A 448,756-nucleotide genomic window follows, 5' to 3' on the forward strand; every position below is an offset into this window, starting at 1 on the left:
GTCGTAAGTAACCGATAGAAGCAAATGTCAGATCGCGATGCGCCTGTTAGGGCGCAGCTGGCAAGAGAGCCTTATAGGCGCATATGAAAAACCTCCGGCTATGCCGGAGGATATTTATTTACCCCTGCAGCGCCGCATACACCGCATCGCGGATCTGCTGCGGATAGCGGCCGCACATGCCCTCAAACGCGGTGTTGGTCAGTATCACCACGCTCAGCTGCGCCTGTGGATCAAAGAACCAGCTGTGGCCATAAACGCCGCCCCAGGTCAGCGTGCCGACATGCTGCGGCGTCTGCGCCGCTTCTGCGTCCACCAGCAGCGCGCCGCCGAAACCAAATCCCCAGCCCGGCCCTTGCGTTTGCGCCTGCGCCCCCACATGCGGACTGCGCAGCAACGCCACCGTGTCCGGCTGCAAGATGCCCTGCCCGCCGCTGCGCAACGCTTCCACCAGCTGCAGCACATCGTCGGCATCGCCGACCATGCCCGCGCCGCCGGAAGGATAAGCCTCCGCGTTAAGCGCCCGCGCGGGTGAAAACAGCACCTCGCCCCCCGCCATCTCCTCCGGCAGCGCCACCCGCAGGCCTTCATGCATGCGCTGCGGCCCTTGCGGCGTGTTGTAATACGGCGTCGCCAGATTCGCGGCGTCCGTCGTATAAAACGCGGTATTGCCGAGCCCCAGCGGCCGCGCCACCCATTCGACAAACAGCTGCGGCAGCGGCATGCCCGTCACCCGCTCCAACACCGCGCCAAGCACGTCGATAGCCAGCGAATAATTGAAGCGCTCTCCCGGTTGCGACAGCAACGGTGCCTGCGCCAACAGCCGCAGGTTTTGCTCCAGCGTCAGCGTCGACAGCTCCACGCCGTCCTGGATCCCCAACTGATGGTAAACGCCTGCCGGCGGTTGGTTCAGCCGATAGTCCAGCCCGGCGGTATGACTCAGCAAATGACGGATCTTGATCGTCGGGCGCCGGCCATCCGCCAGCGCCGGGGTAAACCACGGCAGCCAGTCGCTGACCGCATCGTCCAGGCTCAGCTTGCCCCGTTCAATCAGGCGCAGCGCCGCCAGCGTGGTATAGGGTTTGGAAACCGACGACAGCCGAAACTGCGTTTCTCGCCGCATCGGCCGCCGCGCTTCGCGATCGGCATAACCGGCCGCGCCGGCGTAACAAATCTCGCCCTGCCGCGCCACCAGCACCACGCTGCCCACGATGCGCCCTTCGGCCATCGCCTGTTGATCGATCGCCGCGATCCGTTCTGTTAACGCCCGTTGTGTTGCCGACATGATTTTTATCTCGCTGAGGGAAAGTAAAACCAGTCTAAAACGTTCGTCATAAATTAAAATAAGGCATAATTTAATGAATCATTAAGCACAGGTTATTAATAGATGAGTTCACTCCTGCAACTGCTGCCCTATTTCGAAGCCGTCGCACGCCTGGGCAACTTTACCCGCGCAGCCAACCAACTGGGCGTCACGCCGCCGGCGGTGTCACAAAACATTCAGGCGCTGGAGAATCAGCTGGGGGTGCGCTTATTTCACCGCACCAGCCGCTCGGTGCGCCTCAGCGACGAGGGCCGGTTGTTCTATCAGAAGGTCTCGCCGGCCATGAGCCAGATCGACGTGGCGGCAGACGACGTGCGCACCCTGGGCGCACAGCCGGCGGGCCTGCTGCGCATCACGCTGCCGCAACTGGCCGCTTCGCTGCTGGTGATGCCGCACCTGGCGGAATTTCAACGGCGCTATCCCGAAGTACAGCTTGAGCTGTTTACCGAAGACCGCTTTTCCGATCTGGTGCTGGGCAGTTTCGATGCCGGCATTCGCATGCACGCGATGCTGCAAAAGGACATGATCGCCGTGCCAATCGACAACGGCCAGCGCCGGGTGCTGGTCGCCTCGCCCGACTATCTGACGCGCTGCGGCGTACCGGCCACGCCGGACGATCTGCCAGCTCACCACTGCCTGCGCTACCGCTTTCCCGGCAGCGGAAAAATGGAGCCCTGGTATTTCAGCCTGGGCGACGATGAACGCGCGCTGGACGTCAGCGGCAGTTTGATCTTTAACGAGGATCGGTTGATCAAGGATGCGGCATTGGCGGGCCTGGGTATCGCACAGCGTTTTCAGGGCACGGTGGTGCAAGAACTGGCGCAGGGGCAACTGGTGGAAGTGCTGCCGGAGTATGCCAGCGAGGCATCGGGATTTTTCATCTACTTTCCCGCCGGCAGGCATCTGCCGCTCAAGCTGCGCGCCTTTATCGATTTCATGCGCGAGCGGCGTGAACGGCAGCATCGGTGGTAGGGGCGCCTCGCCGGCGCCCCTGAGCGTCAGTGCTTCTCCAGCGCCTGGATGATGTGGTAAGCCGCCTCGACGCGATCGTCATTCGGGAACCACTTGTTGGCCAACATCACCACGGCGATATTCTTCGCCGGGATAAACACCGCGTAGGTGGAGAAACCGCCGGTAGAGCCGGTTTTGTTATACCAGCCGGCGCGCAATTCCGGCTGCGGCGGCGTGATGGCGGTGGCCGGCGTGCCGTTCATGATCATCCCGGCGTTGTTGCCTTCAACCAAACGCGACAGCTTCACCGGATACGGGTAGTTCTCCCACATCAGATCCTGCGTGAACGCACCCGCCTTGTAATAACCGACGTGCGTGGCGGCCAGCGCCTCGCGCCACGGCTGCGCCACCTTCACCTGCTGCAGGTTGGCGTCCAGATAGCGAATCAGATCGCGGGCGTTGGACTTGATGCCGTAAGATTCGGCGTCCAGCGGGCCGGGATTGACCCGCACCGGTTTATCGTCCTTGCTGTAGCCCTGCGCATAGTTGGCCATCTGCGCAGCCGGCACCTGAACGTAGGTGTGGCTCATGCCCAACGCCGGCAGCATCCCCTGTTCCATCGCCTGGATAAACGGCTGGTCGAGGCTCTTGGCGGCGATCATGCCCAGCATGCCGATGCCGAGGTTGGAATAGACGCGGTAGCTGCCCGCCGGGTGTTTCGGCTGCCAGGCCCGGTAGTACGCCATCAGTTGGGCGTTGTCGGTTACGTCGTCCGGCACGAACAGCGGCAAACCGGAGGTATGCGTCGCCAGATTCAGCAGGCTGACGCCGTCGAAGGCGCTGCCGCGCAGCTCGGGCAGGTAGCGGCTGGCCGGGTCTTTAAACGACAGTTTGCCCTGCTGCTGCGCATAGACCGCCAGCGTCGCGGTGAAGGTTTTGCTCAGCGAGCCCACTTCGAACAGCGTCTGCTCGGTGATCGGTTTGCCGGTCTGCTTCGAGGCAACGCCATACGGGTAAATCTGCTGTTTGCCGTCGACCGACACGGCGATCGCCATGCCCGGCACGCCATATTTTTTCATCAGCGGCTGAATAACGGCGTCGATATCCTGCTGCTGCACGGCGTGCGCGGTCGGCAGGATCAGTGCGGCGATCAGCGCGGCCGCCAGGCGGTTCATTTTCGTCATGATAGAAGCTCTTAGGTTGCAGGGCATCGGCCGCGGCCAAAAGTTTTTGTTGGCGTTATACACGGCGCTTTCCCTGATTGATGATGTCATTCCTTTACGGCTGCCGCGACGCTCTCAGCAGCCGCGCCAAATATCGGATTTTGCCGCCGGGTTGACAAGCGATAATAATTTCAGCCAGCATAAAGAAAAACTTATGGCTATCGACAATGCGCAATCGACTTCCCCTCAACGCCCTGCGGGCGTTCGAATCCTCCGCCCGCCACCTGAACTTCACCCGCGCCGGCCTGGAGCTGCGGGTGACCCAGGCCGCCATCAGCCAGCAGGTACGCATGCTGGAAGAACAGCTGGGCATCCAGCTGTTCCGCCGCCTGCCGCGCGGGCTCGATTTGACCGAAGAGGGTCAGGCGCTGCTGCCGGTGTTGAGCGACGCCTTCGACAGCATTGAGGCGGTGCTGCAGCAGTTCGAAGGCGGGCATTTCCACGAGGTGCTGACGGTGGCGGTGGTCGGCACCTTCGCCGTCGGCTGGCTGATGCCGAGGCTGGCGGCGTTCCGCACGGCGCACCCGTTTATCGATCTGCGGGTGCTAACCCACAACAATCTGGTCAATCTGTCGGCCGACGGTATGGATTTCGCCATCCGCTTCGGCGAAGGCCTCTGGCCCGCCACCTGCAATATTAAGCTGTTCGACGCGCCGCTGACGGTGCTCTGCCCGCCGACGGTCGCCGCGCGCCTGAGCACGCCGCAGGATCTGCAGCACGAGCAGCTGATGCGCACCTACCGCAAGGATGAATGGGAGCGCTGGTTCACGGCGGCGCAGGTGACGCCGTGGCGGATCAACGGCCCGGTGTTCGACTCGTCAAGGCTGATGGTGGAAGGCGCGATCCAGTGCGATGGCGTGGCGCTGGCGCCGGTCAGCATGTTCCGCCGCGAACTGGCCGCCGGCGCGCTGCAAAGGCCGTTTGCCGCCGAGGCCGCGCTCGGCGCCTATTGGCTGACCCATTTGAAGTCGCGGGATCTGACGCCGGCGATGAAAACCTTTATCGGTTGGATCCGCCGGGAGGCGGAAGAGGAGCAGCGGCGGGACTAGGCGGAGCCGCGCCGGATCAGCGTCGGCGGCAGAATGACGTTCTGCGCCGGCAGGTCGGCGTCACCGATACGCTGCAGCAGGCGCGCAGCGGCGCTGCACCCCACTTCCCGCGCCGAGCTGGAGACGAAGGTCAGCGGCGGTTCGGTCAGCTCGGCCTCCGGCACGTCGCCGAAACCGATCAGCGCTACCTGCCGGCCGTAGTAGGCGTCGACCCCGTCCGAGCCGATGCTGCGGCCGCTGCGCGTCAGGCCAAAATAGGCGCCGAGCGCGACCGACGCCTTGTGGCAAACGATGGCGGTAATGTTCGGGTAGTGGCGCAGCAGCTGTTCCGCCGCTTCCGCCGCCTCACGCTGCCGGCAATCACACTCGACGATCCATTCGCTGCGAAACGGCAGACCGTACTGTACCAGCGTGGCGCAAAATCCGCCCAGCCGCTCGGCGCGCGTCAATGAGTCGCTCTGGCCGCCGAGGTAAGCAATTTGGCTGTGGCCGCGTTTGATCAAAAATTCGGTGGCCAGCTTGGCGGCCTGCATATTGTCCGGCCGCACCACGTCCACGCCCTCGAGACCGCTGGAGCGCGCCACGCACACCAGCGGCACGCCCTGCTCGGCCGCCTTTTCCTTCAGGCCCGCCGCCGCGCGGATGCCGCCCGCCAGCACGATGCCGTCAACGCCCTGCGCCAGCAGCGCGTCAAACGCCCGCTGCAAGCCTTGGCCATCGCGCCCGCTCTGGGTTAAAAACAGCAGCTTGTCGTGCGCCTCCAGCGCCTCGCTCAGCCCGGCGGTCATTTCGGCATAGAAGGGTTCGCAGATGTCGCGCAGAATAAGGCCAATCACTCCGGACTCCGCGCCGCGCAGCGTCGCCGCCTGGCGATTGCGCACATAACCTAGCTGCTCTATCGCCTGATTGACCTTCTCGACGGTGGTCGGCGAAATGCGCCCCTTGCCGCTCAACACCAGGGAAACCGTGGTGACCGACACGCCCGCCTGCTGCGCCACATCGGTGATGGTGATTTTTTTGATGCTCATAGTCTCTGCGAACCCGTTCCTGGGCAACCCGCGCCGTAATGATCAAGGGTATACCGAATCCGTTAGCTCAGTAAAACGTTTTACTGCCTGCCGCATTGTCGCCAAAAACCGGGCGGCAGATTTGTGATTGGCGGCGCATTTTTGCTAGGTAAAACGTTTTATCTTCTTTTTACCTAATCAGAAGTCCCCTTTTTGCTCGTCTTTTCGCCAGGAGAAGTCGGTTATGTCAGCAGCCAACAAACCCAAAATCACCCTCTGGGAGTTCTTCCAGAGCCTGGGCAAAACCTTCATGTTGCCCGTCGCCTTGCTCTCTTTCTGCGGCATCATGCTGGGGATCGGCAGCTCGCTGAGCAGCCGCGACGTGATCACCCTGATGCCGTTTATCGGCCACCCGATCTTCCAGCTGATCTTTACCTGGATGAGCAAGGTAGGCTCCTTCGCCTTCAGCTTCCTGCCGGTGATGTTCGCCATCGCCATTCCGCTGGGCATGGCGCGTGAGAACAAGGGCGTCGCCGCCTTCTCCGGCTTCGTCGGCTTCGCCGTGCTGAATCTGGGCACCAACTTCTACCTGACCGCCGCCGGCGTGCTGCCCACCAGCGATCCGCTGGTGCTGAAAGCCAACAATATCCAGAACATCCTCGGCATTCAGTCGATCGATACCGGCATCCTCGGCGCGGTGATCGTCGGCATCATCGTCTATCGCCTGCATGAACGCTTCCACACCATCCGCCTGCCGGACGCACTGGCGTTCTTCGGCGGCACGCGCTTCGTGCCGATCGTCACCACCGTGGTGCTGGGCCTGTGCGGCCTGGTGATCCCGCTGATCTGGCCGTGGTTCGCCGCCGGCATCACCGGGCTGGGCTGGGTGATCAACAGCGCCGGCGCCTTTGGCCCGATGCTGTTCGGCACCGGCGAACGCTTGCTGCTGCCGTTCGGCCTGCAGCACATTCTGGTGGCGCTAATCCGCTTTACCGAGGCGGGCGGTACCATGGAGGTGTGCGGCCACAGCGTCAGCGGTGCCCTGACCATCTTCCAGGCGCAGCTCTCCTGCCCAACCACCACCGGCTTCGCCGAGAGCGCCACCCGCTTCCTGTCGCAGGGTAAAATGCCGGCGTTTCTCGGCGGCCTGCCGGGCGCGGCGCTGGCGATGTACCACTGCGCCAAGCCGGAGAACCGTCATAAAATCAAAGGGCTGTTGATTTCCGGCGTGGTGGCCTGCGTGGTTGGTGGCACCACCGAGCCGATCGAGTTCCTGTTCCTGTTCGTCGCGCCGTTCCTGTATCTGATCCACGCGCTGCTCACCGGGTTGGGCTTTACCGTGATGGCGCTGCTGGGCGTGACCATCGGCAACACCGACGGCAACATCATCGACTTCGTGGTGTTCGGCATTCTGCACGGCACCGCCACCAAGTGGTATCTGGTGCCGGTGGTGGCCGCCGTCTGGTTCGTCGGCTATTACGCCATTTTCCGCTTCGCCATCCAGCGTTTTAACATCAAAACGCCGGGCCGTGAGAGCGACAGCGCCGTCAGCCAAAGCGCGACGAGTGGCGCGGTGGGCAAATCCGGCTACAACGTGCCGGCGATTCTGGCGGCGCTCGGCGGCCCGGGCAACATTATCACGCTGGACAACTGCATCACCCGCCTGCGCCTGTCGGTCAACGATATGAGTCAGGTGGACGACGCGGCGCTGAAGGCCCACCGCGCCATCGGCGTGGTGCATCTCAACGACCATAATCTGCAGGTGGTGATCGGTCCGCAGGTGCAATCGGTGAAGGATGAATTAGACTCACTGATAGCCACGGCGCAACCTGCCGCGGCGCTGCAGGGAGCCACCCATGTTTGATTTCTCCACCCCGATCGACCGCCACGGCACCTGGTGCACCCAGTGGGACTATATCGCCGATCGTTTCGGCAGCGACGACCTGCTGCCGTTCACCATCTCCGATATGGATTTCGCCACCGCGCCGTGCATTCTCGAGGCGTTGCAGCAGCGCCTGCAGCACGGCGTGCTGGGCTACAGCCGCTGGCAGCATGAGGATTTTCTCGGCGCGCTGCGCCACTGGTATCAGCAACGCTTCAACACCGCTATCGACACCGCAACGGCGGTGTACGGCCCTTCCGTTATCTACATGGCGGCGCAGCTGATCCGCCAATGGTCCATACCGGGCGACTATGTGGTGACCCATACCCCGGCCTATGACGCCTTCTACAAGGTGATCCTCGCCAACCAGCGCCAGCTGCTGGCCTGCCCGCTGCACAAGGCCGGCGACGACTGGCGCTGCGACATGGCGCATCTCGAAGCGCTGCTGGCGCGGCCGCAGACCAAGATCCTGTTGCTGTGCAGCCCGCATAACCCCACCGGCAAAGTGTGGCGCCGCGACGAGCTGCAGCAGATGGCCGAACTGTGCGAGCGCCATGACGTGCGCGTGATCAGCGATGAAATCCACATGGACATGGTCTGGGGTGAACACCGCCATACGCCGTGGAGCCAGGTGGCGACCGGCGCCTGGGCCTTGCTGACCTCCGGCTCCAAGAGTTTCAACATTCCGGCGCTAACCGGCGCCTACGGCTTTATCAGCGACGACGCCAGCCGCGAAGCCTATTTCCAGCAGCTCAAAGCCCGCGATGGCCTCTCCTCGCCGGCGGTGCTGGCGGTGGCGGCGCACGTGGCCGCCTACCGCCACGGCGAACCCTGGCTGGACGCCCTGCGCGACTACCTGCAGGATAATCTGACCTACGTCGCCGAGCGGCTGGAGCAGGCGTTTCCCGCGCTGGGCTGGCGCCCGCCGCAGGCCACCTACCTGGCCTGGATCGATCTGCGGCCGCTGGCCGTGGACGATCGGGCGCTGCAGCAGGTGCTGATCGAGCGTGAAAAGGTGGCGATCATGCCGGGCTTTACCTACGGCGAGGAAGGCCGCGGGTTCCTGCGTCTCAACGTCGGCTGCCCGCGCAGCAAGCTGGAGGCCGGCATGGACAAGCTGATCGCCGGATTGAGGTTGGTGCTGGACGAGCAATAACGCGAGGGGGCGAGCCTCTGCCCGCCCCGGCGTTACGCCTGAACAGACGGGATCTCCTCCAGATGACGATAAACCGTCAATCCCCACTCGTTGGCCAGCCGCACGTCGTTATCGGCCCCCGCAGACGCCCCTTCGATGCGATACACCGCCTGACACTGTGCAATCAGCCGATGCGCCACCGGGTAAAGAAACGCCTCGCTCACCGCATCGCCAAGCTGAGTGGAACCTGCCGCCGCCGCCAAAGGCAGCGCCAGCCACTCGCCGATCACCGGCACGTGCCCCCGCTGGTAAACCGCCAGCGCGGCCTGTTCCAGGCGCGCCAGATTGGCGGCGATACGCTGCGGATCGCCATCGGTGCCGCTGCGATAAGGGCCGGCAATCAAGATTTGTTGTGCTTTCATCGTTCTTCCTCCAACGTCCGGTTCAAGGCGACAAACTGCAGCAGCATGATGGTCTTGGCGTCAACGATCGTGCCCTGGCGAATCGCCTGCAGGGCTTGCGCCAGCGGCAGCTCGAGCACCTCCAGATCTTCCCCCTCCGCCGCCAACCCGCCGCCCTCGTTGATGCGGTCGCCCGCCTGATATTCGCCGACGAAAAAGTGCAGCTTCTCGGTGACCGAGCCTGGGCTCATATAGGCTTCGAATACTTTCTCCACGCTCTGCACGAAATAGCCGGTTTCCTCTTCCGCTTCGGCGCGGATGCGTGCCTCCGGCGACGCGTTGTCCAGCAACCCGGCGGCAGCCTCAATCAACATGCCGTCATGGCCGTTGACGAAGGCCGGAAAGCGGAACTGGCGCGTCAGGATCACCGTTTGCGCCTGCCGGTTGAACAGCAAAATGACCGCGCCATCACCGCGATCGTAGGTCTCGCGACTTTGCCGCTGCCAGACGCCGTCGCGCCGCAGAAAATCAAAGGTGGTTTTTTTCAGCAGGTACCAGTCATCGGACAACACCCGGGTTTCGACAATGCGAACCCTGTCTTTAGTGGCTATCATCGGTTTACTCCGCCAGAGGAAGGAAATTGATACTATCGTGCAGTTTCGTGTATGATCAAGATATTTCGTGCAAACCAAATTTGAGAGGAAAATGGCCATGTTGACCAGCCAGCGCAAGAAAATCATCCTGGAAAAACTGGCTCAGGACGGCCAGGTGTTAGCCAAGCAGCTCAGCGAGATGTTCGGGCTGTCGGAAGATACGGTCCGGCGCGATCTGCGCGAATTGGACGCCGAAGGGTTGCTACAGCGGGTGCATGGCGGCGCCCTGCCGGTTTCTTCCGCCATTGCCAGCTTTGCCGAACGCAATCAGTTGGAATCCGGCGCCAAACGCGCGATCGCCAAAGCGGCAGCGGCGCTGATCGCCCCCGGCCAGGTAGTGATTATCGACGGAGGCACCACCTCTGCAGAGCTGGTCAGGCAACTGCCGGCCAACCTCAACGCCACCATCGTCACCCACAGCCCCAGCGTCGCCGTGGGCCTGGTCGATCACCCCACGGTCGAGGTGATTCTGATCGGTGGCCGGCTGTACAAGCATTCGATCGTCAGCGTCGGCGCCGCCGCGGTGGAAGCGATGTCGCATATTCGCGCCGATCTCTATTTTATGGGCGTGACCGGCGTACACCCCACTGCGGGGCTGAGCACCGGCGATCTGGAGGAGGCTTACATCAAACGCGCGCTGGCGGCCCGCGCGGCGGAAACCGTGGTGCTGGCTTCCGCCGCCAAGCTTAACGCCGCCTCGCAGTATGCGATCGGCGATATTACGCTGGCGCACACCATCATCGTTGAGCGGGCTACCGATGACGCGCTGATCGCGCCGTTGCAGCAGGCGGGCGTCAGCGTGTTGAAAGCCTGATTCACGACGATAATGCGATATATCTCGCATTATTTGTGATTAACATCACTTTTTTATGCAACGCGATGGCAAGTTTCATCCATTTGTTTTTATACTGTTCTGCACTTTACCTACGATAATTAGCGAGTGCCCAGCATGATCGATCCCCGCCTACCGCTTACCGACATTCACCGCCATCTCGACGGCAACATCCGCGCGCAGACCATTCTCGACCTCGGTCGCCAGTTCAATCTCGCCCTGCCGGCCAATGATTTGGAGAGCCTGCGCCCGCACGTGCAGATCACCCATGCCGAACCGGACCTGGTCAGCTTCCTGCAGAAACTGGACTGGGGCGTGGCGGTGCTGGGCGATCTGGACGCCTGCCGCCGGGTGGCTTACGAAAACGTCGAGGACGCCGCCAACGCCGGCCTGCACTACGCCGAGCTGCGTTTTTCCCCTTACTACATGGCGATGAAGCATCAGCTGCCGGTCGCCGGCGTGGTGGAAGCGGTGATCGACGGGATCCGCTCGGGCTGCCGCGATCGCGACATCGACATTCGCCTGATCGGCATCATGAGCCGCACCTTTGGCGAGGCTGCCTGTCTGCAAGAGCTGGAAGGGTTGCTGGCGCACCGCGACGGCATTACCGCGCTGGACTTGGCGGGCGATGAGCTGGGCTTCCCCGGTAGCCTGTTCCTCAGCCACTTCAACCGCGCGCGCGACGCCGGCCTGCGCATCACCGTGCACGCGGGCGAAGCCGCCGGCCCGGAAAGCATCTGGCAGGCGATCCGCGAGCTGGGTGCCGAACGTATCGGCCACGGGGTGAAAGCGGTCGAAGATCCAGCGCTGATGGACTTCCTGGCGGAACACGGCATCGGCATCGAGTCCTGCCTGACCTCCAACATCCAGACCAGCACCGTGCCGTCGCTGGCGCAGCATCCGCTGGCCACTTTCCTGCGCCACGGCGTGCTGGCGTCGATCAACACCGACGATCCGGCGGTTCAGGGCATCGAGATCGAGCATGAATACCGCGTCGCTGCGCCGCAGGCCGGGCTGACGCCGGAAGAAATCCGCACCGCTCAGGAAAATGGCCTGAAGCTGGCTTTCCTCAGCGAACAGGAAAAACAGGCACTGCGCGCCAAAGTGCAGGGCTAAATCTCCCAAGGCGCCAAACGGCGCCTTCTTCTCATCCCCCGTTTTCTTCCGCCTGCTCGTCTTTATCGCTGTTTTCACCCCATCACTCTGTGGCAAGAGAGGAATTCCGTATGTCTGACAAACTACGCCGCATCGTGCTGACCGGCGGCCCGGGTTCGGGCAAAAGCACGCTCATCGACGTTCTTCATCGCCGTGGTTACCCGCACTCCTTGGAGGCGGGCCGGGCGATTATTCAGCATCAGGTGAATATTGGGGGTAATGCGCTACCGTGGGGCGATCGTCAGGCTTTCGCCGAGCGGATGCTCGATTGGGAACTGCATTCATGGCGCGAAGCGACGGGTGCAACATGTTGGTTCTTCGATCGCGGCCTGCCGGATATCGCCGGTTACCTGACGCTGTGCGGATTATCGATCCCCGCCCCCTTAACGGCGGCGATCGACGCCTTTCGCTATGCCGATACGGTGTTCATCACCCCACCGTGGCGAGCGATTTATGCGCAGGACAGCGAGAGGAAACAGTCTTTCGCCGAAGCCGAGCAGACCTATCGGGCGATGGTGGCCATCTATCGCCGTTATGGCTATCGGCTGCAGGAGCTGCCGCGCGTTTCACCCGATGAGCGCGCCGACTTTCTGCTCGACGCGCTGAGCCACCGTTAGCGGCCTGCGGCCTATTTGGCCACCAGCGCCTCCGCCTCGGCCCGCTGTTTAGCGGTTTTACGCGCATAGCGCTGCGCCAGCACCGCGCACACCATCAGTTGAACCTGGTGGAAAATCATCAGCGGCAGCACCATGGCGCCCACCGCCGCGGCCGGGAACAGCACGTTGGCCATCGGGATGCCGTTCGCCAGGCTCTTTTTCGAGCCGCAGAAGACGATGGTGATCTCATCGGCGGTGTTGAAGCCCAGCCAGCGCGCCGCATAGGTGTTGATCACCAGCACCACCGTCAGCAGCACCAGCGACATCACCAGGATAGTCAGCAGCGACCAACCGTCGATACGGTGCCAAATCCCTTCCACCACCGCCGCGCTGAATGCGGTATACACCACCAGCAGGATCGATGAACGGTCGGTCAAGTTGATCAACTTGCGATGGCGATCGACCCACTTGCCGATCAATGGCCGCGCCAGGTGACCGACCACAAATGGCACCATCAATTGCAGAATGATCGAACCGATGGCGTGCAATACGTCGGTATTGCCGCCCTGGGTATGCATCAATGCTCCCACCAGCAGCGGCGACAGGAACACGCCGAGAATGCTCGACGCCGAGGCGCTGCAGATCGCCGCCGCCACGTTGCCGCCCGCCGCCGACGTAAAGGCGATGGCCGATTGCACCGTGGCCGGCAGCGCGCACAGGTAGAGGAAGCCGAGATAGACCGTCGGCGTCATGATGCCCGGCACCAGCAGGTTCATCGCCAGCCCGAGCAGCGGGAACAGCGCAAAGGTGCTGAGGAACACCAGCAGGTGCAGCTTCCAGTGACTCATGCCGGCGATGATCGCCTCGCGCGACAGCTTGGCGCCGTGCATAAAGAACAGCAGCGCGATGGCGGCGGTGGTCAGGTGTTCAAAGAAGGTTTTCCAGATGCCTTCGCAGGGGAACAGCGAGGCGACGATCACCACAAAAATCAGAACCAGCAAAAATTTATCAATGCGCAAACGCTGCAACCAGGACATGAAACGGATTTCCTTGCACGTAAAGTCGTAAAAAGGCCCGACGTTGCGCCGGGCACAGAGGAATGAACGGGATCAGACCACCGGCAGCGCCTGCTGCAGCCGGGCCGATTCCAACCCCAGTTCGATCAATGCCATTACCGCGATGGCGTCGGCGGCCGGCACCGGATTTTCGCCTATGCCGGCAATCGCGTCGCGCACCGCCGCGTAATAAGCCGGGTAATTGCCGGGAATATTGAGCAGCGGTTTCTCAGCCAGCAGATCGTCACGTGACAGCGTCACTACACCCTCGCGCATGTCATAGCCCCAGTCGGCCTGTGGCAGGCGCTCGCCGGCCTTCAGCCGGTCTTCCTGCGGATCCAGACCGTATTTGACATAGCTGCCACGGGTGCCGTGCACCACGTAGCGCGGGCTCTCTGCCGCAGCCAGCATGCTGGCGTGCAGCACCACACGGCGATCGCCATAGCTCAGCAGCGCGTGGAAATAGTCCACCGCCTGCGCCCCCGGCCGCAGCTCACCCAGATCGACAAACAGCCGTTCGGGTTTGCCGAAGAGTTGCAGCGCCTGATCGAGCAGATGCGGCCCCAAATCGAACCAGATACCGCTGCCGACGCCGCCTTGTTCACGCCAGCGCTGGCGCACCTGCGGCCGATAGCGATCGAAATGTGACTCGAAATACACCACCTCGCCCAGCGAACCGTCGTTTAACAGCGCTTTAAGGGTGAGGAAATCGCTGTCCCAGCGGCGGTTGTGGAACACCGACAGCAGTAAACCACTCTGCTGTGCCTGCTGTTGCAGTGCCTGCGCTTGTGACAATGTCACGGTAAACGGTTTATCCACCACCACGTGCTTGCCGGCAGCCAACGCCTGCTGCGCCAGCGGGAAATGGGTATCGTTGGGGGTAGGAATGACGATCAGATCGAGGGCCGGATCGGCGAACAGCGCCTGCGCACCACCCACCACCGTCATCGACGGCCAGTCGGCGTGCACTTTGCCGGCATCGCTGCTGGAGACGGCGGCCAGCGCCAGCCCCGGCGTACCGGCAATCAGCGGCGCATGAAAGGTTTTGCCGGCGTAGCCGTAACCGACCAGCCCGACACGAATTTTCTCAGCCATGGGATTTCCTCTTGCTGGCTCACGACAGACCCTTTCGATTTGACACCATGCGGCCGGATGGAACAAGAAGTAAATGAGATGTTAATTCGAAGCGAGGCCGGCGTAGCCAAACGTGCGGCCCGGCGTCGCGATGCCGAGCTATCCGGTTGATAGAGATGACGAAGCCTATATTACCCGCTAAGCTATGCCGCCTGTGATCCCCGTTTCAATCAGGAAGCCTTTATGTCTCAAGCTGAATACACTCGTATCGGCGGTTGGTTGCTGGCCCCGCTGGCCTATCTGGTCGTCACCCTGCTCAGCGCCAGCCTGATGCTGCTCCTGTACGCCATGGCGATCTTCATGCCCGAGTCGCGCGACTATCTGTTGACCAACGCCCAGGCATTTACCCTGCAATGGTACTTTTCGGTGCTGACCACGCTTTTGATGTGGGGCTTCACCCTGTGGCTGGTGTTTCTGTTTTGCCAGCGCTCGCAGCGCTTCCCCAAACTGTTCTTGTTATGGCTGCTGATCACGGTAATTCTGGCGGTGAAAGCCTTCGCCTTCGCGCCGGTGCCGGATGAAGTGGCGGTGCGCAGCCTCGGCTGGCCGCTGCTGATGGCGGCGCTGCTGGTGCCTTACATCAAGCGTTCGCAGCGGGTCAAAGGGACCTTTACCGAACGTTAAAGGGAGTTGCAGCACGTTTTATTGGGTGATTTGTGTAAATTTTCACCAAAAAAGGCAATACCCCTGCGATTCATATGTTGTCGTCCGGCCGCCGATTCCCGATAATAGGCGGCTTTTATTTTTTTAGGCATCGCAATGACCGAATACCTGCTCCTGTTTGTCGGCACCGTACTGGTGAACAACTTCGTTCTGGTGAAGTTTCTTGGCCTGTGCCCGTTCCTCGGCGTTTCCAAGAAGCTGGAAAGCGCCATCGGCATGGGAATGGCCACCACCTTCGTTATGACGCTGGCCTCCGTCAGCGCCTGGGTGATCAACACCTTTATTCTGGTTCCGCTGGATCTGGTGTATCTGCGCACGCTCTCCTTCATTCTGGTGATCGCCGTCGTCGTTCAGTTCACCGAGATGGTGGTGCGCAAGACCAGCCCGGCACTCTACCGCCTGCTGGGCATCTTCCTGCCGCTGATCACCACCAACTGTGCGGTGCTGGGCGTAGCGTTGCTTAACGTCAACCTCGGTTATAACTTCCTGCAGTCCGCCGTTTACGGCTTCAGCGCCGCCGCCGGTTTCTCGCTGGTTATGGTGCTGTTCGCCGCCATTCGCGAACGTCTGGCGGTCGCCGACGTCCCGGCGCCGTTCCGCGGCTCCTCGATCGCACTGATCACCGCCGGGCTGATGTCGCTGGCCTTTATGGGCTTTACCGGGCTGGTGAAATTCTAATGACTGCGTTGTGGATAGCTATCGCGGCTTTGAGCGCGCTTGGGCTGCTGTTCGGACTGGTGCTGGGCTACGCCGCGCGCCGTTTTGAGGTGGAAGAGGATCCGGTCGCCGAGCAGGTCGACGCAATCCTGCCGCAGAGCCAGTGCGGCCAGTGCGGCTACCCCGGCTGTCGCCCCTATGCCGAGGCAGTGGCCAACGGCGAGATGATCAACAAATGCGCACCAGGCGGCGAACAGGTGATGCTGAAACTGGCGGAGCTGCTCAACGTAGAGCCGCAGCCGCTGGGTAGCGAAGCCGCCGCCGAGCCGGAGCGTAAGGTGGCCTATATCGACGAGGCCAACTGCATCGGTTGCACCAAGTGCATTCAGGCCTGCCCGGTGGACGCCATCGTCGGCGCCACCCGCGCCATGCATACCGTCATTACCGACCTCTGTACCGGCTGCGATCTGTGCGTCGCCCCTTGCCCTACCGACTGTATTGAAATGAGACCGGTCGCTACCACCACCGCCAACTGGAAGTGGGACATGAAGACGATCCCGGTGCAAGTGATCCACGTGGAGCAACATGCTTAATCTGTTCGCCGCCTTTAAAAAAGACCGGATCTGGGATTTCGACGGCGGGATCCATCCACCGGAAATGAAAACGCAGTCCAGCGGTACGCCGCTGCGTGTCGCTCCCCTGCCCAAGACCTTTATCATTCCGCTGCAGCAGCACCTGGGGCCGGAAGGCGAACTGTGCGTCAACGCCGGCGATCGGGTGTTGAAAGGCCAACCGCTGACCGTCGGCCGCGGCCGCACCGTGCCGGTGCATGCCCCGACCTCGGGCACCGTCAGCGCCATTACGCCGCACATCACCGCCCATCCGTCCGGGCTGACGGAGCTGTGCGTGATAATCGAGGCAGACGGGGAAGACCGCTGGTGCGAGCGCGATCCGGTGGCGGACTATCGTCAATCCCCTGTTGCGGAACTGATTCAACGTATTCATCAGGCCGGCATCGCCGGTCTGGGCGGCGCCGGTTTCCCGACCGCCAGCAAGCTGCAAGGCGGCATGAGCGGCGTGGAAACGCTGATCCTCAACGCCGCCGAGTGCGAGCCTTACATCACCGCCGACGACCGCCTGATGCAGGAACATGCCGATCAGATCATTGAAGGCACGCAGATCCTGCAACACATTCTGCAACCCAAGCTCACGCTGATCGGCATCGAAGACAACAAACCGGAGGCAATCGCGGCGCTGAAACAGGCGTTACGCGGCCAGTCCAGCATTGCGCTGCGCGTCATCCCGACCAAATACCCGTCCGGTGGCGCCAAGCAGCTGACCAAAATTTTGACCGGCAAGGAAGTGCCGCACGGCAAACACTCCTCCGCTATCGGCGTATTGATGCAAAACGTCGGCACCGCCTTCGCCATCAAGCGAGCGATCGTCAACGGCGAACCGCTGATTGAGCGCGTAGTGACCCTGACCGGCGAGGCGATCGAGCGCCCCGGCAACCTGTGGGCGCGCATCGGCACGCCGGTGCAGCACCTGCTTGACTTCACCGGTTTCCGCCCGCAGGCGCAGCAGATGGTGGTCATGGGTGGCCCGCTGATGGGCTTCACCCTGCCCGCGCTGAACGTGCCAATCGTCAAGATCAGCAACTGCATTCTGGCGCCGACGGTCGATGAAATGACGCCGCAGGAACCCGAGCAATCCTGCATCCGCTGCGGCCTGTGCGTGGACGCTTGCCCCGCCGGGCTGCTGCCGCAACAGCTGTACTGGTTCAGCCGCGGGCAGGAGCACGACAAGGCACGTAACCACAACCTGTTCGATTGCATCGAATGCGGCGCCTGCGCGTTCGTCTGCCCCAGCAACATTCCGCTGGTGCAGTACTACCGTCAGGAAAAGGCCGAAATCAAGGCTATCGATCTGGAGGCGGCGCGCACCGCCGAGGCCAAGGCCCGTTTCGAAGCCAAGCAGGCCCGTCTGGAGCGCGAGAAACTGGCGCGCGAAGAGCGACATAAAAAGGCCGCCGTGAAACTGACCGACGACGATCAGGGCGCGGTGCAGGCCGCGCTGGCGCGCGTACGCAGCAAGAATGCCGAAGCGGCGGTTACGCCGGTCGACGGCCAGCAGCCGGACAACAGCGAGATGATCGCTGCCCGCGAAGCACGTAAAGCGCAGGCGCGCGAACGACGTGCCCAGCTGGCTGCCGAGGTGGAAACGAAAGCACCGCCGGCGGCCACCGGCGACGACGCGCGTAAAGCCGCCGTGGCCGCGGCGCTGGCCCGCGTGAAAGCGCGTAAAGAAGCGCCGGCCGCAACAGAGGACGATCCGCGGAAAGCGGCCGTTGCTGCCGCCTTGGCGCGCGTGAAGGCCAAAAAAGCGGAGCAACAATCTGATGCCCCTGCAGCGGCGGAACCGGCTCCGGCAACCGCCGAGGAAGATCCGCGCAAGGCCGCGGTGGCAGCGGCTATCGCCCGCGCCAAAGCCAAAAAAGCCGCGCAGCAGGCGGATGCTCCTGCAGCGGCGGAACCGGCTCCGGCTGCCGTCGAGGAAGACCCGCGCAAAGCCGCGGTTGCCGCGGCACTGGCACGTGTAAAAGCCAAGAAAGCCGCGCAACAGGCGGATGCTCCTGCAGCGGCGGAACCGGCTCCGGCTGCCGTCGAGGAAGACCCGCGCAAAGCCGCGGTTGCCGCGGCACTGGCACGTGTAAAAGCCAAGAAAGCCGCGCAGCAGGCGGATGCTCCTGCAGCGGCGGAACCGGCTCCGGCTGCCGTCGAGGAAGACCCGCGCAAAGCAGCGGTTGCCGCGGCACTGGCACGTGTAAAAGCCAAGAAAGCCGCGCAGCAGGCGGATGCTCCTGCAGCGGCGGAACCGGCTCCGGCTGCCGCCGAGGAAGACCCGCGCAAGGCGGCGGTGGCAGCGGCTATCGCCCGCGCCAAAGCCAAAAAAGCCGCCAGGGAATCGCTGACGGCGGAAACGGAAGACAAATGATGACAGCGGCGCCTGGCCACAGCCCGGCGCCGTTTAATCGATAGAAATCAGGTAGGTGTAATCCACTTCAATCTGGCGCAGTTTGGATTCCGGATTCCACTCTTTGGTTTGAATGATCTCCATTTCCATACTGCCGCGCACCTCATCCTTCAGCCCCGGCATCACATGCGACATCAGGTAGCCGAAAAACTGCAGACACTCTTTCGCCGTGCCCTTATGGTTGATGGAGATAAACTCGCGGCTCGGCAGATGGAAGGTGTCGATCTGATGGTTGGAAAGAATATCCTTTTTGTGTTCAGGATCGACCGCCATCACCAACGTGGACGAGAGCTCGTCGCCCTCCCCGGCATGAGGAGAATAAATGCTGTAAATTCGCCGACAGTCAACGTGCAACCCCTTGAAGAAGTCGTTGAAAATCTCGTCCTTCATCGCCATGCAGGAAGAATATTCCAGCTCCTGTTCGGAGGCGAAATCCAACCGGCGCGTGAAGCCGACCAACTGCATGTCGGGCAGCGTCAACCGCTTCACTTCCGGATAATAACCGGCACCGTAGCTGGCTTCGAAGTTAAAGCGCGGCATCAGGTTTTTCACGTCCCAGTGCGCCATCGAGCGGTAGCGATTGGGCGTGGTGCCGAAGCGCTGCTTGAACATGCGGGTGAAGGTCTGCTGTGAATCGAAGCCCAGCTCATCGGAAATGTCGATGATGGAGCGGCGAGTAATGCGCAGCGCCACCGCGGCGCGCGTCAGGATGCGCGAACGGATATAGGTGGCGAGTTGAATGCCGGTAATACGCTTGAATTTACGCTGCAGATGCCACTTGGAATAGCCCGAAATACGCGCGACTTCATCCAGGTTTGGCCGTTTCTCCAGATGTATCTCCACCCACTCAATTAGCTCTTCAATAAAAAAAATGTCTTCATTTGTCATTATTATGGATTCACTGACTCAATAATGTTCGCGATAGTAACCTACACGGATTATGTGAAAGTTGTTATTTTGTGCGGAAATCTGGAGAAAAATGATATCTCATTCAGACGCTTAACCCATTTTCCGCGGTCGATGGCGGCACAAGTTCCACTGACAATTCCTCACGTTAGCCCATTTACCGGCCAAAAAAAAATCAAATCGCGCCGTCCCGATCGCCAGATGTGCGGAAAGCCGAATACCCCTACCATTAAGGCGTATTACCCTCGCATCGAATCAGGTAGAATGCTCGGCTATTATTTTTTGCCGCGCCCGCAATTCGGCGCATCGAAACTGCCGCAGGCGCGGCGCAGAAGGTATCGTTACTCTATGAAGTTCAGGCCGGTATCACCCACAGCCGCCAAAGGCTTACACATCGCCAGCTCGCCGTTCACCCACAACCAGCAAAGCACCAGCCGCATTATGCTGTGGGTGATGTTGGCGTGCATTCCCGGCATCGCGGCGCAGATTTGGTTTTTCGGCTACGGCGTGTTGATCCAGGTGGCGCTGGCGGCGATCGTCGCGCTGGCGGCGGAAGGCGCGATCCTAAAACTGCGCAAGCTGCCGGTGCGCAGCCGGCTGGCGGATAACTCCGCCCTGCTGACCGCGCTGCTGCTCGGCATCAGCCTGCCGCCGCTGGCACCCTGGTGGATGATCGTCATCGGTACGTTCTTCGCCATCGTCATCGCCAAGCAGCTGTACGGCGGCCTTGGGCAGAACCCGTTCAACCCGGCGATGGTCGGTTACGTGGTGCTGCTGATCTCCTTCCCGGTGCAGATGACCAGTTGGCTGCCGCCGGATGAGCTGCGCGCCACCGCGCTACCGTTCCACGACACACTGCTGGCCATTTTCAGCGGCCATACTTCGCAAGGCGCGACGCTGCATGAACTGCAGATGGGCGTGGACGGCATCAGCCAGGCCACGCCGCTCGATGGCTTCAAAACCGGCCTGCGCAGCGGCCACAGCGTGGAACAGGTGTTGCAGCAGCCGCTGTTCGGCGGCGCCCTGGCTGGCATCGGCTGGCAGTGGGTCAACCTCGGCTTCTTGGCCGGTGGTCTGTTTATGCTGGCGCGCCGCCTGATCCATTGGCAGATCCCGTTCAGCATGTTGGCCGCCATCGCTTTCTGTTCCGGTCTGGCCTGGTGGCTCGATCCGGCGCATCAGGCTTCGCCGCTGATCCACCTGTTTTCCGGCGCCAGCATGCTGGGCGCGTTCTTCATCGCCACCGACCCGGTCAGCGCCTCCACTACACCGAAGGGCCGTTTAATCTACGGCGCGCTGATCGGCGTGCTGGTGTGGCTGATCCGCGTCTATGGCGGCTACCCTGACGGCGTGGCCTTCGCCGTGCTACTCGCCAACATCACCGTCCCGTTAATCGACCACTACACGCAGCCGCGCGTGTACGGCCATCGCTAAGGAGCCGCCATGCTGAATTCCATGAGAAAGCACGGCACCACGCTGGCGGTGTTTGCGGCGGTCACCACTGGCCTGACCGCCGTGGTCTACGCCCTGACGAAAACCACCATCGCCCATCAGGCGGCACTGCAGCAAAAAGCACTGCTCGATCAGGTGGTACCGCCAGAAAACTACGACAACATCATGCAGAACGAGTGCTTCCTGGTCAGCAACCCGGCGCTCGGCGACGGCGCGCCGCACCGTTTATACCTGGCGCGCAAAAACGGGCAGCCAACCGCCGCTGCGCTGGAAACCACCGCGCCGGACGGTTACTCCGGCGCCATCAAGCTGCTGGTCGGCGCCGATTTCAACGGCACGGTGCTCGGCACCCGGGTGATTGAGCACCACGAAACCCCGGGGCTGGGTGACAAAATTGAACTACGCATTTCCGACTGGATTTCTTTCTTCAGCGGCAAGAAAATCGAAGGCCCTGACGATAAGCGCTGGGCGGTGAAGAAAGACGGCGGTATGTTCGACCAGTTCACCGGCGCGACCATCACCCCGCGTGCGGTGGTCAATGCGGTGCGGCGCACGGCGTTGTATATGGAAACGCTGCCGCCTAAACTTGAAAGCTTACCTGCGTGTGGAGCCAGCGAATGAGTGAAGCCAAAGAATTGATCGTCCAGGGGTTGTGGAAAAATAACTCCGCCCTGGTGCAGCTGCTGGGCATGTGTCCGTTGCTGGCGGTGACGTCCACCGTCACCAACGCGCTGGGCCTGGGGCTGGCCACCACGCTGGTGCTGACGTTGACCAACGCCTCCATCTCCGCGGTGCGCCGCTGGGTACCGAGCGAGGTGCGTATTCCTATCTACGTGATGATCATCGCCGCGGTGGTGAGCATCGTGCAGATGCTGATCAACGCCTATGCCTTCGGGCTGTATCAGTCGCTCGGCATTTTTATTCCGTTGATCGTGACCAACTGCATCGTGGTGGGCCGCGCCGAAGCGGTGGCCGCCAAGAAACCGGTCGGCCTCTCGGCGCTGGACGGCATGGCTATCGGTCTCGGCGCTACTGGCGTGATGGTGACGCTGGGCTCGATGCGCGAACTGCTGGGCAACGGCACGCTGTTCGACGGTGCCGACCTACTGCTGGGCAGTTGGGCCAAGTCGCTGCGCATCGAAGTGGTGCACTTCGACAGCCCGTTCCTGCTGGCGATGCTGCCGCCGGGTGCCTTTATCGGCCTGGGGCTGCTGCTGGCGGTCAAATATCTGATCGACGAGAGAATGAAGGCGCGCAAAGCCCGCGCCGTGGCAGTGGAACCGCTGTTGGAACAAGGACGTGCTGAGAAGGCCTGATGAACAAGCAGAAGCGACTGGAAATTCTGACCCGGCTGCGCGACAACAACCCGCACCCGACCACCGAGCTGGTGTACACCACGCCATTTGAACTGCTGATTGCGGTGCTGCTGTCTGCGCAGGCCACCGACGTAAGCGTCAACAAGGCGACCGCCAAGCTGTACCCGGTCGCCAACACCCCCGCCGCCATGCTGGCGCTGGGGGTTGATGGCGTCAAGGAGTACATCAAGACCATCGGTCTGTTCAACAGCAAGGCCGAAAACGTGATCAAGACCTGCCGCATGCTGCTGGAGCTGCACGGCGGCGAAGTACCGGAGGATCGCGCCGCGCTGGAAACACTGCCGGGCGTCGGCCGCAAGACCGCCAACGTGGTGCTCAACACGGCCTTCGGCTGGGCGACCATCGCCGTCGACACCCATATCTTCCGGGTGTGTAATCGCACCCACTTCGCGCCGGGCAAGAACGTCGATCAGGTGGAAGAGAAGCTGTTGAAGGTGGTGCCCGCCGAATTCAAGGTCGATTGCCACCACTGGCTGATCCTGCACGGGCGCTACACCTGCATCGCGCGCAAACCGCGCTGCGGTTCCTGCATTATCGAAGACCTGTGCGAGTATAAAGAAAAGGTTTATCCGGAATCCTGAGCCTGTTGGGTGCGGCAAACCGCACCCGTCGCTTCATCTCTCCCCGCCAGCGCCTCTTTTTTATCGGAAATGTGATATCGCGCAGCAGTAACCCCGGTGTTATCACGGTTTTCAGTGAAAAACTCAGTGCCGTGTTATTTTCAAGCGAAAAATTAGTCGAAAATTGCGGTGAACGTCACGCTTTCAGGATCACAAGGCGTTCACAAATGCCAGCCCCGTTTTCTTAAATTTCTATAATTTTACAAAATGCGTCATATGCACAACATTCCAATGGATTAATAACCACACATACACTGATGCGCTAAAAAATAGCAATTCAGCAGAATATATCCCTGTTTAAAATCCGTATAGCTTTTAATCAAAACAAAAAATCGGCAAATCATTAAAACCCGAAAGTTAATACTGCATAACATTTGCAACATCGCAGCATAATCCTGCGAGCGTTAAATGTAACCGAATATGACAAACTGCTTGCCACGTTGACAAAGATAGTGAACATTAACCGCCGTCCCCATCCTATAACAACGCAAAAGGATGCCGTTCCGCATCAACTTTTGTACTTTCCCGTCCTCCAAAGACGGGCTGCGAAAAAACAGAGGTACCAGTGTCAACAGCAAACAACCAACACCCGGAGAGCGTTAGCCTTAACGCGTTCAAACAACCGAAAGCGTTCTATCTGATCTTCTCGATCGAACTGTGGGAGCGTTTCGGCTATTACGGCCTGCAGGGCATCATGGCGGTTTATCTGGTCAAGATGCTCGGCATGAGCGAAGCCGACTCCATCACCCTGTTCTCTTCCTTCAGCGCCCTGGTATACGGCTTCGTCGCCATCGGCGGCTGGCTGGGCGACAAGGTGCTGGGTGCCAAACGCGTGATCGTGCTCGGCGCACTGGTGCTGGCCGCCGGTTACGCCATGGTGGCCTACTCCGGCCACGACATCTTCTGGGTCTACATGGGTATGGCGACCATCGCCGTGGGCAGCGGCCTGTTCAAGGCTAACCCGTCCTCCCTGCTGTCCACCTGCTATGAGAAAGACGATCCGCGTCTCGACGGCGCCTTCACCATGTACTACATGTCGGTGAACATCGGTTCCTTCTTCTCCATGCTGGCCACCCCGTGGCTGGCAGCGAAATACGGCTGGAGCGTGGCGTTCTCCCTGAGCGTGGTCGGCATGCTGATCACCCTGGTCAACTTTATGATGTGCCACAAGTGGGTGAAGGAAAACGGCTCCAAGCCTGACTTCAAGCCGCTGCATCTGCCGAAACTGCTGATGGTACTGGTCGGCATCGTGGCGTTGATCGCCGTGTCCAGCTGGCTGCTGCACAACCAGGTGATCGCGCGCTGGGCGCTGGCCCTCGTTTCCGCCGGCATCGTGCTGGTGTTCGCCAAGGAAACCTTCGCCCTGCACGGCGCCGCACGCCGCAAGATGATCGTCGCCTTCCTGTTGATGCTGGAAGCGGTGGTGTTCTTCGTGCTGTACAGCCAGATGCCAACCTCGCTGAACTTCTTCGCCATCCACAACGTGGAACACAGCATCTTTGGCGTTGCCTTCGAGCCGGAGCAGTACCAGGCGCTGAACCCGTTCTGGATCATGCTCGCCAGCCCGATTCTGGCCGCGCTGTATAACAAAATGGGCGATCGCCTGCCGATGCCGCACAAGTTCGCTTTCGGTATGATCCTGTGCTCCTGCGCCTTCCTGGTGCTGCCATGGGGCGCCAGCTTCGCCAACGAACAGGGCATTGTGTCGGTCAACTGGCTGATCCTGAGCTACGCGCTGCAGAGCATCGGTGAGCTGATGATTTCCGGCCTGGGTCTGGCGATGGTGGCACAGCTGGTGCCGCAGCGTCTGATGGGCTTCATCATGGGTTCCTGGTTCCTGACCACCGCCGCCGCCGCGCTGATCGCCGGTAAGGTTGCCGGTCTGACCGCCGTCCCAAGCGACATCAACGACGCGCACGCTTCGCTGGCCATCTACAGCCATGTGTTTATGCAAATCGGCATCGTCACCGCCGTCATTGCTATCCTGATGATGCTGACCGCGCCGAAACTGTACCGCATGACGCTGGATACCACCGAAGACGCCAATCAGAAAGCGCAGGAAGCCACCGCGGCTCACTGATCGTCGGCAGATTGGGCGTAAATAAAAACACCGAGGTTAACGCCCCGGTGTTTTTTTATGCCCGCAATAAACGGGTTTACGCTGATTTGGGTTTATCGCTCAGGTTAGCCCACATGAATTCGCTTACCAGTGCGCTGTGGAATGCCGCCTGTTGCTTGTCGGCGGCGGCGCTGTGCCCGCCTTCGGTATTTTCATAGAAATAAGCCTGCTGATACCCCATCGCCTGCATGCGCGCCGCCATTTTGCGCGCGTGGGCCGGGTTGACCCGATCGTCGCTGGTCGCGGTATAGAACAACACCGGCGGATAGGCCGTCTGCGTCTGAATGTTGTGGTACGGCGAGAAGGTCTTGATGTAGGCCCACTCCTCCGGCTTGCTCGGGTCACCGTATTCGGCGATCCACGACGCGCCGGCAGAAAGCTGCGTATAGCGCTGCATGTCCAGCAGCGGCACTTCGCAAACGATGCAGCCGAACAGCTGCGGATACAACGTCAGCATATTGCCCACTAACAGGCCGCCGTTGCTGCCGCCGCGCGCGCCCAGATGCGGTGCCGAGGTCACCTTGCGTGCGATGAGATCTTCGGCCACGGCGGCGAAATCCTCGTAGGCGCGATGGCGGTTCTGCTTGAGCGCCGCCTGATGCCAGGCCGGGCCGTATTCGCCGCCGCCGCGGATGTTGGCCACCACGTATACCCCACCGCGTTCCAGCCAGGCCGGCGCCTTGCCGCCGAGATAGCCCGGCAGCAGCGGCACTTCAAACCCGCCGTAGCCATACAGCAGCGTCGGCGTGCTGCCGTCCGGTTTGAGATCTTTGGCGGCAATCTGGAAATACGGCACGCGGGTGCCGTCCTTGGAACGCGCAAAATGCTGGCTCACTTGGTAGCCTGACGCGTCAAAATCCTGCGGCGCCTGTTTCAGCAGCGTCGCCTCACCGCCATCGAGGTTGCCCATATACAGCGAGGTCGGTTGCAGGAATCCGCTGACCGTCAGGAAATAGGCGTTACTCTCTTCGTCGATGCCGCCGGCGGAAAGGGTGCTGATGGCGCCGGGGTTGCCCAGCGGACGACGTTGCCAGCTGCCGCCCTGCGGCGTCAGCACTTCCAGACGGTTGACCACGTTATCCATGATACTGAGGATCAGATGATCGCGGGTGCCGCTGTAGCCGCTCAGCGCCTGCTCCGCCGTTGGGGTAAACAGCAGTTGCAGCTCGCGCTTACCCGCCAGATAGTCATCGAAGTTGGCCGCCAGCAGCGCGCCGGACGGATAGCGCTTGCCGCCCACCTCCCAGTCGCTGCTCGGTTTGATCAGCAGCCATTCCCGATGCGTATCCAGCTCGGCGTCGGCCGGGATGTCGATTTTTTTCTGCCGGCCGTCCTGCATCAGCAAGAAATAGTCGCGGCGGTAGAAGTCCAGGCTGCGGCCGACGAAATCGCGCTCAAAACCCGGCGTGCGGTCGTGATAGGCGAAGACCGCCATGTCCTCGGGCTGCGCTTCGTACAGCGTTTCGGCGGCGCTCAGCGGCGTGCCGCGCCGCCAGCGCTTGGCGATGCGCGCGTAGCCGGACTGGGTCATCGAGCCGGGGCCGAAATCGGTGGCGATGAACAGCGTATCCCGATCGACCCAGGAGACCCGACTTTTCGCCACCGGTACATTAAAACCGTCTTTGACGAAGCGTTTGGCCACCAGATCGAATTCGCGGATCTCGGTGGCGTCACCGCCGTCCGGCGACAGCTGCATCAGGCAATAACGGTATTCCGGCGCCAGCGGTTGCGAGCCCTGATAGACCCAATCCTTGCCCTCCGCTTTGCCCAACGCATCGATATCCAGCACCGTCTCCCAGGCCGGTTTGGCCTTGCGGTACTCGTCCAGCGTGGTGCGCCGCAGCAGGCCGCGCGGGTTGGCCCGATCCTGCCAGAAGTTGTAATAGTACTCGCCGCGTTTGCTCACCCACGGGATTTGGGTGTCTTTATTAAGGATATCCAGGACTTCGCGCTCAATGCGCTGAAAGTCTTCGCCCTGGCCGAAACGCGCCACGGTGCGCTGATTTTCCTGCTGCACCCATTGCAGCGCTTTTTTACCCTGCAGCTCCTCCAGCCACAGGAAGTCATCGCCGGCGGCCGCGCCGCCCTCCGCCGCCATCGCCAGGCGGATACTGTTAGGTAATGAAGTCATCGCGAATACGGCTCCTGCGGTTTGCGCACTGAGTTTAATGAACTGACGTCGATTGGTGACCGGCAAAATCAAGCTCCTTTTGAGTCGGCTGCAACGCCGCCCCGTCATGGGCGACAGCCTGTGAAATAAGAGTCATTTTCAACAAGGTAGGCGTTTGGCGGCGCGGAGTCAAAGCCCGCGGCCACCGCGTTGAGTCAGGATTGAGGATAGTGGATCAGATCGTGGATGCGCACCGTTTGTGAACTGGCGTTGCGGTAGGCGTGCGGCCGATCGGCCTGAAAGCGCATCGCTTCGCCGGCCGCCAGGCTGTGCCATTCGCCGTCGATCGCCAATTCTAGTCGGCCGCTGATCACGATCACATGCTCGATCACGCCCGGCTCATGGGGCGACGATTCGCTGAGCGCGCCCGGTGCGAGATCGATGACGAACATATCGAAACCCAGCTGGCGGTCGTAGGGAAACAGCGGCACCACGCGCATATCAGCATTGTCCTGATCGTACACCGGCAGTTCACCGTAGCGGTGCAGCGTCGCCTGTTGCTGAGCGGGCGACGCCTCAAGAAAGGCGGAGAACGCCACGTTGAAGCCGGTGGCGATCTTCCACAGCGTCGCCACCGTCGGGCTGGATTCACCGCGTTCAATCTGCCCGAGCATCGCTTTGCTGACGCCGGTGTATTCCGCCGCCTGCGTCAGGCTCCAGCCGCGCTGTGTGCGCAGCGTGCGAAGGGTGTGCGCCAAATGGCCGGCAAGTTCCTGCATCCTGTTCTCCTCTGCGTATCGTGCCCGATTATACCCGCTTGTGCGCTATAGCGCACGGTGCTATGCTGATTTCTTGTCGTGCGTTATAACGCACAATTACCGATTGGAGCTCCTCATGCGCCCAGCCCTCTCCCTGCGCCATCTGACCCTGCCCGCCATCATGGCCGGTTTTGTCGCCGTTCTGGTGGGTTACACCAGCTCTGCCGCGATCATTTTCCAGGCCGCCGCCGCCGCAGGCGCCACGCCGGCGCAGATCGGCGGCTGGCTGAGCGCACTGGGGATCGCGATGGGTGTCACCTCGCTCGGACTCTCGCTTTACTACCGCACCCCGATCCTCACCGCCTGGTCGACGCCCGGAGCGGCGCTGCTGGTCACCAGCCTGCCCGGCACGCCGATCAATGAGGCGATCGGGGTGTTTATCTTCGCTTCCGGTCTGATCCTGCTGTGCGGCGTCACCGGGCTGTTCGCCCGCCTGATGGACTACATCCCGCAGGCGATTTCTGCGGCGATGCTGGCGGGGATCTTGCTGCGTTTCGGTCTGGACGCCTTCGCTTCGCTGCAGCTCAATTTTCCCCTCAGCGCCGGCATGGGGCTGGCCTATCTGCTCAGCCGCCGTTATCAACCGCGCTACGCCATCGTGCTGACGCTGGCGGTTGGGCTGGCGATCGCCGCGCTGCAGGGCAATATCCAGCTGACGCAGCAGGCGCCGGCGTTCGCCATGCCGGAATTTATCGCGCCGCATTTCAATTGGCCGACGCTGCTCGGCATCGGCGTGCCCTTCTTCGTGGTCACCATGGCTTCGCAAAACGCCCCCGGCATCGCCACGCTGCAGGCGGCAGGCTACCGCGTCCCCACCTCACCGCTGATCGCCTGGACGGCGCTAACCGCGCTGCTGCTGGCGCCATTCGGCGGTTTCTCGGTGTGCATCGCCGCCATTACCGCCGCCATTTGCATGGGGCCGGACGTGCATCCCGATCCACAGCGGCGCTATATGGGCGCGGTGGCCGCCGGCGGCTTCTATCTGCTGGCCGGGTTGTTCGGCGGCGCCATCGGCCTGTTGTTCAGCGCGTTGCCGGTCGCCTTGATCCACACCATTGCCGGGCTGGCGTTGCTCGGCACCATCGGCGGCAGCCTGCAACGCGCGCTGCATGATGAAAAACAGCGCGACGCGGCGCTGATCGCCTTCCTCATCACCGCCTCCGGCGTCACGCTGCTCGGCATCGGTTCGGCCTTCTGGGGCATTGTCGGCGGAGCTATCGCCCATCTGCTGCTGTCGCTGCCGCGGCGAGCCTCCGAGGCGTAACGGGCGGTCTACATTGACAAGCGACGCCGTGGCGCCTTCACTTTCTCTGTCGTCTGAATGTCAATTCACCTAATAAGTGACGCCGTCACCAAGGAAGCTTATGACCGAGAAAGCCGCGCTGTTGGCCCAGCGCCTGATACGCAATGTCGAACAGGTAGAGATGAAGCATGACCGGCGGCCGCCGCTGTATGACAGCGTCGGCGCTCGTCTCGGCACCGGCACCGCCGCCGACAAGCTGGGCGCCTCCTTCGATTGTGTGGCGCCGGGCATGCGCTCCTGCCCCTACCATTTTCACTATGCTCAGGAGGAAATGTTCATCATTTTGGAAGGCAGCGGTACGCTGCGCGTGGCCGGAGAAATGCTGCCGATCGTCAGCGGGGATGTCATTTTCATTCCGCCTGGCCCGGAATACCCGCACCAGATCATCAACACCTCCGATGCGCCGCTGAAGTACCTGTCCGTCAGCACGCGCGAACAGCCGGAAGTGGTGATGTATCCGGACTCAGGCAAATACCAGGCGATGGCGCGCGGCAATGACGGCGAACAGGTGCGTTATCTGCAACGCCCTTCAGCCTCGCTCGATTACTGGCAGGATGAACCCTGAATCGCCGGCCGGCAACGGGAGATCCAACGCGCGCGCCGCCAGCTCGGCCACGCGGAAGTCGATATCCGCCGCCTGCCCGTCTTCCATAAACCAGGCGGCGGAGAGCCCCGCCCAGGCCAGGATCCATTGCAGCAAGCGCCGGCGTTCCAGCCCGGCCAAGCGACAGACCTGTTCCACGCGCCGCTGGAAAATGGCCGGATCGGTGGCGATGCCGTAGTTGGGATTACAGAAGATATTGGCGTAATCGAAGCCCCGTTCGCCGTACAAACGCTTGGGATCGATCGCCAGCCAGCCGCGTTCGCCGAAGTCCAGCACGTTGTCATGGTGGATATCACCGTGCAGCACGCTTTCATCTCGCGGGCTACTCAGCAATTCCGCCGCCGTCGTGGCGCTGAGACGCAGCATGCCGCCGTGCGCCTGCGCCGCCGGCCACAGCGAGCTGAACCACTCTTGCAACGGGATCAATTCGGGCAGCGGTGCCGCGCGCGGCGCATGCAAGGCGGCGATCGCCCGGCACAGGATCGCCGTGGCCTGCTCATCGTCGCCATCACGCACCAGCTGCGCCAACGAGCTTTCGCCCTGTGCGCGCTCCAGCAGAATGCCGTCTTCGTGCCACGCCAACACCTGCGCGGCGCCTTCCCCGCGCCACCAGCACATCAGCTGGCCGCCGAAGCGCTCCTCCTGCTCGCGGGCGATCTTCAGCATGGCGGCCTCGCCCCGGTAACGCACCGGCATCAGCAGGCTGCTGTGGGTTTCGAAGGCTTTACCGTCCTGTTCCAGTTGCCAGCGTTGCAGGTAGGGAGTAAAAAGCGGGTTCATCGTCTCATGCGTCCTTGTGGCCGATCTGCGCCGCACTGTCACATTCGGGTGAGAGACGACGTATAAAATAAAGAGGGATGATACGCTCATATATCATCGGTGTGCGGCGTCTGGCCGCCGTTTCCTCAGTATCCTAACCAAGTTTGTCGATTTTATTAACCGGTCTTGCGCGGGGTTTGATCATGACATCATTAAAACGCACGAATTATCCGCAGTTGCCTACGCCGGGCGGCCCCTATGTGCATGCGGTGCGCCACGGCGATCGCCTGTATGTGTCGGGCTTGACGGCCTTCGCCACCGACGCGCAAGGCTTGAACGCGCCGGAACAGACGCAGGAGATCCTCGAGCAATTGGCGACCATCGCCGCCAGCGAAGGCGTGAATCTCAAGGCCTTGATTAAAATCAGCGTGTTCCTGACCGACATCGCCGATCTGGCGGGCGTGCGCCCGGTGCTGTTTGACTATTTCGACGGCGCGCTGCCGGCCTGTTCACTGATGGCGGTCAGCGCGTTGTTCTCACCGCAGGTGTGCGTAGAGATAGAGGCGGTGATGGCGTTGCAATAATGCGCGGCTAGAGCACAATGCTGATTCAGTTAAGCGTTTTTCTGCAGGCGTTCGTGACATTTTCGGTCGATAAAAGTGAGATGCCTCATGTGGCTCACGCACCTCGACCGAGCCAGGGGCCGAAGGCGCGGCCCCTGGCAACCCGCGCCTTTGCCCTATCAGACGGTTGGCTTTGCCAACTGCCCTCTCTCCGCCATAGCACATTGAGGCCGGTTGCGACAGGCGTCCCTGCCTGTCTCACCTAAAACCGCCGTCCATGGCGGTTTCTCCTAATGCGCTATGCCTGCGTTCGGCGTCTTCAAGGGCGCCCAACACCGCGCTCATCTCCAACTTCTCTGCCATAACCTCATCAGCGGCAGATTTCCCGGTAGCTGCCAGCTCGGGTGTTGACCTTTAACGCGCATCACCGGCTGCCGAGCAAGGCGGCGTTGTCAGGGGCAACCGGCCAGGGAAGGCCGGTTGAGGCGAGACTAACAGGGACGTTTGTCGCAGCCGACCCGCCCGACAATGCAGACACGGCGAGGGTATCCGCGCAGCGGACAGGCGGTGTTAAGCAAAGGCGCGGGTGTAGGGGCCGCGCCATCGGCCCCTACAATTGCCGTTCATGTTGGCCACAAAGAAATGCGGAACATTGACGGCAATTCCCCTGCACAGAACGCCCAGAGGCTGGATAAGAAAAATGCCACTCAGGCTTAAGTGAGCGGCATTGCGGCTAGAGCGCACCTTCATCCGGCATGCAGGGGCCGATCTTGAACCAGGCTTTGGCGATCTGCCCCTGTTCCACTTCGTAAATGGCGATGACATCCATTTTGCCGCGCCCCTGCGGGAAGTTGCGCGTCACCACTTCCTGATCGACCACCATATTCCCCACCGCCATGCGTTTTATCCGTTCGCCATACAGACTCGGCTCCTGGAAACGCACAAGATGCCGTTCACGGATCGCCGCCTTGCCGCTGGCCAGCAGCGTGTCGGGATGCTCGTAATACTGCGCGTCGTCCGCCCAGCAGGCCATAAAGGCCTCGATGTCGCGGGCGTTATAGGCGTCAAGCTGTTGTTGAACCACATCCTGCGGGCGTGCCGTTTTATCGTTCATCACATCCTCCTGCCGAAGTTAACCGCCGCATACGTCGAACCCATCACGTTAACCGCCCAGTGCTGCAGCTTGATGACACGGCGAGTTTTGAATAAAAAACCAAAAATAGCGAATAAATAACCTATCACGCCCGATGGGTAATTCAAGCGCCCGCGCATAAATTTTCTGCGCCGCGCCAGGGGCGGTGAAAACCGCATAACGCCACGCGTTAATCTTTGCGGCGGTTAGGGAAATTCTGCTAATTTAGCGTGAACAGCCTGATGATAACGAAACGCTATGCAGCAAAAACCGGTGTTGGACGAAGCCAGACAGTTAAAACGACTCAACGCCGCCACGCGGCGCCAATCCCATATGTACAAATGGATCGCGCTGATTGCTGCGCTAGATGCGCTGTTGGTGTTTTGGTATGACCGGGATATGCGCAACGTCACCTTCTCGGGAGCGGTTGCGCTGGTGTGCGGCTATTTGTGGATCCGCGATCGCAACAAGGCCCGGGGTTACCGGCGCGAGTTCGACCGCAAATTCGGCAAGCGCAGCGGCGATTAAGGCTGCATTGCTTCCAGCACTTTAGCGCTGTCGACGATCTGCACGAACTTCACGATTTTTCCGGCGCGAAGCGTATAAATATGCGCAAAGGAGGCGCTGAAGGATTTGCCGGTGGCCCGGTAAGTGCCGTGATAAAAACCCTGAGCGATCACGTTGTCGCCGGCATCGTAAAAGTGATCGACGTCGGCGCGGTAACCTTGCCATTCGCTGCCCAGGCGCTGATGCACGTTCTTGATGATGTTCTCCGGGCCGATATAGGTACCGGCGTAAGGGAAACCCGCGGCTTCGGTCCACTCTGCATCGGGGGCCAGCGCCGCCAGCAGATTGCGGCCGTTTTCTTCGGAGCTGCCTTCATAGGTTGCGCGCACTATTTCAAGAGGGGTTGGCATGTCTCTTCTCCAAATGGCTGATGAGGATATTCCGGCCATCCCCGCGGACACAGGCTCTCACCAAGCGGAGACGGCGGAATGCGGCTATTCTAGGTTGCTTGTTTCGCTGCAAAAACCGCAGTTATGACAATAGTGGGTTGCACTTTAGTAAACAATAGCCATTTTTCTGTCATTTTCCCGGCATCCGACACGGCTATGCTGATTGACCGATTTTCCCCAACAGGAGCTGAACGTGTCTTTACCCTCGCTGACGCAAGAGTTGTTACAACCGTTTTCCCCCTACCAAACGCTGGCGCAAACGCTGTTGCCGCTCACCCTCGAGTCGGACGACGGTTCGCATGACGTGGCGCACCTGCATCGAGTCTGGAAGAACTGCCGCCACATCAGCAAGCTGGAAGGCGGCGACCGGCGCATTCTCTGCGCGGCGGTGCTGCTGCATGACGCCGTGGCGGTGGAAAAAAACTCGCCGCAGCGCCATCTGGCCTCGCGCATGGCGGCGGAGCAAGCCACGCTGACGCTGACCCGGCTGGAATGGGCGCCGGCGGACATCGCGGCGGTAGCCCACGCCATTGAAGCGCACAGTTTTTCCGCTGGCATCCCCCCGCAAACGCTGGAGGCAAAGATCCTGCAGGACGCCGATCGTCTCGACGCCATTGGCCTGATTGGCGTGGCGCGCTGCTTCTATATCGGCGGCCGCATGCGCAGTGCGCTGTACGACGCCGCCGACCCGCGGGCCGAACATCGCCAATACGACGACAAACGTTTCAGCCTGGATCACTTCGAAACCAAGCTGTTCAAACTGCAAGACGGCTTCCAGACTGCCGCCGGGCGGCACATGGCCAAGCTTCGCACCGAACGCATGCGGCGTTTTGTCGATGATCTGCTGGAAGAGGTGTAATGCCGGCCTACGGGGCATTTTCGTTATGCCCATAACATTTTCGGTCACATAACACCGTTAAACTGAAAGCCAACTTCACCGAACGGGCGGCACAGATGAAAAAGTTGACGTTGAAAGAGATGACGGAAAGCGAGCAACGGGAAGTCAAAACCGAGCTGGACAAAGCGCGTAAAAGCCACGGCCGGCCGCTGACCAACGCCGAACAGCACAAGGTCAAGGATGAAGTGGTGGCGCGCATCATGGCCGCCAGAGCAAAGCTCGCCAAGGCAGAGCGTGCAGAACGCAAAGCCAACCGCTACCGGCCAAGCGGCGACACCTTCAGTTGGTCTGCCACTATCGGCTCCCGCCCGCCGCGCTGAGCCAGTCAAACCCTCCCCGCCGCGGCGGGGATTTTATTTATTAGCCAAACTCATCCCTGCTGATGAATCATGAATAACAATGTTATCAATCTGTTGTAAATTGACAGCCTGATGAAGAATATTCATTATCACCCCACTTCCCCTTTTCACGAGACTGCCATGGCCTACCCACGCAACGCTGATATTCTGATGACACCTGCGTTGTCCGTTGGCGGTTTGGCGGCGGTTAAATCGAAGAAACAGACGCTCATTTGACCGGGGCGCGCTGTCCGGTCAGATGAGCTGACTGGATGGCCTGCAACGCCCCGCCTTCAATTTTCTCATCTGGCTTCTCTGTCGGTCACACAGAAGGAATATTTTATGGCCTCATTTTCGGGTATTTGGGTGGCGATGGTTACCCCTTTCAATCAAGATGCCGTCGATCTGCCGGCGGTTAAACGCCTGGCGCGGCACCTGCTCGACGCCGGCATCGACGGCCTGGTGGTCTGCGGCTCTACCGGTGAAGCCGCCGCGCTGAGCAAGGAAGAACAGCTGGCGGTGCTCGACGCCGTGCTGGAGGTGGCGCCCGCCCATCAGGTGGTGATGGGCCTTTCCGGCAATAACATGGCCGCCACGCTGCAGATGCAGCAGGCCATTCAGCTGCGCGACATCGCCGGCGTGCTGATCCCGGCGCCTTACTACATCCGCCCTTCGCAATGCGGCCTGATCGACTATTTCACCCAGTTGGCCGACGCCTCCACCGTGCCGGTGATCCTGTACAATATTCCGCAGCGCACCGGCATCGCCATGGAGCTGGCCACGCTGCGCCGGCTCGCACGTCACCCGCGCATCACCGCCATCAAGGACTGCGGCGGCAACCCTGACGCTACCATGGCGCTGATCGCCGACGGCGAAATCGATGTGATGACCGGGGAAGACAATCTGATCCTCACCACGCTGTGCCTCGGCGGCACCGGTGCCATTTCCGCCGCCGCGCATGTTCACCCGGAACGTTTCGTCCAGCTGGTACAGCAAGTCGCCACCGGCGATCTGGCCGCTGCGCGCAGCAACTTCTATGAGCTGCTGCCGATGATCCACCAGATGTTCAGCTTCCCGAATCCGGCGCCGGTCAAGACGGTACTGGCCCAACAGGGGCTGATCGCCAATGAGTTACGTTCGCCCATGCAGGTGGCGCCGCAGGCGCTGCAACAGCAGATCGCCGCAACGCTGGCGCAGTTGCAGACAGCCGAGGCGCTCATCGGTTAAATTTGTAAGCTAAGCCGCTGTAATTTTGGCGCTATGGGACTACGATGAGAGGTTAAGCATGCCCGTCATTCGTCATCAACAAGGAGCTTCCGATGAAACTGTTCTATAAAGCCGGCGCCTGTTCGCTGTCCCCGCATATCGTGCTGCGCGAGGCAGGGCTGGATTTTACGGCGGAGAAGGTCGATCTGGCGCAGAAGAAAACCGAGAGCGGCGCCGATTACCTCGCCATCAATCCCAAGGGACAGGTCCCGGCGCTGCTGCTGGACGATGGCAGCCTGCTGACCGAAGGCGTGGCGATCGTACAATACCTGGCGGACCGCGTGCCTGACCGCAACCTGATCCCGGCGGCGGGCACCCTGTCGCGCTACCACGCGATCGAATGGCTGAACTACATCGCCACCGAACTGCACAAAGGGTTCAGCCCGCTGTTCAACCCGAAGACGCCCGAGGAATACAAAACCATCGCGCGCGCCAGGCTGGAGCAGCAGTTCAGCTATCTGGATTCGGTGCTGGCGAAGCAGCACTTCCTGTTGGGGAGCCGTTTCAGCGTGGCTGACGCCTACCTGTTCACCGTGCTGCGCTGGGCATTCGCCCTGCAGTTTGACGTGCGCAAGCACGCCCATCTGGCGGCCTGGTTCGATCGCGTTGCGGCGCGCCCGGCGGTAGATGCGGCGCTGAACGCCGAAGGATTGAAGTAAACACTCGGCCCCGGTGGCTATCGCCGGGGCCCGTTGCACTTACAGTTTTACCGCTTTGAATTCGCTGCGCGGCTGCACGATCCGATCCTGCGCCGCCACTACCTGCAGCTCGTATTCCCCCATCTCCTGAGTCGTCAGCATCACCTCATACACGGCGGCGGTCACGTGCTCCAGCGCTTTATCCAGCGCCTCGCCCTTCAGCAGATCCACCAGCAGCAGACCGCTGGTCAAATCGCCGACGCCGACCGGCTGACGCGCGCCGAAGTCCACCAGCGGCCGGCTGATGTGCCAGGCCTCGTCCGCCGTCACCAGCAGCATTTCGAAACAGTCGGCGTGATAGCCGGCGCGGGCCAGGTGCTTGACCAGCACCAGCCGCGGCCCTTTGGCAATCAGCACGCGGGCGGCCTGCACCGCATCAGCCACGTCGGCGACGGCCATCTGGCTCAGCATTTCCAGCTCCAGCAGGTTCGGCGCCACCATGTCGCTGCACGGCAACGCCTGGCGGCAGTGAAACTCGGCCACGCCCGGCGCCACGATACAACCTTTTTCCGGATGCCCCATCACCGGATCGCAAAAATACCAGGCGTTCGGGTTCGCCTGCTTAACCTGACGCACGATCTCCAGAATATGGTCACCCTGCTCCGGCGAACCGATATAACCGCTCAGCACCGCATCACAGCGCTTCAGTTGATCGATATTGGCGATACCCTGCGCGATCTCAGTCAGGTGGCTGGCCGGCATGACGCAGCCGGTCCACTGGCCGTATTGCGTATGGTTGGAGAACTGCACCGTGTTCAGCGGCCAGACGTTGACGCCCATGCGGCGCATCGGAAACTCAGCCGCACTGTTGCCGGCGTGACCAAACACCACGTGCGACTGGATAGAAAGAATGTTTTTCATCGACAGAACTCGTTCGGAATACGGCAGCCGGGCGGCTGCGCAAAAATAAAGGGGCCGCCAGGGCCCCTTACCGTCATTATTCGCTTACTGCCAATCCACCAGGCAGTAGTGTTTCTTGCCGCGACGCAGCAGCGTGTAGCGGCCGAACAGACGATCTGAATCGCTGAAGCGGTATTCGGCATCGGACTGTTTCTCACCGTTGATGGTCACCGCGTTGGAGCCGATCATGGTGCGCGCCTGGCCGCGTGACGGCACCAGTTCGGCATTCACCAACGCCTGCTGCAGATCGGCGTCGCCATCCAGTTTGATGGTCGGCATACCGTCCTGCGCCAGCTGGGCGAAGTCCGCTTCGGTCATGTCATGCAGCGCACCGGAGAACAGGCTCTGGGTGATGCGCTTGGCGGCCGCCAGGCCTTCCGCACCGTGCACCATGCCGGTCACTTCCTCCGCCAGCACGTACTGGGCGCGCGGCGCCTTGCCGCTGTTTTTGTCTTCTTCTTCCAGCGCGTTGATGTCTTCCAGGCTCATGAAGGTGAAGAATTTCAGGAAGCGGTAAACGTCGGCGTCGGCGGTGTTGATCCAGAACTGGTAGAACTTGTACGGGCTGGTTTTTTCCGGCGCCAGCCAGACCGCGCCGCCTTCGGTTTTACCGAACTTGGTGCCGTCTGCTTTGGTGATCAACGGCACGGTCAGGCCGAACACCTGCTTCTGGTGCTGACGACGCGTTAGATCGATACCCGAGGTGATGTTGCCCCACTGGTCGGAACCACCGATCTGCAGCTCCACCTGGTGGCGGTTGTACAGCTCGGAGAAATCGTAGCCCTGCAGCAGGTTATAGGAGAACTCGGTGAAGGAGATGCCGGAGTCGTCGCGATTCAGGCGCTGCTTGACCGCTTCCTTGTTGATCATCTGGTTGACGGAGAAGTGCTTGCCGATGTCACGCAGGAAGGTCAGCACGTTCATGCCGCCGAACCAGTCGTAGTTGTTGGCCGCGATGGCACTGTTGCTGCCGCAGTCGAAATCGAGGAACGGGGAAACCTGTTTGCGGATCTTCTCGACCCACTCGTTCACCGTATCGGTGGTGTTCAGCTTGCGCTCCGCCGCTTTGAAGCTCGGATCGCCGATGAGGCCGGTGGCGCCGCCCACCAACGCAACCGGCTTGTGGCCGGCCAGCTGGAAGCGCTTCAGGCACAACAGAGGAACCAGATGGCCCAAATGCAAGCTGTCAGCGGTCGGATCGAAACCGCAATACAGTGCAATTGGCCCTTGCGCCAGTCGCTCCGCTAACGCTTCCTCATCCGTAACCTGGGCAACGAGGCCCCGCTCTTGCAGTTGTTTAATCAAGTTGCTGCTTGCCATCAATGACTCCATGTATAAACGAATGCACCTTTGCCGGTACACGGCCTTTCGCCCAGTGGCGAAATAAAAATTCAGGGTAGCGCATAGAATAAAGCGCCGGCGGCGTCAGCACCAGCGCTTAGAGGGGATTTTACGTCTTCAAGGTGCCAGTCGGTCAATTTTCCAGTCATTCCCGTCCCGCTGATACAGGAAACGGTCATGCAGGCGATGGGCGCCGCCTTGCCAGAACTCGACGGAGTCAAATTTCACGCGGAATCCGCCCCAGAAACTCGGCAACGGCACTTCGCCCTGCTGGAACTTTTGCTTCAACTCGAGGAATTTGCTTTCCAGCACGCCGCGCGCGGAAATGCGCGACGACTGCTGCGACACCCAGGCGCCGATCTGGCTGTCCTTCGGCCGGCTGTTGAAGTACTTCAGCACGTCGAGGGTCGACAGGCGCTCCACCTGCCCCAGGAAAATCACCTGACGGTCGAGCATGTGCCAGGGGAACAGCAGGCTGATATGCGGGTTTTGCGCCAGCTGCTGTGCCTTGCGGCTGCCGAGGTTGGTGTAGAACACCAGCCCCTGCTCATCGAAATGCTTGAGCAGCACGATGCGCTGATACGGCTGGCCGTGTTCGTCGACGGTGGCGACGCACATGGCGGTAGGATCGGCCAGGCGCGCGTCGCAGGCCTGTTTCAACCAGCGCTCGAACAGTTCGAGCGGGTTGGCGGTCAGATCGTTGCGGCGCAGGCCGCCTCGGGTATATTCACGGCGCAGGTCCGCAACATCAAACTCATTCTTTTCAATCATCTGGTTTATCGACCAACTGAAAAAATCCGTCGTTACATTCTGCGCCTGCGGCGTCAGGAACTCAATCGCTCCGACGCCGCCGTGACCGTCACTCCGTCAACACGCAGTCGCTCATGACTACCTTGCCGTTGCGCTCAAGATAGGCGTTACGATCTTTCGACCAAAAAGTGTATTTACCGTCGCTGTATTTGGCACCGGTCAGCGCCAGCACCTGCTTAAGATGCAGTTGCTCGCCGTCCATCAGCAGGCTGACTTCGCTCGCCTTGCCGTCGAGCCCCACCGTCAGCGGCGTAGTGCCGCACTGGTAGTGCATCGTCTGGCTGCTCTGCGGCAGGATGTAGCTGCAGCCGGACAACGCCAGCGCGCCGGCGACGAAAATGACTTTTTTCATGCTGTTGCTCCTTAGAGAAATCCTTCACAGGTTATCCTAACAGAGCTAACGGCCCCTCAACGGCAAAACCGGATAAATCCCACCCAGCACCGTTTCACGGCTGGCGCCGGTGACCGAAGGCAGGTTGCCGGCCTGGCCGGACAGCGTGCGAAACGCCAGCCAGGCAAAGGCCAGCGCCTCCATGTCGTCTCCGCTGACGCCGCAATCGTCGGTCAGCCCGACCTCCGTGCCCGGCAACAGCGCAGACAGGCGCGCCATCAGCAGCGTGTTGCGCGCTCCGCCACCGCAGACCAGCAGGCGCTCGCACCCGCCGGCCAGTTGTACCTGTTCGCTGATGCTGACGGCGGTCAGCTCTGTCAGCGTGGCCTGCACGTCGACCGGCGCGATCGCCGGCAATCCGGCCAGCTGCCGCTCCAGCCAGGCGATATTGAAATACTCGCGGCCGGTGCTTTTCGGCGCCGGTAGCGCAAAGTAAGGATCCGCCAGCATTTGCTGCAACAGCGGCAAGCAGACTCGCCCCTGCATCGCCCAGCCGCCGTCCTGATCGTAAGGTTGCGCACGGTGACGCCAGACCCAGGCATCCATCAGCATATTGCCCGGCCCGGTATCGAAACCGCGCACCGGCGCACCGGGCAACAGCAGAGAAAGGTTGGCAATGCCGCCGACGTTCAGCACCATACGCCGCTCGACGGGATGCCCCAGCAGCGCCTGATGAAACGCAGGCACCAGCGGCGCGCCCTGCCCGCCGTAGGCCATATCGCGCCGGCGGAAATCGCCGACGGTGGTGATATTGGTCAGCGCGGCGATGCGATTGTTGTCGCCGAGCTGCATCGAGAAACGCGCGTCGCCTTCCGGTTCGTGCCACACCGTCTGGCCGTGGCAACCGATGGCGGTGATCTGCTCGGCGTCGATGCCGGTTTGCTTCAGCAGGCCAAGCACCGCCTCGCCAAACAGCGTGCCCAGCCGTGCGTCCAATCGGCCGACGGCGGCCAGCGTGGTCTGCTGCCCCTGGCACATCCCCAGGATCTCTTTTTTCAGCGCGATCGGCATCGGATGGCTATAGCTGGCCTGCTGCGCCACCATGCGATCGTCGATCGCGGCCAATACCACATCGATTCCGTCCAGACTGGTGCCGGACATGACGCCTATATAGCGGCCTGACTTCATAGCAACATCCTCTAACCCGCGCGGTAAGCAAATTTCATCCTGACAAATAAACCAGAATTGCCGGATTAACGCCATGAATTATGATGCTTTTTTTACAGGCCGTGAGCCAGGTGCGCCGCGGTGGCACATTTCATGTGTTAAACCGTGCGTTAACCGGCAACGGAATGTCGGTGAGGCTGTCATAAAGGTAAACCGCGGTTTATTATTGGTTGAACAGAGAAAAGTTAAGCTGCGTGCAGCGATGAGGCATGGCGCTGTATCAACTTTCAGCCATACTTTGTCTATCATTTTCACTGAATCTTGCCTGGTGAGCATTGCCAGGTTATGGACTACTACCATCAGGAGTTTTATATGATCAAGCGTCTTCTCGTCGTTGCCGTCGCCGCCGTTACGTTGGCTGGGTGTGCCAATGAATCCATGTCCGGCGATGTCTACTCGTCCTCGCAGGCCAAACAGGTGCAGAACGTCACCTACGGGACGCTGGTTTCCGTGCGTCCGGTGAAAATTCAGGGCGGGGAAGGTTCCAACGCCTTGGGGATGATCGGCGGCGCAGTGATTGGCGGGCTGTTGGGTAACACCGTTGGCGGCGGTACCGGTCGTACGCTGGCTACCGCGGCGGGCGCTATCGCCGGCGGCGCAGCAGGCAACAGCATCGGTGAAGTGGCCGGCCGTACCTCAGGCTACGAGCTGGAAATCAAAACCGACCAGAAAGAGAACATCGTCGTGGTGCAGAAAGCGGGCGACACCAAGTTCAGCCCGGGCCAGCGCGTGCGCATGGCGCGCATGGGCGACACCATCACCGTCTCTCCGCTGTAAGTCAGCCGGCGGCACACGGCAAACCGGAGGCAATCGCCTCCGGTTTTATTTCTGATGCTGTGAAACTGTAATCGTAGAAAATAAGAATATTATTATTTGTTCTGCAGTTCGGTGATATTTTGTTCTAACTTGCCAATCAGCCCTACCAACAGATGCACTTCGTCGGCGGTAATGCCGCTTAAAATCTCACTGCGCGTAGACGTGATCACACTATCGACTTCTCTGATGATCGGATCGGCCGCTTCGGTCAACTTGATGCGCTTCGCGCGGCGATCGTTGGCACAGGTGTGACGCGTGATAAGCCCCTTCTCCTCCAGTTGGTCCAGCGTGCGAACCAGTGACGGTTGCTCGATACCGATCGCCTTGGCCAGCTGGATTTGCGACTGCTCCGGCGGCAAGCGATTGATATTGTGCAACGTAACCCAATGCGTTTGGGTCAGCTCCAACGGCTTGAGCCGGTGATCGATGAGCGCTCGCCAAACACGAACCAATCGTGCTAAATCTGAACCTAATGTTGACTCCACTTACCCCTCCTTATAATTAGCATGCTAACATTACCTCCCAGAGCTTAGACTATTTTGGGTAACTCACATTAAAAACACAAATGTATATAATGTATATTGTGGAAATAACCACTATTTTTAGCCGCTATTGTTTAATCGTTATGCAAATATTCAACATATTCACCCTTAGGGATTGTTAATGTGAATACATCATGGTTACACACCTCATCCCCCTTACCCGATTTGGTCCTGGGGGCATCGCTTTATTTTCCACCTATATTTAAAGCTTTTTTACTAGGACTGGTCTTATGGCTGCTGATTCATCAGCTGCTGAGAGACTGGATGTATTCCGGTGAAATCTGGCATCCCATGTTGATGGACCTGTCCATTTTTGTTCTGACCGTCAGCGGTTCCTTATGGATTTTAGCGAGTTGGTAACCCATGCAGCATAAAACATTAAAATACTTCTCTACGGTGATCGTCTGCGCCATTGCCGTCTGCGCCGGTTGGTGGCTCTGGAATTATTATATGCAATCCCCATGGACCCGTGACGGAAAAGTGCGCGCAGAACTCGTCAATATCACCCCTGAAGTCTCTGGAAGATTAGAGAAAATAAGCGCGAATGACAATCAGTTCGTACCTGCGGGAAGTCTGATTTTTACCCTCGACCCGGTGCCCTACCAGATTGCGCTGGACAATGCCGAGGCCGCGGTGGCAAAAGCGCAATCCGATCTGGCCAAAGCGGACCATGAGGCTGCCCGCCGCCGCGGTTTACCGCGTAACGTTATTTCCGCTGAAGACTTGGACGAGTCCAATTTAGCCGCTCAGGCAATGAAGGCCGCCTATAAAGCCGCCCTGGCCAACCTGGAACAGGCCAAATGGAATTTGAGCAAAACCAAAATTTATGCGCCAACCGACGGTTATATCACCAACCTGCAGGCACGCGTCGGAAACTACGCCAACGCCGGCACGCCCCTGGTGGCGTTGGTGGATGTGCATTCGTTTTATGTGCTCGGATATTTCGAAGAAACCAAGCTGAAGCATATAAAAGAAGGCAATAAAGCGGACATCGTTTTATATAACGGCAACACGCCGCTACAGGGGGAAGTAGAGAGCATCGGACGCGCCATTTACGATCAGAGCGTCGACAGCAGCAACGATCTATTAATGGACGTTAAGCCCAATGTTCCTTGGGTACGTTTGGCCCAGCGTGTGCCGGTGCGGATAAAATTGCTCAACGTGCCCGCCGATTTGACGCTGGTCGCCGGTACCACCTGCACCATTTCGATTCATCAGCGGAACTAAAGTGTGAACCTGCCTTTTCTGGAGTGGAGCCGTACCCCCTGGGGTAAGGCGACCGGCGGCCAATGGCGCTATGCGCTGCGCAACTCGCTGGCGATGTGTCTGGCGTTGTGGGTGGCGTTCGTGCTCGAGCTCGACGAACCCTATTGGGCGCTCACCTCCGCCGCGGTGGTGAGTTTCCCCACCATCGGCGGCGTGATCAGCAAAAGCATCGGCCGCATCTTCGGCAGCCTGGTGGGCGCCGCCGCCTCGGTAGCGATCGCCGGCCACTGTCTGAACGATCCCTGGCTGTTTACGCTGTTCATCGCCGCCTGGATCGGGCTGTGCACCTACGTCTCGAATCATTACCAAAACAACGTCTCTTACGCCTTCGCGCTGGCGGGCTATACCGCCGCCATCATCGCCTTCGGTACGGTCAACGTCACCGATACCCAGCAGATATTCGATATCGCTCAGGCGCGGGTTTGCGAAGTGATCACCGGTATTCTGTGCGGCGGGTTGATGATGATGATCCTGCCCAGCACCTCTGACGGCGAAGCCTTGCTGACCTCGCTGCGGCGCATGCAGCTACGCCTGCTGGAGCACGCCGCCATGCTGTGGCAGCCGGAGGTCACCGCGCAGATGCGCACCTCGCACGAGGGGGTCATCGGCCAGATCCTGACCATGAACCTGCTGCGCATTCAGGCATTCTGGAGCCACTACCGGCTGCGGCGGCAAAATAACCTGCTCAACTATCTGCTGCACCAGCAGCTGCGCATTACCAGCGTCATTTCCAGCCTGCGCCGCATGCTGCTGAACTGGCCGGATCGCCCTGCTAATCTGATGCCGGTGCTGACACAGCTGCTGGACGAGCTGCGCGATCCCGCCACCGATAAATATCGCTTGGCGCGTCTGCTCCAGCAGATCGCCCCGCAAGATGCGACGGACTACCGCCATCGCGCCTTCTGGCTGCGGTTGCGCGATTTCTGTTGGCTTTACCTGCGCTGCAACCGCTGGCTGCTGCGGTTGGAAAGCGCCACGGCGGTCAGCGATCTCCAGCCGCCGCACGTCACCTCACTGGCGCGCCACACCGACAGCTACGAAGCCGCCTATAACGGCCTGCGCACCTTTTTATGCATCGTGATCGGCTGCGCCTACTGGATCAACACGCAGTGGGACGCCGGCAGCGCGGCGCTAACGCTCACCGCCATCAGCTGCGTGCTCTACTCCTCCACGCCTTCGCCGATCAACAGCGTCAGCACCTTGCTCAAGGCGGTGCTGCTGCTCTCGGTCGCCTGCTTTGTGGTGAAATTCGGTTTGATGATCCAGATTGACGACTTCTGGGTGTTCTGCGCCTTCCTGTTCCCTATTCTGGTGACCATGCAAATGCTCAAGCTGCAGAATCCGCCTTATGCCGCGCTCTGGGGGCAGCTGATCGTCTTCATGGGCTCGTTTCTGACCGTCAGCAACCCGCCGAGCTATGACTACCAGTCCTTTATCAATGACAACATCGGTAAAATCGTCGGTGTATTGCTGGCCGGGTTGGCGTTTCAGATCCTACGCCCCAGTTCGGACAAGCGAAAGAGCCGCCGTATTATCCGCGCGCTGCGGCGCGATTTTATCGATCAGTTGAGCAAAAAGCCGCAGCAGAGCGAAAGCCAGTTCGAATCGCTGATCTACCATCGCATCAGCCAACTCAATCAGAGTCAGGATCAGGAGGCCCGCACCTGGCTGCTGCGCTGGGGCGTGGTGCTGCTCAACTGCAGCCATATCGTCTGGCAGCTGCGCGACTGGCAGACCCGTTCCGATCCGCTGTCGGCGGTGCGCAACGTCTGTATCCACTGCCTGCGCGGCATTATGACGGAGAAAGGCGTGCAGCACAGTTCGCTGGACGCCACGCTGCAGGAGCTGCTGCGCATGAGCAACGCGTTGGCGCACCACCCGGAACAGGCGGCGCGCGATCTGGCCGGCCTGATCTGGCGGCTCTACTGCTCACTGCAGCAATTGCAACAGGCGATGGGGCAGCCCGCCGCCGCACCGGCCGTTAGCGGCGGATGATCACTTGACCACGCCGCAGGCGAAGCGTTCGCCGCCACCGCCGAGCGGCTGTGGATGATCCGAATGGTTATCGCCGCCGGCGTGCACCATCAGCGCCTTGCCCTCTATTTCGCTGATTTTTTTCAGCCGCGGTGCCAGCACCGGATAGTTTGCCATGCCGTCGGCGGTCACATAGATGGCCGGCAAATCCCCCAGGTGCCCGTCGGCGTACGGCCCGAGGTGTTTCCCGGTCTTTTGCGGGTCGAAATGTCCGCCGGCCGCCAGCGCCGCCACCGCTTTACCTTCCTTCATGCCCGGCTCGCAGCTGCCTTTTTCATGCACGTGGAAACCGTGTACTCCGGCCGGCAACGCTTTCAGGCTCGGCGTGAACAGCAAGCCATACGGCGTTTCGCTGATGACTACCTTGCCGATATCCTGACCGATACCCTGCCCGGTCACCAGATGCATCTCAACGTCAGCTGTCGCCGCCTGAGCCGCGCCACACGCCATCAAGCCGAGTGCCGCATACCAATAACGTTTCATCAATCAGTCTCCTTAATGACTACATCGAGCTATCAGTATAGGAGAGCCTGCGCCGGCACTGTTAACCAACGCACAATCTCGCTAATTTGATTCGCAGGCCTAATATTTAGCACTAATAATAATTCTACCGATGTTGGTCCTCTGACCAGCTGTCGTTCGGCTAACGTTGTTTCCCTGTTTCCACCGCCGACGCATGAGAGTTCACTCCCCGGCCAGGCGGCATACTTCATAAGGAACTGATATGGGCATCTTTAGCTATAAGGATCTGGACGAAAATGCGTCGAAGGCGCTGTTTTCCGACGCCTTGGCCATCTCTACCTACGCTTACCATAATATCGATAACGGCTTCGATGAAGGCTATCACCAGACCGGTTTCGGCCTCGGTCTGCCGCTGACGCTGGTCACTGCGCTGATCGGCAGTACCCAGTCGCAGGGTGGCCTGCCTGGCCTCCCTTGGAATCCCGACTCCGAACAGGCCGCGCAGGAGGCGGTAAACAATGCTGGCTGGTCGGTGATCAGCGCCGCGCAGCTCGGTTACGCCGGCAAAACCGATGCGCGCGGCACCTACTACGGCGAGACAGCCGGTTACACCACCGCGCAGGCCGAGGTGCTGGGCAAATATGACAGCGAAGGCAATCTCACCGCCATTGGCATCTCATTTCGCGGCACCAGCGGCCCGCGCGAGTCGTTGATCGGCGATACCATCGGCGATGTGATTAACGATCTGCTGGCCGGGTTCGGGCCGAAAGGCTATGCCGACGGCTATACGCTGAAGGCCTTCGGCAATTTGCTGGGCGACGTGGCGAAATTCGCTAAGGCCCACGGGCTGAGCGGCGAAGACGTGGTGATCAGCGGCCACAGCCTCGGCGGGCTGGCGGTCAATAGCATGGCGGCGCAGAGCGACGCCAACTGGGGCGGCTTCTACGCGCAGTCCAACTATGTCGCCTTCGCCTCGCCGACCCAGTACGAAGCCGGCGGCAAGGTGATCAACATCGGCTACGAGAACGACCCGGTATTCCGCGCGCTCGACGGCACCTCACTGACCCTGCCGTCACTGGGCGTACACGATGCGCCGCACGCCTCCGCCACCAACAATATCGTCAACTTCAACGACCACTACGCGTCGGACGCCTGGAACCTGCTGCCGTTTTCCATTCTCAACATTCCGACCTGGCTGTCGCACCTGCCGTTCTTTTATCAGGACGGCCTGATGCGGGTGCTGAACTCCGAGTTTTATTCGCTGACCGACAAGGACTCGACCATCATCGTCTCCAACCTGTCGAACGTGACGCGCGGCAATACCTGGGTGGAAGACCTGAACCGCAACGCGGAAACGCACAGTGGACCGACGTTTATCATCGGCAGCGACGGCAATGATTTGATCAAGGGCGGTAAAGGCAACGACTATCTCGAGGGCCGCGACGGTGACGATATCTTCCGCGACGCCGGCGGCTATAACCTGATCGCCGGCGGCAAAGGCCACAATATCTTCGATACCCAGCAGGCGTTGAAAAACACCGAGGTCGCCTACGACGGCAACACGCTTTACCTGCGCGATGCCAAGGGCGGCATTACGCTGGCGGACGACATCAGCACCCTGCGCAGCAAAGAAACCTCCTGGCTGATTTTCAGCAAAGAGGTGGATCACCAGGTGACAGCGGCCGGATTGAAATCGGATGTGGGCCTCAAAGCCTATGCCGCCACTACCACCGGCGGCGACGGCGATGATCTCCTGCAGGCTCGCGGCCACGACGCCTGGCTGTTCGGCAACGCCGGCAACGACACGCTGATCGGCCACGCCGGCGGCAACCTGACCTTCGTCGGCGGCAGCGGCAATGACATCCTGAAGGGCGTCGGCAACGGCAATACCTTCCTGTTCAGCGGGGATTTTGGCCGCGACCAGCTGTATGGCTTCAACGCCACCGATAAACTGGTGTTTATCGGTACCGAAGGCGCCAGCGGGAATATTCGCGACTACGCCACGCAGCAAAACGACGATCTGGTGCTGGCCTTCGGGCACAGCCAGGTCACGCTGATCGGCGTCTCGCTCGATCACTTCAATACCGATCAGGTGGTGTTGGCCTAAGGATCGGCATAAAAAAAAGCCGGGCGCTTTCGCCGCCCGGCTTTTCTCTTTCTGCTCCGCCTTAGGGCACGTCATACCCCAGCGCCGCCTTGCGAATGCGGAACCACTGCTGGCGGTTCAACACCAGTTTCTGCGCCTTCAGCGCCGAGCGCACCCGCTCAATCTTGCCGGAGCCGATAATCGGCAGCGGCGAAGACGGCAGGCGCATCACCCAGGCGTACACCACCTGCTCGATGGTCTCGGCGCCGATCTCTTGCGCCACCCGCTGCAGCTCGTCGCGCAGCGGCTGGAACTCAGCATCGTTAAACAAGCGGCCGCCGCCCAGGCAGGACCAGGCCATCGGCTTGATGCGCAGCTGCTGGCACTGGTCGAGCGTGCCGTCCAGGATCGCCGGTTGGTGAATCGGCGAGATCTCCACCTGATTGGTGACCAGCGAGAACGGCAGGCGCGACTGCAGCAGTTGGAACTGCGCAGGCGTAAAGTTGGAGACGCCAAAATGGCGCACCTTGCCGCTTTTGTGCAGCGCGACAAAGGCTTCGGCCACGTCGTCAGCGTCCATCAACGGATCCGGGCGGTGGATCAGCAACAGGTCCAGGTAGTCGGTATGCAGATGGCGCAGCGACTGTTCCGCGCTCTGTACGATATGATCGCGGTCGGTGATGTAGTGGCCGATCGGGTTGCCGGGCTTGGCGGTGGTGGCGATGCCGCACTTGGTCACCAATTCCAGCGACTGGCGCAGCGCCGGCTTCAGGCGCAGCGCATCGCCGAACGCCTGTTCGCAGGCATAGCCACCGTAGATATCGGCGTGATCGGCGGTGGTGACGCCCAGTTCGACATGCTGTTCGATGAACGTCAGCAGCTGCTGCGGCGACATGCCCCACTCCATCAACCGCCAGTAACCGCAAATCATGCGGGAAAATTCAGGCCCCTGCGGCGCGAGACGAATACGTTCTACCATTGCGAAAACCTCATGACATTAGTTGTCAGTCAGCATACACAAGCCGGTGAGGCACAGGGAAGCGGTAAGCCACACGAACGTGCGGCAGATCAGGAAAGGTTAAAACAGCGACGGCTGCTCCGGCAGCGGCTCGTCGGGCGCTTTATTGGCACGTTTCAGCCGCAGGAAGCGTTGACGGCACAGGCGCAGCACCTCGCGCTTTTGCGCGTCGCTCATGTTCATCCAGCCGAAACGCTCCTCGCGGCTGCGTAGGCAGCCACGGCAGAATCCGCGATCGTCAGCCTGGCAAATGCCGCGACACGGGCTGGGAATGTCGAAAAACTCAAGCTGCTGCGCCACGGGGCTCCTCCTGCGTTCTCTTGCTAATTGAAGACGCCATCGCCGCCGCTGGCAAGTCCCTTTTCGCCATTGCGGCGAAAATAGTCGCGCAAATAGCGCAGCGCCTGGCGGCTTTTCTCCGGCATAGTGCGTTCGAGCGTCAGCGCGTTCAGCCGCAGCGGCGCCGGCCGCCACTCCGGCAACAACAGCAACAGCTCGCCGCGCTGCAGCTCATCGCCAATTTCATACAGCGGCTGAACGGAAATGCCCAGCCCGGCACGGGTAAAGGCGCGCATTACGTTCATGCTCTCACTGACGATCTGCCCTTCCGCCAGCCGCAGCTTAACCTGCTGGCCGGACTGATGCAGCAAGTCCAGATGGGCCCCGCTGTAGCCGCTGGAGATCCAGCGGTGCTGCACCAAATCCTGCGGTTTTTCCGGCACCCCATGCTGGCTGAGATAACGCGGCGCGGCGCACAGCACCATCGGCCACGCCGTCAGCGGATGCGCGATCATATTGGCGTCCGCCAGTTGACGGTTGGCCCGCAGCGCGATGTCGACCCGCTGTTCTATCATGTCGACGATGCGATCGTCCGCCAGCACCCGCAGCGTCAGCTTGGGGTGCGCCTGCAGCAGCGGCGACAATGCCTCCGCCAACGAACGGCCGCCGATGCCGACCGGGGTGGCGATGCGCAGCTCGCCCACCAGCGTATCCCGCAGCTCCGCCAGCCGCTGCTCCGCCTGCTTCGCCTGTTGCAGCATCGCCTCGCAGCCGGGATAGAACGCGGCTCCCGCCTCGGTCAGCGCCAGACGGCGGGTGGAACGATGCAGCAATGGCACCCCGAGCGCCTTCTCCAGCGAGCGCATATGCTGACTGACCGCCGACGGCGTCATGCCCAGACGCCGCGCCGCGCCGGCCAGCGATCCCTCCGCCACCACGGTGGCGAATACCGCCATTCGATTGAGTTTATCCACGATTATGAAGTTTTACTTAATCAAGAAAGCATGAATATGGCACTAATCACGGCTATTGTTAAGGACTAGAGTAGACACCACGCAGCAGGCACATCGGCCTGCCTTACGATACTGAACCTATCCCCGAAGGAGCATACAGATGAAAGTAGCCATTATTGGAGCAACCGGTTTTGTTGGCCGCCGCGTGGTAGATGAAGCGCTGGCTCGCGGTATTCAGGTAACGGCAATCGCCCGCCAGAAAAAAGATTTGCCGGAGCACGCCAATCTGACCATCGCACTGGGCGACGTCGCCGACACCGCCTGGCTGGCGGGGCAGTTGCACGGTCAGGATGCGGTGATCAGCGCCTACAATCCCGGCTGGGGCGAAGACAACCTGTATGAGAAGACTACGCGCGGGGCCCAGCAGATCCTTACCGCTGTCGGGCAGGCAGGCGTCAAGCGCCTGTTGGTGGTGGGCGGCGCAGGCAGCCTGGAAGTGGCGCCGGGCGTTGAACTGGTGGATACGCCGCAGTTCCCGGAAAATATCCGCCCCGGCGCGCAGGCGGTGCGCGATCTGCGCAATAAACTGCGCAACGAATCAGCACTCGACTGGACCTATCTCTCGCCGGCCGCCCTGCTGGAGCCGGGCAAACGCACCGGCCAGTTCCGCCTCGGCACCACGCAACTGCTGATGAACGGCGACGCGCCGGCCAGCATTTCGGTGGAAGATCTGGCGGTCGCTATCGTTGATGAGATTGAAAAACCTCAATTTATTCGCGCGCAATTCACCGCCGCCTACTAAACGGCCCCACCGCCAGGCCATAAGGCCTGGCGGTTTTCACGTATTCTCCGTCGCCAGTATTCTGAATTTCTAAGGTTTTCTTAAGTTTCATCCGGTAGATTTCACGACATTATCTACTTTCAGGATCCCGGCATTGGCAATGTGGTTACGTCAACGCTTACAGTGCAACAGCCTCGGTTTTACCCTCGCCACCGCCCTGTTCTTCACTCTATTTCAAAACGCGTTATTCCTGCATCGCGCCTGGTCGTATATCACCTTCGATAGCGTCCACAGCGTGATTTTCGCGGCGAGCATGCCGGTGGTGATCTTTTGTGCGCTGAATATTATCTTCAGCGTGTTGACCGTGCCCTACCTGCGTAAGCCGTTGATCATCTTTTTCTTGCTCGGCAGCGCCGCAGCCAACTATTTCATGTTCAGCTATGGTGTGGTGATCGACGGCAACATGATGCAAAACGCCTTCGAAACCAACCCGCAGGAGGCGACCGCGCTGCTGACGCCGCGCATGGGATTGTGGCTGGCGCTGCTCGGCATTCTGCCGGCGGTAGCGGTCTGCTTCACCCAAATTCGCCAGACTCGCCCCTGGTGGTACATGGTCGGGCTGCGCGCCGCTAACGTCATGCTGTCGTTGGTGGTGATCCTGATCGTCGCCGCGCTGTTCTACAAAGACTACGCTTCACTGATCCGCAACAATAAAAGCGTGGTGAAGATGTTGACGCCTTCCAACTTCGTGGCCGGCACCATCAAGTTTACCGAACAACGTTACTTCACCCGCAATCTGCCGCTGGTCAAGATCGGTGAAGACGCGCGTAAAGGGCCGCTGATCGCCAAGCAGACCAAGAAAACGCTGGTGATCCTGGTGGTGGGCGAAACCGCCCGCGCCGAAAACTTCTCCCTCGGAGGTTACGGGCGCGAAACCAACCCGCGCCTGAAGCAGGACGACGTGGTCTACTTCAAGAACGCCAGTTCCTGCGGCACCGAAACGGCGATCTCCGTACCCTGCATGTTCTCCAACATGCCCCGCAAGGAGTACGACGCGACTCAGGCAACGCATCAAGAAGGCATGCTCGACGTGCTGGCGCATGCCGGCGTCAATGTGCTGTGGCGCGATAATGACGGCGGCTGCAAAGGTGCCTGCGACCGGGTGCCGCACGTGGACATGACCAAGCTGAAACTGCCGCAGGACTGTGACGGTGAGGTTTGCATGGACAACGTGCTGCTGTACAAGCTGAACGACTACATCAATAGCCTGAAAGACGACGGCGTGATCGTGCTGCACCAGATGGGCAGCCACGGCCCGGCTTACTACCGCCGCAGCACACCAGAATTCCAGACGTTTTCGCCAACCTGCAACAGCAATCAGATCCAGGATTGCAGTCATGAACAGCTGGTGAACACCTACGACAACTCAATCCTGTATACCGACGCAATGCTCGATGCCACCATCAAGCTGCTGCGGCAGTATGACGACCGGTTCAATACCGCGCTGGTCTACCTGTCCGATCACGGCGAATCGCTGGGGGAAAACGGCATGTATCTGCACGGCACGCCTTATGTCTTCGCGCCGAGTCAGCAAACGCACGTGCCTTTCCTGATGTGGATGTCTGCCGACTATCAGCGCAATTTCGGCATTGATCGCCAGTGCCTGAACACGCTGGCGGAAAAGGACGACGTGTCGCAGGACAACCTGTTCCACACCCTGTTGGGCATGCTGAACGTACAGACCCGCGAATATCAATCCCAGTTGGATATCCTGCAGCGTTGCCGCAACGCGGCGTAGCGCTTAACTTCCGCGTGCCGCTGGGGCACAATAGTTTGCAGACAACCGGCGTTTTGTGCGCCGGTTTTTTTATTCCCATTGACCTAGACCAATCGGTCTATTATGCTCGGCGCCATGATGACCAAATCAACGCATTGCAACGTGGATACACGTGAACATCTGCTCGCCACCGGCGAAACCCTCAGCCTGCGCCTGGGCTTTACCGGCATGGGGCTGAGCGAACTGCTGGCTACCGCGGGCGTGCCGAAAGGCTCGTTCTACCACTATTTTCGCTCGAAGGAAGCCTTCGGCGAAGCGATGCTGCAACGCTATTTCACGCATTATGACGCACAGATGCAGGCGCTGTTTGCCGACAGATGCGGCGATGCCCGCCACCAGCTGCTCGGCTATTACGCCCAGGCTATCAGCTATCACTGCCGCAGCGAATGCCATAACGCCTGCCTGGCGGTGAAGCTTTCCGCCGAGGTGAGCGATCTGTCGGAACCGATGCGCCATGCGCTGGAAACGGGCACCGCTCGCGTGATCGGCCACTTGCAGGAGGCCATCGAGCGCGGTATCGCAGAGGGCTCGCTGTCGGTGGCCATGAGCCCCGCGGCGACTGCAGAAACGCTGTATTCACTGTGGCTCGGCGCCTCGTTGCGCGCCAAGATCCGTCACTCGCTGGCGCCGTTAACCAGCGCGCTGGAAAGCATCGAGTTGCTGCTGCGCCCGCCGCAGCCGTAACACCACCGTCTTTTTTCGTGAAAATGCAGTTCGTGTTTTTTTATCGCCCATCACTAGACGACCGGTCTATTAAATACAGGATGCACTATGAAGACTGAAAAATTGCTCTCTCCGCTGAAGGTTGGCGCCGTCACCCTGCCCAACCGCGTGTTTATGGCTCCGCTGACGCGTCTGCGCAGCATCGAACCGGGCGATATTCCTACGCCACTGATGGCGGAATATTATGCGCAGCGCGCCAGCGCCGGCCTGATCGTGACCGAAGCGACGCAGATCTCCTTCCAGGCGAAAGGCTACGCCGGTGCGCCAGGCCTGCATACCCCGGAACAGATCGCCGCGTGGAAACACATCACGCAGGCGGTACACGACAAAAACGGCCACATCGCCGTACAGTTGTGGCATGTAGGCCGCATCTCCCACGCCAGCCTGCAGCCGGGCGGGCAAGCGCCGGTCGCGCCTTCGGCCATCAACGCCGACACCCGCACCACCGTGCGTGATGAAACCGGCGCCTGGGTACGCGTACCGACCTCTACGCCGCGCGCGCTGGAAACCAGCGAGATCCCGGGCATCGTTAACGATTTCCGCCAGGCGACCGCCAACGCGCGTGACGCCGGCTTCGACTTCATCGAACTGCATGCGGCCCACGGCTATCTGCTGCACCAGTTCATGTCACCGGCTTCCAACCAACGTACCGATCAATACGGTGGCAGCATTGAGAACCGCACCCGCCTGACGCTGGAAGTGGTCGATGCCACCATTGCCGAATGGGGTTCCGAGCACATCGGTATTCGTATCTCGCCGCTGGGGCCGTTCAATGGGCTGGACAACGGTGAAGATCAGGAAGAAGCGGCGCTGTATTTGGTGGAAGAGCTGAATAAGCGCAACATCGCTTACCTGCACATCTCCGAACCGGACTGGGCCGGTGGCAAGCCGTATTCCGACGCCTTCCGCGACTCGGTGCGCGCCCACTTTAAAGGGGTGATCGTCGGCGCTGGCGCCTACACCGCCGAAAAAGCCGAAGCGTTAATCGAAAAAGGCTTCATCGACGCGGTGGCCTTCGGCCGCAGCTATATCGCCAACCCGGATCTGGTCGAGCGTTTCCGTCAGCACGCCCCGCTGAACGAACCTAAGCCAGAAACCTTCTACGGCGGTGGTGCCGAAGGCTATACCGACTATCCGTTTCTGGCGAAGTAACCCGTCCTGACCCCAACGGCCACGCAATCGCATGGCCGTTTTTTATGCGCCGCGCGCAAAAAGGCCCGCACAAGGCGGGCCGGGGTTCCCTGGTGTTGTTTATGCTGCAGTTCAATTTCTACACGGTTATGTGGGGAATTGATAATTGATTGTGCAGATCAATTACTTCGTATCGATCGGTACGCTCGATCAATATTTAAACACCACCGCTCCAACCCCGACATGTGACATTGTCACTCATTCGTCACATTGAATTCCCTTGTAGGACAAGGCTATACTCGCTTGTGCTTCAATCCACCCGCCGTCTGCCACGGCACAGTCAATTCAGAGGAATTATGCGCTTACTCCATACCATGATCCGCGTCGGTGACCTGCAACGTGCCATCGACTTTTACACCAAGGTATTAGGCATGCGTCTGCTGCGCACCAGCGAAAACCCGGAGTACAAATACTCCCTGGCTTTCGTCGGCTATACGGAAGAGAGCGAAGGCGCGGTTATCGAACTGACCTATAACTGGGGCACCGACAGCTACGACATGGGCACCGCCTTCGGCCACCTGGCATTGGGCGTAGACGACGTTGCCGCCACCTGCGACAGCATCCGTCGCGCAGGCGGCAAGGTCACCCGCGAAGCCGGCCCGGTGAAAGGCGGCACCACGGTGATCGCCTTCGTCGAAGATCCGGACGGCTACAAAATTGAGCTGATCGAAAACAAACACGCCGGTCAGGGCCTCGGCCATTAAGCCACCCCTTCAGGGCGCGCTGGCGCCCTGCTGATTCTCCGCGCGATAGCGCCTGCAACCGGGCGCAAAATTTGCCATAATGCGCGCTGCATTCGATGAAGATAAGAAACTGATGGCCGAAAAAAGTGATCTTAACGCCCTGAGTGGTCGTTTTCGTGGGTTTTATCCCGTAGTAATAGATGTTGAAACCGCCGGCTTCAACGCCAATACCGATGCGTTGCTGGAGATCGCCGCCGTGACGCTGAAAATGGATGAAGATGGCTGGCTGCAGCAGGACGAGACTCTGCACTTCCACGTGGAGCCTTTCGAGGGCGCCAACCTGCAGCCGGAAGCGCTGGCGTTTAACGGCATCGATCCGCACAACCCGTTGCGCGGCGCGGTCAGCGAATACGACGCGCTGCACGCCATTTTCAAAGCGGTGCGCAAAGGGCTCAAGGACCGCGGATGTAACCGGGCCATTATCGTGGCGCACAACGCCAACTTCGATCACAGCTTCCTGATGGCCGCGGCCGAACGTGCCGGCCTGAAGCGCAATCCGTTCCATCCGTTCGCCACCTTCGACACCGCTGCGCTGAGCGGCCTGGTGCTGGGCCAAACGGTGTTGGCGAAAGCCTGCATCGCCGCCGGTATGCCGTTCGACAGCAGCCAGGCGCACTCTGCGCTGTACGACACCGAGCAAACCGCCCTGCTGTTTTGCGAGCTGGTTAACCGCTGGAAACGTCTCGGCGGCTGGCCGCTGCCCGCCGGCGATCTCGCTGAATAAGCCCAACAAAAAAGGCGGCCCAGTTTGCACTGGCGCCGCCCGTTACGCGATAACCACAAGCCTGTCGATTAAGACTGCTGGTCTTCCTGCGCTTTATACTTTTCTGCCGTTTCTTTGATCAGCTGCTGCAGTTCGCCGCGCTGATACATTTCGATGATGATATCGCAACCGCCGACCAGCTCACCGTCTACCCACAGCTGCGGGAACGTCGGCCAGTTGGCGTATTTTGGCAATTCGGCGCGGATGTCCGGGTTTTGCAGAATATCCACGTAGGCGAAACGCTCGCCGCAGGCGGACAGCGCTTGCACTGCCTGCGCGGAGAAGCCACAGCTCGGCAGCTTTGGCGAACCTTTCATGTACAGCAGAATCGGGTTTTCAGCGATCTGGTGCTGAATTTTTTCAAGTGTCGTCGTCATTTATTGCTTCCTCAAGCCACATTTCATGGCTACAACATGCATCACGCGGGCTATTGTAGCGGCTGGAACAGTCGCAAGAAAACGCCATCTTTTGCAAGGATATTCGCCCGCCGCCGATCGCGTTTCACCGGCCACGTCATTCCGGTCAAAACATACGTTGAGAATAACATTTTTAATCCGACCATTTCACTAATATATTGCGCCGCGATGACGGCGCGACTTAATTATATCCGCCACCGCCGACTGGCGCTTTTTTATACACCAACAGGCTGATTTTGAAACAAAAAAAATGTCATTAACGTTTTCTCACAATATGGATTATTATTTATGAGTTCTTCGCTGTTTTATATGGCGAAATTCGGGAATACTGTAACTCTTTCGATATCCGCTTCGGGGCCAAGGTTGGTGACGTCGACATGCGTTTAATTCTTACGCTCTTTGCGCTGCTGTTTACGCAGCTCTTCTTCAATTTGGCGCACGCTGCGCCACAGGCACGTGTTGCCGCCGAGCAGCGTAAAAGCCATGCTAATGAAGCGCGGCCCGATGACCGCAGAAAAAAGAAAGCGGACAAAGCCGCTAAAAAAGCCAAAGTGACGGCCCCCGAGAAAAAAACCAAGACCGCCAAGGCGAAAAGCGAGAAAAGCGCGAAAAAGATCGCCAGCGCCAAACCCAAGGCCAAAGCGCAAAAAACTGCCAAGATTAAAGTCACCCCGCCGAAGAAGGGCTATAAAAAAGGCTATGGCCGCCACCGCGAAGCCGGTATGGCCACCGCCAAACTGGTGCGTGACGAGAAGCCGTTAAAACTCAGCCCAGCGCACAAAAAACGCTACCAGCATGCCAAGCAGACTGCGATGGCCAAGCTGATGGATCAGATGGGCAAGCCTTATCGCTGGGGCGGCAGTTCGCCGCGCACCGGCTTCGACTGCAGCGGCCTTATCTATTACGCCTATAAAGACGTGGTGAAAATCAAAATGCCGCGCACCGCCAACGAGATGTATCACCTGCGCGACGCGGCGCCGATCAAGAAAAGCGAACTGGAAAGCGGCGATCTGGTGTTCTTCCGCATCAACAACCGCGGCGTGGCGGACCATGTTGGCGTCTACCTCGGCAACGGCAAATTCATCCAGTCACCGCGCACCGGTGAAGAGATCCGCATCAGCCAGCTCGACAACGACTATTGGCAGAACCACTACATCGGCGCACGCCGCGTAGTAACGCCGAAAACTATCCGTTAATTCCCTGCTCTGTGCGGTTGCGGCCCCGGTCGCAACCGCCTGCTCAAGCTATCGCCCATCGCACCTCCCCACGCGCATTTCTCGCTTTTCTTCCTGTTTTTTATGATGAAAATTGTTAAGATTGAATGACCACAATAAAAAACGGCCCATATGACTCTCGCCCGGCGAGAGGCGAATGGCGCTGTAAAGGAGGAAGCAATGTCGTTTGAATTACCTGCATTACCGTATGAGAAAAACGCGCTCGAGCCGCACATCTCCGCCGAGACCCTGGAATACCACTACGGCAAGCACCACAACACCTACGTGGTTAACCTGAACAACCTGGTGAAAGGCAGCGAGTTCGAGGGCAAATCGCTCGAAGAGATCATCAAGACCTCTAACGGCGGCGTCTTCAACAACGCCGCGCAGGTGTGGAACCACACCTTCTACTGGCACTGCCTGTCACCACAGGGCGGCGGTGAACCGCAGGGCGAACTGGCGGCAGCGATCGTCAAATCCTTCGGCTCTTTCGCTGCGTTCAAAGAGCAGTTCACCGATGCCGCAGTGAAAAACTTCGGTGCCGGCTGGACCTGGCTGGTGAAAAAACCGGACGGCGCGCTGGCGATCGTCAACACCTCCAACGCGGCCACCCCGCTGACCGGTGAAGACAAACCGCTGCTGACCGTTGACGTGTGGGAACATGCGTATTACATCGATTACCGCAATGCGCGTCCAAAATACCTGGAAAACTTCTGGGCGTTGGTCAACTGGACCTTCGCAGCGGAAAACCTGGCGTAAGCGCAGGTTCTGAGGTGATGAGGCGCAGCCTGGCTGCGCCTTTTTTATAACCGGGGGTAAATCAGTTCAACGCGGCAACGAAGCTGAAAGCGATAATGACCGCCAGCGCGCAGACGGTAGTGAACAGCGACATCTTCAATTCGGTATCCATGACAACTCCTTTAAAATGGGCTTTCCTAAGGATAAAAGGCGCACAATTAGTACGTCAAATCATTTTCCCACAGTTCGCCGATAAAATCTTGTTATCATTTCCCGGTTTATAATCTCGATTACCTCTTCCACTTTTGTTCAATATGCGACAAAATTCGCAGTTCACAACTGCGTACCGGCATTCATGCCCCTCCTGATTAAGCGCTGAAGACTTCAACACACTAAAAACTCAGTTTTCGCTTCTCTGGAGAAGGATCTACGTAGGCAAACGATTAACATCACACTTACATGCTGTAAACATGTGAGTTCAGGAGTCATTCCTTACATGGCAACGATTAAAGATGTGGCCAAACGCGCGGGCGTTTCCACCACCACCGTTTCGCACGTCATCAATAAGACTCGTTTCGTCGCCGAAGAGACCAAAGCGGCCGTGTGGGCCGCCATTAAAGAGCTGCACTACTCGCCGAGCGCCGTGGCGCGCAGCCTGAAAGTCAATCACACCAAGTCGATCGGCCTGCTGGCCACCTCGAGCGAAGCCCCCTACTTTGCCGAAGTGATCGAGGCGGTGGAAAACAGCTGCTACAGCAAAGGCTACACCCTGATCCTGTGCAACTCGCACAATAATCTCGACAAGCAGCGCGCCTACCTGGCGATGCTGGCGCAAAAGCGCGTCGACGGCCTGCTGGTCATGTGCTCCGAGTATCCGGATCAGCTGCTGGGCATGCTGGAAGACTACCGTAACATCCCGATGGTGGTGATGGACTGGGGCGCCGCGCGCGGCGACTTCACCGATACCATCATCGATAACGCGTTCGAAGGCGGCTATCTGGCCGGCCGTTACCTGATCGAGCGCGGCCACCGCGATATCGGCGCCATTCCCGGCCAACTGTCACGCAACACCGGCGGTGGCCGTCACCAGGGCTTTATGAAGGCGCTGCAGGAAGCGAATATCGACATTCGCGAAGAGTGGATCGTCCAGGGTGACTTCGAGCCGGAGTCCGGCTATAAGGCGATGCACCAAATCCTGTCGCAAAAACAGCGGCCGACCGCGGTATTTTGCGGCGGCGATATCATGGCGATGGGGGCCATCTGCGCCGCCGACGAGCTGGGCCTGCGCGTGCCGCAGGATATTTCCGTGATCGGCTACGACAATGTGCGCAACGCCCGCTACTTCACCCCGGCGCTGACCACCATTCACCAGCCGAAAGAGCGCCTGGGCGAAATGGCCTTCACCATGCTGCTAGATCGCATAATCAGCAAGCGCGAAGAGTCGCAGGTGATCGAAGTGCATCCGAAGCTGATCGAACGCCGCTCGGTCGCCGACGGCCCGTTCATCGACTACCGCCGCTAATCCCCCGCGCCGGAAGCCTGCGCAGCTTCCGGCTCCACCTCACTCAGCCACTCCTGATTCAACGTCTCTCCATCACCCAGATACGCCAGCAGCCAGCTCATCGCCGGTGACGGTTTATCCTGCTGCCAGGTCAGGCAGCACGGGCTGGCGGGAAACGGCTGCTGCAGCTGCAACGCCTTCAACTCACCGCGCTGCACCCGCGGCAGCGCCAGATGCGCCGGCATCATACCGACGCACAGCCCGGCGCACAGACAGTCGAACGCCGAGGTCCAGTCCGGCACCACCAGCCGCCGCTGGTTATCCAGCGTCCAAGTGACACGCTTGGGCAGATTGCGCGAAGTGTCCTCCAGACAAAGCGCAGGGTACGGCCTAAGCCGATCGTCATTCAACGCCCCTGCCAATTGCGCCAGCGGGTGCTGCGGGCTAACCACGCACAGCCAGTTCATATCCCCCATGTCGCGAAAGGCGAAGCCGCCGCCGACCGGCACCGCGCGGGTGGCGCCAATCGCCATATCCGCCCTGCCGTCCACCAACGCATCCCACACGCCGTTAAACACCTCGGGTTGCAACATCAGTTCAACGTCGGGGAAATGGCGGTAGAAATCCAGCACCAGTTGGCGGCTGCGCTGCGGTTTGACGATGATGTCCACGGCGATATTCAGCTGACCGCGCCACCCGTTAGCCACCTGCTGACAATGGCGGCGTGTGTCGAGCATTTTTTTGATAACAGCTCGCGCATCCTTGATAAATAACGCGCCGGCCGGCGTCAGCTCCACATCACGGTGACGCCGCTCAAACAGCGGCACCGCCAGCCATTGTTCCAACTGCCGCACGGTGTAGCTCACCGCCGACGGCACCCGGTGCAGCTCCTGCGCCGCCGCGCTGAAACTGCCGGTGCGCGCCACCGCGTCAACCACTTCAAGAGAATATTCAGACCACATCGCTTTGCCTTCAATTTTTTTAACAGCACTTTGCAAATATTACCGTTTCACAAGCAGAGATCCAGCCGGATACACTGGCCGGCGCTAAAAACCTGCGACACTAAAATATTAACGAGAAATACCATGCGAAACTCCTTTGGTTTTATGTTCTATCTCGCCGGCCTGAGCATGCTGGGTTATCTGGCGACCGATATGTACCTGCCCGCCTTTGGCGCCATGCGGGAGGAACTGCAAATTTCCGCCGGCGCGGTCAGCGCCAGCCTGAGCATATTTCTGGCCGGCTTCGCCTTCGCGCAGCTGCTGTGGGGGCCGCTCTCCGACCGGCTGGGCCGCAAACCGGTATTATTGATTGGCCTGACGCTGTTCGCGTTCGGCTGCCTGGGCATGCTGTGGGTGGAAAATGCCGTGCAGCTCTGGATACTGCGCTTTATTCAGGCCGTCGGCGTCTGTTCCGCCGCCGCCATCTGGCAAGCGCTGGTGGTCGACCGCTATCGCGAAGGCCAGGCCAATCGCGTATTCGCCACCATCATGCCGCTGGTCGCGCTGTCGCCGGCGCTGGCGCCGCTGCTTGGCGCCTGGCTGCTTAACCACGCCAGCTGGCGTGCGATCTTCGCCGTGTTGCTGGCCATCACCGCCCTGCTGCTGCTGCCGACGTTGCTGCTCAAAGATCGCGCCAAAACTCAACCCGCCGCCGATGCGCCAAAAAGCAGCGTCAGTTTTTGGCAATTATTGAAATCCCCGGTGTTCAGCGGCAACGTCGCCATGTACGCCGCCTGCTCGGCCGGCTTCTTTGCCTGGTTGACCGGCTCGCCGTTCATCCTCGGTGATATGGGCTATGGCCCGAGCGACATTGGTCTGAGCTATGTGCCGCAGACGCTGGCTTTCCTGCTGGGGGGCTATGGCTGCCGCGCCGTGCTCAAACGCATCAATGGCAAAACCCTGCTGCCGTGGCTGCTGGTAGCTTATGGTGTCAGCATGGTGGCGCTGTATCTGGTGGCGACCGTAACCACTCCGACGCTCACCACGCTGCTGATCCCGTTCTGCGTGATGGCGCTGGTCAACGGCGCGGGCTACCCGATCATGGTGGCGAATGCGCTGATGCCGTTCCCGGAAAGCAGCGGCAAAGCCGCCGCGCTGCAAAATACGCTGCAGTTGGGGCTGTGTTTTGTGGCGAGCATGCTGGTGTCGGCGTTTATTGCCCAGCCGCTGCTGGCGACGGTGACGGTGATGGTGTCTACGGTGATCCTCGCCGCGCTGGGCTATTTCCTCCAGCGGGGAAAAGCGGGCGATGCACAGCAAAAGGCGCAGCGGAAACATGCTAACTCAGCGTCATAATTGCCAAGATTAATAATCACTTAAAGAATATGCGCGCCGAGTGCGATTTACAGTTGAGTCAACGCCTCGGCACGCCTATACTCAAAAACAACTTTATAAAGTAACACCTTATAATCTCTATATCTCAATTAGCTCTTGTGTACGCGTCTTGCGTCACACTCTTTTTTAAAGAGGCGTTTATCCTGCGCCATTTGCGTCGGGTCGTTTCTTTAAATTTCCTCTGTTCATAGTCGGATATCAGACGCCGCGGGCTTATTTCCCGTCGGTATACGTATGCACCCGCAGAAATTGTCTAAGCTGTTTCCTAACGGGTCATCAGTCAGAAGAAGGTGATGGAGAAGCTATGAGTTCATCGTGTATAGAAGATCTGAGCATCCAGGATAACCAGTGGTATCGCATCGCGCACGAAATGCTCGGTCTGGCCGGTATCGAAATCAATGGATCGCGCCCTTTCGATATTCAGGTTAAAAATCCCGAATTCTTTAAACGCGTTTTGCAACAAGGGTCACTGGGCCTCGGCGAAAGTTATATGGACGGTTGGTGGGAGTGCGAACGGCTGGATATATTCTTCCAGCGCGTGGTCAGCGCCGGGCTGGAGAAGAAACTTCCCCACCACTTGAAAGATACCCTGCGGATCGCCGCCGCGCGCCTGACCAACCTGCAATCGAAAAAGCGCGCCTGGATCGTCGGCAAAGAACATTACGATCTTGGCAACGATCTGTTTACCCTGATGCTCGATCCTTACATGCAGTATTCCTGCGGCTACTGGAAAGACGCCACCACGCTGGAGGAAGCGCAGGAAGCGAAGCTGCGGATGATCTGCGAAAAACTGCAGCTGCAGCCAGGCATGCGCTTACTGGACATCGGCTGCGGCTGGGGCGGTCTCTCCGCCTATGCGGCGAAGAATTACGGCGTGTCGGTGGTCGGCGTGACCATTTCCGCCGAACAACAGAAACTGGCCCAGGCTCGCTGCGCCGGGCTGGATGTGCAGATCCTGCTGCAGGATTATCGCGATCTTCATCAGCAGTTTGATCGCATTGTCTCGGTCGGCATGTTCGAGCACGTCGGGCCGAAAAACTACCGCACCTATTTCAATGTGGTAGAACGCAATTTAGCGCCGCACGGCCTGTTCCTGCTGCACACCATCGGTTCCAACAAAACCGACATGAACGTCGATCCGTGGATCAACAAATATATCTTCCCGAACGGCTGCCTGCCTTCAGTGAGCCATATCGCCGAAGCCAGCGAGGGCCATTTCGTGATGGAAGACTGGCACAACATCGGCGCTGACTACGATCGCACGCTGATGGCCTGGTTCGAGCGCTTCAAACAGGCGTGGCCGCAGCTTGCCCCGCGCTACTCCGAACGCTTCGAGCGGATGTTCAGCTATTACCTGAACGCCTGCGCCGGCGCGTTCCGGGCGCGCGATCTGCAACTGTGGCAGGTGGTATTCAGCCCGAAAGGCGTTGAAGGCGGCATCCGCGTCGCCCGCTAAGCCACTTGCCCGACAAAAAAGGCCCCGGTAGTCACATCGCCGGGGCCTTTTTTGCTCGTTCGAAGCGTACGGCTTAGCCGCAGTAAACGCGGATGATTTTATCGTCGCTGTCGCCAAGGAAGTTCAGGCGGCGCAGGTTGAAATCCATGGTGACGGCAGAGTTGTACGGAATGGCTCGCACCTTGGCGTCGATCCGTACGCCTTCCAGCGAGGTCATCGGTTTGCCGACGAAGTTTTGATACTGTGATGCGCCACAGGTATCGTCCGCATCGGCCATTTGCGCGCCCGCGCCCTGCTCAGGCGAACTGCTGCAGGCGCTCAGCGCCAGCAACGCGGTTAACAACAACGTTTTCCCATAAAACTTCACGCGTTTCTCCTCTCTGCTTATGATTCGATTCCGGCGGCAACGCCTGAATCGCTGTCAGTCTTTGTGCGCCGGCGCCACCGCCGCCGCCAGCGTCGCTTCCCGGTTGGCCAGCACGCGCTCGACGGTGTCCACCACCGCCTGCGTTTGCGGATCGATCTCGATGTTCACCTTGTCGCCGAGGCGTTTTTTACCCAGCGTGGTGCGATCCAGCGTTTCCGGGATCAGGTGCACGCAGAAACGGTTATTCACCACTTCGCCGATGGTCAGGCTAATGCCGTCGATGCCGATGAAACCTTTGTGCAGCACATATTTCATCAATTCCGCATCCGGCATGCGCAGCCATACCTGCCGGTTATTTTCCGAGGTATAAATCTTGGCCACCTCCGCCGTGCAGATAATATGGCCGGACATCAAATGGCCGCCAATTTCATCATTGAACTTCGCCGCGCGCTCGATATTGACGATGTCGCCCAGCGCCAGATCGCCGAGGTTGGTCAGGCGCAACGTTTCTTTGATCAAATCGAAGCTGACGCGGTTGCCTTCCACCGCGGTGACGGTCAGGCAGCAGCCGTTATGGGCCACCGACGCGCCCAGCTCCAGCCCCGGCAGCAGCTCGGTAGGCATTTCGATCACGTGGGTGCGGAAATTGGGTTTCTCATCAATGGCGACCAGCGGCGCGGTGCCTTGTACGATACCGGTGAACATATGTGCCTCTTCTTGCTAAATAGGTTAAAACGCTACCGGCAGTTTGCCCCAGTTGGCGCTGAAAACCAAATCCGCGACGGTAAAAAAGGAATGGCTGCGCATTTAATAACTATTTATCTGCGGCGTTTGCTTAACGACGCCGAGCAGGTACAATCTTTTTGACAAAATTCCGCTATTTTAATTGTTGTCCTCTCGCGGCAGCCCTCCCTCCCACATATATAAATAGAAAAGGTGTATGCGTGCAGAAGTACTTAATTGAAGCGCGTAGTTTATTGGCTCTCGCTATCCCGGTCATTATCGCGCAAATATCGCAAACCGCTATGGGCGTGGTGGATACCATCATGGCCGGCGCTTACAGCGCCACCGACATGGCGGCGGTGGCGGTCGGCACCTCAATCTGGCTGCCGGCCATCCTGTTCGGCCACGGTCTGCTGCTGGCGTTGACCCCGGTTATCGCTCAGCTCAACGGTGCCGGCCGCCGCGATCGTATCGGCCATCAGGTGCGCCAGGGTTTTTGGCTGGCCTCCGGCGTCTCCGTACTGCTGATCGTCGTGCTGTATAACTGCAAGTTCGTCATCGACATGATGCACAACATCGATCCGCAGCTGGCGGATAAAGCCGTCGGCTACCTGCACGCCATCATGTGGGGGGCGCCGGGCTACCTGTTCTTCCAGGTGATGCGCAACCAGTGCGAGGGGTTGTCTAAAACCAAGCCCGGCATGGTGATCGGCTTCCTCGGCCTGCTGGTGAATATCCCGATCAACTACATCTTCATCTACGGCAAGTTCGGCATGCCGGAACTCGGCGGCGTCGGCTGCGGCGTCGCCACCGGCAGCGTCTACTGGATCATGTTCCTGATGATGCGCTGGTACGTGAAGCGCGCGCCGTCGCAGCGCGACATCAAACGCCAGGCCGGCGATCTCGGCGGCCCGGACTGGGCGGCGCTGAAGCGCCTGATCGGCATCGGCATGCCGGTGGCGCTGGCGCTGTTCTTCGAAGTCACGCTGTTCGCCGTGGTGGCGTTGCTGGTTTCGCCGCTCGGGATCGTCGCGGTCGCCGGCCACCAGATCGCGCTTAACTTCAGCGCGCTGATGTTCGTGCTGCCGCTGTCGCTGGGCGTCGGCGCCACCATCCGCGTCGGTTATCGTCTGGGGGAAGGCTCGGTCGAAGGCGCGCGCGTCGCCGCCTATTCCGCCATCGGCGTCGGCATCACCATGGCCGTCTGCACCGCGCTGTTTACCGCCACCTTGCGCGAACCGATCGCCCTGCTGTACAACGACAGCCCGGCGGTGGTGGCTATGGCCTCGCAGCTGATGCTGTTGGCGGCGCTGTACCAAATTTCGGACTCGATCCAGGTGATCGGCAGCGGCGTGCTACGTGGTTATAAAGACACCCGAGCGATCTTCTTCATCACCTTTATCGCTTATTGGGTATTGGGCCTGCCGAGCGGCTATCTGCTGGCGTTAACCGACGTGGTGGTGCCGGCAATGGGGCCAAGCGGCTTCTGGATCGGCTTTATCATTGGCCTGACCTTCGCCGCCATCATGATGGCGCTGCGTATGCGCTGGCTGCAGAAACAGCCGACCGCCGTCATTCTGCAGCGATCCACGCGCTGAATCCGCTCCCGGCCGGTTTCATCCCCGGCCGGGCTGCGGTTTGCGGAAAAAAACGCCGGACTGCGCACAACCTCAGCAATCGCGTGAAATACCGAATAAAATTGCGCTTTTCCCCTTGCCAGCGCGCAGGTAGCTCGTTAATATTCGTCCCCGCTGTCAGCCATGACAGACAGGAAAAGATGCGTCCGTAGCTCAGTTGGTTAGAGCACCACCTTGACATGGTGGGGGTCGGTGGTTCGAGTCCACTCGGACGCACCAAATTCCAGAAGCAGTACAGTGCGTCCGTAGCTCAGTTGGTTAGAGCACCACCTTGACATGGTGGGGGTCGGTGGTTCGAGTCCACTCGGACGCACCAAATTCCAGAAGCAGTGCAGTGCGTCCGTAGCTCAGTTGGTTAGAGCACCACCTTGACATGGTGGGGGTCGGTGGTTCGAGTCCACTCGGACGCACCATATTGCTGATTTATCTCTCCCCCTATCGCGTTATACTTCCCGTTGTTTCGTCTCTGCTCGACCGCTCGATTTCTCATGTCGATTGCGCCAAACTACCGCCATCCACCATCAGGAACGCCACATGACCACCTTCACCGCCAAAACCGCCTTTTTACCGCTCGACAATGGCCTTGCCCGCCGTGAAGGGGTGATGAGCGACGGTTCGCCGGCGGCGGAAGTGCGTTTCGAGGCCGGCGCCTTTGGCCAACTGCAAAAGCCCCCGCATGCGCTGCAAACCCGGGTGATATCGGGTGAATTCGAGTTCACCCTCGGCGGCGATACGCGGACAGTACGGGCCGGCGAGAGCCTGATCCTGCCGGCCAACGTCGCCAGCGGCTGCTTCTGCCTGAGCGCCGGCGTGCTGCTGGAAATCCCGCAAACGCGCTAAGCCGTATTTACAGCAAGGTTATTTGCGCAACAAGCTGTACGCAACGCGTTGCATTTGCGCCACATTTGCCCCCGTTTTGACATATCCGCCACACCGCTGCGGTTTTTTATTTTGTTTCCCGCCGCTTAGCCTTTATAATGCGCAACGTCTATCAGTTGAATGGTTTCAGCCCTTGATCTGCGAAAACGCAATAACAACACGATTTCATCTCACCCCGTTGCGCAGCATCTCCGCGCCCCCGCGCGGGCTGAATTTTTCCGCCCCACTTCAACTGTCGTCACCTATCCTTAACTATGTTTTTCACCACCAGGCACGGCTCAAATTCCCTATCGGCGTAAATAGCGCCGGTCAAATTCGTTTTTTTATCCATCACAACTTGTAGAAAACTCCGCCATGAAAAAGACCAAAATTGTTTGTACCATCGGTCCAAAAACCGAATCGGAAGAAATGCTGACCAACCTGCTCAATGCGGGCATGAACGTGATGCGTCTCAACTTCTCTCACGGCGACTATGAAGAGCACGGCAACCGCATCAAGAACATGCGCGCCGTGATGGCGAAAACCGGTATCAACGCCGGCATCCTGCTGGATACCAAAGGCCCGGAAATTCGCACCATGAAATTGGAAGGCGGTAAAGACGCCTCGCTGGTCGCCGGCCAAACCTTCACCTTCACCACCGACCAGAGTGTGATCGGCAACAGCGATCGCGTAGCGGTCACCTACGCCGGCTTCGCCGCCGACCTGAAGATCGGTAACACCGTGCTGGTTGACGACGGCCTGATCGGCATGGAAGTCACCAACGTGACCGAGAACGAAGTCGTTTGTAAGGTGCTGAACAACGGCGATCTGGGCGAGAACAAAGGCGTCAACCTGCCGGGCGTGTCCATCCAGCTGCCTGCGCTGGCCGAAAAAGACAAACGCGACCTGATCTTCGGCTGCGAGCAAGGCGTCGACTTCGTGGCGGCGTCCTTCATCCGTAAACGTTCCGACGTGCTGGAGATCCGCGAGCACCTGAAAGCGCACGGCGGCGAGCAGATCCAGATCATCTCCAAGATCGAGAACCAGGAAGGCCTGAACAACTTCGACGAAATCCTCGAAGCGTCCGACGGCATCATGGTTGCCCGCGGCGATCTGGGCGTGGAGATCCCGGTCGAAGAAGTGATCTTCGCCCAGAAGATGATGATCGAAAAATGCAACCGTGCGCGTAAAGTGGTGATCACCGCCACCCAGATGCTCGATTCCATGATCAAAAACCCGCGCCCTACCCGTGCGGAAGCCGGCGACGTTGCCAACGCCATCCTGGACGGCACCGATGCTGTCATGCTGTCCGGCGAGAGCGCCAAGGGCAAATATCCGCTGGAAGCGGTCAACATCATGGCGACCATCTGCGAGCGCACCGATCGCGTGATGCCAAGCCGCATCGACTCCCTGAACGATCGCCGCAAGCTGCGCATCACCGAAGCGGTGTGCCGTGGCGCGGTTGAAACCGCCGAGAAACTGGACGCGCCGCTGATCGTCGTCGCCACCAGCGGCGGCAAGTCAGCGAAATCCGTGCGTAAATACTTCCCGAACGCGGTGATCCTGGCGCTGACCACCAATGAGACTACCGCGCATCAGCTGGTGCTGAGCAAGGGCGTCATCCCGCAGATGGTCAAGGAAATCGCTTCTACCGACGACTTCTACCGCATCGGTAAAGAAGCCGCGCTGGCCAGCGGCCTGGCGCAAAAAGGCGACGTCGTGGTGATGGTTTCCGGCGCGCTGGTGCCGAGCGGCACCACCAACACTGCCTCGGTACACGTGCTGTAATATAAAACGTGACATAATTGCCTTGATCAAAACGCCGCTTTGCGGCGTTTTTTTTATCAGCAGTAACCTATTTTTCTCAAAACGCAACCGCGGACCGCTCATTATTTAGCTAATAAAGAATCGGAGTAGTCCCATGGAAGCCGGCTGTTTTCCCTCGTTTTTTTAACTAATTTGTAAAACCAGATGCAAGTTTGAGCGAACGATCAAAATAAAGCACCTCAACACTAAAAAATTATTCTCTTTCGAAAAAAGTTTGTGTAATACTTGTAACGCTACATGGAGATTAACTCAATCTAGAGGGTGTTATAATGAATCGTACTAAACTGGTACTGGGCGCGGTAATCCTGGGTTCCACTCTGCTGGCTGGCTGCTCTAGCAACGCTAAAATCGATCAACTGTCTTCTGACGTTCAGACTCTGAACGCTAAAGTTGATCAGCTGAGCAACGACGTGAACGCAATGCGTTCTGACGTTCAAGCTGCTAAAGACGACGCAGCACGCGCTAACCAGCGTCTGGACAACCAAGCTCACGCTTACAAAAAGTAAGATAGCTTTGGTTATTGAAAACGGCGCACATTGTGCGCCGTTTTTTTTCGCCTGTATCCTGGACTGATTTTTCCTGCATAGCGGGCAAAAAAAGAGGTTCAGCACGCTGAACCCCTCTTCGACCGCTCAATCTTGCAAACTTAGTTCACCGAACTGATTGGCGCTGCCTTGAATGGGCTCTTATTCGCCGCAGGCGCCGCTGCAGGCGTTAAACTCACCTCAGACGGGCTCTCCCCTACGTTGACCAGCACCGGCATGCCAGAACGGCGTACAACCGCGCTATCGAACACGGCGCGATCGGTCTGACCATCCGCAGCAAAGGCTTTCTCCGCTTTAGACAACGCGATCGGCATGGTCTGCGGATCGTCGCTTTCTACCCGCGACAGCGGCTGGTGCACTTCCACATAGCGTTTGCCGTCCGGCTCAACCGAAATCTTCACCGGATCGTTGATCACCTGCACCCGTGTACCACGCGGCACCTGATTGAACAGCGCTTCGATGTCCGTCGGACGCAGGCGAATGCAGCCGGAGCTGACGCGCATGCCGATACCGAAGTTGGCGTTGGTGCCGTGGATCAGGTATTCACCGCGCCCCATCGCCAGACGCAGGGCGAACAGCCCCATCGGGTTCTCAGGCCCGGCCGGCACCACTGCAGGCAGCGTCACGCCCTGGGACTGATAGCGCTTGCGGATGTTGGCGGTGGGCGTCCAGGTCGGGTTAGGGATCTTCTGGCTGATGGAGGTCACTTCCAGCGGCGTGTGCATCCCGGTCTGGCCGATGCCGATCGGATAGACGATCACTTTGTTCTCGCCTTTCGGGTAGTAGTAAAGACGCAGCTCGGCCAGATTGACGATAATCCCTTCACGCTTAGTGTCAGGCAGCAGCATTTGGGTCGGAATGGTCAGTACCGTGCCTGGCTTGGGCAGGAACGGGTCGGTGCCAGGGTTGGCTTCCAGCATGCCCAGCAGGCCAATCTTGTAGTCGGCGGCGATCGCCTCCAGCGGACGGCCGTCGTTTGGCACGGTATAAGTGGTGTTTTCACCGATCAGACGGCTGTCTGGCGGCGGCAGCGGGTACTCGGTCGCACTGGCGGCCTGCGTGCCGGCCAGTACGGTGGCGAAGACCATGCCCATTAAACTCAACGCACGTTTCATTATCATCCCTATATTTTTTATGACGGTTCGCCCCCAAGGCTAACGAGCGCCCGACGGTGGGTAAATCAGACAATACCTGATTAATACTAGCAACGCTGGCATCAAAGGCAATAAGTTCTCTAAAAATCAACACGTTATAACGTAATCACCATCGTTGATTGTCAACGAAACGTCAATAGGTAAGCTGCTGAAATATCACTGAATTGGGGGATGGTTCCTGGGGAAAACAACGGATTGTAAAGACTCATTGACAAAGCGAATATATCAATGAGCCTTGAGGAGAAAGGCGTTAAGGATCAGGCCAGCTGCGCCGCTTTACTGCGAATGGCACGGATCATCGCCTCCAGCCCCTGCGAGCGTGAAGGCGTCAGATGTTGGCTGAGCGCCAGTTCGCCGAAAAACGGCCGCACATCGAGATCGACGATCTGTTGTGGCGTTAATTGACGATAAAGAATAAACACCACCGCCAGCAGCCCTTTGACGATCGCCGCATCGCTGTCGCCGTGAAACTCGACCTGCCCCTGCTCATCGAGACGCATCACGATCCACACCTGGCTCTGACAGCCGGAAATCAGGTTGCCGGCCTGCCGCTCGGCCTCGTCCAGCGGCGGCAACTTGGCGCCAAGTTCAATCACGTACAGGTATTTCTCCTCCCAGTTCAGACAGCGGGAGAAATTACGCACCAATTTATCTTTGTCCGGCAAATTCGCCATGGGGATCCTTTTGTACCGCCGGGGACGCGCCCCGGCCTAACCTAATAGCTGATGAATGCGTTGCAGCCCGGCCACCAGCCGGTCCACCTCTTCGCGGGTATTATATAACGCCAGCGAAGCGCGGCACATGCTCGGCACCTGATAAAACGCCATCAGTGGCATGGCGCAGTGATGGCCGGTGCGAATGGCGATGCCATACTGATCGAGGAAGCTGCCGACGTCATAGGCGTGGTGTTCTCCCAAATTAAAGGCGATCACCCCGGCCCGATGTGCCGGACCATAGATTTTCAGCGTCGGCACCTGCGTGAGCGCCTCGAGCGCGTAGTGCATCAGCGACTGTTCATAATCGTGGATCGCATTCAAACCCAGGGCTTCGACGTAATCGAACGCCGCCCCCAGCCCCATGATGCCGGCGGTGTTCGGCGAACCCGCCTCGAAGCGCCACGGCGGATCGGCGAAGGTGGTGCCCGCCGTCAGGCTGACCTGGCGGATCATCGAGCCGCCCCCTTCCCACGGTGGCATCTGCTGCAGCAGCGCCTGGCGGCCATACAGCATGCCGATACCGGAAGGGCCGTACAGCTTGTGGCCGGAAAACACGTAAAAATCGCAGTCTAGCGCCTGGACATCGACGCGCTGGTGCATCACCGCCTGCGCGCCGTCCACCAGCACCGTCAGATCCGGCGCCAGGCCTCTGGCGCGGGCGATGATGTCGCGCACCGGGTTGACGGTGCCCAGCACATTGGAGACCTCGGTCAGCGCCAGCAGTTTGCAGGACGCGTCGACCAGCTCCGGCAACCGCGCCAAATCCAGCGTGCCGTCGGGCTGCAGCGGCCAAACCCGCAGCTGCAGCCCGCGCTCCTGCGCCAGCATCTGCCAGGGCACGATGTTGGCGTGGTGCTCCATCTCGGTGATGAGAATCGCATCGCCCGGCTGCAGCAGGTGGCGGCCAAAGCTGTTGGCCACTAGGTTGATGCCTTCGGTGGTGCCTTTGACAAACACCATCTCTTCCGCCGAGGCGGCGTTGATAAAGCGCGCCGCCTGTTCCCGCACCGCCTCCATCTGCTGAGTCGCCTCGGCGCTCAGGGTGTGGATGCCGCGATGCACCGCGGCATAGCCGTGGCGGTAGAACGCCAACTCGCGGTCGATCACCACCTGCGGTTTCTGCGCGCTGGCGGCGCTGTCGAGGTAGGCCAGCGGTTGGCCGTTCACCTCACGCGTCAGCAGTGGAAAATCGCTGCGCACGCGTTCAATCGGATAACTCATGCAGCCTCCCCCGGCAGGCGCTGGGCGATGCGCGCCAGCACCCGTTCCCGGATGGTGTCATTGGCGATGCCTTCGGTCAGCTCGGCGGCGAAGGCGAAGATGATCATCTGCTGCGCCGCGTGTTTGTCGATGCCGCGCGACTGCAGATAGAACAGCTGCTCTTCATCGATGCGCCCCACGGTGGCGCCGTGGCTGCATTTGACGTCGTCGGCGTAGATCTCCAGCTGCGGCTTGGTATCCACCTCCGCCACCTTCCCCAACAGCAGGTTATGGTTGGTCATCTGGCCGTCGGTTTTGATCGCGTGCTTGGCCACTTTGATCATGCCGTTGAACACCGCCTTGCCGCGATCGCTGACCACGGTTTTATGCAGCTGACGGCTCTCGCAATAACCTTTGTTGTGCTCCAGATAGGTGCGGGTATCGCAGATCTCTTTGCCCACCGGCAGCACCAGGCTGTTGATTACCAGGTTCGCGCCTTCGCCGTTCAGCTGCGCGCTGGTGTTGTGACGCGTCAGACCGGCGCCCAGCAGGAAGCTGTCGCTTTTCACCCGCGCGTCGCGGCCAATGACCAAATCGTTATGGGCAAAGTGGTAGCTTGGCTGGCTCTCAAACGCCAGCTTGCAGTGCAACAGCCCGGCGTTGTCCGCCACGTTGGCGGTCAGGCGTGCGCCGGTGAAGTGCGCGGCCTCGCCCAGGCTGACGTAGTGTTCGATCACTTCCGCCTCGGCCCCGCGCCCAATATCCAGATGATGGCGGTGATGCACGGTGTTCACTTCCCCGCTGGCGCCGCGTCCGCTGCTGATATGCAGCAGGTACAGCGGACGAGCCGGGGCCTTGCCGGCCGGCAGGCGAATCAGGCTGGTTTCCTGCGCCAGGCTTTCGGTCAGGTGCAGGAAAATTTCCGGTTGGATCGCCTCCGGCAGCGCCTGTGGCGTGCCGTAGGCGGTCAACTCGAACTGGTAATCACCCAGATCGTCATCGCTCAGCGCGGCGCTGTAGCGGCCGTCGATAAACACCAGCCGGCAGGCATCGATGCCGAGCGCCAGCGCCTCGAGCTGCTCTGCGCTCACCAATGCGGGCTGCGGCTCGAGGAACTGCTGCTCCAGCAGGCTCTCCAGCGGCGTGTATTTCCAGTTTTCATGCTTGCGCGTCGGCCAGCCGAGGCGCAGCGCCTGCTGCCAGTGCGCCAGCGCATGCGGCGAACGCTCGCCACCGCGGCCTTCGAACAGGCGATACAGCTGCTGCAGCGCGTTTGAATTACTGTTGGTCGGTAAGCCAGCCATAGCCCTGCTCCTCCAACTGTTTTACCAGCGAGAAATCGCCGGATTTGACGATGCGCCCCTGGGACAGCACGTGTACGTAATCCGGCTGGATGTAGTCCAGAATGCGCTGGTAGTGGGTGACGATGATAAAGGCGCGCTTGCCGTCCCGCAGCGAATTGACGCCGTTGGCGACGATCTTGAGCGCATCAATGTCCAGACCGGAGTCGGTTTCATCGAGAATGCACAGATCCGGCTCCAGCGCCGCCATCTGCAGAATGTCGTTGCGCTTTTTCTCACCGCCGGAAAAGCCGACGTTGACCGAACGGGTCAGCAGGTCGGCCGGCATGTCCAGCAGCGCGATTTTCTCTTCGATGAAATCGGCGAAGTCAAAGCGATCCAGCGGCTCCTGCTCGCGGTATTTGCGCACCGCGTTGACCGAGGTCTGCAGGAAGAAGTGGTTGCTGACGCCGGGGATCTCCACCGGGTACTGGAAGGCCAGAAACACGCCCTCGCCGGCGCGGTCTTCCGGATCAAGCTCCAGCAGATCCTTGCCCTTGAAGGTGACTTCCCCTTCGGTCACTTCGTACTCTTCACGCCCGGCCAGCGTGGCGGACAGCGTGCTCTTGCCCGAGCCGTTCGGCCCCATGATGGCATGCACTTCGCCCGGTTTGATCTCCAGATCCAATCCCTTGAGGATCTCGTTGCCTTCCACGCTGACTTTCAAATTCTTGATGCTTAACATGCTGTGTCCTCAGATAGCGCCGACGGCGCTAAAAATGCGGCGATTAACCCACGCTGTGTTCCAGGCTGATGGCCAGAAGTTTCTGCGCCTCGACGGCGAACTCCAGCGGCAGCTCGGAGAAAACGTCCTTGCAGAAACCGTTGACGATCATCGAAATGGCGTCATCCTCGCTGATGCCGCGCTGCAGGCAGTAGAACAGCTGGTCGTCGCCGATCTTCGAGGTGGTGGCTTCGTGCTCCAGCTGAGCGCTGTTGTTGCGCGCTTCAACGTAAGGGAACGTGTGGGCACCGCTGTCCGGCCCGATCAGCATCGAGTCGCACTGGGTAAAGTTACGGGCGTTTTCCGCCCCCGGCAGGATTTTCACCAGGCCGCGATAGGTGTTCTCGCTGTGGCCGGCGGAAATGCCTTTGGCGATGATGGTCGACTTGGTGTTTTTGCCGATGTGGATCATCTTGGTGCCGGTGTCCGCCTGCTGATGGCCGCTGGTCAGCGCCACCGAGAAGAATTCGCCGATCGAATTGTCGCCCTGCAGGATCACGCTCGGGTATTTCCAGGTGATGGCCGAGCCGGTTTCCGACTGGGTCCAGGACATTTTCGAGCCGGCGCCTTCGCACAGCGCGCGCTTGGTGACGAAGTTGAGGATACCGCCCTTGCTCTCACCGCCGGAGAACCAGTTCTGCACCGTCGAGTATTTCACTTCGGCGTCTTTATGCAGGATCACTTCCACCACCGCCGCGTGCAGCTGATAGCTATCGCGCACCGGGGCAGAACAGCCTTCGATATAGCTGACATAGCTGCCTTCGTCGGCGATCAGGATGGTGCGCTCGAACTGGCCGGTTTTGGCGGCGTTGATACGGAAATAGGTCGACAGCTCCATCGGGCAGCGCACGCCTTTCGGCACATAGACGAAGGTGCCGTCAGAGGCCACCGCGGCGTTCAGCGCAGCGAAGAAGTTATCGTTGGACGGCACTACGCGCCCCAGGTACTGACGCACCAGATCCGGGTATTCCTGAATCGCTTCGCCGAACGAGCAGAAGATCACCCCGCTCTCCGCCAGTTTTTCACGGTAAGTGGTAGCGACCGATACTGAGTCGAAGATGGCGTCCACCGCCACTTCGCTGCCCTCGCGCACCGGCACGCCGAGCTGATTGAACGCCAGCTCCACTTCGCTGGTCAGGTAATCTTTTTCCGTCGCCGCGCCCGGTTGCTGCTCGGCGCCGGGTTGCGAACCGCAGGCATCGTCGCAGCTGCCGCAGGACGGCGCCGAATAGTAACTGTAGTCCTGGTAGTTAAGGCGTTCGTAATTGGCCTTCAGCCAGTGCGGCTCTTCCATCTGCAGCCAGGCGCGGTAGGCCTCGAGGCGGAATTCCAGCATCCACTCGGGTTCGTTGCGCTTGGCCGAGATGGCGCGAACCACCTCTTCGTTGATGCCTTTGGCCAACTCATCGGTTGCCAGCTGGGTGAAGAAACCTTCTTTGTAGCGACCTTCGCTGACCCAAGCCTGCACTTCATTAGGCATTTCTACATTGCTTCGTGTCATGTTGATTGCATCGCTCAAACGCCAAAGCTCTCGCCGCACCCGCAGGCATGCTGAGCTTTAGGGTTGTTGAATTTGAATATCTGATTCAGCCCTTCGCGGACGTAATCTACCGTGGTGCCATCGATGAACGGCATGGCCTTCAGCGGCACATAGAGTTTGGCGCCGTCGCGCTCAAACAGCAGATCGTCATCGGCGGGTTCGCGGGTCAGATCCAGCACATAGGCAAAGCCGGCGCAGCCGGATTGTTTCACCCCTAGCTGCAGCCCTTTCACCTGCGGATCCTGCTGCATCAGTTTCGTTATTTGTCGTACGGCGCTGTCGCTGAGCGAAATGCCTTGCCAGACATTTTCATCCAGAGAAAAGGTGCCGACATTTTCCGTTTGCATAGGGTCTACCTCACACTCGTGTTTGGCCACAGCCAATCTGGGTTGCTTATATGTTAGTGATAACGATTATCACTTCAACCGTTTGTTTTGCGGGGGTATCCACCGCGAGCGCGGTTTTTCGCTGCGGCGTGCGGCAAGCCAGCGGGACATCCGTGGTGGCTTGCGGCATCTGGCGGCAAGGTGTGCATGCTATCCCTATGAATTTGTTCTTTATCCTGCATCACCGTACCGCACTCCCCGGTGGCCCGTCAGCGTTACAGTGCCGCGGTACACTGCCGATCTAAACATTCATAGAAAATACCTATTTCTGCATTCTGTCTGTCGTAAATGTGCGTTTATCGGCATTTCGTGGCGCGGCACCAGCGCGCGCCCCTCAGGTTAAAGTTTAGTCGCTCAGGATTAAATTGGGTCGTCGGCGGCCTTTTACACCCCCACGATGAAAAAACGCCGCGCCGGGGATTGATCGGCAACGCGGCAATTTATATGATAATGATTATCATTCAATTTGAATTTGAGCGCGAAGCCAATGACTCTTTCGATCAACGCATGGTTGCTGGGCAAGATTGATGACTACAAATTCAGCGTGCGCGACGCTACGGTGGACTTTTATATGGCCGAAGCGGCGCTGCGGCGCCCGGAATGCAATATCGACCACCTGAAGCGGTACAACAGCGTCAGCCTCACCATGGCCAATCTGTGCCTGGAGAACGGCGATGACGACAGCTACCTGCACGCGCTCAGCAAACTGCATAATCGGCTGATCGTCGAGATCAACAATCCGCAGCGCTGCCAGCTGTTTCGGGTGCAAAGCTACCACTTCGCCCGCCACACGCTGACGCTGATCTGCCAAAAATATGCAATGGAAGGCACCTGGGAGAAGGCGAACGCGTTTCAGAAGGACTTCGTCAAACGCGTACCGTTTCAGCTGTAAAGCGAAAGGCTCCGCAGGCCGGCAGCCTGCGGAAACCGGCGGGGATCAGTCGATGACCGCCGTGGTCAGACGCGAGGTGCAGCACAGCCGATCGCGCGCGTCGAAGATCTCGATTTGCCACACCTGATGGCGACGGCCGACGTGCAGTGCGCGACATACCCCGCGCACCTGGCCATCGAACACCGCGCGCAGGTGGTTGGCGTTGATCTCCAGCCCCACCACTTTCTGCTCGCCCTCACTGCACAGGTAACCGGCCATCGATCCCATCGATTCCGCCAGCACCACCGACGCCCCGCCGTGCAACAGCCCGAACGGCTGGCGGGTACGGCCATCGACCGGCATGGTGGCCTCGAGGAAATCCTCGCCCAATTGGGTAAACTCGATGCCCACATGGCTGACCATGCAGCCGTCGCCGGCGCGGTTCAGCTGCTCCAGCGATGTTTCACGTTTCCACAATTTCACTCAATCATCTCCAGAAGTGCCTGTAATGGGTGGCGCACGCCATTGCCCTCGATGCGTTTCACCTGACTGCGGCAGGAATAACCGGTCGCCAGGCAGCGCTGCCGCGGCAAACGCTGTAGCGTCGGGTGCCATGATAGCTCATAAATGCCGAGCGAGTTTTGCAGGTTCTTGGCTTCATGGCCGTAAGTCCCCGCCATGCCGCAGCAGCCGACGCTGACATTCTCCAGTTTGGCGCCGAAGCGGGCGAAGATCGCCGCCCACTGTTGGCCGCTGGCCGGCAGCGCGGTGGTTTCGGTGCAGTGACCGAACAGATACCAGGGCTCGCCGGTCGCCGGCTGTTCGGCGCGATCCGCGATCCTCTGCTGCAGCCATTCATGCACCAGTTGCACCTGGAAATCGCCGCGCTCGGCGCCGAGGATCTCGCGGTATTCGTCGCGGTAACACAGCACCAGCGCCGGATCGACGCCCACCAGCGGCATGCCGAGCTGGGCTACGCGGTTAAGAAAATCGGCGGTTTTGCGCGCGGTGCGGGCAAACCGCGTCAGGAAACCTTTCACATGCTGCGCCTTGCCGTTCGGCGAGAACGGCAGCAGCACCGGTTTATAACCGAGCTTCTCCACCAGCCGGACAAAGTCCGCCACCACTTTGGCGTCGTAATAGCTGGTGAACGGATCCTGGACGATCAGCACGTGTTCTGCGCGCTGCTCGGCGCTCAGCCCTTCCAGCTGCTCCAGCGTCAGCATGGTCGCACGGTGGCCGGACAGCTGTTGACGCAGCGTCGGGCTGGACAGCAGCGGCAGATCGACCATGCCGATGGCGTTGCGGCTCATTTCCCGCAGCCACGGCTGGCGGAAGAAGAAGTTGAACACCTTCGGCGCGCGGGCCATCAACGGGGTATAGCTCTCTACGCCGGCGACCATGTAGTCGCTCACCGGGCGCAGATAGCGGGTGTGGTAGAGCTGCAGGAAGCGCGAACGGAATCCCGGCACGTCAATCTTGATGGGGCACTGGGTGGAGCAGGCCTTGCAGGCCAGGCAGCCGGACATTGCCTCTTTCACTTCGTGCGAGAAGTCGTACTCCCCCTTGCCGGCATGCCAGCTGTTGCGGGTCTTTTCGATCAGGCCACGCAAGCTGAGACGCTGCTGCGGCAGCTGTTTCTCCAGCGCCAGCGGATCGACGCCCTGCTCGGCCAACAGACGCAGCCACTCACGCACCAGCGTCGCCCGCCCTTTTGGTGAATGAATGCGATTGCCGCTGATCTTCATCGACGGGCACATCGGGCTGCGCACGTCGAAGTTGAAGCACAGGCCGTTGCCGTTACACTCCAGCGCGCCGCGGAACGAGGTGCGCACCTCGACCGGTATCTGGCGATCGAAGGTGCCGCGTTTGACCGCGTCTACCTCCATCATCGGTGCATCTACCGCCAGTGGCGAACAGATCTTGCCCGGGTTCAAACGGTTATCCGGATCAAACGCCGCCTTGATGCGGCGTAGCTCTTCATACAGCGTTTCCCCGAAGAACTCAGGGCTGTACTCGGCACGGAAGCCCTTGCCGTGCTCCCCCCACAACAGACCGCCGTATTTGGCGGTCAGCGCCACCACCCGATCGGAGATCTGCTTCATCAGCACTTCCTGCTGCGGGTCGCACATGTCGAGCGCCGGGCGCACGTGCAACACCCCGGCGTCGACGTGGCCGAACATGCCGTAGCTCAGGTTGTGGTCGTCAAGCAGTTGACGGAATTCGACGATATAGTCCGCCAGGTGTTGCGGCGGCACACAGGTATCCTCGGCAAACGGAATCGGCTTGGCGCGCCCCTTGGCGTTGCCCAGCAGCCCGACCGCCTTCTTGCGCATGTTGTAAATGCGCTCGATGCCAGCCAGATCGCCGCAGATCTGGTACCCGATCACGCCGCCCTGCCGCTGCGCGATCAGTTCATCCAGCCGTTGGCACAGAGCCTCCATCTGGCCGTCGATCAGCGCCCGATCGTCGCCGGCGAACTCGACGATGTTCAGCCCGAGCATTTCTTTATCCGGCACGTCGGCGATCAGTTCGTTCACCGAGTGCCAAACAATGTCTTCACGCGCCAGATTCAGCACCTTGGAATCGATGGTTTCCACCGACAGCGCCTTGGCCTCGACCATAAAGGGCGCATTGCGCAGCGCCGAGTCAAAGGAGTCGTACTTCACGTTGACCAGGCGGCGCACTTTCGGCAGCGGCGTGATATCCAGCCGCGCCTCGGTGATAAACGCCAGCGTGCCTTCGGCGCCGGTCAGGATGCGCGTCAGATCGAAGGTTTGCAGATCGTCGCTCAGCACGTGGCGCAGATCGTAACCGGTGAGGAAGCGGTTGAGCTTGGGGAATTTCTCCAGGATCAATGCGCGCTGCTCACGGCAGCGATTGAGCACCGTGCGGTAGATGCGCCCTTCCGCGGTCTCTTCCAGAGCAATCGTTTCCGCCAGCGCCGTCGGCATGGCGCGGGTATCGATCATCTCGCCGCCCAGCAGCACCGCCCGTAAGCCCAACACGTGATCGGAGGTTTTGCCGTATACCAGCGAACCTTGGCCGGAGGCGTCGGTGTTGATCATGCCGCCCAGCGTGGCGCGGTTGCTGGTGGACAGTTCCGGCGAGAAGAAGTAGCCGAACGGCCGCAGGTATTGATTCAGCTGATCCTTGATCACGCCGGCTTCGACTTTCACCCATCCTTGTTCGACGTTGATCTCCAGAATGCGGTTCATATGGCGCGACATATCGACCACGATGCCGGTATTGAGCGACTGGCCGTTGGTGCCAGTGCCGCCGCCGCGCGGGCTGAAGGTCAGCGTATTGAATCGCTCTTCCCCGGCCAGACGCGCAATCAGCGCCACGTCAGCGGTGGAACGGGGGAACACCACCGCATCGGGCAACAGCTGATAGATACTGTTGTCGGTGGCCATCGTCAGGCGGTCGGCGTAGCTGGTGGCGGTATCGCCGTTGAATCCGTTTTGCTTCAGTGCTTCCAAAAAGTCGAGCACCCGTTGAACGAGGCCGGGCGCCTGAGAAATCTGTGGGATCATTCGCTTTTTTGACCCTGTCCGTCTATTTTTTATGCGCTGATGTACGCTGAATCGGGCCTTTAATTCAGACCCACCCTATTTTTTAGTGACACTAAAAACTAACATACTCGTTTAGTGAAGGCATTCACATTATTACCGCCCTGCGAGCGCCGCCACAGGCGGCCGCCCGGCGATGATAAACCGACCGACAGGCACCCAGATTCGCCGGTGCCAGGGATTTAATTGACCAGGATGAGAACCCACTGATGCCACTCCCGCAATCGCGTTACGACTTACCGCGAATTATTTTCGGCGTGCTGTTTATCGCCATCATGATCGTTGCCTGTTTTTGGGTGATCCAACCGTTTATTCTCGGCTTCGCCTGGGCGGGCATGGTGGTGATCGCCACCTGGCCGTTGCTGCTCAAACTGCAAAAGCTGCTGTGGGGCCGTCGCTCGCTGGCGGTGTTGGTCATGACCCTGCTGCTGATCCTGCTGTTCATTCTGCCGATTTCCCTGCTGATCAGCAGCGTGGTGGATAACAGCGCGCCGCTGATCGCCTGGGCCAGTTCACCCGGCAAGCTGCACATTCCCGATCTCGCCTGGCTGCAGTCCGTGCCGATGATCGGCGACAGGCTCTATACCAGCTACCACACATTGGTTAACGCCGGCGGCGCTGCGCTGCTGGCGAAGGTTCAGCCGTACTTCGGTCAAACCGCCACCTGGTTCGTGGCGCAGGCGGCGCATATCGGCCGTCTGCTGCTGCACTGCGCGCTGATGCTGCTGTTCAGCGCCTTGTTGTATGCGCGCGGCGAGCAGGTGGCGCTGGGTATCCGTCACTTTGCGGTACGCCTCGGTTCCAAACGCGGCGATGCGGCGGTGCTACTGGGCGGCCAGGCGATCCGCGCCGTCGCGCTGGGCGTGGTGGTGACGGCGTTGGTGCAGTCGGTGCTGGGCGGCATCGGTCTGGCGGTGAGCGGCATACCAGCCGCCACCCTGCTGACGATGCTGATCTTTATCTGCTGCGTGGCACAATTGGGGCCGCTGTTGGTGCTGGTGCCGGCCATCATCTGGCTGTACTGGCACGGCGACACCACCTGGGGCACCGTACTGCTGGTCTGGAGCTGCGTGGTAGCGACGCTGGATAACGTGCTGCGCCCGGTGCTGATCCGCATGGGCGCCGACCTGCCGCTGCTGCTGATCCTGTCCGGCGTTATCGGCGGTTTGCTGGCCTTCGGTATGATTGGCCTGTTCATCGGCCCGGTGGTATTGGCAGTATCTTATCGCCTGCTGACCGCCTGGATGGATGAAGCGCCAGAGCCGACCACCGCGCCGGAGCAAGTCATCGAAGATCTGGAAAAACGCTAATCCCCCCCTTCCGCCCGCATCGTCGGGCGGAACATTTCACTCAGGTCATTATTCCTACCTCATTCGAGTAATATCTCCGCCAAATATAATGCCGCCCTATATTGATTACGGTACAGCGAATGAAAGGTGCAATGTAAATCCCTGTTTGTTGCAAGCGGCAAAAAGAGATAACTCCCACAAATAAAATGTGATGGCGCTATCGATTAGGATGATTCTTAATGACTAGTCGCGTTCAAAAATCTAGTATTATGGCCATCTATTGCTTCAAATCACTGATTTTAAAGCAACCTTTCTGAACAATGTAATGCCATACATGTGAATTGCTGTGTGTAGTCTTTGCCCATCTCCTACGGTGGGCTTTTTTTTATTCTTTTTTCGTCGAATTGATTATTTTACGCGCCGTTATTTACATTCGGAAATAAAAAGGCCGCAGCGTTAACTGCGGCCCGGCGTTAATGCCTCAGCGAGGCCGAGACATTATTTCTTTTTCGACAAATTGATCCAGGTCTGCACCACGGTGTCTGGATTGAGCGACAGGCTGTCGATGCCCTGCTCCATCAGCCACTCGGCGAAGTCTTCATGGTCAGACGGGCCCTGGCCGCAGATGCCGACGTATTTGCCGTGGCGTTTGGCCGCCTGAATCGCCATCGACAGCAGCGCTTTCACCGCCTCGTTGCGCTCGTCGAACAGCTCCGACACCACGCCGGAGTCACGATCCAGCCCCAGCGCCAGCTGGGTCATGTCGTTGGAACCGATAGAGAAGCCGTCGAAGTGCTCGAGGAACTGATCCGCCAACAGCGCATTGGACGGGATCTCGCACATCATGATCACTTTCAGCCCGTTTTCACCGCGCTTCAGCCCCTGACGCGCCAGCTCCGCCACCACCGCTTCCGCCTGGGCCACGGTGCGCACGAACGGCACCATGATTTCGACGTTGGTCAGCCCCATTTCGTTACGCACGCGTTTCACCGCCTCGCACTCCAGCGCGAAGCAATCGCGGAAGCTATCGGCCACGTAACGGCCGGCGCCGCGGAAGCCCAGCATCGGGTTCTCTTCGTGTGGTTCATACTTATCGCCGCCCACCAGGTTGGCGTACTCGTTGGATTTGAAGTCGGACAGGCGCACGATCACACGCTTCGGCCAGAAGGCGGCACCCAGCGTCGCGATCCCTTCTGTCAGGCGGCCAACGTAGAACTCGACCGGGTGGTCGTAACCCTGCATTAACGCGCGAATTTCGTTTTGCAGCGCCGGCGTCTGCTGATCGAACTCCAGCAGCGCGCGCGGGTGCACACCGATCATGCGGTTGATGATAAATTCCAGCCGCGCCAGGCCCACGCCTTCATTTGGCAAACGCGCAAAGTCGAAAGCGCGATCCGGGTTGCCGACGTTCATCATGATCTTCAGCGGCAGATCCGGCAGCTCGGTCACTTCGGAGCTCTGCACGCTGAAATCCAGCATGTCGCTGTAAACGAAGCCGGTGTCGCCTTCCGCACAGGAAACGGTGACTTTCTGGCCGTCTTTCAGCACATCGGTGGCGTGGCCGCAGCCCACCACCGCCGGGATGCCCAACTCACGGGCGATGATCGCCGCGTGACAGGTGCGCCCGCCGCGGTTGGTGACGATCGCGGCGGCCTTCTTCATGATCGGCTCCCAGTCCGGGTCGGTCATGTCGGTCACCAGCACGTCGCCCGGCAGGATGCGATCCATTTCGCTGATGTCGTGGATCACTTTCACCGGACCGGCGCCGATGCGATGACCGATGGCGCGGCCTTCCACCAGCACCGGGCTAGTGCCATTCAGCTGGTAGCGCTCCATGGTTTGTTCGTTGGAGCGAACGGTTTCCGGACGCGCCTGCACGATCAGCAGCTTGCCGGTATGGCCGTCTTTCGCCCATTCGATATCCATCGGGCGGCCGTAATGTTTTTCGATCAGGATCGCCTGCTGCGCCAGCGCCTGCACTTCGTCATCCGTCAGCGAGAAACGGCTGCGCTGCGCTTCAGGCACGTCTTCGATGCGCACCTGTTTGCCGTGATCCTGCGACGGCGCGTACACCATGCGGATCTTTTTCGAGCCCAGGTTGCGGCGCACGATCGCCGGCTTGCCTTTTTGCAGCGTCGGTTTGTGCACGTAGAACTCATCCGGGTTCACCGCGCCCTGCACCACCATTTCACCCAGACCGAAGGCGGAGGTGATGAACACCACCTGATCAAAGCCGGACTCGGTATCGATGGTGAACATCACGCCCGAGGAGGCCAGATCCGAGCGCACCATGCGCTGTACGCCCGCCGACAGCGCCACGCCGCGGTGGTCATAGCCCTGGTGCACGCGATAAGAGATAGCGCGGTCGTTGAACAGCGAGGCGAACACGTGCTTGATCGCCACCATTACGGCGTCGATGCCCTGCACGTTGAGGAAGGTTTCCTGCTGGCCGGCGAAGGACGCGTCCGGCATGTCTTCCGCCGTGGCGGAGGAGCGCACCGCAAAGGAAGCTTCCGGTTCGCCGTCGGCGAGCTGTTGGTAAGCCTGATGAATTTCACGCTCGAACTCGGCGTGGAACGGCGTGTCGATCACCCATTGGCGGATCTGGGCGCCGGCCTTGGCCAGTTGGGCAACGTCGTCAACGTCGGTCTGATCCAGTAGCTGATAGATGCGCTGGTTAACACCGCTTTGTTCGAGGAAATCGTTAAACGCCTGTGCGGTGGTGGCAAAACCGTTCGGCACGGCCACGCCCAAATCGGAAAGATTGGTGATCATTTCACCGAGGGAGGCGTTTTTGCCGCCGACACGGTCAACGTCGTGCATGCCAAGCTGGTTGTACCAAAGCACATTACGCAAGTCTGGGCCATTGTTGGACATCGAGACAATCCTTATTGCTATCAGTAGGGTAAAGACGGATTTAATTCGCTTGCTTTACGGCGCCGCTAACACGGAGCCGAATCAGACTAGCACACTGATCTGAGGAAAATGGAAAGGTGAATCGATCAACCCACTGAAGAAAGTGGTTTTTAAGAGAATGTCCTAACCGGCTGATTTGGCAGGGAACCGTTCCCAATCGCACGAAAAGCTTAGTTCTCAACAAATTACGTTCTTTTTAAACTTCTGTTTTAATGACCGCGCAAACGCTACCGTTTTTGGTGAAAATAACGGCAAATTTACGTTTCGGGTCGAAAAACCTCGTTGCGCCACAATTTTTACCGCCGGCAAAACGCGCTTTTCTTCACGCGCCGGCGCAAAGCGCTTTACCGTCCCGCCGTCACAATTTTTTCCCTCCCCCCTTTACCGACGGATCGTCCGCGGCCCATGATATTGACAGTGATGACAGCAGGAACACCGTTTTCAGGTAAGGAGCCTCGGGTGGAAAGAAGCGTTTTTTATATTTCGGATGGTACGGCGATCACCGCCGAAGTGTTGGGGCACGCGGTGCTGTCGCAGTTTCCGGTCACGGCGACCACCTTTACCCTGCCGTTCGTCGAAACCGAGGCGCGCGCGCGCGCAGTTCGCCAGCAAATCGATGATATTTATAATCAAACCGGCGTGCGGCCACTGGTGTTTTACTCCATCATCTCGCCGGAAGTGCGCGATGTGATCGTGCAGAGCCAGGGCTTCTGCCAGGATATCGTGCAGGCGCTGGTCGGCCCGCTGCAGGGCGAGCTGGAAGTGGAACCGACGCCGGTGCCGAACCGCACCCACGGCCTGACCGCCAGCAACCTCGGCAAGTACGACGCGCGCATTGCCGCCATCGACTATACCCTGGCGCATGACGACGGCATTTCGCTGCGCAACCTCGATCAGGCGCAGGTGATCCTGCTCGGCGTGTCGCGCTGCGGCAAAACCCCCACCAGCCTTTATCTGGCGATGCAGTTCGGCATTCGCGCCGCCAACTATCCGTTTATCGCCGACGATATGGATAATTTGCACCTGCCGGCCTCGCTGAAACCGTTTCAGCATAAATTATTCGGCCTGACCATCGATCCGGAACGCCTGGCCGCGATCCGTGAAGAGCGGCGTGAAAACAGCCGTTACGCTTCATTACGCCAGTGCCGCATGGAGATCGCCGAGGTCGAGGCGCTGTTCCGCAAAAATCAGATCCGCTACCTCAATACCACCAATTATTCGGTCGAAGAGATTTCCACCAAAATCCTCGACATCCTCGGTATGAGTCGCCGCATGTTCTGATCATTTTCTCGCGGGGCCGCCGTGCCCCGCCGCCTGCCGTTTATTTCAACAGCAGCTGATTTTTTTGTGCTTTTTTTCGCGGTTTTGATCAACAGAACACAATCTCTACGGTTGAATTCAGCGCTTTTTGCGTTATTGTGATCGCCATCACTTCCCGGCACTCCTGCCGCAGAGAAGAACAGTTTCCAGGGAACAACATGCACAAAACAGATGAACTGCGGACCGCGCGCATCGACAGCCTCGTCACGCCGCAAGCGTTGGCAGACAAGCTGCCGATCTCGGCGGCCGTCGCCGACAACGTGACAGCGTCACGAAAACGCATTGAAAAAATCCTCACCGGTGAAGACCGCCGCCTGCTGGTGGTGATCGGCCCCTGCTCCATCCACGATCTCGACGCCGCCGTCGATTACGCTGGCCGGTTGAACGCCCTGCGCGAACGCTACCAGGATCGTCTGGAAATCGTGATGCGTACCTACTTCGAAAAACCGCGTACCGTCGTCGGCTGGAAAGGCCTGATCTCCGATCCGGCGCTGGACGGCACCTTCCAGGTCAACCGCGGCATCGAAATGGCGCGCCGCCTGCTGCTGGAAGTGAACCAGCTCGGCCTGCCGACCGCCACCGAATTCCTGGACATGGTCGTCGGCCAATACATCGCCGATCTGATCAGCTGGGGCGCCATCGGTGCGCGCACCACCGAAAGCCAGATCCACCGTGAAATGGCCTCGGCGCTCTCCTGCCCGGTCGGCTTCAAAAACGGCACCGACGGCAACACCCGCATCGCCATCGACGCCATTCGCGCGGCGCGCGCCGGGCACATGTTCCTGTCGCCGGACAAACATGGCCAGATGACCATCTACCAGACCAGCGGCAACCCGTACGGCCACATCATCATGCGCGGCGGAAAGACGCCGAACTACCACGCCAGCGACATCGCCGCCGCCTGTGACAGCCTGCGCGAGTTCGATCTGCCTGAACACCTGGTGATCGACTTCAGCCACGGCAACTGCCAGAAAATGCACCGTCGCCAGCTGGAAGTGGCCGACAACGTCTGCCAGCAGATCCGCGCCGGCTCCGCCGCCATCACCGGCGTGATGGCGGAAAGCTTCCTGGTGGAAGGCACGCAGAAAATCGTCGCCGGCCAGCCGCTGACCTATGGCCAGTCGATCACCGATCCTTGCCTGAGCTGGTCCGACAGCGAGCAGTTGCTGGCGATGCTGGCGGATGCGGTTGATAGCCGTTTCTAACCCAGTAGAGGCCGGGGCCACGCCCCCGGCTTTATTCCTTCTGCCCCGCTCATCTATACTGATTGCAACGCTTTAGCGCCCGCCGAAACGCACTGGGAGCCCCGGCATGATTCACTCTCTGTTATCCATCCCCTGCGTCACGCTGCAGGGCGAGCAAAAAACGCTGGGCGATTTCCCGGCGCGCGCTTACCTGGTGGTCAACACCGCCAGCAAGTGCGGCTTCACCCCGCAATACCGTGGGCTGGAAAATTTGTGGCAATACTATCGCGAACGCGGCCTGGTGGTGCTCGGCTTCCCCTGCAACCAGTTTGGTTCTCAGGAGCCGGGCAGTCCGCTGGAGATCGCCAACTTTTGCAGCCTCAACTACGGCGTCAGTTTCCCGCTGTTCAGCAAGATAGACGTTAACGGTCCCGGCGCGCACCCGCTGTTCAATGAGCTGAAACGCCTGGCACCCGGCATTCTGGGCAGCCGCCGCATCAAGTGGAATTTCACCAAATTCCTGCTCACCGCCGACGGCCAGCGTATCACGCGCTTTGCGCCGATCACTAAGCCCGAGCGTTTGTTTGACCGCATCGAAACCCTGCTGAAATAACGCCCCTTTTTTACGGGCCGAGTGCGCTCGGCCCGCCGCCGGATGTCCGTTCGACAAAAAGGTTCCATCGGTAAGAAAATTTTCCTTGATGTAACCTTTCCTTCACATGATAATGATTCTCAGTTTGATATTAATTACCATTTAATGGTCTGTTTTATAAGCACAATGATGATGGATACTGCCAACACGCCTACCCCCGCCGCCGCGGCCCCGACCGAGCACAGCGCAAACGCGCCGCCCAGCTACGACAGCGCACAGCTGCTCGGCACCGACGGCATCGCGTTCATTACCCATCAGGGCCAGCGCTATCAGCTGCGGCAGACCAAAGCCGGGAAATTGATCCTGACCAAATAACCATAGAACCCTCAAACGCCAGCCACCCCGATCGGTTGATCCAGGCAGCCAGCAAATCTATTGATATGTTTTATTACATACGGAGAGTTGCACCATGCCTCTGACATTTTCCACCCGGCTGCGTTTTTCCGCTTTGAGTCTGGCGATTGCCTGCGCTCTGCCTACGGTGGCCTTGGCACAAAACACCAGCACAACATCCTCTTCCAACGCGGCGCCGGCTAAAAAAGCCAAAGCCGCCGACGAGACCATGACGGTGGTCGCCACCGGTAACCAACGCAGCAGCTTTGAAGCGCCGATGATGGTCACGGTCATCGAAGGCAACTCGCCAGAAAGCCAGACCGCCACCTCGGCCGCCGATATGCTGCGCCGCGTGCCGGGCATCACCGTGAACGGCACCGGGCGCAGCAACGGTCAGGACGTAACGATGCGCGGCTACGGCAAAAACGGCGTGCTGACGCTGGTTGACGGCATCCGCCAGGGGACCGATACCGGCCACATCGGCGGCACCTTCCTCGATCCGGCGCTGGTCAAGCGCATTGAAATCGTGCGCGGTCCCTCTGCGTTGCTGTATGGCAGCGGCGCGCTGGGCGGCGTCATCGCCTACGAGACCGTCGATGCCGCCGATCTGCTGCTGCCGGGCCACGATACCGGGTTCCGCGTCTACGGCACCGCCGGCAGCGGCGATCACAGCCTGGGCATGGGCGCCAGCGCCTACGGCAAGACCGATAACCTCGACGGTTTGCTGTCGTTCGGCACCCGCGACGTCGGTAATCTGCGTCAGGGCAACGGCTTCGATGCGCCTAACGACGAAACCATCAGCAACGTGCTGGCAAAAGGCACCTGGAAAATCGACGACAATCAGTCATTGAGCGGCGATCTGCGCTACTACAACAACAGCGCCCAGGAGCCGAAAAACCCGCAGACGCCGGGCAGCTCGAGCGGCAACCCGATGACCAACCGCTCCACCCTCCAGCGTGATGCCGCTCTGAGCTATAAGCTCAAGCCGGTCGGCCAGGATTGGCTGGACGCCACCGCGAAACTGTACACCTCGGAAGTCAAAATCAATGCGCACAACGCCGGTGCGACCGACGAATTCCGCAAGCAGACCACCAACGGCGGCAAGCTGGAAAACCGCACGCGTCTGTTCGCCGACAGCTTTGCGTCACACCTGCTGACCTACGGCTCCGAAGTGTATGAACAGAAACAGCAGCCGGGCGGCGCCACCACCAGTTTCCCGCAGGCCAAGATCAACTTCGCCTCCGGCTGGCTGCAGGATGAAATTACGCTGCGCGACATTCCGATCACCGTGCTGGCCGGCACGCGCTACGACGATTACAAAGGCAGCAGCCAGGGCCACGAAGACGTCAAGGCCGACAAATGGTCGTCCCGCGGGGCCCTGAGCTACTCGCCGACCGACTGGCTGATGCTGTTCGGCTCCTATTCCCAGGCCTTCCGCGCCCCGACCATGGGCGAGATGTACAACGATTCGCGTCACTTCCCCGGCAACTATTGGGTGCCTAATCCGAATCTGCGGCCGGAAACCACCAGCACCACCGAAGCCGGTTTCGGCTTGCGCTTCGACGATCTGCTGCTGGCGGATGACAGCCTGCAATTCAAGGCCAGTTACTTCGATACCGACGCCAAAGACTACATCTTCATGTATGTCACTCGCACGCAGACCGCCTCAGCGAATATCTCTCGCGCCAAGATTTGGGGTTGGGACACCTCGCTGAACTACCAGACCAAGTGGTTTAACTGGGATCTGGCTTACAACCGCACACGCGGCAAGGACAAGTCTCGCAATGGCGAATTGAACGCGAAAAGCGGCGATTGGCTGGCCGACATCAGCCCGGATACCATCACCAGTTCGCTGGACGTGCCGCTGGGCGAAACCGGTTTGTCCGCCGGCTGGGTCGCCACCTTCGCCGAACGCGCCACCCGCGTACAAACGGGGACGCCGGAGCAAGGCGGCTATGGCGTCAACGACTTCTATCTGAGCTACAAGGGCCGCGATCGGCTGCAGGGCATGACCACCACCGTGGTACTGGGCAACGCCTTCGACAAAGAATATTACTCGCCGCAGGGCGTCCCGCAGGATGGCCGCAACGCCAAACTGCTGGTCAGCTACCAGTGGTAATCATTTGACTATCTGGCGGACAACCCGGTTGTCCGCCGTTCGCATTACAGCGCAGGAGAATCCCGCATGAGCAACACCCTATACGAACGCTACCAACAGGCCAAAATCGACCACCCCGGCAAATACGCCCGCGATCTGGCGGCGATCCTTGGCGTCAGCGAAGCGGAGCTGACGCACGCCCGCGTCGGCCACGACACTCGCCGCCTGCAGGCCGACGCGCGCACCCTGCTGACCGAGCTTGAGCAGGTCGGCGTCACCAAGTCCATCACCCGCAACAGCTATGCGGTGCATGAGCAGATGGGCCGCTACCGCAACCAGCACCTCAACGGCCACGCCGGGCTGATCCTCAACCCGCGCGAGCTGGATCTGCGCCTGTTCCTCAACCACTGGACCAGCGTTTTCGCTATGAGCGAAACCAACAAACGCGGCGTGCGCCACAGCATCCAGTTCTTCGACCAACAGGGCGATGCGCTGCACAAGGTCTACACCACCGAAGAGACCGATCTGCCGGCCTGGATGGCGCTGGTGGAGCGCCACCTGAGCGAAGAAAACCCGGCGCTGGCGCTGCAACCCGCCGAGGTGAGCACCGCGGATGAAACGACGCAGGATCATGCCAAAATCGACGGTGAATGGCGCGCGATGACCGACGTTCACCAGTTCTTCCAGCTGCTGAGCCGCAATAAGCTCACGCGCCAGCAGGCGTTCCGCGCCGTCGGCGACGATCTGGCCTATCAGGTAGACAACAGCGCGCTGTCGCAGCTGCTGCAAGCGGCGCAGCAGCAGCAAAACGAGATCATGATCTTCGTCGGCAACCGCGGCTGCGTGCAGATCTTCACCGGCCAGATCGAACGTTTGATGCCGCAGGAAGGCTGGATCAACGTGTTCAACCGCCGCTTCACGCTGCACCTGATTGAAGACGCCATCGCCGAAAGCTGGATCACTCGCAAACCGACCAAGGACGGCATCGTCACCAGCCTGGAGCTGTTCGCCGCCGATGGCACGCAGATTGCGCAGCTGTATGGCCAGCGTACCGAAGGGCAGCCGGAACAAACCCAGTGGCGCGAGCAGGTTGCCGCGCTCGCCGCCAAGGACATCGCCGCATGAAATCTTCCTTGATCCGCCGCCTGACGCTGATGATGACGCTGGCGCTGCCGCTCACCGCGGCGGCGGTGCAGCGCATCGTCTCGATCGGCGGCGACGTGACGGAAATCGCCTTCGCGCTCGGCGCCGGCGACGACGTGATCGCCCGTGACAGCACCAGTCTGCATCCGGAGGCGGTGAAAAAGCTGCCGGACGTCGGCTACATGCGCCAACTGAACGCCGAAGGCATTTTGGCGCTGAAACCGACGCTGGTGCTGACGACCGAGCTGGCGCAGCCGGCGCTGGTGCTCAAACAGTTGGCGGACAGCGGCGTCAAAGTGGTCAGCGTGCCGGGTGACACCACCCTGCAGGCGGTGCCGCAGAAAATCGCTACGATCGCCGCCGCGTTGCAACGCGTTGAGCAAGGCAAACAGCTGAGCGAGCGCTATCAACAGCAGCTGGCGGCGGTCGATACCTCTCCGCTGCCGGTCAAGGTGCTGTTCGTGATGAGCCACGGCGGCATTACGCCGATGGCTGCCGGGCAACACACCGCCGCCGACGCGGTGATCGCCGCCGCCGGACTGAAAAACGCCATGCAGGGCTTTGACCGCTACCGTCCGCTGTCGCAGGAAGGCGTCATCGCCAGCGCGCCGGATCTGTTGCTGGTCACCACCGACGGCGTGCGCACCCTCGGCGGCGAACAGCAGCTGTGGACGCTGCCGGGCCTGGCGTTGACGCCGGCGGGCAAGCAGCGCCGCGTACTGATCGTCGATGACATGGCGCTGCTGGGCTTCGGTCTGGAAACGCCGGCGGCGCTGGCCAAACTGCGCCACGCGGCGGAGCAAAAGTAATGCGCAGTCGCACCTCGCCTCAGTTGGCCATCATCGGCCTGCTGGTGCTGCTGACGTTGCTGGCGCTGGTCGCCGCCAACCTGGGCGCGCTGACGCTGTCGTTTCGCACCCTGTGGCGCGAACCCTTCAGCGACGCCGCCTGGCACATCTGGCTGAACATTCGTCTGCCGCGCGTGCTGCTGGCAGTAGTGATCGGCTGCGCATTGGCAGTGTCCGGCGCGGTGATGCAGGGGCTGTTCCGCAACCCGCTGGCGGATCCGAGCCTTCTGGGCATCAGCAGCGGCGGCGCGCTGTTTGTCGCCCTGTTCATCGTGATGCCGCTGGCGTTGCCGGTGACGATCGCGCTATACGGCCATATGCTGGCGGCGTTCCTCGGCAGCCTGCTGGTATCGCTTTTGATCTACGGCATCAGCCGCAGCGGGCACGGCAATCTGTCGCGGCTGCTGCTGGCGGGCATCGCCATCAACGCCCTGTGCATGGCGGCCATCGGCGTGCTCTCCTACATCAGCAGCGATCAACAGCTGCGCCAGTTCTCGCTGTGGATGATGGGCAGCCTCAGCCAGTCGCAGTGGCCGACGCTGGCCGTTTCCGCCTCGCTGATCCTGCCTACGGCGCTGCTGACGCTGTTGCAGGCGCGCCGGCTGAATCTGTTGCAGCTGGGGGACGAAGAGGCCCACTACCTCGGGGTGAACGTCCAGCGCGCCAAGCTGCAGCTGCTGTTGCTGAGCGCCCTGCTGATCGGCGCGGCGGTAGCGATGAGCGGCGTGATCGGCTTCGTCGGTCTGGTGGTGCCACATCTGGTGCGCATGCGCCTTGGCGGCGATCACCGCTGGCTACTGCCCTGCTCCGCGCTGGGCGGCGCCTGCCTGCTGCTGGTCAGCGATACGCTGGCGCGCACACTGGTGGCGCCGGCCGAAATGCCGGTAGGCTTGATGACCAGCCTGATCGGCGGTCCTTACTTCTTATGGCTGGTGATGCGCCAGCGGGAGCGAACCGGTGGATAACGCCGCCTGCCTGACAGCCCGAGAGCTGCGTTACAGCCTCGGTACGCGCCGCTTGATCAACGACGTTTCGCTCAGCCTCGCCAGCGGTGAGATGGTGGCGATTATCGGCCCTAACGGCGCCGGCAAATCGACGCTGCTGCGCTTGCTGACCGGCTATCTGACGCCGGACTGCGGCGAATGCCGGCTGCTCGACCGCCCGCTGGAACACTGGGCGCCGCAGCAGTTGGCCAAAGTCCGAGCCGTGATGCGCCAATACAGCGATCTGGCGTTTCCCTTCAGCGTGGAAGAAGTGGTCAGCATGGGGCGATCGCCGCACGGCAAACGCGACGAGCATCAGGCGATCCAACAGGTGATGGAACAAACCGACTGCCTGGCGCTGGCGCAGCGCGATTACCGCCGGTTGTCCGGTGGCGAACAGCAGCGGGTGCAGTTGGCGCGGGTGTTGGCGCAGCTGTGGCAACCGCAACCGTCTCCCGCCTGGCTGTTTCTCGACGAGCCGACCTCGGCGCTGGATCTGTATCACCAGCAGCACACCCTGCGCCTGCTGCGCTCGCTGACACGTCAACAGCCGCTGGGCGTCTGCTGCGTGCTGCACGATCTCAATCTGGCGGCGCTGTACGCCGATCGGATCCTGCTGTTGCATCAGGGACGTCTGGTGGCGAGCGGCACGCCGCAAGAGGTCCTGCAGACGGAGATCCTCACCCGCTGGTATCAGGCCGATCTCGGCGTGGTGCATCATCCCGAAGTGTCTCTGCCGCAGGTCTATCTGCGACAATGAAACGTTCAAGGGCGCCATGAGGCGTAATGCCGCTCAGTTAATCCTGAGTGGCATTTTTTTATCCAGCCTCTGGGCGTTCTGTGCTGGGGAATTGCCGTAAATGTCCGCATTTCTCTGTGGCCAATATGAACGGCAATTGGAGGGGCCGATGGCGCGACCCCTCCACCCGCGCCTTCGCTTAACACCATCTGTCCGCTACGCGGATACCCTCGCCGCGTCTGCGTTGTCGGGCGGGTCTGCTGCGACAAACGTCCCTGTTAGTCTCGCCTCAACTGGCCTTCCCTGGCCGGTTGACCCTGACAACGCCGTCTTGCTCGGCAGCCGGTGATGCGCGCCCAAGGTCAACACCTGAGCTGGCTGCTACCGGGAAATCTGTCGCTTATGAGGTTCTGGTAGAGAAGTTGGAGATGAGCGCGGTGTTGGGCGCCCTTGAAGACGCCGAACGCAGGCATAGCGCATTAGGCGAAACCGCCATGGACGGCGGTTTCAGGTGAGACAGGCAGGGACGCCTGTCGCAACCGGCCTCAATGCGGTATGGCGGAGAGAGGGGAGTTGGCAAAGCCAACCGTCTGATAGGGCAAAGGCGCGGGTTGCCAGGGGCCGCGCCTTCGGCCCCTGGCTCGGTCGAGGTGTGGGAGCCACATGGGGCATCTCACTTTTATCGACCGAAAATTTCACGAACGCCTGCATAAAAACGCTAACTGACCAGCATTACGCCATGAGGCGCCCTTTTTCATCTCAACTGGAGCAGGAAATCTCCAGATGTTTGCCCCAATCCGGCGGCAGCGCAGCAAGATCGTCATACTCCGGCGCATCGTCGAACGGCCTCAGCAGAGCCTGATGCAACCGCCGCAAACGGCCCACGTCGTCTTTCTCCGCATCCTCAATCGCCTGCTGCGCCAGATAGTTGCGCAGGATCAGGCGCGGGTTCACCGCCTTCATCGCCCGTTGCCGTTCCGCATCGCTGACCTGTTCCTGTTGCAAGCGCTGACGATACTGTTGATACCAGGCGTCGAACGCCGCACGGTCGATAAACTCGTCGCGCAGCGGCGACTGCGCCTGCTGCTGTTCGGTCTCGCTCAACAAGCGGAACGTGCGGGTATAGTCCCGCCCTTCCTGCGCCATCAGGCTCAACAGACCGGTGAGCACGTCATTATCCTGCGCCGTCGGCGTGAAGAAGCCGAGTTTGGCGCGCATCTGTTCACCGTAGGCGCGCATCAGCGCCGGCTCATACGCCGACAGCGCCTGCTGCAGCTGCTCGGTGGTCATCAACCCAGACAGGGTTTGTGCCAGGCGATGCAGGTTCCACAGCGCCACCGCCGGCTGATTGTCGAAGGCGTAACGCCCCTGGTGATCGGAGTGGTTGCAGATATAGCCGGGCTGGTAGTCGTCCAGGAAGCCATAAGGGCCGTAATCGATGGTGATACCGAGAATCGACATATTGTCGGTGTTCATCACGCCGTGGGCGAAACCGACGGTTTGCCAATGGGCGATCAAACGCGCCGTGCGTTCGACCACGTCGGTAAACCACAGCAGGTAACGCTCAGCCAGATCCTGCAACTGTGGCCAGTGACGGGCGATGACGAAATCCGCCAGCTGCCGCACTTGCTCCGGCTGTTTACGGTAATAAAAGTGTTCGAAGTGGCCGAAGCGCACATGGCTTTCCGCCACTCGCATCAGCATGGCGCCGCGTTCTGGCTGCTCGCGATATACCGGTTGCTGGCTGGTGACGATAGTCAACGCTCGGGTGGTGGGGATCCCCAGATGGTGCAGCGCCTCAGAGGCAAGAAACTCGCGGATAACCGAACGCAGCACCGCGCGGCCATCCCCCATGCGTGAATATGGCGTTAGCCCGGCCCCCTTCAAGTGCCAATCGCGGTGGCTGCCATCCGCCATGACCTGTTCGCCCAGCAAAATGCCGCGGCCATCACCCAGTTGCCCGGCCCACACGCCGAACTGGTGGCCGCTGTACACCTGTGCCAGCGGCTGCATACCGGGCAGCAGCGATTCTCCCGCCCAAATGGGGGTTTTATCCTGGGTAAACCAGCTTTCATCCAGCCCCAGCTCGCGTGCCAGCGGCTCGCTATGGTACAGCAGGCGTGCATCCTTGAGCGGTGTCGGGTTCAGGGCGGTGTAGAAACCGGGTAACTGTTGGTAGTAAGCGTTATCGAACTGCGGCATAGGCCCTCCGTTTCAGCGTAGTGTAGAGCCTGAACGGGCGGATTAACACCGAAGGAATGCAGGGAGAACGCATCCGCCTGTCACCAGGGCGGATGCGGGGAGTTTGGCGTTGCCCCTCAGCTGAGGAAACGCGCTTTAACGTCGGCTGACAAACGCAGTTATCAGCATAAAGCGATGGCGAATAACGGCGACGGGATCACAGTAACCTCACCCCGTGCATTATTTACCTCATTGTGTGTAGTTTTTTATATCACTTCTTAATTATTGAACTCGCTGGGCCTCGCCAGCAAAGCTTGCAGATTATCCACACCAACGCTGGGCCATAAAAAACCTTGCAGGCCTAAAACACCGGCGTATCTGAGTTTATTAAAGTACTCTTTTTTCTCTATTCCTCCGACGATTACGCCTTTACATAACAGGTTGATATTCTTTAACAACGAGTCGATGACCACGTCATATCCCTGATGGGTAAACAGCTGCCAGTAAAAACGCTTGTCTATCTTTACATAGTCAAACAAACCATCGTACAGCGCGGTCAACGTGGCTTTACCGGAACCGAAATCATCGAGCCACAGCGAAAACATTTCGCTTAATCGCCGCACGCTCGGGTTGTTCTTCCCGGCCGAAAGATTCGGAAAACTCTCACTGATTTCAAATGCAATAAAAGGATATTGCCCGATCCGTTGACATAACGCCGAATCAGAAAGAATAAGTTCGACGATGGTTTCTTCGATATTGATGGTCAACTGCACGTTGTTACCGGTAAACCAAGCCGCATGCTGCTCCGCAAGTTTCAATTGCTCATTAAATAACTCAATCCTTTGTTCAGACGTCAATAAATTAATCCCAATTTCGGCCGGCATGGCTAAATCACCGTCGAGACTGTTGAAACGGCTCAACATTTCAACCGCCAACAGCCCGCCCTCCATTGAGTAAACAGGTTGCAAAACATAGCTACTAATAAAGTCAGCTTCGAGTTGGATGTTCATTTTAATGCCACAGGATGAATGGCTAGCGTATCATCGTATATCAATATATTTTATCGATCAATCCCTCTGGGATTAATCGGAAATATCAATGTAAATACCCATGAAATATCATTTAATTGATAGATTAAAGCTATACGACAATCGTGAAAGGCGCAAAGAAAAGCAGCCTGACTTATGCCATAGCGACCGCCAAACGCGTTATGTGAAAAGGTATTTGGCTTAAGTTGAATGGATTGGCGGCTAAATTTGACTTATCCCCCTTGTTTTATTTAAGAAAAATCTTAAATAAAGTAAAATAATCTTTCCTCCTTAACGCGGATTTTTCCCACCGTTAACGACGACTGATTAAATTTAATAACGCATCAATTCCGCCCGTTATTCTCGGCATTGAAAATGTAAAAAAGTGCCCATCTTGATTTTCAGAAAATCTGCGCTACGCCCCTGCTAAACGCCGATTTCAGCGATAAAAAAAGGGATGAGCACGCTCATCCCCTTCACCATTCCCACTCCGGCTAACGGATCGTTTCGCTCAGCCATTGCCGCAACTCGGCTAATTCGGCCGCCTGTTGAGGATACTCCGCCATCAGTCGGTCACAGCAGGCGGCGACGGGCTCACTGCGGTACGCGCAGCCCACCAGCATGTCCGCCAACCGCTGCAGCGGAGCGGGATTCAGGCTATCGGTGAACACCTGCGCGCGAACAATCGCCCCCTTCTCCACATCGAAGAACAAGTCTACGCCGCCCCAGACGAAACGCTCGTTAAGCAAGTGGCTGAACGCCGGCGCCTTGCCAAAATTCCATTCCCAACTGCTCTGTTTGGCGAACTGCGCGGCAAAATCGGGCAGATCGGGGAACACGTCCGGCGAAATAATCTCCGGCTCGACCGTCTCGCCATAGTGGGCGAAGAAGGCCTGTACGATGGCGTCGCATACCTGCGCATGGCTGATACCCGTCAAAAACTCCGCCAGATTGGCGACGCGCGAACGCACCGAGGTAATCCCCTTGGCCTGCAGCTTTTTGGGATCCGGATTGAGATAGTCCGCCAACCGTTCCAGATCGGCATTCAGCAGCAGCGTACCGTGATGGAAACCGCGATCCTGCGTTTCTCGATAGGCCGAGCCGGATATTTTGCGCGGCCCGTCGGCGGTTTCCATCACCAGATCGTTACGCCCCGATGCGCTGGCCGCCACGCCCAGCTCCCGCAGCGCTTGCAGAATGATGTCGGTCGAGACGCTCTTGTCGTAGCCCGGCTTGCCGGCCATAAAGGTGAAGCAGGTATTGCCCAGGTCGTGAAATACCGCCCCGCCGCCGCTGCTGCGCCGCGCCAGCCGAATGCCATCCTGCTCCATGCGCCGGGTATTGCACTCTTTCCAGGGGTTCTGCGACTGACCAATCACCACCGTTTCGGCATTGCGCCACAGGAAGAGAATTTTTTGCGTGGTCATTTCGCGGAAGATGCACTCTTCCACTGCCAGGTTGAACCAGGGATCGTAGGAGTCGGAGATCAGTAAACGCAGGCTGTTCATGGCAGGCACCGTTCAAAACACGAGATGCCGCCATGATACACCAAATCAACGGGTTAAGGTTAAATGCGTCGCGCCTGCCAGTACACACGCTTCCAATAGACGTTATCGAGCGAGGAGCGGATCACCCCGCGACTGGTCGAGGCGTGGATAAATTGGTCGTTGGTATCGTATATGCCGACGTGCAGGCCGTTCTCACCGCCGCCGGTTTTGAAAAACACCAGGTCGCCCGGCATCAACTCATCACGCGAAACCTTGGTACCCAGCGAGGTTTGTTCTTCGGTCGAACGCGGCAGCTGCATGTCGAAACGATCGCGGAACGTGCGGTAAACAAAGCCGGAACAATCCACGCCGCCGCGATCCAAGCCGCCGTAACGGTACGGCGTGCCGTACCACTGACGCAGTTGCTCGTTGAGCTGGGCCACCACCACGATAGAGTCCGCCAGGCGGCCGCTCGGCGGCGGCGCATGGCTGCTGCAGCCGGCGAGGATCAAACTGGCTAATAAAAACCACACACGCATCCGCATAATATTCCTTCATTGAACACGCTGCCGCATTATGCCAATCGGCACACCACCACCGCCTGCGAGGCAAAGCCGGCCCCACGTAAGGAGAGCGCTATTTGGCGTTAATTTATCTCCCGCACGGGGAAAAAGGCAAGCGCCATGAGGGAGATAATAGCAGGATCGCCGGTTTTGACCCTATTCCGGCGATTTTGTCTCGGATTTGCTGTTAATCAGCCCGACGCCGAACAGAATAAACAGCGTGCCCAACGTTTTCAGCAGCGTAGCGGATTCGTTAAACCACGGCAGGATCACCGCCGCCAGATAGACCAGCGCGTAGCTAACGCTCAACAGAGGATAAGCACGATTTAACGGCAGATGGCGCAGCGCGAAAAACCAACACAGCATCGACAGCGCATAGCCGAAGATGCCGCCGCCCACCGCCAGCAGCGGTAGCCAGTAATTGCCGATCAACGCCAACGAGACATCGGCGAACGACATCAGCGGGATCTGCACCATGCCCCACTTCATCAGCAACTGCGCCAGCGTCACCAGCAGTACGCTGGCGGCGCCCCAGGCATAGCCCTTCATGAATGCACGCTCATCAGCAGGATCCCCAGCATAATCGACGCCACGCCGCACCAGTGGCGAGCGGTCGTCGGCTCATGAAACAGCCAGCGCGCCGCCAGCGTCACCATCACGAAGTTAAGGCTGAGCATCGGGTAAGCCAGGCTGAGCGGCAGACGTTGCAGCACATTGAGCCACACCGCCATGCCCAGCCCCAGCAGCAGCACCGCCAGCGCCAGCCAGCGCAGCGTCTGTTTCAGCCGCGCCTCGCCCGCCCGTTCCCAACAGTGCGCCGCCTGTTTCTGGCACAGCTGCCCACCACAGGTGAGCAGACTGACCACTATCACCAACAGAAAACCGATCATGGTTGCTGTTTATACCACATCAGCACCAGGCGGTTCATGCGATCCACCTTGTCTGCGGCAGGCAGCTCCTGCGGCAGCGCTTCGCCACGTGACAGTTGCAGCACCAACGATACGTTCCCCTGCTTACGCGCCTGCGCCAGCCACTGCGGGAAATCGGCATCGCTGATCAGGTGGCCTTTGGCGTCCGGATACTCCAGACCATAGGCCACCTCGCCTTTCTGGCTGTACATCAGCACGTCGCTGCGCTTCAGCTCCCAGGCCAGGCCGGCCGCCAGCCCAACGCTGTCGCTTAGCACGTAACGACTGTCGCCCAGTTCGGCCATCGTGGCGCGGGCGAAGTTTTGCGGCAGTTTGGAATCGGTCACCTGTTGCGGAATGGCGTAACCGATCACCAGGCACAGCAGCACCGGGCAAGCCGCCGCCCAGCGCCATTGGCGGCCGTTATCGCGTGCGGAAACCAATGCGAACAGCAGCCAACCACCGAAGGCGATCAGGCCGAGCACCACTTTCGGCCACTCTTGGGGAGTAAACAGATGCGCTTTCGGCAGCAGACCGGAGCTCAACACCACCAGCGCCACGATGCCAATCAGCCCGAACAGGCCGTTCAACCAGGCATTGGCCTTGAACAGCTTGGCGCGCAGCGTGGCGGCATAGTCTTCCGCATAGGCGGTCATCAGCAGCGCCAGCGGCGCCATGCACGGCAGAATGTAGGTCGGCAGCTTGCCTTTGGCGATGCTGAAGAAGATCAACGGCATCATCGCCCAACTCAGCAGGAAGAACAGCTCCGGGCGCTGCACGCGCTCGCGCCAACCTTTGAGCAGCGCGCCGGGCAGCAGCGCCAGCCAAGGCAGCACCGCCGCCAGCAGAACCGGCAGGTAATACCAGAACGGCGCCTTGTGTTGAGCATTATCTTCGGCGAAACGCTGAATATGCTCGACCCAGAAGAAATAATTCCAGAAGTCGGGTTCGCGTTGCGCGATCGCCAGCGCCCACGGCAGGCTGAGCAGCGTCGCGGTCACGATCGCCACCGGGCCATAGCACAGCAGATCCTTGATGCGGCGTTGCTGGATAACGATCGGGATCACCGCGATCACCGGCACCGCCAGTGCCAGGAAGCCCTTGGTCATAAAGCCCATGCCGCAGGCCAAGCCCAGCAATGCGTAAGCGCCCAGTTTTCCCTTGACCGAGGAGGCCTTCAGCGTCAGGTAATAACTGACCATCGCCGCCGCCAGCCACAGCGAGATCATCGGATCCAGCACGCTGTAGGTGCCGATGCTGAACACCAGCACCATCGACAGGAACATCAGCGCCGCCAGGCTGGCGCGGCGCGCATTGCGCCACATCAGCATCGCCAGCGCGAACACCAGCAGCGCGGTCATGCCGGTGCTGAACACCGAGCCGAAACGCACCGCAAAGTTGTTTTCGCCAAACAGCCACTGGCTGATGTTATTGAACCAGTAACCCGCTACCGGCTTTTCGAAATAACGCAGCCCCAGCAGGTGTGGCACCACCCAATCGCCGCGCTGCAGCATTTCACGACTGATCTCGGCATAACGCGTCTCATCCGGCTGCCACAGCAGGCGGCCGTTAAGCGGGATCAGGTAAACCAGAGCAAAAAAAACGGCCAGCAGAATGGCCCAGGATCCTTTTAGCGCCTTCATGTAACGTCCTTCACATCGGTTTGACAGCCCAGCCAACCTTCGCGGCCGGGGAAAGGAGCACGCTTGATGCGGCCCAACGGCAGTGACGCCAAATCTTGTGGTAACAGCGCGCTAAGCGGACAGAATTCGATGCCCTGCTGCCGTGCGCGTTGCAATAACTGTTCGAACATCGCCGCTTGCGACATGCCTTCCACTTCGGTGTGAATGGTGTACACCGGCACGCCGCGATCGTTCTCGATGGCGCGCAGAATGTAGTCGTTGAAGTCGGCCATGCTGACTTCGCTGCCGATCACTTCGTCGAAGGTCGGCAACGTCACCGGGATCTGCACCGTGCCGTGGCGCCCGTCGCTCAGCACCGGACGGAACGGATGGGTGCCGCGGCAATCGCTGTTGTAATGAAAGCCGAAGCGCTGCTTGACCTCCAGCACGCGCGTATCGGCACGCCAGCCCGCCACTGCGGAGCATTTCACCGGCTGGCCGGTGCTGGCGCTCAGTGCGTCGACGCCCCGCTGCACCTGTTCGGTCAGCTGCGCTTCGCTCCACTTGCCAACCTTGGCCTGCCACCCTTGGTGATCCCAGGCGTGCAGCCCGACTTCATGGCCGGCTTCGGCGGTGCGCTTCATCAGCGGCCCCAGCGCGCGTGAAATGTTGCGCCCCGGCCAGGCGGTACCAGCCAGCAGAATATCCAGCCCATACAGCGAGGCGGCGTTCGAACGCAGCATTTTCCACAGAAATTTCGGACGCAAAAGGCGCCAAAGATGGCGCCCCATGTTGTCCGGTCCCACGCTGAAGAAGAAGCTGGCCTGAATGTCGTACTTGTCGAACAGGTCCAGCAACTGCGGCACCCCTTCACGGGTGCCGCTGAAGGTATCTACATCAACCCGCAGACCGACTTTCTTCATGCACCGTTCCCTTCCTGAACGGTAGTGCGCAAGAAGTAGTCCAGCGTATCGGCGACGGTTTGCTTCATCTCGATGGTTGGCTGCCAGCCCAGCAGGCGGTGAGCGTTCTTGATGCTCGGCGTGCGGTGCTCGACGTCCTGGTAACCTTTACCGTAGTAGCTGCTGCTCTCCACGTCCTTGAAGCCGGCAAACGGCGGGAAGCGGTCGCGCAGCGGGTGGTTGTTGAAGCTTTCCAGCAGCATTTCCGCCAGCTCGCGGATGCTCGCTTCGTTGGTCGGGTTGCCGATGTTGACGATCTGGCCGTCGCACAGGCCATCACGGTTCTCAATGATGCGGAACAGCGCTTCGATGCCGTCGTTGATGTCGGTGAAGCAACGTTTCTGTGCGCCGCCGTCCATCAGTTTGATCGGCGAACCTTCCACCAGGTTGAGGATCAGCTGGGTGATGGCGCGGGAAGACCCGATGCGCGCGGCGTCCAGGTTATCCAGACGCGGCCCCATCCAGTTGAACGGACGGAACAGCGTGAACTTCAGGCCTTCTTTGGCGCCGTAAGCCCAGATCACCCGATCCAGCAGCTGTTTGGAGACCGAGTAGATCCAGCGTTGTTTATTGATTGGCCCGACGATCAGACGCGAATGGTCTTCATCGAACTCTTTGTCGTCGCACATGCCGTACACTTCTGAGGTGGACGGGAAGATGATGCGCTTGTTGTATTTCACGCAGTCGCGAACGATCTTCAGGTTCTCTTCGAAGTCAAGCTCGAACACGCGCAGCGGGTTACGGGTGTATTCGATCGGCGTCGCGATCGCCACCAGCGGCAGCACCACGTCGCATTTCTTGATGTGATACTCGATCCACTCGGAGTGGATGCTGATGTCGCCTTCCACGAAGTGGAAACGCGGGTTGTCGAGGAAGCGGCTGATGGCGTCAGAGCCGATATCCAGGCCGTAGATGTCGTAGCGATCGTCACGCAGCAGGCGTTCGGTCAGGTGGTTACCGATGAAGCCGTTAACCCCGAGGATCAGCACGCGAGTACGGCGTTTCATTACGGCATTCGGCTTGGCGGCCAGGCGCACGTCGGTGACGATGCCCATTTCTTGCGCCAGGCGGCTGCCCTGCACGTACAGACCGCTGTCGTTCTGGCCGGCGACGATCTCCAGCGCGCCTTCGCCACAGGCGATGACCAGCGGCGAGGCGCTCAGCACGGTGCCCGGTTGTTTATCATGTTGGGTATCCAGCACGCGGGAGCGCCAGACGATCAGCTTGCGCTGGCCGAGGTAGCTGAATGCGCCCGGGTACGGTTCGGTGACGGCGCGTACCAGGTTGTTGATCTCTTTGGCGGACTTGTGCCACAGGATCTCGCCGTCCGCTGCGGTGCGGCGGCCGAAGTAGCTGGCCTGAGACTCATCCTGCTTGGTGAAGGTGGCGGTGCCGTTCTTCAGTTTCGGCAACTGCTCTTGCAACACGACCTGCGCGGCTTCCAGCACTTTTTTGTGCAGCGTCAGCGCGGTGTCGTTGTCTGCGATGGTCACTTTCTGCTGACCAACGATGTCGCCGGCATCCGGGCGTTTCACCATCTTGTGCAGCGTGGCGCCGGTTTCAGTTTCGCCATTCACCAGCGCCCAGTTCACCGGGGCGCGGCCACGGTAGTGCGGCAGCAACGAACCGTGCAGGTTGAAACCGCCCTGCGGCGCCAGCGACAAGATCTCGTCGCTCAGCATGTGGCGGTAGTAGAACGAGAAGATCACGTCCGGCTGCAGTGCGCGGATGCGGTCAACCCATAGCGGGTGATTTACGTCTTCCGGCGCATAGACCGGCAGATCCAATTCGGCGCCCAAACGGGCCACGGAGGAGAAGAAATTGTTCTCACCAGGGTCGTCGGTGTGCGTGAATACGGCCTGCACGTCATAACCCGCCTCAGTCAGCGCTTTCAGACCTGCGCAGCCAATATCGTGGTAAGCAAATACAATAGCTTTCATCATTCTTCTTCCTGAGTATTGTGGTCCTGCTGTGCACCGACCACTTTCTGAACAAAATAGCGAGGACGCGCACGCACGTCGGTATAGATGCGGCCGATGTATTCACCCAGTAGCCCCATGCCAACAAACTGGGCGCCGATAAAGGTGAACAGCACGGCGAAGAGGGTGAACACGCCGCCGGCGGCCCATTCAGGGCCGAGCAGCAGACGCAGCGCAATCAGCACCAGTGCCAATACAAACCCGGACAGCGCCACGATGCTGCCGACCACGCTGAGCAAACGCAGCGGCGTAGTGGTCAGGCAGGTGATCAGGTCGTACATCAGGTTGATCAGCTTCATCAGGCTGTACTTGGAGTCGCCAAACTCACGTTCGGCGTGACGCACGTCGATCTCGGTCGTGCGACGGGCGAAGGTGTTCGCCAGAATCGGGATAAAGGTGCTGCGCTCGTGGCAGTGCAGCATCGCCTCAACGATATGACGACGGTAGGCACGCAGCATGCAGCCATAGTCCCCCATCGACTTGCCGGTGGCGCGTTGAATCATCATATTGATCACGCGCGAGGCGCTTTTGCGGAACCAGGAGTCTTGACGGTTGGCGCGCACGGTGCCCACCACGTCATAGCCCTCTTCCGCCACGCTGACCAGACGAGGGATCTCCTCCGGCGGGTTCTGCAGATCGGCGTCCAGCGTAATCACCAAATCGCCGGTCACCTGATTGAAACCGGCCATAATGGCCGAGTGCTGGCCATAGTTGCGGTTCAGCAGGACAGCGACCACGTTGCTGTCCTGCTTTTCCGCCGCCGCAGTCAGCATGTCGGCGGAATTGTCGCTGCTGCCATCGTCGACGAGGATGATTTCATAGGGTTGAGATAACTGCTTACAGGCGGCAGTAGTGCGTTCCAGCAACGCCGGCAGGCTTTCCTGCTCGTTGTATACCGGGATGACTATCGACACTTTTTTAATCGGTTCAACGCGAGACACGTAAAGACTCCACAACAGAAGACAAGGCATTGACCACGCGATCCACGTCGGCGTCGGTCATATCAGGGAATAGCGGTAAGGTGCACAGCCGCGCCGAGTTCCATTCGGTATTCGGCAACGACAGCTGCGGATAGCGCTCACGGTAGAATTTCTGGGTGTGCGCGGCACGGAAATGCAGCCCGGTGCCGATGCCAACCTCTTTCAGGCGCTCCATCAGCTGGTCGCGATCGAGGCCGCAGCGCTCGGGATCGACGCGCACCATAAACAGGTGCCAGGCGTGGTCATGCGGATAATCCGGCACGCCCAACGGTTGGAACGGCGAGCCTTCCAGCGCGCTCAGGTAGCGCTGCGCCAGCGCCTTGCGACGCGCGTTCAGCTCGGCGAAGCGCGAAAGTTGCACCACGGCGATCGCCGCGTGAATGTCGGACAGATTGTATTTGTACCCCGGTTCCACCACTTCGGCCTGCGGTTTGCGGCCAAGCTGCTGGCGATCGAAGGCATCGACGGCCAGACCGTGGAACTTCAGGCAACGCAGGCGATCCGCCAGCGCATCGTCGTCGGTGGCGATCAGGCCGCCTTCGGCGCAGGTCACGTTTTTGATCGCATGGAAAGAGAAAATCGCCGTGCCGCGCGCGCCGACCCATTCGCCGTTGTAGCGCGTGCCGACCGCGTGGGCGGCGTCTTCGATCAGCGGCAGACCATGGCGTTCGGCCACGGCGCGCAGCGCATCCATCTGCAGGGGGGCACCGGCGTAATGCACCGGAACAATCGCTTTGGTATTCGGGGTGATGGCAGCCTCGACGTCGGCGGCGCTGACCATCAACGTATCGCGGTCAACATCGATCATCACCGGCGTGGCGCCCAGCAGCTCGATCATGTTGAGGGTGGAGACCCAGGTTTGCGAAGGGGTGATGACTTCGTCGCCAGGGCCGACGCCAAGCGCCATTAACGTGATGTGCATGCCCGCCGTGGCGGAACTGACCGCGATGGCGTGCTTACAGCCGAAGGTGGAACAGAAGTCGCTTTCCAGTTGCTGGTTTTGCGGCCCGGTGGTGATCCAACCGGAGCGCAACACTTTCTCTACCGCGGCGATTTCTTCATCGCCGATGGCCGGACGAGAGAAAGGCAAAAATTGATCCATAGTTAACCCCAAACGTATCGAGCTGCTTTTGATGACACTGTAAATCCCTTTCGTTTAACGAATATTAAACGCCAGAGAAGAATCGTTTCCGTGGATTAACTGACAATGTAAGGCCGCAAGCTTAACTAAACCTTAAGACGAGACTCGTCATCAGTGGGAGAACTGATAGGAAGGTGCCGTCATCATTAATTTAAATTTATTATTAAAATCAATTTCTTATATTTATTAATAATTATTTACTTATTTTATTTTTGCCGAATCAAGCGTAGCACGTCATCGACGTTTTTCAAGAAAATCCACGAGAAAATGAGAGGCAGCACAATAATAGCCGATGATTACCCGGCTATTTATATTCACTACGTTTAGTTTTCGTTTACATTTATGCCGCCGGGGCGAATTAAGCCGTGCGGGTCATGATCCAACGCTGGTTCCCCACCCATTGCAGGTGGAAATCCACTTCATAGATCTGCGACAACAGTGCGGGCACCATCACCTCACGGGTGATGCCCTGCGCGACCAACTGCCCAGCGTGCAACAACCAAACCCGATCGGCCTGCTGCAGGGTATGATTCAGATCGTGCGCACACACTAGCGCGCTGCGCCCACTTTGGCAGAATTCGCGCAGCAGGCGATCCAGCGCAACCTTTTGCGCCACATCCAGGCTATTGGTCGGTTCATCCAGCAACAACAATCGGCTATGCGGGTTGACGCTGGGCCACACCTGCAGCAATACCGCCGCCAGTCGCACCCGTTGCCATTCTCCGCCGGAAAGCTGCGCCAGCATGCGTGACAGTTTATCCACCAGCTTCAACCGCTGGCACAGATAGAGGATGGCTTGCTCCACCTCGGTTTGCGCCGCGCCGGCAGGCCGGTGCAACGCCAAATACTGAAACACCGGCATGAGCGACACCGGCGGCTGTTGCTGGCTGAGATAACCGCGTCGGTGCGCCAGCTCGTCGCCCGAATAACCGGACAGCGCGCGTCCGTCCAGGCAGACTTCGCCCTGCCCCGGCAGCATGCCCGCCGCCCGGGCCAGCAAGGTGCTCTTCCCTGCGCCATTTGGGCCGATCAGGTGAACCTGCAACCCGCCGTCAATCTGTGCCGTAAAAGGCGCCAGGCGCCCCGCCACCCCAACCTCAACGAGTTGCAGCATCCGTATTATCCCGCCAGCGCTTGTTTCACCGCCGCCACCAGCGCCGGATCCTCTGGCGTGGTGTCAGGCGAGAAGCGCTGGATCACCGTGCCGTCGCGTGCGATAAGGAATTTCTCGAAGTTCCACAGAATATCGCCGGTATGCTTCGGCGCACGCCCTTTGCTGGTCATCCGCGCCAGGAACTCGCTGCCTTCCGGGGCGACAGCTTCCGGCTGGGCGGCAATCAACGCCTGATACAGCGGATGACGGCCTTCGCCGTTCACCTCAATCTTGGCGAACATCGGGAATTGCACGCCGAAGGTTCCGCGGCAAAACGCCAGGATCTCTTCATTGCTGCCCGGCTCCTGACCCAGAAATTCATTGGACGGGAACCCCAGAACTTCCAGCCCCCGATCGCGATAGGTTTCGTACAGCGCTTCCAGCCCTTCGTACTGCTTGGTCAGGCCGCACTCCGAGGCTACGTTGACCACCAGCAGCACCTTGTCCTGATAGCTCCCCAGCGTGGTGGCCTGATTTTCGATGGTCTGTAACGGCAGATTGTAGATTGGCTTACTCATCGGTTGTCATCCTTTGGTTTTTTAATGGCAGGTGAATAAAGAAAACTACCTTACGCCCTTTGTCCGGGTCAGTAACCAGATAAATAGCGGCGCCCCCAGCGTGGCGGTCACCACGCCGATCGGCAGCTCGGCCGCCAGCAGCGCAACGCGGGCCACCACATCGGCCACCAGCAACACGCCGGCCCCCGCCAGCGCGCAGGCCGGCAACAGATAGCGCTGGTCAGTCAGGCCCGTGAGCCGCAAAATATGCGGGATCACCAGGCCGACGAAGCCGATCACCCCGGCCAGCGCTACGCTGACACCGACCAGCCAGCCGATCGCCAGCACCAGCAGATTGCGCCACAGATGCAGCGACAGCCCGAGCTGTCGCGCCTGCACCTCGCCCAGCGCCATCAGATTGAGCACCCGCCCCTGGCCACACAGCCACAGCAACACCGGCAGCAGCGCCAGCACCAGCCACTTTTGGCGCCAGTCTACGCCGCCGAAGCCGCCCATCATCCAGTACATCAGCTGCCGCAGATCGAGACTGGTACTGAAATAAACGGCCCAGGTCATCAGCGCGCTACACACGATGCCCAGCGCCACGCCGACCAGCAACAACCGCGCATTGGTCAAGCGTCGCCGGCGAGCAAAGCCCAACAGCAAGAAAGTCATCACCAGCGCACCGACTATCGCGGCGGCGCTCATCAGCGCCACCGGCAACAAACCGTGCCCCAACAACACCGTCAGCACCAGCGCGACACCGGCGCCGTTAGCGACGCCCAGCAGACCGGGCTCCGCCAGCGGGTTTTCAAACAGCGCCTGCATCACCGCGCCCGCCACCGCCAGGGCAGCGCCGACCAGCATCACCGCCAGCGCGCGCGGCAAGCGCAGTTGCCAAACGAACAGTTGCGCCCGTTCGCTGAACCATTCTGACGGCCATATCCATTGGTCGCCGGCGCAAAGGCTGAACAGTAAAGCCACCGCCACGCCCAGCGCCAACAGACTGACCTGGCGTTTATCGCAGTAACGTTGATGTTGCAACAGTAAGGTGAAGGTACGGCTGGTTGGCATGGCGCGGCGATTCCCTGCCGGCCGCTGTCGTGGCCGGATAATTGACGTCTGAGTCGAATATTAGGGGGTTAACGCCGCAAGGGGAAGCCTTGCGTAGGCGATGGCGCAGGAAAGCAGCGGCTGGTCCTGCCCGTCATCGCAACGATGATGGCAAAACCAGCCGCCGATAAACTCAGGGATTAACGATGCGGGCCGGCGTTGCCCGGTGGATAAGGCTGACCGCGGCCGCCATCACGGCGGTCATGGTCACTACGATCGTCATGACGGCGGTCGTGGTCGCGATTATCGCGATCGCCGTGGAACGGATTGCCGCTGCGTGCCGGCTGGCGATGTTCATAGCCACGCGGCGGCGAAGGTTGCCAGCGTCCGCCGTCCCAGTACAGACCGCGCGCATTGCGCTCCCCCAGACCTCGGCCCTGGTGCGCATGCCACCACTGCGGTGGGCGCCAGTCGTAGCCATCCCAGTAGTAGCCGCGGCGGTCCTGATCCCCCAGGTGCAGAGAAACGCCCGGCACGTTGATATCGACGGAGACATCGGCCTGTGCCGCCAGCGGCAGCAACAGAGGGAAACACACCAGCAACAGGATCTTTTTCATTTTGCCTTCTCACTCTATTTTTCTTGCTGCAGTGGTTATATCAGCGCATTTATTTAACGACTATCTCATCGATGCCTATTTTCAGATCGTTTTCGACGGCCTTACACAATCCCTACACTGTTTGCCGCCGCCTTTAATTATCATAGCCACTGACAAGGCTTAATGAATTGCTGACATCGCTTAAGCGACGCGACAATTATAATTAACCGGATTCCCATCGGAGGATAATAAAATGATTAAACGTATAGGTAGGTTGTTAGCCGTTGTAGCCTTGGCCTCAAGCCTCAGCGCCTGCTGCTGGGGCCCTCACTGGGGCGGCGGCCACCGCGGCGATGGCCCTGGCCATTATTACGGCCGTTACTGAGGAGAGAAAATAGATTCACTCATCAACAATAATAAGATATAAGAATATTCCGCAACTGAGGTTAAATTAATCCCCCATACCGACTTAACGAACAAATTTAATAGTCGCCTTGAGAATTAGGAATAAACTGAATTTTGTCCCAGAAAAGAAAAAGGCCGCGCAAGCGGCCTTTTTTGATGTCACGTCACTCACCCTTTCGGGCTGGCGTTTTCTACCCGGCTTTTCAGCTTCTGCCCCGGACGGAAGGTCACCACGCGGCGCGCCGTAATCGGAATGTCTTCGCCGGTCTTCGGGTTACGCCCCGGACGTTGGTTCTTGTCACGCAGATCAAAGTTGCCAAAACCCGACAGTTTTACCTGTTCGCCATTCTCAAGGGCCCGACGGACCTCTTCAAAGAACAGTTCCACCAGGTCTTTGGCGTCCCGTTTGCTAAGCCCAAGCTTCTCAAACAGGTGTTCTGACATTTCAGCTTTAGTAAGCGCCATAGGTTCAATCCCTCAAGGATGCTTGGAATCGCTGTTTTAGAGCCTCTACGCATTTTGCAACGGTAGCGGCTATCTCCTCTTCTTCCAGTGTACGAGCGGTATCCTGCAATACCAGACTGATAGCCAGGCTCTTGTCACCTTCTGCCACGCCCTTGCCACGGTACACGTCAAACAAGTTTACGCCAACTACCTGATTTGCGCCAACTTTCTTACACTCGGCCAAAATATCTTCTGCGGGGACGTTTTCAGCCACCACAACAGCGATATCACGGCGGTTTGCCGGGAAGCGCGAAATCTCCCGCGCCTGAGGCACGGCGCGGCTCGCAAGCTTGTTCCACTCCAGTTCAAACACCACGGTGCGGCCGTTAAGATCCAGTTTACGTTCAAGTTCCGGGTGAACCACACCGATGAAACCAACGCGTTCGCCGTGCAAATAAATCGCCGCACTTTGCCCTGGATGCAGGGCCGGATTGGCTTCCGCCCGGAACTGAATTTCGGATAATTTACCGGTCAGCTCGAGGACAGACTCCAGATCCCCTTTTAAATCATAGAAGTCGACGGGCTTGCGCGCCAGATCCCAATGTTCATCGTGCGTATGGCCGGCGATCACGCCTGCCAGCATGACGTCCTGACGGATACCCAGATTTGCCGCACTATCAGGCACAAAGCGCAGGCCGCTTTCGAACAGGCGCAGACGCGTCTGCTGGCGGTTCTGGTTGTACACTACCGCGGACAGCAGGCCGGTCCACAGCGACAGGCGCATGGCCGACATTTCGACCGAAATCGGGCTCGGCAGGATCAGCGCTTCTTCATTCGGATGCAGCAACGCCTGCACTTTCGGATCGACGAAGCTATAGGTGATCGCTTCCTGATAACCGTGATCGACCAGCATGGTCTTCACGCGCTTGAGCGTCAGATCGGCTTCGCGATGCTGGGTCATCACCAGATCGGCACGCACCGGCACATCCGGGATGTTGTCGTAGCCGTAAACACGCGCCACTTCTTCCACCAGATCCTCTTCGATCTCCATATCGAAACGCCAGCTCGGCGCGATCGCTTGCCAGCTGTCGCCCTGCTCGGTCACCTGGCAACCCAGGCGACGCAGAATGTCGCTGACCTGCTCACTCGGCACCACGTGGCCGATCAGGCGATCCAACTTCTCGCGGCGCAGCGTGATGGTGGCGCGCTTTGGCAATTCGTTTTCATCGGTCACGTCAATAATCGGACCGGCCTGGCCGCCACAGATGTCGAGCAGCAGGCGCGTGGCGCGCTCCATCGCTTTGTACTGCAGCGCCGGATCGACGCCGCGCTCATAGCGATGAGAAGCATCGGTGTGCAGGCCGTGACGGCGTGCACGGCCGGTGATCGACAGCGGGCTGAAGAAAGCGCACTCCAGCAGCACGTCCTGGGTTTCCCCGTTGACGCCGGAATGCTCGCCGCCGAAGATGCCGCCCATCGCCAACGCTTTTTGATGATCGGCGATCACTAAGGTGTCGGCGTTCAGTTTGGCTTCGTTACCGTCCAGCAGCGTCAAGGTTTCCCCTTCTTCCGCCATGCGCACCACGATGCCGCCGTCGATGCGGCTCAGATCGAAGGCGTGCATCGGCTGGCCAAGTTCCAACAGCACATAGTTGGTGACGTCGACGACGGCATCGATAGAACGGATACCGCAACGACGCAGTTTTTCACGCATCCACAACGGGCTTGGCGCCTTGACGTCGATGCCTTTCACCACGCGGCCCAGATAACGCGGGCACGCCTGCGGCGCGTCAACGCGGATCGGCAGCGTGGCGTCGATAGTGGCAGCCACCGGGCTCATATCCGGCTCGGTCAGCGCAACCTGGTTCAGTACGCCCACGTCACGCGCAACGCCGATGATGCCCAAGCAGTCGGCGCGGTTCGGCGTGACGCTGATCTCGATGGTGTTGTCGTTCAGTTTCAGATAGTCGCGGATGTCGGTGCCGATCGGCGCATCCAGCGGCAGCTCAATGATGCCGTCATGATCGTCGGAAATGCCCAGCTCGGAGAATGAGCACAGCATGCCTTCCGAAGGCTCGCCGCGCAGCTTGGCGGCCTTGATTTTGAAGTCGCCCGGCAGCACCGCGCCCACGGTGGCGACCGCCACTTTCAGGCCGGTGCGGCAGTTCGGCGCACCGCAGACGATGTCGAGCAAGCGATCGCCGCCCACGTTAACTTTAGTGACGCGCAGTTTATCGGCGTTCGGGTGCTGACCGCACTCGACCACTTCACCCACCACGACGCCGTTAAACGCGCCGGCAACCGGATCCACGCCGTCCACTTCCAAACCGGCCATGGTGATTTGATCGGATAATGCTTCGCTGCTGATGGCCGGGTTTACCCACTCGCGCAACCAGAGTTCACTGAATTTCATGTGATATTCCCGCCTTACTTAAACTGTTTGAGGAAACGCAGATCGTTTTCGAAGAATGCGCGCAGGTCGGTGACGCCGTAACGCAGCATCGTCAGGCGCTCCATGCCCATACCGAAGGCGAAGCCGGAGTAAACTTCCGGATCGATGCCCACGTTGCGCAGCACATTCGGATGCACCATGCCGCAGCCCAGCACTTCCAGCCATTTGCCGTTCTTACCCATCACGTCCACTTCAGCAGACGGTTCGGTGAACGGGAAGTAGGACGGACGGAAACGAACCTGCAGGTCTTCTTCAAAGAAGTTATTCAGGAAATCGTGCAGCGTGCCCTTCAGGTTGGTGAAGCTGATGTCTTTATCGACGATCAGCCCTTCCATCTGGTGGAACATCGGGGTGTGGGTCTGATCGTAGTCATTACGATAAACGCGGCCCGGCGCAATGATGCGGATCGGCGGCTGCTGGTTCTTCATGGTGCGGATCTGCACGCCGGAGGTCTGAGTGCGCAGCAGGCGCGTGGCGTCGAACCAGAAGGTATCGTGGTCGGCGCGCGCCGGGTGATGCCCTGGAATATTCAGTGCGTCGAAGTTATGGTAATCGTCTTCAATCTCCGGGCCGGTAGCGACGGAGAAGCCCAGCTCGCCGAAGAAGGTTTCGATGCGGTCGATGGTGCGGGTCACCGGATGCAGGCCGCCGTTTTCCATGCGACGGCCCGGCAGGGAGACGTCGATGGTTTCAGCCGCCAGGCGCGCGTTCAGCGCGGCGCTTTCCAGCGCGTTCTTGCGCGCGTTCAGGGCGTCTTGCACCTCTTGCTTGGCCTGGTTGATCACCGCGCCGGCCGCCGGGCGGTCTTCCGCCGGTACGTCGCGCAGAGACTGCATCTGCAAGGTGAAATGACCTTTCTTGCCAAAATATTCGACGCGTACCAAATCTAACGCGGCAACATCCTGGGCATCTTCTACGGCTGCCTTGGCACTGGCAACCAGCTCTGCGAGATGTGGCATTGCTTTCCTCTTCCTCTGGCCGGGATGGCCCTAAGTAATTGTTATCTATTATTCGAACACGCCTTTGAGCAATCTTCAAAGACTTTTCAATGCGTTGTCGGCCGGATGGCTCACCTGCGCGGCACAGGGCCGGCTGAGTACCCGCCGTTCTCACCGCAACGCTTTGCAAGGCGAGCCGATGGCCAAAAACAAAAAAGCCTCCACGAGGGAGGCTTAGGCGCTACTTTTCGTTTCTTTTCTTACGCGCAAAGCCTCCTGAAATCAGGCGCTAAAGTAAAAAAAGAAACGAAAAATAGCTGCGTGCATGATTGCGGTACCTTGTCGATGATTGACCACCAGTGATATAGCGGCGGGCAATGAAAGTCAATATTTGTCGCTGAAAACAAAGATTAAAAGAGGGAGCAAGCTCCCTCTTCTACTGACTTACGCCAGAGCTGCTTTCGCTTTCTCAACCAGTGCGCCGAAGGCCACTTTGTCGAAGACTGCGATGTCAGCCAGGATCTTACGGTCAATTTCGATCGACGCTTTTTTCAAGCCGTTGATGAACTTGCTGTAAGACAGACCGTTCTGACGAGCAGCTGCGTTGATACGTGCAATCCACAGCTGACGGAACTGACGCTTACGTTGACGACGGTCACGGTAAGCATACTGGCCTGCTTTGATTACTGCCTGGAAGGCAACACGATATACGCGCGAACGGGCACCGTAGTAACCTTTCGCCTGCTTCATAATTTTCTTGTGACGTGCGCGTGCAATTACACCACGTTTTACGCGAGCCATATGCTCTCTCCTAAAGTCTTATTCTAAATTCAAAAAAAATGGCTTATGCGTACGGCAGGCACGCGGTAACCAGGACCAGATCGTTTTTAGACACCATGCCTTTCGGACGCAGGTGACGTTTACGCTTGGTTGCTTTTTTGGTCAGAATATGACGCAGGTTGGCATGTTTACGCTTAAAACCACCGCTGCCGGTTTTTTTGAAGCGCTTGGCTGCACCACGTACAGTTTTAATCTTTGGCATTTTAATTAAATCCACTTCGCATTGTTAAACAACGAATCAGTTGGGCGAATAAAACCCACACAGCGCAAGCGCCGCGCGGGTTCCATTACTTGTAAGCCTTACTGTTTCTTCTTAGGAGCGAGCACCATAATCATCTGGCGGCCTTCGATCTTCGTAGGGAAGGATTCGACCACTGCCAGATCCATATCTTCACACAGGTCTTTACGGACGCGGTTAAGCACTTCCATACCGATCTGCTGGTGCGCCATCTCACGCCCACGGAAACGCAGGGTGATTTTGGCTTTATCGCCATCTTCCAGAAAGCGAATCAGGTTGCGTAGTTTGACCTGATAGTCGCCATCATCGGTGCCAGGACGGAATTTGATTTCCTTAACCTGGATAACTTTTTGCTTCTTCTTCTGTTCTTTCGTCGACTTGCTCTTCTCGTAGAGGAATTTGCCGTAATCCATGATTCGGCAAACTGGCGGTTCGGCATTTGGGCTGATTTCTACTAAATCAACGCCCGCTTCCTCAGCTTTTTCAAGAGCTTCATTCAGACTGACAATACCAATCTGCTCGCCATCGACGCCGGTTAGGCGAACTTCTTGCGCGCGAATTTCTCTGTTAATGCGATTAGGACGCGCCGGTTGAACTCGTTTTCCGCCTTTAATACTTTATTCCTCCAGTTGATGAAGACTACGGCTGCGAATCTCTTTCAGCAGCTTGTCTACGACTTCGTTTACGTCCAGGCTTCCCAAGTCTTTGCCACGGCGGGTACGAACAGCAACTTTGCCTGCTTCGACCTCTTTGTCACCGCACACCAACATGTAAGGGACTCGACGTAAAGTATGTTCGCGAATTTTAAAGCCAATCTTCTCATTTCTCAAGTCCGCTTTCACGCGAATACCTGCATCCTGCAGTTTTTTGGTCAATTGCTGGACGTAATCAGACTGGCTATCGGTGATATTCATCACCACCACCTGCACCGGAGCGATCCAGGTCGGGTAGAACCCGGCATATTCTTCGGTAAGGATACCGATGAAGCGTTCCATGGAGCCCAAAATGGCGCGGTGAATCATTACCGGCACGACGCGATCGTTGTTTTCGCCAACGTACGATGCGCCCAAACGGCCCGGCAAGAAGAAATCGAGCTGCACGGTACCACATTGCCATGCGCGATCCAAACAATCATGCAGGGTAAATTCAATTTTCGGTCCGTAGAAGGCGCCCTCACCCGGCTGATATTCAAACGGAATGCCGTTCTCGGTCAGCGCGGCGGCCAGGTCTTCTTCCGCACGGGTCCACATGTCGTCGGTGCCGATGCGTTTTTCCGGACGCGTGGACAGCTTGACGGCAATCTTGTCGAAGCCGAAAGTGCCGTACACGTCATACACCATGCGGATACATTCGTTCACTTCGGCGCGCACCTGCTCTTCGGTACAGAAGATGTGGGCGTCATCCTGCGTGAAGCCGCGCACGCGCATCAGGCCGTGCAGGGAACCCGAAGGCTCGTTGCGGTGGCAGCTGCCGAATTCACCCATGCGCAGCGGCAAATCACGGTACGACTTCAGGCCCTGGTTGAAGATCTGCACGTGACCCGGGCAGTTCATCGGCTTGATGCAGTATTCGCGGTTTTCCGACGCGGTGGTGAACATGGCGTCTTTGTAGTTTTCCCAGTGGCCGGTTTTTTCCCACAGCACGCGGTCCATCATGAACGGACCTTTCACTTCCTGGTACTGATACTCTTTGAGCTTCATGCGCACGAAGGCTTCCAGCTCGCGGAAGATAGTCCAACCGTCGTTGTGCCAGAACACCATACCCGGCGCTTCTTCCTGCATGTGATACAGGTCGAGCTGTTTGCCGATCTTGCGGTGATCGCGCTTGGCCGCTTCTTCCAGACGCTGCAGGTAGGCGTTCAGCTGCTTCTTGTCTGCCCAGGCGGTACCGTAGATACGCTGCAGCATTTTGTTTTTGCTGTCGCCGCGCCAGTAAGCGCCGGAGGTTTTCTGCAGTTTGAAATGGTGGCAGAAACGCATGTTCGGCACGTGCGGACCGCGGCACATGTCGACGTATTCTTCGTGGTGATACAGGCCCGGACGATCGTCATGGCTGATGTTCTCATCCAGGATCGCCACTTTATAGATTTCGCCGCGCTCAGCGAAGGTGTCACGGGCTTCTTGCCAGCTGACCTTCTTCTTGATGACGTCGTAATCCTTATCGGCCAACTCGTGCATCCGCTTTTCCAGCAGATCCAGGTCTTCCTGCGTCAGGGTGCGGTCGATGTCCACGTCATAATAAAAACCGTTGTCGATCACCGGACCGATCGCCATTTTGGTATCCGGCCACAGCTGCTTGATCGCATGACCCAGCAGGTGCGCGCAGGAGTGGCGCATGATTTCCAGACCGTCTTCATCTTTGATGGTGATGATGGCCAGCTGCGCATCCGATTCGATCAGATCGCCGGCGTCAACCAGCTCGCCGTTGACGCGGCCGGCGATACAGGCTTTCGCCAGGCCAGGGCCGATATCGCGCGCGACATCCATCGGGGAAACGGGGTGGTCGAAATGACGCTGACTTCCGTCAGGAAGGGTAATAACAGGCATTAATAATTCCTTATCTACAGTGGTGACCCACACGACAGATCACATGCAGTACGAAAATTGGATTTTGGGTTTGGTCAGCCAGGTTTCAGATCTCGCCCACAATTGCCAGATTGAAACCTCACTGGGTATACAGAATGGAACGCATACCTTCTCAGCCGCATTCGGCTAAGCGAATAGTATCACTAAAATTGTTCCGGATAAATAAAGTGCAACCGCCCTCACACTTTCGCCTCATTCGATGCCAAAACGCCTTTCAGATAGCTGAGGGTAGCCAACAGACACAGGCCGTAGCCCAACAGTTCGCACCCCTCTTCCACCATGTTTTTCACCACTCGGTTGTAGCCGTCCAGCATCAGCGTTTGCCACAGCGCGCTCATGCCGAACAGGCGTGAAAACACCAGAATGCACAGCAGGCCGGCGCACATCATGCCGTAGCCGGGATGCGTCACGAAATAGGCCAGACCGCGCACCGTGGCCGCAATATGCCGTGCCGCATGCCACAGGCAGGCCAAGGCGACCGCCAGTGCGAACCACACCCAGGCGCCATGCCACAACGCATCGAACGCGAAGTCCATCTCGCGGATCAGCATGCAGAGAAAGAAGCCGCCAACCAGCAGCCAGGCGGAACGCCGTTCAGCCTGTCGCCGGGCCGCGGCGAAAAAACCGCCGGAGATGGCGAGCAGCAACAGTTCCTGTGCCGCTTCGGTCAGCGAGGTTTCATGAACGAAGTTATGCAGCCAGTGCACATCGATAAACACCAGGCCGACCAATGCCGCCATGAAGGCGGCGGAAAGCGCGAATGCGCCGATTTTCCCCAGTAAAAGATGCAGTTCTTGTTTCATAATCACACTCATTATTATTTACAGCGCATCTATGGTATCCACCTGTTCTCAGGGATCGTGGCAATTGGTGCCTAATGCCCTGAGCCACGCGAAAGGTGGTCGTTAATTACGCCGAAACAATAAAAAAACCCCGGCACCTGGGCCGGGGTGGGGCCAGTCTTTCCTGGCTGTCACTTCATCGTCGTCAGTATTCCAGGCTCTCATCCCTCTATCATCGAGACGCGCAAAGGAGCCCGAAGATTACGCCTGCGCAGGTGATACCGCGATACGGCGGGCATTGGTGTTAACGCCCCACAAGCCTGCCAACGCACTGACCACTGCGCCAATCAACAGCGCAAAGAATGACCATAATGCGGCCCGCGACAATTCGTCTGCAGCAGCGGCAGCCTGTTCGCGCGCCTTCTGTTTCAGCTCCACATACTCCTGTTTTGCCTGATTGATTTTTGCTTCGGCGTCATCCAAACGCTGATTAACCAGCTGCGCAGTTTTATTTTTGGCTTCGACCAAATTCTTCACCGTCTGGTCCACTTCCTGCGGCGTCATATCGGTATTTTCTGCCAAGGCCTTTTTCAGGGCGTCTTGATCCACATCTTGCGAGATGGCCTCACCCTGTTTTTTAAGCTTGGCGACCAGTTGATTAATAATGGCGTCGCTATTGTCAGGCTGAAGTGCCAGGGCTTTTACTGCGTCCGCCAAATCAGTTTTGGCCGCATTCAACTGCTGTTGCATGAATTCAGGCTGCAATGACGGGATACCGCTTTTTTTAAGCGCCGTAACCACATCGCCTTGCAGCTGTTCAGGTTCCAAGGTTGTGTCGATGCCCAACTTGTCAAACACTTTACCGCCGGCGTCCGCCAATCCGGATGCCCCTTTGCCAATCGCTGAACCGGCGCCGGAGAGCAAGCTGCCGGAGGTCGAAGCGATAGCGCCCAGCGCATTGCCGGTCGCCTTCACTGCAGACCCGACCAGCATCCCACCCAGTACCGCCGCCACAATCAGTGACGTAGCCCAGACCAGGAAGCCATGAATAAGTCCGTCATTAGCAGCCAAACGCCCAGCAATAAAAGCGCCGGCGGCCAAACTAATAATGATTGAAACAGCGGACCAAATCACTACGGTGGTACCGGCGCCGTTTATCGGATCGTCTGATGTCGGATCCACGATGGAGAATCCAAGACTGGTGCCTAACGTCGACAGCAACAGTGAAACAGCCAATACGGTGATCACGCCGCCGATGACGCTGCCCCAGGAGATTTTTTTCGCCGCTACCCATTCTTTTGCCACTTCCATAGTAAAACTCCTTTTAAGTTTTCGATTATAAAGAAATGCCAGAAAGCCTTACCATTATAGACTCGCTTCATCAATCAGGCGGTTAAAGGGTGAAAACAGTTAAAAATAATTAATGATAATAACATCAAGAGTGCGTCTACTCTCGCGGCGATACGCTGACAGACCGTCTTAGCATCACTATTCTTACGCTATCCACCAGTGAACAGGGTCTTAGCGCAAAACATGAACCGGTTACTCGCAGCCCTCATCGTGGCGTGCGCGGCATTGGCGACGTTATATGGGCTGGTGCATTTTGGCGCGCGTTCGGTGCCGCGCGCGATCGCGGTCAACGAGGCGCCGCTGGGGTGTGAGGATGAACCTGAGCTCGCCGGCGAGTGCGGCGATGACGATGAGGCTCCCGCCGACCAATTTCGCCGGCCGGCGACGCTGAACGCCCGGGCCGACGGTTAATTAACGTTACGAGCTATCCCCATTGCCGCCAGGCGTACGGCAGGCTAGGCTGTTCAGCTCATGGGCCGCCGTTTGGCGGCTTGAACGTTGCACAGGGAGTCTATTTTATGACGGGTATTTTGCAGTTATTCCAGGCCATCGGACTGGGTTTGGTGCTGCTGTTGCCGCTGGCCAACCCGCTGACCACGGTGGCGTTGCTGCTCGGGTTGTCCGGCAATATGACGCGCGAAGAGCGTAATCAGCAGTCGCTGATGGCCTCGGTTTATGTGTTCTGCATCATGACGGTGGCGTTTTACGCCGGGCAGGTGGTGATGAACACCTTCGGCATTTCGATCCCCGGCCTGCGCATCGCCGGCGGCCTGATCGTCGCCTTCATCGGTTTTCGCATGCTGTTCCCGCAGCAGAGCCCCGAAGACGCGCCGGAGGTGGAGAGCAAGTCGCACGAGCTGCGCCACAAGACGTCGGCCAACATCGCCTTCGTGCCGCTGGCCATGCCGAGCACCGCCGGGCCGGGCACCATCGCGATGATCATCAGCTCGGCATCGAGCGTCAAAGCGAACTCGCTGGGCTTTGAACCCTGGGTGTTGGCCGTGGCGCCGGTCGCCATTTTCCTGACGGTCGCGGTGATCCTGTGGGGCTGCCTGCTCAGTTCCGGCGCCATCATGCGGTTGGTGGGGAAAAGCGGCATCGAGGCGATCTCGCGCCTGATGGGGTTCCTGCTGGTGTGTATGGGGGTACAGTTCATCATCAACGGCGTGCTGGAGATCATCTCCACCTATACGCCGACCGCCTGATCATACAAAACGGGCGCGACATCGCGCCCGTTGCCGTTATTTCCCCGCCGGCGCCTGCGCGCCCAAAATGCCCTTGCCTTCCGGCACTTCGGTAAAGCGACTGAGGATCTCGCTGTAGGTCTTGGCCGGATCCAAATCCGGGAACTGCGCCGGATAGATAAACTTCGCCAGATACTCCAGCCCGACGATGTTGTACGGGTGGTTGTAGAAGTTATGGTAGATGCCGTAGAACCGCCCTTCCTTCACCGCCGACACCTGCGAGAACCCTGGGCGCTGCTTCATGCGGTTGAAGGCCTCATCCACCTGCTGCTGCGTCACGCCATAGCCGAACGGCACCGCGGCATTGGTCTTGCTGGCCCACTGCGAGCCGGAAACGATATACGCATCCGGTTTCATAGCGATCACTTTTTCCAGCGCCACGTCGCCGGTCGCACCCGGCAGCAGCGCAGAACCGATGTTACGCGCGCCGACCGCCTCGACCAGTGCCCCCCAGCCGACGTGCGCATGGGTGAAGCAGCAAGATTCCAGGCCATTCAGGCCGGCCTTGGCTTCGAAGAACACCAACGGTTTGGGTTCCACCGACTGCGTTTTGGCCAGAATGGCCTGATAATGCTGCTGATAATAATCGGTATATTGCTTGGCTTCGCTTTCACGGTTGAGGGTTTCCCCCAACAGCGTCACGCTTTTCGGCGTGTTTTCCACCGGCTTGAGCATGGTATCGATAAACAGCACCGGCACGTTCAGCGCCTTCAGCTTATCCAGCACGCCGGTTTGGCTCAGCGAAGGCTTGGAGCGCAGCTGGGCGATCATCAGATCGGGGCGCTTGGCGATCACGCTCTCCAGATTCACCTCGCCTTTATCGCTGAATCCCATGTCGATGATGTTTTTCGCCGCCGGCCATTTGCTCTGCAAGATTTCCCAGGTCGCCGCGTCGCTTTTCTTCAGCAGGTTATTCCAGGCCACCAGCCGGCCGAACGGGTTGGCGCGATCGAGCAGCGCCAGCGTGAGAATGTCGCGCCCGTCCTGCACCACGATGCGTTTCGGCTCCTGCGGGAGGGTGACCGTCTGGCCGGAGGTGTCGGTCAGGGTCAACGGATAGGTAGTGGCCATCGCCGGAGAGGCGAGTAAGGCGGCGCAGACCAGCGCCGGCAAAGTGATTCGACGGTGCACGAAAGACTCCTTAGTCATGAATACATTCAGGAAATACTAATGAGAATGGCTTGCATTATCAAAGATAACGCCCAGCATGCCGGCGATTAATTGCAAAGGGATGTGTAAAGGAAGGATAAGAGGCGCGCCGGAGCCGGCGCGCCCAGGGGATCACATCAGGCCGTAGATCAGCGCCGACAGCGCAATCAAGCCCATCACCAGCACGAAGACGTTGCTCGCCGCGCGATATTGGCGCATGGCCGGCACCGCACGCACCGCGTACATCGGCAGGATGAACAGGATCGCCGCAATCAGCGGGCCGCTGATGGTTTCGATGATGTGCAGCGCGCTGGGGTTCCACACCGTCGCCGCCCAGGTGAGCAGGAACAGTGCCACCGCCGAGATGCGGTGCGTCATGCGCGAGCTGAGCGGCTTGCCGACCGCGCGCGTGACGCCATCGATCAGGCTGGTCGCCCCTTCCGTCACCCCCAGCGAGGTGCCGAGATAGGATTTAGCCATTGCCAGCATCGCCATCACCGGGCCGAGATAGGCGATCAGCGGGTTGGAGAACTTGTTGGCCAAGGTGGTCAGCACCGTGATGTTCTGATCTTTGGCCTGCTGCATGTCTTCATGGGACAGGCTCAGCACGCAGCTGAACACGAAGAACAGCACGGTAACGCAGATCAGCACATAGCTGTAGCGCATGATGCGCGCACAGCGGCGTTCCGCCTTGTCGCCATACAGGCTCTTCTGCGTCGAGGCGAAGGAGGAGATGATCGGTGCATGGCTGAAGGAGAACACCATCACCGGCACCGCCAGCCACAGCGAATGCCACAGCCCCGGCGTATCGAAGCGGGTGGCGGCCAGGCCATTAACGAAGTTGGCGGTATTCCAGCTCGGCATCAGGTACAGCGAAATGCCCATCAGGAACACCAGCAGCGGGAACACCAGCATGCCCATTGCCGCCACGATGCTGTCTTTGCCGCGCAGCAGCACCAGATTGAGCACCACCACCACCGCCAGGCTCAGCCAGATGCGCGGCAGCGGCGCCACATGGAACTGATGGATCAGGAAGCTGTCCAGCGCGTTAGTGATCGAAATGCTGTACACCAGCACGATCGGGAAGAACGCCATCAGATACAGCACCATGATGATTTTTCCGGCCAATACGCCGAAATGTTCCACCACCACATCGTGAATATTGCCGTCGCGGCTGGAGCCGGAAAGCACGAAGCGGCTGAGCGCGCGGTGCGGCAAATAGGTCAGCGGGAAAGCGAACAGCGCCATCAGCAGCAGCACCAGCGGGCCGTTCAAACCGGCGTTGATCGGCAAGAACAACGTGCCGGCGCCCACCGCGGTGGCATAAAGACCGAACATCCAGACGGTGTCGGTTTTGTTCCATTTGGCAGGCTGAGCGGCCGTCAGCGTGCCTGAATCGGGAGAAATCGTACTCATGAGACAGTCTACCTTAATCTGCGGCGCCAACGATTGCGCCTAACGGGATATCCTTCTCCGCGAATTTTTTAATAGTAATCAGTGAATTAAAGCGATATTTCATACTTACGCCTGATGAAAGGACGGCAAAGGATAATGAAAAATCCGCTGCGGGTCTATGTTTTATCGGCCGAACGAACGATTTGTGAACAGAAAATGCTGGAAAAAACGGCGCAGACAGAAAAAACTAAGGGCCCCTTGCGGAGCCCTTAAGCGGTTTACTTCTTCGCGTCCGGATGGTCCGGCACCTCGGCGCTGCCCATCTCCTTCTCGTCGCGGATCATCGAGCGGTCTTTACGCACGTCGGCCACGTCGGAGGCGCTCACCGGTTTGGCACTGTTGCCCCAGCTGGTGCGGATGAAGTTCACCACGTCCGCCACCTGCTGATCGTTCAGACGCCAGCCGAACGGCGGCATGGTGATGTTGGACACCGCCCCCTGCACCGCCGGCGTAGTGTTGCCGGTCAGCACGATGTGGATCAGCGAGGTCGCGTCCTCGGTCTGCACCACCGGGTTGCCCTTCAGCGACGGGAAGGCGCGCTTGTAGCCCACGCCGTCGGTGCGGTGGCAGGCCGCGCAGTTATCGACATACAGCGCCGCGCCGGGCTTGCTGTCGTCACCGCGCCACAGATCCTTGGCCACGCTGTCTTCGACCGGCGCCGCCTGCTGCTTGCCGTCTTTCGGCGGCAGCGATTTCAGGTAGCGTGCGATGGCGGTCAGATCGTCGTCGCTCAGGTATTGCAGGCTGTGCTCCACCACGTCGCTCATGCCGCCAAACACGATCGCCTTGTCGTTACGGCCGGTTTTCAGGAACTCGGTCAGCTCGGCTTCGCTCCAACTGCCCAGGCCATCCTTGCGGTCGCTGCGCAGGCTGGAAGCCACCCAGCCGTCGATCGGCGCGTTGCTGCCGGACAGGTAGTCGTCGCTTTCGCTGTTGCTCAGCGCTTTTTCCTGCATGGTGATGCTGCGCGGGGTATGGCAGGCACCGCAGTGGCCCAGGCCTTCCACCAGGTAGCGGCCGCGCTCAATCACCGGATCGGCCTTGGCGTCAGCCACGAAGTCCGCCGGCGACGGCGCGAACATGCCGCGCCAGATGCTCAGCGGCCAGCGCATCGACAGCGGCCACGGGATGTCGGAGTCCTTATTGGCCTGCTCCACCGGCTGCACGCCGTGCATGAAATAGGCATACATGGCCCGCATGTCGTCCTCTTTCACCAGCGCGAACGACGGGTACGGCATCGCCGGGTACAGGGTGCTGCCGTTTTTGGCTACGCCCTTACGCACCGCGTTGTCGAAATCCTCGAAGCTGTAATCGCCGATGCCGGTTTTCTTGTCCGGCGTGATGTTGGTGGAGTAGATGGTGCCGATCGGCGTCTCCATCGCCAGACCGCCGGCGAAGGTTTTGCCGCTCTTGCCGTCGGTGTGGCAAGCCACGCAGTCGCCGGCGCGCGCCAGGTATTCACCGCGCTTGATCAGCTCGCTGCTGACGGTGGCGTCCTGCGCCCAAACGGAAAAACTCACTGCACTGAGAACCAGTGCCGGTACAAATGCTTTCATCGTTCGCCGTCCTTATGCCTGCACCAATGGGCCTGGGTTTTTCAGATACTGCTCGCGAATGGCGCGGGCAGACCAGTAAGCCAATGCCGCCACGGTGCCGGTCGGGTTGTAGCCCAGCCCCTGCGGGAAGGCCGATGCGCCGATCGAGAACACGTTGTGCACGTCCCAGCTCTGCAGATAGCGGTTGACCGCGCTGGTCTTCGGATCCTCGCCCATTACCGCGCCGCCGTTCATGTGGGTGGTTTGGTAGCTGGTGGTGTCGAAGTGGCTGTTGGCGTTTTTCGGGCTGCCGGCGATCAGTTTCGGGTTCATCGCCTTGGCGATCGGCGCCATCTTGTCGTACATGAACTGCGCCATCTTGATGTCGTTTTCCTGCCAGTCGAACGTCATGCGCAGCAGCGGCTGGCCAAAGACGTTCTTGTAGTTGGGATCAAGATCCAGATAGTTGTTGCGGTACGACTGGTGCGCGCCGTGGGCGTCCATCGAAACGTGGTGGGTGTAGGCATCCGCCACCGCCGCTTTCCATTTGCTGCCCCAGGCCGGGGTGCCCGGCGGCGTCGGCAGGCCGGAGATCGGCTTGGTGCCCGCCTGGTTGACCCAGAACGGCGAACCGCCGACGAAGCCTTCTTTGGCGTGGTCGAAGTTATCGGCGTTGAAGTCGTCCACGCCCACGCCGTTGCCGCCGGCGCCGATGAACGGGTTGGTGAACACGTCTTTATCGAAGAACGCCTTGATGGTGGTCATGTTCTGGTAGGCGAAGTTGCGCCCGACCACGCCTTCGCCGGTCACCGGATCGTAAGGCTTGCCGATGCCGGACAGCAGCATCAGGTGCACGTTGTGGAACTGGAACGCGCCCAGGATCACCAGATCGGCCGGCTGTTCAATCTCGCGGCCCTGCGCATCGACGTAGTTCACGCCGGTGGCGCGGGATTTGTCGTCGGTCAGGTTGACCTTCAGCACGTTGGCGTTGGTGCGCAGCTCGAAACGTTTCTCCATGCGCAGCGCCGGCAAAATGTTGACGTTCGGCGAGGCCTTGGAATACATGTAGCAGGCGTAGCCGCTGCAGAAACCGCAGAAGTTGCACGGGCCCATCTGCGCGCCGTACGGGTTGGTGTAAGAGTCCGAGGTGTTGGCGGACGGCAGGTTGTAAGGGTGATAACCCACCTCCAGCGCCGCTTTCTCGAACAGCTGGGCGGAGTAGGTATTTTTCTGCGCCGGCAGCGGGAAGTCGCTGGAACGATCCGCCGCAAAGCGGTTGCCGCCCTTCTGCGCCACTTTCTGCCCTTTGATGGTCCAGGCGGTGCCGGAGGTGCCGAACACTTTCTCCGCTTTATCGAAGAACGGTTCCAGCTCGTCGTAGGTCACGCCGAAGTCCTGGATGGTCATGTCCTTCGGAATGAAGTTTTTGCCGTAGCGCTCTTCATAGTGGCTGCGCATGCGCAGTTCGATCGGATCGACGCGAAAATGCACGCCCGACCAGTGCAGGCCGGCACCGCCAACGCCGGTGCCCGGCAGGAACGCCGCCAGCTGGCGGTAAGGCACCGCGGTCTGGCTGCTGTTGTGGCGAATGGTGACGGTGCTTTTCGACAGATCCTGGAACAGTTTGCGGCGGATGTTATAGGTCAGCTCGTCGATCACCTGCGGATAAGAACCGTCCGGATAGGTGTCGCGCATCGGGCCACGCTCCAACGCCACCACGTTGAGGCCGGCCTCGGTCAGCTCTTTGGCCATGATCGCGCCCACCCAGCCGAAACCGACGATCACCGCATCTACTTTTTTCATTACCGTTGCCATGATCAGCCCCTCTCCCCACGAATCGAGACCGGCGGGAAGGGATAACGCTCCCCTCGCTCAACCCAGTCCATAAAATCGGCGCGCGCGCCCGGAAAATTAATCAGCTTCCAGCCCACCATGTCTTTGTTGCCGCCATGGATAGGATCGCTGAAGAAACCTTCGCGGGTGTTTTGCAACAGATAGGAGAAGAACAGTTTCGACGGCAGCTGCTGGAACTCCGCCTCGCCGGACTCGAACTTTTGCAGCATGGCGTCTTGCTGCGCGCCATCCAGTTCGGCGAAGGGCTTGCCGGCGGTTTTCTTGCTGTAGGCGTCGGCGTCACTGATGCCGAGGTTGTAGATTTGCTTGGGCACCAGCGGCAGCTGATAACCCATCTCCTTCGGCACATCGGGGTTGAATGGCCCCTGCATGTACCAGATGGAGCCGGTGGCGTATGGGGTATTCATCTGGCGATCGATAAACTCCGGTACGCCGGCTTCCAGTGCGCCAGGGCCGCGTTCGTCGGCCGGGATCAGGCGCGCGACGGCGGCCCTGATGAAGGCCCACTCTTCCGGGGTGAAAAAGGTCGGTTGGTAATCGTTCTGCGTTGAAGTGTTCGGGGCCGCGACCGCTGGTGCCGGTGCCGTCAGCGCGCCAACGCCACTGCCACCAATTACCGCCGCAGGAATTAAGGTCATCGATTTCAACAAGAAATCGCGCCGCGAATTGTTGGTTTTATGATTCGACATGTCACATTCCATCCAAAGATAGTCACAACTATTTAACCGCAACCTTGCGGTCGATACGGGTTTTTAAAATAATTTGTTACTTATTTGTCTATTTATTGAAGGTCAGAATGCGAGCAAATGCAAAAATGTTACCGGTAACTTATTGAATGAACGTAAAGATTTATCTGCTAACGTAAATTTAACTTTTTGTGCGGTTTTTCTGATAACCGGTGAGGAAATAACGAAAAATGAGAGGTGCGTCGTGCTCTTAAGCGGCGCCATAAACAAAATCGGCCGCGTTCAGCGGCCGATTCGACAAAAGAGAGGGTTACTGCGACATCGCCTGGTAGGCGGTGGTCACCTTCCACAAATAGCGCGGCGCCTGCGGTGCCGGGTGCTTTTTCTGGATGTGCTGATAAAACTCGTCCGGACTCATCTGATTGATGCGATTCACCGCCACACGCTTGTCCGAGGAGAAGGTGCGTAACATGGCACCCGCCCCGTTCACGTACGAAACGATGGTGGCATAACGCAGAGTCTGAGGGTTGTTGATCCCGGCTAGCTGCTGGCTTTGAAGAATATTGATATAGGCCGTTCCCAGATCAATATTGACCGCCGGATCTTTCAGCTCACGCGAGCTGGGTTGCCCGTTTCGTCCTTTCATGCGATAGGCGTCGCGGCCGGCGGTAGAAGCCTTAAGCTGCATCAATCCCACTGCGTTCGAGGTGCTGACCACGTTCGGGTTAAACCCGGACTCCACCTGAATAATCGCTTTAATCAGCGTTTCGTCAACGCCGTAGTTGCTGGCGGCCTGACGAATGTAATCGTTATAAGCAACCGGGGTGCCTGTGCGGTTTACCGGTGCCTGCGGAGGGGGTTTTAACCAACCGCCGCGCGTTGTGCCACTGCCTGAAATATTGCTTGCCGTTTGCGGGTCTTTGGCGCACCCCGACAAAAGCAAAATTGCCGTAAGGCAACCTATTTTTGTTTTCACAGAATCCCTCACTCCTTTCAATGAGTTGCGTAGCATATACAACTTGTAAGGACACCTGCAGTAATTTTTTGGGCTAATCTCAAGCTATCCATATACCAAGAGGTGATTTATGAGTCAATCTGCAACAAACTGCTTTGTGGTGACTTTTCGCTATCAGGAAGCGGGATTAACCGACCTGGCGAAGCTGACCGGGCAATTGACGCGCGAAGGTTTTGTCACGTCGGTGACAGACGAAAATGGCGTTCACCATGAGCTCGGCAGCAACAGTTTCGCGTTCATAACCGTGCTGGATCAAGAGGATGTACTGCGCCTGGCGCAGGGGTTCGGGCAGTTGGCATTGGGAAAACAGCCGGAGGTGACGATATGCACCTGTGAGGACTACCTTCAGCGGTTACATACTGATACATAAAATGCTATAACTCCCCGGACGGTATTATTTTTTCAGTTGGAGAAATACCCCGCCGGCGGTGGGCAAGTGACGCTTGACTTCGCCTCAATTGATATTGATAATCATTTTCATTTGAACCAGGAGACGTCATCATGCCATTGATAAGTTGCGCTTTTCGTCGCAGTCGCCCTTCCCGCGCTGCCGCACTGTTACGCCCTTTTACGCTCGCCTGCCTGCTGCTCGGCGCCGCCTTGGTCAGTCAAAACGCGCTGGCGGAAAAAAAGCTGCGCGTGGTGACAACCTTTACCATCATTCAGGACATTGCCCAGAACGTGGCCGGTGACGCCGCCGTGGTGGAATCCATCACCAAGCCGGGTGCCGAGATCCACGACTATCAACCGACCCCGCGCGACATCGTCAAAGCGCAGCACGCCGACCTGATCCTGTGGAACGGCATGAACCTGGAACGCTGGTTCCAGCGCTTCTTCGAAAACATCAAACAGGTGCCGGCGGCGGTCGTGACCGAAGGCATCACCCCGCTGCCGATCCGCGAAGGGCCGTATAACGGCAACCCGAACCCGCATGCCTGGATGTCGCCAAGCAACGCGCTGGTGTACATCGAGAACATTCGCAAAGCCCTGGTGGAGCACGATCCGGCACATGCGGAAACCTATAACCGCAACGCCAAAGCCTACGCAGAGAAAATCGGCGCACTGGACGCCCCACTGCGCGAACGCCTGGCGCGCATTCCGACCGCACAGCGTTGGCTGGTGACCAGCGAAGGCGCTTTCAGCTACCTGGCGCAGGACTATCAGCTGAAAGAAGTCTATCTGTGGCCGATCAACGCCGATGAGCAAGGTTCGCCGCAGCAGGTGCGCCGGGTAATCGACGCGGTGCGCGCCCACCATATTCCGGTGGTGTTCAGCGAGAGCACCATTTCCGACAAGCCGGCCAAGCAGGTAGCGAAAGAAACCGGCGCCAAATACGGCGGCGTGCTGTACGTGGATTCGCTGTCCACCCGCGACGGCCCAGTGCCGACCTATATCGACCTGCTTAACACCACCGTGCAAACCATCGCCAAAGGATTCGATCAATGACCCATGAACCGTTTGTCCGCCCTGAATTGAACGTGGACGACGTCACCGTGACCTACAACAACGGACACACCGCCATTCACAACGCCAGCTTTACCCTGAGCGGCGGTTCGATCTGCGCACTGGTCGGCGTCAACGGCAGCGGTAAATCGACGTTGTTCAAAAGCATCATGGGCCTGGTCAGGCCCACCAGCGGCCGGGTGTCGCTCATCGACAAACCGGTAGCGGACGCGCTGAAAAAGAACCTGATCGCCTACGTGCCACAGACCGAGGACGTCGACTGGAACTTCCCGGTGCTGGTGGAAGACGTGGTGATGATGGGCCGCTACGGCAAGATGAATTTCCTGCGCATTCCGTCGCGAGAGGACCGGTTGCGGGTTGACAAGGCGCTGGAGCGGGTCGGCCTCAGCGAGCTGCGCGGTCGGCAGATCGGCGAGCTGTCCGGCGGCCAGAAAAAGCGCGTGTTTCTGGCGCGCGCGCTGGCGCAACAGGGCACCGTGCTGCTGCTGGATGAACCGTTCACCGGCGTGGATGTGAAAACCGAGAATGCCATTATCGAGCTGCTGCGCGCATTGCGCGACGAGGGGCATCTGATCCTGGTCTCCACCCACAACCTCGGCAGCGTGCCGGAGTTTTGCGATCGGGTGATCCTCATCAACCGCACGGTGCTGGCCGCCGGCCCAACCGAAACCACCTTCACGCAGAGCAACCTGGAGCAGGCATTCGGCGGCGTGCTGCGCCATATCAACCTCTCAGGCCCGGACCTGCACGACGACAACGATCCGCGCACCGTTACGGTGTTGACCGACGATGAGCGCCCGGCGGTGTTCTACGGCCACACCAAGAGCGATCCGCCGGCCAACAGCCAGGCCAGGGAGAAACAATCCTGATGCTGGACCTTCTGCTGCAACCTTTCAGTTATAACTACATGGTGAAAGCCATCTGGGTCAGCGCCATCGTCGGCGCCGCCTGCGCGTTCCTGTCCGCCTATCTGATGCTGAAGGGATGGTCGTTGATGGGCGATGCGCTGTCGCACTCGGTGGTGCCCGGCGTGGCCGGCGCCTACGCCCTCGGCCTGCCCTACGCCGCCGGCGCCTTCTTTACCGGCATGCTGGCGGCGCTGGCGATGACGCTGGTGCGCCACATCACCCGGCTGCGCGAAGACGCCATCATCGGCTTCATCTTCTCCACCTTCTTCGCCGTCGGTCTGCTGATCGTGTCGCTCAACCCTACCTCGGTCAACGTACAGTCGATCATCTTCGGCAATATCCTTGGCATCGCCGACGAAGACGTGCTGCAGGTAGAAATCATCATCGGCGTTTCGCTGCTGATCCTGTGCCTGGTGTGGAAAGACCTGCTGGCGGTGTTCTTCGACGAAAGCCACGCGGTCTCGATCGGCCTGTCACCGCTGAAGCTGAAGATCCTGTTCTTCACCCTGCTCAGCGCCTGCACCGTCGCCGCGCTGCAAACCGTCGGCGCCATTTTGGTGATCGCCATGGTGATCACGCCGGGCGCCACCGCCTACCTGCTGACCGACCGCTTCAGCCGGCTGGTGATCATCGCCATCATCATCGGCGCATTGACCAGCGGCATCGGCGCCTACCTGAGTTTCTTCCTCGACGGCGCCACCGGGGGCGTTATCGTCACCCTGCAAACGCTGGTGTTCCTGGCGGCGTTCTTCTTCGCGCCGAAACACGGCCTGCTGGCGTCCCGGCGTCGTGTGGCACAGTCGCAAACCGGAGGTCGCTGATGGACACCCTGTATCAACTGCTGAGCGAACCCTTCGCCTACCCGTTCATGCAGCGGGCGATCGTCGCTGCCATCGTCACCGGCGTAGTGTGCGCCGTGCTCTCCTGCTATCTGGTGCTCAAAGGCTGGTCGCTGATGGGTGACGCCATCTCGCACGCGGTGCTGCCCGGCATCGTGGTGGCGTTCGTGGTCGGCATCCCGCTGGCGATCGGCGCCTTCCTCTCCGGCATCTTTTGCGCGGTAGCCACCGGCTACCTGAAAGAGAACAGTCGGGTGAAAGAAGACACGGTGATGGGCATCGTTTTCTCCGGCATGTTCGCCTTCGGCCTGGTGCTGTTCTCGCGCATCGATACCGACCAGCACCTGAGCCACATTCTGTTCGGCAACATGCTGGGCATCACCGACGGTGAGCTGAAGCAAACCCTGCTGATCGCCGGCATCACCCTGGCGGTGGTGTTACTCAAGCGCAAAGACTTCATGCTGTACTGTTTCGATCCGCACCATGCCCGGGTGATTGGCCTGCCGGTCAAGCTGCTGCACTACGGGCTGCTGTGCCTGCTGGCGATGACCATCGTCGCCTCGCTGCAAGCCGTGGGGGTGATTTTGGTGATTGCCATGCTGATCGCCCCCGGCATCATCGCCTTTATGCTGTGCCGCCGGTTTGATCGCATGCTGATGGTGGCGACGGTGGTGTCGGTGTTCTCTTGCGTGCTCGGCACCCTGATCAGCTTCCACATCGACGGCGCCACCGGGCCCTGTATCGTCATCGTGCAGGCCGTGCTGTTCGTTGTCGCCTTGTTGTACAGCAAGCTGCGCCCGTTACAGGGTAACCAAAACGCCCCGATGGGCAGTTAAACGCCCCTCTGATGCGGCGGTGTGCCCCGCCGCATCCTATTCCTCCGCTGGCTTATTCGTTGTCATCAAGTTGCAATCGGTATTACGCTTAAATTAATCAATAGGGTATATACTTTGAGCTGGCGAGGCGCTGAAAAAATCGCCGCCTTTGACGCCGGCTGTGCGCCGCGTCGTGTTTTCACCACGGGAAAGACGCTAACCTAATGAATTATCAGGCAGCACAGAGGGGGAAATACCATGTGGCAAGCCGTTAGCCGTCTGTTAAGTGAACATCTTGGCAGCGCAGAGATACGCGAAAGGATTGAACTGCCCGGGGGCGACATTCACCCGGCGTGGCGCGTGAGTTACGGTGACAACGAGGTGTTCGTGAAATGCGACGCCCGTGAACAACTGCCGATATTCACCGCCGAGGCCGATCAGCTGGCGTTGCTGGCGCGCAGCAAAAGCGTGCGGGTGCCGGAAGTGTACGGCGTCGGCAGTGATCGCGACTACAGCTTCCTGCTGCTGGAGTATCAGCAGTTGAAACCCCTCGACGCCCACGGCGCCTACTGTCTGGGCCAGCAGTTGGCGCACCTGCATCAGTGGAGCGAGCAACCGCAGTTCGGTCTCGACTTCGACAGCGATCTGACCACTACTCCGCAACCCAACGCCTGGCAGCGCCGCTGGTCGGAATTTTTCGCCGAACAGCGCATCGGCTGGCAGCTGCAGCTGGCGGCGGAAAAAGGCATGACCTTCGGCGACATCGACGACATCGTCGATCGGGTGTATCTGCGCTTGCAGCACCACCAGCCGCAGCCTTCCCTGCTGCACGGCAACCTGTGGCCGGGCAACTGCGCGATGACCGCCAACGGGCCGATACTGTTCGATCCGGCCAGCTACTGGGGCGACAGAGAGTGCGATTTGGCGATGCTGCCGCTGTATCCGGAGCTGCCGCCGCAGATCTACGACGGCTATCAGAGCGTGTGGCCGCTGGGGGCCGGATTTATCGAACGCCAGCCGCTGTATCAGCTGTACTACCTGCTCAACCGCAGCAATCTGTTCGGCGGCCAGCATTTGGTGGCTGCCCAACGCGCGGTGGAGGCGCTGCTGCAGCCCGAAGCGTCATAACGTTCCGGGGCGCCGAGCGGCGCCCCGTTCATGGTTCAGGCCGCGCCGGCCAACTGCCCCAACAGGCGGATCACGAACCAGGCGATCACCGCAATCACGATAGGCAGGATGTACAGCGGGAAGTATTGCAGGAAGATGGTGTGGTGCGGCAGCGTAATGCGCTCCTCAAGCTGTTGGCGCGTGTGCCCTTCGCTGCCCTTGGCCTGCTCCAGGATCATCTGGTCTTCCAACCCTTCGCGGATGAACTTGACCTGACGCGACATGCGCGCGCCGGAGGCCTGCAGCGCCAGCCCGACGAAGATCAGAATATAGATGATGATGAACATCAGATTGGCGCCGCTGAACAGGCTTTTATCCACGTCAGGCACCGGTGAGTTGTACCAGAAAAGGTTCAGGAACGGCGTGTTGAAACGCACCATGTCCACCATCACGTGGACAAAATCCAGCATCACTGCGTTGATGCCCTTGGTTTTTTCACTGTGCTGATAGATAAAGCCCAGCACGGAAATCAGCGTCGACAGCAACGCCGGGATAAAAACCACCCATCCGAGAATGCGTTTCAAAATGGCGAGACGCCCGGCCTGTTGATACGTCATGTGTTCCCCTTGTTAGCGACGTAACCGAATCGGCTAAGTCTACCTGCTGTTGGCGAAACTCGCCCACCGTTTTCTTCACTCCCTCTGTGCTACAAGCTTAGCCGAATTCGTCGAAATCAAAAACTTAACGGCGCCGGCACACTATCATTGAAGGGGTAACGTTATCCATTCGGACAGAGGCCGCCATGATTCGACTGATTATCTTATTGCTGGGCGCCCAGGCGCTGCACGGCCAGCGCCGCCTGCTGGTGCTGTTCGGTTGGCTGTGGATAGCCGCAGGGGCGCTGATGTTGTTCGACATACTGCAGGATGGCCGGTCGGTGCTGGCGCTGGATGCGCTGGCGGTCATCCTGGCGCTGGAGGGGCTGGTGGCGATATCCGCTGCGCTGGTGATCGGCTCTTCGGCCAGCAGGCCGGTGTTGCTGAAGGGATTGGGTTTCGTGTTTATGGCCTTTTTAATGCTGGACGTGCCCGCAGACGATAACATCGTCGCCACCGTGGTGTTTGGCAGCGCGCTGCTGCTTGACGGCGCCGTGCGCATCGCCTCCTCCACGGTGATTCAACACAGTCGATGGAAAGGCGTGGCGCTGGCGGGCGGCGGCGAGATCCTGCTTTCGTTGATGATTTTTGTCGGCTGGCCGGCGCCGCATCGGATGACGGTGCCCTTTTGCCTCGGCGTGATGATGGTGCTTTCCGGCTGGGCCTTATTGCGTATCGCCCGGAGACTGACAAGCTTCTCTCTGAATCAGCACCCCGCGCGGCAGCCACCGCACCCGGAGGATGAGACTGCGCCACTCACGGTGTACGTCTGGACACCGATTGGTGCGGCTAAAGATCCGCGCCGGCGTTACATCGTCGACCGATACATCGCGGCGGTCGACGGCGGCGGCAATATCTCCACCGGTCATGCCGCCCTGGCGCTCGCGCCGGATGTGTATATCAGTCACTACCCGCTCAACGACATCAGCCATTCCGTTCAGGATTTCCGCCAGTTGTTGCATGCCGGCGAGCAGAACAACGTCGACGGGCGTTTCCTGCCCGACCTGCCGGGTGAGATCGCCGCCTGGTGCCCACCGGACAAGAAAATTCAATTCTACCGCTATAACCCGGCGGCGCTGCGCGCATTCTGGCTGCGTTATCGGCAAGACGCCACCTACAATCTGACCCGACGCAACTGTTCCACCACGGTCATCGGCGCGCTCGACAGCGCGTTGGAAGGCGTACTGGGCGATAAACACCTGTGGCGCCGCTTTCTGTTGCTGGTGCTGGATCCCAATCTGTGGATGCTGGCGGTACTGCGCAGCCGCGGCGAAAGCATGGCCTGGACGCCGGGTTTGGTGCTGGACTACGCACGCATGTTGCAACAGGTCACCGAGCGTCAACATCAGCGCTGGTGGCTAAAATTGCGCGAGGCGTGGAATATCCTGCGTTTTGGCAAAAGCCAAACGCGCAGGCAAAGGTTTTAGTCTCGTCACAGGCGATGATAAAGTGTCGGGCACATTCACCCGCGCCGGCAGGAGTTAACCGTTAATGGCTTATTCGCAACGCATTGAAACCGCAATTTTTGATATGGACGGCTTGTTGATCGACTCGGAACCGCTATGGCTGCAGGCCGAGCTGGATATCTTCGGCGCGCTGGGTTTGGATCTGTCCGACCGTCACAAGCTGCCGGATACGCTGGGGTTGCGCATCGATCTGGTGGTGAAGATGTGGTACCAGGCGATGCCGTGGCAAGGGGTTTCGCTCGATGAGGTGTCGGCGCGGATTATCGAGCGCGCCATCGAGCTGGTGCACGAGACGCGCCCGCTGCTGCCGGGCGTTCAGCAGGCGCTGGAGCTGTGCCGCAGCCAGGGGCTGAACGTTGGCCTCGCCTCCGCCTCGCCGCTGCACATGCAACAGCAGGTGCTGAAGATGTTCGATCTTGAAGGTTACTTCGATCAGCTGGTTTCCGCCGAATACCTGCCGTACAGCAAACCACACCCTGAGGTCTACCTGATCGCCGCCGAGCGCCTGGGCAGCGATCCGCTGCGCTGCATCACGCTGGAAGACTCCTTTAACGGCATGATCGCCACCAAGGCCGCACGCATGCGTTCCATCGTCATCCCGGCGGCCGAATACCGTCACGATCCGCGCTGGGCGCTGGCGGACCACAAGCTGGAGACCCTGGAACAGCTCACTCCCGCCCACTTTGCCTGACCTGCGGCGCCGGCCATCGGCGCCCTGGCTTTCCGCTCTGCGCCATAAAAGGGATCCGTGCCGCAAAACAAACGAAACATCGTTTCATTATTATTGAATCGGCATGCTGTTGTTATTATGCTGGGTGGCAGGGAAAGCGACGGCCCACGGCGCGTTGTCACTGCCACGCAGCGCGGTTCAAGGCCGCCGCTTCCTCCCGCCACACGCCAAGCCACCGTCTTTTTTCTCATCTTCATGCATCGCCCATCGCCCGCTTTTTGTTCTCGCCAGTCAAAATCGATGATTTGTTACGCAGCACCGTAACAAGCCGTTGTAAAACAGGGAAAAATAAACAATTGGTTACAGGGTAACTGCTTCCACTACTGGGAATTTTCCCATATACTGGATAAATTAACAGTTTACCAGCCGGAATCGCAACAGCATGACCGCGGAAGGACATCTCATTTTCTCTGTCGCTTGCGCGATCTTCGCCAAGAAGGCGGAAGTGACGCCAGAGCTGGCTACCGGCGACTGGTGGCACATCATACCCGCCGCGCTGCTCACCTCGCTGCTGCCGGACATCGATCACCCCAAGTCGGTACTGGGCCAGCGCCTGCGCTGGATCGCCCTGCCCATCGCCCGCGCCTTCGGCCACCGCGGTTTCACCCACAGCCTGCTGGCGATCGCCGGCGGCATGGCGCTGTTTCAGCTGGACGTGCCGCGTAGCTGGCCGATCCCGGCCGACGCGCTGCACGCCATGATCATCGGTTACTTCAGCCATCTGCTGGCCGACATGCTCACGCCCGCCGGCGTGCCGCTGCTGTGGCCGTGCCGCTGGCGTTTTCGCCTGCCCCTGCTCAACTCGCAAAAAGGCAACCAGCTGGAGCGCGTACTGTGTCTGTGCCTGGTGGCGTTTGCCATCTGCTGGCAAGGCGATTTCACCCTGCCGGTGCAATCCTATGTCGAGCAAATCAGAAATATCAGACTCTGATCACAAAAATACGCCCAACCCATCATCTTGATGTATATAAAACAAACAAAAACACACAAAAAGCTATATCAAATTCCATTTGGATATAAGTAGGCCACTCAGCAAACTGTTACGATATTTACATCGCGACATACGTGATGCGTAGTCGTTTTTATAAGAAAGATTATTGGAGACATTGGGGATGAATCTTCCGCTCGTGATTAACGTGCTGGTGTTTGTCGCGCTTCTTTTGCTGCTGGCGCAAACCCGCCACAAGCAATGGAGCCTGGCGAAAAAAGTGCTGGTCGGCCTGGTGGTCGGCGTAGTATTCGGTCTGGGCCTGCAGCTGGTGTACGGCGCCGACAACCCGGTACTGAAAGAATCCATCAGCTGGTTCAACATCGTCGGCAACGGCTATGTGCAACTGCTGCAAATGATCGTCATGCCGCTGGTGTTCGCCTCAATCCTGAGCGCGGTCGCCAAACTGCATAACGCCTCTTCTCTGGGCAAAATCAGCGTCCTGACTATCGGCACGCTGCTGTTCACCACGCTGATCTCGGCGCTGGTGGGCGTGCTGGTCACCAACCTGTTCGGCCTGACCGCCGAAGGCCTGGTGCAGGGCGCGCAGGAAAGCGCGCGCCTGACGGCGATCCAGACCAATTACGTGGGTAAACTGGCCGATCTGACCGTGCCGCAGATGGTGCTGTCGTTCATCCCGAAAAACCCGTTCGCCGATCTGACCGGCGCCAGCCCGACGTCGATCATTAGCGTGGTGATTTTCGCCACCTTCCTCGGCGTGGCGTCGCTGCAGCTGCTGAAAGACGACAAGCCGAAAGGCGAGCGCGTGCTGGTGGCTATCGACACCCTGCAGGCCTGGGTGATGAAGCTGGTGCGTCTGGTCATGAAGCTGACGCCGTACGGCGTGCTGGCGCTGATGACCAAAGTGGTCGCCGGTTCCAACATTCACGACATCGTCAAGCTCGGCAGCTTCGTGGTGGCCTCGTACATCGGCCTGGCCATCATGTTCGTGGTGCACGCTGTGCTGCTGGCCTTCACCGGCGTTAACCCGATGAAGTTCTTCCGCAAGGTGTGGCCGGTGATCACCTTCGCCTTCACCAGCCGCTCCAGCGCCGCCAGCATTCCATTGAACGTGGAAGCGCAGACCCGTCGTCTGGGCGTGCCGGAATCCATCGCCAGCTTCTCGGCGTCGTTCGGCGCCACCATCGGCCAGAACGGCTGTGCGGGTCTCTACCCGGCAATGCTGGCGGTAATGGTTGCGCCGACCGTCGGCATCAACCCGCTGGATCCGGTGTGGATCGCCACCCTGGTTGGCATCGTCACCCTCAGCTCCGCCGGTGTGGCGGGCGTGGGCGGCGGCGCCACCTTCGCCGCGCTGATCGTACTGCCGGCGATGGGCCTGCCGGTGACGCTGGTCGCGCTGCTGATCTCGGTCGAACCACTAATCGACATGGGCCGTACCGCGCTAAACGTCAACGGCTCCATGGCGGCAGGCACCATCACCAGCCAGCTGATGAAGCAAACCGACAAAGCCGTGATGGACAGCGAAGACGAAGTCGAATTGGCTCACAGCTAACGCCCTCTCAGATCGAAAAAACCGGGGATTATCCCCGGTTTTTTTATGCCCCGCGTTCGGTCGTTACGGCCGCTCGCCGTTCGCCAGCCGCCGGTTGATATCGGCGATCACATCCGGTAATTGCGCCAGCGTGTCTATCACATAATGCGCGCCCGCCGCGTACAGCTTATCGGCGGCCGCCGTGCGGCGCTGCTCTATTTCCCCTGCCGCCATTTGACGGTACTCCGACCAGGTAGCGCCGAACTCGTTGCCGGACAGCGCCAGCCCGACGCTCCACATCCCGGCGTTCAGCCCTTCGGCAATGCCCGGCACCGCGTCATCGACCTTCACGCAGTGCGCCACCGCATCGATGCCCAGCGCGATGACGTTCTGCAACGCCATCCACGGCCCCGGTCGGCCGCCGGCCGCAAGATCGTCGGTGGCGACCCAATAATCCGGCGCATAGCCGCGCTGCGCGGCGGCCGGCGCCAGCACCTCCATCACCGCGCGCGGATAACCGGAGCAGGAACCGATTTTGATGCCCTGTTCGCGCAGCCCGGCAATCACCTGCGGCACGCCCTCGATGGGATCGGCAAAGTCGATCACTTTGGCGATTTGCAGCGGCATAAACGCCTGATACAGCGCGTCGATATCCTGGTGGCTCATCGAGCGGCCCAGCTTCTGCCGCCAGCGCGCGTCAACCGCCGGCAGTTTGCCCAGCGCCTCAATGTGTTGCCATTTGCCGAGCCCCATCGGAATGCGCGCCTCCGTCAGGCTGATGTCGATATCGAAGGTTTGCTTGAACGCCTCGACAAAAATCTGCGTTGGCGCAAAGGAGCCGAAGTCCACCGTGGTGCCGGCCCAGTCGAGGATCACTGCGTTGATCTGTTTCATGGTCAATCCTTATTGATTCCAGTACATCGCCTGCCCGACGGCCGCCAGCAAGCGTTCGATATCCTGCGGATAAATTTCCCCGATGTTGCCGATGCGGAAACAGTCGCTCTGCGACACTTTGCCGGGATAAATCACGAAGCCTTGCTGCTTCAGGCGCTGATAAAACTCGGCGAAGCGGTAAGTGTCGGCCTTCGGCGAATAGAACGCGGTGATGATCGGCGAGTGCAGCGCATCGTCCAGCAGGGTCTCAAAGCCCAGTTCACACATGCCCGCCACCAGCCGACGCTGATTGGTCTGATAGCGGTGGTGGCGCGCGGCAATACCGCCCTCGTGTTCCAGCTCTTTCAGCGCCTGCGCGAAGGCCAGCACGGTGTGGGTCGGCGACGTAAAGCGCCATTTGCCGGCCTGGTCTTCCATACAGCGCCACTGGGCATACAGATCCAGCGACAGCGAGCGCGAACGGCCGGCGCATTTCTCCAGCTCGCTGCGGCGGGCGATGACGAAAGCGAAGCCCGGCACGCCCTGAATGCATTTGTTGGCGGAGCTGATCAGAAAATCGATGCCCAGCGCGTCCACATCCAACGGAATGCCGCCGAAGCTGCTCATGGCGTCAACGATAAAGGTTTTACCGTTGCGCGCCGCCAGACCGGCGACCTTCTGCAGCGGGTTGAGCATGCCGGTGGTGGTTTCACAGTGCACCATGGCGATATGGCTGATGCGCGCATCGCTTTTCAGCACCGCCTCCATCGCCGCCACGTCCGGCTCATTGACCTCGCCGCAGTCGAAAGCGTGGTGGTCAATATCCATCAGCCGCGCCATTTCGATCATTCGCGCCCCATAGGCGCCGTTGTTGACGATCAGCAGCTTGTCCTGCGGGCCGATGACCGTGCCCAGCACGCCCTCTACCGCGAAGCTGCCGCTGCCTTGCAGCAGCACCGAAGTATAACCGGCGGACGGCGTCGCCAGCGCCACCAACCGTTGGCGGATGCGCTGCACCACGCCCAGGTTGTAATCTTCATCCCAGGTGCAGCTGTCATACAGCATCGCCTCTTTCACCGTTTTCGATGTGGTCAGCGGACCGGGGGTCAACAGCAGGTAGTTACGATCGGACATGTCATTCACCTATTTGGTCTATACCAGATTGCGGGCATTGTGGCGGCAAATTCCTTCCCCGGTCAAACGACAAAGCGCGGTGAAACAAAAAATTCATCTGGCTATGTATAATAAGCGCGTGCCGGAATGTCGGGCCGATGCCATAGCGAGATGAAATGAAAGAACATCAGGGCGATATGCCCCATTACCTGCAGATCAAGGATCAGCTTCAGGCGCGCATCACCCGCGGCGCGCTGCAGGCGGGCGACAAGCTGCCTTCGGAGCGCGAGCTGTGCGCCATCTTCTCTACCACCCGCGTTACCATTCGCGAGAGCCTGGCGCAGCTGGAAGCCACCGGCGCCATCTACCGTGCCGATCGCCGTGGCTGGTTCGTCACGCCGGAACGGCTGTGGCTGGATCCGACGCAGAACACCAACTTCCACCGCCTCTGCCAGGAGCAAGGGCGCACGCCGCGTACCGCGCTGCTGTCCGGCGAAAAAACCACGGTGCCGCTCGACGTGATGCAGCCGCTGGCGCTCGAACCGTTCGATCAGGTGTATCTGCTGCGCCGGGTGCGCTATGCCGACGGCCGCGCCATCTGCTATTGCGAGAACCACTGCCTGCCGCAGCGGGTGCCGGAACTGCTCCGCCACGATCTCAACGGCAGCTTGACCGAGGTTTATCAGCAGCATTACGATTTGATTTACAGCAACATGCACCTGTCGTTCTACCCGACCGCCCTGCCTTACCGCGCCGCCAACGCGCTCGGCGCCATGGTCGGCCTGCCCGCCTTATTGCTGCGCCGCTTGAATTACGATCAGCACGGCCGCATTCTCGATTTCGATATCGAATACTGGCGCCACGACAGCCTGCGCATCGAGGTCGATACGCTTTAATCTCCTGAATATCGGGGCTGCGCCTGCCGCCCCCTTTTCTCTCCCACGCCCAATCCCCGTTGCCGGTAAATATATTTTGCCGCTTTCATTTGTTTGTCATATTCGCCGATTAGCTTGGCCGCATATCTGGTGTATACCAGTTTCGCATTAACCCGCAACAGTGAGGCTGAAGCTATGAAACTTTCTCGTCTGGTCGTGATGACCGCCATCGCACTCGGCTCCGCGCCGGCCTGGGCCGCCGATGCGGTGGTGACCGTCTACTCCGCCGATGGCCTGCACGACGGCGATCACAGCTGGTATCAAACCCAGTTTGACGCCTTCACTCAGGCAACCGGGGTCAAGGTGCAGTACGTCGAAGGCGGTTCCGGCGCCATCGTCGAGCGGCTGTCGAAAGAGCGCAGCAACCCGCAGGCCGACGTGCTGGTGACGCTGCCACCGTTCATCCAGCGCGCCGCCGCGGAAAAACTGCTGCAGGACTTCACCCCGCAGCATGCGGCGCAGATCGCCAACGCCCAGCCGCAGTTCGTGCCGCTGGTGAACAACTACCTGAGCTTCATCTATAACGCCAAACTGCTGCCGCAGGCGCCCGCCAGCTACCAACAGCTGCTGGACGCGCAGTTCCGCAACAAGCTGCAGTACTCCACGCCGGGCCAGGCGGGTGACGGCACCGCGGTGATGCTGCAGGCGTTCCACAGCTTCGGCAGCAAAGACGCCGGTTTCGACTACCTCGGCAAGCTGCAAAGCAACAACGTCGGCCCTTCGGCCTCCACCGGCAAGCTGACCGCGCTGGTCAATAAAGGGGAGCTGCTGGTGGCCAACGGCGATCTGCAGATGAACCTGGCGCAGATGCGCAGCAACCCGAACGTGAAGGTGTTCTGGCCGGCCGGGCCGGACGGCAAGCGCAGCACGCTGGTGCTGCCTTACTATGTCGGCCTGGTGCAAGGCGCGCCGCAAAGCGCCAACGGCAAAAAACTGATCGACTTCCTGCTGAGCAAAGAAGCGCAGAGCAGCGTCAGCGCCATTTCCTACGGTATGCCGGTGCGTAAGGACGTCACCCCGACCGACGATAACTTCAAGCAGTCGCAGGCGGCGCTGAAAGGCGTGGACATCTGGGCGCCGGACTGGAATCAGGTGGTGAGCAGCCTGTCCGCCGATATCTCCCGCTGGCACCAGGTGACCGAATGACGCTGACGATGCCTTCTACCCTCTCTTCCCGCGCCGAGGCGCGGGATCGCAGCCAGGACATCGCCGGGCCGTCGGGCATTCAGCTCGACCGCGTCAGCGTGTCGTATCGCGGCACCGAGGTGCTGAAACCCCTGACGCTCACCATCGCCCCCGGCGAAGTGCTGGCGCTGATCGGCCCCTCAGGCTCGGGCAAAACCACCGTGCTGCGGGCCATTGCCGGATTCGTGCAGCCGTCCGCCGGGCGTATTGCCATCGGTGACGTCGATGTCACCGACGTGCCGCCTTATGAGCGCGGCCTGGGCATGGTGGTACAGAACTACGCGCTGTTTCCGCATATGCGCGTCGAAGACAATGTGGCGTTCGGCCTGCGCGCGCAAGGCAAGCCGCGCGGCCTCACCGCCGAGCGCGTCGAAGAAGCGCTGGCCATCGTCGGCATGTCCGCCTACGCCAAGCGCTATCCCAGCCAGCTTTCCGGCGGCCAGCAGCAGCGGGTGGCAATCGCTCGCGCCATCGCGGTGCGCCCCAAAGTGCTGTTACTGGATGAGCCGCTGTCGGCGTTGGACGCGCAAATTCGCCACAGCATGGTGGAAGAGATCGCCCGCCTGCACCGCGAGCTCCCAGAGCTGACCATCCTGTACGTCACCCACGATCAGGGCGAAGCGCTGACGCTGGCGGACAAGATCGGCATCATGCGCGACGGCCACCTGATCGCCCACGGCGAGACCCGCGCGCTTTACCATCATCCCACGAACCGCTTCGCCGCCGAGTTCCTCGGCCGCGCCAACCTGCTGCCGGCCACCGCGCTGGAGACCACTACCGGGCAAGGCATGACCACCGTCAGCTGCGCCGGCAAAGTGATCGGCTGTTTCACCTACGGCGCACAACGCGGCTTCGACAAGCTGCTGTGCATCCGGCCGCAGCATATTGCGCTCGATGCCGACGCCCAGCGCAGCAACAGCCTCATCGGCACGCTGCGCGATATTCACTGGCAGGGGGAACTGACGCACCTGCAGTTCGACGTTCAAGGCCATCCTCTGCGCGTGGTCACCACCCATCGCAGCCGGATGCCGCAGATCGGCGAACGCGTGCCGCTCTATTTCGCCCCCGACGATGCGGTACTGATCGAGGACTGACATGATCGACTCTACGCTTATTCGCCCGGCCCTGCGGCTGCGTTTCCCGCGCCGCCTGTGGATCCTGCTGCCGCTGCTGGTGCTGGCGACGCTGTTTTTCTACCCGTTGGCGCTGATCGTCAAACAGGCATTTACCGACGATCAGGGGCTGTTCAGCGCCGCCGCGCTGCAGCAGGTGTTCGAATCCCGACGCTTTGTCGGCGCCCTGCTCAACACGCTGCAGATTGCGCTACTGGCGACGCTGGGCTGCCTGGTGCTCGGCACCCTGCTGTCGCTGCTGCTGGTGTTCACGCCGTTCCCCGGCAGCCGACCGATCGCCCGGGTGATCGATACCTTTATCGCCATGCCGACCTTCCTGATCACGCTGGCCTTCACCTTTATCTACGGCTCCGCCGGCCTGCTGAACGGCACGCTGATGGCGACCTTCGGTTTCACCCTGCCGCCGGTAGACTTTCTTTACTCCATCTGGGGGGTGATCCTGGCGGAAATCACCGTGTTTACGCCGCTGGTGATGCGCCCGCTGATGGCGGCATTGTCGCAGATCGATCGCAGCCAGCTCGAGGCCGCCAGCATCCTCGGCGCCCGGCCGGGGCGCGTGGTGCGCCAGGTGATTTTGCCGGCCGCGCTGCCGGCCTTGCTGGCCGGCGGCAGCCTGTGCCTGTTGTTGACCACCAATGAGTTTGGCATCGTGCTGTTTATCGGCGCCAAGGGCGTCACCACGCTGCCGATGATGGTCTACTCCAAAGCGATTCTGGAGTCGGATTACGCCGTCGCCTGCACGATCGCCGTCGTGAATATCGCGCTGTCGCTCGGGCTGTTCTCCCTTTACCGCTACGCCGCGGCGCGCGCCGGGCTGAGGAACTGACAATGTTGATTTGGTCCCCCACCGGACGCACCCTGACCTGCACGTTGACGATCACGCTGTTCGCCCTGTTCTTCTGCCTGCCGCTGGCGGTGATCCTGATGTCCAGCCTCAGTGAGCAGTGGAACGGCGTGCTGCCGAGCGGTTTCACCCTCAACCACTTCCGCCAAGCGCTCAGCGGCGCCTCCTGGGACGCGCTGGTCGCCAGTCTGGCTATCGGTTTCAGCGCCAGCCTGTTCGCGCTGCTGTGCGGTACCTGGGCGGCGCTGGCGCTGCGCCACGTGCCTGAACGCGGCCGACAGCTGCTGGGCACGCTGTTTTTCATTCCCAGCGCGGTGCCTTCGGTCTCTATCGGTTTGGGGATGCTGGTGGCGTTCAGCCAGGGGCCGCTGCAGATGAACGGCACCTTCCTGATCGTGCCCACCGCTCACTTCGTGCTGATTTCCGCCTTTACCTTCGGCAACGTGATGGCCGGGCTGACCCGGCTACCTGGCGACTACGAGAACGTCGCCGCCAGCCTGGGCGCGTCGCCGCTGTTTCGCCTGCGCCACGTCACCCTGCCGATGATCGCCCCCTATATGATCTCCGCCTTCGCGCTCAGCCTATCGCTGTCGATGGGGGAGCTGGGCGCGACCATGATGATCTACCCGCCGAATTGGGCAACGCTGCCGGTCACCATTTTTAGCCTGACCGATCGCGGCAGCATCGCCAACGGCGCGACGCTGACCATGATCCTGGTGGCGGCCACGCTGTTGCTGATGTTAGTACTGGAGCGGATTGCTCAGCGGCTGACGCCGGGCGCAAAATAGCAACAAGGCGCTGCCATGGCGGCGCCTTGTTCTTCGAAGCGAAGGGTCAGAACGGGTAGTCGTGATAGCCCTGCTGTTCGGAAATGCGTCGGGCGGCGACGTGCAGCAACGCCACATACTCCTCCCGCGCAGCTTCGGAAAAGCGCAGCGTCGGGAAAGAGATGCTCAGCCCGGCGATCGCTACCCCGAACCTGTCAAAGACCGGTACCGCGATGCAGCGGATCCCCGCTTCTTGCTCTTCGGCATCTTCGCCGTATCCCTGCGCTCGAACCCGATCTAGTACCGGCAACAGTTCGGCGGCGCTGGCCAACGTATGTTCGGTGCTGCGGGTAAACTCAATCTGCGACAGGATCTGCGCCACCTCATCCCGCTCGCGCCAGGCCAGCAGCACTTTACCGATGGCGGTGCTGTGCAGCGGGTTGCGGCGACCGATGCGCGAATACATACGCAGGTTATACATCGCGTCGATCTTGTGGATGTAGACGATGCCATCTTCGTCCAGAGCGCCGAGGTGGATGGTCTCGCGGGTAAGATTCGACAATTCGCGCATCTGCACGTCGGCGCTGCGGATCAGATCGACGTTCTGCAACGATTTGGCGCCCAGCTCGAACAGCTTGAGCGTCAGCGCATACTTTTCCGTCTCGCCCTCCTGTGAAACGTAGCCCAGCGCTTTCATGGTCTGCAGAAAACGGTAGACAGTGCTTTTAGACATCATCACCCGCTGGGACAGTTCGGTAATGCCAATCTCGCGCTCATCGCCGAGCGCCTGCAAAATGCCGAACACTTTCATCACGGATGAGACGGCATCCGGTTGCTTGTCTGAATCTGCGTTAGCCATGGTGCATACCCTACTTAACGGTTTTGTTTCAGGAAATTTAAACAAGGGTTTCAGTATAATCGGAACAGATCGCAGCGCGCAACGCAGCTGAGCGCTAAGCAATTGAAGCCAAATGGATAACCGTTGGCCCGCTCACCGCCGTTTACAATTAAGCGGACAAGGGGCATGCAATCACAGGCGAATATGATTAGCATGATAATACTCCCCTGAATAAATACCGCTGAGACCAACATGCGTCCTTGTTCCGACGGCCTCCCCGTCCCGCAACGCTATGGGGCGATCCTCGCCATCGCCCTCGGCATTACCGTATCCGTGCTCGACGGCGCGATAGCCAACGTGGCGCTGCCCACCATCGCTCGCGATCTCAACGCCAGCCCGGCCAGTTCCATCTGGGTGGTCAACGCCTATCAGTTGGCGATCACCGTCTCTCTGCTGTCGCTGGCGTCGCTCGGCGATCTGGTCGGCTACCGCCGTATCTACCAGGCCGGGTTGCTGGTGTTCAGCATCACCTCACTGTTCTGCGCCCTGTCCGACTCGCTGCTCACGCTGACCATCGCCCGCGTGCTGCAAGGCTTTGGCGCCGCCGCTATCATGAGCGTCAACACCGCGCTGATCCGCATCATCTACCCGCAGCGTTTTCTCGGCCGCGGCATGGGCATCAACTCGCTGATCGTCGCCTGCTCCTCGGCGGCCGGGCCGACGGTGGCGGCGGCGATCCTGTCGGTCGCATCCTGGCAATGGCTATTCGCCATCAACCTGCCGATCGGCATCGTCGCGCTGCTGCTGGGGATGAAATTCCTGCCGGCCAACGGCCAAAAAAGCGATAACCGCCGTTTCGATCCCACCAGCGCCGTGCTGAACGCGCTGACCTTCGGCCTGCTGATCACCGCCATCAGCGGCTTCGCCCAGGGCCAGAGCCTGACGCTGATCTTCAGCGAGATCGCCGCGCTGCTGGCGATTGGCGCGGTGTTCGTGCGCCGTCAGTTACGCCAGGAATTCCCTCTGCTGCCCGTCGACCTGCTGCGCATCCCGATCTTCGCCCTGTCGATGGGCACCTCAATCTGTTCGTTCGCCGCGCAAATGCTGGCGATGGTGTCGTTGCCGTTCTTTCTGCAAAGTGCATTGGGCCGCGACGAGGTGGCGACCGGGCTACTGCTGACGCCGTGGCCGCTGGCGATCGTGGTGATGGCGCCGATCGCCGGCCGGCTGGTGGAGCGCGTGCACGCCGGCCTGCTGGGCTGCATTGGGCTGGCGGTGTTCGCGCTCGGACTGTTCTCTCTGGCGCTGCTGCCGGCGGCGCCGTCGAATATGGACATCATCTGGCGCATGATACTGTGCGGCGCCGGTTTCGGCCTGTTCCAGTCGCCCAACAACCACACCATCATCTCCGCCGCGCCGCGCAACCGCAGCGGCGGCGCCAGCGGCATGCTGGGCACCGCGCGCCTGCTGGGGCAAACCTCGGGGGCTGCGCTGGTGGCGCTGATGTTCAACCTGTTCCCCACATCCGGCACCCACGCTTCACTGATCCTGGCTGGGGTGTTCGCCACCCTGGCGGCGGCCGTCAGCAGCCTGCGCATCACCCAATCGACGGCGCAAGCGGCGCAGCCGAGCCGCGAGGTGAAATAGCGGGTAAACGAAACGGGCTCCCATCGATTGTAAAACCGACGGGGCCAGCACTGACGGACGGCCTGAGCCGGGCCGCGTCGGATGCAATGCCGTGAGCATTGCAAGCCAGGCGTCAGTCTCCGTGCCTCAAGGGGCTTCGGCCTTGTCGTAAACAGGCTAAATAGGCGTCGTCATCCGGATACCAGCCAACAATGTGTTGGCCGTCGTGATCCATCCCCTCGAAGGCTTTCAGTAGGCCGGGGGTGAACATGCGCTTTATCAGATCTTCAGACTGCGCGCTGTCGATTCGACAGTCACAGCGCGTCTCTCCGTCAACCTGAACGAAGTTCTGCAACGAAGCGAGACATCGCGCGTCGAGGTCGCCATGGACATGGATAAACTCCCCCGTTTCTACCAGGGTGAGCGCGGTCAGGTCTCCCCCCACCACGAACGCGCCGTCGTTTCCTGAGCTGCAATAGGCATGGCGTATGCGGACATCGTCACGCACGACCAGTCCGCCCCAGCAAATCAGCGTATCCGCCTGCAGCCGCCCCAGCACGACAATGCCGCCGTCCTCTCGCTGCGGTGACACCGCCAGGCATCCCTCCACGATCACATCGCCGTCCACGATCAGGTAATCGTAATCGTGGCCGTCGTGCTCGTCGGGGAAAAATGCCGGCAGGCGCAGATCGCCTGAATGCCAGCGAATAGCCGGCGGTTCATCATCGTCATCATGCCGGTTCAACAATTCCGCAACCGCATCGGCGACACCGCCAGCCAACTCGGTCAGGCGCGCCGACACCTCATCACCGTTGAGTAAGGGAAGGTGGTTGATTTTCATAGGACCTCAGGGAAAAATGTCATTGCGCCAAAGCATATAACATGCGCATCCAAAGCCAAACAGGCGGTCGTGACCGAGCCCGATGCGGCTTGCCCTCTCACCGGGTGGACTGGCACCGTGCCGGCCCAGACCGAGAGGCCGAAAGACGCTGTTTGCAGGTGGGCTTCAGGGACTTCGGACGCTGCTGCACCGCGTTAACGCCCGTAAATTCTGGTAAAGCGCTTTACCCCATTCATCGCCGAATTTCATTGCTGAATCCGCCGCCGCTGAAAAAGCGGTTCAGGCATGCCATAAAAAAACCCCGGCAAGCCGGGGTTTTTCCTTTCATTCAGCCGATTACTTCAGGTACTGGCCGGAACGCAGCGCTTCGATACGCTTGTCGAGCGGCGGGTGCGACATGAACAGCTCGCTGAACGACTTGGATTTGCCGTTGATGCAGAACGCCATCATGCTGCCCGCTTCCTGCGGTTCGTAGCTGGTTTTCAGGCGCTGCAAGGCGGCGATCATCTTCTCGCGGCCTACCAGTTTGGCAGAGCCTGCGTCGGCATAAAACTCGCGGTGACGCGAGAACCACATGGTGATGATGCTCGCCAGGATGCCGAACACCAGTTCCAGCACCATCGACACGGCGAAGTAAATCATCGGGTTGCCGTTGCCTTCCCCTTCGCCATCACCGTCGCGGTTGCCGAGGAAACCGGCGGCGACCTGCGCGATCAGGCGTGAAATGAAGATGACAAAGGTGTTCACGATGCCCTGAATCAGGGTCATGGTCACCATATCGCCGTTGGCGACGTGGCTGATTTCGTGCGCGATGACCGCTTCCGCTTCGTCGCGGCTCATGCTCTGCAGCAGGCCGGTGCTGACGGCGACCAGCGAGGCGTCGCGGCGTGCGCCGGTAGCGAAGGCGTTGATGTCCGGCGCGTGGTAGATAGCGACCTGCGGCATGGCGATGCCCGCCTGCTGCGACTGACGGCGTACCGTTTCCAGCAGCCAGTTTTCTGTTTCGTTACGCGGTTGTTCAATCACTTCCCCGCCGACAGAGCGCAGCGCCATCCACTTGGACATCAGCAACGACACGAAAGCGCCGCCGAAGCCGAACAGACCGGCCATGATCATCAGGCCCTGAACGCTACTGGATTGGATTCCTGTCAGGCTGAGCACCAGCCCGAAAACCAACATCACCGCCAGGTTGGTGAGCAGGAACAGAGCTATACGCATCATAAATTGTTTACTTCCTCATAAATGTTAACAAAACGCTGTCTAAGATACCCTAGATCGTATGGGCATCCGTCACAGTTTCAAGAGTCGCGCGTCATTAACCTACTAAAAATACGAAACTTTACAAAAACGGCGCGCGACCGGGATTTGGCAAATTGTAAACGATTGTTGCGTAAGGCGTAGGGTTTTTTACCCTAAATTTGTCAGGCGATGCATCAGCCCACCTCCCTTCACCCTGCTGGGAAGCCGGCTTTCGCGTCGCCATAAAAAAACGCACCCGAGGGTGCGTTTTTCATCCTGCCGTACGCGGCCTTATTTGGCCGGCGTTGGCTGCTGAGCGGGCTGATCTTTTTCCAGATGAGCCAGGTCCAGCGCGATATGCACGGATTCATCCAGGTACGGATCCGGCTCCTGGTAATCCTTAGGCAGATCGTCGAGCGATTTCAGCGGCTTCTTGCCCGCGCGTTCCAGACGCTCGTTGATGCGTTTCAGACGGGTCGCGTCGTCATCGTGGTTCTCTTTCTCGCGCACCGCCAGATTGAGGGACACGATGTTGCGTTTATCCTTCAGCGCCTTGTAATGCGCGATATCCTGCGCGATGTACTGGAACTCTGGATTTTGCGCAATGCGCTGCTGGTGATCTTTCAGCAGCTCCGGCTCGAACGGCGTCATATCGCCTGTCTTGCTGTAGGTCGCCGCATTGATGCTGTCCCACGGCATAGCGTTGTCTTCAAACGCTTCGCCGGTTTCCGCCGGATCGACGCCGGTCGGCATCAGAATGTCCGGCGTCACGCCCTTGCGCTGGGTACTGCCGCCATTGACGCGGTAGAACTTCTGAATGGTGTACTGCACCGAGCCAAGCGCTGGCCACTCAGGGCGCAGCATCTGGTCGTAGATGCGGTTCAGAGAACGGTACTGCTGCACGGTGCCTTTACCGAAGGTCGGTTCGCCGACGATCAGCGCACGGCCGTAATCCTGCATTGCCGCCGCGAAGATCTCGGAGGCGGAGGCGCTGAAGCGATCGACCAGCACCACCAGCGGGCCTTTGTAGTAGGTCACGCCGTCGGTGTCGGCGTCTTCACGCACTTTGCCGTTGTTGTCGCGCACCTGCACCACCGGGCCGCTCGGAATGAACAGGCCGGACAGCGACACCGCTTCAGTCAGCGCGCCGCCGCCGTTGGTGCGCAGATCGATGATCACGCTCTTGACGTTCTGCTTGGCCATCTTCTGCAGCTGCACTTTCACGTCATCGGTCAGACCGACATAGAAGCCAGGGATGTCGAACACCGCCACCTTCTCTTTGCCGACGGTCTTAATGGTCATTTTCACCGCGCGGTCTTCCAGACGGATGCGCTCGCGGGTCAAGGTGACCACGCGGGTTTTGGTGCCCTTGCCGGCCGGCAGGATCTCAAGGCGCACCTTGCTGCCCTTCGGCCCTTTGATCAACGACACCACGTCGTCCAGGCGCCAGCCGATCACGTCCACCATCGGTTTGCCGGCCTGGCCGACGCCGACGATGCGATCGCCTACGGTGATCGCCTTGCTCTTCGCCGCCGGTCCGCCCGGCACCATCGAGTTGATCAGGGTGTAGTCGTCATCCATCTGCAGCACCGCGCCGATGCCTTCCAGCGACAGGCTCATCTCGGTGTTGAACTGCTCGGTGTTGCGCGGAGACAGATAGTTGGTGTGCGGGTCGATTTCATGCGCAAAGGCATTCATCGCCAGTTGGAAGACGTCTTCGCTGTTGCTTTGCGTCAGGCGCTTGATGGCGAACTGATAACGCTTGGTCAGCGTGTCGCGGATTTCTTTGTCGGTCTTGCCGGTCAGCTTGAGGTTCAGCTCGTCATACGTGACTTTCGCATCCCACAGGCTATCCAGCTCGGCCTTGTCTTTCGGCCACGGCGCTTTGCTGCGGTCGAGATCGATAGTGCCGTTGCCGGTGAAGTTCATCGGCTTGTCCAGCAACGACAACGCATAGGTGTAACGCTCAAAGCGGCGTTTCTGCGCCAGATTGAACAGCGCGTAGAAGGTGTCCAGCTTGCCGGTTTTCAGCTCTTCGCCAACCTGATTGCGTTTGCCGGCGAACTGCGCCACGTCGGAGGCCAGCAGCACGTTATGGTTGTAGTCCAGCATGTTCAGGTAGCGATCGAAGATCTTGCCTGAAAACTCCGCATCGAGGGCGAACTGGCGGTAATGAGAGCGAGTGAAGCGCGAGGTGACGCGCTCACTCACCGTAGCGTGCTGGGGTTCCTGTTGCAGTTGGGGCAGTTGGCCGATGCGGATGTTGGCTGTTTCCGCGCCGTAACTGACACCCGCCCACAGCAGCCCTGCAATCGCTGTTAATCTGACGAATTTGTTCATGCCTGGGTTGGCCTCCGTATCAGAACTGCAAGTGTTCTGCGCGCACAATCATCGCCAGACCGGAAGAGAGCTGCACACGTACGCCATCTTTAGCGATTTCGAGTACGGTAGCATCCATCGCGCTCTTGCCTGCTCTGACTTTGATTTCCTGGCCAATTTGCAGTTTAGAGATATCCGTGACTGGCGCATAACGCGGCTGGCTTTCCTCTTTGGCTGCACGAGGTTGGCGAGCGGGCTGTGGGCGAGTTTGTGGGCGCGGCTTGCGGTTTTCCGGCGCGGCTCCGCCTTCGCGACGTGCAGCGGGCTTTTTACCGGCTGGACGCGGACGGCGCGGAGCGGCATCGGCGGATTCGCCGGCGGCTTCACGTTTTTTGGCGTTTTGTTCGGCACGCTGTGCCTGAACGCGCGCTTTGGCTTCTTCAAGCTGCTGGCGAGCATGATCGACATGCTGCTGCTCAAGTTCACCGCACGGATTGCCGTCCAGATCGACGCGCTGTGCGCCAACCTTGACACCGTACAGATAACGCCAGCTTGAGGTATATAGGCGCAGGGCAGAACGCAATTGCGTTTTGCTGAGATTTTCTTCCCCCTGCACGCGCTCTACCAAATCCTGAAAAATACCGATTTTCAGCGGACGAGCTTCGCCTTCGGCGCTAAAGCAGAGCGGAAAACGCTCGGCAAGAAAAGCAATGACTTCTTTACTAGAGTTCAACTTAGGTTGATTTTCCATGAAATTTCCTGATTACAACGGTATTGCCAACAAGCCACAGGCATGAACAGGCGTCATTATAATGACGCCATCGGTAATTGCCACGTTAACCGTCGATCAACTTGCCGCTACAGTCACATATTTCGCACTGTCACACTGTTCCAGTTGCTCACAAAGCCCCGCCACCACTGCTTTCAGGCCCACTTCATCCTGTTCGTCGAAGCGTTGATAAACCGTGCTGTCGATATCCAAAACGCCGATCGCTCGGCCGCCAACCGCCAGCGGCAGCACGATTTCCGCGTTGCTGGCCGCATCGCAGGCGATATGGCCCGGAAACGCATGCACGTCACCGACGCGCTGTACGCGATTTTCCGCCACCGCCGTGCCGCACACGCCCTTGCCCACCGGAATGCGCACGCAGGCAATCTTGCCCTGGAACGGCCCCAGCACCAGTTGGTCGCCCTCCATCAGATAGAAACCGACCCAGTTCACGTCATCCAGACGCTCGTTGAGCAACGCGCTGGCGTTGGACAGCGCCGCGATAAAGTTGGTTTCCCCGCCGAGCAACGCGCTCAGGTCACGTTTTAATTCCGCGTAGAATTGTTCTTTTGTCATGTGTTAACCATTGAAACAGTGAAGATGGCCAGAAGCCCAAAGCTTAGGCCCTATAAAATAAGCATTAAATGCGTATAGCCACAAGGTTAATCATCTGTTGCTTCACAAAACCCCGTCGCTCGGGGTATGTTTGCCGCTCAGAATCCCGGTTTACCTCGTTTTACCGTCCGGCGCCCGATCGCCGGTGACGCGGCCGGTTTATTTTTCAGCTACGCTGACACTTCCGGCGGGCTCAAGGGCAGCTACTTGTCAAAAATGAAAATACACGCGATCACCGCTCCCCTTTCCAAAGCGCGTCACCAGCGCTGCTGCGAGTGCGACCTGCTGTTCGTGCTGCCGCCGCTCAGCGGCAATCAGGCCGCCTATTGCCCGCGTTGCAACGCCAAGGTGGTGAACGGCCGCGACTGGTCGATGACGCGTCTGACCGCCATGGCGATCGCCATGCTGCTGCTGATGCCGTTCGCCTTCACCGAACCGCTGATCAGCATTCGTCTGCTCGGCACGCGCATCGACGCCAGTTTGCTGGAGGGCATCTGGCAGATGAGCCGCCAGGGCGATCCGCTCACCGCCAGCATGGTGGCGTTTTGCACCCTCGGCGCCCCGCTGACGCTGGTGCTGTCGCTGCTGTACCTGCGCGTCGGCCATGCGCTCGGCATGAACCTGCGCCCGGTGCTGCTGATGCTGGAGCGGCTCAAAGAGTGGGTAATGCTGGACATTTATCTGATCGGCATGGCGGTGGCGGCGATCAAAGTGCAGGATTACGCCGACATCCAGCCCGGCAGCGCGCTGATCGCTTACCTGTCGCTCACGGTGCTGAGCATCCTGACGCTGATCCACGTCAACCTGGAGCAGCTGTGGGAGCGCTACTATCCGCAGGAACAGCCGGAAGGCCCGCCGACGGCGCTGCACATTTGTCTGTCCTGCCACTATACCGGCTATCCCGACGCGCGCGGCCGCTGCCCGCGTTGCCATGTGCCGATGTGCCATCGCCAGCCCTACAGCCTGCAGAAAACCTGGGCGGCGCTGATCGCCGCGATGATCCTGCTGATACCGGCCAACCTGCTGCCGATTTCCATCATTTACGCCAACGGCACGCGGCTGGAAGACACCATTTTCTCCGGCGTGGTCTCATTGGCCACCTCCGGCAACGTGCCGATCGCCGCTATCGTGTTCATCGCCAGCGTGCTAGTGCCCTTCACCAAGGTGATCGTGCTGATCATGCTGTTGCTGAGCATCCACTTCAAAACCTCGCACAGCCTGAAAACGCGCATTCGTCTGCTGCGCCTGGTCACCTGGATCGGCCGTTGGTCGATGCTCGATCTGTTCGTTATCGCCTTGATGATGTCGCTGGTAAATCGCGATCAACTGTTATCTTTTACTATGGGACCGGCCGCGTTTTACTTTGGCTCGGCGGTCATTTTGACTATTCTTGCCGTTGAATGGCTCGATAGCCGATTGATTTGGGATGCACATGCAACAGGAAACGCCGACTACACCGACTGAAGCGCGGGTCAAGAACAAACGCCGCATTTCACCGTTCTGGTTACTGCCGTTCATCGCCCTGCTGATCGCCGGGTGGCTGGTCTATAACAATTTCCAGGAGCGCGGCACCACCGTCACCATCGATTTCCAATCAGCGGCAGGCATCGTCGCCGGCCGCACGCCGGTGCGCTACCAGGGCGTTGAGGTCGGCACGGTGCAAAAAATCAGCCTGAGCAAAGATTTACGCAGCATCGTGGTGGAAGCCAGCATCAAAAGCGATCTGGAAGACTCGCTGCGCGAAGGCACCCAGTTCTGGCTAGTGACGCCCAAGGCCTCGCTGGCCGGGGTATCCGGGCTCGATGCGCTGGTCGGCGGTAACTATATCGGCATGATGCCCGGCAGCGGCAAGGAGCAAACCCACTTCACCGCGCTCGATACCCAGCCGAAGTACCGCCTAAACACCGGCGAACTGATGATTCACCTGCATGCCGACGACCTGGGTTCGCTCAACAGCGGCTCGCTGGTCTATTACCGTAAAATCCCGGTCGGTAAGGTGTATGACTACACCATCAGCGAAGGCAACAAGGGCGTGACCATCGACGTGCTGATCGACCGCCGCTTCGCCAACCTGGTGAAGAGCAACAGCCGCTTCTGGAATGTCTCCGGCTTCAAGGGCGATTTCAGCCTGTCCGGCGCCACGGTGCAAATGGAGAGCCTGGCGGCGCTGGTCAACGGCGCCATCGCCTTCGATTCGCCGGCCGATGGCCAGCAGGCCAAGGGCGATCAGAGCTATACCCTGTATCCGGATCTGGCCCACAGCCAGCGCGGCGTCAATATTTTGCTGGATCTGCCGAGCGGCAACAGCCTGAGTGAAAACCGCACGCCGCTGATGTACCAGGGACTGCAGGTCGGCACCCTGACCAAGCTGACGTTGCAACAGGACAGCAAAGTCATCGGTGAACTGACCATCGATCCTTCGGTGGTCGATCTGATGCGCAGCGGCACCCGCATCGTGATGCGCAGCCCGCGCATCAGCCTCAACGACGCCAAGCTCAGCCAACTGCTGACCGGCACCACGCTGGAACTGGTGCCGGGTGAAGGCGAACCGCAGCAGCGCTTCAACGTGCTGGACAGCAGCGAAACGCTGTTGCAACAGCCGGGTGTGCTGACCGTCACGCTGAATGCGCCGCAAAGCTACGGCATCGACGTCGGGCAGCCGCTGGTGGTGCACGGCGTGAAAGTCGGCCAAATCCTGAGCCGCACCTTGACCGCCGGCGGCGTGGTGTTCACCGCCGCCATCGACGCGCAGTACCGCGGCCTGCTGCATAAAGACAGCAAATTCGTGGTCAACAGCCGTCTCGACGTCAAGCTGGGCATTGACGGTATGGAAGTGCTCGGCGCCAGCGCCCAGGAATGGGTGGACGGCGGCGTGCGCATTATCCCCGGCAGCAAAGGGGAACCAGGCGGCCAGTACCCGCTATACGCCAACAGCGAAAAAGCCGAGGAAGGCATCGTCGGCAACGCCCCTTCTACCACCCTGACCCTCAGCGCCACCAGCCTGCCGGACGTGCAGGCCGGCTCGGTGGTGCTGTACCGCAAATTCCAGGTGGGCGAGATCGTCAACGTCCGGCCGAAGGCCAACGAGTTTGAGGTGGACGTCTACATCAGCCCGGAATACCGCAAGTTGCTGACTCGCGAAAGCATCTTCTGGGCCGAAGGCGGCACCAAAGTGCAGCTCAACGGCAGCGGCCTGACGGTGCAGGCCTCCCCGCTCAACCGCGCGCTGAAAGGCGCCATCAGCTTCGACAACCTGCAGGGCGTGACGCTGAACAAAGGCGCCAACCGCGTGCTCTACGCCAGCGAAACCGCCGCTCGCGCGGTGGGCAGCCAAATCACGCTGAAAACCTACGACGCCAGCAAGCTGTCGGCGGGCATGCCGCTGCGTTACCTCGGCATCGACGTCGGCCAGGTGGAGTCGCTGCAGCTGGCGCCGGAGCGCAACGAAGTGTTGGCTAAAGCGGTGCTGTATCCGGAATACGTGCAGACCTTCGCGCGCCTCGGCAGCCGCTTCTCGATCGTGTCGCCGGAGATCTCCGCCGCCGGCGTCAGCAACCTCGATACCCTGCTCCAGCCTTATATCAACGTGGAGCCGGGGCGCGGCCGCGAGCTGCGCACTTTCGAACTGCAGCAGGCCAGCATCACCGACTCGCGCTATCTCGACGGCCTGAGCGTCGTGCTCGACGCCGCCGAAACCGGCTCGCTGCAGATCGGCACGCCGGTGCTGTTCCGCGGCGTAGAGGTCGGCACCATCACCGGTTTCTACCTTGGCGCCATGTCCGACCGGGTGCACGTTGCGCTGCGCATCAGCAAGAAGTATCAACATCTGGTGCGCAACAACAGCGTGTTCTGGCTGGCGTCGGGTTACAACCTGCAGTTCGGCCTGACCGGCGGCGTGATCAAGAGCGGCACCTTCCAGCAGTTCATTCGCGGCGGTATCGCCTTCGCCACCCCGCCGACTATTCCGCTGGCGCCGAAAGCGACGCCGAACAAGCACTTCCTGCTGAATCCGGAAGAGCCGAAGGACTGGAAAACCTGGGGCACCGCCATTCCGCGCGATTAACTTTCGCGTTTTCCTCAGGGCCCGGCAATGCCGGGCCCTGTTTTTTTCCGCTTTGTGATAAACTCTCGCCCTTGTCTTTATTGCACCCTGAGAGTTCGCCCCGTGGCCAAATCCACCGCCGTTTTTCTGCCCCCCGCTTTCCTCGACGCCACCCGCGCCATCATGCCCGCCGAGCTGGCGATGGACGATTTTATCGCCGCTTGCCAGCGCCCCCTGCGCCGCAGTCTGCGCGTCAACACGCTGAAAATCAGCGTCGCCGACTTCCTGGCGCTGGTGCAGGATTACGACTGGCGATTGGAGCCCATTCCCTGGTGCGCGGAAGGGTTCTGGATCGAGCGCGACGATGAAGAGCTGCGATTAGGCAGCGCCGCCGAACACCTGAGCGGTCTGTTCTATATTCAGGAGGCCAGCTCGATGTTGCCGGTCAGCGCGCTGTTCTCGGGCGACGCGGCGCCTACTCGAGTGCTGGACGTGGCGGCGGCGCCGGGCTCCAAAACCACCCAGATCGCCGCGTTGATGGGCAACCAGGGCGGCATCGTCGCCAACGAATACTCCGCCAGCCGGGTGAAAGTGCTGCACGCCAATATCAGCCGCTGCGGCGTGAAGAACACCGCGCTGACCCACTTCGATGGCCGGGTGTTCGGCGCTGCATTGCCGGAGAGTTTCGACGCCATTCTGCTCGACGCCCCCTGTTCCGGCGAAGGTGTGGTGCGCAAGGATCCGGACGCCATGAGCAACTGGTCGCCGGACAGCGTCGCCGAGATCGCCGCCACCCAGCGCGAGCTGATCGACAGCGCGTTTCATGCGCTGGCACCGAGCGGCGTGATGGTTTATTCCACCTGCACGCTCAATGCGCAGGAAAATCAGCAGGTGGTGCGCTGGCTGCTGGATACCTATGGCGACGCAGTCAGCGTCGAGCCGCTGGGTGAGCTGTTCCCCGGCGCCGACAAGGCGTTGACCGCCGAAGGCTTCCTGCACGTCTTCCCGCAGATTTACGACAGCGAAGGGTTTTTCGTCGCCCGCCTGCGTAAAAAACACGCCGTGGCGCCGTTGGCGAAGCCGACCTATAAAGTCGGTAAATTCCCGTTCAGCCCGCTATCCGGCAAAGAGGCGGCGCTGGTCGCCCAAGCCGCCGCCGCATCCGGCTTAACCTGGGGCGATGACAGCCGACTGTGGGAGCGCGACAAGGAAATCTGGCTCTTCCCGGCCGAGCTGGAGCCGCTGTTTGGCAAAGTGCGCTTCTCGCGTATCGGCCTCAAGCTGGCGGAGCGCTTCCCGAAAGGTTTCCGTTGGCAGCACGAAGCGGCGATCGCCCTCGCGGGTGCCGGCGGCAAACAGCATTTCGAGCTGGACGCCGCGCTGGCCCAGGAGTGGTATCACGGCCGCGATCTCTACCCTGAGCAGCCGCCGGCGGGCGACGAGTGCATCGTCACCTATCAGGGGCAACCGCTGGGCATCGCCAAACGCATCGGCAGCCGCATAAAGAATAACCTGCCGCGCGAACTGGTGCGCGACGGCGTGCTGGATTTCCACCTGTAAACGATACCGCGCCGGGGAATGAAATTCCCCGGCAATAAAATAACGCTAATAATATTCCCATCGCCGTTCGTTATTATTCTAATCATTTCACTTTATCGGTATACCTCGCCTACAAGCCCCGTCAACCGGGGGAATGAGAATAAAAAGTTTCTCGTTTTCATCAAGACAATTCCCGATTCTTATTCTATTAATTAAAGTGCAGCTAAATGAATACGTTCAACTCACCTCTGGGTGGCGTCTTTGCGGGCTTTCTCTCATACGGCAAGGAATATAAGATGAAAAAAACTCTGATGGCATTGACCTCGGTAGCAACCCTGCTGTGCGCCAACGGCGCGGCTAACGCAGCAGGCACCATTCAAGGCACGTTAGGCGTGACGCTGACCATCGGCGCCGGTTGCGTCGTGGGGGGCGGCAGCAGCAGCGGTTCCGTCAACGACTTCGGCTCCATCAGCTTCGGTACTTACTCTTCACTGGCCAACATCATCGACGCCAGCGCCACCGGCGCAGGGGGGGCCGGTACGCTGTCATTGACCTGCACTACCGGCACAGACTACACGGTGGCGCTGGACAACGGGCTCCATGTCACTTCAGGCACCCAACGCCGCATGGCCAGCACGGCAGGTGCCTTCATCAGCTATAACCTGTACCAGGATGCCGCACGCACCACCGCCTGGGGCAGCGGCGCCAACGCGCGGACCGGCACCGGCACCGGCGCCGCCGTTCCGCTGATCGTGTATGGCCGCGTCCCGGCGGCCGGTTCTACCCCGGCGGCAGACACCTATAACGACACCGTCACGATGACGGTCACCTGGTAACGGTGCGGCGCGCGCTTTGCTGCTGCGGATTATGGGCGTGCAGCCTGTTGGCGCAGGCCGACAGTAAAACCGCGACCCTCGGCGTCAGCGCGACCTTGCTCAGCGCCTGTGAGGCCGGCAGCAGCTCAGGCGGCAATGTCAGCTTCGGCACGCTGAATTTCGGCACGCTGTATTTTCTCAGCACCGCAACCAGCGTCGCCGGGCAACAAAACGCCGGCGCCATTCGGGTGAAATGCACCAACGGCACCAGCTACAGCGTTCTGCTTGGCGGCGGGCAAAGCGGCAATACCGCTGCCCGCTACCTGCAAAGCGCGGCCGGCCAACGGGTGAATTACAACCTGTATACCAACGCCGCCCACAGCACCATTTGGGATAATCTGACGGGCGTGTCACAAACCGCCAACGGTTCGGACAACTGGCTGCCGGTCTATGGCATGATTCCGGCGCAATCCACACCTCCGACAGGCAGCTACACCGATACGGTACAGGTCACGATCAATTGGTAATGACGATGCGCGCTTCAATTTGCGGTTTGCTGTTCTGCCTGCCGCTTTCCCCGGCCCAAAGCGATACCGGCGTCAACGACTTAACCAAAAGCCAGCCGTTCACCGTCAATGCAACCGTGGTTAAAGGCTGCGTATTGGGCAGCGGCGTCAGTGACGTGACCACCTTCGGCACCCTGAACTTCGGCCAGTTGTCCTCACTGAGCAACGCAGTCAGCGTCGTCTCCAGCAGCGGCGCCGGTTCGGTGCTGTTTCGCTGCAACCCGGGGCTGAGCGTCACGCTGGCCCTCGGCGTCGGCAATCACGTGACCGGCTCCATCGCCGGCGGCAGAAAATTACAAAACGCCGTCACGTCGGAAACGCTGCTGTATCAACTTTATCAAGACAACAACTACGCCACCCTTTGGGGCGATGGCGCTAACGGCGGCGCGGCGCAGACCGTCGCCGCCACCGGCAGCACGCAAGAAATCAAGGTTTACGCCCGTCTGTTTTCGACCAGTACCCTGCCCACCAGTGGCGTTTACAGCGATACGGTCTTGTTGACGGTCACTTATTAAGTTTTTTTGCAATAAGGATTGAGTTATGCGCATACCCTTCCGTCTGCCGTTAACGGCAGCCTTGCTCCTGGCAAGCCAACAGCACGCCCTGGCCGCGGCTTCCATACTCATTTGGCCGATCGATCCGGTGATTGAAGATCAACAACAGGCCACCGCGCTGTGGCTTGAAAATCGCGACAGCAAACCGGTCTATATGCAAATTCGCGTGTTGGGTTGGAAGCAAACCGCCGGCAAAGACGATTACAGCAACCAAAGCGACGTGATCGCCAGTCCGCCGGTGGCGTCGATCGCGCCAGGCAAACGCCAGCTGATACGCCTGATCAAACAGTCGGCGCCGGCGGCGGGACAGGAGCGCGCCTATCGCATTTTGGTCGATGAAGTGCCGGTGAAAGAACAATCATCGGATGCCGCCCCCGGCGGTGCAGAAATGGGGCTGAAATTCCAGATGCGCTACTCGGTGCCGCTGTTCGTCAGCGGCAAGGGGATTTGGACCAAACAGGACAGCGAAAAACCGCGCGATTACGCGACCGCCAGCCAACCCAAGCTCAGCTATCGTTTACAGCAGCAAAGCAGCGAACGCTGGCTGGAGGTGCGAAATCAAGGCGCAGTGCATGCCCGAATCTCGAAAGTGACGCTGCAAGGGCGCAGCCTAAATCCCGGCCTGATGGGATACGTGCTGCCCGGTTCACAGATGCGCTTCGCTTTGCCGCCCGCCGGCGGTTTCAGCAGCGGCAAGCTGATGGCCACGGTCAATGACAACAAACAGCCCGTAGCCATTCCGTCTTATTGAGGCCCAGGTGCAGCCGATAGAGAGGCTATCGACGCGGCGTTTCAACCTCAAGCCGCTGGCGTTTGCCATGCTGAGCATGGCGGCCGGCGGCTGGCTGCCGTTTGCGTTCGGCGACGATCTGCCCCCACCGCCCAGTGCCGTCAGCATGCCGGACACCACGCTGTATCTGGAGCCGGTCGTCAACGGGCGCCAAACCGGCAACGTCGTGCCAGTCAACTATCGCGGCGGCCATTACTACATGACGCCCCAGCAACTGCTCGACGCCGGGCTGCCGGTAGCGGATAAACAGGCGAAAGACATCGCCGTCGATCGGCTGGAGAAGGTGGATGTCAGCTACAGCGGCGAGAGCCAGCAGTTGCTGATCAACGTGCCCAACGACTGGTTGCCGCAGCAAACCATCGGCGCCCATTCACCGCTGCAACGCTTGCCGGCGCAAAGCAGCCTGGGTTTGCTGTTTAACTACGACATCTATGCCAGCCAAAGCAACGGCAATGGCCGACCAGGCTACCTGTCGGCGTGGAGCGAACAGCGGCTGTTCGACGGTTTCGGCGTCATCGCCAACACCGGCATCTACCGCAGCGGGTTTAACGGCGGGCCAAACGACGATGGCGGCCGCTATATTCGATACGACAGCTACTGGCGCTTCAACGATGACCAGCGGATGCTGAGTGTGATCGCCGGTGACCTAACCACCGGCTCGCTCCCCTGGAGCAGCGCCGTGCGCATCGGCGGCTTGCAATTGGCGCGCAATTTCGCGGTACGCCCGGATCTTATCACCTATCCGCTACCGCAATTTTCCGGCCAGGCAGCATTGCCCAGCAGCGTCGATTTATACATCAACAGCTATAAAAACAGCACCACCAACATCAATCCCGGGCCGTTTACCCTCAACAGCGTGCCCTACATTAACGGTGCGGGTCAGGCCACGGTTGTCACCACGGACGCCCTCGGCCGTCAGGTCAGCACTACGGTACCGTTCTACGTGGCCAGCAACCTGCTGCAGACCGGCATGAGCCATTTCAGCGTTTCCACCGGTTTGCTGCGGCGCAACTACGGGTTGAATTCTGCCGATTACGGGCAATGGGTTGGTAGCGCCAGCTTACGTTACGGCGTCACTGATTGGTTAACCCTGGAAGGACGTGCCGAAGGCGCAGCCGAATTGGCGGTCGGCGGCGGCGGCGCCGACATTCGCGTCGGGCAATGGGGGGTTTTCAACGCGTCCTACAGCGTCAGCCAGGCCGGCGACGAAGCGTTTAACGGTGGCCGGCCGATACAATCCCCCACGTATTATGACCCGCTGACCGGCAGGCCGTTGCAACAGCCGGATCCCCAGCCCGTCTATCGCTACACCGGCAACCACGGCGATCAGAGCAGTTTTGGCTACACCTACAGCAACTCACGCTTCAGCCTCAACGCGCAACGTATCCTGCGCAGCGCCGATTTTGGCGACATTTCCGTGTATAAAAGCGACTACCGTCTGAGCCGCCGCACCGATCAATTGACCGGCAGCGTCAGCCTGGGCCGGCTCGGCAGCCTCGGCGCCGGTTATTTTGACGTACGCGACGCCATCGCCCAACGAACTCGCCTGATGAACCTGTCCTACAGTGTGTCGCTTTGGCGCAACAGCAGCCTGTACGCCTCGCTGAACCGGGAAATCGGCAGCAGCGGTTACAGTGCCCAACTGCAGCTCTCCATTCCGTTCGACAGTTGGGGTACCGCCAGCTTCAGCGCCGCGCGCGACAACAACAACCGCTGGAGCGAACGCGTCAGCTACAGCCGCGCCGCGCCGACTGATGGCGGTTTCGGTTGGAATCTGGCCTACGCCAATAACCCGAGCGGCGGCGATTACCGCCAGGCGGATCTGACCTGGCGCACCCGCAGGCTCGAAGCCCGAGCGGGCGTATACGGTACCCGTGATGAAACCAACCACTGGGGAGAAATCAGCGGTTCGCTGGTGGCGATGAACGGCGGCGTGTACGCCACCAACACCATCAACGATGCCTTTGCGCTGGTGTCCACACAAGGATACGCCGACATTCCGGTGAGCTATGAGAACCAGCCGATCGGCAAGACCGATGCCCAGGGCTATTTACTGGTGCCGACCGTCACCTCTTACTACCATGCGAAATTCCAGATTGATCCGCTCAGCCTGCCCGCCGACGTCGCGCTGCCGACGGTGGAAAAAACCGTCGCCATTCGCGATCACAGCGGTTTTCTGGTCGAGTTTCCCATCCAACCCATCTCCGCCGCCGACGTCGAACTGGTTGACGAGCAAGGCAAACCGCTGGCCAACGGCAGCCAGGTGGCGGTGGTTGGCGGCCATCAGCAAAGCTATGTCGGTTGGGATGGCATGACCTATATCGACCCGGTGCAACAACACAATCGCCTGAGCGTGATCCCGGCCGACGGCGGCCCGCCGTGCCAGGCGGAATTCAGTCTGGCGAAGCCTCAGGGCATCCAGCGCGTCGGCCCGGTTGTCTGCCGCTAATTCAACGACGGAGAGTCACTATGTTTCGGGGATTGAAAGCCTTATTGTTAACCCTTTCGCTGCTGCTCTGTCAGCGCGCATTCGCCGACTGCGCCACCACCAACGGCACCGTCACCTTACCGGGGAGCAGCTCTTTCGTGGTCTACAATGGGCAGATCAACGCCCAGGGCACCGCCGGCCTCAACTGCACCGGCCTCGGCCTCAATTTGCTCACGCAAAACACCGTCACGGTCAAGATCGCCTCCACCACCAACAATATGGCGGTTGCCAACACCGACGGTTCCGGCGATAAAATCGCTTACCTGATCTACCCCGACGCCAACTATCAATATCCTTACAGCATCGGCCAAACCATCGACTACAGCTCGCTGAACCTGCTGTCGCTGATCCTGATTTCCTCCAACGTCAACTTTCCGCTGTATATCAAAACCACCGCCGGCGCCAACGTGCGCGCAGGCACCTATACCGACAGCATCAACCTGATCTGGAATTACCATATTTGCGGCCTGGGCGTGCTCGGCCTGTGCGTTTGGTGGGACGGCGTCGACAAACCCAGCACGGTCAGCGTCAGCGTCACCATCACCAAAGACTGCCTGATCGGCACCGCGCCCAACGTCAACTTCGGCAGCATGGCGTTGGTCGGGCAGTTCAATCCTGTCAATCAGAGCATCACCCTGACCTGCACCAAAACCGAGGGATACAACACCTATTTCACCAACGGCAATAACCCGGTCTCCGGTTGGCGACGCATGAAAAGCGGTACCAGCAATTTCATGCAGTACCAGATTTACTTGCCTAATACGACGACCGTTTGGGATAGCACCAACAAACAGAGCGGCGCCGGCACCGGCCTGGCGCAAAGCATCCCGTATAAGGCGGCGGTCAATGCGGCGCAGACGGAAGTGGCGGTCGGCAGCTATCAGGACACGCTCAGTTTTGTGGTGGAGTACTAGGCGTTGTGTTTTGCCGGCGTGGAAATTGTTTCCAAAATGTAATTTTTATGTGGCATTTTTTGCTCATTTGGCTATGCTCTTACCAATGGCCAAACTGGTCTAACCTCCTACCACACCATTGAGCAAGGAGTTCCCATGAGCAAAACCGTCGTAAAAATTGGCAGCTTCGAGGTCGATGACGCGCATCTTCACGCCGGCGCCGACCGCACCGGCACCCTGAGCATTCCCTGCAAGTCCGATCCGGATCTGTGCATGCAGCTGGACGGCTGGGATGAACATACCAGCATCCCGGCCATCCTCGACGGCAAACAGTCGCTGCTGTACAAGCAACACTACGATCGGCAAGCGGACGCCTGGGTGATGCGGCTGGCATGAAAATGCATCAGAACTGCTGACGACGCGCTGTTTTCATCGGAAACAGCGCGTTTTTTTATGCGATGGCGATGCCGCGGCCGGCAAAGAAAGGGGCAAAGCGGCTGAGCGGCAGGTGCACCCGCTCCCGCGTCGCCGGGCTGTCGCCCGAAGGATTGTGGAAGATCACGCTTTGCGCATCGGCGGCGGTGATCAGCACCAGATGCCCGCCCCGCTGCGGCGGCGTACTCTCCGGCCGGCGAATGGAGGGATGCACCGAGGCGATAAAGTAGCGGCATTCATGAAGCAGCGCCGGCACCTCGGCGGCCTCTAGCCCCACCTTCACCTCCGCTTGCAGCGCGAACTGCTCGCGCACATACTCGACGAACGGCGCATAAATCAGCCCCTTTATCCGCTCACCTTCGCGTACATAGGCGCCGTAGGGCAGGCTGCGGCGCGCCAGCTCCAGCAGCGGCGGCGCTTCGCCGTCGCGGTGGCCCAGCACCATTTTCAGGCAGGCCATGCCGCACACGTGGTTGGCCCACTCGACGTACTCTGCCCGATCGCGGGCGCCGCTGCGCGCCCAATTTTCGTCTTGCGCCAGCGTCGCGCGGCCGGCGATCAGATCGGCGGCCAGCTCCGGGCTCGCCCACTGGCACTCGTAGGGAACGGCGCGCATAAGATTAAAATTTGTCGACGACTTTGAAATTCATCAGCACCAGCGTCATGTCCGGCGAGAACAGGTCATACTCTTCGAAGAAGCGCTGCAGCTCTTTGCGCCAGTGCGCCAGCGAGCGATCGCCCTCGCCTTCGGCAAAGGCGTGCGCTTCATCAACCTGATCGTAAGTTTTCATTTCCACCGCGGTCAACTCGACTGCGCAAACCGGCTCACCCTTGCCGTCCACCACCAGGAACAGATCGCCGGCCTGTGGGATCCCTTCGCCGTCCAGGTTAGAACAGGTGGCCGTTTTGGTGCCATTGAGGATCAATTGCACGACTTCATCGGCCTGCTGCTCGGTATCGCCGAACGCCCAGCGCTCAAGGTGCTCGTATTTCTGTGGAATTGCCGTCGCCATGATTATACCTTTAGGAAAAATGCATCAATGCAGACAGGATAGTACAACGTATTGCCGGCCGTCTGCATCCGTCGCAAGCGCGACTGCGCGTTTTGCCAGCGCCACTTTTACGCGTTTTTACCTTTCTTCGCTGTGCCTGCCGCGCTGCCGGGCGCATACTGTGAACATTATTCACCCAATGGCGACTGCCAGGCGGTAACATGCAGCAAAATGACATCGATGCTGACGATACCTTCAGCGATTTACTCAACGGCGTCGCGTTAGTGACGCTTGTCCTCATCACCCTCGCCGGCGGGTGGTATTTCGGCTAAAAGGGGCGCAACGTGGCAACAAAACGCATGGGCAACAAGCTCAGTAAAATGGTCGTGGTGCTGCTGCTGATCTGCCTGGCGTTGCTGCTGTTGCGTTGGGCGGCGATCGCCTTCGGTTAATGCCGCGAGACGACGCCGGCCGAACGCCGGCGCCCTGTTCATCGCCGCCGTGGCGCGGTCGGCTCCAGCAACTCCTGCAAATAGGCCAAACGCGCCTCCCCCTGAAGCAACCAGCGGCGACACAGCCAATGCTGCGTTTCACCCGTGCGGCTCAGGCGGTAGTACTCCGCCAAGGTTTCGACCCAGTTCATGATGTTTTCTCCTGCTTTTCGACACCGTCAGTATTGAGCGTAAAAACCAGAAGAAATACTGATGGCTTGTTTTTTATGCTTCCTGTTTTAGGCGGCGGGTAGCGAAGCCGCAGTTCAGCTGTTACATTGGGCAAAAATCAACCCACCGAGGTGTAGACCATGACGTTCTCGGAACAGGAGATTAAACCCGTATGGGATGAGGTCGCACGCCTGATCGGCGACGGCGTGATGCAGCTGCGCCATCGCGGTGAAGCGCTGTCGGTGGAAACGCTGGAAAAACATCTGGCGCGGCAGTTGGCGGACAGCAACGATATCGAACGGCGCATCCTACTCGGCGCCGCCATCAACATGCTGAAAGGCGGAAAATGAATCGCCAACCGAAAAGGTTGGCGATTCGACAGAAGCCCGAGGTATGCAAGCCCGGCCTTCTGCGCGCTACTATGTCACGCTAATATGACGTAATTAATAGGAATTGTCGGGTTTTTGCCCAAAACGCCCTATTTTTGTTGCCTGCATTACGCCAACACGAAATCGCCGGCATCCAGCGGCTGCCCCACCACTTTCACCAGGAAGTCGTTGCCGTCAAAGGCGCCGCCCAGGTTGATCGCCACATCGCTGACGTGATTTTGCTCATCGTAGCTCAGCTTCGCCTCGCCCGCCTTGCCGCTGAACTGATCGACGAAGCGGATGCCGTCGGCGCTGCCGGTGTTGAACAGCGTCAGATCGATCTTGTCCTCGCCGCGCACGAAGTCGCGGATCCAATCCGGCGCCGCCGCCGTCGACTCATCCGCCGCAAAGTAGACGAAGGTGTCCTTGCCGGCACCGCCCCACAGCTGATCCGCCCCTTTGCCGCCGTACAGCACGTCATCGCCCGCGCCGCCCTTGAGCACGTTATCGGCGGCGTTCCCGACCAGCACATCGTTACCCGACCCGCCGATGGCATTTTCAATCGTCACGCCTGCGGCGATAGACACATTGCCTTTCAGGCCACCAACGTCCGAGAACGCCTTTTCATTCAGGTTGATGCGCTGATTTTGACCGAAGCCGGAGAAGTCGAAGGTGTCGTTGCCGCCGGCATCCCAAGCGGTGAAAATTATCTTGTCCTGCGCGCCGGTGGCGGTGAGGAAGTCGCGATCGGTGTTGGAATTGAATCCGTAAACCGTATCGCCGGTGCGGGTGTTCATGTTGGCACCGTAGAAATGCTGGATCGCCGTGATGTCGTTGAGCAACGGCCCGGAAGAGTACGCGCCTTTAAAGTCCTGCCCGGTGTTACTTTCGCTGAAATAGCTCATCAGGCTGTGCGCGCGGCTGTCCTCAAAGTAGGTCGCGTCTTTAGCGTAGGTGATGCTGACGCCCGGCGCGGCGTTATAGTCGCCCGGATGCTGCAACCCCAGCGCATGGCCGATTTCATGGGTGAAGGTCTGGCGACCGTACTCGTTCTCATGGATCTGGTTGTTGACGAAGGTATGGTTCTTGGCGTTATACCAGGTTTGCCCGGCGACCGAAGGCGAGGTGTCCGGGTTATACGCAAAGGCATAGGAGCCGCGCGAGCTGTAGTCGAACAGGCCGAATTTGATGTTGGCAGCGGCGGTGTTGCTGGTTTCGGTGAAGGTGATGTTAGCCACGTCTGACCATGACTGCAGCGACAGTTTAGCCTGCTCGCGCTGTTCGGCGTTAAAGCTGCTGAAGCCGCTGATGCCCATGCTCGACATGTTGCCCGGCGCCTTTTCCCAGAAGCTGTAGGTCAGAGAGACCGGCGTGTCGGTCACGCCCTTGTCGTGCCAACTGCGATCGCCGCGCACCAGCTCCAGGCCGGCGTTTTCGAACGTTTTCGACGGATGAAGCACGGTAATGGTGTCGTCTTCATCGGGTTTATAAGCGCCCAACAGGGCTAATACGCCTTCGGCCTTAACGGAAGCATTGCTTGATGACATAACCTTATCTCCATATTCGTCAATTCAATCGGGGGGATGCCCCAACTGGCGGATTGCCTGAACGGCAGCGGCCCGGTGTTGAATCAATACGGGGATATCGGTAATGCGGTGGCGCCTTCCCTCGGCACTCTGAATGAGAACGATAATCCCTTAAGAGAAAAGAATAGACACATTTTCGTCGAGTACAGAATTTTCTCAGATAAAGTCCGACTATGCATTTGCGCCATACGAATGATTTTCAAGATAATCATCAGCATTATCACGATGAGCGGAAAAAACGCATAAAAAAACCGGGGCAATCCAACCCCGGTTATCCATAAGAAACTCTGGACTCAGACTAACCAACCGAGTAGCAGCGTCGCGCCAATGACCGTGGAAGCGCCGCCAATGCGCGTGGCGATTTGGGCGAATGGCATCAGCCCCATACGGTTCGACGCCGACAGGATCGCCACATCGCCGGTGCCGCCCAGGCCACTGTGACAACAGGTGACGATTGCCGCCTCCACCGGGAACATCTTCAGGTAAGGCGCAATCAGGAAACTGACCAGCCCCATCGACAGCACCACCGAGCCGCAGACCACCACATAACCGACCGAGAACACTGCCACCACGCTTTCCAGCGGCACGTACAGCATGCCCAGACCGATCATCAGCGGCCACACCAGCGCCGTGGAGACGAACTTGTAGAAACTGTGCGCGCCGGTTTCCATCGAGGCCGGGATCACCCGGCAGTACTTGCACAGCACCGCGAACAGGATCATCAGCACCGGGCCGGGAATATGCACGATGTGTTCGAACAGGCCGCCGACGATAAAGAAGGCGCAGATCACCAGCAGCCCGCCGCCCATCAGTTGGAAATCGACGTTGCCGCTTTGCTCCTTGATGGCGAACATCGCGTTCTCCTGCGCCGAACGGATCAGCATGCCGTCGCCGCTCAGCGCCTTGCGTTGCATGCCGATACGCGCCAACACCCCGGCGGTCACGATGGCGAAGATGTTACCCAGCACCGCCGCCGGCGCCAGCTGCGCGACGTAGACGTCCGGCGTCGAGCCCAGGATCGCCGAATAGGCCAGCGACAGCGGTAAAATCCCCTCGCCGATGCCGCCACCGATGATTGGCACGATGATGAAGAAGAAGGTGTGATAGAAGGTAAAGCCGAACAGCTTGCCCACCAGCAGCCCGGTGATCACCGCCGTGATCGTACCCACCACCAGCGGCACGAACATGCGAATCATCCCCTGGATCAGGATCACCCGGTTCATGCCGAGAATGCTGCCGACCACCAGACTGGCGATGACGAAATAAAGCAGGTTGGCGTCTTTCATCAGCAGATGGACCGTGCCCATAACGTTGGGCTGGAAGACATTGAAATAGACCAGCACCGAGGGCACCATCAAACACAGAATGGCCGGCCCGCCGATATCGCGCAGCACGGGAATGCTTTTTCCCAACTGAGCCAGCGCAAAGCCCAGCGTCATTATCACTGCCAGGCCGCCGATCATATTTTTCGGCAGGAAGTTGGCATAGGCGGAAATCGCCACGATGGCGCAAATCGTGATAAACAACGCGATCGGTACCGCGCCGATATCTATTTGACGAAGTTGATTAATTAATCCTGAGGATTCGGACGATGCCGTATTTTTATCACAGGCCAGTTCTGCATTTATCTGTTTCATTATTCACCCTGCTGACAAGCGTACAGTACGGTTAGATTCACCTGGCGCAACATCCCGCCATTGCCAAGCAAAAACAAATGATTACGAAAAATCCTATTGTGGATTTCGCTTTTTCTAATAAGAAATAAAACAGTAGACAGCCCTGAAGATATGATAAAAAATAAAAATGCAAAACTAAATTACACCGACGGAATTCAATATTGTGACCCTCCGCCAAGGTTGGTTTTAATTAATTATCGTCAGCATTTTGTAATTAAAGTAAGCAGGTTTAAATTCGCTGCTATGCTATAGGAGGGCGAAAAAGCCCCCTGTTTTATTAATAAAGAACCGGAAACGCAGTAGCTGAATCCGGTCAGCTTGATCCGAACCTTAATCCTGCGCGCGGCACCGCTCGGGAAAGAGGCATAATATGACTCATAAGGAAGTAGAATATGTCTTCACGCGCTGTTACCCCACAAACTCTCGCTCGCTACGGCATCCATCAGGCCGCCGATATCGTCTATAACCCCAGCTATGAATTGCTGTTCGCCGAAGAGACCCGCGCCGACCTGCCGCCGCTGGAACGCGGCACCCTCACCCAACTGGGTGCGGTCAACGTCGCGACCGGTGAGTTCACCGGCCGTTCGCCGAAGGACAAATACATCGTGCGCGACGACACCACGCGCGATACCGTCTGGTGGTCGGACAACGGCACCGGCAAGAACGACAACCAGCCGCTCTCGCCGGAAGTCTGGCAGCATCTGAAGACGCTGGTGGGCAACCAGCTCTCCGGCAAGCGTTTGTTCGTGGTGGACGCGTTCTGCGGCGCCAACGCCGACACGCGCCTGAAAGTGCGCTTCATTACCGAGGTGGCCTGGCAGGCGCACTTCGTGAAAAACATGTTTATTCGCCCGAGCGACGCCGAACTGGCGGACTTCGAGCCGGACTTCGTGGTAATGAACGGCGCCAAATGCACCAACCCGGACTGGCAGCAGCAAGGGCTGCATTCGGAGAACTTCGTCGCCTTCAACCTGACGGAACGCATGCAGCTGATCGGCGGCACCTGGTACGGCGGCGAAATGAAAAAAGGCCTGTTCTCGATCATGAACTACCTGCTGCCGCTGAAGGGCATCGCCTCGATGCACTGCTCGGCCAACGTCGGCGAGCAAGGCGACGTGGCGGTGTTCTTCGGGCTGTCCGGCACCGGCAAAACCACCCTCTCCACCGATCCGAAACGCCAGCTTATCGGCGATGACGAGCACGGCTGGGACGACGACGGCGTGTTCAACTTCGAAGGCGGCTGCTACGCCAAGACCATCAAGCTGTCGCCGCAGGCGGAGCCGGAAATCTATCAGGCGATCCGCCGCGATGCGCTGCTGGAAAACGTCACCGTGCGGGCCGACGGCAGCATCGACTTCGACGACGCCAGCAAAACCGAGAACACCCGCGTCTCCTATCCGATTTATCATATCGAGAACATCGTCAAACCGGTGTCCAAAGCCGGCCATGCGCGCAAGATCATCTTCCTGACCGCCGACGCCTTCGGCGTGCTGCCGCCGGTGTCGCGCCTGACGCCTGAGCAAACCCAGTACCACTTCCTGTCCGGCTTCACCGCCAAGCTGGCCGGCACCGAGCGCGGCATCACCGCCCCGACGCCGACCTTCTCCGCCTGCTTCGGCGCCGCTTTCCTGACGCTGCACCCGACGCAGTACGCCGAAGTGCTGGTGAAACGCATGGAGGCCGCCGGCGCCCAGGCTTACCTGGTCAACACCGGCTGGAACGGCAGCGGCAAGCGTATCTCGATCAAAGATACGCGCGGCATCATCGACGCCATTTTGAATGGCGACATTGAACAGGCCGACACCTTCACGCTGCCGATCTTCGGGCTGGCAGTGCCGACAGCGCTGCCGGGCGTCGATCCGTCGATCCTCGATCCGCGCAAAACCTACGCCGACGAATCGCTGTGGCAGGAGAAAGCGCAGGATCTGGCGCAGCGCTTTATCGATAACTTCGCCAAATATACCGTCACCCAGGCGGGCGAAAAGCTGGTGAACGCCGGGCCGAAGCTGTAACGCAGACGTTTTGCATCCTGCTGTTTAAGGGCCGAACTTTCGGCCCTTTCTTGTTTTCATCCTTCCGCCAGCAAACCCGGCATCACCAGCGCCACCGCCGCCGCGATGCGCTCGTCGATCGCGCTGCCGGGCGGCAACAGCCCCAGCGTCATCTGCCGCAGCGGTTCGGCGATGGCCATCGCCAACAGCAGATCGCTGGTTTGCGCCCAGTCACGCTCACGCAGCCACCCGCACTGCTGCTGGCGCCGCAGCCAGTTCGCCACCGTCGCCCGTCCGCGCAGAATGCCGTTGCGCTGATAGCTGTCCAGCAGCGCCTCGCGCCCCGGAAACTCGCTTTGCAGCAGCCGAAACATCCCCACCGCTTCGGCGCTCAATACCTGCTGCGCCACCGCCTTCAGCCCTTTTTCCAACAGCGGCGCCACCGCCTCCCACCGCCCGGCATCCTGGGCGAAGGCCGGCTGAAACGCCTCGGTCCAGCCGCTCACCGCCTGCGCCACCAGTTCGTCGCGATTGGCCGCAAAGCGATACAGGGTTTTTTTAGCCACCCCGGCGCGTTTCGCCACCGCATCCACCGTTGCCGCGGCATAGCCGCCGTCGAGCAGCAACGCCAGCGTCGCCTGCGCCAGCGCGGCGCGCAGCGCCGTTTCCGGCGTGGCCGGCCGGCCGCGAGCACGCAGCGGTTCTTCATTCGGGTTCGCCATATTTATTCCTCACAAGCATTGACAGACTCAGCATAGCGGCATAACTTTATTTTGGAAACACAATTCGTTTCCAAAATAAAACAGGAACCCATTATGACACATCCTTCCTTGCTGGCGCCCTGGGGCGTTAACGATATCAACGAGTTGCTCAAACCTGAACCGCTGCGGCTGGAGATGGGGCTGAGTCGCAGCGCCGACGGTTTGCTGACCGTCGCGGTCCGTACCGATCTGCACGGCTGCAAGGGGCGCATGCTGGACTGGTGGTTCACCTTCTTTGAGAACACGCAGCACATCAACTGGTGGCACCCGCACGATCACGTCGAACATCGCGGCTGGGACCGCCATTGGAAAAAAGGGGAAAGCTACGTCGGCGCCAGCATCGAAGCGGTCGAATGGCTGGCGGAGCTGCCGCCGGTCGCGGCGCGCCTCAAATTCCACGCCGCCGAGGACTTCTTCGCGCCGCAGCCGCTGCGCCAGGCGCGTGATGCGCAGGCGCTCTCCGCCGCCGTGTGTGCGCGCATCGGCTTCGGCGATCAGGTGGCGTTGGATGACAACGGCGATCCCTGCGACGGCGAGATGCTGCATCTGGCGCGCGATACGCCGTACGGGTGCGTGCTACGCAGCCGTTTCCTGCTGGGTAAAGCCTGCGCCAACGCCCACGACGAACTCTCGGACGACATCGGGTTTAACCTGATGCGCCACTGCTACAACGAGTTCAGCTATCTGGCACAGTTCCTGCCGTCGCTGTACTATGCCGAAAACGGCCGCGAGCCGGCGCCGTTACTCTGGTAAGCCACCGGCGGGGCCTGTTATTTTTTCGCGATGACGGAGAACTCATGGAAAATCCAGGCTATAGCGGCGGCTGCCTGTGCGGACATATTCGCTTTCAGGTGCACGGCCTGCCCGGTAACCCACACAGCTGTTCCTGCGAATTTTGCCGGCGCCACTCCGGTGCACCGACGCTCTGCTGGGTCGAATTTCCGCGTCAGGCCGTCGAGTGGAACGGCCCGGGCGGCATGCCCACGCTCTACCGCTCTTCCCCCTATTCCAGCCGCGCCTTTTGCCCGCGCTGCGGCAGCACGCTGGGGGCGATCGACGACGAGCCGACGGTGGCGTTGAGCACCGGCAGCTTCGATCGGGCCGATCTGCCGGAGCTGCGCCCGGTCTCGCACGCGTTCGCCGATGTTTGCCCCGAATGGTGGCATATCGACGGCATGCGCTGAGCGCCTCACAGTTCCCGCTGAAATCAATTGATTGTTTTGTCGTATAAATTTAGAACTGACGAACAATAATTCAAATGTATGGGAACGGGGATGAATCAACAGACTCTCGACGCGCGCCGTTCGCGTCAAGCGTTGCTGGCCGGCTCGGTTGGCAACTTTATCGAATGGTATGAGTTCGGGGTGTACGGGTTCCTGGCTACCGTCATCGCCGCCAATTTTTTCACGCTGCAGGGTGAAAATGAAGTCACCAGCCTGATCCTCACCTACGCCGCCTTCGCGCTGGCGTTTTTCTGCCGGCCGATCGGCGCGGTGATCTTCGGTCGCATCGGCGATCGCATCGGCCGTCGCCCGACGCTGATTGCGGTTCTGTTGTTGATGACGCTGGCCACCGCACTGATCGGCGTCATGCCGACCTATGCCTCGATCGGCGTCGCCGCCCCGCTGCTGCTGACGCTGCTGCGCATGTTTCAGGGGCTGTTCGCCGGCGGCGAATTCGGCGGCGCCGTATCACTGATGACCGAATTCGCCCCGAAGGGCAAACGCGGGCTGTTCGGCGCCTGGCAATCGTTGACCGTCGCGCTCGGCCTGCTGGCCGGGGCCGGGCTGGTGGCGCTGCTGGCCGCGCTGCTCAGCGTGCAGCAGCTGCATGACTGGGGCTGGCGCATTCCCTTCCTGCTGGCGCTGCCGATGGGCGCTGTGGCGCTGTGGCTGCGGCTCAAGCTCGAAGAGACGCCCACGTTTACCCAGGCGCAACAGGCCGCGGAACACAGCGCCGCACCGCAGGAGGCGAGCTTGGGCGGCGTGGCGAAAACCATATTGATCGGCATCGGCCGCATGATGGGCTGGTCGGCCGCCGGCTATACCTTCCTGGTGGTGATGCCTTCCTATTTGCAAACCTCGTTGCACGCCACCTTCCAGCAGGCGCTGGTGGCGACGGTGCTGGCCAACGTCGGCTTCGCCCTGACCATTCTGCCGGCGGGCATCATCAGCGACAAACTGGGGCGTAAAACGGTGATGCTGACGGCGGTGGCGGCGGTGATCCTGTTCACCTTCCCGCTGCTGCACCTGTTGCAGGATGCGCAGAGTTCACTGTGGGCCAAAGGGCTGGCAGTGATGGTCGCCGGCGCCGTAGTCGGCCTGCTGGCCGGCCCCGGCCCGGCGATGCTGGCGGAGATGTTCCCGACCCGGGTGCGCTATACCGGTTTGGGGCTGGCTTACTCGCTGTCCAATGCGGTGTTTTCCGGCTCGGCCGGGCTGATTATCACCGGCCTCATCAAACAGACCGGTAATATCGACATTCCCGCCTACTACGTGGTCGCCACCTCGGTGGTCAGCCTGTTTGCGCTGATGACGCTGCGCCGCGACGATCATCTGCGCTCACTTAACGAACGTTAATCCTCCGGGGGCACATCGCCCCCTTGCCAACTCGTGACCTCGATCACAAGGCACAAATGTTAACGTTAACTTTTGTGATTAACATCTCATGCGTGATATCTGGCCGCTTCATCCCTTCGCGAGTTAACGTTAACAATAGAGCTAACTTCACTCACCGGGGCCCTACCCATGAACCGCGAAACTAAAAAATATTACGTGCTGCTCAGCGGCCTGCTGTTCTTCTTTTTCTTCACCTGGTCTTCCAGCTTTTCGCTGATCTCGCTGTGGCTGAATCAGAAGATCGGCCTGAAAGGCGCCGAGACCGGCCTGATCTTCTCCGCTATCTCGTTGGTGGCGCTGTGCGCCCAGCCGCTGTACGGGTTTATTCAGGATAAACTTGGGCTGCGCAAACACCTGCTGCAGTTTCTCGGCGTGATGCTGCTGCTGACCGGCCCGTTCTTTATCTACGTTTACGCCCCGCTGCTGGCGAGCAGCCTGCCGCTCGGCGCTTTGGTCGGCGGGGTGTTCATCGGCGCGACCTTCTTCGCCGGTATCGGCGCGCTGGAATCTTATACCGAGCGAGTCAGCCGCATCAGCGGTTTCGAATTCGGCCGCGCCCGCATGTGGGGCTCGCTCGGCTGGGCCAGCGCCACCTTTGTGGCCGGTTTTATCTTCAATATCAATCCGAACATCAATTTCTGGCTGGCCTCCGCCGCCGCCGTGGTGTTCCTGGTGCTGCTCAGCCAGGTACGCGAGCTGAAGCCGAACGCCATGGCCGGCCTGGCGTTCGGCAAACCGGAAAACCTGCGGCTGCAGGACGCGCTGGCGCTGCTGCGCATGCCCGGCTTCTGGGCACTGGTGGTGTTTGTGCTGGGGATCAGCGTATACAACGTTTTCGATCAGCAATTTTCGGTCTACTTCGCTTCACAGTTCGCTTCTCGCGCACAGGGCAACGAGATGTACGGTTTTCTCAACTCGCTGCAGGTCTTCCTCGAGGCCGGCGGCATGTTCCTGGCGCCGCTGCTGGTGAACCGCATCGGCGCCAAACAGGGGCTGTTGCTGGCCGGTGGCGTGATGGCGCTGCGCATGTTCGGTTCCGGCTTAGTCAGCGGCGCCCTGATGATCTCCGCCATGAAACTGCTGCACGCCGTAGAATTGCCAATCCTGCTGATCGCTATCTTCAAATACATCGCGAGCCGCTTTGACAGCCGACTCTCCTCCACACTGTACCTGGTAGGCTTCCAGTTCATCACCCAGGTGATGGCCAGCTTCCTGTCGCCGCTGGCGGGCTACGGTTATGACCGCATCGGCTTTGCCGACACCTATCTGCTGATGGGCTGCGCGGTCGCCGCCACGACGCTTGTCTCCTGTTTCCTGCTGCGCGGCGAACGTTCCGCCAGCGTAGCCCCCTTTCAATCCGCCATTAAATCAAGTGAGTCTGTCCAATGAACACTGCCTTAGCTCAAGCCGACCATGCGGTCGAAGCCCTGCGTGCAGAGCGCCGAGACGATTACTACCCGCAGTTCCATCTCGCGCCGCCCGCCGGCTGGATCAACGATCCCAACGGCCTGATCTGTATTGACGGCGTCTATCATGCCTTCTTCCAGCATCACCCCTATAGCGAACACTGGGGCCCCATGCACTGGGGGCACGCGACCAGCCGCGACCTGATACGCTGGCAGCATCAGCCCATCGCCCTGGCACCCGATGCGCCCTATGACAAAGACGGTTGCTTTTCCGGCTGCGCCGTAGATGACAACGGTGTGCTGACGCTGATTTACACCGGCCACGTGTGGCTGGGCGAATCCGGTGACGACAGCCAGGTGCGGGAAGTGCAATGTCTGGCCACCAGCGAAGACGGCATACGCTTCATCAAACACGGGCCGGTACTGGCCCCGCCGGACGGCATTCAGCATTTTCGCGATCCGAAAGTCTGGTGCGAAAACGGCGAATGGTGGCTGGTGGTCGGCGCCAAAGAAAACGGCCTGGGCCAGGTGCGCCTGTACCGCTCTGCCGACCTGCGCGCCTGGCGCTTCGATCGGGTGCTGGCCGGCGCGCAAACGGCGCATCAGGGTTATATGTGGGAATGCCCGGATTTCTTCCCGCTGGGGGAGCAACACCTGCTGCTGTTTTCGCCGCAGGGGGTGGCGGCGCAGGGCTACCGCTATCGCAATCGCTTCCAGAGCGGCTATCTGCTCGGCCACTGGCGGCCGGACGGCGACTTTACGGTGACCCAGCCCTTCTGTGAGCTGGATGCCGGCCACGATTTCTATGCGCCGCAAACCTTCACCGCCGCCGACGGCCGTCGGCTGCTGTTTGCCTGGATGGATATGTGGGAATCCCCAATGCCCAGCAAAGCGCATCGCTGGGCCGGCGCCCTCACCCTGCCGCGCGAACTGACGCTGGCCGCCGACGGCAGCGTCCGCATGAACCCGGCGCGTGAACTGGCGGCGCTGCGCCGAGAGCCACACACGTTTTTGGCGCAGACGCTGACCAATCAGCATCTGCCGCTGACGAACGACGTGCAGGAACTCACCCTGACGTTGAGGCCGGCCGACAACGACGCCGAGCGTTACGGGCTGGCTATCGGGAGTGCGGCGCGCCTGTTTGTCGACAATCAGGCGCACCGACTGGTGCTGGAGCGTTTTCATGAAAACCCCGCCCTGTGCACCTGCCGCAGTGTGCCGCTGCCGGAGGGTGACATCCTGTCGCTGCGGATCTTTATCGATCGCTCATCGCTGGAAATCTTCGTGAATCAGGGAGAGGCCTGCCTGACCAGCCGCTTCTATCCGACGGCGGGCGATCGCCGTCTCCGCCTGTTCGCCGAAGGCGGCCGGGCGCAGTTCGAGCCCATCACGGGATGGCAGTTGGCGAGCATCTGGGGGTAATGGGAATGAGCGCCGGGCGCGCAGCGGCGCGCCCGGTGTGGCTACAGCGAACCACGCTCCAACAGCGGGCAAGGCACTTTCACCGTATCACGCTGTTCCCGCCGCTCAATCACATGCAGCGCCGCAAGGCGGCCCAACTCGTAATGCGGCAGCTGCACCGTCGTCAATGCCGGCAGGAACAGCTCACCGGTGCCGACCATATTGTCGTAGCCCAGCACCGCCACCTGCTGCGGTATCCGCCATCCTTGCGCCAGCAATACCTGATACACCAGAAACGCTATCCGATCGTTTCCGCACACCACGACATCGCAATCGCGCCGTTCTGCTGAGAAATGCCGCTCCAGCAACGCGACGCAGTCGCGATAGCTTTGATCGCCGGCGCTCAGATCGAGATGATACTGCCGCAGCTGTTCAACATCGCGCCCCGCTTCGCGCCAGGCGCGTTCCAGACCGCGGCGGCGCAGCCCCGCCGCCAGCGTATCCGCCGGTAAATGAATGCACAATGGCGCGCGATAGCCTTTGGCGATCAGCGTGCGCGTGGCGTCATACTGCCCTTGCTCATCATCAGGAATGTAGCTGGCGATCGCATGCGCCGGGCTGACGCAGTTGGCCAGCACCAGCTTTTTGTCCAGCAGTTTGGCCGGTAGCGTCACCTCACGCAGCCCCATCGTGGTGAATATCACCCCATCCGGTCGATGCGCCAACAGCAGATCGACGGTCTGTTCGGCGTTGTCGTCGGCAAACAGGTTGACGACGAAGCTGTTCCAGCCGCGCTCACGCGCGGTTTTTTCAATCGACAGGATCATTTCCACCGAGAACGGCGTCGTGGCGGTGTCCAGCGCCAGCACGCCGAGCGTCTGCACGCGATTTCCGTCACCGCGAATACGCCGCGCCGACAGATCCGGCACGTAGTCTAACTGGTCGATCGCCTGTTTGACGCGGTGATAGGTTTCCGGCCGCAGCTTGCCGGGTTCATTGATGGCGCGGGACACCGTCATCAACGAGACTCCGGCAAGTTTTGCGACGTCTTTCAGCGAAGCCATGCGCCCTTCTTTATGATTAATGGGGAAAAGTGAATAATCCCATAACCGGGCGCAGGACTCTACTCTGCGTTAGCAGGCTGTGATGTTCGCCCACAGGATCGCGCCGTCGGCCGTCAGCGGCGCCACTTCGCCGCCCGCCGCCCTCCACCAGACACCCTCGCGCGCCCGCAGTTCTCCGCCCTCCGGCAGCGACCAAACGCCGCTCAGCACATACAGCACGCCCGCCCGGTTGGGTGACAGGGTGACGGGCACCGTGCTGCGCAGCACCTCGGCCGCCTGCCGGCCGCGGCGTGTCATGATGTTGAAATCCTGACTGGCGCCGCCCAGCAACGTCGCTTCCAGCGCCACGTCGCCGGAAAAGGCGAACGGCTCCCCGATACGCGCCAACTGATGGTCGATATGCCCGGCGCTGAACAGCCGCACGCCGTCGCCTTCCAGCAACGTTATCGAGCGATCGATGCCCGCAAAGGCGGAAAACGGCCCGTCCTGCGCGATGGTGGCGATACTGGCGCGCCAGTCGAAATCCGGCTCGCCCGGCGGCCAGCTGACGATTTCACGGGTTTCCCCACCGCCTTTGCGCCACGGGCTGACCGGCAGCGCGGCGAAGTTAAAACGGGTCAGGCTCATTACGCCTCCTGCTGAAAGGTTTTCAGCACCTGCAGGAACTCTGCGCTGCTCTGCTGTTGCAGCGCGTGCCGCCCCTGCTCGATCACCTGCCGGCCACCGACGAACACGTCGCGAATTTGCTCCTTGCCGCCGGCGAACAGCCAGCGATTGAGGATCGAGGCGTCCGGCGCCGCCGCCAAATACGGATCGTCGCCGTCCAGCACCAGCCAGTCGGCGCGATAGCCGCTCTGCAACCGGCCGATCGGCGCGCCGCACGCCTGCGCGCCACCCTGTAGCGCCTGCAGGTACAGCACATCGCCCACCGCCGACTGTTCCGGTGTCGTCAGGCGATTGCGACGCTGATCGCGCAGCCGCTGGCCGTATTCAAACCAGCGCAGCTCTTCCACCACGTTGAGCGAAACGTGGCTGTCGGAACCGATGCCCCAGCGCCCCTGCTGCTGCAGGTAAGCGTCGCCAGGGAAAATGCCGTCGCCGAGGTTGGCTTCAGTGGTCAGGCACAGGCCGGCCACCGCGCGGCTGCGCGCCAGCGCTTCCAGCTCGTCGCGATCCAGATGGGTGGCGTGCACCAGACACCAGCGCTGATCTACCGGCAGGTGGTCATACAGCCAGGCCACCGGGCGCTGTCCGCTCCACGCCAGACAGTCGTTCACCTCTTTTTGCTGCTCGGCGATATGAATATGCACCGGCAAGGTGCGATCCGACGCGGCCAAAATCTGCTGCATCTGCCCCAGCTCCACCGCACGCAGCGAGTGGAAGCACAGCCCCTGGTTCTGCAACGGGCGATCCGCCAGCTGACGGGCAATCACCTGCTGCTGATGCAGATAGCTTTCGGTGTCCTGGATAAAACGTTTCTGCCCCGGCTGGGCCGCCTGGGCGCCGAAACCGGCGTAGCTGTAAAGCACCGGCAGCATCGTCATGCCGATGCCGGCCTGATGCGCGGCCGCGCTGAGGCGGCCGGTCATCTCGCCGCGATCGGCGTAAGGCTTGCCGTCGGCGTCGTGATGCAGGTAGTGGAATTCGGCCACCTGGGTGTATCCGCCCTTGAGCATTTCGATATACAGTTGACGGGCGACTACCTCCACCTGCTCCGGCGTCAGGCGCTGCACCAGGCGGTACATCAGATCGCGCCAGGTCCAGAAGCTGTCCTGCGGATTACCCGCCACTTCCGCCAGCCCGGCCATCGCGCGCTGGAAAGCGTGGGAGTGCAGGTTCGGCATGCCCGGCACCGCGTCGCCGTGCAGCCGGATGCAGCCTTGCGGCTCAGCGTTGGCGGTAACTTGAGTCAGATAACCTTGCGCATCGACGTCCAGCCGGACGTTATGCGCCCAGCCCTCAGGGAGCAAAGCGCGTGGGGCAAAATAAGCAGGCATGGCAGTATTCCACGGTTGATGTAACGGCGAATGAGGCGCGGCGATGGCGCGCATTCAGGAATTTTTGGCGGTCGCCGGCAAGTTTCTGGCGCGACGGCCACTAGTTGTATATACATATACATACGCCGACATCAACAGTAAACTGGTGTTATTATTTTTTTATTTGACGAGGTTAACGTCGTGGCTGAACAACAGACCGTGTTACAACTGGCGGCTGCAATGAGCGATGCCCCCGCCCCGATCTACCAACGGGTCAAACAGGCGATCGTGAATCAAATTCGTGCGGGACATTGGCAACCGCACCAGCGCGTGCCCTCCGAAAGTGAACTGGTGGCGGAACTGGGCGTCAGCCGCATGACCATCAACCGCGCGTTGCGCGAGCTGACCAGCGAAGGTTTTTTGATCCGCATGCAGGGCGTCGGCACCTTCGTCGCCGAAGCCAAGGCACATACCGCGCTGCTGGAAGTGCACAACATCGCCGATGAGATCGCCGCGCGCGGTCATCGCCACAGCAGCAAGATCCTCGAGCTGAAGGCCCGCCCGGCCAGCGAGGAAGAGGCGACGGCGCTGGGCATTCAACCCGGCCAACGGCTGTTCTACTCGCAGATCGTGCATTACGAAAATGACGTGCCGGTGCAGGTGGAAGACCGCTGCGTCAACCCGCTGGTGGCGCCGGATTACCTGAAGCAGGATTTCGACCGCGTCACGCCTTACACCTATCTGACGCAGGCCGCGCCGCTGACCGCCGGCGAACACATCGTCGAAGCGGTGATCCCCACCCGGCGCGAAAGCGAGCTGCTGCAGCTGGAAGACCACGAACCCGGCCTGCTGATCCACCGCCGCACCTGGTCCGGCAAAACCGTGGTGACCTCGGCCAGGCTGCTGTACCCCGGCAGCCGTTATCAACTGTTCGGCCGCTTCACCAGCGAAGTCTGATCCCCGGCGGGCGCGCCCTGCGCCCGCATCTCCGCTGTCGATCACATCCTGATAACAAAATCTCTCCCGCCTCTTGTGACATCCCGGTGAATGCGTTAGGTTGTTTTTAATTGTATATACAACCATGTGGGAGCTGCGGCTCCGGCGGAGGAAAGCAATGACGTCTGAGATTCACTGTGACAGCCTGTGGCACGGCGCCGATATCGTCACCATGCGCGACGGCAACTATCACACCCTGACCGACGGCGCGATCGCCGTACGCGACGGCAAGATCGTCTGGATTGGCGAACATGCGGCGCTGCCGCCCGGCCTGATCGCGGACGAAACGGTGAAATTCAACGGCGGCATCATCACCCCCGGCTTTGTTGACTGCCACACTCACCTGGTGTTCGGCGGCAACCGCAGCGGCGAGTTCGAACAGCGGCTGAACGGCGTGAGCTATGCCGACATCGCCGCGCAGGGCGGCGGCATTATCTCCACCGTGAAAGCCACCCGCGAGGCCGACGAAGCGCTGCTGCTGGAGCAGGCGCTGTTCCGCCTGCGTCCGCTGCTGGCGGAAGGCGTCACCTGCGTGGAGATCAAATCCGGCTATGGCCTCAGCCCGGAAAGCGAGCTGAAAATGCTGCGGGTGGCGCGCAAGTTGGGCGAGCTGCTGCCGGTCGAGGTGAAAACCACCTGTCTGGCGGCCCATGCGCTGCCGCCGGAATACGCAAACCGCGCCGACGACTACATCAATCTGGTCTGCGATACCATCATCCCTCAGGCCGCCGCCGCTGGCCTGGCGGATGCGGTTGACGCCTTCTGCGAACACCTGGCGTTCTCACCGGCGCAGGTGGAGCGAGTCTTCGCCGCCGCCGAAGCCGCCGGTTTGCCTGTCAAACTGCACGCCGAGCAACTCTCCGCCCTCGGCGGCAGCACGCTGGCGGCGCGCCATCACGCGCTCTCCGCCGACCATCTCGAATACGCCACCGAGCAAGATGCCCGCGCCATGGGCGACGCCGGCACCGTGGCGGTGCTGCTGCCGGGCGCCTACTACCTGCTGCGCGAAACCCAGTGCCCGCCGGTAGAGCTGTTCCGCAAGCACCACGTGGCGATGGCGATCGCCAGCGACGCCAACCCTGGCACGTCGCCGGCGCTGTCGCTGCGTCTGATGATCAACATGGCCTGCACGCTGTTCCGCCTGACGCCGGAAGAAGCGCTGGCGGGCGTTACCACCCACGCTGCCAAAGCGCTGGGGCTGCAACACAGCCACGGCACGCTGGAAACCGGCAAGGTGGCGGACTTTGTTCACTGGCCGCTGTCGCGGCCGGCGGAACTGGCTTATTGGTTGGGCGGCCAGCTGCCCTGTACGGTGATTTTCCGAGGAGAAGTACGTCAATGACCATTCGCGATCCTTTTAGCTTCCAGACCGGCAGCCTGCCGCTGCTGATCAGCATCCCACACGCCGGCACACAACTGACGCCGGCGGTCGAGGCCGGGTTGACCGACGATGCCCGCCCTCTGCCCGATACCGACTGGCATATCCCGCAGCTGTACGACTTCGCCCGAGCGATGGGCGCCAGCGTACTGGTCGGCAACTATTCGCGCTTCGTCATCGACCTGAATCGCCCGGCGGACGACAAGCCGCTGTACACCACCGCCACCACCGGTCTGTATCCCGATGTGCTGTTCGACGGCCGCCCAAGCTTCCTGCCGGGCAAAGCGCCGACGGACGAAGAACGCGCCGGCTATCTGCAGCAAATTTGGCAACCTTATCATCAGCAGCTGCAGGACGAGTTGGCACGCCTCAAAGCGCGGCACGGCTATGCGCTGCTGTTCGACGCGCACTCCATCGCCTCGGTGATCCCGCGGCTGTTCGACGGCAAACTGCCGGATCTCAACCTCGGCACCAACGGCGGTGAAAGCTGCGCCCAGGCGCTGAGCGATCGGCTGGTCGCCTGCTGCGAGCAGCAACAGCAGTACACCCACGTGCTGAACGGCCGCTTCAAGGGCGGTTACATCACCCGCGCCTACGGCCAACCGCAGCAGCAACAGCATGCGATCCAGCTCGAGCTGGCGCAGGTCAACTACATGTCCGAACAGTATCCTTTCGCGTTCGAACCGCAGCGCGCCGCCTCGCTGCAGCGCCTGCTCAAGCAGATGATTGAAGGCCTGTTGGACAGCGCCGCCAGACTGAACTGATCCCCTTTACAGGCGCCGCCGGGCGCCTGTTCCTCTCCCTGTCCTTAACCGTAACGTCAGCCGCAATCTGCGCGCTATATCAAAGTTTCGCGTGATTCCCTACTGACTGGTCTAAACAGCGCACAAAACAGCGGCCGACGAAAAACGCGCTGCGCCACAATCAGCCGAAAAGCCCGCGCTCATCGTCAGCGCCGGGCGGCGTGTGGCCGAGCTGGCCCGTTTCGAACCATCACTCTGGAGGCCCTATGTCTGTAACACCGTTAAACTGGCGCGCTGCCGGCGCTCTCGCCGAACAATTGCTGGCCGGCTGGCAACGGCGTGGCGAACCCGGCGGCGCCATCACCCTGTTTGACGCCGAACAACTCCGCGCCACCGCCAGTGCCGGCTTGGCCGATCTGGCGCAGAATACCCCCTTCACCGCAGACAGCGTGGTGCGCTACGCCTCAGTGACCAAGCACATCTTCGCCGCGTTGGCGCTGAACGCCACCGATCGCGCCATTCGACTCGAACAACGCCTGGGCGAACTGCTGCCCACCCTGCAGCCCGCGTTGGCGGACGTTACCGTCGGCCAGGCGCTGGACATGACCGGCGGTCTGCCTGACGTGCGCGAGACGCTCGGTCTGCTGGGCATATCGCTGCATGCCGTCAGCGAGGCGCAACCGGTGATGCAGTTTGTCGAGGGGCTGGAAAGATTGAACTATGAAGCCGGCAGCGAGATCGCCTACAGCAATACCGGCTATCGGCTGCTGGAGGCCGCGCTGCGCAGCAAAGGGTATGATTTCGACCAACTGGTGCAACAGCACATTGCCCGGCCGCTGCAGGTGCAGATGCAAGCGCCGGAAAGCTGGTTCGACGTGGTGCCAGGGTTGGTGCCGGGTTACTGGCGTGCGGCGCGGGGCTGGCAACACGCCAGCGCCGGTCTGCACCTTTCCGCCTCCGGCAGCCTGACCGGCAGCCTCAACGCCCTCACCCGCTGGCTGCAAACGCTGCTGGCCGACCAGGGCCCCGGCCAGGGCGTGCTGGCGCAACTCGGCGCACCGCGCCGCCTCAATCAGGGTCAGCTCAGCGCCTATGGACTGGGGCTGGCGCAGACGCCGCTAGGCCGCCGCCGCTTGCTCGGCCACGGTGGTTCCCACGCCGGTTACAAAACCTATTTCCTGCTGGCGCCCGATCGCCAGGTCGGCGTTGCGCTGGTGGCCAACCGCGAAGACTGCGACAGTTTCGGGATGGCTTTGCAGGTGATGGCAGCGCTGCTGGGCGAACCTTTGCCGCAGCGCAGCACGGCGATCCCCGACGGTCTCTACGCCACGCTGGCGGAGCCGCACTGGCTGGAGGTCAAAGACGGCAACCTGGCCTATCTGGGCAGCGATGAACCGCTGTATCAGGGCGAAGACGGCTACGCGGTGTCGCTGTCCGCCCATATGCCAATCAAATTGAAGTGGACCGGCGAAGCGGTCGAGGGTGAAGTCGGGCATGTGGCGCGCCGTTTCCTGCCGGTCACGGCCAACGGCGACTGCCTGAAGCATGTGCAGGGGTTGTGGTATCACCCGCACTATCGCACCGCCTTTGAAATTCGCGGCAATCGGGTGCATATTGGCGTCGGCCCGGCGGCGCAGACCGGCACGCTCAGCCCGCTCGGCCAGGGCCGCATGCTGGTGGAGTGCCAGGACGGCCCATGGTTGAAACGCTTTTGCCTCTATTTCCGCGGTTACAACGTGGATCTCATCGCCAACCGCAGCCGGATGCTGACCTTCCGCCGCAGCACCGTCGGCCGCGACTGACGCTCAGCGTGCGCTGCCGGTTCTGACCGCCAGCAGCGCATCCGCCAGCCGCCGCTTGTCGGCGGCGCTGAGATTCACCTGATCCACAGACGCCATAAACGCCGCCCGATCCGCCTCGCCGAGCGGGCCGGTACGCAGTCGCTCCGCCAGCCGTTGCAATATCTGGCTGCTCAGCTGCGCGATCTGTGGGCGCACCTGCGCCAACGGGCGCGGCTGCCAGCCGGGCTCCGGGCTCGCCAGCCAGTCGGCGCGATAGCGGTACTGAATCGCCTTGGCGGCGTCCATCTGCGCGGCGATAAAAGGCCGCACCGACGCCGGCTCCAGCCCCAAACGCCCCGCCTCCGCCTGCGCGCTGGCCAACACCTTCGCCTCCTGCGCCAGGTCTTCGATCGGCAAATGCTGCTGCGCCTTGTAACCGGCAACGTCTTTCATCAACGACAGCCGTTGGTTCACCAGTTCGCCGATGGCGGCAGCGCCGTCTGCCAACGCTGGAAAACTGGTCAAACAGCAGGCTATCAATAACGCCCTGAACATGGCGCCTCCCTTATGATGCAGTGAAAAGGTCAGGCGCCAAGTTCACCACGTCAGCCCTGCGCCGGCAAATAAAAAAGGCCCCGCCGCAGCGAGGCCCGATGAGACCCAACCGGCGTTAGTCGAACACGCCGTTGATGACGGAGGCCACAATCGCGGTGCTGAGTGCGACCAGCACCAGATCGTCGCCGGCGATACGCCACTCATAACCCGGGTACTGCGGCAACTCACGCAGCATCGAGTAAGGCACCACTTTTTTGGCGATGCCCGGCGGCAGCGGTTTACCACGCGCCAGATTCTTGGCGATGCCCGGTGGCAGCGAGCTGTAGCCTGTCAGGCCGTAGTTGTGCGCCAGCGAACGGGCGCGGTCGCGCGAAAGGCTGACGGAGACCAGATTATCGTCGTTCCTATAGCCGCCTTTATCTTTATTGCCTTTGTTGCCGTGATTACCGTTGTTGCCATGGTTACCGTTATTGCCGTTATTGCCGTGATTGCCGCTGTTGCCATGGCCGTTCCCGTTGCCGTTACCATTGCCGCCTTTGTCGGCCAAGGCCGGGGCGGATGACAACCCCAGCGATGCAATCAGCGCTAACACCGTGAGAGTCGTACGACGTTTGTTCATGTTGTGTATTCCTGCGTGGGTGACTCTGTTGACTATAGCTAGCCTTTTCCAGACAAAGTATAAGGAAAACTCCGAGATAACGGCGCGCTTTTACGGCATTCGCTTTCAAACCTTGTCTCAACGCAAAACGCCTCGAAAATGCCGATGCTTGTCTCAGATTTTTCTTGAAGAAAAATAAGCCTTACGCTAGCGTGGGAAGGTAACAAAAAAGAGTTAGCGTGCTCTTTTTCGTCGCACCTCAAATCTTATTCTTATCATCCATAATGATAATAGCGAACACTTCCCGCCTCTCCGTGCGGGATTCTTTTTCCCGCCGCCGTCGCCCCAATCTGGTGCTTTATGTTGAGATTTGGTTGCCGATAATTTACATTCGCTGTCTGAGAAACCTCAACCTCCCGCGGTGGCCAGGCTGGCAACGGGTGGGCGTTCAGGAGCAAAAGACGTGCAAATGACCCTCATGGAATACATCACTCGACACTTTAACGGCGATCTTCATCGTTACGCGCAGTCGGAAGGCGTCAGCCGTGAACAAATCATTAGTTGGATAAATAATGAATGTCACGTGATCAAAGGCAGGCTGTTTATGCCGGTGAAGCATCTCCCGGCTGAACAAGCACAGTGATGACAAAAAAACCCCGCCAGGCGGGGTTTTCTGTTTCTGATAGCACGGAAAATCAGAAGTTATAGCCGACCACGAGGTAATAACCCCAACCGGTAGACTTGATCGGGCCCTGCGGGGTACCGATATCCGCGCCATCCTGCCACTGGCCGCCGTTATGGAAATAACGCGCCACGAAAGAATAGTGCCAGTGATCGTAGTTCAGCGCCAAAATGTGGCTGGAGGCGATAGAGTTGCTGGTGCGCACCTGTTTGCCGGTGCCGTCAACCCAATGGCTGTCCTTGCCCAGATCGGAACCAAAGTCGAAGTTGGTGAAGCCGATGTAGCTCAGGTTGCCGCCCCACACCTGGGTCAGCGGCACGAAGTATTTCACCTTGAAGCGGTAACCGTCCCAGCTGTTCTCGTTGGCAGCCTGGTAGTTTTCCCACTGGTATTTGGCATAGATGTTCATCGACAGGCTCATCGGCAGGCCGGTGTCGATATCGGTGCCCAGACCCATGTACCAGGTGTTTTGACGACCGTCGGCGTTGTGGCCCAGGTCATAGATGTAGTTGTTGGCGAAGTACCACTCTTTGAACGGACCGAAGCTCAGATCGGTGCCGGTCAGCTTGTCGATGGAGAAGCGCGGTTCAATCTCCATAAACAGCGGGGAGCCTTTGTCCCAGATGCCGCGATCCGGGGTATTGCCCACGCCGAAGAACTTCGGCACGTCAACGTAACCGTAGAAGTCGAACCAGTCTTTCTTGGCGAAGGCTTCGTATTCGAGATACACGTCGTTATTCAGCTGCGGTCCGAAACGGGTGTGGTAGCTACCCACCACGTTAACGCTCTGGTGCCACCAGTCGGAGACATATTGACTGTCTTTGCTATCAGCCATTGATGATGCACTGTAAGACGCTGCGAGCAGTACACCTGCTGCGAGAGCTATTTTTTTCATTTTATTACCACATGCTTAAAGGGCCATTTCCTGCCCGTTTAGAAAAGATGACAATGAGTCTGCCGACACCTGGCGTTGTCTTCACACAGAAACTCGGATGACGCGCGCATTATAGAAACCACTGACTGTAAGAATCTGTGATCCAGTTACGCATTTCGCGAATAGGTAATCGATTGCGTTCACATTTGTCAAATTATGTTTCATTCAAATTCACATTCGCTGTGATTTTTGTCATGCACATCGATTTTTAGCGCAGTTTTTGAGCCAACTGTCATCAACCGGCAATGAAGAGGAGTACGGCATTCAAGCGGGAAATGCCGGCGAAAACTCGCCGGCGAGAGAGAAGCGGCAGCCAATCACGCTGGCCACATCGAACGACGAATGAGGCTGCAAAAATTACCGCGAACAAAGCTCGGTTCCTTATCCGCCAGCACGTCCGCTTTGACGTTGCCGAAGGTGCTGTCCGGCTTATGTCGAATCCCGTCGTAAAACGCCTGAATAATCGCTTCCTTGAAGTTTGCCCCGCGGGGATGCAACTCCACTACCTGCTCTCGCAGCGCCGCGTCATAGCCCTGGTAATTGATCCCTAACACGTCCATCTCTCCCCCCGCGGTCACCAGCGCAATCAGCGGGTGCATGTATTCCGGGATCCCCGGCGTGGTGTGTAACGCGATCGCCGTCCATACCCGATCGATATCCTGACGGCTGACCCCGTGCCCGCGTAAAAACTCGGCCGCCGCATCGGCGCCATCCACTTCGAAACGTTTGTCGCAGCTGCAGTGATCGTGCGTCAGTCCCATATCGTGAAACAGGCAGCCGACGTACAGCAGTTCAGGATCGTAAGCCAGCTTGCGCTGCTGCCCCGCCAGCGCCGCCCAGTAATACACCCGGCTGGAGTGGTGAAACAGCAGATCTGATTCGGTGTCGCGCACTAACTCGGTCGCCTGACGCGCCATCGCGCTATTCGGCACGCTGATGCCGTTGATGGTTAAACTCATAACTTGATTCTCCCGTTGTCTGGAACCCGGTTAGATTAGGCGTTACACTGAATGTCCTCAATTGCCATTAATCAACGATTAGGGACATCCCCCATCCATCGGGATATCGCATGCCATGAGTAAAACCATCGCTATTCTCGCCGTGCCACAGGTGCAGCTGCTGGACGTTTCCGGTCCGCTGGATGTTTTCGCCGAGGCCAATCTGCAAGCCGGCTATGCCGCCTATCATCTGCAGGTAGTCGGAAAGACGCTGGCGCCGATCGTGTCCTCATCCGGCGTCAAACTCGTGCCGGATCTCGCCATCACCCAATGGCGTGAACAGGCGATCGACACGTTGCTCATCGCCGGTGCACCGGGTATCGCCGACGGCGAAAGCGAAACACGCACGCTGGACTGGCTACGCAGAGTGGTACCCCGCACTCGCCGCTACGGCTCGGTGTGCAGCGGCGCTTTTCTGCTGGCGGAGGCCGGCCTGTTGGATGGGCGGCAAATCACCACCCACTGGGCGGTAGCCGATCAATTGTGTCGCCGCTATCCTCAGGTCACGGTGGATAAAGACGCCATTTATGTGCGTGACGGGCGCCTGCAGACTGCCGCTGGCGTGACCTCAGGGCTGGATCTGGCGCTGATAATGGTGGAAGACGATTTAGGGCGTGAGATCGCGCAGCGGGTCGCGGCCCAGCTGGTGATGTTTTTCCGCCGTCCCGGCGGGCAGATGCAATTCAGCTATCGGGAACAGGCGACCCTGGCCGGGCGCTCAATGCTGCAGGAAGTGCAACGCTGGGCGATAGACAATATCGGGTTACCGCACAACGTAGCCAGCCTGGCGGAACGCGCCGGCGTCACCCCGCGGCATTTCAGCAGGCTGTTCGGCAACGAGGTCGGCACCTCTCCCGCTAAATGGCTCGAGGAAGCCCGCATCGCCGAAGCGCGCAGGTTATTGGAGCTCGGCGTATTGGCGCCAAAACAGGTGGCGGCGCATTGCGGTTTTTCCAGTGCAGAGCTGATGCGGCGGGCATTTATCCGCCGGCTGGGGGTAACGCCGGCGGACTATCGAAAAATGTTTCTCGGTAAACAACTGCGGCGCGAAAGCTGAGATCAGTTTACCGCCGGCACCGCCTTGGCGATGTTTTCCTGGCGGAACGCCACCTCTTCGCCGTTTCTCACCTCCCAGTTGGCAACCGGAATGTCGGTCTTGGGCGCCGCCGCGACGACCGAACCGTAAATCAGCTTGTCGTCGCGGCGCAAAATATAAACGTCGAGCTGATATTCGTGCCGCAGATTCGCCGTGGTCAGGCGCACGGTATCGCCGCGCTCATAGTGATGCACGTCGATTTCAGGCTGTTGAATAAATTGAATGTCGCTTCTCATCGTCGTCGTTCCTTCAGGCAACATGGCTAGTTAAATTCTAGTTCAACATTGCGCCGACGGCGGATAATTTCCGTTAATTTCCGCGAGTTGCCCGCCAACAGATCAGCGAGCCAAGCGTGACCATCGCTACGCCCTGCCAGAAATTGGCGGTCAGCGAGGTGTGCAACACCAGCGCGGCGAACACCGCCGACAGCACCGGGGTGAAATAAGAGACGGTGGCCAGCAGCGTCATGTTGCCGTGCAAAATGCCAACGTTCCAGGCGGCATACCCCGCCCCCATCGCCACTCCGGCGCACAGCAGCGTTACGGTCACGCCAGCGCTGAACTGCATGCCGCTTTCTGCGCTGAAGGCATACTTCAACCACAGCGCCAGCGCGGTCAGCACGATGAACAGCACCACACCGTTGCTGCCCTGGGCGATCTTCTTGGTCAGGTTGCAATACAGCGCCCAGATCACTGCGCCACTGAACGCCAGCGTATAGCTGAGCGGATTGCTGCGCACGTTGGCCAGCATCTGCGCCGGTGACCAGCCGCCCTCGCCGCTCATGATCCAGCCGATGCCGAACAGCGACAGCAGCAGTCCCGGCAGCAGCCACCATTTCGCCTTTTGGCCGTTGAGCGCCAGCGCCATCAGCACGGTGAAACAGGGCCACAGGTAGTTGATCATGCCCACTTCTATCGCCTGCAGGCGGGTATTGGCGTAGCCGAGCGACAGCGACAGGCAGATCTCGTAGCTGACGAACAGCAGGCTGCCGACGATCAGATAAGGCCGCGGAAAGCTGCGCCATTTCGGCACGCCGAGCGCCACCAGCAAAAACACCGCGCTGACGCTGTAGATCATCGCCGCACCGCCTATCGGCCCCAGCCCTTCGCTGACGCTGCGAATAAGGCCAACCACGCTGCTCCACAGCACAATGGCCAACAAACCGAACAGCGTGGCGCGGGTACGCGAGGGCAAAGCGGGCATAAGACAGGTCCAATGGGTTATTTTTTATCAGGTTTTTCACTCTACTGCCGCACGTGCCAAAAAGAAAGGCGGGATACTCCCGCCTGTGAATTTATTGCTGCGGTTGCCGCTCCAACTGCGGCGGCGGCTGGCGAAAGCGTCGGGTCAGCCAGGCCAAATAGCCGAAGCCCAGTGTCGCCCAGATCAGCCCCATGGTCAGCGAGCTTTTCTCCAGGTTCAGCCACAGCACCCCCACCGTCAGCGCCCCCACCAACGGCAGGAACAGGAAGTTGAAGCGATCTTTCCAGCTTTTGTTGCGCCCTTCGCGAATGAAGAAGTGGCTGATCACCGACAGGTTAACGAAGGTAAAGGCTACCAGCGCACCAAAGTTGATCAGCGCCGTGGCGGTCACCAGATCGAACGACAGCGCTGACAGCGCCACCAGCCCGACCATCAGCACGTTCAGCGCCGGGGTGCGCCATTTGGGGTGGATATAGCCGAAGAATTTCTCCGGGAACACGTTGTCACGCCCCATCACGTACAGCAGGCGCGATACGCTGGCGTGCGACGCCAGGCCGGAGGCCAGCGTGTTGATGAAGGTCACGCACAGGAAGATCGACTGGAACAGCTTGCCGCCGACGTACAGCGCGATCTCCGGCAGCGCGGCGTCGGGCTGGTGAAAGCGTTGAATGGACGGGAAAAACAGCTGAATGAAGAACGACACGCTGATAAAGATCACCCCGCCGTACAGCGCGGTCAGGAAGATGGCGCGCGGGATCACCTTGGCGGCGTCGGGCGTCTCTTCACACAGCGTGGTGACCGCGTCAAAACCGAGGAACGAGAAGCACAGAATAGTCGCGCCGGTAATGATCGGCAGCAGATGCGCATTCTCGCTGAGGAACGGCCGCAGGCTCCACACCGTGCCCATCCCCTCGCCGTTGTGCAGGCCGCGCACCACCAGATAGATGAACACTAGAATGATCGCCACCTGCGCCAATACGAACAGGGTATTGAAGTTGGCCACCAAATTGACGCTTTTCAGGTTGATGGCGGTGATAAGGATAACGAAGCCCACGACCCACACCCAGGGCGGCACTTCCGGGAACAGCGCGGTCAGGTAAATCTTCGCCAGCAGCGTATTGATCATCGGCAGGAACAGATAATCAAGCAGCGATGACCACCCCACCAGAAAACCGACGTGCGGGTTGATCGCCTTCTGCGCATAGGTATAGGCAGAGCCGGCGGTGGGAAACTGGCGCACCAGTTTGCCATAGCTGATGGCGGTGAACAGCACGCCGGCCAGCGCCAGCAGATAGGAGGTCGGCACATGGCCGTCGGTGAGGCCGGAGACGATGCCGAAGGTGTCAAACACCGTCATCGGCGTCAGATAGGCCAGGCCCATCATCACCACCTGCCACAGCTTGAGGGATTTGCGCAGCTGCGGTTTGCCCGCCGGGCCGCCGTCGATGGCTTTAATCGTCATGGCATTTCCCCTCTTGGTCCTCTGCTGTCAACCGTGCAACGTCATTCAGAGAGGCCGCAGGGAAACTGCTGCTCAGGCGGCGGTAAAAACGGGTTGGTATCGCTGTCGGGCGGCCGGCGACCGGCCCGTAGGCACTGCGGCACAGACAAACGTCTGCGCAGGGGGCTGACTGAGTCATGGTTATTTCCTCGTCGGCGTCCTGTACGCCGTGATAGAAGAAATTCTGTACCGCAGCGCGCAGCCTCGCCGGCCACAGGAGAGCCGATGAAATGCGCCGGACGCGCGCGGTAGTCGCAGGGTGAGCGGGATCAGGCGTTTTTCAACATCCACTCGATTTCGGTTTCGGTGATCAGGCGCTCGAACTGCACCAGCTCATCAGTTTTGCAGGCCAGATAGACGTGGCTGAAGCGTTCGCCCAACAATGCATTGAGCACCGGCTGATGTTCGAACTCGTACAGCGCGTCGCTCTGGCGGATCGGGAACGGCAGCCCGTCCTGCTCCAGACCGTTGCCGGTCACCGGCTCAGGCAGCGGCAATGCGGTTTCCAGGCCATAAACGATGCCGGCCAGAATGGTCGCCATCACCAGATAAGGATTGGCGTCGGCGCCCGCCACGCGATACTCCACGCGGTGGTTGTCGCGATCGCCGCAGGGAATGCGCAGCGCCACGGTGCGGTTGTTATGCCCCCAGGAAGCCTGGGTCGGCACATACATGCCAGGCTGGAAGCGGCGGTAGGCGTTGACGTTCGGCGCCAGCAGCGCCATCGAAGACGGCATCAGGGCGATCATGCCCGCCAGCGCCTGTTTCAGCAGCGCCGAATCTTCGCCGTCATCGTCGGCGAACACGTTGTTGCCCTGCGCGTTCAGCATGCTGATGTGCACGTGCATGCCGCTGCCGGCGTGCTCCTCATACGGTTTGGCCATAAAGGTCGCCTGCATGTTGTGGTTCTCGGCCACCATGCGCACCAGCCGCTTCAGCGCCAGCGCGTGATCGCAGGCCTGCAGCACGTCGTCGGTATGGTGCAGGTTGACCTCGAACTGCCCCGGCGACGCCTCCGCCACCGCGCCGTCCGCCGGAATGCCCTGCAAACGCGCCAGTTCGTCGATCTCGCTCAGCACGTCGGCGAAATGGTTGAGGTTATCGACGGAGTACACCTGGCTTTGGGTGTTGCGCTCTTGCGTGCCCGGCGCGCACGGCGGCTGCAGATAGCCCTCCGCGTCGCGTTGACGATCGATGAGATAGAACTCCAACTCTACCGCTACCACGGGGGAAAGCCCGCGCTGACGCAAACGCTGCCACACTCGGTTCAGCACATTGCGCGGTTCAACGTCAAAGGGAGTGCCATCTTCATCCAACATGGTGAGCAGCACCTGCGCGATATATTGCGGGTCCGCCGCCGACGGCGTCAGCGTGCCCGGTACCGGCACGCACACGTGATCCGGCTCGCCCAACTCCTGCCCCAGCCCGGCCTCTTCCACCACGTTGCCGAGAATATCCATCGCAAATACCGATGCCGGGAAGTAACAGCCCTTCTCCAGTTTGTTCAGGCCGCCGACCGGGATGCGTTTGCCGCGGAAGCTGCCGTTCAGATCGGTCAACAGTACGTCGACATGTTGGGTTAACGGATAACGTTCCAGATACTTCTTCACTTCGCGCTGGAACGCGCTACTTCGTCTCTCTTCACTGTGCTGAACAAAGTTTTCCACTTCTACGATGTTGGTCTGCATGGTTCACCCGCCGTTTGTGTTTTGCTGTCGTCGATGTTTATTGACCGTATTGTTCAATATAATGCCCACAAATGAAACGTAGATGAAACAAATTTGTTTTGCAAGTGTTACTTTTGGTTTGAATATTGCCCAATCGACTGCTAGATTTATAGAATATTGAACGAAATCGGCGGTGGAGAAGCTTATCGTTCATAATTTCGAACGTACCAAGGGGATAGCATGGACAATATATTTAACAGACCAGTCATTGGCGTCGTCATGTGCAGGTATAGGTTAAACGGGCACCTCACACAGACCTTGCAAGAAAAGTACCTGAATGCCGTTATCACCGCCGGCGGCTTGCCGATCGCCCTGCCGCACGCGCTGGCGGAGCCGGAAATGCTGGCAGAACTGCTGCCGCGCCTCGACGGCATTTTGCTGCCGGGCAGCCCCAGTAATGTGCAGCCGCACCTTTATGGTGAAAACGGCGATGAGCCTGACGCCGATCCTGGCCGAGACGCGTTGAGCCTGGCGCTGATCCGCCAGGCATTCGACAGGCGCATTCCCCTTTTCGCCATTTGCCGCGGCATGCAGGAGATGGTGGTCGCCACCCAAGGCACCCTGCATCGCCGCCTGTACGAACTGCCCGAGCTGCTGGAGCATCGTGAAGATCACGACCTGCCGCTGGAACAGCAATACGCCCCCGCCCACGAAGTCATCGTTCAGGAAGGGGGGCTGCTTTCGCAACTGATACCGGATTGCAACAGATTCTGGGTGAACTCGCTGCACGGCCAGGGCGCCAAAACCCTGGGCGCGAGCGTTCGCATCGAGGCGCACGCCGCCGACGGGCTGGTGGAGGCGATCAGCGTGCGAGATCAGCCCTTCGCGCTCGGCGTGCAGTGGCACCCGGAGTGGAACAGCGACGAGTACGCCCTGTCGCGCCTGTTGTTTGATGGTTTCATTACCGCCTGTCGGAACTATCAAAAGGAAAAACGCCCATGAGCGACGTCAGCTTGGCACCGGGAAAACGTCTGTCGCAGATCCGTCAACAATTAGGGTTGTCGCAGCGCCGGGTCGCCGAACTGTCTGGGTTAACCCACAGCGCCATCAGTACTATCGAGCAAGATAAGGTCAGCCCGGCCATCAGCACGCTGCAAAAGCTGCTGACGGTGTACGGTCTGTCGCTGTCGGCGTTTTTCGCCGAGCCGGAAAAACCGGCTGAGCCACAGATCGTGATAGACAGCGACGACCTGATCGAAATCGGCAGCCAGGGCGTTTCGATGAAGCTGATCCACAACGGCGACCCGAACCGCACGCTGGCAATGATGATCGAGACCTACGAACCGGGCACCACCACCGGCGAGCGCATCAAACACCAAGGGGAAGAGATCGGCACGCTGCTGGAGGGCGAAGTGGTGCTGCAGGTCAACGGCCAGAGCTATCACCTGCTGGCCGGGCAGAGCTACGCCATCAATACCGGCATCCCCCACAGTTTCAGCAACACGTCGGCGCGCATTTGCCGGATTATCAGCGCCCATACGCCGACGACATTCTGATCAACGGAGCCAGGCATGAACTTTCACCACTTGCAGTATTGGCAACAACGGGCGCAGGCCCTGAAGATTGAGCACCAGCTGTTTATCGACGGCCGCTACCAGCCGGCCGCCGCGGGGAAATGTTTCGCCGTGGAAGATCCCGCCGGTCGCCGTGAGCTGGCACAGGTCGCACGTGGTGAAGCCGCCGACATCGATCGGGCAGTCAGTGCGGCGCGCGGCGCCTTTGAACGCGGCGACTGGGCGCAGGCCGCCCCGGCGCAGCGCAAAGCCACGCTGCTGCGTTTCGCCGATCTGATGGAGCAGCATCACGAAGAGCTGGCGCTGCTGGAAACGCTGGACACCGGCAAACCCATCCGCCACAGCCTGCGCGACGACGTGCCGGGCGCCATCCGCTGCATCCGCTGGTACGCCGAAGCGATCGATAAGGTCTACGGCGAAATCGCCCCCACCGGCCGCGAGGCGCTGGCGCTGATCGAGCGCGAGCCGATCGGCGTGGTCGGCGCCATCGTGCCCTGGAACTTCCCGCTGCTGCTGGCCTGCTGGAAACTCGGTCCGGCGCTGGCCGCCGGCAACAGCGTGGTACTCAAACCCTCCGAAAAATCGCCGCTGAGCGCCATCCTGCTCGGCAAATTGGCGCAGCAGGCCGGGTTGCCGGACGGCGTGCTGAACGTGGTGCCCGGCTATGGCCACGACGCCGGCAAGGCGCTGGCGCTGCACCGCGACGTCGATGCCCTCACCTTCACCGGCTCCACCCTGGTGGCGAAACAGCTGATGATTTACGCCGGCGAATCGAATATGAAGCGTGTCTGGCTCGAGGCCGGTGGCAAAAGCGCCAACATCGTCTTTGCCGACTGCCCGGATCTGGATCAGGCTGCCCACAGCGCCGCCGCCGGCATCTTCTACAATCAGGGACAGGTGTGCATCGCCGGCACTCGCCTGCTGGTCGAAGCGAGCATTGAGCAAGCGTTCCTGCAGGCGCTGCGCAAACACGCGGCGGCCTTCGTCCCCGGCGATCCGCTCGATCCCGACACGGTGATGGGCACGCTGATCGACAGCGGCCACTGCGAGAAAGTGGCCGGCTATATCGATCGGGGGCTGAGCCAGGGCGCCGCGTTGTTCCTCGACGGGCGCGACCATCCGCAGGGCGACCACGCCGGCTATCTGGGGCCGACCATCCTCACCCAGGTGAACAACGCCATGAGCGTGGCGCGCGATGAAATCTTCGGCCCGGTGCTGGCGGTGACCACCTTCGACGACGAGCAACAGGCGCTGCAGCTGGCCAACGACAGCGACTACGGCCTCGGCGCCGCGGTCTGGACCCGCGATCTGGCGCGCGCGCACCGCATGGCGCGCCAACTGAAGGCCGGCACGGTGTTCGTCAACAACTACAACGACGGCGACATGACCGTGCCGTTCGGCGGCTACAAGCAGAGCGGCAACGGCCGCGACAAATCGCTGCACGCGCTGGACAAATTCACCGAATTGAAAACCACCTGGATCTCGCTGGAATAAGGGCTTATCTCATGACTGAACACGTAAAAAGCTACTATGCGGCCACGGCCAACGCACATCAGCCCTATCCGCAACTGAATGAATCGATCGAATGCGACGTCTGCGTGATCGGCGGCGGCTATACCGGCCTCTCCTCCGCGCTGTTCCTGGTGGAAGCCGGCTATAACGTGGTGGTGCTGGAAGCGGCGCGCATCGGTTTCGGCGCCAGCGGCCGCAACGGCGGCCAGTTGGTCAACTCTTACAGCCGCGACATCGATGTGATTGAAGAGCGTTACGGCGCGGAAAGCGCCCGCCTGCTCGGCAGCATGATGTTCGAAGGCGCGGAGATCATTCGCAGCCGCATCAGCCGCTACGCCATCGACTGCGACTACCGCCCCGGCGGCATCTTCGCCGCCCTGAACAACAAGCAGTTCCATGCGCTGATCGAGCAAAAGCGCAACTGGGAGCGCTACGGCAATACCCAGCTCGAGCTGCTCGATGCGGATCGGGTGCGTCAGGAGGTCGCCAGCGATCGCTACGTCGGCGCGCTGCTCGATCACAGCGGCGGCCACATCCATCCGCTCAATCTGGCGCTGGGCGAGGCCGAGGCGATCCGCCTGCAGGGTGGGCGCATCTTCGAGCAATCGGCGGTGACGAACATTCGCCACGGTGAACCGGCGCTCATCAGCACCGCCAACGGCCAGGTGAAGGCGCGCTTCGTCATCGTCGCCGGCAACGCCTACCTGGGCGATAAGCTGGAGCCGCGGCTGGCCAAGCGCAGCATGCCGTGCGGCACTCAGGTGGTGACCACCGAACCGCTGGCGCCGGAGATCGCGCAGGCGCTAATCCCGCAGAATTACTGCGTGGAGGACTGCAACTACCTGCTGGATTACTACCGCATCACCGCCGATCATCGTCTGCTGTACGGTGGCGGCGTGGTATACGGCGCGCGCGATCCGGACGATATCGATAACCTGATCCGGCCGAAGCTGCTGAAGACCTTCCCACAGCTGAAAGGGGTGCGCATCGACTATCGTTGGACCGGCAACTTCCTGCTGACGCTGTCGCGCATGCCGCAGTTTGGCCGGCTGGAGAATAACGTGTACTACATGCAGGGCTACAGCGGCCACGGCGTGACCTGCACCCATCTGGCGGGCAAGCTGATCGCCGAGCTGATGCGCGGCGACGCCGAACGCTTCGACGCCTTCGCCAAGCTGCCGCACCTGCCGTTCTTCGGTGGACGCAATCTGCAGATCCCGTTCACCGCCATCGGCGCGGCCTACTACACGCTGCGCGACCGCATCGGCGTCTAAAAACAACAGGCCCGGTCATCCTGGCCGGGCCTGTAGGTTAACGCTTAGACGATCTTTGGTTGGCCGTCCGAGGCGGTCGCCCCGCCATCGACCGGAATGTTGGCGCCATTGATAAAGCTGGCGTCGTCGCTGGCCAGAAACGCCATCACCGCCGCCACTTCTTCCGGCTCCGCCGCACGCCCCAGCGCGATGCGCTCATTGAACTTGTCGCGGATCTCCTGCGGCCAGCCGTTGGTCATGTTGGTTTTGACCAGGCTCGGGCAGACCGAGTTGATGCGCACGCCGTCACCGCCGTGATCCAGCGCCATGGCGCGCGTCAGGTTGACCACCGCGCCTTTCGCCGCGCAGTAATAGGCCGCACCCCAGTCGCCACCCAGGCCGGACACCGACGCGGTATTGACGATACAGCCCTTGGTTTTCAGCAGGTGCGGCAAGGCAAATTTGGAACAGAACACCACGCCATCGATATCGACCCCGGCGATGCGACGCCAGTCGTCGATGCTGGTTTCCAGCACGCTGCCCGCCACGTGTACGCCGGCGTTGTTCAGCAGGACGTCGATGCGGCCCAGTTTTTCCGCCACCTCGTTCATCATTTTTTCAACCGCGACGTGATCGGAAACATCGATATGCACCGCCATCGCGCGGCCCTTCGGCAGCGAAGCGGCGACCTTATCTACCGCCTCTTTGGCCCAGTCGGCCAGCACCACGATGGCGCCTTCGGCGGAGAAACGCCGCGCCGCCGCTTCCCCCATGCCATTGCCCGCACCGGTGATAACCACGACTTTATTGTCAAAACGCATGAGACCTCCTCCATGTGAACGTATTTATATAAGTCATACAAATCTCATTGCCCCGAGGATAAGACGCCTCTCTCCAGAGAACCAGTCAAAACGTGCGGTTTATTAACCAAAAGGAGGTATGTCAGTGATTTCAATGCGCTGGATTAACCTTTATCGGATTTTGGCCAACATATTGATGGATAAAATAAAATCACGGTGAGTCACTATTCGTCAGGTGGATTGTCAGCTAGCGGGATTATTGCGGGTAGGCGGTTATGGCCGCTCAGAGATAAGCGATACGAATGAAAAAAGGCCGCCGCCCGCAGGCGGCGGCGACTATTTTTTCTCGATGGGGACAACCAGCAGATCGACGTTCAACTCATTGATCGCCTGACGCGCCGAAGAAACCAGCCGGCTCCAGACATCGTGGTGATGGCCGAAGATCACCAGATCGAACCCTTTCTCTTTCGCAACCCGGTTCAGCTCTTCCGTCAACGCGCCACGGCTGACAATCACCTCTTCGACCGGGTAGGACGACTGCCCTTTGATCGCATTGAGCATATTCTTCACCCGCTCCGAAAAGGTGCGATCGGTGTAGTTGTAATCTCCCACGCCCAGATCGACGTAATAGCCGGCGCGGTGGATGTCGATATAGATCAGGGAAAGTTTGGCATGGAGCGCGGCAGCCAGCCTGGCGCCCTTGCCCAGCAGAAACTCGGCGTCTTCGCTGAGATCCGTGGCGACAACGATATGCTGATAAGCCATGACGGTGGCCCTCCGCGTCAAACCCATGAACAGGATGGCGTTCCTTGCCGCATGTTTCTTATGCACCTTAAGTTTAGCCCAGCGCCGAGCCCTTCGCCTGCGTCAAAATCGTTCCATTTATGGAACGATGTATCCCGACTTCAGGCTCTACCGGATTTCTCTCTTCTCCCTACACTATAGGCAAGTGCTGAGTTTCAGCCTTATCAATCAAAGAAGATACCCACTGACCTCACGACGAGAAAAGGAAAACACCATGAGCACTCCAGCCAACTTCAACGGCCAGCGTCCTGTTATTGATGCCAATGACGCAGTCATGCTCCTGATCGACCACCAGAGCGGCCTGTTCCAGACCGTCGCCGATATGCCGATGACCGAGCTGCGCGCCCGCGCCGCCGCCCTCGCCAGCATCGCTACCCTCAGCAAACTGCCGGTGATCACCACCGCCTCGGTGCCGCAGGGCCCCAACGGCCCGCTGATCCCGGAAATTCACCAGAATGCGCCGCACGCGCAGTACGTCGCCCGTAAAGGGGAAATCAACGCCTGGGACAACCCTGACTTCGTAGCGGCGGTCAAGGCCACCGGCCGCAAGACCCTGATCATCGCCGGCACCATCACCAGCGTCTGCATGGCCTTCCCGTCCATCAGCGCGGTGGCCGAAGGCTATAAAGTGTTCGCGGTGATCGACGCCTCCGGCACCTACTCGAAAATGGCGCAGGAAATCACCCTGGCGCGCGTGGTGCAGGCCGGCGTGGTGCCGATCGACACCGCCGGCGTCGCCTCCGAGCTGCAGGGTAGTTGGAATCGTGCCGACGCTCAGCAGTGGGCCGAGGTCTACACCAAAATCTTCCCGGCCTATCAGCTGTTGATCGAGAGCTACCTCAAGGCGCAGGACGTGGTGAAAAACAACGAACTGCTGGACTCGCAGCGTTAAAATCGCGAGCATAAAAAACCCCGGCTAAGGCCGGGGCTATTGATCATGTGCCGGTGGCTTTCCCGGCTGTCATGTTATGGCGTAAGCGTCCATCCAACACTCCAACATTACGCAGCCTAAGCACAACTTTTTCACAACAGAAAAAAAGACTGAAAAGTGGCATTATTATTTATGCGATAATCTGTTTTTCTGTTGCCAATAATAATTAATTATTGGAACATCATCGAGGAATCGAACCCCAGTCCGCCAACGAATATTTCGCTGCCGCTCTTCCTGCTGAGCTAATGACGTATCGATAAAGACTCCGGGCGAACCCGGAGTTTATTCAGGCTAAAGGTGTTATTTCTTAACTGCTCCGGCTTAAACCCTCATCGCTGTCGTAAGAAACCGCACCTCGACCGAAAATTACAACGCGACCACGTTGCCGGCAGAAGGACCCTTCATACCCTTTTCGATAGTGAACTCAACCTGTTGGCCTTCGTCCAGCGTTTTGAAATCGTTGCTCTGGATAGCAGAGAAGTGTACGAACACGTCTTTGCCGCCGTCTGCCGGGGTGATAAAGCCGAAGCCTTTCCCTGCATCAAACCATTTTACCAAACCCGTCATTTTAGTAGACATAGAGATATTTCCTTTATATTTTTGCGACGCCATAGGGCGATAGAGGTCTGTTTTTATTGGAAACTTATGGGGCACTAGAGAAGAAAATTCGCGGAAGAAGAGGTATCTGGGGGATATCACTAACACTGAGAACTGCTTTACTAAAACTGCTTTCATAAGGTCTGTATGACAAACCGATGACGCTATTTACACACAGCTAATTTATTTAAGCAAGATATATTTTAAATTATATTCATATGGCTCATAAATTTATTATCGCAAAAGGCCGCTGACGCCTGTCGCTACGGGCAGGTAAAAAAAGGTTTCACCCTGCTGGATTATATCGGCGATTCATTATAAAACTAAGGCTAACTCGCTGCTTACAGGCCGTTAACCGATGATCGATATGCCAGCCGTGCTCGCCGTTTTCACCGTCTATATCGTTGGCGTGGTGATCCCCGGCCCCAATTTTGTCGCCGTCGCCCACAAAGCCGTTTCCGCGCGCCACAGCGAGGCTTTCGCTCTGGTGGCGGGCATTGTCTTGGTCAACCTGTTCTGGGCGAGCAGCGCCCTGCTCGGCGTCGGTATAATTTTCGCCTTGTTCCCCTGGTTGGCGCTAGCGGTAAAAGTGGCCGGCGCAGGTTATTTGATTTGGTTCGGTTATCGGCTGATCGCCCATGCAGCTCCCGGCTCAGGGGTTATCGGCGCGGCGGGTGGGGTGAACTCCGGCTTCAGATCGGCATTCTTGCAAGGGGTCGCCACCAACATCGCCAACCCCAAATCCGTCGCCTTTTACGCCGCGGTGTTTTCGTCGGCGGCGCCTGCCCATGTCTCCATGCCCACCTTCGCCGCCATGCTGCTGGAGGTCGCGGTAGTCGCTAGCCTGTGGTATGGCCTGGTGGCGCTGGTGCTGTCGCACGCGCCGATCGCCAGCGCCTACCGACGCAGTAAAGCCTGGATCGATCGCGCCTGCGGCGTGCTGATCATCAGCCTGGGCATCAGGCAGCTCTTCAGCCGATGATCGCGATCCCGAGCCGCTCCAACAGCTGCGCGGCCTGGTGGCTGTCCATTTTGACGCCCTGCAGATCGGTAGTGCGCAAATCCAACTCGCCCAGTTCCGCGTTGCTCAAATCACACTGGGTGACGTCGGCGGCACGCCAGTCGAAACCGGAGAATTCGCCGCCGGACAGATCGGAGCCGCTGAAGCTGGCGCCGAGCACCTGTGCGCCGTGCCAGCGGTTTTCCCACAGCTCGCATTTCTCCAGCACCACCTTGGCGAAGTTGGCATAGCTCAGGTTGCTTTTGGTGATATAGGCGCTGCAAAACCAGGTGCGGCTGGTGATCATGTTCATAAAGCTGGTGCCGCGAAAATCGGCGCCCTGCGCGCGGCATTCGCGGATCTCGATGCCCAACGCGTTGGCATGACGAAAATCGGCCATCGATAAATCACAGCTTTTAAAACTCGCGTCTTTCAGTATCGCGCGGCTGAAGTTGCCGCCCTGTCGGCTGTCGCGATCGTAGAATTGGCAGCCGATAAATTCGGTGCCGGTCAGATCGGCACCCGAAAAATCACACAGCATAAAGCTGCCGTTTTCAATCTTCTCGCCGGTAAAGCGGTTACGTTCGATCTTCTCACCCTTCAGCGCCAGGCTCATTGCAACACCCCTGTTTATTTATACAGTCAGGGCAGCATTTAATCCTATTCCGACAAGGTTGGCAACCGTCATCGATCAGCGTGCCTCAGCTGCAGGCCGTGCTAACGCCACCTTGACGATGCTGAACGTCCTGATGCTCTCCGCCTGAGCGACGTCAGCAAACAGTTTGGGGTAACGGGAGTTGACCACCCACACCTCGCCATCGCGCAACGCGGCGCCGGTCGGCCCATCCAATCCCGGCGGCGTGGCGACCGCGGCGACATGGGCGCTGGCCCAGCCGTCGGCCGAGGCGAGCAGCGTCACGTCGCCGGACATGCTCCCCTTTTCAGCCGGAAAAGACTGTACGATCACCAATTCGTTGGCGTTTTTGAGCCGCAGCCCGTCCGGCCCTTTCAGCCGATGCGGCAGCCTGATTTCACTTATCGCAGGCGTGTTATCCAGCGTCACCTTCCACAGCAGCCCGCGGGTGTAGTCCGACGCAATCAGGTAGCCATCCGGGTGATAGACGATGCCGTTGAGATAAGGCTGTGTGCCCTGCGCAGCGGCGGGTGCGTCGGCGGGCAGCAGAAGCGATGAGCGCACCAGGATCGACACGTGGCGCGTTGCCCGGTCGATCTTGTAAATCTGCGGCTGGAAGCTGTCGGTTACGTAGATATTGCCCTGCGCATCGAGCGTCAGATCGTTGGCCAGCGTCGGCCCACGGCTTAACGATGAGAGATCGTACGTCTGCTGCAGCGCGCCGGTATCGAGATTGAACTCCAGCACCTGCGCCACGCGATTGCGCGTGCCAGGGGCTGAATGGAGGGAGACGCCCACGTCTTCGTTGCATACCAGCACCCGGTTGCGCTCGGTGTCCACCAGCATGCCGGAGGTGGTAATCAGTCCCTTGTCGGTGGAAAACCGCCGATAGCGGCCATCCGGGTAGACCAGGCCCAGCTGGCCACCGCGCAGGGAGGAGATCAGGAACGCACCGGCGCGCGGCTCCCAGGCGATGCCCTCAGGGTAGGCGCCGGCGGGATCCGGCGAAAACTCGATGCGTTGCGTGGCCTGCGCCTGCATAACGACGCCGAGAAGCAGTGTGGCGCCGGCCAGCTGGGTGACGCGCCGGCGGCGCAACAATAAGAAAGACAAGAGACTGAAGCGGAACATGAGCATGACCCTGATGAGGACTCGGATCGCTAGAGTAGGATCGCGCCGCTTACGGCACCAGCCGGGAAAAAGGCAATGCGCCACTAAAAAAATCGCAGTAATCAGCGCAAAAAAAAACCGCCCGATGCGGGCGGTTGAGGTGACGGCGAACCGTTACTTCAGAGCTTCCTGAATGGCGTCGGCCATTGGGCCGATGTGCTTTTCCGCCGCTTTCAGCTGGAAGTCCACGCCGTTGCCATCGTTGGTATCCGACAGCGTGGCCTTGATCAGTTCCAGCGCCGCCTGCACCGCCACCAGCCGTTTGTGCTGTTCGTCCGTGACCGGTTCGGCGCCCATATTGGCCGGATAGTAATGTTCTAACATCGCGATCTCCTTTTGATGACGTTAACCTCTAACCTACCAGAAAACCGCGCATTTACTAAGGAAACCAAGCCGGGCGCGGCCGAGTGACGATAAATTGCACTATACTGGGCAAACACTCCCCCCTGATACAGGATCATCGCCATGTCATTCCAGGGAAGCTGCCACTGTGGCGCCGTCACCTTCTCCGTAGACGCCGAACTGCCCACTGAAGCCCTCAGCTGCAACTGTTCTATTTGCCGCCGCAAAGGGCTGCTGCTGTCGTTCTTCCCCATCAGCGCTTTCACGCTCAACAGCGGTCAGGACCAGCTCAGCACTTACACTTTCAATCACCACAGGATCCGCCATCAGTTCTGCCGGACCTGCGGTGCCCAGCCCTTCGCCTACGGTACCGCGCCGGACGGCGCCGCGATGTGCGCCGTTAACCTGCGCTGCGTGCCTGACGTCGCGCTGGATGCGTTACAGATCCACCGCTACGACGGGGCCAGCGTCTGAGCGAATCGCGCACTCAGTCGAAGGTAACCCAGCCGGCGTCGGTTTCAGCGGATTGCACGCAGCGCGCCACCCACTTCACGCCCAGTGCGCCGGCCTGCACGTCCGGGTACCAGAAGTCGGCCAGGAAGGCCGCGTCGCGCCGATCGGTGGCGTCCATCGCCAGCGCGAAGCGGCGGTAGAGATTCGACCAGGCTTCAAACAACCCCTCCGCATGACCGCCGCCGATGCGATCGTCCGCCAACGCCGGCGCATCGAGATAGGGCATGCCGCGCTCCAGGATCCGCACCGGCTCGCCCTGCACTTCGAAGCGTAGCTGATTGGGTTGTTCATCCCACCACTCCAGGCTAGCCTTTTCACCGACGATGCGCACCTTTTGACCGTGCATCGAACCGCAGTTGACCGCCGAACACCACACGGAGCCGACGGCGCCGTTGTGATACTCCATCAGCACATAGGCGTTGTCCTCCAACGGCGCGCGCGACGACACAAAGCTTTGCCGGCTGCAGATCAACCGCCGGATCTTCAGCTGCGGCGCCATGGTTTCCGCCAGAAACAGCGTGTGGGTCGCCAGATCGCCCAGCACATAGCTGGGGCCGACAAAGCGCGGATCGACCCGCCAGCGAGTGCTGGGATTATCCTGCTCCACCGGCGCGGCGTGAAAGCCGTGAGCGAACTGCATATTCACCAGCCGGATTTCCCCCAGACGGCCATCGGCAATCATCTGCCGGGCCTGTAAAATCATCTGGTGCCCGGCATAGCCGTAGGTCACGCCGATGACTTTGCGCTGCCGCTCGCACAACGCCGCCAGCGCCTGCGCCTCATCGACGCTGAAACACAGCGGCTTCTCGCACACCACGTGCAATCCCGCCTCCAGCGCCGCCCGGCAAATGGCGTAATGGGTGTTGTTCGGCGTGGCGATCGAGACCGCTTCAATGCCGTCCGCCCGCGCGGCTTCGGCGCGGAACATCTCGGCATAATCCGCATAACAGCGCTCCGCCACCACGCCCAGGCTCCGACCAAAATCACGCCCGCGTTCGGCGTCAATGTCAAACGCGCCGGCCAACAGAGTAAACGCGCCGTCGCGCAAGGCCGCCGAACGGTGGATGTAACCTATCTGGCTGGTGCCGCCGCCGCCGACCATGCCCCAACGCAACGATCTCGCCAAAGGTTTGCTGCCGTTGATCATCGTGTTTCTCCTGATTAAAAGCCGAGGCCGCGCAAGTAGCGCAAGCTGGCGGTGACGTCCTGCAGGCTGCCCTGCACATTGCGCGGATCGCGTTCCTGCTCGATAGTGATCCAGCCCCGGTATCCGCGCTCGGCCAACAGCGCGCGCAGCTGCGGATAATCGATCGCCCCGCAGCCCAACGGGCACATGACACCCTCGGCGCAGGCGGTGAAAAAATCGACGCCGCGCGCCAGCACCTCGCGGAACACCAGCGGATCGACGTCTTTAAAGTGCAGATAATCGAGACGTTCAAAGTGCTTGCTCAGCCAGGCCGCCGGGTCCAGCCCGGCGTAATACAGATGGCCGGTATCCAGGCACAATCCGGCGGTGTAATGCGGAATGTCCGCCGCCAACCGGTCGATTTCGTCGGCGAACTCGATACAGCCGCCGGCGTGCGGATGCACCACCGGCCGCACGCCGTATTCCCGCCAGGCCAGTTCGCTGATGCGCGTAATGTGCCCGATCATCCTCTGCCACTCTGCCTGCGACAAACGCGGCGCTAAATCTGAGCGCCCGGCGAACCTGGCGCGTTGCGGATTGCCGAAATCGATAATCACCAAGAACGGCGGCGCGGCGCGATCGCCCTCGGTCGGCTCCGCCCTGGGCGCCCGCGAGAGGTTGCGGCATATCCGATGAGTCAGGGCCAGCAGGCGCTCAATGTTCGCCTCGCTGACCAGATCGTCAAAAATCGTGCCGGCCACCAGCGACAGACGATGCTGCTCCAGCGCGGCGCACAGCGCCTCGCTCTGCGTCGGCAAATAGCCCCACGGCCCCAGCTCGATGCTGCGGTAGCCGGCCGACGACGCTTCTTGCAGAACCGTGGCGTAGGGCGGTAAATGGGGATTGTTTGGGTCATCCACGCCCCAACTGCAGGGCGCATTGGCGATAGGCAAAGTCATGGCGACGGCTCCTTTCTTGCGGGGAATGCCGGCAGTATCAAACAAAAATTCCAAAACCATCAATAATGAAAATTTTATTTTTTGATAGAGATCGCGCTATTTTTGATGAATTATTTGATAGTTTTTAATCAAATTGAGGCGACGCCTGACTGCGCCATGACCTCGGCAAACACCACTCAGCGGCCGTCAGAGGTTTTCTTTGGTGATCACATCGAAGCGATTAATGATGTGGCGTAATCCCGGTTGTTCATCGGCAGCGAGCAGCGTCTCGACAATCGTGGCGGCCAACTCAGAAATGCGGTGACACAGCAACAGATCCACCGTGCCGTCGAGCAGCGCCATTTCACCGCCCTGCACCGGGCCGTGGCACACCAGCGTGATGTCGCGCTGCCGGCCGCTCTCTCGTAACGCCTGAATAATGCCCTCTACACCGCCGCTCGGCGCGTACAGCGCCGCCAGCTCCGGGTGGTTCGCCAGCAGTTCACGCGTGACCCGGCGCGCCGTTTCCGCGTCCTCGAGGCTGCGCACCGGTTCCAGCACACGCTGGCCGCTCATCTGCTCACGCAGGTAGGAGCGAAAACCGATCTCGCAGGCTTCCTGGCAAGTAAAACGGTTGTCGCCGATGATCACGCCAACATCTCCCTGACGCCGGCACAGACGGTCCACCGCCCAACCGGCGGTGCGGCCCGCTTTTTGATTATCCAGACCGATGTAGCCGGCGCGGCTGGGCACCGATAAATCCGACAGCAGCGCGAAAACGTTGATGCCCGCCTGCGCGGCTTCTTCTACGGCATAGTGGATCAGGGGGTGATCCAGCGCCAACACGCCGATCGCGTCCACCTGGCGGCTCAATTGGCTAATGGCGGCGGCGGTATCGCCGATGGCATTGAGAGAGTGGAAGATGAACTGCGGCGGCTGCCCCGGCTCATGATACGGCGCCGCTTGCACCATCAGTTCATCAGCCAGTTGCGCATAGAAAGAGTGTTCGCGCCGCAGTAGGATGAACCCCATTCTCAGGCGGCGTTCCGGCCTGCCCAGCACCGCCGACAGGCAGTGGGACTTTTCCAACGCGAACCCCAACTTTTTCGCCGCCTCAATCACCCGGCGCTGGGTGGCGGGCCGCACCGACGCGCGTTGGTTGATCACCCGATCGACGGTGGCGATGCCGACCCGCGCCTCTCTGGCGATGGCCGCCATGGTGGTTTTCTTGCCGCTCATGTTCATCTCCATCAACGATTTGATGGAAAAATATCATAGACGTTGCCGCCCCTGATGTGATGCCGTTCGCGATTAACGGTAGACGGAGAACTTCTTGGTAAGCGGTTTAAGCTGTTCAGTGTCGCCGTAGAGCGCCACCGCCACGAAGTCCAACTGCTCGTAGGGGGTATTGGCGGTGTCGGCGATCTGCTGCTCGGCGGAGTGCGACAGCATGGTGGTGGTGAAGAAGTTGGACAGCACGCCCTCCTCCTTGCACTTGAGGATCAGGTTGCTGAGCTGGCTGCTGTTCTTGGCCTGCAGGATGACGATCGGGTAGTGGCTCATATTGGCGCTGACGCCGTCGAGGCTGCTCGGGTAGTGGTGAAACTCGCGCTGCTCGATAAGATCGGTGATGCCCGCCGTCAGATGGCAGGAGGCGTTAAACAGAGTGGCCGGTTCGTGGTTGCGGTTGAGGATGATGTAGAATTTTTTCTCGTTATCGCTGTACATACTCTTCTCCTTGAATAGACAACCCTTTTTACCCAAGCCAAGGGCGGTTTTCAAGGCGAGATAAGGGCCGCGTCCGGCCCCGTGATGACGTTTCAGCCTCAGATCCCGCCTTCGCCCGGGCCCAGCGGCTGCGCCACCTGATGCAGCACGGTGATGTTCTGCAGGATAGTGCCGCCGTCAATCGGTTTCATCTGGCCGTCGCGATCTTTATAGTGCGTCGGTTTGGCGCCGTGGAAGAACAGGCCAGCGTTAACCTGCACGCCCAGATAGCCTGCGCTGGCCGGCAGGCGCTGCACGTCGGTCCAGGGGTTGGAAACCGGCACGTACTGGAAGCCCTCGCCCGTCTTGGCGTATAGCGGGCGCAGCAGCGTGACAAAGGCCATCATCGGCGACAGCGCTTCTTTAAAGATCTGCACCGGCCGATCGACCGTCATCAAGAAACCCTGCGGTTGCTCCTCAACCGTGTCGAGGCTCAGGCTGCTGCTGATATCATCACCCCGGCCGCCATAGCTCCACTCCATCACCGGCGCTCCATTTTCATTCATCATCTCTGACATACACTGCTCCTTATAAATAAAATTGATCGGGCACGCTCGCTGCGTGCCGGAACAGTAAACCGCTGAACGGACACCCGCGTCCACGCAGGGTGGTACGCTGGCGAACCAAACAACGAGGTGCGCAAAAATAAAGCTCGAAATGAATAATTTCTCCGCGTGATAGCGCAGCATTTGAACGACGTCTGTCATGGCGCAGACGCATAGTGAGGGCGTTACCGCCTCTGGAGAGTGTTATGACCGCGATTAAACCGGACGCCATCGACCGCGTCCTTCCCGCCGCTACGCCCTGGCTAGCCGTCATCAACGTGCTGTTCGCCGGCATCGCCGCGGCGCTGCACGTAGGTAAGGCCACCATCGCGCTACCGGCGCTGCAGGCCGAATTCGGCCGTTCGCTCGAAACGCTGAGCTGGGTCATCTCGGCCTTTCCTTTCGTCGGGGTGTTCGGCGGCATCGCCGCCGGGCTGCTGGTGCGCCGCTGGGGCGATCGGCGCCTGCTGGCGGCGGGGTTACTGATCGTCAGCGCCGCCAGCTTTACCGGCGCCACGCTGCACGACTTCAACGGATTGATCGTCAGCCGCTTTGTCGAAGGCCTCGGCTTCGTGATCGTGGTGGTCGCCTCGCCGGCGGTGCTGAACCGCATCGTCGCCCCGGCGCAGCGCAGCCTGGTGTTCGGCATCTGGAGCACCTTCATGCCGGCGGGCATCGCCATTTCATTGTTTTTCGGCCCCCATCTCGCCGGCTGGCAACAGAGTTGGCAGGCCGGTGCGGCGTTGACGCTGCTGGCCGCCCTGCTGCTGCCGCTGACCACGCCCCGACGCGCCGCCAAGACGCGCGTTCCGCCGTTGCAGCTGCGGCATGCGCTGGGCGCGATGCTGCGGGCACGCCAACCGCTGTTGCTGGCGCTGATGTTCACCACTTACAACCTGCAGTTTTTCTCGGTGATGACCTTTCTGCCGATCTTCCTGATGCAGCGCATCGGCCTGTCGCTAGCGGCCGCCGGCGGCATCAGCGCAGCGGCGGTGGCGGCGAACATCATCGGCAACCTCGCCGCCGGGTTCTTGCTGTCGCGCGGTCTGCGGGCCGGTAGCCTGCTCGCGGCTACCAGCCTGGTCATCGGCATCTTCGGCATCGGCATTTTCCTGCCGATGACGCCCAACGGCCTGCTGATCCCACTGTGTTTCCTGTTCTGCGCCATCGCTGGCATGCTGCCCGCCACCATTCTGGCCGCCACGCCGGCGGCGACGCCGGAGCCCACGCTGTTGCCGCTGAGCCTGGGGCTGGTGATGCAAGGGAACTATCTCGGCCAGGTGATCGGCCCGGTCGCGCTGAGCGCCATCGTGGCCGCAGCCGGTTGGGCGGCGCCGGCGTGGCTGGTGCTGGCGGCGGCCCTGTTGGGGGCACTGTTGGCGCTGGCTTTTCTCAGCAGGCGGCATAATGCAGGGTGATAAGCAGAAAAGTCGTTCTGTTTGTTATAAGCGGTGCTGAATTTTCCCTGGTGCAGGTGCCTGCCTATCGCGAAGGATAAGGCCAATGATGATCGAGACCCGACAATGACAAGGCGCCAGTGGCCGCGAAATACACCAGCAGGCCGGCAAAGGCGATCAGTAGCGTTTTCTCGATGACACCGAGTCGTTTGTGTTCAGTCATTTGCATACTCCTTCGTGATATCGGACGAAAGGCCGCCCTCCTAAAAACTAGGAAAGCCTGGCGCAGGCGGCAAGCGCGGCTCACAAAATGAAACACAATCGATAAATTTTGTTAATTATTTAGCCCTCTTTCTTTTCTCGCGCCGCCGCCTGTTCACCCTGCAGCGCCCGCCTTTCCCTTAGTAACCCTATGGTATACGCCGTTAAAAATCCCCTACCGGTTAAGCAAAGGTGATGATAGTGTTGTTTTCATTCAGTTCATCTATGCTGAAAATTCATCTTTTGAGGGACGACTATGATGTCTAAAGGCATTTCCAAGGGATTCTTTATTCTGATCCTGTTCATCGTTACCGCCGCCTTTCTCGACGTGCTGGGGCCTTATTACTCCTCAGTGCTGTGGGCGGTTATTCTGGCGGTGATTTTCCATCCGGTGAAAAAGAAGTTGAAGCAGTACGTCGGCGAACGCAACGGCGTAGTGTCGCTGCTGACGGTGGCGCTGATCTGTCTGATCGTGTTCACGCCGTTGGCGATCATCGCCTCATCGCTGGCGATGGAATTCAACGTGATCTACACCAAGCTGCAAACCAACAACAGCCAATTGCCGACCATGCTGGCGGACTTTATGCGTCACCTGCCCGGCTGGGCGCAGCGCTTCCTGGCGGAGCATAACCTCAACAGCGCCGCCGAGATCCAAAAGCAGCTTTCCGACGTGGCGCTCAAGGGCGGGCAATATCTGGCGGGCAGCGTCTTCCTGATCGGCAAAGGCACCTTCAACTTCGTCGTCGGCTTCGGCGTGATGCTCTACCTGCTGTTCTTCCTGCTGAAAGACGGCCCCTATCTGGTGAACCTGGCGCTCGAAGCGCTGCCGCTCTCCCAGCACGTGAAGCACCACCTGTTCGTGAAGTTCGCCGCCGTCTCCCGCGCCACCGTCAAGGGCACGGTGGTGGTCGCCGTGGTGCAAGGTGCGCTCGGCGGGCTGGCATTTTACTTTACCGGCATCGACGGCAGCCTGCTGTGGGGCGCGCTGATGGCGTTCCTGTCGATCATCCCGGCCGTGGGCTCCGCCATCATCTGGGTACCGGCGGTGATCTACTTCTTCGCCACCGGCATGCTGTGGAAAGCCATTTTCCTGGTGGTATTCTTCGTGGTGGTGATCGGCCTGGTGGACAACATTCTGCGCCCACTGCTGGTAGGCAAAGACACCAAAATGCCGGACTACCTGATCCTGATCTCCACCCTGGGCGGCATGGAGATTTACGGCATCAACGGCTTCGTCATCGGGCCCTTGATCGCCGCGCTGTTCATCGCCTGCTGGAACATCCTGTCCGGCCGCGACAGCGAGGAGAACATCGAAGAGATCGACGAAGAATTCATCGAGGAAGGCAAAAATCATCCCGACGCGGCGGCGGAGTAACCCTCTCGCAGCAAATCACACAGGGGCCCAATTGGGCCCCTTTTTTTGTCTGTGGTATCCTTGCCGCGCTTACAAGGAAGAACGGGTTTCGTTATGCTTATTTTTTACGCCACGCTGGCTATCGCCTTCACTCTGCTGTGCCTGTTAGCCTTTATCTATTGCGCCTATCAGCTGTCAAAGCACGGCGACGTCAAGTTTTTGGCCTCGCTTTCCGTGCTGCTCTTCGCGCTGCTGGCCTTCTATGCCGCTTATGGTTACGTCAGCACCTGGCTGCAACAGCAGGCGGTCGATGTCCGGCTGTATTAGCGCTGCGGGATGAAAAAGACCTGCTCCGGGTCGCCGTCATCGAGATTGTCAATTTGGCCGCTGGCGACAAACCCGGCGTTCAACAGCAGCCGCTGCATCGGCAGGTTGGAACGATTGGTGGAGGTGAACAGCTTCGGATGTCGGCAATGGGATTTCAACGCCGCAATCAGCGCCTGCCCGACGCCCCGGCGGCGATAGCGCTCGCCGACCATCAGCATCTCGACAAAGCCGCAGCCGAAGAAGTGATAGTGCAGCACACCGTAGCCCATCACCACGCCCCGTTCTTCGGCAAGATAGCAGACACTCTGTGCGCACCAGGTGCGGATCTGCGCCGTGCGCTGCGGCTCGTCTTCGGCGACGCTGTCGAGGGCGATCAGGGCTGCGGCATCGGTTTCAGTGGCAAGACGAACAAACATGTTTACCCCTTCATTCTGATGGGTGACGGCGACACCGCTTCAACGAAACGGCAACCGAAGCGGGATAACTTTTACATCCCCGCCGAATTTTGTAATCCTATTATAGAGTTACTAAAACACACGCCAAGGAAGGAAAGCTTTTCCCGATGAGAATACCGCAAATCTCCGCCGCCCTGCTGTTTACCCTGCTGCTGGCGGGCTGCCAGTTCCACAAAACCGTGTTCCCGCCGCCGTATACCGGCACCCCGCAAGAGATCAGCACCTACGAAGTGAAAGGGCTGACATTCGTCACCACCGTCACCTTCAGCGGCCTGTTCGCCGAAGATCTGGTGCGCGAATACGCACAGAAACATCACTATCGCTACTATGTGGTAACGATGCGCAGCAACGGTTTTAAAGATCGGGCCGAGCGCGTGAGCGCGATGATGTATCGGTAATACCAAACAAGTAGCCGGCGCGTTAAACCCAATGATAAAGTGATTTGCGACAAAGAGCTTGCCCGCACCTTAGCCGTAACCTTGTCATCTGCGCGCCAAGACGGGAAATTATCGCTCGTTCTCTCAGGGTAACATTACGATACGCTGCAACGCAGAAAAGGAACCGTTATGCCTTTACTCCCTGCCGTGCACATCGAAACCGAACGGTTGATATTACGTCCTCACAACCTGGCCGATTTCGATGCCTGGTATGCCATGTTTACAGATAAGGAACTGTTCAAATTTATCAGCGCCCCCAATCTTTCACCTGAAGACGGTTGGAATAGACTACTGCGCTATATTGGCCACTGGTCGGTTTTCGGCTATGGGCTGTTCGCCATATTTCGCAAAGTGGACGGACAGTTCCTGGGCGAGACCGGGTTGGCGGATTTTCATCGGGGTCTGGGCAATGACTTCGATGGGAGCCCTGAAGCCGCATGGATTATTGCCCGGGAGGCCCAAGGTCAGGGAGTCGCGCAAGAAGCGGCTGCCGCAGCGCATCAATGGATTGACAGCACGTTATCACCCGCTCAAACAGTTTGCCTTATCGGTGAAAACAATCGGCCTTCCGTTAAAATAGCTCAACATCTGGGTTACCAAATATTTGGCCAATGCGAATACAAAGGCGCATCTTGCTTAAAACTAAGACGGACAATAAAGACTTAAATCTAAATCCACCAGCCGCACAGGCTGGTGGAAGTCACGTGAACACCTAAATTTTTTACTAAAAGATCCCGCTGCAAAACACTGCGTTATCCCAACCCCTTATTTCATCTAGCTGCTTAAGGACGCAGTTGCAACGTGATAATTTGGAACGCATTATGGGCCTCTGCCGTCGGCGGCTTAGGGAAGCGCGAATCGGCAATTGCCTTCATGGCGGCGCGGCAAAGATCCGGATCGCCTCCTTCAGTTCGAACACCGATTGGCATACCGTCCGGCGCCAGCGTGATACGCAATGTGCAACGCTTGCCCGAGTAGGCTTCGGCATCTTTCAAATGACTTTGAATCACGGCCTGCAACTGGGCGATATAGCGTTCTTTCTCTTTTCCCGGTGCCGGCGCCTTTGGGTCGCCAAGATTGGCGAAAAGATCGTCAACCTTTTTATTTTCCGGATTGCTTTGGCTGGGGGCAGTACTCTTGGCACACCCCGTTAATGCCAGTGCGAACATTCCCGCCAATAATATGGCGGCGCCGGTTTTGTAGCCTGAATGCGTAATTTTCATATCCCTGTCCTTATGGATGATTATCAGCCAAATCAACGTGGTATTTGACAAGACCCCCGGTCAATACTTATACAGAATTCACGTAAAACCGCCAATGACATCAAGCTCTGGCACGCGGAAAATCGTGAGTAGATGATGATATGAAACCCTAACCCCATCGGCGGGCCGTACGCCTGAAGGCCATGACTTATCGACATCCCTCGGATGGGCAATCATCCCATCAATAAATTAAGAAATTCTTAATTTTTTATCGCATTAAAAGCACTTTTAACGCTAGCAATCTGGAGATTCTGCCTATACTTACTTTCCTGCCATTAAATTCATTTAAGTAACCAGGATGGTAAGTATGAAAAGTAAACGACTCTTTGCCGCGCTTCTTACTGCGACCACGGTGATGTTCATGGCGGGCTGCGCTTCCAATCAGGCGATTAAAACAACGGATGGCAAGACTATTGTCACCGACGGCAAGCCTCAAGTCGATAAAGATACCGGGTTAGTCTCCTACCGAAATGCAGAAACGGGCAAAACGGAACAGATCAATCGAGACCAGATTGCAAACATGAGTGAGTTGGATAACTAAAAGGAGCTTCAAATGAAAAAAGCGCTTGTTCTTCCCGCGATCGCCCTGGTTGCTATCGCCACACTGTCAGGCTGCACACGCACCAGCTACGCTATTCATACCCACGATGGCCGAACGCTCATCAGTGACGGTAAACCGAAAGAAACCTCTGCCGGTTTGCTCGGTTATACCGATGCCAATGGCGTTAAACAGCAAATCAACAAGACGGAAGTCAAAGAGGTTTCAGAGATCCCTCATTAAGGTTCCGATAATCTTAGCCCGCTAAAACCTAGGGAGCCCATGGCTCCCTCCCAACTCAAACACCAACCGTGCCTGCCCGCGTTTAATGAGAACGTCGATAACCACCTGACATTTCAGCAGACAACGTTCTCAGGTTTGCCATACGGATCTCCCCTTTCCCGGCGTCGAACGGCTATAATCCAAGAAGTGGAGTTATTTGATAACGATAAGGAGGGAGTATGTACAAAACTATTTTGGTTCCCGTGGATATTACCGAGCCGGAATTAACACAGCAGGTCATCCCGCATGTCAATGCGCTCGCCAGGCTCGAAGACTCCCACGTTCATTTCCTGGCGGTGATCCCGTCGCGCGCCACCTACGCGGCCTTCGGCTTTGCCGCCACCGCGGCGGTGGAAACCAAAGATGAAACTATTGCGGTAGCGACCGAGGGGCTGGCAAAAGCGGCGAAACAATTCAGCGTTCCCGAGGATAGAGTGACCACCCATGTGGCCGTCGGCGATCCCAAAGATCAGATCCTGGAACTCGCTGATGCGCTTAACGCGGAGATTATCGTGATGGGTTCCAACCGCCCTTCTGCGATTACTTATCTCCTCGGCTCCAATGCCACTGCCGTCGTCCGCCACGCCAATTGCCCGGTGCTGGTCGTGCGTGAATCGGCTAACGCCACTCGCTGAGCCTGTCCGATATCTCACTCGCATTTGAACAATAAAAAAACGGGAGCCCTAAGGCTCCCGCTCTCATTCAAGCGCCGAACACACTTACATGTGTTTAACGATATGTAAGCACTATAAATCATCATTAAAATAAAGTTTTCGGCCCACAGGAATTATATATGCTCATCATCTACAATTGAGTAACACCCCGAATCAGCTAATAAGTACGTGTATTTATCAACGTAGGAAACTCCCAACCTACTCTCATATTTTATTGTGAGGACGATTTCTTTCGGTAATTCACCACTATTAAGCATTTGAGATTCGCCCAACTGTACTAAACCGCTCTTCATTGAATGAGCACTAAATCCATGGTATGGACTGAAGTGCGGTTCAGTTTGTATTGACAAGTTTTCAGCATCTTCACCAGCCAACTCCAATACACCTCGATATTTATAATTAACTCCGCCCGAGGTAACATAAGGTAGTATTAGTGGGGGTTTTATTCTTGGTTTATATTGATTTTCCTTATCCATTCTAGATTGGTTTATATTTTCCCTATCCATTAAAAGCTGATCTCTTGCTACGGTGACCATTTCACGATATTGGTCTACCGAGTTTTTTAACTCTTCAGCTTGTAACTCCAAAGCTCTCGTGTTTTGTTGCAACTCTTTTTGCTGCTGCAAATACCCAATGACAAGCCAAAGGAAAGCTATAGGTGAAAATGCTCCCGCTAAGAAATCACCCAGTTCATTCCAAGACGTCATTACATCCAACTTCAACCCAACAACTGAGACACCAAGAATAATAAAATAAACAAGAGTTATCGACAGACCAAACCAGAACGTTTTCATTCATACCTCCACTAAAAATCAATGCACACATTAAACGTCCACGTAGAGTTATTGTCAATATCTACACGCCGCATAAAAACTGATCGTGGTAATTAATATAAAAACAACAATACCGAATTTGTCAACTCACGCATTAAAATTAAAAAAACGCCCCATATTCGAAAATTAGTTATACAACTATTGTAAGTATCCCAGCTTTAGTTCCATGCATTTTTAGAGATCTTCCGACATACTGATTATGTCCCCTGAGGAGATCGCCATGCGTAAAGCCCGATTCACTGAACACCAGATCATCGCCGTTCTGAAGTCCGTCGAAGCCGGACGTACCGTCAAGGATGTGTGTCGTGAGGCCGCTATTTCTGATAGCCAGCTATTACAACTGGAAGGCGAAATATGGCGGGATGGAAGCGGCTGATATTAAAAAAATTAAAGACCTTGAAGATGAGAACCGACGCCTCAAACAGATGTTTGCTGACCTGAGTCTGGAAAATCGAGCGTTAAAAGACGTCATCGAAAAAAAGCTTTAAAACCAGCGATAAAGCGTGAACTCGTCAGCTATCTGACGGCGCAATTTGCCATGAGTTTACGCCAAGCCTGCAGGACGTTATCGCTGAGCAGGACGGTATATTTTTATCAGCCCGATACCCGGCGTGATGAACCGGTGATCCATGCGCTGACTGAACTGGCAGAACGCTATTCGCGCTACGGCTTTAAGAAGCTGTTCCAGCTGCTGCGCAGGCAGGGGTAATACCTGGAATCATAAACGTGTTCACCGGATTTACTGCCTGCTGAAACTGAATTTTCGTCGCAAGGGAAAACAGCAGCTGCCTGTGCGTAATCCAGCACCACTGGCGACGCCGCAAGCGTTAAACCAGAGCTGGTCCATCGATTTTATGCACGACGCGCTGGTCTGCGGCAGACGCTTCCGGACCTTTAATGTGGTGGATGATTTTAACTGTGAAGTACTGGCGATAGAAATCGACCTGAATATCCCGGCTCAGCGAGTCATCCGGGTGCTGGACAGGATCGTCGCAAACCTCGGCTACCCGCTAAAAATGCGGATGGATAACGGGCCAGAACTGGTCTCGCTGGCGCTGGCACAATGGGCCGAAGATCATGGCGTGCAGCTCGAATTTATCAAGCCGGGAAGCCTACACAAAATGCTTTTATCGAACGGTTCAACCGGACATACCGGACAGAAATCCTGGATTTTTACCTGTTCAGAACACTGAATGAAGCACGGGAAATTACCGAGCACTGGTCGATGGAATATAACAACGAGCGGCCTCATGAATCCCTGAATAACCTGACGCCGGAAGAGTACCGGCTGATGGCTGAAAACCCGGAACTCTCAAAAAGTGCATGGAACTAAAGCTGGGATACTTACATTACCACACACATTTTAGATATTTGTAATTATTAATATATTCTTTCAATCGGGATGGTAAATCTTTTGGCTGCCAAATGCTTTAAAGTCTATCAAATATTTGTGACCAGAACCGGCTAATTCCTTAATAGGCATATTGTCAAATAGCTTATACTTGATTGCATAACATTCCATATTCCTTCCATGTTCCCCCAAGCAGTTATAAAATAATATCAATAACTCATAGTTTGAAATCTGCGCCCTTAAAATATTAGCATAATCACACTTTACCTTATCATCCAATGATGCCTCGTCTATGAATTTATAAATATGATAAATCATTCTATAATAATGAGCCAAGTTCTGCTGCCTTACGTTATAGAAGGCATCATAATGCCTAATCACATCCTTCCTTATTTCGGTGAAATCATGCAGGTCTGGTCGGTTATGTTGAGAGTAAACTCTTTGACCAAACCCATCATTCCCTTTCAACTTACCATACAGATAATGGAAAGCATCACGTCCTTTTTTTGGTTCTCTGTTTGGCGTTTTAAACGAGATATCTATATCCTCAATAATTCCCTGCAATAAACCTAGCATTTGAAAAAAAACACTTTCAAACCTCTGCAGTTTCAAGAAATCTCGATTTTCACATGCATCTTGAGTAACCTGACTTAAAGACTGTCTCTGTAATATAATTGAGTAAGCCACGCCGCAGAACGCAAACACAGAAAATATCGATGTCAAAACACCCCAAGAATCTCCAAATTGACCAAGCTCCTCCCTACTCCATCCATTGAATGGCCAATTTAAATCATAACTTGCCCAGTAATATACAATACATAAATTTATTGCCACAGTTATAAACACAATTGCCAAAACGCGCATCATGGAAACTCAATAGACATCAATCTAACTATATTACCACATTAAAATATCCCTTAGCTAATTTATCACTCCAAATCCAATGCTGTAGTCAAAAAATTTAAACAAAAGTTCGATCTGATTGCCGTGTTCCTCTCCCATCGTGACGGGTCACGGCGCAATGCATCGTGTTCTTCTCGGCATAATGGGATAGTGAAAAGGTCATGCGCCTTGGTTCCCATCCATCCCTGTCCATGACCGATGATGTGGTGCGTATCGTCAGCCTGGATGCCGCAAATAACGCATAGCTGTGACTTAACCCACTGCAGGTCAGCTTTGCTTTCCCACCGCTTGCACTTTGCTAGCCGAGAGATTGAATGAACCTCTGGCTCGTACTACGAGACAGGAAGTTTACGTTGCCCGATTAATTCAGGCATAACGCTTTTGAAAATGGTCCACGAGGGCATCAATCAGGGCCTACAAGATCATCTAGGGTTGCACTTCTTCGGGCACTTTTCGGAAAAAAATCCTGAAGCAGATGTCAAAATCACCCGATGAAGAGCCCCATCTGGAGTGGCTAACGCCTTTCCACTATCTCCTATATTGCTTAATCAGTATCGCCACAGATTGGGCCGAACAATGTTCGCTGATCGATGATTCAGAGATTCCTAAGGCGGCGTACATAGCCGATGGATTTGAGTGGCACTATATTTCTAAAGAAACAAGGTGCTTGGAACTATGCTGGAGTATGTCATTCCGAGTGAGAAATTATCTATTTCTTTCAAAACCTATTTGCTGGACGTGGTTATTGGTAGCTACACCAAACTTGAGAGAGATCCCAATCTGGCGGATGTTGCATCATCATGCAGTTCTGCCGTAATCACGGGTAAGGCTTTTCCTACAAAAACCACTTATCGTATATAGCTTAGAAATATATTTAGAAAAGCTGATCACAGAGTTAGACATGATGCATCAAAAATTCGAACAAGCTTTGGAAAAATCACTTGTAACATGTCCAGAACGTATTTAGTCGAATGAGTCACATGATCCTTTCATTGTGTGAGGTCCTCAACTAAATTACTCAAGTCTAAGCTGTGGACATTCAGTGAGGACATAACCAGCCTTCTCATCGTTCATAGTAACCCGATTATTGTCCGGTCCCAGCAAACGCTCCTTATCTATAATTTAGACTGGGCTCAATCATATGTAGCTATGCTCAAAATTACCAATGCTAACGAGTTTTGATAACCGTTGCGATTTGAACAATAAAAAACGGGAGCCCTAAGGCTCCCGCTCTCATTCAAACGCCAAACACCCTTACATGTGTTTAACGATAGCGTCGCCAAACTCTGAACATTTCAGCAGCTTAGCGCCTTCCATCAGGCGTTCGAAGTCATAGGTCACGGTCTTGGCGGCGATGGCGCCTTCCATGCCTTTAACGATCAGGTCAGCCGCTTCGAACCAGCCCATGTGGCGCAGCATCATCTCTGCGGACAGGATGATGGAGCCTGGGTTCACTTTATCCTGGCCGGCGTACTTCGGCGCGGTGCCGTGAGTCGCTTCGAACAGCGCGCAGTCGGAGCCGATGTTGGCGCCCGGTGCGATACCGATGCCGCCTACCTGGGCCGCCAGGGCGTCGGAGATGTAGTCGCCGTTCAGGTTCATACAGGCGATCACGTCGTATTCCGCCGGGCGCAGCAGGATTTGCTGCAGGAAGGCGTCGGCGATCACGTCTTTAACCACGATCTCTTTGCCGGTGTTCGGGTTCTTGATCTTCAGCCATGGGCCGCCGTCGATCAGCTCACCGCCGAACTCTTCGCGCGCCAGCTCATAGCCCCAATCCTTGAAGGCACCTTCGGTGAACTTCATGATGTTGCCTTTGTGAACCAGGGTCACGGAGTCGCGGTCGTTGGTGATGGCGTATTCGATCGCCGCACGCACCAGACGCTTGGTCCCTTCTTCGGAGCATGGCTTCACGCCGATACCGCACTGCTCTGGGAAGCGGATTTTCTTCACGCCCATTTCGTCGCGCAGGAATTTGATCACTTTGTCCGCTTCGGCGGAGCCGGCTTTCCACTCGATGCCGGCGTAGATGTCTTCGGCGTTTTCGCGGAAGATCACCATGTCGGTCAGCTCAGGCTGTTTCACCGGGCTTGGAGTGCCCTGGTAGTAACGCACCGGGCGCAGGCACACGTACAGGTCCAGCTGCTGGCGCAGGGCCACGTTCAGAGAACGGATGCCGCCGCCGACCGGGGTGGTCAGGGGGCCTTTGATGGCGACGCGGTAGTCGCGGATCAGGTCCAGAGTTTCGTCCGGCAGCCACACGTCTTTACCGTAAACGTGGGTAGATTTTTCGCCGGTGTAGATTTCCATCCAGGAGATTTTACGTTCGCCGTGGTAAGCCTTTTTAACGGCCGCATCAACCACGTGGATCATGGCAGGAGTCACGTCAACGCCAATGCCGTCGCCTTCGATGAACGGGATGATCGGGTTATGAGGAACAACCAGTTTACCCTGGGCGTCAACCGTGATTTTTTTACCTTCTGCCGGAACAACTACTTTGCTTTCCATCAACCTCTCCTTCAAGCGCAATTTTGTTAATGCTTTGTAAGATGCGTGTAGATACTACTTGAATATTCGGTCCGCGCCAATCCGAAACGGATTCGGTTATAATGCGCTTATCATCCGTAATCTCAACTGTTATGAAAAAATTCTCTGTTAGAAATCACAACGTTAAACGATTCAGCAAGCCGAATACCGCCAAACCCGCCGCGCCGAAGGGGCCGCGTCGAATTGTGTTATTCAACAAGCCCTTCGACGTGCTGCCGCAGTTCACCGATGAAGCCGGCCGCGCCACGCTGAAAGAGTACATCCCCTTCCCCGACGTTTACGCCGCCGGGCGTCTGGATCGCGATAGCGAAGGGCTGCTGGTGCTGACCAACGACGGACAGCTGCAGGCGCAGCTCACCCAGCCGGGCAAGCGCACCGGCAAAATCTATTATGTGCAGGTCGAGGGCGCGCCGCAGGAGAGCGATCTGGCGCCATTGCGCAGCGGCGTCACGCTGAAAGACGGCCCGACGCTACCCGCCGGTGTTGAGTTGGTGGCCGAGCCTCAGTGGCTATGGCCGCGCAACCCGCCGATCCGCGAGCGTAAATCCATCCCCACCAGTTGGCTGAAAATCACCCTGTTCGAAGGGCGAAACCGCCAGGTGCGTCGCATGACGGCGCATATCGGGTTCCCTACCCTGCGCCTGATTCGCTACAGTATGGGTAATCTTTCGCTGGGTTCACTGCAGCCTGGTGAATGGAAAAGCATCGATTCCCTGTAGACCGATAACTGATGGAGGCGCCATGAACTATACGCCGATCGCGCTGCTGCTCGCCGCTCTGGCGGCCCCGTTCGCGGCCCAGGCCGCCAGCTTCGACTGCGCCAAGGCAGCAAACCGCGATGAGCAAGCCATCTGCGCCAACCGCACGCTGAACGATTTGGATGTGCAAATGGCCACCAAGTACCAATTCCTGCGCGGCCTGTTCGCCATGGGCGCGCGTGGCGCGATGCAGGACAGCCAGCAGGCCTGGCTGGCAAAACGCCAGCGGTGCGGCGGCGATACCGCCTGCCTGCTGCAAAGTTATCGCACCCGCATCGCCGAGCTGGACGACATCTACCAGCGCATCGACAAACCGCTGTAAGGAGACCGCATGTTCAAACCGCACGTCACCGTGGCCTGCGTGGTACACGCCGCCGGCAAATTTTTGGTGGTCGAAGAGACCATCAACGGCAAAGCGCTATGGAACCAGCCGGCCGGCCACCTGGAGGCCGACGAGACGCTGGTGCAGGCCGCCGAGCGCGAGCTGTGGGAAGAGACCGGTATCCGCGCCACGCCGCAGGCGTTCCTGCGCCTGCACCAGTGGATAGCGCCGGATCGCACGCCGTTTCTGCGTTTTTGCTTCGTTATCGAGCTGGAACAGCCGCTGCCGACCGAGCCGCACGACAGCGACATCGATCGCTGCCTGTGGCTGAGCGCCGACGAGATTTTGCAGGCGCCCAACCTGCGTTCCGCGCTGGTGGCGGAGAGCATTCGCAGCTACCAGCAGCCGGAGCGCTATCCGCTGTCGCTGGTCGGCAGCTTCGCCTGGCCGTTTTAAGGGCGCCGAGCAGCACAAGATGACCAGTGCGCCGGCGCGGACAACGTGGTAAAATCCTGCGCTTGTTTTTATCAGCACGGTTCGTGTTCAAGTTCGTGAGATCCCCATGTCAGACAACAGCCAGAAAAAAGTAATCGTCGGTATGTCCGGCGGCGTCGACTCCTCCGTTACCGCCTATCTGTTACAGCAACAGGGCTATCAGGTCGCTGGGCTGTTCATGAAAAACTGGGAAGAAGACGACGACGAAGAGTACTGCTCCGCCGCGACCGATCTGGCCGACGCGCAAGCGGTCTGCGACAAGCTGGGCATCGAACTGCATACGGTGAACTTTGCGGCGGAATACTGGGACAACGTGTTTGAGCTGTTCCTGGAAGAGTACAAGGCCGGCCGCACGCCGAACCCGGACATCCTGTGCAATAAAGAGATCAAATTCAAAGCCTTCCTGGAGTTTGCCGCCGAAGATCTGGGGGCCGATTTTATCGCCACCGGCCACTACGTGCGTCGCCAGGACGTGGACGGCAAGAGCCGCCTGCTGCGCGGCGTCGACGGCAACAAAGATCAGAGCTACTTCCTCTATACCCTGAGCCACGAGCAGGTGGCGCAAAGCCTGTTCCCGGTCGGGGAGTTGGAGAAGCCGGAGGTGCGCCGCATCGCCGAGCAACTGGAGCTGGTCACCGCCAAGAAGAAAGACTCCACCGGTATCTGCTTTATCGGCGAACGTAAATTCCGCGACTTCCTCGGCCGCTACCTGCCGGCGCAGCCGGGCCCGATCGTCAGCGTCGACGGCCAGACCGTCGGCGAACACCAGGGCCTGATGTATCACACCCTGGGCCAGCGCAAAGGGCTGGGCATCGGCGGTATGAAAGACAGCAGCGAAGATCCGTGGTACGTGGTGGATAAAGACGTGGCCAACAACGTGCTGGTGGTCGCGCAGGGGCACGATCACCCGCGTCTGATGTCCGTCGGCCTTATCGCGCAGCAGCTGCACTGGGTTGATCGTCTGCCGCTGACCGGCCCGTTCCGCTGTACGGTGAAGACCCGCTATCGCCAGCAGGACATCCCTTGCACCGTGACCCCACTCGACGGCGAGCGCATCGAAGTGCGTTTCGACGAGCCGGTCTCCGCCGTCACCCCCGGCCAGTCGGCGGTGTTCTATCAGGGCGAAATCTGCCTCGGCGGCGGCATTATCGAACAGCGCCTGGCATAATTCGTCTGTCGCAAGAAAAACGCTGCGTTTACCGCAGCGTTTTTTTTTATTCAAAATTCCACCTGTGCCCCCAGTTCAATCACCCGATTCGGCGGGATTTCGAACAGATCCGGCGCCCTCAGCGCGTTGCGCTGCAACAGCTGAAATACCTTGCCACGCACGCGCAGATACCAGGGGCGCTTGCCCAATACCAGCGTATCGCGCGACATGAAGAACGAGGTCTCGTTCATGGTGAAGCTCATCCCCTCCAGCCCGCAGCGATAAAGGATGTCCGTCACGTTGGGCGTCTCGCGCCAGCCGTAGCTTGCCACCACCCGCCAAAAGCTCGCCGACAGCTGTTCAATCGCCACCCGCTGCACGTTGTGCACGTACGGCATGTCGGTGGTGACGATGGTCAGCAGCACCACACGCTCATGCAACACCTTGTTGTGCTTCAAGTTGTGCAACAATACCAGCGGCACCGCATGCGGTGTGCGCTCCATAAACACCGCGGTGCCCGGCACCCGCTTCGGCGGCGCTTTCTCCAGCGACTCGATCAGCGCGCTCAGCCCTTCCTGATTGTCGCGCAACCGGCGGATCAGGCGCGAACGCTCGGTCTTCCAGGTCAGCATGATCAGCAGAATCGTCAGCCCAAGCGCCACCGGCAGCCAACCGCCGGTCGCCAGCTTGATCAGGTTGGCGCCGAACAGCGGTACGTCGATACACAGCATGACCAGCAGCATCAGCCCGCCCAACGCGCGCGGCCAGCCCCAGTTTTTCACCGCCACAATGCTCAGCAAAATCGACGACAGCAGCATGGTGCCGGTCACCACGATGCCGTAAGCCGACGCCAGGTTGCTGGAGTGTTTGAAACTGATAATCACGATCAGCACCGCTGCGAACAGCAGCCAGTTCACCACCGGAATGTAAATCTGCCCGGATTCCTGATCGGAGGTATAGATGATACGCATCGGCGGCAGGTAGCCCAGCCGCACCGCCTGGCGCGTCAGCGAGAACACGCCGGAGATCACCGCCTGCGAGGCGATCACCGTCGCCAGCGTGGCGATCACCAGCAGCGGGATCAGCGCCCAGGTCGGCGCCAGCAGGAAGAACGGGTTGTTGATCGCCGCCGGATTGGCTAACAGCAGCGCCCCCTGGCCGAAATAATTCAACACCAGCGCCGGTGCCACCAGCGTAAACCACGCCAAACGGATCGGCTTTTTACCGAAGTGGCCCATATCGGCGTACAGCGCTTCGGCACCGGTGACCGACAGCACCACCATGCCCAACGCAAAGAATGACACCGCCTTGTATTCGAGGAAGAAATTCACCGCCCAGTAAGGGTTCAGTGCCCGCAGCACGCCGGGGTGATGCAGAATACCGCCGATGCCCAGCAGCGCCAGCGTCAGGAACCAGATAACCATCGCCGGGGCGAACAATTTGCCGACGCTGCCGGTGCCGCGTTTTTGGATCGCGAACAACGCGGTCAGCACCAGCAGCGACAGCGGCACGATAAAGCTGTCCAGCTCGGGGGCGATAATCTGCAGCCCCTCGATGGCCGAGAGCACCGAAATGGCCGGAGTGATCACCCCGTCGCCGTAAAAGAAGCTGCCGCCCACCAGCCCGATCAGCACCGCCGCCGGTACCCAGCGTGCATCCAGCTTGCGGATCGCCAGCGACATCAGTGTCAGAATGCCTCCCTCGCCGTCGTTGTCGGCACGCATCACAAAACAAATGTACTTAATTGACACCACCAGCGTCAGCAGCCAGAAAATCAGCGACAAAAAGCCGTAAATCGAGGCCGGCGTCAGGGTGATGCCCTCCTCCGCCGTCAGGCATTCGCGCAAGGTATACAGCGGGCTGGTACCGATATCGCCGTACACCACGCCGATGGCCGCCAGCGTTACCGCCGGCAGCGGCTGCTTGTTTTTTACGTGCATATAGAGGTCTTTATTTAAGGGGTCACGTTGGCAGTATAGATGCAGCCACCGCACTTTATTTGTCGCCGCAACAATAAGTTCGCACCGCCGCGCCGGCGATTTTCGCCGCCTATTTGCGCAGTTCTGCGCCGCACGGCGCATCCGCCTTGCCGCAGGCGTATTAGACGCTGGGTTTACCCTCGATTTTGTGGCATGATCCGCGGCATTCGTTGTCATCGTTGTTACAGCCACGCCCGATCGTTCCCGTTCGCGGCCGCCGCCGTTACCCTGGCGATACACACAACCTTATGCAGTAAGCCATGTACCGTTCACAGCGTTTACAGGAGTATTCGTGGCGAAGAATTATTTTGACATCACGCTAGCCATGGCGGGCATCAGCCAGGCGGCGCGTTTGGTTCAGCAGCTGGCCCACGAAGGGCAATGCAATCGCGAAGCCTTTCAGACCTCGCTGAAAAGCCTGCTGCAGATGGACCCGCCCTCCACGCTGGCGGTGTTCGGCGGCGAGGAGCGCAATTTGATGGTCGGCCTCGAAACCCTGATGGGCGTGCTTAACGCCAACAACAAAGGGCCGGGCGCGGAACTGACCCGCTACACCATCAGCCTGATGGTGCTGGAGCGCAAGCTCAACGCCAACAAACAGGCGATGAACACGCTCGGTGAACGCCTCGGCCAACTCGAACGCCAGCTGGCGCACTTCGATCTTGAGTCAGACACCATCATCAGCGCGCTGGCCGGCATTTACGTCGACGTGGTCAGCCCGCTCGGGCCGCGTATCCAGGTAACCGGCTCGCCGGCTATCTTGCAGAACCCGCAGGTGCAGGCCAAGGTTCGCGCCACGCTGCTGGCCGGCATTCGCGCCGCCGTGCTGTGGCAACAGGTTGGCGGCAGCCGCCTGCAGTTAATGTTTTCCCGTAATCGTCTGTTCAAGCAGGCGCAAAATATCGTTGCTCATTGTTAATCGATCCCAGGAGTTGCTACCGATGGAATTATCCTCACTGACCGCCGTTTCCCCCGTTGATGGACGCTACGGTGATAAAGTCAGCGCACTGCGCCCCATTTTCAGCGAATACGGTCTGCTGAAATTCCGCGTACAGGTTGAAGTACGTTGGCTGCAAAAACTGGCCGCCTGCGCAGAAATCAAGGAAGTTCCCGCTTTTGACGCCGACGCAAACGCTTTCCTCGACAAAATCGTCGCTGAATTCAACGAAGAAGACGCTCAGCGTATCAAAACCATCGAGCGCACCACCAACCACGACGTGAAAGCGGTCGAGTATTTCCTGAAGGAAAAAGTGGCGGCGGTGCCTGCGCTGCACGCGGTGTCCGAGTTCATCCACTTCGCCTGCACCTCCGAAGACATCAACAACCTGTCGCACGCGCTGATGCTGCAAAGCGCCCGTCAGGACGTGGTGCTGCCTTACTGGCGTAAAATCATCGATGCGCTGAAAGGGCTGGCGCTGGAATACCGCGATATCCCGCTGCTGTCGCGCACCCATGGCCAGCCAGCGACCCCGTCGACCGTCGGCAAAGAGTTCGCCAACGTGGCTTACCGCATGGAGCGCCAATACCGCCAGCTGGAGCGCGTGGAGATCATGGGTAAAATCAACGGCGCGGTCGGCAACTACAACGCCCACATCGTCGCTTACCCGGAAGTGGACTGGCATCAGTTCAGCGAAGCGTTCGTGACCTCGCTCGGCATCACCTGGAACCCGTACACCACCCAGATCGAGCCGCATGACTACATCGCCGAGCTGTTCGACTGCGTAGCGCGTTTCAACACCATTCTGATCGACTTCGACCGCGACATCTGGGGCTACATCGCCCTGAACCACTTCAAGCAGAAGACCATCGCCGGCGAAATCGGTTCTTCCACCATGCCGCACAAGGTCAACCCGATCGACTTCGAAAACTCCGAAGGCAACCTGGGCCTGGCCAACGCCGTGCTGGGCCACCTGGCGGGCAAACTGCCGGTCTCCCGTTGGCAGCGCGACCTGACCGATTCCACCGTGCTGCGTAACCTGGGCGTGGGCCTGGGCTATGCGCTGATCGCCTACCAGGCCACCCTGAAAGGCATCAGCAAGCTGGAAGTGAATCAGGCACACCTGCTGGACGAACTGGATCACAACTGGGAAGTGCTGGCCGAGCCGATCCAGACCGTGATGCGCCGCTACGGCATCGAGAAGCCTTACGAGAAGTTGAAAGAGCTGACCCGCGGCAAGCGCGTGGACGCTGCCGGCATGCAGGCGTTCATCGATGGCCTGGCGCTGCCGGAAGAAGAGAAAACCCGTCTGAAGGCGATGACCCCTGCCAACTACATCGGCCGCGCCACCACCCTGGTCGACGAGCTGAAGTAAGCGCTTTAGCCCGATAAAAAGGCGGCCCGCGGGCCGCCTTTTTGCTTATTATTCGCCGCGCAACACCTGCAGCCGAGCTATCTGCCGCCCCTGCGCATCGAAGTTGTCCGCGCTCAGCCAGCGCGCCAGCGCCTGTCGTACCGTCGGCCACCGGTCGGCGGTGATGGCGAACCAGTCGGTATCCCGGCTGCGCCCCTTGACGATCACCGCATAGCGGAAGTTACCCTCGTAGCGAAAGCCAAAGCGCAGCGCAGCCTGGCGGGAGGGCGCGTTATGGCTGTCGCACTTCCACTCGCAGCGGCGGTAGCCCAGCGTGTCGAAGGCATAGCGCAGCAGCAGCGCGATAGCCTCGGTGGCGCTGGAGCGCTGTTTCATCAACGGCGACCAGCTGACGTGGCCGATCTCCAGCACGCCATTGGCCTCGTCGATGCGCATCAGCGCCACCGTGCCCACCGGCGCGTCGCTGGCGGCGTCGAACACCGTCAGATTAACCAGCGTCGGGTTGGCCTGCAGCGTTTCCAGATGCTGCAGCATCGCCGCCGGCGTATCGGGCCGCTCGATAGACAGATAGGTCCAGTCGCGGCCGTCCGGCGCCAGTTGAAACGCCTCGAACAGCGCGGCGTAATCCCGCTGCGGCTCGAGCGGCGCCAGCGAGCAGAAACGCCCGCCGAGCGTCGCGCCGCCCGGACGGCGAGCCGGCTGCCAATCCGGCATCGGTTCGCCAATCGGCTGACCATAACGATTCATTGCCATACACGCCTCCTGCGGTTAACGGGTATAAACGATAAACGAGCTTCTTCTGCCGATTTTGTCGTACAGCGAGCGCGCCGGCGCGTTGTACTCCTGGGTCATCCAGTAGACCCGATCGCTGCCGCGCGTCTCTGCCAATCGGTACGCCTGTTCGAACAGCTTTTCCGACACCTTATGGCCGCGCGCCTGCGGCGACACATAGAGATCTTCGATATAACAATAGCCGACTGCGCTCCAGGTGGACGGGTGGAACACCAGGTTCATCAGCCCCAGTAGCTGGCCGTTGGCATCCTCCGCCACCAGCCCGTACACCTGTTCATCCTGCCCCAGGCGTTCGTAGGTGCGATCGGTCACCTGCGGCGCGACATCGGCGCGGTAAAAGTCGAGATAGCCCTGCCAGAGCGCCAGCCATTGCGCTTTGTCGTCGCCATTGATTCTGCGGATAGTCACTTCAGGGTTTGATGGGTTCATAGCGCCTCACGGTGTAAGATATTATTTCCATTAGGGAAATAATCGGATAGCGGCAGAATACACCGCATGGCGGCGGTACAATACGGACCAATTCAAAACGCCGAGCAGACCAATTTTAGCCATCGCTTTCCACCGGCAGCGCGTTGAACACCTGCGCCAGCGTGGCGATAAAGCGCACGATCTCATCCGGCGTATAGGCCGAGAAGCCGAGCACCAACGCCCCGCGCTGCGGTGTGCCGGTGTAGAAGTCCGCCAGGCCGTACAGCCGTATCCCCCTTTCGGCGGCCGCCACCACCAGCCGCCGCTCCGTCGCCGCATCCGCCAACGGGCAAACCAGCTGCAGCCCGCCCTGCGGCAGCGCCGGACGCGTCCAGGCAGCAAGGTGACGATGCACCGCGTCGTACAGCACGTCCAGCCGCGCTTTGTACAGCGTGCGCATATTGCGCAGATGCTCAGCGTAGCCGCCCTCGTGCAGGAAGTGGAACAGCGTCATCTGCGCCAGCGCCGACGTGTAGCCGTCCTGAAACTGCCTGGCGGCGACCAAGGGCCGCACCAACTGAGGCGGCGCGATCATGAAACCGATGCGCAGCCCCGGAAACAGCGTCTTGCTGAAGGTGCCGATGTACAGCGTACGCCCGCCGCTGTCCAGTCCCTGCAGCGCCGCCTTGGTTTGCCGGTCGTAGTTGAACTCGGCGTCGTAGTCGTCTTCGATGATCCAGGCCCGGCAGCGCTGCGCCCACTGCAACAGCGCCAGCCGCCGCTCGAGGCTCAGCGAATACCCCAGCGGGTAATGATGGGACGGCGTGATGTAAACGCCCCGCCCGCCGCCCGAAGCCTGCATCAACTGCCCGACGTCCAGCCCTTGTTCATCGATGCCGATCGGCCGCGCCTGCAGCCCCGCCGACTGCACCAGTTTTTTTGCCCCCTGGTAACCCGGCTCTTCGACGAATACCGCATCGCCGGGATCGAACAGCACCTGCGTACACAGCGCCAACGCCTGCTGAGAGCTGGTGACCACGATCACCTGTTCCGCCGTCGCCTTGACGCCCCGCTCCCGCTGCAGATAGTGCGCGATCTCCGCGCGCAGCTCCGGCAGCCCTTGCGGATCGGCATACCCCAATAATCGCTCGCCGTGCCGCCGCAGCGCCTGCTTTTCCTGCCGCAGCCATTGCTCGATGGGGAACGCCCGCAGGTCCGCCAGCGAAGGCGTCAGCGAAGCCTGGCGGCAGGTGTGCGGCGTATGGCTGACCGCCAGCAGCGCCCGGCCGCGATCGCTCAGCTCGCGCTCCGCCAGCCGCGCCTCTTGCCCCGTCGCCGTCGTCAGCAGTTCACGGCCGAGCAGCGTGTCACTACGATAACGCACAAAGCTGCCGCGCCCCACCGTTCGGCTGATGAACCCCTCAGCCTCCAGCCGCGCGTAGGTCTGTTCCACCGTGTCGCGCGCCACCGTCAGCCGGGCCGCCAACGCACGGCTCGGCGGCAGCTTCGCCCGCCAGGGCAGTTCTCCGGCGGCAATCAGTTGCAACAGAGCCTGATGCAGCGCCGAGCGCCGGGTCAGGCCTTGTTGCCGCTGCTGCGCGAAGGCGGCCAGGATTGCCGCGTCATCCGCGTAGGGTGGGTGATCACTCATGGGCAGTCTGTTTCTCCGAGCTTAAGGCGATTGCACACTACTCTACCCCATTTCCCCTCTTGGCGGCGGCAGTTGCGCTGCCCGGCGAAATCCCCTTAAATAAGCCATCGCAATGCGGCTACAGGATTTCCGTCGGCTATGAGCAAGGAGACCAACCAGCGTCTGCTGGACAAACTGCAGCAGGATCTGGCCAGCGCGGGCGCGATGCCGCTGTATTTGCGCTTCAACGCCTCGGTGCGCCAGGCTATCGATCAAGGATTGCTGAATGCGGGGGATTTTTTGCCCAGCGAGCGCCTGTTCACCGAACGGCTCGGCATCTCGCGCATCACGGTACGCAAAGCGTTGGCCTGCCTCGAGCAGGACGGCCTCATCGGCCGTTCACGCGGTTACGGCACCTTTATCCAACTGCAACGGCCCGAACCGAAGCTGTTCTATTCTTTGGCAGACGTCAAAGGATTCTCGAGCGAGGTGTTACAGCAGGGGCGCCGGCCAGATACGCAATGGATCAGCCGCGAGCGGGTACCCGCCAGCGCTGAACTGGCTGAAAAGCTGCAGCTGGCGGCCGGAACGCCGATCTACACACTCAAACGCATTCACTTGATCGATCGGCGACCGATGTCGGTGGCGGTGTCCTACGTGGTGGCGGCGGCGATTGCCAACGTCGACGAGATTGGCATCTCGCTCTATGACTACTTCCGCCGCAATAACGTGGAGATGGGATCGCTGCGCAGCCAGGTCAGCGCGGCGATGGCCGACGACGACATCCGCCGGGCGCTGCAGCTATCAGAACCGATGCCGCTGCTGATCGTGCGTCAAACGCTGTTCGACCACAGCAAGAAGCCGATCGAATACAGCGAAAGCTTCTGCCGCAGCGACATGTACGAGTTTACCAGCGAAAGCTGATCCGTTATGCCTCGCCCTGCCGACGGCGGCGAAAGCGCACGAACGCCTGGGCATACGCCTCGACATCCAGCGGATTTACCCGCTGCAGCTCAGCCAGCAGCGCAGGATCCATCGCCTCGGCGCCGTTCAACGCACCGCAGACAGCGGTGGCCATCGCGCCGATGGTGTCGGTATCGCCCCCCAGGTTGGCGCACAGCACGGCGCAACGGGTAGGGTCGGTTTGCGCCAGCTGCACCATGGCCAGCGCCGCCGGCACCGACTCGATGGTGCTGACCCCGGCGCCGATCAGTTGATACACCCGCTCGGAGGCCTGCTCGGGATCGGCCGCTTCATCCACCACCTGAAACGCCAGCTCGATGCGCGCCGCCAACGAGGGGCTGAACGTCGTCTCCTGCCGGCGCTGGGCATACTCCGCCACGCCCGGCAGCGCCAGGCGAATCGAGGCCCAGTCCGCCCCTTCCACCGCCCGCGCGACGGCCCAGGCGATCGCCACGGCACCGGCGACGGCAATGTCAGATTTGTGCGTCGGGCTGGAGGCCAGCCACACCTGCTGACAGAAATCCTCCAGCGGCGCGGAAGGCAGCACGCAGCCTAAAGGCGAAATGCGCATCGCCGCACCGTTGGTGATGCCGTTGTTTTCCAACTCGGCGATTGGCGTTCCCGCTTTCTGCTCGCTCAGCGCCAGTTTGGAACTGGGGCCGAGAATGTTCTTGTTGAAGGCATCAAAACTGTCCACCCAGCGGATCACGTTGCGAGCGATCAACTCTGGCACCACCTCGCCTTTCGCTTCCCGCAGCGCATCGGCCAGCGCTAACGCCATCGCGGTATCGTCGGTATATTGCCCGGCCTTGAAGTAGCAGGCGGCCGAGTTCTCCGCCGGCCCATCAAGGAAACCGTCTATCCAACCGAAATGGCGCTTAACCCGCTCGCGCGGCCACAGCTCGGAAGGCATGCCGAGCGCGTCGCCCAGCATCTGTCCGTAAAGTGCGCCCGCTATGCGTTCTGCCTGGGTTAACTGCTTCATCCGTCGCTCCTGAGAAAATATGCCGATACCTCGATAATACCTTATTAGTACCTTTAAAGCTTATCAAGCGCCCCGGTTCACATTTTGCTTTCGCGACAATGCCTGGCGCGTTTAAGTTGCGTTTAACGTTGCCCCGTCGCTGTTTATCCGACGTTTATCAGAACTTGTCGATAATGTCGGCGAACAAATTGATAACGCTTATTTTAATACATTGCTTCGGTTCTCTTGCGAGCCGGGCGGGTTATACCTACCATAGCCTCAGCACTTTTTGTCAAAATGGTTCAGGTGGCCGCGTTATCCCCTGACACGCCGCAGAGCGTGTTCCCTTTTATCGCGTGGGTGACAGGACGTTCACCCGCACAGTCACAGGAGTTCGCCATGCGAGTACTGGTTGTTGAAGATAATGGTTTGCTGCGCCACCACCTTTCCGTTCAGATGCGCGAGATGGGCCATCAGGTCGACGCGGCCGAAGACGCCAAGGAAGCCGATTATTTCCTGCAGGAACACGCGCCGGATATTGCCATCGTCGATCTCGGCCTGCCGGGCGAAGACGGCCTGAGCCTGATCCGCCGTTGGCGCGCGCACCAGACCAAACTGCCGATCCTGGTGCTGACCGCCCGCGAAAGCTGGCAGGACAAAGTGGCGGTGCTGGAAGCCGGCGCCGACGACTATGTCACCAAGCCGTTCCACCTGGAAGAAGTGATCGCCCGCATGCAGGCGCTGATGCGCCGCAACAGCGGCCTGGCTTCGCAGGTGATCGTGCTGCCCCCGTTCCAGATCGATCTGTCGCGCCGCGAACTGAGCGTCAACGATCGGCAGATCAAGCTGACCGCTTTTGAATACACCATCATCGAGACCCTGATCCGCAACGCCGGCAAGGTGGTGAGCAAGGATTCGTTGATGCTGCAGCTCTACCCGGACGCCGAGCTGCGCGAAAGCCATACCATCGACGTGCTGATGGGACGTTTGCGTAAAAAGGTGCAGGCGGAATACCCGCATGAAGTGATCACCACGGTACGTGGCCAGGGTTATCGTTTTGACGCGAAGTGAACATGATGTTCAACAAGAATAAAAAACCGTTTTCGCTGCGCGCCCGCTTCCTGATGGCGACCGCCGGGGTGATCCTGGCGCTGTCGCTCTCTTACGGTTTGGTGGCGGTCGTCGGCTACATCGTCAGCTTCGACAAGACCGCCTTCCGCCTGCTGCGCGGCGAGAGCAACCTGTTCTTCAGCCTGGCTCAGTGGAAAGACAACAAGCTCACCATCGCCATCCCCCCCGATATCGATCTCAACTTCCCGACGCTGGTCTTTATCTACGACGATAAGGGCAACCTGCTCTGGAGCCAGCGCAAAGTGCCGGAGCTGGAGAAGCTGATCAACAAGGAATGGCTGGAAGAGTCCGGCTTCTACGAAATTGACACCGATACCCGCATCAGTAGCGAAGTGCTGGGGGATAACCCCAAAGCGCAGGATCAGCTGAAGAATTATGACGATACCGATCAGAACGCGCTGACGCACTCGGTGGCGGTCAACACCTATGCCGCCACGGCGCGGCTGCCGGCGTTGACCATCGTGGTGGTCGACAGCATTCCGCAGGAGCTGCAGCGCTCAGACGTGGTGTGGGAGTGGTTCAGCTACGTGCTGCTGGCCAACCTGCTGCTGGTGGTGCCACTGCTGTGGCTGGCGGCCTACTGGAGCCTACGGCCGATCAAGGCGCTGGTCAATCAGGTGGGCGAACTGGAGAACGGCGAACGCGATCAGCTGGATGAGAACCCGCCCAGCGAACTGCGCGGCCTGGTGCGCAATCTGAACATTCTGGTGCGCAACGAGCGCCAGCGCTACACCAAATATCGCACCACCCTGTCGGATCTGACCCACAGCCTGAAAACGCCGCTGGCGGTGCTGCAAAGCACCCTGCGCTCGCTGCGCAGCGGCAAGCAGACCACCATCGAAGAAGCCGAGCCGATCATGCTGGATCAGATCGGGCGCATCTCTCAGCAAATCGGTTACTACCTGCACCGGGCCAGCATCAACTCCGGCCAGACGGTGCTGACGCGCGAGATCCACTCGGTGCCGGCGCTGCTCGACAGCCTGGTGGTGGCGCTGAACAAGGTTTACCAGCGCAAAGGGGTGGTGATCACGCTGGATATCTCGCCGGAAGTGACCTTTATGGGCGAGAAGAACGACTTTATGGAAGTGATGGGCAACGTGTTGGAAAACGCCTGCAAATACTGCCTGGAGTTCGTGGAAATCACCTCGCTGCACTCAGAGAAAAATCTCACCATCGTCATCGACGACGACGGCCCGGGCATCCCGGAAAGCAAGCGCCAGCTGATCTTCCAGCGCGGCCAGCGGGTGGATACCCTGCGCCCCGGCCAGGGCCTTGGCCTGTCGGTGGCGGCGGAGATCATCGAGCAATACGACGGCGAAATCGTCATCAGCGACAGTCCGCTCGGCGGCGCGCGCATGCAGGTCACCTTCGCCCGCCAGCACGACACCCACCACAACGAGTAAATTATGCCGCTGCGGCCCCGATCCACGGGGCCAAACTTCCGTTATAATCGCACTCAGGCTCACTCCTCTATCCTGGAATAGAACATGGATTATCAATTAGATCTGGACTGGAACGATTTTTTGCAACGCTATTGGCAAAAGCGTCCGGTGATTCTGAAGCGCGGCTTCAAAAACTTTATCGATCCGATCTCCCCGGATGAGCTGGCCGGGCTGGCGATGGAAAACGAAGTGGACAGCCGCCTGGTCAGCCACCAGGACGGCCGTTGGCAGGTTGCGCACGGCCCCTTCGAGAGCTTCGATCACCTGAGCGAAAACAACTGGTCGCTGCTGGTGCAGGCGGTGGACCACTGGCATGAGCCTTCCGCCGCGCTGATGCGCCCGTTCCGCCAGTTGCCGGACTGGCGGATGGATGACCTGATGATCTCCTTCTCGGTGCCGGGTGGCGGCGTCGGCCCGCACCTCGATCAGTACGACGTGTTCATCATTCAGGGCACTGGCCGCCGCCGCTGGCGCGTCGGGGAAAAAACGCCGCTGAAACAGCACTGCCCGCACCCGGATCTGCTGCAGGTCGAACCGTTCGACGCCATCATCGACGAAGAGATGGAGCCGGGCGACATTCTCTATATTCCGCCGGGCTTCCCGCATGAAGGCTACGCGCTGGAAAACGCGCTCAATTACTCGGTGGGCTTCCGCGCGCCGAACGGCCGCGAGCTGGTGAGCGGCTTCGCCGATTACGTGCTGGCGCGCGAGCTGGGCAGCAAACGCTACGGCGATCCGGACGTTAAACTGCGCGAACACCCGGCGGAGATCCTGCCGCAGGAAGTGGACGCCTTACGGCAGATGATGCTGGATCTGGTGCAACAGCCGGAACACTTCCAGCACTGGTTCGGCGAGTTCATCTCCCAGTCGCGCCACGAGCTGGATCTGGCGCCGCCGGAGCCGCCGTATCAGGCCGGGGAAATCTACGAACTGCTGCAACAGGGTGAAGCGCTGCAGCGCCTGGGCGGGTTGCGCGTGCTGCGCGTCGGCGATCGCTGCTTCGTGAACGGCGAACTGATCGACACCGACCAGCTGCAGGCCGCAGACGCCCTGTGCCAAAACTTCAGCGTCGATGCCGCCCTGCTCGGCGACGCGGTGGACGACCCATCGTTCCTGGCGCTGCTGACCGCGCTGGTCAACAGCGGCTATTGGTACTTTAACGACTGATTGCGAGTACGCGAACAAGCCGCCCTATCGGGTGGCTTTTTTTATGCCTGCCGCGCCTGCGCGCGAAAGCCGGCCAGCGCTTCATTCGCCATGCCCGCCTGCTCCGCCGCCGCGCAAATCTGCCGCCAGGTATTGGCGTCTATCGGTATGCCCTGCTCCAGCCGCGCCGCGCGGTTGGCCTCTTCCCATTCTCCCGGCACCGCGATCGGCTGTTCGCCGCTCGGCGGCGACGCCTTCACCCAGCCGATAAACGCTTCGGCCTCGGCCTGCATTTGCGGGGCGTCGAAGGCCTGAGGATCGAGGATCAGGGTCGTCATGCAGTTGAAGATGGCGTCGCTGTCGGCTTTCAGCGTAGCGTCGTGGGTGGTGCGGCCGCCGGAGAGCGCGCCGCCGAGGATCTCGCACATCGCCGCCAGCGCATAGCCTTTGTGCAAGCCGAACGGCAACAGTGACCCGAACGGCGCTTCGTGCATCACCTTCGGTTCGGTGGTGGGTTGCCCGTGTTCGTCGATCAGATAGCCCGGCGCCACCGACAAGCCTTTGTTATAGGCCACCCGAGTCTTGCCGAAGGCGATGCCGCTGGTGGCGAAATCCAACAGCAGCGGCGTGCGGCCCGGCCGCGGGAAAATGGCGCAGAACGGGTTGGTGCCGAAGCGGCGATCGCTGCCGCCGAACGGCGCCACCATCGGATCGCCCACCACGTTGACGAAGTGAATCGAGATAAAACCGGCGCGGGCGCACTGCTCCGCCCAATGGCCGATGCGGCCGATATGGTGCGCATTGTGCAGCGCCACCGCTGCCAGGCCCAGCTTGCCGGCGCGTTCAATGCCCAGCGCCATCGCTTCGCTGGCCACCACCTGGCCGAAGCCGCGCGCGCCGTCGAGCGTCAGCACCGCGCCAGCGTCGCGCACCACTTCGGCGTGCTGATTGAGCTGTAATTGCCCCTGCGCCAACGACGCCATGTAGCTGGGGATCATGCCGACGCCGTGCGAATCGTGCCCGGCCAGATTGGCCTGCACCAGATGATCGGCCACCAGCTCGGCTTCGCGCGCCGTACTGCCGGCCTGGCGCCAAATCGCCTGAACGAACTGCGCCAAATGCGGGCTGGCGATACGGTATTCGGTGCTCATCATGCGGTCCTTATGCGTGGGGAATGTACCTCCACACTATGAGCAACGCCTTGTTGCGGCAAGCGATTATGCCGATCGCAAGCGTCCCGTTTACCGCGCCCGCTCGGCGGCCAGCGCCGCGATGCGCATGATCACCGCCACCGCTTGCTCCATGCCTTCCAGCGTCACGAACTCGTGCTTGCCGTGGTAGTTGTAGCCGCCGGTGAACAGGTTCGGGCACGGCAGGCCGCGGAACGACAGCTGCGCGCCGTCGGTGCCGCCGCGGATCGGTTTCATCACCGGTTCGATGTCGCAGTCGCGCATCGCCTGCTGCGCCAGCGCGATCACGTGCGGGTGCTCCGCCACCTGTTCGCGCATGTTGTAATAGCTGTCTTCGATGCTCACTTCGATATAGCAATCGCGCGGCAAGCCTTTGCCGACCTCGTGGGCGATGTCCACCATTTTGCGTTTGCGCGCCTCGAACCCCTCGCGCTCGAAGTCGCGCAGGATATAGTGCATTTCGGCGCGCTCTACGCTGCCCTTGATGCTGCTGAGGTGATAAAAGCCCTGGTAGCCTTCGGTGGTCTCCGGCGCTTCGTCCGCCGGCAGCGCCTGATGAATGCGGGTGGCCAGCGACAGCGCGTTGACCATCACGCCCTTGGCGCTGCCGGGGTGCACGCTGTTACCGAGGATTTTGATCGTCACCGAGGCGGCGTTGAAGTTCTCGCACTCCAACTCGCCGACGCCGCCGCCGTCCACGGTGTAAGCCCATTCGGCATTGAAGGCCGCCACGTCGAACAGCTGCGCCCCTTTGCCCACCTCCTCGTCCGGGGTGAAGGCCACACGGATGTCGCCGTGCGGGATTTTGCGCGCGCGCAGGCGCACCATGGCGGTGAGGATCTCGGCGATGCCGGCCTTGTCGTCGGCGCCCAGCAGCGTTTTGCCATCGGTGGTGATCAGCGTCTGCCCCAGCATCTGGTGCAGGATCGGGAACATCACCGGCGACAGCACTTCATCACCGATGCCGAGCGCAATGTCGCCGCCGCGATAGTTCTCGACGATCTGCGGATTGACGTGTTTGCCGCTGAAATCCGGCGAAGTATCCAGATGGGCGATAAAACCGACCGCCGGCACCGGCCAGGCGACGTTACCCGGCCAGGTGCCCATCACGCAGCCGTGTTCGCTGAGCGACACCCGCTCGAAGCCGAGCGCGATCATTTCCTGCTGCAACGCACGCGCCAGCTTCAACTGCCCGTCGGTGCTCGGCACATGCTTTACGTTCGCTTTGGACTGGGTGTCGAAAGAGACGTAGTTGAAAAAGCGGTCAAGTAATTTGTCCATGGTAGCGGCCCCTCAGAATATCGCGTTTCATTATGCGGAACCGATCAGGATCAAATATTGCGTCAGGTCATTTTTAACCAGAATTCGCCAATATCATTAATCTTTGTGATGATTTCTGAGAGGAATAATGCTGTCATCACAGGGTCATTTGTCGCTATCATGATGAAAAACGCGGCATCTGGGCCGGATCGGCTTTCAATTCCGGCATTCAGCGTCTATCATGCGCGCTCGAAAAATTTCCATTGGCGTAACTGGTTTGAGCTTCATTTGATCAGCGGGCATCCCGCAAGCTCCGGCAGTCTTTTCCAGTTGCGGTTCTATCTGCATTAGCCCACGGGATAGAGTAATACGATAAATGACTGAGACATCCTCTCCGACTCCCCTTGTTGAACTGCATGCCCTGAGCAAAGCGTTCGATGGCAAAACCATCATTGCCGATCTGGATCTGACGATTAATCACGGCGAATTCCTCACCATTCTCGGCCCCTCCGGCTGTGGCAAAACCACGGTGCTGCGCCTGATCGCCGGTCTGGAAGACGCCGATCGGGGCCGCATCGCGCTCGACGGCCAGGACATCACCGCCATTGCGGCCGAGCATCGCCACGTCAACACCGTGTTTCAGAGCTACGCTCTGTTTCCGCACATGTCAGTGTTCGACAACGTCGCCTTCGGCCTGCGCATGCAAAAGGTGCCGGCGGCGGAACTGACGCCGCGCGTCGAAGAGGCGCTGCGCATGGTGCAGCTGGATGCGTTCGCCAAACGGCGGCCGGGCCAGCTCTCCGGCGGCCAACAGCAGCGCGTGGCCATCGCCCGCGCGGTGGTCAACAAGCCGAAGGTGCTGCTGCTGGACGAATCGCTGTCGGCGCTGGACTACAAGCTGCGCAAACAGATGCAGAACGAGCTGAAGGCGCTGCAGCGCAAGCTAGGCATCACCTTCGTGTTCGTTACCCACGATCAGGAAGAAGCGCTGACCATGTCGGACCGCATCGTGGTGATGCGCGAAGGCCGCATCGAACAGGACGGCACGCCGCGTGAGATCTACGAAGAGCCGAAGAATCTGTTCGTCGCCAGCTTCATCGGCGAGATTAACATCTTCGACGCGGTGGTTTTGGAGCGCCTCGATCCGCAGCGGGTACGCGCCAACGTCGAAGGCCGCGAGTGCGACATCTACGCCGATCTGCCGGTGGAGACAGGCCAAAGGCTGAAGGTGCTGCTGCGCCCGGAAGATCTGCGGGTGGAAGAAGTGAACGACAGCGCGCAGCACGACGGGCTGATCGGTTACGTGCGCGAGCGCAACTACAAAGGCATGACGCTGGAGTCGGTGGTCGAGCTGGAGAATGGCAAAACGGTGATGGTCAGCGAGTTCTTCAACGAAGACGATCCGGACGTCGATCACTCGCTCAACCAGAAGATGGCGGTGACCTGGGTCGAAAGCTGGGAGGTGGTGCTGGCCGATGAAGAAATCGCGTAAAGTCTTCCAGAATGTGGTGATCGTCGGCGTCGTCGCCTGGCTGCTGCTGTTCGTGTTCATGCCGAATCTGATGATCATCGGCACCAGCTTCCTGACCCGCGACGACGCCAATCTGGTGCAGATGGTGTTCACGCTGGATAACTACCGGCGCTTGTTCGATCCGTTGTACGCCCAGGTGCTGCTGCACTCGCTGAACATGGCGCTGATCGCCACCCTGTGCTGCCTGGTGATTGGCTATCCGTTCGCCTTTATCCTGGCGCGGTTGCCGCAGAAGGTGCGGCCGCTGCTGCTGTTTCTGCTGATCGTGCCCTTCTGGACCAACTCGCTGATCCGCATCTACGGCCTGAAGCTGTTTCTCAGCACCCGCGGCTATCTCAACGACGCGCTGCTGTGGATCGGCGTCATCGACAAGCCGCTGCGCATCATGTACACCTCGGAAGCGGTGATCCTCGGCCTGGTGTATATCCTGCTGCCGTTTATGGTGATGCCGCTCTACTCCAGCATCGAAAAGCTCGATAAGTCTTGCCTGGAGGCGGCGCGCGATCTCGGCGCCAGCAAGCTGCAGACCTTTATCCGCATCATCGTGCCGCTGACCATGCCGGGCATTATCGCCGGCTGCCTGCTGGTGGTGCTGCCGGCGATGGGGCTGTTCTTCGTCGCCGATCTGATGGGCGGCGCCAAGAATCTATTGATCGGCAACGTGATTAAAAGCCAGTTCCTCAATATCCGCGACTGGCCGTTCGGCGCGGCCACCAGCATCTGCCTGACGCTGGTGATGGGGCTGTTGCTGCTGGTCTATTACCGGGCCGCCCGCCTGCTGAACAAGAAGGAGGATCTGGCATGATCGGACGTCTGCTACGCGGCGGCTTTATGACGCTGGTATACGCCTATCTGTATATCCCGATCGTCATCCTGATCGTCAACTCCTTCAACGCTTCGCGCTTTGGCATCAACTGGCAAGGATTCACCACCAAGTGGTACGCCACGCTGCTGAATAACGACAGCCTGCTGCAGGCCGCGGGGCACTCGCTGACCATGGCGGTGCTCTCCGCTACCTTCGCCACCCTGATCGGCTCGCTGACCGCGGTGGCGCTGTACCGCTACCGCTTCCGCGGCAAGCCGTTCGTCGGCGGCATGCTGTTCGTGGTGATGATGTCGCCGGACATCGTAATGGCCATCTCGCTGCTGGTGCTGTTCATGCTGCTGGGCATTTCGCTCGGCTTCTGGTCGCTGCTGTTCTCGCACATCACCTTCTGCCTGCCGTTCGTGGTAGTGACCGTCTACGCGCGCCTGAAAGGCTTCGACGTGAAGATGCTGGAAGCCGCGCGCGATCTCGGCGCAAGCGAGTTCACCATCCTGCGCAAAATCATCCTGCCGCTGGCGATGCCGGCGGTGGCGGCCGGTTGGCTGCTGAGCTTTACCCTGTCGATGGACGACGTGGTCGTCTCCTCCTTTGTCACCGGGCCGAGCTACGAGATTTTGCCGCTGAAGATCTACTCGATGGTGAAAGTCGGCGTCTCGCCGGAGGTCAACGCGCTGGCCACCATTTTGCTGCTGCTGTCGCTGGTGCTGGTGATCGCCAGCCAGTGGGTGATGCGCGATCGCTCGCCCAAGGCAGAATAATCCTTCCCGCCGGGCGCTGCCGCGCCCGGTTGTGATCCCCTTCACAACCGGCACCGGTTGTCACTCAGTGACCATCGGTGCCTATTTCCGCCCCGCCGATTGCAGCGGCGAAAACTTCCCCCTATAACTGAATCCAAGCAAGGTGCCTTATTTTTTCTCGCTTTCAGGGAGTTTATTCAGCAACGTCGTCATCCATTAAAATATAAAAAGGAACTGCCATGAAAGGTATTATCGATAATATCTTAAACAAGCTGCAGCTTTTCTCCAAAGCTATGATGGGGCCGATATTTTTCCTGCCGGTAATCGGTCTGATTCTGGCGCTCAGTTCTATTCTTACCAATGCCACATTAATCAATGAACATTCCGCCGCCTTCTCTATCGGTAAAATGATCGGCGATACCTTCTGGCCGTTATTCGGCAATCTCGGGCTGATTTTCTGTATCGGTATTACCTACGGCCTGGCCAAAGACAAGAAAAGCGAAGCGGCGCTGGTCGCGGTGATGTGCTTTATCATGTTCCTCGGCGCCAATTCGTCTTATCTGCAATTCAGCGGCCACGTCGCGGCCAAGATCAACGGTGAGTATTACGGCACCGGGCAAACGGAACTGCTGGGATTTACCGTGGTAGATATGGGCATTTTCCTCGGTCTTATCCTCGGCGTCACGATTGCCTGGGTGCATAACCGCCTGTGCAACGTCGAACTCAACGGCGTGTTCTCGGTCTACGGCGGCGCCAAGCTGGTGCTGATTGCCATGACGCCGATCATCATGCTGTACGCCGTCGCCTTCAGCTACCTGTGGCCGGCTATCTCACAGGGCCTGATCGCGCTTACCGGCTTTATGAAAAGCGCCGGCTCGCTCGGGGTATTCGTCTACGGCTTCTTCGAGAAATTTCTGATCCCCACCGGGCTGCACCACTTTATCTGGTCGCCGTTCCAGCTCACCAGTATCGGCGGTTCGATCGTACAAGACGGCCAGACCGTCTCCGGCTCGCAGGCGATTTTCCTGGCCTACATGCGCGACCCAAGCATCTCGCCGCTGATGAACGAGGCGCTGCGTTTCTCGCAGCAAGGGATGGTGACCATCTTCGGCCTGTCGGGCGCGGCATTGGCTTTCTATCACACCGCCAAACCGGAAAAGAAAATGCTGGCCAAGGCGATTCTGATCCCGGCCATCACCACCTCGATCCTGGTCGGCATCACCGAGCCGATAGAGTTCACCTTCCTGTTTATCTCTCCGCTGCTGTGGGTGATCCACGCCGTGTTGACCGCGCTCTCGCAGGTAGCCTGCAACCTGTTCCAAGTGCGCCCCTGGGGCGCCAGCGGGCTGGTCGAGTTCCTGGCCTACAACCTGCCACTGCCGGTCTCCCTCACCCGCTGGCCGCTGTATGTGGTCATCGGGCTGGTGCAGTTTGCGGTGTATTACCTGGTATTCAAAACGCTGGTGCTGAAGCTCAATCTGAAGACGCCGGGCCGTGAAGATGATCAGGACGTCAAACTCTATTCCAAACAGGATTACCGGAACCGCAAAAATACCCCGGACGAGCCAAGCGGCATCATTATTCGCGCGTTGGGTGGCAAGGAAAACATTATTTCCGTCGATAACTGCTTTACCCGGCTGCGGGTGGAATTAAAGGATATGGCGCGGGTGGATGAGGCCGCGTTGAAAAGTACCGGCGCCAAAGGCGTGGTGAAGAATCGCCGTGAAGTGCAGGTGATTTACGGCGTCACGGTCGGCAAGGTCAAAAATCAGGTAGAGAAATATTTAGCGGCACTCTAACGCTTTATTAATGGGAGATATCGAATGAAATTAACCGTTCTCGGCGGCGGCGGCGTGCGTTCCCCGTTCCTCGCCAAATCCATCGCCTATAACGCCCATCGCATCGGCATTACCGAAGTGGTGTTTATGGATACCGATGAGCGCCATCTGGCGATCTACGGCGCCCTCGCGCAGGGCGTATTCCAGCGCATTCGCGGCGACATTGCTTTCAGTCTCAGCAGCGATCCGCACCAGGCGCTGCAAGGCGCCGATTACATCATCACCACCCTGCGCATCGGCGGCGAGGAAGGCCGCATCCATGACGAGCGCATCGCGCTCAATCACCAGTTGCTCGGGCAAGAAACCACCGGCGCCGGCGGCTTCGCCATGGCGATGCGTTCGATTCCGGCGATCCTCGACTATTGCCGCCTGATCGAGCAGGTTTCCTCGCCGGACGCGGTCCTGTTCAACTTCACCAATCCTTCCGGCATGGTGACCGAGGCGATCATCAAATCCGGCTTCCAGCGCCGGGTCTACGGCATCTGCGACGCCCCCAGCGAGTTTATCCGCGAACTGGCCGAGCTGCTGGACTGCCGCGAAGACCAACTGAGCGTCGACTGCTTCGGCCTCAACCATCTTTCCTGGTTCCGCAATGCGCGCGTCAACGGCGAGCCGGTCACGGAACAGTTGCTGGCGGATCCGCGCCTGTATCGCGATACCTGCATGAAATACTTCTCGCCGGAGCTGGTGGCGCTGTCAGACAATTTGATGCTCAACGAGTATCTCTACTATTACTACTACCGTGAGCAGGCGATCGCCGCCATCGTCGCGGGCGGCGAGACCCGCGGCGAACAAATCGCGGCGATCAACCGCCAAATGCTGTCAGAGTTAGGCGAGCTGGACATCCCCCACCAGTTGGAACACGCCTTCTCTGTCTACTTCAGCCATTATCTGCAGCGCGAAAACTCCTACATGCAGCGCGAGTCCAACCAGGGCAAGGTGAAAAAACGTGAGATGCTGACGCTGCAACAGTTTATCGAGCAGCCGGACAGCGGCGGCTATGCCGGGGTGGCGATCGACATTCTGGAGGCGGTCAACAGCGGCCGGCAAAAACGCGTAGTGGTATCGATGCAAAACCGCGACACGCTCGATTTTCTGCACCCGGAAGACGTGATCGAAATCAGCTGCGAATTAAGCAGCGCCGGCATTCAGCCGGTAAAAATGCGCGATATTCCCGACACCCAGAAAAACCTGATTTCGCAGGTGAAAGAGTACGAACGGCTGGCGGTGGCGGCGATCCTGACCGGCAACCGCCAACTGGCCATCAAGGCGCTGATGGTGCACCCGCTGGTCAACTCCTACTCGCTGGCGAAAACGCTGGTGGAGGAGTACCTGCTGGCCCACCGTCAGTATGCCAGGCACTGGCGCTAAACGGTGCGATGCGGCCGTCAGCGGCCGCGTCGTTCAAACCAGGCGGTGATCACATTCTCGAATCCCAACAGACAGTGGCCGAAAAATGGGTTGGGATAGTAGATATCGTGATCGTATTTTTGCCGATCCTCAAACAGAAAGGTCATATCGGCCTGCTGCGCCAGCGGGCTGTCGCCGTCGCCGCAGAAGGCCGCCAGCAGAATGTGATTACGCTTCACCGCCTCGCTCCAGCTCAGCGCCGAGCCGCTGTTGCCCGACTTTGAAATCACGATCACCATGTCGAAGCGAAAGCGCGTCTCGCGGTCAAGAATGTCGAAATCCGGCCACAGCGACAGGTAACTGTCTACGCCCAGCGTCATAAACTTGTTGTACATATACTGCGCCACCAGCTGTGAAAAACCGCTGCCGTGGATCAGGATCTTGCCGCTGTCGAGCAGATCGAGAAACTGCGCCTGCTGGGCCGGCGGTGCCGCCGACGTAGGGCGTTCCACCTGGTAGGCCGGCGCCATCGTCAGGTTGAACTTGATGAAATAGACCAGTTCGAGATAGCCGCGAAAGCCCAGCTTTTTAGCCAGCCGCACCAGCGTCGAGGGGGAACTGTAGCAGCGTGCGGACACCGCGCGGATGCCGTCGTCGATGCAGGCGTCCGGGTTGTCGAGAATGCAGTGCAAAATCGTCAGATCCGTCTTGCTGAGCTCCGCCTGGCTGAAGACCTGTTTGAAATTCATCGCCGCCCTCGTTTATTCGCCAAAATTATTGTTTCGCACGCGCTTCACCGCCTGTCCAGCGCGAGACACACAAATTGTGATGCGCTTTAAGCCGCCGAACCCCTTGATTTGCCAACGGGATAACCGCCTTTACCCACCCCGCCCCGGCCCCTATAATGGCCCCTTTCTGGGGTATGGCGCGGCCGAAAACGGCAGCCCATACGGGTTCGGCTCACTACTGCTGAAGGATACGCTGCATGAAAAAGTGGTCACATCTGCTCGCAGCCGGGATGATGGCGCTGAGTTTCTGCTCTGCAAACGCCTCTGACGGCAAGACACTGTACTTCTATAACTGGACTGAATACGTCCCGCCGGGGCTGCTGGAGCAGTTCACCAAGGAAACCGGCATCAAGGTGATCTATTCCACCTATGAATCCAACGAAAGCATGTACGCCAAGCTGAAAACCTACAAAGACGGCGCGTACGATCTGGTGGTGCCTTCCACTTACTTCATCGCCAAGATGAGCAAGGAAGGCATGCTGCAAAAAATCGACAAGAGCAAGCTCAGCCACTTCAAGGATCTCGATCCCACCCTGCTGAACAAGCCGTTCGATCCCAACAACGACTATTCCATTCCTTACATCTGGGGCGCTACTGCCATCGGCGTTAACAGCGACGCGCAAGATCCCTCTACCGTTACCGCCTGGGCCGATCTGTGGCAACCGCAGTACAAGGGCCGCCTGCTGTTGACTGACGACGCACGCGAAGTGTTCCAAATGGCGCTGCTCAAGCTGGGCTATTCCGGTAACACCACCGATCCGAAGGAGATCGAAGCTGCCTACCACGAACTGCAAAAATTGATGCCAAACGTGCTGGCCTTCAACTCCGACAACCCGGGCAACCCGTTTATGGAAGGGGAAGTCAACGTCGGCATGGTGTGGAACGGTTCGGCCTTTGTGGCGCGCCAGGCCGGCACGCCGCTGGAGATCGTCTGGCCGAAGGAAGGCGGGATCTTCTGGATGGACAGCCTGGCCATTCCGGCCAACGCGCGCAACGTCGAAGGGGCGCTGAAGCTGATCGACTTCCTGCTGCGGCCGGAAATCGCGGTGCAGGTGGCGGAGACCATCGGTTACCCGACGCCGAACCTGGCGGCGAAGAAGCTGCTGTCGCCGGAGATCGCCAACGACCTATCACTCTATCCGGATAAGGCGGTGATTGAGCACGGCGAGTGGCAAAACGACGTCGGCGACGCCAGCACGCTGTACGAAAGCTACTTCCAAAAGTTGAAAGCCGGGCGCTAATACGCCCCGCCATCCCACCAGGGCGCGCAGTGCGCCCTGATGCCTTTCTCAGGGCCTGTCGGCCCGCGCCACCTTGCCCACCAGAAACTTGTGCACAAAACGCGGCACCACTTCACTGGCCAGACCGTAGTGTTTCTCGTCGAACTGGCTTTCCACCTGACTCGGCTCCAGGTTCAGCTCCATCGCATAGGCGCCGCCCAGCCGCGCCTCATGCACGAACCCGGCCGCCGGATAGACGTGGCCGGAAGTGCCGATGGCGACGAAGAAATCGGCCTTGCTCAGCGCCTGGTAGATGTCGTCCATGCCCAGCGGCATCTCGCCGAACCACACCACGTGCGGCCGCAGCGGCGCCGGGAACTGGCAGCAATGGCAACGATCGTCGACGCTGAGATCGCCGGGCCATTCGAACACCTGCCCCGACTGGGTGCAGCGCACCTTCAGCAATTCGCCGTGCATATGCAACACCCGCTTGCTGCCGGCGCGCTCATGCAGGTTATCGATGTTTTGCGTGACCAGCAGGAAGTTGTCTCCCAGCCACTCTTCCAGATCCGCCAGCGCGCGGTGCGCGGCGTTCGGGACGATCTCCTCCATCTGCAGCTGACGGCGGCGTTCGTTGTAAAACGCCTGCACCAGCGCCGGATCGCGCTGGAAACCTTCCGGCGTGGCGACGTCCTCCACCCGGTGCTCTTCCCACAGCCCATCCGCGGCGCGGAAGGTGCGAATGCCCGACTCGGCCGAAATGCCGGCCCCGGTCAACACCACCACAAACGGCTTTTTCAGCTCTGCCGCCGCCATGGTGTCACGGTGAAAAATACGTGACCGAAAGCGCTGATGCAGCACATGCTTACTCTTGCGAAACTGACACAGCCGATGGCGAGTGTGCATTAACTCTCTCCTTACTTTTCCCTGTTTACCCTTCTTACTGGACGTTGCGGCGTTGTTGGCTGCATATATTCACGCCTGGCCGCAACGCCCATTACGTTGGGCGAGCCAAATTGAGAAACGCTGCGCCGCGCACGCCGCCGGCGTCGCCATAGCGCGCTTTCTCGATGCGCGGTAGCCGGGCCACCCGCAGCAGGTGAGCCGGCAGCCGCTGCGGCAACGCCTGATAAATGGCGTCGAAGTTCGACAACCCGCCGCCGATCACCACCAAATGCGGATCCAGCACCGTCAGCAGGTTGCCCAGGCAGATCGCCAGCACGTCCATAAAGCGGTCGACGTGGGCCACCGCCTGCGGCTCACCCGCCTGATAATGCGCAATGATCTCGGTGGCAGGCAAGCGCCGGCCATAGAAATGGGCGTACATCCATTCGAAACCGCGGCCCGATATGTAATTTTCGATGCAACCCTGATGGCCGCACCCGCAGGCAACGCGAGGCACATCACGCCCCAGCACCTCGAGCGCGTCCACCGGCAGGCGCAAATGGCCGAACTCGCCGGCGATATAGTTGCGCCCAGGCACCGTCTTGCCGTCGACGATCAGGCCGCCGCCTACGCCGGTGCCGAGGATGATGCCCAGCACCGTCGGGTAGCGGCGGAACTCGTCGTCCCAGGCTTCCGACAGCGCAAAGCAGTTGGCGTCGTTATCGACCCGCACCTCGCGCCCGATCAGCGCCGCCAGATCGCGCGGCAGCGGACGCCCCATCGCCGCCGGCACGTTGGCGGTAAACAGCGTGCCGTCATCGTCGTTGGGCAGGCCCGGAATACCGATGCCGACGCTGCCGCGCCGGCCGCAAAACGCATCCGCCTCCAGGGTCAGATCGCACAGCGTGGCCAGCAGTTGCCGATAATCGTCGCGCGGCGTCGGCACCCGCTTTTGCCAAATGCGCCGCAGGTTGTCGTCGAACACCCCCAGCTCAATCTTGGTGCCGCCCATATCGAAACCGTAGTACATAACCCATCCCCAGGCTAAAAAAACGGGGCGGCATCGCTGCCTCCCCGTGGGTTTTATTGTCCGCTCAGCACCCGCGCCGGATCGATGCGGCTGGCGCGCCTCGCCGGATACCAACTGGCCAGCAGGCTCAGCACGATGGCGGTCGCCAGCACGATCAGCACATCCAGCCAGTGCAGCTCGGAAGGCAGGAAGTCGATGAAGTAGATATCGCCCGACAGGAAGGAATGGCCGACCAGTTTCTCGATGCCCCGGATGATGTTGGTCAGCTGCAGCGAGGCGATCACCCCGATCACCACGCCGCTCAGGCTGCCCAGCAGCCCGGCCAGCAGCCCGTACCAGATGAAGATGGCGCGGATAAAACCGTCTTTGGCGCCCAGGGTACGCAGCACTGCGATGTCGGCGCTTTTGTCTTTCACCGCCATCACCAGCGTGGAGACAATGTTGAAGCAGGCTACGCCGATCACCAGCACCATCGCCAGGTACATGATGGCGCGGATCATCTGGATGTCGCGATACATATAGCCGTACTTGCCGATCCAGCTTTTGATGTAGATATAAGAATTGGTCACTTCGCCGGCGTCGCGCACCAATTTGTTGGCGGCGAACACGTCGTTCATCTTGAGCGCGATACCCGTGACGCTGTCACCCATGTCGAGATACTGCTGCGCATCGGCCAGCGGCACCAGCGCCAGGCTGTGATCGAGCTGGCCGCTGAGCTGCAAAATGCCGGTCACATGCAGGCGAATGCGCTTCGGCTGCAGCAGCTTCATTTCCGGGTCGCTGTTGGGGATCATCACCGTGACATAGGCGCCCTGCTTGACGCCCAGCGCGTCGGCCACGCCCTTGCCGAGGATCACCTGCTGCTCGCCGGGCTTGAAGTTGGCCCAGGCGTCGCCCTGCACATACTGCGGCAGCGCGCTCAGCCGGCTCTCCTGCTGCGGATCAACGCCTTTGACTTCCACCGCGCGCAGCTGCGCGCCGTTTTCCATCAGGCCGGTAAAGTTGATGTACGGTGCGGCGGCCACAATGCCCGGCACCTTTTCCACCCGTTGCAGAATCGACGGCCAGCCGCTGAACGGCTGATTGACCGGTTCGAGTTCGCCATGCGGCACCACCGCCAGAATGCGGTTCTTCAGCTCGCGCTCAAAGCCGTTCATCGCGCTCAGGCCGACGATCAGCACCGCCACCCCCAACGCAATGCCGATGGTGGAGATAACCGAGATCAGCGACACCATGCCGCCGCGTTTACGGCCGCGGCTGAAACGCAGGGCCGTCAGGAAGGACAGTGAGGCTCCCGCCATTACTCGGCCCCCATCAGGGTCAGCTGCGCCTGCAGGTGGCCGTCGGCCATTTCCAGCTGGCGGCTCAGACGCTTGGCCAGTTGCAGATCGTGCGTCACCACCAGGAACGCGGTGCCCTGACGCACATTCAGCTCGCCCAGCAGATCGAAGATGCTGTCCGCGGTGCGTTTATCCAGGTTACCGGTCGGTTCGTCCGCCAGCACCAGCGCCGGGTTGTTGACCAGCGCGCGGGCGATCGCTACGCGCTGACGCTCGCCGCCGGAAAGCTCGGACGGACGGTGTTTGCTGCGCTTTTCCAGCCCGACCGCCGCCAGCATCTCCCGCGCTTTCTCCTGCGCCTGCGCCGGTTTGGCGCCGCCGATCAGCAGCGGCATGGCGGCGTTTTCCAGCGCGGTGAAGTCCGGCAACAGGTGGTGGAACTGATAGATGAAGCCCAACTGGCGGTTGCGCAGCTCAGCCTTGGCCGCCGAAGACATGGCGTTCAGCGATTCGCCCTTGAAAATCACCTCGCCGGAGGTCGGTGAGTCCAACCCGCCCAGCAGGTGCAACAGGGTGCTCTTGCCGGAACCCGAGCTGCCGACGATCGCCATCATTTCGCCCTGCTGCATAGCAAAGCTGACGTTGCGCAGCACGTCGGTGTGCAGGTTGCCTTCCTGATAGGTCTTGCACAGGTTGTCACACTGCAACAAAAGATGGTTACTCATAACGTAAAGCCTCAGCGGGTTGTACGGCGGCAGCGCGCCATGAAGGATAAAGCGTGGACAATAGGGAAACCGCCATCGCCACCACGGCGATGATCGTCACCTGCAGCGGATCGACCGCCACCGGCAGCGAAGCGCCGTCGATCAAGGCGCCGAGGATCGGCATCAGGTTATTCAGGTTGGTGGCCAGCAGCACGCCGAGCAGCGTGCCGAGCAGCGAACCGATGATGCCGGCGCTGGCGCCCTGCACCATGAATACCGACATGATCTGGCGGCGGGTCAGCCCCTGGGTCTGCAGAATGGCAACCTCGCCCTGCTTCTCCATCACCAGCAGGCCGAGCGACGTAATGATGTTAAACGCCGCCACCGCCACGATAAGGCTGAGCAGCAGCCCCATCATGTTCTTCTCCATGCGCACCGCCTGGAACAGCTCGCCCTTGCGATCGCGCCAGTCTTTCCAGACGGTGCCCGCCGGCAGCGCCTGTTGGCTGAGGGTATCGACCGTCAGCGGCTGTTGCAGGAACAGGCGCCAGCCGGTGATGTTGCCGGCCGGGTAACGCATCAGGCGCGAGGCATCCTGTTGGTTGACCAACAGCTGATAGCCGTCCACCTCGCTATTGGCATGGAAGGTGCCGATGAGGGTGAACAGGCGCTGGCTGGGGATGCGGCCCATCGGTGTGAACTGGCTGGCGCTCGGCACCATCACGCGCAGCGAATCGCCGCGCTTGACGCCCAGTTGCCCCGCCAGCTGTTCGCCGATGATGATGTTGTATTGGCCCGGCTGCAGCTGTTGCTGCTTGACGTTGACCAGATAGGGGGTTAGCGGATCGGCCTCGTCGGGATTGACGCCAAGCATCACCCCAACCGCCACGCTGCGGGCGCTTTGCAGCACCACGTCACCGGTGGTCAGCGGCGCAACGCGCGTGACGCCCTGCAGCTTCTGCACCTCGGAGGCCGGCAGCTGCTGCGGGTTGACCGATCCCTGTGGACTGGTGACCAACGCCTGCGGCATCAGGCCGAGGATGTTGTTCTCCAGATCCTTTTCGAAACCGTTCATCACCGACAGCACGGTGACCAACGCCATCACCCCCAGCGTAATGCCGATGGTGGAAAGCCAGGAAACAAACCGCCCGAAGCGGTCTGAGGCTCGCCCGCGCATGTAGCGCAGGCCAATGAATAACGCGACAGGTTGATACATGAAATCCGTTTGATAGCCGTGGCTTAAGCAAAGTGATCATGGATAATAAAGGCTCTCCCTCGTTTAGGGAACACCCGACGGCCTTTTATTGCGTGGCGGCGAAGAGGGAGACGGCGGCAGCTTCGCGCGTTATTTATCCTCAGCCGCAAAAAACAGACGGCATTAACCGGTTAAATAACCGGCAGAAAATTGATGAGCAGCGCTTTTTGCTGTGTCAGTTTGCCGGCCGCTGGGCTACTATAAACAGCATAAAGGCGCTGGGTTATCCGTGCCGGGACGCCATCCAACACATTGATTAAAGATACCTGAATGAGCACTTCCGATAGCCGTAACCGTTCTTCATCCCCTCGTTATTCTCTGCCCGATCGCGCGGGCGATCTGCGCCAACTGGGGCAACTGACCGGCGCGGCCTGTGCCGTGGAATGCGCCGAGATCGTCGAACGCCACCCTGGCCCGGTGATGCTGATCGCGCCGGATATGCAAAACGCCCTGCGGCTGCGCGACGAGATCCAGCAGTTCACTGACCAGATGGTGACCACGCTGTCCGACTGGGAAACCCTGCCGTACGACAGCTTCTCGCCGCACCAGGAAATCATCTCAGATCGTTTGTCGAGCCTGTATCACCTGCCGACCATGGCGCGCGGCGTGATCATTCTGCCGGTCAACACCCTGATGCAGCGCGTCTGCCCGCACGAATTCCTGCACGGCCACGCGCTGGTGATGAAGAAAGGCCAGCGCCTGTCGCGCGACAAGCTGCGCGCGCAGTTGGAACAGGCCGGCTACCGCAGCGTCGATCAGGTGATGGAGCACGGCGAATTCGCCACCCGCGGCGCGCTGCTCGATCTTTACCCGATGGGCAGCGATGAGCCTTACCGCATCGACTTTTTCGATGACGAAATCGACAGTCTGCGTATCTTCGACGTCGATACCCAGCGTACGCTGAGCGAAGTCGAGGCCATCAATCTGTTGCCGGCCCACGAGTTCCCCACCGACAAGAACGCCATCGAGCTGTTCCGCAGCCAGTGGCGCGAGCAGTTTGAGGTGCGTCGCGACGCCGAACACATCTATCAGCAGGTCAGCAAAAGCGCCTGGCCCGCCGGTATCGAATACTGGCAGCCGCTGTTCTTCAGCCAGCCGCTGCCGTCGCTGTTCAGCTACCTGCCAGGCAATACGCTGATCGTCAACACCGGCGATCTGGAGGGCGCCGCCGAGCGCTTCTGGCAGGACGTCAACCAGCGTTACGAAAGCCGCCGCGTCGATCCGATGCGCCCGCTGCTGGCGCCGGATACGCTGTGGCTGCGCGTCGACGCACTGTTCGGCGAGCTGAAGGCCTGGCCGCGCATCGCGCTGAAAACCGATGAGCTGCCGGCCAAGGCCGGCAATACCAATCTGGACTACCATACCCTGCCCGATCTGGCGGTGCAGGCGCAGCATAAATCCCCGCTGGATAATCTGCGGCGCTTTATCGAAGGCTTCGACGGCAGCGTGATTTTCTCCGTCGAGAGCGAGGGGCGGCGTGAAACGCTGCAGGATCTGCTCGGCCGCATCAAGCTGGCGCCGGCGCTGATTCAGCGCCTCGATCAGGCGGAAACGGCGGGCCGTTACATGATGGTCGGCGCCGCCGAACACGGCTTCCTCGACGGCCTGCGCCGGCGGGCGCTGATCTGCGAAAGCGATCTGCTCGGTGAGCGCGTCAGCCGCCGCCGGCAGGACAACCGGCGCACCATCAACACCGATACCCTGATCCGCAACCTGGCGGAGCTGCATCCCGGCCAGCCGGTGGTGCACCTGGAACACGGCGTCGGCCGCTACGTCGGCCTGACCACGCTGGAGGCCGGCGGCATCAAGGCCGAGTACCTGATCCTCTCCTACGCCGGTGAGGACAAGCTGTACGTGCCGGTGTCATCGCTGCATCTGATCAGCCGCTACGCCGGCGGCGCGGACGAAAACGCCCCGCTGCACAAACTGGGCGGCGACGCCTGGACGCGCGCGCGGCAGAAAGCCGCCGAGCGGGTGCGCGACGTGGCGGCCGAGCTGCTGGATATTTACGCCCAGCGCGCCGCCAAGGCCGGTTTCGCCTTCAAACACAACCGCGAGCAGTACCAGCTGTTCTGCCAGAGCTTCCCGTTCGAAACCACGCCGGATCAGGAACAGGCGATCAACGCGGTGCTGAGCGACATGTGCCAGCCGCTGGCGATGGACCGCCTGGTGTGCGGCGACGTCGGCTTCGGCAAAACCGAAGTGGCGATGCGCGCCGCCTTCCTGGCGGTGGAAAACGGCAAACAGGTGGCGGTGCTGGTGCCGACGACGCTGCTGGCGCAGCAGCACTTCGACAACTTCCGCGATCGCTTCGCCACCTGGCCGATCCGCATCGAGATGATGTCGCGCTTCCGCAGCGCCAAAGAGCAGCAACAGGTGCTGGACGACGCGGCCGAAGGCAAAGTGGACATCATCATCGGCACCCACAAACTGCTGCAGAGCGATCTGCGCTGGAAGGATTTGGGGCTGCTGATCGTCGATGAAGAGCACCGCTTTGGCGTGCGCCACAAGGAGCGCATCAAGGCGATGCGCGCCGATGTCGATATCCTGACGCTGACCGCCACGCCAATCCCGCGGACGCTGAACATGGCGATGAGCGGCATGCGCGATCTGTCGATCATCGCCACTCCGCCGGCGCGCCGCTTGGCGGTGAAGACCTTCGTGCGCGAATACGACAGCCTGGTGGTGCGCGAGGCGATCCTGCGCGAAGTGCTGCGTGGCGGCCAGGTTTACTACCTTTACAACGACGTGGAAAACATCGAGAAAGCGGCGCAGCGCCTGGCTGAGCTGGTGCCTGAAGCGCGCATCGCCATCGGCCACGGCCAGATGCGTGAACGCGATCTGGAGCGGGTGATGAACGATTTCCACCACCAGCGCTTCAACGTGCTGGTGTGCACCACCATCATCGAAACCGGCATCGATATCCCCAGCGCCAACACCATCATCATCGAGCGGGCCGATCGCTTCGGCCTGGCGCAGCTGCATCAATTGCGCGGCCGCGTCGGGCGGTCGCACCACCAGGCTTACGCCTATCTGCTGACGCCAAACCCGAAAGCCATGGGCACCGACGCCCATAAACGGCTCGAGGCCATCGCGTCGCTGGAAGATCTCGGCGCCGGGTTCGCGCTGGCAACCCACGATCTGGAGATCCGCGGCGCCGGTGAACTGCTGGGTGAAGACCAGAGCGGCCAAATGACCACCGTCGGTTTCTCGCTCTATATGGAACTGCTGGAAAGCGCCGTCGACGCGTTGAAAAACGGTCGCGAACCGTCGTTGGAAGATCTCACCAGCAGCCAGACCGAGGTAGAACTGCGCATGCCGACGCTGCTGCCGGAAGACTTCATTCCCGACGTCAATACCCGTCTGTCACTGTATAAGCGTATCGCCAGCGCGAAGAACGACGGTGAGCTTGACGAGTTGAAGGTCGAACTGATCGACCGCTTCGGCCAGCTGCCGGATGCGGCGCGCAACCTGTTGCAATGCGCGGCGCTGCGCCTGCATGCGCAGAGGCTGGGGATCAAACGCATCGAGAGCAACGAGCGCGGCGGCTTTATCGAGTTCGGCGACAACAACCGCGTTGACCCGGGTTATCTGATCGGCCTGTTGCAGGGCAATCCGCAGGTTTACCGCCTGGACGGCCCGAGTAAGCTGAAGTTCACGCTCGATCTGGCCGATCGCCAGAAACGCCTGACGTTCACCGAAGAGCTGCTGAACGCCTTCCGCGAACACACGCTGGCGGCCTAAGGCAACGCCCCCGTCGCTACAACGGGGGCGGCTTATCCGCGCGGAAAACCGGCGCCCAGCGGCGCCAGCTGCATCACGCGGCTGGTCACCACCCGGTTTTTGCCGCTGCGCTTCGCCTCGTACAACGCTTCGTCGGTCATGGCGATCGCCTTGTCCAACGTCATGCCGGGCAGATACAGCGACACGCCGATGGACATCGTGATGTGCGCTTCGTCGTGTGCATTCAGCAAGAACGTCGAACTTTCCACCGCGCTGCGAATGCGCTCCGCCACCCCGCCGATGACCTGCGGATCGTAGCTGGCGGTGATCACCATAAACTCCTCGCCACCGTAGCGCCCGACGAAGTCCTCGTTACGCACGCTGTTTTGCAGCAGCCGGCCGACGCTGGCCAGCAGCACGTCACCGGCCGGATGACCGTAGGTATCGTTGATGCTTTTAAAGTTATCCAAATCGAGGATCATCAACCCGCACGGGCGGCGCTCGGCACGCTGCAGCATCAGCTGATAATCGACGCTGGCGCGGTTGTTGATGTGGGTCACACTGTCGGTCGTGGCACGCGCACGCATCGCAAAATAGGCGTAGATGTGGCGCTCTTTGAAATTCAGCGCATGATAGCAAATCGCCAGACAGAGCGCGGAGACCGCCTGGTACAGCAACACATCCGGCCACAGCCCGCTCATGTCCACCAGCAGCCACACCACCGCGATGCGATACAGCGCGATAATGCCGATCGTCAGGTAAAACGTCCGGTGGGATTTTTTCAGCCACACCTGCGACAGCAGCAGCGGCGCGATGATCGAGGCGATGAACAGGTTATCGACGGTGAAACCGCCGGTCAGCGCCATGGCGAACAGAAAACTCACCAGTCCGCTGACGCCGCCGCCGAAGAACGTCACCAGTATCATCGGGATCATCGCAAAGCTGTAATGTACCTTATCGGTCAACACCAGCCGATCCTGACTCAAATACAGCACCGCCACCCCGGCCAGCAGGCCGAACACGACGCGCTTCCACAGTGCGGAACGGTAGGAAAACGGGGCATTCTTGCTGAGAACGAAATAGCTTACCGACAGCGTGGCATAGGTGATGCAAGCGTCGCTGTAAAGGGTGGAAATGGACGCAATGTAAGTCATAAATAGTCAGCGCGCTCCTCGGGATCGCCAGGGGTAATGTAAAGACGTTGAATAACGCATCCCTGTCGTCTCCGCTTCGGCGGCGGCCATTTTACACAGTCTATTAATAGAGTAGCAGTTCTATCTTATCGCCAAGCCGTCTATCTCACGATGCTCGCTTCAGGCTACTCTGTCCTTTGTATATCGGGGGAGAAACGCATGAATATCGACGATGAACTGCAGGCGCTCAGCGAACAGGAAGCGACGCTGGCCTTTACCCATTTTGACGCCACCACCGCCTGGGAGCTGGGCGCGGCGCTGAAAACCGCCGCCGAGCGACGCGGCCTGAGCATCGCCATCGAAATCCAACTGGCCGGGCAGACGCTGTTTTATTACGCCATGCCGGGCGCCACGCCGGACATCGCCGACTGGGTGCGGCGCAAGCGCAATCTGGTGAACCATTTTCACAAAAGCTCTTACGCCATCGGCCTGCGTCTGCAGCAGCGGCAAACGTCGCTGGAGGAGCGTTACGGGCTGAGCGTGCGCGACTATTCGGTGCACGGCGGCGCCTTCCCGCTCACCCTGACCGGCCTCGGCTGCGTCGGCAGCATCAGCATTTCCGGCGCGCCGCAGAAGGAAGATCACCAGCTGTTGGTAAGCACTTTAGCCCACTTTCTCGGCTTATCCCTACCCGCTCTGCACTAACCGCCAAAACCTTGATTATTCCTTTCTTTTTCAGCCGCAGAATCTGCGGCTTACTTACCTCTTAACGGCATTTAGCGCCGGATAAAACGACGACTCTCTGATTTCCTGTGCCAAATTGACGCAGGTCTGGTAATCCGCTGAACAAAAGGCGTATGGTATCTGTCACGTGACAAGACGGACCTCATCGGGCCCGCCATTCCTTTCACTTTTGAAGATTTGGTACGCACCGTAGATGAAAACGCATGAAATAAACAAAATTCGCCCCTTCAGCGCGCTGATAGATGCCTGCTGGCGGGAACCTTATAGCCTGGCGCGGTTGCTGAAAGACGCCATCGCCGGGGTGACGGTCGGTATTATCGCCATTCCGCTGGCGATGGCGCTGGCGATCGCCAGCGGCGTGCCGCCGCAGTACGGCCTGTATACCGCCGCCATCGCCGGCATCGTCATCGCCGTCAGCGGCGGTTCGCGCTACAGCGTCTCCGGCCCCACCGCCGCCTTCGTGGTGATCCTCTATCCGGTCTCGCAGCAGTTTGGCCTGGCCGGCTTGCTGGTCGCCACGCTGATCTCCGGGGTATTTCTGCTGCTGATGGGGCTGGCGCGCTTTGGCCGGCTGATCGAATACATTCCGCTGCCGGTGACGCTGGGCTTTACCTCCGGCATTGCCATCACCATCGCCACCATGCAGATCAAGGACTTTTTCGGCCTGCAGCTGGCGCACACGCCGGAAAATTACGTTGGCAAGCTGTACGCCCTGCTGCAGGCGCTGCCAACGCTGGATCTCGGCGATACCCTGATCGGCGCCGTGACGCTGCTGATCCTGATCTTCTGGCCCAAGCTCGGCCTGCGGGTGCCCGGCCACCTGCCGGCGCTGCTGGCGGGCACCGCGCTGATGGGGCTGCTGACGCTGTTTGACCACCCGGTGGCGACCATCGGCTCCCGTTTCAGCTACCTGCTGGCCGATGGCAGCAGCGGCCAGGGCATTCCGCCGATCCTGCCGCAGCTGCTGCTGCCCTGGGATCTGCCGGGCGGCGGCGGGCAGCCGTTCACCCTGAGCTGGCAAACCGTTTCCGCCCTGTTGCCGGCGGCATTTTCGATGGCAATGCTCGGCGCGATCGAGTCGCTGCTGTGCGCAGTGGTGCTCGACGGCATGACCGGTAAGAAGCATAACTCGAACAGCGAATTGATCGGCCAAGGCGCGGGCAACATCATCGCGCCGTTCTTCGGCGGCATCACCGCGACCGCCGCAATTGCCCGTTCAGCGGCCAACGTGCGCGCCGGTGCCACCTCACCGGTATCCGCCATCATCCACGCGCTGCTGGTGCTGTTGGCGCTGCTGGTGCTGGCGCCGTGGCTCTCTTATCTGCCGCTGGCGGCGATGGCGGCGCTGCTGTTGATGGTCGCCTGGAACATGAGCGAGGCCCACAAGGTGGTTTACCTGCTGCGCCGGGCGCCGAAGGACGACATTCTGGTACTGCTGCTGTGCATGTCGCTGACGGTGCTGTTCGACATGGTGATCGCCATTACCGTGGGCATCGTGTTGGCGTCGCTGCTGTTTATGCGCCGCATCGCCCGCATGACGCGGCTAAGCGAACTGAGCGCCGATGACGGCCGCCTGGTGCTGCGAGTGAATGGCCCGCTGTTCTTCGCCGCCGCCGAGCGCATCTTTACCGAACTGCTGACGCGCAGCGAAAGTTATCGCACGATCGTGCTGCAATGGGATGCGGTGCCGGTACTCGACGCCGGCGGTCTGAGCGCCCTGCGACGCTTTATCGACGTGTTGCCGGCGGACAAGAAACTGGTGATCACCGACGTGCCGTTCCAGCCGCTGAAAACCCTGGCGCGTGCGCGGGTGCAGCCGATCGAGGGCCGCTTGCAGTTCTATCCGACCCTGCCGGAAGCGCTGGCGGCCACCGGCGCCTAAACGTAAAAAAGCCCGACGAGTCGGGCTTTTTTTATGGCGACGAGCGCTTAGTTGCTGGTATCCAGCTCCGGGAAGCTCTTCACCAGGTCGTCGATGGCTTTCATCTGCGCCAGGAACGGCTCCAGTTTGTCCAACGGCAGCGCGGAAGGACCGTCGCACTTGGCGTTGTTCGGATCCGGGTGCGCTTCGAGGAACAGGCCGGCCAGGCCAACCGCCATGCCGGCGCGCGCCAACTCGGCCACCTGAGCGCGGCGGCCGCCGGACGCGGCGCCGAACGGATCGCGGGTCTGCAGCGCGTGGGTCACGTCGAAGATCACCGGATGGCCGCCGGTCACGTTCTTCATCACGTTGATGCCCAGCATGTCGACCACCAGGTTGTCATAACCAAAGTTGCTGCCGCGATCGCACAGGATCACCTGGTCGTTGCCGCCTTCTTTGAATTTGTCGACGATGTTGCCCATCTGCCCCGGGCTGACGAACTGTGGCTTCTTGACGTTGATCACCGCGCCGGTTTTCGCCATCGCTTCCACCAGATCGGTCTGACGCGCCAGGAAGGCCGGCAGTTGGATCACGTCAACCACTTCAGAAACCGGCTGCGCCTGCGCCACTTCATGCACGTCGGTGATGATTTTCACGCCGAAGGTTTTCTTCAGCTCTTCGAAGATCTTCATCCCTTCTTCCAGGCCCGGACCGCGGTACGAGTGGATGGAAGAACGGTTGGCTTTGTCGAAAGAGGCTTTGAATACGTAAGGAATGCCCAGTTTTTGCGTCACGGTGACGTAGTGCTCGCAGATGCTCATCGCCAGATCGCGCGATTCCAGCACGTTCATACCGCCAAACAGCACAAACGGCAGGTCGTTTGCTACGTCGATGTCGCCAATGCTAACCACTTTCTGTTTCATGCTTTCGCCTTTGTTAAGGTTGTAACCGTCGCCTTGCAAACTGCACGGAGTCATTGAATTAATGCAGCGTCACCTGTTTCGGCTCAATCGAGTGGATCTGTACTTTGATCACTTCGCTGACCGGGTCTTCAGGACACTGCTCGACAAAATAGTTGAGATCGGAAATCGCGATGTGGTTGCACTCCAGCTGGGCATAAATCAGCCCGCGGTCGCGGATCTCGTAAGGATCTTCCGGATCGAAGCACAGCACCGTTTCGCTGGTGCGCAGCGCCATTTCCAGCTGCTTTTCTTCCATCAGGGCGGCCTTCAGCGTATCCAACATCTTGCGCACCACCATGATGTTCTCCGACTCGTCGAGGTCGTCGTCTTCCAGTTCGGCGCCCAGCCCCAGGTTGCCCTTGATCCACACTTCCAGCTGGTGCTCGCTCAGGGTTTCGCCGTTCAGCGGGTTGATCAGCCACAGCTCTTCGTCCAGCCAATCGGCGCGCAGGATCAGCTGAGTGGGGAAAATCACCGGCAACAGAGGCAGATCCAGCGCGTTGGCGATGTGCAGGAAAATGGTGCCTAGCGAGACCGGCGTGCCCTGCCGCCCTTCCAGCACCTTGTCCAGCCAGATGGCGTCCGACAGGCGGTAAACGCCGCTGGCGCCGCCGAATCCCCAGGTTTTGTAGAACAGTTCGATGAGCGCATCCAGTTGCTGCTCCTGAGTGATATCGACCGGCACCGCCGCACGCGCTTCATCCACCAGCTGTTGCAGCTTGCGCTCCACGTCGGCAGCGGGAAAATCGCGCCGCACCGACTGCGACACCAGGATCACCCCTTCGCTCAGCGGCGAGGTGTTAAATTCAAAATCAGCAATGCTACTCATAAGTATCCCATCAGAAACGGTATTTTCGTCGTGGCAAGTTTAATTATCAGATACAGACAGCCCAACGCCAGCACGAACGCCACGGTTCGCAGCCGCTGACTTTTGGTCTTCTTGCCCAATGCGACGTAGCCAAGCAGGATATAGATAATAACGCCAAACAGCTTCTCGGTCAGCCATGAGTCCATACCCAGCAGCGGATAAAACCCGAACGTCACCACCAACGCGATGCCGCTGACGAACAGCAGCGTGTCGTTCAGGTACGGCGCTACCTTGACCCAGCGGCGCCCCATGATCGGCGAGCGGCGCCACTGCCAAAAGAAACGCAGCACAAACAAGGTAATACTGATGGCTACCGTCAGCAAATGGAAATGTTTCAACGCGGTGTATGCAGTCATGATGCTCCCTTAAATGGCCCGGGCGTCGTTATTATGAGGGGCGCTTATCCCGGCCATTGGCCGAGCGTCACGCGGTCGTTGTCGCCGTAATCACGGTGGGTGGCGACAGCGGAAAATCCGGCGGCCTGCAGCAGCGCGCGCACGCTCTCGCCCTGCTGCCAACCATGTTCCAACAGCAGCCAGCCCTGCGGCTGCAAATAATGCGGCGCCTGGCGCACGATGGCGGCCAGATCCGCCAGCCCGTGCTCGGCGGCAACCAGCGCGCTACCGGGTTCAAAGCGCACGTCGCCCTGCGACAAATGCGGATCGGCGGCGTCGATATAGGGCGGATTGCTGGCGATCAGCGCGAAGCGTTGCCCCGCCACCGGCGCAAACCAGCTGCCCTGTAGAAATCGGACGTTGTCGATCTTCAGCTTGTGCGCATTGTGCTGCGCCAGCGCAACCGCCTCCGGCTGCACATCGATGCCGATAGCCGAACAATCCGGGCGCTCACTGGCCAGCGCCAGCGCGATGGCGCCGGTGCCGGTGCCAAGATCGAGGAAATGGCAGGGTTGCGGCGGCAGGCGCGCCAGCGCCAGTTCCACCAGGCATTCGGTATCAGGGCGTGGGATCAGCGTCGCCGGCGAGACCGACAGCGGCAGCGACCAAAACTCGCGCTCGCCCACCAGATAGGCCACCGGCTCACCGCGTTCGCGGCGCGCCAGCAGCGTCTCCAGCTGCTGTTGCTGCGGCGGCGTCAGCAGGGTTTCCCCGAACGCCATCAGGAAGGTTCTGGCCTTGCCGGTCACGAAACCCAACAGGATTTCCGCGTCGCGCCGGGCGCTGTCGCTGTGGGTCAAACGCGCGGCGGCGGCTTTCAGCCAGTATTGATAATCCATCACTCTTGCTCGGCGGACAGCGCAGCCAGCTGATCGGCCTGATACTCCTGCACGATCGGCTGGATCAGCATATCCAGTTTGCCTTCCATCACTTCGTCCAGACGGTAGAGCGTCAGGTTGATGCGGTGGTCGGTTACCCGCCCCTGCGGAAAGTTGTAGGTGCGGTTGCGGTCGGAACGATCGCCGCTGCCCAGCAGGTTGCGGCGAGTGGACGCCTCGGCCTGCTGGCGCTTGGCCATCTCGGCGGCGCGAATGCGCGCGCCCAGCACCGACATCGCCTTGGCTTTGTTTTTGTGCTGCGAACGTTCGTCCTGGCACTCCACCACGATGCCGGTCGGCAGGTGGGTGATGCGGATCGCCGAGTCGGTGGTGTTAACGTGCTGGCCGCCGGCGCCGGAGGAGCGGAAGGTGTCGATTTTCAGATCGCCCGGGTTGATGTCCGGCAGCTCGGCTTCCGGCACTTCCGGCATCACCGCCACGGTACAGGCGGAGGTGTGGATGCGCCCCTGGGATTCGGTTTCCGGCACGCGCTGCACGCGGTGCCCGCCGGATTCAAACTTCAGCTGACCGTACACGCCGTCGCCGGAAACTTTGGCAATCACTTCTTTGAAACCGCCGTGTTCGCCTTCGTTGGCGCTCATCACCTCGACACGCCAGCGGCGGCTTTCCGCATAGCGGCTGTACATGCGGAACAGATCGCCGGCAAAGATCGCCGCCTCATCGCCGCCGGTGCCGGCGCGCACTTCGAGGAAGCAGCTGCGCTCATCGTCCGGATCTTTCGGCAGCAGCAACACCTGCAGCTGCTGCTCCAGCGCTTCACTGGTCGCCCGCGCCTGTTTCAGCTCTTCCTGCGCCATCTCGCGCATTTCCGGATCGTCCAGCATCATTTCCGCCGTCTCCAGATCCTCCTGCACCTGACGCCATTCCAGGAAGCAGCGGCTGACGTCGGTCAGCTGCGCGTATTCTCGCGACAGCGCGCGGAACCGGTCTTGGTCGGCGATGACGCCGGCATCGCCGAGCAGCGCCTGCACTTCTTCATGGCGCTCTTGTAACGCTTCCAGTTTGGCAACAATAGAAGGCTTCATGCGTGGTAATAAACCCTGTTAATAGAGAAAACTAATGCTGATCCAGCCCGAGGCTGTCGCGTAATAACTGCAACCGCTCCACGTCGCCGTCGCCGGCGGCCTGCTGGAGGGATTTGGTGGGGGCATGAATAAGACGGTTGGTCAGTTTATGGGCCAGCTCGTGAATAACCTGCTCCACGTTGGCACCCTGCGCGATGGCGGCCAGCGCTTTGGCCTCCATCTCTGCGCGAATTTGGTCGGCCTGCGAACGGTAGTCGCGGATGGTTTCCACCGCGCCCTGCGAGCGCAGCCAGGCCATGAAGTTGGTGCTTTCCTGCTGCACGATCGACTCCGCCTGCACCGCCGCCGCTTTGCGCTGCGCCAGGTTGCTTTGAATGATGGCGTGCAGATCGTCCACGCTGTACAGATAGGCGTTGGCCAGTTTGCCGACTTCCGGCTCGATATCGCGCGGTACGGCGATATCCACCAGCAGCATCGGCTGGTTGCGGCGCGCCTTCAGCGCGCGTTCCACCATCCCCTTGCCGATGATCGGCAGCGGACTGGCGGTGGAACTGATGATGATGTCGGCGTCCGCCAGGCGTTCGTCGATCTCCGGCAGGGTGATCACTTCCGCGCCCACCTCGTCCGCCAGCAGCTGCGCGCGCTCGCGGGTGCGGTTGGCGATGATCATGTGCCGCACTTTGTGTTCGCGCAGGTGGCGCGCCACCAGCTCGATGGTTTCACCGGCGCCCACCAGCAAGACGTTGAGATCGGCCAGCGATTCGAAGATCTGCCGCGCTAGGGTACAGGCAGCAAACGCTACGGAGACCGCGCTGGCGCCGATTTCGGTTTCGGTGCGCACGCGCTTGGCGACGGAGAAGGATTTCTGGAACAGACGCTCCAGCTCGCCGGACAGCGACTGGCCGCGTTGCGACTCGGCGAAGGCCTTTTTCACCTGGCCGAGGATCTGCGGTTCGCCCAATACCAGTGAGTCCAACCCGCTGGCCACCCGCATCAGATGGCTGACCGCGTCGTTGCCCTGATGCCAGTACAGGCTTTTCTTCACCTCTTCCGGGCGCAGGTTGTGGTACGCGCACAGCCAGGCGACCAGCTGCTCGTGCATATGTTCCTGTTGCTCTACGCTGAGGTACAGCTCGGTGCGGTTGCAGGTGGACAACACGACGCCGCCCTGCACCAACGGTTGTTGGAGCAAGCTGGTTAGCGCCTCATCGATGGACTCTGGCGAGAAGGTCACCCTTTCACGCAGAGAAACCGGAGCGGTTTTGTGATTTATACCTAACGCCAGCAGGGTCATTGCTTCGAGTAATACTTATCTTGGTACGGGTTCTCGTTGAACGGCATTCTACTTGATGCGCGGGATCAATAAAAGTAACAACCGCATCTTCCGTTCAATCGCTGTCATAGATGACATCAATTAATGAATAAGCAATAAATACAGCGGGATAAATAGTCATAGGCTAGGTTGATTGCTTAAATTTTAGCGCAGTTTGCGATAACGCGCACGCTATTCGGCGTGCGCAACGGCGGCGTTTGCGCAACTCCGGCACCGCTTATCGGGCACGCCTCCCCGCCTTTAGGCGATTGTGTTACGCTTAATGGCGACCCCGACGCGCGTAACGGGTTGGCATTGCGCCGGCAAAAGCGGAAAGATTCAACGCGATGCAGCAAAAAATTGACGCGCCGCCGCCGCCCCGTTAGCGTGAGCGCTGAATCCGGGTTTCGTCGCGCATGCCCGCAAGGACAAAAGGACAAGAGAAAGTTATGCCAATACGCAAAGTTAGTTTGCTCCGTCTGATCCCGCTGGCCAGCCTGGTGCTGGCCGCCTGTACCACCACCAAGCCGACCGGCCCGGCCACCAGCCCGACTTCACCGCAGTGGCGCGCCCATGAGCAGGCAGTGCAACAGCTCAGCACCTATCAGACCCGCGGCTCCTTCGCCTACTTGTCTGATCAGAAAAAAGTCTACGCCCGCTTCTTCTGGCAGCAGTTCTCGCCGGAGCGCTACCGCCTGCTGCTGACCAACCCGCTGGGCAGTACGGAAATGGACCTCAACGTGCAGAAAAACGTGGTGCAGCTGACCGACAACCAGGGCAAACGCTACGTCAGCGACAACCCGGAAGAGATGATCCGCAAGCTGACCGGCATGGCGATCCCGCTGAACAACCTGCGTCAGTGGATGGTCGGCCTGCCGGGCGAAGCCAGCGATTTTGCGCTGGATGACCAATATCGCCTGAGCAAGCTGACCTACCAGCAAGGCGGCCAGACCTGGAAAGTGGATTACCAGGGCTACAGCAACGAGGTGCAGCCGACGCTGCCGAACCGCCTGGAGCTGCAGCAGGGCGACCAGCGCATCAAGCTGAAGATGGATAACTGGACGCTCAAATGATCCGCCAGTGGCCCTCCCCCGCGAAACTCAACCTGTTTTTGTACATCACCGGCCGTCGTGAAGACGGCTATCACCTGCTGCAGACGCTGTTCCAGTTTCTGGACTACGGCGATACCCTGACCATCGACCCTCGCCAGGACGACCGCATTCATCTGCTGACGCCGGTCGACGGCGTTCCAGACGAGCAGAACCTGATCGTGCGCGCCGCCCGCCTGCTGCAGCGCTATTGCGATGAACGCGGCCTGCAAACCGCGCCGCGCGGCGCCGACATCAGCATCGACAAGCGCCTGCCGATGGGCGGCGGTTTGGGCGGCGGTTCCTCCAACGCCGCCACCGTGCTGGTGGCGCTGAACGAACTGTGGCGCTGCGGTCTTGGCGACGACCAACTGGCAGCGCTGGGGCTCAGCCTCGGCGCCGACGTGCCGGTGTTCGTGCGCGGCCACGCCGCCTTCGCCGAAGGCATCGGCGAGCGCCTGCAGCCGGCCGAGCCGCAGGAAAAATGGTATCTGGTGGCGCATCCTGGCGTCGGCATCCCGACGCCGGTTATCTTCGGCGACCCCGAATTAAAAAGAAACACGCCGGTTCGCTCCTTAAGTGAGCTGTTGCAGGCGCCGTACGCAAATGATTGCGAACCGATCGCAAGAAAACGTTTTCGCGAGGTTGAACAGCTTCTTTCATGGCTGTTAGAATACGCCCCGTCACGCCTGACTGGCACAGGTGCTTGTGTGTTTGCTGAATTCGACACAGAAATCGCCGCCCGTCAGGTGTTAAATCAAGCCCCGGAGTGGTTGTGTGGTTTTGTAGCGCGCGGCGTTAACGTCTCCCCACTACATCGCATTCGTTCCGGGCGGTTTGAGTCGTAGCTCAACGTTTCGCTGCGCAGGGTCATGCACACCTGGCCCTGTTATCCCTGCGCTGCCTGCGGTCTCAATTTTAGTTTTACATACCCGTATGTATATTGCGCCGGCGTCGCCAACTGCCCCTTGGCGATGTCGTATGACAATATCTTCTCTGGACGCAAGCCTGAGGTTCTTCTCGTGCCTGATATGAAGCTTTTTGCTGGTAACGCCACCCCGGAACTAGCACAACGTATTGCCAACCGTTTGTACACCAGCCTTGGTGACGCCGCTGTAGGTCGTTTTAGCGACGGCGAAGTGAGCGTGCAAATCAACGAAAATGTACGCGGCGGTGATATTTTCATCATCCAGTCCACCTGTGCCCCGACCAACGACAACCTGATGGAACTGGTTGTGATGGTCGACGCCCTGCGTCGCGCCTCCGCAGGTCGTATTACCGCCGTTATCCCTTACTTCGGCTATGCCCGCCAGGATCGCCGCGTGCGTTCCGCGCGTGTACCCATCACCGCCAAGGTGGTTGCCGATTTCCTCTCCAGCGTAGGGGTTGACCGCGTTCTGACGGTGGATCTGCATGCTGAGCAGATTCAAGGCTTCTTCGACGTACCGGTAGACAACGTGTTCGGCAGCCCGATCCTGCTGGAAGACATGCTGCAGCAGAACCTGGAAAACCCGATCGTGGTTTCCCCGGACATCGGCGGCGTAGTGCGTGCTCGCGCCATCGCCAAACTGCTGAACGACACCGACATGGCCATCATCGACAAACGCCGCCCGCGCGCGAACGTTTCTCAGGTGATGCACATCATCGGTGACGTGGCAGGCCGCGACTGCGTGCTGGTCGACGACATGATCGACACCGGCGGTACCTTGTGTAAAGCGGCTGAAGCGTTGAAAGAACGCGGTGCCAAGCGCGTATTCGCCTACGCGACGCACCCGATCTTCTCCGGCAACGCCGTGGACAACATCAAGAACTCGGTGATTGATGAAGTGATCGTCTGCGACACCATTCCGCTGTCGCCGGAAATCAAGGCACTGAAAAACGTTCGCACTCTGACCCTGTCCGGCATGCTGGCTGAAGCCATCCGCCGCATCAGCAACGAAGAGTCGATCTCTGCGATGTTCGAGCATTGATTCGTCGTCTTTCCGGTGCGGCGCCCACCGTGCCGGAAAGATAGCGAGCCCGACAGCAGAAAAAGAAAAACCCGTTGGTGCGTGAGCAACAACGGGTTTTCTACTCGTAGTCCAACATGACCTCAGACCTTAATGCACGGCAGATATTCCCTTGCCCTGCTCTTGCTTCCCTTCTGATTTTTTAATCAATGCGACGAACGATGTTGGTCGTTACGGCACCGTTTATCAAAGTGTTTTACCCACCAGTAGCGATCCGCCACCTGCTCGCGGCCGCCTATACGCGCGCCCACCAGCCATAACAGCGCGCCGACGAAGATACTCATGATGGCGCCGTGGGCGAAAAATTGCGGTAAATTGAACTGGGAAACTTCAGCAATAATGGAGTATCCAACGCCGCCGATCATCACGACCAGCCCCAGCCCCATAAAAAAGTTGCCCATTCTGTCCGCGCTTCTACGTTTCATATGCCACCTCCATGATTGCCATGTGCCAACCGGGATAACGCTGCAACTTGTTAACCCACTTTGATAAGTTAAGTATAGTCCTTGTTATGGCAAGGGGATTGCGGAGGCGATCACAAATGGTAAAGAATTATTGACACTTCTTAACACGCCACTGAAAATTAGCAGACAAATTGAATGATTCAGCTAATGAATCATTCGTCTTTCTTACCAACGCCGAAGGCAGAGATCGGATTTTGTCATTCACCGCCCCGACAGGTAGACTAAGGCCCTTTCCATTACCCTGATCATAGTGAATCTCCCAGTGAGCAGTATTAAATTGATAGTCGGCCTGGCCAACCCGGGCGCGGAATACGCCCAGACACGCCACAACGCCGGCGCCTGGTACGTCGATCTGCTGGCACAGCGCCACAATCAGCAGTTGAAAGAAGAGAGCAAGTTCTTCGGCTACACCGCCCGTTTGAATCTGGCAGGCAACGACGTGCGCCTGCTGGTGCCGACCACCTTCATGAACCTGAGCGGCAAAGCGGTGCTGGCGATGGCCAATTTCTACCGCATCGAACCCAACGAGATCCTGGTGGCGCACGACGAGCTGGATCTGCCGCCCGGCGTGGCAAAAATCAAGCTCGGCGGCGGCAACGGCGGCCACAACGGCCTGAAAGACATCCAAAACAAGTTCGGCAATAACCCGAACTTCTACCGCCTGCGCATCGGCATCGGCCATCCGGGCGACAAGAACAAGGTGGTGGGCTTCGTGCTCGGCAAGCCGCCGGCCAGCGAGCAGAAGATGATTGACGAAGCGATCGACGAGTCGCTGCGCTGCACCGAGATGCTGATGAAGGACGGGCTGGAAAAAACCGTTCAGCGCCTGCACAGCTTCAAGGCGCAGGCCTGAACTTTGCCGCAGCGGGCGCCCTGCCCGCTGCCGGCTTTTAGCCGCGCGGGTTGAAGGTCTCCTCGCCCACGCGGCGGTCATCGGCGGCGAACCCCTCTTCTGCCACGTAATACTGCGGATCGTCCAGTTCATGGCTGCAGAACGGCCCGGCGCGCTTGAGCAGGCGCACGCAGTCACCGCTCAGGTGGCGCAGACGAATGCTTTTCCCCGCCGCCAGATAACGCGCCGTCAGCTTATCGATCGCCTCTACGCCGCTGGAATCCATCACCCGGGTGCCAGCAAAGTCCAGCACCACGTTCTGCGGATCGCCTTGCGGCTCGAACAGCTCGGCAAAAGCCGCGGCCGAGCCGAAGAACAGCGGACCATCGAGCCGATACACCGCCACGTCGCCCGTCACCTGCCGCTGGCGCACGCGGATGCGTGCCTGCTGCCAGGCGAACACCAGCGCCGAGATAATCACCCCGCTGATCACCGCCACCGCCAGATCGGTAAAGATGGTGATCAACGTGACGGCGATCATCACCAGCGCGTCCGCCTTCGGCATACGGCGCAAACGGCGCAGCGAACTCCACTCGAAAGTGTTGTAACACACCACCAGCATCACCCCGGCCAGCGCCGCCACTGGCAGCAGGCCGATATAGCGCGACAGGCTAACCACAAATAAAATCAGCAGGATAGCGCCCACCGTGCCGGAGATGCGCCCGCGCCCGCCCGAGGTGAAGTTGATGATCGACTGGCCGATCATCGCACAACCGGCGAAGCAGCCGAACAGGCCGCACACCGCGTTACCGGCGCCCTGCGCGATACTCTCGCGGTTGCCGTTCCCCTTCTTGCCGCCCATTTCATCCAGCACCGTCATGGTCAGCAGCGATTCAATCAAACCGACCAGGGCAATCACTACCGCATAGGGTAGCACCACCCGCACCATCTCCAGGGTAAACGGCGCCGTCGGCAGGCTGAAGTGCGGCAGCGCGCCGGAAATGTCCGCCAGATCGCCCACCCGCAGCGTATGCAGATTGAGGCCGATCGCCAACGCCGAGACCACCAGCAGCGCCGCCAGCGAAGACGGAATGGCTTTGGTCAGGCGCGGGAACAGCACCACCACCGCAATCGCCAGCGCCACCAGGCCGTACATCAGCGGGCCCTGCCCGGCGATCATCTTCAACTGCGCCAGCATGATGACGATCGCCAGACCGTTGACGAAGCCGTGGATCGCCGGCAGCGGCACCAGACGAATGAACTTGCCCAGCCGAAAGGCGCCGATCAGGATTTGAATCCCCCCGGCAAACAGCGTGGCCCACAGTACGTAACCCATGCCGTACTGCGCCGCCAGGCTCATCAGCACCACCACAATGGAACCTGCGGCGCCGGAAACCATGCCCGGCTTGCCGCCGAACAGCGCCGTGACCAGGCCGATAATAAACGCGGTATGCAAACCGACGATCGGCGAAAGACCGGCGACCAGCGAAAAGCCGACCGCCTCGGGGATCATCGAAACCGCCACCACAAAGCCCGCCAGGACTTCATTTTTAACGTCCGCGATCCTGACGTTACTCAGGTTAAACATGCATTATTCACTTATGACAGATGACATCATCTCCCCGCGTAGCGGGTATGGGGTACCGCAAGGGGCGGCAGACTGCTGGCGGGCACAGCTCAGGGTGGCGTAGGCAAGAAATACATCCGGCGCGTTTCCTGTCGGTTAATCGGAACGGCCAGTATGGGTAAATGTGATCCAAATCTCAATCAAAAACCGGTCGCCCGCGCTGCACTCGCCCCAGCCAAGCAAGTCTGATCGAGATAAACGCCCATTACGTGTATAATGGCGGCATTATTTTGCCCTTTATGCAGTTGGTTAAATATAACCGACTGATAGTTAAGATATTTAAGGTGATTACAACATGGGATTCAAATGCGGTATCGTCGGCCTGCCTAACGTAGGCAAATCCACCCTGTTCAACGCGTTGACCAAAGCGGGCATTGAAGCAGCCAACTTCCCGTTCTGCACCATTGAACCGAACACCGGTGTGGTGCCGATGCCCGATCCGCGTCTGGATAAGCTGGCCGAGATCGTCAAGCCGCAGCGCATTCTGCCGACCACCATGGAATTCGTCGACATCGCCGGCCTGGTGAAAGGCGCGTCCAAAGGTGAAGGCCTGGGCAACCAGTTCCTGACCAACATCCGCGAAACCGAAGCCATCGGCCACGTGGTGCGCTGCTTCGAGAACGACAACATCATCCACGTCAACAACAAGGTCGATCCGGCCGAAGACATCGACGTGATCAACACCGAGCTGGCGCTGTCTGACCTGGACACCTGCGAGCGCGCCATCCACCGCGTGCAGAAGAAAGCCAAAGGCGGCGACAAAGACGCCAAAGCCGAGCTGGCGGCGCTGGAGAAATGTCTGCCGCACCTGGAAAACGCCGGCATGCTGCGCGCACTGGATCTGACCGATGAAGACAAGGCGGCGATCAAATACCTGAGCTTCCTGACGCTGAAGCCGACCATGTACATCGCCAACGTCAACGAAGACGGCTTCGAGAACAACCCGTACCTGGACACCGTGCGTAAAATCGCCGACGCCGAAGGCTCCGTGGTGGTTGCCGTGTGCGCCGCCGTGGAATCCGACATCGCCGAGCTGGAAGACGAAGATCGCGACGAGTTCATGGCAGAACTGGGCCTGGAAGAGCCGGGCCTGAACCGCGTGATCCGCGCCGGTTACGAGCTGCTGAACCTGCAAACCTACTTCACCGCCGGCGTGAAAGAAGTGCGCGCCTGGACCATCCCGGTCGGCGCCACCGCCCCGCAGGCGGCCGGCAAGATCCACACCGACTTCGAGAAAGGCTTTATCCGCGCGCAAACCATCGCCTTTGACGACTTCATCACCTACAAGGGTGAGCAAGGCGCCAAAGAAGCCGGCAAAATGCGCTCAGAAGGTAAAGACTACATCGTCAAAGACGGCGACGTGATGAACTTCCTGTTCAACGTCTAATTCCTTCCCCGCAGCGTTTTTCTCCGCTGCCGGAAACGGAAAAATCCACGCTTCGGCGTGGATTTTTTTTGTCTCCAGGGCCTGCGTTTTGGCAACCAGGACGCTGTCTCACCCTCCCGGTTCTTTCCCACTGAACGATCTTCGCCGTACGTTTTATTGCGCCCTTCATGACGGCATTATCCGCATCGCTGCACGAAAAATGGCTCTCGTGTTGATACTTTGTCCTACAGGAAAAAGCTTGTCATCTTCCGTTGCAGTCTTATAATGAGTGTTTACTCACTTATTAAAGGAGCCTCAAAGTGGCCCGTCCCCGCAGTGAAGAAAAGCAGCAGGCGCTCTTGCAGGCCGCCACCGACATTTTTGCCGAACAAGGATTAGCGGCGCCCACATCGGCCATCGCCAGGAAGGCTGGCGTCTCGGAGGGCACGCTGTTCCGCTACTTTGAAAATAAGGACGTACTGCTGAGCGCAGTCTGCGACTACCTGCTTGATGAAATGGAGTGCCTGCTGACGCAAAGCTTACAGGGCGTTTTGCCGGGTAAAGATCACATGCAGGCCGCCTGGGATGCCTACATTGACTGGGCGCTCGCCAATCCCGCCGCGTATGCGACAGGAAACAAATTGATGGTCTCCGGCAAGTTATCCAGCGCGCAGAGGGAAAGAAGCGTACGGTTCGGTGATATTTCCCAACTGGGTATTCCGTTGGTCCAGGGGCTGGATTTACCGCAGTCGAGCGAGTTTCAGGGCATGATCTGCACGGTAATGGCCAATGGCGTTATCGATATGGCCGTTCAAAAACCTCACCTGCTGGATATTTACAAACGCGCAGGTTATGAAGCCATGATGCGAGCCATTGAGCTTCCTGACGTTCATACAGCCATCTAGCTTCTTTTTTTAATTATATAATGAGTGCGTACTCACGCATTAAAAAGACACGACAATCATGCCACCCGTTTCAAAACTAAAAATGCTGCGAACACGGGCCTATCCAAGGCTCCGCCGACTCATATTCGTTTCTCTTATTCTCAGCGTGTCTTTGATCCTCTGCGCTTGCGCAACCGCACCTGCATCAGACCGTTTGTCAGGAACCCAGCATGTTCCAACAACATGGCGGGCCTCCCTGCCTGGCTCGGCGCACGTGCCTGTGTGGAATGCATGGCCCCCCGCCCGAAATGAATCCGGCGCCCGGCGCTTGCGCGCTCCGGCCGGCAAGCCCAGTCACGTAGAGAATGAGCGCGCAGCAAAAACGCCAGTTGCGCGCGCAAATTTGGAGTGCGTTCAAGCGTTATGGAATGACGCCCGCAAACTGGTTGCGACAGAGGCTGCGGCCCTCTATTACGCCTCGCGTACCTGCCGGCGACAACACGCGTTCTCTACCCAAAGCGCGCCATTGCCTGAATCCTTCGAATGGGCGATACAAACGCCCCCTCGCCGGGCGTCTCAATCTGCTCAGAAGGAAGTCGCCGGTCGTGGCAAGACCGCTGCCGATGGAAGCGGGATCAACCGCCACACAACCAAGCATTCGGTTCCCTGGACGTTGGATCTATCGCGCGTGGATACCGATCCCGGTGAAAGTGTGGCGGGTTGGCAGGCTGAACCGCATGAGCATCATAGCCGCGTGCGATCGACAGTGCGGAAGTGGATACGGCGTCTGTTCACTTCGTCAGAGCGAGCAATGCTTCAACGCCAGGCTGAACCGCTGCAGGACAGCGCCGTATTCGTTTGAAATTCAATACAGAGCAATACATCGCCGCGCCGCTGGCGACAGGTTCGACAAATCATTCACCTTATGGGTTCTCCCGATGACACAACTGATAGCTAAAAACACGCGTCCCCGCTTTTGGTCTTTGCGGACCCTGCATGCAGCCGTGCTGGCGATGCCGATTGCCGCCGCCTTATCGGCCTGCGATACGCCGGCGGACAAGGTTGCCCCACCGTCAGATAAACCGACGCTGACAGTGGCCCTGACAACGCCGGCAATACAGTCCGTTTCCCGCACCGTCACGGCCAATGGTTCAATTGCGGCCTGGCAAGAGGCGATCATCAGCCCCGAAGCCAATGGGCTGCGCGTGCAAAAACTGTTGGTGCAGGAGGGGGATATGGTACGCCAGGGCCAACCTCTGGCGGAATTTACACGCGATTCCGTGATGAATGACTGGCTGCTGGCGAAAGCCGATCTCAACGAAGCGAAAGCAGTCGCGTTGAATGCGCAAGCGGATGGAAAACGAGCGCGGTTGTTGCGCGGCGTCGGCAGCCTGAGCGAACAGGACATCCAAAAGTTGTTAACCCAGGAAAAAACGGCGCAGGCGCGTCTGGAATCGGCGAAAGCGCGTATGGCGGCTCAGCAGTTGCGGCTGGACCAGACGATATTACGCGCTCCCGACGACGGCATCATTTCAGCTCGTTCGGCCACGATCGGTTCAGTTCCTATGCAAAGCACCGAAATGTTCCGCCTGATCCGCCAGGGAAAATTTGAATGGCGAGCGGAATTGTCGGCGCAGCAGCTGGAACAAATCCAACCGGGGCAAAAAGCGCAGATCGCTTCACCTGGCGGTAACACCTGGGAAGGCGTCGTACGCCTGGCCGCCCCCACCGTCAATTCAACCTCGCGCCGTGGGATTGCCTATGTGGACATCCTTCCATCGACAGCGAAGAACGCCTCGCCGATTCGGCCCGGCACGTATGCCAGCGGTCTGATTACGGTCGGCGATCGGCAAGGGCTGACCGTGCCGCAATCCGCCGTCGTGGCGCGCGACGGTTTTCACCTGGTGTTCACCGTAGATGACGAGATGCGTGCACATCCGCTTAAAGTCGCGGTAGGCCGTCTGGTGAATGACCAGCAGGAGATCCTGTCCGGTCTTCAAGGCGCGGAACGCATCGTCGCCAGCGGCGGCGTATTCCTCAATGAGGGCGATAAAGTCCAATTGGCCAACACCACCGATGCTTCCCATTCATCGGAACCGCGCTAAGAGGCCCATCATGAATATCTCTACCTGGTCCATTCGCAACCCCATTCCGTCTATCTTGCTCTTTGTCATCTTGAGCGTTGCCGGCTTTTATTCTTTCAAATTGATGAAGATCCAGAGCTTCCCGGACATGGATGTGCCTACGGTGACCGTGTCCGCCTCGCTTCCGGGCGCTGCGCCGCCCCAGCTCGAAACGGAGGTAGCGCGCAAGCTGGAGGACACCGTCTCTTCGGTGCAGGGATTGAAGAACTTGCGTACCACGATCCAGGACGGGCTGGTCGATATCTCAGCGGAGTTTCGTCTGGAAAAACCCGTTCAGGAAGCGGTGGATGAAGTCCGGTCAGCCGTGCAAAGCATTCGCACCGAGTTGCCGACGGATTTACGTGATCCTATCGTTCGCAAGCTCAACATCACGGGCAAACCTATCCTGGCCTTTTCCATCAGCGCCAGCAAGATGGATGAGAATGAGCTGTCCTGGTTCGTGGACAATACCCTGTCGCGGCGTCTGAGAGGCGTCGCCGGCGTAGGGTCAGTCACCCGTGTGGGCGGCGTGAACCGCGAGGTTCAAGTCGAACTCGATCCGGTCAAACTGGAGGCGATTGGCGCCACCGCTGCCGAGGTTTCCCGCCAGTTACGCGATGTACAGATGGACGCGACGGGCGGGCGAGTCGATCTGGGGCGGGGAAAACAACCGCTGCGTTTGGTCGCCCGCGTCAAGAACGTGGATGAACTAGCCGCGGTGGAACTGTCGATGCCCGGCGGACAACGTTTTCGCCTGGACGACGTGGCGACGCTGAAAGACACCATTGCGGAACGCAGTTCACTTGCGCTCCTCAACGGCAAGAAGGTGGTGGGCTTTGAGATCACGCGCGCCAAAGGCGCCGGTGAAGTCGAGGTCGGCGACAAGGTGGAGAAAGTTCTGGCGCAGTTGCGCACGGAGCGGCCTGATTTGCACATCACGCAGGTCTTCGACTTTGTCCGGCCTGTGCAGGAGGAGTTCGACGCCTCCATGCACATGATCTATGAAGGCGCCATTCTCGCCATCCTGGTGGTCTTCATGTTTCTGCGCGATATCCGGGCGACGCTGATCTCGGCGGCGGCGTTGCCCCTGTCGATTTTACCGGCCTTCATCGGTATGGACATGATGGGCTTTTCGCTCAGTATCGTCACGCTGCTGGCGCTGTCGCTGGTGATTGGCCTATTGGTGGATGATGCCATCGTCGAAGTGGAGAACATTGAGCGCCACATCGGCATGGGTAAACCGCCGTTCCAGGCCGCGATGGATGCCGCCTCGGAAATCGGCCTGGCCGTCGTCGCCACGACATTTGCCTTGATCGCCGTTTTCCTGCCGACGGCCTTCATGTCCGGCGTTGCCGGAAGATTCTTCACGCAGTTTGGATGGACGGCGGCGCTGGCGGTGTTTGCCTCGCTGGTTGTGGCGCGCTTGCTGACGCCAATGATGGCCGCCTACCTGATGAAGCCGCATACGCGCCCTCAGCGCGATCCTTTCTGGATGGCGCTCTACCTGCGCGCCTGCCGGTGGACGCTGCGGCACCGCGGGCTCACCCTGGCGCTGGCCGGCGGGTTCTTTATTGGCTCTCTGATGCTTATTCCTCTGCTGCCCCAGGGCTTTTTCCCTGCAGATGACAACTCCCAGACGCAGGTGACGTTGGAACTGCCGCCAGGGAGCACGCTGGAACAAACCCAGGCCATGGCAGAACTCGCTCGGCATCGCCTGGCGCCCATCCCACATATCCGTAACATCTATACCACCATCGGTGGCGGTGCAACGGGCGGCGATGTCATGGCTTCCGATGGGAAAACCGATGTTCGCATGGCAACGCTGACGGTGTTGTTGGATGCGCGTCAAGCGCGCCCGAAGAAGCAGGTCATCGAAGGCGAGATACGCACGGCAATGGCAGCACTTCCGGGGGTGCGCAGCAAAGTGGGGTTTGGCGGCTCAGGTGAAAAATACCAGTTGGTGTTGGCCGGTGATGACCCTCAGCTGCTGGCTAAGGCGGCCGATTCAGTATTAAGTGACCTGCGGCAGCTCCCCGGCCTCGGTAACATTACCTCCAGTGCCGGGCTGGCGCGCAGCGAAATCCTCCTGCAACCCAATTTCGCCAAAGCGGCCGATCTTGGGGTATCGGGCGTCGCGATTGCCGATACTTTGCGTATTGCGACCGTAGGCGACTACGATCAGTTCCTGTCAAAATTCAACGTGGAGCAGCGCCAGATCCCGATCGTCGTCAAGCTGTCAAAAGACATCCGTGAGGATATGGGATTACTTGAACGTTTGACCGTACCCGGTGCCAGAGGCCCGGTGCTGCTCAATCAGATCGTCAACATTGAGCAAGGCAGTGGACCGGCTCAGATCAGTCGCATCAATCGCACGCGCAGCGTGACCCTTGACGTAGAACTGTCGGGCACCCAACTCGGGGATCTGGCCGCTCAGGTGGCGAAGCTGCCGTCAATCCAGAATCTGCCGGTCGGCGTGCACCAGGTTGTGCAGGGTGATGACGAAATGATGAAGGAACTGTTTGCCGGTTTCGGCACGGCTATGGTCGCCGGGATCCTGGCCATCTATATCGTGCTGGTTCTGCTGTTCAAAGACTTCTTCCAACCGATCACCATCCTGGCCGCGCTCCCACTGTCATTGGGCGGCGCATTCGTTGGGTTACTGTTGGCGGGGCAGTCTTTCTCGATGTCATCCCTGATCGGGTTAATCATGTTGATGGGGATTGCGACCAAAAACTCGATACTGCTGGTCGATTATGCGATCGAGTCACGTCGCGGCCACATCGGTCCGAATGGCGAAGTGCTCAATAAACCCATGAGCCGAACGGAAGCGCTGATTGATGCCTGCCACAAACGTTCCCGCCCCGTCATCATGACCACGTTAGCGATGGGGGCAGGCATGTTGCCTGTGGCTCTGGGTTTCGGCAGTGCCGACCCCAGCTTCCGCAGCCCGATGGCGGTGGCCGTCATCGGAGGATTGATTACATCCACCGTGCTGAGCCTGCTGGTTATCCCTGTCGTTTATACCCTGATTGACGATCTTGAAAACTGGCTGCGCAAGTTGCCTAGCCTGCTGGCACGCAGCAAGAATCTGAGTGGTAGGAAAAAAGCCGGGTTTTCCATGCTTTTCGTGGTTCTGCTGTATTGGCTTGCCTTCCCTGTCATTCCGTTCCTCGACATCCCCTACAAGATTGTCGTTGTCTCTACGCTTGTTGTGGTCGGTGAAACCTTGTTTGTCATTGCCATCGCCCTGCTGGGCAAAGAGTATTGGGGCCAGATCAAACACTGGTTACGGCAGAAGGTCTTTAAGCGAAAAGGTTAAGCGCTGATAACGGTTCGCGGTGGCGAAAAGCGTTTTGCCGCCGCCGCTCCCCCATCAACTTCCCTCCCACGCCGAAGGCCGATTCTCGCTGCGCCACTTCTCGCCTGCCGCCGTCCCCGGCGCCGGCGGTTTTAATCCGTCAATCGTCCACAGCGAGAACGGCGTTTCGTCCACGTGCAGTTCCCAGCGCAACCCGCGGGCGGCGATGTAGGGTTGCAGGATGCGGGAGCAGGCCGCCAGGAATTGCTGCTGCTCTGCGTCGTTGTCCATGGCGCGCGCGATATGATCGATGGTCACCCGCACGAAATCATCGGCCGGTTCGCCGCCGAGATAGGCCGAACCTGGCGGCAGCGCGTGGAAGAACACGTTGACGTAAAAGCGCGGCAAAAAGTCCTGATACAGGGCAGTGACCTTCTGCGCAATCGCGCGTTTATCGGCAATACCAAACGCGCCCCGCTCGTTATGAGTATCTGCCGACGGAGAAGGGAAAAGATCTCGGGCTGCTGGTGATGGCGATGATTCAGATTGGCGACAAATGGAATCTGTCCGAGCTGGCCGGGCCGCCGCTGCGCGTGGTTGACCGCGTAACCGGCCACCCTGCCACCCTGCGCGCGGTGGATGTCGTGACCGGCGAATCGCTGCCGGCGCAAAACCTGGCGCTGGCGGCCGGGCCGGGCGCCGACGAAATGACGCAATGGCGGCTGGCCGTCGGCCAAGCCCGTTCGTTGTGATCTACAGCAGCGCAATCATTTTCAGCAATTCCACCCGATTGCGGATGCCGAACTTCTTGCCGGCATTGTTGAGGTGCGAATAAACGGTTTTCGGGTGCAAATTCAGTCGCCGCGCGGTCAGGCGGATATCTTCCGTACGGGCGGTTTCACACAGCACCGCCGCCTCGCCGGGCGTGATCGCCGCCGCCTGATGCCTGTTCAGCGCGCGCCGTTCGCCCGCCTTTTCCCGGCGGCTCAGCGCCGCGCAGGTCTCCCGCACCACCTGCAACGCTTCCCGTTTGTGCAAAATCGCATCCGGCTGCGCCGCCGCGATAAATGCCAGGATCAGCGGCGAAGTCTTATCGACGAAGAACAATATCCGGACATTTTTATATTCAGCGCGGCAAAGGTGAATAAACGTCAAATAGGCTTCGAACCGATAAATTTCATGGGGAAAATCCATGATAATTAAATCAGGCGCCGGGCTTATATTTTTAATAATATTAATATTGGGAGAGGATAAGGTTATCACCCCACCGCCCAATAAAGTTTTCATACCTAACCGGCACAACGACGAACCGTCGATATAAATCACTCTCACTTTAATTCTCCTTATCAGCATGAAAACATGCTTCCACACCTCAGGCGGCTTGTCGCTGCTCTTTTTTGGGGTAATTCGCCTGCAAAGCACACCGATATAAAACATCTTGATAACATGTTTTTCAAATAATCACGCAACAGCCAGTGCATTGATTAATACGCAAAAAAGGCATGAATGTTTCAAATTATTTCATTCACAAAAACTGACAACTCAATAAAAACGCAACGTAATGATATAGATCTATTTTCTATTTCTCAGGACATAAGCATAAATGAAAGAAAATGTAACAATCAACACCCTCGCCTTATTGTCTTATTCAAAACATCTATAGGGAAAATTCTTAGTTTGCTAGGATGAAAATCCATGTTTGCCGACGCGTTTAAAAAACAATTGCGCAACATGATTAACCAACAACCGTACGACAGTAATTTATTACTGCCAGGAAAGCTTTTCTCCAAAGTAAATTAAAGGGCATTTCACATGAATGTTAAATTAGTCGCATTATCCATGCTGGCTCTCTCCGGCGCCTGTGCGGCCGCTTCGTCCAATACGGTGCAATTTAAAGGCGAAGTCAGCACGCAAACCTGCTCGGTGAATATTAACGGCAATCAATCCAACCCGGTTGTTCTGCTGCCGACCGTCGCCGCCAGCCAGCTCGCCACCAAAGGCGCCACCGCCGGCGACACCACCTTTACCGTTAACGTCACGGGCTGTGCGGCGGCAACCAGCGATACGGCGATCAAAACCGTGCTGGCGGGCAACAACCCGACAGTTAACGGCAACCTGGGCAACGCGGGCGATGCGGCCAAAGTGTCCATTCAACTGCTGGACAGCGACGCCACCACGCCGCTGTCGTTCGCCAGCGGTTCGACCGTCACTACCTCTGCAATGACGCTGGCGAAAGACGCCACCTCCACCTCGCAGAACCTGGTGGCCCGCTACTACGCGGAAGACACCGGCGTGGCGGCCGGTTCGGTGATCGCCACCGCACAGTTCGCCATTAGCTACAAATAAGCCGGCGTCAGGCGCCATACCTGTTGATGCCAGCGCCGCCCTTCGCCGGGCGGCGCTGAATGACTCGCTCCCTTTATCGGTTCACGTTTATGCCGCAGATAACCCGCTCCGCCCGCCGATGGGCCGCCCTGTCGCTTTGCCTGATAAGTTTTGCCGCTACCCACGCGTCGGCCAGCGTGACGCTGCTCGGCAACCGCGTGATCTACCCCGCCGAGGCACGGGAAAAAACGCTGCAGTTCACCAACGACGACGGCACCCCGGCGCTGATGCAAATCTGGCTCGACATCAATAACCCCAAATCCACGCCGGAAAACGCCGATGCGCCCTTTGTCGCCTCGCCGCAAATCTTCCGCATGAATCCGCACAGCGGGCAGATGGTGCGGCTGTCGTTCGTCGGCCAGCCGCTGCCGCGCGATCGCGAATCGCTGTTCTACCTCAACTTCCTGCAGGTGCCCGCGGTGCGCCAGACGGACAGCGACAAGAACAAACTGCTGCTGGTGGTCACCAATCGGCTGAAGGTGTTCTATCGCCCCGCCGGGCTGTCCGGTGACGCCAACCACGTTATCGATCGGCTCAGCCTGCGCCAGGCCGGCAACGCGCTGCACGTCGACAACCCGACCGGCTACTACGCCAACGTCAGCCAGGCCGCGATCCTCAGCGGCGCGAAACGCACCGTGATCCCGCAGGCGGATCTGATCCCGCCGTTTTCGCAGGCCAGCTGGCCGGTGAACGGGGAGGTGCGGCAGGTCGCACTGCGCGTCATCAATGACTATGGGGTGGAAATCACACGCACCCTGAACGTCGCGCGCTGAAACCAGACAGGGAGGTTTTCATGTTCGATGCTCGCAAGGCGACGCCGCTGCCCGCACGCTGGTATTGCGCGCTGCTGGCGCTGCCGCTGGGCTGCGCCGCCGCCGATGGCTACACCTTCGATCCCGCGCTGCTACGCGGCAGCGTGCTGAGCAACAGCGCCCTGAGTCAATTCAACCAACAGGACGCCGTCGCCCCCGGCAGCTATCAGATCGATCTGTACCTCAACGGCCAGTTTCTCGAGCGCGATCAAATTCGCTTCGTGCGTGAAGGCAAGCAGGTACTGCCCTGTTTCGATCGGCCGCAGCTGACGCGCTTCGGGCTGAAAAATCCGCCGATGCCCCAAACAGCATGCCTGCTACCCGGCCGGGATTTAAAGGACATTACGGTGAACGCCGATATCTCGCGGCTGCGGCTGGATCTGAGCATTCCGCAGGCGCTGTTGAACGGCCAGCCGCGCGGCAGCGTCAATCCCGCCAGCCTGGACAGCGGCGAATCGATGGCCTTCGTCAATTACAACCTCAACCAGTACCACGTCAGCTACCGACAGGGGCAAACCCGCGATCTCGACTCGACCTACGCCAACCTGAACGGCGGGTTCAACCTCGGGCTATGGCGCTACCGCCAGCAGTCCAGCTACCGCTACGATCGGGAGTTCGGCGGCCACCTGGACACCAGCCGCCGCTACGTGCAGCGCGCGATCTTGCCCTGGCGCAGCGAAATGCTGTTGGGCGAAGGCTTTACCGACGGGCACTTCTTCTCCGGCCTGGGCTTTCGCGGCATTCAGCTCAGCTCGGACGATCGCATGCTGCCGGATTCACAGCGCGGCTATGCGCCGGTGGTGCGCGGCGTGGCAAAAAGTAATGCGCGCGTGACGGTGCTGCAGGGCAAAAACACGCTGTATGAAACCACCGTCGCGCCGGGGCCGTTCGCCATCAACGATCTGTACGCCACCAACTACGCCGGCGATCTCACCGTGGTGGTGACCGAAGCCGACGGCAGCGTCAGCACCTTCACCGTGCCATTCGCCGCGGTGCCGGAATCCATCCGCCCCGGCCAGTCGCGCTACTCCGCGATCGTCGGCCGTTCCCGCTACGTCGGCGACAACGATCTGTTCAGCGAAGTGACCTGGCAGCACGGCCTGACCAACGCCCTGACCTTCAACTTCGGCAACCAGCTGGCGGACGGCTACCAGGCGATGATGCTGGGCGGCGTGTACAGCAGTTGGCTGGGCGCCTTCGGCATGGATACCACCTATTCCCACGCCAGCCTGCCGGACGGCGGCGCCTCCGGCTGGATGCTGCACCTCTCTTACAGTCGAACCTTCAGCCCGACGGACACCACCTTATCCATCGCCGGCTACCGCTACTCTACCGAAGGCTTTCGCGATCTCAGCGACGTGCTCGGCGTACGGCGCGCCGCTACTACCGGCCAAAACTGGCAGTCCGACTCCTACCGCCAGCGTTCGCGCTTCGAGGTCGCCGTCAATCAGGGGATGGGGGCATTCGGCAGCCTGACGATGTCCGGCTCGACTCAGGACTACCGCGATCAGCGCGGCCGCGATAATCAGCTCCAGTTGGGTTGGGGGAAAACCTTCGGCAACGGCGTGGCGCTTAACCTCTCCGTCACCCGCACCCGCAGCCTGGGCTACAGCAACGGCGACTACCGCGGCTACGGGCCGCTGGACAACGTCTACAGTGCGCCGCTGGCGCAGAACACGCAGACCGTCACCGCCCTGTCGCTGAGCTTCCCGCTCGGACGTTCATCATCCGCCCCCAGCGTCTCGCTGTTGGCCAACCACAGCCAGGGTCAGGGCGGCAACTATCAGGCTGCGCTGTCGGGCAGCGTCGGCGACGAGCAGCCGGTCAGCTACGGCCTGAACTTCACCACCGACGACGATCGCCAACAAAGCATCTGGGGCGGCAACCTGCAAACCCGCCTGCCTTACGCCAACGTCACCGGCTCGTTCTCCACCGCGCGCCAGTACCGACAAGGCTCACTGTCGCTGCAGGGCGCCGTGGTGGCGCACCGCGGCGGCGTGACATTAGGGCCGTATGTCGGCGATACCTTCGCCCTGATCGATGCGCCCGGCGCCAGCGGCGCACGGGTGATGGACGGCCAGGGCGCGCGCGTCGATCGCTTCGGCTACGCCCTGGCGCCGTCGCTGGTGCCCTATCACTACAACACCGTCGCGCTGAACCCCGAGGGCATGAACGACAAAGCGGAACTGGAAGACGGCCAGCGCCGCGTCGCCCCGTACGCCGGCGCCACGGTGCGCCTGCACTTCAACACCGTGCGCGGCCAGGCGCTGCTGATCACCGCGCAGCGGCCCGATAACGCACCGATCCCGATGGGCGCCAACGTCCTTGACGCGGCAGGCAACAGCGTGGGCATGGTCGGCCAGGCCAATCAGGTATATCTGCGCAGCGATAAGCGCGCCGGGGAACTGACGCTGAACTGGGGCGACGCACCCGGCCAGCAGTGCACGCTGCATTACCGCTTGCCCGCCGGGGAAGACGGCCCGATTCAGCGGCTTAGCGCCCCATGTCGCTAGCCCATTAAACGTATTCTCAGGAGAGACGATGAAACGTATTGCTTACCCGATCGCCGCCCTGGCGCTGCTTGCTCTGTCGCTGTTCGGCGCGCCCGCCGCGCTGGCCCAATGCACCCGAGTCGCCCCCTGGATCGATTCCGGTTGCGATCCCTGCGGGGTGGGCACGGCGCTGGGCCGGGTCAATCTGACCAGCACTTACCTGCAGCCCGTCGGTACGCCGCTCGGCACCAGCGTGTTCGATCTTACGTCCGGCACGCGCTATCCGGATCCCAACAAGGTGCTGTATGAGTGCGACGCCAGCGATGCGGGGCAGATCTATGAAGTCTTCGCCACCAACGGCGACGATCGCGTCGGCGGCTATTACGATCTGGGCGCCCAAGACGGCAACCCCAACTACTACGCCACCTATTTCCCCTACGTCGGCATCCGCCTGACCCACCTGGATTCCGGCAAGGTTTTTACCCGCTACTGGCAGTCGGCGCCGATTACCCGCTACGCCACCGTCGGCAGCAAAATTCAGATCCGGGTGAAAGACTTCAGCGCCATCCGTGCCGACCTGATCCGCATCAGTTCGCTGCCGGGTGCGGGCGCCAGCAACTACTGTGGCTACAGCGCCGGCAACCCGCTAGTGGGCATGGCATCGACCACCGGCAATTCGAACTATACCTGCACGCAGCCGAACGGCTATGTCACCTTTCAGGGGCCCGGCATCGCCTCGGATCCTATCGGCAGCGACTCCGCCACCAACTACGCCACCTGGGGCACCGGGCGCTGGAACGCGATGGGCATGGGCACCGCACCGATCTCCTCATTGACCTATACCGCCACCTGCGTGGCGCGCAACGTCACGCCGCTGGTGATCCTGCCGACCCTCTCCGTCAGCCAGCTGACCGCCGGGCAAACCTCACAGGCGCAGTTCACCCTCAATATCGAATGTGACAACGCCGCCGTGTCCGGCGTCAGCAGCAACAATACCGCCCTCGGCCTGCAGGTGCCGTATGAAAGCTATGTCGCGGCGCAGCGGCTCGGGTTAGTCAGCGCCAACGGCGGCGTAAGTTACCTGCTCTCCAGCGGCTACGGCACCGACAGCAGCGTCGCCACCGGCGTGGGTATCGCGCTCGCCAACGCCGGCAACGGCGCGCCGATGAACTTCGTCGGCTGGGCGCGCTGCAGCGCCGGGCAATGCCCGCAAGGTAATGACGCCGGCTGGTACCCAGTGCTTAACGGCGCCAGCGGCGGGGGCAGCACCGCGGCGGGGTTTACCCACTACACCACCCAACTCACTGCCACGCTCGCCCGGCTGCCCGGGCAGACCGTCACCGCGGGCAAAGTGGACGCCAGGGCCTACGTCTGGGTTAAGGTGCAATGATGAGAAAGAAATATCTGACGATGGGATGCGCCCTGTTGCTGACGCTGGCGACCATGGGCGCGCAGGCGGGTATCATCGCCTCCGCCACGCGGGTGATCTTTCACGAGGGCGAGACGGAAAAAACCCTGATGCTGCTCAACACCAACGGCTATCCGATCGTAGCGCAAACCTGGGTCGATAACGGCGACGTCAACGCCGCCCCCGAACTGTCCCGTGCGCCGTTTGTCACCCTGCCCAGCGTATTCGCCCTGCCGCCTTCCGCGCTGAAAGGGCTGCGGATCCTGTTTGCCGGCGCGAGCCTGCCCACCGACAGGGAGTCGGTGTTCTGGCTTAACCTGTATGAGATCCCGCCCAGCCGGCCGATCACGCCGCCACAGGCGTCGCGCGTGACGATGGCGATGAACACGCAGATGAAAATCTTCTACCGCCCCAGAGCGCTGAAGGGAAACGCCGACAACGCGGCCGAGGCCGTTTCGTTCACGCTGCAAAAATCACCGCGTGGCTATCTGCTGCGCTGTCACAACCGGTCGGCGTTTTATCTCTCCTTCGCTCGCATCGCCGTGCAAACCGACAGGCGCGATGCCCCGGTGCGGCAAGAAAGCGACATGATGACCGCGCCATTCAGCACGCGGGATTATCACCTCGACGGCGTTGCGGCGTCGGGGCTCCCCTCTCAGATCACCGTTCAGGCCACCCTCATCAACGACCAAGGCCAACAGATCGTCAAGTCATACACAGCAAATCCATAACGATAAAAAGCAGCACATTTTTTTTAAGTACAGGAAATAGGGAAAATGAGTCTAAGCAGATTCCAGCTACAGTTTCACCTGGAGAAACAGGCCAACATCATCAGGCAAACACCGGCGTTTCACGCCGCCATCGTCAAACACGGGGAGTTATTAAAAGAGACCTACAAGAAACATCCGCTGTTTTATAAAATCATCTTCAGGAACAGCCGGTTCATCATTTGCTCCACTATCCTGTCCATTTATTACCACCAGCCCGCCGCCGGGCTGAAAGACATCAAAGCCTTTTTTAAAGGGAAGAATGTGATCAGCGAGAACTCCCTGGACTCCTTTCTGTTTTTTTTGCGGGTCGGCCGTAGACTGGAGGTCAAACCCTGCGAACATGACAAACGCCAGCTGCGCTATAAACCTACGCCGCACGCGCTGGCGGAAACCCAGGCGCTGATCGCCTCAATGGCGTTGCCCTATCAGGCGCTGGCGCCACAGATGCCCATCGCGACGCTGCTGGCGGCGCCCGACTTTCTGCCCACCTTTTTCGCCGCCTACGGGCAGCTGATGCTCAAGGAGATCTACCTGATCGATCTGGTGCCGCAATCCGGACTGTTTATCAGCAAGGACGCCGGCCACATGGTGCTGCTGATGCTGCATATCGAAAGCATCCGGCAGGACTCCCCCTTTCTGCTGCTCTCCTCGGCGAAAATCGCCAAGTCGTGCTCCGTCTCACGCGCGCACGTGAATCGCATTCTGCAGGCGGCGGAAAAATCCGGCCTGCTGACCACCACCAATAACGTGGTGATCGAACTCAACAGCTCGTTCTTTATCATGGCGGAGCGCTACTTCAGCCTCTATTTCGCGATGGTCGAATGCGGGCTTGAATGGGTTTGGCAAACGCAACGAGCGACCGAGCATAGTTGAGCCGTTCACCGCGCTCGTGGCACCTTATCGATCAAGCCCCAGGCCGCCGCTTCGTCGGCGGTCATGAAGAGTCCCGTAGGTGGCGGCCAAGGCGACACTCCCGGCGGATAACACTGCCGCAATGCCGGCCAACGCAATAGACAACGTGTAACTCTGATACAGGTCATACAGCCAACCGGCGGCGCTGCCCCCGCCAACGGCGGCGATCCCCACGGCGAGATACAACGCCCCCAGAATGGCGCCCAGATTAGCAGTGCCGAACCATGTACTGGCCACTGCCGGATACAGCGCAATACAGCCGCCGTTGGCCGCGCCGAATAACAGCGCGAAAATCGCCAGCGCGGTAAAGCTGTGCGCCACACTCCAAAAGCCGCATAACAGGGCCAAACTCAACGTGACGATAACCAAAAAACGCCGCGCGCCCATACGGTCGCCTATCCGCCCCAAAACTAGGCGGCCGCCGATATTGCCCATGCCGATCAAACCGATGAGCAGATTGGCCTGCGTTGCATTTAGCCCCTGTTGTTGTGCATAAGGATTAATATGAACCAACGCCAGGAACAGTCCGATAGAGCCGAAAAATATCGCGATAAAGAACCACCAAAACTGAGCCTGTCTCGCCGCTTCTCGCAACGTAACGCTCCCGTTAAACGCGGAACCCGGTATTGATGTCACCTCAGCGGGACCAAGCCCATCGGGATATTCTCCCACGTCCTCTGGCCTGCCTCGCAAGACGAAGGCGGCAGATAACCCCAGCACAGCGATAGCGACGGCGTAAACTTGTAGGGTACTTTGCCAGGACAAATGCTGCATCAACCCACCAGCCACCATCGGCCCCACCAGCGTTCCCAAACCGGTGCCGGCCAGCGCTAAGCCGGAAGCCGAACTTCGATGAACGACGAACCAGCGTTGAATGGTTGAAACAGCCGGCACGTAAACCAACCCGACGCCGCCCCCAACCAACAGGCAAAACGTGAACAAAAACGCCGTCAGTGTCGACGCCAGCAGGCTACTGCCCAAAAAGCCCAGAGAAAGCAGTAAAATACCGATGCCGGTTACCGTCCTTACCGAAGTACGATCGCTCCAGGCACCGGAAAATACGCCTACGATGTAGTAAATTAACGCCGTCAACGAGAATATTGAGGCGGTAGAAAAACTCCCCGCGCCAAAATTCGCCTGTAATGCAGTAAAAAATGCCCCAAATGAGTAAGCAGCGCCAAAAATAACCGCCAGCAAAAGATGAACGGCACCGACCATGTACCAACCGCGAAACTGCCTTGTCTTTTTCATTATGAATTCCCATCACAATTAACACATTGTTCGCCAAGGCTCGAGCTTAGAAAATCGGGCTCCGCACAGCCTTCTTTAAAATGTGTGTCATAACATGCCGCACCCAGACTAGTTTCAAGCCATTTCCAATTACATTATTCCGAAAACGACACCGTATGAGAATGACCTGAAAATGTCTGAACGGCTGATAACCGCCGCCAGACGTCACTGATATCAGAACGATGACATAATGGCGGAAAGTCTAGCTTTGTCATTTCTCAGCCATAGATATAGTTGTATAGACAAGCCAATGGCAAGATTATTTTCCAAAATTTGTGGTCAGAACTGATGCTGAAAAATAAAAATACATACACCGAAGTTATAAATACAAAGAAAAACATAGGTAAAAATATACAAAGAAGAAACCTGCCACGCTGTTCATCAGTCACGATAAAGATGAATAGCGTGGCTTGGCAGAGGGGTAACTAATCAAATAGATAGTTAGTTAGCAAGCAAGTTAAATATTAAATAACGCCAAATAAGATATGATCATTTTTATTATTTATTTCATTAACACGACTGCGGATATCCTGAGGAAAGGCCGACAGGAATCAATAATCGGCCACCAATGTTTACCTTTCCCGCAATACCCGATCGATCAATCCCCAGGCCGCCGCTTCGTCGGCGGTCATAAAGCGATCGCGATCCAACACCCGCTCCACCTCCTCTTCGCTCAGGCCGCAATGTTGGGCATACAGCCGGATCACCCGCACTTTGGTGCGCTTCATCTCTTCGGCGTGGATCAAGATGTCGGACGCCTGCCCCTGAAAGCCGCCCAGCGGCTGGTGCACGTGCAGGCTGGCGTTGGGCAGCGCCATGCGGTGCCCCGGTTCGCCGGCCATCAGCAGGAATGAGCCCATTGAACGCGCGGTGCCCATGCACAGCGTATGCACCGGCGCGCGGATATACTGCATGGTGTCGTAAATCGCCAGCCCGCTGGTGATCGCCCCACCCGGCGAGTTGATGTACAGGTGGATCGGTTTTTCCGGGTTTTCCGCCTCCAGAAACAGCAACTGGGCACACAGCATTTCGGCCACGTCGTCATTGACCTCACCGTTAAGGAACACGATCCGGTCGCGCAGCAGGCGCGAATAAATATCAAAGGAACGTTCTCCCCGGCTGGTCTGCTCCACCACCATCGGGACGAGCATCATCTTCTCACGCATCGGTGAACTCCTGGGTTGGCAACAAAGAGAAATGTGTTTAACGCGTCAGGCGGCGCGCATCACCGTCGGCGGGCCATCGTTGGCGGCGTCGAGCTGGTGGATAATCCGCAGCAGGCTGCCGCCGCCGGCGTCCGGCACGATCTGCAGGGTGACGACGCTTTCGAGAAACGGCGGTTGGTCGTCGCGCAGGCGATAGCTCACTGCTTCGCCCGGCGTGGCGGCCAACGGTTCAGCCTGCGCCAAATCTCCCGTCGGCAGCCATTGCTCGCGCAATTCGGGAACGCTGAGCGCGCGCCACACTTTTTCCGGCGGCGCCTCGATCGCATACTCCAACACCAGCCGGTCGCGCGGCGGCCGCTCAGCCTGTTTGTTCATTGATCCATGTCCTTCAGCAAGGTTTGCAGCGCGTCGATGCGCGCCGGCCAGTAGGCGCGGTACTTCGCCAGCCACTGGGCGATCTGCGCCAGCCCGTCCGGGTCGACCTGGTAATTAACGCAGCGCCCCTGCTTCGCCTCACGTATCAGCCCGGCATTGCGCAGCACCGCCAGGTGTTGTGACATCGCCGACTGGCTGATGGGCAGCCCTTCGCGCAACGCACTGGCGTTCATGCTGCCGGCGGCAAGTTTGTCGAAGATGCCGCGGCGGGTCGGATCGGCCAACGCCTTGAAGATGTCATTTTCGTTCATACAAACACATTAGTATTCACTTATGTATTATGCAAGCGCCGGGGCAGGAATTTTTTCCGTGAAACGAGACTCCGCGCCGGAACGCGGAGCCGATAGAGGAGAGATTACAGCGGCTTATTGCAAGCGGGCGGGGTCAACGTGGGTTGCCCGGCCGGCGCCCCTTCCTGCGCTTCCAGCGCGAGGCACGCCAGCGGCATGTCTTCGTGGTAGCGCGCCTCGGCGTTCAGGGTCTTCGAGTAGCGATTGTACTTCCACCAGGCGTAGCCCAGAAACACCACCAACCCGCCGACGTTATAGAACACGATGGTCATGATGCTGGCGCCGGTCGGGAACGTCGAGGCGAAGAAACCGACGGTGAAGATGGCGATCAGCACGCTGACGATGGCGATGCCCTGCAGCCGCGAGCCCATTTTGAAATCGCGTGCCACCCGGTCGTACTTCAGCCGCAGATTCAGGTAGGCCAGCATGATGAACAGCGGCGGCAACATCGAGGCGGCAGCGGTCATGTTGATCAGCGTGTTCATCAAATCCTGCACGCTGCTGGAACCCAACGTCGGGATCAGCATCAGCGGGATAACGATGAAGAACTGGATCCAGGCCGCGCGCGTCGGCACGCCGTGCCGGTTCAGGCGAATGGTTTTCTCGCCGAAAATGCCCTTCGGAATTTCGGTGAAGAAAATCTTCACCGGCGCCGCCGTCCACATCAACAGCGAACCGAACATGGCGGTGAAGGAAACAATGCCGACAAAGCGGTTCATCAGCACCGTCGGCAGGCCGAAGTGCGCCGACAGGCCTTCGAACACCTGTACCGTACCGCCGGTAAAGTGCAGGTCGGTGCGGTGCACGAACACGTTGATCAGCAGCGAAGACACCGAGTACAGCACGCCGATGAACAGCCCGGAAACGATGATCACCTTAACAAAAGCGCGGCTGCCGCCTTTCACATCGTTCACGTACACCGCCACGGATTCCGCCCCGCCCGCCGCCTGGAAGATCCAGCGGTAATGCCGAGGAACGCCCAGTTGAAGTTCGGGGTCATCGCCTGCACGTTGATCGGGTCGGCCGGCTCGATGCCGCCCAACACCGCCGCGCCCGCCAAGATGATGTAGGAAAACGTCAGCAGCAGCATCAGCGACGAGGTCACCGAGGTCATCGGCCCCAGCAGTTTTGCGCCGCTGTTAGAGATGTAGGTCGAGAAGGCGAACAGGAAGATGCTGATGATCGCCGTGGTCAGCGGCGTAAATACGTAGTCATAGCCTAAAAACGCGTAAGAGGCGTAGGCGATGACGCGCGGCAGCAGCGCGGTGAAAAAGAACAGGTTCACGAACCAATAGGTGTAGGCGGTGATAAACGCCCAGCGCCCGCCGAGCGCACTTTTCACCCAGGCATAGACGCCGGCCTCGGAATTGCGGTTGAGCGAGACGAATTCGGCGATGATCAGGCAAAAGGGAATGAAGTAAATGATCGTCGCCACCAGGAACACCGGCGACGAGGCGACCCCGAGCTGAATATTGTTGTTAATCACGTTGTTGAAACTGAACACTGCCGCAAACGTCATCGACAGCAAGCCAAACTTGCCGATGGTGTTTCTGTTCGACGCAGCCATAGAGATTCTCCGAATGGTGTAGGGGACTTCGGTTTGTTGTTATTGTTCGGCGGGCGCGCTATTTATTGACGAAATAGCTGTCTTCCACCGTCACTTTTAAAATGACTTTTTTTATCTTGCCGCTTTCTGTGAAGCGGTGAGCCTGGTGGTTTTCGAAAATCACCACGTTGCCTTTACCGACCCGGCGCCTCTCGCCTTCGCCGCTGAAAAACTCGCGGTCGGTTTCGTCCTGATAGGGCGCCACCGTCGTCAGCTCCCGCTTGTCGGCGACCTCGACGGTCTCTTCCCCGTCGAGGTAATAGTGCACGTCGAAGTAACGGCGGTTGCCCTCCAGCCAGCCGTGCTGCCGGCCGGCGCCGACGCTCAGCCGATACGTCAGCGAGTCGCCGATCGAATGGCATACGTTCGGACTGATGCGATCGACATTGGCGATCGCCTCCATGCAGCGCAGCCACTTCTTGCCGCTGTGATAAATGCGCTGAAATTCCACCAGGGATTCGAGAATGATCATGCGTTTTCCTCCGCAGACTGCGGGTGGTGATGAGCGGGCGTGAAGTCATAACCAGCGAGCGTGGCGCCCTGCGTTTGCCGACCGTCGAACGGCACCAGCGTGAAACCGTAGCTGAACGGCGCCAGATAAACCCGGTGGGTATCCAGCACTTCGGAGCCCCAGGAGTTGGAGCCAAGGCCGAGGATCTGGTCGTCCAGGTTCAGCGTCAGGCAGTCGCTCGGTTCCAGCTCGTTGATGTGTTGGGCCTGGTGCAGCCTCTCGGCGCTGTAAGGCCACAGGCTGAAATTAATCGGCCGCCGCGGCTGGATGAAGATCCCCTTGCCCGCCGCATCCTGCAGGCTCAGCCAGCGCACGTCCTGCCGATTGCCGTTGTCCTGCGGGAACGGATAGTGTTCGAACAGCGCGTCGGCGCGCTGCCGGTAGTGACCGATAAGGTTGGTCCGGCAGCTGTCGCGGTAGTTCTCGCCCGGTCCACGGCCGTAGTATTCCACCTGCTCGAAGCGGCGGCTGATGCCGAAATCGAGACCGATTTTCGGGATAATCTGCCGGAAATCGCCGTAAGGCTCACCGGCCAGATCCAGGCTGACGTAGCCCTGCGGGGAGATGCGCCAACGGTAGGTGCAGCGCATGCCGAAGTCGAATACCGGCGGCGCAATCAGGCTGTGCACCTCGAGCAGCAGATCTTCGCCCTGCCATTGCCGGCTAAGGCGGCGGAAGTGCTGCTGCATGATAGGGAAATGATGCGGTAGCCAAATTCCCTCATATTCCTGTTTATGGTTATCGATCACCGGTTTGAAGAAGGTGATGCGCGGCGCGCGCCCCACCACCTCTTCACCGTCTACCCGCCACGAAAGCAGTTCGCCGCTCAGCAGCGAGAACGCCAGCTGGAACCGGCAGCCGCTGACGATCAGCTGATGATTCTCCTCGCGGCATTGCAGCGCCGGCGCATCGGCCAACGGTGGAGCCGGCAGCCGCGTCGCCGTCTGGCGCAGATGCTGATAATGCCCCAGCCGCTGGCCGCTCTCGCCGTAACGGGTGGCGCTGTCCTTATACACCGCCACGTCGATCAGCGTTTCCCCTTGCCCCAGCGCCAACACCGGCAGGTGCATGTCTTCGCTCTCGCCCGGCTGCAGATTCGGCAGCTTGAATTCGTAACTTGCCACCTGGCGGCCGTCGGTCTTGACGCTGACCTTCAGCGTGATGTCCGCCAGCGAGCTGAACCAATAGCGGTTTCTCACCCGCAGCACGTCACCTGCCCCCTCATCCGCCGTCACCTCCACCGGGCACAGCACCTGCTGGTATTCACGCAGGCCGGGGCCGGGGCGCTGATCCGGGTAGATCAAGCCGTCCATGCAGAAGTTGTAGTTGTTCGGGTAGTCGCCGTAATCGCCGCCGTACTGGTAGCGCTCGCGTCCCTGCTCGTCGTGGCTCAGCAGGCCATGATCGCACCATTCCCAGATGTAGTGCCCCTGCAAACTGGCGTGGCGGTTGAACACCGACTGGTATTCGAACAGCCCGCCGGGGCCATTGCCCATGGCATGGGCGTATTCGCACAGGATGCGCGGTTTGGGGTGCGGGTATTCGCCGAAGGCGTTCATCATCGCCACACGGGAATACATGGTGCTGATCACGTCGGTCACTTCGGCGTCGCGATCTTCTTCATAGTGGATCAGGCGAGTCGGATCGAGCGCCTTGCAGCGCCGGGCCATGGCGCGAATGTTGCAGCCATAGCCCGACTCGTTGCCCAGCGACCAGATGATGATCGACGGGTGGTTTTTCTGTGCCGCCACGTGGCGCTCGATGCGCTCGACGTAGGCATGCTCCCAGCGCGGATCGTCAGTGATGCGGCTGAGATCGCCGACGTTAGCGAAGCCGTGGCTCTCCAGATCGGTCTCCGCCATCACGAACAGGCCATAGAGATCGCACAGCTCGTAAAAGCGCGGATCGTTGGGGTAATGGGCGGTGCGCACCGAGTTGATGTTGTGCTGCTTCATCAGCACGATATCGCGCTCCACCCGCGCCATATCGACGGCGCGCCCTTTAAGGTGATCGTGATCGTGGCGGTTGACGCCGTGCAGTTTGAAGTAGCGCCCGTTGACGTACATCAGCCCATCGCGCACCGCGATCTCGCGGAAGCCCACCCGCTGAGGCACCACGCCCAACAGGTTGCCGGCGCCGTCATACAGGCTGAGCAGCAGTTGATACAGGTAGGGATTTTCCGCATTCCACTGCTGCGGGCGGCTGACCGGCAGTTCGAAACGGCAGCTTAGCGCTTGCTCGATGCGCAAATCGTCGCGCCACTGCTCCGCCACGCAGCGATCGCCGTCGAACAGCTGTGCCTGCAGGCGGCAGCCCTCGGCGGCCTGCGATCCGAGATGATGCAGTTCGGCATCGATCGCCAACTGCGCGTCGCAATAGCGCTCATCAAAGGTGGTGACCAACGTCAGGTCGTGAATGTGGGTGGCGCTCTGGCCAATCAGATAGACGTCGCGGAAGATGCCGGCCATCCACCACATGTCCTGATCTTCGATGTAGGTGGAATCGGCCCACTGCATCACCCGCACCGACAGCAAGTTCTCGCCCTGCCGTACATAGGGGCTGATATCGAACTCGGCGCACAGCCGGCTGCCCTTGCTGAAGCCGACATAATGGCCGTTGACGTACACCTCGAAGTAGGTTTCCACGCCGTCGAATTTGATCAGCACTTGCTGATCTTGCCAGCCGGCATCGAGCGTAAAATGGCGCTGATAGGCGCCGGTCGGGTTATTGGTCGGCACGTAAGGCACGTCGATCGGGAACGGGAAGCCCTCGTCGGTGTACTGCAGGTGGCCATGCCCTTCCAGTTGCCACATGCCCGGCACCGCCATATCGCCCCAGTCACTCATCGGCTCGCGGTAAAACGCCGCCGGCACCTGCGCCGGATGCTCGAAGAAGCGAAAGCGCCAGCGGCCGCTCAGCAGCTGGAAGCGTCGACTGGCGTTGCGATCAAAGCTCAGCGCCTGCCCGGCATCCGCATAGCTGAAGAAGCTCGCGCGCGGCGGCAACCGGTGCTCCGACTGTTTTCCAATGTTTTCCCAATTATTCACGTCACGTCTCCCGACACCTGTGCAATGCGGAAACGATAGTAAATATTTAGTAAAAACTACAGTTGATATTTACCAAATGACGACAGGATCACAATAAATCTCAAATATCTTTTTTTATCATGACGTTAATTTTGGGCGCCAACGCCCCCCGCCGAGGCGGGGACCGGTCAGGCGAGGGTGGTGTCGCGCAGCTGCAACGAGCTGGGAACGAAGATCGACAGCGGGACGGCGCGCTCATCGCGCAGCCGCTCCGCCAGCAGGTTGACAGCCTGTGCGCCCATGGTTTCCGAAGGGATGCGCACCGTGGACAAGGCGGGGAAAATAAAGCGGGCAGTGGGAATGTCGTTGACGCTGATGAGCGCGATCTGCCCCGGCACCTGAATGCCGTGTTCGTGCAGCGCGCGCAGCACGCCGATCGCGATCGAATCGGTCGCCACCAGCAGCGCCGGCGGATAGCCATTCTTGCTCTGCAACATCGCTTTCGCGCACTGATAGCCCGACTGGCTGCTGAAATCGCCGTGGTAGATATCCTGCGCCCGTACCACATTTTGCTGCCGGCCATACTCGACGAACGCCTGCTCGCGCTGGTCGATGCCGGCCGGAGCGTCGCGCCCGCCGATAAAGCCGATGCGCTGATAGCCGCGGCCGATGAAGTAGTCGATCACCTTGCGGCTGATCTTGTACAGGTCGACATTGACGCAGTCGAAACGCTCGTCGTCCACCACGCCGTCGATGAATACCACCGGCGTTTCCTGCTGCCTGAGCTGCTCATACAGCGCGGGCTGCGGCCGGCCGATCACCAGCAGGCCGTCGGCCGACGGCAGCGCCTTGTCGCCGTTGAAGTCGTAACCGGCGCTCAGCGCCACGCCCAGCTTTTCGCACTGCGTTTCGATGCCGTAACGCATCGCCAGGTAATAGGGATCGTTGATCTCCACGCCCTGCGTATAGGTGAACAGCGCGGCGAATTGCAGGCGTTGCCCGCTCTGCCGTTTGGAAGGCGCAATCTTGTATTCGAGGCGCTCCGCCGCTTCCAGGATCTTCTGGCGGGTTTGCGCCTTCACGCTCAGGGTGGGGTCGTCATTCAACACGCGCGAAACGGTGGCGACGGACACATTAGCGGCTTCAGCAATTTCCTTCAGTGTGGCCATAGAGTCCCAATGCACAGACGAAAAACGGTAGCTTAATCGGATAGCGCCGCGGCGTACAGCGCCGCCCGCGCCCTCTCCTTCCCAAATCGGGCCAGAGCACGCTCATGCCAGCCGTTGCCGGGCGCCTGCAGCGAAAGATACCCATTTCGTCCGCTGTGATCAAGTTAACGCTTTACTGATTAAAGCGTATTTTTTACTAAATATTTTACTAATATACCTGCCGTTTACCGCTCTCTACGATCGGACTTTTTCTCTTCTCCCAGGGATCCGGGAGCGACCTCGCGTGAGCCGCCGCTCGGCTGACGTTCCGTTCCATCCAACACCAGGCCTATGCCCCATGAAATCACTAAATCATCACGCCCTGTTGCCCTGGTTGCTGCTCGTTAGCGCGCCCGTCTGGGCGGAGCAAGAACCTGTCACCCCGGCGGAGCGCAATCAGCTGCCGCCGCCGCCGTTGCCCGAAACCGCCGCGACCGCCCTGCGCTTTTACGGCGAGCTAGGCATCGGCGGCAGCGTCTATTTGAACGGCGAACATCAGCATCAATACAGCGACGGCACCTATATCGAAGGCGGCCTGGAGATCAAACAGGGCCACTGGTTCGGCCTGATTTACGGCGAAGGCTGGACCGTGCAGGCGGACAGCCAGGGCCATGCCTGGACGCCGGGCCACGGCTGGGGCGGCTTCGAGGGTGGGTTAAACCGCTTTTACGGCGGTTACCGCACCGACGACGGCACCGAGATGATGCTTAGCGTACGCAACGACTCGTCGCTCGACGATCTGCAATGGTGGGGGGACTTCACGCCGGAGTACGGCTACGTGATCCCCAACACCCGCGATCTCAGCTACGCCGCCAAGCTGCAAAATCTGACCGGACGCTTCCGCTACAGTGTGACGGCGGCGCCGGAAAGTCGTATCGACGAGAGCAAGGCGCTGTTGCACTTCGGCAAATACGATCGCTATTCCGACAAGTACACCTACCGGGCGATGATCAACGGCTACACCCAATACGATCTGCAGGACAGTCTGACGTTGCTGAACGGCCTGGAAGTGACGGACGGCCTGGGGCAGCTGTTTTTGCTGGGGCTGCGCGGCAAACACCTGGCCGGCCGCATCTGGCACCACACCGGCAAAGGCGACAGCGGTGGCCACCCCGGCAGCGAGTCGGGCCTGATGCTCAGCGCGATGACGGAAACCGCCAAAGGGCTGTATCTCTCCACCGCCTACAGCTACGCCCGCCACCGGTTTGATAACGCAGCGGATACCGCCACCTCATACGCCCAGTTCGGCGTCTGGTACGAATACGCCGGCGGCAAACTGGCCACCGCGCTGGACAGCAAGTTCTTTATGCGCAATGACAGCACCGGCGCCAGCAACTCGGTGTTTCTGATGCAATATTTCTATTGGTAACCGTTGAGGCTCCTACGATGAACATGACTCCCCTGACCCCGCTGGCCACTGCCCTCGTGCTGATGCTGACGGGCTGCGCGCCGAAAATGCCCGACGCCCCGCTGGCCGAGCGCTACCCAAACGTGATCGATCGCCACGGTGCGCCGCATTCTATGCTCGACTACGACTTCGACGATCACCAGCGCTTCAACCCATTCTTCGATCTCGGCGCCTGGCACGGCCACCTGTTGCCGAGCGGCCCTGAAGGCATGGGTGGCTTCCCCGGCCCGGCGCTGCTGACCGAAGAGTACATCAACTTTATGGCCAACAATTTCGATCGGCTCAGCGTCTATCGAGACGGTAAACCGGTGCATTTCACCATGACGGCCTACAGCCTGCCCGGCGCCCTGGTGCAGCGGCTCAGCGCGCCGGGCGTGACCGTCAACCTGACGCTGCGCTTCGCCGCCGCGCGCACCTCGTTGCTGGAAACCCAGATCCTGACCGACGCGCCGCTGGAGCTGGTGTGGGACGGCGAATTGCTGGAGCGCTACGCCGCCAAAGAGCAAAAGCCGCAGCCGCCGGCCACCGTCGAGCAGGCGTTCCCGAACTACATGCGCCGCATTGTGCCGACGGCGGACGGCCTGCGCGTCACCTTCGGCAAGGTGCGTGCGCCGTCGCAGCTGATGACCTCCGGGCAGTCCGAGTATCAGATCCATAAATCGCTGCCGCAGCGCACCACGGTCGATGGCCACCGCTTCCGCGCCACGGCGCGCATCGCCGGCTCCACCACGCTCTATACCACCTACTCGCACCTGCTCACCGCCGAAGAGGCGCAGCGTGAACAACGCACTATCGCCGACATCCTCGCTCACCCGCAGCGCTATATGGCCGCGTCGGCGCAGCGCTGGGAACGCTATCTCGCCGACGGGCTCAGCAACCCGCACGCCACGGCGGAACAAACGCGCGTAGCGGTCAAAGCGATAGAAACGCTGAACGGCAACTGGCGCGGCGCAGCTGGGGCGATGAAGTTCGACTCGGTCACGCCATCGGTCACCGGGCGCTGGTTCTCCGGCAATCAGACCTGGCCGTGGGACACCTGGAAACAGGCCTACGCCATGGCGCACTTCAACCCGGACGTGGCCAAGGACAACATTCGCGCAGTATTCGCCTACCAGATCCGGCCGGGCGATGCCCTGCGCCCGTGGGATGCCGGTTTTCTGCCTGACCTTATCGCCTACAACCCCAGCCCGGAGCGCGGCGGCGACGGCGGCAACTGGAACGAGCGCAACACCAAGCCGAGCCTGGCGGCCTGGGCGGTGATGGAGGTCTATCGCGTCACCGGCGATAAGGGCTGGCTGGCGGAGATGTACCCGAAGCTGGTGGCCTACCATGACTGGTGGCTGCGCAACCGTGACCACAACGGCAACGGCGTGCCGGAGTACGGCGCCACTCGCGACAAAGCGCACAATACCCCCGACGGGCGCATGTTGTTCACCGTCAAGCGTGGGCAGCGCGAGCAAACGTTGGCCGGCCTCGACAATTACGATCGCATCGTGCGCGAGGGGCGGTACGACAGCATCGAGATCCCGGCTCAGACCGCCGCCTCCTGGGAATCGGGCCGCGACGACGCGGCGGTATTCGGCTTTATCGATCCGGATCAATTGGCGCGCTACGTAGCGCAGGGCGGCAAACGCGAAGACTGGCAGGTGAAATTCGCCGAAAACCGCGCGCCGGACGGCACGCTGCTTGGTTACTCACTGCTGCAGGAATCGGTGGATCAGGCCAGCTACATGTACAGCGACAACCGCTACCTGGCGGAGATGGCCGATATTCTGGGCCGCGGCGCCGAAGCCGCCGCCTTCCGCGCCAAAGCCGACCGGCTGGCGGCCTACATCAACACCTGCATGTTCGACAAGCAAAGCGGTTTCTTCTATGACATCCGCATCGAAGGCCGGGCGTTGGCCAATGGCTGCGCCGGCAAACCGATCGTCGAGCGCGGCAAAGGGCCGGAGGGCTGGTCGCCGCTGTTCAACGGCGCCGCCAGCCAGACGAACGCCGATGCGGTGGTCAGGGTGATGAAGGATCCGCGCGAGTTCAATACCTACGTGCCGCTCGGCACCGCGGCGCTGACCAACCCGGCGTTCGGCGCGGATATCTACTGGCGCGGCCGCGTGTGGGTCGATCAGCTGTATTTCGGTCTCAAGGGCATGGAACGCTACGGCTATCGCGATGACGCGGTGGCGATGGCGCAGGCCTTCTTCCGCCACGCCGACGGTCTGATCGCCGACGGGCCGATCCGCGAGAACTACAACCCGCTCACCGGCAAGCAGCAAGGCGCGCCGAACTTTTCCTGGAGCGCGGCGCACCTGTACATGCTATATAACGACTTCTTCACGCAATAAGCCGCAGCGGCCACCGCCATCGTTGCCCGGCGGTGGCCCGCGTTTATGAGCGGATCGGGATCACCAGCACGTCGATATTCAGCTGGTTGATGGCGTTGCGGGTAGAAGAAAACAGATTGCTCCACAGATCGTGGTGATGGCCGAACACCAGCAGATCGATGTTCTTGTCCACGACTGCCGTGCGCAGTTCGTCAACGAAGCCGCCGCGCCCAATAATCACTTCCGCGATCGGGTAATTGACGTTTTGCGTGGTGGGCTCCAGCTCTTTGCGGATCTTCTCTTCGAACGGCACGCCGTCATAGCTGCGCTCCGAAAAACCGATCGCCGCGTGGTAGGTGTCGTAGTGAACGTCGACATAGATCAGCGAGAGTTTGGCCTGCAGCGCCTCCGCCAGCCGCGCCCCCTTTTCGACCAACCGTTTGCCGTCATCGCTCAGATCGGTGGCGATGACAATATGGTGATAACACATAGCGCCTCCTGTCATGGACTCGGTAGAGCCGAGGCTCCGATATCACGTCAGGGCATATCGTTATGGTTAATTTTAGTTCAGAAATGGCGCGTACGACGGGTGGCGATGCGGTGGGAAAGCCCCGTTGCCGGGGCTGAAGGCAAAAATTACTTCTCGCGCTGCGCCTCAAACCAGACGTTGCACAGCGACAGGATCAGCGTGTTGGCGTCTTTCACCAGCACGTTATCGCCGGGCACCCCATCGGTGCCCTGATCGGTAATGCCTTTGATGGTGGTATCCGCATGCTGAATGGCCACGCGTTCGACCGACGGCGTGCTGATGCCCAGCATCGGGAAATCGATGTAGGAGCTGCTGCCGGAATTGTCCTCGACAAACTCCTGCGCTTCTACGGTGCTGACGGTGGCCCCTTCGCTTTTCAGCGCCGTGCCGTTCCAGCTGAATGCATCCGCCTTATAGCTGATTTTGCCGCCGATCAGGCTCTGCGCCTGCTGTTGATCCCAGCAGCCGGTGGTCTGGGTCGGCACGATCTTGCTGACGCGCCAGTTGCCCAGCAGCTGTTTAGGGATCGGTCCGGTATCGCTCTCCGCCGCCCGAACCTGAGTCGCCGAGACGCAGGCCAACACCACCAGCGGCAACAGCGCCTTGCTCCAAGTGTTCAATCGCATTGTCTATTCCTTCGTTTCAGTACCCAGTCTGCCCTTGCGGGCCAACGGCTATCATAATAAGCCCGCCGATTCGCCGTCAAAACAATCCGCACCGTGCCGGGCAGCGGCCGCTCATAGCTAATCGCTATGAGTCATAGTGAATCAGTATTTTGTTTTAGCCCAGCGATTACCTACAGTCACTGCCACTATTCTGCCTGCAAAAATTAGCAGGCAATGTTGACAAGGACCCTGGGAAAATGACATTTACGCTGAAAAACCTCACCCTGGCGCTGGCCGCCGCCGGCACGCTGCTGCTGACCGCCTGCGGCCCGACCGCACAGGACGATCACCACATCAAGGTCGGCATCAGCGCCGGCATCGATCAGTCGCTGTGGGCGGTGGTGCAGAAAGTGGCCAAGCAGAAATACGATCTGGACGTGGAGGTGGTGACCTTCAACGATTACGTGCTGCCGAACGAAGCGCTGAACAACGGCGATCTGGACGTCAACGCCTTTCAACACAAACCGTATCTGGACAAACAGATGCAGGAGCGCGGCTACAAGCTGGCGGCGGTAGGCAACACCTTCGTCTACCCGATCGCCGGCTATTCGAAGAAGATAACCGCACTCAGCCAACTGCCGGACGGCGCGCAGGTGGCGGTGCCGAACGATCCGACCAACCTGGGCCGCTCGCTGCTGCTGTTGCAAAAACAGGGGCTGATTACTCTGAAAGACGGCGTCGGCCTGCTGCCGACCGCGCTGGACATCGTCAGCAACCCGAAAAAGCTGAAGATCGTCGAGATTGAAGCGCCGCAGCTGCCGCGCGCGCTGGACGACCAACAGGTGACGCTGGCGATCATCAACACCAACTATTCCAGCCAGATCGGTCTGTCGCCGGCGAAGGACGGGCTGTTTGTCGAGGACAAAAACTCGCCTTATGTCAACATCTTCGCCAGCCGCATCGACAACAAAGACAGCGAGAAAGTGAAGGATCTGGTCAAGGCCTATCAGACCGATGAAGTGGCGGCCAGCGCCACCGAAATCTACAAGGGCGACGCCGTCAAAGGCTGGTAATGCCTCGCGTAGGGCCCGTGGCGCCCGGCCACGGGCCCTGCCAACCTCAGCCGCGCTGGATGGAAACGCCGCCGTCCACCAGCATCGCGGTGCCGGTGACGAATGAGGAGGCGTCAGACGCCAGATACAGCGCCGCCTGCGCGATCTCCTCCGGCATCGCCAGCCGCTTCAGCGCGTGCAGTTCGGCCACCTGCGCCAGCGCTTCCGGGGTATTGCTCATCTGCCGCCCCATCGCCGTGTCGGTGCCCCCCGGCAGCAGCGCGTTCACCCGAATGCCGCGCCCGCCGAACTCCACCGCCAGCGCCTGCGTCAGGCCGATCAGCCCCGATTTGCTGGCCGCATAGGCCGCCGTACCGGGAAACGCCGCGGTGTGGCCGACGAACGTGGAGGTGAAGATCACCGAGCCTGCGCCGCGCGCCAGCATGGCGGGGATTTGATATTTGGCGCTGTAGTAAGCGCTGGACAGATTGGTTTCCAGCACGTCGCGCCATTCTGACGCGCTGAGCGCCAGCGACGGCCCCAGCGGCCCCAACGTGCCGGCGTTGTTGAAAGCGATATCCAGCCCGCCGAACTCATCGACGGCCGTCGCCGTCAACCGTTCGGCGAAGGCTTCGTCGCGCACGTCACCAGCTACCGCCAACGCCCGGCCGCCCTCGCGCCGAATGACCTCTACCAGCTCGGCCAACAGCGGCTCGCGCCGCGCGCCCAACACCAGCGCTGCGCCCTGCCGGGTAAACAGCAGCGCCGCCGCTTTGCCGATCCCCGAACTGGCGCCGCCGATCACCGCCACCTTGCCGTTTAATGCGTTCATCGCCCATCCTCTCGCTGTTTAAAGATCCTCAGTGTGAGGCAAGATTCGGCGCCGCGCTGGCCGCAAGCGGACATGTAACTGGCGCCAATAAGAAAGGCGCTGCAAGCAGCGCCCCGGCAACGCGAACCTGGCGGTTAACTTACGGCCTGGCCGCATATTTCCCCTGATTGGCCGGCGTCACCAGCTCGAACGGGATCCAGTAATACGGCTCGAGTTTTTCACCGTTGATCATGCGCTGCGCCACATCGACCGAGGCCTTGCCCTGGCCGACCGCGTCCTGGAACACCGTGACCTGCATCTTGCCGGAGGCCAGTGCCTTGAGGCCGTCCGGCGTAGCGTCGATGCCGCCGATCAGCACTTTCTTATCCGCCTTGCCCGCCTGCTGCAGCGCCATGATCGCACCAATCGCCATCTCGTCGTTGTTAGCGGCGACGATGTCGATCGCTTCGCCGTTGGTCAGCCAGTTCATCATCAGATCCATGCCTTCACTGCGTGAATAGTTGGCGCTTTGCTTCTGCACCACCTTCATTTTCGGGTACTTGGCCACCACCTGCTCCACGTCTTTGGTGCGCTGCAGCGCGCCGGCGTCGGTCAGGTTGCCGATCATCACCGCCACGTTGCCCTGATAGTTAGCCAGCCGCGCCAGCTCTTCCATCTGCAGCGTGCCGGACTCCCGCTCGTCGGAGCCGACGAACACCACGCCCTGCGGCAGTTTGGCGTCGCCCGGCGTGCGGTTCACGTACACCAGCGGCACGCCGGCGGCCTGCACCATTTTGGTCATCACCGGGGTGCTGGCCGAGTTGACCGGATCGACGATAATCGCGTCCACCCCGGCGCTGATAAAGCTCTGCACCTGATCGGTCTGGCGGCCGACGTCGCCGCGCGCGTCTTCGAACTGTACGGTAATGCCGCGCGCCTTGGCCTCCTTGTCGATCGCCTGGCGGATAATGGTGAGGAAGTTCTGGTCAAAATAGGCCATCGATACGCCGATGGTTTGCGCCCATGCCGAAGTGGACGCACACAGCGCCACCGCCAGCCACAGCCCTTTCAGGTAATTCATCATGTGTTCCCCCGGGTAAAAAAACGCCGCCGGCCCACCTTGGCGCCGGCGGCAATTCACGGCAATCAGTGTTTTTTGCGGTTGCGCCGCATGTCGATAGACACGGCGGCGACGATAATCACGCCTTTGATAATGTCCTGAATGTAAGAGTCGACGCCGATAAAGGTGAAGCCGCTTTTGATAAGGCCGAGGATCACCGCGCCGATCAGCGTGCCGGTAATGCGCCCGACACCGCCCATCAAGCTGCTGCCGCCGATCACCGCCGCGGCGATGGCGTCCAGCTCGTACGACATCCCCATGCTCGACTGGCCGCTGCTGACGCGCGCCGCCAGCACCACGCCCGCCAACCCCGCCAGGCCGCCGGCGATGGTGTAAACCGTCACCAGGTACTTATTGACGTTGATGCCGGAGACCCGCGCCGAGGTCATGTTGCCGCCGATGGCGTAGATGTATTTGCCGTAGCGGGTGTGTTTGAGCGCGATGTGGAAGATCACTGCAATCACCAGGAAGATGATCACCGGCATCGCGCCCTGGCCGATTGACGTGAAGCCGTCCGACAGGAAGCTAACCGGGTTGCCCTTGGTGTAGTACTGCGCCAGACCGCGCGCCGATACCATCATCCCCAGCGTGGCGATGAACGGCGGAATGCCGGTGCGGGTGATCAGGAAGCCGTTGATAAAGCCGCAGACGATGCCCACCCCAATCCCGGCGCCGATCGGGATCGCCGCCGGCAGATCGAGCAGCCCCGGGTACATCGGCGAGATGCTGTCCGAGGTCTGCGCCAGGCTGGCCGCCACCACCGCGGTCAGCGCAATCAGCGAGCCGGAGGAGAGATCGATGCCGGTGGTGATGATCACCTGGGTGACACCCACCGCGATGATGCCGATGATCGCCACCTGCAGCACGATCAGCAGCAGGCGGTTCGGGTTCAGCAGGAACGACTGATCGCGCATGTACCAGCCGAGAATTTCGAAGATCAGCGCGATGCCGATCATCACGATGAAAATACCGGTGTCTTTCGGCATTTTGCCGCTCAGCCCGGAGAACAGCGCTCCCTTGCCCGTTGAATCGGCGGAGAGCGGCTTCTCAATCTTTACGTTACTCATGATGTTCACCCTTCGTTATTCTGAGGCCAGCGCCAGGATCTTTTCCTGGTCCGCGTCGTCTTTGTCCAAAATGCCGGTGATGCGACCGCCGTGCATCACCATCACCCGATCGCTCATGCCGAGGATCTCCGGCAGCTCGGAAGACACCAGAATGATGGCGACGCCGCGGTTGGCCAGCTCGCTGATCAGGCGGTAGATTTCCGCTTTCGCCCCCACGTCGATGCCGCGCGTCGGTTCGTCGAGGATCAGGATTTTCGGCTGCGCCAGCAGCCAACGCGCGATCAGCACCTTCTGCTGGTTGCCGCCGCTGAGGTTATTGATGATCTGATCCATGGTCGGCGTTTTGATGTTGAGTTTTTTGATCTGATCCATGCAGTCTTTGGCCATCTGCACATGGCTGACGAAACCGTTCTTGCCGATGTATTCCGACAGGTTGACGATGCTCATGTTCTCGACCACCGACAACACCAGAAACAGGCCGGATTTCTTGCGGTCTTCGGTGAGAAACGCCAGCCCGCTCTCGATCGCCTTCGCCGGGGAATCCACCTTCACCGCCTGGCCTTCGATAAAGATCTCGCCGCCGTCCGCCGGGTGCATACCGAACAGGCTTTCCATCACTTCGCTGCGCCCGGCGCCCACCAGCCCGGCGACGCCGAGGATCTCGCCGCGTTTGACGCTGAACGACACGTCATGAAACCAGCCGCTGCGGCGCAGCCCCGCCACCCGCAGCACTTCCTCGCCGATATTGTTGTTGAATTTGGGGAACATCTGCGTCAGTTCGCGCCCCACCATCATGGTGATCAGCGACTGTTTGGTCAGGTTTTCGGTTTTGTCGCAGGCGATGAAGGTGCCGTCACGGAAAATGCTCACTTCGTCGGTGATGGCGAAGATCTCGTCCATCTTGTGGCTGATATAGATGATGCCTTTGCCCTGCTCGCGCAGTTCACGGATGATGGCGAACAGGTGCACCACTTCGCCTTCGGTCAGCGCCGAGGTCGGTTCATCCATGATCAAGACGTCGGCGTTGTAGGACACCGCCTTGGCGATCTCCACCATCTGCTGATTGGCGATGCTCAACTCGCCCACCAGCGTATCCGGCTGCAGTTTGATGTTCAGCCGCGCCAGCAGCTCGCGGGTCTGTTCGTTCAGCTGCTCGTGGTTGACGAACCCCAGCCGCGCCGGCTCGCGCCCCAACCAGATGTTTTCCGCCACCGTCATGTCAGGCACCAGGTTCAGCTCCTGATGGATCATGGAAATGCCCGAATGCAGCGCCTGCAGCGTATCGCTGAAGGTGACCGGCCGGCCTTTGATTTTGATCGAGCCTTCGTCCGGGTGGTAGATGCCGATCAGGCATTTCATCAGCGTCGATTTGCCCGCGCCGTTTTCCCCCATCAGCGCGTGCACGCTGCCGGGTTTGATTTTAATCGAGACCTTATCCAGCGCTTTGACGCCGGGGAACTGCTTGCTGATGCCTTCGGCCTCAAGAACATAAGGGTACATACCGCTTACCTCCGCACTGACCCACGTTTTCCGCCGCGATCGCCCCACACCGGCGCCCGCGGCGGGCTTCAAGGCTTATTTCTTGTTTTTATCGGCGAATTGCTGGTAATTGGCCTGGGTGATCAGCTGGTAAGGGATCAGCACGTTGCTCTCCACTTTCTCGCCTTTCACCAGTTGAACGGCGGTTTGCACCGCGCCCTCGCCCTGGCCTTTGGCGTCCTGGAACACGCTCAACGCCAGATCGCCCTTCTTGATGAACTCCAGCGCGTCCGGCGTGCCGTCAACGCCGGCCACCAACACGCCGGATTTCTTGGCTTGCTTCAGCGCCAAAATAGCGCCGATGGCCATTTCGTCGTTGTTGGAGGCGATGGCGTCAATCTGCTGGCCGGACAAAATCCAGTCGGTGGTGACGTCCACGGCCTCTTTACGGAAGAACTTGGCGGTTTGTTTGTCGACTATTTTGATGCCGGGGTAGTTGGCCGCCACCTCTTCCACGCCGCGAGTGCGGTCGCGCGTGGCTTCGCTCGACAGCTCGCCCATCAGGATCATCACGTTGCCCTTGCCGTTCATCAGCTTGGCCAGCTCTTCCATCTGGAGCTTGCCGGCCAGCTTGGAATCGGAGCCGACGTAGGCCATGCCGGCCGGCAGCGCCACTTCCGGCTTGCGGTTGACGAACACCAGCGGGATCTTGGCCTTCTCGGCCAGCTTGATCATCGGCTTGACGCCCTGGGTATCCACTGGGTTGAGGATGATGGCGTCGACGCCCTGGCTGACGAAGTTTTCGATTTGTTGAATTTGCTGCGCAATGTCGCCCTTGGCGTCTTCGAACTGGCCGCTGACGTTGCCGTCGGCCTTCATTTTGCTTTGCATCGACTGGCGCAGAATGGTGAGGAAGTTGTCATCGAAGTAAGCCATGGAAACGCCGATCTTGATGTCTTTCGCCAACACGCTGGCCGGCAGCATACACATCAGTACCGAGGCGGCGATCAGTTTCTTCAGCTTCATGTTCGTTACCCTTTAATCGTTAGAATGAAGAGGTCTGTTGGTTGACAGCTAATGAAAAATATTTTTTACATTCAAACAACAATACGGTCGGTGTTATCCCTTTGATACGGCGAAATTACCGCGTTATCGCCGTATTAAGGCCGTGAAAAAAATGGTGATCGATATCTCAAAACAGATTAAAAACAATCAATTGAAATAAACCCCTGGCACAACAAACGGCGTCTTTATCGCGTTTTTAAATGTTTATTTCATAATTTAGATTATTGAAACTTTTTAACCCAAACAAGCGAAACATGCATTTTGGAATGGCTTATTAACAAAAACATGACACGGATCTAACAAATGAAATGAAAGCCACCGGCGAGCGTTCCCCTTTCGTGCGCCGGCAAAAACTGCGAGCGGCTACGCAGTTTGCGGTTTCCGCGTTTCCCGACCATTCTTACTCGGCAATAATGGACATATCCCTATCTCAGGAGGACCTGACATGCAGCTCAGCAGTAAGGTGCGGATGAACCGCCTGTTCAACAACGGCAAGTGCCTGGATGTGGCGATCGATCACGGCATCGCCAACGAACCGGATTTCTTAATCGGCCTGGAAGATATCGAACGGGTGATGGGCAACCTGATCGCCGCGCGCCCCGACGCCATTCAGGTCAACTACGGCCAGGCGGAGCTGCTGCAGCGCGCGCCGCAGCGCGAAAAGCCGGCGCTGGTGATGCGCACCGACGTCGGCAACGCCTATAACGCCGCGCGCCACCGTGAGATGTGGGCGGTGTTGCACAACCCAGAAGCGCCGATCCTCGCCGCGCTGCAAATGGACGCCGCCGCGGTGGTGGTCAATCTGTATATGATCCCGGATGAACCCGGCATTTTCCGCCAATGCGTGGAGAACATCGGCCGCCTGCGCCACGCCTGCGATCGCTACGCCATGCCGCTGATGATCGAACCGCTGGTAATGGCGCCAGCCGGCCAGGGCGCCGCCTACGGATCGCTGGGTGACGTGGAGAAGATCGTGCCGCTGGTGCGGCTGGCGCGCGAGCTGGGTGCCGACATCATCAAGGCCGATCCGACCGATCGGGTGGAGGATTTTCACCGCGTGGTGGAAGCGGCGCGCTGCCCGACGCTGGTGCGTGGCGGCGGCAAGGGGGAGCTGGGGCCGGTGCTGGAAAAATCCGCCGCGCTGATGGCCCAGGGCGCTTCCGGCATGGTCTATGGCCGCAACGTTTACCAACACAGCAATCCGTCGCAGGTGGTGCGCGCCCTGATGGCGATCATCCATCAAGGTGCCAGCGGCCAACAGGCGCTGGAGCTCTACCACCAGCAATGACCCGCTTTTGTAACTAAAATAACCCCTCCGCACCCCGGCAGCATGCTATAACCTGCTGCCGGTAACTGCAGCTTGCCTCATTCCTCGCTAGAATACGCCGTGATATCGCCATTCGGAGAACCGCCATGCCAAAACAACGGGTGCCGCTCAAGCTGAGCACCTCCATCACGCTGATGGTGTCCGCCATCATCGCTTCGGTGCTGCTGGTGGTGTTCGCGCTGTTTTTCGTGCAGATGAGCCGCGAGGGGCAAGATCAGCTGCAGCAAAAAGCCATCGCCGTCGCCAACACGCTGGCGCTCTCCAACACCGTGATCGACGGCCTGCAGCGGCGCGATCAAAGCGGCGCCATTCAGCGCTTCGCCGAGCAGGTGCGCCATCAAAACGAGCTACTGTTCGTGGTGGTGGTGGATATGCAGGGCATCCGCTATTCGCACCCCAAACCCTGGCTGATCGGCAAACATTTTATCGGCGACGATCTGGCGCCGGCGCTGCAAGGCAACGTCAACAGCGCCATCAACCGCGGCACGCTGGCTCCGGCGCTGCGGGTGTTCGTGCCGGTGTATGACGATCAGAAAAAACAAATCGGCGTAGTGGCGCTCGGCATCGCGCTGGACACCGTGCAGCGGGTGGTGGCGGAGAGCCGCTGGATCATCTATTGGACCATCGCCTTCGCCGCGCTGGTCGGCAGCCTGGGCACCTTTTTCCTGGTCTCTGCGCTCAAGCGCATCATGCTGGGTTTTGAGCCTTACGAAATCTCCAACCTGTTCGAACAGCGCAACGCCATGCTGCAGTCGATTAAAGAAGGCGTGATCGCGGTCGATAATGAATCCCGCATCACCATCGTCAATGACGAAGCCAAGCGCCTGCTGCGCCAGAGCGGGCCGGTGGAAAACCTGCTGCTGGAAGCCGCCAGCAAGCATTGGCCGGCGCAGCTGCATCTGGCGGAGGTGCTGGCCAGCGGCGAACCGCTGCGCGATCGGCAGATCAGCTTCAACGGCAGCGAACTGCTGACCAATACCGTGCCGGTGATCGTCAACGGCAAGGTGACCGGCGCCATCGCCACCTTCCGCGACAAAACCGAGGTCAGCCGCTTGCTGCAGCGCCTGAGCGGCATGGCACACTACGCCGACGCCCTGCGGGTGCAGTCGCACGAATTTATGAACAAGCTGCATGTGATACTCGGCATGCTGCACATGAAGGCCTATCAGCAGTTGGAAAACTACATCATCAACACCGCCAGCAACTACCAGGAAGAGATCGGCGCGTTGCTGCGCAAGATCCATTCGCCGGAAGTGGCGGGCTTCTTCATCGGCAAGATCAGCCGCGCCCATGAGGCCGGCATCGAACTGACCATCGAGGAAACCAGCCTGCTGCCAGAAACCGACGATGCGGAGACCACCCATGTGCTGATCAGCGTGCTCGGCAACCTGATCGAAAACGCCATCGACGCCATCGACGGCGTTGAGGGACACGAGATCGGCCTGAGCTTCCATCACCACGACGATCAATTACACTGTATCGTCAGCGACGACGGCCCCGGCATCGATCCGGCGATCGCCGCGCGCATCTTCGAACACGGATTTTCCACCAAGGGAACGGGACGCGGCATCGGCCTAGCGCTGATCCGCAGCCATCTGGAGAAACTGGGCGGCAGCATCGATTTCGAATCCGAACCGGGCGAGCTGACCCAATTTTTCGTGCACCTTCCCTATCAGGCCAAGAGCAGAGCCCATGATTAACGTACTGATTGTCGACGACGACCCGATGGTGGCGGAGCTGAACAAATACTACCTGAGCCAGGTCGGCGGTTTTCACTGCCAAGCGACGGTCGCCACTCTGAGCCAGGCGCGCGCCCTGCTGGCCGATGCCAGCGTCAGCATCGATCTGGTGTTGTTGGATATCTACATGCAGCAGGAGAACGGGCTGGATCTGCTGCCCGGCCTGCGCGAACTCGGCGAGAAGACCGATGTGATCATCATCTCCTCCGCCAGCGACGTGAACACGGTGCAAAAAGCGCTGCACTACGGCGTGGTGGATTATCTGATCAAACCGTTCCAGTTCAGCCGCTTTAAGGAGGCGCTGAGCCACTACCGGCAACAGTCTCAGCTCTTGGCGCAGCGCGAGTTTTCGCAGGCCGACGTCGACAGCCTGCTACGCCGCCAGCCCGGCGGCCAGGAGAGCAAGAAGCTGCCGAAAGGGCTGACCAGCATCACCCTGAGCACGGTGTGCGAGTGGATCGAACAGCAGCACGACAGCGAATTTTCCACCGACAACCTGGCCAACGCCATCGGCATTTCGCGGGTGTCCTGCCGCAAGTACCTCATCTATCTGGCGGAGAGCGGCATTCTCGGCACCCGTATTCTGTACGGCGCCACTGGCCGACCGGTCTATCTGTATCAGTTGAAACCGGATGCGATCGCCATGCTGAAAGAGCATTGCCGCCCGGCCTAAACGACGCCGGGCGCAGCAAGCGCCCGGACGTTAAAGGCTAGAAGTTGTGCATGTAACACTTCGCCTCGGGGTGAGGATCTTTCGAATGTCTGCGCAGGCAACGCTGCTTTTTCTCCTGCTGTTCCAGGTTCCGCTGCTGCCGCTCGGCGGCCTCTGCTGCCTCGCGCTGCTGTTCCCGTGCAATCGCCTGCTCGTTGACCAGCGTCAGGTTATCGACATTCCACACCTTGTGACGCAATGCATCACGCTTTTTCTGGTATTCCTCGGTGATCTTACTGTCCTTCGGCGCCGCCGCATGGTATTCCAGATCCACCCGCGCCTGCGCGAAGCTGGCGCAACACAAGGCCACGCCGGTCAACACTATCATTTTCATCGATAAACTCCTGACAAGTCCCTGTTCTCATCTTTAGCAATTCAGCGGCCGACCATTCAGCCAGGCCCGGCAATATGCGCCGACAAACGGCCGATGCGGCCCCATCAGGGACGTCCGGCGCAGACGCAGCGACAGGCAGCGAACAATATCGGCTCCCTGTTCGCAGGCCGATCGGGCGCTCTGGTGCCCCTGCGCAGAACGTCTCGCCGTTTTCTGTGTTTGCAACCACATTTCCAACGCTTCCCGCTCCGCACGCAGCCGCGCCAGCTGCATGCGCTCCGCCTGAATCTGTTCAGCCAACCAAATATGCTGCAACAAGCCATCCAGCCGCGCCGGGCATCCCGCCGCAGAGGGACTTTCCGTCGAGGCGCCGGGCGAGGAATGGCGATCGATGAACGCCTGACTGCAAAATGAGGCCAGCAGCGCCAGCGCCGCAGCGATTAACGAGGGTATTTTCAATACACAAGCTCCATGAATAAGCCGACTAGGGCGCGCCACGAAAAATGACGCAGAGAACCGTTCAACAGCCATTGAGTGAAGACATATGAGGCTCTGCGGGATCGGGCGCATGTTGCCCTCCCGTCGCCGGCGTTTTCGCGTTTTCGGCATCGCATTCCGCCAGACGCGCCAAGGTTTCAGCCTCGTTCTCCGTGGGTGGTGTCGGCACCGCCATCTCTTGTCGCAGGCCATGCGCCAGCTCTTTCAATTTCTTCTGAAACAGCACGGGAGAAACTCCCTCGCATTGCCGATCGTAACGGGCCGCATTTGCTTGCAGACTCAACAACGACATTATCAACATGGCGACAATACGCTTTGCCATTGAAAACTCCTGTAATGATGTCTAGGTATGTCGATATAAATTCAACAAGCAGAGATTCATCGTTTAAAGATAAATAACGCATCGGAAAAACAGAGTAGCGAATTAATAATAAACCGCTCCATAATATCTCTGAGATAACGTCTGGCGCCACGCTGAATAAAGAGTGGCGATTAGCGCCCCCCTATTTTCGACCAGTCCAGCGTACCGCCGATACCGACCCGGCCTTCATTCAGCACGGAAGCGGCGGATTCACCGGCGATAATACGCTGTTTTTGTTCTCGCGTTGCGGGCTGCGGTGCTCCCCAATTCCCCCGATGAGTGGAGGAGGATGAGGATGAAACAGTGGGGTAAATGGCACTGCATCCGTTTAATACCAGACACAATGCCAGAAGATAATTACGCCATGTCATACTATTCCCCTTAAAATAACGCCATTGGTAGTGACGGTAAATGAAAAATGAGTTTATTTAGTTTAATAACGTTCGCCGCATGCCATCGCCAGCGACAAAAAGAATACGCAAGTGTTAATCACCCGTTATTTTAATTAACCTGAATAAAACAAATATCGCTCAATAAGATAACGCTAATCGCAGAAATGGGCCAGCAGGTTCAGCGCACTTCCGAGTGCGCTGGGATCTTACTCTTCGCCGTCCGGCTGCCAGGCCAACAGATCGCCAGGCTGGCAGTCGAGAATGCGGCAGATCTTGTCCAGCGTTTCCAGCCTGACTCCCTTGACCTTGCCGTTTTTCAACAGAGACAGGTTTTGCTCGGTGATCCCCACCTGCTCCGCCAGCTCCTTTGAACGCATCTTCCTTTTGGCCAACATGACATCAAGACTTACGATTATTGCCACTCTATTCTCACACGAAAGAAAGCTGTTCTTCATTCAGCCGCAACGCTTCCAGAAATACCCGGCTAAATACCAGGATTGCGCAGCCTACGATCAGCGAGCGCACCGACTCGCTATTGACGCCATAATAAAGGATAAACAGCATTTTTTCATCGGCGGTCAATACCATCACCTGCAACAGACCAGCTAACGACGGGAACAACACATCGACGATCAGCAAGATGCCGATGATCTGCAACAGCACCATATTGTTGCGATGCCACACGTTGCCGCGGAAAAATTGATAAAACAGCCCGGCGCCGCACAGCAGCGCGCTGTAATAGGGCAAATAACCGAGCATGTCGATAACCAGCGTGGCGAACAGCGCCCAGCGTTGCTGCGGGATCGCGTAGGCAAGCAGCTCCGGGTAATATTCCCGGTAAGAGGCGACGATATCGCGATAGGCTACGCCCTGCAGCCAATCCCGCACAATGATGAACATCTCAACGCCGGTGCTGACGATCAGCATCGCCATAATGAGCAAACACAGACAACGCACGTACAGCGGCAGATGGATCCTTGGCGCAGCGCCCATAATTTTCTATCCCTTAATCAACAGCAATAAATTATCGTAAAACGATAATTTATTGCTGTCAATGATCAAGTGGACTGATGAGTCAGACGGTGGGCGCCAATGCGCGGGCAATAAAAAAGGCCGGGCTAACCCGACCTTGTTTGACTGCTCGACGCGCTTAGACCAGTTCGATCACGTCGAAGTTGGCTTCGCCGCTCAGATCGGCATCGTAATCAACGCCCTGCAGACCGAAGCCGAACAGGCGCAGGAATTCCGCCTTGTAGCCCTGGTAATCGGTCAGTTCGTTGATGTTATTGTCGTTCAGCTGCTGCCAGATTTCACGGCAGGTTTCCTGCACGGCATCGCGCAGTTCCCAGTCATCCAGGCGCAGACGGTGTTTCTCGTCGGTGTCCGGCGCCGCACCGCTGTACAGCTTGGTCGCGAACAGACGCTGGATCTGCTCGATGCAGCCTTCGTGAATGCCCTGCTCCTTCATGATTTTGAACACGATGGAGATATACAGCGGCATCACCGGAATGGCGGAGGAGGCCTGAGTTACCACCGACTTGAGCACCGCAACGTAAGCCGCGCCGCCTTTGGCCTGCAGCTTCTGGTTGATGGCCTGCGCCGCGCGATCCAGATCTTCTTTCGCCTTGCCCAGCGTACCGTGCCAGTAGATTGGCCAGGTCAGATCGGTACCAATGTAGGAGTAAGCGACAGACTGCGCGTTATCCGCCAGCACGCCCGCTTCGTCCAGCGCGTCCATCCACAGCTGCCAGTCCTGGCCGCCCATCACCTTCACGGTGTCGGCGATTTCTTGCTCGTTGGCCGGCTCGACCACGGCTTCAACCAGCACGTCTTTGTTGGTGTCCAGCGCAACGGATTTGTACGGCTCGCCGATCGGCTTCAGTGCGGAACGCACCACTTCGCCGGTTTCCGGCATTTTACGCACCGGCGAAGCCAGCGAGTAAACCACCAGGTCAACCTGACCCAGGTCTTTTTTGATCAGATCGATCACGGTTTGACGGCACTCGTTGGAGAATGCGTCGCCGTTGATGCTTTTCGCGTACAGGCCTTCTTCTTTAGCTGCCTTGTCGAAACCGGCGGAGTTGTACCAACCGGCGGAACCGGTTTTGCCTTCGCTGCCAGGCTTCTCGAAAAATACGCCGATGGTGGCCGCACCGCTGCCGAAAGCGGCATTGATGCGCGAGGCCAGACCGTAACCGGTGGATGCACCAATGACCAGCACCTTTTTAGGCCCGTTTTTCAGTTCGCCACGCGACTTAACGTAGGCGATTTGCTCACGGACGTTGGCTTCACAGCCTGCCGGGTGAGCGGTGGTGCAGATAAAACCACGAATTTTAGGTTTGATAATCATAGTAATTTTTTCTTGGTAGCTAAAAACCGAAGGACAATATACCTGATTTTCTCGATATACTTAAGAAAGTGCGAAAACAAGCGCAGTGAACAGACCAGTCAATGGCCCTGCGACACAGGCAAGGGATAATGATAGCAGGCCAGGTTGCTATTGCCCGGCCTGTTGAGGGTCATGCCTTGTGCTTTTCCAACTGCTCGATCAGCGTGTAACGCAGCGATGAGGCGTCGGCCGGTACGTTCTCCACCGGGGTGACGCGCACTTTCAGCCGATACTGATAACCCGGTTCGAAGGTGAAACCCTCGATGCCGGTATAGAACAACTCCCACGGCTGCTGCGCGGAGCGGCGCACCTGCATGCACTTCATCGGGCCGACGCCCACGCAGTCCACCAGCGCGCTGTTCACCAGCAACACTTCCGTTTGGCCGCCTTTCTCATTTGCGGGCTGATTCATCGAGGTTCCCTCCTGGCTGCAGCCGGCCAATGCGGCCAACGCAACAAATAACAACGCTTTGATTTTCAATGTACTGCACCAATAGTCATGTAGGTCAGACGATCCTAACAAATTGACTGGATGAATTGAACCTTGCTCCGTATCACAGAGGCGACATTATTCGCTCGCGCTTATTCTCCAAACTCATGCGTTACAGGACAGAGGTCATGACGGTACGCTATCGTTTTTATCCTCGGTATCAATGAGAAAACCGGCATCACGAATCGCCGCCCTCACCTGCCTGGCGTCCATCACCGCCGTTTTCACATAGCCAAAGAATGCCACCCGCGCGCCGGGCAAACGGACTGGCGTCGCCAGTTGGGCACTGAGTTCGCGATTGCGCTGCGCCATCTGCTCGGCACGCGCCTGCCAAAATGCAGCCGGTTCGGAGGGAGTTTCAGTGGCGGTTTCGAACCGAGACGCCAATTCGCTTAGCGCCTCCCACTCCGCCAACAGGGCGGCAACCACTTCAGGATTAGCCACCTGCCCCCAGTCAGAGGGTAAAATCCCCTCACGCCACGCCTCGAGATAGCCGGGCAACGCCCTCTTCAACCGACTCAGCCGATCGTTCAACGCAGGTGTCCTTTTAAAACTACAACGCCTAATATCTTGATATTCCCCATAATGCCGCTCTCGCTTAACCGGTGATGGGAGCAATGACCGGAGCTTATCAGCGCCATAGATGACGTAATGACTTTTAGTGCGGCTAAATTAGCGATATGTGCGGGTGGGGATGGAGATCGGGTTGGTGGCTGTGATTCGAAAGAGGAGCGGGGATTGTTGCTGGCGTCTTAGGTGAAATTTACTTATAAATCAATCACACAAAAAAAGACCGAATACGATTCCTATATTCGGTCTAGGGAAATGGCTCTTGGGAGAGAGCCGTGCGCTAAAAGTTGGCATTTAATGCAGGGCTTGTTCAGCCGTGCACTTTAAGAGTAGCCTACCGCGCCAGTTTTGCCAGCCGCCCGGCGGCCGCGTGATAGTTTCGTGACGAAATAACTATGCGGCAAATGCGCATCAATCCGCGCACGTTGGGCAAGGCGTTGGCAAACAAGCGGTTAGTCAGCGCACAGCTTCTCGGCGCGTTCAATGAACGGCGCCAGGCTCATTTTTTTCCCTGGTTCGGCAGGGTCGTCCAGCAGGAGCACCTCCAGCGGCTGCGCACGCTGATGGCCCTTCTTCACCTGCTGCTCCGCTGCATCGTTGAGCGGATATTGCATCAAGGTGCTGTTGTTGAGCACGAACAGCGCGCCGCCGCTGCGGCACTGCAGCGTCACCTCTTCCTTGGTGAACGCCCACTGTTTGCCGTACTCCAGTTTAGTGATGTTCACCAGTTTGTCTGCCGCCAGCGCGCCGGTCGCGGTTGCCAGCAGCGTAATGCCGAGTAATACCGATTTCATGTGTTGGCCTTAAGGTTGCTATTCGCGTCGATTTTCCCGCAGCTTGCCGGCCTGCGGCAAGCTGAAATGTCATACCGGCGCATAGGTTGCAAATAAACTGACCAGCAGCAGCACCGCCATCCCCAGCCCGACTTCGAGCCAGCAGGCCAGCACCACGCCGCGCTGCGCCAGCGCCGGCACGCGGCTCATTGCCGGCACGATAGCGTAGCGATTGGCCAGCGCCACCATCACCATCAGCGCCACCAGCGCGGTTTTAATCAGCAGCAGGCGCTGATAAGGCGAGCTGAGGTTGAGCGGCCAACCGCCGAGAATGATCAGGCTGTTGACGATGCCGGTGACGATCACCGCCGCCACCGCCAGGTGCCCCCAGCGCGAGAAACGGATCAGAGTGGTGATTGCGTCGCTGCGCCATTGCGGCGGCTGCAGGTAGCGCAGGCAAACCAGCAGCGGCGCCAGGCTGCCGAACCAGTAACCGGCGGCCAGCAGGTGTATCGCATGGTTGGCGCGGTGCAGCGCGCCCAACGTGCCTTCGTGCATCGCCGCGTGGCCGATAAACGCCAGGCTCACCAGCAGCAGCGCCGAACACAGCGCCAACGCCTGCGCGCGCGGCCGCTCCGGCAGCAGCAGGCTCAGGATCGCCAGCAGCGACAGGCCCAGATGCCAACGCCACACTTCGCCGAAGGTGGTGCCGAGCACCGCCCACCAAATCTCCAGCCGCCAGGCGTCTTGCCAACCGTCGCCCATCTGCCCGGCCTGAATAGCCAGCAGCGCCACGGCGGAAAGCCCAGCAGCCCAGGTGCCGGCAAGCAGCAGCGGGCGCACATCGCGGGAGAGGATCGGGGAGAGGCGCTGCGGTGACAATAAGGCGGTGAACAGACTGATGCCGAACATCAGCATCACCGCCGCAAAGTGCACCAAGCGACACAGAACGAACAGGGTCGCCAGACTCACGATCAGTTTACGGTGAAGCTGTACTGGCCTTTGGTTTTATGCCCGTCGACCGACACCACATGCCAGCTGACGTTGTATTTGCCCGCGCTCAGCTCGCCGTCGATCGGCACGTTGACCTGGGTGTTATTGTTCGGATCGAGCTGCAGCTTGCCGGTTTTCACCACGGCGTTGTCCGGGCCGGTGATTTTCACGCCGCTGAAGTTCGGCTCGATGCCTTCGGAGAAGCTGAGGGTCAGCGCCTTCGGCGCCGGGCTGACGCTAGCGTCGGCCTTCGGCGTTTCCACTTTCAAGTGGGCGTGCGCCAGCGCTTGCTGTGAAGACAGGCCAACGAACAGGACGAAAACGGTGGAAAGCAGGCGACAGGAGGAACGAATTTTACCGATCACAGTGGTATCCCTTAACAGTAAAAGAGGGTCATAAGGGTTAAGGCCACAGCCAAGGCGATGTATCAGCGGCCCCAACCCACCGCAAGTGATTGCGCCACGGGTAAACAGAAAAACGGGTTATATCGGCTAACCCGCTGTTTTGACTCTACCATCCCTGTAGCGTATCGCGGTAAATCATAACGACCACGCTGCGGCAAGTCGAGCGCATCACTGGCATTTTGCGATCCGGCAGCACGTATCGCCGCATAACCGCGATAAACGCAGGGTAAAAAAAACCGCGCGTCAGGCTCGCCCGCGCGCGGTTTTTCGATGTTCTGGTGCAGATTAAGCCTGGCCGTTGCCGCCCTGACCCATCGCGCCCATTTTCTTCAGATCTTTGTCGATGAAGAACAAGCCTTTGCCGCTGGTGCCCACCAGCGCCAGCTTATCCAGCACGGATTTGAACAGTTTCTCTTCTTCATGCTGCTCCGCCACGTACCACTGCAGGAAGTTGAAGGTGGAGTAATCGTGCGCGGTCATGGCGGCGTGCGCCAGTTCGTTGATCTGACGGGTGATCAGCTGTTCGTGTTCGTAGGTCTGCTGGAACACGTCCGCCAGCGATTCGAACGCCACCGGCGGCGCGGCGATGCTGCCCAGCAGCGGTAGAGAACCGGTGTCGCTCAGGTAGTCGAACAGGCGTTGCATATGCTGCATCTCTTCCTGAGAGTGCTCTTTAAGAAATGCGGCGGCGCCTTCAAAGCCTTTATCGCTGCACCATGCGCTCATCTGCAGGTACAGGTTGGCGGAGTAGAACTCCAGATTCAGTTGCTCATTCAGCTTTTGAGTCATTTCTTGCGTCAGCATAATGATTCCTTTTATTTTGCAGGTCATGAATTTAATTTCCGCGCATTATGCCCTGCTGCCGTAAAAATAAAAACACCTTATTTACACTCAAATCACATTAATTATAAAAACCATAAATATCAATAAATTAAAATATCACCAATATATTGAGAATTAACATGATAATTATTTTCATCTTTTATTTTAATCATAAAGCGAATCATTCTTATTTAAAAGAATAAATAGATTGCATTACTGCTGGATAAATATCGCCCGCGACGGCGGCGCAACGGGCTTGCCAAGCGCCGCCGGGTGGATTACCTTCTGCGCAGATTCAATGCGGCAAAGTAAGTAAGGAGCATAGCGTGGGTTACAATCTGGCCGAGTTGTCCAAAGAAGAGATGGACAGGGTGAACGTGGATCTCGCCGCCTCAGGCGTGGCGTACAAAGAGCGCTACAACATGCCGGTGATCCCGGAAGTGGTAGAGCGCGAGCAGCCGGAGCCGCTGCGCGACTATTTTCGCGAGCGCGTGGCGCACTACCGCGCGGAATCCCACAGATTTTCGCGCCTGCCGTACGAGCCGAAGGTCAAATAACAAAACCCGCCATTACGGCGGGTTTTTGCGTCACTTGCCGGCGAACCGGTCGGTGGCGATCATCAGCTGGTGCAAAATACCCGGCTCATCATACGAATGCCCCGCCCCTTCCACGATATGCAGCTCCGCCTCCGGCCAGGCCTTGGCCAGATCCCAGGCGTTCTGCACCTGGCAGGCCATGTCATAGCGGCCGTGGACAATCACCGCCGGAATATGGCGGATCAGCGGCACGTTACGCAGCAGCTGGTCATCGCTCTCCAGGAAGCCCAGATGCGTGAAGTAGTGGTTTTCAATACGGGCGAACGCCAGCGCGAAATCATCCTCGCCAAACGAAGCAGATTCACGGCTCGGCAACAGCGTGACCGTCTCCCCTTCCCACACGCTCCACAGCTTGGCCGCTTCAAGCTGCACCTGCGGATCGGCCGAGGTCAGCCGCTGCCGGTAGGCGGCGATCACGTCTTGACGTTCTTCATCTGACAGAATGGACAGCACGCGCTCCCATTTGTCCGGGAAGAAGCGCGAAGCGCCGTCCTGGTAATACCAATGCAGCTCCTGCTTGCGCAGGGTGAAGATGCCGCGCAGCACCATTTCACTGACGTGCTCCGGGTGGGTTTGCGCATAGGCGAGCGCCAGCGTAGACCCCCAGGAGCCGCCGAACACCAGCCACTGCTCGACGCCGGCCATTTCGCGCAACCGCTCGATATCGGCCACCAAGTGCCAGGTAGTATTGTTGTCCAGGCTGGCGTGCGGGCGGGAACGGCCGCAACCGCGCTGATCGAACAGCAGCACCTTGTAGCGTTCGGGATCGAACAGTTGACGATGATGCGGGGAGATACCGCCACCCGGTCCACCGTGAATGAAGACCGCCGGTTTACCGTTCGGGTTACCGCTCAGCTCCCAGTAGATCCGGTGGCCATCCCCAGTGTCCAGCCAACCGCTGTCGTATGCCGCTAACGGCGGGTACAAACCTCGTAATTGTTCCATGGCGCTTTCCGTCTCTCTGTGAGTCATGCTTTCATCAAAGCGGAAGCCGCCCGGCAGGTCAACGGTAAAACCCGAAAACTCGAACGCGCGCCGAGAACTCGGCGCGCGTTTGCTCAAAATCACATCGACCTGCCTGCAAAACGCCCACAGGCCCGATCAGTTAAGGTGCGCGATCGCACTGATCTCCACCAATTGCTCGGGCGAAGCCAACCCGGTGACGCCGATCAGCGAACCGGCGGGCCGGTGATCGCCGACATAGCGCTTGAACAACGCAACGCACGGTTCAAAGTGCGCCAGTACATCGGTCAGGTAGATCTCCACATACGCCAGGTTCGAACGTTCGGCACCGAATCCCGCCAATACCCGATCCAGATTGTCCAACGTCTGTTGGGTTTGCCGTTCGATATCGCCCGCGCCGACAAACTCCCCCTGCATATCATGGGAAAACTGCCCAGAGATGTAGAGGGTATCCTTGACGCGATAGCCTTGGGACACGCCATTCTCCTCTTCCCAAATGACCCCGTGGTGGTAGTGCGTGATGCCATTTTTCATGCTGTTTCTCCAACCGTTTATCGTTTCCATGACGACTATAATCGTTTGATTGGCGAATGGATGTCGTCACTGAAACGACGTTGACAATGCATTTAATATATTGAACATGTTAAATTTATTGTCTTTTCACCGGTTCTCGGAGGGCAGCATGCTACGGGCGAATCTCAATGACATTCAGGTTTTCATGGCCGTCGTCGACGCCGGCAGTTTTGTCGCCGGCGGACAGACGATGGGGCTATCGCGTTCGGCGGCGGGTAAGGCCATCGCGCGTCTGGAGCAGCGGCTGAGCGTGCGGCTGTTGCATCGCACCACGCGTTCGCTTGGCCTGACCGACGAGGGACGAGAGTTTTATCGACGTGGCCTGCAGATCCTCGCTTCGGTCGACGATGCCGAGGCCAGCGTGGCCGGCGACAAGGGCACCGCACGCGGAGTGCTGCGGTTGACCGCCCCTTCCGCCTTCGGCAGACGGATCCTGTTGCCGCTGGTGCCGAAATTTCTCGTCGCCTGGCCTGAGGTGCAGGTGGAGATCAGTTTTTCCGATCGCCTGGCGGATGTCGTGGAAGAAGGATTTGATTTGGCAGTACGGATCGGCGTCACGGCGCCGGATACCCGGCTGGTGTCCAGAACCCTCGCCAGGTATCGCGCCCTGCTGTGCGCCTCCCCCGCCTACCTCGCCGCCCGTGGCGAACCGCATACCGTCGAGTCGCTCGCCGGGCACGAGGCTCTGCTGTTCAGCAGCCGCAACCAAAAACAGCCCTGGCGGCTGCGTGACGAGCGCGGCGAATGGGTCAAGGCCCCAGTTCGCGGCCGCCTGCGGCTGGACAGCGGAGAAGCGCTGCACGATGCGGCCTTGGCCGGGTTGGGCATCGCGTATCTGCCGGACTTTATGATTGCGGAGGATTTGGCCGCCGGTCGTCTGCAGCAGGTGCTGCGCGCCGTGGAGGGTGAAGAAATCAGGATTGTGGCGCTCTATCCGAATAAGCGCCTGCTGGAACCCCGCGTCAGGCGCTTTCTCGATCTCTTGGTGGATACGCTCGGCGGCTGAAACCTTACCCGCCTTTACGCATATGCGGCTCGCGCATCTCCTGTGCGGTTTTCGCCTCGATGCTCAGCTCCGCCGTCGGGCGCAGCAACAGACGCGCCAGCCCGATGGGTTCGCCGGTTTCCCGGCAGTAGCCGTATTCGCCGTTCTGCAACCGCGCCAGCGCCGCATCGATTTTCGGCAGCAGGCGGCTTTCACGATCCAACTGGCGGAACAACAGGCGCAGATCTTCTTCACGCGCCGCCTTGTCGGCTTCATCGCCCGTCGCTTCGCCGCTGTCGATCTCTTTTTTCAGCTCATCGATGTGCAGCAGCAGCTTTTGCCGCTCATCCTGCAGCAGCTGGCGGAAAAACGCCCGTTGAACCGAGTTCATGTAATCAGAATCCGGCATGGCCAGCAGTTGCTGCGCATCCGGTAATGTCATCACTGTCATTGCGCTCTCCCAACACCAAAAGTGTAATATTATAACATAATATTTATTTTTAACACCCGGTCACCTAAAAACAAAATTTTATGCATAAACAATAGGTTAAACACAACTGGCACTTTGTCGCTTGCATCCTGCCGGCTTTAGGCGGTTAATGGCTGAGCAAGCCACCCAATCATAGGTAACGAGAGGCCATCATGAGTAAGGGTATGGATAGCAAAAAAAATGCGAAGAAGAAGCCGTTGAAAACCCCAGCCGAGAAACGTGCGGAGAAACGCGCCAAAAAAGCGCATCCGTCTGGTGAGTAAGCGTCCTTCCATCCGTCATTAAACCCGCCAAGGCGGGTTTTTTATTGCCTCACTGGAGAGATGGCCAATGCCCTGCTTTACCCTCGCCGCCGCCCAATACCCCGCCGCTGCGGCCAATATCGCCTGCAACCTTGAACGTCACCTTGAATTTGTCGCGCAGGCAGCCGAACAGCAGGTGCAACTGCTGGTTTTTCCCGAACTGTCGCTAAGCGGCTATGAGCTGGCCGATGCTGCCGAACTGGCGCTGACGCTGGGCGATCCGCGTCTGCAACCGCTCGCTGCGGCGGCGCAATCGCATCAGATGACGATCATCGTCGGCGCGCCCTTGCGCAGCGGCCAGGCGCTGCATATCGCCGCCTTGATCTTTCCCCCCAACGGCGCGGTGGCCGCCTATACCAAGCAACATCTGCACGGCGCGGAACAACAACGGTTCTTGCCCGGTAATGGCGGCACGCTGCTGGAAATACATCGGCAACGCATCGCACTGGCTATCTGCGCCGACACCTCGCAACCCGGCCACGCAAGTGCCGCCGCGCTGGCGGGTGCGCAGATTTATGCCGCCGGCGTGCTGGTATCTGAAGCCGGTTACGCGAAAGACAGCGCCACGCTGGCAGGCTATGCCCGGCGTTATGGCATGGTCACGCTGATGGCCAACCATGCAGCGCCAACCGGTGGCTGGATCCCGGCAGGCCGCAGCGCCATCTGGGATGAAACGGGAGCGCTTTTGGTTGCCGCACCGGATGACGCCCCTGGTCTTGTCATCGCCGACAAGACCCGCGACGGTTGGCACGGCCGCCTGTGCCGGTTAAGCTGAAGCCTGACGGCAACGCGGAGGAAAGCATGACGTTACGCGTAATAGATACCGAGACCTGCGGGCTGGACGGCGGCGTGGTGGAAGTGGCCTCCCTCGATCTGCTCGACGGCCAATTGACCAACCCGATGAGCGATCTGGTCAGCCCGGACCGCCCCATCAGCCTCGACGCGATGGCGATTCATCACATCACCGAACAGATGGTGGAAGACAAACCGCGCATTGCGGTGGCGATCGGCCGCTATCAGGGCAGCCCCTACTATGTGGCGCACAACGCCGCCTTTGATCGCGGGGTGTTGCCGGAGATGAACGGCGCCTGGATCTGCACCCTCAAGCTGGCGCGCACGCTGTATCCGGACATCAAGTACGGCAACCAGTATCTGCGCTACGCGCTGAATCTGGACGTGCAGCTGCCGGCAGATGCCACGCTGTACCCGCACCGCGCGCTATATGACTGCTACGTCACCGCCGCGCTGCTGCAACGCATCATCAAGGATTCGGGCTGGACGCCGGAGCAAATGGTGCAGATCACCGAACAGCCGGTGCTGCTGAAGAAGTTCAAGTTCGGCAAGTATCGCGGGCAGGAGATTGATCGCATCGCCCAGGAAGATCCTGGCTATCTGCGCTGGATGCTGAAATCCATCGACGATCTGAGCCCGGACATGAAGCACACGCTGAAATACTATCTGATCGGCTAACACGGCGGGCGGCGCAGGCCGCCCGCCGAATGCCGTTACTCCGCCAGCGCCAGAATGAAGGCGTACTCCAGTGCAATATCCTCATAGGCCTTGAAACGGCCGGATTTTCCGCCGTGGCCGGCATCCATGTCGGTATACAACAGCAGCTGCCGATCGTCGGTTTTCAACTCGCGCAGCTTGGCCACCCACTTGGCCGGCTCCCAATACTGCACCTGCGAATCGTGCAGACCGGTGGTCACCAGCAGATGCGGGTACTCCTGCGCCTTCACCTGATCGTACGGGCTGTACTGTTTGATGTAGTCGTAATAGGCCTGCTCGTTCGGGTTGCCCCACTCGTCGTATTCGCCGGTGGTCAGTGGGATGGACTCATCCAGCATGGTGGTCACCACGTCGACGAACGGCACCTGCGCCACCACGCCGTGGAACAACTGCGGCGCTTGGTTGATCACCGCGCCCATCAGCAGACCGCCGGCGCTGCCGCCCATCGCGAACACCCGCTTACCGTCGCCGTACCCCTGGGCGATCAGCGTTTCGGTCACGTCGATAAAATCGTTGAAGGTGTTCTGCTTGTTGAACAGTTTACCGTCTTCATACCACAGCTGCCCCAGCTCACCGCCGCCGCGAATGTGCGCCAGCGCGAACACGACACCGCGATCCAGCAGGCTCAGGCGGCTGGCGCTGAACGCCGGATCCATACTGCTGCCGTAAGATCCGTAGCCATACACCATCAGCGGGTTGGTGCCGCGCTGGAAGCTATCCTGGCGATACACCAGCGAAACCGGCACCTCGACGCCGTCGCGCGCCTTCACCCACACCCGCTCGCTGCGGTAGTTTTCCGGCGTGAAATTCTTCACTTCCTGCTGTTTGAGCATCGTCCGCTCGCCGCTGTCCATGTTCAGCTCGTACAGCGTGGTCGGGGTGGTCATCGACGAATAGCCGTAGCGCAGCAGCGCGGTTTCCGGATCCGGGTTATACGCCAGCCAGGTGGTGTAGGTCGGATCGTCGAAGGCGATGCGCTTCTCTTCGCCGCTTTGCCAGTGGATCTGGCGCAGCAGCGTCAGGCCGGCATTGCGCTCTTCGACCACCAACCAATCACGGAACAGGCTGAAGCCCTCCAGCATCACGTCAGCGCGCGGGGCGATCAGCGTCTGCCACTGCGCTTCGTCCGCCTGTTCGCTCTGGTACAGGCCGAAGTTCTTACCGTCCTTATTAGAGCGAATATAGAAATGCTGGTGATAGTGATCGATGGCGTACTCGTGATCCTTGCGGCGCGGCACGAACAGCTGCGGCTTGGCGTCCGCACGATCGGCATCCAGCAACAGGATCTCCGAGGTGGTGGTGCTGCTCAGGTGGATCAGGATAAAGCGCTCGGAGGTGGTCTTCTCCAGCCCGACGTAAAAGGTATCGTCCCGCTCTTCGTAGATCAGCTCGTCCTGCTGCGGATCGCTGCCCACCACGTGGCGATAGACCTGATACGGCAGCAGCGTCTTGGCGTGCTTGCGCACGTAGTAGACCGTCGAGGAGTCGTTGGCCCACTCGAAGCTGCCGGAGGTGTTTTCCAGCACTTCGTCGGCCCAGCTGCCGTCGGCCAGGTTCTTGAAGCGAATGTCATACTGGCGGCGCGACAGGAAATCCTCCGCCACCCCCAGCCGCTGGTTGTCGGGGCTGACGTCCAGCCCGCCCAGGGTATAAAACTCGTGATTCTCGGCGCGCTGGTTGCCGTCAATAAGCACCTCCCAGTGCTCACTCTCGGCCTGCGGCTGGCGCACGGAAATCGCGTATTCGTTGCCCGGCTCGTAGCGCGTCTGATAGCGATAGCCGTGGCGCACGTAAGGCACCGAATGTTCCTGCTGCGGAATACGCGCCACCATCTCTTCGTACAGGGTTTCACGCAGCGCCTGCTGTGGCTTCAGCATCGCATCGGTATAGGCGTTCTCCGCCTGCAGGTAGTCCAGCACCTGGCGGTCTGCGCGCTCGTCGTCGCGCAGCCAGTAGTAGTCATCCACGCGCGTGTCGCCGTGGATAGTGATGGGATAAGGACGTTTTTCCGCTTTCGGTGGGGTCATCATTGCTAAATCATCCGCTTACATAGATTGCGGCAAGAGTGACACGATTCCCCCCGGCTTGCCAAGCGGCGCTACGCCAGCTCGCGCTTTTTCTCGTTGACGTCGCTCTCGATGCCCTGCTTGACGTCCGCCGGGATCTTCAGCGCCTGTGCCAACGCATCGAGATAGCCGCGCTCCATAAAATGATCGACGTCGATCACCAGACAGCTCAGGTAATAAACCTCCAGCGCCTCGTCTTCGTTTTGCACGCTGCGGGCGATCAATTCCGGGTTGAGCGGCTGATCGAGCGCTTCCTGTACCCAACCCTGCGCCTCTTCCCCCACCTGCAACTGTGCCAGGCTGTGATCGATGGCACGCTGCTCGTCGGCATCGATATGGCCGTCGCTCTTGGCGGCAAACACCAGCGCCTGCACCAGGCGTTTGGCGCGCAGATCCACCGGCGTGGTTTGCAAACCGAACTGCGGTTCGTCCTGATGGGTCTCTTTCACCCGCTGTTTGTACTTGTTCCACAGCACTGCGCCCACCGCCGCGCTGCCACCGATAATCAGCGCATTCTTGCCGAACTTGCCCACCAGCTTGCGCGAGGACTTGTTGGCCAACAGCACGCCGACCAGGCCGCCCAGCGCCGTGGGCGCCAGCAGCTTGCCGATGCCTTCCGCCCCGCCCATCGCGCCGGCCTTCTGCCCGATCAACGTTTGAATCTGCTGCATCCAGTTACTTTTCATCATCTACCCCTTGCGTGAAAAAACGCGGCGCGCAGGCGCGGCCGAACCGACGGTAAACCGCCAGATTAGGGGATCTTTTGTCAATTTACGTCTGGGGGATGCAAACCTGTGTTTAGCGGATCGGCGGGCCGGACGGCCCGCCGGGATAAGCTGCGGCGTTACGCGTCTTCGTCGCCCGCTTCGTCGTCCTGCTCGTACTCCGCCAGCTCGTCGCGCATCGCCTGGATGGCGTCACGAGTCATCAGCGCCAGCGTGCGGTAGAAACCGGTGGTGGCGTGCGCTTCCACTTTACCGAGGAAACGGCCGCACCACGGCAACAGGAACTCGTCGAACAGCGCGATCTGCGCCTGTGCTTCATCTTCCTGCGACTGATCTTCCAGCCAGGACGCCGCCAGCAACAGCTGGCCGAAATGGTCGGCCGGTGCCTCCGCCAGCGGCATGCCGCGCTGCTGCAAGAAGGTGCGCACTTCCGCTTCGCTGGCGCCTTCGACGTAGTCGGAGCGGAACGGCGACACGCTGCACTCGCTGCCGACGAACATCGCGTTGAAGTCGGTCGCCAGTTGGTTGACATCGCAGCCCTGCTGCAGGCGCTTCAGCAGGTCATCCTGCTCCAGCGGCCAGTGCTGCTGCAGCTTGCCCTCTTTGATCAGCGCAAACAGCGGCACCAGCAGCGGATCCTGCGGCTGGCGGTAGAACAGCGTACCCAGCACGCGGCAGACAATCGAAAACTCATTCATGATAAAGCCTTATTCAATACGGAAAATTTTGCCGGGACGATGTCACAAATCGGCCAATTCCGCAATCGCCGGCTTGCCGCGCCGTTCGAGAAAATCCAGCAGCCGGCGCGGGCTGACGTTGAGAATGCGCTCCTGCGGGAAGCCCACCTCGTCGATGATGCGCTCGCAGTGCTCAAAGTTACCCAGCGAAAAGGCAACGTGCGAATCCGAACCCAGCGCCAACCAACCGCCGGCATCGCGCACGGCGGCGGCGATCGCCCGGCAGTTGGCCTCGCTGCCCTTGCGGGAGTGGGTGAACGACGAGTTATTCAGCTCCAGCGCCACCTCGTATTTGGCCGCCGCCGCCGCGACGGCGGGAATGTCGATCGGATAACGTGGGTTGCCGGGGTGGCTGATGATATGCACGTCCCCCTGCGCCATCGCGGCGATCATCGCTTCAGTATTGGACGCTTTATCCTGCGGCGCAAACACCGGCTCGTGGAAACCGGCGATGATCACGTCGGTGGCGGTCAACATCGGGCCGGTGCAGTCGATGTCGCCCTGTAGGTTTTTGATGTTGGCTTCGATACCGCGCAAGATGCCCACGCCGTTCACCCGGCGCGGCCAGACGTGCATGTTCATAAAGTGCCAGTAGTGCGGCGCATCGGCCATGTCCGGGCCGTGATCGGTGATGGCGAACAGCTTGATGCCCTTCTGCTGGGCTTCGGCGATGTAATCGTGCAGCGTGCTGTAAGCGTGGGTGCTGGCGACGGTGTGCATGTGCAAATCAACGGGGTACATTGTTTCTCCTTCCAGAGGGCCCGCCCGCAAAGGTACGGGCAGGCGCGATGACGATAACAGCTTATCAGTTACCGAACGGCGGCTGAAGGATCAGTAACCCCGCTGCCTGTCGACCACGCCGGCCGGGGTGTGCCCCGCCTCCAGCGCGCGGATGTTGGCGGCGATCTGATCCATCGCCTGCTGCGGCAACGTGATGGCAGCAATATGCGGGGTTATGGTGACACGCGGATGACGCCAGAACGGGTGATCCTGCGGCAGCGGCTCGCGGGTGAACACGTCCAGCGTGGCGGCGGCCAGCTGCCCCTGCTCGAGCGCCGCCAGCAGATCGGCCTCCACCAGGTGTGCGCCGCGCGCGATGTTGATGAGATAGGCGCCCGTGCTCAACTGCGCGAACAGCTCGCGGTTGAGGATGCCGACGGTCTCCGGCGTATTGGGCAGCAGGTTGATCAGCAGTTTGACGCCGTCGAGGAAGGCCGCGCGCTGCGCCTCCCCGGCGAAACTTTGCACGCCGTCGATCTGTTTGGCGCTGCGGCTCCAGCAGCGCACGCGAAAGCCAAACTCGGTCAGCTTGCGCGCCACGCTCTGCCCCAGCACGCCGGCGCCGAGGATGCCGATGGTGAAATCATCCAGCGAGTGAGGATCGAGCGGCTGCCATTCCTGCCGCTGCTGCAGCGCCTGATACTCGTCGAAACGGCGGAAATAGCGCAGTACATAGCTCAGCGCATATTCCTGCATCTGCTGCGCCATGCCGGTATCCTCCAGCCGCAGCAGCGGCACGCCGGCGGGCAGCGTGCCGGGGTGTTTGCGCTCCTGATCAAGAATGGCATCGACGCCGGCGCCGAGGGCGAACACCGCTTTCAGATCGCGGCGGTTGGCCAGCATTTCGTGCGGCGGGCGCCACACCAGCGCATAATCGGCTGGCCGCTCGTCGCCGCGCTGCCACTCGCGGATCTCGGCCTGCGGTAGGCGTTGCTTGATGCCGGCCAGCCATTCCTGGGCGTTAAACAAGGGGTGGTAATAAATGATGTTCATACTGCGGGCTCCCGTTTGTTTTTATTGGTTTTCCTCCAGCCTTCCGCGATTCGCCGCCGGATGCAAGCGTTAAAGCCCAAAATAAAAACAGCCCCGACCAGTGGGGCTGTTGCGCATACTCGCCAATCAGGCGGCAGACGGGCCGTCGCGCCGGATAAGGCGCCGCAGCAGCGGAATGAGAATCAGCATCGCCACGCCGACGCCCGTCGCCCCCCAGCCCAGCGCGCTGAAGATTTCGCTGTAGCCGGGATTGGTTTGCAGCGGCGTGTTGCCGCTGTTTTCCGGCATCAGGCCGGAGACGTAGCCCGCCAACACCGAAGCGACGCCGGTCACCATCATCCAGCAGCCCATCATCACGCCCTGATAGCGCGGCGGCGCCAGCTTGCCGATCATCGCGTAACCGATCGGCGAGATCATCAATTCGCCAACGCTTTGCAGCACATAGCTGATGACGATCCATTTAAACGCCACCAGCCCGTCGCCGCCCGCCATGCTGATGCCCAGCGGCAGCACCAGCATGCCGAGCCCGATACAGAACAGCGATCCCGAGAACTGCAGCGGAATGTCGATGTTGCAACCGCGAGCGCGCAGGCGATTGAACCACCAGGCCAGCAGCGGGCCGCCCACCACGATCACCAGCGTGTTGATGTTCTGGATCCACTGCGGCGCCACCTGAATGCCGTAAACGTTCAGATTGATGTTGTGCTCGGAGAACAGCATCAGCCCCATCGGCGCCAGCTGGTACAGCGCCCAGAACACCAGCGAGCCCAGCGCCAGGATCAGATAAGCCGCCATTCTGCGGCGCTCATCGCGCGGATGGTGGCGCAGCGTCACGACGCACAGCATCAGGAAGATCAGCGCGCCGAGCACAATCACGAAATGGCCGCTGAACTCGGCGTGGGTCAGCATCACGCGGATGATCGGCACCAGCGCTACCAACACCGCCAGCCCGACCAGCATGCGCCAACGGTATTGGCTGCGGCTGGCGTCGTGCAGCGGCGTATTGAGATCGGCCAGAATGCGCCAACGGCAGACGGCGACGATAATCGCCGCCGCGTTGCCCAGCGTGGCAAACAGGAACAGCGCGCGGTAGTTTTCCGTCAGTTGGAAATAACCGGCGACGGTAAAGCCGACGAAGAACCCGAGGTTCATGCCGGCGTAGTTCCACAGGAAGGCCGATTCGCGCCGATCATCGTCCGGCTTGAAACGCTGAGTCAGCATCATATTAATGCAGGTCACGTTAAGGCCGCTGCCGGTCAGGAACATCGCCAGCCCCCAGTACAGCCCCCACACGCCCGCGACGGCAATCAGCGCGCAGCCGATCACCTGCAGCACCATGCCGAGCACGAACAGGTTGCGGTTGCTGAGGAAACGGCCGCCGAGATAGCCGCCGAACATGTGCAGGCCATAGTTGAAGGCGCCGAACACGCCCATCATGGCGTTGGCGCTGCTTTCGTTGAAGCCCAGCCGCTTGGTGGCGTACAGCACCAGCGTGGAATAGAGTACGGCGAAACCCAGCGTGGCGAAGATCTGGATGAAGAACAGCGCCCCCGCACCGGGGGGAATGGCATGGCGCGCTTGCGGCGCCGGCATGGCATCTGAAGGAGTCAAAACGAACCTCTACTGCATTATTATGTAATGAGTCTGTCCCTGTCTGCGATATCGCCGGCCTGTCACCCGGCAATCTGCGCGGCGTTGTGATGTTCCTTGCCAAAAACGCCGCGCCGACACAATTCCATTTAGCGACACATCTGACTAATAATCCAGTATTAATGCATATAACAGCAGACAACCTAACGTCAGTGGCGATATATTGAGCTACCTGTACAGAAAAAGGTCAAACAATCGTCTTTTATGGATTCCGACTGCGGTCTACCCTGCCCACGTGTGGCCACGAGTGGGAATATCGTTCGGTAAATCAGCAAATTGCTGCAAGTTTGGCTAAACAGTCATGAGAATGAAATAAGAGGGTTGACGCTGAGATCAGATTCTCCTACATTAGCGCCCGTCGACAGCGCAAAGCGTTATCGACAACAAAACGGTGAGGTGTCTGAGTGGCTGAAGGAGCACGCCTGGAAAGTGTGTATACGCGAAAGTGTATCGAGGGTTCGAACCCCTCTCTCACCGCCAAATTTAAAGAGAAAGCCTGGATTCGCGTCCAGGCTTTTTTTGCATGGCTCACCGCCGAGAGGGGTGAGAAGCCTCGACAGGGTTCGACAAAACGCCCGCGTTTTGGACCGCCAACGGCGGCCCGCAGGGTGAGCGCAGCGAATCAAGCCCTCTCTCACCGCCAAATTCAAAGAGAAAGCCTGGATTCGCGTCCAGGCTTTTTTTTGCATGGTGCACTGCGCATCTCCCCAGCCTCTGCGATCATGATCCCCATTTCCGCCGGTTATCCACGAGCCCTACTTCTGATTTTCTCACCCTTTCATGACATCTGCCCTGCCGTTCGCCGCAGTTTTCAGCAAAGTGCGCACGGCTTGAGCGGACGAACAAAAACACAGAAATTATTCTTGACCGGATCGGCCCCACTCCCTATAGTAGCGCCCCGTTGCAGCGATGATTTCGCAACAAAAAAATATGGTGAGGTGTCCGAGTGGCTGAAGGAGCACGCCTGGAAAGTGTGTATACGCGAAAGTGTATCGAGGGTTCGAATCCCTCCCTCACCGCCATATTCTAACGAGAAAGCCTGAGCGAAAGTTCAGGCTTTTTTGTTTGCATAACGCACCGACCGGGAGGGTGAGAACCCTCGACAGGGTTCGACAAAACGCTTGCGTTTTGGACCGCCAACGGCGGCCCGCAGGGTGAGCGCAGCGAATCTATCCCTCCCTCACCGCCATATTCTACGAAGAAGCCTGAACTCACGTTCAGGCTTTTTTGTTTGCATAGCGCACCGACCGGGAGGGTGAGAATCCTCGACAGGGTTCGACAAAACGCCTGCGTTTTGGACCGCCAACGGCGGCCCGCAGGGTGAGCGCAGCGAATCTATCCCTCCCTCACCGCCATATTCTACGAAGAAGCCTGAACTCGCGTTCAGGCTTTTTTGTATGCATAGCGCACCGGCCAGAGAGCGCCCCCTCGACAGCGGCATAAGCTGTCGACCATAATGCCCTCATAAAGGTAGGCCAATGCGTAATGCAAGGGAGAAACGTGGCGCGTAAGAAGAAAGGCAATGCCCCGCGGCCAAAGACAGGCCCCGTTAAAGAAAAATCGAATAACCGTTTGGCGAAAGTATCGGCATTTTTGGTAGGCTCAGGGATTCTCATGGCAATATTGGGCGCCACCTATCAGTACTTCGCCGGCAGCGTTTCATTAGCTTTCGTTCAACCTGTCGGAAGAGCGTATGAGTTCCAACTGACGAATGACATGCCTTCGGATCGTACCGTAGCCTCCTTTCGCATCATTCCCCCCGACGTCCAGCAAGTGATCTACAAAGTCACCGAGGATGTCTATGCCACCCGCGACGAAAAAGGGCAGATCACCTTGCCGGGCGGTAACCAGAGTTATGTTCCTGCCGCAGAATTTAAAGAGCTTGATGGCCAGCGCTTATCCGCGAACTCCTCATTCAAGTTTCGCGTGCCGCCGCTTTCCAATCGCACCTGGATGGCACCGGAGGCAGCCATCGTCGACATTCGCTATGAAATCGACTCGTCAAACCCTGTGCTTGCCGCTATTGAAAGCGTATTTAACGTCCTGGGTCTCCACACCCGCCAGCACACCGTTCGCTACCTGGTCATTGAGAACTACTGGACGCCTTCACGTTCAAACTCTCTCAACGAGGCGATTCGTATATTCTGCCGCGACAGCGACACGGTGGCAAAGTCAGGCAGTTGCGACAACTTTTGAATCCCCCACAGGTAAAGACAAAAAAGCCCGAACGCAAATTCAGGCTTTTTTATCCCCACTGCCCAATCGTTCAGTGGTGCGTGCATCTCACCGCCGTCGGCTGCGCCAACGCACGGCGCCAGTCACCCGGCGTTTGGCCGAACTGGCGCTTGAAGCTGCGGTTGAACGACTGCTGTGAGTCGAAGCCGAGCGAGATCGCCACGCTGACAATCGGTTCACCGCTGTTGGCCAAACGCTCCGCCGACACCTTCAATTTTTGCATACGGATATACTCCCCCAACGCGTAGCCGGTCTGGCGCTTGAACATGCGCTGCAGATGCCATTTGGAGTAGCCCGCGCGGTCCGCTACGGTGTTGATATCCAGTTTTTCTTCCAGATTGTTGTCGATCCACGTCTTCAAATCGGTAATGAAACCCGTCGTGTTCATGCTGATGCTCCCATCATTCGGCAGGGTCCCCCTCTGCCCGATGCACATACGTTGCAACAGTTTCGCTTTAAATGCAATTTTTATTATTGCATTTACCAGAAAGCCGCCTCTATACTCCACCCAATTAATGTAACCGATATTGATACATTAATGTGACACCAATATGTTTCAAAACCTAACGTTGGGCCATAACAAGGCACAACGCCCCTTCCGCCGAACGCAGGCATACATGAAGGGAAAGCCCGGAAAACAGGGCTGGGTATGGGGCCAGACAGCGCTTACTTATCGGAATAAAAATAATGGCAAATCAACCAAACTCATCGTTCAACGCCGGCGGCCGCACGCGCGCCTTCGCTCTGGGCCAGCGGCTCTCCGGGGTGGCGCTGCTGGCCGCCCTGCTCGCCGGGTGCGACAACAGCGTGGCGCACAATGCCCCGCCACCGCCGCCGGTGGTCAGCGCCGCCAGTGTGGTAGTCAAGCCGATCAGCCAGTGGGATGCCTTCAACGGCCGCGTCGAAGCGGTACAGAGCGTGCAACTGCGCCCACGGGTCTCCGGCTACATCGAGCGGGTCAACTACACCGAAGGCGACGAGGTGAAGAAAGGCCAGGTGCTGTTCACCATTGACGATCGCACCTACCGCGCCGCGCGCGAACAGGCGCAGGCCGAGCTGGTGCGGGCGCGCAATCAGGCAGCCCTGGCGCGCAGCGAATCTTCGCGAACCGAGAAACTGATCGGCACTCAGGCCATCTCGCAAGAGGTGTGGGAACAGCGCCGTTCGTCCGCCGCACAGGCGCAAAGCAACGTGCTGGCGGCGCAGGCTCAGCTCGATATGGCGCAGCTTAATCTCGACTTTACTCGCGTCACCGCGCCGATCGACGGACGCGCCAGCCGCGCGATGATCACCGCCGGCAACCTGGTCACCGCTGGCGACAGCGCCAGCGTGCTGACGACGCTGGTGTCGCTCGATAAGGTTTACGTCTATTTCGACGTGGATGAAGCCACCTTCCTGCGCTATCAGCAGCAGGGCCGGCACGACGCCCGCTTGCCGGTGAAGGTTGGCCTGGTGGGCGAAGACGGCACCCCGCATCAGGGGCTGGTGGATTTCACCGATAACCAACTGAACGCCGGTACCGGCACCATCCGCATGCGCGCCCTGCTCGACAACCGCGATCGTCGCTTCACGCCGGGGCTGTTCGCCCGCGTGCAGATGCCCGGCAGCGCCGAGTTCAACGCCATGCTGATCGACGATAAAGCGGTGATGACCGACCAAAACCGCAAGTTCGTTTACATCGTCGATAAAGACGGTAAGGCACAGCGCCGCGACATCGACGTGGGCCGCATGGCCGAAGGATTGCGCATCGTGCAGAAAGGGTTGGCAAACGGCGATCGGGTGATCGTCGACGGCATGCAGAAAGTGTTTATGCCGGGCATGCCGGTCGACGCGAAAAGCGTCGCGATGACCACTACCGCTTCCGCACTTAACTAAGCTCCCAGCCGAGACTTCTGACCCATGGACTTTTCCCGTTTTTTCATCGACCGACCGATCTTTGCCGCGGTGCTGTCGATACTGATTTTTGTCGCCGGGGCGATCGCCATCCCGCTGCTGCCGATCAGCGAATACCCGGACGTGGTGCCGCCCAGCGTGCAGGTGCGCGCAGAATACCCGGGCGCCAACCCGAAAGAGATCGCTGAAACGGTGGCCACGCCGCTGGAAGAAGCGATCAACGGCGTCGAAAACATGATGTACATGAAATCGGTCGCCGGCTCCGACGGCGTGCTGGTGACCACCGTCACCTTCCGCCCCGGCACCGATCCCGATCAGGCGCAGGTGCAGGTGCAAAACCGCGTGGCGCAGGCCGAAGCGCGCCTGCCGGAAGACGTACGCCGCCAGGGCATCACCACTCAGAAACAGTCTCCGGCGCTGACGCTGGTGGTGCATCTGGTCTCGCCTTCCGGCAAGTACGATTCGCTCTACCTGCGCAACTACGCCACCCTGAAGGTCAAGGACGAGCTGGCCCGTCTGCCGGGCGTCGGCCAGGTGCAGATCTTCGGCGCCGGTGAATACGCGATGCGCATCTGGCTCGATCCGAACAAGGTTGCCGCGCGCGGGCTGACCGCCTCCGACGTGGTGAGCGCCATGCAGGAGCAGAACGTGCAGGTCTCCGCCGGCCAGCTGGGCGCGGAACCGATGCCGACGCGCAGCGACTATCTGCTGTCTATCAACGCCCAGGGCCGCCTGCAAACCGAAGAAGAGTTCGGCAACATCATCCTCAAAAGCGGCGACAACGGCGAGATTGTGCGGCTGCGCGACGTGGCGCGCATCGAAATGGGTTCCGGCAGCTACGCGCTGCGCGCCCAGCTCAATAACAAGGATGCGGTTGGTATCGGCATCTTCCAGTCGCCGGGCGCCAACGCCATCGAGCTGTCGGACGCGGTGCGCGGCAAGATGGCCGAGCTGGCAACCCGCTTCCCGGACGGCATGAGCTGGAAAGCGCCATACGATCCGACGGTGTTCGTGCGCGATTCGATCCGCGCGGTGGTGGATACCCTGCTGGAAGCGGTGATCCTGGTGGTGCTGGTGGTCATTCTGTTCCTGCAGACCTGGCGCGCGTCGATCATTCCGCTGTTGGCGGTCCCGATCTCCGTGGTCGGCACCTTCGCCGCACTGTATCTGCTCGGCTTCTCGCTCAACACCCTCAGCCTGTTCGGGCTGGTGCTGGCGATCGGTATTGTGGTGGATGACGCCATCGTGGTGGTGGAGAACGTCGAGCGCAATATCGAAGAGGGGCTGTCGCCGCTGGCGGCGGCGCACCAGGCGATGCGCGAGGTCTCCGGCCCTATCATCGCCATCGCCGTGGTGCTGTGCGCGGTGTTCGTACCGATGGCGTTCCTTTCCGGCGTCACCGGCCAGTTCTACAAGCAGTTCGCCGTCACCATCGCCATCTCGACGGTGATCTCCGCCATCAACTCGCTGACCCTGTCGCCGGCGCTGGCGGCGCGCTTGCTGAAACCGCACGGCGCGCCGAAAGATATGCCGTCGCGCCTGATCGACCGGCTGTTCGGCTGGCTGTTCCGGCCGTTCAACCGCTTCTTCGCCAGCGGTTCGCAGCGTTACCAGCACGGGGTGTCCCGCGTGCTGGGCCGACGCGGCGCGGTGTTCGTCGTTTACCTGCTGCTGCTGGCCGCCGCCGGGGTGATGTTTAAGACCGTGCCCGGCGGCTTTATCCCGACGCAGGACAAGCTGTATCTGATTGGCGGCGTGAAGATGCCGGAAGGCGCCTCGCTGGAGCGCACCGATGCGGTGATCCGCAAGATGAGCGCCATCGGTATGAGCGTGGACGGCGTCACCGATGCGGTGGCCTTCCCCGGCCTGAACGCGCTGCAGTTCACCAATACGCCGAATACCGGCACGGTGTTCTTCGCGCTGGAGTCATTGAGCACCCGTACCCGCACCGCGGCGCAGATCAACGCCGAGATCAACGCGCGCATTTCGCAGATCCAGGAAGGTTTCGCCTTCTCGATCATGCCGCCGCCGATCCTCGGCATCGGCCAGGGTTCCGGCTATTCGCTGTACGTGCAAGATCGCGGCGGACTGGGTTACGGCGCGCTGCAGACGGCGATCAACACGATGTCCGGCGCCATTATGCAAACGCCGGGCATGGGGTTCCCGATCTCCTCCTATCAGGCTAACGTGCCGCAGCTGGACGCCAAAATCGATCGCGACAAGGCCAAGGCGCAGGGGGTGCCGCTCAATGCGCTGTTCAGCACGCTGCAAACCTACCTCGGTTCGTCTTACATCAATGACTTCAACCGCTATGGCCGCACCTGGAAGGTGATGGCGCAGGCCGACGGCCAGTTCCGCGACAGCGTGGAAGACATCGCCAACCTGCGTACCCGCAACGACAAGGGCGAAATGGTGCCGATCGGCAGCATGGTCAGCATCGGCACCACCTACGGCCCGGATCCGGTGATCCGTTATAACGGCTTCCCGGCGGCGGACCTGATCGGCGATGCCGACCCGCGCGTGCTCTCCTCTACCGAGGCGATGGGTGCGCTGACGCAGATGGCCGATAAGCTGTTGCCGAACGGCATGAACATTCAGTGGACCGATCTGAGCTATCAGCAATCGACCCAGGGCAACGCCGCGCTGGTGGTGTTCCCGGTAGCGGTGCTGCTGGCGTTCCTCGCGCTGGCGGCGCTGTATGAAAGCTGGACGCTGCCGCTGGCGGTGATCCTGATCGTGCCGATGACCATGCTGTCGGCGCTGTTCGGCGTATGGTTGACCGGCGGCGACAACAACGTGTTCGTGCAGGTCGGGTTGGTCGTTCTGATGGGGCTGGCCTGTAAGAACGCCATTCTTATCGTCGAGTTCGCCCGCGAGCTGGAAATGCAGGGCAAAGGCATCGTCGAAGCGGCGCTGGAAGCCTGTCGCCTGCGGTTGCGCCCGATCGTGATGACCTCCATCGCCTTCATCGCCGGCACCATCCCGCTGATCCTCGGCCACGGCGCCGGCGCCGAAGTGCGCGGCGTCACCGGCATCACGGTGTTCTCCGGCATGCTGGGGGTCACGCTGTTCGGGCTGTTCCTGACGCCGGTGTTCTACGTCACCCTGCGCCGCCTGGTGGCACGCAAGGCACAGCCGCAGACGGCGTAATCATCGTCTTAACATGCAAAAAGGTCGGGCATTGCCCGACCTTTTTTTATGCATGCGAACCGCGATTATTTATCGGCGGTTTCAGCCTCTTGCGCAGCAGCGTACTCCGCACAGGCGCGCTTGTCGCCCCGCTCCAGTTCGGCCAGCGAATCGGCCACGGTGTGGCGCGCCAGCACCGCAAGCGAAGCCTGTTCGGCCTCGTTTACCACCGACTTGAAATACCAGCAGGCGTTGGCGCTCACCAGGCAGCGAGCCGGCACTTCAGGACGGGAAGCCCAGATGCGCTTGTCGTCGATCACCGCCAGGTAGATGTCCCGCAGGGTGATCTCTTCCGCCGGGCGGCCGAGGTGGATAGAGCCGTTTCGGCCCAGGGTGGAAACGATGATGCCGTCTTTGGTCAGCGGGACCATCAGTTTGCGGATAAAGCTGGGGTTGGCTTCCAGAGCGGCGGCGAGGGTGGCGCTTGTCGAACGCATGCCCTGCTTCTCAGCTACGGCGACGCTAAGGACCATTTGCAACGCTGTCGGAAAGCGAAAATCTAACATGTCGTTATCTCTGCGAGACGAAATACTCGGGTTTGACCGGTGTGGCGATTGGCGCCGATAACACCGCTTAATTGCACAATAATATAACAAACGCGGGGGCTTTTTTGAAGTTTTGCCCAGTGATATCGCACGCAGACATTAGAACGATCGCAAATTCTTAGACAGGCAAAAAACAGAAACCCGCGTCAATGTTAACGCCGCTCGCTTAACCGGGTTAAACGATCAGAACTAACACTGCCCGCGGGTTTAATTTGAATGTGGCGATCAGGCTCTGTTCAGCACCAGCTGGCCGTTTTTGTCCAACGGGATTTGCGTGCCCGGATCGTGATCCATGCGGATCTTGCCCTGCTGATTGCCGATCTTGTAGGTCACGTCATAGCCCAGCATTTTCTGGGACTTGTCGTAGACCGTTTTGCAACGCTGCTGAACGCTGGTGCTGACGTCGTTGTTCTGCATCGCCCCTTGCACCTGGTTACCGGCATAGCCGCCACCCAGTGCGCCGACCACGGTCGCCACATCGCGTCCGCGACCGCCGCCGAACTGGTGGCCAATCACGCCGCCCGCCACTGCGCCCAACACAGAACCGGCGATGCGGTTTTCATCCTGCACCGGTGCACGGTGCGTAACGGTGACGTTGCGGCATTCCTGACGCGGCGTTTTGATGGTTTCTTTAATCGGCGTTGCGGCGAGCACCTGCGCATATTGCGGACCGGCAGAAAAGACGTCGAGGCTGGCTACCGCGGCAATCCCCAGAGCGGCAGCGACACCAATTCCAACACCGGCTAACATTGACTTGTTCACAGGAAACCTCCTGAAAGTGTTACCACGCATTTTTTCCGGGGTCTGTTACCGGCATGGCACCGCGCTTATTATTTTGCGCATGGGCGGCTTGCGGTATCCCGGTTTACGGCGTGCGCGACGCGCCGTCTGTAAACGAGATAAAGTCTGCACAATGATCTGAGGACCCGCAATAAGACAAGGGGACCAAAAATGCGGGAAAACGGCTGTTTTCCCGTTGTTTAGGAAGAATCTTAAGAATTTTACCCATATCGGCGACAGCTTATGCTGAAGAATCAAGCAACCGCTGCCGATCGCCTCGCGCCGCCATAAAAAAACCCGCGCGGGCGAACCGGCGCGGGTTGGTCGACAAAGGCGGGATCAGTGCATTTTCAGACGCGGACGGATCACCCGGTTAATGCCGCCCACCAGCATCATCAGGCCGGTTTTGATGTAGCCATGCAGCGCCACCTGGTGCATGCGGTACAGCGAGATGTAAACGAAGCGCGCGATGCGCCCTTCCACCATCATCGAGCCGCGCATCAGGTTGCCCATCAGGCTGCCGACGGTGCTGAAGCGCGACAGCGACACCAGCGAACCGTGGTCTTTGTACACGTAAGGCTTCAGCGTCTGGCCGTTCATCAGCGCCAGGATATTGGTGGCGCAGCGTGAGGCCATCTGGTGCGCCGACTGGGCGCGCGGCGGCACGAAACCGCCGCCCTCTTTCGGGCAAGAGGCGCAGTCGCCGATGGCGAAGATGTTCGGATCGCGCGTGGTCTGGAGCGTCGGCTCCACCACCAGCTGGTTGATGCGGTTGGTTTCCAGGCCGCCGATATCCTTCATGAAGTCCGGCGCCTTGATGCCGGCCGCCCACACCATCAGATCGGCGTCGATAAACTCGCCGCCCTTGGTGTTCAGGCCTTTGGCGTCCGCGCTGGTCACCATGGTGTTGGTCAGCACGCGCACGCCCAGTTTAATCAGTTCCTGGTGCGCAGCAGCGGAAATGCGCGGCGGCAGCGCCGGCAGAATGCGCTCGCCGGCTTCCACCAGCGTCACGTTGAGCGCGCTGTTGTCCAGGCCTTCGAAACCGTAGCTGTGCAGCTGCTTCACCGCGTTGTGCAGTTCGGCGGACAGCTCAACGCCGGTGGCGCCGCCGCCGACGATAGCGATGTTGACCCGCTCTTTTTGCCCCGGCTGCGCCGAGAACTTCAGGAACAGGTTGAGCATTTCGTTGTGGAAACGACGTGCCTGATGTGGGTTATCCAGGAAGATGCAGTGCTCTTTCACGCCCGGCGTACCGAAATCGTTCGAGGTGCTGCCCAGCGCCATCACCAGGATGTCGTACGGCAATTCGCGCGCCGGCACCAGCTCGCCGCCCTGCTCGTCGCAGATCTGCGCCAGCTGCAGCGTTTGCGTTTCGCGGTTGATGTTGGTCAACGACCCCAGCTGGAAGCTGAAATGGTGATTGCGCGCGTGCGCCAGGTAGCTGAGCGCATCCACGCCGTCATCGAGGGAACCGGTTGCCACTTCGTGCAACAGCGGTTTCCACAAATGGCTGTGGTTGCGATCCACCAGCGTGATCTCCGCTTTGTTCTTGCGGCCAAGTTTATGGCCCAGGCTGGTCGCCAGCTCCAGACCACCGGCGCCGCCGCCAACAATAACGATTTTCTTCTTTGGCGTTGTCAAAATAACCCCCTAAATGTGAACCATTTGTTATCCCAGGGTAAATAAATAATATCCTTAGAATACATAGGGTTCGCGTAAAATAAATCGGCTCTCTGAAGCCAGAATAGCATGTGAGGTTATTTGGTCATACCAAAATTGACGTACATCAATTTTTTTTGGTTAAAGGCTGGACGAGGGGATTTTTTGGGGATTGCGATTCAAATAGTTAGCGCTGAGTCACAGTTTTAAATTTTGCCGATTGCCACGCAAAATCTGGCTTTGACGCACAAAAAAGCCGCACTTTCCGTCGGTGAAAAACGGGGAGAGCGGCTCGCGGCAGCGTTATGAAACTGTTAACCCAGCGCCTTGAACGCCTTGAGCCGCTGCAGATGCGGCGAGATGTTTTTGAACTTGTGCGTCTGCTGTTCATCCCAGACGATTTCGTAGTAGTGATGCAGCAATTCGGCGCTGCGCCGGTTATCCAGCACCTCGTCGTGACGCGACAGCACCACCAGACAGCGATCGCGATTTTTCTCGCGGAAGTCTTCCACGCACTTTGTGGCGATATCGCGATACTCTTCCGGCCGGTCTATCTTGCCGTGCATGTGTTCTTCCGGGTACAGATTGGGATTGAACATCGCCTGGCGAATGCCGCACAGGAAGCCGATGCGCTCTGCCCAGAAGCCGCCGAGGCCGACCCCGCAGATCAACGGATGCGCGTCGCCGCCCTGCTGCACCGCCTTGTCCACCTCTTTCAACAGATGCTGCATGTCGTGACGCGGATGCAGCGTGCTGTAGCTGATAAAGCGCACGTCCGGATCGATAAACTGCAGCTGTAACACCTTTTCATGATTGCCGGGGCTGGTGGAATCGAAGCCGTGCAAATAGATAATCATGTGGATCCTCGCAACAAGCCAAGGGCCGCGGGCGCGGCCCTCATCATTTCCGCTCTGCGCCGCGGTGCGGCACCTGGATTCACCCTTGCGAACGCTGCTTGTGCTCCTCCCAGCGTTCGCTCAGCGCGCTGAGCGCCTTGTGCGCCTGCTGCCAGCGCTCGGAGTCGCGCAGTTCCTGACGGGTGAACTGACCGCGATGATATAACCGCTTCACCTTCTCTGCTTTGACCGGGGACAGGTTATCCAACACGCTGACCGCGCCTTCGCGGTGGTTGCACACCAGGATCATGTCGCAACCGGCATCCAGCGCCGCCTGGCCGCGTTCGGCATAGCTGCCCATGATGGCGGCACCTTCCATCGACAGATCGTCGGAGAAAATCACGCCGTCGAAGCCCAGCTCCTGACGCAGGATCTGCTGCAGCCAGTAAGGCGAGCCGCTGGCCGGACGCGGGTCCGCTTCAGTATAGATGACGTGAGCCGGCATGACGGCGTCCAACAACTGACGGTTGATCAGCTCGCGGAAGATCGCCATGTCGTGCTCGCGGATCTGCGCCAGCGGCCGCGGATCGCGCGGCGTTTCCTTGTGCGAATCGGTGCTGACGGCGCCGTGCCCCGGGAAGTGTTTACCGGTGGTTTTCATGCCGGCGCTGTGCATGCCGAGGATGAAGCGTTCCGCCATCGCCAACGCCTGCTGCGGATCGCTGTGGAACGAACGTTCGCCGATCGCCGCGCTGCCGTGGCCGATGTCCAGCACCGGCGCAAAGCTGATGTCGATATCCTGCGCGATCATTTCCGCCGCCATCAGCCAGCCGGCCTCCTGCGCCAGACGGCCGCCTTCCTGCGCATTGTGCAACGCGGCAAACGACTGCGCCGCCGGCAGACGGGTGAAGCCCTCGCGGAAGCGCTGCACGCGCCCGCCTTCCTGATCTACCGCCACCACCAGCCGATCGTGCGATTCGGCGCGGATCTGGCGCACCAGCTCACGCAGCTGCTCCGCATCGTGGAAATTACGGGTGAACAGGATCAATCCGCCAACCAGCGGGTGTTTCAAAATCTCGCGTTCTTCTGCATCCAGCTCGTAGCCGGCGACATCTAGCATTACTGGGCCCACGGGCACCTCACTTCATTATTGTTCGTTCAGAATTCGGATGATGATAAACAGAATCGCTGGCGCACCACCGCGCCCCAGCGCAAAAATTCGGCGTCGCCGCTCTGCTGCCAGCGCACTTCAAACCACAGCAGCATCAGATAATCCACCCACGGCAGCCAGCGCCGCACCTGTGCCTGCAGCCAGGCGACGTCGTGATAGCCCTGGCGCGCGTAGTGCTGCAAAAAGCGCTGCTGCGGCTCGGCCGCCCAGCCGTTGCCGCGAAACAGCGCGGCGATATCCAGCGCCACGTCGCCGTCGGCGGCATATTCCCAGTCGATTAGCCGCAGCCCCTCGCCGGTGGCGAGCAGATTGCCCGGATGGATGTCCATGTGCAGCGGCGCCAGCTTCAGCGGTGAGGGTGGCGTGTTTTGCAAAAAGTGATGTTGCAGGCGCAGCCAGCCAGGAGTTAAACGCCGCCTATCCAGCTGCTGCCAGTAGCGGCGGAACTGCCGCCGCAGATCCAACCGGTAACCACTGAGCGGCCGCCGGTGCAGCGTCGCCGCCATCGCCGCCAGCTCGCCGCGCTGATTCAGCCTGTCAAACTCAGCTTCTGTGACGACGTCACCTTCGAGCCATTCGAGGACAAGCCACTGATTATTCTGCGCGAAAACCCGTGGCCCCAGCCCCGGCGCGCAGCGCCTCAGGACCTGCGCCTCCCGCCGCCTGCTCACGCCCAACGCGCATTTCTCCGCGCTGTTTTGTCGCGCCAGCAGCGTGATGCCCAAACCGTCAATGCGCCAGCTCTCGCCGGTCAGCCCCTGCACCAGGCTGAAATGACAACCGGCGGTATTCACCGCCGGCAGTCTGGTTTCCATCAATCGTCGCAGCGCGGCCTCAGCGTTTAACGGCGCCATTGCCCGACCAGACGATCTCGCCGGTTTGCACCAGCATCAGCTGCATATCCAACGCCGGCGACTTCACGTCGCCGCTGACGTCGCTGTACAGCACGTACTGCGCACCGACGATGCGCGCCAGGCCAATCGCCTTGCTGCGCGAGCCGAAGCTGTCATCCGCCGACAGGCCCAGCGTTTGTCTGGCGCTGGTCAGCTTCGCTTCCGGCACCACGCTGAAGGTGGAGTTCGACGCCAGCGCCTTATACAGCGCCGCGGTGGCTTTGCCCATCTGCAGCGAGCCGTTGGTGTTGTTCTTGACGCTGTCCAGCAGCAGCACGCTGCCGGCCGTGACGCCATCGGCCTTCAACATCTGATTCACCAGCGGCTGAACGCTGCCCAGCCAGTCGAGCTGCTGGATTTTCGGCGGCTGCGGCACCGGCTCGGTAGTTGGCGGCTGCGGCTGCTCGACCGGCGGCGTCGGCTGTTCTGGTTCGACGGTGACCGGCGGCAACGGCTGATCCGGCTCAGGCGGACGCGACAGACAGCCGCTCAGGGTGAATGCGGCCAGCGCCACTAAGACGTACTTTTTCATGCTTTTTCTCCAAACCTGGCAAGCGCTTACAGGTACAGATACAGACGCGCGCTTTTAGCTTCCAGATTACCGTTAATCGAGTAGATTTTGGCGTCCGAGTTAGGCGCCACGACGATCTCACGCGGTTTCTCGAAGGGGCGAATATCCAGCCCCTGCGCGTCGTACCAATAGAAACGATAATGCACGGTGACCGGCGTCGGTTGGCTGTTATTGAGCACCGAAGTCGCCATCACCCGGCCGGAAGCGTTCGAGACAGAGGGCGTATCGGCAAAAATGCCGGCGGTCAGCACCGAAGGATCCATCACCACCGTTTGCCCCCGGTTAACCGCGATGCCGGATGGCGAACTGCACCCCATCAGCAACGCGGCGGGCAGCGCCAACGCCATCAGACAACGCAGAGTTTTTTTACCGCGCATGATTTCCTCGCTTAACGTGACAGCAGCGGCCCCAGCGAGCGGCCACCGACCAGGTGCATATGAATATGATAGACCTCCTGACCGGCGTGGCGGTTACAGTTGACGATCAGGCGGTAGCCGTCCTCGGCGATGCCTTCCTGTTCGGCGATCTTCGCCGCGGCGGTGATCATGCGGCCCAGCGCAGCTTCGTGCTCGACGGTCACGTCGTTGACGGTTGGGATCAGCACGTTGGGAACGATCAGCACATGGGTAGGCGCCTGGGGGGAGATGTCACGGAAAGCGGTGACCAGTTCATCTTGGTAAACCACATCAGCAGGGATTTCGCGGCGGATAATTTTACTGAAAATCGTTTCTTCGGCCATCTGGCGTTCCTTGTTTTACACAATTAGCTGTACGCAGTATGAGTGACAAATTCTACTGCTTTCAACCTGATTGCGCACTTTCCACGTCGAGTGCTGCAGATTCGCGCAGGCCGTCGCCCCGCTTGTGCATCTTTTCACTTTGGTTATTCACTATTGTTGCTTTACTTGCCCCGCGCCGCCGCCAATAGTAACCCCATGATTAACAAAGGATAGAGGGCACTATGCCACTGAAGATTGCGGCGCTGTGCGCGCTGTTGCTGAGCGCTGCCGTGCAGGCGGCCACGACGGGCGGTATCGACCTGCAGGCTAACCGAGAGCCGATACGCACGGAGAAAAACCCGGCGGCTATCGCGCTGATCCCGGCGAACTTTCACTTCGCGGTCCCCGGCAAGCTGACGGTGGCGGTAGCATTCGAGAACTCCCCGCCGCTGGCGCTGTTCGCCGAAGACAATAAAACGCTGATCGGCAGCGATCCGGACATCGCCCGCCTGGTGGCCGACAGCCTCGGGCTGGAGCTGAATCTGGTGCCCACCTCCTGGGAAGATTGGCCCTTGGGCATCAGCGCGGGCAAATACGATGCGGCGATCTTCAACATCGCCGTCACCAAACAGCGTAAAACCAAATTCGACTTCGCCACTTACCGGGTGGACACGCTGGGCTTTTACGTCAAATCCACCAGCCACATCACCTCGATCAACCGCCCGCAGGACGTGGCCGGGCTGCGGATCATCGTCGGATCCGGCACCAATCAGGAAAACATTCTGCTGGGATGGGATAAGCAGAATCGCGCCGCCGGGCTGCCGCCGGTACAGCCGATCTACGTGACCGACGACGCCGCCACCAACCTCAGCATTCAGTCCGGGCGCGCCGATGCGTTCTTCGGCCCCCACTCCACCGGCGCCTACAAGGCGGCGCTGACCGGCAAAACCAAAATGGTCGGCATCGGCCCCAACGTGGCCTACGTCGCGGTCACCACCAAAAAAGGCAACGGGTTGGTGAACGCCGTCAACGCCGCGATCAATGGCGCGATCGTCAGCGGCGAATATGCGCAGGTGCTGGAACGCTGGGGCGAAGGCGACGAAAAGGTCGAGCGCTCAACCATCAACCCGCCGGGCATCGGCGACTAGCTACCGATCAGCTGCGGGGCATGCCGACGCATCCACTCGGCCAGCGAGTCCAGCGTCGGCCGCAGCGATTTGCCGAGCGTGGTGACCTGGTACTCCACCCGCGGCGGCACTTCGGGATACACCTGCCGCGTCACCAGGCCGCGCTGCTCGAACAGCCGCAGCTGGCGCGTCAGCTCTTTTTGCGCAATGGGCGCCACCGCCCGCTGCAGCTCGCTGAATCGCACCGGGCCATCGATCATAATCAGCCGATACAGGATCGGTATCGCCCATTTGCCCGACACCAGATTGACGAAGTCCACCATCGGGCAGGATTCGCCCGCCGTCGGCAACGCCGACAAATTATTTTTCGCCGCTAAGGGCGCGCGCGCCGTCATTTCATCCCACCTCGTCCTTTAGTATCCAAAAGGTGCCTACTATGCAAAAGGAACTATAGCGCAAATAATGCCGTAACAGACGTTAAAGAGGAATCGGTTATGTCACGACTGCAAGGCAAATACGCATTGATCACCGGCGGCACCAGCGGCATCGGGCTGGAAACCGCCCGCCAATTCATCGCCGAGGGCGCAACGGTGGCGATCACCGGCCGCAGCCAACGTGCCCTGGACGCGGCGGGCCAGGCATTGGCGGGCAACGCGCTGTTGCTGCTGAGCGACGCCGGCGACATCCCACAGCAACGTGCGCTGGCGCAGCAGTTGGAGCAACGGTGGCCGCGGCTGGACGTGCTGTACGTTAACGCCGGCGACGTCACGCACCGCCCGCTGCAGGAGTGGGATGAGCAGAGCTACCAGCGGCTGATGGACATCAACCTGAAGGGGCCGTTCTTTCTGATCCAGGCGCTGCTACCGCTGCTGGCCACCCCTTCCTCGGTGATCCTGTGTGGTTCGGTCAGCGCCCATATCGGTCTGCCGCAAAGCAGCGCCTACGCCGCCAGCAAAGCCGGTTTGTTATCTCTGGCCAGAACGCTCTCCGGCGAGCTGCACGCGCGCGGCATTCGCGTCAACGGCCTCAGCCCCGGCCCGACCGAAACCCCGGCGCTGGGAAAATTGGGGCTGACGGAAGCGGATGAACGGGCATTGCGCGACGATATCCGCGCGCTAGTGCCGATCGGCCGCATGGGCAGCGCACTGGAGCTGGCCAAAGCGGCGGTGTTTCTGGCGGCGGATGAGTCGGCGTTTATGGTCGGCGCGGAGCTGCAGATGGATGGCGGCGTGGGGAACCTGTAACCGCGCGCGACACCCTAAGAAGGCCGCTTGCGCGGCCTTTATCTGTCCCTCTCAGCTCACCCCTTGAATCGGGTTGGTATTAAAGGTGTAGACCACGATCTTCCATTGGCCCTGCTGTTTCTCCAATACAAATACTTCACGGTTTAAATCGATCAGGGTAGCACCGTCGCTTATTCGGGTAACCGTTGCGCCGCGATGATGGTGCGTGCGCACATAGGCCATATTCCCGTTCACGTTGACGCTGTCATAAGCAAACTCTGTTTCAAATTTCTCGTTTTTAAATAAGTCATCATATTGTTGGCGGCGCTTTTCATTGCTGTCCGCCGTCGGTTTTTCGTTCCATTGTGAGTAACTTTCTGGCGCAAAAAGTGACAAAATCGTTTGCGTATCGCCGGCGTTAAGCGCTGTCTGGTAGCGGTTTATCAGCTCATACACCGCCTTCTGTTCGGCCGCGACGCCCGCCTCTGCGGAAACCCTGTAACTTTGCGATGCGGCCTCGCTGCTTGCGGCATAAGTTTGGCCGCACAAGCCCGCGCCCGCCAATAACAATACGGCAGTTAATTTTTTCATATAAATATCCTCTTCGGCATTATTTCATTATGGCAATACAGGATGCGATTTCAGATAAATAAAAACGCTGAAAATAAATTATCCAATGCTGCGTCAAATTGACAGCCGGCATATTTAAAAATACTCTTTTAATAATTTAAATAATGGAAGCCGTTAACATGAATGAACTGCACGCGCTGCGCGTATTCTGCCAGGTGGTGGAAATGGAGGGGTTCAGCCAGGCGGCAACCAAAATGGGGCTCTCCCCGGCCAGCGTCACATACAGCATCAATCAGCTTGAAAAACAGTTCGGGCAACCCCTGTTCAAGCGTTCAACCCGGCGCTTCTCGCTGACCAGCGCCGGGGAGCGTTGCTATCGCACCGCACAAGACATCCTGCAGCAGTTTGACCGGCTGAAAAACGACATGTCGGGCGATTTTGAACAACCGCGAGGACCGCTGCGGGTCGAGATAGCCACGATGCTCAGCAGCATGCATATCGCTCCGGCGCTCCCGGCTTTTTTGGCGCAATACCCGGAATTGCAGCTCAGCGTGTCGGTTAGCGATCGCCTGGTCAATCCGGCGGAAGATCGCGCCGACGTATTTATTCGCATCGGCGCCGGCCACATACCCGAGATGGTCAGCCGTCAATTGCTGCAACCACGCTATTTGTGCTGTGCGTCTCCCGATTATTTTGCGCGCCATGGCCGGCCGGAACACCCGGAACAGCTGCAACAGCATCAGCGGCTGGGATTTATCCGTTCAGGCGCGGCGGCGGCGGACGACTGGCAGTTCATTCGTGGTGACGAGCGCTACCGTCTGGCGCCCAGCCCGCTGCTGAGTTTCAACCATTCACAATCGCTGTGCGAGGTGGCCAGGAACCACCTCGGCCTGGTTTACTTGCTGGACTGCACGCTGGAAAACTATCTGAAGGCAGGCGAACTGGAACCGATACTGCAGGAGTGGGCGCCCACAGGGGCACCGATCAATATTCTCTATCCGCGCCTGCGGGATCGCAGCCATAAAATTCGGGTTTTCGTCGACTTCATCAGCGAACTGTTCGCCAACAAATTCGCCAGGCCCTGATTGCGCGGCTCACCCCAGCCCAGGGATCTCGACGCCGAAGGTCTGCAACAGCAGCACCACGTTGAGCAACACGATCACTACCGTGCCGACGACCGCCGCCAGGCTGGTCCAGCGGCCGTTGGCGAACTCGCCCATGATGTCGCGGCGACGGGTGAACATCACCAGCGCGATCATCGGCGCCGGCAGCGCCAGGCTCAGCACCACCTGGCTGTAGACCAGCGCGTCGGTGGCGTTGACGCCCATCGCCACCACGATAAACGCCGGCACCATGGTGACCAGGCGGCGCACCCACACCGGAATGCGGAAGCCAACGAAGCCCTGCATGATCATTTGCCCGGCCATGGTGCCCACCACCGAGCTGGAAATGCCGGAGGCGATCAGCGAAGCGAGGAAGATACCGGCGGCCGCCGCACCGAACAGCGGCGTCAGCGTATGGTAGGCAGTGCCAATTTCGGCCACGTCGCTGTTACCGGCGTGGAAGGCGCTCGAGGCCATGATGACCATCGCGATATTCACCAGCCCGGCCAGCGCCAGCGCGATCACCACCTCAATATTGGAGAAACGCAGCAGCTTGCGCCGCTCGCCGTTATCACTGGCCGGGCTGCGGTGCTGGGTCAGCCCCGAATGCAGGAAAATGGCATGCGGCATCACGGTGGCGCCGATAATGCCGACGGCGATGGTCAGCGCCTGCGCGTCCGGCAGTTGCGGCGTCACCATGCCGATCCCGGCCGCCTGCCAATCCACGGGTACGATGAACATCTCCACCAGGTAACACAGCGCAATGATGCCCACCAGGCCGCCGATCATCAGCTCAACCGGGCGAAAACCTTTCTTTTCCACCATCAACAGCGCATAGGTGATCACCGCCGTCACCCCCATCCCCGCCAGCAGCGGCATGTGGAACAACAGCGCCAGCGCAATCGCGCCGCCGAGAAACTCCGCCAGATCGGTGGCCATCGCCGCCACTTCGCTAAGCAGCCACATGCCGATCACTACCGGCCGTGAAAACTGATCGCGGCACATCTCCGCCAGATTGCGGTTGGTGACGATACCCAGCTTGGCCGACAGCGCCTGGAACAGCATGGCGATCAGGTTGGCCATCACCACCACCCACAGCAGGCTGTAACCGTATTTCGCCCCGGCCTGGATGTTGGTGGCGAAGTTGCCGGGATCCATATAGGCAATAGAGGCAATCACCGCCGGACCGGCGAACAGCAGCGGCGTAAAGGCGCCGCGCTTGCGCCCGGCAAGGGCGGCGCCAATCGCGATGTTGGTCCGTTCGGTTAACGATGAGGGAGTTGCCGCGTCTCGCATGAAGTACCCTTAATCTTTTGCTGGTTATTTTTCCACCGATCATGCTGACAATGTAGCATCGGCTACACTTTATGCAACAGGCGAAATTAATGGGCTTTGTGTAGAGATATTTCTAACTACCACAATGCGTGGCATCGAATTGATAATGTGTGCTATTTGGACTAACTTAGGGCAACCCTCCCCGCATTGCCGGGAGATGCCATTTTTATGCTTACAGGACGCCCCACGCTATGGTTACCCGCGCGCCAGATAACGCCGACCGCCCCGCCCAGACCGACATGCCGGACGAGGCCGAGCACGCCCTGCGTTTTAGCCGCGCCCGCGAAGCGCAGTCCAATGCGCTGATCGAAGATTACGTTGAGCTGATCGCCGATTTGCTGCAAAGCACCCGTGAAGCCAGAACCACCGATATCGCGCGCCGCTTCGGCGTCTCTCACCCGACGGCGATCAAAAATATCGCGCGGCTCAAAAGCGCCGGGCTGGTGGAGTCGCGCCCTTATCGCGGGGTGTTTTTAACCGAGGAAGGCGAACAGCTGGCGCAGAAGGTGCGCCGCCGTCACCGCATCGTGGTCGATCTGCTGATGTGCCTCGGGGTGCCGAGCGAAACCGCCGAGCTGGACAGCGAAGGGATTGAACACCATATCTCGGACGAAACGCTGGCGGTGTTCGAGCATTACCTGCAAAAACATGCAAAACCCTGATTCCCGGAGCGCCGATGAGCTACGCCGTGCAGCAAGTCTACGATCTGCGCCTGGTGGTTTTCGCCGAAGCCGGGCCGATGTTGAAAGACGAAAACGACGTCAACCTGTTTATCGCGCCCGCCTTTGAACACGAGGCCGGGATGATTGCCCTCCCCGTCAACCGCCTGGACGCCACCTTTTTCCAGCTCAGAAGCGGCATTGCCGGCGCCGTATTGCAGAAATTCATCAACTACCACCTGCGCGTTACGCTGCTGGGCGATATCACCCCTTGGTTAGCGCAAAGCAACGCGCTGCAAGATTTCGTGCGCGAAGCCAATCGCGGCGAACAGGTCTGGTTCCTCCCTTCTCTCGCTGAACTAAATCAGCGCCTTGGCGCCTGACGACAGGCAATAAAAAAGGGAGGCTTTCGCCTCCCTTGATAACTCCCCTGCATGAATCAGTGATTACGGATGTATTCGTCCATATCGGTTTTCAGGTTGTCGGACTTGGTGCCAAAGATGGCCTGCACGCCGGAGCCAGCGACGACTACGCCGGCTGCGCCCAGTTTCTTCAGGCCCGCCTGGTCAACTTTGGACACGTCGGCCACGCTGACGCGCAGACGAGTGATGCAAGCATCCAGGTTAGTGATGTTTTCTTTACCGCCGAAGGCCTGAACCAGCGCCGCGGACATTTCGGAACCGCCCTGCGCAGTCTGCTCGGCAGCGGTGTCTTCACGGCCCGGGGTTTTCAGATCCAGTTTGGCGATCAGCACGCGGAAGATGGTGTAGTACACCAGACCGTAGATGATGCCGACGATCGGGAACAGCCAGATTTTGCTGCTGTTGCCGCTCAGTACGATAAAGTCGATCAGGCCATGCGAGAAGCTGGTGCCGTCACGCATGCCCAACAGGATGCAGATTGGGAACGCCAGGCCGGCCAGGATAGCGTGGATCACGTACAGGATCGGCGCGACGAACATGAAGGAGAACTCGATCGGCTCGGTGATACCGGTCAGGAACGAGGTCAGCGCGGCGGAGATCATGATGCCGCCGACTTTCGCGCGGTTTTCCGGCTTGGCCGAGTGCCAGATGGCGATGGCCGCAGCAGGCAGACCGTACATTTTGAACAGGAAGCCGCCGGACAGTTTACCCGCGGTTGGGTCACCCGCCATGTAGCGAGGGATGTCACCGTGGAATACCTGGCCCGCCGCGTTGGTGAACTCACCAATTTGCATTTGGAACGGTACGTTCCAGATGTGGTGCAGACCGAACGGCACCAGAGCACGCTCAACCACGCCGTAAATGCCGAAGGCCACGACCGGGTTCTGATAAGCCGCCCACTGCGAGAAGGTCTGGATAGCCGTACCGATCGGCGGCCAGATGAAGGACAGCACTACGCCCAGAACGATCGCCGCCAGACCGGAAATGATCGGCACGAAACGCTTACCGGCAAAGAAGCCCAGGTATTCCGGCAGTTGAATGCGGAAGAAGCGGTTGAACATATAGGCCGCGATGGCACCGGAGATAATCCCCCCGAGCACACCGGTATCCGCCAGGTGTTTGGCCGCAATCTCTTCAGCCGGCAGGTGCAGCACCAGCGGCGCAACCACCGCCATGGTTTTCACCATGATACCGTAGGCCACCACCGCCGCCAGCGCGGAAACGCCGTCGTTGTTGGTGAAGCCCAAGGCGACGCCGATGGCGAAAATCAGCGGCATGTTGGCGAAGACCGAACCGCCCGCTTCCGCCATCACGTGGGAGACTACCGCAGGTAGCCAGCTAAAGTTGGCGGAGCCGACGCCCAGCAGGATACCTGCGATAGGCAACACGGACACCGGCAGCATGAGCGATTTACCTACTTTTTGCAGGTTTGCAAATGCGTTCTTGAACATAGTTGAGTGTGCTCCTGAGTAATAATGCTTTGCTACTTCTTGTCGCGATGATTCGCGCTGCAAGGGGGGGAGAAAAACCCCTGCAATTCAGGGTGTCTGAGCACCCCTTGAATTTATTACGCAGAGTAAAATAAATAGCCTGCGCAATGTTTGATGACAATCACGTTTCGATGATCGAGCCGCGGTAACTTTGCATAAACCGGCCGTTTTTTGGCAAAATCGGCCAAAAAACACGCACCAATCACCCTGAAACGGGAGGGAACCTTACCCGTTTCAGTGATTAATTACGAGCTTAAAAAAAATTACGCAGACAATGACCTACAGCTATAGCCTAGGTCAAAGATCACAGATCGAGGTGAAATAAGCGTGAAAAGTTGGCGGTGGTGGCTTCGGCCAGTTGTTCCAGGCTGACGCCCTTCAATACTGCCATGTATTCAGCCACATCACGCACATAGGCGGGTTGGTTTTCTTTGCCGCGATGCGGCACCGGCGCCAGATAAGGCGAATCGGTTTCCACCAGGATGCGATCCAGCGGCACGTAGCGTGCCACTTCGCGCAGCTGTTCGGCATTGCGGAAGGTGACGATGCCGGAGAAGGAGATGTAGAAGCCCAGATCCAGCAAAGCTTCGGCAGTGGTCAAATCTTCAGTGAAGCAGTGCAGCACGCCGCCGCACTCCTGTGCGTTCTCTTCACGCAGGATCGCCAGCGTGTCCGCGCGCGCATCGCGGGTGTGGACGATCACCGGCTTGTTCAGATCCCGGCCAATGCGGATATGTTCGCGGAAAGAGTCCTGCTGCAGCTCAAGATTGTCTTTCTGGTAGAAGTAATCGAGCCCGGTCTCTCCCAGCGCTACCACCTGCTCCGCCGCCGCCAGGCGACGCAGCTCGGCGTAATCATACCCCTCTTCCAGATTGAGCGGATGCACCCCGCAGGAGAAAGCCACATCGTTGCGCTCGCCGATCAGTTCGGTCATGGAACGGTAACCCGGCAACGTGGTGGCGACCGCCAGCACATAGCCGACGTCGCGCGCTTTGGCTTTGGCCAGCGCATCGTCCACATTCTGATGCAGCGTTTGATAATCCAGACTGTCAAGGTGGCAATGAGAATCGACTAACAACATAATTTTTAACTCTTTTACTTTACAGCGAATGAGGGTGGGAATAGCCGGCGGCGCCAAGCATCTGTTCCCAACGAAGTAACTGTTCGGTCAGCAGCAGCTCGCGATTGACACCCACCACGCTGAGCAGCTGATGGCGGCAGGTCAGCCACTGCTGCACGATCTGCTGCAGCGAGGCGCTGCTCAGCACGCTGGCCAGCTGATGCACCAGTGGTTGCTGATCCTGATTCAATACATAGTGATGCGCGCCCTGCTGCCACTTCATCGCGTCCACCAACAGCGCGCACAACCAGTGCAGGCGCTCGGCGACATCTTCATGGTTCAGCACCGGCAACAGCGACAGCATATCGCGCGGCGGCAGCGCGGCGCTCAACGCGGTGCACAGGGCGCTGCGCTGTTGCCACTGCTGCGGCTGCAACAGCTGTTCGGCTGCCAGCGGCGCGCCGTCGTGCAGGCGCAGCGCCGTGAGGCGGTCTGTCTGAGAACCGGCCGCCTGCCGGCCCAGCCACTGCAGGCTGAGCTGCTCATCCGGGCTGGCCAAATGCCAATAAAGACAGCGGCTGCGCAGCGTCGCCATCAGCCGCGACGGCTCACGGCAACCCAGCAGAAAATAGGTTTTCTCCGGCGGCTCTTCCAGCGTTTTAAGCAGTGCGTTGGCCGCCGCCTCGGTCAACTGTTCCGCCTGCGGCAGCCAAATCACCTTGGCGCCGCCCTGCTGCGCGTGGGCGTACAGCGTTTCAATCACCTGGCGGATCGGTTCGATACCCAGGTTGCTCTTGCCCTTTTCCGGCGCCAGCACGTGATAATCCGGGTGATTCCCCGCCAGCATCAGCCGGCAGCTGTGGCACTCGCCGCAGCTTTTTTCGCCGTTTCGCTGTTGGCAGATCAACCAACGGCTCAGGCCGTAGGCCAGCGCATCGTCACCATTGCCCGCCGCCGCATGCAGCAGCAGCGCATGGTGGCCGCGACCGTCGGCGTACTGCCCAATCAGCTGGCGATAAGGGCCATTCAGCCACGGGTACCAGTTCATTATGCGCCTTCCTGCTGCCGCAGCCAGTGGCCGACGCAGTCGCGGATCGCCGCGGTCACCTGTTCCAGCGGCTGGGCGGCGTCAACGGTAACGATCGTTTCATCCTGCGCCGCCAGCTCAAGATAGCGAGCGCGGGTGCGTTCGAAGAACGGCAGCGCCTCCTGTTCGATGCGATCCAGCTGGCCGCGCGCCTGCGCGCGTTGCAAGCCGACCAGCGGAGGCAGATCGAGATAAACCGTCAAATCCGGGCGGAAATCCCCCAGTACGGTGTCGCGCAGCGAGCTCATCAGCTGTGGGTCCACACCGCGGCCGCCGCCCTGGTAAGCCTGTGAAGAGAGATCGTGGCGGTCGCCCACCACCCAGGCACCACGCGCGAGGGCGGGTTTGATCACGGTTTCCACCAGCTGCACGCGCGCAGCGTACAGCATCAAGACTTCGGCCTTGATGGTCGGCAATTCGCCGTCGATGCCGCGTTTGAACAGTTCGCGCAACTTCTCCGCCAGCGGTGTGCCGCCCGGTTCGCGGGTGAAAACGATGTCGTTGATGCCATGTTCGCGCAGCACATTGACTACCGTGTCACGCGCGGTGGTTTTGCCCGCGCCTTCCAGCCCTTCGATTACAACGAATTTACTTTTCATTCTTTTCCTTTAACGCCTGACGGTACACACGCACCGCCTGGTTATGGCTCGCCAGATTGGTGGTGAAGGTATGCCCACCCTTGCCGTCGGCGACAAAATAGAGATATGGCGTTTTGGCCGGATTGGCGGCCGCTTGCAGCGAGGCCTCGCCCGGCATGGCGATCGGCGTTGGCGGCAGGCCGGCGATCACATAGGTGTTGTAAGGCGTCGGCGTCTCCAGATCCTTGCGCGTGATGTTGCCATTATAGCTTTCGCCCATGCCGTAGATCACCGTCGGATCGGTCTGCAGGCGCATGCCGATGCGCAAACGGTTGACGAACACCGACGCCACCTTGCTACGCTCTTCCGGCACCGCGGTCTCTTTCTCGACGATCGAGGCCATAGTCAGCAGCTCTTCCGGCGTTTTATACGGCAGGCTGGTGTCGCGGCCGTCCCAGGCGGCCTGCAGCGCTTTGTTCATACGAACGTGTGCGCGTTTGAGCAGCGCGATATCGCTCATGCCGGCGGTATACTGATAGGTATCCGGGTACAAATGCCCTTCCGGGGTTTCTCCCGCAGGAATGCCGAGCGCTGTAGCGATCTCCACTTCGCTCTTGCCCGCCAGGGTGTGTTTCAGGTATTTGGACTGCTGCAATACCTGCTGCCAGTCACGCAGGCGTGAGCCTTCGATAAAGCGTGCGGTGAACTGCGCCTCTTTGCCGCTGGCCAACAGTTTCAGCATCTGGCGCACCGTCATGCCCGACGTGAACCGGTAGGTACCGGCTTTAAACTCCGCCAGCTCCGGCTCCAGTTTCAGCAGCCACTGGAACCAGCGGCCGCTGCGCACCAGTTTATCGCGCACCAGTAACCCTTCCAGCGCCACCCGGCCGGTGCCGGCAGGCAGTTTGAAGATGGTTTCTTGCTGGATAGCCAGCGGCGTATCGGCAAAGCGTTCGATCTTCTGGTAGCCCCAAAACAGCAGCGCCAATACCAGAACAACAATAACAGACAGGACCTTCAGCTTTCTTTTCTTCATCAATCAGCCATGGTTAACAGTGTGGACGCAAAAAATCATACAGCTGGCGCGAATGATAACGCCATGATTGAGCAACGTTTACCGGCAGCAGCGGCATCAGCGCGTTGCTCACCAGGACTTCGTCGGCATCGGCCAGCGTCTCCAGCGGTTCGCTGACGCAGTGCAGACGGTATTCCGAGCCCGCCAGCAGCGCGATCACCCGCCGCCGCATCAGGCCCGCGACGCCCGCCTGGCTCAGGTCCGGGGTAAACACCGCTTTTCCCTTACGCCAGAACAAATTAGCCGCACAGCATTCCACCAGCATACCGGCAGTGTCAAGCACCAGTGCCTCGTCGGCGGCCGTCTGGTCAAGATGCGCGCGGATCAGCACCTGCTCCAGGCGGTTCAAATGCTTCAACCCCGCCAGCAGCGGATTGCGCGCCAGCGCCACCGGGCTGAGCGCAAGCGTGATGCCCTGCTCGCGCCACTGCAAATAGTGCGCAGGGTAGCTGCTGCGGGCGACGATGCGCGTTGGATTTTCGCACCCCGTCGGGCTGTAGCCCCGCCCGCCGCTGCCGCGCGTCAGTATCGCTTTGACCACGCCGAGCGGAATTGATTCGGCCGCCTGAGCCATCTCGCGCTCGAAAGCAGCCCAATCGGTAGTGGGCAGCATCAGCCTCTGTGCCGTTTGCTGCAGCCGCTCCAGGTGCCAGGGCAACAGCTCGATTTTACCGTCGATAACCCGGGCGGTAGTAAAGCAGCCATCGCCGAACTGCAGGCCACGATCGCTCGGCGCCAGCGCATCGTGGCGTTGTCCGTTAATCCAGTACATGCTTCCTCCTGTTGCCGGGTGATTTCATTACGCTCGCAGAATAGCAGGCGACGAGGCAATACGCAGCCCTGCTGACGGCCGGACGCCAGGCGTAAAAAAGCCCGGTTTAAAAACCGGGCTTTTCATCAGCGAACAACCGCGCGAGTTACACTCGGCGGAAGATCAGCGAGCCATTGGTGCCGCCGAAGCCGAAGGAGTTGCACAGGGTGAACTCCATATTGCTGACCTGGCGCGCTTCGTGAGGCACGAAGTCCAGATCGCAACCTTCATCCGGGTTATCCAGGTTGATGGTTGGCGGTACCGCCTGATCGCGCAGCGCCAGCACGGTAAAGATGGACTCGATCGCGCCCGCCGCACCCAACAGGTGGCCGGTCATCGATTTGGTCGAGCTCACCAGCACGCGCTGGGCATCAGCGCCGAAGACGGATTTCACCGCCTGCGCTTCCGCCTGGTCGCCCGCCGGCGTAGAGGTGCCGTGCGCGTTGATGTAACCGATTTGTGACGGGGTCACACCGGCGTCAAGCAGGGCATTTTCCATCGCCAGCGCAGCGCCTGCGCCGTTTTCCGGTGGTGACGTCATGTGATAAGCATCGCTGCTCATCCCAAAGCCAACCACTTCGGCATAGATTTTCGCGCCGCGTTTTTTCGCGTGTTCGTACTCTTCCAGCACCATCATGCCGGCGCCGTCGCCCAGCACGAAGCCGTCGCGGTCTTTATCCCACGGACGGCTCGCCGCCTGCGGGTTGTCATTACGGGTGGACAGGGCGCGCGCTGCGCCAAAGCCGCCGACGCCCAATGGGGTGCTGGCTTTCTCTGCCCCACCGGCCAGCATCACGTCAGCATCATTGTAAGCAATGATACGCGCTGCATGGCCGATGTTGTGCACACCTGAAGTACAGGCGGTGGCGATGGAAATGCTTGGGCCACGCATGCCGTACATGATTGTCAGGTGGCCTGCAATCATATTCACGATGGTGGAGGGCACGAAGAACGGACTGATTTTCCGTGGGCCACCGTTAACCAGTGAACTGTGGTTTTCTTCGATCAAACCCAGGCCGCCGATGCCGGAACCGATCGCGGCTCCAATACGGCTGGCGTTAGCCTCGGTGATGTCCAGACCTGCATCCTGCATGGCTTGCATGCCGGCAGCGATACCGTACTGGATAAAGGCATCCATCTTGCGCGCATCTTTGCGGGAGATGAAATCCTCAGAATTAAAATTCTTTACCAGGCCAGCAAACTTGGTCGCATAGGCAGTGGTATCGAAATGGTCGATCAGGCTGATGCCACTCTGACCGGCAAGAAGAGCGTTCCACGTGGACTCTACCGTATTGCCGACAGGAGACAACATGCCCAGTCCGGTCACAACTACTCGACGCTTAGACACGTTTGTCCTCCAGGGAGGGAAAAATATGACACTAGGGATAGAAAAAACTTAGGCGGTCGAACGACCGCCTAGATATGTTCTCTTACTGCTGGCTGGCGTTGATGAAATCAATAGCTGCCTGAACAGTAGTGATCTTCTCAGCTTCTTCGTCTGGAATCTCGGTGTCGAATTCTTCTTCCAGTGCCATTACCAGCTCAACGGTGTCAAGAGAATCAGCGCCCAGATCTTCAACGAAAGAAGCGTTGTTCAAAACTTCTTCCTGTTTAACACCCAGTTGCTCAACAATGATTTTCTTAACGCGTTCTTCGATAGTGCTCATACTCTTAAATTTCCTATCAAAACTCGCTTTCGCGATGGTTTTCGTAGTGTATAAAATGCTGAAAAAGATGCAACTAAATCCCGGCTGGTCAAACCACGATTTTACGCTATTTTGCGGTTTTTGCCTCAAATAACGCAAATGGTTTTCACATTTTTTAAATCATGTACATGCCGCCATTGACATGTAACGTTTCACCGGTGATGTAGCCGGCCTCATCAGAGGCCAAAAATGCAACAGCGCTGGCGATTTCTTTAGCATCGCCCAGCCGGTTGGCTGGAACTGATGACAAAATGCCTGCGCGTTGATCATCTGTCAACGCCCGTGTCATGTCCGTCTCAATAAAGCCAGGTGCCACGACGTTGACCGTAATGCCACGTGAAGCAACTTCACGTGCCAAAGATTTGCTAAAACCAATCAGGCCGGCTTTAGCCGCCGCGTAGTTCGCCTGCCCTGCGTTCCCCATGGTGCCGACGACGGAACCGATGGTGATGATACGGCCAAACCGCTTTTTCATCATAGCGCGCATTACCGCTTTTGACAGGCGGAATACGGAAGTCAGGTTGGTGTCGAGGATATCCTCCCACTCGTCATCCTTCATACGCATCAGCAGGTTATCACGCGTAATGCCGGCATTATTCACTAAAATGTCGATTTCGCCAAATTCGGCGCGAATCGATGCCAGCACGCTGTCGATAGATTGCGCATCAACAACGTTCAACATAAACCCTTTGCCGTTTGCGCCCAGGTAGCTGCTGATCGCTTCAGCGCCGCTCTCGCTGGTCGCGGTACCGATCACTTTGGCGCCGCGTGCCACAAACGTTTCTGCAATAGCTCGGCCAATACCGCGGCTTGCGCCGGTGACCAGAACGATTTTACCTTCGAAGCTCATCATTTTCCTCTTTATTGTTCAAGCGCCGCCGACAGGCTGGCGGTGTCGTTCACCGCCGCAGCCGTCAGGGTGTCAACAATACGTTTAGTCAGACCGGTCAGCACTTTGCCCGGCCCCACTTCCAGCAGCGACGTCACTCCCTGTGCTGCGATAAACTCTACGCTTTCGGTCCAACGCACCGGGCTGTACAGCTGACGCACCAGCGCGCTGCGGATCGCTTCCGGATCGTTTTCGGTGCGCACGTCGACGTTGTTCACCACCGGCACCTGCGGCGCGTTGAAGGTGATGTCCTGCAGCGCCACGGCCAGCTTGTCGGCGGCCGGCTTCATCAGCGCACAGTGCGAAGGCACGCTCACCGGCAGCGGCAGCGCACGTTTGGCGCCGGCAGCTTTACAGGCGGCGCCTGCGCGTTCAACCGCTTCTTTGTTGCCGGCGATGACCACCTGGCCCGGCGAGTTGAAGTTGACCGGAGAAACCACCTGCCCCTGCGCAGACTCTTCGCACGCCTTGGCGATCGCGTCGTTGTCCAGACCGATGATGGCGTACATCGCGCCGGTACCTTCCGGCACTGCTTCCTGCATCAGCTTGCCGCGCAGCTCGACCAGACGGATCGCCGCCTTGAAGTCCAGCACGCCGGCGCAGACCAGCGCCGAGTATTCGCCCAGGCTGTGACCCGCCATCAGCGCAGGCGCTTTACCGCCCTGCTGCTGCCAAACGCGGAAAATCGCCACCGAGGCAGCCAGCAGAGCCGGTTGGGTCTGCCAGGTTTTGTTCAGTTCTTCCACCGGGCCTTGCTGCACCAGCTGCCACAGGTCGTAACCCAGGGCGGAAGAAGCCTCGCCAAAGGTTTCTTCGACGATCGGGAACTGTGCGGCCAACTCGGCCAGCATGCCAACGGTCTGCGACCCCTGGCCCGGGAAAACAAAAGCAAATTGCGTCATTTTTTCTTCCTGTCCAAATCAGAAACGAACCAGCGCCGAGCCCCAGGTAAAGCCGCCGCCAAAGGCTTCCAGCAGCACCAGTTGGCCACGCTGAATTCGCCCGTCACGCACCGCTTCGTCCAGTGCGGAAGGCACCGAGGCGGCAGACGTGTTGCCGTGACGATCGAGCGTCACCACCACTTTGTCCATCCCCATGCCCAGCTTTTTCGCCGTTGCGCTGATGATGCGCAGGTTGGCCTGGTGCGGCACCAGCCAATCCAGCTCGCTGCGGTCCATGTTGTTGGCCTGCAGCGTCTCGTCGACGATGCGCGCCAGTTCGGTAACCGCAACCTTGAAGACTTCGTTGCCCGCCATGGTGACATAGGCCGGCTTGTCCTGATTCTGACGATCCTTGTACGGCAGCGTCAGCAGGTTGCCGTAGCTGCCGTCGGCATGCAGATGGGTAGACAGAATGCCCGGCGCTTCAGACGCCCCCAGCACCACCGCACCCGCACCATCGCCAAACAGAATGATGGTGCCGCGATCTTCAGGATCCAGCGTGCGCGACAAGACGTCCGCGCCGATAACCAGCGCATGTTTGACCGCGCCGTTTTTCACGTACTGATCGGCCACGCTGAGCGCATAAGTAAAGCCGGCGCAGGCCGCAGCCAGATCGAACGCCGCGCAGTCTTTGATGCCCAGCATTTGCTGCACCAGGCACGCCGCGCTCGGGAATGCGTGAGTCGTGGTGGTGGTCGCCACGACGATAAGCCCAATGTCTTCTTTAGTCACACCTGCCATTTCCAGCGCTTTCTCAGCGGCCTGGAAGCTCATCGTCGCGACGGTTTCATCCGCAGCGGCGATGCGACGTTCGCGGATACCGGTACGCGTGACGATCCATTCGTCAGAGGTATCCACCATTTTTTCCAAATCAGCATTGGTGCGCACTTGTACGGGCAAATAACTCCCCGTACCGAGAATCTTTGTATACATGTACGATCAGTCACTCTTAGGTAATACAGCCTCAAGGCGCGCAGCAATCCTTTCCGGGACTTGCCGCTGCACCGCCTGCACAGCCTGTTCGATTGCGACTGCAAACGCGTGAGGGTTCGCAGCGCCGTGGCTCTTGACTACGGTGCTGCGCAATCCTAACAGACATGCGCCATTATACTGGTCGGGGTTCAGGTGGCCGAACCGCTTAACCACCCGTTTTTGCAACCAACGGCCCAACAATTTCAGCCACCACGCTTGCTTGTTTCCGTCGCCGGACGATTTCAGCAGCGATAAGAATACCCTAACCACCCCTTCCATGGTTTTCAGGGTGACGTTGCCCACGAAGCCATCGCAGACCAACACGTCGGTCTTGCCGGTGAGCAGTTCGTTTCCTTCCAGGTAACCAATATAGTTGATTGCCGGAGTATTTTTTAGCACAGCGGCCGCTTCGCGGATATTATCCAGGCCTTTGGTCTCTTCTTCGCCAATATTCAGCAGCGCCACCCGCGGTTGCGCAATGCCGATCACCTCTTCCGCCATCACCGCGCCCATCACGGCAAACTGCACCAGCATGGTACTGTCGCACTCGACGTTGGCGCCCAGATCCAGCACCACGGTTTTACTGCGTTGCTGATTCGGGATCGCCGTCATCAGCGCCGGGCGCTCGATGCCGTCCAGCGGCTTGACCAACAGCTTCGCCAATCCCATCAGCGCACCGGTATTGCCGGCGCTGACGCAGCCCTGCGCATTGCCGCTGCTGAGCTGTTCGAGCGCAATGCGCATCGACGTGCCGCGGCTGGCGCGTATCGCTTGTGAAGGTTTGGCGTCGCCGGCGATCACAGACTCGGCGGGCACGACTTGCAGACGCTCCAGAAGAACCGGATCGGCATGGGCAAGCAAAGGGGAGATGACGTCGGGATTGCCGACCAGCAGGAGATGAAGTTGTAAATTAGAGGCCAGTGCCTGCAACGAAGCAGGCACTGTGACGCAGGGACCGAAGTCCCCGCCCATTGCATCTAACGCCAGGGTTAGACGAGTCAAGGTATCGCTACTTAGCCGATAACCTTGCGACCGCGGTAGAAACCGTCGGCAGTGATGTGGTGACGACGGTGAGTTTCACCGGATACTTTGTCTACAGACAGAGTAGTCGTGGTCAGAGCATCGTGCGAACGACGCATGCCACGCTTGGAACGGGTTGGTTTATTCTGTTGTACGGCCATGGACCTTACTCCTCAATTACTTACGCTTTAAACTGGCTAATACGGCAAACGGATTCGGTTTCTCCGCCTCGGGAGGCAGTTGGCCAAATACCATGTCCGCTTCGGACACTTCACAGTGTTCAGATTCATGTACCGGAACGACAGGCAGTGAAAGAATAATTTCGTCTTCAATCATTGCCAACAGATCGACTTCGCCAAACTCGTCAACTTCGATCGGTTCGTACGCTTCCGGTAATGCCTCAGCCTGCTCATCATTGACGACCGGGCTAAAACAATATGTTGTGTGAACCTGATGTTCAAACGGGACTCCACAGCGTTGGCACATCAACGTTACCGTGACGTCCGCATGCCCTGTTATCACCGCGAGGCGTTGATTGTCGATATTAAACGACAACGACACCTCGACATCACTGTCCACACTGACCACGGAGTCAGCAACACGAGTAACCTGCTCAGGCGCATAGACACCAGCATAGTCCAGGCGTTTCTGAGCGGTACGTACCGCATCAATGGTCAAGGGTAATTTTACCTTTTGCATAGGGCGCGCATATTAACTTTGTAACGACATAGAGTCAAAGAAAAAGGCCGTAAAACGGCTCCTTTCACCAATATTCGCTTCCACAGCGGCCGACAGTTTAAAATGCCGTACCTATTTACGCTACGGTTTGCGAAAAAAATTATGCAGAGATTGCTTTTAGCCTCCACCTCCCCCTATCGAAAAATGCTGCTGGAGAAGCTGCAGCTGCCGTTCGACTGCGCCGCGCCGCAGGTGGATGAAACCCCATTGCCGGGCGAAAGCGCCGAAGCGCTGGTGCTGCGCCTGGCGGCAGCGAAGGCTCAGGCGCTGGCCCTCGCCTACCCCGAGCATCTGATCATCGGTTCCGATCAGGTCTGCGTGATCGATGGCAACATCACCGGCAAGCCCCATACCGAGGTGAACGCCCGGGCGCAGCTGCGCCAGGCCAGCGGCCAGGCCGTGACCTTCTATACCGGCCTGGCGCTGTACAACAGCCGCAGCAAGAAGCTGCAGGCCCTGTGCGAGTCGTTCCACGTGCATTTTCGCGCGCTGAGCGAAGCGGAGATCGCCGCCTATGTGCGTCTGGAGCAACCGCTGAACTGCGCGGGCAGTTTCAAGAGCGAGGGATTGGGGATCGCGCTGTTCGACAGGCTGGAAGGCCGGGACCCGAACACCCTGATCGGCCTGCCGTTGATCGCGCTGTTGGAGATGTTGCGGGCTGAAGGCATCAACCCGCTGGTCTGACACGGATTATTTGGTCGCCTGCTGGCGCAGCACCTGCAGGCAGTGACGCAGTTCTTCATCCATCGGCGCTTCGATGCGCATCGTTTCGCCGGTGGACGGATGCTCGAAGCGCAGCGCCGCGGCGTGCAGGAACAGTCGCTTCAGGCCGGTACCCGCCAGTTGGCGATCGAACTCGCGGTCGCCATAGCGATCGTCAAAGGCGATCGGGTGCCCGGCATGCAGCGTGTGCACGCGGATCTGGTGAGTTCGCCCGGTGATCGGGCTGGCCTTCACCAAGGTGGCAAATTCGTAACGCTCTTCCACCTTGAAGCGGGTTTCCGAGGGTTTGCCTTCGCTGTTGACACGCACGATACGTTCGCCGCTTTGCAGAATATTTTTCAACAGCGGCGCCTGTACGGCCTTGCAGTGGGATTGCCATTGGCCGCGCACCAGCGCCAGATAATCTTTCTGCATGCCTTTCAGGCGCAGTTGCTCATGCAGCGAACGCAGCGCGGAACGTTTTTTGGCGACCAACAACACGCCGGAGGTGTCGCGATCCAGACGATGCACCAGCTCCAGGAAGCGGGCTTCCGGGCGCAGCGCGCGCAGCCCTTCAATCACGCCGAAGCTCAGGCCGCTGCCGCCGTGCACCGCGGTGCCGGAAGGTTTGTTAAGGATCAACAGATGATCGTCTTCATACAGGATGCAGTCTGCCAATGCGGCCACTTTATCCAGCTTCGCCGACACCGGCGCCTCTTCGCGCTCGGCTACGCGCACCGGTGGTACGCGCACCACGTCGCCGGCCGCCAATTTGTATTCGACCTTGATGCGCCCTTTATTAACCCGCACCTCGCCTTTACGCACGATGCGATAAATCATGCTCTTCGGCACGCCTTTCAGGCGAGCGAGCAGAAAGTTGTCGATTCTCTGACCGGCTTCGTCGTCGGAAATCGTGATGAATTGTACTGCTGGATTGTTCGTTTTCATGGTGCGGGATTCTAAATAGAGCGCGTGAATAGCGCCACATCTTTTTCTGTGCTTAACTGTCTCTCTGACGGCGGGCGAAACCCCAGCGGACAATAAGGCAGCAAGCCGATTTGAACGTTTGCGATTTCTTCCGCAGTTAAGGAAAAGTCACCTTGCTATAACGGCATCAGCAGTGGAATAATGCAGTCACTTTCCGCGTTGATTCTCGTTAAACAGGGAAAACGGTGGAATTATAAAATTTGTCTGATTGCGCAAAAACGCAGCAATGGCGTAAGACGTAATGCGAAATCAAACAATTAGCGGGCTGCGGGTTGCAGCTTGGCCGGCAAATGGAATCAGATCTGTCGACGTAAATCAGAGGCTATTCCCCTAGTAAAAGTGCTGTCTTTCACAAAGAAAAGCAGGCTTACCGAGATAATGCGCCCCTATGCAGGCGACAACCGTGAGGTTGACGGCTTTGCGAGAAGACACGGGGCTTTCGGTTTAACTCCGGCCATGAGGTTATTTTGCCCGCAGCTTTGTCGATAATGTAAAAATAACGAGTAAGTTAAGATGAAAAGAATGTTGATTAACGCAACTCAGCAGGAAGAGTTGCGTGTTGCCCTCGTAGATGGACAGCGGCTGTATGATTTGGATATCGAAAGTCCGGGTCATGAGCAGAAAAAAGCGAATATTTACAAAGGCAAAATCACCCGCATTGAACCAAGTCTTGAAGCAGCGTTCGTGGACTACGGCGCAGAACGACATGGTTTCCTCCCTCTTAAAGAAATCGCCCGCGAATACTTCCCTAGCAATTACTCTTCCCATGGCCGCCCGAACATCAAAGATGTGCTGCGCGAAGGCCAGGAAGTCATCGTTCAGGTAGACAAAGAAGAACGTGGCAACAAAGGCGCCGCCTTGACCACCTTCATCAGCCTGGCGGGCAGCTATCTGGTGCTGATGCCGAACAACCCGCGCGCCGGCGGTATTTCTCGCCGCATCGAGGGTGACGATCGTACCGAGCTGAAAGAAGCACTCTCTTCGCTGCAACTGCCAGACGGCATGGGCCTGATCGTTCGCACCGCGGGCGTAGGCAAATCCGCCGACGCGCTGCAGTGGGATCTCTCCTTCCGTCTGAAGCACTGGGAAGCGATTAAAAAAGCCGCCGAAGGCCGCCCTGCACCGTTCCTGATCCACCAGGAAAGCAACGTTATCGTGCGTGCCTTCCGCGATTATCTGCGCCCGGACATCGGCGAAATCCTGATCGACAACCCGAAAATTCTCGATCTGGCCAAAGAGCACATCGCTGCGCTGGGCCGCCCGGATTTCAGCAGCAAAATCAAACTGTACAGCGGTGAAATTCCTCTGTTCAGCCACTATCAGATCGAATCGCAGATCGAATCCGCCTTCCAGCGCGAAGTGCGCCTGCCGTCCGGCGGCTCGATCGTCATCGACAGCACCGAAGCGCTGACCGCCATCGACATCAACTCCGCACGCGCAACCCGCGGCGGCGACATCGAAGAGACGGCGTTCAACACCAACCTGGAAGCGGCGGACGAGATCGCTCGCCAGCTGCGCCTGCGCGACCTCGGCGGCCTGATCGTCATCGACTTCATCGACATGACGCCGGTACGCCACCAGCGCGAAGTGGAAAACCGCTTGCGCGACGCCGTGCGTCAAGACCGCGCGCGCATCCAAATCGGCCGCATCTCCCGCTTCGGCCTGCTGGAAATGTCACGCCAGCGCCTCAGCCCGTCGCTGGGTGAGTCCAGCCACCACGTGTGCCCACGCTGTAACGGCACCGGTACCATCCGAGACAACGAATCGCTGGCGCTGTCCATCCTGCGCCTGATCGAAGAAGAAGCGCTGAAGGAAAACACCAAAGAAGTTCACGCTATCGTGCCGGTTCAGGTCGCTTCGTACCTGCTGAACGAAAAGCGCGAATCCGTCAGCGCGATCGAAAAACGTCAGGGTGGCGTGAAAGCCGTCATCGTGCCGAACGATGAAATGCAAACCCCGCACTACTCGGTGCTGCGCGTGCGCAAGGGCGAGGAAACCTCTACCCTCAGCTACCTGCTGCCGAAACTGCACGAAGAAGACATGGAGCGTCCGCTGGAAGATGCGCCGATGGAACGCAAGCGTCCGGAGCAACCGGCCCTGGCTTCCTTCTCCCTGTCCGCCGATGTGCCGCCGCCGGCTGAAGAACCCGTCGCCGTTGCCAAACCTGTCGCTGCAGCCGCCAAGACTAAAGCCGCAGCGCCGGCCGCCGCTAAACCGGGCTTCCTGGGCCGCCTGTTCGGTGGTCTGAAGAACTTGTTCGCCGGTGAAGAACAACCTGCCGTCGAAGAAGCCAAACCGGCCGAAACGCCGAAGGCGGAAGGCAACGGTGAGAACCGTCGTCAGGATCGTCGCGGTCAGCGCCGTCAAGGCACCGGCCGTAAAGAGCGCGGTGAGCGTAGCGACCGTGGCGATCGCCCGGAACGCGGCGAGCGTAAAGAGCGCGGTGAAGGCCGTGACAATCGCGAGCGCGATAACCGTGAACCGCGTGAGAACCGTGAAGGCCGTGAATCGCGTGAATCCCGCGATGAACAGCGCCGTAACCGCCGCAACCAGCAGCAGAACACGCCGGTAGCGGAGGAAACCGCTTCGGAAGAAGGTGCTAAAGCGCCGCGCGAAGATCAGCAGCAACGCCGTGAGCAGCGTGCTGAACGCCAGCGTCGTCGTCAGGAAGAGAAACGTCAGGCTCAGCAGGAAGTGAAAGCGCTGGAAAGCGTTGACGCAGTCGAGAGTACCGACGAAGAGCAGGAAGAGCGCCAGCAGCAGAACATGCAGCGCCGTCAGCGCCGCCCTCTGTCGCAGAAAGTGCGTATCCTGTCTGCGGAAGAAGAGCTGCAGCGTGCAGCGGAAGAGCTGTTGGCGCCGAAAGCGCCGGTAGCGAAAGCCGAAGACGCGCAGCCGACCGCCGACGATAGCGTCAAGCTGTTGCCGGAAACCGTTGCCGCACAGCCGGAAGACGATGCCCAGGGCGAAAGCCGCGGCAACGGCGAAGGCATGCCGCGTCGTTCCCGTCGTTCACCGCGTCACCTGCGCGTCAGCGGCCAGCGTCGCCGTCGTTACCGCGATGAGCGTTACCCGCTGCAATCCCCAATGCCGTTGGCGGGCGCGTTCGCTTCGCCGGAAATGGCATCAGGCAAAGTATGGGTAAGCTACCCGGTCGCTCAGGTTGAAGAAGCCGAAGTGCAAACCGAAGCCGTAGAGCAGGCGCCGGTTGTCGCCGCAGCGGTTGAACAGCACAGCGTTACCGTGGAAGACACTCAGACCGCGGCCAGCGTCAACGGACCGGCACCCGAAGCCGCCGTTGAAACTGCTAGCGTTACCGTAACGGAAGAAGCTGCAGTCGTAGCACCGGTTGTAGCCACTCCGGCCGAGGAAATCCCGGCGCCGGTGGAAACCGCCCCGGCAACTGTTGCAGTTGAACAGCCGAAAGTGGAAGAGACTGCCCCTGCAGTGGAAGCCGAGCCGGTAGCTGAAACCGTAGCTGTAGAGCCAGTGGTTGAACCTGCGCCAACGGAAGACGAGCCTGTGGTCGAAGTTGCACCGGTGGTAGAAGCCACGCCAGCGGAAGAAACGCCAGTGGTAGAAGCCGCACCTGCGGCAACCTCCGTGGAAGTTGCTCCGGTCGAAAAAGCCCCAGCGCCAACCGCCGCAGAACCTGCACCTGCAGTTGCGCAGCAGCCGGCGCCGGTGAAAGCCGTGCAGGACGCGCTGTACAAACACATCGCCACTGCGCCGATGACTAAAGCGCCTGCGCCAGCCTACGTGCCGGAAGAACGCAAGCACAGCAACTGGCAGCGCCCTTCCTTCAACTTTGAAGGCAAAGGTTCAGCCGGTGGTCACTCGGCAGTGAGCCAGGCCACCGCGCCTGCCACAAAGCCGCAGCCGGTTAACGAATAAGTTAATCTGCAACCCTAAAAAAACCCGCCATCGGCGGGTTTTTTCTTGCCTGTAAAAAGCTCAGGCGATCTTTTTCAGTTTCTTGATGTCCAGAACATCCAACTTGCCGTCAAGTCGACTGACGAACTGCTGAAAATGTGCCGTCTCATTATGCTTATCCAGCGCTTCGCTGCTGGCCCAACGCTCAAAGAACACGAAGGTGCCCGGCTTTTCCAGATCGCGATGCAAATCATATTGCAGGTTGCCCAGCTCCTGGCGGCTCGGCTCGAGAATGTCGTGCACCGCTTCACTGACTGCGGCCTCAAATCCCGCTTTCGCTTGCAGGGTGGCGATAACGCGTACTTCCATTGTTTTCTCCCTTTCCACTTGATGAAAGTCGACGGTATTGGCGTCGGCATCGTTGAAATCCTTGTCACTATGCGCCTGCTGCGCCGTTGATTTCAACTTGTCGCCAACAAACAGATGCATCTGCGGCACTTTCCGCTTATCCTTACACCCCGGCGTGAATAAACCCATTATTCGCTTTTCATTAGACGTATTTGACCGCCGGAGCCTAGCTAGATGACCGCACAACCTCAAGTTCTGAAAATCCGCCGCCCAGACGACTGGCATATCCACCTGCGTGACGATGAGATGCTGAAAACGGTGGTGCCCTATACCAGCCAGGTATTTAGCCGGGCGATCGTGATGCCGAACCTGGTTCCGCCCGTGACGACCGTGGCCGCCGCACGCGCCTACCGCGATCGGATTCTGGCGGCGGTGCCGCAGGGTCACAACTTCACTCCGCTGATGACCTGTTACCTGACCAACTCTCTGGCGGCCAGTGAACTGGTCAGCGGTTTCGAGCAAGGGGTGTTTACCGCCGCCAAGCTGTATCCGGCCAACGCCACCACCAACTCCAGCCACGGCGTCAGCGACGTGACCGGCATTTACCCACTGTTCGAGCAAATGCAAAAAATCGGCATGCCTTTGCTTATCCACGGCGAAGTGACCGATCCTGCCGTGGATATTTTCGACCGCGAGGCGCGCTTTATCGAACAGGTGATGGAGCCTATCCGCCGTCACTTCCCGGAACTGAAAATCGTCTTCGAGCACATCACCACCAAAGAAGCGGCACAGTACGTGCAGGCAGGCAACCGTTTCCTCGGCGCCACCATCACGCCGCAACACCTGATGTTCAACCGCAACCACATGCTGGTCGGCGGCATTCGCCCACACCTGTTCTGCCTACCGATCCTCAAGCGCAACGTCCATCAGGAAGCGCTGCGTCAGGCGGTTGCCAGCGGCTCGGACCGTTTCTTCCTCGGCACCGACTCCGCGCCGCACCTCAAGCATCGCAAAGAGTCCAGCTGCGGCTGTGCCGGCTGCTTCAATGCGCCGAATGCCATCCCGGCTTACGCAGCGGTCTTCGAACAGCTCGGCGCACTGGAGCACTTCGAGGCTTTCTGCTCGCTCAACGGCCCACGCTTCTATGGCCTGCCGCTCAACGAAGACTTCATCGAACTGCAGCGCGTGCCAACCACCCAACCGGAAGAGATTACCCTCGGCAATGAATCCGTAATCCCCTTCCTGGCGGGTGAAACCCTGAACTGGTCGCTGAAAGACTGATATTTTTGCATCGCCCTCTTGCCCTCGCACCCGGCTGACTGTATAAATACACAGTAAATCGCTTCGGGGGCAATTATGCGTGTTGAAGTCACTCTAGATAAAACCCGGCCGCTGCCGTCGGGCGCCATTGAGGCGCTGACCGGTGAACTGGGCAAACGGGTCAATCGCCAGTTTCCAGACGCCGTCGTTCACGTACGTTATGCCAGCGCCAACGGGCTCTCCGTGCTGGGGGGCGCCAAAACCGATCGGGATCTGATCGAGGAAATCCTTCAGGAAACCTGGGAAAGCGCGGACGAATGGTTTAGCGCAGAATAACACTGCAATGCTGTTTTTGCCGGGGGTCGCTCTCCGGCTTTTTTGTTTCTGGCGCCCTGCCCATTCATCGCTTACCCTTACTCTGAAACAAAATCTGCCTCAGCGCTGTATTTAACGCAAAGGAGTAAGCATGGCCCCGGACAAGGTGAAATCCGAAGACGCAATGACGTTTGGCGAACTGCTGGCGCTGATTGCCGATCAGAAAAGGCGCTTGAACGTACTGGAAGTAGCTTTCTCTTATCTGGCCTTCAGCCTGGATGACAAAGCCAACCAACGGCTGATCCACAGCCTGAAGCTGGAATCGCACAGCCAGAATCGTGATGCCGAAACGCAAAAGCATTTCGCACATTTGGCCGAAGAGCTGGAAAAATGTCTGCATGGTGCATCGCCACCTGCCGACGCGGAATAACGCGCTGCGCTTGACTCGTCCACTGCTGCACCTACAAATTTGTAGAATAATTGTTCAAATAAATATTTATTTTGCAAATTTCGGTGACAACCCCCTCCACCGATGAAAGCGGATGCGTATACTGTAATTGCTCTCATGATGATGAGCCGCATTGATCCTCGTTAGTCACTCACGGTAGTTACTACTCAATAAGGGGTCTTTATGGACAGAAATGATGAAGTAATTCAGACGCACCCGCTTGTCGGTTGGGATATCAGTACTGTCGACGTTTACGACGCCATGATGATACGCCTTCATTACCTGTCTTCACTAGACCAAACGCCCGAAGAAGCCCAAGTAGACCGAACGCTTTGGCTGACTACAGATGTCGCCCGTCAATTAATCAATATCTTAGAAGCCGGCATCGCCAAGATTGAAGCTACGGATTACCAGGATCTTGATCGCAGAAAACATTGATTCATCGTCTCCTACCCCCTAAGGCGCCGCGACCTTTCCCGGCGCCTTTTTCTTTGCCTTTCATCGTTCAATCAGTGCATTGCGCCCGCCAACCTTTTATCATGGGGCGATAAGAAATCGCTATCAGAGAGGGTGGGTTCGTGGAATATGATTTGATTGTGGTGGGCAGCGGTTCCGTCGGCGCAGCGGCAGGCTATTACGCCACGCGGGCCGGCTTGAAAGTGCTGATGATCGACAGCGCCATTCCCCCGCACCGCACCGGCAGCCATCACGGCGATACCCGCATCATCCGTCACGCTTACGGCGAAGGCGAAAAGTACGTGCCGCTGGTGCTGCGCGCCCAGGCGTTGTGGAATGCGCTGATTCAACAATCCGGCGAGGAACTGTTCCAGTCGTGCGGCGTCCTCAATTTGGGGCCGCAGCACTCCGACTTCATTCGCAATGCGCAGCAGAGCGCGCAAACATTCCGCCTGAACGCGCAAACCCTCAGCGCCGAACAGATCGCTCAACGCTGGCCGGAATTCCGGGCCCCGGAAGGTTATGTCGGCGTGTTCGAGCCCGACGCCGGCTTCCTGCATGCTGAGCTGGCGATAGCCACTCTGATCAAGCTGGCAAAAGAAGCCGGCTGCAGCCAGTTGTTCAACTGCCCGGTCAGCGCGGTGGAGCCTATCGAGGGCGGCGTTGAGGTCATCACCGGCGAAGGGCGTTTCACGGCGCGAAAAGCGGTGATCACCGCCGGTACCTGGGTCAAAGCGCTGTTGCCGCAGTTACCCGTCGCGCCACTGCGCAAAGTCTTCTCCTGGCATCAGGCAGATGGCCGCTACAGCGTGAACAATCGTTTCCCGGCCTTTACCGTCGAAGCGCAAGACGGCACGCACTATTACGGTTTCCCGGCGGATAACGACGGCCTGAAAGTAGGCAAGCACGACGGCGGCCAGCCGATGGATGCCCCCGAGCAGCGCAAACCCTTCGGCAGCTACGCCAGCGACGGCACGGAAGTTTTCTCCTTCCTGCGGCAATTTTTACCGGGTGTAGGCGTATGTTTACACGGCGAAGCCTGCAGTTATGATATGAGCCCCGACGAAGACTTTATTATCGATACGCTGCCGGATTGCGATCGCCTGATGGTCATCAGCGGATTGAGCGGCCACGGCTTCAAGTTCGCCAGCGCGTTGGGTGAGATTGCCGCGCTGTTCGCGCAGGACAAAGCGCCGCCGGTCGACGTCTCCAGCTTTGGTCTGAAACGATTTAGCTAAGCGAAGGATTTCTCTGTCCAGGTTGCCGTCGTGCCCTGGACAGCAAAATTTAGCGGTTACAATTTATTAACCTGCTAACTCTTTTAAATACCAAGTAAAAATCCTGATAACGGAAATTTCTTATATTCAGCATTTGAATTTCCGAATTGAACACTTGCAGTGTAAGTCCTATTTTACAGAAGATATGCTCCATCGGCTTTCAACAAGGACGTCACCATGAAACTACTTGTCGTGGACGAATGCTGCTTCACCCGGGTCGGTATAGCCAGCTACTTTGCTGATAGTGGGATTACGACGATCAAGTGCTGCCACAGCATTGAATACGCTACGCCGCTGTTGGCCAGCTTTCAGCCGAGCCACATTCTGGTGAACCTCAGCAACCAGTGCCGTTATAACGAAGCAGACGCGCAGCTGCTGGCGTTTATGGAAGCCAGCCAGTCTGCCTTGCTGTTTATCTATCTCGATACGCCTTACCCTTACAGCGAAACGCCAATGCGCATCGCCGATAACGCCTTTCTGTTCAATAAAAGCATTCTGCCACTCACTTTACGCACGCTGCGCGAAAATCCGCTGGCGCTGGCCGATGACGGCGAAGAGCGTTCCTTGTTCAGTCCGCAGGAACTGACGGTGATGAAATATTGGATGGCGGAGATGCCCAACTACCGCATCGCGAAAAAGCTGCAAATCAGCTCGCATACGGTGTACGTGCACAAGCGTCACATCACGGAGAAGATCAACGCGCGCAACCGGCTGGAGTTCTACTCGCTGTATAACGTGCTGCGCTATTTCTACCCGCCGAGCACGCCAACAAATTCGACGCCGCTGGCGCTGCTGGCCGTGTAACCTCAAGCCTGCGATAACGCAGGCTTTTTTATCGCCTCTCTTCCCGCACTCACGCGCGGCGCGCTGTAAAAGACGCCGAGAAAAGGACTATAATCAAAGGTCCCTTTCTTCAGGCAGCTGAAATGTTAAACCGAATACTGGCGGCTATCGTCAACAACGTGCGTGAGCACCTGGTGCTGTACCTGTGTCTGTGGCTAGTGCTGCTGGCGTTGGATGTCTATTTCTTCTTCGTCATGTAATCCATGCCGCCGTTATTTCCCCGATTGAGCTTCAACCGCTTCGGCGATCCCGCCCAGGTGCTAGAATTGCAGCAGATGAGCAGACCGCTGCTGCGCCCCGGACAGCGGTTATTGCAGATGCGCTATGCCCCGATCAACCCTTCCGATCTGATCCCGATCCACGGCCAATACGCGCACCGCATCGCCCTTCCTCAGGTGCCGGGATATGAAGGCGTGGGCGTCGTCGTCAACCCGCAGAATGGGCATTCAACGGGCCGCCGCGCGCTGGCGGTAGCGGGTAACGGCAGTTGGCAAACGTTCGTCACGCTGCCTGAAGATCGGGTGATCTGGGTGCCGGACGACATCGACGACGCCTGCGCAGCGCAAATCTATATCAACCCGCTCACCTGCTGGGTGCTGTTGACGCAATGGCTGCCGCTCAACGCCGGCGACTTACTGCTGCTCAACGGCGGCGGTTCCGCCGTTAGCCTGCTGTTGGCGCAGATGACGGCGCTGCGCGGCATTCGTCTGGCGGTCGTGGTGCGCAACACCGCTCATCGCCAGGCGTTACTGGCCGCCGGCGCCTGGCGCGTTATCGAAGCGTCGCAGCTGGTGGAAATGACGAATTTTGGCGCCCGTGCGGCCATCGACTGCATCGGCGGCGAAGACGGATTGCAGTTGGCGCGGGCGGTCCGCACCGGCGGCGATTTTGTGGCGCTGGGCCTGCTTAGCGGCCGCCAGGTAGACTGGCGGCGCGTGGTGGACGAGTTAAAGCTGCGGGCTTCGCTGTTCCACTTGCGCAAATGGAACGCACAGGCGGCACCGGCGCAATGGCAGACGGCGTTTTATCAGTTATTCCAGCTGTTGCGACGCGGCCAGCTGGCGCTGCGCCCACCCGCCGCGATTTATCCTTTGCCTCACTACGCAGCGGCGCTGCACCACGCCGCCCAGCCCGGCGTGAATGGCAAAATATTCCTCACTCCGGCGCCGCCGGAGGCTGGCGCGGCGGGCGACCGTCCCCCAGGATAACCGCCAGCCGATAGCCGTCTTCGGTGGTCTCCAGCGCGATGCGCGCCACGATCGTCAGCGGCACCGACAGCAGCATGCCCACCGGGCCGAGCAGCCAGCCCCAGAAGATCAGCGACAGGAACACCACCAGCGTCGACAGCCCCAGCCCGCGCCCCATCACGCGCGGCTCGAGGATATTGCCGATCACCATGTTGACAGCGATAAAGCCACCCGCCACCACCAGCGCATCACCCAATCCGTTGAACAACAGCGCCTGAATCAGCGGCGGAATGGCGGCCAATACCGAGCCAATGTTGGGAATGTAGTTAAGCAGAAACGCCAACAGCCCCCAGATAAAGGCAAAACGCACGCCGACCGCCGCCAGGAAGATCCAGACGATCACCCCAGTGGCCAGGCTGATGATGGTTTTAATCACCAGATAACGCGTCACGCCGTCCAGCGCCCGCCGCACCGCGGCGAGCCCCTCGTTCGGCTTATCCAGCGCCTGCTGCAGCTTATACGGCAGCAGCTGCACTTCGAACAGCATAAACACCACGGTCATCAGCAGCAGGAAGACGTTGGTCATGGCGCCAGACAGGTGCCCCAGCATGCGGGTGACCAGATTCATCGCCGCGCTGGGATCGACATACTGCAGCATCGCTTCGCTGGAGAGACTGATATTGAAGCGATCGGCGTAATGCTGCAGCTCGCGCAGCTTCTCGATCATCATGCCGCGGTACTGGGGCAGCGAGCGGGCGAACTCGTTCAGCGAAGCACCCAGCATGCCGATAAACAGCATCACGACCACGATCACCGCCGTCACCAGCAGCGTCACCCCGACGATACGCGGCACTCGTCGGCGTTCCAGCATCGCCACCAGCGGGTTCAGCACCATGGCGAGGAACACCGCCAGCAAAAACGGCACCACGATGTCGGCGGCGGCTTTCACCCCGGCCAAAATGATCACCAACATCGCCAGCAGGACGGCCAGACGCAGGCTACTGTCGGTCACACGGGTTCGGCCCATGACGTTTCCTTGTTATTTCACTGGGTTAACCGGCCACCAAGAGCCGACTCTTGGCGCTAATGGTAGCAAAGTCCACCGTCACGCCGCAGAGGATTTCGCCTAACCGTTCGAAAAAATTAATCTTTCCGCCCTGCTCTTTGCCGCAAGAAATAGGCATAACGTTTGCCAACAAATAATTCCACCGAGCAACTCATGGACGATTTACGTAAAATGACAAAAGCTGACATTAATAGATAATAAGCCTAATTTTCAACAACTAGCACAACCGCCCCATGAGGGAAATAATATCATCTTCAACGATTTATCTGATGAAGCCCGAACATCTCAAACAAATTCACTGACTAATATTTCTAAGAAGTAACATAGTTAAATTTATTATTGATTTTATGTTTCCTAAAGTTTAATTATTGCAGCCAGCCAATCGGTAATCGAAGGAAACAGGATGCTCTGGAAAAATACCGCCGATCGTTTCGGCCATGTGTCAGTGTTAATCCACTGGCTGGTGGCGCTGACGGTGTACGGCATGTTCGCACTCGGTCTGTGGATGGTTACGCTGGGCTATTATGACGTCTGGTACCATCAGGCGCCGGAGATCCACAAAAGCATCGGCACGCTGCTGTTCATCGTGATGGTGATCCGCGTGATCTGGCGCTTTGTCTCGCCGCCACCCAAGCCGCTGGCCAGCTATGGTCGCCTCACTCGCGTCAGCGCTATTCTCGCGCATCTGGCGCTGTATGCCGTGCTGTTCGGCATTCTGATCAGCGGCTATCTGATCTCGACCGCCGACGGCCAACCGATCAGCGTATTCGGCTGGTTCGACGTGCCCGCCACCGTCACCGGCATGGCGGAACAGGCCGACACCGCCGGCGCCATACACCTTTACCTGGCCTGGGCCGTGGTAGTGCTTTCGGTACTGCACGGGCTGGCCGCGCTTAAACATCACTTTATCGATCGTGATGTCACTTTGAAACGGATGCTGGGTAGCAGCGCCGATTAACCTTTGGATTTATGGAGATTGCTATGTTGAAAAAGACCGTATTGGGCCTGACCGCAGGCGCCCTGCTGCTGAGCGCCGGTTCCGCACTGGCGGCGGACTACAAGATCGACAAACAGGGCCAGCACGCCTTTATCGAGTTCCGCATCCAGCACCTGGGCTACAGCTGGCTGTATGGCAGCTTTAAAGACTTCGACGGCGGCTTCACCTTCGACGAGAAAGATCCGTCCAAGGACAAGGTCAACGTGACCATCAATACCGCCAGCGTCGACACCAACCACGCCGAGCGCGACAAGCACCTGCGCAGCGCCGAGTTCCTCAACGTGGAGAAGAACAAGCAAGCCAAGTTTGAATCCACCGAAGTGAAGAAAAGCGGCGACGGTTATGCGGTGGTCGGCAACCTGACGCTGAACGGCGTGACCAAGCCCGTTACGCTGGACGCCAAACTGATTGGCCAGGGCAACGATCCGTGGGGCGGCTACCGCGCCGGCTTTGAGGCCAACGGTAAGATCAAGCTGAAAGATTTCGGCATCACCACCGATCTGGGCCCGGCGTCGCAAGACGTTGAGCTGATCATCTCCGTAGAAGGCGTACGCGAGAAATAAATAAAAAAAAGCCCGGTTTGGCGGCCGGGCTTCTCATTTCCTCAGGCTCAGCGGGCTGGGCCTTCTTCTTCCGGTGCCGGAATGTGCATCGTAGTCTGCAACAAGCCTTTTGACTTATTGAAGATCTTGACGCCGTTTTCACGGCCGGCACGGCGCGCGCGTTGCTCTTCGCGCGGCAGCTTCAGCTCTTCGCGGCAAATCTCGCTACAGCACCCTTCAAATTTGGCGGCGCAGCTCGGGCACTGAATGAACAGCAGATGGCAACCGTCGTTCTTGCAGTTGGTATGGGTGTCGCACGGCGCTCCACACTGGTGGCAGTTGGCGATCACATCGTCGGAGATGCGCTCACCCATACGCTCATCGAACACGAAGTTTTTGCCGATAAACTTCAGCGGCAACCCCTGTTCTTTCGCTTTGCGGGTGTACTCGATAATCCCGCCTTCCACGTGGTAGATGTTTTTAAAGCCTTTGTGCAGCATATAGGCGCTGGCTTTTTCACAGCGAATGCCGCCGGTGCAATACATGACAATATTCTTGTCTTTACTGTCCTGCAGCATCTCCACCGCCATCGGCAGCTGATCGCGGAAGGTATCCGACGGCACCTCAATGGCGTTTTCGAAATGGCCGACTTCGTACTCATAGTGGTTGCGCATATCGACGAATACCGTATTCGGATCGTCTATCATCTGATTGACGCGATCGGCCTGCAGATACTCGCCGACGTTGCTTGGGTCGAAGCTCTCGTCATCGATGCCGTCGGCCACGATGCGCTCACGCACCTTGAGGCGTAGTACCCAGAAGGATTTGCCATCGTCTTCGAGCGCAATATTCAGGCGTACCTGATCCAGCGCCGGGTGCGAGGCGAACAGCGCGGCTTTGAACGCGTCGAAGTGATGCTGCGGCACGCTGATCTGCGCGTTGATGCCCTCTTTCGCCACGTAGATGCGGCCGAACACCTTCAGTTTTTCGAACTGAACGTACAGGCTGTCGCGAAACGCTTTGGGATCGTCGATGGAGAAGTATTTGTAAAAAGAAACTGTGGTGCGCGGCTCGGTTTCCGCCAGCATGCGCGCCTTCAGTTCCTCATTAGAAATTCGGTTATGTAACACTGGCATGGTGTACTTTCCTGTCTTTCGGGAGGTGACTGATTTTCGCGCGCCGCCTGCCGGCCCGCGCGCGGCGCATATCATACCCGAAAAACCGCCGCCGCGCAGCCCTGGCGCCAGCGCCCCGTTCAGTGTCCGTCGCCTTCGGTAAACGCAGAAGCCACTATGCCGAGCGCCATCATCACGCCGGCGAGCGCCAATATCGCGTTCACCTGCAGATGCGCGCCAACGCTGCCGACCGTCGCGCCCAAAACCAGCAGCCCCGCACTGATCCATGGTGCCAAAATATTTACCCTCTGAATAATTACCAGTAATAATATCGCCATTATCTTTGGCAGGAAAGATTGTGGAAAAATTCGGCATTCGATGCATATTTAACGCCCAAAGAGGGATTTTAATGCGTTGTGTTTTCCCGGATCGCCAGAAAAATGCCACAATAGTCGCAAACAAACGGCAGAAACGAACCTTGCCGCCGAGCTCACCCGGCTGCCAGACCATGCGATGACTCTGTCATTACACTTAAACAACCGTATTCAAACAGAGAACCCATGACTCAAGTTCCTACTTTCAATCGTTCCTTATTGCATCCGCGCTATTGGCTGACCTGGGTCGGCATCGGCTTGCTGTACCTGCTGGTGTTGCTGCCTTACCCCGTCATCTACTGGCTCGGCACCTCGATTGGGCGATTTTCCATGCGCTTTCTCAAGCGACGCGTCGCTATCGCCCAACGCAACCTCGAGCTCTGTTTTCCCGACATGCCGCAGGCCGAACGCGATGCGCTGGTGGTAAAGAATTTCGAATCGGTCGGCATGGGGCTGTTTGAAACCGGCATGGCGTGGTTCTGGCCCAACTGGCGCATCGAGCGCTGGTTCAAGGTCAGTGGCCTGGAGCACATCCAACAAGCGCGCGACAACCAGCAGGGCGTGTTGCTGATTGGCCTGCACTTTTTGACGCTGGAGCTGGGCGCGCGCATCTTCGGCATTCACAACCCGGGCATCGGCGTTTACCGCCCGCACGACAACAAGCTGATGGACTGGCTGCAAACCTGGGGCCGCATGCGTTCCAACAAATCGATGCTGGACCGCAAAGACATCAAAGGCATGATCCGCGCCCTGAAACAGGGTGATATCATCTGGTATGCGCCGGATCACGACTACGGCCCGCGCAGCAGCGTTTTCGTGCCGCTGTTCGCGGTGGACAAGGCTGCCACCACCACCGGCAGCTACGTGCTGGTGCGGATGGGTAAACCGGCGATCGTTCCGTTCACCCCGCGCCGCCTGCCGGACGGCAAAGGGTATGAGCTGATCATGCAACCGGCGGTGGAAAACTTCCCGCTGGATAACGAACTCGAGGCCGCCGCCTTCATGAATAAGGTGGTGGAAAAAGAGATCCTGATGGCGCCGGACCAATATATGTGGCTGCATCGCCGCTTCAAGACCCGCCCGGAAGGCGAGCCTTCTCTTTACTGATCAAGCCAACCCGCCACCGGCGGGTTTTTTATTGCGCGCCTCTTGAGAATCGACGGCGAGGGTGGGATGGTAAAGCCTTTGCCGCCCACCCTGGAGCCGTTATGTACATTGTCAGCCTGACCTACCATCGCCCGATCGCCGACGTCGACAGCCACCTTGACGGGCACATCGCCTGGCTTAAGAAATATTTTCAGGATGGCACCTTCGTCGCCTCCGGCCGCAAGAATCCCCGCACCGGCGGCGTGATCCTGGCCAAGGGCATTGACCGTGCGCAGTTAGACGCCATCCTGGCCGAAGATCCCTTCAACGCCGTAGCCCACTACGAGGTCACCGACTTTAGCGCCACCACCACCGCCGCCGGTTTCGAGGCGCTGACCGGACTATAAAACGCTGTAAATTCCGCGCGCTAAGCGCGGAATAAGGTTTAAACGTCATTTTTAAAACTTTATTTCATTTTTCGCCCAATCTTTGTCCCCTCGTTTGCCGTCGCTGCGCTTGCGGCGCATACTTACCAGGCTAACTTTCACGTTTTGCCCCTTCATCTTGCCGCTGGCAAAACGCGTCACCTTTCGGCAGTGGACATTTATGGCTTCGGCAGCAGAACCCGTTAACTGGAAACGCAACCTTTTCGTCGCCTGGCTGGGATGTTTTCTCACCGGCGCCGCCTTCAGCCTGGTGATGCCGTTTCTGCCGCTGTACGTAGAGACGCTGGGCGTTACCGGCCATCAGGCGCTCAACATGTGGTCCGGTCTGCTGTTCAGCATCACCTTCCTGTTTTCCGCTATCGCCGCGCCGTTCTGGGGCGCCCTGGCAGACCGACGCGGCCGCAAACTGATGCTGCTGCGTTCAGCGCTCGGTATGGCGATCGTCATGGCGCTGATGGGCATGGCGCAAACGGTCTGGGAGTTTCTCGCGCTGCGTGCGGTGCTGGGGCTGCTCGGCGGGTTCATTCCCAACGCCAACGCGCTGATCGCCACCCAGGTGCCGCGCAACCGCAGCGGTTGGGCGCTCGGCACCCTGTCTACCGGCGGCGTCGGCGGTGCGCTGATAGGCCCATTGATCGGCGGTTTGTTAGCCGATCTGTACGGCCTGCGCCCGGTGTTTTATATCACCGCCGCGGTGCTGTTCGTCTGCTTCGTACTGACGCTGCTGTATGTCAAAGAACAATTCACCCCGGTGCAAAAGCGCGACATGTTGCATGCAAAACAGGTGTTCGCTTCGCTGAAGAACCCGAAACTGGTGCTCAGCCTGTTTGTCACCACCATGATCATCCAGATCGCCACCGGCTCGATTGCGCCGATCCTGACGCTGTATGTGCGCGATCTGGCCGGCGCCACCCACAATCTGGCGTTTATCAGCGGGCTTATCGCCTCGGTGCCCGGCGTCGCGGCATTAATGAGCGCCCCGCGGCTGGGCAAGCTGGGCGATCGCATTGGCCCGGAACGCATTCTGGTCTTTATGCTGATCGTCTCGGTGCTGTTACTGATCCCGATGGCGTTCGTGCAGACGCCGTGGCAGCTCGGGGTACTGCGTTTTCTGCTGGGGGCGGCCGACGGCGCGTTGCTGCCGGCGGTACAGACGTTGTTGATTTACAACTGCACCAATCAGGTGGCCGGCCGTATTTTCAGCTACAACCAGTCGTTCCGCGATGTTGGCAACGTCAGCGGCCCGCTGCTCGGCGCCGCAATCTCCGCCGGCTACGGTTTTCGCGCGGTCTTCGCGGTCACCGCGCTGGTGGTGCTGTTCAACGCCGGTTATTCCTGGTGGTGTCTGCGGCGACGGCCGGGCTATAGGCGGGAAGACACGCTGCAGGAAGAGTCATAGCTGCATTTATCGCCACTTTCCGCCGTTGGTCAGATCAACGGCGCGTTTCCCCTACTTTTAATAATGCTTCCTTCAGGCCTGTGAACTTTCGCCCCGCTCAGAACATTCTTATCTCAACATCTTGTTTATCAACAATTAATTAACTTTCAGCGCATAAAACCCGCTGTCAATCATATTCCTGTCATAACCAACAGAAAAACCAGAAAAGGAGATGCTTGTCGACTTTTCGTCTAAAAAATGGGATACAGGTACTAGACAAAACCAACGACCAGTTATCAAATGGTTAAATAATATCACGCCAGATGTGAAGCATCGGCCAAGTGAAGAAAAGGTCAGCACGCTTTCCACGGTTTATCAGCGTTGCAGCCGCGGTGTTTGTCGGGTAATCCGCATTGGGCGGATCGCCTTCATTAAATACACATACATACCACAGTACGGGCTGCAGCCTTGCAGCGCCTTTTATTGGGAAATCGTTATGCAATCCTCTGTCAATAAGTCAGAAAGCCGGACCTTCTTCGGCCATCCCTATCCACTGGGTTCTTTGTTCTTCACCGAAATGTGGGAGCGCTTCTCGTTCTACGGCATCCGTCCGCTGCTGATCCTGTTTATGGCTGCCACCGTGTACGACGGCGGCCTGGGCCTGGCGCGTGAGAACGCGTCGGCGATCGTCGGCATCTTCGCCGGCAGCATGTACCTGGCGGCGCTGCCGGGCGGCTGGCTGGCAGATAACTGGCTCGGCCAACGCAAGGCCGTCTGGTACGGTTCGATCCTGATCGCGCTCGGCCACCTGTCGATCGCCCTGTCCGCAGTGATGGGCACCAACCTGTTCTTCATCGGTCTGATGTTCATCGTGCTCGGTTCAGGCCTGTTCAAGACCTGTATCTCGGTGATGGTCGGCACGCTGTACAAGAAAGGCGATGCACGTCGCGACGGCGGTTTCTCGCTGTTCTACATGGGCATCAACATCGGTTCGTTCATCGCCCCGCTGATCTCCGGCTGGCTGATCAAGTCACACGGCTGGCATTGGGGCTTCGGCATCGGCGGTATCGGGATGCTGGTGGCGCTGGTGATCTTCCGGGTGTTCGCCGTCCCGGCAATGAAACGCTATGATCGCGAAGTGGGTCTGGACTCCACCTGGAACAGCCCGGTCGCGAAGAAAAAAGGCGTCGGTGCCTGGTTGCTGGCGTTGGCGGCCATCCTGGTGGCGGCCATCGTGCTGATCGCTCAGGGCACGATCGTTATCAACCCGGTCGAGGTGGCCAGCGTGCTAGTGTACGTCATCGCCGCCTCGGTCACCCTGTACTTCATCTATCTGTTCGCCTTTGCCGGCCTGAGCCGCAAAGAGCGCGCACGCCTGCTGGTGTGCTTCATCCTGCTGATCTCCGCCGCGTTCTTCTGGTCAGCGTTTGAACAGAAACCGACCTCGTTTAACCTGTTCGCCAACGATTACACCAATCGCATGATCGGCGACTTCGAGATCCCGGCGGTGTGGTTCCAGTCGATCAACGCCCTGTTCATCATCCTGCTGGCACCGGTCTTCAGCTGGGCCTGGCCTGCGCTGGCGCGCAATAACGTGCGTCCGAGCAGCATCACCAAGTTCGTGATCGGCATCCTGTGCGCCGCCGGTGGTTTTGGCCTGATGATGTTGGCCGCGCAGAATGTGCTGAGCAACGGCGGCGCCGGCGTATCGCCGATGTGGCTGGTAGGCAGTATCCTGATGCTGACGCTGGGTGAGCTGTGCCTGAGCCCGATCGGGCTGGCCACCATGACGCTGCTGGCGCCGGAGAGAATGCGCGGTCAGATGATGGGGCTGTGGTTCTGCGCCAGCGCGTTGGGCAACCTGGCGGCCGGTCTGATCGGCGGTCACGTCAAGGCCGACCAACTGGATATGCTGCCGAATCTGTTCGCTCGCTGCTCAGTCGCGCTGCTGATCTGCGCCGCCGTGCTGATCGTGCTGATCGTGCCGATTCGCCGCATGCTGGAAAATACCCAGTCCAAGAGCGCGCAAAAACCGGCGACCAACGTCTGACGGATACCCCGTTTTATCTCGCAAACCGGCGCTCGATGCGCCGGTTTTTTTATGCCTGCCAAGCCTGATGTTGCAATACCACCCGATAGCCATCAGGATCTTCAAAGGTTTGCCCCGCCCGATCCCAATAGGGATTATAGGCGGCGACCGATAAAAACCCTGCCGCCTGCATCCGCTCACACGCAGCCCGCCATTCGTTCTCATCCGGCAGATAAAACACCAGCAGATGATCCTGCGTCGGCGCCTGCCCGACCCGCACCCCACGATGCTGCGTGAACTCCAGATGGTAGGCATGCTGCGGATGCCCAATCATCATGCCGTCAAACCCCTGATGATCGACAAACTCACCCAGCTTTTCGAAACCCAGCCCGCGGCAATACAGCGTAGCAATCTCTTGCAACCGATCGGTCGGGCGCGCGATGCGCAACACCGCTTTGGCTATCGACACGTACTCCTCCTCCTCATGATAACGTCATACAGCGCCATACCCGCCAGCATCGCCAGCAGGAACGGCCATACCCGGCTTATCTCCGCCCCGGCCAACACCCAGGCTGGACCGGGGCAAATACCTGCGATACCCCACCCGATGCCGAACAGTGCGCTGCCCGCCAGCAAACGACGATCCAGACGCCCGGCGGCCGGGATCTGCAGCGTTTCCCCCAACAGGCTACGCTCGCGTCGCCTCGCCCACAGGAAGGCCGGCGCCGCCACCGCGATCGCACCCGCCATCACCAACGCCAGCGAGGGATCCCACGCGCCGGTAACGTCGAGAAACGCCAACACTTTGGCCGGATTGGCCATGCCGGCGACGATCAGCCCCAGACCGAAAATGATGCCGCTCAGCAGCGCCAACAGCGTTTTAAGCATTCTCAACCTCCCGCCAGGTGGCGCATCAACCACACGGTCATAAAGCCCAGCAGCATAAACACCGCCGTGGCGGCCAGCGAACGCGGCGCCAACCGTGCGACGCCGCACACGCCGTGCCCGCTGGTACAACCGCTGCCCAATCGAGTGCCCAATCCCACCAACAGCCCTGCGGCCGCCAGCCCGCCGTTGCCGATCGCGATCTCACCGGACGGCAAAGTCGCAGCGGCAGCATACAGCCAGGGCGAGAGCAGCAACCCGCCAATAAATGCGGCGCGCCAGCCCCGCTCCCAGCCAGCGGCACTCAAGACACCGCCGGTAATGCCGCTGATGCCAGCGATCCGGCCGTTGAACAGCAGCAGCAGCGCCACCGCGCCGCCGATAATAGCCCCTCCCGCCAGCGCGGAATAAGGCGTGAAGTGTGGCCAGTCAATGGTCATCGCGGTTCTCCGGTTGCGGGCAATAAAGTTGATACAGGGTGTGGAGCAGCGCCAACGCTTTAGCATCGGCCACCGCATAGTAAATCTGCTTGCCGGCGCGCCGGGTGGACACCAACCCTTCCTCCCGCAGTACGCCAAGCTGCTGGGACAGCGTCGGCTGGCGGATATCCAGCGCCTGCGCCAGCTCGCTCACCGCCATCTCGCCCTGACTGAGCCGGCACAGCAGCAGCAGCCGATCTTCGTTGCCCAGAGTGCGCAGCATCGCGCCGGCCTGCGCCGCCGCCTTGCGCATCGCGTCAATATCCATTGCCCCTCCATCAATATATAAAATTATATAATATCATTTTATAAACTATTTTGCCGTACCACGCCACAGACTGGTGTGAAACAGCGCCGCATGGCATCCTGTCATTTCCCCTTTTGCCGTGCGGAGACTGCTTACAATGCTGTTGTTTCACGACGTTCTGCCGCCCGATCAGCCCATCCGGCCGTTAGCCAGGGATTATCGCCACGGCGACAGCGAGCCGGAGCACTACCATAACTGCGCGCAGCTGATCCACAGCCTGAGCGGCGTGGTGCAGGTCACTACCCGGCTCGGCAGTTGGGTGGTGCCACCCGGCCGCGGCGTCTGGGTACCGGCGAAAGTGGTGCACAGTCTGCGCATCACCGGCCAGGTAGCGGCCAGGACGTTGTTCATCGATCCGCTGGCGCGCGCCGATCTGCCGGCCCAATGCCAGGTGGTGCAGATTTCGCCGCTGCTGCGCGAGTTGATTATCTGTGCGATGGAGATTGCGCCCGGCTATCCCAGCGGCGGGCGCGATGAGCGCGTGATGGAACTGATCCTGGATGAGTTGCGAATGCTGCCGAGTCTGCCGCTGCACTTGCCCGAACCGCGTGAGGCCTCACTGCTTGCCCTGTGCCGCCATATTCAGACTACGCTGGTACAGCCCTGGACGCTGGAACAGGCGGCCGCTCAGCTCAGCGTCAGTGGACGCACCCTGTCGCGGCGCTTCCAGCGAGAAACCGGGCTGCATTTTAGTGATTGGGTGCGACGCGCCCGTTTGTTGGCGGCGTTGAACGCGCTGGCGACCGGCCGCTCGGTGTTGGAAGTGGCGCTGGATCTCGGCTATGACAGCCCCAGCGCGTTCAGCGCCATGTTCCGCCGAGTGCTGGGGGTCGCGCCCAGCGACTATTTCAGCCGGGCCGCGCCGACGTTGACACCAGATAGCGCCCGGCAACGTTGAACAGCGCCTGCAGCGAAGCACTGGCGGAGTCGACGTCGATGCCAACGCCGTAGCTCGCCTCACCGTGCGGCAGCGCACAGCGGATATAGGCCACCGCTCGACTGTCGCTCTGATGCCCCAACGTGTGCTCGTGGTAATCCTCGATCGCCAACGGCAAGCCGAAGCGTTGGCGCAGCGCATCCACCGCGCTGGAAAGCAGGCCGTTGCCAGCGCCCTGCAACCGCAGTGTCTCCCCCTGCCAGGCGACTCTCGCGTTGAAACTGTAGGCCTCTACCCCGTGACTTTCCGTCTGGTAGCTCAACAGCTGCAAGCACGGCTGCTCCACCAGCCCGTAAGTGTCGCGGAATAAGCGCCACAGCTGCGCAACGCTCATTTCCTTACCGCTGCCGTCGGTCGCCCGCTGGACCACCTGGCTGAAATCAATCTGCAAACCGCGCGGCAACGCCAGCCCATGGTTCTGCTCCAACAGCCAGGCGGCGCCGCTTTTGCCGGACTGGCTGTTAACCCGGATCACCGCCTCATAGCTGCAGCCGACATCGGCGGGATCGAGCGGCAGGTAAGGCACCTGCCACCAGCCATCTTGTCGCTGGCGTTGCGCGGCGAAACCTTTCTTGATCGCATCCTGATGCGAACCGGAGAAGGCGGTAAACACCAATTCGCCGGCATAAGGATGGCGAGGATGCACCGGCAGCTGATTGCACTGTTCCACCACTTCCACCACCTGTTTCAGGCGGCTGAAGTCCAGGCCCGGCGCCACGCCCTGGGTATAAAGATTCAACGCCAGCGTAACCAGATCGACGTTGCCGGTACGCTCTCCGTTGCCGAACAGGCAGCCTTCGACCCGATCGGCGCCGGCCAACAGCGCCAGCTCCGCGCAGGCCACGCCGGTACCGCGATCGTTATGCGGATGCACGCTGATCGCCACATCGGCGCGACGGCTGAAATGGCGGCAGAACCATTCAATCTGATCGGCATACACGTTGGGTGTACTCACTTCCACCGTCGCCGGCAGGTTGATAATCATCGGCCGCTGCGGCCCCGGTTGCCACACCTCCGCCACCGCTTCGCAGATCTCCAGCGCGAACTCTAATTCCGTAAAACAAAAGGTTTCCGGCGAATACTCGAAGCACCAGGCGGTATCGGGCTGAGCCTCACAATGCCGGCGAATGCGCCGCGCGCCGTTCACCGCCAGCGCCACGGTAGCGGCCTTATCCTGGCGGAACACGATGTCGCGAAACATCGGCGCCGTGGCGTTGTACAGATGCACGATAGCCCGCGGCGCCCCCTGCAGCGCCTCGAAGGTACGATCGATCAGATCGTCGCGCGACTGCGTCAGCACCTGAATCGTGACGTCATGCGGGATCAGCTGCTCGTCGATCAGGGCACGCACAAAATCGAAATCCGTTTGCGACGCCGAAGGGAAAGCCACCTCAATCTCTTTGAAACCGCACTGCAACAACAATTGATAGAATTCGCGCTTGCGCGCGTTATCCATCGGCTCCGCCAGCGCCTGGTTGCCGTCGCGCAGATCGCTGGAGCACCAGCGCGGCGCCTGCCGCAGCGTGCGCGCAGGCCACTGGCGATCCGGTAACGTCACCGGCGGGAACGGTCGGTATTTGCTTGAAGGGTCGATTAACATGGGCTTCTCCTGATGCCTGAGTGAACGATACCGTCATTATTTCCCGTCTCCGCGCCTGCTTCTCCCGCTTTGCGGACAACCGTCGTCGCAGAGCGGACAACAAAAAAATTTGCATCCTGCGCCAGTGAGACAACAATTAGTTTTGACGTTTTTCCCCACCGCGCCGGCAGCACGCCGGACGCTTTATTCTCATTGTCAACGGAGGCGAACATGAGCCTGTATGCAACCCTGGAAGAAGCCATCGAGGCCGCACGCGAAGAGTTTATCGACACCGCCGAAGGCGGCAGCGGTGACGAACCGCCGGTGCCGCAGCAGTTCAATCTGCAAAAGTACGTGATGCAGGATGGCGACACGATGTGGCAGGCGGAGTTCTTCGAAGAAGAGGGTGAAGCGGTGGAATGCCTGACGCTGCGCAGCGGTGCGGCGGCACAGGCGATCTTCGACGGGGACTACGACGAGGTGGAAATTACCGCCGAGTGGATAGACGAAAATACCCTGTATGAATGGGAAGAAGGCGACTTCCAGCTCGAACCGCCGCTGGATACCGAAGAAGGCCAGGCCGCGGCCGATGAGTGGGATGAACGTTAACCCGCACCACATTTTTATCGCCAAGGAGGCAACATGATTATCCGCCGGGCCCGCTCTACCGACTACCCCGCCATTTTGCAGCTGCAGGGGGAAAACGTGCCGGAAGCGCTCGACGAGCGCCAAAAACGGCAGGGATTTATCGTATCGCGCATGAATGAGGCGCAGCTGACGGCGATCAACCGCGGCATCGGCATACTAGTGGCCGAACAGGAGAACCAACTGGCAGGGTTCGTTTGCCTGATGCCTGCCGACGTGCAACCGCGGCCACCGGTGGTGGATGCGATGCTGGCGACGCTCGCCACGCAGTCCTTCGCCGGGCGGGCGCTGAGTGAGCAGCGGGTGTTTCTCTACGGCCCGGTTTGCCTCGACGCCGCCTGGCGCGGCAAAGGCGTGCTGAAACGCCTCTACGCCGCCGTCAAAGCGCACACCAGTCATGACTACGACGTGGGCGCGCTGTTTATCGACGACGACAATCCGCATTCGTTGGCCGCTCACGTGCAAGGGTTGGGCATGACGGCGCTGGCACCTTTCCACTGTGGGCAGAAAGGCTATCAGCTGGTGGTGTTCGCCACCCGCTGAGCAGGTTTATTCATAGGGGCCGTGCTGCGCATCGAACGGCAGCATAAAGGTGTCCACCACCATCGACAACGGCACATCTATCACCGTGACGTAACGCCAGGGAGTATCGCGCAAATCCCACTGCACGCCGGGATAGTACTGGTGGCCATGCCCCGCGCCGGGCATGGTGCGGCTGATGATGCTGCCGCAACCGGTTAAGACCATCACGCCGGCCGCCACGCAGGCCAGCCGAAGGTAGGAAGAGAGCTTCACGACATTGACTCTGAGCAAAGGGTTGTTTCGCGAGTGAACAACGCATCGGCCGCAGTCTATCACAGTTCCCTTTCTCCACCGGCATCGGCGCGCGTAAGCAAAAGGTAAAAAAAAACGGGGAACGCGCCATGCGCATTCCCCGTTTGAGCGTTGCCGTTCAGCGATTAACGCCGGCCCGTTGGGTGCGCCAGCGGGTTGTGCGGCAACTGCTGATAGTGCTCACGCCAGGCGGCGCCTTCCGGCAACAGCCAAACGCGCTGGTGCAAACGAGCCAACGTAACCGGATCGCTCAGCAGCTCCAGACGTTTGCCCTTCACCAGTTTCTCCGGCCCCAGCTGCAGCGCTTCGTTCACCCGCTCCTCGCGGTTGCGATCGAGCGTCGCACGCAGATGGTGACGCGCCGTCGCCAACGCCGTCGCCAGCGCGTTGAAGGATGGGTTGACCACCGCATGCATAAAGCCGTTGGTCAGCGCGCGGTTGCGGTTGAGATGCAGATATTCTTCCGTCGCCAGCAACTCGCGCGGCGGGTTGTACTCTTCCGGGATCAGGAACAGCTTGGCGCGTTTGCTCTTCATGCCCAGCGTTGCGCGGCTCGACAGCACCGACACGAACGGTGACAGGATCAGCGAGAACACGATCGGCGCTAACCACCACAGGAAGCGCAGATCCAGCCACGCCATGCCGCCGGCCCACACCAGGCCCAGCAACATCTGCGAGCCATGGCGGCGGAACGCTTCACCCCAAGGCGTATCGTCATCGTCACGCTGCGGAGAATTCCACACCACTTCCCAACCGAGGAAGGCGCTCACTACGAACACGGTATGGAACAGCATGCGCACCGGCGCCAGCAGCACCGAGAACAGCATTTCCATCAGCATCGAAATGAACAGGCGGAACGCCCCACCGTACTCTTTCGCGCCCTTGGCCCAGATCAGCACAATACTGAGCAACTTCGGCAGGAACAGCAGCACCAGCGTGGTGGAGAACAGTGCAATCGCCAGCTCGGGCCGCCACTGTGGCCAGACCGGGAACAGCTGCCGCGGCTGCAGGAAGTATTGCGGTTCCATCAGCGTATGCACCACCTGCAATGCGGTGGAGAGCGCCAGGAACATGAACCACAGCGGCGCCGACAGGTAAGACATCACGCCGGTCAGGAACACCGCACGGTGCACCGGGTGCATACCCTTCACCAAGAACAGGCGGAAGTTCATCAGGTTGCCGTGGCACCAGCGGCGGTCGCGTTTCAGCTCGTCCAGCAGGTTTGGTGGCAGCTCTTCGTAACTGCCCGGCAGATCGTAAGCGATCCACACGCCCCAGCCGGCGCGGCGCATCAGCGCCGCTTCAACGAAGTCGTGCGACAAGATTGAACCGGCGAAGGAGCCCTCGCCCGGCAACGGCGCCAGCGCACAGTGCTCGATAAACGGCTTCACGCGGATGATGGCATTATGGCCCCAGTAGTGCGACTCGCCCAACTGCCAAAAATGCAGGCCGGCGGTGAACAACGGCCCGTAAACGCGGGTGGCGAACTGCTGCACGCGCGCATACAGGGTATCCATACCGGACGCCTTCGGCGCCGACTGGATGATGCCGGCGTTCGGGTTGGCTTCCATCAAACGCACCAGCCCGGTGAGGCATTCGCCGCTCATTACGCTGTCGGCATCCAGGATCACCATGTAACTGTACTCACCGCCCCAACGACGGCAGAAGTCGTCGATGTTGCCGCTCTTGCGTTTTACGCGGCGGCGGCGGCGGCGATAGAAGATGCGGCCGTGGCCGTCGACATCGCGGCACAGCTCCATCCACGCCTTTTGCTCCGCCACGCAGATGTCCGGATCGTAGCTGTCGCTCAGCACGTAGATATCGAAGTGTTCCAGCTGACCGGTCGCGGCGACGGACTCATAGGTCGCACGCAGGCCGGCGAACACGCGTTCGACGTCTTCGTTGCAGATCGGCATGATCAGCGCGGTGCGGTGCGCCGGGTTGATCGGCTCATCGCCCTTGATGGTAGAGGAAATACTGTATTTGTCCTTGCCGATCAGCAACTGCAGGAAGCCCATCAGCGCGGTCCAGAAACCGGCCGAGACCCAGCAGAACAGCACGGCGAACAGGATCAGAATGCCGGTTTGCAGCACATACGGCAGCAGTTGCAGGACCGACTGCATCAGATCCTGATCCAACATGGCGATAGGATCGATCAGCGCCCAGCCCTGATAAGGCAGGATGGTTTTCATGTACCAGGTGGCGATGCCGGTCTGCACCAGCATCAGCACCAGCAGCACATAGCGGCGCATGGAGCCGACGACACGCCAGCGGTTCTCGGCCGCGGCTTCCTCTTTGGTGGCGTGCCGATTGTGCGGAGAACGCCCCAGCAGAGAATCCCAGAAGCGCGCCACCGGGTTGGTGCGCCAGGCTTCCGGGAACATGGTGGTGCGTTTGATCGGCGGCGTCGCCTTCAGAATGGCACGCCCTTCGGCGTCGGTATCGAAGTCGTCATCGCTGACCGCATCCGGCCAGGCGTTTTCGATACGCGGTTTGACCGAGGCCAGCGCCACGTCATCCGCCGACAGGCTATTGACGTTGGCGTCGGCGGCGCCCATCTGCCGATGGAGCGCCTCCAGAGCCTGAGCGTCATCCGCCGTTTGAGGGTTGAGCGCCTCTGACCGCTCAGCGGTCAGAGGCAACGCCGCAAGATAATCCTGGGCGGGTTGAGTAGGCTTATTCATTGGCAGGTAGCTGATAGCTCCAGGTTTCCGACAGAGTCTTATCGCCATTGACCAGCGCCGCACGCATTTCTACCGGCTTCTTGTCGTCTTTCACTTTCAGACGCACCGTCAGGCGCCAGCCTTTGGTCACTGGGTTATAGCGGACGTTGTTTTCTACCATTTCACCATTGTCGCCGATGCTGATCTGAGAGGCGACCGGGGTATTGGCATCCAGTCCTTTCAGCACCGGGCCAACGAAGTCGACCAGGAAAGCCACGCTGCCGTCTGGCTCGCGAATCAGGTTGGACTGCTTCACGTCACCGGTCGAACGCATGGTCCGCGCCACATAGGCGATGTCTTGCGAATGCAGCTTGTCTTCATCGCGGGTGAAGTTCAGGCGGTAGCTCAGCGTCAGCGGCTTTTTGGCTTCCGGCAAGGTATCCGGCGTCCAGAACGCGACGATGTTGTCGTTGGTTTCATCCGCCGTCGGGATCTCCACCAGCTCGACCTTGCCTTTGCCCCAGTCGCCCTTCGGTTCGATCCAGGCGCTCGGACGCAGATCGTAACGATCGTCCAGATCTTCATATTCTTTGAAGTTGCGACCGCGCTGCAGCAGACCGAAGCCTTTCGGATTCTCAACGGTATAGGTGCTGACGGACAGGTGTTTAGGATTGTTCAGCGGACGCCAGATCCACTCGCCGTTGCCGGCATGGATAGACAGACCGTTGGAATCGTGCAACGCCGGGCGGTAGTTCAGCGTCGGTGACGGCTGGTTCGGCCCGAACAGGTACATGCTGGTCAGCGGCGCCAGGCCCAGTTTGCCCACCTTGTCGCGCAGGAACACTTTAGACTCGACGTCCACGGTGGTGTCGCGGCCCGGGATCACCGTGAAGCGGTAAGCGCCGGTGGCACGCGGGGAATCCAGCAGCGCGTAGATCACCAGGTGCTTGTCGCCCTGCTTCGGACGTTCAACCCAGAATTCGCGAAAACGCGGGAACTCTTCGCCGGACGGCAAAGCGGTGTCGATAGCCAGGCCGCGAGCGGAAAGCCCGTAAACCTGCCCTTTACCCACCACGCGGAAATAGCTCGCGCCCAGCAGGCTCATGATCTCATCGTTTTTATCGGCGCTGTTGATCGGATAAAGCACCTTGAAGCCGGCAAAACCGAGATTTTTCACCGATTCAGGGTCGTGTTTGACCGAACCGAAGTTGAAGTAATCTGGGCTGTACTTGATCTGTTTTACGCTGGTGGAGGTGACTTCGTTGATTTTCACCGGCGTATCGAAGTACATCCCCTGATGATAAAACTCAAGCTTGAAAGGGGTTTTCAGCTTGCTCCAATAGGCTTTATCGTGATTGAACTGAATCTGCTGATAGTCTGCGAACTTCATCTCGCGGAACTGAGAAGGAAGGTTGCTCTTCGGGGCTTCGAAACCTTTCGCCGCCAGATCCTGCGCCTGCTTGGCGACATCATCAATAGAAAAGGCCCATGCCGGCGAACTGAACAGCGTGAACAATACGGTAGCACCTAACCAACGAACGCTCGCGGCGCGTGGTTGTCCGGATAATATATTAACTAGCACATCCCCCCCTATTCGTGTGCTCAAATCATTTAAATCCATATTAATGGATTACTCAGCTTTCCGACAACATGATAAATGGATGGTTCATGTTTACGGCTCATTGTTTAAGCAGCTGATGGAACACCAGCGTAGCAAGCCGCGCAACAAGACGCTATGGAAAAATGCGGGGGGCTATAGTAGGGTTCCGGATAACAATTTAACGTTTGACGACTTATTAAGCGTGTTAATGAACTCTCGATTAAATCACCAGCGGTAATCTATGACTAAAGGCAGCAAACAGCGCGAGTTTTTCCTCGATTCGATCCGAGCCTATTTGATGTTGCTCGGCATTCCGTTTCACCTCTCCCTGATTTATTCCAGCCACGCCTGGGCGGTGAACAGCGCGTCGCCCTCCTTCTCGCTCACGGTGCTGAACGACTTCATCCACGCTTTCCGCATGCAGGTGTTCTTCGTGATCTCCGGCTACTTCTCCTACATGCTCTACGAGCGCTACGAGCGCCATCAGTGGTTGAAGGTCAGGCTGGAGCGGGTGGCGATCCCGCTGTTGAGCTCCATCCCGCTAATTACGGTGCCGCAATTTTTCATGCTGAAATATTTCACCGATAAATTAAACGGCTGGGACGAGTTTTCTCTCTATCAGAAAATAAATGTAACAGTTTGGGAATTGGTGTCTCATCTGTGGTTCTTATTGACCCTGTCATTGTTGACCTTCGCCTGCTTTTATCTGTTCCGCAAAATCAAGCGTCAAACCCGCGATCCTATTCCACCGTTAATAAACAGAATGCGTGGATTAGGAAATGTCTCACTGTGTTTCTTTATTTATGCGGTATGCTATTCGGCCGCGCACCGTATTATTTTAATTTTCGCGCCGCAGCTATTATCCAATGGCCTGTTCAATTTCGTGGTGATGGAGACGATGTTCTACCTGCCGTTCTTCATCCTCGGCGCCTATGCGTTTAAGTATGTGTGGCTTAAAGAGATTTTTCTGCGTCGTTCGCCGCTGGCGCTGCTCGGCTCGCTGCTGCTGTTTATCGCATATATGCTGAACCAGAAACTGTTGGCGCACAGCAGCTATATGTTCGAGCTGGAAGTGGTGATCAAAACCCTAATGGGGATCCTGATGACCAATGTGGTGTTCTCTTTCGGGCATAACCTGCTGAATTATCACTCGCCGCGCATCACCTATCTGGTCAACGCCTCGCTGTTTATATATCTGGTGCACCACCCGTTGACCCTGATATATGGCGCTTTCGTGACGCCGTATATCGGCAATAACCTGTTGGGATTTTTGCTGGGCCTGCTGTTTGTGTTCTCGCTGGCCTTCGCGTTATATGAGCTGCACAAGCGCATTCCGGTGCTGCGTTTCCTGTTCTCCGGCAAGCCGCAATAACCTTGTCCCCTGTAAACCTGACCGTTCGCAGGGGTTTTCTGTCATATTAACGCCGCGCAGAAAGCCTATACTGGTCGTTTGCATACAGAGCACACATTGCTCAGCCTGGCGTCGCCCGTTAGGGCACAGTGATACGGCAGCATAGATTACCTAGTCGTTATAACTGCAATGCATAAGTAAAAATCCATATCCCTGCCTTACGGTAGTGATTGGGCTCGACACCCCCGAAGGGCTGCGCGATCGTTTAATTCATTCGATGGCGTTAGCTGCATCTCCCTTCCGTCACGACAGAGAGGATTTTGAATGACCGATAAGAACACCCCGGCTCAGGAAGCCGTAGCGGAAAACGCTACCCTGCTGAAGATCCTCGGCAGGCTGCTGTCCGCGCTGGACGCCTCAATCAGCGGCAAAGAACGCAGCGTTTTGGTCGCTGAGCTCTCCAACTTTAATCTCGACGGCATTTCTGAAGCGGAAAGCAAGCTGGCCACCGAGCTGATCAAACGGGCGCTGGAATCGCTCGACCACTAACCCTACCGCGCCTGCAAACCATTAAGCCTGCCTGCGCGGGCTTAATGGTTTTTCCTCCGAGCCGCTCGATCATTGTTGCCACAGCAAAAATACAGCAGCCTGATAATGTTGGATAAAAGGCAGAATTTCCCCTCTTCTCCTCACTTTCTTAGTTTAATCGTACCAAAGGGCAATAATTGATCGATTGTTTTCACAATCAGCCTTGGCGTTTTACCCACTAAACACGTTATCATCGGCACACGCGCAGTGCCCCCTATCCCCAGCCTCAGGAGAGCGAAATTTTGGATGCCAGCACCATTAACAGCTTGTTCGTCATCGGTGCCGTGCTGGTGGGGGCAAGCATTCTGCTCAGCTCATTTTCTTCCCGACTCGGCATTCCGATCCTGGTGATCTTCCTGGCGATCGGCATGCTGGCCGGCGTCGACGGCCCCGGCGGCATCGTCTTCAGCAATTACCCGGTCGCTTATCTGGTCAGTAACCTCGCGTTGGCGGTGATCCTGCTCGACGGCGGCATGCGCACCCGGGTCAGTTCGTTCCGCGTGGCACTGTGGCCAGCACTGTCTCTCGCCACCGTCGGCGTGGTGATCACCGCCGGCCTAACCGGCATGGCCGCCGCCTGGCTGTTCAACCTCGATCTGCTGCAGGGCTTGCTGATCGGTGCCATCATCGGTTCCACCGACGCCGCCGCAGTCTTCTCGTTGCTGGGCGGCAAAGGGTTGAACGAACGCGTCAGCGCTACGCTGGAGATCGAATCCGGCAGCAACGATCCGATGGCGGTATTTCTCACCATCACGCTGATTGCGATGATCGCCGCCGGGGAAACCGCGCTAAGCTGGACCTTCCCGCTGCATCTGATGCAGCAGTTCGGCATGGGCATCGTCTTCGGTCTCGGCGGCGGCTGGCTGCTGCTGACGCTGATCAACCACATCAAGCTGGCGGACGGTCTCTACCCGCTGCTGGCGGTGAGCGGCGGCATTCTTATTTTCGCGCTGACCACGGCGCTGGACGGCAGCGGCATTCTGGCGGTGTACCTGTGCGGTCTGCTGCTGGGCAACCGTCCAATCCGCAACCGTCACGGCATCGTGCAAACCTTCGATGGCCTGGCCTGGCTCAGCCAGATCGGCATGTTCCTGGTACTCGGCCTGCTGCTCAACCCGCATGAGCTGCTGCCGATCGCCATCCCTGCCCTGCTGCTGTCGCTGTGGATGATCCTGTTCGCGCGCCCGCTGTCGGTGTTTATCGGTTTGCTGCCGTTCCGCAGCTTTACCCTGCGCGAACGCGGCTTTATTTCCTGGGTTGGCCTGCGCGGCGCGGTGCCGGTGATCCTGGCGGTGTTCCCTATGATGGCCGGGCTGCCCAACGCCCAACTGTTCTTTAACGTGGCGTTCTTCGTGGTGCTGGTTTCCCTGCTACTGCAAGGCACCACGCTGTCATTCGCCGCCAAAAAGGCCAAGGTGATCGTGCCGCCGGCGCTGACGCCGATCTCCCGCGTTGGGCTGGACGTACACCCGGAAAACCAGTGGGAACAATTCGTTTATCAGCTTTCGGCGGAAAACTGGTGCGTCGGTGCTGCGCTGCGTGAACTGAAAATGCCGCCTAATACCCGCATCGCCGCCCTGTTCCGCGGCAAAGAGCTGTTGCACCCTAGCGGCAGTACCCGGCTGCGCGAGAACGATATTTTGTGCGTCATCGGCCATGAGCACGACCTGCCGATCCTCGGCAAGCTCTTTAGCCAGGCACCGGCAGTGACGCTCGACGAGCGCTTCTTCGGCGACTTTATCCTGCAATCCGACGCCCGTTTGAGCGACATCTCACAGGTTTATGGCCTCAACCTGCAAGACGACGTGGACGAGCAGCAGACGCTGGGGCAGTTCGTCATTCAGCTGATCGGCGGCGAACCGGTGATCGGCGACCAGGTGGAGTGGGACGGCCTGACCTGGACCATTGCAGAAATGGACGGCAATCAAGTCAGCAAGATAGGCGTCAGGATCGTGACCGACTGACGCTGCCGCACAGCGGCGCTATCAGATGAGGGAACTTCTGGCCTTAAGAACGTTCTTAATCACTATCACGATGTATGCGATTCGGCGCCGCTGAATTATATCCCTTTGATATAAAAACTTAACAGCGGCGCCCACAGGGATTAAGGGTGTGAACGGCAAGACTCGATTTCTTTCGGTGATGATGCTCATGGCGCTGGGTGTAGCGGCAGCCGATCTCAGCATCGCCGGTTTGGTCCATAGACTTTTAATTGGATAATTTTAACGTGACGCAGCAGGAACAAGAAAAAGACATTCTGGGGAAAATACTGGTGACGGTGTCCGCGCTTTGCCTGATTCTGGTGGCGGCGTTCCTGATCTGGGGATTCGTGCTGGATTGATGCCACGCGACGCTCAGACATAAAAAAAACCGCCGCGGCGGTTTTTTTTATGGGTCAGGCGATCAGATCTTGCAACCTTCGCAGTCCGCTTCGTCTTCGAGGATTTCAGGGACCTCTTTTACCTTCTGCGCCGCTTTTTCTTCGGCTTTCGCCAGTTCGGCATCGATATCAAAATCGAAAATATCATCACTCATCGCTTGGTCCTTATTCTGCTTCATGTTCAAACGCTGAGTATAATCGACAAGCCGCCGGCCGGAAACCTTTCAGTTTGCCGCCGCCAGCTGCGGTGGCTCATCCTGCGGCTTTTTTCCGTATGCCATATCGTACACGTCGTAGAAGTCGATTTCGCCCTTGTTGCCGATGATGACTCGCATCTTCTGTTTCAGCGCGGCGCCGATGGAGGGCTCATCCAGCAATTGCTGCACCGCATAAGGCGACAGCGCGCGCGTGAAGTACCATTCGCCATTGTAGCAAACCCGCAGATCCAGTACCCCGATGTCCTCGAAACGGTACACCGGCCGGATCTCGATCAGCAGCATGGCGAACATGAACAGCACGAAGGCGGTGAAGCCCAGGAAGGCATACACCCCCATGTACGGCACCTGATACATCACGGCGATCACCGCAAAGTAGCCGGCGAACATGGCAAGGCACAAATAGCGGTGAGTACGGGCGAATTCGCTGTTGAAGCGCGGCTTGCCGTCACGCCCTTCGCGCCGATTGATCTGTTCAATCTCTTTAACCAAGATGCTTTTAATCGCGTCCATCGTTACAACCTTATGCTGGAAACAGCATTGCCATCAAATCTCACTGCTAAAAGTAACACAAGTACAGTTTTGCCGGGTAGATCAGTTAGCCAACTTAATGATGGCAACTGTTATAGTTTGGCTTCAGCGCGGCTGAGCGGCCTTGCCTTGCGCAAACATGAACATGCGCTGGGCCACATCGTCGGCCTGCTTGATTTTCTGCTTTTGCGGTTCGTTGCTGCGTTGAATGGCGCGGGCGTAGGCGATTTCATGGGCCTGATCGATCATCGCGATGATCCGATCACGTTCGGTCTTCTCCATATTGCCTAACATGGTGGTGATAATCGCCTGATAAGCGTTGGACGCGGCGGTCAGCGCTTTCTCTCTCGCCTCGAGGGCGGCGACGCGTTGCAAGAGTTCCTGCAGTTGATCGGAGTGAGACATATCGACCTCCTGTTGCTGGGCAGCAAGCCTGCCTGATTACAGTTTAGCAAAGGATCGAAAGAGAAAGAGGAAGGAAAGCCAGCGGTTACGGTAAAGCACACCCGAAAATCCCAACGAGGAGCCGATAGTGCAAATCAACCCGGGTGCGCTTTACGGTAAGCGCGATGAGACGAAGGAAGAAAGCTGGCGCGCTATGCAGGACTCGAACCCGCGTCTATCAATTTTCAAGCCAAAACAAGCCATTATAAAACCAATCACTCTGCCAACTGAGTTAATAGCGCGTTCCTTCGCTTCGGGGCGCCATTATCCATAACAACATTATGGATTCAAGCTTTTTTAGCATAATGCCCTGACTTTACGGATAAATCTTAGGTTATCACCAGCATGATGGCCTTACGGCAGCTCAATAATCGGGTAATCGCCAGCGATGAGCGGCTTGCACAAAATCTTGTAGCCATCGCTGTCGAAATGGCTGGCCGCGCTCTGTAGCCGCTCCGCCTGCGCCAGATCGCCGACCGAGCCCAGATAAAACCAATTGTGGATCACATGGTACTGACGCAGCGTCTCGCCCTGCTCCTCCAGCGCCACGCGCCCGGCGAACGGCCAACAGGCGATGCGTAACTGCTCAAGCGCCGCGCCGAGCCGCAGCGCATGCTCCTGCGCCGACTCCACGCCACAGCAGGCGCCCGCGCACTTGCGCAGGCTGTAGCGGAAACAGGCTCGCCCTGCCGGCAGCTTGTCGATCCCCAGCTTGCCGTAACATAAACGATGCTCATCGGCGATGGCGCGCAGCTTTTCCAGCGCGGCGTGGCGATTGGCAAACAGCCCGTAGAGGTGGGGCGTGACGGCGAAGTCGATCTCTTTGGCGTGAGCAATCGTCACCGCATCTGCCTGCAAGCGCAGCGCGCACAGCTGTTTCGAACGCCGCAGACGTTTGTTGAACAGCGGCTGTTGCTGTTTGATCAATTGCGCCTCCAGCAGCAATGCCCCCAACTCGCCTGCGGTCTCGATAAAGCTGATGCGCCGGGTTTGGCGCAGCATTTTAGCCTCGTCCTGCGCGCGGAAGTGCGCCATCACCCGGCTGCGTATATTGACGCTTTTACCGATGTAAAGCGGCAGGCTCTCGCTTTGACCGTGAAACACATACACGCCCGGCCCTTTGGGCAACGGCGCCAGGCAGGCGCGCAGGTGCTCCGGGTATTGGTAAATGTCGAGTTCTGGCTCGAGGCGGTTTAGCATCATGGCGGTGGTGTTATCCTGCTGATGAATGAATACTGGTTTTTTACCCAGTATAACGCCCAACGCAGCCGGTTGCACACGTGGTGGATAATAACTCGCCGTGATCTTTAGCGGGAAAGCCTTTACTATCCCATTTCCAGCGGGAAAGCGCCTCACGTTTAGCGCCAGTTCAAGCTGGCGCTGCCATGATGGCAGACTGGAACCGCCGCTTTTATCGTTATGGAAAACCTGGGTATGTCATCACTGAAACTCCCCTCCCGCCGTCTGGCGTTGATCGCCGCCATCGTTTTCATCGCCGTCGCCGTCGCGCTGGCCATTTTTTGGCAACGCCCGCCTCAGCAGGATTACGTTACCGCGCCGGCCCGCCTGGGCGATATCGAAAACGCCGTGCTGGCCACCGGGCGGCTGGATGCCATCGAACGCGTCAACGTCGGCGCCCGCGTCTCCGGCGAAGTCAAATCGCTGAAGGTCAAGCTGGGCGATCGCGTCACCAAAGGGCAACCGATCGCCGACATCGACGATCTGCAACAGCGCAACGATCTGCGCAACGCCGAGGCAGCGCTGAACGTAGTCAAAGCCAATATATTAGCCAAACAGGCCTTGCTGAAACAGGCGGAGTCGCGTTTTAAACGCCAGCGCCGCATGCTGAACGACGAAGCCAGTTCGCGGGAAGACTTCGAGACCGCCGAAGCCTCGCTCGCCACCACTCGCGCCGATCTGCAGGCGCTCAATGCGCAGTTGGTGCAATCGCAGATCGAAGTCGAAAAGAAAAAAATCGATCTGGGCTATACCCGCGTGGTTGCGCCGATGGACGGCATTGTTATCGCCGTGGTCACGCAGCAGGGACAAACGGTCAACTCCAGCCAAAGTGCACCGACCATCGTCAAGCTGGCGCGGCTGGATATGATGACCATCAAGGCGCAGATCTCCGAAGCCGACATCACCCGCATTTCGCCGGGACAAAAGGCGTACTTCACTATTTTCTCCGATCCGGATAAGCGGTACGACGCCACGCTGCGCACCATCGAGCTGGCACCGGAATCGGTGATGAAAGACGACTCGCTCGCCGGGACCAGCTCTGCTTCCGGCTCCGGCACCTCGAACGCCTCGGTCTATTACAACGCGCTGCTGGACGTGCCCAACCCGGAAAACCGCCTGCGCATCGCCATGACCGCGCAGGTGTCCTTGCTGCTCGGCGACGCGAAGAACACCCTGCTGGTGCCGATCCAGGCGGTGCATAAAATCGATGGCCAAGAGCAGCAGGTGCAGGTGCTGACCCAAGACCAGCGGCTGGAAACGCGCAAAGTGACCACCGGCATCACCAACAACGTCGACATTCAGATCCTCAGCGGCCTGAAAGCCGGTGAAACCGTGGTGCTGTCGCAGCCCGCCGCCAAATCGGCTGAGGATGGCATCTTCCTGTGAACGCGATCATCGAACTAAAAGGCATCAGCCGAACCTACACCAACGGCGGCCAGGCGCTGACGGTATTGAAAGACATCGATCTGACCATCGCCGCCGGCGAGCTGGTGGCGATCATCGGCGCCTCCGGTTCCGGCAAATCGACGCTGATGAACATCATGGGCTGCCTCGACGTGCCGGATCGCGGCGACTACTACATCAGCGGCCAGAACGCCGCCCACCTGTCGCCGGACGAACTGGCCCGCCTGCGCCGCGAGCATATCGGCTTTATTTTCCAGCGTTACCACCTGATGCCCGATCTCAGCGCGCTGGGCAATGTCGAAATCCCGGCTATCTACGCCAACGCCCGGCGCGATCAGCGGCGGCAGCGGGCGGCGCAATTGCTGGCGCGGTTGGGGCTTGAGGGACGCGAAGACCACAAACCCGGCCAGCTTTCCGGCGGCCAGCAGCAGCGCGTCAGCATCGCCCGTTCGCTGATCAACGGCGGTGAGATCATCCTGGCGGACGAACCGACCGGCGCGCTGGACACCCAATCCGGCCAGGAAGTGCTGGCGATCCTGAGCGAACTGAATCAGCGCGGCCACACCGTGGTGATCGTCACCCACGATATGAAAGTGGCGCAACATGCGCAGCGCGTCATCGAACTGCAAGACGGCAAGATCATCGCTGACAGTGGCCGCAAGTCGGCGCCCGGCGCATCGCTGCCGCCGCCGAACCGCAGCCGGCAAAGCGGCTGGCAACGCCTGATCGACCGCACTCGCGAATCGCTGCACATGGCGTTGAAGGCGATGAACGCTCATCGTCTGCGCACCGCGCTGACCATGACCGGCATCATCTTCGGCATCGCCGCCGTGGTCACGGTAGTGGCGCTGGGCGAAGGCGCCAAACAGCGCACGCTGGAAAACCTCAAAGATCTCGGCACGAATGTGGTAAGCATCTATCCGGGCCGCGATTTCTTCGACGACGCCATCGACAGCATCCGCACCCTGGTGCCGGCCGATGCCGACGCGCTGGCACAGCAAAGCTTCGTCGACAGCGTCAGCCCGGAAGTAGACGCCTCCGACAGCATCCGTTTTCGCAGCAAGTCCGCCACTGCCTCGATCACCGGCGTCGGGCGCGACTATTTCCGCGTTAACGGCGTCGAGCTGTTACAAGGCGTGACTTTCCGCGACGATCGTAATGCGCTGCAGGAAGTGATCATCGACGACAATGCGCGCCAGGCGCTGTTCGGCGATTTCGGCGTCGAGCCGCTCGGCCAGATCGTGTTTCTCGGCTCGGTGCCGGCCCGGGTGATCGGTGTGGCTAAAAGCAATCGCAATTACGCGCCCAATCGCATCACTGTATGGATGCCCTACAGCACTGTCATGTATCGCATGGTAGGCAAACCGACGCTCAGCGGCATCACCGTTCGCCTAAAGGACAATGTCGCCAGCGAATCGGCCGTCACCGCTATCACACAGCTGTTGACCCAGCGCCACGGCGTAAAAGATTTCCGTTTGTACAACTTCGATAAAATCCGAAAGTCCATCGAACGCACGTCAATGACTTTTAGCCTGCTGATCCTGATGGTGGCATCAATCGCGCTGGTGATCGGCAGCCTGGGGGTGATGAACATCATGCTGGTCTCGGTGACCGAACGCACCCACGAAATCGGCGTGCGCATGGCGGTCGGCGCGCGGCGCAGCGACATCATGCAACAGTTCATGATAGAGGCGGTGCTGGTCTGTCTGATCGGCGGCGCATTGGGCATCGCGCTGTCGTTCGCCGCCGGGTCGCTGTTCACCTCGCTGGCGGGCGGTATGTTCACCGCCATCTATTCCTGGCAAGCTGCCGCGACGGCGTTTTTCTGTTCAACTTTAATCGGCATGATCTTCGGTTATCTCCCCGCCCGTAAAGCGGCAAGGATGGATCCGGTCGTTTCATTGGCCAGCGAGTAACCCATGAAAATTTTATCTCCCCTGGCGCTAAGCCTCGTCGCCTTGCTCACCGCCGGCTGCGGCAACGCCCTGAAAAGCGACTACCGGGCGCCGCAGGTCAACTATCCGACGAGCTGGCAGCACGACGCCCACAACGCCGCGCCCACGCCATTCGACTGGCGCGATTTCCACGATCCTGAGCTCGATCGCTGGCTGCAACAGGTGATGGCGAGCAATAACGATCTGGCCGCCGCCGTACTGCGCGTTTACCGCGCGCAGCTCGAGGCGGAACGCGTCGGCATCAGCACCGCGCCCGGCATCAGCGCCTCATTAGGCAGCGGTATCAATCGCCCGCTGTCCGAGTCCTCCGCGTGGAATAAAACCAGCAACGCGTCGCTCACCACCAGCTATGAAGTCGATCTGTGGGGCAAGCTGGCGCGCCAGCGCGACGCCGCCGAGTGGAGCAGCCAGGCTTCCGTGCAGGATCTGCAGGCGGCGCGCCTGAAACTGTTGGCCGACGCCGCCACCAACTACTGGCGCATCGGTTTTCTCAATCAACAAATCAGCGTCAGCCAGGCGAGCATCGCCTATGCCAAAACGACGCTGCGGCTGGCCAACGCCCGTTATCAGGCCGGCAGCATCTCGGCGCTGGACGTAGTGAACGCGGAACAAAACTTGCTGGCGCAGGAACGCAGCCTGCTGGCGTTACAACACGATCGTCAACAGGCGCTGAACGAGCAGGCGGTGCTGCTGGGCGCGCCATCAGGCCAGGCCACCATCGCGCCCGTGCGCCTGCCGACGACGGCGATGCCGCAGATCAACACCGGCATTCCCGCTAGCGTCCTGAGCCGTCGCCCGGATCTCAGCGCTCAAGAGCTGCGGTTGCGCGCCGCCCTGGCCAACGTCGATGAAAAACGTCTGCAATACTATCCTGCGTTCAGCCTGACCGGTTCACTGGGCGCCAGCAGCAGCGCGCTGCTGGAATTCCTGCGCAACCCGACGGGCAGCCTCGGCGCCGGCCTGACGCTGCCGTTCCTGCAGTGGCGGCAAATGGGCGTGGAGATCAAGATCGCCCGCAACGATTATGAACAGCAAGTTCTGGCCTTCAAGCAGGCGCTGTACAAAGCGATGGGCGATGTGAACAACGCGCTGTCACTGCGCACGCAGCTGCTGGCGCAGGAGACACAGTTGCGCGCCTCATTGGCGTTGGCGCGTAAATCGGAACGGCTGAACGAGGTGCGTTACCGACAGGGCGCCGTCACCATTACCGACTGGCTGAATGCTCAGGAACAACGCCGTCAGGCGGAACTGTCGGTGGATGAAAACCGCTTCGCGCAGTACCAGAATCTGGCGAAAATCTATCTCGAATTCGGCGGTTCATCGGTACCTTAATCCAAACTGCCTGGCCAGTGGGTCAGGCGTTTTTTTTGACGGCAAACACATCAATTTTTCCTGTTTTATCTCCCGTACTCTCTATACTTAAAACATGACCAATTAGACGAAAAATCGTCAAATCGCACATTTATTAGACCATTCTCGCACCAAATCGGTGCAAACACTTAAGTTAAACTGCTGGATTTGATCGCCGCAAGATATAACGTTAAGCTATAGATGCAAAATAATTAGTCACCTAAATGACATAACCTCGGCATAAACGACGGTATTTTGTGATCCACATCCCAACTTAAATGTGGATAATGAATCGTCTTGAACCGCGATTCGATTAGCCGATTTGATAACTCGAAAACAACAGTGAACGGAGATTACGCTTTCACGAACAACGAATAATTCATTAAGGGATGATTATATGAAGTTAAGAAAAAAACGACATAAACCGATGCACATTAACGACATCACCATCATCGATGACAGCAAACTCAAGAAGGCGATCACCGCGGCGGCCCTGGGTAACGCGATGGAGTGGTTCGACTTCGGCGTATACGGCTTTGTCGCCTATGCGCTTGGCCAGGTCTTCTTCCCCGGCGCCTCTCCCGGCGTGCAAATGATCGCCGCACTGGCAACCTTCTCCGTGCCCTTCCTGGTGCGTCCACTCGGCGGCCTGTTCTTTGGTGCCATGGGCGATAAGTTCGGTCGCCAGAAGGTTCTCTCGGTCACCATTATCATTATGGCGGTCAGCACCTTCTGTATCGGCCTGATCCCGTCCTATGCATCGATCGGCATCTGGGCCCCGATCCTGCTGCTGCTGGCCAAACTGGCGCAGGGCTTCTCCGTCGGCGGTGAATATTCCGGTGCGGCGATCTTCGTCGCCGAATACTCGCCGGACCGCAAACGCGGCTTTATGGGTAGCTGGCTGGACTTCGGCTCCATCGCCGGCTTTGTGATGGGCGCAGGTGTAGTGGTGCTGATCTCCAGCATCGTCGGCGAAGCCAACTTCCTCGACTGGGGCTGGCGTATCCCGTTCTTCATCGCCGCGCCGCTCGGCCTGATCGGCCTCTACCTGCGCCATGCGCTGGAAGAAACCCCGGCGTTCCAGCAGCACGTGGACAAGATGGAGAAAGAGGATCGCAACGCCATCGAAAATCCGCCAAAGACCTCGTTCAAAGAGATCGCGGCCAAACACTGGAAAAGTTTGCTGGTGTGTGTCGGTATCGTGATTTCCACCAACGTGACCTATTACATGCTGCTGACTTACATGCCGAGCTACCTGTCGCATAACCTGCACTACTCGGAAGATCACGGCGTTCTGATCATCATCGCCATCATGATCGGCATGCTGTTCGTGCAACCGGTGATCGGCCTGACCAGTGACCGCATCGGCCGTAAGCCGTTCATTATCGGTGGCAGCATCGGCCTGTTGGCGTTGGCGATCCCGTGCTTCATTCTGATCAACAGCAACGTCATCGGCCTGATTTTCGTCGGCCTGCTGGTGCTGGCGGTGCTGCTCAACTCCTTCACTGGGGTGATGGCCTCCATCCTGCCGGCGATGTTCCCGACGCACATCCGTTACAGCGCGCTGGCGATTTCGTTCAACATTTCGGTACTGATCGCCGGTGCGACGCCGACCGTTGCCGCCTGGCTGGTGGAAGCGACCGGCAACCTGTACATGCCGGCCTACTACCTGATGGTCGTTGCAGTGATCGGTCTTATCACCGGTCTGTACATGAAAGAAACCGCCAACAAGCCGCTGCGCGGCGCGACGCCGGCCGCCTCTGACCGCTCCGAGGCAAAAGAGCTGCTGCAGGAAACCTACGACAACATCGAACAGAAAGTCGAGGACATCAACGCGCAGATCGCCGAACTGGAAAAGAAAAAACAGATCCTGATCGACCAGCACCCCAAACTGGACTGATTCGCTCTGACAAGCAAAAAACCACCCATCCGGGTGGTTTTTTTTGCCTGGCGTGCAGAGAGTGGTAACTTGACCCGGCGGATGCCGAAGGAGAGATGAATGAATCAGTTTCAGGAGATGGCGACCTATATCGCCGTGGTCGAGGCCGCCAACATCAGCGCCGCCGCCCGCCGCTTGGGCACCACCAAGTCGGTGGTCAGCAGACGCATCCAGCAGTTGGAGACGCGCCTTGGGACTGTGCTGTTCGAACGCGGGAAAACGCTTGGGCTGACCGACGCCGGCCACCTGTTCTATCAGCGCGCCGTTCTCATATTAAGCGAAGTGAGCGATGCCGAAGAGTCGGTGCGAACACTGCACGGCCAACTGCAGGGCCCGCTGCGGTTAACCGCGCCGATGGCGTTCAGCATCCGCTATCTGGCACCGCTGTTATCCACCTTTATGGCACAGTACCCGAGCCTCAATCTGGACGTGGAGTACAGCGATCGCCTGGCCAATCTGAATCAGGAGAATTTCGATGTCGCCATCCGTATCGGCCCCTTGGCGGATTCCGACCTGATCGCGCAGCGCATCTGCGCCAACCGCCATTTGATTTGCGCCAGCCCAGCCTATCTTGCCCAGAAAGGCACGCCGATGCACCCGCAACACCTGCAACAGCACCAGGGGTTGCTGTATATTCAGCGCGAACCGACCGGCATGCTGCAGCTCCCCATCGAGGGCGAAATCCGGTCGTTTCGTATCGGTAAACGGCTGCGCACCGATAACGCTTTTCACCTGTTGGCGGCGGCTAAAGCCGGTTTGGGCCTCGCCATCCTGCCCGCATTTATCGCCGCCGACGCGATACGCGCGGGGGAACTGCGCATTGTGTTGGCCGCCTATTCACCCGACGGCGGCGACATTTCCGCCGTCTATCGCCGTTCAAAACGCGCATCCCCCAAGATCAAGGCGCTGGTGGACTTTCTGAGTGAACACATTGGCCATACGCCCAGTTGGGAAACCGCACTCTCCTCTTTCCTGACGTCAACCTGAAAGGTTCGCAGAACGCGAACCCGAGGTTCGAATTTCGCCTGCTTGTTGCTTGTGCTTCAGGGTTTTAGTCTGCAGAACACACACTTTCTGCCCGCTCTGGAGACTCTGCCATGAAAGACTTATCACGCCGTCAGCTGATATCAAAAACGCTTGTCGCTTCAGCCGCCGCCACGCTCGGCGCTTCCACATCGGTTTCCGCATTATCGGCGCAATCACAACCGGCCCAACGGACCAGAGAGACATCCCCTACTTTCGACGTAGTCATCGTCGGCGGCGGTTCCGCCGGCGCGGTGATGGCGGCTCGCCTCAGCGAAAACCCTGCGCGCCGGGTCCTGCTGTTAGAAGCCGGGCACAGTTACGCGCCCTACGATTATCCGCGCCTCATCGCGGACAGCGACGTCCTCGGCGCCAATGGCAACCCGGAGTTCGAATGGGGATACCGGACAGAACCCGGCTATGTCAGCCACGCGATCGGCGCTATCCGCGGTAAAGTCTTGGGTGGCAGTTCAGGCGTCAACGGTGCCGTGGCGATCCGCGCCCGTCCGGAAGATTTCAACCGCTGGGATCTGCCGGGATGGGGCTATCAGGACCTGCTGCCCGCCTTCAAAAAACTGGAGACTCGTCATGGCCTGCACGACCGCGCAATCCATGGCGATAGCGGCCCTTTTCCCGTCGTGCAACTCACATTGGATGACATCACGCCAATGCAACGCGCTTTCGTCGCCGCCACGCGCGCCAACGGCTATGACGCGATTGACGATTTTGATGGCCCTTCAGCCAATGGCGTCGGCCCCTACCCGATGAATATCGTCAACGGCGTACGCGTTAACACCGGCATGGCCTATCTGGATGAGAAAACCCGCGCCAGAGACAATCTTACCCTCCGTGCAGATACGCTGGTCGACCGCGTGATATTTGACGGGCAGCACGCGATCGGCGTCCGCCTGGCCAGCGGCGAAGAAATCCATGCCGCTGAAGTGATCCTGAGCGCGGGAACCTACGGTAGCGCCGCCGTTTTGATGCGATCCGGCATCGCGCCTGCGCAACAGTCGAAGCGTCTGGGGATCCCCGTCGTCGCCGATCTCCCCGTCGGCGAAAACCTGGTCGATCACCCCTTTTATTACAATGCCTACGCCGCCCGCCCCGATGTCATCGGCAGCCAATCGCCGGTTATCGGTGCCAAGCTGTGGACCCACAGCAGCCAGGCGGAACCGGGAGAGCTCGATCTGCACATTACCGCGACGCATCTGTTTCCTCATGACCAAAGCCCTACCGGCGTCGGTTTTGTCTTGGCGGTGGCGCTGACTCGGCCACAATCCACCGGACGAGTCTGGCTGGAAAGCCGCGATCCAGCGGCAGCCCCTCACATTGACCTTAACTTCCTGGCGCAAGAGAGCGACCGCGTTCGCTTGCTGGAGGGGGTTAAACTGGCGCGAAAAATAGGGCAAACCGCTCCGCTGTCTACGCTTATCCACAGCGAGCTTGCGCCCGCTGCAGACAGCGACGAGGCCATTCTTGCCTCGATGGCGGCGACGTTGGATACCTATCATCACCCGACCTCTTCCGCGCCGATGGGAAATGCCGGCGAACCGAAGGCGGTCGTTGACCTTCAGGGCCGCGTACACGGCGTATACGGGCTTCGGGTCGTCGACGCATCCATCTTCCCCGACGTTCCCTCCGTCGCCACTAATGTGACGACGATCGCCACCGCCGAGCATATCGCCCGACACTACGCCTGACCGTTTGGCGGCAAGATAGGCTGTTGAAACCCGGCCGGTCATCCTGATGGCCGGTCTTCGCCATTCCGCAGCGGCACAATCGAAATAACGGCGGCACATTTTATCCTGCCGGGAAACGATGTTACCCTTGTGGCCACCGTCACCTCTGCAAAACATTCTCATGGGCAAAATGGATCTTCCCGTCATCATCGGCATCCTGGTTATGCTAACCCTATGGCTCGGCGCGCTCTTCAACATCGGCGATCTCAGCCTCACCATTTCGCGCCTGTTTCACTGGTTCGAAAGCCAACGTGGATAACCTGGGTTCGCGATAACGCAGGCAGCGAGCAAACATCGGCTATGATTGAAAGATGTTACGTCATTTTCCGAGACTGTCGCGCGCGATAAAGAGGACCGCATCATGACCGACTATGGGTTATACAATCAAATCCTGACCCGGCTGGCCGCCAATCACCCCGGCACGCTGGATGAGAAAACCTACGAACTGTGGAAGCAGGACGCCACCAGCCCGCACGCCTTCGCCGATCCCTTCACCTATCTCAAAACCAAGGGGCTGATACAGGCCTATGTGATGAGCGACATCGACGAGAACAACTATGATATCGACCCGCATCAAACGCGGATCACCGCCGCCGGCCTTGAATTCATTCGCAACGGCGGGTTTAAATAAGGGGGATACGCGCCAACAAAAAACCGCCAGACGGCGGTTTTTTTACTCTAAAAGCATCCGGACCGGCTCAGGCGGGGAAAGGCCGATAAAAAATGCGCAGCACTTCGTTATCACCCTGGCGTAAAAAACCGCCTTCCGGCTGCCAGCGCAGATCGCGCGCCAGATTGAGATTTTCCCAGCCGACCGCGCCCCCCACGCCGATGCAAAGATTTTTATTGCCTGCGGCAAATCCCGCACCGGTACCGATCATGGCATGCAGCAAACGGGGCGCAGCCGCGTCGCGCAGGGAGAATATGCCGATAAAACATCCCTGCGGCGCGCGCAGCATATCGGCCATAGTGCGGATCTCGGTATCATCCGGGCTAACGAAATGTTTGTATTGCTTATCGAACACCGTCTGCCACAACTGCTTGTATTTCGCCTTGCTGAGCGCGCCAGAACGGTGGGCACAAAGCACCACCGCATCCCAGCACATCTCCCCGCTGAGCGAAAGATACTCTTCCGTATCGGTTTGCGGCTTATCGGCGTAATGCCGTGCAAATTCGGCCGCATTCAAATGCGGCGGCACGGCCTGTTTGGCAACGTCACTCTTGTAGCGCTTGAAATTCAACCAATGCATGGGGACTGTCCTCTTCACCCTCTAGATTAATGAACCTGAAGCCGTGGATGAGACGAGCCATCAAATCCAGAGCGTCGTCGGCGATGGCGGTTTCGTCGTCATTCAGCCCCTGTTCCACCGAGCGCTCAATCGCGTTCATCACCGCCGGAGCGCTGGTTTCTTCCCCCTGCGCCACCACGTCTAATACGGCTTTGCCGATCGCCAGACAAAGCTCATGATCAAACTCAACCTCTTTATACGGCTGCATAACCACCCCGATAAATTTTTACCCAAGAATACTAGACCACAATGGCGTATCGCGCCTGTCATCGTAGCGCAGCAAGGTATGCAGCCGAAGAGAAATGCATCAGGCCCCGGGTTGATAGCCCGAAGCCCGATAAAGGCAGGTTATTGCGGGGCTTGATCGGTAGGACGAATGATAAAACACGTGGCGGTTGCCGAGGCCAGCAGCTTCCCTTCCGCCGTTTTGAGCGTGCCTTCGGCGAAAGCGACATTTTTCGACGCATAGACCAGACGCCCCTCGGCGATCAGATCACTCTCCTTTGGCACCGGGCGCAACATTTTAACCTGCAGATCGACGGTGCCATAACCAATCCCTGCGCCCAGCGTACTGTGCACCGCGCAACCGGTCACCGAGTCCAATACCGTAGCGGCGAAACCGCCATGTACGCCCCCCAACGGATTCAGATGGCGCCCGTCTGCTCGCGCCACAATACGGATATACCCCTCTTCAACCGCGTCCGGTTTCATGGGCACCGTTTCAGCGATTGAAGCCGGTGGAATTTTGCCGGCCATCGCAGCCTGTAATAACGCCAACCCCGTCATTTTTGTCGGATCCATTGCTCTCTCCTCTGGTGGTGAACCGGTTATATAGAAGAGGTCTGACCTCTTGACTTGCTTTTTCGTGCTGATGTCGTCAGCCGCCTGCTCTTCAGATTCTCTGAACGTGACCTCCATCATTCTTTAGAGTTAATAACCATAATTTTTTAGCGCCTTTAGATTTAAAACAACTTTCTGCTGTAAACGCCGCCGGAAACTGAACGCAGTTAAGTTCAACATTATTAAGGCGTATCTATCATGGATTTCTTTCTGCAATTAGCGGTTATATTGGCATGCTTGCTGTATGGGGCACGTAAGGGCGGCATTGCGCTGGGGTTACTGGGCGGTATCGGTTTGATGATCCTGGTGTTCGGCTTTCACCTGCAGCCCGGCAAACCGCCGGTAGACGTGATGTTGGTGATCATCGCGGTGGTGGCGGCCTCCGCCACCCTGCAGGCCTCAGGCGGGTTGGACGTCATGCTGCAGATCGCCGAGCGGATGCTGCGGCGCAACCCGCGTTATGTCTCGATCATCGCACCGTTCGTCACCTGCATTCTCACGATCCTGTGTGGCACCGGCCATGTGGTCTACACCATCTTGCCAATCATCTATGACGTGGCGATCAAAAATAACATCCGCCCGGAACGGCCGATGGCGGCCAGCTCGATCGGCGCGCAGATGGGCATTATCGCCAGCCCAGTCTCAGTGGCGGTCGTTTCACTGGTGGCGATGCTCAGTAGCTACACCTTCAATGGCCGCCATCTGGAATTCCTCGATCTGCTGTCTATCACCATACCTTCCACCCTGTGCGGCATTCTGGCGATCGGCATCTTCAGTTGGTTCCGCGGCAAAGACCTGGACAAAGATCCCGAGTTCCAGAAATTCATCTCGGTGCCGGAGAACCATCGCTACGTCTATGGCGACGCCGCCACCCTGCTGGACCGGGTATTACCGCGCAGCAACTGGATCGCCATGTGGATTTTCCTCGCCACTATCGCCCTGGTGGCGGTGCTGGGAGCCTTTTCCGACCTGCGGCCCAGCTTCGGTGGCAAGCCGCTCTCCATGGTCCTGGTGATCCAGATGTGTATGCTGATGGCCGGGGCGCTGATCGTCATCATTACCCGCACCAACCCGGCGTCTATCTCTAAAAACGAGGTGTTCCGTTCCGGCATGATCGCCATCGTGGCGGTGTATGGCGTCGCCTGGATGGCGGAAACCATGTTCGGCGCGCACCTGGCGCAGATAGAAGCCACGCTGGGCGTGCTGGTGAAAGAGTACCCTTGGGCCTATGCGCTGATCCTGCTGCTGGTGTCGAAATTCGTCAATTCGCAGGCCGCCGCACTGGCGGCGTTGGTGCCGGTGGCGTTGGCAATCGGCATCAACCCGGCCTATATCGTCGCTTCGGCGCCGGCCTGCTATGGCTACTATATTTTGCCAACCTACCCCAGCGATCTGGCGGCGATCCAGTTCGACCGCTCCGGCACCACCCGCATCGGCCGCTTCGTGATCAACCACAGCTTTATTCTGCCCGGCCTGATCGGCGTCAGCGTCTCCTGCGTCTTCGGTTGGATCCTCGCCGCGGCGTTCGGTTTCTTATGAGTTGTACTTCGGAGCCCTGCGGGGCTCCCTGCAAGCAGGATGACAATCCAAGGGGATGGGTATGATAAGAAAGGAAAAATGCAGGTGTAATACGAATTCCAGAAACAAAAAAACCGCCTCTCGGCGGTCTACGACATTACTACTTATTGCTTTGATTATTCGGTATTTTTATTCCCTGGTACCCGGGGCGGGACTTGAACCCGCACAGCCATAAGCCGAGGGATTTTAAATCCCTTGTGTCTACCGATTTCACCACCCGGGCTCGGGAAAGTTGGAGGCGCGTTCCGGAGTCGAACCGGACTGGACGGATTTGCAATCCGCTACATAACCGCTTTGTTAACGCGCCTTTATTCTGTTTGCCTTTTCAGGCCAAAGCCGGTGATTCACCCACTTCGTTTTGTTCTTTTGGTTGGCGATGTTGAAATCGCTTATCCTAATCATCTGATTCTTAAGTAATTTATTTCGTTACCGCCGAATCGATGGACTGCATTATGGACTAAACCCCCCACCTTGGCAACCCCCCGAAATAGCAAAAAGTTCTCTAACGCTTTCAACTGCTTATTTTGTGGGCGCACTGTTCACAATGCCGACGGAAAGGCAAGCGGAATGTTGATTTTATATGCGTCGGCTCGGGAATTCACGGGCAAATCGGATCTTTTTTTCTCTACAGGAATCGCTTACCTCCCCCTCTCCGGCTTTTCACCTGCTTATGATGATGAGATATCATGCAAAACATCATCATGGGGACATCGCGCAATCTCCAGCGCCGCAGCCCTGAACGGCCAACGCAACTGCAGAGCTGGGGACTTACGCCAGGTTGTCCAACGCACGATGGGTCGGCATCAATCCCCCTGCAGAGCACCGGCACGATGTCCAATCAAATGTGCCTGTTTTCGCCGTTCAACGGGGGCATCCTACGGTATGAAAACGACTGGAGATATAGGGACATATGAAGTTGTTCTATCACTCTACCATGCCAGCTCAATGCCCTGACAGCAGCGTTACTGATTGGGTGCAGCTTGGCTTATCATTCGATGACAAGCTTGCCCACTTAGAAGGACGGAGGGTCTGCTGAGTTAGTGCAAGTTACTTTTTAAGTATGCCCAGTGGAAAAGCTGTAGAACCAGTCGCAGAGCCCCTTAAATGCCCAAAGATTGATTCAGGCTAAGGATCGAAGCTCCATTGGACACGGCCTCCCCCGACGAACTGTCGCCTGACGGCTACTTATATGTATGCGCTGCTTTAGTAAAACAAGCGTGGTTCGGGAGAGGCTAGCAAGCTGGCCAGCGTGGTTAACGCAAACTTTAGTTCGGCGCGACTCGGTGACATCAAGGCAATTCGCACGCCATTAGAGGCGATAGTACGCTGTGCTAGGAACTGGCTGCCGCTAACGACCATTACCCCATGAGCACGGGCCAAGTTGGCAAACTCATCGCAAGTCCATGGTTCGGGCAATTCCAACCAAACGTGGAAGCTGTTGGGCTGGCTGCAAATTCGATAACTGCCAAGAACTTCCTTGACCAGTCTCTGCCGTGCAGCGGCCTCATCTTGCTGCGCTTTGACTAATCGCTCACCCATACCGCTGCAGATCACGTTGCTGGCCAACTGTGCCATCATCGGCGAAGGCATCCATACGCTGCTACGGACCATGGATGACAAGCGTGAGAGAGTCTCAGGAGGCGCGTACAGGTAGCCAATACGTAACGCGGGAAGAATGCTCTTTGAAAGGCTCGTCAAATAGATGGATCGCTCAGGTGCATAGGCCGAAATCGGTTTACTCGCTGGCTGGACCTCCAGAAAACCGTAAATATCATCGTCAATAATGAATACATCATGCTCGCGGGCAATCTGCGCGATTGCCTCGCGACGCTCCGGGGGCATGATTGAATTAGTTGGATTTTGGTGGGTGGTTACGCAAATTAGTAACGCTGGGCGGTGCTCAACGCAAGCGGCGCGGAAAGCCTCAGGGAGTAGCCCGAATTCATCTATCTGTACGCCCTGCAGTCGCCGATCGAGGCTATGAGCAAGAGAGATGATTCCAGGATAGCAATGCTCTTCGCACAAAATCACATCATTGGTTTTCGATAGGCTACTGATCGCCACTAGCAAGCCATGCTGCGCTCCGGAAGTGAGGACGATCTGCTGCCACGTTGCATCTGGCAGACTGCGTTGCACCCAACGAGCCCCCGCTTGCTTGTGTACTGCGTGCCCACCATCGCTGGTGTAGTCCATCACACGGCCCAAATCCGCTGAGTGCGCGAGTTCAATAATTGACTGCCGCAACCAACCGTCTATGTCGGCGTCACTAGGCTTAATTATTGAAAGATCAATCTGTGCATTGTCTTCGGGGGAGCGCTCGCCTATCGCGCGTGGCGCAGCCTTGGTTTGGGCAGGCAGGACAAAGGTCCCGCGACCGACCTCACCGATCACTAGCCCACGTTTGGCCGCTTCGTCATAGGCACGGCCAATGGTCCCAGGAGTGACTTTCAAAGTTCCAGCGAGATCCTTGAGCGTTGGCAGCCGCTCGTCAGGCTGCAGGCGCCCGGAATTAATGTCCTGCTCCAGGGCATCGGCAATCATCAGGTAAACCGGTTTCTCATGATCGCTGTATTGAGGGACCCACATAGGTAAAGCACCAGATATCTTCATGAATGCCAAATCCTAGCATAAAAGTATATGCAAGCGTTATGGGTGTAATCGAGGAACCCGTTAAAGGTTATCGAGCTATTTTCAGAATATTTCCTTGATTTCATTACTTAGCCCACCCTAATTCTCGCAAAAACCGCAGGTAACCAGAGAATTAAAATAAAAATAAATAGTTTAAAATCAAAAAATTAACACCAAAGCATGTGTTAGTTAAATCAGTGTGACAGAAATTAATTGAATTTCCGCAATCGATTCAATTACAGTAATTGAATCGATGCAATTAGGTTGAATTGATCGATTCATTAATGGCGTCTGCTTGAGACAAAGCAAAAAAAACGTGATTTAAATCACAAAAAACAACAACAGGGAGTGCTGTCCGCAAATCAAGCGAGTCGAGCACCGAAATATGGAAACTTAGTTGAAATGGAATGCACACAGCACAATCAGGACACCGAGTCTGTGACAACGTTGGAGATCCGCCTGCCATGGGTCACCTCCAGCGCATGGCAAACGGTGTTAAGCCAGACTCCGCTGGATTTTGAATCCACCAAGGATATTTATTTTCAGCTTAAGGAGCAGGCCCAGGACATAATTGGAGCCGAACTAACTCGCCAGATCCGTACATTCGTTGAAGACCCGACGATTACTGCAATGGTGATAAGGAATTGCCCACGAGATCGTGATACTCCGCCGACACCGTACTCTGGCGTGTTGAGTCCGAAGAGCACCCCCATTGCCTGCCTCGTGAACCTCTCGCTGCAAAGCCTTTTAGGTATTCACCCCGTCGTATACGAAGGTGAAAATGACGGTCGTTTATTTCGGCATGTGATTCCTTCACGAGCATCAGCTAGTCAGAAAAGTTCTCACGGTTCCCGTCTTCGCTTTTCCTACCACGTAGACAACCCAGATTTGCCGTTGTCGTCTGAGGCTGTCGGCGATATTTCGTGCTGCCCGGAATACTTGTCGTTCGTCGGCATACGCTGCGACCCACGAATCAACACCACACTAGTCAATCTTGATGAAGTCCTCAACAGCCTTCCGGATTCTATTGTGCATGAACTGAGTTTGCCGAATTTTGAAGTGCGACGCCCGGATTCTTTCGCCAGTAATCGTCGTTCGACGCCTAACCTGGCTGTGTTGGTCCGAGGGTTGGGCAACGAGTGTTTGTGTCGTTTCGATAGTGAAAACACGTACGGCACAAATACCCCTGCCGCACACGCGCTTGATGTCCTGCGAACGATGCTTGAAACCCGTAAGTTCGATAAGCCGCATCTCTTGCTACCTGGGGACTTCATGATCTTCAAGAACCAGCGGGTACTCCACGCTCGGGATGCTTTCGAGCCGCAGAATGACGGTGCAGATCGTTGGCTAATTCGTTTGTTCGCGGTCAATAGCCTGAGCCGAGTGCGCTTGGCGCGTGCAGATCATCTTTACGAAGTCCTTTCCTGAATTTTTTCTTATAGAGGTATTACCATGGAACTACTAGGAGCCTATTGGGCTGAGCATTGGATATTTGCGATTATTTTGCTGGGTACTATTGCGTTTATAGCTGGCTTTGTCGACAGCATCGCAGGTGGTGGAGGCTTGTTCTTGGTGCCGGGCTTTTTGCTCGTTGGCCTGCCGCCGCAAGTCGCACTGGGCCAGGAAAAATTAGTCAGTACCTTGGGAACTCTTGCGGCGATAAGGAATTTTCTGGTCAATAGCAAGATGGTCTGGAAGGTGGCTCTTGTAGGCGTCCCATTTTCGCTATTGGGCGCGTATCTGGGGGCGAACCTGATTGTTTCAATTCCACAGGAAACTGTCGGTAAGATCATTCTTGCTTTGATCCCCTTTGGTATTCTGATTTTTCTTACACCAAAAGATCGGCCAGTACAGGAACATGTCTTGTCTCATGGAATGCTGTTTACTGTGGTGCCACTGACATGCTTGGTTATTGGCTTCTATGATGGTTTCTTCGGGCCAGGCACAGGAAGCATGTTTATTATTGCCTTTCACTACCTGCTCAAAATGGACCTGGTTTCCAGTTCCGCAAACTCCAAGACATTCAACTTTGCCTCAAACATCGGGGCGCTGGTGGCATTTGTTATTGCCGGCAAGGTGATTTATTTGCTTGCTTTGCCGTTGGTGGCCTGCAACATCCTTGGCAACCATCTGGGCAGTGCCTTGGCAATTCGTAAGGGCAATGACGTCGTGCGTAAAGCTCTAGTATTTTCGATGCTCTGCTTGTTCGCCAGTCTTGGCGTGAAGTATCTGGCCTGAGTTTCCAACGATATTTCTAACAAAGGTAGGAATAGTATGCGAACTGCATTAGTCACCGGGGCTTCAGCCGGCTTTGGTAAAGCAATCTGTCATCGGCTGATTGCCGAAGGCTATCGGGTCATAGGCGCTGCACGCCGCATGGAGAAGCTCTTGCTCCTGCGGCAGGAGCTTGGCGAACAGTTCATCCCGCTGCCGCTGGATGTCACTGATCCGCTGTCCCTCGACAAGGCGTTCGAGCAGGTGAGTGAGGCCCCGTTTTCCATTGATATACTGGTGAATAATGCGGGGCTGGCGTTGGGCATTGAGCGTGCACAGCAGAGCAATGTACAAAATTGGGAGCGCATGATCGCCACTAACATCACCGGTCTTGCCCTCGTCACTCATCGAGTTCTGCCAGGGATGGTTGAGGCTAACAGCGGACTGATCATCAACATTGGATCGATCGCCGGGACCTACCCATATCCGGGAGGTAATGTATATGGAGCCAGCAAGGCTTTCGTCAAACAATTCAGTTTGAATCTGCGCGCCGATTTGGCTGGTACCCATGTGAGAGTTACCAATATCGAGCCCGGCCTGTGTTCTGGGACTGAATTCTCGGTGGTACGACTCAATGGCAATATGGAAGCGGTCGAAGCTCTGTACAAAGATGTAAAAGCTATTGCTCCTGAGGACATCGCCAACACTGTATTCTGGATCATCCAGCAGCCGGAGCATCTGAATATCAACACGATAGAAATAATGCCGGTGGCCCAGAGCAGTGCGGCTCTCAATGTCGTACGCAACCTGTAGTGGGGTACTCGGATCAGTTGTGATCGGCATGGGATAGGAGTGGCACTCGAATCCCAGGTCGCGCTCTACTGCCAGGCTGACTACCGCATTGCCCAGCGTGAACAGCGCCATCGCCATCAACAACAGACGCTTATCCGATGATTGTTTGCCGTCCCTGTTCATATCCAGCTGCAGTTGCTTGACGATCTCCGGAGGGATAATCCAGAAACCTTGATCCAAGTGTAACTGATCAGGCGTCGCCAAGCGAAGTTCGCCCGTGCGCACACCAGTCAACATCAACAACCGTAGCACCAGCTGAGTTTGCAACTGTCCCCTGTAGGCACGGAGCTTCTGCAACAATTCAGGCAGTCCGCCCATATGCAGGAAGGGAGTTGTGTCGAACGGGGGATTTGGGCGCGGCCACTACATCAAGGTCAGACGCCGGATTCTGCTCCAGGTCCGGAACCTTAACCAGGGCATAGCGGTACATCGGGTGACGGCCGTTGTGAAAGCCCCACGGCGTTCAATGCTCTCGAGGATATCCAACAAGTCCGTACGCTTAATCTCATAGACAGATTGAGGGCCGAGGGTCAGGAGAATATCTCTGAGGAAGATTCGCTGGATCTGCTCCTGTGTGCTTTAACGGCCCGCCTTCAGACTCTTCTTGCGAAACTCGAACCATTGCTCGAACACCTTCTGGAAGGTGTGATTCTCAGCGAGAAAGGCGTGTCTGCGGTCCTGGTTTCTTTGCTTGCAGGGGTTGATGCCGCGGGCAACCAATTCACAAGCGATGTCGCGACGAGTGTGGGCTTCTTTGAGGGAGATTCCAGGGTAGGTACCCAGAGACAACCATTTCTGCTTGCTGTTCCAGGAATACCGAAAGTGCCAACTTTTGTTGCCTTCGGGTGACACGGCCAACGCGAGGCCATCAGAGTCGCCGAGTGTGCATGCCTTGGCAACGGCTTTTGCCTGCCGAATGGTGGTATCGGAAAGTGCCATGTCCAACTCCTCTGTGCCTGGTTCAGGAACAGATGGTCGGCATATCGCCCAGTGCCATACAGCAACAATGCGCACAAGCTCGCGTCCGTATTGATGGACTAAAAAATGGACTAAAAAGTGTTGGCTGGCGCTGGATTCCAGGGAAAATCTCTGGAATAAAAAAAGGGGCTTTCGCCCCTTTTTTCAATGACTTACAAACCTCAATGGAATTCCAAAGAACTCTGCAGATCAAAATTTGGAGCGGGAAACGAGGCTCGAACTCGCGACCTCAACCTTGGCAAGGTTGCGCTCTACCAACTGAGCTATTCCCGCATTACCAGAACTGACTGATTTCTTTGCTATCTTTCGGCAATTCATCGTTGTCGTCTGATGCGATGCATTCTACTTACCTGACGTGATGAGTCAATAAAATTGTTGGCGCATCACGATCGTTTGCCGATTTTTGCAGCGTATCGATCACGGTTCCAGCAGATCGTTGCGTGCCGCGTTCAAATATTGGAACATCGACCAGAAAGTCAGCACCGCCGCGATATACAGCAAACCAATCGCCACATACTCTACGGAGCGATCCGGCCGCCACAGCAAGCCCACCAGCGACATCATCTGCGCCATGGTTTTCACTTTGCCAATCCAGGACACCGCCACGCTGCTGCGTTTGCCAATTTCCGCCATCCACTCACGCAGCGACGAAATGATGATTTCACGGGCGATCATGGTGGCCGCCGGCAGCGTGATCCACCAGCTGTGGTAGTGCTCCGCCACCAGCACCAGCGCCACCGCCACCATCACTTTGTCAGCGACCGGATCCAAAAACGCCCCGAAGCGCGTTGTTTGTTTCCAGCGGCGTGCCAGGAAGCCGTCAAACCAGTCGGTGACGGCGGCAAACACAAAGATAACGGCGCAAACCATCGGAGCCCAGTTGAACGGCAGATAAAACGCCAGCACAAAGAATGGGATCAGAACTACGCGAAACAGGGTAAGCCAAGTCGGTATATTCAATTGCATAATGCTACGGTAACTATCTGGCTAGAGTGGAAATTAAGAGTATGTTGCTACATTGCCCTCAGTGTTTCAATGCATTGTAGATCTTTTCTGCCAATGCTTGTGAAATACCCGGCACTTTTGCAATTTCCTCCACGCTGGCGTTCAACAAAGGTTGCAGTCCGCCCATATACTTCAACAGCACCTGGCGCCGTTTCGGCCCTACGCCTTCAATCAGCTCCAATGCGCTGGTATTTCTGACTTTCGCCCTTCTCTGCCGGTGACCGGTAATCGCATGATTGTGCGAATCGTCGCGGATGTGTTGGATCACATGCAGCGCCGGCGAATCCGGCGGCAGAGAAATTCCCTCGCCTTCCGGGACGAAGAACAACGTTTCTAACCCGGCCTTGCGGTCGGCGCCTTTGGCGATGCCGATCAGCAACGGCTTATTCTTGTCCCAGGTGACGTTCAGCGATTTGAATACCTCGATCGCCATGCCGAGTTGCCCTTTACCGCCGTCGATGAAGATGACATCCGGGATCTTTTTCTCTTCCAGCGCCTTGCCGTAACGGCGCTTCAGCACCTGCGTCATCGCCGCGTAGTCATCACCAGGAGTAATGCCGCTGATATTATAGCGCCGATACTCCGCTCGCACGGGGCCGTTACCGTCGAACACCACGCACGAAGCCACGGTCTGCTCGCCCATGGTATGGCTGATATCGAAGCACTCCATGCGGTTGATTTCCGTCAGGTTTAGCACCTTGGCCAATTCCGCCAGCCGCTGATGAATAGTCGACTGCTGCGACAGCTTGGTCGTCAACGCCGTTGCCGCATTGGTGCGCGCCAGCTTCAGATAACGGGCGCGATCGCCGCGCGGTTTGCTTTGAATTTGGATCTTGCGCCCCGCCAACTCGGAGAGCGATTCCGCAAGCAGGTCTTTTTCCGGCAGGCTGAAATCCAGTAAGATCTCGCCGGGCAGCGTGCGCGCCTGGCTGCCTTGCAGATAGAACTGGCCAACAAAGGTCTGCACCACCTCGCTCATCTCCGTACCACCCGGCACTTTAGGGAAATAGCTGCGGCTGCCCAGCACCTTGCCCTGTCGGATGAACAGCACGTGCAGGCACGCCATACCGGCATCGAACGCCACGCCAATCACGTCCAGATCGTCGCTGTCGCCCGACACGAACTGCCGCTCCGTGACGCGGCGTACGGCCTGAATTTGATCGCGAATGCGCGCCGCCTCTTCGAAATTCAGCAGTTTGCTGGCTTCTTCCATGCGCGCAATCAGCTGGTGCAATACCTGTTGATCTTTGCCTGAAAGGAACAGCCGCACGTAGTCCACCTGTTGCCGATATTCTTCTTCACTCACCAGGCCGGTGACGCAAGGCCCCAGACAGCGGCCGATCTGATACTGCAGACACGGACGTGAACGGTTGCGATACACGCTGTTTTCGCACTGGCGGATCGGGAACAGCTTCTGCAGCAGCGCCAGCGTTTCGCGTACGGCGTAAGAGTTGGGAAAAGGCCCGAAATATTCGCCCTTGGCGTGTTTGGCGCCGCGATGCACCGCCAAACGGGGATGGGTATCCGCGCTGAGAAAAATCAGCGGATAAGATTTATCGTCTCGCAAAAGAACATTATATCGCGGTTGGTACAATTTAATGTAGTTATGTTCCAACAACAGCGCTTCCGTTTCGGTATGGGTAACCGTTACGTCTATTTGCGCGATATTTTTAACCAGCGTCTCGGTCTTACGGCTGCTGACCTGCTGCCGAAAGTAGCTGGCGAGACGCTTTTTCAGGTCTTTGGCTTTACCGACGTAGATCACCGTCCCCGTGGCGTCGTACATACGATAGACGCCGGGTTGGCTGGTGACGGTACTCAGGAAGGCTTTGGCATCAAAACGATCATTCACTGCTTAACAACGTCTCCGCATTGAACAATCCATGTCGGATGGCCAGGTGAGTCAATTCGACGTCGCCGCTGATATTCAGTTTGCTGAACATGCGGTAACGGTAGCTGTTCACCGTTTTTGGGCTGAGACTCAGTTGCTCCGAGATCTCATTCACTTTTTTGCCTTTGGTGATCATCAACATGATCTGTAACTCGCGTTCAGACAGGCAGCTGAACGGCGTTTCAGCCTGCGGCTCCAGCTGACTCAAGGCCATCTGCTGAGCGATGTCAGACGCGATATAGCGCTGCCCCGCATGCACGGAACGCAAGGCGTTAATCACTTCTTGCGGCGCGGCGCCCTTGCTCAGGTAACCGGCGGCCCCCGCCTGCATCACCTTCGCGGGCAAAGGATTTTCAGTATGGATGGTCAACATGATGACTTTGACGTCGGGCGCATAACGCACAATCTTGCGCGTGGCTTCCAGCCCGCCAATGCCCGGCATATTCATGTCCATCAGCACGATATCGACAGCGTTGCCACGGCACCATTTTACGGCGTCTTCACCGCACTGGGCCTCACCGACAACTTTTATACCTTTGATATCTTCAAGAATGCGTCGTATCCCTGCGCGCACCAGTTCGTGGTCATCAACAAGAAGAACGCTAATCAAGGAAAAATCTCCAAAAAAAGGGAGTAACGCAATCGGCCTCTGTTTTCGCCAGAGATATTACTTGTTTTTCAGACAAGAATGAACACAGATTAATACATACTTTCGAATAACTTTGCGGAGCAGAGCTGATTTTTCAATTTTAGCCGTCTATGCCGCCGATAAATCGTCACGTCGGAAAACATCAGGCGACGAAAATAATTCCGCGGCGCTGTACCCGACACAGGATAGCGCGACAATCATGCTGCGAGTGAGAAATCTGTGTAAGCAATCACGACATGAATAATATTAACACGGCTATTGGCTATTTGTAATCATTTGATATTTAAAGGCGTAGCCAAATCCGCTGCCAACGCGGGTCTGGCAACCCACGGTCGAAACTATTATTCCCGGCAAACGCCGCTAAAATCGGTGTACTACGCTCCAAATAATTATAATAACCCCATCGTTCAACAATAACGTGCCGGACAAATACTTGTTAACCACCTCGAAATAACTTGCCGATAGAGGATGATTCGGACAAGCAATGAGCGAACGTTGCCCACCCGCGTGACCGGAGCAAGCCCGGTGCAGATGATGGACGCATGCTATGCTATACTCCGCGCCCAGTTAAATTCGCCACCGCGCGCGACAACTGTTTAGCCCACGCGCGGTGCGCCAAAGCAGCTTGTATCAGGCTACGGCCTCAAAAAATCAGGAGAGAAAATGAGCAACGTTGATTTCACTACGTCTGCAAACCCGGAAATCTTGGCGACCGAGGTTGCCTGCCTCAAAGCTACGCTGACGCTGATCCTGAAGTCGATCGGCCAGGCCGACGCCGGGAAAGTCATCATCAACATGGAACGTTTCATTGCCCAGATTGAAGATCCGACTCAGGCGGAAATCTTCAAGAACAGCATTCAGCAAATCAAGCACGCTTACCGCCAGTAAACGTTGCCTCTCAGACCCGCGTTTCATGCGGGTCTGTTTTTCCCCGCGCTACGCAACACGCCATTGATCTTGCACAGACTTTCGGGCAGTGTGTTGACTTTCCCCCACACCCGAGACCGTTATGGGCATCCTTGTCAAAGCGCTGATCGGCGCGCTGGTCGTGGTTCTGATTGGCCTGTTGGCCAAAACGCGCAACTATTATATCGCCGGTTTAGTCCCGCTCTTCCCCACTTTTGCTTTGATTGCGCATTATGTTGTCGGCAGCGAACGTTCAATAGCGGCGCTAAAAACGACGCTGATTTTCGGCATGTGGGCGGTGTTGCCCTACCTGGTGTATTTGATTTCGCTGTATTTCCTGATTAACAGTCTGCGGCTGTCGTTAGCGCTGGGCGCGGCGGTACTGTGCTGGATTGCAGCGGCGTGGCTACTCATTACGCTGTGGGGATGGTGGCAAGGGCGTTAACGCCCTTGCCGGAAATGTTACGGCCGCCCTGCCTGCAAAACGAAGCCTCTCTGCCGATCGCCCGCGATACGCAGATAGCGGCTTTCACCGGCGCGCAGCGTCATCGGTACACTGCCGCCGGTCTCACGCCAAATACACAGATTATTCTCGATCATATCTTGCCCGATACTGACCGTAATATTGCCTGGCGGCACGCGAAATTCTGCTTTCTCTTTCGACCCCAGCGAAGCGGCGAACTCCCCATTCACATAGACGCCGGTGCGACAGCTCCCCGCTAGCATTCCGCTGTCGCGCACCACCACTACCGTAGCGTAAGGCGTATCCGGGATATTCTGATAGAGCATCAGACGGCTTGGGGGCGGCAATTCAGCCTGTTGCGGCGGTACGACTTGAGTCGCACATCCCGTCAACAGTGCAGAGGCAAATAACAACGCGGCGTAATGCTTCATCCTTGGCTCCTGAAGAAAATAATGCTTATCGTAACAAGAGAATAGCTGTCTCCAGTAGCATTCATACTGCAGAGACGAAAAAATCGGATAACTTCCCACTCACCCACAAACCGGCAGGAATAAGAAGATTCTGCATTAAAGCTATTGAAATAAAGGCGATTCTTGCAGATTTAAAACTTGACCATGCCACGTTGGATATCTGCCGCAAAAGCACCACTGACGTAACTGAAACCATCCTGCGTGACGTAAACTCGGGTATGACCGGTCTCTGATAACACCGCCACCATATATCCCAGGCTGATCATTTCATGTGATGGAACGTTCATTGGGGTTAGAAATCCGCGTCCGCGGCACCACTGATAAAAGCGAGTTCGCCCATATCCCAACACGGCCCCCACATCGGAGAGGTGCTTGAAAGTATCATAATCCTCTGATGGTGAAGGTAAACCGTCATGACTTTCAGGCGTTTTCTTTATCCCAGACAAAATAAACTCCTTTTTTGACGCTGTCGCGTACGATTACCCTTCCTCTAAAATTAATTTAAAAAATCCAAATTTAAAATGCAAATGAATTCCCTGTAACTAAAAGCCTTCCCCAGAAAAAACCCGGAAATAAAACCCCAATAAAAAAACAGAAATAAAAAAATAGAGTATTAATACCGAGTATTAAATCCTTGGCATGGGTAAATATCCTAAATAAAAATAATAGTCAGGCAAGATAAGAATATACTTAGCATGCGTATTATTTCACTCATCAAAACGATGCAATTGCGCTCGGATCATTACGGCATAAAAAGAATGAATAAAACCAGCACCACATCGACCCACCTTCGTCGTGTGGTCGCAGATCCCTACAGACTTCCCCAATGTGCCACATCCTCTCTCAACGCGGCACTTCCTCAATCATACCTAAACAATAACCATTATCATTTCCAATTATTCCGCCAGTTTATTACACTTTCCTACCTCGCCAGTTAGGAACATTCCTAGTCGGAGAGCCTCAGGACAGAGAAAGAGTTAGGGACACCATGAAGAATTACCGTTGTTTGATTGTTTTGCCGCTTTTGATGATGACCGCCTGCACCCAATGGGAAAGGCCCGGCGCGGTCGAGAGTACCCGGGATGCCGAATATGCCGAATGCCGCAGCCGCGGCTACGATCGTTTTCCGCCGGACGTGGTGCGGGACGTGGAGTTCAGCTACGAAAACAAATACATCCCTTGCGAGAAAAATAAGAAAGATTGCCCATCGGGATACCGCTATGACAAAGAGCCGTCGATTAAGACGGTGCAGACCGACCGCAATCAGTCCGCCCGAAACGCCACCATCGAAGCCTGTATGTACAGCAAAGGTTGGCGAGAGAAAACCTACTATTGGCCGCAATGGTGATGTGGCGGCGTTTGCCTAGGGTGACATGCCGCTAATCCATTCAGCCGTCGTCATCACTTCGGTTCAGCCCCAGCGCAACCAGTGTTTCCGCCCTGACCGGCGTTAAAGGCACACGCGGCGGTGGCAAAGGCCAGCCCAAAAGCTGCCTCGCCGCCGCCGCGCAGACTTTACCCTGGCATGCCCCCATGCCACAGCGGCTACTTAGCTTAGCCGTGTTCCAATCCGGCTGATGGCGGACCTGTTCCAGCGCGACGTCTTCGCAGCGGCACAGCAGCGTCTGCGGTTTGGCCAGAGAATTCATGCGTTCATCGAGCGTAAAAGCGGCCGCTGTCGCCGTGGCGAAACGCCGCCACCGCTGCCGCTGCGCCATCATAAAATCGGCTTTTTCCTTCTGACCGGTGGCGGCATAACCGGCGATGGCGCCTTCGGTGAGCGCCAATTCACTGCCGCCGATGCCGGTACATTCCCCGGCGGCATAAATTTGCGCCTGGCTGGTTTGCTGACAATGATCCACCGCTACGGCACCGTGTTCTATCCGACACCCCAGCAGCATGGCCAACTCGATGTTCGCCACTAATCCAAAACCGCAGGCTAACCTGTCGCAGGCGATCGTTCTTTGCCGCCCACCGTTATTGACGTGCACCGAGGTTAAACGGTCTTGCCCCAACGCCGCCAGCACCCGGCTACCGGCACGATAACGATGCGGCATCAGAGAAAACGCCTGATGCAGCTTGGCTGGCCAGCGCCACAAGCCGCCCGCAAACGCCGCCAACCGCCAAAGCGGTGCCTGCTCAGCCACCAGCACCACCTCGCCGCCGGCCTGTTTTACGCTGTTCGCCACCGCCAACAGCAGTGGACCACTGCCTGCTATCACTACTCGCTCACCGCGGATTGTCAACCCTTGCTTGATTTGCGCCTGTAGACCACCGGCGCCGGTCACCCCCGGCAGCGTCCAGCCGGGAAACGGCAACAGGAGTTCACGAGCGCCATTGCATAAAATCAACTTTTGATAGCGAATCACGCCGCAGCCTTCGGCATCTTCATATGCCAATCGGTTAGCGCCACACTGCGCCACCAGCTTGCAGCCGGACTGCAGCGCAATATTTTCCTTCGTCACCACCGCCTGCCGATAGCGGTTCGCCATTTCAGGCAATGCCACCTGCGGTCCATCGCGCCAGATTTGTCCGCCTGGATGTGGATTATCATCAATCATTCGTACCTGACCACCACTTTCCGCAGCGGCCAGCGCCGCCGCCATGCCGGCCGGCCCAGCGCCGACGATCAGCACCTCACAGTCGAAGTTACTCATCATCGCTCCTCTCGATGCGCATGCCGGCTTGGCACAGCGTCTGGCACGCCAGGCGACGCAGACCGTTAATGGTCACCCGGCACTCCTGACAAATGCCCATGCCGCAAAAGGGGGCCCGTGGTTGGTGTGAAATCGACAACCGGCAACGATCGTCACCGCACAGGCTGAGTGCCGCAGCAACGCTGAGGCCAACCGGCACCCGCCGGTGCTCTCCATCGATACTCAACGAGAGCGTATTTTGTCTTTCATTCATACAGGCAGCTCCTCGACGGCAAACGCGCGCGCCGCCAAATAGGGGGAATCATCAATCTCCGGCGTTTGCCGGCCGATCTGCGCAGTAATCAGCGCGGCACTACCAAGGGCGGTTGTGACACCCAATCCCTCGTGCCCCAGCGCCAACCACAGCCAGGAATGCCGCGGATGTGCGCCCAACAACGGCAGCCCGTCGGCAGAGGCGGCGCGCAGCCCGGTCCAGCAGCGAATGATGTTCATCTGCGCCAGTGCGGGCAAGAAATGCTGCGCACGCTTGAGCATCGCCGCCAACACTGGCATGTCCAACGCCGAATCGACGGCGTCAAACTGGCGGGAAGAGCCGATCAGCCATTGTCCGGTGGGCCGTGCCTGCACATTGAATGCCACCGACGTACCGTCGCTGGCATGCGCGCTGGCGCCATATCCCAACTCCACCAGTTGATGCCGCACCCGCGGCGGGTAGCGATCGGTGATCGCCAGATGGCCCTTCTTGGCGTGCAGCAAAGCCTGCGGCAATAGGCTATTGGCCCTGAGGCCACAGGCCAGGACTACCAGTGGCGCAGCCAGGCGCCTGCCATCCGCCAGCCTCACTGCCCCTTCCTCCAATGCTGTCGCTTCGCCATGTACCACGTCGATCGCTGCACTACCGTCGTCCAACAGCCAGCGAGCCACGAGCGGCGCATACACAATGCCGTCGGCCGGCACCCGCAGCCCACCGGCCAGGCCGTGCCGCAGCATCGGCTCCACGGCGGCGATCTGCTCCGCCGTCAGCAGTTCCGCAGTCACACCCTGCTCCGCCAGCCGCGCCCGCTTTTGTTCGGCAATGCCCATTTCATCCGTTTTATCCGCCAGCCATAGCGTTCCGCAGCCGCGCCAGGCACACGCTTGCGGCATCCGCCCCGTCACTTCACGCCATAACCGCAGCGAATAAGCGCTCAACGCCAGCTCAGCCGGATTATCGTCCATGCATACCAGATGCCCCATGCCGGCGGCGGTCGCACCGGCGCGACGATCGTCCACTACCGAGACACGATACCCTTCCCGCGCCAACCGCCAGGCACAGGCAGCGCCGATGATGCCGGCGCCGATCACGATGACATCGGCTTTCTGTCCGGTGCCCATCAGCGTATTCCCCAGACAAAGGGATCGCGTTCGTCGAGCAGCAGTTGGCTATCGGCACACACATAGGCCTGCCCGCGAATAAAAGGAGTAATACGTTCGCCATTCCAGCGGTAATAGGCCTGGAATTCGCTACCGATCACGCTGACCTGCCGCCACTGCGTTTCCGGTGGCAGTTTGCCGTCCGCCGCCAGACACGCCAGTTTGGCGCTGGTACCGGTACCGCACGGAGAACGATCATAGGCTTTGCCGGGGCATAACACGAAGCTTCGGCTGTCGGCCTGCGGATCGTCACCGAACAGTTCGATATGGTCTATCACTTCGCCGTCTTCACCGCAGATGCCCGCCTGTTCCAATGTCTGCCGCACCGCCCAGGTGAACGCGGTCAATGCCTCCAGATTTTGTCTATCGATAGGTAACGGCGACTCGCCGATCAGGAAGAACCAGTTACCGCCCCAGGCGATATCCCCCGTCACCGGCCCGTATCCCCCAACCTCAAGCCGCACCTGGCGACGGTAACGATAAGCCGCCACGTTCTCCACCGTGACGCTGCCGTCGTCATGCAGCGTGGCGTTTACCGTGCCGACCGGGGTCTCGATGAGATGGCACCCGGCGTGGATGCGCCCCAGGTGCGCCAGCGAAGCGATCAGCCCGATAGTGCCGTGTCCGCACATACCCAGATAGCCGCTGTTGTTAAAGAAGATCACCCCAGCGGTGGCCTGCGGCGAGCAGGGGCGACACAGCAGCGCCCCCACCAGCACGTCATTGCCGCGCGGTTCGAGCATCACCGCGCAGCGCCAATCGTCATAATGTTGTGCGAAACGCGCCCGCCGTTCCGCCATGCTGCCCTCGCCGAGATCGGGAAACCCTTCCACGATCAGACGTGTCGGCTCTCCGCCGGTATGAGAATCGATCGCCCGCAAAGCGGTGATATGCGCAGAAAGTGCCATCGGCGTCTCCTGAGTTAATGAGATGTTACCAATGGCATTAGCCTGAACGAATGTGAGCATGGCGGCTTGATGCGTTTCGGCGCGGCGAATGAAGAAATCAGCACAGTGATAAAAGTCAGGTCTGACGCGGCGCGGGTATACGCTTAACGAATGCCATAATAATGACTTATTTATCATATTGTTATTTCCATACTAAACCTTTATGTAGCGAGAAACACCGCAGTTTTCAAGCAACTGCCAAACACCGCCCGGCAAAAGTATGCGGCAATCCGCATATTTAGCAGCCGGACGGAAATAGCGCTTGCTTCGTTACAGAAAAGTTAATATTGATGCGAAAGTGCCAACCTGGCCCGCCTGTTTTTCCGGCTAACGACCGAAAAGGGACTGTTATGCGATCCACTTCAGACTATCAGCCTCCGGTTTCTCTCTCGCCGCCTTCGCTTGTTGGGTTGCCGGAGCAGGAGGACGTTTTTGCCGTCGAACATCTATCGCGTCTGTGCGACGGACTGGCGCAACAGCGCCCGAACAACCTGCGCGATCTGCTGAATACGCTGGCGCTGATCGCGCCGTTGCTGAACGCGATCCCGAACGTGGTGTTCTTTATCAAAGACGCCCAGGCTCGCTACCTGCTGGCCAACCTCACGCTAGCCAAGCGCTGCGGTTTCAAAACCGTCACGCCGCTGCTGGGCAAGACCTCCGCCGACGTTTTTCCCGCTCAGCTCGGATCCGGCTACACCGAGCAGGATCTGCGGGTATTGCGCCACGGCGTGCTGATCCAGGATCAACTGGAGATGCACCTGTACAATGGCCGAGAAACCGGCTGGTGCCTGACGCAAAAGCTGGCGCTGTATGACGCGCAGGGAAGAATCATCGGTATGGCGGGTATTTCTCACGACCTGCAGGAGGCCAGGGCCAATCACCCGGCCTACCAACGGCTGGCGGCGATCGACGTGCATATCCGCCGCCACTACGCGCGACCGATCGCGCTTGAAGAGCTGACGGCGCTGACCGGGTTGTCGGTGGCGCAGATTGAACGCTACTGCAAACGTATCTTCCACCTCACCCCGCGCCAGATGATCCATAAAGTGCGGCTGGAAAAGGCCACGGAACTGCTGGCCGGCGATCTGCCAATCACCGACATCGCGCTACAGTGCGGCTATACCGATCACAGCGCCTTCAGCCGTCAGTTCAAAGCGATGACCGGCTCCACGCCGCGCGATTTCCGCCTGACGCTTTCCGCTTAACGCGCTGATTTACCTGGTTACCTCCCTCTCCTCACGGCGCACCGGCGCCTGGTTTTTTTCATGCCCGCTTTCCGCCGCCATTGTGCCAATTTCGTCGCGGCAATCGGCGAAAAGCGTCAAGCCTCCCTGCGCAATACCGGTCAATCTGTCGGTGAGCCTTACTAAAGATTCACTTTTCATTAACACTTTCGGACGACAGGACAAACACTATGAGCCATAAAGCCATAAGCTGGAGCGGCGTATTCCCGGCGGTGACGACCCAGTTCCGCAACGATTTCTCTCTGGACCTCGACGCCACCCATACGGTGATCAAAAACCTGGTGCGCGACGGCGTCTCCGGTCTGGTGGTGTGTGGCACCGTCGGTGAAAACACCTCGATGACGATGCAGGAAAAGCTGGCGGTGATCGAAGTGGCGAGAGACGCCGCCGACGGCAAAGTGCCGGTGATCGCCGGCATCGCCGAGTTCACCACCGCCTTCGCGCAGAACATGGCGCGTGAAGCGCAAAAGGCCGGTGTCGATGGCATTATGGTGATGCCGGCGCTGGTTTATTCCGCCAAGCCGCACGAAACCGCCGCACACTTCCGCAGCGTCGCCGGCGCGACCGATCTGCCGATCATGGTCTACAACAACCCCCCCATTTACAAAAATGACGTCACACCCGACATCCTGACCTCGCTGGTCGACTGCGAGAACATCGTGTGTTTCAAAGACTCCTCGGGCGATACGCGCCGCTTTATCGACCTACGCAACGAAGTCGGCGATCGCTTCGTGCTGTTCGCCGGGTTGGACGATGTGGTGCTGGAAAGCATCGCCGTCGGCGCGCAAGGCTGGATCTCCGGCATGTCCAATGCTTTCCCGCGCGAAGGGGAAACCCTGTTCCGTCTGGCTAAGGAAAAGCGCTATGAGGAAGCATTGGCGCTGTACAGCTGGTTCATGCCGCTGCTGCATCTCGATGCCCGCCCCGATCTGGTGCAATGCATCAAGCTCTGCGAACAGCGGGTCGGCCGTGGCAGCGCCATCACTCGCCCACCGCGCCTGGCGCTGCAGGGGGAAACGCTCACCGAGATCAATGCCGTGATCGATAAAGCGCTGGCCACTCGTCCTGCGCTGCCGAACGTCGGCCTGTAACGCCTTCACCGCCCGGCCAGGCCGGGCGTCGCTCTTTATTTACCGGGGGAACCCATGCCCAACGAACGCCACGTCGCCATCAGCGGCCAACAATTTATCGGCGGCCAGCGCCGCGCCGCAGGGGAAGCTGCGCTGCTCAGCCTGCGCGCCGACGACGGTCAGCCGACCGGCTACCGCTTCCACCAGGCCACGGCAGCAGAAACCGCCGCCGCCGCCGAAGCCGCCGCCGCGGCCTTTGTGCCCTATTCGCAACTCAGCGCCGAGCAACGCGCGAACTTTTTGGACACCATCGCCGAGGAGCTAGATGCCTTGGACGAAACCTTCTTCGCCCTCGCCACACAGGAAACGGCCCTGCCGCCGGCGCGCTTGAGCGGCGAACGCGCCAGAACCAGCGGTCAGATGCGGCTGTTCGCCACGCTGCTGCGGCGCGGCGATGTCGAGGGCGTACGCATCGACTGCGCGCTGCCACAGCGTTCCCCCCTGCCGCGCCCCGATCTGCGTCAATACCGCACGGCGCTCGGCCCGGTGGCGGTATTCGGCGCCAGCAACTTCCCGCTGGCGTTTTCCACCGCGGGTGGCGATACCGCCGCCGCGCTCGCCGCCGGCTGCCCGGTCGTGTTCAAAGCACACAGCGGCCATATGATCACCGCCGAGCTAACCGCTCAGGCGATCGAGCGCGCACGGGAACGCACGGGGATGCCCTCTGGCGTCTTCAACATGCTCTTCGGCAACCGCGTGGGGGCCGATTTAGTACAACATCCGGCGATTCAAGCGGTGGGATTCACCGGCTCGCTGCAAGGCGGCCGGGCGCTGTTCGATCTGGCGATGCAACGTCCCCAACCTATTCCGGTCTTCGCCGAAATGTCGAGCATCAACCCGGTAGTGATCCTGCCCAAGGCGCTGGCGCGGCGCGGGCAGCACATCGCGCAGGAACTGGTCTCTTCCTTCACGCTCGGCTGCGGCCAGTTCTGCACCAAGCCCGGCGTGATCGTCGCGCTGCGCGGCGCCGCCTTCGATCGGTTAACCGAAACGATGAGCGCCCTGGTCAACGCCGCCGAGCCGCAGCCGATGCTGAATGCCGGCACCCTGGAGCACTACCGTCACGGGCTGGCGGCCCTCGATGCCCACCCGGGTATGCGGCGGCTGGCAGGCCGAAGCGAAACGCCTGCTCTTCGGGCGGCGGCGCAGCTTTATCAGGCGGAGGAGGCGCTGTTGCTGCAGGCCGACCCGCTGCTGCAACAGGAGGTCTTCGGCCCGGCCAGCATCCTGGTGGCGATGGATAACGAAGCGCAGCTGCATGCGGCGCTAACGGCATTGCAAGGCCAGTTGACCGCCACGCTGCTGGCGGACGACGACGATCTCGATATGGCCGCCGGGCTAACGGCACTGTTGGCGCGCAAAGCCGGTCGGGTGCTATTCAACGGGTACCCGACCGGGGTGGAAGTGTGCGACGCCATGGTGCACGGCGGCCCTTACCCGGCCACCAGCGACGCACGCGGCACCTCGGTAGGCACGCTGGCGATCGAGCGTTTCCTGCGGCCAGTTTGTTTGCAAAACACCCCTGCAGCGCTGTTGCCGCCGGCGCTGCAGGACGCCAACCCGCTCAACCTGCTGCGACTGGTTAACGGCGCTTACACCCGAGATCCCCTGGTTTCACCTGCCCAACATTAGCCCGGCCGCATCTGCCTGCCACTCAATAACAAAAGGGTAATACCATGACAACCCAAGGCAAATTCAAGAAGCAGCTTACGCTCACCGATCTGACGTTCATCGGTCTGGGCGCCATCTTCGGCTCCGGTTGGCTGTTCGCCGCCAGCCACGTCTCCTCCATCGCCGGCCCGGCCGGCATCTATTCCTGGCTGATCGGTGGCCTGGCGGTGCTGCTGCTCGGCATCGTCTACTGCGAGTTGGGCGCCGCTCTGCCGCGCGCCGGCGGCATCATTCGCTATCCGGTATTCTCGCACGGTGAACTAATGGGTTACCTGCTGGGGTTTATCACGCTGATCGCCTTCTCCAGCCTGATCGCCATCGAAGTCGTCGCCGCCCGGCAGTACGCTGCCGCCTGGTTCCCGTTCCTCAGCCAGCCGGGGTCCGGCGATCCAACAGCGATCGGCTGGCTGGTGCAGCTGGCGCTGCTGTGTTTTTTCTTCGCGCTCAACTACTACAGCGTCAAAACCTTCGCCAAATCCAATAACCTGATCAGCGTGCTGAAGTTTCTGGTGCCCCTGCTGGTGATCGTGGTGTTGTTCAGCTTTTTCAAACCGGAAAACCTGCACAGCCAGGGCTTTGCCCCTTTCGGTTCCGCCGGGGTTGAGGCCGCCATTTCCGCCGGCGGCATCATCTTCGCCTACCTCGGCCTGACGCCGATCATTTCGGTCGCCAGCGAGGTGCAAAGGCCGCAGCGCACCATTCCTATCGCGCTGATCCTGTCGGTGGTGCTGTCCACCATCATCTATGTGCTGCTGCAGATAGCGTTTCTCGGCAGTATCCCTAGCGAGATGCTAAGCGGTGGCTGGGCCGGCATCAGCCAACAGTTCTCCCTGCCGTTCCGCGACATCGCCATCACGCTGGGCATGGGATGGCTGGCGTTTCTGGTAGTCAGCGACGCGATCGTTTCGCCGAGCGGCACCGGCAACATCTATATGAACGCCACGCCTCGCGTGATCTACGGTTGGGCGCGCGCCGGCACCTTCTTCAAACTGTTCACCCGGGTGGATAGCGAGTCCGGTATCCCGCGTCCGGCGCTGTGGTTGACCTTCGCTCTCTCGGTATTCTGGACGCTGCCATTCCCGTCCTGGGAAAAGCTGATCGGCGTGGTGTCCGCCGCACTGGTGTTGAGCTACGCCATCGCCCCGGTCACCGCCGCCGGGCTGCGGCGCAATGCGCCCGATATGCCGCGTCCGTTCCGGGTGCGCGCTTTCTGCGTGCTCGGCCCGCTGTCGTTTATCATTTCGGCGTTGATCGTCTTCTGGTCCGGCTGGGACACCGTCTCCTGGCTGCTCGGCTTGCAGATCCTGATGTTCTTCATCTATATCCTGTTCAAAAATCAGGTGCCGACCCACGCCGTTAGCCTTCGGCAGCAAATTTGGTCCTCGTTGTGGCTGATCGTCTTCTATGCGCTGGTGATCGGGCTTTCCTACCTCAGCAGCTTCGGCGGCATCGGCGCTATTGCCCATCCGTGGGACACCTTCACCATGGCGGTGATTGCGCTGGCGATTTACTACTGGGGCGCCTATACCTGTTTACCCCAGGCCAATTTTATCGGCGATGAAGAAGAATGAACCCAGGGGGGACATCGAGATGACATCTATGCACGTTCTGTCGTTGGAACAGGCTTATCAACTGGCGCTGCGTACGCTGCGCAGCAACGGTTTCAATCAGGCACATGCCGAAGCGGTGGCGCAAAATGTCACCCAGGGCGAACGCGACGGCTGCGCTTCTCACGGCTTATACCGGCTGTTGGGCTGCGTGCGATCGCTGCGGGTAGGCAAGGTCTCTGCCGATGCGGTACCCAAGTTGTTCGACCAGGCGCCGGCCATCTTGCGTGCCGACGCCGGCGGCGCGTTTTCCCTGCTGGCCTACCGCACCGCTCTGCCGGCCTTTATCGGTAAGGTGCGCGCCAATGGCATCGCCGCGCTGGCGATCAACCGCTGCGTGCATTTCTCCGCGCTGTGGGCCGACATAGAACCGCTGACCGAACAGGGGTTGGTGGCCTTAGCCTGCACACCCAGCCACGCGTGGGTGACGCCGGCCGGCGGTTCGCGTCCGCTGTTTGGCACCAACCCCATCGCCTTCGGCTGGCCACGCCCGGATCGGCCGCCGTTTTTATTCGATATGGCCACCAGCGCGGCGGCGCGCGGCGAAATCGAACTGCACCACCGCGCTGGCACCCCGCTGCCTGAAGGCTGGGGCATTGATAAGGCAGGCAATCCGTCCACCGATGCCGCCAGCGTGTTGGAGGGCGCGATGCTGACCTTCGGTGGGCATAAGGGCTCGGCGCTGGCGGCGATGGTTGAATTGCTGGCAGGGCCGCTGATCGGCGATATGACCAGCAAGGAATCGCTGGCCTATGACAACGGCACCGGTTCGTCGCCTTACGGCGGTGAGTTGATCATCGCGTTGGATCCCGAGCGTTTTCTCGGTGCGGATAAGGCGAAATATTTCGCCGGAGCAGAAGCGATGTTTGCCGATATGCAGGCGCAAGGCGCACGCATCCCCGGCGAGCGGCGTTATCGACAGCGGCGGCAGAGCGAGCAATACGGCGTGGAAATTCCCAGGACATTGTACGACGAAATAATGGCGCTGTGCGATTAGCGCCGGATTGATGCCCCGCGCCGGCAACCCGGCGCGGGAAAAGGCTTATCCAGCCTGAGCCAGATCGCTGTGCAGGCGCTTGCGCCACACCGGTTTGGTGTCCCAACGGGCGAAGTGTTTCGCCTCTTTACCCGGCTGCACCTGATGCCACATGTCTTCTTGCCACCGGATCGGTTCCTTTCCTCGCAACGTTGGACGGGTCTGTTTAATCGTCCGTTGCAAGACGCTCGCTTCTTCCGCAGAAATGTTCGGCGCCTGTCTGGCGGCGTCCAGCGCACGGCTTCCCAGCGGCGCCATCACCTGATACAACACGTTGACCTGCTGCAGCGTCGCTTGCTGATTAGTGCTCATCCCCTTACCCGACCAACCGTCGAAGTTTTCACCGGGATCGTCCCCCTGCGCACGATACTCATTACCAGGCCCCTCGACGATGTTCCATCCTTGCCAGGTCACCAGAGTGTGTAATCCATCGCGATCCTGCAGGTTTTTATTCTTGATCTGTGTGATCACCTCGGCACGGTTTGGCACACCGATCAGGTTCATAAACTCGTCCAGCGCGTTCCAATGCTGCCCCGCCACCAGACCATTCCAGACATTACGCAAACAGTTCCAAGGAATGGTGTGATGCCAGGTCAGCGTGATAAGCGGTTTGGTTGACGCATGTTGCCAACGGCTCGGTTCACTGCCCCGATCGCCTCTAATGATCCCATCGACTTCTAATGGCATAGCTGCCCCTCTTCTGGCTGAGATGAAGAATATGCGCAAGGCCGGTGACCCGGGTGGCATAAAAACGTCAGCTAAAATCGTAGCAGCTCACACTGAGATGGCAATAAAACGCAAGGCACGCTCTGCCGCAGACCGGCAACCGCAGAGCGCGCCCGAAAACGGTGGGCTTAAGAGGGATTATCTGACCACCATCACCGAAATATTGGCATGGCGAACGATGGCGGCGGCGTTAGATCCCAGCAGATAGGTTTTCACGCTCGGGCGCCGTGAACCGATAATGATCAGGTCGGCGTCGATCTCTTCCGCCAGTTCCAACACCTGATCGCGCGCAGAACCGAAGCTGACGGTGTAATTAAGGCGATCCAACGGCAGATCGATTTCCGACATGATTTTCTTCAGTTTGTCCACCGCCTTCACCTCCGCCTGATTCTCAAATTCCTTGAGACCGAACGAATAGGCAGTAACAAAAGCCGAGGCATCCGGTAGCGCATGGAAGAAATGCACTTTAGCGCCGGACATCTTCGCCAAATATTCCACATGCTTCAGCGCATGCTCGGTCAACAGATCCTCTTCAATATCGATCGGCACTAAAATAGTCTTGTACATATCACATCCTTTCTATGTAAACCGGGTGCCAACAGAATACTGCCGCGCACGGGCGCGGTGAATCGCTTTATCACGCTTTTGTGATCGGGGGGTAAATACTGATAAGGATAGCTTTTAATTTAACAAAATATAAACATCACACCGATAACGGATAGGCGATTAATTATTTATTTCTCGAGATTAAATCAGCTGTAAATAAACCGCTTTGGCGGTGGCGGCGGTCTTATTGGCGACAGAAAGTTTTTTAATCGAGTTGCCTATGTGGAAATTGATCGTGCGCTCGCTCACCCCCATCAACAGCGCGATCTCTTCCGCCGTTTTCCCTTCGCTGCACCAGCGTAAAATGTCTTTTTCGCGCAGCGTCAGCACATCTTTTATCGCGTCGTCGTTCACCGATATCAAGGCTTCACGCAGCGTTTTATGGGCGGTTTGCGCCAGCCAAAGGAAAAAGGTTTCATTTGCCGCACGCGCTTGTGGCGTTTGCTCCGGTAGCGCTGTGCCGGCAAACGTCAGGATCCCCAGCCTGCCATAGCAATCCTTGACCGACTGCGACCAACCGGCGCACAGGCCAAACTGCGCCATACGTCGCCAAAGCGTCGGCCGATCGTGATAAAAACGTTCGTCCCACTGGAACTGCAGCGTGGAATGGTGAGCGCGCTCAATGACCGGATCCTGCAAATACACCCGCTGCCGCCGATAATCTTCGAGATACTCTGCTGAAAAATTACCTTCGATCAGCATCTTGGGGCGGCTGGCCGGATAACAGGAAAACACGATGTAGGAGAAATAATCAAACCCCAACGCCTCGGCGCAGGGCCCCAGTTGCGTCAGAAAGCATTCGCGATCGGCCAGGCTGCCAATCACCTCCGCCATGAGCCGTTGAGTGCGGGTATCCATAACGCAGGTTCTCCAGATAGCGATGCCGATTATCGATAGGTCAGACTCACTATAGAATATCGCCGCCCGGCGCCAGTAGC

The 448,756-nt window shown here is 59.3% G+C and carries 442 protein-coding genes, 9 tRNA genes, 4 other RNA genes, 4 pseudogenes and 1 other annotated feature; of the genes and pseudogenes, 219 read left to right on the forward strand and 240 right to left on the reverse strand.

All coding sequences use genetic code 11. The annotated features are described in order from the left end of the window. Positions 1–118 precede the first annotated feature (118 nt). Positions 119–1,282, reverse strand: coding sequence for a serine hydrolase domain-containing protein (locus tag ACJ8HA_RS06455; protein ID WP_049208133.1), 1,164 nt, complete (start codon positions 1,280–1,282; stop codon positions 119–121). A gap of 102 nt (positions 1,283–1,384) precedes the next feature. Here ACJ8HA_RS06455 and ACJ8HA_RS06460 point away from each other — a divergent pair, with 102 nt between their 5' ends. Then, on the forward strand, positions 1,385–2,293 hold the full coding sequence (locus ACJ8HA_RS06460) for a LysR family transcriptional regulator (RefSeq protein WP_025302698.1): 909 nt from the start codon (positions 1,385–1,387) through the stop codon (positions 2,291–2,293). Between the two features lie 26 nt (positions 2,294–2,319). On the opposite strand, the gene blaSRT is transcribed toward ACJ8HA_RS06460, so the two are convergent. Further along, positions 2,320–3,456: an SRT/SST family class C beta-lactamase gene (gene blaSRT, locus ACJ8HA_RS06465; RefSeq protein ID WP_197812682.1), complete on the reverse strand. Its 1,137-nt coding sequence runs from the start codon at positions 3,454–3,456 to the stop codon at positions 2,320–2,322. A gap of 206 nt (positions 3,457–3,662) precedes the next feature. On the opposite strand from blaSRT, the gene ACJ8HA_RS06470 reads away from it, so the two are divergent. Continuing rightward, complete coding sequence (locus tag ACJ8HA_RS06470) at positions 3,663–4,544, forward strand: LysR family transcriptional regulator (RefSeq protein ID WP_049295503.1); 882 nt, start codon at positions 3,663–3,665, stop codon at positions 4,542–4,544. Here the strand turns inward: ACJ8HA_RS06470 and ACJ8HA_RS06475 are convergent. Continuing rightward, positions 4,541–5,572 carry a Mal regulon transcriptional regulator MalI gene (locus ACJ8HA_RS06475; RefSeq protein WP_049203497.1) on the reverse strand — a complete coding sequence of 344 codons (1,032 nt, stop codon included), beginning with the start codon at positions 5,570–5,572 and terminating at the stop codon, positions 4,541–4,543. The two genes, ACJ8HA_RS06470 and ACJ8HA_RS06475, sit on opposite strands and share 4 nt — an antisense overlap. A gap of 223 nt (positions 5,573–5,795) precedes the next feature. Between ACJ8HA_RS06475 and malX the strand changes: the two genes are divergently transcribed. Then, entirely contained in the window at positions 5,796–7,415 is a 1,620-nt protein-coding gene (malX, locus tag ACJ8HA_RS06480; protein WP_043143292.1) for a maltose/glucose-specific PTS transporter subunit IIBC, read from the forward strand. Next, the gene (locus tag ACJ8HA_RS06485; protein ID WP_043143295.1) at positions 7,408–8,589 is read left to right on the forward strand and encodes a MalY/PatB family protein; all 1,182 of its coding nucleotides are present in this window, start codon (positions 7,408–7,410) and stop codon (positions 8,587–8,589) included. Before malX ends, ACJ8HA_RS06485 begins: the two co-directional genes overlap by 8 nt. Positions 8,590–8,621: 32 nt before the next feature. Here ACJ8HA_RS06485 and ACJ8HA_RS06490 read toward each other — a convergent pair whose 3' ends face one another. Continuing rightward, a complete protein-coding gene (locus ACJ8HA_RS06490) occupies positions 8,622–8,990 on the reverse strand; it encodes an NUDIX hydrolase (RefSeq protein WP_197812683.1) in 369 nt (122 codons plus the stop codon). Then, a complete protein-coding gene (locus ACJ8HA_RS06495; protein WP_025302691.1) occupies positions 8,987–9,583 on the reverse strand; it encodes an NUDIX domain-containing protein in 597 nt (198 codons plus the stop codon). The genes ACJ8HA_RS06490 and ACJ8HA_RS06495 overlap by 4 nt, the downstream gene beginning before the upstream one ends. A 97-nt stretch (positions 9,584–9,680) precedes the next feature. On the opposite strand from ACJ8HA_RS06495, the gene ACJ8HA_RS06500 reads away from it, so the two are divergent. From ACJ8HA_RS06500 to ACJ8HA_RS06510, 3 genes are all read left to right on the forward strand, one after another. Continuing rightward, complete coding sequence (locus ACJ8HA_RS06500) at positions 9,681–10,436, forward strand: DeoR/GlpR family DNA-binding transcription regulator (protein WP_025302690.1); 756 nt, start codon at positions 9,681–9,683, stop codon at positions 10,434–10,436. A gap of 135 nt (positions 10,437–10,571) precedes the next feature. Beyond that, positions 10,572–11,570 (forward strand): adenosine deaminase, encoded by a 999-nt coding sequence (gene add, locus ACJ8HA_RS06505; protein ID WP_016927887.1) that lies wholly within the window; start codon positions 10,572–10,574, stop codon positions 11,568–11,570. Between the two features lie 110 nt (positions 11,571–11,680). Next, positions 11,681–12,226 carry an AAA family ATPase gene (locus ACJ8HA_RS06510; RefSeq protein ID WP_043143298.1) on the forward strand — a complete coding sequence of 182 codons (546 nt, stop codon included), beginning with the start codon at positions 11,681–11,683 and terminating at the stop codon, positions 12,224–12,226. An 11-nt stretch (positions 12,227–12,237) separates the two neighbouring features. Here the strand turns inward: ACJ8HA_RS06510 and ACJ8HA_RS06515 are convergent, their stop codons facing one another. Together ACJ8HA_RS06515 and ACJ8HA_RS06520 are read right to left on the reverse strand one after the other, a co-directional pair. Next, entirely contained in the window at positions 12,238–13,242 is a 1,005-nt protein-coding gene (locus ACJ8HA_RS06515; RefSeq protein ID WP_089180848.1) for a bile acid:sodium symporter family protein, read from the reverse strand. 72 nt (positions 13,243–13,314) lie between these two features. Next, positions 13,315–14,355, reverse strand: a complete 1,041-nt coding sequence (locus ACJ8HA_RS06520) for an oxidoreductase (protein ID WP_197812685.1) — start codon at positions 14,353–14,355, stop codon at positions 13,315–13,317. A gap of 222 nt (positions 14,356–14,577) precedes the next feature. Between ACJ8HA_RS06520 and ACJ8HA_RS06525 the strand changes: the two genes are divergently transcribed. The 4 genes from ACJ8HA_RS06525 (at position 14,578) to rsxC (ending at position 18,708) form a co-directional block, all read left to right on the forward strand. Continuing rightward, positions 14,578–15,018, forward strand: a complete 441-nt coding sequence (locus ACJ8HA_RS06525; RefSeq protein WP_197812687.1) for a DUF2569 domain-containing protein — start codon at positions 14,578–14,580, stop codon at positions 15,016–15,018. 135 nt (positions 15,019–15,153) lie between these two features. Then, the gene (gene rsxA / locus ACJ8HA_RS06530) at positions 15,154–15,735 is read left to right on the forward strand and encodes an electron transport complex subunit RsxA (RefSeq protein WP_004938443.1); all 582 of its coding nucleotides are present in this window, start codon (positions 15,154–15,156) and stop codon (positions 15,733–15,735) included. Further along, complete coding sequence (rsxB, locus tag ACJ8HA_RS06535; RefSeq protein WP_004938428.1) at positions 15,735–16,307, forward strand: electron transport complex subunit RsxB; 573 nt, start codon at positions 15,735–15,737, stop codon at positions 16,305–16,307. Before rsxA ends, rsxB begins: the two co-directional genes overlap by 1 nt. Next, positions 16,300–18,708, forward strand: a complete 2,409-nt coding sequence (gene rsxC, locus ACJ8HA_RS06540) for an electron transport complex subunit RsxC (RefSeq protein WP_197825467.1) — start codon at positions 16,300–16,302, stop codon at positions 18,706–18,708. The genes rsxB and rsxC overlap by 8 nt, the downstream gene beginning before the upstream one ends. Before the next feature lie 33 nt (positions 18,709–18,741). Here the strand turns inward: rsxC and ACJ8HA_RS06545 are convergent, their stop codons facing one another. After that, the gene (locus ACJ8HA_RS06545) at positions 18,742–19,635 is read right to left on the reverse strand and encodes a helix-turn-helix domain-containing protein (protein WP_025302685.1); all 894 of its coding nucleotides are present in this window, start codon (positions 19,633–19,635) and stop codon (positions 18,742–18,744) included. A 366-nt stretch (positions 19,636–20,001) separates the two neighbouring features. On the opposite strand from ACJ8HA_RS06545, the gene rsxD reads away from it, so the two are divergent. The 5 genes from rsxD to dtpA all read left to right on the forward strand — a co-directional run bounded on the left by rsxD (position 20,002) and on the right by dtpA (position 25,181). Beyond that, positions 20,002–21,087, forward strand: coding sequence for an electron transport complex subunit RsxD (gene rsxD / locus ACJ8HA_RS06550; RefSeq protein WP_025302684.1), 1,086 nt, complete (start codon positions 20,002–20,004; stop codon positions 21,085–21,087). A gap of 9 nt (positions 21,088–21,096) precedes the next feature. Beyond that, positions 21,097–21,726 (forward strand): electron transport complex subunit RsxG, encoded by a 630-nt coding sequence (rsxG, locus tag ACJ8HA_RS06555; RefSeq protein WP_049204302.1) that lies wholly within the window; start codon positions 21,097–21,099, stop codon positions 21,724–21,726. After that, positions 21,723–22,421 carry an electron transport complex subunit E gene (locus ACJ8HA_RS06560; protein WP_025302682.1) on the forward strand — a complete coding sequence of 233 codons (699 nt, stop codon included), beginning with the start codon at positions 21,723–21,725 and terminating at the stop codon, positions 22,419–22,421. Before rsxG ends, ACJ8HA_RS06560 begins: the two co-directional genes overlap by 4 nt. Continuing rightward, positions 22,421–23,062 carry an endonuclease III gene (gene nth / locus ACJ8HA_RS06565; RefSeq protein WP_442515269.1) on the forward strand — a complete coding sequence of 214 codons (642 nt, stop codon included), beginning with the start codon at positions 22,421–22,423 and terminating at the stop codon, positions 23,060–23,062. Before ACJ8HA_RS06560 ends, nth begins: the two co-directional genes overlap by 1 nt. Positions 23,063–23,666: 604 nt before the next feature. Next, a complete protein-coding gene (gene dtpA / locus ACJ8HA_RS06570; protein WP_049209389.1) occupies positions 23,667–25,181 on the forward strand; it encodes a dipeptide/tripeptide permease DtpA in 1,515 nt (504 codons plus the stop codon). Positions 25,182–25,257: 76 nt separating this feature from the next. Here the strand turns inward: dtpA and ACJ8HA_RS06575 are convergent, their stop codons facing one another. After that, positions 25,258–27,351 carry a prolyl oligopeptidase family serine peptidase gene (locus tag ACJ8HA_RS06575; RefSeq protein WP_060447237.1) on the reverse strand — a complete coding sequence of 698 codons (2,094 nt, stop codon included), beginning with the start codon at positions 27,349–27,351 and terminating at the stop codon, positions 25,258–25,260. A gap of 194 nt (positions 27,352–27,545) precedes the next feature. Then, positions 27,546–28,109: a helix-turn-helix domain-containing protein gene (locus ACJ8HA_RS06580; RefSeq protein WP_025302679.1), complete on the reverse strand. Its 564-nt coding sequence runs from the start codon at positions 28,107–28,109 to the stop codon at positions 27,546–27,548. A 115-nt stretch (positions 28,110–28,224) separates the two neighbouring features. On the opposite strand from ACJ8HA_RS06580, the gene ACJ8HA_RS06585 reads away from it, so the two are divergent. Further along, positions 28,225–29,412 (forward strand): benzoate/H(+) symporter BenE family transporter, encoded by a 1,188-nt coding sequence (locus ACJ8HA_RS06585; RefSeq protein WP_025302678.1) that lies wholly within the window; start codon positions 28,225–28,227, stop codon positions 29,410–29,412. Positions 29,413–29,512: 100 nt separating this feature from the next. Further along, positions 29,513–30,016 (forward strand): cupin domain-containing protein, encoded by a 504-nt coding sequence (locus tag ACJ8HA_RS06590; protein ID WP_033652588.1) that lies wholly within the window; start codon positions 29,513–29,515, stop codon positions 30,014–30,016. Here the strand turns inward: ACJ8HA_RS06590 and ACJ8HA_RS06595 are convergent. Beyond that, complete coding sequence (locus ACJ8HA_RS06595; RefSeq protein WP_025302676.1) at positions 29,981–30,835, reverse strand: aminoglycoside phosphotransferase family protein; 855 nt, start codon at positions 30,833–30,835, stop codon at positions 29,981–29,983. The two genes, ACJ8HA_RS06590 and ACJ8HA_RS06595, sit on opposite strands and share 36 nt — an antisense overlap. Before the next feature lie 182 nt (positions 30,836–31,017). On the opposite strand from ACJ8HA_RS06595, the gene ACJ8HA_RS06600 reads away from it, so the two are divergent. Beyond that, on the forward strand, positions 31,018–31,398 hold the full coding sequence (locus ACJ8HA_RS06600) for a RidA family protein (RefSeq protein ID WP_025302675.1): 381 nt from the start codon (positions 31,018–31,020) through the stop codon (positions 31,396–31,398). Positions 31,399–32,110: 712 nt separating this feature from the next. Here the strand turns inward: ACJ8HA_RS06600 and ACJ8HA_RS06605 are convergent. Further along, positions 32,111–32,491: a nuclear transport factor 2 family protein gene (locus tag ACJ8HA_RS06605; protein ID WP_025302674.1), complete on the reverse strand. Its 381-nt coding sequence runs from the start codon at positions 32,489–32,491 to the stop codon at positions 32,111–32,113. Between the two features lie 276 nt (positions 32,492–32,767). On the opposite strand from ACJ8HA_RS06605, the gene ACJ8HA_RS06610 reads away from it, so the two are divergent. Beyond that, the gene (locus tag ACJ8HA_RS06610) at positions 32,768–33,037 is read left to right on the forward strand and encodes a hypothetical protein (RefSeq protein ID WP_004938382.1); all 270 of its coding nucleotides are present in this window, start codon (positions 32,768–32,770) and stop codon (positions 33,035–33,037) included. On the opposite strand, the gene ACJ8HA_RS06615 is transcribed toward ACJ8HA_RS06610, so the two are convergent. After that, positions 33,034–33,426 carry a nuclear transport factor 2 family protein gene (locus ACJ8HA_RS06615; RefSeq protein WP_004938379.1) on the reverse strand — a complete coding sequence of 131 codons (393 nt, stop codon included), beginning with the start codon at positions 33,424–33,426 and terminating at the stop codon, positions 33,034–33,036. The two genes, ACJ8HA_RS06610 and ACJ8HA_RS06615, sit on opposite strands and share 4 nt — an antisense overlap. Positions 33,427–33,628: 202 nt before the next feature. Here ACJ8HA_RS06615 and ACJ8HA_RS06620 point away from each other — a divergent pair, with 202 nt between their 5' ends. The 4 genes from ACJ8HA_RS06620 to gstA all read left to right on the forward strand — a co-directional run bounded on the left by ACJ8HA_RS06620 (position 33,629) and on the right by gstA (position 36,626). After that, complete coding sequence (locus ACJ8HA_RS06620) at positions 33,629–34,324, forward strand: HD domain-containing protein (protein WP_212637253.1); 696 nt, start codon at positions 33,629–33,631, stop codon at positions 34,322–34,324. Between the two features lie 95 nt (positions 34,325–34,419). Then, positions 34,420–34,683 carry a DUF3811 domain-containing protein gene (locus tag ACJ8HA_RS06625; RefSeq protein WP_004938373.1) on the forward strand — a complete coding sequence of 88 codons (264 nt, stop codon included), beginning with the start codon at positions 34,420–34,422 and terminating at the stop codon, positions 34,681–34,683. A 360-nt stretch (positions 34,684–35,043) separates the two neighbouring features. Then, a complete protein-coding gene (gene dapA, locus ACJ8HA_RS06630) occupies positions 35,044–35,928 on the forward strand; it encodes a 4-hydroxy-tetrahydrodipicolinate synthase (RefSeq protein ID WP_025302672.1) in 885 nt (294 codons plus the stop codon). Positions 35,929–36,020: 92 nt separating this feature from the next. Next, positions 36,021–36,626, forward strand: a complete 606-nt coding sequence (gene gstA / locus ACJ8HA_RS06635) for a glutathione transferase GstA (RefSeq protein WP_025302671.1) — start codon at positions 36,021–36,023, stop codon at positions 36,624–36,626. 39 nt (positions 36,627–36,665) lie between these two features. On the opposite strand, the gene pdxY is transcribed toward gstA, so the two are convergent. From pdxY to anmK, 5 genes are all read right to left on the reverse strand, one after another. Beyond that, positions 36,666–37,526, reverse strand: a complete 861-nt coding sequence (pdxY, locus tag ACJ8HA_RS06640; RefSeq protein ID WP_049209382.1) for a pyridoxal kinase PdxY — start codon at positions 37,524–37,526, stop codon at positions 36,666–36,668. Between the two features lie 84 nt (positions 37,527–37,610). Beyond that, positions 37,611–38,885 carry a tyrosine--tRNA ligase gene (gene tyrS, locus ACJ8HA_RS06645; protein WP_043141190.1) on the reverse strand — a complete coding sequence of 425 codons (1,275 nt, stop codon included), beginning with the start codon at positions 38,883–38,885 and terminating at the stop codon, positions 37,611–37,613. 138 nt (positions 38,886–39,023) lie between these two features. Further along, positions 39,024–39,677: a pyridoxamine 5'-phosphate oxidase gene (gene pdxH, locus ACJ8HA_RS06650; protein ID WP_025302668.1), complete on the reverse strand. Its 654-nt coding sequence runs from the start codon at positions 39,675–39,677 to the stop codon at positions 39,024–39,026. Positions 39,678–39,765: 88 nt separating this feature from the next. Continuing rightward, the gene (locus ACJ8HA_RS06655) at positions 39,766–40,068 is read right to left on the reverse strand and encodes an MliC family protein (RefSeq protein WP_043141183.1); all 303 of its coding nucleotides are present in this window, start codon (positions 40,066–40,068) and stop codon (positions 39,766–39,768) included. A 45-nt stretch (positions 40,069–40,113) separates the two neighbouring features. Continuing rightward, the gene (anmK, locus tag ACJ8HA_RS06660; RefSeq protein ID WP_049204297.1) at positions 40,114–41,235 is read right to left on the reverse strand and encodes an anhydro-N-acetylmuramic acid kinase; all 1,122 of its coding nucleotides are present in this window, start codon (positions 41,233–41,235) and stop codon (positions 40,114–40,116) included. A 351-nt stretch (positions 41,236–41,586) separates the two neighbouring features. On the opposite strand from anmK, the gene ACJ8HA_RS06665 reads away from it, so the two are divergent. Further along, complete coding sequence (locus ACJ8HA_RS06665) at positions 41,587–42,051, forward strand: glycine zipper 2TM domain-containing protein (protein WP_025159710.1); 465 nt, start codon at positions 41,587–41,589, stop codon at positions 42,049–42,051. A 92-nt stretch (positions 42,052–42,143) separates the two neighbouring features. Here ACJ8HA_RS06665 and slyA read toward each other — a convergent pair whose 3' ends face one another. Beyond that, a complete protein-coding gene (slyA, locus tag ACJ8HA_RS06670) occupies positions 42,144–42,575 on the reverse strand; it encodes a transcriptional regulator SlyA (RefSeq protein ID WP_004931301.1) in 432 nt (143 codons plus the stop codon). 180 nt (positions 42,576–42,755) lie between these two features. Between slyA and ACJ8HA_RS06675 the strand changes: the two genes are divergently transcribed. From ACJ8HA_RS06675 to ACJ8HA_RS06685, 3 genes are read left to right on the forward strand one after another with little or no spacing between them, the layout of a single operon-like run. Continuing rightward, positions 42,756–42,992, forward strand: coding sequence for a DUF1656 domain-containing protein (locus ACJ8HA_RS06675; RefSeq protein WP_004931303.1), 237 nt, complete (start codon positions 42,756–42,758; stop codon positions 42,990–42,992). Between the two features lie 3 nt (positions 42,993–42,995). Further along, positions 42,996–43,859: an efflux RND transporter periplasmic adaptor subunit gene (locus ACJ8HA_RS06680; protein ID WP_004931305.1), complete on the forward strand. Its 864-nt coding sequence runs from the start codon at positions 42,996–42,998 to the stop codon at positions 43,857–43,859. A gap of 3 nt (positions 43,860–43,862) precedes the next feature. Continuing rightward, on the forward strand, positions 43,863–45,893 hold the full coding sequence (locus ACJ8HA_RS06685) for an FUSC family protein (protein WP_025302666.1): 2,031 nt from the start codon (positions 43,863–43,865) through the stop codon (positions 45,891–45,893). On the opposite strand, the gene sodC is transcribed toward ACJ8HA_RS06685, so the two are convergent. Then, on the reverse strand, positions 45,894–46,415 hold the full coding sequence (gene sodC / locus ACJ8HA_RS06690) for a superoxide dismutase family protein (RefSeq protein ID WP_025302665.1): 522 nt from the start codon (positions 46,413–46,415) through the stop codon (positions 45,894–45,896). It lies immediately after the preceding gene. A gap of 241 nt (positions 46,416–46,656) precedes the next feature. Here sodC and ACJ8HA_RS06695 point away from each other — a divergent pair, with 241 nt between their 5' ends. Beyond that, positions 46,657–48,501 (forward strand): polyurethane esterase, encoded by a 1,845-nt coding sequence (locus tag ACJ8HA_RS06695; protein WP_197812691.1) that lies wholly within the window; start codon positions 46,657–46,659, stop codon positions 48,499–48,501. A 61-nt stretch (positions 48,502–48,562) separates the two neighbouring features. On the opposite strand, the gene ACJ8HA_RS06700 is transcribed toward ACJ8HA_RS06695, so the two are convergent. From ACJ8HA_RS06700 to ACJ8HA_RS06710, 3 genes are all read right to left on the reverse strand, one after another. Continuing rightward, a complete protein-coding gene (locus ACJ8HA_RS06700) occupies positions 48,563–49,459 on the reverse strand; it encodes an aldo/keto reductase (RefSeq protein ID WP_025302663.1) in 897 nt (298 codons plus the stop codon). Positions 49,460–49,558: 99 nt separating this feature from the next. Continuing rightward, positions 49,559–49,798, reverse strand: a complete 240-nt coding sequence (locus ACJ8HA_RS06705) for a DUF1289 domain-containing protein (RefSeq protein WP_197812693.1) — start codon at positions 49,796–49,798, stop codon at positions 49,559–49,561. Positions 49,799–49,821: 23 nt separating this feature from the next. Continuing rightward, the gene (locus tag ACJ8HA_RS06710) at positions 49,822–50,751 is read right to left on the reverse strand and encodes a LysR substrate-binding domain-containing protein (RefSeq protein ID WP_025302662.1); all 930 of its coding nucleotides are present in this window, start codon (positions 50,749–50,751) and stop codon (positions 49,822–49,824) included. A gap of 139 nt (positions 50,752–50,890) precedes the next feature. Between ACJ8HA_RS06710 and ACJ8HA_RS06715 the strand changes: the two genes are divergently transcribed. From ACJ8HA_RS06715 to rnt, 6 genes are all read left to right on the forward strand, one after another. Next, positions 50,891–51,532, forward strand: a complete 642-nt coding sequence (locus ACJ8HA_RS06715; RefSeq protein ID WP_025302661.1) for an NAD(P)-dependent oxidoreductase — start codon at positions 50,891–50,893, stop codon at positions 51,530–51,532. Between the two features lie 139 nt (positions 51,533–51,671). Beyond that, positions 51,672–53,309, forward strand: a complete 1,638-nt coding sequence (gene eptA, locus ACJ8HA_RS06720) for a phosphoethanolamine transferase EptA (protein WP_049209378.1) — start codon at positions 51,672–51,674, stop codon at positions 53,307–53,309. Positions 53,310–53,411: 102 nt separating this feature from the next. Continuing rightward, the gene (locus ACJ8HA_RS06725) at positions 53,412–54,032 is read left to right on the forward strand and encodes a TetR/AcrR family transcriptional regulator (RefSeq protein ID WP_049209377.1); all 621 of its coding nucleotides are present in this window, start codon (positions 53,412–53,414) and stop codon (positions 54,030–54,032) included. An 87-nt stretch (positions 54,033–54,119) separates the two neighbouring features. Next, complete coding sequence (locus tag ACJ8HA_RS06730) at positions 54,120–55,223, forward strand: alkene reductase (RefSeq protein WP_025302658.1); 1,104 nt, start codon at positions 54,120–54,122, stop codon at positions 55,221–55,223. A gap of 335 nt (positions 55,224–55,558) precedes the next feature. Continuing rightward, positions 55,559–55,966 carry a lactoylglutathione lyase gene (gene gloA / locus ACJ8HA_RS06735; protein WP_004931325.1) on the forward strand — a complete coding sequence of 136 codons (408 nt, stop codon included), beginning with the start codon at positions 55,559–55,561 and terminating at the stop codon, positions 55,964–55,966. 79 nt (positions 55,967–56,045) lie between these two features. Further along, positions 56,046–56,729, forward strand: coding sequence for a ribonuclease T (gene rnt / locus ACJ8HA_RS06740; RefSeq protein ID WP_038874795.1), 684 nt, complete (start codon positions 56,046–56,048; stop codon positions 56,727–56,729). 68 nt (positions 56,730–56,797) lie between these two features. Here the strand turns inward: rnt and ACJ8HA_RS06745 are convergent, their stop codons facing one another. Continuing rightward, positions 56,798–57,145: a Grx4 family monothiol glutaredoxin gene (locus ACJ8HA_RS06745; RefSeq protein ID WP_004931329.1), complete on the reverse strand. Its 348-nt coding sequence runs from the start codon at positions 57,143–57,145 to the stop codon at positions 56,798–56,800. A 416-nt stretch (positions 57,146–57,561) separates the two neighbouring features. Here ACJ8HA_RS06745 and ACJ8HA_RS06750 point away from each other — a divergent pair, with 416 nt between their 5' ends. Together ACJ8HA_RS06750 and sodB are read left to right on the forward strand one after the other, a co-directional pair. Next, positions 57,562–58,380, forward strand: a complete 819-nt coding sequence (locus ACJ8HA_RS06750; protein ID WP_049204294.1) for a C40 family peptidase — start codon at positions 57,562–57,564, stop codon at positions 58,378–58,380. Positions 58,381–58,578: 198 nt separating this feature from the next. Beyond that, on the forward strand, positions 58,579–59,157 hold the full coding sequence (gene sodB, locus ACJ8HA_RS06755) for a superoxide dismutase [Fe] (RefSeq protein ID WP_004931333.1): 579 nt from the start codon (positions 58,579–58,581) through the stop codon (positions 59,155–59,157). A 61-nt stretch (positions 59,158–59,218) separates the two neighbouring features. Here the strand turns inward: sodB and cydH are convergent, their stop codons facing one another. After that, positions 59,219–59,308 carry a cytochrome bd-I oxidase subunit CydH gene (gene cydH, locus ACJ8HA_RS06760; protein ID WP_019455989.1) on the reverse strand — a complete coding sequence of 30 codons (90 nt, stop codon included), beginning with the start codon at positions 59,306–59,308 and terminating at the stop codon, positions 59,219–59,221. Between the two features lie 324 nt (positions 59,309–59,632). Here cydH and purR point away from each other — a divergent pair, with 324 nt between their 5' ends. Beyond that, positions 59,633–60,658, forward strand: coding sequence for an HTH-type transcriptional repressor PurR (gene purR / locus ACJ8HA_RS06765; protein ID WP_025302656.1), 1,026 nt, complete (start codon positions 59,633–59,635; stop codon positions 60,656–60,658). Here the strand turns inward: purR and punR are convergent. Continuing rightward, positions 60,655–61,599 carry a DNA-binding transcriptional activator PunR gene (punR, locus tag ACJ8HA_RS06770; protein WP_025302655.1) on the reverse strand — a complete coding sequence of 315 codons (945 nt, stop codon included), beginning with the start codon at positions 61,597–61,599 and terminating at the stop codon, positions 60,655–60,657. The genes purR and punR overlap by 4 nt on opposite strands. 123 nt (positions 61,600–61,722) lie before the next feature. Between punR and punC the strand changes: the two genes are divergently transcribed. Both punC and cfa read left to right on the forward strand, forming a co-directional pair. Next, positions 61,723–62,934, forward strand: a complete 1,212-nt coding sequence (gene punC, locus ACJ8HA_RS06775) for a purine nucleoside transporter PunC (RefSeq protein WP_197812695.1) — start codon at positions 61,723–61,725, stop codon at positions 62,932–62,934. Between the two features lie 343 nt (positions 62,935–63,277). Beyond that, complete coding sequence (gene cfa, locus ACJ8HA_RS06780) at positions 63,278–64,429, forward strand: cyclopropane fatty acyl phospholipid synthase (RefSeq protein WP_025302653.1); 1,152 nt, start codon at positions 63,278–63,280, stop codon at positions 64,427–64,429. Positions 64,430–64,502: 73 nt separating this feature from the next. On the opposite strand, the gene ACJ8HA_RS06785 is transcribed toward cfa, so the two are convergent. Then, on the reverse strand, positions 64,503–64,796 hold the full coding sequence (locus ACJ8HA_RS06785; protein WP_016927929.1) for an I78 family peptidase inhibitor: 294 nt from the start codon (positions 64,794–64,796) through the stop codon (positions 64,503–64,505). A 54-nt stretch (positions 64,797–64,850) separates the two neighbouring features. Beyond that, positions 64,851–65,501, reverse strand: coding sequence for a riboflavin synthase (locus ACJ8HA_RS06790; RefSeq protein ID WP_025302652.1), 651 nt, complete (start codon positions 65,499–65,501; stop codon positions 64,851–64,853). Positions 65,502–65,740: 239 nt separating this feature from the next. On the opposite strand from ACJ8HA_RS06790, the gene ACJ8HA_RS06795 reads away from it, so the two are divergent. From ACJ8HA_RS06795 to ACJ8HA_RS06825, 7 genes are all read left to right on the forward strand, one after another. After that, positions 65,741–67,117 carry an MATE family efflux transporter gene (locus ACJ8HA_RS06795; protein ID WP_043141143.1) on the forward strand — a complete coding sequence of 459 codons (1,377 nt, stop codon included), beginning with the start codon at positions 65,741–65,743 and terminating at the stop codon, positions 67,115–67,117. Between the two features lie 181 nt (positions 67,118–67,298). Beyond that, a tRNA-Val gene (locus ACJ8HA_RS06800) sits at positions 67,299–67,375 on the forward strand. Between the two features lie 20 nt (positions 67,376–67,395). Continuing rightward, positions 67,396–67,472: transfer RNA gene (locus tag ACJ8HA_RS06805), tRNA-Val, on the forward strand. Between the two features lie 20 nt (positions 67,473–67,492). Further along, positions 67,493–67,569, forward strand: a tRNA-Val gene (locus ACJ8HA_RS06810). 121 nt (positions 67,570–67,690) lie between these two features. Then, on the forward strand, positions 67,691–67,996 hold the full coding sequence (locus ACJ8HA_RS06815; protein ID WP_025302650.1) for a cupin: 306 nt from the start codon (positions 67,691–67,693) through the stop codon (positions 67,994–67,996). Positions 67,997–68,389: 393 nt separating this feature from the next. Beyond that, positions 68,390–69,802: a pyruvate kinase PykF gene (pykF, locus tag ACJ8HA_RS06820; protein WP_025302649.1), complete on the forward strand. Its 1,413-nt coding sequence runs from the start codon at positions 68,390–68,392 to the stop codon at positions 69,800–69,802. Between the two features lie 308 nt (positions 69,803–70,110). Then, positions 70,111–70,347, forward strand: a complete 237-nt coding sequence (locus ACJ8HA_RS06825; protein WP_004931354.1) for a major outer membrane lipoprotein — start codon at positions 70,111–70,113, stop codon at positions 70,345–70,347. Between the two features lie 140 nt (positions 70,348–70,487). On the opposite strand, the gene ACJ8HA_RS06830 is transcribed toward ACJ8HA_RS06825, so the two are convergent. From ACJ8HA_RS06830 to sufA, 7 genes are all read right to left on the reverse strand, one after another. After that, positions 70,488–71,501, reverse strand: coding sequence for a L,D-transpeptidase family protein (locus tag ACJ8HA_RS06830; protein WP_025302648.1), 1,014 nt, complete (start codon positions 71,499–71,501; stop codon positions 70,488–70,490). Positions 71,502–71,797: 296 nt separating this feature from the next. Continuing rightward, positions 71,798–72,214, reverse strand: a complete 417-nt coding sequence (gene sufE / locus ACJ8HA_RS06835; RefSeq protein ID WP_025302647.1) for a cysteine desulfuration protein SufE — start codon at positions 72,212–72,214, stop codon at positions 71,798–71,800. Positions 72,215–72,250: 36 nt separating this feature from the next. Continuing rightward, positions 72,251–73,477: a cysteine desulfurase SufS gene (gene sufS / locus ACJ8HA_RS06840; protein WP_197770177.1), complete on the reverse strand. Its 1,227-nt coding sequence runs from the start codon at positions 73,475–73,477 to the stop codon at positions 72,251–72,253. Continuing rightward, positions 73,474–74,760, reverse strand: a complete 1,287-nt coding sequence (sufD, locus tag ACJ8HA_RS06845) for a Fe-S cluster assembly protein SufD (RefSeq protein ID WP_197812697.1) — start codon at positions 74,758–74,760, stop codon at positions 73,474–73,476. The genes sufS and sufD overlap by 4 nt, the downstream gene beginning before the upstream one ends. After that, positions 74,735–75,481: a Fe-S cluster assembly ATPase SufC gene (gene sufC, locus ACJ8HA_RS06850; RefSeq protein WP_016927936.1), complete on the reverse strand. Its 747-nt coding sequence runs from the start codon at positions 75,479–75,481 to the stop codon at positions 74,735–74,737. The genes sufD and sufC overlap by 26 nt, the downstream gene beginning before the upstream one ends. A gap of 43 nt (positions 75,482–75,524) precedes the next feature. Continuing rightward, on the reverse strand, positions 75,525–77,021 hold the full coding sequence (gene sufB, locus ACJ8HA_RS06855) for a Fe-S cluster assembly protein SufB (protein WP_025302644.1): 1,497 nt from the start codon (positions 77,019–77,021) through the stop codon (positions 75,525–75,527). 14 nt (positions 77,022–77,035) lie between these two features. Then, complete coding sequence (gene sufA, locus ACJ8HA_RS06860; protein ID WP_004931368.1) at positions 77,036–77,407, reverse strand: Fe-S cluster assembly scaffold SufA; 372 nt, start codon at positions 77,405–77,407, stop codon at positions 77,036–77,038. A gap of 526 nt (positions 77,408–77,933) precedes the next feature. Between sufA and ACJ8HA_RS06865 the strand changes: the two genes are divergently transcribed. Further along, complete coding sequence (locus ACJ8HA_RS06865) at positions 77,934–78,338, forward strand: hypothetical protein (RefSeq protein ID WP_004931369.1); 405 nt, start codon at positions 77,934–77,936, stop codon at positions 78,336–78,338. 45 nt (positions 78,339–78,383) lie between these two features. On the opposite strand, the gene menI is transcribed toward ACJ8HA_RS06865, so the two are convergent. After that, positions 78,384–78,800 (reverse strand): 1,4-dihydroxy-2-naphthoyl-CoA hydrolase, encoded by a 417-nt coding sequence (gene menI, locus ACJ8HA_RS06870; RefSeq protein ID WP_016927938.1) that lies wholly within the window; start codon positions 78,798–78,800, stop codon positions 78,384–78,386. After that, positions 78,797–81,853: a D-2-hydroxyglutarate dehydrogenase YdiJ gene (gene ydiJ / locus ACJ8HA_RS06875; RefSeq protein ID WP_169540727.1), complete on the reverse strand. Its 3,057-nt coding sequence runs from the start codon at positions 81,851–81,853 to the stop codon at positions 78,797–78,799. Before ydiJ ends, menI begins: the two co-directional genes overlap by 4 nt. A 245-nt stretch (positions 81,854–82,098) precedes the next feature. Here ydiJ and ydiK point away from each other — a divergent pair, with 245 nt between their 5' ends. Beyond that, positions 82,099–83,199 (forward strand): AI-2E family transporter YdiK, encoded by a 1,101-nt coding sequence (gene ydiK / locus ACJ8HA_RS06880; RefSeq protein WP_025302642.1) that lies wholly within the window; start codon positions 82,099–82,101, stop codon positions 83,197–83,199. Between the two features lie 258 nt (positions 83,200–83,457). Beyond that, an RNA gene (gene rprA / locus ACJ8HA_RS06885) (antisense sRNA RprA) lies at positions 83,458–83,567 on the forward strand. Between the two features lie 109 nt (positions 83,568–83,676). Here the strand turns inward: rprA and ppsA are convergent. After that, positions 83,677–86,055: a phosphoenolpyruvate synthase gene (gene ppsA / locus ACJ8HA_RS06890; protein WP_049209411.1), complete on the reverse strand. Its 2,379-nt coding sequence runs from the start codon at positions 86,053–86,055 to the stop codon at positions 83,677–83,679. Between the two features lie 459 nt (positions 86,056–86,514). Here ppsA and ppsR point away from each other — a divergent pair, with 459 nt between their 5' ends. The 9 genes from ppsR (at position 86,515) to ACJ8HA_RS06935 (ending at position 95,415) form a co-directional block, all read left to right on the forward strand. Next, entirely contained in the window at positions 86,515–87,375 is an 861-nt protein-coding gene (gene ppsR / locus ACJ8HA_RS06895; protein ID WP_161781785.1) for a posphoenolpyruvate synthetase regulatory kinase/phosphorylase PpsR, read from the forward strand. Positions 87,376–87,572: 197 nt separating this feature from the next. Continuing rightward, entirely contained in the window at positions 87,573–88,619 is a 1,047-nt protein-coding gene (locus ACJ8HA_RS06900; RefSeq protein ID WP_004931381.1) for a 3-deoxy-7-phosphoheptulonate synthase, read from the forward strand. Positions 88,620–88,725: 106 nt separating this feature from the next. After that, positions 88,726–89,211: a glutathione peroxidase gene (locus tag ACJ8HA_RS06905; RefSeq protein WP_025302639.1), complete on the forward strand. Its 486-nt coding sequence runs from the start codon at positions 88,726–88,728 to the stop codon at positions 89,209–89,211. Positions 89,212–89,382: 171 nt separating this feature from the next. Further along, entirely contained in the window at positions 89,383–89,565 is a 183-nt protein-coding gene (gene hemP / locus ACJ8HA_RS06910) for a hemin uptake protein HemP (protein ID WP_043141213.1), read from the forward strand. A 94-nt stretch (positions 89,566–89,659) separates the two neighbouring features. Next, positions 89,660–91,702: a TonB-dependent hemoglobin/transferrin/lactoferrin family receptor gene (locus ACJ8HA_RS06915; RefSeq protein WP_197812699.1), complete on the forward strand. Its 2,043-nt coding sequence runs from the start codon at positions 89,660–89,662 to the stop codon at positions 91,700–91,702. 66 nt (positions 91,703–91,768) lie between these two features. Next, positions 91,769–92,806: a hemin-degrading factor gene (locus ACJ8HA_RS06920; protein WP_060447245.1), complete on the forward strand. Its 1,038-nt coding sequence runs from the start codon at positions 91,769–91,771 to the stop codon at positions 92,804–92,806. Next, a complete protein-coding gene (locus ACJ8HA_RS06925; RefSeq protein ID WP_164067546.1) occupies positions 92,803–93,633 on the forward strand; it encodes a heme/hemin ABC transporter substrate-binding protein in 831 nt (276 codons plus the stop codon). Before ACJ8HA_RS06920 ends, ACJ8HA_RS06925 begins: the two co-directional genes overlap by 4 nt. After that, entirely contained in the window at positions 93,633–94,637 is a 1,005-nt protein-coding gene (locus tag ACJ8HA_RS06930) for a FecCD family ABC transporter permease (RefSeq protein ID WP_089180832.1), read from the forward strand. Before ACJ8HA_RS06925 ends, ACJ8HA_RS06930 begins: the two co-directional genes overlap by 1 nt. Continuing rightward, on the forward strand, positions 94,630–95,415 hold the full coding sequence (locus tag ACJ8HA_RS06935) for a heme ABC transporter ATP-binding protein (RefSeq protein WP_025302633.1): 786 nt from the start codon (positions 94,630–94,632) through the stop codon (positions 95,413–95,415). The genes ACJ8HA_RS06930 and ACJ8HA_RS06935 overlap by 8 nt, the downstream gene beginning before the upstream one ends. A 738-nt stretch (positions 95,416–96,153) precedes the next feature. On the opposite strand, the gene ACJ8HA_RS06940 is transcribed toward ACJ8HA_RS06935, so the two are convergent. The 25 genes from ACJ8HA_RS06940 to ACJ8HA_RS07060 form a co-directional block, all read right to left on the reverse strand. Continuing rightward, positions 96,154–97,596: a protein adenylyltransferase SelO gene (locus ACJ8HA_RS06940; RefSeq protein WP_060432953.1), complete on the reverse strand. Its 1,443-nt coding sequence runs from the start codon at positions 97,594–97,596 to the stop codon at positions 96,154–96,156. 257 nt (positions 97,597–97,853) lie between these two features. Continuing rightward, the gene (locus tag ACJ8HA_RS06945) at positions 97,854–98,585 is read right to left on the reverse strand and encodes an EAL domain-containing protein (protein WP_043143424.1); all 732 of its coding nucleotides are present in this window, start codon (positions 98,583–98,585) and stop codon (positions 97,854–97,856) included. 512 nt (positions 98,586–99,097) lie between these two features. Beyond that, the gene (locus ACJ8HA_RS06950; RefSeq protein WP_197812701.1) at positions 99,098–100,111 is read right to left on the reverse strand and encodes a lipoate--protein ligase A; all 1,014 of its coding nucleotides are present in this window, start codon (positions 100,109–100,111) and stop codon (positions 99,098–99,100) included. 59 nt (positions 100,112–100,170) lie between these two features. After that, positions 100,171–100,635 (reverse strand): NlpC/P60 family protein, encoded by a 465-nt coding sequence (locus ACJ8HA_RS06955; protein WP_016927954.1) that lies wholly within the window; start codon positions 100,633–100,635, stop codon positions 100,171–100,173. A 174-nt stretch (positions 100,636–100,809) separates the two neighbouring features. After that, positions 100,810–101,202, reverse strand: coding sequence for a 4-amino-4-deoxy-L-arabinose-phosphoundecaprenol flippase subunit ArnF (gene arnF / locus ACJ8HA_RS06960; protein WP_049205166.1), 393 nt, complete (start codon positions 101,200–101,202; stop codon positions 100,810–100,812). Beyond that, the gene (gene arnE / locus ACJ8HA_RS06965) at positions 101,199–101,543 is read right to left on the reverse strand and encodes a 4-amino-4-deoxy-L-arabinose-phosphoundecaprenol flippase subunit ArnE (RefSeq protein WP_025302628.1); all 345 of its coding nucleotides are present in this window, start codon (positions 101,541–101,543) and stop codon (positions 101,199–101,201) included. Before arnE ends, arnF begins: the two co-directional genes overlap by 4 nt. Beyond that, positions 101,540–103,204 (reverse strand): lipid IV(A) 4-amino-4-deoxy-L-arabinosyltransferase, encoded by a 1,665-nt coding sequence (arnT, locus tag ACJ8HA_RS06970; protein WP_025302627.1) that lies wholly within the window; start codon positions 103,202–103,204, stop codon positions 101,540–101,542. The genes arnE and arnT overlap by 4 nt, the downstream gene beginning before the upstream one ends. Next, positions 103,201–104,106, reverse strand: coding sequence for a 4-deoxy-4-formamido-L-arabinose-phosphoundecaprenol deformylase (gene arnD / locus ACJ8HA_RS06975; RefSeq protein WP_043143382.1), 906 nt, complete (start codon positions 104,104–104,106; stop codon positions 103,201–103,203). Before arnD ends, arnT begins: the two co-directional genes overlap by 4 nt. Next, positions 104,103–106,085, reverse strand: coding sequence for a bifunctional UDP-4-amino-4-deoxy-L-arabinose formyltransferase/UDP-glucuronic acid oxidase ArnA (arnA, locus tag ACJ8HA_RS06980; protein WP_043143392.1), 1,983 nt, complete (start codon positions 106,083–106,085; stop codon positions 104,103–104,105). Before arnA ends, arnD begins: the two co-directional genes overlap by 4 nt. Continuing rightward, positions 106,085–107,065, reverse strand: coding sequence for an undecaprenyl-phosphate 4-deoxy-4-formamido-L-arabinose transferase (arnC, locus tag ACJ8HA_RS06985; RefSeq protein ID WP_141997921.1), 981 nt, complete (start codon positions 107,063–107,065; stop codon positions 106,085–106,087). The genes arnA and arnC overlap by 1 nt, the downstream gene beginning before the upstream one ends. Beyond that, positions 107,052–108,206: a UDP-4-amino-4-deoxy-L-arabinose aminotransferase gene (gene arnB, locus ACJ8HA_RS06990; protein ID WP_025302623.1), complete on the reverse strand. Its 1,155-nt coding sequence runs from the start codon at positions 108,204–108,206 to the stop codon at positions 107,052–107,054. The genes arnC and arnB overlap by 14 nt, the downstream gene beginning before the upstream one ends. Before the next feature lie 397 nt (positions 108,207–108,603). Further along, positions 108,604–109,359: a vitamin B12 ABC transporter ATP-binding protein BtuD gene (gene btuD / locus ACJ8HA_RS06995; protein WP_049205168.1), complete on the reverse strand. Its 756-nt coding sequence runs from the start codon at positions 109,357–109,359 to the stop codon at positions 108,604–108,606. A 5-nt stretch (positions 109,360–109,364) separates the two neighbouring features. Continuing rightward, on the reverse strand, positions 109,365–109,916 hold the full coding sequence (locus tag ACJ8HA_RS07000; protein ID WP_025302621.1) for a glutathione peroxidase: 552 nt from the start codon (positions 109,914–109,916) through the stop codon (positions 109,365–109,367). A gap of 45 nt (positions 109,917–109,961) precedes the next feature. After that, entirely contained in the window at positions 109,962–110,969 is a 1,008-nt protein-coding gene (gene btuC / locus ACJ8HA_RS07005) for a vitamin B12 ABC transporter permease BtuC (protein ID WP_164062552.1), read from the reverse strand. A 179-nt stretch (positions 110,970–111,148) separates the two neighbouring features. Beyond that, positions 111,149–111,565: a DUF2502 domain-containing protein gene (locus ACJ8HA_RS07010; protein ID WP_442515270.1), complete on the reverse strand. Its 417-nt coding sequence runs from the start codon at positions 111,563–111,565 to the stop codon at positions 111,149–111,151. Between the two features lie 552 nt (positions 111,566–112,117). Next, entirely contained in the window at positions 112,118–112,414 is a 297-nt protein-coding gene (gene ihfA, locus ACJ8HA_RS07015; RefSeq protein ID WP_004931414.1) for an integration host factor subunit alpha, read from the reverse strand. Between the two features lie 4 nt (positions 112,415–112,418). Continuing rightward, positions 112,419–114,806 carry a phenylalanine--tRNA ligase subunit beta gene (pheT, locus tag ACJ8HA_RS07020; RefSeq protein ID WP_049205172.1) on the reverse strand — a complete coding sequence of 796 codons (2,388 nt, stop codon included), beginning with the start codon at positions 114,804–114,806 and terminating at the stop codon, positions 112,419–112,421. Between the two features lie 14 nt (positions 114,807–114,820). Next, positions 114,821–115,804, reverse strand: coding sequence for a phenylalanine--tRNA ligase subunit alpha (gene pheS / locus ACJ8HA_RS07025; protein WP_043143373.1), 984 nt, complete (start codon positions 115,802–115,804; stop codon positions 114,821–114,823). Positions 115,805–115,991: 187 nt separating this feature from the next. Beyond that, positions 115,992–116,114, reverse strand: a sequence feature (Phe leader region). Continuing rightward, positions 116,066–116,110, reverse strand: coding sequence for a pheST operon leader peptide PheM (gene pheM, locus ACJ8HA_RS07030; RefSeq protein WP_121626058.1), 45 nt, complete (start codon positions 116,108–116,110; stop codon positions 116,066–116,068). It overlaps the preceding feature by 45 nt. A gap of 113 nt (positions 116,115–116,227) precedes the next feature. Further along, positions 116,228–116,584, reverse strand: coding sequence for a 50S ribosomal protein L20 (rplT, locus tag ACJ8HA_RS07035; RefSeq protein WP_004931417.1), 357 nt, complete (start codon positions 116,582–116,584; stop codon positions 116,228–116,230). Between the two features lie 43 nt (positions 116,585–116,627). Beyond that, on the reverse strand, positions 116,628–116,825 hold the full coding sequence (gene rpmI, locus ACJ8HA_RS07040; protein ID WP_004931418.1) for a 50S ribosomal protein L35: 198 nt from the start codon (positions 116,823–116,825) through the stop codon (positions 116,628–116,630). Positions 116,826–116,923: 98 nt separating this feature from the next. Next, complete coding sequence (gene infC / locus ACJ8HA_RS07045) at positions 116,924–117,475, reverse strand: translation initiation factor IF-3 (protein ID WP_048233542.1); 552 nt, start codon at positions 117,473–117,475, stop codon at positions 116,924–116,926. A 3-nt stretch (positions 117,476–117,478) separates the two neighbouring features. Further along, the gene (thrS, locus tag ACJ8HA_RS07050; RefSeq protein ID WP_025159696.1) at positions 117,479–119,407 is read right to left on the reverse strand and encodes a threonine--tRNA ligase; all 1,929 of its coding nucleotides are present in this window, start codon (positions 119,405–119,407) and stop codon (positions 117,479–117,481) included. Positions 119,408–119,625: 218 nt separating this feature from the next. Further along, on the reverse strand, positions 119,626–120,249 hold the full coding sequence (locus ACJ8HA_RS07055; protein ID WP_025302616.1) for a hypothetical protein: 624 nt from the start codon (positions 120,247–120,249) through the stop codon (positions 119,626–119,628). Positions 120,250–120,489: 240 nt separating this feature from the next. Next, complete coding sequence (locus ACJ8HA_RS07060) at positions 120,490–121,539, reverse strand: YrzE family protein (RefSeq protein ID WP_043143370.1); 1,050 nt, start codon at positions 121,537–121,539, stop codon at positions 120,490–120,492. Positions 121,540–121,761: 222 nt separating this feature from the next. On the opposite strand from ACJ8HA_RS07060, the gene ACJ8HA_RS07065 reads away from it, so the two are divergent. Both ACJ8HA_RS07065 and ACJ8HA_RS07070 read left to right on the forward strand, forming a co-directional pair. Then, on the forward strand, positions 121,762–121,989 hold the full coding sequence (locus ACJ8HA_RS07065; RefSeq protein ID WP_122016897.1) for a hypothetical protein: 228 nt from the start codon (positions 121,762–121,764) through the stop codon (positions 121,987–121,989). 107 nt (positions 121,990–122,096) lie between these two features. Continuing rightward, positions 122,097–122,783 (forward strand): MarC family NAAT transporter, encoded by a 687-nt coding sequence (locus ACJ8HA_RS07070; protein WP_049209399.1) that lies wholly within the window; start codon positions 122,097–122,099, stop codon positions 122,781–122,783. Between the two features lie 36 nt (positions 122,784–122,819). Here the strand turns inward: ACJ8HA_RS07070 and ACJ8HA_RS07075 are convergent, their stop codons facing one another. From ACJ8HA_RS07075 to ACJ8HA_RS07100, 6 genes are all read right to left on the reverse strand, one after another. After that, a complete protein-coding gene (locus ACJ8HA_RS07075) occupies positions 122,820–123,953 on the reverse strand; it encodes an ABC transporter substrate-binding protein (protein WP_442515271.1) in 1,134 nt (377 codons plus the stop codon). A 150-nt stretch (positions 123,954–124,103) separates the two neighbouring features. Continuing rightward, complete coding sequence (locus ACJ8HA_RS07080) at positions 124,104–125,387, reverse strand: serine/threonine protein kinase (protein ID WP_033642871.1); 1,284 nt, start codon at positions 125,385–125,387, stop codon at positions 124,104–124,106. A gap of 257 nt (positions 125,388–125,644) precedes the next feature. Beyond that, complete coding sequence (locus ACJ8HA_RS07085; protein WP_043143369.1) at positions 125,645–126,982, reverse strand: c-type cytochrome; 1,338 nt, start codon at positions 126,980–126,982, stop codon at positions 125,645–125,647. 12 nt (positions 126,983–126,994) lie between these two features. Continuing rightward, positions 126,995–128,776, reverse strand: a complete 1,782-nt coding sequence (locus ACJ8HA_RS07090; protein WP_025302609.1) for a GMC family oxidoreductase — start codon at positions 128,774–128,776, stop codon at positions 126,995–126,997. A 2-nt stretch (positions 128,777–128,778) separates the two neighbouring features. Continuing rightward, entirely contained in the window at positions 128,779–129,504 is a 726-nt protein-coding gene (locus ACJ8HA_RS07095) for a gluconate 2-dehydrogenase subunit 3 family protein (RefSeq protein WP_025302608.1), read from the reverse strand. A gap of 307 nt (positions 129,505–129,811) precedes the next feature. Next, complete coding sequence (locus ACJ8HA_RS07100) at positions 129,812–130,477, reverse strand: transglycosylase SLT domain-containing protein (RefSeq protein WP_025302607.1); 666 nt, start codon at positions 130,475–130,477, stop codon at positions 129,812–129,814. Positions 130,478–130,586: 109 nt separating this feature from the next. Between ACJ8HA_RS07100 and ghoS the strand changes: the two genes are divergently transcribed. The 6 genes from ghoS (at position 130,587) to ACJ8HA_RS07130 (ending at position 135,670) form a co-directional block, all read left to right on the forward strand. Beyond that, positions 130,587–130,886 (forward strand): type V toxin-antitoxin system endoribonuclease antitoxin GhoS, encoded by a 300-nt coding sequence (gene ghoS / locus ACJ8HA_RS07105; RefSeq protein WP_099817357.1) that lies wholly within the window; start codon positions 130,587–130,589, stop codon positions 130,884–130,886. Positions 130,887–131,017: 131 nt separating this feature from the next. After that, positions 131,018–131,962: a metal ABC transporter substrate-binding protein gene (locus tag ACJ8HA_RS07110; RefSeq protein ID WP_099817356.1), complete on the forward strand. Its 945-nt coding sequence runs from the start codon at positions 131,018–131,020 to the stop codon at positions 131,960–131,962. Then, positions 131,959–132,849 carry a manganese/iron ABC transporter ATP-binding protein gene (locus ACJ8HA_RS07115; RefSeq protein WP_442515272.1) on the forward strand — a complete coding sequence of 297 codons (891 nt, stop codon included), beginning with the start codon at positions 131,959–131,961 and terminating at the stop codon, positions 132,847–132,849. Before ACJ8HA_RS07110 ends, ACJ8HA_RS07115 begins: the two co-directional genes overlap by 4 nt. Next, the gene (gene yfeC / locus ACJ8HA_RS07120) at positions 132,849–133,709 is read left to right on the forward strand and encodes an iron/manganese ABC transporter permease subunit YfeC (RefSeq protein WP_141969173.1); all 861 of its coding nucleotides are present in this window, start codon (positions 132,849–132,851) and stop codon (positions 133,707–133,709) included. Before ACJ8HA_RS07115 ends, yfeC begins: the two co-directional genes overlap by 1 nt. After that, positions 133,709–134,563, forward strand: a complete 855-nt coding sequence (locus tag ACJ8HA_RS07125) for a metal ABC transporter permease (protein ID WP_025302603.1) — start codon at positions 133,709–133,711, stop codon at positions 134,561–134,563. The genes yfeC and ACJ8HA_RS07125 overlap by 1 nt, the downstream gene beginning before the upstream one ends. 237 nt (positions 134,564–134,800) lie before the next feature. Beyond that, positions 134,801–135,670 carry a fructosamine kinase family protein gene (locus ACJ8HA_RS07130; RefSeq protein WP_033642864.1) on the forward strand — a complete coding sequence of 290 codons (870 nt, stop codon included), beginning with the start codon at positions 134,801–134,803 and terminating at the stop codon, positions 135,668–135,670. Positions 135,671–135,705: 35 nt separating this feature from the next. On the opposite strand, the gene ACJ8HA_RS07135 is transcribed toward ACJ8HA_RS07130, so the two are convergent. Then, on the reverse strand, positions 135,706–136,266 hold the full coding sequence (locus tag ACJ8HA_RS07135) for a YniB family protein (RefSeq protein WP_025302601.1): 561 nt from the start codon (positions 136,264–136,266) through the stop codon (positions 135,706–135,708). A gap of 185 nt (positions 136,267–136,451) precedes the next feature. On the opposite strand from ACJ8HA_RS07135, the gene ACJ8HA_RS07140 reads away from it, so the two are divergent. From ACJ8HA_RS07140 to ACJ8HA_RS07155, 4 genes are all read left to right on the forward strand, one after another. After that, a complete protein-coding gene (locus tag ACJ8HA_RS07140) occupies positions 136,452–137,732 on the forward strand; it encodes an HdeD family acid-resistance protein (RefSeq protein ID WP_421087796.1) in 1,281 nt (426 codons plus the stop codon). A 64-nt stretch (positions 137,733–137,796) separates the two neighbouring features. Continuing rightward, positions 137,797–138,462 carry a hexitol phosphatase HxpB gene (hxpB, locus tag ACJ8HA_RS07145; RefSeq protein WP_442515273.1) on the forward strand — a complete coding sequence of 222 codons (666 nt, stop codon included), beginning with the start codon at positions 137,797–137,799 and terminating at the stop codon, positions 138,460–138,462. 421 nt (positions 138,463–138,883) lie between these two features. Further along, on the forward strand, positions 138,884–139,432 hold the full coding sequence (locus ACJ8HA_RS07150; protein WP_004931456.1) for a metal-dependent hydrolase: 549 nt from the start codon (positions 138,884–138,886) through the stop codon (positions 139,430–139,432). Positions 139,433–139,613: 181 nt separating this feature from the next. Next, positions 139,614–141,005: an L-cystine transporter gene (locus ACJ8HA_RS07155; protein ID WP_025302598.1), complete on the forward strand. Its 1,392-nt coding sequence runs from the start codon at positions 139,614–139,616 to the stop codon at positions 141,003–141,005. 63 nt (positions 141,006–141,068) lie between these two features. On the opposite strand, the gene phnX is transcribed toward ACJ8HA_RS07155, so the two are convergent. Both phnX and phnW read right to left on the reverse strand, forming a co-directional pair. Continuing rightward, complete coding sequence (gene phnX, locus ACJ8HA_RS07160) at positions 141,069–141,878, reverse strand: phosphonoacetaldehyde hydrolase (protein WP_049205181.1); 810 nt, start codon at positions 141,876–141,878, stop codon at positions 141,069–141,071. Between the two features lie 9 nt (positions 141,879–141,887). Next, a complete protein-coding gene (gene phnW / locus ACJ8HA_RS07165; RefSeq protein WP_049205182.1) occupies positions 141,888–142,991 on the reverse strand; it encodes a 2-aminoethylphosphonate--pyruvate transaminase in 1,104 nt (367 codons plus the stop codon). Positions 142,992–143,146: 155 nt separating this feature from the next. Between phnW and phnR the strand changes: the two genes are divergently transcribed. From phnR to ACJ8HA_RS07190, 5 genes are all read left to right on the forward strand, one after another. After that, positions 143,147–143,866, forward strand: a complete 720-nt coding sequence (gene phnR, locus ACJ8HA_RS07170) for a phosphonate utilization transcriptional regulator PhnR (RefSeq protein ID WP_033633223.1) — start codon at positions 143,147–143,149, stop codon at positions 143,864–143,866. Between the two features lie 174 nt (positions 143,867–144,040). Continuing rightward, positions 144,041–145,051 carry a 2-aminoethylphosphonate ABC transporter substrate-binding protein gene (locus ACJ8HA_RS07175; RefSeq protein WP_442515274.1) on the forward strand — a complete coding sequence of 337 codons (1,011 nt, stop codon included), beginning with the start codon at positions 144,041–144,043 and terminating at the stop codon, positions 145,049–145,051. 2 nt (positions 145,052–145,053) lie between these two features. Continuing rightward, on the forward strand, positions 145,054–146,184 hold the full coding sequence (gene phnT, locus ACJ8HA_RS07180; protein ID WP_375547451.1) for a 2-aminoethylphosphonate ABC transport system ATP-binding subunit PhnT: 1,131 nt from the start codon (positions 145,054–145,056) through the stop codon (positions 146,182–146,184). A gap of 1 nt (position 146,185) precedes the next feature. Continuing rightward, complete coding sequence (phnU, locus tag ACJ8HA_RS07185; RefSeq protein ID WP_049295462.1) at positions 146,186–147,049, forward strand: 2-aminoethylphosphonate ABC transporter permease subunit; 864 nt, start codon at positions 146,186–146,188, stop codon at positions 147,047–147,049. A 2-nt stretch (positions 147,050–147,051) separates the two neighbouring features. Beyond that, complete coding sequence (locus ACJ8HA_RS07190) at positions 147,052–147,855, forward strand: ABC transporter permease (RefSeq protein WP_261438882.1); 804 nt, start codon at positions 147,052–147,054, stop codon at positions 147,853–147,855. A gap of 46 nt (positions 147,856–147,901) precedes the next feature. On the opposite strand, the gene kdgR is transcribed toward ACJ8HA_RS07190, so the two are convergent. Next, positions 147,902–148,693, reverse strand: a complete 792-nt coding sequence (kdgR, locus tag ACJ8HA_RS07195) for a DNA-binding transcriptional regulator KdgR (RefSeq protein ID WP_025302591.1) — start codon at positions 148,691–148,693, stop codon at positions 147,902–147,904. A 231-nt stretch (positions 148,694–148,924) separates the two neighbouring features. On the opposite strand from kdgR, the gene ACJ8HA_RS07200 reads away from it, so the two are divergent. Then, complete coding sequence (locus tag ACJ8HA_RS07200) at positions 148,925–150,319, forward strand: MFS transporter (RefSeq protein WP_025302590.1); 1,395 nt, start codon at positions 148,925–148,927, stop codon at positions 150,317–150,319. A 112-nt stretch (positions 150,320–150,431) separates the two neighbouring features. On the opposite strand, the gene ACJ8HA_RS07205 is transcribed toward ACJ8HA_RS07200, so the two are convergent. The 5 genes from ACJ8HA_RS07205 to ACJ8HA_RS07225 form a co-directional block, all read right to left on the reverse strand. After that, positions 150,432–151,139: a hypothetical protein gene (locus tag ACJ8HA_RS07205; protein ID WP_049204069.1), complete on the reverse strand. Its 708-nt coding sequence runs from the start codon at positions 151,137–151,139 to the stop codon at positions 150,432–150,434. Between the two features lie 336 nt (positions 151,140–151,475). Beyond that, positions 151,476–152,360: a protease HtpX gene (htpX, locus tag ACJ8HA_RS07210; protein WP_016927998.1), complete on the reverse strand. Its 885-nt coding sequence runs from the start codon at positions 152,358–152,360 to the stop codon at positions 151,476–151,478. A gap of 309 nt (positions 152,361–152,669) precedes the next feature. Then, positions 152,670–154,718 (reverse strand): carboxy terminal-processing peptidase, encoded by a 2,049-nt coding sequence (prc, locus tag ACJ8HA_RS07215; protein WP_060432937.1) that lies wholly within the window; start codon positions 154,716–154,718, stop codon positions 152,670–152,672. Positions 154,719–154,737: 19 nt separating this feature from the next. Then, a complete protein-coding gene (gene proQ, locus ACJ8HA_RS07220; RefSeq protein ID WP_004931497.1) occupies positions 154,738–155,448 on the reverse strand; it encodes an RNA chaperone ProQ in 711 nt (236 codons plus the stop codon). A 96-nt stretch (positions 155,449–155,544) separates the two neighbouring features. Then, positions 155,545–156,042, reverse strand: coding sequence for a GAF domain-containing protein (locus ACJ8HA_RS07225; protein WP_025302587.1), 498 nt, complete (start codon positions 156,040–156,042; stop codon positions 155,545–155,547). A gap of 255 nt (positions 156,043–156,297) precedes the next feature. Between ACJ8HA_RS07225 and yebS the strand changes: the two genes are divergently transcribed. From yebS to ACJ8HA_RS07275, 10 genes are all read left to right on the forward strand, one after another. Continuing rightward, positions 156,298–157,545 carry a membrane integrity lipid transport subunit YebS gene (gene yebS / locus ACJ8HA_RS07230; RefSeq protein WP_025302586.1) on the forward strand — a complete coding sequence of 416 codons (1,248 nt, stop codon included), beginning with the start codon at positions 156,298–156,300 and terminating at the stop codon, positions 157,543–157,545. Continuing rightward, positions 157,514–160,144, forward strand: a complete 2,631-nt coding sequence (locus ACJ8HA_RS07235; protein ID WP_346419539.1) for a PqiB family protein — start codon at positions 157,514–157,516, stop codon at positions 160,142–160,144. The genes yebS and ACJ8HA_RS07235 overlap by 32 nt, the downstream gene beginning before the upstream one ends. Before the next feature lie 102 nt (positions 160,145–160,246). Beyond that, a complete protein-coding gene (gene rsmF / locus ACJ8HA_RS07240) occupies positions 160,247–161,683 on the forward strand; it encodes a 16S rRNA (cytosine(1407)-C(5))-methyltransferase RsmF (protein ID WP_197759549.1) in 1,437 nt (478 codons plus the stop codon). A 275-nt stretch (positions 161,684–161,958) separates the two neighbouring features. Then, on the forward strand, positions 161,959–162,498 hold the full coding sequence (locus ACJ8HA_RS07245) for a Csu type fimbrial protein (protein WP_016928005.1): 540 nt from the start codon (positions 161,959–161,961) through the stop codon (positions 162,496–162,498). Between the two features lie 2 nt (positions 162,499–162,500). Next, the gene (locus tag ACJ8HA_RS07250; RefSeq protein ID WP_025302583.1) at positions 162,501–163,004 is read left to right on the forward strand and encodes a Csu type fimbrial protein; all 504 of its coding nucleotides are present in this window, start codon (positions 162,501–162,503) and stop codon (positions 163,002–163,004) included. Positions 163,005–163,009: 5 nt separating this feature from the next. After that, positions 163,010–163,558, forward strand: coding sequence for a Csu type fimbrial protein (locus ACJ8HA_RS07255; RefSeq protein WP_162837926.1), 549 nt, complete (start codon positions 163,010–163,012; stop codon positions 163,556–163,558). Positions 163,559–163,583: 25 nt separating this feature from the next. Next, positions 163,584–164,348, forward strand: a complete 765-nt coding sequence (locus tag ACJ8HA_RS07260; protein WP_025302581.1) for a fimbrial biogenesis chaperone — start codon at positions 163,584–163,586, stop codon at positions 164,346–164,348. 67 nt (positions 164,349–164,415) lie between these two features. Next, positions 164,416–166,836 (forward strand): fimbria/pilus outer membrane usher protein, encoded by a 2,421-nt coding sequence (locus tag ACJ8HA_RS07265; protein WP_442515364.1) that lies wholly within the window; start codon positions 164,416–164,418, stop codon positions 166,834–166,836. Between the two features lie 20 nt (positions 166,837–166,856). Further along, on the forward strand, positions 166,857–167,789 hold the full coding sequence (locus ACJ8HA_RS07270; RefSeq protein ID WP_025302579.1) for a Csu type fimbrial protein: 933 nt from the start codon (positions 166,857–166,859) through the stop codon (positions 167,787–167,789). A gap of 135 nt (positions 167,790–167,924) precedes the next feature. Continuing rightward, positions 167,925–168,164, forward strand: a complete 240-nt coding sequence (locus tag ACJ8HA_RS07275) for a DUF1480 family protein (RefSeq protein ID WP_025302578.1) — start codon at positions 167,925–167,927, stop codon at positions 168,162–168,164. 55 nt (positions 168,165–168,219) lie between these two features. On the opposite strand, the gene ACJ8HA_RS07280 is transcribed toward ACJ8HA_RS07275, so the two are convergent. Further along, positions 168,220–168,819 (reverse strand): C39 family peptidase, encoded by a 600-nt coding sequence (locus ACJ8HA_RS07280; RefSeq protein WP_025302577.1) that lies wholly within the window; start codon positions 168,817–168,819, stop codon positions 168,220–168,222. A 4-nt stretch (positions 168,820–168,823) separates the two neighbouring features. Beyond that, on the reverse strand, positions 168,824–169,216 hold the full coding sequence (locus ACJ8HA_RS07285) for an ASCH domain-containing protein (RefSeq protein WP_004931522.1): 393 nt from the start codon (positions 169,214–169,216) through the stop codon (positions 168,824–168,826). 338 nt (positions 169,217–169,554) lie between these two features. On the opposite strand from ACJ8HA_RS07285, the gene yniD reads away from it, so the two are divergent. Continuing rightward, the gene (gene yniD, locus ACJ8HA_RS07290; protein ID WP_016928013.1) at positions 169,555–169,647 is read left to right on the forward strand and encodes a small membrane protein YniD; all 93 of its coding nucleotides are present in this window, start codon (positions 169,555–169,557) and stop codon (positions 169,645–169,647) included. A 38-nt stretch (positions 169,648–169,685) separates the two neighbouring features. Here the strand turns inward: yniD and ACJ8HA_RS07295 are convergent, their stop codons facing one another. Beyond that, a complete protein-coding gene (locus ACJ8HA_RS07295; protein WP_162837925.1) occupies positions 169,686–169,838 on the reverse strand; it encodes a hypothetical protein in 153 nt (50 codons plus the stop codon). A 159-nt stretch (positions 169,839–169,997) separates the two neighbouring features. Between ACJ8HA_RS07295 and ACJ8HA_RS07300 the strand changes: the two genes are divergently transcribed. Further along, complete coding sequence (locus tag ACJ8HA_RS07300; protein WP_004931526.1) at positions 169,998–170,207, forward strand: hypothetical protein; 210 nt, start codon at positions 169,998–170,000, stop codon at positions 170,205–170,207. A gap of 146 nt (positions 170,208–170,353) precedes the next feature. On the opposite strand, the gene ACJ8HA_RS07305 is transcribed toward ACJ8HA_RS07300, so the two are convergent. Then, entirely contained in the window at positions 170,354–171,772 is a 1,419-nt protein-coding gene (locus ACJ8HA_RS07305) for a serralysin family metalloprotease (RefSeq protein ID WP_025302576.1), read from the reverse strand. Positions 171,773–172,104: 332 nt separating this feature from the next. After that, positions 172,105–173,448, reverse strand: a complete 1,344-nt coding sequence (locus ACJ8HA_RS07310) for a 2-hydroxycarboxylate transporter family protein (RefSeq protein WP_016928018.1) — start codon at positions 173,446–173,448, stop codon at positions 172,105–172,107. 431 nt (positions 173,449–173,879) lie between these two features. Between ACJ8HA_RS07310 and pckA the strand changes: the two genes are divergently transcribed. After that, positions 173,880–175,499, forward strand: coding sequence for a phosphoenolpyruvate carboxykinase (ATP) (gene pckA, locus ACJ8HA_RS07315; protein WP_197828382.1), 1,620 nt, complete (start codon positions 173,880–173,882; stop codon positions 175,497–175,499). Positions 175,500–175,555: 56 nt separating this feature from the next. Here pckA and ACJ8HA_RS07320 read toward each other — a convergent pair whose 3' ends face one another. Then, positions 175,556–176,200, reverse strand: coding sequence for a TetR/AcrR family transcriptional regulator (locus ACJ8HA_RS07320; RefSeq protein WP_099782280.1), 645 nt, complete (start codon positions 176,198–176,200; stop codon positions 175,556–175,558). Between the two features lie 93 nt (positions 176,201–176,293). Between ACJ8HA_RS07320 and ACJ8HA_RS07325 the strand changes: the two genes are divergently transcribed. From ACJ8HA_RS07325 to ACJ8HA_RS07345, 5 genes are all read left to right on the forward strand, one after another. Next, positions 176,294–176,992 (forward strand): DAPG hydrolase family protein, encoded by a 699-nt coding sequence (locus tag ACJ8HA_RS07325; RefSeq protein ID WP_025302572.1) that lies wholly within the window; start codon positions 176,294–176,296, stop codon positions 176,990–176,992. Positions 176,993–177,036: 44 nt separating this feature from the next. Continuing rightward, on the forward strand, positions 177,037–177,423 hold the full coding sequence (locus ACJ8HA_RS07330) for a GFA family protein (protein WP_025302571.1): 387 nt from the start codon (positions 177,037–177,039) through the stop codon (positions 177,421–177,423). Between the two features lie 90 nt (positions 177,424–177,513). Next, positions 177,514–178,818 carry an MFS transporter gene (locus tag ACJ8HA_RS07335; RefSeq protein ID WP_025302570.1) on the forward strand — a complete coding sequence of 435 codons (1,305 nt, stop codon included), beginning with the start codon at positions 177,514–177,516 and terminating at the stop codon, positions 178,816–178,818. A 168-nt stretch (positions 178,819–178,986) separates the two neighbouring features. After that, positions 178,987–180,246 carry an MFS transporter gene (locus tag ACJ8HA_RS07340; RefSeq protein WP_025302569.1) on the forward strand — a complete coding sequence of 420 codons (1,260 nt, stop codon included), beginning with the start codon at positions 178,987–178,989 and terminating at the stop codon, positions 180,244–180,246. Then, the gene (locus ACJ8HA_RS07345; protein ID WP_197828379.1) at positions 180,243–181,685 is read left to right on the forward strand and encodes a sucrose-6-phosphate hydrolase; all 1,443 of its coding nucleotides are present in this window, start codon (positions 180,243–180,245) and stop codon (positions 181,683–181,685) included. Before ACJ8HA_RS07340 ends, ACJ8HA_RS07345 begins: the two co-directional genes overlap by 4 nt. 41 nt (positions 181,686–181,726) lie before the next feature. On the opposite strand, the gene ACJ8HA_RS07350 is transcribed toward ACJ8HA_RS07345, so the two are convergent. From ACJ8HA_RS07350 to ACJ8HA_RS07360, 3 genes are all read right to left on the reverse strand, one after another. Further along, entirely contained in the window at positions 181,727–182,728 is a 1,002-nt protein-coding gene (locus tag ACJ8HA_RS07350) for a LacI family DNA-binding transcriptional regulator (protein WP_060432927.1), read from the reverse strand. Between the two features lie 69 nt (positions 182,729–182,797). Then, positions 182,798–183,355 carry a HutD/Ves family protein gene (locus tag ACJ8HA_RS07355; RefSeq protein WP_442515275.1) on the reverse strand — a complete coding sequence of 186 codons (558 nt, stop codon included), beginning with the start codon at positions 183,353–183,355 and terminating at the stop codon, positions 182,798–182,800. Further along, on the reverse strand, positions 183,355–184,725 hold the full coding sequence (locus ACJ8HA_RS07360) for a formimidoylglutamate deiminase (RefSeq protein WP_262237219.1): 1,371 nt from the start codon (positions 184,723–184,725) through the stop codon (positions 183,355–183,357). The genes ACJ8HA_RS07355 and ACJ8HA_RS07360 overlap by 1 nt, the downstream gene beginning before the upstream one ends. A gap of 180 nt (positions 184,726–184,905) precedes the next feature. Here ACJ8HA_RS07360 and hutC point away from each other — a divergent pair, with 180 nt between their 5' ends. The 4 genes from hutC (at position 184,906) to ACJ8HA_RS07380 (ending at position 189,623) form a co-directional block, all read left to right on the forward strand. After that, positions 184,906–185,661 carry a histidine utilization repressor gene (gene hutC, locus ACJ8HA_RS07365; protein WP_025302564.1) on the forward strand — a complete coding sequence of 252 codons (756 nt, stop codon included), beginning with the start codon at positions 184,906–184,908 and terminating at the stop codon, positions 185,659–185,661. Positions 185,662–185,818: 157 nt separating this feature from the next. Continuing rightward, entirely contained in the window at positions 185,819–187,042 is a 1,224-nt protein-coding gene (gene hutI, locus ACJ8HA_RS07370; RefSeq protein WP_043141410.1) for an imidazolonepropionase, read from the forward strand. Next, the gene (gene hutG, locus ACJ8HA_RS07375; RefSeq protein ID WP_025302562.1) at positions 187,039–187,842 is read left to right on the forward strand and encodes an N-formylglutamate deformylase; all 804 of its coding nucleotides are present in this window, start codon (positions 187,039–187,041) and stop codon (positions 187,840–187,842) included. Before hutI ends, hutG begins: the two co-directional genes overlap by 4 nt. Positions 187,843–188,087: 245 nt before the next feature. Continuing rightward, positions 188,088–189,623 (forward strand): serine hydrolase domain-containing protein, encoded by a 1,536-nt coding sequence (locus ACJ8HA_RS07380; protein WP_049204075.1) that lies wholly within the window; start codon positions 188,088–188,090, stop codon positions 189,621–189,623. Between the two features lie 3 nt (positions 189,624–189,626). Here ACJ8HA_RS07380 and ACJ8HA_RS07385 read toward each other — a convergent pair whose 3' ends face one another. Further along, the gene (locus ACJ8HA_RS07385) at positions 189,627–190,157 is read right to left on the reverse strand and encodes a chorismate mutase (protein ID WP_043141419.1); all 531 of its coding nucleotides are present in this window, start codon (positions 190,155–190,157) and stop codon (positions 189,627–189,629) included. A 115-nt stretch (positions 190,158–190,272) separates the two neighbouring features. Further along, positions 190,273–190,776, reverse strand: a complete 504-nt coding sequence (locus ACJ8HA_RS07390; protein ID WP_049209162.1) for an anti-virulence regulator CigR family protein — start codon at positions 190,774–190,776, stop codon at positions 190,273–190,275. A 442-nt stretch (positions 190,777–191,218) separates the two neighbouring features. On the opposite strand from ACJ8HA_RS07390, the gene ACJ8HA_RS07395 reads away from it, so the two are divergent. After that, entirely contained in the window at positions 191,219–191,398 is a 180-nt protein-coding gene (locus ACJ8HA_RS07395) for a hypothetical protein (protein ID WP_025302559.1), read from the forward strand. 52 nt (positions 191,399–191,450) lie between these two features. Here ACJ8HA_RS07395 and ACJ8HA_RS07400 read toward each other — a convergent pair whose 3' ends face one another. Together ACJ8HA_RS07400 and ACJ8HA_RS07405 are read right to left on the reverse strand one after the other, a co-directional pair. After that, positions 191,451–192,332 carry a nucleoside-specific channel-forming protein Tsx gene (locus tag ACJ8HA_RS07400; RefSeq protein ID WP_004941293.1) on the reverse strand — a complete coding sequence of 294 codons (882 nt, stop codon included), beginning with the start codon at positions 192,330–192,332 and terminating at the stop codon, positions 191,451–191,453. A 356-nt stretch (positions 192,333–192,688) separates the two neighbouring features. Then, the gene (locus tag ACJ8HA_RS07405) at positions 192,689–193,330 is read right to left on the reverse strand and encodes an HD domain-containing protein (protein ID WP_442515276.1); all 642 of its coding nucleotides are present in this window, start codon (positions 193,328–193,330) and stop codon (positions 192,689–192,691) included. A gap of 115 nt (positions 193,331–193,445) precedes the next feature. On the opposite strand from ACJ8HA_RS07405, the gene ACJ8HA_RS07410 reads away from it, so the two are divergent. Beyond that, a complete protein-coding gene (locus ACJ8HA_RS07410; protein WP_025302557.1) occupies positions 193,446–194,426 on the forward strand; it encodes a GlxA family transcriptional regulator in 981 nt (326 codons plus the stop codon). A gap of 2 nt (positions 194,427–194,428) precedes the next feature. Here the strand turns inward: ACJ8HA_RS07410 and ACJ8HA_RS07415 are convergent, their stop codons facing one another. The 4 genes from ACJ8HA_RS07415 to ACJ8HA_RS07430 form a co-directional block, all read right to left on the reverse strand. Beyond that, positions 194,429–194,701, reverse strand: coding sequence for a hypothetical protein (locus ACJ8HA_RS07415; protein ID WP_442515277.1), 273 nt, complete (start codon positions 194,699–194,701; stop codon positions 194,429–194,431). A 73-nt stretch (positions 194,702–194,774) separates the two neighbouring features. Then, on the reverse strand, positions 194,775–195,668 hold the full coding sequence (yddG, locus tag ACJ8HA_RS07420; RefSeq protein WP_025302555.1) for an aromatic amino acid DMT transporter YddG: 894 nt from the start codon (positions 195,666–195,668) through the stop codon (positions 194,775–194,777). Positions 195,669–195,759: 91 nt separating this feature from the next. After that, a complete protein-coding gene (locus ACJ8HA_RS07425; RefSeq protein ID WP_025302554.1) occupies positions 195,760–197,130 on the reverse strand; it encodes an APC family permease in 1,371 nt (456 codons plus the stop codon). 308 nt (positions 197,131–197,438) lie between these two features. Continuing rightward, a complete protein-coding gene (locus ACJ8HA_RS07430; RefSeq protein ID WP_025302553.1) occupies positions 197,439–198,857 on the reverse strand; it encodes a glutamine synthetase family protein in 1,419 nt (472 codons plus the stop codon). Between the two features lie 219 nt (positions 198,858–199,076). On the opposite strand from ACJ8HA_RS07430, the gene puuD reads away from it, so the two are divergent. Genes puuD through ACJ8HA_RS07450 form a run of 4 tightly spaced genes read left to right on the forward strand, consistent with a single transcriptional unit; the run spans position 199,077 to position 203,196 of the window. Continuing rightward, positions 199,077–199,838 (forward strand): gamma-glutamyl-gamma-aminobutyrate hydrolase, encoded by a 762-nt coding sequence (gene puuD / locus ACJ8HA_RS07435; RefSeq protein WP_025302552.1) that lies wholly within the window; start codon positions 199,077–199,079, stop codon positions 199,836–199,838. Continuing rightward, positions 199,835–200,392, forward strand: a complete 558-nt coding sequence (gene puuR / locus ACJ8HA_RS07440) for an HTH-type transcriptional regulator PuuR (protein WP_016928041.1) — start codon at positions 199,835–199,837, stop codon at positions 200,390–200,392. Before puuD ends, puuR begins: the two co-directional genes overlap by 4 nt. A gap of 15 nt (positions 200,393–200,407) precedes the next feature. Next, entirely contained in the window at positions 200,408–201,904 is a 1,497-nt protein-coding gene (gene puuC / locus ACJ8HA_RS07445; RefSeq protein ID WP_164067583.1) for an aldehyde dehydrogenase PuuC, read from the forward strand. An 11-nt stretch (positions 201,905–201,915) separates the two neighbouring features. Further along, complete coding sequence (locus tag ACJ8HA_RS07450; protein WP_025302550.1) at positions 201,916–203,196, forward strand: NAD(P)/FAD-dependent oxidoreductase; 1,281 nt, start codon at positions 201,916–201,918, stop codon at positions 203,194–203,196. Between the two features lie 44 nt (positions 203,197–203,240). Here the strand turns inward: ACJ8HA_RS07450 and ACJ8HA_RS07455 are convergent, their stop codons facing one another. Both ACJ8HA_RS07455 and ACJ8HA_RS07460 read right to left on the reverse strand, forming a co-directional pair. Next, positions 203,241–203,996 carry an SDR family NAD(P)-dependent oxidoreductase gene (locus ACJ8HA_RS07455; protein ID WP_016928044.1) on the reverse strand — a complete coding sequence of 252 codons (756 nt, stop codon included), beginning with the start codon at positions 203,994–203,996 and terminating at the stop codon, positions 203,241–203,243. A 315-nt stretch (positions 203,997–204,311) separates the two neighbouring features. After that, entirely contained in the window at positions 204,312–204,740 is a 429-nt protein-coding gene (locus ACJ8HA_RS07460) for a universal stress protein (RefSeq protein ID WP_025302548.1), read from the reverse strand. 253 nt (positions 204,741–204,993) lie between these two features. Here ACJ8HA_RS07460 and ACJ8HA_RS07465 point away from each other — a divergent pair, with 253 nt between their 5' ends. Then, a complete protein-coding gene (locus ACJ8HA_RS07465; RefSeq protein ID WP_016928046.1) occupies positions 204,994–205,671 on the forward strand; it encodes an isochorismatase family protein in 678 nt (225 codons plus the stop codon). Between the two features lie 213 nt (positions 205,672–205,884). On the opposite strand, the pseudogene ACJ8HA_RS07470 reads toward ACJ8HA_RS07465, so the two are convergent. Together ACJ8HA_RS07470 and cspE are read right to left on the reverse strand one after the other, a co-directional pair. After that, positions 205,885–205,962 (reverse strand): annotated as a pseudogene (locus tag ACJ8HA_RS07470). Between the two features lie 114 nt (positions 205,963–206,076). Beyond that, positions 206,077–206,289, reverse strand: coding sequence for a transcription antiterminator/RNA stability regulator CspE (gene cspE / locus ACJ8HA_RS07475; protein WP_025302547.1), 213 nt, complete (start codon positions 206,287–206,289; stop codon positions 206,077–206,079). Positions 206,290–206,665: 376 nt separating this feature from the next. Here cspE and ACJ8HA_RS07480 point away from each other — a divergent pair, with 376 nt between their 5' ends. Further along, positions 206,666–207,289, forward strand: coding sequence for a LysE family translocator (locus tag ACJ8HA_RS07480; RefSeq protein ID WP_442515278.1), 624 nt, complete (start codon positions 206,666–206,668; stop codon positions 207,287–207,289). On the opposite strand, the gene ACJ8HA_RS07485 is transcribed toward ACJ8HA_RS07480, so the two are convergent. The 3 genes from ACJ8HA_RS07485 to ACJ8HA_RS07495 form a co-directional block, all read right to left on the reverse strand. Continuing rightward, complete coding sequence (locus tag ACJ8HA_RS07485) at positions 207,279–207,923, reverse strand: Qnr family pentapeptide repeat protein (RefSeq protein WP_025302545.1); 645 nt, start codon at positions 207,921–207,923, stop codon at positions 207,279–207,281. The genes ACJ8HA_RS07480 and ACJ8HA_RS07485 overlap by 11 nt on opposite strands. Before the next feature lie 75 nt (positions 207,924–207,998). Beyond that, positions 207,999–209,072: an SMP-30/gluconolactonase/LRE family protein gene (locus ACJ8HA_RS07490; RefSeq protein ID WP_060447693.1), complete on the reverse strand. Its 1,074-nt coding sequence runs from the start codon at positions 209,070–209,072 to the stop codon at positions 207,999–208,001. 153 nt (positions 209,073–209,225) lie between these two features. Beyond that, entirely contained in the window at positions 209,226–209,435 is a 210-nt protein-coding gene (locus ACJ8HA_RS07495) for a hypothetical protein (RefSeq protein WP_004941260.1), read from the reverse strand. Between the two features lie 141 nt (positions 209,436–209,576). Here ACJ8HA_RS07495 and ACJ8HA_RS07500 point away from each other — a divergent pair, with 141 nt between their 5' ends. Further along, positions 209,577–209,927, forward strand: a complete 351-nt coding sequence (locus ACJ8HA_RS07500; RefSeq protein WP_047575702.1) for a GFA family protein — start codon at positions 209,577–209,579, stop codon at positions 209,925–209,927. 13 nt (positions 209,928–209,940) lie between these two features. Here ACJ8HA_RS07500 and ACJ8HA_RS07505 read toward each other — a convergent pair whose 3' ends face one another. The 5 genes from ACJ8HA_RS07505 to ACJ8HA_RS07525 form a co-directional block, all read right to left on the reverse strand. Beyond that, positions 209,941–211,113, reverse strand: a complete 1,173-nt coding sequence (locus ACJ8HA_RS07505; protein ID WP_325976061.1) for a Gfo/Idh/MocA family protein — start codon at positions 211,111–211,113, stop codon at positions 209,941–209,943. A 14-nt stretch (positions 211,114–211,127) separates the two neighbouring features. Further along, positions 211,128–212,051: a TIM barrel protein gene (locus ACJ8HA_RS07510; RefSeq protein WP_164067585.1), complete on the reverse strand. Its 924-nt coding sequence runs from the start codon at positions 212,049–212,051 to the stop codon at positions 211,128–211,130. 186 nt (positions 212,052–212,237) lie between these two features. Further along, complete coding sequence (locus tag ACJ8HA_RS07515) at positions 212,238–213,269, reverse strand: LacI family DNA-binding transcriptional regulator (RefSeq protein WP_089180813.1); 1,032 nt, start codon at positions 213,267–213,269, stop codon at positions 212,238–212,240. A 72-nt stretch (positions 213,270–213,341) separates the two neighbouring features. Further along, the gene (locus ACJ8HA_RS07520) at positions 213,342–213,758 is read right to left on the reverse strand and encodes a DUF2000 domain-containing protein (protein ID WP_004941246.1); all 417 of its coding nucleotides are present in this window, start codon (positions 213,756–213,758) and stop codon (positions 213,342–213,344) included. 98 nt (positions 213,759–213,856) lie between these two features. After that, a complete protein-coding gene (locus ACJ8HA_RS07525; protein WP_043141449.1) occupies positions 213,857–214,315 on the reverse strand; it encodes a hypothetical protein in 459 nt (152 codons plus the stop codon). Between the two features lie 233 nt (positions 214,316–214,548). Here ACJ8HA_RS07525 and ACJ8HA_RS07530 point away from each other — a divergent pair, with 233 nt between their 5' ends. Further along, a complete protein-coding gene (locus tag ACJ8HA_RS07530) occupies positions 214,549–215,760 on the forward strand; it encodes an MFS transporter (RefSeq protein WP_089195804.1) in 1,212 nt (403 codons plus the stop codon). Between the two features lie 64 nt (positions 215,761–215,824). On the opposite strand, the gene ACJ8HA_RS07535 is transcribed toward ACJ8HA_RS07530, so the two are convergent. Beyond that, positions 215,825–215,962 (reverse strand): hypothetical protein, encoded by a 138-nt coding sequence (locus ACJ8HA_RS07535; RefSeq protein ID WP_162837928.1) that lies wholly within the window; start codon positions 215,960–215,962, stop codon positions 215,825–215,827. 294 nt (positions 215,963–216,256) lie between these two features. Between ACJ8HA_RS07535 and ACJ8HA_RS07540 the strand changes: the two genes are divergently transcribed. Both ACJ8HA_RS07540 and ACJ8HA_RS07545 read left to right on the forward strand, forming a co-directional pair. Further along, positions 216,257–217,375: an AI-2E family transporter gene (locus ACJ8HA_RS07540; protein ID WP_025302537.1), complete on the forward strand. Its 1,119-nt coding sequence runs from the start codon at positions 216,257–216,259 to the stop codon at positions 217,373–217,375. Positions 217,376–217,468: 93 nt separating this feature from the next. Further along, positions 217,469–217,681 carry a hypothetical protein gene (locus tag ACJ8HA_RS07545; RefSeq protein ID WP_025302536.1) on the forward strand — a complete coding sequence of 71 codons (213 nt, stop codon included), beginning with the start codon at positions 217,469–217,471 and terminating at the stop codon, positions 217,679–217,681. On the opposite strand, the gene ACJ8HA_RS07550 is transcribed toward ACJ8HA_RS07545, so the two are convergent. Further along, positions 217,678–218,097, reverse strand: coding sequence for a GNAT family N-acetyltransferase (locus ACJ8HA_RS07550; RefSeq protein ID WP_164099523.1), 420 nt, complete (start codon positions 218,095–218,097; stop codon positions 217,678–217,680). The genes ACJ8HA_RS07545 and ACJ8HA_RS07550 overlap by 4 nt on opposite strands. Positions 218,098–218,243: 146 nt before the next feature. Here ACJ8HA_RS07550 and ACJ8HA_RS07555 point away from each other — a divergent pair, with 146 nt between their 5' ends. Both ACJ8HA_RS07555 and ACJ8HA_RS07560 read left to right on the forward strand, forming a co-directional pair. Next, positions 218,244–218,534, forward strand: coding sequence for a hypothetical protein (locus ACJ8HA_RS07555; protein WP_442515279.1), 291 nt, complete (start codon positions 218,244–218,246; stop codon positions 218,532–218,534). A gap of 168 nt (positions 218,535–218,702) precedes the next feature. After that, positions 218,703–219,239: a GNAT family N-acetyltransferase gene (locus ACJ8HA_RS07560; protein ID WP_025302533.1), complete on the forward strand. Its 537-nt coding sequence runs from the start codon at positions 218,703–218,705 to the stop codon at positions 219,237–219,239. Positions 219,240–219,355: 116 nt separating this feature from the next. Here ACJ8HA_RS07560 and tolA read toward each other — a convergent pair whose 3' ends face one another. Then, a complete protein-coding gene (tolA, locus tag ACJ8HA_RS07565) occupies positions 219,356–219,796 on the reverse strand; it encodes a cell envelope integrity protein TolA (RefSeq protein WP_043141467.1) in 441 nt (146 codons plus the stop codon). 346 nt (positions 219,797–220,142) lie between these two features. On the opposite strand from tolA, the gene ACJ8HA_RS07570 reads away from it, so the two are divergent. The 3 genes from ACJ8HA_RS07570 (at position 220,143) to uspF (ending at position 221,290) form a co-directional block, all read left to right on the forward strand. Beyond that, on the forward strand, positions 220,143–220,376 hold the full coding sequence (locus ACJ8HA_RS07570) for a YgdI/YgdR family lipoprotein (RefSeq protein ID WP_019454814.1): 234 nt from the start codon (positions 220,143–220,145) through the stop codon (positions 220,374–220,376). A gap of 12 nt (positions 220,377–220,388) precedes the next feature. Continuing rightward, positions 220,389–220,616 (forward strand): YgdI/YgdR family lipoprotein, encoded by a 228-nt coding sequence (locus ACJ8HA_RS07575; RefSeq protein ID WP_025302531.1) that lies wholly within the window; start codon positions 220,389–220,391, stop codon positions 220,614–220,616. A 218-nt stretch (positions 220,617–220,834) separates the two neighbouring features. After that, on the forward strand, positions 220,835–221,290 hold the full coding sequence (gene uspF / locus ACJ8HA_RS07580) for a universal stress protein UspF (protein WP_442515280.1): 456 nt from the start codon (positions 220,835–220,837) through the stop codon (positions 221,288–221,290). A 152-nt stretch (positions 221,291–221,442) separates the two neighbouring features. On the opposite strand, the gene ACJ8HA_RS07585 is transcribed toward uspF, so the two are convergent. After that, the gene (locus tag ACJ8HA_RS07585) at positions 221,443–222,123 is read right to left on the reverse strand and encodes a hypothetical protein (protein WP_308369509.1); all 681 of its coding nucleotides are present in this window, start codon (positions 222,121–222,123) and stop codon (positions 221,443–221,445) included. Positions 222,124–222,382: 259 nt separating this feature from the next. On the opposite strand from ACJ8HA_RS07585, the pseudogene ACJ8HA_RS07590 reads away from it, so the two are divergent. Further along, positions 222,383–223,495: pseudogene (locus ACJ8HA_RS07590) on the forward strand (IS3 family transposase). 60 nt (positions 223,496–223,555) lie between these two features. On the opposite strand, the gene ACJ8HA_RS07595 reads toward ACJ8HA_RS07590, so the two are convergent. From ACJ8HA_RS07595 to icd, 3 genes and pseudogenes are all read right to left on the reverse strand, one after another. Continuing rightward, positions 223,556–224,380 (reverse strand): putative phage abortive infection protein, encoded by an 825-nt coding sequence (locus ACJ8HA_RS07595; protein ID WP_308369510.1) that lies wholly within the window; start codon positions 224,378–224,380, stop codon positions 223,556–223,558. A gap of 54 nt (positions 224,381–224,434) precedes the next feature. Continuing rightward, positions 224,435–224,712: pseudogene (locus ACJ8HA_RS07600) on the reverse strand (DUF968 domain-containing protein); the annotation flags it as partial. Between the two features lie 958 nt (positions 224,713–225,670). Further along, the gene (icd, locus tag ACJ8HA_RS07605) at positions 225,671–226,924 is read right to left on the reverse strand and encodes an NADP-dependent isocitrate dehydrogenase (protein ID WP_015377612.1); all 1,254 of its coding nucleotides are present in this window, start codon (positions 226,922–226,924) and stop codon (positions 225,671–225,673) included. Positions 226,925–227,055: 131 nt separating this feature from the next. Between icd and rluE the strand changes: the two genes are divergently transcribed. The 4 genes from rluE (at position 227,056) to mnmA (ending at position 229,706) form a co-directional block, all read left to right on the forward strand. After that, positions 227,056–227,682: a 23S rRNA pseudouridine(2457) synthase RluE gene (rluE, locus tag ACJ8HA_RS07610; protein WP_060447273.1), complete on the forward strand. Its 627-nt coding sequence runs from the start codon at positions 227,056–227,058 to the stop codon at positions 227,680–227,682. Positions 227,683–227,704: 22 nt separating this feature from the next. Beyond that, complete coding sequence (locus ACJ8HA_RS07615; protein WP_169540701.1) at positions 227,705–228,043, forward strand: lysozyme inhibitor LprI family protein; 339 nt, start codon at positions 227,705–227,707, stop codon at positions 228,041–228,043. A gap of 9 nt (positions 228,044–228,052) precedes the next feature. Beyond that, the gene (locus ACJ8HA_RS07620; RefSeq protein ID WP_025302526.1) at positions 228,053–228,499 is read left to right on the forward strand and encodes an NUDIX hydrolase; all 447 of its coding nucleotides are present in this window, start codon (positions 228,053–228,055) and stop codon (positions 228,497–228,499) included. A 106-nt stretch (positions 228,500–228,605) separates the two neighbouring features. Next, positions 228,606–229,706 (forward strand): tRNA 2-thiouridine(34) synthase MnmA, encoded by a 1,101-nt coding sequence (mnmA, locus tag ACJ8HA_RS07625; RefSeq protein ID WP_049204195.1) that lies wholly within the window; start codon positions 228,606–228,608, stop codon positions 229,704–229,706. 50 nt (positions 229,707–229,756) lie between these two features. On the opposite strand, the gene kup is transcribed toward mnmA, so the two are convergent. Beyond that, complete coding sequence (gene kup, locus ACJ8HA_RS07630; RefSeq protein ID WP_016928067.1) at positions 229,757–231,625, reverse strand: low affinity potassium transporter Kup; 1,869 nt, start codon at positions 231,623–231,625, stop codon at positions 229,757–229,759. Between the two features lie 331 nt (positions 231,626–231,956). Here kup and hflD point away from each other — a divergent pair, with 331 nt between their 5' ends. Next, complete coding sequence (hflD, locus tag ACJ8HA_RS07635) at positions 231,957–232,583, forward strand: high frequency lysogenization protein HflD (RefSeq protein WP_197822270.1); 627 nt, start codon at positions 231,957–231,959, stop codon at positions 232,581–232,583. 22 nt (positions 232,584–232,605) lie between these two features. Then, entirely contained in the window at positions 232,606–233,976 is a 1,371-nt protein-coding gene (gene purB / locus ACJ8HA_RS07640; RefSeq protein WP_033652066.1) for an adenylosuccinate lyase, read from the forward strand. A gap of 48 nt (positions 233,977–234,024) precedes the next feature. On the opposite strand, the gene ACJ8HA_RS07645 is transcribed toward purB, so the two are convergent. From ACJ8HA_RS07645 to pdxR, 3 genes are all read right to left on the reverse strand, one after another. Beyond that, the gene (locus ACJ8HA_RS07645) at positions 234,025–234,729 is read right to left on the reverse strand and encodes a GNAT family N-acetyltransferase (RefSeq protein WP_025302521.1); all 705 of its coding nucleotides are present in this window, start codon (positions 234,727–234,729) and stop codon (positions 234,025–234,027) included. A gap of 15 nt (positions 234,730–234,744) precedes the next feature. Next, positions 234,745–235,197 carry a GNAT family N-acetyltransferase gene (locus tag ACJ8HA_RS07650; RefSeq protein WP_049295429.1) on the reverse strand — a complete coding sequence of 151 codons (453 nt, stop codon included), beginning with the start codon at positions 235,195–235,197 and terminating at the stop codon, positions 234,745–234,747. A gap of 115 nt (positions 235,198–235,312) precedes the next feature. Then, on the reverse strand, positions 235,313–236,827 hold the full coding sequence (gene pdxR / locus ACJ8HA_RS07655; RefSeq protein ID WP_442515281.1) for a MocR-like pyridoxine biosynthesis transcription factor PdxR: 1,515 nt from the start codon (positions 236,825–236,827) through the stop codon (positions 235,313–235,315). Positions 236,828–236,965: 138 nt separating this feature from the next. Here pdxR and ACJ8HA_RS07660 point away from each other — a divergent pair, with 138 nt between their 5' ends. Beyond that, positions 236,966–237,730 carry a GntR family transcriptional regulator gene (locus ACJ8HA_RS07660; RefSeq protein ID WP_089195792.1) on the forward strand — a complete coding sequence of 255 codons (765 nt, stop codon included), beginning with the start codon at positions 236,966–236,968 and terminating at the stop codon, positions 237,728–237,730. Between the two features lie 4 nt (positions 237,731–237,734). Here the strand turns inward: ACJ8HA_RS07660 and ACJ8HA_RS07665 are convergent, their stop codons facing one another. Next, positions 237,735–238,754 carry an ADP-ribosylglycohydrolase family protein gene (locus ACJ8HA_RS07665; RefSeq protein WP_060447276.1) on the reverse strand — a complete coding sequence of 340 codons (1,020 nt, stop codon included), beginning with the start codon at positions 238,752–238,754 and terminating at the stop codon, positions 237,735–237,737. Positions 238,755–239,132: 378 nt separating this feature from the next. On the opposite strand from ACJ8HA_RS07665, the gene phoP reads away from it, so the two are divergent. The 3 genes from phoP to ACJ8HA_RS07680 all read left to right on the forward strand — a co-directional run bounded on the left by phoP (position 239,133) and on the right by ACJ8HA_RS07680 (position 242,473). Beyond that, positions 239,133–239,804 (forward strand): two-component system response regulator PhoP, encoded by a 672-nt coding sequence (gene phoP / locus ACJ8HA_RS07670; protein WP_025302513.1) that lies wholly within the window; start codon positions 239,133–239,135, stop codon positions 239,802–239,804. A gap of 5 nt (positions 239,805–239,809) precedes the next feature. Further along, positions 239,810–241,267, forward strand: coding sequence for a two-component system sensor histidine kinase PhoQ (phoQ, locus tag ACJ8HA_RS07675; RefSeq protein ID WP_025160271.1), 1,458 nt, complete (start codon positions 239,810–239,812; stop codon positions 241,265–241,267). An 84-nt stretch (positions 241,268–241,351) separates the two neighbouring features. After that, entirely contained in the window at positions 241,352–242,473 is a 1,122-nt protein-coding gene (locus tag ACJ8HA_RS07680; protein WP_033638200.1) for a ribosomal protein uL16 3-hydroxylase, read from the forward strand. A 41-nt stretch (positions 242,474–242,514) separates the two neighbouring features. Here the strand turns inward: ACJ8HA_RS07680 and ACJ8HA_RS07685 are convergent, their stop codons facing one another. Continuing rightward, positions 242,515–243,603 (reverse strand): malate/lactate/ureidoglycolate dehydrogenase, encoded by a 1,089-nt coding sequence (locus ACJ8HA_RS07685; protein ID WP_049188248.1) that lies wholly within the window; start codon positions 243,601–243,603, stop codon positions 242,515–242,517. Between the two features lie 90 nt (positions 243,604–243,693). Continuing rightward, the gene (gene pepT, locus ACJ8HA_RS07690) at positions 243,694–244,923 is read right to left on the reverse strand and encodes a peptidase T (RefSeq protein WP_060447277.1); all 1,230 of its coding nucleotides are present in this window, start codon (positions 244,921–244,923) and stop codon (positions 243,694–243,696) included. Positions 244,924–244,980: 57 nt separating this feature from the next. On the opposite strand from pepT, the gene ACJ8HA_RS07695 reads away from it, so the two are divergent. From ACJ8HA_RS07695 to ACJ8HA_RS07720, 6 genes are all read left to right on the forward strand, one after another. Continuing rightward, on the forward strand, positions 244,981–245,253 hold the full coding sequence (locus tag ACJ8HA_RS07695; RefSeq protein ID WP_141997848.1) for a hypothetical protein: 273 nt from the start codon (positions 244,981–244,983) through the stop codon (positions 245,251–245,253). Between the two features lie 25 nt (positions 245,254–245,278). Continuing rightward, the gene (gene potA, locus ACJ8HA_RS07700; protein ID WP_442515282.1) at positions 245,279–246,394 is read left to right on the forward strand and encodes a spermidine/putrescine ABC transporter ATP-binding protein PotA; all 1,116 of its coding nucleotides are present in this window, start codon (positions 245,279–245,281) and stop codon (positions 246,392–246,394) included. Beyond that, entirely contained in the window at positions 246,378–247,238 is an 861-nt protein-coding gene (gene potB / locus ACJ8HA_RS07705) for a spermidine/putrescine ABC transporter permease PotB (protein WP_025302510.1), read from the forward strand. The genes potA and potB overlap by 17 nt, the downstream gene beginning before the upstream one ends. Next, a complete protein-coding gene (potC, locus tag ACJ8HA_RS07710; protein ID WP_043141506.1) occupies positions 247,235–248,017 on the forward strand; it encodes a spermidine/putrescine ABC transporter permease PotC in 783 nt (260 codons plus the stop codon). The genes potB and potC overlap by 4 nt, the downstream gene beginning before the upstream one ends. Before the next feature lie 218 nt (positions 248,018–248,235). Beyond that, positions 248,236–249,795, forward strand: a complete 1,560-nt coding sequence (locus ACJ8HA_RS07715; RefSeq protein ID WP_442515283.1) for a PTS transporter subunit EIIC — start codon at positions 248,236–248,238, stop codon at positions 249,793–249,795. A gap of 24 nt (positions 249,796–249,819) precedes the next feature. Continuing rightward, the gene (locus ACJ8HA_RS07720; protein WP_442515284.1) at positions 249,820–251,205 is read left to right on the forward strand and encodes a family 4 glycosyl hydrolase; all 1,386 of its coding nucleotides are present in this window, start codon (positions 249,820–249,822) and stop codon (positions 251,203–251,205) included. Between the two features lie 17 nt (positions 251,206–251,222). Here the strand turns inward: ACJ8HA_RS07720 and ACJ8HA_RS07725 are convergent, their stop codons facing one another. Then, entirely contained in the window at positions 251,223–251,933 is a 711-nt protein-coding gene (locus tag ACJ8HA_RS07725; RefSeq protein ID WP_025302506.1) for a MurR/RpiR family transcriptional regulator, read from the reverse strand. A gap of 236 nt (positions 251,934–252,169) precedes the next feature. On the opposite strand from ACJ8HA_RS07725, the gene potD reads away from it, so the two are divergent. Beyond that, complete coding sequence (gene potD, locus ACJ8HA_RS07730) at positions 252,170–253,213, forward strand: spermidine/putrescine ABC transporter substrate-binding protein PotD (protein WP_164062590.1); 1,044 nt, start codon at positions 252,170–252,172, stop codon at positions 253,211–253,213. 48 nt (positions 253,214–253,261) lie between these two features. On the opposite strand, the gene cobB is transcribed toward potD, so the two are convergent. The 5 genes from cobB to lolC all read right to left on the reverse strand — a co-directional run bounded on the left by cobB (position 253,262) and on the right by lolC (position 258,307). Then, on the reverse strand, positions 253,262–254,098 hold the full coding sequence (gene cobB / locus ACJ8HA_RS07735; protein ID WP_342093796.1) for a Sir2 family NAD+-dependent deacetylase: 837 nt from the start codon (positions 254,096–254,098) through the stop codon (positions 253,262–253,264). A gap of 91 nt (positions 254,099–254,189) precedes the next feature. Further along, positions 254,190–255,107, reverse strand: a complete 918-nt coding sequence (nagK, locus tag ACJ8HA_RS07740) for an N-acetylglucosamine kinase (RefSeq protein ID WP_043141509.1) — start codon at positions 255,105–255,107, stop codon at positions 254,190–254,192. Positions 255,108–255,160: 53 nt separating this feature from the next. Next, positions 255,161–256,408, reverse strand: a complete 1,248-nt coding sequence (gene lolE, locus ACJ8HA_RS07745) for a lipoprotein-releasing ABC transporter permease subunit LolE (RefSeq protein WP_025302503.1) — start codon at positions 256,406–256,408, stop codon at positions 255,161–255,163. Next, a complete protein-coding gene (lolD, locus tag ACJ8HA_RS07750; protein WP_004941120.1) occupies positions 256,408–257,112 on the reverse strand; it encodes a lipoprotein-releasing ABC transporter ATP-binding protein LolD in 705 nt (234 codons plus the stop codon). The genes lolE and lolD overlap by 1 nt, the downstream gene beginning before the upstream one ends. After that, positions 257,105–258,307 carry a lipoprotein-releasing ABC transporter permease subunit LolC gene (lolC, locus tag ACJ8HA_RS07755; protein WP_004941116.1) on the reverse strand — a complete coding sequence of 401 codons (1,203 nt, stop codon included), beginning with the start codon at positions 258,305–258,307 and terminating at the stop codon, positions 257,105–257,107. The genes lolD and lolC overlap by 8 nt, the downstream gene beginning before the upstream one ends. 38 nt (positions 258,308–258,345) lie before the next feature. On the opposite strand from lolC, the gene ACJ8HA_RS07760 reads away from it, so the two are divergent. Both ACJ8HA_RS07760 and mfd read left to right on the forward strand, forming a co-directional pair. After that, complete coding sequence (locus ACJ8HA_RS07760; RefSeq protein ID WP_016928090.1) at positions 258,346–258,606, forward strand: hypothetical protein; 261 nt, start codon at positions 258,346–258,348, stop codon at positions 258,604–258,606. Between the two features lie 10 nt (positions 258,607–258,616). Further along, entirely contained in the window at positions 258,617–262,090 is a 3,474-nt protein-coding gene (mfd, locus tag ACJ8HA_RS07765; protein ID WP_025302501.1) for a transcription-repair coupling factor, read from the forward strand. Between the two features lie 32 nt (positions 262,091–262,122). Here mfd and ACJ8HA_RS07770 read toward each other — a convergent pair whose 3' ends face one another. Next, positions 262,123–263,223 (reverse strand): GGDEF domain-containing protein, encoded by a 1,101-nt coding sequence (locus ACJ8HA_RS07770; protein ID WP_043141520.1) that lies wholly within the window; start codon positions 263,221–263,223, stop codon positions 262,123–262,125. A gap of 198 nt (positions 263,224–263,421) precedes the next feature. Between ACJ8HA_RS07770 and ACJ8HA_RS07775 the strand changes: the two genes are divergently transcribed. Both ACJ8HA_RS07775 and dauA read left to right on the forward strand, forming a co-directional pair. After that, positions 263,422–263,907: a heme-degrading domain-containing protein gene (locus tag ACJ8HA_RS07775; RefSeq protein WP_025302499.1), complete on the forward strand. Its 486-nt coding sequence runs from the start codon at positions 263,422–263,424 to the stop codon at positions 263,905–263,907. Between the two features lie 232 nt (positions 263,908–264,139). Further along, complete coding sequence (gene dauA / locus ACJ8HA_RS07780) at positions 264,140–265,828, forward strand: C4-dicarboxylic acid transporter DauA (RefSeq protein ID WP_043141525.1); 1,689 nt, start codon at positions 264,140–264,142, stop codon at positions 265,826–265,828. 47 nt (positions 265,829–265,875) lie between these two features. Here dauA and kdsA read toward each other — a convergent pair whose 3' ends face one another. From kdsA to hemA, 6 genes are read right to left on the reverse strand one after another with little or no spacing between them, the layout of a single operon-like run. Next, positions 265,876–266,730 (reverse strand): 3-deoxy-8-phosphooctulonate synthase, encoded by an 855-nt coding sequence (kdsA, locus tag ACJ8HA_RS07785; protein ID WP_025302497.1) that lies wholly within the window; start codon positions 266,728–266,730, stop codon positions 265,876–265,878. Between the two features lie 58 nt (positions 266,731–266,788). Further along, the gene (gene sirB1 / locus ACJ8HA_RS07790; RefSeq protein WP_016928096.1) at positions 266,789–267,598 is read right to left on the reverse strand and encodes an invasion regulator SirB1; all 810 of its coding nucleotides are present in this window, start codon (positions 267,596–267,598) and stop codon (positions 266,789–266,791) included. After that, complete coding sequence (locus ACJ8HA_RS07795; protein ID WP_442515365.1) at positions 267,595–267,996, reverse strand: SirB2 family protein; 402 nt, start codon at positions 267,994–267,996, stop codon at positions 267,595–267,597. Before ACJ8HA_RS07795 ends, sirB1 begins: the two co-directional genes overlap by 4 nt. 41 nt (positions 267,997–268,037) lie before the next feature. Continuing rightward, positions 268,038–268,871, reverse strand: coding sequence for a peptide chain release factor N(5)-glutamine methyltransferase (gene prmC / locus ACJ8HA_RS07800; RefSeq protein ID WP_025302495.1), 834 nt, complete (start codon positions 268,869–268,871; stop codon positions 268,038–268,040). After that, positions 268,871–269,956, reverse strand: a complete 1,086-nt coding sequence (gene prfA / locus ACJ8HA_RS07805; RefSeq protein ID WP_154870817.1) for a peptide chain release factor 1 — start codon at positions 269,954–269,956, stop codon at positions 268,871–268,873. Before prfA ends, prmC begins: the two co-directional genes overlap by 1 nt. Positions 269,957–269,987: 31 nt before the next feature. Then, complete coding sequence (hemA, locus tag ACJ8HA_RS07810) at positions 269,988–271,250, reverse strand: glutamyl-tRNA reductase (protein WP_019454778.1); 1,263 nt, start codon at positions 271,248–271,250, stop codon at positions 269,988–269,990. Between the two features lie 467 nt (positions 271,251–271,717). Here hemA and lolB point away from each other — a divergent pair, with 467 nt between their 5' ends. From lolB to prs, 3 genes are all read left to right on the forward strand, one after another. After that, positions 271,718–272,341 carry a lipoprotein insertase outer membrane protein LolB gene (gene lolB, locus ACJ8HA_RS07815; RefSeq protein WP_049207163.1) on the forward strand — a complete coding sequence of 208 codons (624 nt, stop codon included), beginning with the start codon at positions 271,718–271,720 and terminating at the stop codon, positions 272,339–272,341. Beyond that, positions 272,338–273,204, forward strand: a complete 867-nt coding sequence (gene ispE, locus ACJ8HA_RS07820; RefSeq protein ID WP_049207164.1) for a 4-(cytidine 5'-diphospho)-2-C-methyl-D-erythritol kinase — start codon at positions 272,338–272,340, stop codon at positions 273,202–273,204. Before lolB ends, ispE begins: the two co-directional genes overlap by 4 nt. 174 nt (positions 273,205–273,378) lie before the next feature. After that, positions 273,379–274,326 (forward strand): ribose-phosphate diphosphokinase, encoded by a 948-nt coding sequence (prs, locus tag ACJ8HA_RS07825; RefSeq protein WP_004941061.1) that lies wholly within the window; start codon positions 273,379–273,381, stop codon positions 274,324–274,326. A 185-nt stretch (positions 274,327–274,511) separates the two neighbouring features. Here prs and ychH read toward each other — a convergent pair whose 3' ends face one another. After that, positions 274,512–274,790 carry a stress-induced protein YchH gene (gene ychH / locus ACJ8HA_RS07830; protein WP_025302491.1) on the reverse strand — a complete coding sequence of 93 codons (279 nt, stop codon included), beginning with the start codon at positions 274,788–274,790 and terminating at the stop codon, positions 274,512–274,514. A 301-nt stretch (positions 274,791–275,091) separates the two neighbouring features. On the opposite strand from ychH, the gene pth reads away from it, so the two are divergent. Continuing rightward, positions 275,092–275,682 carry an aminoacyl-tRNA hydrolase gene (gene pth, locus ACJ8HA_RS07835; RefSeq protein ID WP_004941053.1) on the forward strand — a complete coding sequence of 197 codons (591 nt, stop codon included), beginning with the start codon at positions 275,092–275,094 and terminating at the stop codon, positions 275,680–275,682. Positions 275,683–275,719: 37 nt separating this feature from the next. On the opposite strand, the gene ACJ8HA_RS07840 is transcribed toward pth, so the two are convergent. Beyond that, positions 275,720–277,249, reverse strand: a complete 1,530-nt coding sequence (locus tag ACJ8HA_RS07840) for a SulP family inorganic anion transporter (protein ID WP_025302490.1) — start codon at positions 277,247–277,249, stop codon at positions 275,720–275,722. Between the two features lie 334 nt (positions 277,250–277,583). On the opposite strand from ACJ8HA_RS07840, the gene ychF reads away from it, so the two are divergent. The 4 genes from ychF to ACJ8HA_RS07860 all read left to right on the forward strand — a co-directional run bounded on the left by ychF (position 277,584) and on the right by ACJ8HA_RS07860 (position 284,980). After that, positions 277,584–278,675 (forward strand): redox-regulated ATPase YchF, encoded by a 1,092-nt coding sequence (gene ychF, locus ACJ8HA_RS07845; protein ID WP_414104691.1) that lies wholly within the window; start codon positions 277,584–277,586, stop codon positions 278,673–278,675. 299 nt (positions 278,676–278,974) lie between these two features. Then, complete coding sequence (locus tag ACJ8HA_RS07850; RefSeq protein ID WP_025302488.1) at positions 278,975–279,559, forward strand: TetR/AcrR family transcriptional regulator; 585 nt, start codon at positions 278,975–278,977, stop codon at positions 279,557–279,559. Between the two features lie 917 nt (positions 279,560–280,476). Beyond that, a complete protein-coding gene (locus ACJ8HA_RS07855; protein WP_227255571.1) occupies positions 280,477–281,643 on the forward strand; it encodes an efflux RND transporter periplasmic adaptor subunit in 1,167 nt (388 codons plus the stop codon). 10 nt (positions 281,644–281,653) lie between these two features. Next, complete coding sequence (locus tag ACJ8HA_RS07860; protein ID WP_164067597.1) at positions 281,654–284,980, forward strand: efflux RND transporter permease subunit; 3,327 nt, start codon at positions 281,654–281,656, stop codon at positions 284,978–284,980. 54 nt (positions 284,981–285,034) lie between these two features. Here ACJ8HA_RS07860 and ACJ8HA_RS07865 read toward each other — a convergent pair whose 3' ends face one another. After that, a complete protein-coding gene (locus ACJ8HA_RS07865; protein WP_442515366.1) occupies positions 285,035–285,517 on the reverse strand; it encodes a tautomerase family protein in 483 nt (160 codons plus the stop codon). On the opposite strand from ACJ8HA_RS07865, the gene ACJ8HA_RS07870 reads away from it, so the two are divergent. Further along, entirely contained in the window at positions 285,496–285,711 is a 216-nt protein-coding gene (locus ACJ8HA_RS07870; RefSeq protein WP_442515285.1) for a hypothetical protein, read from the forward strand. The genes ACJ8HA_RS07865 and ACJ8HA_RS07870 overlap by 22 nt on opposite strands. Before the next feature lies 1 nt (position 285,712). Here the strand turns inward: ACJ8HA_RS07870 and ACJ8HA_RS07875 are convergent, their stop codons facing one another. After that, complete coding sequence (locus tag ACJ8HA_RS07875; RefSeq protein ID WP_230203365.1) at positions 285,713–286,396, reverse strand: helix-turn-helix transcriptional regulator; 684 nt, start codon at positions 286,394–286,396, stop codon at positions 285,713–285,715. A gap of 375 nt (positions 286,397–286,771) precedes the next feature. On the opposite strand from ACJ8HA_RS07875, the gene ACJ8HA_RS07880 reads away from it, so the two are divergent. From ACJ8HA_RS07880 to ACJ8HA_RS07905, 6 genes are read left to right on the forward strand one after another with little or no spacing between them, the layout of a single operon-like run. Then, positions 286,772–287,305: a fimbrial protein gene (locus ACJ8HA_RS07880; RefSeq protein WP_043141548.1), complete on the forward strand. Its 534-nt coding sequence runs from the start codon at positions 286,772–286,774 to the stop codon at positions 287,303–287,305. Positions 287,306–287,364: 59 nt separating this feature from the next. Continuing rightward, entirely contained in the window at positions 287,365–288,117 is a 753-nt protein-coding gene (locus ACJ8HA_RS07885; protein ID WP_226905824.1) for a fimbrial biogenesis chaperone, read from the forward strand. A 20-nt stretch (positions 288,118–288,137) separates the two neighbouring features. Then, on the forward strand, positions 288,138–290,669 hold the full coding sequence (locus ACJ8HA_RS07890; protein ID WP_442515286.1) for a fimbria/pilus outer membrane usher protein: 2,532 nt from the start codon (positions 288,138–288,140) through the stop codon (positions 290,667–290,669). A 28-nt stretch (positions 290,670–290,697) separates the two neighbouring features. Continuing rightward, the gene (locus tag ACJ8HA_RS07895) at positions 290,698–292,038 is read left to right on the forward strand and encodes a fimbrial protein (RefSeq protein WP_038629212.1); all 1,341 of its coding nucleotides are present in this window, start codon (positions 290,698–290,700) and stop codon (positions 292,036–292,038) included. Then, positions 292,038–292,787: a fimbrial biogenesis chaperone gene (locus tag ACJ8HA_RS07900; RefSeq protein WP_049204155.1), complete on the forward strand. Its 750-nt coding sequence runs from the start codon at positions 292,038–292,040 to the stop codon at positions 292,785–292,787. Before ACJ8HA_RS07895 ends, ACJ8HA_RS07900 begins: the two co-directional genes overlap by 1 nt. A gap of 45 nt (positions 292,788–292,832) precedes the next feature. Continuing rightward, positions 292,833–293,699, forward strand: a complete 867-nt coding sequence (locus tag ACJ8HA_RS07905) for a hypothetical protein (RefSeq protein WP_442515287.1) — start codon at positions 292,833–292,835, stop codon at positions 293,697–293,699. A gap of 24 nt (positions 293,700–293,723) precedes the next feature. Here ACJ8HA_RS07905 and ACJ8HA_RS07910 read toward each other — a convergent pair whose 3' ends face one another. From ACJ8HA_RS07910 to ebgR, 8 genes and pseudogenes are all read right to left on the reverse strand, one after another. After that, positions 293,724–294,989, reverse strand: coding sequence for an MFS transporter (locus ACJ8HA_RS07910; RefSeq protein WP_089180792.1), 1,266 nt, complete (start codon positions 294,987–294,989; stop codon positions 293,724–293,726). A 611-nt stretch (positions 294,990–295,600) separates the two neighbouring features. After that, positions 295,601–296,194 (reverse strand): ATP-dependent Clp protease proteolytic subunit, encoded by a 594-nt coding sequence (locus ACJ8HA_RS07915; RefSeq protein WP_043141566.1) that lies wholly within the window; start codon positions 296,192–296,194, stop codon positions 295,601–295,603. A gap of 45 nt (positions 296,195–296,239) precedes the next feature. Further along, on the reverse strand, positions 296,240–296,569 hold the full coding sequence (locus ACJ8HA_RS07920; RefSeq protein ID WP_016928120.1) for an SRPBCC family protein: 330 nt from the start codon (positions 296,567–296,569) through the stop codon (positions 296,240–296,242). Next, complete coding sequence (locus ACJ8HA_RS07925) at positions 296,566–296,880, reverse strand: ArsR/SmtB family transcription factor (protein WP_442515288.1); 315 nt, start codon at positions 296,878–296,880, stop codon at positions 296,566–296,568. The genes ACJ8HA_RS07920 and ACJ8HA_RS07925 overlap by 4 nt, the downstream gene beginning before the upstream one ends. Positions 296,881–296,984: 104 nt before the next feature. Beyond that, a pseudogene (locus ACJ8HA_RS07930) lies at positions 296,985–298,486 on the reverse strand (amino acid permease). A 58-nt stretch (positions 298,487–298,544) separates the two neighbouring features. Continuing rightward, positions 298,545–298,997: a beta-galactosidase subunit beta gene (locus tag ACJ8HA_RS07935; protein ID WP_089180789.1), complete on the reverse strand. Its 453-nt coding sequence runs from the start codon at positions 298,995–298,997 to the stop codon at positions 298,545–298,547. After that, positions 298,994–302,083, reverse strand: a complete 3,090-nt coding sequence (gene ebgA, locus ACJ8HA_RS07940) for a beta-galactosidase subunit alpha (RefSeq protein ID WP_164067603.1) — start codon at positions 302,081–302,083, stop codon at positions 298,994–298,996. The genes ACJ8HA_RS07935 and ebgA overlap by 4 nt, the downstream gene beginning before the upstream one ends. A gap of 167 nt (positions 302,084–302,250) precedes the next feature. Further along, the gene (ebgR, locus tag ACJ8HA_RS07945; protein WP_089180787.1) at positions 302,251–303,231 is read right to left on the reverse strand and encodes a transcriptional regulator EbgR; all 981 of its coding nucleotides are present in this window, start codon (positions 303,229–303,231) and stop codon (positions 302,251–302,253) included. A gap of 337 nt (positions 303,232–303,568) precedes the next feature. On the opposite strand from ebgR, the gene ygjJ reads away from it, so the two are divergent. Beyond that, positions 303,569–304,639 (forward strand): protein YgjJ, encoded by a 1,071-nt coding sequence (gene ygjJ / locus ACJ8HA_RS07950; protein WP_164067605.1) that lies wholly within the window; start codon positions 303,569–303,571, stop codon positions 304,637–304,639. 17 nt (positions 304,640–304,656) lie between these two features. After that, complete coding sequence (ygjK, locus tag ACJ8HA_RS07955) at positions 304,657–307,020, forward strand: alpha-glucosidase (protein ID WP_089180785.1); 2,364 nt, start codon at positions 304,657–304,659, stop codon at positions 307,018–307,020. Between the two features lie 43 nt (positions 307,021–307,063). Here the strand turns inward: ygjK and ACJ8HA_RS07960 are convergent, their stop codons facing one another. Together ACJ8HA_RS07960 and ACJ8HA_RS07965 are read right to left on the reverse strand one after the other, a co-directional pair. Continuing rightward, the gene (locus ACJ8HA_RS07960) at positions 307,064–307,489 is read right to left on the reverse strand and encodes a universal stress protein (RefSeq protein WP_049209213.1); all 426 of its coding nucleotides are present in this window, start codon (positions 307,487–307,489) and stop codon (positions 307,064–307,066) included. Between the two features lie 146 nt (positions 307,490–307,635). After that, positions 307,636–308,154 (reverse strand): hypothetical protein, encoded by a 519-nt coding sequence (locus tag ACJ8HA_RS07965; protein ID WP_089180784.1) that lies wholly within the window; start codon positions 308,152–308,154, stop codon positions 307,636–307,638. Between the two features lie 236 nt (positions 308,155–308,390). Between ACJ8HA_RS07965 and metQ the strand changes: the two genes are divergently transcribed. Further along, positions 308,391–309,206, forward strand: a complete 816-nt coding sequence (gene metQ / locus ACJ8HA_RS07970; protein ID WP_043141591.1) for a methionine ABC transporter substrate-binding lipoprotein MetQ — start codon at positions 308,391–308,393, stop codon at positions 309,204–309,206. Positions 309,207–309,252: 46 nt separating this feature from the next. Here the strand turns inward: metQ and ACJ8HA_RS07975 are convergent, their stop codons facing one another. The 5 genes from ACJ8HA_RS07975 to ACJ8HA_RS07995 all read right to left on the reverse strand — a co-directional run bounded on the left by ACJ8HA_RS07975 (position 309,253) and on the right by ACJ8HA_RS07995 (position 314,688). After that, the gene (locus tag ACJ8HA_RS07975; RefSeq protein ID WP_049209215.1) at positions 309,253–310,017 is read right to left on the reverse strand and encodes an SDR family oxidoreductase; all 765 of its coding nucleotides are present in this window, start codon (positions 310,015–310,017) and stop codon (positions 309,253–309,255) included. 139 nt (positions 310,018–310,156) lie between these two features. After that, positions 310,157–311,077, reverse strand: coding sequence for a sugar ABC transporter substrate-binding protein (locus tag ACJ8HA_RS07980; protein WP_043141597.1), 921 nt, complete (start codon positions 311,075–311,077; stop codon positions 310,157–310,159). A 65-nt stretch (positions 311,078–311,142) separates the two neighbouring features. Continuing rightward, positions 311,143–312,183: an ABC transporter permease gene (locus tag ACJ8HA_RS07985; protein WP_049209216.1), complete on the reverse strand. Its 1,041-nt coding sequence runs from the start codon at positions 312,181–312,183 to the stop codon at positions 311,143–311,145. A 15-nt stretch (positions 312,184–312,198) separates the two neighbouring features. Continuing rightward, positions 312,199–313,683, reverse strand: a complete 1,485-nt coding sequence (locus ACJ8HA_RS07990; RefSeq protein ID WP_025302466.1) for a sugar ABC transporter ATP-binding protein — start codon at positions 313,681–313,683, stop codon at positions 312,199–312,201. Positions 313,684–313,758: 75 nt separating this feature from the next. Beyond that, positions 313,759–314,688 (reverse strand): sugar ABC transporter substrate-binding protein, encoded by a 930-nt coding sequence (locus ACJ8HA_RS07995; protein ID WP_025302465.1) that lies wholly within the window; start codon positions 314,686–314,688, stop codon positions 313,759–313,761. Positions 314,689–315,172: 484 nt separating this feature from the next. Between ACJ8HA_RS07995 and ACJ8HA_RS08000 the strand changes: the two genes are divergently transcribed. From ACJ8HA_RS08000 to dcuR, 3 genes are all read left to right on the forward strand, one after another. Continuing rightward, entirely contained in the window at positions 315,173–316,015 is an 843-nt protein-coding gene (locus ACJ8HA_RS08000; RefSeq protein WP_049209431.1) for a class I fructose-bisphosphate aldolase, read from the forward strand. Between the two features lie 125 nt (positions 316,016–316,140). After that, positions 316,141–317,754, forward strand: coding sequence for a sensor histidine kinase (locus tag ACJ8HA_RS08005; protein WP_049204175.1), 1,614 nt, complete (start codon positions 316,141–316,143; stop codon positions 317,752–317,754). Beyond that, a complete protein-coding gene (gene dcuR, locus ACJ8HA_RS08010; protein WP_004940959.1) occupies positions 317,747–318,466 on the forward strand; it encodes a two-component system response regulator DcuR in 720 nt (239 codons plus the stop codon). The genes ACJ8HA_RS08005 and dcuR overlap by 8 nt, the downstream gene beginning before the upstream one ends. A 37-nt stretch (positions 318,467–318,503) precedes the next feature. On the opposite strand, the gene ACJ8HA_RS08015 is transcribed toward dcuR, so the two are convergent. The 12 genes from ACJ8HA_RS08015 to ftnA all read right to left on the reverse strand — a co-directional run bounded on the left by ACJ8HA_RS08015 (position 318,504) and on the right by ftnA (position 326,513). Then, entirely contained in the window at positions 318,504–318,839 is a 336-nt protein-coding gene (locus tag ACJ8HA_RS08015) for a hypothetical protein (RefSeq protein ID WP_025302462.1), read from the reverse strand. Between the two features lie 33 nt (positions 318,840–318,872). Then, positions 318,873–319,298, reverse strand: a complete 426-nt coding sequence (locus ACJ8HA_RS08020; protein ID WP_049204176.1) for a hypothetical protein — start codon at positions 319,296–319,298, stop codon at positions 318,873–318,875. A 61-nt stretch (positions 319,299–319,359) separates the two neighbouring features. Then, on the reverse strand, positions 319,360–319,659 hold the full coding sequence (locus ACJ8HA_RS08025) for a hypothetical protein (RefSeq protein WP_025302460.1): 300 nt from the start codon (positions 319,657–319,659) through the stop codon (positions 319,360–319,362). A 637-nt stretch (positions 319,660–320,296) separates the two neighbouring features. Continuing rightward, positions 320,297–320,512: a helix-turn-helix domain-containing protein gene (locus ACJ8HA_RS08030; RefSeq protein ID WP_025302459.1), complete on the reverse strand. Its 216-nt coding sequence runs from the start codon at positions 320,510–320,512 to the stop codon at positions 320,297–320,299. 7 nt (positions 320,513–320,519) lie between these two features. Continuing rightward, the gene (locus ACJ8HA_RS08035) at positions 320,520–321,083 is read right to left on the reverse strand and encodes a DUF2975 domain-containing protein (RefSeq protein WP_033642723.1); all 564 of its coding nucleotides are present in this window, start codon (positions 321,081–321,083) and stop codon (positions 320,520–320,522) included. Between the two features lie 157 nt (positions 321,084–321,240). Next, positions 321,241–322,440, reverse strand: a complete 1,200-nt coding sequence (fabV, locus tag ACJ8HA_RS08040) for an enoyl-ACP reductase FabV (protein ID WP_025302456.1) — start codon at positions 322,438–322,440, stop codon at positions 321,241–321,243. Positions 322,441–322,609: 169 nt separating this feature from the next. Beyond that, positions 322,610–322,960 carry a DUF4377 domain-containing protein gene (locus ACJ8HA_RS08045; protein WP_049300685.1) on the reverse strand — a complete coding sequence of 117 codons (351 nt, stop codon included), beginning with the start codon at positions 322,958–322,960 and terminating at the stop codon, positions 322,610–322,612. Positions 322,961–323,095: 135 nt separating this feature from the next. Next, entirely contained in the window at positions 323,096–323,503 is a 408-nt protein-coding gene (locus ACJ8HA_RS08050; RefSeq protein ID WP_311271855.1) for a hypothetical protein, read from the reverse strand. A gap of 488 nt (positions 323,504–323,991) precedes the next feature. Beyond that, a complete protein-coding gene (locus ACJ8HA_RS08055; RefSeq protein ID WP_025302452.1) occupies positions 323,992–324,333 on the reverse strand; it encodes a YebY family protein in 342 nt (113 codons plus the stop codon). Between the two features lie 69 nt (positions 324,334–324,402). Beyond that, complete coding sequence (gene copD, locus ACJ8HA_RS08060; protein ID WP_099817314.1) at positions 324,403–325,284, reverse strand: copper homeostasis membrane protein CopD; 882 nt, start codon at positions 325,282–325,284, stop codon at positions 324,403–324,405. 2 nt (positions 325,285–325,286) lie between these two features. Beyond that, positions 325,287–325,670 carry a CopC domain-containing protein YobA gene (gene yobA / locus ACJ8HA_RS08065; protein WP_025302450.1) on the reverse strand — a complete coding sequence of 128 codons (384 nt, stop codon included), beginning with the start codon at positions 325,668–325,670 and terminating at the stop codon, positions 325,287–325,289. Between the two features lie 324 nt (positions 325,671–325,994). Then, positions 325,995–326,513: a non-heme ferritin gene (gene ftnA, locus ACJ8HA_RS08070; RefSeq protein ID WP_025302449.1), complete on the reverse strand. Its 519-nt coding sequence runs from the start codon at positions 326,511–326,513 to the stop codon at positions 325,995–325,997. Between the two features lie 344 nt (positions 326,514–326,857). Here ftnA and ACJ8HA_RS08075 point away from each other — a divergent pair, with 344 nt between their 5' ends. Further along, a complete protein-coding gene (locus ACJ8HA_RS08075) occupies positions 326,858–327,088 on the forward strand; it encodes a DNA polymerase III subunit theta (protein ID WP_043141621.1) in 231 nt (76 codons plus the stop codon). A 30-nt stretch (positions 327,089–327,118) separates the two neighbouring features. On the opposite strand, the gene pip is transcribed toward ACJ8HA_RS08075, so the two are convergent. Beyond that, complete coding sequence (gene pip, locus ACJ8HA_RS08080; RefSeq protein ID WP_049209433.1) at positions 327,119–328,072, reverse strand: prolyl aminopeptidase; 954 nt, start codon at positions 328,070–328,072, stop codon at positions 327,119–327,121. 156 nt (positions 328,073–328,228) lie between these two features. Then, the gene (locus ACJ8HA_RS08085) at positions 328,229–328,624 is read right to left on the reverse strand and encodes a RidA family protein (RefSeq protein WP_049203470.1); all 396 of its coding nucleotides are present in this window, start codon (positions 328,622–328,624) and stop codon (positions 328,229–328,231) included. Between the two features lie 148 nt (positions 328,625–328,772). Between ACJ8HA_RS08085 and ACJ8HA_RS08090 the strand changes: the two genes are divergently transcribed. After that, complete coding sequence (locus ACJ8HA_RS08090) at positions 328,773–329,669, forward strand: LysR family transcriptional regulator (RefSeq protein WP_060447374.1); 897 nt, start codon at positions 328,773–328,775, stop codon at positions 329,667–329,669. 4 nt (positions 329,670–329,673) lie between these two features. On the opposite strand, the gene dksA is transcribed toward ACJ8HA_RS08090, so the two are convergent. Continuing rightward, on the reverse strand, positions 329,674–330,099 hold the full coding sequence (gene dksA / locus ACJ8HA_RS08095) for an RNA polymerase-binding protein DksA (RefSeq protein ID WP_025302444.1): 426 nt from the start codon (positions 330,097–330,099) through the stop codon (positions 329,674–329,676). Positions 330,100–330,468: 369 nt separating this feature from the next. On the opposite strand from dksA, the gene ACJ8HA_RS08100 reads away from it, so the two are divergent. Together ACJ8HA_RS08100 and exoX are read left to right on the forward strand one after the other, a co-directional pair. Beyond that, a complete protein-coding gene (locus ACJ8HA_RS08100; RefSeq protein ID WP_334670843.1) occupies positions 330,469–331,215 on the forward strand; it encodes a carbon-nitrogen hydrolase family protein in 747 nt (248 codons plus the stop codon). Positions 331,216–331,241: 26 nt separating this feature from the next. Continuing rightward, complete coding sequence (exoX, locus tag ACJ8HA_RS08105; RefSeq protein WP_025302442.1) at positions 331,242–331,910, forward strand: exodeoxyribonuclease X; 669 nt, start codon at positions 331,242–331,244, stop codon at positions 331,908–331,910. 35 nt (positions 331,911–331,945) lie between these two features. On the opposite strand, the gene ACJ8HA_RS08110 is transcribed toward exoX, so the two are convergent. The 6 genes from ACJ8HA_RS08110 to ACJ8HA_RS08135 form a co-directional block, all read right to left on the reverse strand. Continuing rightward, positions 331,946–333,979: a prolyl oligopeptidase family serine peptidase gene (locus ACJ8HA_RS08110; RefSeq protein ID WP_197824734.1), complete on the reverse strand. Its 2,034-nt coding sequence runs from the start codon at positions 333,977–333,979 to the stop codon at positions 331,946–331,948. Positions 333,980–334,047: 68 nt separating this feature from the next. Beyond that, the gene (locus tag ACJ8HA_RS08115; RefSeq protein WP_025302440.1) at positions 334,048–334,701 is read right to left on the reverse strand and encodes a tellurite resistance TerB family protein; all 654 of its coding nucleotides are present in this window, start codon (positions 334,699–334,701) and stop codon (positions 334,048–334,050) included. Between the two features lie 158 nt (positions 334,702–334,859). Further along, positions 334,860–335,438: a TorD/DmsD family molecular chaperone gene (locus tag ACJ8HA_RS08120; RefSeq protein ID WP_015377474.1), complete on the reverse strand. Its 579-nt coding sequence runs from the start codon at positions 335,436–335,438 to the stop codon at positions 334,860–334,862. A gap of 42 nt (positions 335,439–335,480) precedes the next feature. Then, on the reverse strand, positions 335,481–336,218 hold the full coding sequence (locus ACJ8HA_RS08125; RefSeq protein WP_025302439.1) for a phosphatase: 738 nt from the start codon (positions 336,216–336,218) through the stop codon (positions 335,481–335,483). A 90-nt stretch (positions 336,219–336,308) separates the two neighbouring features. Next, positions 336,309–337,250, reverse strand: a complete 942-nt coding sequence (gene ghrA / locus ACJ8HA_RS08130; RefSeq protein ID WP_043141640.1) for a glyoxylate/hydroxypyruvate reductase GhrA — start codon at positions 337,248–337,250, stop codon at positions 336,309–336,311. Positions 337,251–337,376: 126 nt separating this feature from the next. Further along, positions 337,377–338,843 carry a peptide MFS transporter gene (locus ACJ8HA_RS08135; RefSeq protein ID WP_049203463.1) on the reverse strand — a complete coding sequence of 489 codons (1,467 nt, stop codon included), beginning with the start codon at positions 338,841–338,843 and terminating at the stop codon, positions 337,377–337,379. A 447-nt stretch (positions 338,844–339,290) separates the two neighbouring features. Here ACJ8HA_RS08135 and ACJ8HA_RS08140 point away from each other — a divergent pair. From ACJ8HA_RS08140 to ACJ8HA_RS08165, 6 genes are all read left to right on the forward strand, one after another. Then, a tRNA-Ser gene (locus tag ACJ8HA_RS08140) sits at positions 339,291–339,380 on the forward strand. 42 nt (positions 339,381–339,422) lie between these two features. Continuing rightward, positions 339,423–339,543: non-coding RNA, RtT sRNA (locus ACJ8HA_RS08145), on the forward strand. A gap of 289 nt (positions 339,544–339,832) precedes the next feature. Continuing rightward, a tRNA-Ser gene (locus tag ACJ8HA_RS08150) sits at positions 339,833–339,922 on the forward strand. Between the two features lie 47 nt (positions 339,923–339,969). Continuing rightward, positions 339,970–340,089: non-coding RNA, RtT sRNA (locus ACJ8HA_RS08155), on the forward strand. 46 nt (positions 340,090–340,135) lie between these two features. After that, a non-coding RNA gene (locus ACJ8HA_RS08160) (RtT sRNA) lies at positions 340,136–340,255 on the forward strand. Positions 340,256–340,400: 145 nt separating this feature from the next. Then, complete coding sequence (locus ACJ8HA_RS08165; protein ID WP_152561310.1) at positions 340,401–341,096, forward strand: hypothetical protein; 696 nt, start codon at positions 340,401–340,403, stop codon at positions 341,094–341,096. Positions 341,097–341,166: 70 nt separating this feature from the next. On the opposite strand, the gene ACJ8HA_RS08170 is transcribed toward ACJ8HA_RS08165, so the two are convergent. Continuing rightward, a complete protein-coding gene (locus ACJ8HA_RS08170; RefSeq protein ID WP_033642706.1) occupies positions 341,167–341,523 on the reverse strand; it encodes a helix-turn-helix domain-containing protein in 357 nt (118 codons plus the stop codon). Positions 341,524–341,822: 299 nt separating this feature from the next. Here ACJ8HA_RS08170 and sdeA point away from each other — a divergent pair, with 299 nt between their 5' ends. Beyond that, entirely contained in the window at positions 341,823–343,010 is a 1,188-nt protein-coding gene (gene sdeA / locus ACJ8HA_RS08175) for a multidrug efflux RND transporter periplasmic adaptor subunit SdeA (RefSeq protein ID WP_167325018.1), read from the forward strand. Positions 343,011–343,034: 24 nt separating this feature from the next. Further along, a complete protein-coding gene (sdeB, locus tag ACJ8HA_RS08180) occupies positions 343,035–346,178 on the forward strand; it encodes a multidrug efflux RND transporter permease subunit SdeB (RefSeq protein WP_442515289.1) in 3,144 nt (1,047 codons plus the stop codon). 65 nt (positions 346,179–346,243) lie between these two features. Here the strand turns inward: sdeB and ACJ8HA_RS08185 are convergent, their stop codons facing one another. From ACJ8HA_RS08185 to hinT, 9 genes are all read right to left on the reverse strand, one after another. Beyond that, a complete protein-coding gene (locus ACJ8HA_RS08185; RefSeq protein ID WP_025302433.1) occupies positions 346,244–346,723 on the reverse strand; it encodes an RrF2 family transcriptional regulator in 480 nt (159 codons plus the stop codon). A 264-nt stretch (positions 346,724–346,987) separates the two neighbouring features. Further along, positions 346,988–347,524, reverse strand: coding sequence for a glycine zipper 2TM domain-containing protein (locus tag ACJ8HA_RS08190; RefSeq protein WP_167325016.1), 537 nt, complete (start codon positions 347,522–347,524; stop codon positions 346,988–346,990). A gap of 357 nt (positions 347,525–347,881) precedes the next feature. Then, positions 347,882–349,186: an NAD(P)/FAD-dependent oxidoreductase gene (locus ACJ8HA_RS08195; protein ID WP_004928794.1), complete on the reverse strand. Its 1,305-nt coding sequence runs from the start codon at positions 349,184–349,186 to the stop codon at positions 347,882–347,884. Positions 349,187–349,518: 332 nt separating this feature from the next. Then, complete coding sequence (ycfP, locus tag ACJ8HA_RS08200) at positions 349,519–350,061, reverse strand: alpha/beta hydrolase YcfP (protein WP_015377468.1); 543 nt, start codon at positions 350,059–350,061, stop codon at positions 349,519–349,521. Between the two features lie 79 nt (positions 350,062–350,140). Then, complete coding sequence (gene nagZ, locus ACJ8HA_RS08205) at positions 350,141–351,160, reverse strand: beta-N-acetylhexosaminidase (RefSeq protein ID WP_442515290.1); 1,020 nt, start codon at positions 351,158–351,160, stop codon at positions 350,141–350,143. Between the two features lie 38 nt (positions 351,161–351,198). After that, positions 351,199–352,065, reverse strand: coding sequence for a thiamine kinase (gene thiK / locus ACJ8HA_RS08210; RefSeq protein WP_442515291.1), 867 nt, complete (start codon positions 352,063–352,065; stop codon positions 351,199–351,201). After that, positions 352,046–352,636: a penicillin-binding protein activator LpoB gene (gene lpoB, locus ACJ8HA_RS08215; RefSeq protein WP_025302429.1), complete on the reverse strand. Its 591-nt coding sequence runs from the start codon at positions 352,634–352,636 to the stop codon at positions 352,046–352,048. The genes thiK and lpoB overlap by 20 nt, the downstream gene beginning before the upstream one ends. Positions 352,637–352,662: 26 nt before the next feature. Further along, complete coding sequence (locus ACJ8HA_RS08220; protein ID WP_025302428.1) at positions 352,663–353,052, reverse strand: YcfL family protein; 390 nt, start codon at positions 353,050–353,052, stop codon at positions 352,663–352,665. 11 nt (positions 353,053–353,063) lie between these two features. After that, positions 353,064–353,414, reverse strand: coding sequence for a purine nucleoside phosphoramidase (hinT, locus tag ACJ8HA_RS08225; RefSeq protein WP_004928776.1), 351 nt, complete (start codon positions 353,412–353,414; stop codon positions 353,064–353,066). Between the two features lie 221 nt (positions 353,415–353,635). Between hinT and ACJ8HA_RS08230 the strand changes: the two genes are divergently transcribed. Beyond that, complete coding sequence (locus ACJ8HA_RS08230; RefSeq protein ID WP_025302427.1) at positions 353,636–354,541, forward strand: transporter substrate-binding domain-containing protein; 906 nt, start codon at positions 353,636–353,638, stop codon at positions 354,539–354,541. On the opposite strand, the gene ACJ8HA_RS08235 is transcribed toward ACJ8HA_RS08230, so the two are convergent. Then, positions 354,538–354,915: a winged helix-turn-helix transcriptional regulator gene (locus tag ACJ8HA_RS08235; protein ID WP_072271517.1), complete on the reverse strand. Its 378-nt coding sequence runs from the start codon at positions 354,913–354,915 to the stop codon at positions 354,538–354,540. The two genes, ACJ8HA_RS08230 and ACJ8HA_RS08235, sit on opposite strands and share 4 nt — an antisense overlap. 99 nt (positions 354,916–355,014) lie before the next feature. On the opposite strand from ACJ8HA_RS08235, the gene ACJ8HA_RS08240 reads away from it, so the two are divergent. Then, positions 355,015–355,764, forward strand: a complete 750-nt coding sequence (locus ACJ8HA_RS08240) for an SDR family oxidoreductase (protein ID WP_127146653.1) — start codon at positions 355,015–355,017, stop codon at positions 355,762–355,764. A 51-nt stretch (positions 355,765–355,815) separates the two neighbouring features. On the opposite strand, the gene ACJ8HA_RS08245 is transcribed toward ACJ8HA_RS08240, so the two are convergent. After that, positions 355,816–356,334: a YybH family protein gene (locus ACJ8HA_RS08245; RefSeq protein WP_060447386.1), complete on the reverse strand. Its 519-nt coding sequence runs from the start codon at positions 356,332–356,334 to the stop codon at positions 355,816–355,818. Between the two features lie 158 nt (positions 356,335–356,492). Here ACJ8HA_RS08245 and ACJ8HA_RS08250 point away from each other — a divergent pair, with 158 nt between their 5' ends. After that, complete coding sequence (locus ACJ8HA_RS08250; protein ID WP_060447388.1) at positions 356,493–357,398, forward strand: LysR family transcriptional regulator; 906 nt, start codon at positions 356,493–356,495, stop codon at positions 357,396–357,398. 9 nt (positions 357,399–357,407) lie between these two features. On the opposite strand, the gene ACJ8HA_RS08255 is transcribed toward ACJ8HA_RS08250, so the two are convergent. Beyond that, positions 357,408–358,712, reverse strand: a complete 1,305-nt coding sequence (locus tag ACJ8HA_RS08255; RefSeq protein ID WP_060447390.1) for an Nramp family divalent metal transporter — start codon at positions 358,710–358,712, stop codon at positions 357,408–357,410. 230 nt (positions 358,713–358,942) lie between these two features. Here ACJ8HA_RS08255 and mntR point away from each other — a divergent pair, with 230 nt between their 5' ends. Both mntR and ACJ8HA_RS08265 read left to right on the forward strand, forming a co-directional pair. Continuing rightward, entirely contained in the window at positions 358,943–359,413 is a 471-nt protein-coding gene (gene mntR / locus ACJ8HA_RS08260) for a manganese-binding transcriptional regulator MntR (RefSeq protein ID WP_173890331.1), read from the forward strand. A gap of 14 nt (positions 359,414–359,427) precedes the next feature. Next, positions 359,428–359,793, forward strand: coding sequence for a DUF4180 domain-containing protein (locus ACJ8HA_RS08265; RefSeq protein ID WP_442515292.1), 366 nt, complete (start codon positions 359,428–359,430; stop codon positions 359,791–359,793). Between the two features lie 56 nt (positions 359,794–359,849). Here ACJ8HA_RS08265 and ptsG read toward each other — a convergent pair whose 3' ends face one another. The 14 genes from ptsG to yceD form a co-directional block, all read right to left on the reverse strand. Beyond that, positions 359,850–361,283, reverse strand: coding sequence for a PTS glucose transporter subunit IIBC (gene ptsG / locus ACJ8HA_RS08270; protein WP_019455831.1), 1,434 nt, complete (start codon positions 361,281–361,283; stop codon positions 359,850–359,852). A gap of 343 nt (positions 361,284–361,626) precedes the next feature. After that, positions 361,627–362,403, reverse strand: a complete 777-nt coding sequence (locus ACJ8HA_RS08275) for a metal-dependent hydrolase (RefSeq protein ID WP_148123318.1) — start codon at positions 362,401–362,403, stop codon at positions 361,627–361,629. A 19-nt stretch (positions 362,404–362,422) separates the two neighbouring features. Next, positions 362,423–363,430, reverse strand: a complete 1,008-nt coding sequence (holB, locus tag ACJ8HA_RS08280; protein WP_089195758.1) for a DNA polymerase III subunit delta' — start codon at positions 363,428–363,430, stop codon at positions 362,423–362,425. Then, positions 363,430–364,068, reverse strand: a complete 639-nt coding sequence (gene tmk, locus ACJ8HA_RS08285; protein ID WP_025302415.1) for a dTMP kinase — start codon at positions 364,066–364,068, stop codon at positions 363,430–363,432. Before tmk ends, holB begins: the two co-directional genes overlap by 1 nt. Continuing rightward, positions 364,058–365,083, reverse strand: coding sequence for an endolytic transglycosylase MltG (gene mltG, locus ACJ8HA_RS08290; protein ID WP_197828421.1), 1,026 nt, complete (start codon positions 365,081–365,083; stop codon positions 364,058–364,060). Before mltG ends, tmk begins: the two co-directional genes overlap by 11 nt. Positions 365,084–365,096: 13 nt before the next feature. Further along, on the reverse strand, positions 365,097–365,894 hold the full coding sequence (pabC, locus tag ACJ8HA_RS08295; RefSeq protein WP_060432868.1) for an aminodeoxychorismate lyase: 798 nt from the start codon (positions 365,892–365,894) through the stop codon (positions 365,097–365,099). A gap of 145 nt (positions 365,895–366,039) precedes the next feature. Further along, positions 366,040–367,281 (reverse strand): beta-ketoacyl-ACP synthase II, encoded by a 1,242-nt coding sequence (gene fabF, locus ACJ8HA_RS08300; RefSeq protein WP_060432867.1) that lies wholly within the window; start codon positions 367,279–367,281, stop codon positions 366,040–366,042. An 82-nt stretch (positions 367,282–367,363) separates the two neighbouring features. Further along, entirely contained in the window at positions 367,364–367,600 is a 237-nt protein-coding gene (gene acpP, locus ACJ8HA_RS08305; protein ID WP_004719003.1) for an acyl carrier protein, read from the reverse strand. A 154-nt stretch (positions 367,601–367,754) separates the two neighbouring features. Continuing rightward, on the reverse strand, positions 367,755–368,489 hold the full coding sequence (fabG, locus tag ACJ8HA_RS08310; RefSeq protein ID WP_016928193.1) for a 3-oxoacyl-ACP reductase FabG: 735 nt from the start codon (positions 368,487–368,489) through the stop codon (positions 367,755–367,757). An 11-nt stretch (positions 368,490–368,500) separates the two neighbouring features. Further along, positions 368,501–369,430, reverse strand: a complete 930-nt coding sequence (fabD, locus tag ACJ8HA_RS08315) for an ACP S-malonyltransferase (RefSeq protein WP_049208450.1) — start codon at positions 369,428–369,430, stop codon at positions 368,501–368,503. Positions 369,431–369,448: 18 nt separating this feature from the next. Next, positions 369,449–370,402 carry a beta-ketoacyl-ACP synthase III gene (locus tag ACJ8HA_RS08320; RefSeq protein WP_442515293.1) on the reverse strand — a complete coding sequence of 318 codons (954 nt, stop codon included), beginning with the start codon at positions 370,400–370,402 and terminating at the stop codon, positions 369,449–369,451. A gap of 6 nt (positions 370,403–370,408) precedes the next feature. After that, a complete protein-coding gene (gene plsX / locus ACJ8HA_RS08325; RefSeq protein WP_025302410.1) occupies positions 370,409–371,443 on the reverse strand; it encodes a phosphate acyltransferase PlsX in 1,035 nt (344 codons plus the stop codon). 11 nt (positions 371,444–371,454) lie between these two features. Then, positions 371,455–371,622, reverse strand: coding sequence for a 50S ribosomal protein L32 (rpmF, locus tag ACJ8HA_RS08330; RefSeq protein WP_004927778.1), 168 nt, complete (start codon positions 371,620–371,622; stop codon positions 371,455–371,457). Positions 371,623–371,638: 16 nt separating this feature from the next. Beyond that, complete coding sequence (yceD, locus tag ACJ8HA_RS08335) at positions 371,639–372,160, reverse strand: 23S rRNA accumulation protein YceD (protein WP_004927780.1); 522 nt, start codon at positions 372,158–372,160, stop codon at positions 371,639–371,641. A 141-nt stretch (positions 372,161–372,301) separates the two neighbouring features. Between yceD and ACJ8HA_RS08340 the strand changes: the two genes are divergently transcribed. Then, positions 372,302–372,883 carry a Maf family protein gene (locus ACJ8HA_RS08340; RefSeq protein ID WP_442515294.1) on the forward strand — a complete coding sequence of 194 codons (582 nt, stop codon included), beginning with the start codon at positions 372,302–372,304 and terminating at the stop codon, positions 372,881–372,883. Positions 372,884–372,889: 6 nt separating this feature from the next. Here ACJ8HA_RS08340 and rluC read toward each other — a convergent pair whose 3' ends face one another. Beyond that, the gene (gene rluC, locus ACJ8HA_RS08345) at positions 372,890–373,849 is read right to left on the reverse strand and encodes a 23S rRNA pseudouridine(955/2504/2580) synthase RluC (protein WP_043141713.1); all 960 of its coding nucleotides are present in this window, start codon (positions 373,847–373,849) and stop codon (positions 372,890–372,892) included. Positions 373,850–374,401: 552 nt separating this feature from the next. On the opposite strand from rluC, the gene rne reads away from it, so the two are divergent. Beyond that, entirely contained in the window at positions 374,402–377,782 is a 3,381-nt protein-coding gene (gene rne, locus ACJ8HA_RS08350; protein ID WP_442515295.1) for a ribonuclease E, read from the forward strand. A 60-nt stretch (positions 377,783–377,842) separates the two neighbouring features. Here rne and ACJ8HA_RS08355 read toward each other — a convergent pair whose 3' ends face one another. After that, positions 377,843–378,130 carry a putative quinol monooxygenase gene (locus ACJ8HA_RS08355; RefSeq protein WP_025302406.1) on the reverse strand — a complete coding sequence of 96 codons (288 nt, stop codon included), beginning with the start codon at positions 378,128–378,130 and terminating at the stop codon, positions 377,843–377,845. Between the two features lie 213 nt (positions 378,131–378,343). On the opposite strand from ACJ8HA_RS08355, the gene pyrC reads away from it, so the two are divergent. The 8 genes from pyrC (at position 378,344) to ACJ8HA_RS08395 (ending at position 383,916) form a co-directional block, all read left to right on the forward strand. Next, positions 378,344–379,390 (forward strand): dihydroorotase, encoded by a 1,047-nt coding sequence (gene pyrC, locus ACJ8HA_RS08360; protein WP_442515296.1) that lies wholly within the window; start codon positions 378,344–378,346, stop codon positions 379,388–379,390. Between the two features lie 75 nt (positions 379,391–379,465). Further along, positions 379,466–379,705, forward strand: a complete 240-nt coding sequence (dinI, locus tag ACJ8HA_RS08365) for a DNA damage-inducible protein I (protein ID WP_025302404.1) — start codon at positions 379,466–379,468, stop codon at positions 379,703–379,705. A 130-nt stretch (positions 379,706–379,835) separates the two neighbouring features. After that, positions 379,836–380,114 (forward strand): hypothetical protein, encoded by a 279-nt coding sequence (locus ACJ8HA_RS08370; RefSeq protein ID WP_004927809.1) that lies wholly within the window; start codon positions 379,836–379,838, stop codon positions 380,112–380,114. A 201-nt stretch (positions 380,115–380,315) separates the two neighbouring features. Further along, a complete protein-coding gene (bssS, locus tag ACJ8HA_RS08375; RefSeq protein WP_004927812.1) occupies positions 380,316–380,570 on the forward strand; it encodes a biofilm formation regulator BssS in 255 nt (84 codons plus the stop codon). Positions 380,571–380,710: 140 nt separating this feature from the next. After that, entirely contained in the window at positions 380,711–381,826 is a 1,116-nt protein-coding gene (gene solA, locus ACJ8HA_RS08380; RefSeq protein WP_049208444.1) for an N-methyl-L-tryptophan oxidase, read from the forward strand. 216 nt (positions 381,827–382,042) lie between these two features. Next, positions 382,043–382,669, forward strand: coding sequence for a LuxR C-terminal-related transcriptional regulator (locus ACJ8HA_RS08385; RefSeq protein ID WP_025302402.1), 627 nt, complete (start codon positions 382,043–382,045; stop codon positions 382,667–382,669). 122 nt (positions 382,670–382,791) lie between these two features. Next, positions 382,792–382,908: a DUF2770 family protein gene (locus tag ACJ8HA_RS08390; RefSeq protein ID WP_004927822.1), complete on the forward strand. Its 117-nt coding sequence runs from the start codon at positions 382,792–382,794 to the stop codon at positions 382,906–382,908. Positions 382,909–382,983: 75 nt separating this feature from the next. Further along, a complete protein-coding gene (locus ACJ8HA_RS08395; protein ID WP_351164064.1) occupies positions 382,984–383,916 on the forward strand; it encodes a zinc-dependent alcohol dehydrogenase family protein in 933 nt (310 codons plus the stop codon). Here ACJ8HA_RS08395 and ACJ8HA_RS08400 read toward each other — a convergent pair. Further along, the gene (locus ACJ8HA_RS08400; RefSeq protein WP_049205122.1) at positions 383,864–384,922 is read right to left on the reverse strand and encodes an AI-2E family transporter; all 1,059 of its coding nucleotides are present in this window, start codon (positions 384,920–384,922) and stop codon (positions 383,864–383,866) included. The genes ACJ8HA_RS08395 and ACJ8HA_RS08400 overlap by 53 nt on opposite strands. A 442-nt stretch (positions 384,923–385,364) precedes the next feature. Here ACJ8HA_RS08400 and ACJ8HA_RS08405 point away from each other — a divergent pair, with 442 nt between their 5' ends. Next, positions 385,365–385,919: a cytochrome b gene (locus ACJ8HA_RS08405; protein WP_004927830.1), complete on the forward strand. Its 555-nt coding sequence runs from the start codon at positions 385,365–385,367 to the stop codon at positions 385,917–385,919. A 23-nt stretch (positions 385,920–385,942) separates the two neighbouring features. Continuing rightward, positions 385,943–386,521, forward strand: coding sequence for a YceI family protein (locus ACJ8HA_RS08410; protein WP_016928208.1), 579 nt, complete (start codon positions 385,943–385,945; stop codon positions 386,519–386,521). A gap of 47 nt (positions 386,522–386,568) precedes the next feature. Here ACJ8HA_RS08410 and trhO read toward each other — a convergent pair whose 3' ends face one another. Both trhO and ACJ8HA_RS08420 read right to left on the reverse strand, forming a co-directional pair. After that, positions 386,569–387,636 carry an oxygen-dependent tRNA uridine(34) hydroxylase TrhO gene (gene trhO / locus ACJ8HA_RS08415; RefSeq protein ID WP_025302399.1) on the reverse strand — a complete coding sequence of 356 codons (1,068 nt, stop codon included), beginning with the start codon at positions 387,634–387,636 and terminating at the stop codon, positions 386,569–386,571. A gap of 119 nt (positions 387,637–387,755) precedes the next feature. Beyond that, positions 387,756–387,911: a histidine kinase gene (locus ACJ8HA_RS08420; protein ID WP_225735595.1), complete on the reverse strand. Its 156-nt coding sequence runs from the start codon at positions 387,909–387,911 to the stop codon at positions 387,756–387,758. Positions 387,912–388,175: 264 nt separating this feature from the next. On the opposite strand from ACJ8HA_RS08420, the gene ACJ8HA_RS08425 reads away from it, so the two are divergent. From ACJ8HA_RS08425 to ACJ8HA_RS08440, 4 genes are all read left to right on the forward strand, one after another. Further along, complete coding sequence (locus tag ACJ8HA_RS08425) at positions 388,176–389,096, forward strand: Kdo(2)-lipid IV(A) acyltransferase (RefSeq protein ID WP_025302397.1); 921 nt, start codon at positions 388,176–388,178, stop codon at positions 389,094–389,096. 101 nt (positions 389,097–389,197) lie between these two features. Next, complete coding sequence (locus ACJ8HA_RS08430) at positions 389,198–389,482, forward strand: YciI family protein (protein WP_089180764.1); 285 nt, start codon at positions 389,198–389,200, stop codon at positions 389,480–389,482. Positions 389,483–389,681: 199 nt separating this feature from the next. Continuing rightward, positions 389,682–390,920 carry a multidrug efflux MFS transporter MdtG gene (gene mdtG / locus ACJ8HA_RS08435; protein WP_025302395.1) on the forward strand — a complete coding sequence of 413 codons (1,239 nt, stop codon included), beginning with the start codon at positions 389,682–389,684 and terminating at the stop codon, positions 390,918–390,920. A 475-nt stretch (positions 390,921–391,395) separates the two neighbouring features. Further along, the gene (locus ACJ8HA_RS08440; protein ID WP_442515297.1) at positions 391,396–392,949 is read left to right on the forward strand and encodes a peptide MFS transporter; all 1,554 of its coding nucleotides are present in this window, start codon (positions 391,396–391,398) and stop codon (positions 392,947–392,949) included. Between the two features lie 49 nt (positions 392,950–392,998). On the opposite strand, the gene ACJ8HA_RS08445 is transcribed toward ACJ8HA_RS08440, so the two are convergent. The 4 genes from ACJ8HA_RS08445 to ACJ8HA_RS08460 are packed head-to-tail and all read right to left on the reverse strand — an operon-like array spanning position 392,999 to position 394,560. After that, positions 392,999–393,397: a VOC family protein gene (locus tag ACJ8HA_RS08445; protein ID WP_025302393.1), complete on the reverse strand. Its 399-nt coding sequence runs from the start codon at positions 393,395–393,397 to the stop codon at positions 392,999–393,001. Further along, positions 393,388–393,816, reverse strand: coding sequence for a YeeE/YedE family protein (locus ACJ8HA_RS08450; protein ID WP_142590507.1), 429 nt, complete (start codon positions 393,814–393,816; stop codon positions 393,388–393,390). The genes ACJ8HA_RS08445 and ACJ8HA_RS08450 overlap by 10 nt, the downstream gene beginning before the upstream one ends. A gap of 2 nt (positions 393,817–393,818) precedes the next feature. After that, a complete protein-coding gene (locus tag ACJ8HA_RS08455) occupies positions 393,819–394,253 on the reverse strand; it encodes a YeeE/YedE family protein (protein WP_060447409.1) in 435 nt (144 codons plus the stop codon). Continuing rightward, the gene (locus ACJ8HA_RS08460; protein ID WP_033638023.1) at positions 394,243–394,560 is read right to left on the reverse strand and encodes an ArsR/SmtB family transcription factor; all 318 of its coding nucleotides are present in this window, start codon (positions 394,558–394,560) and stop codon (positions 394,243–394,245) included. The genes ACJ8HA_RS08455 and ACJ8HA_RS08460 overlap by 11 nt, the downstream gene beginning before the upstream one ends. Positions 394,561–394,696: 136 nt before the next feature. Here ACJ8HA_RS08460 and ACJ8HA_RS08465 point away from each other — a divergent pair, with 136 nt between their 5' ends. Continuing rightward, positions 394,697–395,497: an AraC family transcriptional regulator gene (locus tag ACJ8HA_RS08465; RefSeq protein WP_142590508.1), complete on the forward strand. Its 801-nt coding sequence runs from the start codon at positions 394,697–394,699 to the stop codon at positions 395,495–395,497. Here ACJ8HA_RS08465 and leuA read toward each other — a convergent pair. Continuing rightward, positions 395,448–397,136 (reverse strand): 2-isopropylmalate synthase, encoded by a 1,689-nt coding sequence (gene leuA / locus ACJ8HA_RS08470; protein WP_197770804.1) that lies wholly within the window; start codon positions 397,134–397,136, stop codon positions 395,448–395,450. The two genes, ACJ8HA_RS08465 and leuA, sit on opposite strands and share 50 nt — an antisense overlap. 210 nt (positions 397,137–397,346) lie before the next feature. On the opposite strand from leuA, the gene ACJ8HA_RS08475 reads away from it, so the two are divergent. Then, entirely contained in the window at positions 397,347–397,724 is a 378-nt protein-coding gene (locus ACJ8HA_RS08475) for a MysB family protein (protein WP_004927872.1), read from the forward strand. Positions 397,725–397,757: 33 nt separating this feature from the next. After that, positions 397,758–398,303 carry a GNAT family N-acetyltransferase gene (locus ACJ8HA_RS08480; RefSeq protein WP_025302387.1) on the forward strand — a complete coding sequence of 182 codons (546 nt, stop codon included), beginning with the start codon at positions 397,758–397,760 and terminating at the stop codon, positions 398,301–398,303. A 6-nt stretch (positions 398,304–398,309) separates the two neighbouring features. Here ACJ8HA_RS08480 and ACJ8HA_RS08485 read toward each other — a convergent pair whose 3' ends face one another. The 3 genes from ACJ8HA_RS08485 to mdoG form a co-directional block, all read right to left on the reverse strand. Then, complete coding sequence (locus ACJ8HA_RS08485) at positions 398,310–398,507, reverse strand: YceK/YidQ family lipoprotein (protein WP_049205154.1); 198 nt, start codon at positions 398,505–398,507, stop codon at positions 398,310–398,312. Between the two features lie 212 nt (positions 398,508–398,719). Further along, positions 398,720–401,278 carry a glucans biosynthesis glucosyltransferase MdoH gene (gene mdoH / locus ACJ8HA_RS08490; RefSeq protein WP_025302385.1) on the reverse strand — a complete coding sequence of 853 codons (2,559 nt, stop codon included), beginning with the start codon at positions 401,276–401,278 and terminating at the stop codon, positions 398,720–398,722. Beyond that, entirely contained in the window at positions 401,271–402,839 is a 1,569-nt protein-coding gene (mdoG, locus tag ACJ8HA_RS08495; RefSeq protein WP_025302384.1) for a glucans biosynthesis protein MdoG, read from the reverse strand. The genes mdoH and mdoG overlap by 8 nt, the downstream gene beginning before the upstream one ends. A 259-nt stretch (positions 402,840–403,098) precedes the next feature. Here mdoG and mdoC point away from each other — a divergent pair, with 259 nt between their 5' ends. From mdoC to ACJ8HA_RS08515, 4 genes are all read left to right on the forward strand, one after another. Next, the gene (mdoC, locus tag ACJ8HA_RS08500; protein ID WP_043141764.1) at positions 403,099–404,229 is read left to right on the forward strand and encodes a glucans biosynthesis protein MdoC; all 1,131 of its coding nucleotides are present in this window, start codon (positions 403,099–403,101) and stop codon (positions 404,227–404,229) included. Between the two features lie 303 nt (positions 404,230–404,532). Further along, positions 404,533–404,757 carry a hypothetical protein gene (locus ACJ8HA_RS08505; protein ID WP_033633376.1) on the forward strand — a complete coding sequence of 75 codons (225 nt, stop codon included), beginning with the start codon at positions 404,533–404,535 and terminating at the stop codon, positions 404,755–404,757. Positions 404,758–405,038: 281 nt separating this feature from the next. Next, on the forward strand, positions 405,039–406,760 hold the full coding sequence (locus ACJ8HA_RS08510; RefSeq protein ID WP_015377414.1) for a potassium/proton antiporter: 1,722 nt from the start codon (positions 405,039–405,041) through the stop codon (positions 406,758–406,760). A gap of 248 nt (positions 406,761–407,008) precedes the next feature. Next, a complete protein-coding gene (locus tag ACJ8HA_RS08515; RefSeq protein WP_016928228.1) occupies positions 407,009–407,137 on the forward strand; it encodes a hypothetical protein in 129 nt (42 codons plus the stop codon). Positions 407,138–407,199: 62 nt separating this feature from the next. Here the strand turns inward: ACJ8HA_RS08515 and ACJ8HA_RS08520 are convergent, their stop codons facing one another. The 5 genes from ACJ8HA_RS08520 to cho form a co-directional block, all read right to left on the reverse strand. Then, complete coding sequence (locus ACJ8HA_RS08520) at positions 407,200–407,331, reverse strand: hypothetical protein (RefSeq protein WP_256376330.1); 132 nt, start codon at positions 407,329–407,331, stop codon at positions 407,200–407,202. Between the two features lie 69 nt (positions 407,332–407,400). Beyond that, entirely contained in the window at positions 407,401–407,904 is a 504-nt protein-coding gene (locus tag ACJ8HA_RS08525) for a YlaC family protein (protein WP_043141770.1), read from the reverse strand. A 123-nt stretch (positions 407,905–408,027) separates the two neighbouring features. Further along, complete coding sequence (locus ACJ8HA_RS08530) at positions 408,028–408,327, reverse strand: sigma-S stabilization anti-adapter protein IraP (protein WP_025302380.1); 300 nt, start codon at positions 408,325–408,327, stop codon at positions 408,028–408,030. A gap of 184 nt (positions 408,328–408,511) precedes the next feature. After that, a tRNA-OTHER gene (locus ACJ8HA_RS08535) sits at positions 408,512–408,608 on the reverse strand. 112 nt (positions 408,609–408,720) lie between these two features. Then, the gene (gene cho / locus ACJ8HA_RS08540; protein ID WP_442515298.1) at positions 408,721–409,569 is read right to left on the reverse strand and encodes an excinuclease Cho; all 849 of its coding nucleotides are present in this window, start codon (positions 409,567–409,569) and stop codon (positions 408,721–408,723) included. Between the two features lie 216 nt (positions 409,570–409,785). Here cho and ACJ8HA_RS08545 point away from each other — a divergent pair, with 216 nt between their 5' ends. The 8 genes from ACJ8HA_RS08545 to ACJ8HA_RS08580 all read left to right on the forward strand — a co-directional run bounded on the left by ACJ8HA_RS08545 (position 409,786) and on the right by ACJ8HA_RS08580 (position 419,649). Continuing rightward, complete coding sequence (locus ACJ8HA_RS08545) at positions 409,786–410,991, forward strand: efflux RND transporter periplasmic adaptor subunit (protein ID WP_080352482.1); 1,206 nt, start codon at positions 409,786–409,788, stop codon at positions 410,989–410,991. Continuing rightward, complete coding sequence (locus ACJ8HA_RS08550; protein WP_043141772.1) at positions 410,988–412,925, forward strand: MacB family efflux pump subunit; 1,938 nt, start codon at positions 410,988–410,990, stop codon at positions 412,923–412,925. Before ACJ8HA_RS08545 ends, ACJ8HA_RS08550 begins: the two co-directional genes overlap by 4 nt. A gap of 3 nt (positions 412,926–412,928) precedes the next feature. Then, positions 412,929–414,296 (forward strand): TolC family protein, encoded by a 1,368-nt coding sequence (locus tag ACJ8HA_RS08555; protein WP_060447416.1) that lies wholly within the window; start codon positions 412,929–412,931, stop codon positions 414,294–414,296. A 415-nt stretch (positions 414,297–414,711) separates the two neighbouring features. Next, positions 414,712–416,214, forward strand: a complete 1,503-nt coding sequence (gene proP / locus ACJ8HA_RS08560) for a glycine betaine/L-proline transporter ProP (protein WP_025302375.1) — start codon at positions 414,712–414,714, stop codon at positions 416,212–416,214. A 99-nt stretch (positions 416,215–416,313) separates the two neighbouring features. Beyond that, positions 416,314–417,240 (forward strand): LysR family transcriptional regulator, encoded by a 927-nt coding sequence (locus ACJ8HA_RS08565; RefSeq protein ID WP_025302374.1) that lies wholly within the window; start codon positions 416,314–416,316, stop codon positions 417,238–417,240. A 110-nt stretch (positions 417,241–417,350) separates the two neighbouring features. After that, positions 417,351–418,979: a GMC family oxidoreductase gene (locus ACJ8HA_RS08570; RefSeq protein ID WP_025302373.1), complete on the forward strand. Its 1,629-nt coding sequence runs from the start codon at positions 417,351–417,353 to the stop codon at positions 418,977–418,979. A gap of 169 nt (positions 418,980–419,148) precedes the next feature. Then, a complete protein-coding gene (locus ACJ8HA_RS08575; RefSeq protein ID WP_256376329.1) occupies positions 419,149–419,277 on the forward strand; it encodes a hypothetical protein in 129 nt (42 codons plus the stop codon). A 102-nt stretch (positions 419,278–419,379) separates the two neighbouring features. Then, positions 419,380–419,649 (forward strand): hypothetical protein, encoded by a 270-nt coding sequence (locus ACJ8HA_RS08580; RefSeq protein ID WP_421095574.1) that lies wholly within the window; start codon positions 419,380–419,382, stop codon positions 419,647–419,649. 67 nt (positions 419,650–419,716) lie between these two features. On the opposite strand, the gene ACJ8HA_RS08585 is transcribed toward ACJ8HA_RS08580, so the two are convergent. The 3 genes from ACJ8HA_RS08585 to ACJ8HA_RS08595 form a co-directional block, all read right to left on the reverse strand. After that, complete coding sequence (locus ACJ8HA_RS08585) at positions 419,717–420,268, reverse strand: hypothetical protein (RefSeq protein ID WP_025302370.1); 552 nt, start codon at positions 420,266–420,268, stop codon at positions 419,717–419,719. Then, complete coding sequence (locus ACJ8HA_RS08590) at positions 420,234–420,515, reverse strand: hypothetical protein (RefSeq protein WP_025302369.1); 282 nt, start codon at positions 420,513–420,515, stop codon at positions 420,234–420,236. The genes ACJ8HA_RS08585 and ACJ8HA_RS08590 overlap by 35 nt, the downstream gene beginning before the upstream one ends. A 140-nt stretch (positions 420,516–420,655) precedes the next feature. Then, positions 420,656–421,108, reverse strand: a complete 453-nt coding sequence (locus ACJ8HA_RS08595; protein ID WP_025302368.1) for a PaaI family thioesterase — start codon at positions 421,106–421,108, stop codon at positions 420,656–420,658. A gap of 237 nt (positions 421,109–421,345) precedes the next feature. Here ACJ8HA_RS08595 and ACJ8HA_RS08600 point away from each other — a divergent pair, with 237 nt between their 5' ends. After that, positions 421,346–422,686 (forward strand): anaerobic C4-dicarboxylate transporter, encoded by a 1,341-nt coding sequence (locus tag ACJ8HA_RS08600; protein ID WP_141997742.1) that lies wholly within the window; start codon positions 421,346–421,348, stop codon positions 422,684–422,686. A 176-nt stretch (positions 422,687–422,862) separates the two neighbouring features. Here the strand turns inward: ACJ8HA_RS08600 and ACJ8HA_RS08605 are convergent. From ACJ8HA_RS08605 to ACJ8HA_RS08615, 3 genes are all read right to left on the reverse strand, one after another. Further along, positions 422,863–422,948: transfer RNA gene (locus ACJ8HA_RS08605), tRNA-Leu, on the reverse strand. A gap of 10 nt (positions 422,949–422,958) precedes the next feature. Next, positions 422,959–423,032: transfer RNA gene (locus tag ACJ8HA_RS08610), tRNA-Cys, on the reverse strand. A gap of 896 nt (positions 423,033–423,928) precedes the next feature. Continuing rightward, complete coding sequence (locus tag ACJ8HA_RS08615; RefSeq protein ID WP_225735594.1) at positions 423,929–425,335, reverse strand: aminotransferase-like domain-containing protein; 1,407 nt, start codon at positions 425,333–425,335, stop codon at positions 423,929–423,931. Between the two features lie 456 nt (positions 425,336–425,791). Between ACJ8HA_RS08615 and ACJ8HA_RS08620 the strand changes: the two genes are divergently transcribed. From ACJ8HA_RS08620 to ACJ8HA_RS08630, 3 genes are read left to right on the forward strand one after another with little or no spacing between them, the layout of a single operon-like run. Next, the gene (locus ACJ8HA_RS08620) at positions 425,792–426,781 is read left to right on the forward strand and encodes a TauD/TfdA family dioxygenase (RefSeq protein ID WP_421095573.1); all 990 of its coding nucleotides are present in this window, start codon (positions 425,792–425,794) and stop codon (positions 426,779–426,781) included. Between the two features lie 24 nt (positions 426,782–426,805). Further along, positions 426,806–427,591, forward strand: coding sequence for a sulfite exporter TauE/SafE family protein (locus ACJ8HA_RS08625; RefSeq protein WP_025302363.1), 786 nt, complete (start codon positions 426,806–426,808; stop codon positions 427,589–427,591). 36 nt (positions 427,592–427,627) lie between these two features. Further along, the gene (locus ACJ8HA_RS08630; protein WP_071826108.1) at positions 427,628–428,380 is read left to right on the forward strand and encodes an SDR family NAD(P)-dependent oxidoreductase; all 753 of its coding nucleotides are present in this window, start codon (positions 427,628–427,630) and stop codon (positions 428,378–428,380) included. 618 nt (positions 428,381–428,998) lie between these two features. Here ACJ8HA_RS08630 and ACJ8HA_RS08635 read toward each other — a convergent pair. From ACJ8HA_RS08635 to uvrY, 5 genes are all read right to left on the reverse strand, one after another. Continuing rightward, on the reverse strand, positions 428,999–429,358 hold the full coding sequence (locus ACJ8HA_RS08635) for an Arm DNA-binding domain-containing protein (RefSeq protein ID WP_421095572.1): 360 nt from the start codon (positions 429,356–429,358) through the stop codon (positions 428,999–429,001). 236 nt (positions 429,359–429,594) lie between these two features. Next, positions 429,595–429,670: transfer RNA gene (locus ACJ8HA_RS08640), tRNA-Gly, on the reverse strand. Positions 429,671–429,814: 144 nt separating this feature from the next. Continuing rightward, on the reverse strand, positions 429,815–430,363 hold the full coding sequence (pgsA, locus tag ACJ8HA_RS08645) for a CDP-diacylglycerol--glycerol-3-phosphate 3-phosphatidyltransferase (protein ID WP_004927937.1): 549 nt from the start codon (positions 430,361–430,363) through the stop codon (positions 429,815–429,817). Positions 430,364–430,421: 58 nt separating this feature from the next. Then, positions 430,422–432,254, reverse strand: a complete 1,833-nt coding sequence (uvrC, locus tag ACJ8HA_RS08650; RefSeq protein ID WP_346421743.1) for an excinuclease ABC subunit UvrC — start codon at positions 432,252–432,254, stop codon at positions 430,422–430,424. After that, a complete protein-coding gene (uvrY, locus tag ACJ8HA_RS08655) occupies positions 432,247–432,903 on the reverse strand; it encodes a UvrY/SirA/GacA family response regulator transcription factor (RefSeq protein WP_004927947.1) in 657 nt (218 codons plus the stop codon). The genes uvrC and uvrY overlap by 8 nt, the downstream gene beginning before the upstream one ends. 702 nt (positions 432,904–433,605) lie before the next feature. On the opposite strand from uvrY, the gene ACJ8HA_RS08660 reads away from it, so the two are divergent. Together ACJ8HA_RS08660 and ACJ8HA_RS08665 are read left to right on the forward strand one after the other, a co-directional pair. Next, complete coding sequence (locus ACJ8HA_RS08660; protein WP_004927950.1) at positions 433,606–433,830, forward strand: DUF2594 family protein; 225 nt, start codon at positions 433,606–433,608, stop codon at positions 433,828–433,830. 121 nt (positions 433,831–433,951) lie between these two features. Continuing rightward, on the forward strand, positions 433,952–434,293 hold the full coding sequence (locus ACJ8HA_RS08665) for a GlpM family protein (protein ID WP_025302360.1): 342 nt from the start codon (positions 433,952–433,954) through the stop codon (positions 434,291–434,293). A 17-nt stretch (positions 434,294–434,310) separates the two neighbouring features. Here the strand turns inward: ACJ8HA_RS08665 and ACJ8HA_RS08670 are convergent, their stop codons facing one another. Continuing rightward, positions 434,311–434,742 carry a hypothetical protein gene (locus ACJ8HA_RS08670; protein ID WP_025302359.1) on the reverse strand — a complete coding sequence of 144 codons (432 nt, stop codon included), beginning with the start codon at positions 434,740–434,742 and terminating at the stop codon, positions 434,311–434,313. Between the two features lie 170 nt (positions 434,743–434,912). Next, positions 434,913–435,227 carry a hypothetical protein gene (locus ACJ8HA_RS08675; RefSeq protein WP_127146676.1) on the reverse strand — a complete coding sequence of 105 codons (315 nt, stop codon included), beginning with the start codon at positions 435,225–435,227 and terminating at the stop codon, positions 434,913–434,915. 542 nt (positions 435,228–435,769) lie between these two features. Here ACJ8HA_RS08675 and ACJ8HA_RS08680 point away from each other — a divergent pair. Beyond that, complete coding sequence (locus tag ACJ8HA_RS08680; RefSeq protein ID WP_025302358.1) at positions 435,770–436,129, forward strand: hypothetical protein; 360 nt, start codon at positions 435,770–435,772, stop codon at positions 436,127–436,129. Positions 436,130–436,169: 40 nt separating this feature from the next. Here ACJ8HA_RS08680 and ACJ8HA_RS08685 read toward each other — a convergent pair whose 3' ends face one another. From ACJ8HA_RS08685 to ACJ8HA_RS08700, 4 genes are read right to left on the reverse strand one after another with little or no spacing between them, the layout of a single operon-like run. Next, complete coding sequence (locus ACJ8HA_RS08685) at positions 436,170–437,438, reverse strand: NAD(P)/FAD-dependent oxidoreductase (RefSeq protein ID WP_025302357.1); 1,269 nt, start codon at positions 437,436–437,438, stop codon at positions 436,170–436,172. Continuing rightward, a complete protein-coding gene (locus ACJ8HA_RS08690; RefSeq protein WP_025302356.1) occupies positions 437,431–437,691 on the reverse strand; it encodes a (2Fe-2S)-binding protein in 261 nt (86 codons plus the stop codon). The genes ACJ8HA_RS08685 and ACJ8HA_RS08690 overlap by 8 nt, the downstream gene beginning before the upstream one ends. Then, positions 437,688–438,812: an NAD(P)/FAD-dependent oxidoreductase gene (locus tag ACJ8HA_RS08695; RefSeq protein ID WP_025302355.1), complete on the reverse strand. Its 1,125-nt coding sequence runs from the start codon at positions 438,810–438,812 to the stop codon at positions 437,688–437,690. The genes ACJ8HA_RS08690 and ACJ8HA_RS08695 overlap by 4 nt, the downstream gene beginning before the upstream one ends. Then, entirely contained in the window at positions 438,812–439,759 is a 948-nt protein-coding gene (locus ACJ8HA_RS08700) for a 4-hydroxyproline epimerase (RefSeq protein WP_197812752.1), read from the reverse strand. The genes ACJ8HA_RS08695 and ACJ8HA_RS08700 overlap by 1 nt, the downstream gene beginning before the upstream one ends. Positions 439,760–440,148: 389 nt before the next feature. Between ACJ8HA_RS08700 and ACJ8HA_RS08705 the strand changes: the two genes are divergently transcribed. Next, complete coding sequence (locus ACJ8HA_RS08705) at positions 440,149–441,003, forward strand: AraC family transcriptional regulator (RefSeq protein WP_025302353.1); 855 nt, start codon at positions 440,149–440,151, stop codon at positions 441,001–441,003. Positions 441,004–441,012: 9 nt separating this feature from the next. Here the strand turns inward: ACJ8HA_RS08705 and ACJ8HA_RS08710 are convergent, their stop codons facing one another. Further along, positions 441,013–441,183 (reverse strand): hypothetical protein, encoded by a 171-nt coding sequence (locus ACJ8HA_RS08710; RefSeq protein WP_153266251.1) that lies wholly within the window; start codon positions 441,181–441,183, stop codon positions 441,013–441,015. 29 nt (positions 441,184–441,212) lie between these two features. Here ACJ8HA_RS08710 and ACJ8HA_RS08715 point away from each other — a divergent pair, with 29 nt between their 5' ends. Genes ACJ8HA_RS08715 through ACJ8HA_RS08730 form a run of 4 tightly spaced genes read left to right on the forward strand, consistent with a single transcriptional unit; the run spans position 441,213 to position 446,447 of the window. After that, positions 441,213–442,133 (forward strand): dihydrodipicolinate synthase family protein, encoded by a 921-nt coding sequence (locus ACJ8HA_RS08715; protein WP_043141796.1) that lies wholly within the window; start codon positions 441,213–441,215, stop codon positions 442,131–442,133. A 54-nt stretch (positions 442,134–442,187) separates the two neighbouring features. After that, positions 442,188–443,804 carry an aldehyde dehydrogenase (NADP(+)) gene (locus tag ACJ8HA_RS08720; RefSeq protein WP_043141800.1) on the forward strand — a complete coding sequence of 539 codons (1,617 nt, stop codon included), beginning with the start codon at positions 442,188–442,190 and terminating at the stop codon, positions 443,802–443,804. A 44-nt stretch (positions 443,805–443,848) separates the two neighbouring features. After that, positions 443,849–445,414 (forward strand): APC family permease, encoded by a 1,566-nt coding sequence (locus ACJ8HA_RS08725; RefSeq protein ID WP_025302350.1) that lies wholly within the window; start codon positions 443,849–443,851, stop codon positions 445,412–445,414. A 19-nt stretch (positions 445,415–445,433) separates the two neighbouring features. Further along, complete coding sequence (locus tag ACJ8HA_RS08730; protein WP_025302349.1) at positions 445,434–446,447, forward strand: Ldh family oxidoreductase; 1,014 nt, start codon at positions 445,434–445,436, stop codon at positions 446,445–446,447. A gap of 45 nt (positions 446,448–446,492) precedes the next feature. Here ACJ8HA_RS08730 and ACJ8HA_RS08735 read toward each other — a convergent pair whose 3' ends face one another. The 3 genes from ACJ8HA_RS08735 to ACJ8HA_RS08745 all read right to left on the reverse strand — a co-directional run bounded on the left by ACJ8HA_RS08735 (position 446,493) and on the right by ACJ8HA_RS08745 (position 448,676). Then, the gene (locus ACJ8HA_RS08735) at positions 446,493–447,173 is read right to left on the reverse strand and encodes a hypothetical protein (RefSeq protein ID WP_025302348.1); all 681 of its coding nucleotides are present in this window, start codon (positions 447,171–447,173) and stop codon (positions 446,493–446,495) included. Positions 447,174–447,350: 177 nt separating this feature from the next. Further along, entirely contained in the window at positions 447,351–447,779 is a 429-nt protein-coding gene (locus ACJ8HA_RS08740) for a universal stress protein (RefSeq protein WP_025302347.1), read from the reverse strand. Positions 447,780–447,959: 180 nt separating this feature from the next. Continuing rightward, complete coding sequence (locus ACJ8HA_RS08745; protein ID WP_025302346.1) at positions 447,960–448,676, reverse strand: LuxR family transcriptional regulator; 717 nt, start codon at positions 448,674–448,676, stop codon at positions 447,960–447,962. Positions 448,677–448,756 lie beyond the last annotated feature (80 nt).

The organism is Serratia sp. CY33802, from assembly GCF_052169095.1.
Lineage (GTDB): Bacteria > Pseudomonadota > Gammaproteobacteria > Enterobacterales > Enterobacteriaceae > Serratia > Serratia bockelmannii.

Coding starts and splice junctions, on each gene's coding strand:
- ACJ8HA_RS07650 (WP_049295429.1), bottom strand. CDS start 235,197: ATGAACCCATCAAACCCTGAAGTGACTATCCGCAGAATCAATGGCGAC.
- ACJ8HA_RS06745 (WP_004931329.1), bottom strand. CDS start 57,145: ATGACGACGACACTTGAAAAAATTCAGCACCAGATCGCTGAAAACCCG.
- potB (WP_025302510.1), top strand. CDS start 246,378: ATGAAGAAATCGCGTAAAGTCTTCCAGAATGTGGTGATCGTCGGCGTC.
- gstA (WP_025302671.1), top strand. CDS start 36,021: ATGAAACTGTTCTATAAAGCCGGCGCCTGTTCGCTGTCCCCGCATATC.
- exoX (WP_025302442.1), top strand. CDS start 331,242: ATGACGTTACGCGTAATAGATACCGAGACCTGCGGGCTGGACGGCGGC.
- ACJ8HA_RS07620 (WP_025302526.1), top strand. CDS start 228,053: ATGTTCAAACCGCACGTCACCGTGGCCTGCGTGGTACACGCCGCCGGC.
- ACJ8HA_RS06715 (WP_025302661.1), top strand. CDS start 50,891: ATGAAAGTAGCCATTATTGGAGCAACCGGTTTTGTTGGCCGCCGCGTG.
- ACJ8HA_RS08625 (WP_025302363.1), top strand. CDS start 426,806: ATGGAACTACTAGGAGCCTATTGGGCTGAGCATTGGATATTTGCGATT.
- ACJ8HA_RS07295 (WP_162837925.1), bottom strand. CDS start 169,838: ATGAACTGGGTCGAAACCTTGGCGGAGTACTACCGCCTGAGCCGCACG.
- rplT (WP_004931417.1), bottom strand. CDS start 116,584: ATGGCTCGCGTAAAACGTGGTGTAATTGCACGCGCACGTCACAAGAAA.
- ACJ8HA_RS07660 (WP_089195792.1), top strand. CDS start 236,966: ATGAGCAAGGAGACCAACCAGCGTCTGCTGGACAAACTGCAGCAGGAT.
- ACJ8HA_RS07380 (WP_049204075.1), top strand. CDS start 188,088: ATGTCTGTAACACCGTTAAACTGGCGCGCTGCCGGCGCTCTCGCCGAA.
- thrS (WP_025159696.1), bottom strand. CDS start 119,407: ATGCCTGTTATTACCCTTCCTGACGGAAGTCAGCGTCATTTCGACCAC.
- ACJ8HA_RS07150 (WP_004931456.1), top strand. CDS start 138,884: ATGACCGCGGAAGGACATCTCATTTTCTCTGTCGCTTGCGCGATCTTC.
- fabD (WP_049208450.1), bottom strand. CDS start 369,430: ATGACGCAATTTGCTTTTGTTTTCCCGGGCCAGGGGTCGCAGACCGTT.
- ACJ8HA_RS06590 (WP_033652588.1), top strand. CDS start 29,513: ATGACCGAGAAAGCCGCGCTGTTGGCCCAGCGCCTGATACGCAATGTC.
- ACJ8HA_RS08685 (WP_025302357.1), bottom strand. CDS start 437,438: ATGAGTAACTTCGACTGTGAGGTGCTGATCGTCGGCGCTGGGCCGGCC.
- ACJ8HA_RS08465 (WP_142590508.1), top strand. CDS start 394,697: ATGCTGTTGTTTCACGACGTTCTGCCGCCCGATCAGCCCATCCGGCCG.
- ydiK (WP_025302642.1), top strand. CDS start 82,099: ATGCCACTCCCGCAATCGCGTTACGACTTACCGCGAATTATTTTCGGC.
- rsxA (WP_004938443.1), top strand. CDS start 15,154: ATGACCGAATACCTGCTCCTGTTTGTCGGCACCGTACTGGTGAACAAC.
- ACJ8HA_RS08250 (WP_060447388.1), top strand. CDS start 356,493: ATGAATGAACTGCACGCGCTGCGCGTATTCTGCCAGGTGGTGGAAATG.
- ACJ8HA_RS07895 (WP_038629212.1), top strand. CDS start 290,698: ATGAAACGTATTGCTTACCCGATCGCCGCCCTGGCGCTGCTTGCTCTG.
- pheT (WP_049205172.1), bottom strand. CDS start 114,806: ATGAAATTCAGTGAACTCTGGTTGCGCGAGTGGGTAAACCCGGCCATC.
- metQ (WP_043141591.1), top strand. CDS start 308,391: ATGACATTTACGCTGAAAAACCTCACCCTGGCGCTGGCCGCCGCCGGC.
- ACJ8HA_RS07715 (WP_442515283.1), top strand. CDS start 248,236: ATGAAAGGTATTATCGATAATATCTTAAACAAGCTGCAGCTTTTCTCC.
- ACJ8HA_RS08320 (WP_442515293.1), bottom strand. CDS start 370,402: ATGTATACAAAGATTCTCGGTACGGGGAGTTATTTGCCCGTACAAGTG.
- ACJ8HA_RS06470 (WP_049295503.1), top strand. CDS start 3,663: ATGCGCAATCGACTTCCCCTCAACGCCCTGCGGGCGTTCGAATCCTCC.
- gloA (WP_004931325.1), top strand. CDS start 55,559: ATGCGCTTACTCCATACCATGATCCGCGTCGGTGACCTGCAACGTGCC.
- acpP (WP_004719003.1), bottom strand. CDS start 367,600: ATGAGCACTATCGAAGAACGCGTTAAGAAAATCATTGTTGAGCAACTG.
- sufA (WP_004931368.1), bottom strand. CDS start 77,407: ATGCAAACGGAAAATGTCGGCACCTTTTCTCTGGATGAAAATGTCTGG.
- ACJ8HA_RS06605 (WP_025302674.1), bottom strand. CDS start 32,491: ATGAACGATAAAACGGCACGCCCGCAGGATGTGGTTCAACAACAGCTT.
- ACJ8HA_RS08720 (WP_043141800.1), top strand. CDS start 442,188: ATGCCCAACGAACGCCACGTCGCCATCAGCGGCCAACAATTTATCGGC.
- ACJ8HA_RS06615 (WP_004938379.1), bottom strand. CDS start 33,426: ATGCCAACCCCTCTTGAAATAGTGCGCGCAACCTATGAAGGCAGCTCC.
- cydH (WP_019455989.1), bottom strand. CDS start 59,308: ATGGATACCGAATTGAAGATGTCGCTGTTCACTACCGTCTGCGCGCTG.
- kdgR (WP_025302591.1), bottom strand. CDS start 148,693: ATGGCTAACGCAGATTCAGACAAGCAACCGGATGCCGTCTCATCCGTG.
- ACJ8HA_RS07275 (WP_025302578.1), top strand. CDS start 167,925: ATGAGCAAAACCGTCGTAAAAATTGGCAGCTTCGAGGTCGATGACGCG.
- sufD (WP_197812697.1), bottom strand. CDS start 74,760: ATGGCTGGCTTACCGACCAACAGTAATTCAAACGCGCTGCAGCAGCTG.
- ACJ8HA_RS07990 (WP_025302466.1), bottom strand. CDS start 313,683: ATGTACCCTTATGTTCTTGAGGCCGAAGGCATCAGCAAGCAGTTCCCC.
- nth (WP_442515269.1), top strand. CDS start 22,421: ATGAACAAGCAGAAGCGACTGGAAATTCTGACCCGGCTGCGCGACAAC.
- punR (WP_025302655.1), bottom strand. CDS start 61,599: ATGTGGTCTGAATATTCTCTTGAAGTGGTTGACGCGGTGGCGCGCACC.
- btuD (WP_049205168.1), bottom strand. CDS start 109,359: ATGCTGCAACTCGTTGAGGTTGGGGTGGCGGGGCGCCTGGCGCCTTTT.
- yniD (WP_016928013.1), top strand. CDS start 169,555: ATGGGCAACAAGCTCAGTAAAATGGTCGTGGTGCTGCTGCTGATCTGC.
- phoQ (WP_025160271.1), top strand. CDS start 239,810: ATGTTCAACAAGAATAAAAAACCGTTTTCGCTGCGCGCCCGCTTCCTG.
- ACJ8HA_RS08735 (WP_025302348.1), bottom strand. CDS start 447,173: ATGCCATTAGAAGTCGATGGGATCATTAGAGGCGATCGGGGCAGTGAA.
- ACJ8HA_RS07410 (WP_025302557.1), top strand. CDS start 193,446: ATGAGTAAAACCATCGCTATTCTCGCCGTGCCACAGGTGCAGCTGCTG.
- eptA (WP_049209378.1), top strand. CDS start 51,672: ATGTGGTTACGTCAACGCTTACAGTGCAACAGCCTCGGTTTTACCCTC.
- ACJ8HA_RS07995 (WP_025302465.1), bottom strand. CDS start 314,688: ATGAAGCTGAAGAAACTGATCGCCGCCTCGGTACTGATGTGTATGCTG.
- ACJ8HA_RS06495 (WP_025302691.1), bottom strand. CDS start 9,583: ATGATAGCCACTAAAGACAGGGTTCGCATTGTCGAAACCCGGGTGTTG.
- ACJ8HA_RS07310 (WP_016928018.1), bottom strand. CDS start 173,448: ATGAAACAGATAAATGCAGAACTGGCCTGTGATAAAAATACGGCATCG.
- rsxB (WP_004938428.1), top strand. CDS start 15,735: ATGACTGCGTTGTGGATAGCTATCGCGGCTTTGAGCGCGCTTGGGCTG.
- pdxY (WP_049209382.1), bottom strand. CDS start 37,526: ATGAAAAACATTCTTTCTATCCAGTCGCACGTGGTGTTTGGTCACGCC.
- ydiJ (WP_169540727.1), bottom strand. CDS start 81,853: ATGATCCCACAGATTTCTCAGGCGCCCGGCCTCGTTCAACGGGTGCTC.
- ACJ8HA_RS07975 (WP_049209215.1), bottom strand. CDS start 310,017: ATGAACGCATTAAACGGCAAGGTGGCGGTGATCGGCGGCGCCAGTTCG.
- ACJ8HA_RS06950 (WP_197812701.1), bottom strand. CDS start 100,111: ATGAACAGCCTGCGTTTACTGATCTCCGACTCCTACGATCCCTGGTTC.
- ACJ8HA_RS07095 (WP_025302608.1), bottom strand. CDS start 129,504: ATGTCGAATCATAAAACCAACAATTCGCGGCGCGATTTCTTGTTGAAA.
- phnU (WP_049295462.1), top strand. CDS start 146,186: ATGATCGACTCTACGCTTATTCGCCCGGCCCTGCGGCTGCGTTTCCCG.
- ACJ8HA_RS08460 (WP_033638023.1), bottom strand. CDS start 394,560: ATGGATATTGACGCGATGCGCAAGGCGGCGGCGCAGGCCGGCGCGATG.
- ihfA (WP_004931414.1), bottom strand. CDS start 112,414: ATGGCGCTTACTAAAGCTGAAATGTCAGAACACCTGTTTGAGAAGCTT.
- ACJ8HA_RS07535 (WP_162837928.1), bottom strand. CDS start 215,962: ATGACTGAACACAAACGACTCGGTGTCATCGAGAAAACGCTACTGATC.
- ACJ8HA_RS08085 (WP_049203470.1), bottom strand. CDS start 328,624: ATGAAAAATGGCATCACGCACTACCACCACGGGGTCATTTGGGAAGAG.
- rne (WP_442515295.1), top strand. CDS start 374,402: ATGAAAAGAATGTTGATTAACGCAACTCAGCAGGAAGAGTTGCGTGTT.
- proP (WP_025302375.1), top strand. CDS start 414,712: ATGAAGTTAAGAAAAAAACGACATAAACCGATGCACATTAACGACATC.
- ACJ8HA_RS08230 (WP_025302427.1), top strand. CDS start 353,636: ATGCCACTGAAGATTGCGGCGCTGTGCGCGCTGTTGCTGAGCGCTGCC.
- phnX (WP_049205181.1), bottom strand. CDS start 141,878: ATGAAACAGATCAACGCAGTGATCCTCGACTGGGCCGGCACCACGGTG.
- ACJ8HA_RS07060 (WP_043143370.1), bottom strand. CDS start 121,539: ATGGAAGTGGCAAAAGAATGGGTAGCGGCGAAAAAAATCTCCTGGGGC.
- ACJ8HA_RS06930 (WP_089180832.1), top strand. CDS start 93,633: ATGCGCAGTCGCACCTCGCCTCAGTTGGCCATCATCGGCCTGCTGGTG.
- arnD (WP_043143382.1), bottom strand. CDS start 104,106: ATGAAGAAAGTCGGTCTGCGGGTTGATGTAGATACCTTCAGCGGCACC.
- pykF (WP_025302649.1), top strand. CDS start 68,390: ATGAAAAAGACCAAAATTGTTTGTACCATCGGTCCAAAAACCGAATCG.
- ACJ8HA_RS07330 (WP_025302571.1), top strand. CDS start 177,037: ATGGAAAATCCAGGCTATAGCGGCGGCTGCCTGTGCGGACATATTCGC.
- arnB (WP_025302623.1), bottom strand. CDS start 108,206: ATGGATCAATTTTTGCCTTTCTCTCGTCCGGCCATCGGCGATGAAGAA.
- ispE (WP_049207164.1), top strand. CDS start 272,338: ATGATCCGCCAGTGGCCCTCCCCCGCGAAACTCAACCTGTTTTTGTAC.
- ACJ8HA_RS08440 (WP_442515297.1), top strand. CDS start 391,396: ATGCAATCCTCTGTCAATAAGTCAGAAAGCCGGACCTTCTTCGGCCAT.
- ppsR (WP_161781785.1), top strand. CDS start 86,515: ATGACAGCAGGAACACCGTTTTCAGGTAAGGAGCCTCGGGTGGAAAGA.
- ACJ8HA_RS07915 (WP_043141566.1), bottom strand. CDS start 296,194: ATGCGTGAGAAGATGATGCTCGTCCCGATGGTGGTGGAGCAGACCAGC.
- mntR (WP_173890331.1), top strand. CDS start 358,943: ATGGTTACCCGCGCGCCAGATAACGCCGACCGCCCCGCCCAGACCGAC.
- ACJ8HA_RS07490 (WP_060447693.1), bottom strand. CDS start 209,072: ATGTTCCGCTTCAGTCTCTTGTCTTTCTTATTGTTGCGCCGCCGGCGC.
- thiK (WP_442515291.1), bottom strand. CDS start 352,065: ATGGCGCCGTTAAACGCTGAGGCCGCGCTGCGACGATTGATGGAAACC.
- anmK (WP_049204297.1), bottom strand. CDS start 41,235: ATGAAGTCAGGCCGCTATATAGGCGTCATGTCCGGCACCAGTCTGGAC.
- ACJ8HA_RS08055 (WP_025302452.1), bottom strand. CDS start 324,333: ATGAAATCGGTATTACTCGGCATTACGCTGCTGGCAACCGCGACCGGC.
- ACJ8HA_RS07585 (WP_308369509.1), bottom strand. CDS start 222,123: ATGAAAACGTTCTGGTTTGGTCTGTCGATAACTCTTGTTTATTTTATT.
- ACJ8HA_RS08455 (WP_060447409.1), bottom strand. CDS start 394,253: ATGACCATTGACTGGCCACACTTCACGCCTTATTCCGCGCTGGCGGGA.
- ebgR (WP_089180787.1), bottom strand. CDS start 303,231: ATGGCCACACTGAAGGAAATTGCTGAAGCCGCTAATGTGTCCGTCGCC.
- phnW (WP_049205182.1), bottom strand. CDS start 142,991: ATGTCCGATCGTAACTACCTGCTGTTGACCCCCGGTCCGCTGACCACA.
- ACJ8HA_RS07485 (WP_025302545.1), bottom strand. CDS start 207,923: ATGAGCCTGGCGCTGAAGGGTGAGAAGATCGAACGTAACCGCTTTACC.
- ACJ8HA_RS07455 (WP_016928044.1), bottom strand. CDS start 203,996: ATGCGTTTTGACAATAAAGTCGTGGTTATCACCGGTGCGGGCAATGGC.
- mdoC (WP_043141764.1), top strand. CDS start 403,099: ATGACTAAAGGCAGCAAACAGCGCGAGTTTTTCCTCGATTCGATCCGA.
- ACJ8HA_RS07520 (WP_004941246.1), bottom strand. CDS start 213,758: ATGTACAGCGATAACGAGAAAAAATTCTACATCATCCTCAACCGCAAC.
- ACJ8HA_RS07510 (WP_164067585.1), bottom strand. CDS start 212,051: ATGACTTTGCCTATCGCCAATGCGCCCTGCAGTTGGGGCGTGGATGAC.
- arnA (WP_043143392.1), bottom strand. CDS start 106,085: ATGAAAGCTATTGTATTTGCTTACCACGATATTGGCTGCGCAGGTCTG.
- ACJ8HA_RS07235 (WP_346419539.1), top strand. CDS start 157,514: ATGCAACAGGAAACGCCGACTACACCGACTGAAGCGCGGGTCAAGAAC.
- rnt (WP_038874795.1), top strand. CDS start 56,046: ATGCGCGCTGCATTCGATGAAGATAAGAAACTGATGGCCGAAAAAAGT.
- ACJ8HA_RS08595 (WP_025302368.1), bottom strand. CDS start 421,108: ATGGATCCGACAAAAATGACGGGGTTGGCGTTATTACAGGCTGCGATG.
- ACJ8HA_RS08340 (WP_442515294.1), top strand. CDS start 372,302: ATGCAGAGATTGCTTTTAGCCTCCACCTCCCCCTATCGAAAAATGCTG.
- tyrS (WP_043141190.1), bottom strand. CDS start 38,885: ATGGCAAGCAGCAACTTGATTAAACAACTGCAAGAGCGGGGCCTCGTT.
- ACJ8HA_RS08035 (WP_033642723.1), bottom strand. CDS start 321,083: ATGGGCGCTGCGCCAAGGATCCATCTGCCGCTGTACGTGCGTTGTCTG.
- ACJ8HA_RS08585 (WP_025302370.1), bottom strand. CDS start 420,268: ATGCATTGGTTGAATTTCAAGCGCTACAAGAGTGACGTTGCCAAACAG.
- pckA (WP_197828382.1), top strand. CDS start 173,880: ATGTCTTCACGCGCTGTTACCCCACAAACTCTCGCTCGCTACGGCATC.
- ACJ8HA_RS07900 (WP_049204155.1), top strand. CDS start 292,038: ATGAGAAAGAAATATCTGACGATGGGATGCGCCCTGTTGCTGACGCTG.
- mfd (WP_025302501.1), top strand. CDS start 258,617: ATGAGCACTTCCGATAGCCGTAACCGTTCTTCATCCCCTCGTTATTCT.
- ACJ8HA_RS06900 (WP_004931381.1), top strand. CDS start 87,573: ATGCACAAAACAGATGAACTGCGGACCGCGCGCATCGACAGCCTCGTC.
- arnT (WP_025302627.1), bottom strand. CDS start 103,204: ATGAAGGCGCTAAAAGGATCCTGGGCCATTCTGCTGGCCGTTTTTTTT.
- ACJ8HA_RS06750 (WP_049204294.1), top strand. CDS start 57,562: ATGCGTTTAATTCTTACGCTCTTTGCGCTGCTGTTTACGCAGCTCTTC.
- dcuR (WP_004940959.1), top strand. CDS start 317,747: ATGATTAACGTACTGATTGTCGACGACGACCCGATGGTGGCGGAGCTG.
- ACJ8HA_RS07890 (WP_442515286.1), top strand. CDS start 288,138: ATGTTCGATGCTCGCAAGGCGACGCCGCTGCCCGCACGCTGGTATTGC.
- holB (WP_089195758.1), bottom strand. CDS start 363,430: ATGAACTGGTACCCGTGGCTGAATGGCCCTTATCGCCAGCTGATTGGG.
- ACJ8HA_RS08665 (WP_025302360.1), top strand. CDS start 433,952: ATGGGCATCCTTGTCAAAGCGCTGATCGGCGCGCTGGTCGTGGTTCTG.
- ACJ8HA_RS08670 (WP_025302359.1), bottom strand. CDS start 434,742: ATGAAGCATTACGCCGCGTTGTTATTTGCCTCTGCACTGTTGACGGGA.
- cho (WP_442515298.1), bottom strand. CDS start 409,569: ATGATGCTAAACCGCCTCGAGCCAGAACTCGACATTTACCAATACCCG.
- ACJ8HA_RS07840 (WP_025302490.1), bottom strand. CDS start 277,249: ATGTTTAACCTGAGTAACGTCAGGATCGCGGACGTTAAAAATGAAGTC.
- ACJ8HA_RS07285 (WP_004931522.1), bottom strand. CDS start 169,216: ATGGCGACGGCAATTCCACAGAAATACGAGCACCTTGAGCGCTGGGCG.
- ACJ8HA_RS07540 (WP_025302537.1), top strand. CDS start 216,257: ATGATGTCTAAAGGCATTTCCAAGGGATTCTTTATTCTGATCCTGTTC.
- ACJ8HA_RS07390 (WP_049209162.1), bottom strand. CDS start 190,776: ATGAACAAACGTCGTACGACTCTCACGGTGTTAGCGCTGATTGCATCG.
- lolB (WP_049207163.1), top strand. CDS start 271,718: ATGCCAATACGCAAAGTTAGTTTGCTCCGTCTGATCCCGCTGGCCAGC.
- ACJ8HA_RS06815 (WP_025302650.1), top strand. CDS start 67,691: ATGACCACCTTCACCGCCAAAACCGCCTTTTTACCGCTCGACAATGGC.
- lolC (WP_004941116.1), bottom strand. CDS start 258,307: ATGTATCAACCTGTCGCGTTATTCATTGGCCTGCGCTACATGCGCGGG.
- ACJ8HA_RS08395 (WP_351164064.1), top strand. CDS start 382,984: ATGAGCAGACCGCTGCTGCGCCCCGGACAGCGGTTATTGCAGATGCGC.
- ACJ8HA_RS06680 (WP_004931305.1), top strand. CDS start 42,996: ATGCAGCATAAAACATTAAAATACTTCTCTACGGTGATCGTCTGCGCC.
- ACJ8HA_RS08275 (WP_148123318.1), bottom strand. CDS start 362,403: ATGTTGTTAGTCGATTCTCATTGCCACCTTGACAGTCTGGATTATCAA.
- ACJ8HA_RS07385 (WP_043141419.1), bottom strand. CDS start 190,157: ATGTTCAGGGCGTTATTGATAGCCTGCTGTTTGACCAGTTTTCCAGCG.
- hemP (WP_043141213.1), top strand. CDS start 89,383: ATGGATACTGCCAACACGCCTACCCCCGCCGCCGCGGCCCCGACCGAG.
- ACJ8HA_RS07545 (WP_025302536.1), top strand. CDS start 217,469: ATGCTTATTTTTTACGCCACGCTGGCTATCGCCTTCACTCTGCTGTGC.
- ACJ8HA_RS07300 (WP_004931526.1), top strand. CDS start 169,998: ATGACGTTCTCGGAACAGGAGATTAAACCCGTATGGGATGAGGTCGCA.
- prc (WP_060432937.1), bottom strand. CDS start 154,718: ATGAACAAATTCGTCAGATTAACAGCGATTGCAGGGCTGCTGTGGGCG.
- ACJ8HA_RS06455 (WP_049208133.1), bottom strand. CDS start 1,282: ATGTCGGCAACACAACGGGCGTTAACAGAACGGATCGCGGCGATCGAT.
- ACJ8HA_RS06545 (WP_025302685.1), bottom strand. CDS start 19,635: ATGACAAATGAAGACATTTTTTTTATTGAAGAGCTAATTGAGTGGGTG.
- ACJ8HA_RS08590 (WP_025302369.1), bottom strand. CDS start 420,515: ATGCAGCCGTATAAAGAGGTTGAGTTTGATCATGAGCTTTGTCTGGCG.
- ACJ8HA_RS08385 (WP_025302402.1), top strand. CDS start 382,043: ATGAAACTACTTGTCGTGGACGAATGCTGCTTCACCCGGGTCGGTATA.
- ACJ8HA_RS08475 (WP_004927872.1), top strand. CDS start 397,347: ATGAGCCTGTATGCAACCCTGGAAGAAGCCATCGAGGCCGCACGCGAA.
- ACJ8HA_RS07980 (WP_043141597.1), bottom strand. CDS start 311,077: ATGAATTACCTGAAAGGGCTGTGGCTGGCGGTGGCGCTGTGTGCGTCC.
- ACJ8HA_RS07345 (WP_197828379.1), top strand. CDS start 180,243: ATGAACACTGCCTTAGCTCAAGCCGACCATGCGGTCGAAGCCCTGCGT.
- ACJ8HA_RS08480 (WP_025302387.1), top strand. CDS start 397,758: ATGATTATCCGCCGGGCCCGCTCTACCGACTACCCCGCCATTTTGCAG.
- ycfP (WP_015377468.1), bottom strand. CDS start 350,061: ATGATTATCTATTTGCACGGCTTCGATTCCACCAGCCCCGGCAATCAT.
- ACJ8HA_RS08575 (WP_256376329.1), top strand. CDS start 419,149: ATGGATCTTCCCGTCATCATCGGCATCCTGGTTATGCTAACCCTATGG.
- ACJ8HA_RS06830 (WP_025302648.1), bottom strand. CDS start 71,501: ATGAAACGTGCGTTGAGTTTAATGGGCATGGTCTTCGCCACCGTACTG.
- arnE (WP_025302628.1), bottom strand. CDS start 101,543: ATGATCGGTTTTCTGTTGGTGATAGTGGTCAGTCTGCTCACCTGTGGT.
- nagK (WP_043141509.1), bottom strand. CDS start 255,107: ATGTACTACGGTTTCGATATGGGCGGCACCAAGATTGAGCTGGGGGTG.
- ACJ8HA_RS07135 (WP_025302601.1), bottom strand. CDS start 136,266: ATGACGTATCAACAGGCCGGGCGTCTCGCCATTTTGAAACGCATTCTC.
- ACJ8HA_RS06905 (WP_025302639.1), top strand. CDS start 88,726: ATGATTCACTCTCTGTTATCCATCCCCTGCGTCACGCTGCAGGGCGAG.
- potC (WP_043141506.1), top strand. CDS start 247,235: ATGATCGGACGTCTGCTACGCGGCGGCTTTATGACGCTGGTATACGCC.
- ACJ8HA_RS08545 (WP_080352482.1), top strand. CDS start 409,786: ATGGAAAACCTGGGTATGTCATCACTGAAACTCCCCTCCCGCCGTCTG.
- pabC (WP_060432868.1), bottom strand. CDS start 365,894: ATGTACTGGATTAACGGACAACGCCACGATGCGCTGGCGCCGAGCGAT.
- mltG (WP_197828421.1), bottom strand. CDS start 365,083: ATGAAGAAAAGAAAGCTGAAGGTCCTGTCTGTTATTGTTGTTCTGGTA.
- ACJ8HA_RS07335 (WP_025302570.1), top strand. CDS start 177,514: ATGAATCAACAGACTCTCGACGCGCGCCGTTCGCGTCAAGCGTTGCTG.
- ACJ8HA_RS07110 (WP_099817356.1), top strand. CDS start 131,018: ATGCCATTGATAAGTTGCGCTTTTCGTCGCAGTCGCCCTTCCCGCGCT.
- ACJ8HA_RS07525 (WP_043141449.1), bottom strand. CDS start 214,315: ATGTCAGAGATGATGAATGAAAATGGAGCGCCGGTGATGGAGTGGAGC.
- ACJ8HA_RS06510 (WP_043143298.1), top strand. CDS start 11,681: ATGTCTGACAAACTACGCCGCATCGTGCTGACCGGCGGCCCGGGTTCG.
- ACJ8HA_RS08370 (WP_004927809.1), top strand. CDS start 379,836: ATGGCCCCGGACAAGGTGAAATCCGAAGACGCAATGACGTTTGGCGAA.
- kdsA (WP_025302497.1), bottom strand. CDS start 266,730: ATGAAACAGAAAGTGGTTAGCATTGGCGACATCGACGTAGCAAACGAC.
- proQ (WP_004931497.1), bottom strand. CDS start 155,448: ATGGAAAATCAACCTAAGTTGAACTCTAGTAAAGAAGTCATTGCTTTT.
- mdoH (WP_025302385.1), bottom strand. CDS start 401,278: ATGAATAAGCCTACTCAACCCGCCCAGGATTATCTTGCGGCGTTGCCT.
- puuR (WP_016928041.1), top strand. CDS start 199,835: ATGAGCGACGTCAGCTTGGCACCGGGAAAACGTCTGTCGCAGATCCGT.
- ACJ8HA_RS08505 (WP_033633376.1), top strand. CDS start 404,533: ATGACCGATAAGAACACCCCGGCTCAGGAAGCCGTAGCGGAAAACGCT.
- ACJ8HA_RS06925 (WP_164067546.1), top strand. CDS start 92,803: ATGAAATCTTCCTTGATCCGCCGCCTGACGCTGATGATGACGCTGGCG.
- yfeC (WP_141969173.1), top strand. CDS start 132,849: ATGCTGGACCTTCTGCTGCAACCTTTCAGTTATAACTACATGGTGAAA.
- ACJ8HA_RS08725 (WP_025302350.1), top strand. CDS start 443,849: ATGACAACCCAAGGCAAATTCAAGAAGCAGCTTACGCTCACCGATCTG.
- punC (WP_197812695.1), top strand. CDS start 61,723: ATGCGAAACTCCTTTGGTTTTATGTTCTATCTCGCCGGCCTGAGCATG.
- ACJ8HA_RS08635 (WP_421095572.1), bottom strand. CDS start 429,358: ATGGCACTTTCCGATACCACCATTCGGCAGGCAAAAGCCGTTGCCAAG.
- ACJ8HA_RS06915 (WP_197812699.1), top strand. CDS start 89,660: ATGCCTCTGACATTTTCCACCCGGCTGCGTTTTTCCGCTTTGAGTCTG.
- dapA (WP_025302672.1), top strand. CDS start 35,044: ATGGCCTCATTTTCGGGTATTTGGGTGGCGATGGTTACCCCTTTCAAT.
- ACJ8HA_RS06920 (WP_060447245.1), top strand. CDS start 91,769: ATGAGCAACACCCTATACGAACGCTACCAACAGGCCAAAATCGACCAC.
- ACJ8HA_RS06600 (WP_025302675.1), top strand. CDS start 31,018: ATGACATCATTAAAACGCACGAATTATCCGCAGTTGCCTACGCCGGGC.
- ACJ8HA_RS07550 (WP_164099523.1), bottom strand. CDS start 218,097: ATGTTTGTTCGTCTTGCCACTGAAACCGATGCCGCAGCCCTGATCGCC.
- ACJ8HA_RS07125 (WP_025302603.1), top strand. CDS start 133,709: ATGGACACCCTGTATCAACTGCTGAGCGAACCCTTCGCCTACCCGTTC.
- ACJ8HA_RS07270 (WP_025302579.1), top strand. CDS start 166,857: ATGTTTCGGGGATTGAAAGCCTTATTGTTAACCCTTTCGCTGCTGCTC.
- sirB1 (WP_016928096.1), bottom strand. CDS start 267,598: ATGAGTAGCATTGCTGATTTTGAATTTAACACCTCGCCGCTGAGCGAA.
- ygjJ (WP_164067605.1), top strand. CDS start 303,569: ATGAAATCACTAAATCATCACGCCCTGTTGCCCTGGTTGCTGCTCGTT.
- ACJ8HA_RS08530 (WP_025302380.1), bottom strand. CDS start 408,327: ATGTCTCACTCCGATCAACTGCAGGAACTCTTGCAACGCGTCGCCGCC.
- icd (WP_015377612.1), bottom strand. CDS start 226,924: ATGGAAAGCAAAGTAGTTGTTCCGGCAGAAGGTAAAAAAATCACGGTT.
- ptsG (WP_019455831.1), bottom strand. CDS start 361,283: ATGTTCAAGAACGCATTTGCAAACCTGCAAAAAGTAGGTAAATCGCTC.
- ACJ8HA_RS07870 (WP_442515285.1), top strand. CDS start 285,496: ATGATTCAGATTGGCGACAAATGGAATCTGTCCGAGCTGGCCGGGCCG.
- ACJ8HA_RS08000 (WP_049209431.1), top strand. CDS start 315,173: ATGCAGCTCAGCAGTAAGGTGCGGATGAACCGCCTGTTCAACAACGGC.
- ACJ8HA_RS06485 (WP_043143295.1), top strand. CDS start 7,408: ATGTTTGATTTCTCCACCCCGATCGACCGCCACGGCACCTGGTGCACC.
- ychF (WP_414104691.1), top strand. CDS start 277,584: ATGGGATTCAAATGCGGTATCGTCGGCCTGCCTAACGTAGGCAAATCC.
- blaSRT (WP_197812682.1), bottom strand. CDS start 3,456: ATGACGAAAATGAACCGCCTGGCGGCCGCGCTGATCGCCGCACTGATC.
- ACJ8HA_RS08265 (WP_442515292.1), top strand. CDS start 359,428: ATGAGCTACGCCGTGCAGCAAGTCTACGATCTGCGCCTGGTGGTTTTC.
- ACJ8HA_RS06515 (WP_089180848.1), bottom strand. CDS start 13,242: ATGTCCTGGTTGCAGCGTTTGCGCATTGATAAATTTTTGCTGGTTCTG.
- ACJ8HA_RS07260 (WP_025302581.1), top strand. CDS start 163,584: ATGCGCATACCCTTCCGTCTGCCGTTAACGGCAGCCTTGCTCCTGGCA.
- ACJ8HA_RS06790 (WP_025302652.1), bottom strand. CDS start 65,501: ATGTTCACCGGTATCGTACAAGGCACCGCGCCGCTGGTCGCCATTGAT.
- pepT (WP_060447277.1), bottom strand. CDS start 244,923: ATGGACAAATTACTTGACCGCTTTTTCAACTACGTCTCTTTCGACACC.
- nagZ (WP_442515290.1), bottom strand. CDS start 351,160: ATGCTAGATGTCGCCGGCTACGAGCTGGATGCAGAAGAACGCGAGATT.
- pdxR (WP_442515281.1), bottom strand. CDS start 236,827: ATGAGTGATCACCCACCCTACGCGGATGACGCGGCAATCCTGGCCGCC.
- leuA (WP_197770804.1), bottom strand. CDS start 397,136: ATGTTAATCGACCCTTCAAGCAAATACCGACCGTTCCCGCCGGTGACG.
- ACJ8HA_RS07320 (WP_099782280.1), bottom strand. CDS start 176,200: ATGGCGAACCCGAATGAAGAACCGCTGCGTGCTCGCGGCCGGCCGGCC.
- ACJ8HA_RS07885 (WP_226905824.1), top strand. CDS start 287,365: ATGACTCGCTCCCTTTATCGGTTCACGTTTATGCCGCAGATAACCCGC.
- rsxD (WP_025302684.1), top strand. CDS start 20,002: ATGAAGTTCAGGCCGGTATCACCCACAGCCGCCAAAGGCTTACACATC.
- ACJ8HA_RS08525 (WP_043141770.1), bottom strand. CDS start 407,904: ATGGACGCGATTAAAAGCATCTTGGTTAAAGAGATTGAACAGATCAAT.
- ACJ8HA_RS07770 (WP_043141520.1), bottom strand. CDS start 263,223: ATGACTTACATTGCGTCCATTTCCACCCTTTACAGCGACGCTTGCATC.
- ACJ8HA_RS07245 (WP_016928005.1), top strand. CDS start 161,959: ATGAAAAAAACTCTGATGGCATTGACCTCGGTAGCAACCCTGCTGTGC.
- ACJ8HA_RS07400 (WP_004941293.1), bottom strand. CDS start 192,332: ATGAAAAAAATAGCTCTCGCAGCAGGTGTACTGCTCGCAGCGTCTTAC.
- ACJ8HA_RS07875 (WP_230203365.1), bottom strand. CDS start 286,396: ATGTTTTATATCGGTGTGCTTTGCAGGCGAATTACCCCAAAAAAGAGC.
- ACJ8HA_RS07430 (WP_025302553.1), bottom strand. CDS start 198,857: ATGCAGACCAACATCGTAGAAGTGGAAAACTTTGTTCAGCACAGTGAA.
- ACJ8HA_RS07200 (WP_025302590.1), top strand. CDS start 148,925: ATGCGTCCTTGTTCCGACGGCCTCCCCGTCCCGCAACGCTATGGGGCG.
- purR (WP_025302656.1), top strand. CDS start 59,633: ATGGCAACGATTAAAGATGTGGCCAAACGCGCGGGCGTTTCCACCACC.
- hutG (WP_025302562.1), top strand. CDS start 187,039: ATGACCATTCGCGATCCTTTTAGCTTCCAGACCGGCAGCCTGCCGCTG.
- ACJ8HA_RS06655 (WP_043141183.1), bottom strand. CDS start 40,068: ATGAAAAAAGTCATTTTCGTCGCCGGCGCGCTGGCGTTGTCCGGCTGC.
- ghoS (WP_099817357.1), top strand. CDS start 130,587: ATGAGTCAATCTGCAACAAACTGCTTTGTGGTGACTTTTCGCTATCAG.
- ACJ8HA_RS07595 (WP_308369510.1), bottom strand. CDS start 224,380: ATGATGCGCGTTTTGGCAATTGTGTTTATAACTGTGGCAATAAATTTA.
- ACJ8HA_RS07305 (WP_025302576.1), bottom strand. CDS start 171,772: ATGTCATCAAGCAATGCTTCCGTTAAGGCCGAAGGCGTATTAGCCCTG.
- ACJ8HA_RS07080 (WP_033642871.1), bottom strand. CDS start 125,387: ATGAGTACGATTTCTCCCGATTCAGGCACGCTGACGGCCGCTCAGCCT.
- pyrC (WP_442515296.1), top strand. CDS start 378,344: ATGACCGCACAACCTCAAGTTCTGAAAATCCGCCGCCCAGACGACTGG.
- ACJ8HA_RS07560 (WP_025302533.1), top strand. CDS start 218,703: ATGCCTTTACTCCCTGCCGTGCACATCGAAACCGAACGGTTGATATTA.
- pheS (WP_043143373.1), bottom strand. CDS start 115,804: ATGCCACATCTCGCAGAGCTGGTTGCCAGTGCCAAGGCAGCCGTAGAA.
- ACJ8HA_RS06940 (WP_060432953.1), bottom strand. CDS start 97,596: ATGCCGCAGTTCGATAACGCTTACTACCAACAGTTACCCGGTTTCTAC.
- cfa (WP_025302653.1), top strand. CDS start 63,278: ATGAGTTCATCGTGTATAGAAGATCTGAGCATCCAGGATAACCAGTGG.
- ACJ8HA_RS08615 (WP_225735594.1), bottom strand. CDS start 425,335: ATGAAGATATCTGGTGCTTTACCTATGTGGGTCCCTCAATACAGCGAT.
- ACJ8HA_RS07055 (WP_025302616.1), bottom strand. CDS start 120,249: ATGAAACAAGAACTGCATCTTTTACTGGGGAAAATCGGCGCATTCGCG.
- ACJ8HA_RS08390 (WP_004927822.1), top strand. CDS start 382,792: ATGTTAAACCGAATACTGGCGGCTATCGTCAACAACGTGCGTGAGCAC.
- ACJ8HA_RS06475 (WP_049203497.1), bottom strand. CDS start 5,572: ATGAGCATCAAAAAAATCACCATCACCGATGTGGCGCAGCAGGCGGGC.
- ACJ8HA_RS08115 (WP_025302440.1), bottom strand. CDS start 334,701: ATGAAAAGTAACTGGATGCAGCAGATTCAAACGTTGATCGGGCAGAAG.
- yddG (WP_025302555.1), bottom strand. CDS start 195,668: ATGCCCGCTTTGCCCTCGCGTACCCGCGCCACGCTGTTCGGTTTGTTG.
- ACJ8HA_RS07720 (WP_442515284.1), top strand. CDS start 249,820: ATGAAATTAACCGTTCTCGGCGGCGGCGGCGTGCGTTCCCCGTTCCTC.
- lpoB (WP_025302429.1), bottom strand. CDS start 352,636: ATGAAAAAGTACGTCTTAGTGGCGCTGGCCGCATTCACCCTGAGCGGC.
- bssS (WP_004927812.1), top strand. CDS start 380,316: ATGGACAGAAATGATGAAGTAATTCAGACGCACCCGCTTGTCGGTTGG.
- ACJ8HA_RS07905 (WP_442515287.1), top strand. CDS start 292,833: ATGAGTCTAAGCAGATTCCAGCTACAGTTTCACCTGGAGAAACAGGCC.
- fabG (WP_016928193.1), bottom strand. CDS start 368,489: ATGAGCTTCGAAGGTAAAATCGTTCTGGTCACCGGCGCAAGCCGCGGT.
- ACJ8HA_RS08520 (WP_256376330.1), bottom strand. CDS start 407,331: ATGAGTGATGATATTTTCGATTTTGATATCGATGCCGAACTGGCGAAA.
- ACJ8HA_RS06825 (WP_004931354.1), top strand. CDS start 70,111: ATGAATCGTACTAAACTGGTACTGGGCGCGGTAATCCTGGGTTCCACT.
- cspE (WP_025302547.1), bottom strand. CDS start 206,289: ATGTCTACTAAAATGACGGGTTTGGTAAAATGGTTTGATGCAGGGAAA.
- ACJ8HA_RS08680 (WP_025302358.1), top strand. CDS start 435,770: ATGAAGAATTACCGTTGTTTGATTGTTTTGCCGCTTTTGATGATGACC.
- potD (WP_164062590.1), top strand. CDS start 252,170: ATGAAAAAGTGGTCACATCTGCTCGCAGCCGGGATGATGGCGCTGAGT.
- ACJ8HA_RS08240 (WP_127146653.1), top strand. CDS start 355,015: ATGTCACGACTGCAAGGCAAATACGCATTGATCACCGGCGGCACCAGC.
- ACJ8HA_RS07065 (WP_122016897.1), top strand. CDS start 121,762: ATGAACCGGTTACTCGCAGCCCTCATCGTGGCGTGCGCGGCATTGGCG.
- ACJ8HA_RS07205 (WP_049204069.1), bottom strand. CDS start 151,139: ATGAAAATCAACCACCTTCCCTTACTCAACGGTGATGAGGTGTCGGCG.
- ychH (WP_025302491.1), bottom strand. CDS start 274,790: ATGAAACGTAGAAGCGCGGACAGAATGGGCAACTTTTTTATGGGGCTG.
- ACJ8HA_RS08425 (WP_025302397.1), top strand. CDS start 388,176: ATGACTCAAGTTCCTACTTTCAATCGTTCCTTATTGCATCCGCGCTAT.
- ACJ8HA_RS08430 (WP_089180764.1), top strand. CDS start 389,198: ATGTACATTGTCAGCCTGACCTACCATCGCCCGATCGCCGACGTCGAC.
- ACJ8HA_RS08580 (WP_421095574.1), top strand. CDS start 419,380: ATGACCGACTATGGGTTATACAATCAAATCCTGACCCGGCTGGCCGCC.
- ACJ8HA_RS07935 (WP_089180789.1), bottom strand. CDS start 298,997: ATGATCATTCTCGAATCCCTGGTGGAATTTCAGCGCATTTATCACAGC.
- mnmA (WP_049204195.1), top strand. CDS start 228,606: ATGTCAGACAACAGCCAGAAAAAAGTAATCGTCGGTATGTCCGGCGGC.
- ACJ8HA_RS06580 (WP_025302679.1), bottom strand. CDS start 28,109: ATGCAGGAACTTGCCGGCCATTTGGCGCACACCCTTCGCACGCTGCGC.
- ACJ8HA_RS07505 (WP_325976061.1), bottom strand. CDS start 211,113: ATGATCAACGGCAGCAAACCTTTGGCGAGATCGTTGCGTTGGGGCATG.
- ACJ8HA_RS07280 (WP_025302577.1), bottom strand. CDS start 168,819: ATGCGCGCCGTTCCCTACGAGTGCCAGTGGGCGAGCCCGGAGCTGGCC.
- ACJ8HA_RS07725 (WP_025302506.1), bottom strand. CDS start 251,933: ATGAATTTCAAACAGGTCTTCAGCCAGGCGGAGCTCAGCAAGACGGAT.
- ACJ8HA_RS07985 (WP_049209216.1), bottom strand. CDS start 312,183: ATGAGTAACGTAAAGATTGAGAAGCCGCTCTCCGCCGATTCAACGGGC.
- sufC (WP_016927936.1), bottom strand. CDS start 75,481: ATGTTAAGCATCAAGAATTTGAAAGTCAGCGTGGAAGGCAACGAGATC.
- ACJ8HA_RS06725 (WP_049209377.1), top strand. CDS start 53,412: ATGCTCGGCGCCATGATGACCAAATCAACGCATTGCAACGTGGATACA.
- ACJ8HA_RS06460 (WP_025302698.1), top strand. CDS start 1,385: ATGAGTTCACTCCTGCAACTGCTGCCCTATTTCGAAGCCGTCGCACGC.
- malX (WP_043143292.1), top strand. CDS start 5,796: ATGTCAGCAGCCAACAAACCCAAAATCACCCTCTGGGAGTTCTTCCAG.
- ACJ8HA_RS06490 (WP_197812683.1), bottom strand. CDS start 8,990: ATGAAAGCACAACAAATCTTGATTGCCGGCCCTTATCGCAGCGGCACC.
- prfA (WP_154870817.1), bottom strand. CDS start 269,956: ATGAAGCCTTCTATTGTTGCCAAACTGGAAGCGTTACAAGAGCGCCAT.
- hinT (WP_004928776.1), bottom strand. CDS start 353,414: ATGGCCGAAGAAACGATTTTCAGTAAAATTATCCGCCGCGAAATCCCT.
- ACJ8HA_RS08600 (WP_141997742.1), top strand. CDS start 421,346: ATGGATTTCTTTCTGCAATTAGCGGTTATATTGGCATGCTTGCTGTAT.
- sdeB (WP_442515289.1), top strand. CDS start 343,035: ATGGACTTTTCCCGTTTTTTCATCGACCGACCGATCTTTGCCGCGGTG.
- ACJ8HA_RS08100 (WP_334670843.1), top strand. CDS start 330,469: ATGCCCTGCTTTACCCTCGCCGCCGCCCAATACCCCGCCGCTGCGGCC.
- ACJ8HA_RS08715 (WP_043141796.1), top strand. CDS start 441,213: ATGAGCCATAAAGCCATAAGCTGGAGCGGCGTATTCCCGGCGGTGACG.
- prmC (WP_025302495.1), bottom strand. CDS start 268,871: ATGGATTATCAATACTGGCTGAAAGCCGCCGCCGCGCGTTTGACCCAC.
- ACJ8HA_RS08405 (WP_004927830.1), top strand. CDS start 385,365: ATGCTCTGGAAAAATACCGCCGATCGTTTCGGCCATGTGTCAGTGTTA.
- tolA (WP_043141467.1), bottom strand. CDS start 219,796: ATGAAAATTACGCATTCAGGCTACAAAACCGGCGCCGCCATATTATTG.
- ACJ8HA_RS08220 (WP_025302428.1), bottom strand. CDS start 353,052: ATGCGCGGTAAAAAAACTCTGCGTTGTCTGATGGCGTTGGCGCTGCCC.
- ACJ8HA_RS08450 (WP_142590507.1), bottom strand. CDS start 393,816: ATGCTTAAAACGCTGTTGGCGCTGCTGAGCGGCATCATTTTCGGTCTG.
- ACJ8HA_RS07255 (WP_162837926.1), top strand. CDS start 163,010: ATGCGCGCTTCAATTTGCGGTTTGCTGTTCTGCCTGCCGCTTTCCCCG.
- ACJ8HA_RS06520 (WP_197812685.1), bottom strand. CDS start 14,355: ATGGCTGAGAAAATTCGTGTCGGGCTGGTCGGTTACGGCTACGCCGGC.
- sdeA (WP_167325018.1), top strand. CDS start 341,823: ATGGCAAATCAACCAAACTCATCGTTCAACGCCGGCGGCCGCACGCGC.
- ACJ8HA_RS07860 (WP_164067597.1), top strand. CDS start 281,654: ATGAATATCTCTACCTGGTCCATTCGCAACCCCATTCCGTCTATCTTG.
- kup (WP_016928067.1), bottom strand. CDS start 231,625: ATGCACGTAAAAAACAAGCAGCCGCTGCCGGCGGTAACGCTGGCGGCC.
- trhO (WP_025302399.1), bottom strand. CDS start 387,636: ATGCCAGTGTTACATAACCGAATTTCTAATGAGGAACTGAAGGCGCGC.
- ACJ8HA_RS08565 (WP_025302374.1), top strand. CDS start 416,314: ATGAATCAGTTTCAGGAGATGGCGACCTATATCGCCGTGGTCGAGGCC.
- ACJ8HA_RS06700 (WP_025302663.1), bottom strand. CDS start 49,459: ATGGTAGAACGTATTCGTCTCGCGCCGCAGGGGCCTGAATTTTCCCGC.
- arnF (WP_049205166.1), bottom strand. CDS start 101,202: ATGAAGGGCTATGCCTGGGGCGCCGCCAGCGTACTGCTGGTGACGCTG.
- lolE (WP_025302503.1), bottom strand. CDS start 256,408: ATGGCGGGAGCCTCACTGTCCTTCCTGACGGCCCTGCGTTTCAGCCGC.
- ACJ8HA_RS07480 (WP_442515278.1), top strand. CDS start 206,666: ATGATCGATATGCCAGCCGTGCTCGCCGTTTTCACCGTCTATATCGTT.
- ACJ8HA_RS08135 (WP_049203463.1), bottom strand. CDS start 338,843: ATGCCGGCGCCGCAAGCGCGCCATGCCATTCCCCCCGGTGCGGGGGCG.
- ACJ8HA_RS07645 (WP_025302521.1), bottom strand. CDS start 234,729: ATGGCAATGAATCGTTATGGTCAGCCGATTGGCGAACCGATGCCGGAT.
- phoP (WP_025302513.1), top strand. CDS start 239,133: ATGCGAGTACTGGTTGTTGAAGATAATGGTTTGCTGCGCCACCACCTT.
- ACJ8HA_RS07665 (WP_060447276.1), bottom strand. CDS start 238,754: ATGAAGCAGTTAACCCAGGCAGAACGCATAGCGGGCGCACTTTACGGA.
- ACJ8HA_RS08570 (WP_025302373.1), top strand. CDS start 417,351: ATGAAAGACTTATCACGCCGTCAGCTGATATCAAAAACGCTTGTCGCT.
- ACJ8HA_RS07225 (WP_025302587.1), bottom strand. CDS start 156,042: ATGACAAAAGAACAATTCTACGCGGAATTAAAACGTGACCTGAGCGCG.
- ACJ8HA_RS06595 (WP_025302676.1), bottom strand. CDS start 30,835: ATGAACCCGCTTTTTACTCCCTACCTGCAACGCTGGCAACTGGAACAG.
- hutI (WP_043141410.1), top strand. CDS start 185,819: ATGACGTCTGAGATTCACTGTGACAGCCTGTGGCACGGCGCCGATATC.
- ACJ8HA_RS07010 (WP_442515270.1), bottom strand. CDS start 111,565: ATGAAAAAGATCCTGTTGCTGGTGTGTTTCCCTCTGTTGCTGCCGCTG.
- rluC (WP_043141713.1), bottom strand. CDS start 373,849: ATGAAAACGAACAATCCAGCAGTACAATTCATCACGATTTCCGACGAC.
- uspF (WP_442515280.1), top strand. CDS start 220,835: ATGTACAAAACTATTTTGGTTCCCGTGGATATTACCGAGCCGGAATTA.
- ACJ8HA_RS08660 (WP_004927950.1), top strand. CDS start 433,606: ATGAGCAACGTTGATTTCACTACGTCTGCAAACCCGGAAATCTTGGCG.
- ACJ8HA_RS06500 (WP_025302690.1), top strand. CDS start 9,681: ATGTTGACCAGCCAGCGCAAGAAAATCATCCTGGAAAAACTGGCTCAG.
- ACJ8HA_RS07515 (WP_089180813.1), bottom strand. CDS start 213,269: ATGAGCGGCAAGAAAACCACCATGGCGGCCATCGCCAGAGAGGCGCGG.
- hxpB (WP_442515273.1), top strand. CDS start 137,797: ATGGCTTATTCGCAACGCATTGAAACCGCAATTTTTGATATGGACGGC.
- ACJ8HA_RS07070 (WP_049209399.1), top strand. CDS start 122,097: ATGACGGGTATTTTGCAGTTATTCCAGGCCATCGGACTGGGTTTGGTG.
- ACJ8HA_RS07575 (WP_025302531.1), top strand. CDS start 220,389: ATGAAAAAAGCGCTTGTTCTTCCCGCGATCGCCCTGGTTGCTATCGCC.
- ACJ8HA_RS07855 (WP_227255571.1), top strand. CDS start 280,477: ATGACACAACTGATAGCTAAAAACACGCGTCCCCGCTTTTGGTCTTTG.
- ACJ8HA_RS08005 (WP_049204175.1), top strand. CDS start 316,141: ATGCCAAAACAACGGGTGCCGCTCAAGCTGAGCACCTCCATCACGCTG.
- rpmF (WP_004927778.1), bottom strand. CDS start 371,622: ATGGCCGTACAACAGAATAAACCAACCCGTTCCAAGCGTGGCATGCGT.
- ACJ8HA_RS08120 (WP_015377474.1), bottom strand. CDS start 335,438: ATGAATGAGTTTTCGATTGTCTGCCGCGTGCTGGGTACGCTGTTCTAC.
- ACJ8HA_RS08700 (WP_197812752.1), bottom strand. CDS start 439,759: ATGGCACTTTCTGCGCATATCACCGCTTTGCGGGCGATCGATTCTCAT.
- ACJ8HA_RS06730 (WP_025302658.1), top strand. CDS start 54,120: ATGAAGACTGAAAAATTGCTCTCTCCGCTGAAGGTTGGCGCCGTCACC.
- sodB (WP_004931333.1), top strand. CDS start 58,579: ATGTCGTTTGAATTACCTGCATTACCGTATGAGAAAAACGCGCTCGAG.
- ACJ8HA_RS08730 (WP_025302349.1), top strand. CDS start 445,434: ATGACATCTATGCACGTTCTGTCGTTGGAACAGGCTTATCAACTGGCG.
- yceD (WP_004927780.1), bottom strand. CDS start 372,160: ATGCAAAAGGTAAAATTACCCTTGACCATTGATGCGGTACGTACCGCT.
- ACJ8HA_RS07350 (WP_060432927.1), bottom strand. CDS start 182,728: ATGGCTTCGCTGAAAGACGTCGCAAAACTTGCCGGAGTCTCGTTGATG.
- sufE (WP_025302647.1), bottom strand. CDS start 72,214: ATGGCGAATTTGCCGGACAAAGATAAATTGGTGCGTAATTTCTCCCGC.
- ACJ8HA_RS07760 (WP_016928090.1), top strand. CDS start 258,346: ATGGATAATAAAGGCTCTCCCTCGTTTAGGGAACACCCGACGGCCTTT.
- ACJ8HA_RS07360 (WP_262237219.1), bottom strand. CDS start 184,725: ATGCCTGCTTATTTTGCCCCACGCGCTTTGCTCCCTGAGGGCTGGGCG.
- ppsA (WP_049209411.1), bottom strand. CDS start 86,055: ATGTCCAACAATGGCCCAGACTTGCGTAATGTGCTTTGGTACAACCAG.
- ACJ8HA_RS08690 (WP_025302356.1), bottom strand. CDS start 437,691: ATGAATGAAAGACAAAATACGCTCTCGTTGAGTATCGATGGAGAGCAC.
- potA (WP_442515282.1), top strand. CDS start 245,279: ATGACTGAGACATCCTCTCCGACTCCCCTTGTTGAACTGCATGCCCTG.
- ACJ8HA_RS08025 (WP_025302460.1), bottom strand. CDS start 319,659: ATGGCAAAGCGTATTGTCGCCATGTTGATAATGTCGTTGTTGAGTCTG.
- pdxH (WP_025302668.1), bottom strand. CDS start 39,677: ATGATTGAAAAGAATGAGTTTGATGTTGCGGACCTGCGCCGTGAATAT.
- rpmI (WP_004931418.1), bottom strand. CDS start 116,825: ATGCCAAAGATTAAAACTGTACGTGGTGCAGCCAAGCGCTTCAAAAAA.
- dksA (WP_025302444.1), bottom strand. CDS start 330,099: ATGACAGTGATGACATTACCGGATGCGCAGCAACTGCTGGCCATGCCG.
- ACJ8HA_RS08485 (WP_049205154.1), bottom strand. CDS start 398,507: ATGGTCTTAACCGGTTGCGGCAGCATCATCAGCCGCACCATGCCCGGC.
- ACJ8HA_RS08255 (WP_060447390.1), bottom strand. CDS start 358,712: ATGCGAGACGCGGCAACTCCCTCATCGTTAACCGAACGGACCAACATC.
- ACJ8HA_RS06625 (WP_004938373.1), top strand. CDS start 34,420: ATGAAAAAGTTGACGTTGAAAGAGATGACGGAAAGCGAGCAACGGGAA.
- yebS (WP_025302586.1), top strand. CDS start 156,298: ATGAAAATACACGCGATCACCGCTCCCCTTTCCAAAGCGCGTCACCAG.
- phnR (WP_033633223.1), top strand. CDS start 143,147: ATGAAAGAACATCAGGGCGATATGCCCCATTACCTGCAGATCAAGGAT.
- ACJ8HA_RS07965 (WP_089180784.1), bottom strand. CDS start 308,154: ATGCGATTGAACACTTGGAGCAAGGCGCTGTTGCCGCTGGTGGTGTTG.
- ACJ8HA_RS07495 (WP_004941260.1), bottom strand. CDS start 209,435: ATGTTAGAACATTACTATCCGGCCAATATGGGCGCCGAACCGGTCACG.
- ACJ8HA_RS08355 (WP_025302406.1), bottom strand. CDS start 378,130: ATGGAAGTACGCGTTATCGCCACCCTGCAAGCGAAAGCGGGATTTGAG.
- ACJ8HA_RS07090 (WP_025302609.1), bottom strand. CDS start 128,776: ATGGCAACGGTAATGAAAAAAGTAGATGCGGTGATCGTCGGTTTCGGC.
- ACJ8HA_RS08090 (WP_060447374.1), top strand. CDS start 328,773: ATGCTACGGGCGAATCTCAATGACATTCAGGTTTTCATGGCCGTCGTC.
- puuC (WP_164067583.1), top strand. CDS start 200,408: ATGAACTTTCACCACTTGCAGTATTGGCAACAACGGGCGCAGGCCCTG.
- lolD (WP_004941120.1), bottom strand. CDS start 257,112: ATGAGTAACCATCTTTTGTTGCAGTGTGACAACCTGTGCAAGACCTAT.
- ACJ8HA_RS08015 (WP_025302462.1), bottom strand. CDS start 318,839: ATGAAAATGATAGTGTTGACCGGCGTGGCCTTGTGTTGCGCCAGCTTC.
- ACJ8HA_RS08410 (WP_016928208.1), top strand. CDS start 385,943: ATGTTGAAAAAGACCGTATTGGGCCTGACCGCAGGCGCCCTGCTGCTG.
- ACJ8HA_RS08235 (WP_072271517.1), bottom strand. CDS start 354,915: ATGACGGCGCGCGCGCCCTTAGCGGCGAAAAATAATTTGTCGGCGTTG.
- ACJ8HA_RS07265 (WP_442515364.1), top strand. CDS start 164,416: ATGCTGAGCATGGCGGCCGGCGGCTGGCTGCCGTTTGCGTTCGGCGAC.
- ACJ8HA_RS06525 (WP_197812687.1), top strand. CDS start 14,578: ATGTCTCAAGCTGAATACACTCGTATCGGCGGTTGGTTGCTGGCCCCG.
- ACJ8HA_RS07325 (WP_025302572.1), top strand. CDS start 176,294: ATGACACATCCTTCCTTGCTGGCGCCCTGGGGCGTTAACGATATCAAC.
- ACJ8HA_RS06945 (WP_043143424.1), bottom strand. CDS start 98,585: ATGAACATCCAACTCGAAGCTGACTTTATTAGTAGCTATGTTTTGCAA.
- ACJ8HA_RS07685 (WP_049188248.1), bottom strand. CDS start 243,603: ATGAGCACCGAATACCGTATCGCCAGCCCGCATTTGGCGCAGTTCGTT.
- ACJ8HA_RS06695 (WP_197812691.1), top strand. CDS start 46,657: ATGGGCATCTTTAGCTATAAGGATCTGGACGAAAATGCGTCGAAGGCG.
- htpX (WP_016927998.1), bottom strand. CDS start 152,360: ATGATGCGTATAGCTCTGTTCCTGCTCACCAACCTGGCGGTGATGTTG.
- ACJ8HA_RS08170 (WP_033642706.1), bottom strand. CDS start 341,523: ATGAACACGACGGGTTTCATTACCGATTTGAAGACGTGGATCGACAAC.
- ACJ8HA_RS07450 (WP_025302550.1), top strand. CDS start 201,916: ATGACTGAACACGTAAAAAGCTACTATGCGGCCACGGCCAACGCACAT.
- pgsA (WP_004927937.1), bottom strand. CDS start 430,363: ATGCAATTGAATATACCGACTTGGCTTACCCTGTTTCGCGTAGTTCTG.
- ACJ8HA_RS06955 (WP_016927954.1), bottom strand. CDS start 100,635: ATGCGGATGCGTGTGTGGTTTTTATTAGCCAGTTTGATCCTCGCCGGC.
- ACJ8HA_RS06560 (WP_025302682.1), top strand. CDS start 21,723: ATGAGTGAAGCCAAAGAATTGATCGTCCAGGGGTTGTGGAAAAATAAC.
- rsxG (WP_049204302.1), top strand. CDS start 21,097: ATGCTGAATTCCATGAGAAAGCACGGCACCACGCTGGCGGTGTTTGCG.
- puuD (WP_025302552.1), top strand. CDS start 199,077: ATGGACAATATATTTAACAGACCAGTCATTGGCGTCGTCATGTGCAGG.
- ACJ8HA_RS08555 (WP_060447416.1), top strand. CDS start 412,929: ATGAAAATTTTATCTCCCCTGGCGCTAAGCCTCGTCGCCTTGCTCACC.
- sufB (WP_025302644.1), bottom strand. CDS start 77,021: ATGACACGAAGCAATGTAGAAATGCCTAATGAAGTGCAGGCTTGGGTC.
- purB (WP_033652066.1), top strand. CDS start 232,606: ATGGAATTATCCTCACTGACCGCCGTTTCCCCCGTTGATGGACGCTAC.
- ACJ8HA_RS07925 (WP_442515288.1), bottom strand. CDS start 296,880: ATGAACGAAAATGACATCTTCAAGGCGTTGGCCGATCCGACCCGCCGC.
- cobB (WP_342093796.1), bottom strand. CDS start 254,098: ATGCACACTCGCCATCGGCTGTGTCAGTTTCGCAAGAGTAAGCATGTG.
- ACJ8HA_RS07130 (WP_033642864.1), top strand. CDS start 134,801: ATGTGGCAAGCCGTTAGCCGTCTGTTAAGTGAACATCTTGGCAGCGCA.
- ACJ8HA_RS07615 (WP_169540701.1), top strand. CDS start 227,705: ATGAACTATACGCCGATCGCGCTGCTGCTCGCCGCTCTGGCGGCCCCG.
- ACJ8HA_RS07680 (WP_033638200.1), top strand. CDS start 241,352: ATGGATTATCAATTAGATCTGGACTGGAACGATTTTTTGCAACGCTAT.
- ghrA (WP_043141640.1), bottom strand. CDS start 337,250: ATGAACATCATTTATTACCACCCCTTGTTTAACGCCCAGGAATGGCTG.
- ACJ8HA_RS07000 (WP_025302621.1), bottom strand. CDS start 109,916: ATGAGTAAGCCAATCTACAATCTGCCGTTACAGACCATCGAAAATCAG.
- ACJ8HA_RS08710 (WP_153266251.1), bottom strand. CDS start 441,183: ATGAAAAGTGAATCTTTAGTAAGGCTCACCGACAGATTGACCGGTATT.
- ACJ8HA_RS07140 (WP_421087796.1), top strand. CDS start 136,452: ATGATTCGACTGATTATCTTATTGCTGGGCGCCCAGGCGCTGCACGGC.
- ACJ8HA_RS07405 (WP_442515276.1), bottom strand. CDS start 193,330: ATGAGTTTAACCATCAACGGCATCAGCGTGCCGAATAGCGCGATGGCG.
- ACJ8HA_RS08745 (WP_025302346.1), bottom strand. CDS start 448,676: ATGGATACCCGCACTCAACGGCTCATGGCGGAGGTGATTGGCAGCCTG.
- ACJ8HA_RS07880 (WP_043141548.1), top strand. CDS start 286,772: ATGAATGTTAAATTAGTCGCATTATCCATGCTGGCTCTCTCCGGCGCC.
- ACJ8HA_RS08400 (WP_049205122.1), bottom strand. CDS start 384,922: ATGGGCCGAACCCGTGTGACCGACAGTAGCCTGCGTCTGGCCGTCCTG.
- mdtG (WP_025302395.1), top strand. CDS start 389,682: ATGGCTTCGGCAGCAGAACCCGTTAACTGGAAACGCAACCTTTTCGTC.
- tmk (WP_025302415.1), bottom strand. CDS start 364,068: ATGAAAAGTAAATTCGTTGTAATCGAAGGGCTGGAAGGCGCGGGCAAA.
- ACJ8HA_RS08110 (WP_197824734.1), bottom strand. CDS start 333,979: ATGATGACCCCACCGAAAGCGGAAAAACGTCCTTATCCCATCACTATC.
- ACJ8HA_RS07465 (WP_016928046.1), top strand. CDS start 204,994: ATGAGCACTCCAGCCAACTTCAACGGCCAGCGTCCTGTTATTGATGCC.
- ACJ8HA_RS07555 (WP_442515279.1), top strand. CDS start 218,244: ATGAGAATACCGCAAATCTCCGCCGCCCTGCTGTTTACCCTGCTGCTG.
- ACJ8HA_RS07920 (WP_016928120.1), bottom strand. CDS start 296,569: ATGAACAAACAGGCTGAGCGGCCGCCGCGCGACCGGCTGGTGTTGGAG.
- ACJ8HA_RS07910 (WP_089180792.1), bottom strand. CDS start 294,989: ATGAAAAAGACAAGGCAGTTTCGCGGTTGGTACATGGTCGGTGCCGTT.
- sufS (WP_197770177.1), bottom strand. CDS start 73,477: ATGAGTTATCCGATTGAACGCGTGCGCAGCGATTTTCCACTGCTGACG.
- ftnA (WP_025302449.1), bottom strand. CDS start 326,513: ATGCTGACGCAAGAAATGACTCAAAAGCTGAATGAGCAACTGAATCTG.
- ACJ8HA_RS07570 (WP_019454814.1), top strand. CDS start 220,143: ATGAAAAGTAAACGACTCTTTGCCGCGCTTCTTACTGCGACCACGGTG.
- rsxC (WP_197825467.1), top strand. CDS start 16,300: ATGCTTAATCTGTTCGCCGCCTTTAAAAAAGACCGGATCTGGGATTTC.
- ACJ8HA_RS08185 (WP_025302433.1), bottom strand. CDS start 346,723: ATGTTAGATTTTCGCTTTCCGACAGCGTTGCAAATGGTCCTTAGCGTC.
- ACJ8HA_RS06665 (WP_025159710.1), top strand. CDS start 41,587: ATGATCAAGCGTCTTCTCGTCGTTGCCGTCGCCGCCGTTACGTTGGCT.
- dinI (WP_025302404.1), top strand. CDS start 379,466: ATGCGTGTTGAAGTCACTCTAGATAAAACCCGGCCGCTGCCGTCGGGC.
- ACJ8HA_RS07190 (WP_261438882.1), top strand. CDS start 147,052: ATGTTGATTTGGTCCCCCACCGGACGCACCCTGACCTGCACGTTGACG.
- ACJ8HA_RS08630 (WP_071826108.1), top strand. CDS start 427,628: ATGCGAACTGCATTAGTCACCGGGGCTTCAGCCGGCTTTGGTAAAGCA.
- ACJ8HA_RS08125 (WP_025302439.1), bottom strand. CDS start 336,218: ATGTACCCCGTTGATTTGCACATGCACACCGTCGCCAGCACCCACGCT.
- fabV (WP_025302456.1), bottom strand. CDS start 322,440: ATGATTATCAAACCTAAAATTCGTGGTTTTATCTGCACCACCGCTCAC.
- ACJ8HA_RS08705 (WP_025302353.1), top strand. CDS start 440,149: ATGCGATCCACTTCAGACTATCAGCCTCCGGTTTCTCTCTCGCCGCCT.
- ACJ8HA_RS07155 (WP_025302598.1), top strand. CDS start 139,614: ATGAATCTTCCGCTCGTGATTAACGTGCTGGTGTTTGTCGCGCTTCTT.
- ACJ8HA_RS06865 (WP_004931369.1), top strand. CDS start 77,934: ATGACTCTTTCGATCAACGCATGGTTGCTGGGCAAGATTGATGACTAC.
- ACJ8HA_RS07355 (WP_442515275.1), bottom strand. CDS start 183,355: ATGAGCCTGACCCGTTTTAACTTCGCCGCGCTGCCGGTCAGCCCGTGG.
- ACJ8HA_RS07340 (WP_025302569.1), top strand. CDS start 178,987: ATGAACCGCGAAACTAAAAAATATTACGTGCTGCTCAGCGGCCTGCTG.
- ACJ8HA_RS08245 (WP_060447386.1), bottom strand. CDS start 356,334: ATGAAAAAATTAACTGCCGTATTGTTATTGGCGGGCGCGGGCTTGTGC.
- rluE (WP_060447273.1), top strand. CDS start 227,056: ATGAAAAAATTCTCTGTTAGAAATCACAACGTTAAACGATTCAGCAAG.
- ACJ8HA_RS06575 (WP_060447237.1), bottom strand. CDS start 27,351: ATGACTTCATTACCTAACAGTATCCGCCTGGCGATGGCGGCGGAGGGC.
- ACJ8HA_RS06610 (WP_004938382.1), top strand. CDS start 32,768: ATGCAGCAAAAACCGGTGTTGGACGAAGCCAGACAGTTAAAACGACTC.
- ACJ8HA_RS07960 (WP_049209213.1), bottom strand. CDS start 307,489: ATGTGTTATCACCATATTGTCATCGCCACCGATCTGAGCGATGACGGC.
- sodC (WP_025302665.1), bottom strand. CDS start 46,415: ATGAAACGTTATTGGTATGCGGCACTCGGCTTGATGGCGTGTGGCGCG.
- ACJ8HA_RS07175 (WP_442515274.1), top strand. CDS start 144,041: ATGAAACTTTCTCGTCTGGTCGTGATGACCGCCATCGCACTCGGCTCC.
- ACJ8HA_RS08740 (WP_025302347.1), bottom strand. CDS start 447,779: ATGTACAAGACTATTTTAGTGCCGATCGATATTGAAGAGGATCTGTTG.
- ACJ8HA_RS08695 (WP_025302355.1), bottom strand. CDS start 438,812: ATGGGCACCGGACAGAAAGCCGATGTCATCGTGATCGGCGCCGGCATC.
- ygjK (WP_089180785.1), top strand. CDS start 304,657: ATGAACATGACTCCCCTGACCCCGCTGGCCACTGCCCTCGTGCTGATG.
- ACJ8HA_RS07415 (WP_442515277.1), bottom strand. CDS start 194,701: ATGAGAAGCGACATTCAATTTATTCAACAGCCTGAAATCGACGTGCAT.
- ACJ8HA_RS07115 (WP_442515272.1), top strand. CDS start 131,959: ATGACCCATGAACCGTTTGTCCGCCCTGAATTGAACGTGGACGACGTC.
- dauA (WP_043141525.1), top strand. CDS start 264,140: ATGAAAACGCATGAAATAAACAAAATTCGCCCCTTCAGCGCGCTGATA.
- ACJ8HA_RS07500 (WP_047575702.1), top strand. CDS start 209,577: ATGTCATTCCAGGGAAGCTGCCACTGTGGCGCCGTCACCTTCTCCGTA.
- ACJ8HA_RS07775 (WP_025302499.1), top strand. CDS start 263,422: ATGAATATCGACGATGAACTGCAGGCGCTCAGCGAACAGGAAGCGACG.
- ACJ8HA_RS07530 (WP_089195804.1), top strand. CDS start 214,549: ATGACCGCGATTAAACCGGACGCCATCGACCGCGTCCTTCCCGCCGCT.
- ACJ8HA_RS06585 (WP_025302678.1), top strand. CDS start 28,225: ATGCGCCCAGCCCTCTCCCTGCGCCATCTGACCCTGCCCGCCATCATG.
- btuC (WP_164062552.1), bottom strand. CDS start 110,969: ATGCCAACCAGCCGTACCTTCACCTTACTGTTGCAACATCAACGTTAC.
- ACJ8HA_RS07085 (WP_043143369.1), bottom strand. CDS start 126,982: ATGAAAGCATTTGTACCGGCACTGGTTCTCAGTGCAGTGAGTTTTTCC.
- pip (WP_049209433.1), bottom strand. CDS start 328,072: ATGGAACAATTACGAGGTTTGTACCCGCCGTTAGCGGCATACGACAGC.
- hemA (WP_019454778.1), bottom strand. CDS start 271,250: ATGACCCTGCTGGCGTTAGGTATAAATCACAAAACCGCTCCGGTTTCT.
- ACJ8HA_RS07425 (WP_025302554.1), bottom strand. CDS start 197,130: ATGACGATTAAAGCCATCGACGGCGGCCCGGCGGGCAAACCGCAGCTG.
- ACJ8HA_RS07460 (WP_025302548.1), bottom strand. CDS start 204,740: ATGGCTTATCAGCATATCGTTGTCGCCACGGATCTCAGCGAAGACGCC.
- add (WP_016927887.1), top strand. CDS start 10,572: ATGATCGATCCCCGCCTACCGCTTACCGACATTCACCGCCATCTCGAC.